The 453,879-nt window shown below is 69.7% G+C and carries 429 protein-coding genes, 1 tRNA gene and 6 pseudogenes (2 of these 436 only partly in view); 233 read left to right on the top strand and 203 right to left on the bottom strand.

Going from position 1 to position 453,879, the window contains the following annotated elements:
• The 3 genes from ACLLJJ_RS27105 to ACLLJJ_RS27095 form a co-directional block, all read right to left on the bottom strand.
• Positions 1-1,932 carry the 5' portion of a sel1 repeat family protein gene (locus ACLLJJ_RS27105; RefSeq protein WP_434596225.1) on the bottom strand. It extends 78 nt beyond the left edge of the window, so the window shows 1,932 of its 2,010 coding nt (coding positions 1-1,932); the start codon lies at positions 1,930-1,932; the stop codon falls past the left edge of the window.
• Between the two features lie 225 nt (positions 1,933-2,157).
• Positions 2,158-2,231: transfer RNA gene (locus tag ACLLJJ_RS27100), tRNA-Met, on the bottom strand.
• A gap of 42 nt (positions 2,232-2,273) precedes the next feature.
• On the bottom strand, positions 2,274-5,195 hold the full coding sequence (locus tag ACLLJJ_RS27095; RefSeq protein ID WP_434600534.1) for a UPF0182 family membrane protein: 2,922 nt from the start codon (positions 5,193-5,195) through the stop codon (positions 2,274-2,276).
• 127 nt (positions 5,196-5,322) lie between these two features.
• Here ACLLJJ_RS27095 and ACLLJJ_RS27090 point away from each other — a divergent pair, with 127 nt between their 5' ends.
• Positions 5,323-5,895, top strand: coding sequence for a PPA1309 family protein (locus ACLLJJ_RS27090; RefSeq protein ID WP_434596222.1), 573 nt, complete (start codon positions 5,323-5,325; stop codon positions 5,893-5,895).
• A gap of 47 nt (positions 5,896-5,942) precedes the next feature.
• Here ACLLJJ_RS27090 and ACLLJJ_RS27085 read toward each other — a convergent pair whose 3' ends face one another.
• From ACLLJJ_RS27085 to ACLLJJ_RS27070, 4 genes are all read right to left on the bottom strand, one after another.
• Positions 5,943-7,031, bottom strand: coding sequence for a YlbL family protein (locus ACLLJJ_RS27085; protein WP_434596219.1), 1,089 nt, complete (start codon positions 7,029-7,031; stop codon positions 5,943-5,945).
• Positions 7,032-7,117: 86 nt separating this feature from the next.
• Positions 7,118-7,288 carry a hypothetical protein gene (locus tag ACLLJJ_RS27080; protein WP_434596216.1) on the bottom strand — a complete coding sequence of 57 codons (171 nt, stop codon included), beginning with the start codon at positions 7,286-7,288 and terminating at the stop codon, positions 7,118-7,120.
• A gap of 197 nt (positions 7,289-7,485) precedes the next feature.
• A complete protein-coding gene (locus ACLLJJ_RS27075) occupies positions 7,486-7,953 on the bottom strand; it encodes a molybdenum cofactor biosynthesis protein MoaE (RefSeq protein WP_434596213.1) in 468 nt (155 codons plus the stop codon).
• A 156-nt stretch (positions 7,954-8,109) separates the two neighbouring features.
• Positions 8,110-9,219 carry an SDR family oxidoreductase gene (locus ACLLJJ_RS27070; RefSeq protein ID WP_434596211.1) on the bottom strand — a complete coding sequence of 370 codons (1,110 nt, stop codon included), beginning with the start codon at positions 9,217-9,219 and terminating at the stop codon, positions 8,110-8,112.
• Between the two features lie 193 nt (positions 9,220-9,412).
• On the opposite strand from ACLLJJ_RS27070, the gene ACLLJJ_RS27065 reads away from it, so the two are divergent.
• Together ACLLJJ_RS27065 and ACLLJJ_RS27060 are read left to right on the top strand one after the other, a co-directional pair.
• Positions 9,413-10,882, top strand: coding sequence for a zinc-dependent metalloprotease (locus ACLLJJ_RS27065; protein ID WP_434596208.1), 1,470 nt, complete (start codon positions 9,413-9,415; stop codon positions 10,880-10,882).
• Positions 10,879-11,424, top strand: a complete 546-nt coding sequence (locus tag ACLLJJ_RS27060; RefSeq protein ID WP_434596205.1) for an NUDIX hydrolase — start codon at positions 10,879-10,881, stop codon at positions 11,422-11,424. Before ACLLJJ_RS27065 ends, ACLLJJ_RS27060 begins: the two co-directional genes overlap by 4 nt.
• Before the next feature lie 105 nt (positions 11,425-11,529).
• Here the strand turns inward: ACLLJJ_RS27060 and ACLLJJ_RS27055 are convergent, their stop codons facing one another.
• From ACLLJJ_RS27055 to ACLLJJ_RS27040, 4 genes are all read right to left on the bottom strand, one after another.
• Positions 11,530-12,285, bottom strand: coding sequence for an AIM24 family protein (locus ACLLJJ_RS27055; protein ID WP_434596202.1), 756 nt, complete (start codon positions 12,283-12,285; stop codon positions 11,530-11,532).
• 19 nt (positions 12,286-12,304) lie between these two features.
• Positions 12,305-12,985 (bottom strand): AIM24 family protein, encoded by a 681-nt coding sequence (locus ACLLJJ_RS27050; RefSeq protein ID WP_434596200.1) that lies wholly within the window; start codon positions 12,983-12,985, stop codon positions 12,305-12,307.
• 11 nt (positions 12,986-12,996) lie between these two features.
• Complete coding sequence (locus ACLLJJ_RS27045; protein ID WP_434596198.1) at positions 12,997-14,604, bottom strand: TerD family protein; 1,608 nt, start codon at positions 14,602-14,604, stop codon at positions 12,997-12,999.
• Between the two features lie 108 nt (positions 14,605-14,712).
• Entirely contained in the window at positions 14,713-15,336 is a 624-nt protein-coding gene (locus ACLLJJ_RS27040) for a M48 metallopeptidase family protein (protein WP_434596196.1), read from the bottom strand.
• A gap of 213 nt (positions 15,337-15,549) precedes the next feature.
• Between ACLLJJ_RS27040 and ACLLJJ_RS27035 the strand changes: the two genes are divergently transcribed.
• Both ACLLJJ_RS27035 and ACLLJJ_RS27030 read left to right on the top strand, forming a co-directional pair.
• The gene (locus tag ACLLJJ_RS27035) at positions 15,550-16,695 is read left to right on the top strand and encodes a ThiF family adenylyltransferase (RefSeq protein ID WP_434596194.1); all 1,146 of its coding nucleotides are present in this window, start codon (positions 15,550-15,552) and stop codon (positions 16,693-16,695) included.
• A gap of 65 nt (positions 16,696-16,760) precedes the next feature.
• Positions 16,761-18,188, top strand: a complete 1,428-nt coding sequence (locus ACLLJJ_RS27030; RefSeq protein ID WP_434596191.1) for an ABC1 kinase family protein — start codon at positions 16,761-16,763, stop codon at positions 18,186-18,188.
• 45 nt (positions 18,189-18,233) lie between these two features.
• On the opposite strand, the gene ACLLJJ_RS27025 is transcribed toward ACLLJJ_RS27030, so the two are convergent.
• The 5 genes from ACLLJJ_RS27025 to ACLLJJ_RS27005 all read right to left on the bottom strand — a co-directional run bounded on the left by ACLLJJ_RS27025 (position 18,234) and on the right by ACLLJJ_RS27005 (position 22,148).
• On the bottom strand, positions 18,234-18,434 hold the full coding sequence (locus ACLLJJ_RS27025) for a hypothetical protein (protein WP_434596188.1): 201 nt from the start codon (positions 18,432-18,434) through the stop codon (positions 18,234-18,236).
• Positions 18,435-18,563: 129 nt separating this feature from the next.
• Positions 18,564-18,887, bottom strand: a complete 324-nt coding sequence (locus tag ACLLJJ_RS27020) for a hypothetical protein (protein WP_434600533.1) — start codon at positions 18,885-18,887, stop codon at positions 18,564-18,566.
• A 32-nt stretch (positions 18,888-18,919) separates the two neighbouring features.
• Positions 18,920-19,288, bottom strand: coding sequence for a WhiB family transcriptional regulator (locus tag ACLLJJ_RS27015; protein ID WP_347118943.1), 369 nt, complete (start codon positions 19,286-19,288; stop codon positions 18,920-18,922).
• Between the two features lie 158 nt (positions 19,289-19,446).
• Positions 19,447-19,773 carry a hypothetical protein gene (locus ACLLJJ_RS27010; protein WP_434596185.1) on the bottom strand — a complete coding sequence of 109 codons (327 nt, stop codon included), beginning with the start codon at positions 19,771-19,773 and terminating at the stop codon, positions 19,447-19,449.
• A 167-nt stretch (positions 19,774-19,940) separates the two neighbouring features.
• The gene (locus tag ACLLJJ_RS27005; RefSeq protein ID WP_434596182.1) at positions 19,941-22,148 is read right to left on the bottom strand and encodes an ATP-dependent DNA helicase UvrD2; all 2,208 of its coding nucleotides are present in this window, start codon (positions 22,146-22,148) and stop codon (positions 19,941-19,943) included.
• Positions 22,149-22,321: 173 nt separating this feature from the next.
• Between ACLLJJ_RS27005 and ACLLJJ_RS27000 the strand changes: the two genes are divergently transcribed.
• A complete protein-coding gene (locus ACLLJJ_RS27000) occupies positions 22,322-22,576 on the top strand; it encodes a glutaredoxin domain-containing protein (RefSeq protein WP_434596180.1) in 255 nt (84 codons plus the stop codon).
• Between the two features lie 97 nt (positions 22,577-22,673).
• On the opposite strand, the gene ACLLJJ_RS26995 is transcribed toward ACLLJJ_RS27000, so the two are convergent.
• From ACLLJJ_RS26995 to ACLLJJ_RS26970, 6 genes are all read right to left on the bottom strand, one after another.
• Positions 22,674-23,900, bottom strand: a complete 1,227-nt coding sequence (locus ACLLJJ_RS26995; protein WP_434596177.1) for an IS30 family transposase — start codon at positions 23,898-23,900, stop codon at positions 22,674-22,676.
• 355 nt (positions 23,901-24,255) lie between these two features.
• On the bottom strand, positions 24,256-25,209 hold the full coding sequence (gene nudC, locus ACLLJJ_RS26990; protein WP_434596174.1) for an NAD(+) diphosphatase: 954 nt from the start codon (positions 25,207-25,209) through the stop codon (positions 24,256-24,258).
• 120 nt (positions 25,210-25,329) lie between these two features.
• Positions 25,330-26,730: a dipeptidase gene (locus ACLLJJ_RS26985; RefSeq protein WP_434596171.1), complete on the bottom strand. Its 1,401-nt coding sequence runs from the start codon at positions 26,728-26,730 to the stop codon at positions 25,330-25,332.
• 10 nt (positions 26,731-26,740) lie between these two features.
• Positions 26,741-30,424 (bottom strand): UvrD-helicase domain-containing protein, encoded by a 3,684-nt coding sequence (locus ACLLJJ_RS26980; protein WP_434596169.1) that lies wholly within the window; start codon positions 30,422-30,424, stop codon positions 26,741-26,743.
• 316 nt (positions 30,425-30,740) lie between these two features.
• A complete protein-coding gene (locus tag ACLLJJ_RS26975; protein WP_434596167.1) occupies positions 30,741-34,436 on the bottom strand; it encodes a UvrD-helicase domain-containing protein in 3,696 nt (1,231 codons plus the stop codon).
• Positions 34,437-34,697: 261 nt separating this feature from the next.
• Positions 34,698-35,114, bottom strand: coding sequence for an MGMT family protein (locus tag ACLLJJ_RS26970; RefSeq protein WP_434596165.1), 417 nt, complete (start codon positions 35,112-35,114; stop codon positions 34,698-34,700).
• 242 nt (positions 35,115-35,356) lie between these two features.
• On the opposite strand from ACLLJJ_RS26970, the gene ACLLJJ_RS26965 reads away from it, so the two are divergent.
• Positions 35,357-38,074, top strand: coding sequence for a lysylphosphatidylglycerol synthase transmembrane domain-containing protein (locus ACLLJJ_RS26965; protein ID WP_434596163.1), 2,718 nt, complete (start codon positions 35,357-35,359; stop codon positions 38,072-38,074).
• A gap of 89 nt (positions 38,075-38,163) precedes the next feature.
• A complete protein-coding gene (locus ACLLJJ_RS26960; protein ID WP_434596162.1) occupies positions 38,164-39,759 on the top strand; it encodes an alpha/beta hydrolase in 1,596 nt (531 codons plus the stop codon).
• Positions 39,760-40,179: 420 nt separating this feature from the next.
• On the opposite strand, the gene moeZ is transcribed toward ACLLJJ_RS26960, so the two are convergent.
• From moeZ to ACLLJJ_RS26925, 7 genes are all read right to left on the bottom strand, one after another.
• Positions 40,180-41,358, bottom strand: coding sequence for an adenylyltransferase/sulfurtransferase MoeZ (moeZ, locus tag ACLLJJ_RS26955; protein ID WP_434596161.1), 1,179 nt, complete (start codon positions 41,356-41,358; stop codon positions 40,180-40,182).
• A gap of 63 nt (positions 41,359-41,421) precedes the next feature.
• Entirely contained in the window at positions 41,422-42,177 is a 756-nt protein-coding gene (locus tag ACLLJJ_RS26950) for a spherulation-specific family 4 protein (protein WP_434596160.1), read from the bottom strand.
• Entirely contained in the window at positions 42,165-43,178 is a 1,014-nt protein-coding gene (locus ACLLJJ_RS26945; RefSeq protein ID WP_434596159.1) for an NAD-dependent epimerase/dehydratase family protein, read from the bottom strand. Before ACLLJJ_RS26945 ends, ACLLJJ_RS26950 begins: the two co-directional genes overlap by 13 nt.
• A gap of 136 nt (positions 43,179-43,314) precedes the next feature.
• On the bottom strand, positions 43,315-44,703 hold the full coding sequence (locus ACLLJJ_RS26940; RefSeq protein WP_434596157.1) for a hypothetical protein: 1,389 nt from the start codon (positions 44,701-44,703) through the stop codon (positions 43,315-43,317).
• The gene (locus tag ACLLJJ_RS26935) at positions 44,700-46,523 is read right to left on the bottom strand and encodes a DUF3492 domain-containing protein (protein WP_434596156.1); all 1,824 of its coding nucleotides are present in this window, start codon (positions 46,521-46,523) and stop codon (positions 44,700-44,702) included. Before ACLLJJ_RS26935 ends, ACLLJJ_RS26940 begins: the two co-directional genes overlap by 4 nt.
• Before the next feature lie 242 nt (positions 46,524-46,765).
• Positions 46,766-48,193 carry a DUF3152 domain-containing protein gene (locus ACLLJJ_RS26930; RefSeq protein ID WP_434596154.1) on the bottom strand — a complete coding sequence of 476 codons (1,428 nt, stop codon included), beginning with the start codon at positions 48,191-48,193 and terminating at the stop codon, positions 46,766-46,768.
• A gap of 8 nt (positions 48,194-48,201) precedes the next feature.
• Complete coding sequence (locus tag ACLLJJ_RS26925) at positions 48,202-49,164, bottom strand: alpha/beta fold hydrolase (RefSeq protein ID WP_434596152.1); 963 nt, start codon at positions 49,162-49,164, stop codon at positions 48,202-48,204.
• 150 nt (positions 49,165-49,314) lie between these two features.
• Here ACLLJJ_RS26925 and ACLLJJ_RS26920 point away from each other — a divergent pair, with 150 nt between their 5' ends.
• From ACLLJJ_RS26920 to ACLLJJ_RS26905, 4 genes are all read left to right on the top strand, one after another.
• Complete coding sequence (locus ACLLJJ_RS26920) at positions 49,315-49,536, top strand: hypothetical protein (protein WP_434596150.1); 222 nt, start codon at positions 49,315-49,317, stop codon at positions 49,534-49,536.
• A gap of 166 nt (positions 49,537-49,702) precedes the next feature.
• Entirely contained in the window at positions 49,703-50,344 is a 642-nt protein-coding gene (locus ACLLJJ_RS26915) for a TetR/AcrR family transcriptional regulator (RefSeq protein WP_434596148.1), read from the top strand.
• Between the two features lie 156 nt (positions 50,345-50,500).
• A complete protein-coding gene (locus ACLLJJ_RS26910; RefSeq protein WP_434596146.1) occupies positions 50,501-50,728 on the top strand; it encodes a DUF3107 domain-containing protein in 228 nt (75 codons plus the stop codon).
• A gap of 178 nt (positions 50,729-50,906) precedes the next feature.
• The gene (locus tag ACLLJJ_RS26905) at positions 50,907-51,173 is read left to right on the top strand and encodes a hypothetical protein (RefSeq protein ID WP_434596143.1); all 267 of its coding nucleotides are present in this window, start codon (positions 50,907-50,909) and stop codon (positions 51,171-51,173) included.
• Between the two features lie 12 nt (positions 51,174-51,185).
• On the opposite strand, the gene ACLLJJ_RS26900 is transcribed toward ACLLJJ_RS26905, so the two are convergent.
• Positions 51,186-51,929: a ferritin-like fold-containing protein gene (locus tag ACLLJJ_RS26900; RefSeq protein WP_434596141.1), complete on the bottom strand. Its 744-nt coding sequence runs from the start codon at positions 51,927-51,929 to the stop codon at positions 51,186-51,188.
• A 471-nt stretch (positions 51,930-52,400) separates the two neighbouring features.
• Here ACLLJJ_RS26900 and ACLLJJ_RS26895 point away from each other — a divergent pair, with 471 nt between their 5' ends.
• On the top strand, positions 52,401-54,314 hold the full coding sequence (locus tag ACLLJJ_RS26895; RefSeq protein ID WP_434596140.1) for a DEAD/DEAH box helicase: 1,914 nt from the start codon (positions 52,401-52,403) through the stop codon (positions 54,312-54,314).
• Between the two features lie 160 nt (positions 54,315-54,474).
• Positions 54,475-55,326, top strand: coding sequence for an alpha/beta fold hydrolase (locus ACLLJJ_RS26890; protein WP_434596138.1), 852 nt, complete (start codon positions 54,475-54,477; stop codon positions 55,324-55,326).
• 4 nt (positions 55,327-55,330) lie between these two features.
• On the opposite strand, the gene ACLLJJ_RS26885 is transcribed toward ACLLJJ_RS26890, so the two are convergent.
• Entirely contained in the window at positions 55,331-56,248 is a 918-nt protein-coding gene (locus ACLLJJ_RS26885) for an NYN domain-containing protein (protein WP_434596135.1), read from the bottom strand.
• A gap of 205 nt (positions 56,249-56,453) precedes the next feature.
• Here ACLLJJ_RS26885 and ACLLJJ_RS26880 point away from each other — a divergent pair, with 205 nt between their 5' ends.
• Positions 56,454-56,606 (top strand): hypothetical protein, encoded by a 153-nt coding sequence (locus ACLLJJ_RS26880; protein ID WP_434596134.1) that lies wholly within the window; start codon positions 56,454-56,456, stop codon positions 56,604-56,606.
• A 207-nt stretch (positions 56,607-56,813) separates the two neighbouring features.
• Here the strand turns inward: ACLLJJ_RS26880 and ACLLJJ_RS26875 are convergent, their stop codons facing one another.
• The 3 genes from ACLLJJ_RS26875 to ACLLJJ_RS26865 form a co-directional block, all read right to left on the bottom strand.
• Positions 56,814-57,419: a MarC family protein gene (locus ACLLJJ_RS26875; RefSeq protein WP_434596132.1), complete on the bottom strand. Its 606-nt coding sequence runs from the start codon at positions 57,417-57,419 to the stop codon at positions 56,814-56,816.
• 64 nt (positions 57,420-57,483) lie between these two features.
• Positions 57,484-58,350, bottom strand: coding sequence for a PHP domain-containing protein (locus tag ACLLJJ_RS26870; RefSeq protein WP_434596130.1), 867 nt, complete (start codon positions 58,348-58,350; stop codon positions 57,484-57,486).
• A gap of 147 nt (positions 58,351-58,497) precedes the next feature.
• On the bottom strand, positions 58,498-59,136 hold the full coding sequence (locus ACLLJJ_RS26865; protein ID WP_434596129.1) for a DUF6758 family protein: 639 nt from the start codon (positions 59,134-59,136) through the stop codon (positions 58,498-58,500).
• 155 nt (positions 59,137-59,291) lie between these two features.
• Here ACLLJJ_RS26865 and ACLLJJ_RS26860 point away from each other — a divergent pair, with 155 nt between their 5' ends.
• A complete protein-coding gene (locus ACLLJJ_RS26860) occupies positions 59,292-60,533 on the top strand; it encodes an MFS transporter (RefSeq protein ID WP_434596127.1) in 1,242 nt (413 codons plus the stop codon).
• A gap of 25 nt (positions 60,534-60,558) precedes the next feature.
• Here the strand turns inward: ACLLJJ_RS26860 and ACLLJJ_RS26855 are convergent, their stop codons facing one another.
• Positions 60,559-61,143: a suppressor of fused domain protein gene (locus ACLLJJ_RS26855; protein WP_434596125.1), complete on the bottom strand. Its 585-nt coding sequence runs from the start codon at positions 61,141-61,143 to the stop codon at positions 60,559-60,561.
• A 539-nt stretch (positions 61,144-61,682) separates the two neighbouring features.
• Between ACLLJJ_RS26855 and ACLLJJ_RS26850 the strand changes: the two genes are divergently transcribed.
• Complete coding sequence (locus ACLLJJ_RS26850) at positions 61,683-62,798, top strand: magnesium and cobalt transport protein CorA (RefSeq protein WP_434596123.1); 1,116 nt, start codon at positions 61,683-61,685, stop codon at positions 62,796-62,798.
• Here ACLLJJ_RS26850 and ACLLJJ_RS26845 read toward each other — a convergent pair.
• Positions 62,776-63,759, bottom strand: a complete 984-nt coding sequence (locus tag ACLLJJ_RS26845) for a DMT family transporter (protein ID WP_434596121.1) — start codon at positions 63,757-63,759, stop codon at positions 62,776-62,778. The genes ACLLJJ_RS26850 and ACLLJJ_RS26845 overlap by 23 nt on opposite strands.
• A gap of 66 nt (positions 63,760-63,825) precedes the next feature.
• Between ACLLJJ_RS26845 and ACLLJJ_RS26840 the strand changes: the two genes are divergently transcribed.
• Positions 63,826-64,332 (top strand): hypothetical protein, encoded by a 507-nt coding sequence (locus tag ACLLJJ_RS26840; protein WP_434596119.1) that lies wholly within the window; start codon positions 63,826-63,828, stop codon positions 64,330-64,332.
• Between the two features lie 206 nt (positions 64,333-64,538).
• Here the strand turns inward: ACLLJJ_RS26840 and ACLLJJ_RS26835 are convergent, their stop codons facing one another.
• Positions 64,539-65,288 carry a hypothetical protein gene (locus ACLLJJ_RS26835; RefSeq protein WP_434596117.1) on the bottom strand — a complete coding sequence of 250 codons (750 nt, stop codon included), beginning with the start codon at positions 65,286-65,288 and terminating at the stop codon, positions 64,539-64,541.
• A gap of 197 nt (positions 65,289-65,485) precedes the next feature.
• Here ACLLJJ_RS26835 and ACLLJJ_RS26830 point away from each other — a divergent pair, with 197 nt between their 5' ends.
• Genes ACLLJJ_RS26830 through ACLLJJ_RS26820 form a run of 3 tightly spaced genes read left to right on the top strand, consistent with a single transcriptional unit; the run spans position 65,486 to position 68,518 of the window.
• Positions 65,486-66,757 (top strand): magnesium transporter MgtE N-terminal domain-containing protein, encoded by a 1,272-nt coding sequence (locus tag ACLLJJ_RS26830; protein WP_434596115.1) that lies wholly within the window; start codon positions 65,486-65,488, stop codon positions 66,755-66,757.
• Positions 66,747-67,340: a DUF1003 domain-containing protein gene (locus ACLLJJ_RS26825; protein ID WP_434596113.1), complete on the top strand. Its 594-nt coding sequence runs from the start codon at positions 66,747-66,749 to the stop codon at positions 67,338-67,340. Before ACLLJJ_RS26830 ends, ACLLJJ_RS26825 begins: the two co-directional genes overlap by 11 nt.
• Before the next feature lie 44 nt (positions 67,341-67,384).
• Complete coding sequence (locus ACLLJJ_RS26820; RefSeq protein WP_434596112.1) at positions 67,385-68,518, top strand: Mrp/NBP35 family ATP-binding protein; 1,134 nt, start codon at positions 67,385-67,387, stop codon at positions 68,516-68,518.
• A gap of 77 nt (positions 68,519-68,595) precedes the next feature.
• Here the strand turns inward: ACLLJJ_RS26820 and ACLLJJ_RS26815 are convergent, their stop codons facing one another.
• The 5 genes from ACLLJJ_RS26815 to sigE form a co-directional block, all read right to left on the bottom strand.
• Positions 68,596-69,264, bottom strand: coding sequence for a hypothetical protein (locus ACLLJJ_RS26815; protein ID WP_434596110.1), 669 nt, complete (start codon positions 69,262-69,264; stop codon positions 68,596-68,598).
• Between the two features lie 408 nt (positions 69,265-69,672).
• Positions 69,673-70,143 carry a sec-independent translocase gene (locus ACLLJJ_RS26810; RefSeq protein ID WP_434596108.1) on the bottom strand — a complete coding sequence of 157 codons (471 nt, stop codon included), beginning with the start codon at positions 70,141-70,143 and terminating at the stop codon, positions 69,673-69,675.
• Between the two features lie 149 nt (positions 70,144-70,292).
• Positions 70,293-72,341, bottom strand: coding sequence for a trypsin-like peptidase domain-containing protein (locus tag ACLLJJ_RS26805; protein ID WP_434596106.1), 2,049 nt, complete (start codon positions 72,339-72,341; stop codon positions 70,293-70,295).
• Positions 72,342-72,466: 125 nt separating this feature from the next.
• Positions 72,467-73,450 (bottom strand): anti-sigma factor family protein, encoded by a 984-nt coding sequence (locus ACLLJJ_RS26800; protein ID WP_434596104.1) that lies wholly within the window; start codon positions 73,448-73,450, stop codon positions 72,467-72,469.
• Positions 73,447-74,226: an RNA polymerase sigma factor SigE gene (gene sigE, locus ACLLJJ_RS26795; protein ID WP_434596101.1), complete on the bottom strand. Its 780-nt coding sequence runs from the start codon at positions 74,224-74,226 to the stop codon at positions 73,447-73,449. The genes ACLLJJ_RS26800 and sigE overlap by 4 nt, the downstream gene beginning before the upstream one ends.
• Positions 74,227-74,366: 140 nt before the next feature.
• On the opposite strand from sigE, the gene ACLLJJ_RS26790 reads away from it, so the two are divergent.
• Positions 74,367-75,029, top strand: coding sequence for an O-methyltransferase (locus ACLLJJ_RS26790; protein ID WP_434596099.1), 663 nt, complete (start codon positions 74,367-74,369; stop codon positions 75,027-75,029).
• 222 nt (positions 75,030-75,251) lie between these two features.
• On the opposite strand, the gene ACLLJJ_RS26785 is transcribed toward ACLLJJ_RS26790, so the two are convergent.
• Entirely contained in the window at positions 75,252-75,419 is a 168-nt protein-coding gene (locus ACLLJJ_RS26785) for a DUF3117 domain-containing protein (protein WP_003966491.1), read from the bottom strand.
• A 302-nt stretch (positions 75,420-75,721) separates the two neighbouring features.
• On the opposite strand from ACLLJJ_RS26785, the gene ACLLJJ_RS26780 reads away from it, so the two are divergent.
• Positions 75,722-76,522, top strand: coding sequence for an enoyl-CoA hydratase/isomerase family protein (locus ACLLJJ_RS26780; protein WP_434596074.1), 801 nt, complete (start codon positions 75,722-75,724; stop codon positions 76,520-76,522).
• Positions 76,523-76,580: 58 nt separating this feature from the next.
• Here ACLLJJ_RS26780 and ACLLJJ_RS26775 read toward each other — a convergent pair whose 3' ends face one another.
• Both ACLLJJ_RS26775 and ACLLJJ_RS26770 read right to left on the bottom strand, forming a co-directional pair.
• A complete protein-coding gene (locus ACLLJJ_RS26775; protein WP_434596073.1) occupies positions 76,581-77,183 on the bottom strand; it encodes a DNA-3-methyladenine glycosylase I in 603 nt (200 codons plus the stop codon).
• Entirely contained in the window at positions 77,180-77,542 is a 363-nt protein-coding gene (locus ACLLJJ_RS26770; protein ID WP_434596072.1) for a DivIVA domain-containing protein, read from the bottom strand. The genes ACLLJJ_RS26775 and ACLLJJ_RS26770 overlap by 4 nt, the downstream gene beginning before the upstream one ends.
• 106 nt (positions 77,543-77,648) lie before the next feature.
• Here ACLLJJ_RS26770 and folP point away from each other — a divergent pair, with 106 nt between their 5' ends.
• Positions 77,649-78,509, top strand: a complete 861-nt coding sequence (gene folP / locus ACLLJJ_RS26765; RefSeq protein ID WP_434596070.1) for a dihydropteroate synthase — start codon at positions 77,649-77,651, stop codon at positions 78,507-78,509.
• A gap of 232 nt (positions 78,510-78,741) precedes the next feature.
• On the opposite strand, the gene ACLLJJ_RS26760 is transcribed toward folP, so the two are convergent.
• Together ACLLJJ_RS26760 and dapE are read right to left on the bottom strand one after the other, a co-directional pair.
• Positions 78,742-79,491, bottom strand: a complete 750-nt coding sequence (locus tag ACLLJJ_RS26760) for a TIGR00730 family Rossman fold protein (protein ID WP_434596068.1) — start codon at positions 79,489-79,491, stop codon at positions 78,742-78,744.
• 69 nt (positions 79,492-79,560) lie between these two features.
• Entirely contained in the window at positions 79,561-80,640 is a 1,080-nt protein-coding gene (gene dapE / locus ACLLJJ_RS26755; protein WP_434596067.1) for a succinyl-diaminopimelate desuccinylase, read from the bottom strand.
• Positions 80,641-80,727: 87 nt separating this feature from the next.
• Between dapE and ACLLJJ_RS26750 the strand changes: the two genes are divergently transcribed.
• Together ACLLJJ_RS26750 and ACLLJJ_RS26745 are read left to right on the top strand one after the other, a co-directional pair.
• Positions 80,728-81,681, top strand: a complete 954-nt coding sequence (locus tag ACLLJJ_RS26750) for a heavy metal transporter (RefSeq protein ID WP_434596065.1) — start codon at positions 80,728-80,730, stop codon at positions 81,679-81,681.
• A gap of 297 nt (positions 81,682-81,978) precedes the next feature.
• Positions 81,979-82,416 (top strand): ATP-binding protein, encoded by a 438-nt coding sequence (locus tag ACLLJJ_RS26745; RefSeq protein WP_434596063.1) that lies wholly within the window; start codon positions 81,979-81,981, stop codon positions 82,414-82,416.
• A gap of 158 nt (positions 82,417-82,574) precedes the next feature.
• On the opposite strand, the gene dapC is transcribed toward ACLLJJ_RS26745, so the two are convergent.
• Together dapC and fdxA are read right to left on the bottom strand one after the other, a co-directional pair.
• Entirely contained in the window at positions 82,575-83,669 is a 1,095-nt protein-coding gene (gene dapC / locus ACLLJJ_RS26740) for a succinyldiaminopimelate transaminase (protein ID WP_434596062.1), read from the bottom strand.
• 177 nt (positions 83,670-83,846) lie between these two features.
• A complete protein-coding gene (gene fdxA / locus ACLLJJ_RS26735; protein ID WP_030573070.1) occupies positions 83,847-84,167 on the bottom strand; it encodes a ferredoxin in 321 nt (106 codons plus the stop codon).
• A gap of 140 nt (positions 84,168-84,307) precedes the next feature.
• Between fdxA and ACLLJJ_RS26730 the strand changes: the two genes are divergently transcribed.
• The gene (locus tag ACLLJJ_RS26730) at positions 84,308-85,303 is read left to right on the top strand and encodes a GNAT family N-acetyltransferase (RefSeq protein ID WP_434596059.1); all 996 of its coding nucleotides are present in this window, start codon (positions 84,308-84,310) and stop codon (positions 85,301-85,303) included.
• 18 nt (positions 85,304-85,321) lie between these two features.
• The gene (locus ACLLJJ_RS26725; RefSeq protein ID WP_434596057.1) at positions 85,322-86,167 is read left to right on the top strand and encodes a transglutaminase family protein; all 846 of its coding nucleotides are present in this window, start codon (positions 85,322-85,324) and stop codon (positions 86,165-86,167) included.
• A gap of 101 nt (positions 86,168-86,268) precedes the next feature.
• Here ACLLJJ_RS26725 and ACLLJJ_RS26720 read toward each other — a convergent pair whose 3' ends face one another.
• The 6 genes and pseudogenes from ACLLJJ_RS26720 to ACLLJJ_RS26695 all read right to left on the bottom strand — a co-directional run bounded on the left by ACLLJJ_RS26720 (position 86,269) and on the right by ACLLJJ_RS26695 (position 91,086).
• Positions 86,269-86,850 carry a response regulator transcription factor gene (locus ACLLJJ_RS26720; protein WP_434596055.1) on the bottom strand — a complete coding sequence of 194 codons (582 nt, stop codon included), beginning with the start codon at positions 86,848-86,850 and terminating at the stop codon, positions 86,269-86,271.
• Positions 86,847-87,023, bottom strand: a pseudogene (locus ACLLJJ_RS26715) (ABC transporter permease); the annotation flags it as partial. The gene ACLLJJ_RS26720 and the pseudogene ACLLJJ_RS26715, both read right to left, overlap by 4 nt.
• Positions 87,024-87,194: 171 nt before the next feature.
• Positions 87,195-89,354: a hypothetical protein gene (locus ACLLJJ_RS26710; protein ID WP_434596054.1), complete on the bottom strand. Its 2,160-nt coding sequence runs from the start codon at positions 89,352-89,354 to the stop codon at positions 87,195-87,197.
• Between the two features lie 175 nt (positions 89,355-89,529).
• Positions 89,530-89,907 (bottom strand): DUF6113 family protein, encoded by a 378-nt coding sequence (locus ACLLJJ_RS26705; RefSeq protein ID WP_434596052.1) that lies wholly within the window; start codon positions 89,905-89,907, stop codon positions 89,530-89,532.
• Entirely contained in the window at positions 89,904-90,854 is a 951-nt protein-coding gene (gene mshB / locus ACLLJJ_RS26700) for an N-acetyl-1-D-myo-inositol-2-amino-2-deoxy-alpha-D-glucopyranoside deacetylase (protein WP_434596050.1), read from the bottom strand. The genes ACLLJJ_RS26705 and mshB overlap by 4 nt, the downstream gene beginning before the upstream one ends.
• A gap of 37 nt (positions 90,855-90,891) precedes the next feature.
• Positions 90,892-91,086 (bottom strand): hypothetical protein, encoded by a 195-nt coding sequence (locus ACLLJJ_RS26695; RefSeq protein WP_434596048.1) that lies wholly within the window; start codon positions 91,084-91,086, stop codon positions 90,892-90,894.
• A 178-nt stretch (positions 91,087-91,264) separates the two neighbouring features.
• On the opposite strand from ACLLJJ_RS26695, the gene ACLLJJ_RS26690 reads away from it, so the two are divergent.
• On the top strand, positions 91,265-93,433 hold the full coding sequence (locus ACLLJJ_RS26690) for a prolyl oligopeptidase family serine peptidase (protein ID WP_434596046.1): 2,169 nt from the start codon (positions 91,265-91,267) through the stop codon (positions 93,431-93,433).
• An 896-nt stretch (positions 93,434-94,329) separates the two neighbouring features.
• Here ACLLJJ_RS26690 and ACLLJJ_RS26685 read toward each other — a convergent pair.
• The 6 genes from ACLLJJ_RS26685 to ACLLJJ_RS26660 all read right to left on the bottom strand — a co-directional run bounded on the left by ACLLJJ_RS26685 (position 94,330) and on the right by ACLLJJ_RS26660 (position 101,349).
• Positions 94,330-95,298: a hypothetical protein gene (locus ACLLJJ_RS26685; RefSeq protein ID WP_434596045.1), complete on the bottom strand. Its 969-nt coding sequence runs from the start codon at positions 95,296-95,298 to the stop codon at positions 94,330-94,332.
• A 376-nt stretch (positions 95,299-95,674) separates the two neighbouring features.
• Positions 95,675-96,766: an ABC transporter ATP-binding protein gene (locus tag ACLLJJ_RS26680; protein WP_434596043.1), complete on the bottom strand. Its 1,092-nt coding sequence runs from the start codon at positions 96,764-96,766 to the stop codon at positions 95,675-95,677.
• Positions 96,759-97,733, bottom strand: a complete 975-nt coding sequence (locus tag ACLLJJ_RS26675) for an ABC transporter ATP-binding protein (RefSeq protein WP_434596041.1) — start codon at positions 97,731-97,733, stop codon at positions 96,759-96,761. The genes ACLLJJ_RS26680 and ACLLJJ_RS26675 overlap by 8 nt, the downstream gene beginning before the upstream one ends.
• Before the next feature lie 13 nt (positions 97,734-97,746).
• Positions 97,747-98,727: an ABC transporter permease gene (locus ACLLJJ_RS26670; RefSeq protein ID WP_434596039.1), complete on the bottom strand. Its 981-nt coding sequence runs from the start codon at positions 98,725-98,727 to the stop codon at positions 97,747-97,749.
• Entirely contained in the window at positions 98,720-99,643 is a 924-nt protein-coding gene (locus ACLLJJ_RS26665) for an ABC transporter permease (protein WP_434596037.1), read from the bottom strand. Before ACLLJJ_RS26665 ends, ACLLJJ_RS26670 begins: the two co-directional genes overlap by 8 nt.
• A gap of 74 nt (positions 99,644-99,717) precedes the next feature.
• Positions 99,718-101,349: a peptide ABC transporter substrate-binding protein gene (locus ACLLJJ_RS26660; RefSeq protein ID WP_434596035.1), complete on the bottom strand. Its 1,632-nt coding sequence runs from the start codon at positions 101,347-101,349 to the stop codon at positions 99,718-99,720.
• Positions 101,350-101,498: 149 nt separating this feature from the next.
• Between ACLLJJ_RS26660 and ACLLJJ_RS26655 the strand changes: the two genes are divergently transcribed.
• The gene (locus tag ACLLJJ_RS26655; RefSeq protein ID WP_434596033.1) at positions 101,499-101,954 is read left to right on the top strand and encodes a GNAT family N-acetyltransferase; all 456 of its coding nucleotides are present in this window, start codon (positions 101,499-101,501) and stop codon (positions 101,952-101,954) included.
• Positions 101,955-102,028: 74 nt separating this feature from the next.
• Here the strand turns inward: ACLLJJ_RS26655 and ACLLJJ_RS26650 are convergent, their stop codons facing one another.
• From ACLLJJ_RS26650 to ACLLJJ_RS26620, 7 genes are all read right to left on the bottom strand, one after another.
• Positions 102,029-103,177, bottom strand: coding sequence for an ABC transporter ATP-binding protein (locus tag ACLLJJ_RS26650; RefSeq protein WP_434596031.1), 1,149 nt, complete (start codon positions 103,175-103,177; stop codon positions 102,029-102,031).
• 21 nt (positions 103,178-103,198) lie between these two features.
• Positions 103,199-104,263 (bottom strand): ABC transporter ATP-binding protein, encoded by a 1,065-nt coding sequence (locus ACLLJJ_RS26645; protein WP_434596029.1) that lies wholly within the window; start codon positions 104,261-104,263, stop codon positions 103,199-103,201.
• A gap of 10 nt (positions 104,264-104,273) precedes the next feature.
• Positions 104,274-105,251: an ABC transporter permease gene (locus ACLLJJ_RS26640; protein WP_434596027.1), complete on the bottom strand. Its 978-nt coding sequence runs from the start codon at positions 105,249-105,251 to the stop codon at positions 104,274-104,276.
• A 121-nt stretch (positions 105,252-105,372) separates the two neighbouring features.
• Positions 105,373-107,172, bottom strand: coding sequence for an ABC transporter substrate-binding protein (locus ACLLJJ_RS26635; protein WP_434596025.1), 1,800 nt, complete (start codon positions 107,170-107,172; stop codon positions 105,373-105,375).
• A 103-nt stretch (positions 107,173-107,275) separates the two neighbouring features.
• Positions 107,276-108,310 carry an ABC transporter permease gene (locus ACLLJJ_RS26630; protein WP_434596023.1) on the bottom strand — a complete coding sequence of 345 codons (1,035 nt, stop codon included), beginning with the start codon at positions 108,308-108,310 and terminating at the stop codon, positions 107,276-107,278.
• A 706-nt stretch (positions 108,311-109,016) separates the two neighbouring features.
• Positions 109,017-110,888, bottom strand: a complete 1,872-nt coding sequence (typA, locus tag ACLLJJ_RS26625) for a translational GTPase TypA (protein ID WP_434596021.1) — start codon at positions 110,886-110,888, stop codon at positions 109,017-109,019.
• Positions 110,889-111,222: 334 nt separating this feature from the next.
• On the bottom strand, positions 111,223-113,622 hold the full coding sequence (locus ACLLJJ_RS26620) for an ABC transporter family substrate-binding protein (protein ID WP_434596019.1): 2,400 nt from the start codon (positions 113,620-113,622) through the stop codon (positions 111,223-111,225).
• 407 nt (positions 113,623-114,029) lie between these two features.
• Here ACLLJJ_RS26620 and ACLLJJ_RS26615 point away from each other — a divergent pair, with 407 nt between their 5' ends.
• The 6 genes and pseudogenes from ACLLJJ_RS26615 to ACLLJJ_RS26590 all read left to right on the top strand — a co-directional run bounded on the left by ACLLJJ_RS26615 (position 114,030) and on the right by ACLLJJ_RS26590 (position 119,959).
• On the top strand, positions 114,030-114,323 hold the full coding sequence (locus ACLLJJ_RS26615) for a hypothetical protein (RefSeq protein WP_283521217.1): 294 nt from the start codon (positions 114,030-114,032) through the stop codon (positions 114,321-114,323).
• A gap of 61 nt (positions 114,324-114,384) precedes the next feature.
• Entirely contained in the window at positions 114,385-115,203 is an 819-nt protein-coding gene (locus ACLLJJ_RS26610) for a hypothetical protein (RefSeq protein ID WP_434596017.1), read from the top strand.
• A gap of 16 nt (positions 115,204-115,219) precedes the next feature.
• On the top strand, positions 115,220-117,166 hold the full coding sequence (locus tag ACLLJJ_RS26605) for a fumarate reductase/succinate dehydrogenase flavoprotein subunit (protein ID WP_434596015.1): 1,947 nt from the start codon (positions 115,220-115,222) through the stop codon (positions 117,164-117,166).
• Positions 117,163-117,933 (top strand): succinate dehydrogenase/fumarate reductase iron-sulfur subunit, encoded by a 771-nt coding sequence (locus ACLLJJ_RS26600; protein WP_434596013.1) that lies wholly within the window; start codon positions 117,163-117,165, stop codon positions 117,931-117,933. The genes ACLLJJ_RS26605 and ACLLJJ_RS26600 overlap by 4 nt, the downstream gene beginning before the upstream one ends.
• A gap of 77 nt (positions 117,934-118,010) precedes the next feature.
• Complete coding sequence (locus tag ACLLJJ_RS26595) at positions 118,011-118,928, top strand: arylamine N-acetyltransferase family protein (protein ID WP_434596011.1); 918 nt, start codon at positions 118,011-118,013, stop codon at positions 118,926-118,928.
• 162 nt (positions 118,929-119,090) lie between these two features.
• A pseudogene (locus tag ACLLJJ_RS26590) lies at positions 119,091-119,959 on the top strand (glucoamylase family protein).
• A 58-nt stretch (positions 119,960-120,017) separates the two neighbouring features.
• Here ACLLJJ_RS26590 and ACLLJJ_RS26585 read toward each other — a convergent pair.
• Positions 120,018-121,058, bottom strand: a complete 1,041-nt coding sequence (locus ACLLJJ_RS26585; protein ID WP_434596009.1) for a hypothetical protein — start codon at positions 121,056-121,058, stop codon at positions 120,018-120,020.
• A 157-nt stretch (positions 121,059-121,215) separates the two neighbouring features.
• Between ACLLJJ_RS26585 and ACLLJJ_RS26580 the strand changes: the two genes are divergently transcribed.
• A complete protein-coding gene (locus ACLLJJ_RS26580; RefSeq protein ID WP_434600532.1) occupies positions 121,216-123,270 on the top strand; it encodes a TPM domain-containing protein in 2,055 nt (684 codons plus the stop codon).
• Positions 123,271-123,370: 100 nt separating this feature from the next.
• Positions 123,371-124,081, top strand: a complete 711-nt coding sequence (locus ACLLJJ_RS26575) for a PspA/IM30 family protein (RefSeq protein ID WP_434596007.1) — start codon at positions 123,371-123,373, stop codon at positions 124,079-124,081.
• A gap of 28 nt (positions 124,082-124,109) precedes the next feature.
• Here ACLLJJ_RS26575 and ACLLJJ_RS26570 read toward each other — a convergent pair whose 3' ends face one another.
• The 8 genes from ACLLJJ_RS26570 to ACLLJJ_RS26535 all read right to left on the bottom strand — a co-directional run bounded on the left by ACLLJJ_RS26570 (position 124,110) and on the right by ACLLJJ_RS26535 (position 133,977).
• On the bottom strand, positions 124,110-126,614 hold the full coding sequence (locus ACLLJJ_RS26570) for a SpoIIE family protein phosphatase (protein ID WP_434600531.1): 2,505 nt from the start codon (positions 126,612-126,614) through the stop codon (positions 124,110-124,112).
• A 188-nt stretch (positions 126,615-126,802) separates the two neighbouring features.
• Positions 126,803-127,231, bottom strand: coding sequence for an ATP-binding protein (locus tag ACLLJJ_RS26565; protein ID WP_434600530.1), 429 nt, complete (start codon positions 127,229-127,231; stop codon positions 126,803-126,805).
• Between the two features lie 176 nt (positions 127,232-127,407).
• Positions 127,408-127,827 carry a (deoxy)nucleoside triphosphate pyrophosphohydrolase gene (locus ACLLJJ_RS26560; RefSeq protein WP_434596006.1) on the bottom strand — a complete coding sequence of 140 codons (420 nt, stop codon included), beginning with the start codon at positions 127,825-127,827 and terminating at the stop codon, positions 127,408-127,410.
• A 104-nt stretch (positions 127,828-127,931) separates the two neighbouring features.
• Positions 127,932-128,114: an SPOR domain-containing protein gene (locus ACLLJJ_RS26555; protein WP_434596005.1), complete on the bottom strand. Its 183-nt coding sequence runs from the start codon at positions 128,112-128,114 to the stop codon at positions 127,932-127,934.
• A gap of 213 nt (positions 128,115-128,327) precedes the next feature.
• On the bottom strand, positions 128,328-130,025 hold the full coding sequence (locus tag ACLLJJ_RS26550; RefSeq protein ID WP_434596003.1) for a purine-cytosine permease family protein: 1,698 nt from the start codon (positions 130,023-130,025) through the stop codon (positions 128,328-128,330).
• A gap of 457 nt (positions 130,026-130,482) precedes the next feature.
• Positions 130,483-131,235 (bottom strand): GntR family transcriptional regulator, encoded by a 753-nt coding sequence (locus ACLLJJ_RS26545; RefSeq protein ID WP_434596002.1) that lies wholly within the window; start codon positions 131,233-131,235, stop codon positions 130,483-130,485.
• A gap of 100 nt (positions 131,236-131,335) precedes the next feature.
• Positions 131,336-132,265, bottom strand: coding sequence for a DUF4190 domain-containing protein (locus ACLLJJ_RS26540; RefSeq protein WP_434596000.1), 930 nt, complete (start codon positions 132,263-132,265; stop codon positions 131,336-131,338).
• Positions 132,266-132,414: 149 nt separating this feature from the next.
• Positions 132,415-133,977, bottom strand: a complete 1,563-nt coding sequence (locus tag ACLLJJ_RS26535) for a S8 family peptidase (protein WP_434595998.1) — start codon at positions 133,975-133,977, stop codon at positions 132,415-132,417.
• Positions 133,978-134,209: 232 nt separating this feature from the next.
• Between ACLLJJ_RS26535 and ACLLJJ_RS26530 the strand changes: the two genes are divergently transcribed.
• Positions 134,210-135,355, top strand: a complete 1,146-nt coding sequence (locus ACLLJJ_RS26530; protein WP_434595996.1) for a threonine synthase — start codon at positions 134,210-134,212, stop codon at positions 135,353-135,355.
• 197 nt (positions 135,356-135,552) lie between these two features.
• On the opposite strand, the gene ACLLJJ_RS26525 is transcribed toward ACLLJJ_RS26530, so the two are convergent.
• Positions 135,553-135,885: a MarR family winged helix-turn-helix transcriptional regulator gene (locus tag ACLLJJ_RS26525; RefSeq protein ID WP_434595995.1), complete on the bottom strand. Its 333-nt coding sequence runs from the start codon at positions 135,883-135,885 to the stop codon at positions 135,553-135,555.
• Here ACLLJJ_RS26525 and ACLLJJ_RS26520 point away from each other — a divergent pair.
• Positions 135,790-136,215: an MFS transporter gene (locus tag ACLLJJ_RS26520; protein WP_434600529.1), complete on the top strand. Its 426-nt coding sequence runs from the start codon at positions 135,790-135,792 to the stop codon at positions 136,213-136,215. The genes ACLLJJ_RS26525 and ACLLJJ_RS26520 overlap by 96 nt on opposite strands.
• A gap of 33 nt (positions 136,216-136,248) precedes the next feature.
• Here ACLLJJ_RS26520 and ACLLJJ_RS26515 read toward each other — a convergent pair whose 3' ends face one another.
• The 10 genes from ACLLJJ_RS26515 to ACLLJJ_RS26470 form a co-directional block, all read right to left on the bottom strand.
• Positions 136,249-137,361, bottom strand: a complete 1,113-nt coding sequence (locus ACLLJJ_RS26515) for a hypothetical protein (protein ID WP_434595993.1) — start codon at positions 137,359-137,361, stop codon at positions 136,249-136,251.
• Entirely contained in the window at positions 137,358-137,951 is a 594-nt protein-coding gene (locus ACLLJJ_RS26510; RefSeq protein WP_434595991.1) for an ankyrin repeat domain-containing protein, read from the bottom strand. The genes ACLLJJ_RS26515 and ACLLJJ_RS26510 overlap by 4 nt, the downstream gene beginning before the upstream one ends.
• A gap of 545 nt (positions 137,952-138,496) precedes the next feature.
• A complete protein-coding gene (locus ACLLJJ_RS26505) occupies positions 138,497-139,711 on the bottom strand; it encodes a tyrosine-type recombinase/integrase (protein ID WP_434595990.1) in 1,215 nt (404 codons plus the stop codon).
• Between the two features lie 38 nt (positions 139,712-139,749).
• Positions 139,750-139,932, bottom strand: coding sequence for a helix-turn-helix domain-containing protein (locus ACLLJJ_RS26500; protein WP_164247183.1), 183 nt, complete (start codon positions 139,930-139,932; stop codon positions 139,750-139,752).
• 367 nt (positions 139,933-140,299) lie between these two features.
• Positions 140,300-140,692, bottom strand: coding sequence for a MarR family transcriptional regulator (locus tag ACLLJJ_RS26495; RefSeq protein WP_434595988.1), 393 nt, complete (start codon positions 140,690-140,692; stop codon positions 140,300-140,302).
• 131 nt (positions 140,693-140,823) lie between these two features.
• Positions 140,824-142,422: an ISL3 family transposase gene (locus ACLLJJ_RS26490; RefSeq protein WP_434588078.1), complete on the bottom strand. Its 1,599-nt coding sequence runs from the start codon at positions 142,420-142,422 to the stop codon at positions 140,824-140,826.
• A gap of 363 nt (positions 142,423-142,785) precedes the next feature.
• On the bottom strand, positions 142,786-143,670 hold the full coding sequence (locus tag ACLLJJ_RS26485) for a phosphotransferase family protein (RefSeq protein ID WP_434595986.1): 885 nt from the start codon (positions 143,668-143,670) through the stop codon (positions 142,786-142,788).
• A complete protein-coding gene (locus ACLLJJ_RS26480; RefSeq protein ID WP_356723193.1) occupies positions 143,667-145,064 on the bottom strand; it encodes a helix-turn-helix domain-containing protein in 1,398 nt (465 codons plus the stop codon). Before ACLLJJ_RS26480 ends, ACLLJJ_RS26485 begins: the two co-directional genes overlap by 4 nt.
• A 213-nt stretch (positions 145,065-145,277) precedes the next feature.
• The gene (locus ACLLJJ_RS26475) at positions 145,278-145,496 is read right to left on the bottom strand and encodes a DUF397 domain-containing protein (RefSeq protein WP_356723191.1); all 219 of its coding nucleotides are present in this window, start codon (positions 145,494-145,496) and stop codon (positions 145,278-145,280) included.
• 5 nt (positions 145,497-145,501) lie between these two features.
• Positions 145,502-146,404 (bottom strand): helix-turn-helix domain-containing protein, encoded by a 903-nt coding sequence (locus ACLLJJ_RS26470; protein WP_388532886.1) that lies wholly within the window; start codon positions 146,402-146,404, stop codon positions 145,502-145,504.
• Between the two features lie 314 nt (positions 146,405-146,718).
• On the opposite strand from ACLLJJ_RS26470, the gene ACLLJJ_RS26465 reads away from it, so the two are divergent.
• Complete coding sequence (locus tag ACLLJJ_RS26465; RefSeq protein WP_434595983.1) at positions 146,719-147,156, top strand: ATP-binding protein; 438 nt, start codon at positions 146,719-146,721, stop codon at positions 147,154-147,156.
• Between the two features lie 143 nt (positions 147,157-147,299).
• Here ACLLJJ_RS26465 and ACLLJJ_RS26460 read toward each other — a convergent pair whose 3' ends face one another.
• Both ACLLJJ_RS26460 and ACLLJJ_RS26455 read right to left on the bottom strand, forming a co-directional pair.
• Positions 147,300-148,217, bottom strand: a complete 918-nt coding sequence (locus tag ACLLJJ_RS26460; RefSeq protein WP_434595981.1) for a formylglycine-generating enzyme family protein — start codon at positions 148,215-148,217, stop codon at positions 147,300-147,302.
• A gap of 9 nt (positions 148,218-148,226) precedes the next feature.
• Positions 148,227-149,009 carry an aminotransferase class IV family protein gene (locus ACLLJJ_RS26455; protein WP_434595979.1) on the bottom strand — a complete coding sequence of 261 codons (783 nt, stop codon included), beginning with the start codon at positions 149,007-149,009 and terminating at the stop codon, positions 148,227-148,229.
• A gap of 269 nt (positions 149,010-149,278) precedes the next feature.
• On the opposite strand from ACLLJJ_RS26455, the gene ACLLJJ_RS26450 reads away from it, so the two are divergent.
• The 20 genes from ACLLJJ_RS26450 (at position 149,279) to proS (ending at position 175,081) form a co-directional block, all read left to right on the top strand.
• Positions 149,279-149,773: a DUF6415 family natural product biosynthesis protein gene (locus ACLLJJ_RS26450; RefSeq protein WP_434595977.1), complete on the top strand. Its 495-nt coding sequence runs from the start codon at positions 149,279-149,281 to the stop codon at positions 149,771-149,773.
• Positions 149,774-150,003: 230 nt separating this feature from the next.
• Positions 150,004-151,905: a glycoside hydrolase family 15 protein gene (locus ACLLJJ_RS26445; RefSeq protein WP_434595975.1), complete on the top strand. Its 1,902-nt coding sequence runs from the start codon at positions 150,004-150,006 to the stop codon at positions 151,903-151,905.
• Positions 151,906-151,933: 28 nt separating this feature from the next.
• The gene (locus ACLLJJ_RS26440) at positions 151,934-153,460 is read left to right on the top strand and encodes a sensor histidine kinase (protein ID WP_434595973.1); all 1,527 of its coding nucleotides are present in this window, start codon (positions 151,934-151,936) and stop codon (positions 153,458-153,460) included.
• A 65-nt stretch (positions 153,461-153,525) separates the two neighbouring features.
• Positions 153,526-154,041: a roadblock/LC7 domain-containing protein gene (locus ACLLJJ_RS26435; protein WP_434595971.1), complete on the top strand. Its 516-nt coding sequence runs from the start codon at positions 153,526-153,528 to the stop codon at positions 154,039-154,041.
• Positions 154,038-154,448 (top strand): DUF742 domain-containing protein, encoded by a 411-nt coding sequence (locus ACLLJJ_RS26430; protein WP_434595969.1) that lies wholly within the window; start codon positions 154,038-154,040, stop codon positions 154,446-154,448. The genes ACLLJJ_RS26435 and ACLLJJ_RS26430 overlap by 4 nt, the downstream gene beginning before the upstream one ends.
• A 43-nt stretch (positions 154,449-154,491) precedes the next feature.
• Positions 154,492-155,121 (top strand): GTP-binding protein, encoded by a 630-nt coding sequence (locus ACLLJJ_RS26425; protein ID WP_434595967.1) that lies wholly within the window; start codon positions 154,492-154,494, stop codon positions 155,119-155,121.
• On the top strand, positions 155,121-155,762 hold the full coding sequence (locus ACLLJJ_RS26420) for a GAF domain-containing protein (RefSeq protein ID WP_434595966.1): 642 nt from the start codon (positions 155,121-155,123) through the stop codon (positions 155,760-155,762). Before ACLLJJ_RS26425 ends, ACLLJJ_RS26420 begins: the two co-directional genes overlap by 1 nt.
• An 87-nt stretch (positions 155,763-155,849) precedes the next feature.
• Positions 155,850-157,103, top strand: coding sequence for an acyl-CoA dehydrogenase family protein (locus ACLLJJ_RS26415; RefSeq protein ID WP_434595964.1), 1,254 nt, complete (start codon positions 155,850-155,852; stop codon positions 157,101-157,103).
• Between the two features lie 128 nt (positions 157,104-157,231).
• Positions 157,232-157,723 (top strand): helix-turn-helix transcriptional regulator, encoded by a 492-nt coding sequence (locus ACLLJJ_RS26410; protein ID WP_358371170.1) that lies wholly within the window; start codon positions 157,232-157,234, stop codon positions 157,721-157,723.
• 83 nt (positions 157,724-157,806) lie between these two features.
• Positions 157,807-158,370, top strand: coding sequence for a hypothetical protein (locus tag ACLLJJ_RS26405; RefSeq protein ID WP_358371167.1), 564 nt, complete (start codon positions 157,807-157,809; stop codon positions 158,368-158,370).
• On the top strand, positions 158,367-158,942 hold the full coding sequence (locus ACLLJJ_RS26400) for a DUF6624 domain-containing protein (RefSeq protein WP_434595961.1): 576 nt from the start codon (positions 158,367-158,369) through the stop codon (positions 158,940-158,942). Before ACLLJJ_RS26405 ends, ACLLJJ_RS26400 begins: the two co-directional genes overlap by 4 nt.
• 74 nt (positions 158,943-159,016) lie before the next feature.
• On the top strand, positions 159,017-159,235 hold the full coding sequence (locus ACLLJJ_RS26395; RefSeq protein WP_434595959.1) for a hypothetical protein: 219 nt from the start codon (positions 159,017-159,019) through the stop codon (positions 159,233-159,235).
• Between the two features lie 225 nt (positions 159,236-159,460).
• Complete coding sequence (gene ccrA, locus ACLLJJ_RS26390; RefSeq protein ID WP_434595957.1) at positions 159,461-160,795, top strand: crotonyl-CoA carboxylase/reductase; 1,335 nt, start codon at positions 159,461-159,463, stop codon at positions 160,793-160,795.
• 2 nt (positions 160,796-160,797) lie between these two features.
• Positions 160,798-168,294, top strand: coding sequence for an SDR family NAD(P)-dependent oxidoreductase (locus ACLLJJ_RS26385; protein ID WP_434595955.1), 7,497 nt, complete (start codon positions 160,798-160,800; stop codon positions 168,292-168,294).
• Positions 168,278-169,066 carry a class I SAM-dependent methyltransferase gene (locus ACLLJJ_RS26380; RefSeq protein WP_434595953.1) on the top strand — a complete coding sequence of 263 codons (789 nt, stop codon included), beginning with the start codon at positions 168,278-168,280 and terminating at the stop codon, positions 169,064-169,066. Before ACLLJJ_RS26385 ends, ACLLJJ_RS26380 begins: the two co-directional genes overlap by 17 nt.
• On the top strand, positions 169,063-169,923 hold the full coding sequence (locus ACLLJJ_RS26375; protein WP_434595951.1) for a TauD/TfdA dioxygenase family protein: 861 nt from the start codon (positions 169,063-169,065) through the stop codon (positions 169,921-169,923). The genes ACLLJJ_RS26380 and ACLLJJ_RS26375 overlap by 4 nt, the downstream gene beginning before the upstream one ends.
• Positions 169,924-170,715, top strand: coding sequence for a phytanoyl-CoA dioxygenase family protein (locus ACLLJJ_RS26370; RefSeq protein WP_434595949.1), 792 nt, complete (start codon positions 169,924-169,926; stop codon positions 170,713-170,715).
• Positions 170,712-171,938, top strand: a complete 1,227-nt coding sequence (locus ACLLJJ_RS26365; protein ID WP_434595947.1) for a cytochrome P450 family protein — start codon at positions 170,712-170,714, stop codon at positions 171,936-171,938. Before ACLLJJ_RS26370 ends, ACLLJJ_RS26365 begins: the two co-directional genes overlap by 4 nt.
• On the top strand, positions 171,935-173,107 hold the full coding sequence (locus tag ACLLJJ_RS26360; RefSeq protein WP_434595945.1) for a serine hydrolase domain-containing protein: 1,173 nt from the start codon (positions 171,935-171,937) through the stop codon (positions 173,105-173,107). Before ACLLJJ_RS26365 ends, ACLLJJ_RS26360 begins: the two co-directional genes overlap by 4 nt.
• Positions 173,108-173,674: 567 nt before the next feature.
• On the top strand, positions 173,675-175,081 hold the full coding sequence (gene proS, locus ACLLJJ_RS26355; RefSeq protein ID WP_434595943.1) for a proline--tRNA ligase: 1,407 nt from the start codon (positions 173,675-173,677) through the stop codon (positions 175,079-175,081).
• Positions 175,082-175,581: 500 nt separating this feature from the next.
• On the opposite strand, the gene ACLLJJ_RS26350 is transcribed toward proS, so the two are convergent.
• Both ACLLJJ_RS26350 and ACLLJJ_RS26345 read right to left on the bottom strand, forming a co-directional pair.
• Positions 175,582-177,018 (bottom strand): amidase family protein, encoded by a 1,437-nt coding sequence (locus tag ACLLJJ_RS26350; protein WP_434595942.1) that lies wholly within the window; start codon positions 177,016-177,018, stop codon positions 175,582-175,584.
• Positions 177,015-177,782: an MAB_1171c family putative transporter gene (locus tag ACLLJJ_RS26345; RefSeq protein ID WP_434600528.1), complete on the bottom strand. Its 768-nt coding sequence runs from the start codon at positions 177,780-177,782 to the stop codon at positions 177,015-177,017. Before ACLLJJ_RS26345 ends, ACLLJJ_RS26350 begins: the two co-directional genes overlap by 4 nt.
• A 2-nt stretch (positions 177,783-177,784) precedes the next feature.
• Here ACLLJJ_RS26345 and ACLLJJ_RS26340 point away from each other — a divergent pair.
• Together ACLLJJ_RS26340 and ACLLJJ_RS26335 are read left to right on the top strand one after the other, a co-directional pair.
• A pseudogene (locus tag ACLLJJ_RS26340) lies at positions 177,785-178,018 on the top strand (DUF4396 domain-containing protein); the annotation flags it as partial.
• A gap of 130 nt (positions 178,019-178,148) precedes the next feature.
• A pseudogene (locus tag ACLLJJ_RS26335) lies at positions 178,149-178,508 on the top strand (MFS transporter); the annotation flags it as partial.
• A 380-nt stretch (positions 178,509-178,888) separates the two neighbouring features.
• On the opposite strand, the gene ACLLJJ_RS26330 reads toward ACLLJJ_RS26335, so the two are convergent.
• The 6 genes from ACLLJJ_RS26330 to ACLLJJ_RS26305 form a co-directional block, all read right to left on the bottom strand.
• On the bottom strand, positions 178,889-180,124 hold the full coding sequence (locus ACLLJJ_RS26330) for a tyrosine-type recombinase/integrase (RefSeq protein WP_434595940.1): 1,236 nt from the start codon (positions 180,122-180,124) through the stop codon (positions 178,889-178,891).
• 39 nt (positions 180,125-180,163) lie between these two features.
• Positions 180,164-180,346, bottom strand: coding sequence for a helix-turn-helix domain-containing protein (locus tag ACLLJJ_RS26325; protein ID WP_434595938.1), 183 nt, complete (start codon positions 180,344-180,346; stop codon positions 180,164-180,166).
• Between the two features lie 310 nt (positions 180,347-180,656).
• Positions 180,657-180,863 (bottom strand): winged helix-turn-helix domain-containing protein, encoded by a 207-nt coding sequence (locus ACLLJJ_RS26320; RefSeq protein ID WP_434600527.1) that lies wholly within the window; start codon positions 180,861-180,863, stop codon positions 180,657-180,659.
• 521 nt (positions 180,864-181,384) lie between these two features.
• The gene (locus tag ACLLJJ_RS26315; protein ID WP_283521843.1) at positions 181,385-181,870 is read right to left on the bottom strand and encodes a gamma-glutamylcyclotransferase family protein; all 486 of its coding nucleotides are present in this window, start codon (positions 181,868-181,870) and stop codon (positions 181,385-181,387) included.
• Between the two features lie 14 nt (positions 181,871-181,884).
• Positions 181,885-182,439, bottom strand: coding sequence for a GNAT family N-acetyltransferase (locus ACLLJJ_RS26310; RefSeq protein ID WP_434595936.1), 555 nt, complete (start codon positions 182,437-182,439; stop codon positions 181,885-181,887).
• A 16-nt stretch (positions 182,440-182,455) separates the two neighbouring features.
• Positions 182,456-183,781, bottom strand: a complete 1,326-nt coding sequence (locus ACLLJJ_RS26305) for a hypothetical protein (protein ID WP_434595934.1) — start codon at positions 183,779-183,781, stop codon at positions 182,456-182,458.
• A 189-nt stretch (positions 183,782-183,970) separates the two neighbouring features.
• Between ACLLJJ_RS26305 and ACLLJJ_RS26300 the strand changes: the two genes are divergently transcribed.
• Positions 183,971-184,609: a hypothetical protein gene (locus ACLLJJ_RS26300; protein WP_434595932.1), complete on the top strand. Its 639-nt coding sequence runs from the start codon at positions 183,971-183,973 to the stop codon at positions 184,607-184,609.
• On the top strand, positions 184,609-185,079 hold the full coding sequence (locus ACLLJJ_RS26295; RefSeq protein ID WP_283521847.1) for an ATP-binding protein: 471 nt from the start codon (positions 184,609-184,611) through the stop codon (positions 185,077-185,079). The genes ACLLJJ_RS26300 and ACLLJJ_RS26295 overlap by 1 nt, the downstream gene beginning before the upstream one ends.
• Before the next feature lie 227 nt (positions 185,080-185,306).
• On the opposite strand, the gene ACLLJJ_RS26290 is transcribed toward ACLLJJ_RS26295, so the two are convergent.
• Both ACLLJJ_RS26290 and ACLLJJ_RS26285 read right to left on the bottom strand, forming a co-directional pair.
• On the bottom strand, positions 185,307-185,789 hold the full coding sequence (locus ACLLJJ_RS26290) for an SAM-dependent methyltransferase (protein WP_283521848.1): 483 nt from the start codon (positions 185,787-185,789) through the stop codon (positions 185,307-185,309).
• A gap of 72 nt (positions 185,790-185,861) precedes the next feature.
• A complete protein-coding gene (locus ACLLJJ_RS26285) occupies positions 185,862-187,247 on the bottom strand; it encodes a Tat pathway signal protein (RefSeq protein WP_434595929.1) in 1,386 nt (461 codons plus the stop codon).
• A gap of 189 nt (positions 187,248-187,436) precedes the next feature.
• Here ACLLJJ_RS26285 and ACLLJJ_RS26280 point away from each other — a divergent pair, with 189 nt between their 5' ends.
• The 24 genes from ACLLJJ_RS26280 to ACLLJJ_RS26165 all read left to right on the top strand — a co-directional run bounded on the left by ACLLJJ_RS26280 (position 187,437) and on the right by ACLLJJ_RS26165 (position 213,690).
• Complete coding sequence (locus ACLLJJ_RS26280; protein ID WP_434595927.1) at positions 187,437-187,934, top strand: DUF6415 family natural product biosynthesis protein; 498 nt, start codon at positions 187,437-187,439, stop codon at positions 187,932-187,934.
• 233 nt (positions 187,935-188,167) lie between these two features.
• Positions 188,168-190,069: a glycoside hydrolase family 15 protein gene (locus tag ACLLJJ_RS26275; RefSeq protein ID WP_434595925.1), complete on the top strand. Its 1,902-nt coding sequence runs from the start codon at positions 188,168-188,170 to the stop codon at positions 190,067-190,069.
• Between the two features lie 28 nt (positions 190,070-190,097).
• Positions 190,098-191,615: an ATP-binding protein gene (locus ACLLJJ_RS26270; RefSeq protein ID WP_434595923.1), complete on the top strand. Its 1,518-nt coding sequence runs from the start codon at positions 190,098-190,100 to the stop codon at positions 191,613-191,615.
• A gap of 74 nt (positions 191,616-191,689) precedes the next feature.
• Positions 191,690-192,205 (top strand): roadblock/LC7 domain-containing protein, encoded by a 516-nt coding sequence (locus tag ACLLJJ_RS26265; protein WP_434595922.1) that lies wholly within the window; start codon positions 191,690-191,692, stop codon positions 192,203-192,205.
• On the top strand, positions 192,202-192,615 hold the full coding sequence (locus tag ACLLJJ_RS26260) for a DUF742 domain-containing protein (protein ID WP_434595920.1): 414 nt from the start codon (positions 192,202-192,204) through the stop codon (positions 192,613-192,615). The genes ACLLJJ_RS26265 and ACLLJJ_RS26260 overlap by 4 nt, the downstream gene beginning before the upstream one ends.
• Before the next feature lie 52 nt (positions 192,616-192,667).
• Complete coding sequence (locus ACLLJJ_RS26255; RefSeq protein ID WP_283521856.1) at positions 192,668-193,255, top strand: GTP-binding protein; 588 nt, start codon at positions 192,668-192,670, stop codon at positions 193,253-193,255.
• Positions 193,255-193,896 carry a GAF domain-containing protein gene (locus ACLLJJ_RS26250; protein WP_434595918.1) on the top strand — a complete coding sequence of 214 codons (642 nt, stop codon included), beginning with the start codon at positions 193,255-193,257 and terminating at the stop codon, positions 193,894-193,896. The genes ACLLJJ_RS26255 and ACLLJJ_RS26250 overlap by 1 nt, the downstream gene beginning before the upstream one ends.
• An 87-nt stretch (positions 193,897-193,983) precedes the next feature.
• Positions 193,984-195,237 (top strand): acyl-CoA dehydrogenase family protein, encoded by a 1,254-nt coding sequence (locus ACLLJJ_RS26245; RefSeq protein ID WP_434595916.1) that lies wholly within the window; start codon positions 193,984-193,986, stop codon positions 195,235-195,237.
• A 134-nt stretch (positions 195,238-195,371) separates the two neighbouring features.
• Positions 195,372-195,851 (top strand): helix-turn-helix transcriptional regulator, encoded by a 480-nt coding sequence (locus ACLLJJ_RS26240; RefSeq protein ID WP_283521859.1) that lies wholly within the window; start codon positions 195,372-195,374, stop codon positions 195,849-195,851.
• 68 nt (positions 195,852-195,919) lie between these two features.
• Positions 195,920-196,492, top strand: coding sequence for a hypothetical protein (locus ACLLJJ_RS26235; protein WP_434600526.1), 573 nt, complete (start codon positions 195,920-195,922; stop codon positions 196,490-196,492).
• A complete protein-coding gene (locus tag ACLLJJ_RS26230; protein ID WP_283521861.1) occupies positions 196,489-197,064 on the top strand; it encodes a DUF6624 domain-containing protein in 576 nt (191 codons plus the stop codon). The genes ACLLJJ_RS26235 and ACLLJJ_RS26230 overlap by 4 nt, the downstream gene beginning before the upstream one ends.
• Positions 197,065-197,136: 72 nt before the next feature.
• Complete coding sequence (locus ACLLJJ_RS26225) at positions 197,137-197,604, top strand: DUF6082 family protein (RefSeq protein WP_283521862.1); 468 nt, start codon at positions 197,137-197,139, stop codon at positions 197,602-197,604.
• A 130-nt stretch (positions 197,605-197,734) separates the two neighbouring features.
• Entirely contained in the window at positions 197,735-197,923 is a 189-nt protein-coding gene (locus ACLLJJ_RS26220) for an FxLD family lanthipeptide (protein ID WP_283521863.1), read from the top strand.
• 90 nt (positions 197,924-198,013) lie between these two features.
• The gene (locus ACLLJJ_RS26215; RefSeq protein WP_434595913.1) at positions 198,014-200,053 is read left to right on the top strand and encodes a lantibiotic dehydratase family protein; all 2,040 of its coding nucleotides are present in this window, start codon (positions 198,014-198,016) and stop codon (positions 200,051-200,053) included.
• Entirely contained in the window at positions 200,050-201,117 is a 1,068-nt protein-coding gene (locus ACLLJJ_RS26210) for a lanthionine synthetase C family protein (RefSeq protein WP_434595911.1), read from the top strand. Before ACLLJJ_RS26215 ends, ACLLJJ_RS26210 begins: the two co-directional genes overlap by 4 nt.
• A gap of 36 nt (positions 201,118-201,153) precedes the next feature.
• On the top strand, positions 201,154-203,199 hold the full coding sequence (gene fxlM / locus ACLLJJ_RS26205; RefSeq protein ID WP_434595909.1) for a methyltransferase, FxLD system: 2,046 nt from the start codon (positions 201,154-201,156) through the stop codon (positions 203,197-203,199).
• Between the two features lie 4 nt (positions 203,200-203,203).
• A complete protein-coding gene (locus ACLLJJ_RS26200) occupies positions 203,204-204,316 on the top strand; it encodes a hypothetical protein (RefSeq protein WP_434595907.1) in 1,113 nt (370 codons plus the stop codon).
• 233 nt (positions 204,317-204,549) lie between these two features.
• A complete protein-coding gene (locus ACLLJJ_RS26195) occupies positions 204,550-206,487 on the top strand; it encodes an ATP-binding cassette domain-containing protein (protein ID WP_434595905.1) in 1,938 nt (645 codons plus the stop codon).
• Between the two features lie 111 nt (positions 206,488-206,598).
• Complete coding sequence (locus tag ACLLJJ_RS26190) at positions 206,599-207,681, top strand: NUDIX hydrolase (protein WP_434595903.1); 1,083 nt, start codon at positions 206,599-206,601, stop codon at positions 207,679-207,681.
• A 57-nt stretch (positions 207,682-207,738) separates the two neighbouring features.
• The gene (locus ACLLJJ_RS26185) at positions 207,739-209,211 is read left to right on the top strand and encodes an NUDIX domain-containing protein (protein ID WP_434595901.1); all 1,473 of its coding nucleotides are present in this window, start codon (positions 207,739-207,741) and stop codon (positions 209,209-209,211) included.
• Between the two features lie 71 nt (positions 209,212-209,282).
• Positions 209,283-210,476: a M15 family metallopeptidase gene (locus ACLLJJ_RS26180; RefSeq protein ID WP_434595899.1), complete on the top strand. Its 1,194-nt coding sequence runs from the start codon at positions 209,283-209,285 to the stop codon at positions 210,474-210,476.
• 134 nt (positions 210,477-210,610) lie between these two features.
• Entirely contained in the window at positions 210,611-211,516 is a 906-nt protein-coding gene (locus tag ACLLJJ_RS26175; RefSeq protein ID WP_434595897.1) for an NUDIX domain-containing protein, read from the top strand.
• Positions 211,517-211,545: 29 nt separating this feature from the next.
• Entirely contained in the window at positions 211,546-212,748 is a 1,203-nt protein-coding gene (locus ACLLJJ_RS26170) for a bifunctional class I SAM-dependent methyltransferase/NUDIX hydrolase (protein WP_434595895.1), read from the top strand.
• A 123-nt stretch (positions 212,749-212,871) separates the two neighbouring features.
• Positions 212,872-213,690, top strand: a complete 819-nt coding sequence (locus ACLLJJ_RS26165) for a class I SAM-dependent DNA methyltransferase (RefSeq protein WP_434595893.1) — start codon at positions 212,872-212,874, stop codon at positions 213,688-213,690.
• A gap of 100 nt (positions 213,691-213,790) precedes the next feature.
• On the opposite strand, the gene ACLLJJ_RS26160 is transcribed toward ACLLJJ_RS26165, so the two are convergent.
• Both ACLLJJ_RS26160 and ACLLJJ_RS26155 read right to left on the bottom strand, forming a co-directional pair.
• Positions 213,791-214,201 carry an NUDIX hydrolase gene (locus tag ACLLJJ_RS26160; RefSeq protein WP_434595891.1) on the bottom strand — a complete coding sequence of 137 codons (411 nt, stop codon included), beginning with the start codon at positions 214,199-214,201 and terminating at the stop codon, positions 213,791-213,793.
• On the bottom strand, positions 214,198-214,860 hold the full coding sequence (locus ACLLJJ_RS26155) for an NUDIX hydrolase (protein WP_434595889.1): 663 nt from the start codon (positions 214,858-214,860) through the stop codon (positions 214,198-214,200). Before ACLLJJ_RS26155 ends, ACLLJJ_RS26160 begins: the two co-directional genes overlap by 4 nt.
• A gap of 589 nt (positions 214,861-215,449) precedes the next feature.
• Between ACLLJJ_RS26155 and ACLLJJ_RS26150 the strand changes: the two genes are divergently transcribed.
• The 7 genes from ACLLJJ_RS26150 (at position 215,450) to ACLLJJ_RS26120 (ending at position 220,850) form a co-directional block, all read left to right on the top strand.
• The gene (locus ACLLJJ_RS26150; RefSeq protein WP_283522678.1) at positions 215,450-215,959 is read left to right on the top strand and encodes a nucleoside-diphosphate kinase; all 510 of its coding nucleotides are present in this window, start codon (positions 215,450-215,452) and stop codon (positions 215,957-215,959) included.
• Between the two features lie 73 nt (positions 215,960-216,032).
• Positions 216,033-216,332, top strand: a complete 300-nt coding sequence (locus ACLLJJ_RS26145) for a hypothetical protein (RefSeq protein ID WP_185298031.1) — start codon at positions 216,033-216,035, stop codon at positions 216,330-216,332.
• A 156-nt stretch (positions 216,333-216,488) separates the two neighbouring features.
• Entirely contained in the window at positions 216,489-217,079 is a 591-nt protein-coding gene (locus ACLLJJ_RS26140) for a CYTH domain-containing protein (RefSeq protein WP_434600525.1), read from the top strand.
• A gap of 40 nt (positions 217,080-217,119) precedes the next feature.
• On the top strand, positions 217,120-217,887 hold the full coding sequence (locus ACLLJJ_RS26135) for a hypothetical protein (protein WP_434595886.1): 768 nt from the start codon (positions 217,120-217,122) through the stop codon (positions 217,885-217,887).
• The gene (locus ACLLJJ_RS26130; protein WP_434595884.1) at positions 217,887-219,278 is read left to right on the top strand and encodes a hypothetical protein; all 1,392 of its coding nucleotides are present in this window, start codon (positions 217,887-217,889) and stop codon (positions 219,276-219,278) included. Before ACLLJJ_RS26135 ends, ACLLJJ_RS26130 begins: the two co-directional genes overlap by 1 nt.
• 21 nt (positions 219,279-219,299) lie before the next feature.
• Positions 219,300-220,040 (top strand): class I SAM-dependent methyltransferase, encoded by a 741-nt coding sequence (locus ACLLJJ_RS26125; protein WP_434595883.1) that lies wholly within the window; start codon positions 219,300-219,302, stop codon positions 220,038-220,040.
• 135 nt (positions 220,041-220,175) lie between these two features.
• Positions 220,176-220,850, top strand: coding sequence for a hypothetical protein (locus ACLLJJ_RS26120; protein WP_434595881.1), 675 nt, complete (start codon positions 220,176-220,178; stop codon positions 220,848-220,850).
• A gap of 329 nt (positions 220,851-221,179) precedes the next feature.
• Here the strand turns inward: ACLLJJ_RS26120 and ACLLJJ_RS26115 are convergent, their stop codons facing one another.
• The 3 genes from ACLLJJ_RS26115 to ACLLJJ_RS26105 form a co-directional block, all read right to left on the bottom strand.
• Positions 221,180-221,599 carry a hypothetical protein gene (locus ACLLJJ_RS26115; protein WP_434595879.1) on the bottom strand — a complete coding sequence of 140 codons (420 nt, stop codon included), beginning with the start codon at positions 221,597-221,599 and terminating at the stop codon, positions 221,180-221,182.
• 181 nt (positions 221,600-221,780) lie between these two features.
• Positions 221,781-222,188, bottom strand: coding sequence for an acyl-CoA thioesterase (locus ACLLJJ_RS26110; RefSeq protein ID WP_349362159.1), 408 nt, complete (start codon positions 222,186-222,188; stop codon positions 221,781-221,783).
• A 65-nt stretch (positions 222,189-222,253) separates the two neighbouring features.
• Positions 222,254-223,789: a helix-turn-helix transcriptional regulator gene (locus ACLLJJ_RS26105; protein WP_434595877.1), complete on the bottom strand. Its 1,536-nt coding sequence runs from the start codon at positions 223,787-223,789 to the stop codon at positions 222,254-222,256.
• 743 nt (positions 223,790-224,532) lie between these two features.
• Here ACLLJJ_RS26105 and ACLLJJ_RS26100 point away from each other — a divergent pair.
• From ACLLJJ_RS26100 to ACLLJJ_RS26050, 11 genes are all read left to right on the top strand, one after another.
• The gene (locus ACLLJJ_RS26100; protein ID WP_434595814.1) at positions 224,533-225,882 is read left to right on the top strand and encodes an ISL3 family transposase; all 1,350 of its coding nucleotides are present in this window, start codon (positions 224,533-224,535) and stop codon (positions 225,880-225,882) included.
• A gap of 451 nt (positions 225,883-226,333) precedes the next feature.
• Complete coding sequence (locus ACLLJJ_RS26095) at positions 226,334-227,233, top strand: helix-turn-helix domain-containing protein (RefSeq protein WP_434595875.1); 900 nt, start codon at positions 226,334-226,336, stop codon at positions 227,231-227,233.
• A gap of 2 nt (positions 227,234-227,235) precedes the next feature.
• Positions 227,236-227,946, top strand: a complete 711-nt coding sequence (locus ACLLJJ_RS26090; RefSeq protein WP_283522669.1) for a zinc finger domain-containing protein — start codon at positions 227,236-227,238, stop codon at positions 227,944-227,946.
• 156 nt (positions 227,947-228,102) lie between these two features.
• Positions 228,103-228,744 (top strand): WhiB family transcriptional regulator, encoded by a 642-nt coding sequence (locus ACLLJJ_RS26085; RefSeq protein ID WP_434595873.1) that lies wholly within the window; start codon positions 228,103-228,105, stop codon positions 228,742-228,744.
• Positions 228,741-230,321, top strand: a complete 1,581-nt coding sequence (locus ACLLJJ_RS26080) for a hypothetical protein (RefSeq protein WP_434595871.1) — start codon at positions 228,741-228,743, stop codon at positions 230,319-230,321. The genes ACLLJJ_RS26085 and ACLLJJ_RS26080 overlap by 4 nt, the downstream gene beginning before the upstream one ends.
• Positions 230,318-230,509 (top strand): hypothetical protein, encoded by a 192-nt coding sequence (locus ACLLJJ_RS26075; RefSeq protein WP_185298056.1) that lies wholly within the window; start codon positions 230,318-230,320, stop codon positions 230,507-230,509. The genes ACLLJJ_RS26080 and ACLLJJ_RS26075 overlap by 4 nt, the downstream gene beginning before the upstream one ends.
• 86 nt (positions 230,510-230,595) lie before the next feature.
• Positions 230,596-230,832, top strand: coding sequence for a hypothetical protein (locus tag ACLLJJ_RS26070; protein WP_283522666.1), 237 nt, complete (start codon positions 230,596-230,598; stop codon positions 230,830-230,832).
• 128 nt (positions 230,833-230,960) lie between these two features.
• Entirely contained in the window at positions 230,961-231,497 is a 537-nt protein-coding gene (locus ACLLJJ_RS26065; RefSeq protein WP_283520495.1) for a plasmid mobilization protein, read from the top strand.
• Entirely contained in the window at positions 231,494-233,212 is a 1,719-nt protein-coding gene (locus ACLLJJ_RS26060) for a relaxase/mobilization nuclease domain-containing protein (RefSeq protein WP_434595868.1), read from the top strand. Before ACLLJJ_RS26065 ends, ACLLJJ_RS26060 begins: the two co-directional genes overlap by 4 nt.
• A 95-nt stretch (positions 233,213-233,307) precedes the next feature.
• Complete coding sequence (locus ACLLJJ_RS26055) at positions 233,308-233,739, top strand: hypothetical protein (RefSeq protein ID WP_283520497.1); 432 nt, start codon at positions 233,308-233,310, stop codon at positions 233,737-233,739.
• A gap of 77 nt (positions 233,740-233,816) precedes the next feature.
• Complete coding sequence (locus tag ACLLJJ_RS26050; protein WP_434595866.1) at positions 233,817-234,512, top strand: hypothetical protein; 696 nt, start codon at positions 233,817-233,819, stop codon at positions 234,510-234,512.
• Positions 234,513-235,217: 705 nt separating this feature from the next.
• Here ACLLJJ_RS26050 and ACLLJJ_RS26045 read toward each other — a convergent pair.
• From ACLLJJ_RS26045 to ACLLJJ_RS25950, 20 genes are all read right to left on the bottom strand, one after another.
• Positions 235,218-236,039 (bottom strand): DUF317 domain-containing protein, encoded by an 822-nt coding sequence (locus tag ACLLJJ_RS26045; protein ID WP_434595865.1) that lies wholly within the window; start codon positions 236,037-236,039, stop codon positions 235,218-235,220.
• A gap of 17 nt (positions 236,040-236,056) precedes the next feature.
• The gene (locus ACLLJJ_RS26040; protein WP_283520500.1) at positions 236,057-236,347 is read right to left on the bottom strand and encodes a hypothetical protein; all 291 of its coding nucleotides are present in this window, start codon (positions 236,345-236,347) and stop codon (positions 236,057-236,059) included.
• Between the two features lie 95 nt (positions 236,348-236,442).
• The gene (locus tag ACLLJJ_RS26035; protein WP_283520501.1) at positions 236,443-236,796 is read right to left on the bottom strand and encodes a DUF317 domain-containing protein; all 354 of its coding nucleotides are present in this window, start codon (positions 236,794-236,796) and stop codon (positions 236,443-236,445) included.
• Positions 236,797-237,608: 812 nt separating this feature from the next.
• The gene (locus ACLLJJ_RS26030) at positions 237,609-238,706 is read right to left on the bottom strand and encodes an MSCRAMM family protein (RefSeq protein ID WP_283520502.1); all 1,098 of its coding nucleotides are present in this window, start codon (positions 238,704-238,706) and stop codon (positions 237,609-237,611) included.
• A 119-nt stretch (positions 238,707-238,825) separates the two neighbouring features.
• Complete coding sequence (locus ACLLJJ_RS26025; protein ID WP_434595864.1) at positions 238,826-239,314, bottom strand: hypothetical protein; 489 nt, start codon at positions 239,312-239,314, stop codon at positions 238,826-238,828.
• Between the two features lie 30 nt (positions 239,315-239,344).
• On the bottom strand, positions 239,345-240,217 hold the full coding sequence (locus tag ACLLJJ_RS26020; protein ID WP_434595862.1) for a DUF317 domain-containing protein: 873 nt from the start codon (positions 240,215-240,217) through the stop codon (positions 239,345-239,347).
• Entirely contained in the window at positions 240,214-241,440 is a 1,227-nt protein-coding gene (locus tag ACLLJJ_RS26015; protein WP_185298073.1) for an ATP-grasp domain-containing protein, read from the bottom strand. The genes ACLLJJ_RS26020 and ACLLJJ_RS26015 overlap by 4 nt, the downstream gene beginning before the upstream one ends.
• A 47-nt stretch (positions 241,441-241,487) precedes the next feature.
• Positions 241,488-241,790 (bottom strand): hypothetical protein, encoded by a 303-nt coding sequence (locus tag ACLLJJ_RS26010; protein WP_185298074.1) that lies wholly within the window; start codon positions 241,788-241,790, stop codon positions 241,488-241,490.
• Positions 241,791-241,826: 36 nt separating this feature from the next.
• Positions 241,827-243,062: an MFS transporter gene (locus ACLLJJ_RS26005; RefSeq protein WP_185298075.1), complete on the bottom strand. Its 1,236-nt coding sequence runs from the start codon at positions 243,060-243,062 to the stop codon at positions 241,827-241,829.
• Positions 243,059-243,571 carry a regulator gene (locus ACLLJJ_RS26000; protein WP_185298076.1) on the bottom strand — a complete coding sequence of 171 codons (513 nt, stop codon included), beginning with the start codon at positions 243,569-243,571 and terminating at the stop codon, positions 243,059-243,061. The genes ACLLJJ_RS26005 and ACLLJJ_RS26000 overlap by 4 nt, the downstream gene beginning before the upstream one ends.
• Positions 243,568-244,419, bottom strand: coding sequence for a winged helix-turn-helix transcriptional regulator (locus ACLLJJ_RS25995; RefSeq protein ID WP_185298077.1), 852 nt, complete (start codon positions 244,417-244,419; stop codon positions 243,568-243,570). The genes ACLLJJ_RS26000 and ACLLJJ_RS25995 overlap by 4 nt, the downstream gene beginning before the upstream one ends.
• Positions 244,420-244,462: 43 nt before the next feature.
• Entirely contained in the window at positions 244,463-244,873 is a 411-nt protein-coding gene (locus ACLLJJ_RS25990) for a hypothetical protein (protein WP_185298078.1), read from the bottom strand.
• A 10-nt stretch (positions 244,874-244,883) separates the two neighbouring features.
• A complete protein-coding gene (locus tag ACLLJJ_RS25985; RefSeq protein WP_185298079.1) occupies positions 244,884-245,333 on the bottom strand; it encodes a hypothetical protein in 450 nt (149 codons plus the stop codon).
• On the bottom strand, positions 245,330-245,818 hold the full coding sequence (locus ACLLJJ_RS25980) for a hypothetical protein (RefSeq protein ID WP_185298080.1): 489 nt from the start codon (positions 245,816-245,818) through the stop codon (positions 245,330-245,332). Before ACLLJJ_RS25980 ends, ACLLJJ_RS25985 begins: the two co-directional genes overlap by 4 nt.
• A gap of 105 nt (positions 245,819-245,923) precedes the next feature.
• The gene (locus tag ACLLJJ_RS25975) at positions 245,924-246,268 is read right to left on the bottom strand and encodes an SH3 domain-containing protein (protein ID WP_185298081.1); all 345 of its coding nucleotides are present in this window, start codon (positions 246,266-246,268) and stop codon (positions 245,924-245,926) included.
• A 147-nt stretch (positions 246,269-246,415) separates the two neighbouring features.
• Positions 246,416-247,135 (bottom strand): hypothetical protein, encoded by a 720-nt coding sequence (locus ACLLJJ_RS25970; RefSeq protein ID WP_434595858.1) that lies wholly within the window; start codon positions 247,133-247,135, stop codon positions 246,416-246,418.
• A 24-nt stretch (positions 247,136-247,159) separates the two neighbouring features.
• Positions 247,160-247,861, bottom strand: a complete 702-nt coding sequence (locus tag ACLLJJ_RS25965) for a hypothetical protein (RefSeq protein WP_434595856.1) — start codon at positions 247,859-247,861, stop codon at positions 247,160-247,162.
• Between the two features lie 19 nt (positions 247,862-247,880).
• The gene (locus ACLLJJ_RS25960) at positions 247,881-248,366 is read right to left on the bottom strand and encodes a hypothetical protein (RefSeq protein ID WP_434595854.1); all 486 of its coding nucleotides are present in this window, start codon (positions 248,364-248,366) and stop codon (positions 247,881-247,883) included.
• Complete coding sequence (locus tag ACLLJJ_RS25955) at positions 248,363-248,923, bottom strand: DUF4913 domain-containing protein (RefSeq protein WP_185302565.1); 561 nt, start codon at positions 248,921-248,923, stop codon at positions 248,363-248,365. The genes ACLLJJ_RS25960 and ACLLJJ_RS25955 overlap by 4 nt, the downstream gene beginning before the upstream one ends.
• Before the next feature lie 251 nt (positions 248,924-249,174).
• Positions 249,175-249,930 carry a DNA-methyltransferase gene (locus ACLLJJ_RS25950; RefSeq protein ID WP_434595853.1) on the bottom strand — a complete coding sequence of 252 codons (756 nt, stop codon included), beginning with the start codon at positions 249,928-249,930 and terminating at the stop codon, positions 249,175-249,177.
• Between the two features lie 510 nt (positions 249,931-250,440).
• Here ACLLJJ_RS25950 and ACLLJJ_RS25945 point away from each other — a divergent pair.
• From ACLLJJ_RS25945 to ACLLJJ_RS25850, 20 genes are all read left to right on the top strand, one after another.
• The gene (locus tag ACLLJJ_RS25945) at positions 250,441-251,574 is read left to right on the top strand and encodes a C40 family peptidase (protein ID WP_434595851.1); all 1,134 of its coding nucleotides are present in this window, start codon (positions 250,441-250,443) and stop codon (positions 251,572-251,574) included.
• Positions 251,575-251,721: 147 nt separating this feature from the next.
• A complete protein-coding gene (locus ACLLJJ_RS25940) occupies positions 251,722-252,036 on the top strand; it encodes a DUF6112 family protein (RefSeq protein WP_185298087.1) in 315 nt (104 codons plus the stop codon).
• Positions 252,036-252,722: a hypothetical protein gene (locus tag ACLLJJ_RS25935; protein WP_185298088.1), complete on the top strand. Its 687-nt coding sequence runs from the start codon at positions 252,036-252,038 to the stop codon at positions 252,720-252,722. Before ACLLJJ_RS25940 ends, ACLLJJ_RS25935 begins: the two co-directional genes overlap by 1 nt.
• Before the next feature lie 36 nt (positions 252,723-252,758).
• On the top strand, positions 252,759-254,129 hold the full coding sequence (locus ACLLJJ_RS25930) for an SCO6881 family protein (RefSeq protein ID WP_185298089.1): 1,371 nt from the start codon (positions 252,759-252,761) through the stop codon (positions 254,127-254,129).
• 81 nt (positions 254,130-254,210) lie between these two features.
• The gene (locus ACLLJJ_RS25925) at positions 254,211-255,683 is read left to right on the top strand and encodes an SCO6880 family protein (RefSeq protein ID WP_185298090.1); all 1,473 of its coding nucleotides are present in this window, start codon (positions 254,211-254,213) and stop codon (positions 255,681-255,683) included.
• Between the two features lie 129 nt (positions 255,684-255,812).
• Complete coding sequence (locus ACLLJJ_RS25920) at positions 255,813-256,277, top strand: DUF6238 family protein (RefSeq protein ID WP_185298091.1); 465 nt, start codon at positions 255,813-255,815, stop codon at positions 256,275-256,277.
• Positions 256,278-256,305: 28 nt separating this feature from the next.
• A complete protein-coding gene (locus ACLLJJ_RS25915; RefSeq protein ID WP_185298092.1) occupies positions 256,306-257,820 on the top strand; it encodes a VirB4 family type IV secretion system protein in 1,515 nt (504 codons plus the stop codon).
• 15 nt (positions 257,821-257,835) lie between these two features.
• A complete protein-coding gene (locus ACLLJJ_RS25910) occupies positions 257,836-258,396 on the top strand; it encodes a hypothetical protein (RefSeq protein WP_185298093.1) in 561 nt (186 codons plus the stop codon).
• 119 nt (positions 258,397-258,515) lie between these two features.
• Entirely contained in the window at positions 258,516-258,692 is a 177-nt protein-coding gene (locus ACLLJJ_RS25905; protein WP_185298094.1) for a hypothetical protein, read from the top strand.
• A complete protein-coding gene (locus ACLLJJ_RS25900) occupies positions 258,682-259,635 on the top strand; it encodes a hypothetical protein (RefSeq protein ID WP_374940072.1) in 954 nt (317 codons plus the stop codon). The genes ACLLJJ_RS25905 and ACLLJJ_RS25900 overlap by 11 nt, the downstream gene beginning before the upstream one ends.
• 34 nt (positions 259,636-259,669) lie before the next feature.
• Positions 259,670-260,437 carry a hypothetical protein gene (locus ACLLJJ_RS25895; protein WP_185298095.1) on the top strand — a complete coding sequence of 256 codons (768 nt, stop codon included), beginning with the start codon at positions 259,670-259,672 and terminating at the stop codon, positions 260,435-260,437.
• A gap of 51 nt (positions 260,438-260,488) precedes the next feature.
• A complete protein-coding gene (locus ACLLJJ_RS25890) occupies positions 260,489-261,031 on the top strand; it encodes a hypothetical protein (RefSeq protein WP_258049752.1) in 543 nt (180 codons plus the stop codon).
• A 290-nt stretch (positions 261,032-261,321) separates the two neighbouring features.
• Positions 261,322-262,119: a hypothetical protein gene (locus ACLLJJ_RS25885; protein ID WP_185298096.1), complete on the top strand. Its 798-nt coding sequence runs from the start codon at positions 261,322-261,324 to the stop codon at positions 262,117-262,119.
• A gap of 102 nt (positions 262,120-262,221) precedes the next feature.
• Positions 262,222-262,968, top strand: a complete 747-nt coding sequence (locus ACLLJJ_RS25880) for a hypothetical protein (protein ID WP_434595845.1) — start codon at positions 262,222-262,224, stop codon at positions 262,966-262,968.
• An 18-nt stretch (positions 262,969-262,986) separates the two neighbouring features.
• Positions 262,987-263,595, top strand: a complete 609-nt coding sequence (locus tag ACLLJJ_RS25875) for a hypothetical protein (RefSeq protein ID WP_434600524.1) — start codon at positions 262,987-262,989, stop codon at positions 263,593-263,595.
• Between the two features lie 47 nt (positions 263,596-263,642).
• The gene (locus tag ACLLJJ_RS25870) at positions 263,643-264,437 is read left to right on the top strand and encodes a glycosyltransferase family 2 protein (protein WP_185302569.1); all 795 of its coding nucleotides are present in this window, start codon (positions 263,643-263,645) and stop codon (positions 264,435-264,437) included.
• Between the two features lie 16 nt (positions 264,438-264,453).
• Entirely contained in the window at positions 264,454-265,644 is a 1,191-nt protein-coding gene (locus tag ACLLJJ_RS25865; protein WP_434595843.1) for a hypothetical protein, read from the top strand.
• Positions 265,645-265,734: 90 nt separating this feature from the next.
• Positions 265,735-266,121, top strand: coding sequence for a hypothetical protein (locus tag ACLLJJ_RS25860; RefSeq protein WP_434595842.1), 387 nt, complete (start codon positions 265,735-265,737; stop codon positions 266,119-266,121).
• Entirely contained in the window at positions 266,118-267,302 is a 1,185-nt protein-coding gene (locus ACLLJJ_RS25855) for a hypothetical protein (RefSeq protein WP_434595840.1), read from the top strand. Before ACLLJJ_RS25860 ends, ACLLJJ_RS25855 begins: the two co-directional genes overlap by 4 nt.
• 27 nt (positions 267,303-267,329) lie before the next feature.
• On the top strand, positions 267,330-268,601 hold the full coding sequence (locus ACLLJJ_RS25850) for an MFS transporter (protein WP_434595838.1): 1,272 nt from the start codon (positions 267,330-267,332) through the stop codon (positions 268,599-268,601).
• 339 nt (positions 268,602-268,940) lie between these two features.
• Here ACLLJJ_RS25850 and ACLLJJ_RS25845 read toward each other — a convergent pair whose 3' ends face one another.
• Positions 268,941-269,075, bottom strand: a complete 135-nt coding sequence (locus ACLLJJ_RS25845) for a hypothetical protein (protein WP_434595836.1) — start codon at positions 269,073-269,075, stop codon at positions 268,941-268,943.
• A 76-nt stretch (positions 269,076-269,151) separates the two neighbouring features.
• Entirely contained in the window at positions 269,152-270,621 is a 1,470-nt protein-coding gene (ltrA, locus tag ACLLJJ_RS25840) for a group II intron reverse transcriptase/maturase (RefSeq protein ID WP_434595835.1), read from the bottom strand.
• Positions 270,622-271,419: 798 nt separating this feature from the next.
• Here ltrA and ACLLJJ_RS25835 point away from each other — a divergent pair.
• The 28 genes and pseudogenes from ACLLJJ_RS25835 to ACLLJJ_RS25700 all read left to right on the top strand — a co-directional run bounded on the left by ACLLJJ_RS25835 (position 271,420) and on the right by ACLLJJ_RS25700 (position 300,583).
• Entirely contained in the window at positions 271,420-271,845 is a 426-nt protein-coding gene (locus ACLLJJ_RS25835) for a hypothetical protein (protein ID WP_434595834.1), read from the top strand.
• Entirely contained in the window at positions 271,842-272,696 is an 855-nt protein-coding gene (locus tag ACLLJJ_RS25830) for a relaxase/mobilization nuclease (protein ID WP_185298104.1), read from the top strand. Before ACLLJJ_RS25835 ends, ACLLJJ_RS25830 begins: the two co-directional genes overlap by 4 nt.
• Positions 272,697-272,709: 13 nt before the next feature.
• Positions 272,710-273,405, top strand: a complete 696-nt coding sequence (locus ACLLJJ_RS25825) for a hypothetical protein (protein WP_185298105.1) — start codon at positions 272,710-272,712, stop codon at positions 273,403-273,405.
• A gap of 23 nt (positions 273,406-273,428) precedes the next feature.
• A complete protein-coding gene (locus ACLLJJ_RS25820; RefSeq protein WP_185298106.1) occupies positions 273,429-274,187 on the top strand; it encodes a hypothetical protein in 759 nt (252 codons plus the stop codon).
• Between the two features lie 58 nt (positions 274,188-274,245).
• Complete coding sequence (locus ACLLJJ_RS25815) at positions 274,246-274,653, top strand: hypothetical protein (RefSeq protein ID WP_185298107.1); 408 nt, start codon at positions 274,246-274,248, stop codon at positions 274,651-274,653.
• A 113-nt stretch (positions 274,654-274,766) separates the two neighbouring features.
• The gene (locus ACLLJJ_RS25810) at positions 274,767-274,928 is read left to right on the top strand and encodes a hypothetical protein (protein WP_185298108.1); all 162 of its coding nucleotides are present in this window, start codon (positions 274,767-274,769) and stop codon (positions 274,926-274,928) included.
• 33 nt (positions 274,929-274,961) lie between these two features.
• On the top strand, positions 274,962-275,351 hold the full coding sequence (locus ACLLJJ_RS25805) for a hypothetical protein (RefSeq protein WP_185298109.1): 390 nt from the start codon (positions 274,962-274,964) through the stop codon (positions 275,349-275,351).
• A complete protein-coding gene (locus ACLLJJ_RS25800; protein ID WP_434595831.1) occupies positions 275,348-276,151 on the top strand; it encodes a DUF317 domain-containing protein in 804 nt (267 codons plus the stop codon). Before ACLLJJ_RS25805 ends, ACLLJJ_RS25800 begins: the two co-directional genes overlap by 4 nt.
• 29 nt (positions 276,152-276,180) lie before the next feature.
• Complete coding sequence (locus tag ACLLJJ_RS25795) at positions 276,181-276,537, top strand: hypothetical protein (RefSeq protein WP_434595829.1); 357 nt, start codon at positions 276,181-276,183, stop codon at positions 276,535-276,537.
• Positions 276,528-277,352, top strand: a complete 825-nt coding sequence (locus ACLLJJ_RS25790) for a DUF317 domain-containing protein (RefSeq protein WP_434595827.1) — start codon at positions 276,528-276,530, stop codon at positions 277,350-277,352. Before ACLLJJ_RS25795 ends, ACLLJJ_RS25790 begins: the two co-directional genes overlap by 10 nt.
• 93 nt (positions 277,353-277,445) lie before the next feature.
• Complete coding sequence (locus ACLLJJ_RS25785) at positions 277,446-277,943, top strand: hypothetical protein (RefSeq protein WP_434595825.1); 498 nt, start codon at positions 277,446-277,448, stop codon at positions 277,941-277,943.
• 2 nt (positions 277,944-277,945) lie between these two features.
• A complete protein-coding gene (locus ACLLJJ_RS25780) occupies positions 277,946-278,719 on the top strand; it encodes a DUF317 domain-containing protein (protein WP_434600523.1) in 774 nt (257 codons plus the stop codon).
• Positions 278,720-278,752: 33 nt separating this feature from the next.
• Positions 278,753-280,540: a type IV secretory system conjugative DNA transfer family protein gene (locus tag ACLLJJ_RS25775; protein WP_434595823.1), complete on the top strand. Its 1,788-nt coding sequence runs from the start codon at positions 278,753-278,755 to the stop codon at positions 280,538-280,540.
• A 36-nt stretch (positions 280,541-280,576) separates the two neighbouring features.
• Positions 280,577-281,173, top strand: coding sequence for a hypothetical protein (locus ACLLJJ_RS25770; protein WP_434595821.1), 597 nt, complete (start codon positions 280,577-280,579; stop codon positions 281,171-281,173).
• A 63-nt stretch (positions 281,174-281,236) separates the two neighbouring features.
• Positions 281,237-281,386: a hypothetical protein gene (locus tag ACLLJJ_RS25765; RefSeq protein ID WP_185298116.1), complete on the top strand. Its 150-nt coding sequence runs from the start codon at positions 281,237-281,239 to the stop codon at positions 281,384-281,386.
• 167 nt (positions 281,387-281,553) lie between these two features.
• Entirely contained in the window at positions 281,554-282,303 is a 750-nt protein-coding gene (locus tag ACLLJJ_RS25760) for a hypothetical protein (protein WP_434595819.1), read from the top strand.
• 46 nt (positions 282,304-282,349) lie between these two features.
• Complete coding sequence (locus ACLLJJ_RS25755) at positions 282,350-283,150, top strand: tryptophan synthase subunit alpha (RefSeq protein WP_434595818.1); 801 nt, start codon at positions 282,350-282,352, stop codon at positions 283,148-283,150.
• Entirely contained in the window at positions 283,143-283,610 is a 468-nt protein-coding gene (locus ACLLJJ_RS25750; protein ID WP_434595816.1) for a hypothetical protein, read from the top strand. The genes ACLLJJ_RS25755 and ACLLJJ_RS25750 overlap by 8 nt, the downstream gene beginning before the upstream one ends.
• 70 nt (positions 283,611-283,680) lie before the next feature.
• A pseudogene (locus ACLLJJ_RS25745) lies at positions 283,681-284,268 on the top strand (hypothetical protein); the annotation flags it as partial.
• A gap of 156 nt (positions 284,269-284,424) precedes the next feature.
• Entirely contained in the window at positions 284,425-285,774 is a 1,350-nt protein-coding gene (locus tag ACLLJJ_RS25740) for an ISL3 family transposase (protein ID WP_434595814.1), read from the top strand.
• A gap of 268 nt (positions 285,775-286,042) precedes the next feature.
• Entirely contained in the window at positions 286,043-287,365 is a 1,323-nt protein-coding gene (locus ACLLJJ_RS25735; RefSeq protein ID WP_434595813.1) for a DNA cytosine methyltransferase, read from the top strand.
• A complete protein-coding gene (locus ACLLJJ_RS25730; RefSeq protein WP_434595811.1) occupies positions 287,365-288,492 on the top strand; it encodes a DnaB-like helicase N-terminal domain-containing protein in 1,128 nt (375 codons plus the stop codon). The genes ACLLJJ_RS25735 and ACLLJJ_RS25730 overlap by 1 nt, the downstream gene beginning before the upstream one ends.
• A 62-nt stretch (positions 288,493-288,554) precedes the next feature.
• Positions 288,555-289,934, top strand: a complete 1,380-nt coding sequence (locus ACLLJJ_RS25725; RefSeq protein ID WP_434595809.1) for a DUF317 domain-containing protein — start codon at positions 288,555-288,557, stop codon at positions 289,932-289,934.
• A 631-nt stretch (positions 289,935-290,565) separates the two neighbouring features.
• The gene (gene cas7g / locus ACLLJJ_RS25720; RefSeq protein ID WP_434595808.1) at positions 290,566-291,756 is read left to right on the top strand and encodes a type I-G CRISPR-associated RAMP protein Csb1/Cas7g; all 1,191 of its coding nucleotides are present in this window, start codon (positions 290,566-290,568) and stop codon (positions 291,754-291,756) included.
• Positions 291,757-291,760: 4 nt separating this feature from the next.
• The gene (gene csb2, locus ACLLJJ_RS25715; RefSeq protein ID WP_434595806.1) at positions 291,761-293,230 is read left to right on the top strand and encodes a type I-G CRISPR-associated protein Csb2; all 1,470 of its coding nucleotides are present in this window, start codon (positions 291,761-291,763) and stop codon (positions 293,228-293,230) included.
• On the top strand, positions 293,227-296,253 hold the full coding sequence (gene cas3g / locus ACLLJJ_RS25710) for a type I-G CRISPR-associated helicase/endonuclease Cas3g (RefSeq protein WP_434595804.1): 3,027 nt from the start codon (positions 293,227-293,229) through the stop codon (positions 296,251-296,253). Before csb2 ends, cas3g begins: the two co-directional genes overlap by 4 nt.
• Positions 296,254-296,258: 5 nt before the next feature.
• Entirely contained in the window at positions 296,259-297,245 is a 987-nt protein-coding gene (locus ACLLJJ_RS25705) for a type I-G CRISPR-associated protein, Cas3-extension family (protein WP_434595802.1), read from the top strand.
• Between the two features lie 1,949 nt (positions 297,246-299,194).
• Positions 299,195-300,583 (top strand): IS1380 family transposase, encoded by a 1,389-nt coding sequence (locus ACLLJJ_RS25700; protein WP_434588954.1) that lies wholly within the window; start codon positions 299,195-299,197, stop codon positions 300,581-300,583.
• A gap of 616 nt (positions 300,584-301,199) precedes the next feature.
• Here the strand turns inward: ACLLJJ_RS25700 and ACLLJJ_RS25695 are convergent.
• From ACLLJJ_RS25695 to ychF, 6 genes are all read right to left on the bottom strand, one after another.
• Positions 301,200-301,946: a DUF5655 domain-containing protein gene (locus ACLLJJ_RS25695; protein WP_434595800.1), complete on the bottom strand. Its 747-nt coding sequence runs from the start codon at positions 301,944-301,946 to the stop codon at positions 301,200-301,202.
• Between the two features lie 77 nt (positions 301,947-302,023).
• A complete protein-coding gene (locus ACLLJJ_RS25690; protein WP_434595798.1) occupies positions 302,024-303,286 on the bottom strand; it encodes a hypothetical protein in 1,263 nt (420 codons plus the stop codon).
• Positions 303,287-303,654: 368 nt separating this feature from the next.
• Complete coding sequence (locus ACLLJJ_RS25685) at positions 303,655-303,993, bottom strand: helix-turn-helix domain-containing protein (protein ID WP_434595796.1); 339 nt, start codon at positions 303,991-303,993, stop codon at positions 303,655-303,657.
• Positions 303,990-305,057: a tyrosine-type recombinase/integrase gene (locus ACLLJJ_RS25680; protein ID WP_434595794.1), complete on the bottom strand. Its 1,068-nt coding sequence runs from the start codon at positions 305,055-305,057 to the stop codon at positions 303,990-303,992. Before ACLLJJ_RS25680 ends, ACLLJJ_RS25685 begins: the two co-directional genes overlap by 4 nt.
• Positions 305,058-305,233: 176 nt before the next feature.
• Positions 305,234-305,395, bottom strand: a complete 162-nt coding sequence (locus tag ACLLJJ_RS25675) for a hypothetical protein (protein ID WP_434600699.1) — start codon at positions 305,393-305,395, stop codon at positions 305,234-305,236.
• Between the two features lie 336 nt (positions 305,396-305,731).
• The gene (ychF, locus tag ACLLJJ_RS25670) at positions 305,732-306,820 is read right to left on the bottom strand and encodes a redox-regulated ATPase YchF (protein WP_434595792.1); all 1,089 of its coding nucleotides are present in this window, start codon (positions 306,818-306,820) and stop codon (positions 305,732-305,734) included.
• A 252-nt stretch (positions 306,821-307,072) separates the two neighbouring features.
• Here ychF and ACLLJJ_RS25665 point away from each other — a divergent pair, with 252 nt between their 5' ends.
• Positions 307,073-307,672, top strand: a complete 600-nt coding sequence (locus ACLLJJ_RS25665) for a DUF6542 domain-containing protein (protein WP_434595790.1) — start codon at positions 307,073-307,075, stop codon at positions 307,670-307,672.
• Between the two features lie 78 nt (positions 307,673-307,750).
• On the opposite strand, the gene ppgK is transcribed toward ACLLJJ_RS25665, so the two are convergent.
• Entirely contained in the window at positions 307,751-308,500 is a 750-nt protein-coding gene (gene ppgK, locus ACLLJJ_RS25660; protein WP_434595788.1) for a polyphosphate--glucose phosphotransferase, read from the bottom strand.
• Positions 308,501-308,747: 247 nt separating this feature from the next.
• Positions 308,748-309,743, bottom strand: a complete 996-nt coding sequence (locus tag ACLLJJ_RS25655; protein WP_434595786.1) for a 4-hydroxy-3-methylbut-2-enyl diphosphate reductase — start codon at positions 309,741-309,743, stop codon at positions 308,748-308,750.
• 133 nt (positions 309,744-309,876) lie between these two features.
• On the opposite strand from ACLLJJ_RS25655, the gene ACLLJJ_RS25650 reads away from it, so the two are divergent.
• From ACLLJJ_RS25650 to ACLLJJ_RS25635, 4 genes are all read left to right on the top strand, one after another.
• Entirely contained in the window at positions 309,877-311,298 is a 1,422-nt protein-coding gene (locus ACLLJJ_RS25650) for an APC family permease (protein ID WP_434595784.1), read from the top strand.
• A 9-nt stretch (positions 311,299-311,307) separates the two neighbouring features.
• Positions 311,308-312,528 (top strand): exodeoxyribonuclease VII large subunit, encoded by a 1,221-nt coding sequence (xseA, locus tag ACLLJJ_RS25645; RefSeq protein ID WP_434595782.1) that lies wholly within the window; start codon positions 311,308-311,310, stop codon positions 312,526-312,528.
• 94 nt (positions 312,529-312,622) lie between these two features.
• The gene (locus ACLLJJ_RS25640; RefSeq protein WP_434595780.1) at positions 312,623-312,859 is read left to right on the top strand and encodes an exodeoxyribonuclease VII small subunit; all 237 of its coding nucleotides are present in this window, start codon (positions 312,623-312,625) and stop codon (positions 312,857-312,859) included.
• 166 nt (positions 312,860-313,025) lie between these two features.
• Complete coding sequence (locus ACLLJJ_RS25635) at positions 313,026-313,616, top strand: malonic semialdehyde reductase (protein ID WP_434595778.1); 591 nt, start codon at positions 313,026-313,028, stop codon at positions 313,614-313,616.
• An 82-nt stretch (positions 313,617-313,698) separates the two neighbouring features.
• Here ACLLJJ_RS25635 and ACLLJJ_RS25630 read toward each other — a convergent pair whose 3' ends face one another.
• Positions 313,699-314,223, bottom strand: a complete 525-nt coding sequence (locus ACLLJJ_RS25630; protein ID WP_434595776.1) for a DUF4245 domain-containing protein — start codon at positions 314,221-314,223, stop codon at positions 313,699-313,701.
• A 158-nt stretch (positions 314,224-314,381) separates the two neighbouring features.
• Between ACLLJJ_RS25630 and glpX the strand changes: the two genes are divergently transcribed.
• On the top strand, positions 314,382-315,413 hold the full coding sequence (glpX, locus tag ACLLJJ_RS25625; RefSeq protein ID WP_434595774.1) for a class II fructose-bisphosphatase: 1,032 nt from the start codon (positions 314,382-314,384) through the stop codon (positions 315,411-315,413).
• A 237-nt stretch (positions 315,414-315,650) separates the two neighbouring features.
• Here glpX and ACLLJJ_RS25620 read toward each other — a convergent pair whose 3' ends face one another.
• Positions 315,651-316,031 (bottom strand): WhiB family transcriptional regulator, encoded by a 381-nt coding sequence (locus ACLLJJ_RS25620; protein WP_434595772.1) that lies wholly within the window; start codon positions 316,029-316,031, stop codon positions 315,651-315,653.
• Positions 316,032-316,123: 92 nt separating this feature from the next.
• The gene (locus ACLLJJ_RS25615) at positions 316,124-316,804 is read right to left on the bottom strand and encodes a DUF1707 SHOCT-like domain-containing protein (RefSeq protein WP_434595770.1); all 681 of its coding nucleotides are present in this window, start codon (positions 316,802-316,804) and stop codon (positions 316,124-316,126) included.
• A 168-nt stretch (positions 316,805-316,972) separates the two neighbouring features.
• On the opposite strand from ACLLJJ_RS25615, the gene ACLLJJ_RS25610 reads away from it, so the two are divergent.
• Both ACLLJJ_RS25610 and ACLLJJ_RS25605 read left to right on the top strand, forming a co-directional pair.
• Positions 316,973-318,652, top strand: coding sequence for a fumarate hydratase (locus ACLLJJ_RS25610; RefSeq protein WP_434595769.1), 1,680 nt, complete (start codon positions 316,973-316,975; stop codon positions 318,650-318,652).
• A 65-nt stretch (positions 318,653-318,717) separates the two neighbouring features.
• A complete protein-coding gene (locus tag ACLLJJ_RS25605) occupies positions 318,718-319,377 on the top strand; it encodes a lipoprotein (protein ID WP_434595767.1) in 660 nt (219 codons plus the stop codon).
• A gap of 114 nt (positions 319,378-319,491) precedes the next feature.
• Here ACLLJJ_RS25605 and ACLLJJ_RS25600 read toward each other — a convergent pair whose 3' ends face one another.
• A complete protein-coding gene (locus tag ACLLJJ_RS25600; RefSeq protein ID WP_434595765.1) occupies positions 319,492-321,024 on the bottom strand; it encodes a ricin-type beta-trefoil lectin domain protein in 1,533 nt (510 codons plus the stop codon).
• A gap of 105 nt (positions 321,025-321,129) precedes the next feature.
• Here ACLLJJ_RS25600 and ACLLJJ_RS25595 point away from each other — a divergent pair, with 105 nt between their 5' ends.
• From ACLLJJ_RS25595 to ACLLJJ_RS25580, 4 genes and pseudogenes are all read left to right on the top strand, one after another.
• A complete protein-coding gene (locus tag ACLLJJ_RS25595) occupies positions 321,130-322,530 on the top strand; it encodes a class II fumarate hydratase (protein ID WP_434595763.1) in 1,401 nt (466 codons plus the stop codon).
• A gap of 103 nt (positions 322,531-322,633) precedes the next feature.
• Positions 322,634-323,299, top strand: a complete 666-nt coding sequence (gene fomD, locus ACLLJJ_RS25590) for a cytidylyl-2-hydroxypropylphosphonate hydrolase (protein WP_434595761.1) — start codon at positions 322,634-322,636, stop codon at positions 323,297-323,299.
• 242 nt (positions 323,300-323,541) lie between these two features.
• A pseudogene (locus ACLLJJ_RS25585) lies at positions 323,542-325,439 on the top strand (SpoIIE family protein phosphatase).
• Positions 325,440-325,548: 109 nt separating this feature from the next.
• Positions 325,549-327,012 carry a catalase gene (locus ACLLJJ_RS25580; RefSeq protein WP_434595759.1) on the top strand — a complete coding sequence of 488 codons (1,464 nt, stop codon included), beginning with the start codon at positions 325,549-325,551 and terminating at the stop codon, positions 327,010-327,012.
• A 62-nt stretch (positions 327,013-327,074) separates the two neighbouring features.
• On the opposite strand, the gene ACLLJJ_RS25575 is transcribed toward ACLLJJ_RS25580, so the two are convergent.
• Positions 327,075-329,318, bottom strand: coding sequence for a transglycosylase domain-containing protein (locus ACLLJJ_RS25575; RefSeq protein ID WP_434595757.1), 2,244 nt, complete (start codon positions 329,316-329,318; stop codon positions 327,075-327,077).
• A gap of 250 nt (positions 329,319-329,568) precedes the next feature.
• Between ACLLJJ_RS25575 and ACLLJJ_RS25570 the strand changes: the two genes are divergently transcribed.
• Together ACLLJJ_RS25570 and ACLLJJ_RS25565 are read left to right on the top strand one after the other, a co-directional pair.
• Positions 329,569-330,504: an SPFH domain-containing protein gene (locus ACLLJJ_RS25570; protein ID WP_434595756.1), complete on the top strand. Its 936-nt coding sequence runs from the start codon at positions 329,569-329,571 to the stop codon at positions 330,502-330,504.
• Positions 330,501-330,779, top strand: a complete 279-nt coding sequence (locus ACLLJJ_RS25565) for a hypothetical protein (protein WP_434595754.1) — start codon at positions 330,501-330,503, stop codon at positions 330,777-330,779. The genes ACLLJJ_RS25570 and ACLLJJ_RS25565 overlap by 4 nt, the downstream gene beginning before the upstream one ends.
• Positions 330,780-330,912: 133 nt before the next feature.
• On the opposite strand, the gene ACLLJJ_RS25560 is transcribed toward ACLLJJ_RS25565, so the two are convergent.
• Entirely contained in the window at positions 330,913-331,863 is a 951-nt protein-coding gene (locus tag ACLLJJ_RS25560) for a LysR substrate-binding domain-containing protein (protein WP_434595752.1), read from the bottom strand.
• Positions 331,864-331,995: 132 nt separating this feature from the next.
• Between ACLLJJ_RS25560 and ACLLJJ_RS25555 the strand changes: the two genes are divergently transcribed.
• The 3 genes from ACLLJJ_RS25555 to ACLLJJ_RS25545 all read left to right on the top strand — a co-directional run bounded on the left by ACLLJJ_RS25555 (position 331,996) and on the right by ACLLJJ_RS25545 (position 334,575).
• The gene (locus ACLLJJ_RS25555) at positions 331,996-332,550 is read left to right on the top strand and encodes a peroxiredoxin (protein WP_283522331.1); all 555 of its coding nucleotides are present in this window, start codon (positions 331,996-331,998) and stop codon (positions 332,548-332,550) included.
• Between the two features lie 5 nt (positions 332,551-332,555).
• Positions 332,556-333,095, top strand: coding sequence for an alkyl hydroperoxide reductase (locus tag ACLLJJ_RS25550; RefSeq protein ID WP_434600522.1), 540 nt, complete (start codon positions 332,556-332,558; stop codon positions 333,093-333,095).
• Positions 333,096-333,339: 244 nt separating this feature from the next.
• A complete protein-coding gene (locus ACLLJJ_RS25545; protein WP_434600404.1) occupies positions 333,340-334,575 on the top strand; it encodes an IS30 family transposase in 1,236 nt (411 codons plus the stop codon).
• Between the two features lie 193 nt (positions 334,576-334,768).
• On the opposite strand, the gene ACLLJJ_RS25540 is transcribed toward ACLLJJ_RS25545, so the two are convergent.
• The 4 genes from ACLLJJ_RS25540 to ACLLJJ_RS25525 form a co-directional block, all read right to left on the bottom strand.
• Positions 334,769-336,130, bottom strand: coding sequence for an AI-2E family transporter (locus ACLLJJ_RS25540; protein WP_434595750.1), 1,362 nt, complete (start codon positions 336,128-336,130; stop codon positions 334,769-334,771).
• Positions 336,131-336,258: 128 nt separating this feature from the next.
• Positions 336,259-336,999 (bottom strand): transglycosylase SLT domain-containing protein, encoded by a 741-nt coding sequence (locus tag ACLLJJ_RS25535; RefSeq protein ID WP_434595748.1) that lies wholly within the window; start codon positions 336,997-336,999, stop codon positions 336,259-336,261.
• Positions 337,000-337,425: 426 nt separating this feature from the next.
• Positions 337,426-338,748 (bottom strand): PhoH family protein, encoded by a 1,323-nt coding sequence (locus tag ACLLJJ_RS25530; RefSeq protein WP_434595746.1) that lies wholly within the window; start codon positions 338,746-338,748, stop codon positions 337,426-337,428.
• A 309-nt stretch (positions 338,749-339,057) separates the two neighbouring features.
• Entirely contained in the window at positions 339,058-339,819 is a 762-nt protein-coding gene (locus tag ACLLJJ_RS25525) for an isoprenyl transferase (RefSeq protein WP_434595744.1), read from the bottom strand.
• 166 nt (positions 339,820-339,985) lie between these two features.
• Here ACLLJJ_RS25525 and mgrA point away from each other — a divergent pair, with 166 nt between their 5' ends.
• Positions 339,986-341,023 (top strand): L-glyceraldehyde 3-phosphate reductase, encoded by a 1,038-nt coding sequence (gene mgrA, locus ACLLJJ_RS25520; protein WP_434595742.1) that lies wholly within the window; start codon positions 339,986-339,988, stop codon positions 341,021-341,023.
• A 319-nt stretch (positions 341,024-341,342) separates the two neighbouring features.
• On the opposite strand, the gene ACLLJJ_RS25515 is transcribed toward mgrA, so the two are convergent.
• The 3 genes from ACLLJJ_RS25515 to ACLLJJ_RS25505 all read right to left on the bottom strand — a co-directional run bounded on the left by ACLLJJ_RS25515 (position 341,343) and on the right by ACLLJJ_RS25505 (position 344,956).
• Positions 341,343-341,651, bottom strand: a complete 309-nt coding sequence (locus tag ACLLJJ_RS25515; RefSeq protein WP_434600521.1) for a winged helix-turn-helix transcriptional regulator — start codon at positions 341,649-341,651, stop codon at positions 341,343-341,345.
• Positions 341,652-341,856: 205 nt separating this feature from the next.
• Positions 341,857-343,380, bottom strand: a complete 1,524-nt coding sequence (locus ACLLJJ_RS25510; RefSeq protein WP_434595740.1) for a DUF2079 domain-containing protein — start codon at positions 343,378-343,380, stop codon at positions 341,857-341,859.
• 451 nt (positions 343,381-343,831) lie between these two features.
• On the bottom strand, positions 343,832-344,956 hold the full coding sequence (locus ACLLJJ_RS25505) for a chemotaxis protein (protein ID WP_434595738.1): 1,125 nt from the start codon (positions 344,954-344,956) through the stop codon (positions 343,832-343,834).
• Between the two features lie 186 nt (positions 344,957-345,142).
• Between ACLLJJ_RS25505 and ACLLJJ_RS25500 the strand changes: the two genes are divergently transcribed.
• The 4 genes from ACLLJJ_RS25500 (at position 345,143) to ACLLJJ_RS25485 (ending at position 347,185) form a co-directional block, all read left to right on the top strand.
• On the top strand, positions 345,143-345,526 hold the full coding sequence (locus ACLLJJ_RS25500) for a DUF192 domain-containing protein (protein ID WP_434595736.1): 384 nt from the start codon (positions 345,143-345,145) through the stop codon (positions 345,524-345,526).
• A 123-nt stretch (positions 345,527-345,649) separates the two neighbouring features.
• The gene (locus ACLLJJ_RS25495; RefSeq protein ID WP_434595734.1) at positions 345,650-345,865 is read left to right on the top strand and encodes a hypothetical protein; all 216 of its coding nucleotides are present in this window, start codon (positions 345,650-345,652) and stop codon (positions 345,863-345,865) included.
• 135 nt (positions 345,866-346,000) lie between these two features.
• Positions 346,001-346,747, top strand: coding sequence for a Clp protease N-terminal domain-containing protein (locus ACLLJJ_RS25490; RefSeq protein WP_434595732.1), 747 nt, complete (start codon positions 346,001-346,003; stop codon positions 346,745-346,747).
• A gap of 162 nt (positions 346,748-346,909) precedes the next feature.
• The gene (locus tag ACLLJJ_RS25485) at positions 346,910-347,185 is read left to right on the top strand and encodes a DUF2087 domain-containing protein (RefSeq protein WP_434595730.1); all 276 of its coding nucleotides are present in this window, start codon (positions 346,910-346,912) and stop codon (positions 347,183-347,185) included.
• A 106-nt stretch (positions 347,186-347,291) separates the two neighbouring features.
• Here the strand turns inward: ACLLJJ_RS25485 and ACLLJJ_RS25480 are convergent, their stop codons facing one another.
• Both ACLLJJ_RS25480 and ACLLJJ_RS25475 read right to left on the bottom strand, forming a co-directional pair.
• Complete coding sequence (locus ACLLJJ_RS25480; RefSeq protein ID WP_434595728.1) at positions 347,292-348,110, bottom strand: SGNH/GDSL hydrolase family protein; 819 nt, start codon at positions 348,108-348,110, stop codon at positions 347,292-347,294.
• The gene (locus ACLLJJ_RS25475; protein WP_434595727.1) at positions 348,103-348,678 is read right to left on the bottom strand and encodes a PadR family transcriptional regulator; all 576 of its coding nucleotides are present in this window, start codon (positions 348,676-348,678) and stop codon (positions 348,103-348,105) included. The genes ACLLJJ_RS25480 and ACLLJJ_RS25475 overlap by 8 nt, the downstream gene beginning before the upstream one ends.
• 107 nt (positions 348,679-348,785) lie before the next feature.
• Between ACLLJJ_RS25475 and ACLLJJ_RS25470 the strand changes: the two genes are divergently transcribed.
• Positions 348,786-349,217 (top strand): nuclear transport factor 2 family protein, encoded by a 432-nt coding sequence (locus tag ACLLJJ_RS25470; RefSeq protein WP_434595725.1) that lies wholly within the window; start codon positions 348,786-348,788, stop codon positions 349,215-349,217.
• Between the two features lie 9 nt (positions 349,218-349,226).
• Here the strand turns inward: ACLLJJ_RS25470 and ACLLJJ_RS25465 are convergent, their stop codons facing one another.
• Positions 349,227-349,718, bottom strand: a complete 492-nt coding sequence (locus ACLLJJ_RS25465) for an ATP-binding protein (protein ID WP_434595724.1) — start codon at positions 349,716-349,718, stop codon at positions 349,227-349,229.
• Between the two features lie 288 nt (positions 349,719-350,006).
• Here ACLLJJ_RS25465 and ACLLJJ_RS25460 point away from each other — a divergent pair, with 288 nt between their 5' ends.
• Together ACLLJJ_RS25460 and ACLLJJ_RS25455 are read left to right on the top strand one after the other, a co-directional pair.
• Entirely contained in the window at positions 350,007-350,858 is an 852-nt protein-coding gene (locus ACLLJJ_RS25460; protein ID WP_434595722.1) for a helix-turn-helix domain-containing protein, read from the top strand.
• A gap of 12 nt (positions 350,859-350,870) precedes the next feature.
• The gene (locus ACLLJJ_RS25455; RefSeq protein WP_434595720.1) at positions 350,871-351,062 is read left to right on the top strand and encodes a hypothetical protein; all 192 of its coding nucleotides are present in this window, start codon (positions 350,871-350,873) and stop codon (positions 351,060-351,062) included.
• A gap of 12 nt (positions 351,063-351,074) precedes the next feature.
• On the opposite strand, the gene ACLLJJ_RS25450 is transcribed toward ACLLJJ_RS25455, so the two are convergent.
• From ACLLJJ_RS25450 to ACLLJJ_RS25390, 13 genes are all read right to left on the bottom strand, one after another.
• The gene (locus ACLLJJ_RS25450; protein WP_434595718.1) at positions 351,075-351,734 is read right to left on the bottom strand and encodes an OmpA family protein; all 660 of its coding nucleotides are present in this window, start codon (positions 351,732-351,734) and stop codon (positions 351,075-351,077) included.
• A 4-nt stretch (positions 351,735-351,738) separates the two neighbouring features.
• Positions 351,739-352,338 (bottom strand): hypothetical protein, encoded by a 600-nt coding sequence (locus tag ACLLJJ_RS25445; RefSeq protein WP_434595716.1) that lies wholly within the window; start codon positions 352,336-352,338, stop codon positions 351,739-351,741.
• 25 nt (positions 352,339-352,363) lie between these two features.
• Positions 352,364-352,963 carry a pilus assembly protein TadG-related protein gene (locus tag ACLLJJ_RS25440; protein ID WP_434600520.1) on the bottom strand — a complete coding sequence of 200 codons (600 nt, stop codon included), beginning with the start codon at positions 352,961-352,963 and terminating at the stop codon, positions 352,364-352,366.
• Positions 352,964-352,974: 11 nt separating this feature from the next.
• Complete coding sequence (locus tag ACLLJJ_RS25435; protein ID WP_434595714.1) at positions 352,975-353,205, bottom strand: hypothetical protein; 231 nt, start codon at positions 353,203-353,205, stop codon at positions 352,975-352,977.
• Between the two features lie 162 nt (positions 353,206-353,367).
• A complete protein-coding gene (locus ACLLJJ_RS25430; protein WP_434595712.1) occupies positions 353,368-354,450 on the bottom strand; it encodes a response regulator transcription factor in 1,083 nt (360 codons plus the stop codon).
• A gap of 45 nt (positions 354,451-354,495) precedes the next feature.
• Complete coding sequence (locus tag ACLLJJ_RS25425) at positions 354,496-356,064, bottom strand: histidine kinase (RefSeq protein WP_434595711.1); 1,569 nt, start codon at positions 356,062-356,064, stop codon at positions 354,496-354,498.
• 5 nt (positions 356,065-356,069) lie between these two features.
• Positions 356,070-356,957 carry a DUF5936 domain-containing protein gene (locus ACLLJJ_RS25420; RefSeq protein ID WP_434595709.1) on the bottom strand — a complete coding sequence of 296 codons (888 nt, stop codon included), beginning with the start codon at positions 356,955-356,957 and terminating at the stop codon, positions 356,070-356,072.
• 102 nt (positions 356,958-357,059) lie between these two features.
• On the bottom strand, positions 357,060-357,995 hold the full coding sequence (locus ACLLJJ_RS25415) for a type II secretion system F family protein (RefSeq protein WP_434595707.1): 936 nt from the start codon (positions 357,993-357,995) through the stop codon (positions 357,060-357,062).
• An 8-nt stretch (positions 357,996-358,003) separates the two neighbouring features.
• Positions 358,004-359,341, bottom strand: coding sequence for a CpaF family protein (locus ACLLJJ_RS25410; RefSeq protein WP_434595706.1), 1,338 nt, complete (start codon positions 359,339-359,341; stop codon positions 358,004-358,006).
• 78 nt (positions 359,342-359,419) lie between these two features.
• Positions 359,420-359,968 carry a TadE/TadG family type IV pilus assembly protein gene (locus ACLLJJ_RS25405; RefSeq protein ID WP_434595704.1) on the bottom strand — a complete coding sequence of 183 codons (549 nt, stop codon included), beginning with the start codon at positions 359,966-359,968 and terminating at the stop codon, positions 359,420-359,422.
• A gap of 140 nt (positions 359,969-360,108) precedes the next feature.
• Positions 360,109-361,743: an AAA family ATPase gene (locus tag ACLLJJ_RS25400; RefSeq protein ID WP_434595702.1), complete on the bottom strand. Its 1,635-nt coding sequence runs from the start codon at positions 361,741-361,743 to the stop codon at positions 360,109-360,111.
• Between the two features lie 11 nt (positions 361,744-361,754).
• Entirely contained in the window at positions 361,755-362,462 is a 708-nt protein-coding gene (gene cpaB, locus ACLLJJ_RS25395; protein ID WP_434595701.1) for a Flp pilus assembly protein CpaB, read from the bottom strand.
• Between the two features lie 83 nt (positions 362,463-362,545).
• Entirely contained in the window at positions 362,546-363,427 is an 882-nt protein-coding gene (locus ACLLJJ_RS25390) for a hypothetical protein (RefSeq protein WP_434600519.1), read from the bottom strand.
• Between the two features lie 394 nt (positions 363,428-363,821).
• Here ACLLJJ_RS25390 and ACLLJJ_RS25385 point away from each other — a divergent pair, with 394 nt between their 5' ends.
• The 8 genes from ACLLJJ_RS25385 (at position 363,822) to ACLLJJ_RS25350 (ending at position 372,866) form a co-directional block, all read left to right on the top strand.
• A complete protein-coding gene (locus ACLLJJ_RS25385; RefSeq protein ID WP_434600518.1) occupies positions 363,822-364,808 on the top strand; it encodes a chitinase in 987 nt (328 codons plus the stop codon).
• A 306-nt stretch (positions 364,809-365,114) separates the two neighbouring features.
• The gene (locus ACLLJJ_RS25380; RefSeq protein ID WP_434595699.1) at positions 365,115-365,546 is read left to right on the top strand and encodes a hypothetical protein; all 432 of its coding nucleotides are present in this window, start codon (positions 365,115-365,117) and stop codon (positions 365,544-365,546) included.
• The gene (locus tag ACLLJJ_RS25375; protein ID WP_434595698.1) at positions 365,546-367,141 is read left to right on the top strand and encodes a WXG100 family type VII secretion target; all 1,596 of its coding nucleotides are present in this window, start codon (positions 365,546-365,548) and stop codon (positions 367,139-367,141) included. Before ACLLJJ_RS25380 ends, ACLLJJ_RS25375 begins: the two co-directional genes overlap by 1 nt.
• Positions 367,142-367,176: 35 nt before the next feature.
• Complete coding sequence (mycP, locus tag ACLLJJ_RS25370; RefSeq protein WP_434595697.1) at positions 367,177-368,466, top strand: type VII secretion-associated serine protease mycosin; 1,290 nt, start codon at positions 367,177-367,179, stop codon at positions 368,464-368,466.
• A 70-nt stretch (positions 368,467-368,536) separates the two neighbouring features.
• Positions 368,537-368,992: a hypothetical protein gene (locus tag ACLLJJ_RS25365; RefSeq protein ID WP_434595695.1), complete on the top strand. Its 456-nt coding sequence runs from the start codon at positions 368,537-368,539 to the stop codon at positions 368,990-368,992.
• Between the two features lie 31 nt (positions 368,993-369,023).
• Entirely contained in the window at positions 369,024-371,108 is a 2,085-nt protein-coding gene (locus ACLLJJ_RS25360) for a hypothetical protein (RefSeq protein ID WP_434595694.1), read from the top strand.
• Positions 371,109-371,203: 95 nt separating this feature from the next.
• The gene (locus ACLLJJ_RS25355) at positions 371,204-371,656 is read left to right on the top strand and encodes a hypothetical protein (RefSeq protein ID WP_434595692.1); all 453 of its coding nucleotides are present in this window, start codon (positions 371,204-371,206) and stop codon (positions 371,654-371,656) included.
• A 391-nt stretch (positions 371,657-372,047) separates the two neighbouring features.
• Positions 372,048-372,866, top strand: coding sequence for an alpha/beta hydrolase (locus tag ACLLJJ_RS25350; protein WP_434595690.1), 819 nt, complete (start codon positions 372,048-372,050; stop codon positions 372,864-372,866).
• On the opposite strand, the gene ACLLJJ_RS25345 is transcribed toward ACLLJJ_RS25350, so the two are convergent.
• Entirely contained in the window at positions 372,850-374,304 is a 1,455-nt protein-coding gene (locus tag ACLLJJ_RS25345; RefSeq protein WP_434595688.1) for a helix-turn-helix domain-containing protein, read from the bottom strand. The genes ACLLJJ_RS25350 and ACLLJJ_RS25345 overlap by 17 nt on opposite strands.
• 338 nt (positions 374,305-374,642) lie before the next feature.
• Here ACLLJJ_RS25345 and ACLLJJ_RS25340 point away from each other — a divergent pair, with 338 nt between their 5' ends.
• The 4 genes from ACLLJJ_RS25340 (at position 374,643) to ACLLJJ_RS25325 (ending at position 376,648) form a co-directional block, all read left to right on the top strand.
• A complete protein-coding gene (locus ACLLJJ_RS25340; protein WP_434595686.1) occupies positions 374,643-375,008 on the top strand; it encodes a hypothetical protein in 366 nt (121 codons plus the stop codon).
• Complete coding sequence (locus tag ACLLJJ_RS25335) at positions 374,998-375,411, top strand: ATP-binding protein (RefSeq protein WP_434595684.1); 414 nt, start codon at positions 374,998-375,000, stop codon at positions 375,409-375,411. The genes ACLLJJ_RS25340 and ACLLJJ_RS25335 overlap by 11 nt, the downstream gene beginning before the upstream one ends.
• 30 nt (positions 375,412-375,441) lie before the next feature.
• Positions 375,442-376,134: an alpha/beta hydrolase gene (locus tag ACLLJJ_RS25330; RefSeq protein WP_434600517.1), complete on the top strand. Its 693-nt coding sequence runs from the start codon at positions 375,442-375,444 to the stop codon at positions 376,132-376,134.
• 61 nt (positions 376,135-376,195) lie between these two features.
• Positions 376,196-376,648: a hypothetical protein gene (locus ACLLJJ_RS25325; protein ID WP_434595682.1), complete on the top strand. Its 453-nt coding sequence runs from the start codon at positions 376,196-376,198 to the stop codon at positions 376,646-376,648.
• 151 nt (positions 376,649-376,799) lie between these two features.
• On the opposite strand, the gene ACLLJJ_RS25320 is transcribed toward ACLLJJ_RS25325, so the two are convergent.
• The 7 genes from ACLLJJ_RS25320 to ACLLJJ_RS25290 form a co-directional block, all read right to left on the bottom strand.
• Positions 376,800-377,252, bottom strand: coding sequence for an RICIN domain-containing protein (locus ACLLJJ_RS25320; protein ID WP_434595680.1), 453 nt, complete (start codon positions 377,250-377,252; stop codon positions 376,800-376,802).
• Positions 377,253-377,388: 136 nt separating this feature from the next.
• Entirely contained in the window at positions 377,389-378,696 is a 1,308-nt protein-coding gene (locus ACLLJJ_RS25315; RefSeq protein WP_434595678.1) for an Nramp family divalent metal transporter, read from the bottom strand.
• An 84-nt stretch (positions 378,697-378,780) separates the two neighbouring features.
• Entirely contained in the window at positions 378,781-379,044 is a 264-nt protein-coding gene (locus ACLLJJ_RS25310) for a hypothetical protein (protein ID WP_434595677.1), read from the bottom strand.
• A 331-nt stretch (positions 379,045-379,375) separates the two neighbouring features.
• Entirely contained in the window at positions 379,376-380,851 is a 1,476-nt protein-coding gene (locus tag ACLLJJ_RS25305; protein WP_434595675.1) for a GntP family permease, read from the bottom strand.
• Between the two features lie 108 nt (positions 380,852-380,959).
• A complete protein-coding gene (locus tag ACLLJJ_RS25300; RefSeq protein ID WP_283520976.1) occupies positions 380,960-381,370 on the bottom strand; it encodes a RidA family protein in 411 nt (136 codons plus the stop codon).
• Entirely contained in the window at positions 381,367-382,152 is a 786-nt protein-coding gene (locus ACLLJJ_RS25295; RefSeq protein WP_434595673.1) for an IclR family transcriptional regulator, read from the bottom strand. Before ACLLJJ_RS25295 ends, ACLLJJ_RS25300 begins: the two co-directional genes overlap by 4 nt.
• Positions 382,149-383,393 carry a sugar kinase gene (locus tag ACLLJJ_RS25290; RefSeq protein WP_434600516.1) on the bottom strand — a complete coding sequence of 415 codons (1,245 nt, stop codon included), beginning with the start codon at positions 383,391-383,393 and terminating at the stop codon, positions 382,149-382,151. Before ACLLJJ_RS25290 ends, ACLLJJ_RS25295 begins: the two co-directional genes overlap by 4 nt.
• Before the next feature lie 192 nt (positions 383,394-383,585).
• Between ACLLJJ_RS25290 and ACLLJJ_RS25285 the strand changes: the two genes are divergently transcribed.
• Positions 383,586-384,893 (top strand): amino acid deaminase, encoded by a 1,308-nt coding sequence (locus ACLLJJ_RS25285; protein ID WP_434595671.1) that lies wholly within the window; start codon positions 383,586-383,588, stop codon positions 384,891-384,893.
• 19 nt (positions 384,894-384,912) lie between these two features.
• Positions 384,913-386,532, top strand: a complete 1,620-nt coding sequence (locus ACLLJJ_RS25280) for an N-acyl-D-amino-acid deacylase family protein (RefSeq protein WP_434595669.1) — start codon at positions 384,913-384,915, stop codon at positions 386,530-386,532.
• 34 nt (positions 386,533-386,566) lie between these two features.
• Here ACLLJJ_RS25280 and ACLLJJ_RS25275 read toward each other — a convergent pair whose 3' ends face one another.
• Together ACLLJJ_RS25275 and ACLLJJ_RS25270 are read right to left on the bottom strand one after the other, a co-directional pair.
• Positions 386,567-386,863 (bottom strand): hypothetical protein, encoded by a 297-nt coding sequence (locus ACLLJJ_RS25275; protein WP_434595667.1) that lies wholly within the window; start codon positions 386,861-386,863, stop codon positions 386,567-386,569.
• Complete coding sequence (locus ACLLJJ_RS25270; RefSeq protein ID WP_434595665.1) at positions 386,860-387,051, bottom strand: toxin-antitoxin system HicB family antitoxin; 192 nt, start codon at positions 387,049-387,051, stop codon at positions 386,860-386,862. Before ACLLJJ_RS25270 ends, ACLLJJ_RS25275 begins: the two co-directional genes overlap by 4 nt.
• A 223-nt stretch (positions 387,052-387,274) precedes the next feature.
• Between ACLLJJ_RS25270 and ACLLJJ_RS25265 the strand changes: the two genes are divergently transcribed.
• From ACLLJJ_RS25265 to ACLLJJ_RS25255, 3 genes are all read left to right on the top strand, one after another.
• Positions 387,275-387,628 (top strand): YciI family protein, encoded by a 354-nt coding sequence (locus tag ACLLJJ_RS25265; RefSeq protein ID WP_434595663.1) that lies wholly within the window; start codon positions 387,275-387,277, stop codon positions 387,626-387,628.
• Between the two features lie 63 nt (positions 387,629-387,691).
• Positions 387,692-388,927, top strand: coding sequence for an RNA polymerase sigma factor (locus ACLLJJ_RS25260; protein WP_434595661.1), 1,236 nt, complete (start codon positions 387,692-387,694; stop codon positions 388,925-388,927).
• 125 nt (positions 388,928-389,052) lie between these two features.
• Positions 389,053-389,490 (top strand): VOC family protein, encoded by a 438-nt coding sequence (locus tag ACLLJJ_RS25255; protein WP_434595659.1) that lies wholly within the window; start codon positions 389,053-389,055, stop codon positions 389,488-389,490.
• 121 nt (positions 389,491-389,611) lie between these two features.
• Here ACLLJJ_RS25255 and ACLLJJ_RS25250 read toward each other — a convergent pair whose 3' ends face one another.
• From ACLLJJ_RS25250 to ACLLJJ_RS25240, 3 genes are all read right to left on the bottom strand, one after another.
• On the bottom strand, positions 389,612-390,169 hold the full coding sequence (locus ACLLJJ_RS25250) for a hypothetical protein (RefSeq protein WP_434595657.1): 558 nt from the start codon (positions 390,167-390,169) through the stop codon (positions 389,612-389,614).
• Between the two features lie 15 nt (positions 390,170-390,184).
• Positions 390,185-391,045 (bottom strand): S1 family peptidase, encoded by an 861-nt coding sequence (locus ACLLJJ_RS25245; protein WP_434595656.1) that lies wholly within the window; start codon positions 391,043-391,045, stop codon positions 390,185-390,187.
• 217 nt (positions 391,046-391,262) lie between these two features.
• Entirely contained in the window at positions 391,263-391,685 is a 423-nt protein-coding gene (locus tag ACLLJJ_RS25240; protein WP_434595655.1) for a hypothetical protein, read from the bottom strand.
• Between the two features lie 148 nt (positions 391,686-391,833).
• On the opposite strand from ACLLJJ_RS25240, the gene ACLLJJ_RS25235 reads away from it, so the two are divergent.
• Both ACLLJJ_RS25235 and ACLLJJ_RS25230 read left to right on the top strand, forming a co-directional pair.
• Positions 391,834-393,045 carry a pyridoxal phosphate-dependent aminotransferase gene (locus ACLLJJ_RS25235; protein ID WP_434595653.1) on the top strand — a complete coding sequence of 404 codons (1,212 nt, stop codon included), beginning with the start codon at positions 391,834-391,836 and terminating at the stop codon, positions 393,043-393,045.
• Positions 393,046-393,177: 132 nt separating this feature from the next.
• On the top strand, positions 393,178-393,567 hold the full coding sequence (locus tag ACLLJJ_RS25230) for a hypothetical protein (protein ID WP_434595652.1): 390 nt from the start codon (positions 393,178-393,180) through the stop codon (positions 393,565-393,567).
• Positions 393,568-393,841: 274 nt separating this feature from the next.
• Here the strand turns inward: ACLLJJ_RS25230 and ACLLJJ_RS25225 are convergent, their stop codons facing one another.
• The gene (locus tag ACLLJJ_RS25225; RefSeq protein ID WP_434595650.1) at positions 393,842-395,665 is read right to left on the bottom strand and encodes a phosphoenolpyruvate carboxykinase (GTP); all 1,824 of its coding nucleotides are present in this window, start codon (positions 395,663-395,665) and stop codon (positions 393,842-393,844) included.
• A gap of 325 nt (positions 395,666-395,990) precedes the next feature.
• Between ACLLJJ_RS25225 and trhA the strand changes: the two genes are divergently transcribed.
• Positions 395,991-396,587: a PAQR family membrane homeostasis protein TrhA gene (trhA, locus tag ACLLJJ_RS25220; RefSeq protein ID WP_434600515.1), complete on the top strand. Its 597-nt coding sequence runs from the start codon at positions 395,991-395,993 to the stop codon at positions 396,585-396,587.
• Positions 396,588-396,914: 327 nt separating this feature from the next.
• Positions 396,915-397,547, top strand: a complete 633-nt coding sequence (locus tag ACLLJJ_RS25215; RefSeq protein ID WP_434595648.1) for a TetR/AcrR family transcriptional regulator — start codon at positions 396,915-396,917, stop codon at positions 397,545-397,547.
• Between the two features lie 39 nt (positions 397,548-397,586).
• Here ACLLJJ_RS25215 and ACLLJJ_RS25210 read toward each other — a convergent pair whose 3' ends face one another.
• Positions 397,587-399,629 carry a thioredoxin domain-containing protein gene (locus ACLLJJ_RS25210; protein ID WP_434595646.1) on the bottom strand — a complete coding sequence of 681 codons (2,043 nt, stop codon included), beginning with the start codon at positions 399,627-399,629 and terminating at the stop codon, positions 397,587-397,589.
• 248 nt (positions 399,630-399,877) lie between these two features.
• Between ACLLJJ_RS25210 and ACLLJJ_RS25205 the strand changes: the two genes are divergently transcribed.
• From ACLLJJ_RS25205 to ACLLJJ_RS25195, 3 genes are all read left to right on the top strand, one after another.
• The gene (locus ACLLJJ_RS25205; RefSeq protein WP_434595645.1) at positions 399,878-400,444 is read left to right on the top strand and encodes a Uma2 family endonuclease; all 567 of its coding nucleotides are present in this window, start codon (positions 399,878-399,880) and stop codon (positions 400,442-400,444) included.
• Between the two features lie 233 nt (positions 400,445-400,677).
• Complete coding sequence (locus tag ACLLJJ_RS25200) at positions 400,678-400,962, top strand: hypothetical protein (RefSeq protein ID WP_434595644.1); 285 nt, start codon at positions 400,678-400,680, stop codon at positions 400,960-400,962.
• 152 nt (positions 400,963-401,114) lie between these two features.
• Positions 401,115-404,336 carry a tetratricopeptide repeat protein gene (locus ACLLJJ_RS25195; protein ID WP_434595642.1) on the top strand — a complete coding sequence of 1,074 codons (3,222 nt, stop codon included), beginning with the start codon at positions 401,115-401,117 and terminating at the stop codon, positions 404,334-404,336.
• Between the two features lie 90 nt (positions 404,337-404,426).
• Here ACLLJJ_RS25195 and ACLLJJ_RS25190 read toward each other — a convergent pair whose 3' ends face one another.
• Positions 404,427-404,711, bottom strand: coding sequence for a hypothetical protein (locus ACLLJJ_RS25190; RefSeq protein ID WP_434595640.1), 285 nt, complete (start codon positions 404,709-404,711; stop codon positions 404,427-404,429).
• The gene (mca, locus tag ACLLJJ_RS25185; RefSeq protein ID WP_434595638.1) at positions 404,704-405,579 is read right to left on the bottom strand and encodes a mycothiol conjugate amidase Mca; all 876 of its coding nucleotides are present in this window, start codon (positions 405,577-405,579) and stop codon (positions 404,704-404,706) included. The genes ACLLJJ_RS25190 and mca overlap by 8 nt, the downstream gene beginning before the upstream one ends.
• 119 nt (positions 405,580-405,698) lie before the next feature.
• Here mca and ACLLJJ_RS25180 point away from each other — a divergent pair, with 119 nt between their 5' ends.
• Together ACLLJJ_RS25180 and greA are read left to right on the top strand one after the other, a co-directional pair.
• Complete coding sequence (locus ACLLJJ_RS25180; protein WP_434595637.1) at positions 405,699-406,118, top strand: DUF4307 domain-containing protein; 420 nt, start codon at positions 405,699-405,701, stop codon at positions 406,116-406,118.
• Between the two features lie 142 nt (positions 406,119-406,260).
• Positions 406,261-406,758, top strand: coding sequence for a transcription elongation factor GreA (gene greA / locus ACLLJJ_RS25175; protein ID WP_434595636.1), 498 nt, complete (start codon positions 406,261-406,263; stop codon positions 406,756-406,758).
• An 81-nt stretch (positions 406,759-406,839) separates the two neighbouring features.
• Here the strand turns inward: greA and ACLLJJ_RS25170 are convergent, their stop codons facing one another.
• The 3 genes from ACLLJJ_RS25170 to ilvA form a co-directional block, all read right to left on the bottom strand.
• Complete coding sequence (locus ACLLJJ_RS25170) at positions 406,840-407,700, bottom strand: ABC transporter permease (protein ID WP_434595635.1); 861 nt, start codon at positions 407,698-407,700, stop codon at positions 406,840-406,842.
• Entirely contained in the window at positions 407,697-408,677 is a 981-nt protein-coding gene (locus ACLLJJ_RS25165; RefSeq protein ID WP_434595633.1) for an ATP-binding cassette domain-containing protein, read from the bottom strand. Before ACLLJJ_RS25165 ends, ACLLJJ_RS25170 begins: the two co-directional genes overlap by 4 nt.
• A 202-nt stretch (positions 408,678-408,879) precedes the next feature.
• On the bottom strand, positions 408,880-410,109 hold the full coding sequence (gene ilvA / locus ACLLJJ_RS25160; RefSeq protein ID WP_434595632.1) for a threonine ammonia-lyase: 1,230 nt from the start codon (positions 410,107-410,109) through the stop codon (positions 408,880-408,882).
• A 147-nt stretch (positions 410,110-410,256) separates the two neighbouring features.
• On the opposite strand from ilvA, the gene ACLLJJ_RS25155 reads away from it, so the two are divergent.
• Genes ACLLJJ_RS25155 through ACLLJJ_RS25140 form a run of 4 tightly spaced genes read left to right on the top strand, consistent with a single transcriptional unit; the run spans position 410,257 to position 411,866 of the window.
• Entirely contained in the window at positions 410,257-410,787 is a 531-nt protein-coding gene (locus ACLLJJ_RS25155) for a MarR family winged helix-turn-helix transcriptional regulator (protein WP_434595630.1), read from the top strand.
• 52 nt (positions 410,788-410,839) lie between these two features.
• On the top strand, positions 410,840-411,367 hold the full coding sequence (locus ACLLJJ_RS25150) for a sigma factor-like helix-turn-helix DNA-binding protein (RefSeq protein WP_434595628.1): 528 nt from the start codon (positions 410,840-410,842) through the stop codon (positions 411,365-411,367).
• Positions 411,364-411,615, top strand: coding sequence for a hypothetical protein (locus ACLLJJ_RS25145; protein WP_434595626.1), 252 nt, complete (start codon positions 411,364-411,366; stop codon positions 411,613-411,615). The genes ACLLJJ_RS25150 and ACLLJJ_RS25145 overlap by 4 nt, the downstream gene beginning before the upstream one ends.
• A gap of 59 nt (positions 411,616-411,674) precedes the next feature.
• Positions 411,675-411,866 (top strand): DUF1059 domain-containing protein, encoded by a 192-nt coding sequence (locus ACLLJJ_RS25140; protein ID WP_434595624.1) that lies wholly within the window; start codon positions 411,675-411,677, stop codon positions 411,864-411,866.
• Positions 411,867-411,951: 85 nt separating this feature from the next.
• On the opposite strand, the gene ACLLJJ_RS25135 is transcribed toward ACLLJJ_RS25140, so the two are convergent.
• Positions 411,952-413,097 (bottom strand): cystathionine gamma-synthase, encoded by a 1,146-nt coding sequence (locus ACLLJJ_RS25135; protein ID WP_434595622.1) that lies wholly within the window; start codon positions 413,095-413,097, stop codon positions 411,952-411,954.
• A 60-nt stretch (positions 413,098-413,157) separates the two neighbouring features.
• On the opposite strand from ACLLJJ_RS25135, the gene ACLLJJ_RS25130 reads away from it, so the two are divergent.
• Positions 413,158-414,261, top strand: coding sequence for a hypothetical protein (locus tag ACLLJJ_RS25130; protein WP_434595620.1), 1,104 nt, complete (start codon positions 413,158-413,160; stop codon positions 414,259-414,261).
• A 97-nt stretch (positions 414,262-414,358) separates the two neighbouring features.
• The gene (gene msrA / locus ACLLJJ_RS25125; protein WP_434595618.1) at positions 414,359-415,021 is read left to right on the top strand and encodes a peptide-methionine (S)-S-oxide reductase MsrA; all 663 of its coding nucleotides are present in this window, start codon (positions 414,359-414,361) and stop codon (positions 415,019-415,021) included.
• A 96-nt stretch (positions 415,022-415,117) separates the two neighbouring features.
• On the opposite strand, the gene ACLLJJ_RS25120 is transcribed toward msrA, so the two are convergent.
• Entirely contained in the window at positions 415,118-415,543 is a 426-nt protein-coding gene (locus tag ACLLJJ_RS25120) for a helix-turn-helix domain-containing protein (protein WP_434595616.1), read from the bottom strand.
• A gap of 98 nt (positions 415,544-415,641) precedes the next feature.
• Between ACLLJJ_RS25120 and ACLLJJ_RS25115 the strand changes: the two genes are divergently transcribed.
• The 3 genes from ACLLJJ_RS25115 (at position 415,642) to ACLLJJ_RS25105 (ending at position 418,598) form a co-directional block, all read left to right on the top strand.
• Positions 415,642-416,469: a hypothetical protein gene (locus ACLLJJ_RS25115; protein ID WP_434595614.1), complete on the top strand. Its 828-nt coding sequence runs from the start codon at positions 415,642-415,644 to the stop codon at positions 416,467-416,469.
• Between the two features lie 37 nt (positions 416,470-416,506).
• Positions 416,507-416,902: a hypothetical protein gene (locus tag ACLLJJ_RS25110; protein WP_434595612.1), complete on the top strand. Its 396-nt coding sequence runs from the start codon at positions 416,507-416,509 to the stop codon at positions 416,900-416,902.
• Between the two features lie 115 nt (positions 416,903-417,017).
• Positions 417,018-418,598: a hypothetical protein gene (locus ACLLJJ_RS25105; protein WP_434600514.1), complete on the top strand. Its 1,581-nt coding sequence runs from the start codon at positions 417,018-417,020 to the stop codon at positions 418,596-418,598.
• A gap of 7 nt (positions 418,599-418,605) precedes the next feature.
• Here ACLLJJ_RS25105 and ACLLJJ_RS25100 read toward each other — a convergent pair whose 3' ends face one another.
• Positions 418,606-418,947 (bottom strand): DUF1330 domain-containing protein, encoded by a 342-nt coding sequence (locus ACLLJJ_RS25100; protein WP_434595610.1) that lies wholly within the window; start codon positions 418,945-418,947, stop codon positions 418,606-418,608.
• A 110-nt stretch (positions 418,948-419,057) separates the two neighbouring features.
• Positions 419,058-420,101 carry an NAD(P)-dependent alcohol dehydrogenase gene (locus tag ACLLJJ_RS25095; protein ID WP_434595608.1) on the bottom strand — a complete coding sequence of 348 codons (1,044 nt, stop codon included), beginning with the start codon at positions 420,099-420,101 and terminating at the stop codon, positions 419,058-419,060.
• A 119-nt stretch (positions 420,102-420,220) separates the two neighbouring features.
• Between ACLLJJ_RS25095 and ACLLJJ_RS25090 the strand changes: the two genes are divergently transcribed.
• A complete protein-coding gene (locus ACLLJJ_RS25090; RefSeq protein WP_434595606.1) occupies positions 420,221-421,078 on the top strand; it encodes a helix-turn-helix domain-containing protein in 858 nt (285 codons plus the stop codon).
• A gap of 89 nt (positions 421,079-421,167) precedes the next feature.
• Here ACLLJJ_RS25090 and ACLLJJ_RS25085 read toward each other — a convergent pair whose 3' ends face one another.
• Together ACLLJJ_RS25085 and ACLLJJ_RS25080 are read right to left on the bottom strand one after the other, a co-directional pair.
• On the bottom strand, positions 421,168-422,439 hold the full coding sequence (locus ACLLJJ_RS25085) for a L,D-transpeptidase (protein WP_434595605.1): 1,272 nt from the start codon (positions 422,437-422,439) through the stop codon (positions 421,168-421,170).
• 262 nt (positions 422,440-422,701) lie between these two features.
• Positions 422,702-423,028 (bottom strand): hypothetical protein, encoded by a 327-nt coding sequence (locus ACLLJJ_RS25080; RefSeq protein ID WP_434595603.1) that lies wholly within the window; start codon positions 423,026-423,028, stop codon positions 422,702-422,704.
• A gap of 129 nt (positions 423,029-423,157) precedes the next feature.
• Between ACLLJJ_RS25080 and ACLLJJ_RS25075 the strand changes: the two genes are divergently transcribed.
• Positions 423,158-423,460 (top strand): hypothetical protein, encoded by a 303-nt coding sequence (locus ACLLJJ_RS25075; protein ID WP_434595602.1) that lies wholly within the window; start codon positions 423,158-423,160, stop codon positions 423,458-423,460.
• Between the two features lie 25 nt (positions 423,461-423,485).
• On the opposite strand, the gene hutH is transcribed toward ACLLJJ_RS25075, so the two are convergent.
• The 5 genes from hutH to ACLLJJ_RS25050 form a co-directional block, all read right to left on the bottom strand.
• The gene (gene hutH, locus ACLLJJ_RS25070; protein ID WP_434595600.1) at positions 423,486-425,030 is read right to left on the bottom strand and encodes a histidine ammonia-lyase; all 1,545 of its coding nucleotides are present in this window, start codon (positions 425,028-425,030) and stop codon (positions 423,486-423,488) included.
• A gap of 117 nt (positions 425,031-425,147) precedes the next feature.
• Positions 425,148-426,287: a diguanylate cyclase domain-containing protein gene (locus ACLLJJ_RS25065; RefSeq protein WP_434595598.1), complete on the bottom strand. Its 1,140-nt coding sequence runs from the start codon at positions 426,285-426,287 to the stop codon at positions 425,148-425,150.
• Positions 426,288-426,346: 59 nt separating this feature from the next.
• On the bottom strand, positions 426,347-427,189 hold the full coding sequence (locus tag ACLLJJ_RS25060; protein WP_434595596.1) for an enoyl-CoA hydratase/isomerase family protein: 843 nt from the start codon (positions 427,187-427,189) through the stop codon (positions 426,347-426,349).
• Between the two features lie 80 nt (positions 427,190-427,269).
• Positions 427,270-428,382, bottom strand: a complete 1,113-nt coding sequence (locus tag ACLLJJ_RS25055; RefSeq protein WP_434600513.1) for an adenylate/guanylate cyclase domain-containing protein — start codon at positions 428,380-428,382, stop codon at positions 427,270-427,272.
• 470 nt (positions 428,383-428,852) lie between these two features.
• Entirely contained in the window at positions 428,853-429,734 is an 882-nt protein-coding gene (locus ACLLJJ_RS25050; RefSeq protein ID WP_434595594.1) for a biotin--[acetyl-CoA-carboxylase] ligase, read from the bottom strand.
• 105 nt (positions 429,735-429,839) lie between these two features.
• Here ACLLJJ_RS25050 and ACLLJJ_RS25045 point away from each other — a divergent pair, with 105 nt between their 5' ends.
• A complete protein-coding gene (locus ACLLJJ_RS25045; protein ID WP_434595592.1) occupies positions 429,840-431,444 on the top strand; it encodes an acyl-CoA carboxylase subunit beta in 1,605 nt (534 codons plus the stop codon).
• A gap of 34 nt (positions 431,445-431,478) precedes the next feature.
• On the top strand, positions 431,479-431,685 hold the full coding sequence (locus ACLLJJ_RS25040; RefSeq protein WP_434595590.1) for an acyl-CoA carboxylase epsilon subunit: 207 nt from the start codon (positions 431,479-431,481) through the stop codon (positions 431,683-431,685).
• An 85-nt stretch (positions 431,686-431,770) separates the two neighbouring features.
• On the opposite strand, the gene ACLLJJ_RS25035 is transcribed toward ACLLJJ_RS25040, so the two are convergent.
• Positions 431,771-433,042 (bottom strand): SGNH/GDSL hydrolase family protein, encoded by a 1,272-nt coding sequence (locus ACLLJJ_RS25035; RefSeq protein WP_434595588.1) that lies wholly within the window; start codon positions 433,040-433,042, stop codon positions 431,771-431,773.
• Positions 433,043-433,120: 78 nt separating this feature from the next.
• Between ACLLJJ_RS25035 and ACLLJJ_RS25030 the strand changes: the two genes are divergently transcribed.
• Positions 433,121-433,768 carry a TetR/AcrR family transcriptional regulator gene (locus ACLLJJ_RS25030; RefSeq protein ID WP_434595586.1) on the top strand — a complete coding sequence of 216 codons (648 nt, stop codon included), beginning with the start codon at positions 433,121-433,123 and terminating at the stop codon, positions 433,766-433,768.
• 34 nt (positions 433,769-433,802) lie between these two features.
• On the opposite strand, the gene ACLLJJ_RS25025 is transcribed toward ACLLJJ_RS25030, so the two are convergent.
• Complete coding sequence (locus ACLLJJ_RS25025; protein ID WP_434592930.1) at positions 433,803-434,849, bottom strand: IS630 family transposase; 1,047 nt, start codon at positions 434,847-434,849, stop codon at positions 433,803-433,805.
• A 101-nt stretch (positions 434,850-434,950) separates the two neighbouring features.
• On the opposite strand from ACLLJJ_RS25025, the gene ACLLJJ_RS25020 reads away from it, so the two are divergent.
• The 3 genes from ACLLJJ_RS25020 to ACLLJJ_RS25010 all read left to right on the top strand — a co-directional run bounded on the left by ACLLJJ_RS25020 (position 434,951) and on the right by ACLLJJ_RS25010 (position 436,610).
• Positions 434,951-435,271, top strand: a complete 321-nt coding sequence (locus ACLLJJ_RS25020; RefSeq protein WP_434592928.1) for a hypothetical protein — start codon at positions 434,951-434,953, stop codon at positions 435,269-435,271.
• A 106-nt stretch (positions 435,272-435,377) separates the two neighbouring features.
• Positions 435,378-435,506, top strand: a complete 129-nt coding sequence (gene mmpB / locus ACLLJJ_RS25015; RefSeq protein ID WP_434595584.1) for a morphogenic membrane protein MmpB — start codon at positions 435,378-435,380, stop codon at positions 435,504-435,506.
• Between the two features lie 498 nt (positions 435,507-436,004).
• Positions 436,005-436,610, top strand: a complete 606-nt coding sequence (locus ACLLJJ_RS25010; RefSeq protein WP_434595582.1) for a Maf family protein — start codon at positions 436,005-436,007, stop codon at positions 436,608-436,610.
• Positions 436,611-436,637: 27 nt separating this feature from the next.
• Here the strand turns inward: ACLLJJ_RS25010 and ACLLJJ_RS25005 are convergent, their stop codons facing one another.
• Positions 436,638-437,102, bottom strand: coding sequence for a hypothetical protein (locus ACLLJJ_RS25005; protein WP_434595580.1), 465 nt, complete (start codon positions 437,100-437,102; stop codon positions 436,638-436,640).
• A 359-nt stretch (positions 437,103-437,461) separates the two neighbouring features.
• Here ACLLJJ_RS25005 and ACLLJJ_RS25000 point away from each other — a divergent pair, with 359 nt between their 5' ends.
• Both ACLLJJ_RS25000 and ACLLJJ_RS24995 read left to right on the top strand, forming a co-directional pair.
• Positions 437,462-439,213, top strand: coding sequence for an acetyl/propionyl/methylcrotonyl-CoA carboxylase subunit alpha (locus tag ACLLJJ_RS25000; RefSeq protein WP_434595578.1), 1,752 nt, complete (start codon positions 437,462-437,464; stop codon positions 439,211-439,213).
• Positions 439,214-439,395: 182 nt separating this feature from the next.
• On the top strand, positions 439,396-440,019 hold the full coding sequence (locus tag ACLLJJ_RS24995) for a TetR/AcrR family transcriptional regulator (protein ID WP_434595576.1): 624 nt from the start codon (positions 439,396-439,398) through the stop codon (positions 440,017-440,019).
• A gap of 94 nt (positions 440,020-440,113) precedes the next feature.
• Here ACLLJJ_RS24995 and ACLLJJ_RS24990 read toward each other — a convergent pair whose 3' ends face one another.
• Both ACLLJJ_RS24990 and ACLLJJ_RS24985 read right to left on the bottom strand, forming a co-directional pair.
• Positions 440,114-441,106: a DeoR/GlpR family DNA-binding transcription regulator gene (locus ACLLJJ_RS24990; RefSeq protein WP_434595574.1), complete on the bottom strand. Its 993-nt coding sequence runs from the start codon at positions 441,104-441,106 to the stop codon at positions 440,114-440,116.
• A 145-nt stretch (positions 441,107-441,251) separates the two neighbouring features.
• Positions 441,252-442,691 carry an NAD(P)H-quinone dehydrogenase gene (locus ACLLJJ_RS24985; protein WP_434595572.1) on the bottom strand — a complete coding sequence of 480 codons (1,440 nt, stop codon included), beginning with the start codon at positions 442,689-442,691 and terminating at the stop codon, positions 441,252-441,254.
• Between the two features lie 139 nt (positions 442,692-442,830).
• Here ACLLJJ_RS24985 and ACLLJJ_RS24980 point away from each other — a divergent pair, with 139 nt between their 5' ends.
• The 4 genes from ACLLJJ_RS24980 (at position 442,831) to ACLLJJ_RS24965 (ending at position 447,558) form a co-directional block, all read left to right on the top strand.
• On the top strand, positions 442,831-443,268 hold the full coding sequence (locus ACLLJJ_RS24980; RefSeq protein WP_283520925.1) for a gamma-glutamylcyclotransferase: 438 nt from the start codon (positions 442,831-442,833) through the stop codon (positions 443,266-443,268).
• 230 nt (positions 443,269-443,498) lie between these two features.
• Positions 443,499-444,329, top strand: coding sequence for a purine-nucleoside phosphorylase (locus ACLLJJ_RS24975; protein ID WP_434595570.1), 831 nt, complete (start codon positions 443,499-443,501; stop codon positions 444,327-444,329).
• A gap of 161 nt (positions 444,330-444,490) precedes the next feature.
• Positions 444,491-446,155, top strand: a complete 1,665-nt coding sequence (locus ACLLJJ_RS24970; RefSeq protein WP_434595568.1) for a phospho-sugar mutase — start codon at positions 444,491-444,493, stop codon at positions 446,153-446,155.
• A 182-nt stretch (positions 446,156-446,337) separates the two neighbouring features.
• Positions 446,338-447,558, top strand: coding sequence for a hypothetical protein (locus tag ACLLJJ_RS24965; RefSeq protein ID WP_434595566.1), 1,221 nt, complete (start codon positions 446,338-446,340; stop codon positions 447,556-447,558).
• Between the two features lie 24 nt (positions 447,559-447,582).
• On the opposite strand, the gene ACLLJJ_RS24960 is transcribed toward ACLLJJ_RS24965, so the two are convergent.
• The gene (locus ACLLJJ_RS24960) at positions 447,583-448,218 is read right to left on the bottom strand and encodes a PH domain-containing protein (protein WP_434595564.1); all 636 of its coding nucleotides are present in this window, start codon (positions 448,216-448,218) and stop codon (positions 447,583-447,585) included.
• A gap of 306 nt (positions 448,219-448,524) precedes the next feature.
• Between ACLLJJ_RS24960 and deoC the strand changes: the two genes are divergently transcribed.
• Genes deoC through ACLLJJ_RS24945 form a run of 3 tightly spaced genes read left to right on the top strand, consistent with a single transcriptional unit; the run spans position 448,525 to position 451,824 of the window.
• A complete protein-coding gene (gene deoC, locus ACLLJJ_RS24955; protein WP_434595562.1) occupies positions 448,525-449,475 on the top strand; it encodes a deoxyribose-phosphate aldolase in 951 nt (316 codons plus the stop codon).
• On the top strand, positions 449,472-450,908 hold the full coding sequence (locus ACLLJJ_RS24950; protein WP_434600512.1) for an aldehyde dehydrogenase family protein: 1,437 nt from the start codon (positions 449,472-449,474) through the stop codon (positions 450,906-450,908). Before deoC ends, ACLLJJ_RS24950 begins: the two co-directional genes overlap by 4 nt.
• Positions 450,901-451,824 carry an aldehyde dehydrogenase family protein gene (locus ACLLJJ_RS24945; protein ID WP_434595560.1) on the top strand — a complete coding sequence of 308 codons (924 nt, stop codon included), beginning with the start codon at positions 450,901-450,903 and terminating at the stop codon, positions 451,822-451,824. Before ACLLJJ_RS24950 ends, ACLLJJ_RS24945 begins: the two co-directional genes overlap by 8 nt.
• A gap of 105 nt (positions 451,825-451,929) precedes the next feature.
• Here the strand turns inward: ACLLJJ_RS24945 and ACLLJJ_RS24940 are convergent, their stop codons facing one another.
• Positions 451,930-452,349 carry a hypothetical protein gene (locus ACLLJJ_RS24940; protein WP_434595558.1) on the bottom strand — a complete coding sequence of 140 codons (420 nt, stop codon included), beginning with the start codon at positions 452,347-452,349 and terminating at the stop codon, positions 451,930-451,932.
• Positions 452,350-452,477: 128 nt separating this feature from the next.
• Here ACLLJJ_RS24940 and ACLLJJ_RS24935 point away from each other — a divergent pair, with 128 nt between their 5' ends.
• Positions 452,478-453,113, top strand: a complete 636-nt coding sequence (locus ACLLJJ_RS24935; protein WP_434595557.1) for a uridine kinase family protein — start codon at positions 452,478-452,480, stop codon at positions 453,111-453,113.
• A 184-nt stretch (positions 453,114-453,297) separates the two neighbouring features.
• Here the strand turns inward: ACLLJJ_RS24935 and ACLLJJ_RS24930 are convergent, their stop codons facing one another.
• Positions 453,298-453,879, bottom strand: the 3' portion of a protein-coding gene (locus tag ACLLJJ_RS24930; protein ID WP_434595556.1) for a SigE family RNA polymerase sigma factor. It continues 204 nt past the right edge of the window; the window shows 582 of its 786 coding nt (coding positions 205-786); its start codon lies beyond the right edge, outside the window; its stop codon occupies positions 453,298-453,300.

Here is a 453,879-nt window from a genome sequence, read left to right as displayed (position 1 = left end):
CGCACGCGCGCACCACCGCTGGCCCTCGTCGAGCTCGCCGCGGCGGGCGGCGAGCAGCGCGAGCCGCAGCGCGGCGCGGCCGTGCCCGGCCTTGGCCGCGCGGGACCACCACAGGGCGGCCTCCGGCTCGCTGCCCTCGCGGGCGAGCAGCAGCCCGAGGTTGAACGCGCCGTTGCGGCTGCCCGCCTCGGCGGCCTCGCGGTACCAGCGCGCGGCGGCCTCCAGGTCGCCGCGCCGGGCCGCGAGCATGCCGACCCGCACCTGGGCGCGGCGGTGCCCCTGCTCGGCGGCGCGCTCGTACCACTCCTCGCACTCCGTCTTCTCGCTCAGCACCTCACCGAGCGCGGGCGGCCCGGCGGGCGGCTGGCGGGAGTCGAGCAGCGTGGCGAGGCGGAAGGCGGCCTCGGCGCTGCCGCTGCCCGCGGCGCACCGCAGATGCCGCTCGGCGTCCTGTTCCTCGCCGTCCCTGAGCAGGGCGATGCCGACCTGGAGCGCGGCCTCGGTGTGCCCGGCGGCGGCGGCGCGCTCGTACCAGACGAAGGCGGCGCTGTCCTCGTCGCGGCCCGCGTGGAGGATGCCGAGGTTGAACGCGGCGTCGACGCTGCCCGCCTCGGCGGCCTTGGAGAACCAGGGCTCGGCGCCGGCCGCGTCGCCGCCCTGGAGCAGCAGGATGGCGAGCGCGTTCGCGGCCTCGCGGTGGCCCGCGTAGGCGGCGCGGCGGTACCACTGGTCGGCCTGCGCCGTGCGGCCCTGGGCGGCGCACAGCAGACCCAGGTTGTACGCGCCGTTGACGTCACCGGCGTCCAGCGCGGCGCGGTACCAGCGCTCGGCGGTCTGCTGCTCGCCGCGGGCGGCGTGCAGGGCGCCCAGCGCGTTGGCGGCGTTGCCGTCGCCGTCCTGGGCGGCGCGCAGCCACCAGACGGCGGCGCTCTCCTCGTCACCCGCGTCGCGCAGCAGGAAGCCCAGGGCGCAGGCGGCGCGGGCCTCGCCGTCCTTGGCGGAGGTCAGGTACCAACGGCCGGCCTCCCTGAGCTCGCCGCGCTCCTCCAGGATCGCGCCGAGGTGCAGGGCGGCGCGGCGGTGCCCGCGGGCGGCGGCCTGGCGGTACCACTGCTCGGCCTCGACGGCGGCGCCGGGCTCGACGGCGGCGCGCCCGGTGCGGGTGACGCGGCGGCCGGTGCCAGTGGCCGTTCCGGTGTTGGTTCTCGTGTTGGTGGTGCCCGTGGTGGTGGTGGTGCGGCCGGTGGTGGTCTTAGTGCCGGCCCCGTCGCCCGTCCCCGTACCGGCGGCCTGGCGGCGCCCTCCGCGCACGCCGGAGCCACCCGGGGCGCCAGCGGTGGATGTTCCGGCGTGCGCCTCCGCGGCGGCCCGGCGGTCGAGGGTGCGGGCGAGGCGGTACGCCGCCTCCCGGTGGCCCTGCTCGGCGGCCGCGCGCAGCCAGCGCTCGGCGCCGACGTCGCTGCGGTGCTCAAGCAGGTCGGCGAGGGCGTACGCCCCCAGCGCGTGGCCCTGCTCGGCGGACTGGCGCAGCCAGTACTCGGCGGCAGGCTCGTCGCCGCGCTCGCGGTAGTGACGGCCGAGGGCGTGCGCGGCGGCGGCGGAACCCGCCACCGCGGCGATGCGCCACCAGCCGGCCGCCTCGTCGGCGTAGCCGCGCTGGTGGAGGAGAACGCCCAGATTATTGGCGGCGGCGCGGTCGCCGTCGGCGGTCGCGGCACGCAGATGGGGCTCGGCCGCGTCGAGGTCGCCGCGGCGCAGCAGCAGGGATCCGAGCACACTCAGGGACTCGGTGTCGCCGCGCTCGGCGGCTTGCCAGTACCGCGCCTCGGACTCGGCCTCGGCGGTGTCCGCGGCGTCCACAGCGTTCTCATGATGTCGCTGCACAAACCGCCCTGTCTCCAACAGAGTTGCCCTGTCCCCCATAAAAACCATCGTCGCACCACCCGCAACCCGCGTACACCTGGTATACCGCAGCCAGTGAGGTCACTTCAGCGCTTTGTCGACATGCCCACAGAGAGACTCTCCAAACGCTTTGGCGCCAACTCCGCCCACCAGAACGGTGGTTCGTATGGACACCTGGGTACATGACGGACACGGATGACATACAACGAGGGCCCGGATCTCTTTCGAGATCCGGGCCCTCGTTGTCTACTTCAGTAGCGGGGACAGGATTTGAACCTGCGACCTCTGGGTTATGAGCCCAGCGAGCTACCGAGCTGCTCCACCCCGCGTCGTTGTGTCCAAAGACTAGCACGACGCGGGATGCTCCCAGCTCAGTCGCCCTTCGGGTCGCCCTTCCCGTCCGGCTTGGCCTTTCCGTCGGACTTGGCCTTCGCCTCGGCGTCGGCCGCCCGCTGAAGCGCGTCCTGAAGGTTGTCCTGCGCCTTGCCGTAGGCGACCCAGTCCTGCTTCTTCAGGGCCTCCTCGCCATCGGTGTACGCCTTCTGGGCGTCCTCGATGGCCTGCTGCAGGGTCCCGTCACCGGCCGGTGGCTTCGGCTTGCTGGGATCGCCGTCGTCCGCCGGCGGCGGTGGCGCGCCCTCCTCGCCGAAGACGGCCGTGAGCGCTTCCGCCAGGTTGTTCTTGAAGACGGTCTCCTTGCCGTACGAGACGGCGACCTTCTTCAGGAGCGGGTAGGCGTTGTTGCCCTGGGCGTAGACCGGTTCGACGTACAGGAAGCCGTCGTTGAGCGGGATCGTCAGCAGGTTGCCGTACTCGATGTCCGAGTTGGCGCCCTTCATGTTCCTGACGAACTCGGCTACCTCGCTGTTGCTGTTGAGCCGGTTCTGCACCTGTTGCGGACCCGGCACGTCGCCCGTGACTCTCAGCAGCCTTATGGTCCCGTAGTCCTTGCTGGAGGCATCGGCGTCGACCGCCATGAACGCCCCCAGGTTGGGACGGCCGTTGGGCGTGAAGGTCGTCGTCAGCGAGAACTTCTGCTTCGCGTTCGGATCGACCTCCGCACCCTTGGCCGTGGGCATCTTCAGGCTCAGGTAGTACGGCGGTACCGAACTCTTGTCGCCGGTCGTCGGGTCGTCCGGCACCTGCCACGCGTCACTGCCGCTGTAGAACTGCGACGGGCTGGTGACGTGGTAGCGGGTGAGCAGCTCGCGCTGGACCTTGAACAGGTCCTGCGGGTAACGCAGATGGGACATCAGGCCCGCTTCGATGTCACCCTTGGGCTGCACCGTCCCGGGGAAGGCCTTCATCCACGTCTTGAGCACCGGGTCCTCGGTGTCCCACTGGTACAGCTTGACCGTGCCGTCGTACGCGTCGACGGTGGCCTTCACCGAGTTGCGGATGTAATTGACCTGGTTTTGCTGGGCGACCACGGCACGCTGGTCGTCCGTCTGCGAGAGCGAGTCCGCCGTGGTGTCCCCCAGCGTCGTACGCGACGCGTAGGGGTAGCCGTTGGTGGTGGTGTACGCGTCGACGATCCACTGGATGCGATTGCCGACCACCGCCGGATAGGCGTCGCCGTCGATGGACAGCCAGGGTGCGACCGCCTCGACGCGCTCCTTGGGCGTGCGGTTGTACAGAATCCGCGAGCCCTCGCCGATGGCACCCGAGTAGAGCATCTGCGGCTCGCTGAAGGCCACCGCGTACGCGGCGCGGTTCAGCGGGTTCGACAGGCTGACCCCGCTCTTGCCCTTGTAGCTGGTGGTCGTGGTGGGCTCGCCGTTCTTCTCGTAGTCGAGCTCCTTCTGCGGGCCGCCGACGATCGAGTACTGATCGGTCTTCTCGCCGTAGTAGATCCGCTGCTCGTACTTGGGGAGCGAACCCTTGGAGGGCAGCCCGGACTCGGTGAAGTCCGGTGCGCCCTCGGTGTCCGGCTTCACTGCCGTGCCCTTGGCGGCGACCATGCCGTAGCCATGGGTGTAGGTGAAGTGGTCGTTGATCCAGTTGCGCTTGTCGATGCCCCTGAGGTCGAGCTCGCGCAGACCGACGACGGTGTCCTGGCCGTTGTAGCGGTCCACGTCCAGCGTCGAGGGGAACTGGTAGTACTTGCGCTCCTGCTGGAGCTGGTCGAAGGTCGGCGGCACGACGTTCGGGTCGATCAGCCGGTAGCTGGCCGCCGAGTCGGCGTCGTCGCGCAGCTTGGCGTTGTCCTGGCCCTCGCCCACGCCGCGATAGTCGTCGACCTGGGCGTCATCGATGTCGTACGCCTTGCGCGTCGCGTCGATGTTCTTCTTGATGTACGGCGCTTCCTTGGCCTGCTCGTTCGGCTGGACCTGGAACTTCTGCACGATCGCCGGGTAGAGCCCGCCGATGAGGATCGCCGAGAGCACCATCAGGCCGAAGCCGATGACGGGCAGCTGCCAGGTGCGGCGCCACAGCGTCGCGAAGAACAGCACGGCACAGATCGCGGCGATGCAGAAGAGGATCGTCTTCGCCGGGAGGTAGGCGTTCGCGTCGACATAACGCAGCCCTGCCCAGTTGCCGGTGGCCTTGAAGTCACTGGACTTCACCGCCAGGCCGTACCGGTCGAGCCAGTACGCCACGGCCTTGAGCGAGACGAAGATGCCGAGCAGCACCGACAGATGGCCGGTGGCCGCGGCGGTCGCACGCGCGCCGGGGCTGGTGATGCGCAGGCCGCCGTACAGGTAGTGCACCAGGGCGGCGGCGATCAGCGAGAGGACCGCGGCCGCGAAGCCGAAGCCCAGCAGGAAGCGGTACCAGGGAAGGTCGAACGCGTAGAACGACACGTCCATCTTGAACTGCGGGTCCTTCTGACCGAAGGGAACCCCGTTCACCCACATGAGCCAGGTGCGCCACTGCCCGGCAGCAGAGGCTCCGGCGATCAGCCCGACCAGCGCGGTGACTCCGAGGAGCACCCACTTCTTGTACGGGGCGATGCCCATCCGGTAGCGGTCGAGATTCTGCTGCTCCAGCGACATCGCGCTCAGCGGCGGCCGGAGCCGGTGCGCCAGCCAGATGTTCACCCCCACGGCGGCGGCCATCAGCAGACCGAAGACGGCGAACAGCCCGATCTTGGTCCACAGGGTGGTGGTGAAGACGGACGAGTATCTGACCGAGCGGTACCAGAGCCAGTCCGTCCAGAACCCGGCGAACATGACAAAGGCCATGGCCAGGACGGCCAGTACGCCCAGTGTCATGAGCAGGGTCCGGACACGCCTGGACGGCCGGCCGACTCTCATCCGTGGCCCTGTCGGGCCTCCGCCGCGGTCCGGCATCTGGAAAGCCAAGGTGCGCACCTCGAAGTTCGCTGTTGTGGTATTAGGGCTCCGCGATCGTAGAGCCCACTTATGCAACTTACTGAAGCTTTACTCAGTTCCCGCTTTGGGGGTCGAAGGAGGCAGGATGTTGGGCATGTCCAATGTTTCCCCCTCCGCCTCCGGTACTCCGATGGCCGCGAGCCCGCTCACCCGCGCCGTACTCGAAATCGACGACTACTCCGCCGGGCTCGGCTGGGACCAGCCGGCCAGGCTGTTCGCTCTGGTCGACACGGCCCGGCTGCGCGCCCAGGAGCCGGGCCTCGCGGCCCAGCTCGGTCTCGACGACAACGAGTCGACGGCCACCCTCACCCCGGTCGAGCAGGACGAGATTCCCGCGACGACCCCGCTCGACGAGTTCCTCGGCACGGTCGCCTGGCCCGACGCCGTGGTCGGCTGCGCGCTGACGGTGGAGCGGCTGATGCTGCCGCCGTCAGCGGAGACCGCCGTGCCCAAGGGGCTGAACGAGTCCCAGCTGGCCCAGTGGGTCGCCGAGCACCCCGACCGCCAGGAGGTCCGGATGACCGTCGCCGTGCTGCGTGACGGGGCACGCGAGTCGGCGCTGCGGCTGCGTGAGAAGGACTCCGCCACCGAGGTCCTCACCGGCTCCACCCTGGTCCCGGGTCTCGCCGAGGCCCTGGCCGCCACGTTCGAGGCGTAACTCCGCCGAGTCTCCGGCGCTCCCGCCTCTGTCGGGGACACGGCCGATCAGCCCGTCGTGCACTGCGGCAGGCCGGCCGTGTTCCCCTTGCCGATCTTCTCCAGCGACTTCTTCGCGTCGTCGATCGTCTTGACCTTCACCAGCGTGAGGCCCTCGGGAATGTCCGCGGCGGCCGAGGCGCAGTTCTCGTCGGGCGTCAGGAAGAATTCGGCGCCGGCCTGTCGTGCGCCGACGGTCTTCATCTCGATGCCGCCGATCGGGCCGACCTTGCCCGTCTCGCCGATCGTGCCGGTGCCCGCCACGAACTTTCCGCCGGTCAGATCCTTGGGCGTGAGCTTGTCGACGATGCCGAGCGAGAACATCAGGCCGGCGCTCGGTCCGCCCACGTCCGCGAGCTTGATGTCGATGGTGAACGGGAAGGTGTGGTCGGGACCGGCCTTGATGCCGACGATCGCACGGTCCTCGTCGGGTGCCTTCTCCGTGGTGATGCCGATGTCCTCGCTGCCCTCGGGCTGCCTGCCCGCCTTCTCGGCGGCGGCGGCCTCCTTGGCCGGGACGATCGTGAAGACGACCTTCTCGCCTGGCTTGTGCTTGGTGACGAGCTTGGCGACGTCCTTGGGATCCTTGACGGCCGTGCCGTCCACCGACTTGATGACATCGCCCGCGTGCAGCTTGCCCTCGGCCGGAGTGTCCTTCAGGACGGTGGAGACGACCACGCGGGTCTGCACCGGGATGCCCAGTTCCCGCAAGGCCGCCGTTTTGGCGCTCTCCTGGGACTGGCTGAATTCCTCGGCGTTCTCCTGAGTGGACTGCTCTTCGGTCTTGCCGTCCGGATAGAGCGTGTTGTGCGGCACCACGACACTGTCGTGCGCCAGCCAACCGTAGACCGCCTCGACGAGATTCATTTTGTAGTCGGCGCCGGTGACCCTGACCGTCGTCATATTGAGATGACCGGTCGTCGCATATGTCTTGCGGCCGGAGATCTGCAGCACGGGCTCGCCGCCCGCGTCTCCGAGCGTGTTCACCGTGGGGCCCGGCGACATCTCCGAGTAGGGGACTTTGATGAATACCCCCACGCACAGGAGCGCGATCAGGATGAGCGTGGAGGCGAGCATCGTCGCAGTGCGGCGTGGCATGGAACGACAGTACGGGACGGGTCTGTCACTGCACCGCTGGGGCCGGTCCCTACGGGACACCGGCTCGGGCGTACGGCAGGAGCCCGTCAGAGTACGTCGGAACCGGAGCGGGATTTCTCCATCGCCTCACGGAACCGGGTGTAACCGGCGAGCTCGGAAATATCGCCGGTAGTGCGATTACGCGCTGCCCAACTGCCCCATATCGCAGCACCGACGGCAGCGAAAAGCGGAATCAGCAACCACGCGAGTGCTGCCATCCCGACCTCCCGACCCCAAGAGCGACCGCAACCGACCGATCAGCGAAAACCGACCAATCAGCAGATTAACCATCCGCTGCTCCAACGCTCACGGCAGGGGTCGGGTTACGCAAATCGGGGCGCATGGGTGGTGACCGGGTTTCAGCGGGCCTCGGGCAGCACTCGCGTGGCCCGACCGCACACCTTGGACGACGGCGTTATGCGCCGACCCATTCGTCCGTACCGTCCGAAAACGTCTGGTGCTTCCAGATCGGCACCTCGTGCTTGAGGTCGTCGATCAGCTGCCGGCACGCCTCGAACGCCTCGCCGCGATGCGGGCAGGACACCGCGACGACCACCGCGAGATCCCCCACCGCCAGATCGCCCACACGGTGGACGGCGGCCAGCGCCCGCACCGGGAAGTCCGCGACGACCTTCTCGGCCACCCGGCGCATCTCCGCCTCGGCCGTGGGGTGGCACGAATAGCCGAGCTTGTCGACATCGGCGCCGGAGTCGTGGTTGCGCACGGTGCCGACGAAGAGCGCCGTGCCGCCCGCGGCCTCGTCCCCCACCGCCCTGAAGATCTCGTCGACGGACAGCGGGGTGTCGCGGACCGCCAGCAGCCGGATGGGGTCCTGGGCCGCCTGCTCGCCCGGGTGGGACTGAGTACCTGTGGTGCCTGCCATGACGCCCATCGTGCCGTACCGCGCCGACAATGCGGAATAGCGCTTTCGACCGGCTGTACGTGTCCCCCGTATGGAGGGTCCTACAGCGGCGGAAGGGCCCGCGGGCAGCTGCCGGGCCGGATACGACCGGCCGTGGCCCGGACGCGGCCGACGCCCCTAGATGCGGCGCCGTGCCTTGCGGGCGCGGCGCACCAGGGCCGCCGTGCCCAGCAGAGCGACCGTGGCACCGGCGGCGCCCGCCGCGGTGGCGTCCTTGCGGCCCAGTCGGCGGCCCGCGACGGTGTGCCGTCCCGCGACCTCCTCCAGTAGCTCGGTGAGGACCTCCTCATTGGTCCACCGGGGCCGCCAGCCCGCCTCGTGGAGCCTGCTGACGCTCACCACCCAGGGATACATCGTGTACGCCAGATCGCCCGCGGGGGACGGCGTGAGGCCGATGCGGTGCAGCCGGGCCGCGGCGCCCAGGGCGACGGCGGACGGCAGCTCCATGCGGCGGATGCCGCTGAGCTCCTCGACCTCCTCCTGCTCCAGCCAGCCGTCGCAGCCGACCGCGAGCTCGCCCTCGACCTTCTCTAGAGCGGCGTACTCCAGGGCGCTGACCAGGTCGTCGACGTGGCAGAACTGCCAGGTGGGGCGAGATTTGGCGACGACGAGGAGGCGGGGCGACTCGAAGTAGCGGGTGAGCGCCGTGTCGGTGCCGCCGACCAGGACGGCGGGCCGCACCACGGTGACGTTCAGACCGGGGTGCGCACGGGGCGCGCGGCGGCCGAGGCGCTCGATCTCCAGGAGATCGCCCACGCCGGTGGCCTCCGCCGTGGCCCGCAGTTCGGCGTCCTCGGAGAGCGGGACGTCATTGTCGGACAGGGCGCCGTAGACCATCGCGGACGTGCACAGCACGACTCGGTGGACCCCGGCGGCGGCAGCTGCGGTGAGGACGGTCTGGGTCCCCCGCACGTTGTACGCCGTACGGGCGGCCGGGTCGGACTCCAGGTCGAGATCGAGCGCGAGGTGCACGACGACATCGGCGCCGCGGAGCTTCTCCGCGATGGCCGGGTCGCGCACATCCAGGATGTGCCACTGCGCCTCGGTCACCTCGCCCCGGCGCTCGTCGATGGCGACGACCTGCTTGATCTCTTCCGACGCGGCCAGCCGCCGGGTGAGCAGCGCACCGATGCCCGAAGCGGCACCCGTGACCGCGACCACGGGACCGCGGGCAGCCGGGGTTGAGCGGTTTCGCGCTGCGCGAACCTGACGATCTGGGGAACTCACGGGGCGTCTCCAGCGGTTGTCTTCAGTACGTACACGCGGTAGCGCGTACGTACCAGGTGGCGTCCATCCTGCCGCAGGCCTTGCGTCGGCGGAGCATCGAGCCCACATCACAGGCTCTGGTGTCTACGCTGGGTGGTGATGTCGGGCAGTCGCCGTCGGCCGGAGCCGGCGGCCCAATGAGCCGAGGAAACCCGTGAGTGACTCCCCATTCGGATTCGGCCTTCCGCCGGAGGACGGCGACGATGGCAAGAAGAAGGGCAGCGAGGGCAGTGGCGAGGGTGGCCGGAATCCAGCGGATCCTTTCGGCTCGCTGACCGGCGGCGCGGGCGGCGAGAACCCGTTCGCTGCGATGTTCGGCTCGCTCAACCCGAACGATCTCGGTGCGGCGTTCCAGCAGCTGGGCCAGATGCTCAGCTACGAGGGCGGTCCCGTGAACTGGGACATGGCCAAGGACATCGCACGCCAGACCGTCGCGCAGGGCACCGCCGACGGCACCAAGGACGCCAGCGTGAGCCCCGGCGAGCGGTCCGCGGTCGAGGAGGCCGTGCGGCTGGCCGACCTGTGGCTGGACGGTGTGACGTCCCTGCCGTCCGGCGCGAGCACGTCGGTGGCGTGGAGCCGCGCCGAGTGGGTCGAGGCGACGCTGCCCGCGTGGAAGCAGCTGGTGGACCCGGTCGCCGAGCGCGTCGGCGCCGCGATGGGCGACGTACTGCCCGAGGAGATGCAGGCCATGGCCGGCCCGCTGCTCGGGATGATGCGCTCCATGGGCGGGGCGATGTTCGGCCAGCAGATCGGTCAGGCTGTCGGCGTGCTGGCGGGCGAGGTGGTCGGGTCGACCGACATCGGGCTGCCGCTCGGCCCGGCGGGCAAAGCCGCACTGCTCCCGGTGAACATCGAGGCGTTCGGCAAGGACCTCGGCGTCGGCAAGGACGAGGTGCGGCTGTATCTCGCCCTGCGCGAGGCGGCCCACCAGCGTCTCTTCGCGCATGTCCCGTGGCTGCGCTCGCACCTGTTCGGCGCGGTCGAGGGGTACGCGCGCGGGATCACGGTCGACACCTCGAAGCTGGAGGACGTCGTCGGCCGGCTCGACCCGCAGCACCCCGAGCAGCTGCAGGAGGCGCTCCAGCAGGGCATGTTCCAGCCGGAGGACACCCCGGCGCAGAAGGCGGCGCTGGCCCGTCTGGAGACGGCCCTGGCGCTGGTGGAGGGCTGGGTGGACGCGGTGGTGCACGAGGCCGCCAAGCCCCGGCTCACCTCGGCGGACGCGCTGCGCGAGACCCTGCGCAGGCGGCGGGCTTCCGGCGGCCCCGCCGAGCAGACTTTCGCGACGCTCATCGGGCTTCAGCTGCGGCCACGCCGGCTGCGGGACGCCTCGCGGCTGTGGGCCTCGCTCACCGACGCACGCGGCCTCGACGGTCGCGACGCGCTGTGGGAGCACCCGGACATGCTGCCGACGGCGGACGACCTGGACGACCCGGACGGGTTCGTGCACCGCGAGCAGCTGGACTTCTCCGAGCTCGACAAGATGCTCGGCGAGGCGGCCGGTGGCAGGCCGACCCTGAAGAAGGACAGCGAGGCCCCCAAGGGCGACGTCGGGCCGGGCGACGCGAAGCCGGGCGACGCAGCCGGAGCGGCCGAGGAAGAGGGCGACAGCGACAAGTGAGCCTGTACGACGACGCGGTCCTCGTGCTGAAGGGCTACGAGGGCCGGGAGCAGGGTCAGGAGCAGCTGCGCCGGGCCTATCTGGACCACTTGGCGGCGCATCCGGACGGGATGTGGAAGGCCTGCGAGGCCGGGCATGTCACGGCGAGCGCGCTGGTCATCGACCCGTCGCGCGGGCGGGTCCTGCTGACGCTGCACAGGAAGCTGCGGATGTGGCTCCAGATGGGCGGGCACTGCGAGCCGGGCGACCCGACCCTCGCCGGCGCCGCACTGCGGGAGGCCACCGAGGAGTCGGGGATCGCCGGGCTGACGCTACTGCCGGTGGGCCCGGTGCGGCTGGACCGGCACCCGATTCCGGCGCCCTGCAACTGCCATCTGGATGTGCAGTACGCCGCGCTGGCGCCCGATGGCGCGGTGGAGGCGGTCAGCGAGGAGTCGCTGGACCTGCGCTGGTTCACCTACGACGAGGTGGCCGGTGTGGCCGACGAGTCGGTCGTACGTCTGGTGACGAGCACGCTCGCGGCGCTCCGGCCGACATCGTGAACGGATCTTGAGCAGCCCACGAGTCTTGAGCAGGCGTGAGTAAGGGGCGGCCCCCTGGGGGGCCGCCCCTTACTCACGTTCTACTCGCGATGATCCGCCGTGCTGTCAGCTCCAGGCGTTGTTCTGGTTCTGACCGTACGCGCCCTGCTGGCCCACGCCGAACTGCGCCGCGACACCCTCGCCGATCTGCGCGTGCTGCGGCGGCATGACCTCGCTGGGCTGCACGAGCGCGAAGCCCTGCCCGAGGAAGCTGAGCTCCCAGCCCTCACCGGTGTTGCCACGCCGGCGCCGGATACCGGAGGAGTGCGTCTGGGCCTGCATCTGCACGCGCAGCGAACTGGACCAGGCGACGATCGCGTCGGCGTCGGCGTTGACGTACTTGTCGGGCGTGACCTGCACCATCAGCGGCTGGCCGGAGGTCATCAGCGCGACCTTGCCCTGCCCGGAGATGTTGAGCTGGTACTTGCCCGAGCCCGAGATGCCGTACTGGCTGTCCACGGCGATGACTTCGGTGTGCAGTGTGGAGTCCAGGGCGAGGACATAGCTGCTGTCCACCGTCATGCCGTCGCGGTCGACGTCCACCACGTGGACGTACTGCGCGAGGTTGGCGAAGTAGACGGTGCCCTGACCCGAGCAGCGCATCAGGTCGAGGCCCTCACCCGTGCGGGCATGGGCCCGGCGCTGGTTGTTGGACTGGTACTCGCCGTCGAAGTCCATCAGTCCCTGGTACGCGACCATGGAGCCCTTGCGGGCGAGGACGTCGTCCTGACCGGTGAGCGAAACCCGCAGGAGCTGCGGATTCTGCACGGTGTACCGGTCCTGGGACTGCTGTTCCGTGTGGCTGAAAAGTGGACTCTGCATGATGTGTTCCCGCTCCCCCTCAGTCCCGGATCCGCAGGCGGTCGGTGCTGTCCTCACTCGGCTGTACGACGACCATGCCCTGGCCGGAGAAGGCCATTTGGTACGCCTCACCGCTCCCTCGGCCGATCAGGGAGGAGGCCTTGAAGCTGCGCTTCCCCTTCACCTTGAGGTTCGGCGACCAGGCGACGAGGGCGTCCGGGTCGACATAGGTCTCGTCCTCACCACTGCCGCAGTCGACGACGATCGGGGTGCCCCGCGAGGTCACCGCGACCCAGCCGGTGCCCGCGATCTGGACGTTCCACAGGCCCTGCCCGGTGAACTTGGCCAGCCCCTTCACCCGCTCAACGCCCCACTGGAGGTGGGCGTCGAAAGCCAGCAGGTTGGTGCCGTTGACCGACAGCGAGTCATTGTTGAGGTTGATCACGACGACGTCCGCGCCGTAGTCGGCGAGGTAGAGCAGGCCGTCACCCGCGCACTTCATGATCGGCGCGCCTTCGCCGGTGACCCACTGGGAGGCGGCCTGGCGTACGCCGGGCGGATTCGGCTCGTACTGGATGAAGCCCTCGTACGCCACCATGGAGCCGGTGCGCGCGTAAAGGTCCTGGCCGCCGGCCATGGCGACCTTGAGCATCGCACGGCCGTGATTTTCCATCCGGGCCGTGATCGGTGTCGGGGCGAAGCCCGCGAGTTGCTGGTTCATGACGGGCTCCCTCAGACCTCGTAGGGCTGGACGACGATGAAGTTTCCGGGGGCGCCCCGGAATTGGAGGTTGATGGTCTCTCCGCTGTGGCCGGGATAGGCGTTTCGGCGCAGGCGCACCTGGCTGGAGAGGATCACCTGGGACGCGGAGGACCACGCGACGACGGCGTTGGCGTCGGCGAAGGTGGTCGGCGTGACGGGCAGGACCACCGGAACGCCGTGCGTCTTGACGACGACCGTGCCCGAGCCCTGGAACTGCATGGTGAACAGGGCCCCGCCGGGAATGCCGTGGCCCTCGATGCGGCGGATCTCATACTGCAGCGACTCGTCGAAGGCGAGGACGTTCTCCGCGGAGACGCAGATGCCGTCGCCCTGGAGCTCGATGGGGTGCAGATTCGCGCCCTCTTCGGCGAGGAAGACCTGGCCGCGGCCGGAGCAGCGCATCAGCTGCATTTCCTGGCCGGTCGCGTTACCGGCGAGCCGGCCCGCGAAGCCTGCGCCCTTGTGGCTGAAGTCGACCTTGCCCTGGTACATCACCATGCTGCCCTGACGGGCCAGGATCGGCGTACCACCCATGCCGAGCTCGACCCGGATGAGCTGCTGGTTCTGCGGGGTCCAGCGCTGGCCGGTGGGTGCTTCGCGGTACGGCTGGAGAGCGGCCGCGAGACCGGCTCCGGCCTGCGGAACACCTTGGGGCACGCCCTGAGGTGCGCCCTGCGGCTGCCCGAACGGCGCGCTCTGGCCGTAGGGGGCGGGCACGCCCGGCGGCTGGGCCTGGCCCGGAATCTGGCCGGGCGGCTGGAACTGGCCCGGCGGCTGCCCCGGGATCTGGCCGAACTGGGGCGGCTGGGGCGGCTGTCCGTACGGCGCCGGAGCGGCGCCGCCCTGCGGGTGCAGCGGCGCGGCAACAGTCGGCGCCGAGTGCATCTGCGGGGCGGCGGGTGCCGGGGCCTGCGGCGGGGCGAAGCTCTGCGCGGGGGCAGGGGCGGGGGCCGGTGCCGGGGGCGCACCGAAGGACGGTGCGGGCTGCTGCGCCTGGGGCGGCGGAGCGAAGGACGGAGCTCCCGCCGTCGGCTGCGCGGCCGGCTCTTCCTCGGCCACCTCGCCGCCGAAGTTCTTCAGGAGGGCGTCGAGCCCGCCGTCGAATCCCTGGCCGACGGCGGCGAACCGCCAGACGTCCTTGAGGTAGAAGTCGCCCAGCATCACCGCGCGCTCGGTGCTGAACTGCGAGCCGTTGAAGGCGTACCTGACGACCTCTTCGCCGCCCGCGACGATCCGGACATAGCCCGGTCCGACCTGCGACATCTGACCCGCGCCGTCGATCGTGGCGGTGAAGGAGAGCTTGTGGATGTTCGCCGGGATGCGGTCCAGGGTGATGCGGAAGGACTCGGTGTCACCGGACTGCGGGCCGAGCTGCTGGATGGATTCCTCGGGCGACTTCGGCTGGTTGAAGAAGATGAAATACCGGTCGTCCGAGAGCTGCTCGTTGACGTCGAGGCCGAAGCAGCTGATGTCGAAGGTCAGTCCGGGACCGGCGATCTGCACGCCTACGTACAGGTCCGTTCCCGCTGTGAGGTCACTGATCTTGGCCTTGTGGCCGCTTTGGAATTCCCTGGCCATGCGTAACGACCGTCCCCCAGTCCCGAATGTAAATGCGTCGCGTCAGGCTAACCGCAAACGCCGACATCCGGCCAAGCCGGTACACACTCGGTACAGAATCACCGACTGTCACTCATCGCGTGCGCCCGGCAGGTGCGGCAACCGGTCGGCGGCCACCACCCCTTCGAGATAACCACGGGCCCGCTCGGTGCGCGGATACGCCTCCAGGAGCCGCCAGAAGCGGGGGCCGTGGCCCGGTACGAGGAGGTGGGCGAGCTCATGGACGAGGACGTAGTCGACGACGTACTCCGGCATGCCCTGCAGCCGGTGCGAGAGGCGGATGCTGCCCTCCGCCGGGGTGCACGATCCCCATCGGGTGTTCTGATTGGTCACCCAGCGTACGGAGGTGGGCAGCGCCCTCCCGTCGAAGTACTGGCCGGACAAGCGCTGCGCGCGCTCGGCCAGTTCGGCGTCCCCGAACACGCGTTTGTTCTCCTGGGCGGCGAGTTTGTCGAGCATGACCGTCACCCAGCGTTGCTCTTCCGCCTCCGACATCCGGGCGGGAATGAGCACGATGGTGCGGTCGCCCTCCCGGTACGCGGAAACCGTTCTGCTGCGTCTCGCGCTCCTGCGCACCTCGACCGCGCTCGGCCGCAAGCCGGTGGGTGGCTGATTCGGCGCGCCGCGCTGCGGACTACCGGCACTGTGCAGTGGGGTCTCTCCCGCGAAGCGGGGGGACGGGTCGGCGGACACGCCCCGACGTTACCCGCTGTCAGCGGCGGAAGTCCCGCCTCAGGATGGGTCGAACACGATCCGCTCCCTGGAGTGCACCATTTGAACGACAAACATCCCGGGCCTGTGGACAACTTTCCGCACGGTTCGACCGCGCCGTGCATTCTGGGATCCGAGAACGGATCTCCGGACGGATCTCGTAATCGATCTTGATGACGACGGGGGGCGGCAGATATGCATCCGGTGGTGAAGCCCGCGCTGCGGCGCGCATGGCGGGACCGGCAGACCGTGCAATTCGGGACGACATCCGCGCACGCGGTGACAGTGGGGCCGGTGGACACGGCGACGGGGAGTTTCCTCGCGCTGCTGGACGGGACCCGGGGCCTACCGCTGCTGCGCGAGGAGGCCAGGGCCATGGGCCTGCCGGACGGGCGGGTGGACGAGTTGGTGACGCGGCTGTCGGCGGCGGGGCTGATCGACGACGCCACAGGCGGTGGCTCCGGGGCGGACGCGCTGCGGGGACGCGCCGGAGCGCGCGACCGGCTCCGGCCCGACCTGGCATCGCTCTCGGTGATCCATCCGGCGCCGGGCGACGGAGCGCGGCGGCTGGCGGCGCGGCGGGCCATACAGGTTCAGGTGCGGGGCGCCGGGCGGGTCGGCGCGACGATCGCCTCGGTACTGGCCGCCGGGGGTGTCGGGCGTGTCGAGGTGTTGGACGGCGGATGTGTGGAGCCGTGGGACGTGGCGCCGGGCGGGCTGCCCGCCCAGTCCGTCGGCGACCGGCGGGACGTGGCGGCCCGGCAGCTGGTGCGCCGGTCGGCGCCCGACCGGCCGCCGCGGGCGGCGGAGTCCGGCGGGTCCACTGCCGGGAGCGAGCCGGGGCTGTCCCTCGTCGTCGTGGCTCCGCGGGACGGCTCCGCGGCGTACGCCCCCGATCCGGCCGCGGCCGAGCCCTGGCTGCGTTCGGGGACTCCTCATTTGTACGCGGGGGTGATCGAGGGGACAGGCCTGGTGGGGCCGCTCGTGCTGCCGGGCGGGAGCGCGTGCGCGGGCTGCATGGCACTGGGGCGGGCGGAGCGCGATCCCGGGTGGCCCCGGATGCTGGCACAGTGGCGCTCCGGACGCCCCGGCCCCGTACCGGCGTGCGACATCGCCCTGGCGACCTCGGTGGCGGGGCTGGCCGCAGCCCACGCCCTGTCCTTTCTGGACGGTGAGCTGCCGGCGACCACGGGGGTGCGGTGGGAGGCCGCACTGCCGCTGCTGGACTGGAGACGGGAGCGGATGTTGCCGCACTCCGACTGTCCCTGCGGTGCGAGTGGGCACACTGAGGGGGAGTACACCTCGGGGGCCGCCGAGCCACAGGACACAATGGCCGGGTAACCGTGACCGTGGAGGCGACGCCGCAAGGCACACACGGCGCGGGTGTCTGGGTTTTGGAGGGGCGCATGTCTGATCTTCCCCGGAAGGCGGTCACCCGTACCGCCAAGCTGGCGGCACTGCCGCTGGGCTTCGCGGGCCGGGCCACTTGGGGGCTCGGCAAGCGGATCGGCGGCAGATCCGCCGAGATCGTGGGGCGTGAGCTCCAGCAGCGCACGGCCGACCAGCTCTTCAAGGTGCTCGGCGAGCTCAAGGGCGGTGCCATGAAGTTCGGGCAGGCGCTGTCCGTCTTCGAGTCCGCACTGCCCGAGGAGGTCGCGGGCCCCTACCGGGCAGCGCTGACGAAGCTCCAGGAAGCCGCCCCGCCGATGCCGACCCGCACCGTGCACGCGGTGCTGGCCGAGCGGCTCGGGGAGAACTGGCCCGACCTGTTCCTGGAATTCGAGAACAAGCCGTCGGCCGCCGCCTCGATCGGCCAGGTGCACCGGGCGGTGTGGCACGACGGGCGTGAGGTCGCGGTCAAGGTGCAGTATCCGGGCGCCGGCGAAGCCTTGCTCTCCGACCTGAACCAACTGAGCCGTTTCGCCTGGCTGCTGGCTCCGATGATCCCGGGCATGGACATCAAGCCGCTCATCTCCGAGCTGCGCGACCGGGTCTCGGAGGAGCTGGACTACGAGCTGGAGGCGAAGGCCCAGCGGGAACACGCTCGGGAGTTCGCGACCGACCCGGACGTGGTGGTGCCCGACGTGGTGCACCAGAGCGACCAGGTGCTGGTGACCGAGTGGATCGACGGCATTCCGCTGGCCGACGTGATCACGGACGGTACGACCGAGCAGCGCGACCGAGCCGGGCAACTGCTGGCCCGCTTCCTCTTCTCGGGTCCGGCCCGCACCGGACTGCTGCACGCGGACCCGCATCCGGGCAACTTCCGGCTACTGCCCGTGGAGGACGACGACGGCGAGGAGGGCGAGGCCGAGAAGTGGCGGCTCGGGGTGCTGGACTTCGGCACCGTGGACCGGCTGCCCGGCGGACTGCCCGACACGGTCGGCAGGTCATTGCGCATGACGATCGACGGCGAGGCCGAGGCGGTGTACGAGCTGCTGTGCGAGGAGGGGTTCGTCAAGGAGTCGATCGACCTCGACCCGGACGCCGTACTGGACTATCTGCTGCCGATCATCGAGCCGGCGCAGGTGTCGGAGTTCACCTTCAGCCGGGGCTGGATGCGCAGTCAGGCGGCGCGGGTCGCCGATATCCGCTCCCCCGCGCACCAGTTGGGCAAGCAGCTCAATCTGCCGCCCGCCTATCTGCTGATACACCGGGTGACTTTGAGCACGATCGGGGTGCTCTGCCAACTGGGTGCGACGGTGCGGCTGCGGGACGAGCTGGAGGAGTGGCTGCCCGGATTCCTGCCCCGGCCGGAGGACAGCGAAGGCACCGAAGTGGGCGCCGGGAGCAAGGACGATGAGGAGGACGGGGTGGCGGCGGCCGGGGCCTAGGGACTGTCCGGCCTTGATCCGCCGGACCGGCCCCGGGGGCGGTGGTCACCACCAGGGCGAATCGAGCCGCCCCTCGATGGCTCTGAGGTTGGCGCGCGAACAGTCGTCGCAGAAGTAGTGACGGCTGCCGTTCTCCACGGAACAGGTCCAGGTCGGTGGGATGCCCTGGGAGACCGCGCCGCAGCGGGCGCACACGAGGTGCTCGGCACCCGGCTGTGCTGCGGGGCTGGGGGTCTGCTGGTCCACCCCGTGACGATATCCCCGTACCGGGGTGGCCGCGGGGACAACGCACCGTGGGGGCCGGTCCGTTCGGACCGGCCCCCACAGAGAGCTGATTGCTGATTGTGCCTGCCGGCGCTTTCGGTGCCGGGCTTCTTACTGCATGACCGCCATGGCCAGAGCGCGACGGGCGCGCAGTGCGGTGCGCTCGGCACGGCGCTGCATCCGCCGGGCGGCGACCAGGCGCACGGCCCGGCGTTCCGCTTCGGCTTCCCGCAGCAGTTCGTGCATATGAGCACGAGCCAGGGCTTCTGGGATGAGTTGCATTTCGCGGGTCCTGTTCTGGCGTGAGTCGTTCGCGCCAATGGTGGTGACGGCGGGGGTCGCGGACCCGAAGGGCTCGCTGGCGAGAGAGGTCATCGGGGCCTGCTTCTTCGGATCGTGCGTATGGGGTCGGTCGATGGTGCCGATGCGGTTCAGGGGCTTGAGCGCGGTCCCCCAGGAAATGTTGGTCATGCTGCGACCGGGTTCTTGCGGGGACGGCCACGCGGACGCTTGCGGGCGACCACGACACCCTGGACGAAGAGCTCGCCACCCCAGACACCCCAAGGCTCACGGCGCTCCTTGGCACCGGCGAGGCAGGCCTCGACCAGCGGGCAGGTGCGGCAGAGCGACTTGGCGTACTCGACATCGGCCGGGGACTCGGCGAAGAAGACCTCCGGGTCGAAGGAACGGCAGGGGACGGGTACGCCGAGGTTCTCGATGGCGTCGTCGAGCGCGGTGAGCGCGGTGAGGGGAGTCAAGGCGGGGTCCTCCGTGAGACCGGGCGGGGAGATCGTTCGGGAAGGCGGTACGGACGGGGCGTGCGCTTCGAGTTGCACGGTGGTTTTTTCCTCGTCTGGTTGTTCCGGCCTGTTGGCCGGATGGCTTCTGCTGTCCCGAGGCCCCTTCGCTGCGTCTCGCCCGTTCGGGCAAAACAAAAGGGCCGCGGATCCCGGGTGGGGTTCCGCGGCCCTGAAGGCGCCTGCCTGATGGTGAATCAGGCTGGATCACTCCAGGGTTCAGGCCCACGGAAGGCCCACATCGTGTGGTGCTGCGTCGTCTGCTTCTTCAATCCGGCACCGGCCGCCGCAGAGGCATAGGCATGTGCCTGCGCGACTGCTACTGCTGCTTCCGGTGCCTCGGTCGGTCGCTCATTGCGCTCCCGGACGGGGAGATCAGCCAGGACCAGCACGGCCGGGCTGAAGACCGCGGGGCTGAAGGCAGCAATGCCGGACAGACCGGTACCACGGCGCGAGGAGCCGAGCGGGCAGGTGGCGACGACCGAGCGATCGGTCACTTTGGTGAAAGTCGTGAAGCTGGTCACTGGGCTCGCCTCCCTCGGCGTCTCGGGGACCTCGGCCGGAGCCGGATCCCATGTGTGTGGATAAGTACAGCACGGGCACAGGGCTTCGGAGAAGCCCTTGTTTCCGTGGTTAAGAACCTATGGGGATTCCTGGGGCATGCGCAAACTATTTTCTGGACGAGTTTTGATCAATCCTCCTCGTCGACTCCTCCAAGGTCCTGACCTGCGCAGAGAGCCAGCACATCGGCTCCGAACCGCTCCAGTTTCCGGGCGCCGACCCCGGAGATCATGGCCAGTGCTCCGTCGTCGCCCGGCACCGCCTCGGCGATCGCCATCAGGGTCTTGTCGGTGAAGACGCAGAAGGCGGGCTGTCCCAGCTCCTCGGCCTGGCCCGCGCGCCAGTCGCGCAGCCGCTCGTGCAGCGCCTCGTCGATGTCGGACGGACAGTCCTCGCAACGCATCAGCTTCACCTCGCCGGCCTCGGTGAGTGTCTTCGCACACACCCGGCACCTGACCTGCCCGCGCCGCCTCCGCTTGATGCCGGTGCCGGTGCCGGTGCCCGTGCTGCCTGCCGCGGCGCCGTGCTCGATGCCTCCGGCGCCCCCTGCGCCGCGGCCGGCCGGAGCCCCCGAGCCGGGGCGCAGGCCGCTCAGGAACCGGCTGGGGCGGCGGGAGGCCCGACCGCCGGGCGAGCGGGACAGCGCCCAGGACAGACTCAGGTGCACCCTGGCGCGCGTGACACCGACGTACAGCAGTCGTCGTTCCTCCTCTACCTGCTCGTCGGTCTTCGCGTAGGTGATCGGCATCATGCCCTCGGTGAGGCCGACCAGGAACACGGCGTCCCACTCCAGGCCCTTCGCCGAGTGCAGCGAGGCCAGGGTGACGCCCTGGATCGTGGGTGCGTGCTGGGCGGCCGCGCGCTCGTCGAGCTCCGTGACCAGGTCGGAGAGGGTCGCGGACGGCTTGGCCTTGGTGTAGTCCTCCGCGAGCCGCACCAGGGCGGCCAGCGACTCCCAGCGGTCCCGGACGGCGCCCGAGCCCGCCGGAGGTTCGGTCGTCCAGCCCTTGGTGCTCAGCACCGCCCGAACCTGGGAGGGCAGGCCGTCGGCGTCGTCGAGCAGCGAGTCGTTGCCACCGGCGCGCGCCGCGCCGCGCAGCGCGATGCCCGCCTCCCGCACCTCCTGGCGCTCGAAGAACCGCTCCGCGCCCCGCAGCTGGTACGGCACACCGGCGTCGGCCAGGGCCTGCTCGTACACCTCCGACTGGGCGTTGATGCGGTAGAGCACGGCGATCTCGCCGGCCGGGACGCCCGCCTTGATGAGGTCGCGGATGCGGCGGGCGGTGCCCTCGGCCTCGGCGGGCTCGTCCGCGTACTCCTGGTAGACCGGGTTGGGGCCCGCCTCGCGCTGGGAGATGAGCTCCAAGCGGTGCTCGGCGGCCCGGCCGCGGGCCTGGTTCAGCAGGCCGTTGGCCAGGTGGACGACCTGCGGGGTCGAGCGGTAGTCGCGGACCAGCTTCACCACGGTGGCGTTCGGATGCTGGGTGCGGAAATTCAGCAGGTGGTCGGGGGTGGCGCCGGTGAAGGAGTAGATCGTCTGGCTGGCGTCGCCGACGACGCACAGACTGTCGCGGTCGCCGAGCCACAGCTCGAGCAGTCGCTGCTGGAGCGGGCTCACGTCCTGGTACTCGTCCACGACAAAGTGCTGGTACTGACTGCGCACATGGTCGGCGATGTCCTGCCGGTCCTGGAGGATGCCGACGGTCAGCAGCAGCACATCCTCGAAGTCGATCATGCTCCGGTCACGCTTGAGCTGCTCGTACAGTCCGTAGATCTGGGAGATCTCGGCCGGATTCCTGGGGGCGTCGCGGCTGGACTTGGCGACGGCGGCGGGATAGTCGCCGGGGACGGTCTGGGTGACCTTGGCCCACTCGATCTCGCCCGTCACGTCCCGCAGTTCGTTGCGGTCGAGCCGGATACGGCAGCGCGCGGCGGCCTCGGCGACCAGCTGGACCTTGCGCTCGACGAGTCGTGGCATGTCGCCGCCGACTGCTTTCGGCCAGAAGTACTGGAGCTGGCGCAGCGCGGCGGAGTGGAATGTCCGTGCCTGGACGCCGCCCGCGCCGAGCTGGCGAAGCCGGCCGCGCATCTCGCCCGCGGCGCGGTTGGTGAAGGTGACGGCCAGCACGCTGTTGGGCTGGATGATCCCGGCGCGCACGCCGTACGCGATGCGGTGGGTGATCGCACGGGTCTTGCCCGTACCGGCTCCGGCCAGCACGCACACCGGGCCGTGCAGGGCCGTCGCGACCGCGCGCTGCTCGGGGTCGAGTCCTTCGAGCACCGCGTCCGCCGACTCGGGGGCCTGCGGGAAAAGGGAGGAGTGCGTTGCTGCTGTCACCCCGCCATGCTGCCAGGTCGCGAGAGGTGGGAGCGGCCGTTGTCCACAGGGGGTGGCCAGTGGTCGTACTAATCACTCGGTAGTCGTAACCAGGCGGGAATGGTGACCGGGTCGCGTACGTTCGAGTCACTGGGAACACGGATCCCCCAGCGAACCAAAGGAGCGCCAAAGACATGCCGGGCACTGTGACGATGTACAGCACCACGTGGTGCGGCTACTGCCGCAGGCTGAAGAGCCAGATGGACCGCGAGGGCATCGCGTACAACGAGATCAACATCGAGCACGACCCGGAGTCCGCGGCCTTCGTCGAGAAGGCGAACGGTGGAAACCAGACCGTCCCGACGGTCCTCGTGGTCCCCACCTCCGGCGAGCAGTCGGTCATGAGCAACCCGAGCCTCGCGCAGGTCAAGCAGGCTCTGGGCGTCTGACGACGCCCTGCGGCCCCTGGCCGTACGCGTTGGCCGTACGCACGCGAAACGCCCCCCACGACACAGCTTGAATTCCAGCGATCGACGCAACACGGGGTCAGAGTGAGGCGGGCGCGAGCAGTTTAGACAGACGCTCGGCTGGGGTTTCCCAGCCGAGCGTTTTGCGTGGGCGGCTGTTGAGCTCAGCGGCCACGATGTCCAGCTCCTCGCGGGTGTGGGCAGAGAGGTCGGTGCCCTTGGGGAAGTACTGCCGGAGCAGGCCGTTGGTGTTCTCGTTCGAGCCTCGCTGCCAGGGGCTGCCCGGTTCACAGAAGTAGACCGGCATGTCGGCCGCGGTGGAGAAGACGTGGTGGCGTGCCATCTCGTTGCCCTGGTCCCAGGTCAGGGACCTCTTCAGCTGCGGCGGAAGCGACTTCACCGTGTTCGCCAGGGCGACGTGGAAGTGCTCGGCTCTGTGCCCGTCTGACAGGTGCACCAGCATCACGTAGCGAGTGCTGCGTTCGACAAGGGTGCCAATGGCGGATCGGTGACTGGGGCCGACGATGCAGTCGCCTTCCCAGTGGCCCGGGACGGCTCGGTCTGCGGCTTCGGCCGGCCGTTCGCTGATCATCACCATGGGTGTGGAGAACCGGGGCTGTCGCTTGTTGGACTGGCGGTGCGGCTTGCGGCGGGCCCGTCCCGTGCGGAGGGCGCGGGCGAGGTCTCTGCGGATCTCGCCTCGGGCCTGGACGTAGAGGGCCTGGTAGATCGTCTCGTGGACCACGTGCATCTCCGGGCGGTCGGGGAAGTCCCTGCGGAGCAGGTGAACGATCTGCTCCGGGCTCCAGCGCCTGCCCAGGCGGTCCTGGATGTAGTCACGCAGCTCGGCGTTCTGGGCTATCTTCGCGGGCTTCGGACGGGGCAGCCGGGCCTCGGCACGGGCCTGAGCGGCGTAGGGCCTGTACTGGCCGTTGGCCGGGTGCTGGTTGCGCCGTATCTCGCGGCTGATGGTCGAGGGACTCCGCTTCAGGTTCGCTGCGATCTTGCGGACCGTCGTCTTCTCCCGGACCGCGTCGGCGATGTAGAGGCGTTCGTCCTGTGTCAGGTACCGAGACAACGAATCGACCCGGCTTGCCCGCACTCTGTGTGCGGGCAAGCCGGGTCTCATTTTCGTTGGTGCCGATCCGTTGCGCCAGCGCATGCCGGTCCGCCGGTTGATCCCGACGATCTCGCATGCCTCGCGGCTGCTGACTCCCTGCTGCATGAGCAGGGAGTATGCCTCCCGTTCCCGGGTCAGCTTCTTGCGTCCCTGAGATGAGCGGATCTTGCGGATCTCGAAGTCCATCGCGTTCCCGAAGTCGGGTGTTGCGACGACCGTTAGAACTCAAGCAGATCGCGGGGGGCGTTTGGCGTGCGTACGGCCAGGGGGTGTTCGGTCGATCTCCGTGGGAGAAGGAGCGGGATGTGGTGCGTGCAGCTGCAAGGCGGAGGAGGGAGTCGACGCGGAGCGTCGGCGACCGACGACAACGCGGCGGATGTGCGTGCCACGCCCCGCGACGCCACGGAGATCGACCGGACACCCCCTAGAAGGCCGATGAGGATCTTGCTCAGGCCGCCCGACTCACCCCGAATTGCCGGTAAATGCCAATCGGACTGAACCGGTGCAAGCCGGGCGCGATTTCAAGATCTTCATCGGCCTTCTAGGCGTCGAGCGGCTTCGGCAGGGGCTTGCCGTACCAGATCTCCACCAGGCGGGCGGCGATCGAGATGCCGAGCAGGGGCAGGAGTTCCCCGGACTCGATAGCGGTCCGCAGGTCGTCCCGGGAGAACCAGCGCGCCTCCTGGATCTCCTCGCCGTCGACGGTGATCTCCGAGGACGTCGCGCGGGCCATGAAGCCCAGCATCAGGCTGGACGGGAACGGCCACGGCTGGCTGGCGACGTACTCGACCGTGCCGACTGTGACGCCCGCCTCCTCGAAGACCTCGCGGGCCACCGACTGCTCGATCGACTCGCCGGGCTCGACGAAGCCCGCGAGGGTCGAGAATCGGCCTTCCGGCCAGTGCACCTGACGGCCGAGGAGCGCGCGGTCGTGCTCGTCGGTGACCAGCATGATCACGGCGGGGTCGGTGCGCGGGTAGTGCTCCGCGCCACAGGCCTGGCAGCGGCGGATGTGGCCCGCCGCCGCGATGACCGTGCGCTCGCCGCAGCGTGAGCAGAAGCGGTGCAGGCGCTGCCAGTTCTCCAGGGCGACGGCGTGGACCATCAGGGCCGAGTCGCGGGGGGAGAGCAGCAGTCCGGCCTCGCGCAGGCCGGCGGCCCGCGCGGACTGGTCCATGCGGCCCGGCAGGGTGTCCTTCTGGAGGGCGAAGTAGCTGACGCCCTCCTCGTCCGTACCCAGGAAATAACGGTGCGTCTCGGTGACCGGGGCTTCGAAGGCCGGGGTCATGACCAGCTCGGTGTGCCCGTCCGGTGTGTCGTCGATCAGGACCTGACCGCCGGAGACGACGAAGACGCGGGTCGTGGGGTGGCTCCAGGCGGCGGCCAGCCAGGCCTCGTCGAGGCGGTGGTGCGCGGCGCGGTCGAGACCGCTCGGGGCGGCGAGCCCGATCGGCCGCTCCCCGGTCGGGCCCGTCTGGTCGTTCGAGGTACTCACAGGTGTTTCCAACTCCCCCGGATGGACTGGGTGGTTCGGCAGGCAGGCTGGTCTATTCGCGGCTTCACGGCTTCATCACCACAAGGCCGCGCGGGTCACGGGTACAGGGGCTTCGCTGCTTCAGGAGGGGCGCCAGTTCGCCGCGAGGTCGCCCCACAGGTAGGCGGTGGTCTCGACACCCTTGAGGAGAAGGTCGAGCTCGACCTTCTCGTTGGGCGCGTGCCAGCCGTCGGAGGGTACGGAGATACCCAGGAAGAGCACGGGTGCACCGAGTACGTCCTGGAGGTCGGCGGCGGGGCCCGAACCGCCCTCCCTGGTGAACAGGATCTCCTGGCCGAAGGCGCGGCCCATGGCCCGTACGACGGACTGCAGCGCGGGGTGGTCCAGCGGCGTCAGGCACGGCCGGGTGGCGGCGCCGAAGGTGATCTCATGGCGGATTCCGGCCGGGACGCGGGCGGCGATCCAGTCCCGTACGGACAACTCGATCTTGTCCGGGTCCTGGCCGGCGACCAGCCGGAAGGACAGCTTCAGCTGGGCGGACGACGGGACGATCGTCTTTCCGCCGGGGCCCTGGTAGCCGCCGCCGATGCCGTTCAGCTCGGCGGTCGGGCGGGCCCAGACGCGCTCAAGGGTGGAGTGGCCCGCCTCGCCGAGGGGGGCGCGGGACCTGGCCGTACGGAGCCACTGCTCCTCGTCGAAGGGGAGCGCGGCGAACAGCTCGCGCTCCCGGTCGGTGAGCTCCGTCACTCCGTCGTAGAAGCCGGGGATGGTGACGCGCTCGTCGGCGTCGTGGAGAGCCGCGACCAGGCGGGCGGCGACGGTGGCCGGGTTGGGGACGGCGCCGCCGAAGGAACCGGAGTGGATGTCCTGATCGGGGCCGTACAGCTCGATCTCGCAGTCGGCGACGCCGCGCATGCCGGTGCAGACCGTGGGGGTCTCCTCCGACCACATGCCGGTGTCGGAGACGATCACCGCGTCGGCGGTGAGGCGCTCCGCGTGCTGCTCGACCAGGGCGCGGAAGTGCGGGGAGCCGGACTCCTCCTCGCCCTCGATCAGGAGCTTGAGGTTCACGGCGGGGGCGGTGCGGCCGGTGGCGGCGAGGTGGGCCCGTACGCCCAGGGTGTGGAAGAACACCTGGCCCTTGTCGTCGGCGGCGCCGCGTCCGTACATCCGGCCTTCGATGATTTCCGGCTCGAAGGGGTCGGTGTGCCAGCCGTCCTCGCGGGCGGCGGGCTGCACGTCGTGGTGCCCGTAGACGAGCACGGTGGGGGCGGCCGGATCGCCGCTCGGCCACTCGGCGAAGACCGCGGGGGCGCCGTCCGTGGGCCAGATCTCGGTGACCGGGAAGCCGGTCTCCCTGAGCTTCGCGGACAGCCAGTCGGCGCTGCGCCGTACGTCCGCGTCGTGGTCGGGCCGCGCCGACACGGACGGGATGCGCAGCCAGTCGGCGAGGTCGCCGAGGAAGGCCGCGCGGTGCTGTTCGATGTACGTACGGACGACGCTGTCCGGGGTCTCGCTCATGGCCTCGAGCCTAACCGGCCGCCGGACCCGGCTCGTCCAGCAGGATCCGTTCGAGCTCGGCACGGCCCGGCAGGCGGGCGGGCCGGACGACGTCGCCGCTGCGTACGTAGAGGAACGCGGCGCTCACCGAGTCGAGCGGGAGGTCGTACTGCTCGGCCCAGGCCAGGCGGTAGAGGGCGAGCTGGAGAGGATCCGCGGTGCGGGTGCGGCTGGTCTTCCAGTCGACGATCTCGTACGCGCCGGTGTCGTCGTCGCGGTACACGGCGTCTATGCGGCCCCTGATGACCCGGCCCGCGAGGGTGAGGTGGAAGGGGGCCTCGATGCGGTGCGGGGTGCGGTGGGCGTACGCCGTGTGTTCGAACGCCTCCTTGAGGGCTGCCAGGTCGCGCTCGTCCGCGATCTCGGCCTCGCTCCCGTCGCCGCCGGGGAGCTCGTCGGGGCCGAGCATGGGCAGGGGCAGCTCTTCGAAGCGGGCCTCCACCCATGCGTGAAAGCGGGTGCCCCGGCGGGCCGCGGGCTGCGGGGGGCGTGGCATGGGGCGGGCCAGTTCCTGGGCGAAGCCGTCGGGGTCGGCGGCGAGGCGGACCAGTTGGGATGCGGACAGGGCGGGCGGCACGGGAACGTCACGGGTGGTGGCCCGGGCGCGGCGGAGCTCACCGGCGAGCGCGTCGAGGTCGCGGTCCCAGGAGGCGACGGCGCGGCTCTCTTCGGGGGTGAGCCGGACGGCTCCTTCCGCCCGGCGGGCCGACTGGGCCGGCAGACGCGTGGCTTCGTCGGGGTCGGCGGGATGGGGGCGGGCGGGGGCGCCGTCGTGGCCTGTGTGGTCAAGGTCGTGCCCGGGGGCCTGTCCGGGGCGGGCCGGGTGGGGGATCCGGTCCGGGTGCGGCCGGCCCCGTGGCCCGGCGCCGGGGCGTTGTGTCGACCAGGCGTCCCAGTCCGACGGGTCTCCGTCGAACGGGGCCCAGTCCGAGGGGGGCTCGTCCTCGGGGGCGTCGTCATACGCGGAGCCGTCGTCGTACGGGGCGCCTTCGTCGTACGGGGCGCCTTCGTCGTACGGGGCGCTGTCGTCGTGCGGGGCACCCTGCTCGTGCCCGGAGCCGTCGCCGTACGGGGGGCTGTCCTCGTGAACGGAGCCGTCAGGGAACGCGAAGCCCGGGGCCTCGCCGTGCCGGTCGGCCGGGTGCGCGGTCTCCGGGGTCGCCGTCAGGGCGTCCAGGTGGGCCAGCACCGTCTCCGCCGCCGCGCGGCGGCGCGTCAGGGAGGCCTCGTCGAGTGGCAGGGGCCAGGCCCGGTCGGCCGCCGCCTCGCACAGCGACGGATTTTCCTCGTCCGGTCCGGGCTGGTCCGCCCAGGCCTCGATCTCGCCGAAACCCGCCGCGCAGTGGTCGTACAACGCACGCAGGAAGTCCGAAGGGCCGCGTGGTTTCTTCTGGTTCGGGCCCCACCAGTGGCCCGAACCGAGCAACAGTGATCGCGGGCGCGTGAAAGTGACGTAACCGAGGCGCAGTTCCTCCGTCCGCTGGTGTGCCCTCATGTCGTCCTTGAAGGCCTTGAGGCCCTTGCTGTCCCACTCCCCCACGTCCGGGAGGGTCTGCGCGTCGCCGCGCAGTGCGTGCGGCAGGACCTTCGCCTGGGACGCCCAGGACTCGCGGGCCTGATCGTTGGGGAAGTGTCCACGGACCAGGCCCGGGGCCGCCACGACGTCCCACTCCAGGCCCTTGGCCTTGTGCGCGGTGAGGACCTTGACAGTGTTCTCCCCGCCGGGCAGTGCGTTGTCCAGGCCCTTCTCGTACTGCGCGGCGGTGCGCAGGAAGCCCAGGAAGGCCAGCAGGGTGGCTTCCCCGTCGAGCGCCGCGAAACCCGCCGCGGTGTCCAGGAAATTACTCAGGGTCTCGCGGCGGCGGGCGGCCAGGGCGTGCGGTGACGCGGAGAGCTCCACTTCGAGGCCCGTGGTGGCCAGCACCCGGTGCAGTACGTCCATGAGCGGGTCGGCCAGCGAGCGGCGCAGGTCCCTCAACTCGACTGCCAGCCGGGCGAAGCGGACCCTCGCCTGGGAGGAGAACGGCAGGCCGTCGTCCTTGCCGCCGGCGGACTCCAGGAAGGTGTCGAGCGCGTCGGCGAGCGAGATGACCTCGGACGGGTCGACGCCCTCGACGGCTTCGGCCAGCCTGCGGTCCGGGTCCGCGTCGTCGCCGGAGGCGCGGTGCACCAGCAGCCGCGCTCTGCGCCCCAGGAGCGCCAGGTCGCGGGGGCCGATGCGCCAGCGGGGGCCGGTGAGGAGGCGTACGAGAGAGGCGTTGGCACCGGGGTCCTGCAGGACTTCGCAGACCGCGACGAGGTCGGCGACCTCCGGGAGGTGCAGCAGCCCGGACAGGCCGACGACCTCGACGGGGATGTCGCGGGCGACCAGCGCGCCCTGGATCTCGGCGAAGTCACCCGCCGTCCGGCACAGGACGGCGATCTCGCCGGGCTCCTTGCCGGTCCGCACGAGGTGCGCGAGCGAGTCGGCGAGCCACTCGATCTCCTCGGCGTGGGTGGGCAGCAGCGCGCAGCGGACCATGCCGTCACGCTCGGCGCCGGGCGCGGGGCGCAGGGCCTCCACGCCCGCGTGCATGGCGCGAAGCGGGACGGCGAGGCCGTTGGCGAGGTCGAGGAGGCGGCCACCGCTGCGGCGGTTCTCGCTGAGCGAGTGGCGGGTGGCGGGGCGCCCGTCGGCGTACGGAAAGTGCTCGGGGAAGTCGTCGAGGTTGGCCACCGAGGCGCCTCGCCAGCCGTAGATCGCCTGGCACGGGTCGCCGACCGCCGTCACCGCGTGGCCTGTGCCGCCGCCGAACAGCCCGGACAGCAGGAGGCGCTGCGCGACGGACGTGTCCTGGTACTCGTCGAGGAGGACCACCCGGAACTCCTCGCGCAGGATCCGTCCCGCCTCCTGGCTGGTCAGCGCGAGCTCGGCGGAGAGCGCGATCTGATCACCGAAGTCGAGGAGGTCGCGGCTGCGCTTGGCCGCGCGATAACGCTTCGTGAGGTCGAGCAGTTCAAGGCGGGCGGCGGCGGCCTCGGGGGCCTTGCGCAGGTCGGCGTTGGTGAGCTTGACGTCTTCGAGGGTGCGCAGGAGCGCGGTGTCGTACGCCGCGAGCCGCTCGGGCCGGACGAGGTGCTCGGCCAGCTCGGCGTCCAGCGACAGCAGGTCGCTGACCAGGGCCGGGAAGGACTTGGTCAGGGCCGGGTAGGGGCCGGGCGCTTCGCGCAGCACGCGCGCGGCGAGCTGGTAGCGGGTGGCGTCGGCGAGCAGACGGGCTGTCGGCTCCAGGCCTATGCGCAGGCCGTGCTCGGCGAGGAGCTGGCCGGCGAACGCGTGGTACGTCGAGATCCGGGGCTCGCCGGGAGGGTTGTCCGGGTCGATGGCGTCGGGGTCGGTCACCCCGGCCCTGATCAGCGCCTTGCGGACACGCTCGGCGAGCTCACCGGCCGCCTTGTTGGTGAAGGTCAGGCCGAGGACCTGCTCAGGAGCGACCTGGCCGGTACCCGCCAGCCACACCACGCGCGCGGCCATGACCGTGGTCTTCCCCGACCCGGCTCCGGCCACGATGACCTGCGGGGCAGGCGGTGCGGTGATGCACGCCATCTGCTCCGGGGTGAAGGGGATGCCGAGGAGCTCCTTGAGCTGTTCGGGATCGGTGATGCGAGCGGACACCTCAGAGAGGCTATCCGGATCCACTGACAACCACGGTCCACCTGGTTCCCCAGCCGTCCCCGGGGAATCTACGGGGGATCCACGGGGGCGGCTGGGGCTACCCGCTCACGGCGGGCCGCTCCGCGCGGAGCGGGCCTCTTCGCGCGGAGCGGGCCTCTTCGCGCGGAGCTGCCGGTGCGGGACCGGGCCGTACGTGGACAGGCCCCATGGAGGCCACACGGCCCGGGGGCCACGCCGTACGGAGCCACGCCCCACGTGGACAGGCCGCACGGAGCCACACGGCCCGGGGGCCACGCCGCACAACCGGCCGCGTCGACTACTCGACTATGTGGCGGCCCTCCGGCTGTGCGCTGCACGCGGCGCGGAAGGCGCAGTGTGTGCAGTGCTGGCCGGTGGCCGGGGTGAAACGCTCGTCGAGGACGCGGCCCGCCGCCGTCGCGAGCAGGTCGCCGACCCATTCCCCGGCGAGCGGCTCCTGCCCCTGGATCTTTGGGAGGGCCTCCCCGCCGTCCTTCTTGGCGGCCGGCTGACGCAGTTGCACCAGTTCGGCGCCGCCGGGTTCGGGGCGTCGGCCGCCGAAGGCCTCGTCCACCGCGCCCTCTCGGACGGCCAGCTGATAGACCGCGAGCTGGGGGTGGTGGGCGACCTCGTCCTTCGTGGGGGCCGCTTTGCCCGTCTTGAAGTCGACGACGTACGCCCGCCCCTGCGCGTCCTCCTCGACGCGGTCCATGGAGCCCCTGATGCGCACCTCGTACGAGCCGCCCGCCTCCAGCGTCACGTCGAAGCCGTGCTCGGTGGCGACGGGGGTGCGGCCGGCGCGGTCCATGACGTGCCAGCTCAGGAAGCGTTCGAGCGCCACGCGTGCGTGCTCCTTCTCCTGCTGGGACTTCCAGGGGGCATCGAAGGCGAGCGCGTCCCAGACCGAGTCGAGGCGTTCCATGAGGACGGCGAGGTCGGCGGGGCTGCGTCCCGACGCGACCTCGTCGGCCAGCACGTGCACAACGTTGCCGAAGCCCTGGGCGGCCGTCGCCGGGGCATCGGCCTTGACCTCCCGGCCCAGGAACCACTGGAGGGAGCAGGTGTTGGCGAGCTGGTCCAGTGCGCTGCCGGACAGAGCGACGGGCTGGTCGCGGTCGCGCAGCGGGACGGCGCTGCGAGTGGGCTCGTACAGGCCCCACCAGCGGGAGGGATGCGCGGAGGGGACGAGCAGTTGACCGTCGTCGTCGCTGAGCGCGGCGAGGCGGGCGAGGCGGCGGGCCGCCGCGTCGCGCAGAGCGGGGGTCGTGTTCGGGTCGACGGTGGTGGCGCGCAGCTCGGCGACGAGTGCGGCGACGGCGAGGGGGCGGCGGGGGCGGCCCGCGACGTCCTTCGGCTCGACGCCGAGTTCTGCGATGAAGCGGGAGGGCTGGTCGCCGTCGTCCGCGGGGGCCTTCACGGCGGTGACGACAAGGCGCTCGCGGGCGCGGGTGGCCGCGACGTAGAAGAGGCGGCGCTCCTCGGCGAGCAGGGCGCCGGGGGTGAGTGGTTCGGCGAGGCCGTCGCGCCCGATGCGGTCCGCCTCCAGCAGTGAGCCGCGGCGACGCAGGTCGGGCCAGAGCCCTTCCTGCACGCCCGCGACGACCACGAGGCGCCACTCCAGGCCCTTCGAGCGGTGCGCGGTCATCAGGCGTACGGCGTCGGGGCGTACGGACCGCTTGCTGAGGGTGTCGGCGGCGATGTCCTGGGCGTCGACCTCTTCGAGGAAGTTCAGGGCGCCGCGCCCCCCCGAGCGTTCTTCCGCGCGGGCGGCGGTGTCGAACAGTGCGCATACGGCGTCGAGGTCACGGTCGGCGTTGCGGCCTCCGGGGCCGCCGCGCAGCGCCGCGCGTTCCAGCCGCCCCGGCCAGGAGGTGCCGTCCCACAGTTCCCAGAGGGCCTCCTCGGCGGTGCCGCCGCCTTCGAGGAGTTCGCGGGCCTTGCGCAGGAGCGCGCCGAGCCGCTGCGCGCCACGGGCGTACGCGGGGTCGTGTGCGACGAGCCGCTCGGGCTCGGCGAGCGCGCGGGCGAGGAGCTCGTCGGAGGGCGCGGGGACGCGATTGCCCGCGGCCCGCTCCTCGTCGCGCAGGGCACGGCCCAGGCGTCGGAGGTCGGCGGCGTCCATGCCGCCGAGGGGAGAGGCGAGCAGCTCGACGGCCGTCTCGGTGCTGAGCCAGCGGGCGGGGGGCGTGGCACTTCCCCGGTCTGCGCCGCCGTCCGGGGGCTCGGGGGTGGACTCCCCGGGCCCCGCGGCCCTTGCCTGCGCCTCGCCCTCCGGCACGGCATCGGAGACCGGTTCCTGCTCGGTCTCCGGCCCCGCGTCCGTGGCCGCCTCCGCGTCGCCCTCCGACCCGGCGTCGCCCGCCGAATCCGCTGCGCTGTTCGGCTCCGCCGAAGGCAGCTGTACGCCATTGGCCGGGGCCGCCCGGTCGGGGGGCCCGTCGCCGGGGTGATCGCTCGGATCGGCCTCCGCGGCCAGGCCCGTGCCGGCACCAGCGTCGTCGGCGGAGTCACTGCCCGCGCCCACGCCCGGGTCCGTGACCGCCCCCGCATCCAGTTCCGCGCCCGCGCCCGGCGCCTGTGCCGCTCCGGACACCGCTGCCGTCGCCACCGCGCGCAGGGCCGCCAGGAGCGGGGTCACGGCCGGTTCGTGGCGCAGGGGGAGGTCGTCGCCGTCGATCTCCAGGGGGACGCCCGCGGAGGTGAGCGCGCGGCGCACGGCGGGGATGGTGCGCCCCCCTGCGCGGACCAGCACCGCCATCTCGCTCCACGGCACGCCCTCCTCCAGGTGGGCGCGGCGCAGGATGTCCGCGATGTTGTCCAACTCGGTGCCCGCCGTCGGGTACGTGAAGACCTCCGTGCGGCCCCCCTCCCGTACCGGCGCCAGGTCGCGGTGGGCCCGTACCTTCTCGGCCGGCAGCCGGGTCATCGGCATCCGCCGGGTGAGCAGACGGGTGGCCGTGAGCAGGGCGGCGCCCGAACGGCGCGAGGTGGTGAGGACCTCCACCGGCGCGGGGGCGCCGTCCGTCCGGCCGAAGGTGTGCGGGAATTCGAGGATGCCGCCGACATCGGCGCCGCGGAATGTGTAGATCGACTGGTCGGGGTCGCCGAACGCGACCAGCGTGCGGCCCGAGCCGGCCAGCGCACGCAGGAGTCGGACCTGGGCGGGGTCCGTGTCCTGGTACTCGTCCACGAAGACCGCGTCGTACTGGGCGCTGAGCCGGCCGGTCAGCTCGGCCTGCTCGGCGAGCAGCACCGCGCGGTGGACCAGTTCGGCGTAGTCGAGGACGCCCTGCATGTCGAGTACGTCGAGGTATTCGGCGAGGAACGCCGCCGCGGCCCGCCAGTCCGGCCGCCCGGTACGGGCCGCGAACTCGTCCAGCGCCCTTGGGCCGAGGCCCAGTTCCCTGCTGCGCGCCAACACGGCGCGGACCTCGTCGGCGAAGCCGCGCGTGGTGAGACAGGCGCGCAATTCGTCCGGCCAGCGAACATGGGTCAGCCCGGAGCGCTCCAGGTCCAACTGGCCGGTGAGCAGCTCTCGTACGGCCACGTCCTGTTCGGGGCCGGAGAGCAGCCGCAGCGGCTCACTGAAGAGATCACTGTCCTGGTGGGCGCGGACCAGGGCGTAGCAGAAGGAGTGGAAGGTGGTCGCCTGCGGCGCCCGGGTCCCGCCGAGCCGCAGCGCCATCCGGTCGCGCAGTTCCACCGCCGCCTTGCGGCTGAAGGTGAGCACCAGGATGCGCTCGGGGTCGGCCCCCTTGGCGACGCGCGCCGCGATGGCCTCCACCAAAGTGGTGGTCTTGCCCGTACCCGGTCCGGCGAGGACCAGGAGTGGCCCGCCCTCGTGGTCAACCACAGCACGCTGCGGTGCGTCCAGAAGAGGAGGATCCACCGGGCTCGGCGGGGTACGCACCAGCCGGTACGCGCCCGGGGTCCGCTGCCGCACCTGCTGGTGCGGCGGATTCCGGGCGGAACCTGTGGAAGTGGAGGAGCTCACGTGGATCGCCGGTCCTGGTGGGTGTGCTGGTGGACTTGTCCACCGCGCGTGGGGAGCGGTGGCTGCGGGAGATGCGAGGGCCGCGGGACGAACGGTCGGGGCGTGCCGCGTGCCGACGACGCTACGCCAGTGGGCCACGGGGACGCAGGCGGTCCGTCACCCGGAAGGCGGCCCGCCCCCCGGTCCACTGAGCCACCTACCGCGCCACGTACCCCGTACGGTCCTCGGACCGCCCACGACGGCGCGGCATGCCGGAAGCTGTCAGGTGTGAGCCGTGTGAGCTTCCGCATCCCTGTCCGTACCGCCGCCGTCCCACCGTGCCCGCTTCAGGTCGAGGCGCGGCAGGTGGCCTTCGGCACGGCGGGACGCGGTGCGCAGCGGGGTGCCCTCCGCCCGGTAGTGCTCCATCGCCCGCAGCTCGTGTCCCGGCAGCAGGAGGCCGTCTGCGCGCACGACGCGCCACCAGGGGGCGGCACCGCCGTAGAGCGCCATCACCCGGCCCACCTGGCGCGGCCCGCCCTCCTCCAGCCACTCGGCGACGTCCCCGTACGTCATCACCCGGCCGGGCGGGATCGTTTCCGCGACCTCCAGCACCTTCTCCGCGTACTCGGGATACTCGGGGTAGTCCGCGGACGCGGGTCCTTTCGGCAGCTCCGGCTCATCGCTCATCCGACCCATCCTGCACCACACCACCGACAATGGTGGGTGCCGTACCACTCACCAGGGCCTCCGCCCAGGGGGGCGTACTCAAATCACCGCACGCCCCCACAATGCACCCTGATGCCCCCCTCTCCTATCCGGTCATGCCACCATCGTCCGGGCGGTGACTGGTGATACGAGATCAAGAAGAGACGACGAAGGAGCAGAGCTTGCAGCCTCCACCGGCAGCGAGCACTCCTGGCGCCGAGCCACACCCTGACGTGCCTGGCAAGGCCTCCGAAGAAGCCCTGGGCGAGGCCTTCGAGCAGCCCGTCGACAAGGCTCCCGGCGCTCCGGACGAGGTGACGGGGCAGGCCGCCGCCGAGGTCCCTGACCGCTGCGAAGAGGGCGAGCGCATCGACCGGGTGTCCGGCGACGAGCCGCTCCTCTCCGCGCGCGTGCACCGCCCCGCCGACCTGCTGCGGCTCCTCATCGGCGTCTTCGGCATCGCCTGTGTGCTCGCCATGGCCGCCTTCGCCCACGGCACCACCGCCGGGCTGGAAGAGGACATCAGCAAGGGGACCGGGCAGACCCCCGACGTCTTCATCAAACTGGCCGGACTGATCTCCAGCATCGCCGTGCTGATCCTGCCGGTCGCCTTCGCGATCGAGCGGCTGGTCAAGCGCGACGGGCTGCGCATCGCGGACGGCGTGCTCGCGGCCGTCCTCGCCCACGGCGTCTCTCTCGCGACCGACCTGTGGGTCTCCGACGCGGCGCCCGAGACCATCAGGAACGCCCTCACCCAGCCCACCGGCGGCGGCGATCTCACCGACCCGGTGCACGGCTATCTCGCACCCGTCATCGCCTATATGACGGCAGTGGGAATGGCCCGCAGGCCGCGCTGGCGGGTGGCCCTGTGGGCCGTACTGCTCGTCAATTCGTTCACGGTGCTGGTCGGCCGGCAGACCACCCCGTTCGCGATCCTGCTCACCGTGCTGATCGGCTGGACCGTCGCGTACGGCACGCTCTACGCCGTCGGCTCACCGAACGTGCGGCCCACCGGCCAGACCCTCCTCGCGGGCCTGCGGCACGTGGGCTTCCGTCCCGTGACCGCGATGCGCGCCGAGGACGTCCCCGACTCCGCCGACCAGGGCGACCGGGGCCGCCGCTATTTCGTCACCCTGGAGGACGGGGCGCCGCTGGACATCACGGTCGTCGACCGCGAGCAGCAGGCGCAGGGCTTCTTCTATCGGGTGTGGCGACGGATGACCCTGCGCGGCATCACTCAGCGCCGCTCCATCCAGTCGCTGCGCCAGGCCCTCGAACAGGAGGCGCTGCTGGCGTACGCCGCCATCGCCGCCGGCGCCAACGCACCCAAGCTGATCGCCACCTCCGAGCTCGGCCCCGACGCCGTCATGCTGGTGTACGAGCACCTCGGGGGCCACTCCCTGGACTCGCTCCCCGACGAGGAGATCACCGACGAGCTGCTGCAAGGGGCCTGGCGTCAGGTGCGGGCGCTCCAGTCGCGGCGCATCGCGCACCGCAGACTCGTCGGCGACGCCATCCTGGTGGATCGTTCCGGCACGGTGATCCTCACGGACCTGCGGGGCGGCGAGATCGCCGCGGGCGACGTCGTCCTGCGGATGGACATCGCCCAACTGCTCACGACGCTCGGGCTGCGCACGGGCGCCGAGCGCGCCGTGGCCGCCGCCGTCGCCGTGCTCGGGCCGGATGCCGTCGCCGACAGCCTGCCGCTGCTCCAGCCGATCGCCCTCAGCCGCTCCACCCGCGCGACGCTGCGCAAGCTGGCCCGGGAGCGCTCGCAACGCGAGCGCGAGGCGGTGCTCGAAGCCTCGCACGCCGCGAAGGAGGCCAAGGCCGCCGAGGCGAGCGAGGCCGCGGCGGCCGCCGCCACCCCCGGCGGCCGTAAGGCCGTGCGCGCCGGGAAGAAGGCCGAGAAGGAAGCCATCGGCGAGGCGCTGGAGGAGGCACGCGAGGAGGATCTGCTGTCGCAGATCCGCCACGAGGTGCTGCTCATCCGCCCACAGGCGCCGGTCGAGCCGGCCCGCCTGGAGCGCATCAAACCGCGCACGCTGCTCAGCTTCGTCGCGGGCGCGTTCGCGGCCTACTTCCTGATCTCTGCACTGACGGACAACGGCATCAGCCAGCTCGGGCAGGCGCAGTGGGGCTGGGTCGCGGCGGCGGTGGCGCTCTCCGCGCTGAGCTATCCGGCGGCGTCGATGAGCCTGCTGGGCTTCGTCCCCGAGAAGGTGCCGTGGCGGCGCACGATCATGGCGCAGGTCGCTGGTTCGTTCGTGAAGCTGGTCGCCCCCGCGGCCGTCGGCGGGGTCGCGCTCAACACCCGGTTCCTGCAGCGGGCGGGGGTGCGGCCCGGACTCGCGGTGGCGAGTGTCGGCGCGTCCCAGCTGTTCGGTCTCGCGAGTCACATCGTGCTGCTGATGACGTTCGGTTATCTGACCGGGACCGAACGCACGCCCACCATGTCACCGTCCAGGACCGTGATCGCCGGGCTGCTGACGGCGGCCGTGCTCGTGCTCGTGGTGACAGCCGTCCCCACGCTCCGCAAGTTCGTCGCCACCCGGGTGCGGTCGCTGTTCGCCGGTGTCGTGCCGCGCATGCTCGACGTACTGCAGAGACCGCAGAAGCTGATCACCGGCATCGGCGGGATGCTCCTGCTCACCCTGACCTTCGTGATGTGTCTGGACGCCTCGATCCGCGCCTTCGGCGGCGGCGACCGGCTGAGCTACGCGACGATCGCGGTGGTCTTCCTGACGGCCAACGCCATCGGCTCGGCGGCGCCGACCCCCGGCGGTGTCGGCGCGGTGGAGCTCGCTCTGACCACGGCCCTGACGATCGCCGGCCTGCCGTACGAGATCGCGGCGCCCGCGGTGCTGCTGTACCGGCTGCTGACGTTCTGGCTGCCGGTGCTGCCCGGATGGTTCGCCTTCAATCACCTCACGCGCAAGGGCGCGCTCTGAGCGTCCGCGCGCCCCAGGGCGTGCACCCGGGGGTCACGAATGGCGCCCCCGGGGCGGCACGCTCCGGCGCCCCGGCGCACGATGGAGTCATGCCGACCTCCTCCGCCCGGCGCGGCGCAGTCCTGCGCGCCTCGGCCGTCGCCGCCGCCACCGCCGTCCTCGTGTCCCTCGCCGGCTGTTCCGACAGCGGCGACGAAAACAGGGACAAGTCCAAGGACAACGAGCAGGGCGCGCCCAAGGACCTCGCTTCCCAGAAGCTGGACTGGAAGGACTGCCCGGCCCCGTCCGCAGCGGAAGGCGGCGGCGAAGCGCCCTCGCCGCTGCCCGGCGGCGCCGACTGGCAGTGCGCCTTCATGGACGCCCCGCGCGACTACGCGAAGCCGGACGGCGACACGATCGAGCTGGCGCTGGTGCGCGCGAAGGCCCGCGACACGGACAAGCGCATCGGCTCACTCGTCTTCAACTTCGGCGGCCCCGGCGGCTCGGGCGTGACCGGCCTGCCCTCGCTGGCCGCGGACTACGAGCGGCTGCGCTCCCGCTACGACCTGGTCAGCTTCGACCCGCGCGGCGTCGGCCGCAGCGTCGGCGTCGAGTGCGAGGACGACAAGCAGCTGGACGCGTACTACTCCGAGGACAGCACCCCGGACGACGCAGCCGAGGAGAAGACCTTCACCGAGGGCCTCGCGGCGTACTCGGCGGCCTGTGAGAAGAACTCCGGCAAAGACCTCCCGTACGTCGGCACCACCAACGCGGCGCGCGACATTGACCTGATGCGCCAGGTGCTCGGCGACAAGAAGCTGAACTACTTCGGGATCTCGTACGGCACGGAACTGGGCGGCGTCTATGCCCATTTGTTCCCCAAGAAGGTCGGCCGGGCCGTCTTCGACGCCGTCGTCGATCCCACCCAGCCCTCCGAACAGGGCTCGCTCGGACAGGCCAAGGGCTTCCAGCTCGCTCTCGATAATTTCGCCAAGGACTGTGTGGACCGCGGCGACGAGTGCACCCTGCCCGGCAGCAACGTGAAGGAGATCGAGGCCTTCATCGTCGACCTCCTCAAGAGGCTCGACAAGAAGCCGATCCCCGGCATCGGCAGCCGTGAGCTGACCCAGACCCAGGCCACCAACGGCATCGCGCAGACCCTGTACTCGCGGGAGTACTGGGAGTACTTGGAGAAGGGCCTCGACGAGGCCGACGGCGGCAGCGGCCAGGTCCTGCTGTCCCTGTCCGACTCCATGAACGGCCGCGGCCCCGACGGCTCGTACAGCAACATCGGCGCGGCCAACGCGGCCATCAACTGCGTGGACTACAAGGACCGTCACACCATCGAGCAGACCAAGGCGAAGCTCCCCGAGTTCCGGAAGGTCTCGCCCGTGTTCGGTGACTTCCTGGGCTGGGGCCTGATGGGCTGCTCCAAGTGGCCGGTGCCCGGCCAGTGGACGACCCCGGACGTGAGCGCGCCCGGCTCGGCGCCGATCCTCGTCATCGGCAACACCGGTGACCCCGCGACCCCTTATGAGGGGGCCAGGAAGATGGCCGACGAGCTGGGCAAGGGCGTCGGCGTGGAGCTGACGTACAAGGGCGAGGGGCACGGCTCGTACAACAGTGGCGACAAGTGTGTCCAGGGAACCGTGAACGCGTATCTGCTGGACGGGAAGGTCCCGGAGGCCGGGAAGGTCTGCGCGTAGGCGCAGCCCGCCCCTTGTCATAGGCCCCGCCTAAAATGGGCGAAACTGCATTCGATTGCTGAGCACTTGCGCTCGCGGGGGGCCGCGATGGCGTTGCGTGTACGGGCGGTGTCCCTGACGGCGGCCGCGCTGCTGACGGCCGCCGTCGCTGTCGGCTGCGGCAGCGGCGCCGGGCGCCGGGGATCCCGAGAAGAAGCCGCCCACGGCCTCCACACCGGCAGCCCGCGCACCGGCGGGCACCGCCGAGGGGACGAGAACCCAGGACGACAGCCCGGCCCTTCCTTCCGGGCTGACGGGCCAGCGGCTCGACTGGGGGGGCCGGAAGGCAAGCGACGGACCGGCTGAACGCCGAAAAGGGGCTGCCCCGCGCTGCCCCGCGCGGCTTCGCGCGGGGCAGCCCCTCAGGAACAGCGAGCCGGTCTAGTAGATCGGCTTCTCCGGCTCGATCTGGTGGACCCAGCCGATCACGCCGCCACCCACGTGCACCGCGTCGGCGAAGCCCGCGGACTTGAGCACCGCGAGGACCTCCGCGCTGCGGACGCCCGTCTTGCAGTGCAGGACGATCTTCTTGTCCTGCGGCAGCGACGCCAGGGCGGTGCCCATCAGGAACTCGCCCTTCGGGATGAGCTTGGCGCCGGGGATCGAGACGATCTCGTACTCGTTCGGCTCGCGGACGTCGATGATCTCGATCTTCTCGTCGGCGTCGATCCACTCCTTGAGCTGCTTGGGAGTGATCGTCGAACCGGCAGCCGCCTCCTGCGCCTCCTCGGACACGACGCCGCAGAAGGCCTCGTAGTCGATGAGCTCGGTGACGGTCGGGTTCTCGCCGCAGACCGCGCAGTCGGGGTCCTTGCGGACCTTGACCTGGCGGTACTGCATTTCCAGGGCGTCGTAGATCATCAGGCGGCCGACCAGCGGGTCACCGATGCCGGTCAGGACCTTGATGGCCTCGGTGACCTGGATCGAGCCGATGGACGCGCAGAGCACGCCCAGCACGCCGCCCTCGGAGCAGGACGGGACCATGCCGGGGGGCGGGGGCTCGGGGTAGAGGCAGCGGTAGCAGGGGCCGTGCTCGGACCAGAAGACGGACGCCTGGCCGTCGAAGCGGTAGATCGAGCCCCAGACGTACGGCTTGTTCAGCAGGACGCACGCGTCGTTGACCAGATATCGGGTCGCGAAATTGTCCGTGCCGTCGACAATCAGGTCGTACTGGGAGAAGATCTCCATCACGTTCTCGGCTTCGAGCCGCTCTTCGTGAAGGACAACATTCACGTAGGGGTTGATGCCAAGGACCGAGTCCTTCGCGGACTGGGCCTTCGAGCGGCCGATGTCGGCCTGGCTGTGAATGATCTGGCGCTGCAGGTTCGACTCGTCGACCTCGTCGAACTCCACGATGCCGAGCGTGCCGACACCGGCCGCGGCCAGGTACATCAGCGCCGGCGAACCAAGGCCGCCCGCACCAACGGCGAGCACCTTGGCGTTCTTCAGCCGCTTCTGCCCGTCCATCCCGACATCCGGGATGATCAGGTGGCGGGAGTACCTGCGAACCTCGTCAACGGTGAGCTCCGCAGCGGGCTCGACCAGGGGTGGCAGCGACACGGGGACTCCGTAGGTCGGTCAATCAGTACGGTTGTTCTCCGCGTAACACTGCCACGCCCCTTCTCATTCCGAGACACCCGGTCCGATCCGCGAGACGATTTCGTCCCAGTACCCGGGCAGTGTCTCGAATGGGTCGTTTTGCCCACCTCGGTCGCTGTGGTCGGTCAGATAGACCGTCCCCGCGCCCTGCCAGCGGGCGATCCGCACCGCCTCCTCCAGGTGGCTGCGCGGGACGCCGTGCACCAGGTGACAGAAGCGCTCCGGCGGATAGTCCGCCGTCCACTCCGCGACCTGCGACCAGCGGTAGTCGGTCCAGGGGCCCGAGAAGGTCACCAGCTGGTCGGCGGTTTCGGCATAGCCGGGGTACGGGTGTGTGCCGTGGCCGAGGACCAGGTGTGCCTCGTCCTCGGTGAGCGCGGACAGTGTCGATGTCGTACGCCGCACTTCGGACAGGGACGTCCGCCCGGTGGGGCAGCGGTCCAGGTAGAAACCGTCGACCCGGTACCAGTCGAGGAAGCGCTGCGCGTCGGTGACGACCTCCCCGAAGGCCCGTGCCCCGTACGTCATGTCGATCCGTCCCAGCACGCGGACACCGGCGTTGCTGAGGCGGCCCGCCGCCTCCAGGCAGTGCGGGTCGGGCCGGGCGCCGGGCCCGTTCGCGACGTTGAGCACCGCCCAGTGCAGCGGGGTTCCCGGGCGGGTCAGTTCGGCCCATTCGACGGGGGCGACCAGCGGGTGGGCGTAGCCCGGGACGCCGACGCCCATCCGGTCGGCGGCGGTCGCCGCGAACCGGGTGCCTGTCGTGGTCAGATGCGACATGCCGCCTCCATCCAGATGTCGGCGAGAGACTCCTCCAGATTGATGCGAGGGCGCCAGCCGAGCCGGTCGCGTGCCGTACGCACATCGGCCTGCTGCCAGCTGCCGCAGCCGTCGGGGTACGGGAACGGGCCGCCCCCCAGGTGCTCGGGGGGCGTCTCGCCGCGCGGGGCGCCCACCGTGGCGAGCATGCTCCCCGCGCCGCCGTTGCGCGCCGTCGCCGCCGCGCTGCCCGTGGAGTAGGCGGCGGGGGCGTCGAGCTCATGGAGGGTGCCGGCGTAGCCCGCGACTCTCGCCAGGACGGCGGCGGCGTCGCGCAGCCGCACCGCGCGGCCCGTGCCGATGTTGACGACGCCCTGCGCGGCGGATAGCGAGGCGGCGTGCACGGCGCGCGCCACATCGCGTACGTCGACGAAGTCGCGCTGCACACCGAGGCCGCTGAGCTTGAGCTCGCCGTCCCCGGACTGCATGGCGCGGCGCATGGCCTCGGCGAGCCGGCCGAGCGGTGAGCCCGCCGGGGTGCCGGGGCCGACCGGCGAGAAGACGCGCAGCACCACGGCGTCCAGGTCCGAGCCGAGCACCAGCTCGGTGGCGGCGAGCTTGCTCACGCCGTACGGGCCGCCGGGGCGCGGCACCGCGTCCTCGGCCGTGGACGAACCCGGCTGCGAGGGCCCGTACTCGGCGGCGCAGCCGAGCTGCACCAGCCGCGCCCCGCAGCCGCTGCGGCGCAGGGCCTCACAGACGGTGGCGACGGCGATGGTGTTGTGGCGGGTCAGATCCCGGGCACCGCCACGGGTGGCGCCCGCGCAGTTGATGACGACTCCCGGATGCACGGCGTCCAGGAAGCGGGTCAATGCTCCCGGGCTGCCGGTGGCGAGGTCGAACCGTACGTCGGCGTCGTCGCCCCGGCCGAGAGCGGTGAGCTGCACCGCCGGGTCCGCGAGCAGCCGGTCGGCGACGAAGCGGCCGAGGTATCCGTTGGCACCGAGCAGTAGCACCCTCATCGCGCGCCCCCTCGGTGCCGACTGCCTGACGCTGGGGGTTGGGGGGTCATGGTCACGTTCTCCTTCGAGGGTGATGCGGCGGGTGCTTCGGGATCGCCCGCGGCGTCGGCTCCGCGGGAGGCTGGGGGGCGGCGGGTCAGTCGTGCCGGGCCGCGTGGGCGGAGGCACGGGAGAGGGCCGCGGTGGCGTGGACGAGCAGGCCGAGCGCCGCGACGGCGCAGGCGACGGTGGGCACGGCGTCCGCACCACCGGCCTGGGTGACGACTTCGACGGGCCGGGCGACGAAGCCGCAGCCGGGCAGCCGGGCGGCGAGGACGGCGGCCAGTGCCGTCACCTGTACGCCGGTGGCCACGGCGAGGCCGGCCGAGGCGGGTTCGGGGAAGCCGTGGACGGTGAGCAGCCTCGCGAGGAAGAGGAGCGTGCCGAGGGCCACGGTCGGCAGGACCGCCGCCCGGCCGACGTCGCCCAGGGCGGCTCCGGCGAGCAGTTGGAGGCCGACGAGGGCGCACACGAACAGCGCGGTGATGCCCAGCAGCAGCGGCCGGGCGGCTGCGGCGAACTCCTCGGTACCGCGGCTCGTGGTGAGTTTCCGGCGTGCCTGTGCGGCCAGCAGGTGCGCGCACCAGGCAGCGGGGGCCAGTGCGGCGGCGAGGCCCACGACGGGCGCCGTCGCCAGGGGCCAAGGTCCTTCCGGACCGCCGCTGACCAGCTGTTCGAGGAGTCCGTCGCCGAGCAGGGCGTAGCCGAGCAGCCAGAGCACCCACAGGCGCGCGGCGGACACCGTGCGCCCCTCCGCGCGCAACGGCCCGTGGCGGAGACACAGCCTGAGCGCGAGGGCGACGGCAAGGATCCCCGCGGCGCCCACCACGAGGCGGACCTCACCGGTGGTGAGTCCGAGCCCGGTGACGGTGAGGGCGCAGACGGCGCCCGGCAGCAGCGGGTACGCGATCCAGGCGGCGCGCGGGGAAGTCCCCTGCGCCGGGGAAGCGGTGGCGGCCCGCGCCGCCCCGTCACCGCCGCTGCCGGGGTCGTCCCCGTCTCCGGCGCGCGGCACGCGCGCGTAGAGCTCCTCGGCGAGGGAGAAGACGTCCCGGTGGCGGAAGCGTGCCGCTGTCCTGTCGGTCACACCGTGCGCCTCCAGGCCGGCGGCGATCTCCAGCGGGTCGACGGCCCGCTCGCAGAGCTCACGGTGCCGGTGCATGAGGGCTCGTACGGGATCGGCGGGTCCGCGCCGCGCGGGCCCCGCGCCGAGCGAAGGTGCTGCCGGGCCACGCCTCGCGGCAGCGGTCGGTGCCGGTGCCCCTGCCGAGGACGCTTCGGCTCCCGGCGCCGCGAGCGGCGACAGGGACTCCGAAGGACTGTCCCAGCCGCCCTGGTCGACGGGCGTGCGCGGTTCGTCGGACGCCGGCGGGAACTCGGGGAACCCTGCCGCTTCCACGGCGCCGGACGCGCCGGAAGGGCTCAATGAGTCGGCGCCGGAAGGGCTCGATGTGCCGGACACACTCGGCGTACGGGTGCTGCTCATGCGCGTACCTCCTGGACGGAAGTGGTCACGGGGAGCGCGGCAGGGGCGCCTTCGGACCCGCCCGTCCTGCCTGCCACGGACCGTCCGTCAGTTGATCCGGCCCCCGGCCCGTCGCCCGAGATGTCGGCCGACCCATCGCCCGGCGCAGCGCTCGGCTCGTCGCCCGGCACCCGGGCCGGCGCGTCCTCGGTCTCGTCGGCGGCGCCACCCGCGCCGCCGCCCGCCCAGCGGCCTCGGACATGCGCCTCCGCCGGGTTGCCGAAGGCCAGGGGGGCGCCGTCCTCGTCGAGGGCATCGCGTCGCACCGGGCAGCGCGACATGAGCTCCAGGTAAATGCCCCGAAATGCCGCGAGGTTCTGCTCGACGGTGAACAGTTCGAGCGCCCGCGCACGCGCCGCCGCGCCCAGCCGCTGCGCCCGCTCCGGGTCGCGCAGCAGCGCCACGCACGCCTCGGCCAGGGCGCGGGGGTTTCGCGGCGGGACCACCAGGCCCGTACCGCCGATGACTTCGACGACGGCGCCGACATCCGTCGACACGGTCGCGCGCCCGCAGAACATCGCCTCGACCAGGCTGATCGGGAAGCCCTCGACCACGCTGGAGAGCACCACGACCCGGCCCGCCCCGTAGGCCTCGGCCAGGTCGGGCACGTCCGGGCCGCCGATCTCCTCGAAGGAGACCGGATTGTCGCCGACGGCGTGCGCGCCCGTCGCCTCGTCCGGGAAGAGCTGGGCGGCGAGCGCCTTACAGTGGGCGAGGTACGCGGCGGCCTCGGGGTTCTCGGCGGCCCCGACGCCCTGCTGGTTGAAAACGAGGCGGAGCCGGGCCTGCGGCTCCTGCTTGCGGACGTCGGCGAAGGCGTGCAGCAGCGAGATGAGGTCCTTGGCCGGCTCGATGCGGCCGACCCAGACGAGGGTGCGGGGATCGCCCCCGCCGCCCTCCCCCACCGCGGCGAAGCGCTCGGACTCCATGCCGGGGTAAATGGTGCGCAGCTTGGCGCGGTCCGCGCCGCACCGCTCCTGCCACCGCCTGGCGTGGGTGTTGCCGGGCGTGACGAGCGCCGCGTGCGTGTACACCTCGGCGGCCAGCTTGCCGTGGAAGGCCGCGATCAGTGCCCGTACCGGCGCACTGCGGGGCGCGCCGCTCGTGTCGAGGTAGTGCGCGCGCAGCTGCACGCCGTACTCGGTGACCAGCAGGGGGACTCCGAAGAAGCGTTTGGCCAACAGGCCGGGAAGGGCCGCCGAACCGCCCGCCGCGGCGTGGCACAGATCGACGGCGCCGAGGCCCTCCTCGTCGTACCAGTCGAGCGAGAGCGGGCGCAGGGCCCGCTCCAGGAGGTCGACGAAGTCGAGGTAGTCGGGGACCCGGGCGGCGCGCACCGCACCGTTCGCGCCGGGGGCGCGACAGGCCGACTCCAGCGCGCGTACGGCGATTTCGGAGCGCAGCGCGGCGTGCAGGCCGCCCCGCTCACGGGCCAGCTCCGCGAGTCCGTACAGGCCGGTGGCGAAACGGCCGCCCGCGCCGTCCTCGTCGGGCGAGCAGATCGCTCCGGCCAGCTCCTTGAAGTGCCCGGCGAAGCGGCGTCTGTCACGCCGTCCGTACGTGCTGCCGTCGTCGTCCGGCGTCCATAGCGGCGCGGTGCGCACCCGCCGCACCTGGGGCGGCAGCTGGATCCATCCCCGCTCCTCCTGGTGCGCGCTGCGGCTCAGCGCGTAGATGTCGAATTCGTGTGGTGCGAGCCCGCGCACGAGCCGGTCGCACCAGAGCCTGGACTCACCGGTCGCATACGGATAGCCACCCTCCGTCAGCAGTCCGATCCGCACGAATGCACCCCCGATCTCCCTTGTGGGCGGCCGCCGTTGGTCGGCGACTCGCAGCGGGACGACCGTATGCGGACAGACCGGTGACACGACGGACGGTTGTCCATCGCACCACCGGAAGGGGTGAACACGCGTAACTTTCGCCCCCCAGTAGCGTTCAGTCGCGCTACGGTGCGAATCAGTTACGGAGGGTCAGGCTGCGGCCCGTGGCCTGCGCGCCTCGGCCACCTCCTGGCCTGCGCCCCTCAACTGCCGGGGTACACCCAGGCGTTGGGCTTGCACTTGATGCCCTTGAGGTCGAGTGTCTTGGTCTGCTGCTGCATGATCGGCGCGAGAACGCCGGGCGTCCGGCAGCTCACGTGGTCATGCCCGAGCCGGTGCCCGACCTCGTGGTTGATGAGCATCTGCCGGTACTCGAACATCCGGTCCTTGCCGAAGGTCTTGGCCCCCTGCGCCCACCGGAAAGCATTGATCATGACGCGGTCGGTCGCCGCCGAATCGCAGCTGACATTGTCGACGGTCGTGTCCAGACCGGACTTGGCGCACCACACGCCGGTGGTCCCGGGGCTCGCGAGCGTGATGACGAAGTCCGCGCTGCCGGTCGAAATGCGCTCGAAGGTCATCGCGCCGTCGTGCGCCCAACTCCGGTCGTCGTTCAGGGTTTTCTGCACGGCATCGGCGAACAGCGCGCCGTCGAGCCCGAGTCCCTTTTCGACATCCACCCGGTAGGAGAACTTCTGCCCCTTGCCGGGCGCCTGCTGGAATCCGCCGACCGCGTCGAAGCCGCCCTTCGCCGTCAGCTCGGGGTCGAGCGGCAGGGGGACGGCCATCTTCTGCTCGTACGTCGCCGGGGCGGCCACGGCCTCCTTTGGCGGCGGCCGTTCGTCCGGGCCCGAACGCGAGGCGTCGCTCTCCTCGGTGCTGCGCTGCTCACCCGCGGCCGGGGCCGCGACCTGCTCCTTATCGCCCTGCGCGACCTGCCCGCCCACGACCACGGCGAGCACGGTGGTTACCGCGGCGGCGGCGATCCCCGTGAAGGTCCGCCCCTTGCCGCCCTTGGCAGGCGCCTCGATGGCGTACTCGCCGTCGACACCGTCGTCGTCATCCGCATCCGCGTCCGCCGCGAGACCGCGCACGTGCGCGTCCGGCGTGCGACGACCGTCCCAGTTGGTGACCGAGGCGTACGGATCGCGCGTCACGGTCCCCGCAGCCGCGGCGGTGGCCGTGGCCGTGCCCGTCGCGGTCGGGCCCGTTGTCGTGCGCGGGGCGTCGAAAGCCTCCATGAACTCCTGACGCGGCCCCGGAATCCGCGGCCCGCCCCCGAAGGGTGTGGCGCGCGGCACGCCGCTCCAGTCGCCGTGCCGCCCCGGCACGCCGCCCCAGCCGCCGCCCGGCTCCCGCTGCTCGGGATGCCCGCCGCGGGCCTGCGGAATGCCCTGCGCGGGGGTGCCGGCGCCGCCGTGGGAACCGCGGTACTGCTCGTACTGCTGCGGGGGTGCGGGGCGGGAGTCCTGCCAGCCGCCCTGCCCGTCGGCCGCCGGCCGCGTGCGGTGTCCCTGACCGGGCTCCGGGCGCGCTGTGGCGACCCTTGCCGGTGCGACTCTCTCCGGTGGTATGCCGGAGGTTTCCACGCCCCCCTTGGGCGCAGGGCCTCGGCGACTATGACGTCCCACGCGCCGGATCAGCTCCTACCGCAGTCATTGACCATTTCCCGGAAGGCTCTCGCGATCGTCTCCGGGTATTCCATCATCGCCACGTGTCCGGCGTCGGGCAGTGTCAGCAGCCTGGAGTCACGGAAGGCGGCTGCCGCCCTGCGCGCCATACGGTACGACACGAGTTGGTCCCGCCCGCCGTAGACGAGCAGCGTCGGCACGAGCACCCGTTCCGCCTGGCGCCACAGATTGTGCTGCCCGCCCAGTGTGTACGCATCGACGATGCCGCGCGCCGAGCGGGTCATGGCTTCCCAGAAGTAAGGCAGTTCGAGCCGCCGCTTCATCTCCGCCACGGCGTGCTCGAAACCCTCGGGGGTGACCATCGAGGGGTCTCCGTAACAGAGCCCCATGACCCCCTGGGTGCGCTGCTCGGGGGTCCAGTCCTTGCTCAGCCTGGCGAACAGCGAGGCGACTCCGGGCAGCGCGAGGAGCGCCGTCGGCACCGCCGTGCGCTGCACCCGGATCTCGGGCAGGGCGGGCGACACGAGAGTGAGCGTGCGCACCAGGTCGGGCCGGACGGCCGCGACGCGCGTGGCGACGGCTCCGCCCAGTGAGTTCCCGAAGAGGTGGACGGGCCCGCGTCCGCCGGCCTCCAGCAGTCGGATGACCACGCGCGCGTGACCGGTGATCGAGTAGTTGCCGTCCTCGGGCGGCGCGGAGTCCCCGAAGCCGGGCAGGTCGAGCGCCTCGCTGTCCAGACAGTCGTCGAGCAGCGGCATCAGGGCCGACCAGTTCTGCGAGGACCCGCCGAGCCCGTGCACGTACAGCGCGGGCGGCAGTCCGGCGCGCGCCGGGGGCCGGGAGCGCACATGCAGCGTCAGGCCCGGCAGGGCGACGCTTCGCAGCTTCTCCCCCTCGGCGACCCGCACCGTACTGACCCGTGGAACCGGGGCGGCGGCGACGCTGAATCCGGGCGGCTCGGTCGAAGACATGCGGCAATGTTACGAGACGATCACGCGATGGATCGTGTGTTCGGCGTCACAGATCGCGTAGCGGCCCGCGCCGGGTGCTTCTACGCTCGAAAGGAGGGCACTCGACCCTGGCCCCTGTTTCCGTCGGATTCGCCGAGAAAGGGAGTCACCATGACCGTCGATCCCACAGATCCGGAAACTTTCGAGGAGTCCGACGAGGAGCGTGAGGACATCGGCGGTGAGACGCCCGAGGCCGACGCCGCCGAGCAGCACACCGAGCTGCGACAGGACAGGGACGACCCGCTGACCGGCATCGATCGTGATGCCGCGAACGAGGCGGACGCCGTGGAACAGGCCCGCGTCGTGGCCCTCGACGAGGACGACTACCGCTGATCCGTCCCTGATCAGCCTTCCCCCGCCGCCCATACCGTGAAATTCTGCGTCCGCACCGCACACAGCCGGGTTACCCAAAAGTACGATGGCGGCCGTGGCGCACCACCGCACACGGAAATAGCCGTGCTGTTGAAAGGCCGCGACATTGAAAAACATGGGAGGCGGCGTGACAGCCACCGAGCAGACAGAAGCGGCCCGCCCGCGAGGCACCCGCCTGCCACGCCGAGCCCGACGCAATCAGCTCCTGGGCGCGGCCCAGGAGGTCTTTGTCGCGCAGGGGTATCACGCGGCGGCGATGGACGACATCGCCGAGCGGGCCGGAGTCAGCAAGCCGGTCCTCTATCAGCACTTCCCCGGAAAGCTGGAGCTCTACCTGGCCCTGCTCGACCAGCACTGCGAGTCGCTGCTCCAGGCGGTACGCACCGCCCTCGCCTCGACCACGGACAACAAGCAGCGCGTGGCCGCGACGATGGACGCGTACTTCGCGTACGTCCAGGACGAGGGCGGCGCGTTCCGCCTCGTCTTCGAGTCCGACCTGACCAACGAGCCCGCCGTGCGCGAGCGCGTCGACCGGGTGTCGCTGCAGTGCGCCGAGGCGATCAGTGAGGTCATCGCCGAGGACACCGGCCTGTCCAGGGACGAGTCGATGATGCTGGCCGTCGGTCTGGGCGGCGTCTCGCAGGTGGTCGCCCGCTTCTGGCTCTCCAGTCGCAGCACCATCCCCCGCGAGACGGCGGTGAATCTCCTGACGTCCCTCGCCTGGCGCGGCATCGCGGGCTTCCCGCTGCACGGCACGGACCAGACCTGAGGGTCCCGGGCCGCGCTCCCGGAGCTTGTTCCCGGTGCGTGTTCGCTTCTGGCGTGCGGCGTCACCGCATTCGGGGTCCCCTCACCGGGCTAATGTGTGCTGCGTACTGCGCGATTGATCGCGCACCGCAGCACCGACCGTCGGAGGGACTTAGCCGTGGAGGTCAAGATCGGCGTGCAGCACACGCCCCGGGAGATCGTTCTGGAGAGCGGGCAGTCCGCCGAGGAGGTCGAGCGCGCGGTATCCGACGCGCTGGCCGGCAAGGCGCAGCTGCTCAGCCTCAGGGACGACAAGGGCCGCACGGTCCTCATTCCCGGTGACCGGATCGCGTACGTGGAAATCGGCGAGTCCGCGACGCGCAAGGTGGGCTTCGGCGCCCTTTAGGCGTTACTGGCACTGCAGCACCTGACAGACGGAAGCGGCCCGGTGGGAGATCCCACCGGGCCGCTTCCGTCTGTCTGTTCCCACGGCTGAACCGGCCGCCCGGAGGGTTGTACTCCACGAGCTACGGGTAGTACGGCCAATGACCCATTTGCCCCTTGGTTCCGCGGGAGGAAACTACGTGATCTGGGAAGCTTTCGGCTCCGTCGCCCTCGGATTCGCCCTTGCGTGGGTGGCTGTCCACCGACTGCCCGACCGGCTGCCGTCCCGGCGTCTGGTGCTGCGCGCGGGCCCGCTCGCCGCACTCTTCGGTGCGTACGTCACCCACTCCGCCCTCGGCCCCGGTCATGTCCTCGCGACATTGATCGGCGCGGCGGCCATGGGAGCGGTCCTGCTCTCGCTGCTGGTCCGCCCCACTGGCCGCATCCGCCGTTCGGCGGCGGCGTAGCGCCTCCGGCCGTTACGCCGCCAGGCCCAGCGCCGCCATGCGCTTGGTGTGGGCCTCGGTGATCCGGGAGAACATCCGCCCCACCTCCGCGAGGTCGAAGCCGTCCGCGACGCCGCCCACGAGCATGGTGGAGAGCGCGTCCCGGTCCGCGACGACCCGCTGGGCCTGCGAGAGCGCCTCGCCCATCAACCTGCGCGCCCACAGCGCGAGACGCCCGCCACAGCGCGGGTCGGCCTCGATGGCCGCGCGCACCTTTTCCACCGCAAAGTTTCCGTGACCGGTGTCGTCGAGCACGGCGAGCACCAGCTCTCGGGTGTCCGAGTCCAGCCGCGCCGCGACCTCGCGGTAGAAGTCACTGGCGATCGAGTCGCCGACGTATGCCTTGACCAGACCCTCCAGCCAGTCGGACGGCGCGGTCTGGCGGTGGAAGTCGTCCAGCGCCTTGGCGAACGGCTCCATGGCCTGCGTCGGCTCCTCGCCGATGGCGGAGAGCCGGCTGTTCAGCTGCTCGAAGTGGTGGAACTCGGCGGACGCCATCTTCGCCAGCTCCGCCTTGTCGGACAGCGTGGGCGCGAGCTTGGCGTCCTCCGCGAGCCGCTCGAAGGCGGCCAGCTCGCCGTACGCGAGCGCGCCCAGCAGGTCCACGACCGCGGCGCGGTAGGCGGGCGCGGCGGAGGCCGTGTCCCAGCCCTGGGCTGCGATTCCGGTGTGCCCGGTTTTTTCTTCGGGTGCAGTGGCGTTGTCAGGCGTCTCCATGCAGCGCACAATAGCCCGCTCCTCGCAGTACGTAAGGGCCCGGCCAGTCGCCGTCGTCACACTGTTCCGGTAAATCTTCCCAACACACATGCGCGATTTGGGGGTACAGTGGTAATGCGCCTGCTGATGTACCCAGCGTATGTTGCGGCGCATTTGAATGAGGATGCCCGGTCGGTGGCCCGATCGGCTCCGACCCGACAGCCCTCCACGTGAGTCGTGCGAAAGCGTACGACCGCACATGAGGGTCCCCCTCAGCGGCACGAGCGCTTGAGCGACGGCACGTGGTCCCGCGCCACCCGGCCCATCTGGACCGGATGAGAATCGGCGCGGTACGACCCCCTTCGTTCGCCTCTAGTCGCGTCTCACAGAAGAGGCAGCACCCTGACTACGTTCCGAGACCTCGGGATCCTTTCCGAGACGGCCGAAGCCCTTGAGGCAGTCGGCATCGTGTCCCCGTTCCCCATCCAGGAGATGACGCTCCCCGTAGCGCTCTCCGGCAGCGACGTCATCGGCCAGGCCAAGACCGGCACCGGTAAGACGCTCGGCTTCGGCCTTCCGCTGCTTGAGCGCGTCACCGTCCCCGCGGACGTCGAGGCAGGCCGGGCCAAGCCCGAGAAGCTGACCGAGGCTCCGCAGGCACTGGTCGTCGTCCCCACCCGTGAGCTGTGCCAGCAGGTCACCAACGACCTGCTGACCGCCGGCAAGGTCCGTAACGTGCGCGTGCTCGCCATCTACGGCGGCCGTGCCTACGAGCCTCAGGTCGAGGCGCTCAAGAAGGGCGTCGACATCGTCGTCGGCACCCCCGGGCGCCTGCTCGACCTCGCCGGCCAGAAGAAGCTCGACCTCTCGCACGTCCGCTCGCTGGTCCTCGACGAGGCCGACGAGATGCTCGACCTGGGATTCCTGCCCGACGTCGAGCGCATCATGAACATGCTGCCGGTGAAGCGCCAGATGATGCTGTTCTCGGCGACCATGCCGGGCGCCGTCATCAGCCTCGCCCGCCGCTACATGACGCAGCCGACGCACATCAGCGCGACCTCGCCCGACGACGAGGGCAGGACCGTCGCCAACATCACGCAGCACATCTTCCGCGCCCACAACATGGACAAGCCGGAGCTCGTCTCCCGTATCCTCCAGGCCGACGGCCGCGGGCTCGCGATGATCTTCTGCCGCACGAAGCGCACCGCGGCCGACATCGCCGAGCAGCTCGAAAAGCGCGGCTTCGCCTCCGGCGCGGTCCACGGCGACCTCGGCCAGGGCGCGCGCGAGCAGGCCCTGCGCGCCTTCCGCAACGGCAAGGTCGACGTGCTCGTCTGCACCGACGTCGCCGCCCGAGGTATCGACGTCGAGGGCGTCACGCACGTGATCAACTACCAGTCGCCGGAGGACGAGAAGACGTACCTCCACCGCGTGGGCCGCACCGGCCGCGCGGGCGCCAAGGGCATCGCGATCACGCTGGTCGACTGGGACGACATCCCGCGCTGGAAGCTCATCAACAAGGCGCTGGACCTCCCGTTCGACGAGCCGGAGGAGACGTACTCCACGTCTGCTCACCTGTACGAGATCCTGCGTATCCCGGCCGGCACGAAGGGCACGCTGCCCCGGGGCGAGCGGACCCGTGCGGGTCTGCGCGCCGAGCAGGTCGAGGACCTGGGCGAGACGGGTGGCCGCGGCCGCAAATCCGCTCAGGCCGCCGCCGCTCCGGTCGTCACGGAGGAGCGCCCCGCGCGCACCCGTACGCCACGTCAGCGTCGCCGTACCCGTAACGGCACGCCGCTCTCCGCCGAGGAGGCAGCGGCCAACGCCGCTCCGGTGACCCCGGTCACCGAGGCGCCGGGGTCCTCCGAGGCCCCCGCCGAGGTCCGTACGCCGCGCCGTCGTCGCCGTAGCCGCGTCGCCGACGCGGTCGCACCGGAGCAGGCCGCGGTCGCGGTGGCCGAGGCGCCGGCCGCCGAGGCCGAGGCCCCGACGAAGCCGCGTCGCCGTACGCGTGCCAAGTCCGCCGAGGCCGTCGAGGTCGTGGCGGAGGCCGAGGGGATCGTGGCGGAGGCCGAGGCAGCCGCCGAGGCGAAGCCGCGCCGCCGCACCCGCAGCACCAAGGCGGTGGCCACGGTGTCGGCCCCCGCGACCGCGGAGGCCGTCGAGGCCACCGAGGTCGTCGAGCCGGTCACCAAGCCGCGCCGCCGCACCCGCGCGGCGAAGGCCGAGGTCACGGAGGCACCCGCCGCCGAGGCCACGGAGACCGCCGAGCCGGTCACCAAGCCCCGTCGCCGCGCCCGCGCCACCAAGGCCGAGGTCACGGACGCACCTGCCGCCGAGGCGACGGAGCCGGCCACGAAGCTGCGCCGCCGTAGCCGCGCAGCCACCGCGCAGCCCGAGAGCTGATCGCAGCCCTCCGCCGATGGCCCGGTTCCCTCAGGGGGGCCGGGCCATCGGCACAGGTGCGGCGCGGACGGTGGATCCGGCGCGCGGACACCAAAAGCCGCGGGCGGCGCCGACAAGCCCCGCAGGCTGCCGCGCCGCCCGTACGCGCTAGCCTCGTCGCATGAGCAGGCCGCCCACCTTCACCCCGCCCCCCGGTACCCGAGCCCTCCCCCTGCGCACCACACGCGGGGTGTTCGCCGCGCTCGAAGCCGGACCGGCGGAGGCGGAGCCCAAGGGCACCGCGCTGCTGCTCCCCGGGTTCACCGGGAGCAAGGAAGACTTCATCGCGATGCTGCTGCCACTGGCGGCGGCGGGGTACCGGATCCTCGCTGTGGACGGGCGCGGGCAGTACGAGTCCGATGGTCCGGAGTCCCAGGAGGCTTACGCCCAGGGCGAGTTGGCCCGGGACGTGCTCGCGCAGGCCGAGGCGGCGGGCGCCCCCGTACACCTGGTCGGGCACTCGCTCGGGGGTCAGATCGCCCGCGCGGCGGTGCTGCTCGACCCCTCGCCGTTCGTGTCGCTCACGCTCGTGTCGTCCGGACCCGCCGAAATCGCTCCGTCGCAGCAGCAGAAGGTCCAGCTGCTGACGGACGCTCTGACCGTCATGTCCATGGCGCAGGTGTGGGAGGCGATGCAGGCGGCCTCCACCCCCGAGGAGACGGACACCGACGGACCGGCCCTGCGGGCGCGCTGGCTGCGGCACAGCCCCGCGCAGCTCGTCGCCACCGGCAGGCAGCTGACCGGCGAGCCGGACCGGGTCGCCGAGCTCGCCGCGGCGGGGCTGCCGCTGCACGTGGTCTCAGGGGCGGCCGACGACACCTGGCCGGTGCCGCTGATCGACGACATGGCCGAACGGCTGGCCGCGCGCCGCACGGTGATCGAGGGCGCGGAACACTCCCCGAACACGGACCGGCCCGAGCAGACCGCGAAGGCCCTGGCCGACTTCTGGAACGCGCAGCAGCGAACGTCCTGAACGCTCAGTACTGGGCCTGAAGGTGCTGCCAGAACCCGTCCCGCAGCGCCCGCCGCAGATCCGCGTGCCCCCGCAGCGACCGCTGCAGCAGCCGCTCCGCCTCGACGAGCAGCTCCTGGTCGACGGACCCCGGCAGATACGGGTGTCCGGGCAGCAGGTCGGCCAGCGAGTCCCTGCCCCGCTCCCCCAGCCACGTCGCGGCGATCTGCGCACCGATGAAGCGGACGCTCTCGCGTGAGGGCCGCGGGGTGCCCTCGTTCTCGTACGTCGTGACCGGGCGCCGCGTGACGTACGGCTGGCAGAAGTCGAGCTCGAAGGTGCGCTGGCTGTCGACCTCCCAGAGCAGCGGTTCGGCCTGGTTGCGGCCCTCTCCGGCCTCGATGCCCCACAGGTGGACGCGGGCGCCGTAGCCCTGCGCCGCCTCGACCGCCGAGACCAGATCCTCGTCGCCGCCGACCAGCGCCGCGTCGCTGATGGCGCGGTGTCTGGCGAGCGATTCCAGGTCCGTACGGATCAGGGAGTCGACGCCCTTCTGCTGGTTGTTGGCGTTGAGATTGCCGAGGCGGACCTTGACGTCCGGCAGTTCGGCGATGGATTGCTGCTCCGTGGTGTGAGTGCGGCGCCTGGCTCCGTCGTACCAGTAGACACGCAGCAGCCGGCTGTCCGCGAAGATCGTGCGCGCCTTGTCGATGAAGGCCTCGATGATCCCCTCCGCGTCGAGATCGAAGGACCTGCGGTCCTCGGTCCCGGTCACCAGCAGCCCGGCCGCCGCGTAGACGTATCCGGCGTCGACGAAGATCGCGTGGGTGGAGGGGGTCTTCGCGACCTCGGCGAGCATGCGCTGGAGCAGCTCATTGGTGCGGTCCAGGCGGGCGTTGATCCTGGCGATTTCGGTGGGGCCCGAAGGCTGTGCGTCGTCCATACGGCTCTCATTGTCCGTGGCGCGGCCGAGACGACATAACCGGTACACCTACCAGCGAGTATTTAGATAGCCGAAAGTTTTCTTTAGCTTAGGGAATGATTGCACGGTGCACCCCGTTGTACCCACAGGAACGCGGGGCACTCCAGCCACGCGATCCACTCACCACAGTTCTCCGTCACCGGAGGATCAGACGAAGGGAGAAGCCATGCGCTTCGAGATCATGCGACTGGACGACGTCGACGGTTCCGCCGTCGACTCCACCGTCGTGGACGCCGCTTCCGTCAACCGGATGGTGCAGCAGGCCGCAGCCATGGGCCAGCGCATCTACATCCGTCCGGCCGAGACCTCGGCCTCGTAATACCCGACGCATTCGCTGTTGAGTTTGACGAGTTGATGACGACAAGTCGATGAAGACGATTTGAAGAAGTAGAAGACGTTAGTGAAGCGCCCCCGTACTCCTGTGTACGGGGGCGCTTGTGCGTCGCGACGGGGCCGGTCGTGACGGGGGCCGCCCGGTGGCCGCGCAGGTCCCCGACCGGGGCAGCGCCCGGCGCGGGACCTGTGGTCAGCTGTTCTGGATGACCTGGGTGACGCCGTTGATGATCTGCTGCACGGCGATCGCGGAGAGCATCATGCCGGCGAGCCGGGTCACCAGGACCACGCCGCCGTCCTTGATCACGCGGATGATCACCAGCGAGTAGCGCATGGTGATCCACAGGACGACGTGCATCGCCACGATCGCGGCCCACACCGAGACCTGTGACGTGACGCTGTCGGCGTGCTGCACCGCCAGGATCACCGAGACGATCGCGCCGGGCCCCGCGAGCAGCGGCATGCCCAGCGGCACGAGCGCGACATTGACGTCCTTGGTCTGCGTCGGCTCGTCGTTCTTGCCGGTGAGCAGGTCGAGCGCGATGAGCAGCAGCAGCAGACCGCCCGCGATCATCAGCGCCGGGACGGAGACATGCAGATAGTCGAGGATCTGCTGGCCCAGGACGCCGAAGACGGCGATCACGCCGAACGCGACGCAGACGGCCTGCCAGGCCATCCGGCGCTGCACCTTGGCGGGACGGCCCGAGGTCAGACCGAGGAAGATCGGCGTGATTCCAGGGGGGTCCATAATCACGAAAAGTGTGAGAAAGAGGGATCCGAAAACGGCAAAGTCGAGCACAGTGTGGCCTTGCGAGAAGAGGGTCGTACGGAGGAGGGGTGGCGCGGCGGTGCAGGGATTTCCCCTACGGGCGGGGGCTTCCGCCCGCGCCCGGCACCGGGAACGCGCCGGTGGAGCGCCGGGTGATCTCGCCGTAGATCTCGGGGTCGGTGGTCGACTCCCCGAGCCGTACGGTCTTACGACTGCCGTGGTAGTCGCTGGACCCGGTGGTCAGCAGGCCGAGGTCGGCCGCGAGCACGCGCAGCCGGGCGCGGGTGGGAGCGTCGTGGTCCATGTGGTCGACCTCGATGCCGTCGAGGCCCGCGGCGGCCAGTTCGGCCAGCACGCTCTCGGGGACCGTGTGGCCGCGCCGGTCGGCGCCGGGGTGCGCGAAGACCGTGACGCCGCCCGCCGCCTTGACCAGGCGGATCGCGTCGAAGGGGTCGAGCTCGTGCTTGTCGACGTAACAACGCCCGTCGTTGGCGATCCAGTTGGACGTGAAGGCATCGGAGACGGTCTCGACGACACCGAGCTCGACGAGCGCGGAGGCGATGTGCGGGCGGCCGACCGAGCCGTCGCCCGCGATACGGGCCACCTGGTCCCACTCGATGGGCACGCCCAGCTCCCGGAGCTTGGCGACCATGCCCCGGGCGCGGGGCACCCGGTCGTCGCGCACCAGCTCGATCTCGCTCGCCAGGTCCGGCTCGGCGGGGTCGAAGAGGTACGCCAGCATGTGCAGCCCTATGCCGTCGACGCGGCAGGACAGCTCCGCTCCCGTGACGAGGGTCAGCGAGGCGGGGAGCGCGGCGATCGCCTCGGCGTGTCCGCGGGTCGAGTCGTGGTCGGTGAGTGCCACGACGTCGAGACCGGCGGCAGCGGCGTTGCGCACCAGCTCGGCGGGGGTGTCCGTGCCGTCCGACGCCGTGGAGTGGGTGTGCAGGTCGATGCGCACGACGCGTGACTCCGGGGCTCGGCTGGGCAGGGGGGACGGTCGAAGTCTAACGGCGGTCCGGCGCTTCCCTGCCCGGCCGACCTCGCGCCCGCCCGCCGACGCGCGGCCGACCAGGGAGCCCCGAGGGGCCGGGCGGTGTGCGGCCGGTCAGGACAGGATGCGTTGCGACAGCGCCCCGCACGGCACCAGTTCCACCTCGGCGCCCGCGTCGCGCAGGTCGGTCAGCACGAGCTCGTCGTACATCATCAGCCCCGACTGCTCGGGCCAGACGATCGCCCACAGCCACAGCCCCCGGGCCTCCCCGGCGAAGACGGCCCGGTCGTCGGGCGCTCCGGAGACGTGCCACAGGGGACTGGGCCGACCTGCCGCGAGGACCTTGGCCTGCGGCGGGTGATCAAGCCTCATGTACGCCCCGGGGTCCGGGCCCTCGATGCCGGCATAGCGCGCCCCGAGGCCGACTCCGAGCTCTTCGGCGACCAGCAGCAGCTCGCCCGCGCCGCCGAGCGGTCCGGGTCCCGCGCAGGCGACCGCGGTGGCCCGTGCGCCGCTGCGGTCGTCGCCCGCACAGGTCACACCGGTGAACAGCCAGCCGACCGGCAGGGGCCAGGGCATCCACACCGGGACCTGGGCGCGCTTCACCGCGACGTTGAGCGCCTCGACGCTGGGCGGGATCACGGGCTGCAGCGGGTGCACGACGCCGTGCACATCGCACTGCCAGGAGTCGGCAAAGAGACCGGGCGCCCTGACCCGGCCACCACACTTCGGGCAACTGGGTTCGCCCCTCATAGGTCCCAACGGTCCTCCCCGGCCGTCCCCGCGTCAAGGACGATCACCCTCCGGAGTGCGCTCTCACCTGGCAAAACTAGATGTAACTTGCATTCGTTAGAGTCCCTAACTTATTCTGTGTATATCGCATCGATCTAGCGGAGAGTGGGGAAGTCATGCACGGAGAGGATCCGTTCGACGAGGGAACGGGGAGCATCCTGCGCCAGCCGAAGGCCGTCTGGGCCACGGCGGGCGCGGCCGTCGTCGCGTTCATGGGCATCGGCCTGGTGGACCCGATCCTGCCGTCCATCGCCAAGGGCCTGCAGGCGACGCCGAGCCAGGTCTCGCTGCTCTTCACGTCGTACTTCCTGATCACCGCCGTCGCGATGCTGGTCACCGGCTTCATCTCCAGCCGCATCGGCGGCCGCAAGACGCTCCTGCTCGGTCTCGCCCTGGTCATCGTCTTCGCCGCCCTGTCGGGCACCTCGGACTCCGTCGGTGAGCTCGTCGGCTTCCGGGCCGGCTGGGGCCTGGGCAACGCCCTGTTCGTCTCCACCTCGCTGGCCGTCATCGTCGGCGCGGCGGCGGGCGGCAGCGCCGCCGCGATCCTGCTGTACGAGTCGGCGCTCGGCCTCGGCATGGCCTGCGGCCCGCTGCTCGGAGCCGCGCTCGGCAACGCCAGCTGGCGCTACCCGTTCTTCGGAACGGCCGCCCTGATGGCCATCGGCTTCGTCGCCATCGTCGGCTTCCTCAAGGAGCAGCCGAAGCCGGCCCGCAAGACCTCGCTACTGGATCCGATCAAGGCACTCGGCCACGGCGGGCTCGCCTCCGTCGCCGCCTCCGCCTTCTTCTACAACTACGCGTTCTTCACGGTGCTGGCCTTCACGCCCTTCGTGCTGAACATGACGCCGTACAAGTCGGGCGCGGTCTTCTTCGCCTGGGGCCTGCTGCTCGCGGTCTTCTCCGTACTCGTCGCGCCGCGGCTGCAGAAGCGCTTCGGCACGCTCAAGGTGCTCGGCGGCTCACTGCTGCTGCTCGCGGCCGACCTCCTTGTGCTCGGATACGGGAACCACACGGTGGCCGTCGTGTGCACGATCGTCTCCGGCGCCTTCATCGGCGTGAACAACACCGTCTACACGGAGCTGGCGCTCGGCGTCTCGGACGCGCCGCGCCCGGTGGCGAGCGCCGGGTACAACTTCGTGCGCTGGTTCGCCGCGGCAGCCGCGCCGTTCTTCGCGCCGAAGATCGAGGTGTGGACCGACATCCACATCCCGTTCGTGGTCGCCGCGGTCGCGGCCGTGGCCGGTGCGGGCGTCGTCTGGGTCCGTCGTGCCTCGCTGGTCCACCGCGCCGAGGAGCTGGCGCCGGCGCACGCCACCGAGGACGGTGTCTCGGTCTTCGCCGACCAGCCCGGCTGAGCGGCCTCCCCCGCCGGTCGGGGCCTCAGTCCAGCGGTACGGACGTGCGCAGCGGATCGCGCAGGTCCGTACCGTGCGACAGCCAGCGCTCCTGGAGCTCCTGCGCGCCCTTGACCCGCTTCCACGCCGCCTCGTTCGGCGTCATCGGCAGCACCGGCAGGAACCGCACCGGGTCCATCGGCCCGTCCAGCTCCAGATCCTCGATCAGCCCGCCGGACTCCGCGACGAGCACCGAACTGAACGGCGCCCCCGGCCACAGCGGTTCACCCACGTCCAGCGAAGCACCCGAGGCCACCACCACTCCCTCGACCTGCGGCGAGGCGGCCAGAACCGCGAGTGGGCGCAGCACCTTGTCGGTGTCGGCCGCCCCGGCCCGTACCGAAAGGACCAGCTCGGCGCGCGGCCCGGTCAGCGGATCGGCGAGCGTCGCGGTCGGGTCGGCCATCGGCGCGGCCGACATGCCGAGGGTGGCGTAGCGCACGATGTCGCCGTCCACGAAGCGCAGCACCTCGACGCGGTCCGTACCGAGGAACGTGACAGCGGCGCGCGCGTCCGGTTCGCCCAGAGCCGTACGCAACCGGGCTTCCACCAGCGCAAGAACATCTCCCATGCCGCGAGCATAGGACGCGCGCACAGGGGCCGCGCGGGCGCGTCGGGCGACGGCCCGAGCGGCCTGCGCAGCGGCGTGCGGGCGGGCGCGGGGTCGCGTACGGAACACGCGAAGGGAGGACTTGACACAGCGGTGGGCTGATAGTCTGGGCCGCTGGTCAGGGCAGCACGCAGAAGCGTGGCTTTCGAGCCCGGACATCACGTCGTCCCCCAAGGGGGACCGGCTGGAGGAGGTGGGGCTGCGGTGCATCGAAGTCGACCCGGTAGTACCAATCGCTCTTCCGCACAGCCCGCATTCCCCGTGGCCTGAAGCCCTTCGTACCCGGCCGACAACCGGTGAAACATCTGGGGCGCACGGTATTTCGCGCGACGGAAGAGCACTTCGTTTTTGCCTGATCCGTGTCTGAGCGAACGCCGTCACCGCGTCCCTGCGGTGCCGCCCGCTTTGCCGACGTACGGAGCCCCGACGCCGTGGCCCGAACGTCTCCATTCCGGGCCGCGCCACGCCTCGCAGACGGCTTCTCCGTGAAGGAGCCCGCCATGTCGATGATCCGTGACCTGCGCGCAGCAGTCCGTCCCTCGCTGCGCAAGAGCAGCGTTGTCTACAGCAACTACGACGCCACCCGCGACCCGTCCGCCAGCAGCGCGGTCGTCGACTGCGCGGTCTACCGCGACGGGCGCCGGGCCAGGGGCGCCGAGCACCTCACCCCGCACGAGGCGATGACCCGCGTCCGGGAGGACGGCGGCTTCGCCTGGATCGGCCTGCACGAGCCGACCGAAGCCGAATTCGCCGGTATCGCCGCCGAGTTCGGGCTGCACCCACTGGCCGTGGAGGACGCCGTGCACGCACACCAGCGGCCCAAGCTGGAGCGGTACGACGACACCCTCTTCACCGTCTTCAAGACCATCCACTACGTCGACCACGCCGAACTGACCGCCACCAGCGAGGTCGTGGAGACCGGCGAGGTGATGTGCTTCACCGGCCAGGACTTCGTGATCACCGTGCGGCACGGCGGCAAGGGTTCGCTGCGCGCGCTGCGCCACCGCCTCCAGGACGACCCCGAGCTGCTCGCCAAAGGCCCCTCGTCGGTGCTGCACTCGATCGCCGACCATGTCGTCGACGGGTACATCGCGGTCGCCGCCGCCATGCAGGACGACATCGACGAGGTCGAGATCGATGTCTTCTCGGCCCCCGACAAGAGGGGCCCGCGCGGCTCGGACGCGGGGCGGATCTACCAGCTCAAGCGCGAGGTGCTGGAGTTCAAGCGGGCCGTCTCACCACTGCTGCGGCCGATGCAGCAGCTCAGCGAGCGGCCGATGCGGCTGATCGACCCGGACATCCAGAAGTACTTCCGCGACGTCGCCGACCACCTCGCGCGCGTGCACGAACAGGTCATCGGCTTCGACGAGTTGCTCAACTCGATCCTCCAGGCCAACCTCGCGCAGGCGACGGTCGCGCAGAACGAGGACATGCGCAAGATCACGTCCTGGGCGGCGATCATCGCCGTACCGACGATGATCTGCGGGGTCTACGGAATGAACTTCGAGCACATGCCGGAGCTGAAGTGGCAGTACGGCTACGAGCTGGTCCTCGCCAGCATCGCGGTCGTCTGCTTCGGCATCCACCGCACCCTCAAGCGGAACGGCTGGCTCTGACCACCAGCGCCAGGCCGGCCATGATCACCAACAGGGCGGGGTAGGCAGCCACGGGTGGCTGCTGCCCCAGCCAGAGGGCGGCGATCAGGGCCGCGCCGGGCGTCTCCAGCAGGATCGCCGTCGAGGTGACGGACGGGCCGAGGGTGGAGACGACGCGGTTGAAGAGCGAGTGGCCGAGGAGCTGCGCGACCGCCGTCAGCGCGGCCAGCTGGAGCCAGGTCGTCGCGTCGTAGCCACCGAGCTCGATGCCCGAGGCGAGACAGACACCGAGCAGGATCAGGGCGGTCGTCGAGTAGCAGATGACGGTGTACGCCGTCGTGCTCGCCGTCCGCCGCACCTCGGCCCCGAGCAGCACGTACCCGGCGGCGGCGATGCCGCCGCCGAGCGCGAGCGCGTCACCCGCCAGGGCGCGCGGCGACAGCGTCAGGTCGACGCCGGTGAGGATGACCACGCCGACGACGGCGAGGAGGGTCCCGGCCCACACCATGCGGGGCGGCCGGTGGCCCCGCATGCGCAGCAGCAGCGTCGTCCAGATCGGGGTGGTCGTGCAGAGCGCCGTCGACGAGGCGACCGAGGTCATCCGCAGGCTGGGCAGCCAGAGCCCGAAGTGCAGGGCCAGCAGCGCCCCGGCGGAGAGCGCGAGGAGCAGCGGCCTGCGGCCGAAGTGACGCAGCTCGGCACGGCACTTGAGCAGCGCCACGGGGGTCAGCACGCCGACCGCCATGGCATTGCGCCAGAAGGCGATGGCCAGCGCGGGGGCGGCGGTCGCGGCGATGAGCGGCGCCGAGAACGAGACGCTCGCGACGGCGACGCCGAGCAGCACGACATCGATACGGGGCGCTGTGTGCGGCCCGGGTATCGGGGCGGGCGCGGCGCCGGGCAGCGCGCCGGGCGTGGTGGATCGGGCGCCGGTGCGGCGGGTGGTTGCGGACACAGGCACACGGTAAGGCGCGTTCCGCATAAACGGAACTGTCCCCCTCGGTCCCTCCCGTACTCGCCCCTCCCGGCCTCCCCTAGGCTTCGGCCCATGACGCAGACCTTGCTCGATCAGGCCCTCGTCGAGGAGGCCACCAAGAAGTCCGGACTCATCTGGGTGCAGGGCACCGGACCGGCGCGGGCGCTCTGGCACGTATGGCACGAGGGCGGTGTGTACGTCGTCGGGGACGGCCCCGGTGAGCAGCCCTTTCCCGGGCTCGTCGCCGGGGAGAGCGCCGAGGTGACCGTACGCAGCAAGGACAAGGGCGGACGGCTCGTCGCGTGGACGGCGGCCGTGAGCGAGCAGGCACCGGACTCGGAGTCGTGGAGGGCGGCGGTCGCGGAGCTCAAGGGCAAGCGGCTGAACGCGCCCGACGTCGAGGTGATGACGGAGCGCTGGGCCCGCGAGTGCCGGGTGCTCCGCCTGGAGCCGCTGAGCATGACGACGGCCCTGCCGGACGGCTCACTGGCAGCGCCGCCGCTCCCCACGAAAGCGACAACCCGCCAGCCGGCCCCGGAGGCGCTGCCGAAGCTGCTGCTGCGCCGAAAGAAGCGCTGACGCGCCGGAGTGCCGGGACCTCGATCGGCGGACGCTGCGTCCCTTCAACGCCGGGGAACGGCCGCTTCGGCCCGGCACATTCAGCCCGCCCGACGCTCGGGGCAGGGGGCCGGGGCGTGGGATCGCCCGCGCGTTCTCCCGCCCCTCCATTTCCAGCCGCCCTGCGTTCTGGGCAGGAGGTCCGGGGGCCGGGGCGGAGCCCCCCCTCAGCCGCTTCCCCGCGGAAGCTGCTGCCCGTAGTCCACCGTCTCGTCCTTGTCCGGCGCGGCCAGGGCGAAGTCCCGGTCCCAGTCCGCGAGCCGCACGACCCCCGCACCCCCCGCCCGCTCGAGCTGGAGCGGATAGGGCAGGCCCTGGAGGGCCACGGCGAGCTTGCCGCCCTTGCCCTCGCCCCCATTGACCTGGATCGTGCGAATGCCGCCGACCTGGTCGCGCGCGCCCTTGCTCAGCTCGCCGTGCAGCCCGAGCAGCCCGTCCAGCAGGATGTCCTTGTCCGTGAAGCCCCGCAGCTGGTCGTACGCGGGGTCGCCGTCCGGCACCTTCACGTACTTGTCCTCCAGCTTGCCCGCCGCCGCCTCGTCCGACTTGCTGGGCGCACTCCCGTGGTCCCAGAAGGCCGCGCCGGCCTTCATGAAGAGCTCGTCGTCGATGCGCAGCAGCTCGAACATGGTGCCCCTGGAGGTGACGGAGCCCGTCCCGCCGCCCTTCTTGAGGCGCATGTCGAGCTTGTACGAGCGCCCCTTGCTGACAACGGTCCCGGACAGCCGCACCGCCTCCGCGTCACGTGCCGCTTCCCGCGCCCGGCCCTCGATCGCCGAAGCGGAGAGCTTGCCCACCCCGTTCGTCCCCTCGTCCGGATCCTCGCCGCACGCGGTGAGCCCCGCCGCCAGCCCAACGCACACGACGCCGAGGAGTGTGGCCCTACGGGCTCGGGCGGCCTGGGGAAATGCAGTCACAGGCGCACTGCCTCTCATGCGGGTGTCCGGGTGGCAGCAGGCAGCGTACCTGTGCTCACTACGTCGCTCGGCGCAGAGCCGTCCGGGCGCTCCGCCGAAGCGGCCCGTACCGGCACGGGCTAGCCTGAACCCGGAATCCGACCACTTGCACAAAGATTCACGTGACCGGTTCGCGTGAACAGAGGGAGGCGCACCGCATGGCCTCAGGCGCCCCCCGCGTATTCGTCTCGCACCTCGCGGGAACGGCTGTGTTCGACCCCAACGGCGACCAGGTCGGCCGGGTCCGCGACCTGGTGGCGATGTTGCGGGTCGGCCTCAAGCCGCCGCGACTGCTCGGGCTCGTCGTCGAGGGCGTCAGCCGTCGGCGGATCTTCCTGCCCATGACCCGGGTGACCGGCGTCGAGTCCGGCCAGGTCATCACGACCGGCGTGGTCAACATGCGCCGCTTCGAACAGCGCCCGACCGAGCGCCTGGTCCTCGGCGAACTGCTGGACCGCCGTGTGCAGCTGGTGGACGGGGACGAGGAGGTGACGGTCCTCGACGTGGCGATCGTGCAGCTGCCCGCCCGCCGCGACTGGGAGATCGACAAGGTCTTCGTACGCAAGGGCAAGAGCGGGGCGCTACGGCGCCGTGGCGAGACGCTGACGGTCGAGTGGTCCGCGGTGACCGGCTTCTCGCTGGAGGAGCACGGACAGGGCGCGGAGAGCCTCCTGGCCACCTTCGAGCAGTTGCGCCCCGCGGACCTCGCCAACGCCCTGCACCATCTGACGCCCAAGCGGCGCGTCGAGGTGGCCGCCGCGCTCGACGACGACCGGCTGGCCGACGTACTCGAAGAGCTGCCCGACGACGACCAGGTGGAGATCCTGGGCAAGCTCAAGGAGGAGCGCGCGGCGGACGTCCTGGAGGCGATGGACCCGGACGACGCCGCCGACCTGCTCTCCGGGCTGCCGGAGGCGGACAAGGAGCGGCTGCTCGAACTGATGCGGCCCGACGACGCCGCCGACGTGCGGCGGCTGCTGTCCTACGAGGAGCGGACGGCCGGCGGTCTGATGACGACCGAGCCGATCGTGCTGCGGCCCGACGCGACGGTCGCGGACGCCCTCGCGCGCGTGCGCCAGCAGGACCTCTCCCCCGCGCTGGCCGCGCAGGTCTACGTATGCCGGCCGCCCGACGAGACGCCGACCGGCAAGTACCTGGGCATGGTCCACTTCCAACGGCTGTTGAGGGACCCGCCGTTCACGCTGGTCAGCTCGCTCATCGACACCGATCTGCCGCCGCTGGCACCCAGCACTCCGCTGCCGGCCCTGACCAGCTATCTGGCGGCGTACAACATGGTCGCCGCCCCGGTCGTGGACGAGACCGGGTCACTGCTCGGCGCGGTGACCGTCGACGACGTCCTCGACCATCTGCTGCCCGAGGACTGGCGCGAGACGGAATTCCACGAGGGGGAGGCCGGCCGTGGGCAGTGACCGGGGCAGCAACGCCAAGGAGCGAGCCAGGACGTCATCGACGACCGGCTCGACCGCGCTGCCGCGCGCCTCCCGCGTACGCCTGGATCAGCCGCGCCCGGCGCGCAAGCGGCTGCTGCCGGAGTACGACCCGGAGGCGTTCGGCCGGTTCTCCGAGAGGATCGCGCGTTTCCTGGGTACCGGGCGCTTCATCGTCTGGATGACGCTGATCATCATCCTGTGGGTGCTCTGGAACATCTACGCGCCCGACGCCCTGCGCTTCGACCAGTACCCGTTCATCTTCCTGACCCTGATGCTGTCCCTCCAGGCGTCGTACGCCGCGCCGCTGATCCTCCTCGCGCAGAACCGCCAGGACGACCGGGACCGGATCACCCATGAGCAGGACCGCAAGGAGAGCGAGCGCTCCATCGCCGACACGGAGTTCCTGACCCGGGAGATCGCGTCGCTCCGGATGGGGCTCGGCGAGGTCGCCACCCGCGACTGGATCCGCTCGGAACTCCAGGACCTGGTCAAGGAGATGGAGGAGCGGCGCAGCCTATTCCCGCCGGTGATCTCTTCCGAGCGTGACGAAGGCGACCGCTGACGGGGCTTTCCCGGAGCGGGAGTGCGCGCCGTACCATCGGCAGTATGGCTATGGAAGACGCGGTGCGCGAAGCACTGGCGACGGTGAACGACCCCGAGATCCACAAACCGATCACTGAGCTCGGCATGGTCAAATCGGTGGAGATCGGGGCGGACGGCGCGGTTGCCGTCGCCGTCTATCTCACCGTCTCCGGCTGCCCGATGCGCGAGACCATCACCAACAACGTGCGCGAGGCGGTCGAGCGCGTAGAAGGTGTGACAAGCGTCTCCGTCGAACTCGACGTGATGAGCGACGAGCAGCGCAAGGAGCTCGCGGGCGCGCTGCGCGGCGGCACCCCCGAGCGGGAGGTCCCGTTCGCGCAGCCGGGCTCGCTGACCCGGGTGTACGCGGTCGCCTCCGGAAAGGGCGGCGTCGGCAAGTCCTCGGTGACGGTGAACCTGGCCGCCGCGATGGCGGCGGACGGGCTGAAGGTCGGCGTCGTGGACGCGGACATCTACGGGCACAGCGTGCCGCGCATGCTGGGCGCCGAGGGCAGGCCCACCCAGGTCGAGAACATGATCATGCCGCCGTCCGCGCACGGCGTGAAGGTCATCTCGATCGGGATGTTCACTCCGGGCAACGCGCCGGTCGTGTGGCGCGGCCCGATGCTGCACCGCGCACTCCAGCAGTTCCTCGCGGACGTGTACTGGGGCGACCTGGACGTGCTCCTGATGGACCTGCCGCCGGGCACCGGCGACATCGCGATCTCGGTGGCGCAGCTCGTGCCGAACGCCGAGATCCTCGTGGTCACCACGCCACAGCAGGCCGCGGCGGAGGTGGCCGAGCGGGCCGGTTCCATCGCCGTGCAGACCCACCAGAAGATCGTCGGCGTCGTCGAGAACATGTCGGGCATGCCCTGCCCGCACTGCGACGAGATGGTCGACATCTTCGGAACGGGCGGTGGCCAGTCGGTTGCCGAAGGGCTCACGAAGACGACCGGCGCCCACGTGCCGGTGCTGGGCTCCATCCCCATCGACGTACGCCTGCGTGAGGGTGGCGACGAGGGCAAGCCGATCGTGCTGAGCGACCCCGACTCCCCGGCCGGCGCGGCGCTGCGTGCCATCGCGGGGAAGCTGGGTGGCCGCGCGCGCGGCCTGTCGGGCATGTCGCTGGGCATCACCCCGCGCAACAAGTTCTAGAGGACCGGCCCGTACGGACGGGTAAGGGGCGACCGCCATGGCGGTCGCCCCTTACCCATTCGCTCACTCCGGTGGTGTCACTCGTACGACGTGATGTCCTTGACCACCGAGAAGCCCAGGCCGTACGCGCTCATGCCGCGTCCGTACGCCCCGAGGTGCACGCCTGCCTCCGCCGAGCCCGCCAGCACCCAGCCGAACTCGGACTCGCGGTAGTGGAAGGGCGTCGGCACACCGTCCACCGGCAGCGACAGCGTCGACCAGTCGGGCCCGGACAGATCGTCGGCCAACTCGAACGCCGCCTCCGTCTGCTGGTCCAGCCAGTCGTCGCGCAGCGTGTGGTCCAGCTGCGCGGGCCAGGTGGACGACAGCAGACCCGAGCCTGCCAGCCAGGCGGCCGAGGAGACCGAAGTGGCCTCCAGCACGCCCGTACCGTCGCCGCTGCGCCGCACGGGGCTGCTGGCGACGGTCACGACAACCGCGAAGCGTTCCTTCTCCTGGCCGTCGTCGGCTCGTATCGACGGCTCTTCGCCGTGCCCCGTGGAACCGTGCTGCACAGTCCCGTCCGCCGCGGCGGCGACCTGCATCAGCCAGCGCGGTCCGGTGAACGCCTCATCCAGTCCGTACCAGGGGAAGGGTGCCCGCAGATAGCCGTCGACCGTTCGCCGGGCTGCTGGCACCCCCTCCGCCGTGGACGTGCTGGGGGCACCGGAAATTCCCTGTGCTCCTACCCGACTCGTGGTCTCCATCTACCCGGCCGCCTCCTCGATCGTCGACGTCCGGCACGGCCCGCCCCCCTCGGGCGTCCTCACCACCGGACAGATGGAGGATAGCCACCTCACCGCGACTCGTCCGGAAGGGCAGGTCTCAGAGGACGTTCGCTCCCGTTCTGTAGCAAAAAATCCGATATGCGCACCGCCTGGACTATCCCTATTGCGCAAGTTAGACCAACTATGGGCTGGTGGTGGCGACCTGTTCACCGGTCAGTATGCCCAGCTATGGCTGGGAAGCTCTCGTCCCGTTCGAAGATGCGCCGATTCGTCCGATACAGTCGCTCGGCGACAGGTCAGCAGCCCCATATTTCACCCGCGCAGACCACGGAAAATCGTAAAAATACGGCCGAAATTGGACGGAACAAATCGGGAGCGAACGTCCTCTCAGGTGGCGTCTGCGTCGAAGGGCGGGCGCTCGCCCTGATCGAGCTTTTCGCGCTTCTTGAGCAGGTCGGGAGTGCCCGATGAGCCATTCGACGCACTGGTCGGGCTCGCCGCGCCGGATGCCGTTTTGGCCGACGAAGCACTGTCGCGGCCGTGCACCGCGTCCGCGACCTCGGCCATCTCGCCCTTGAGGTCGAAACTGCTGCGGATCTCTTCCAGCCCCAGGTCGTCATTGCCCATCAGCTGCTTACGGACAAAGGTCTTGGGATTGAGGTCCTCGAAATCGAAGTCCTTGAATTCCGGGCCCAGTTCGGAACGGATGTCGTTCTTCGCACTGTCCGAGAACTCGCGGATCTTACGGATCATGGCCGAGGCGTCCTGAATGAGCTTCGGCAGTTTCTCCGGGCCGAAGATGAGGACAGCAAGGACCACGAGCGTCACCAGCTCGAGTGCGCCAATGTCACTGAACACCTTGCTGCTCCTTGACTCTCCGCGCCCGCAGGTCGAGTGGACCTCCGCGCCGCAGGCAGGGGACCGGTCCGGGCCCGGTCTACGGTACCTGGCCAATCTGTCCGGGCGGTACCTTCACGTAACACCCAGGTGGTGGCCGACGCGTTCGCTCAGGTGCCGTCCGCCGAACCGAGCGTGACCGTGATGGCCTGTTTCCTGTCGCCTCGCGTCACGGTCAGTTCCAGCCGGTCTCCCGGCCGGTGGGCACGGATCTTGACGATCAGCTCCTGGCCGTTGTGCACCCGCTGCCCGTCCACCTCGGTGATGACGTCGCGCGGCCGGATCCCGGCCTTCGCACCGGGGCCGTCGGGTGTCACGGCCGGTCCGTCGCTGCCCTTGGTGCCGACCCGCGCGCCGTCGCCCGTGTACTGCATGTCGAGGGTGACGCCGATGACCGGATGGGTCGCACTGCCCTTGTTGATCAGCTCTTCGGCGACGCGCTTGGCCTGGTTGATCGGGATCGCGAAGCCCAGGCCGATGCTGCCGCCCTGGCCCCCGTCGAGCTCCGAGCCGGTGTCCGCGGCGCGTATCGCGCTGTTCACGCCGATGACGTGGGCCTCGGAGTTGACCAACGGTCCGCCGGAATTGCCGGGGTTTATCGGAGCGTCGGTCTGTAGCGCGTTCACATAGCTGACGTCGCTGCCGTCGCCCTTCTCGCCGCCCGCGGTGATGGGGCGCTCCTTGGCGCTGATGATGCCGGAGGTCACGGTGTTCTGCAGGTCGAAGGGGGCGCCGATGGCCACCACCGGGTCGCCGACCTGCACGTTGTCGGAATTGCCCAGGGGCAGCGGCTTGAGACCCGCGACCCCGGTGACCTTGACGACCGCCAGGTCGTAGCCGCTGTCCTTGCCGACGACCTTCGCCTTCGCGGTCTCGCCGCCGCTGAAGGTGATGGTGATGGTGCCGCCGGCCCCGGCGGGCTCCACCACATGATTGTTGGTGAGGATGTGCCCTTGTCCGTCGAGGACGAAGCCGGTGCCCGTGCCCTGCTCCCCGGCGCCACTGACGTGCAGGGTGACGACGCTGGGCAGCGCGCTGGCCGCGATGCCGGCGACGCTGTCGGGCGCGCGGCCCTTGCTTCCGGCGTCCCCCGCCTTGTCGGCCTGGGGCAGCTCGACGGTGGTGAGCCCCCCGTTGCGCTCGATGTACGCACCGATGCCGCCGCCGACGCCGCCGGCGGTCAGCGCGATGAGCAGCGCCCCGACGAGCAGCGTGCCGCGCCGCCCGCCCCTGCCACGCCCTGAGCCGCCCCGGGCCCCCTGGGTGCTGGAGCTGCCGGGATGGGTCAGCGGCTGCTGGGGAGCCCCCCAGGGGTCGTACTGGAGCCACTGGGAAGGCTGGTGGAGCTGGGGCTGGGGTACCGGCTGGGTGTGAGGTGCCGGGTGAGGCTGGGGTACCGGCTGGGTGTGCGACGCCAGGTGGGGCTGGGGCTGGTGGGGGACGTGCGGCTGGAGCTGCGGGGGCTGGGGCTGGTGGGAGGTGTGCGGCTGCGGAGGTTGCTCCGCGTACGGCGGGGGCGGCTGCGTGGGCGCGCTCGCACCGTTCGCCGCGGGCGGACCCTGCGGTACGGCCGTGCCCTGCGGCGGCGTCGGGACCGGGCGCTGCACGGGCGGCGCGAGCGCCCAGGGGCCCGGGCCCCCGTACGGCGGGGTGCTGTAGGGATCCGGCGCGTGGCGCGGCTGCGGACGGCGCTGGTCGGCGGGCTCCGATATCTGCTGCGGCTGTTCGCCGGGCCCGGCCGTCTGCGAGCCCGGCGCGACCGCCACCGCGGGGTGAGCACGCTCGTCGGGTCGAGCGGGGTCGGCGTCCTGGGGTGCATCGGCTTCGGGCATCCGCGCATCATCGCGACCCTCGACGCTCCGTGCCGGTTGGACCGCCCCGTTCACAACAGGCCCACCGCGAGCTGCCGAATCTCCGGCAGGCGCGTCCTCGACGGCAGCGTCATCAACCGGCGCAGGGTCGGGGCCAGGGTGGACCCGGGCATCCTCGGCCCGCGCACCATCGGCCGGTACCTCAGCAACTGGCGCGGAGTCCACCGGCGTACCGAAAGCCGCAGCCACAGTCCCCGCATCGGAATCCGCATCCGTGCCCGCGCCGCGCGTCCTCGCCGGACGGCTCCACCACTTCGCCTTCGGCCCCGTGGGCTTGCCCTCGTCCATGCTCTCCCCGCAACCCCACGAGCACGCCGCTTGGGCCGTGCCACCTTGTTCGCCGCGCCCCGTGAAGGGACCCCTTCCAGGGATTCAACCAGGTTTGCGAAGGGCCGCGCAGGGGCCGGTCGGCGTCAGCGGGAAACAGGCAGCCCGGACTTGGCCGGGGCCGCCGACTGACTGGGCGGCGGCGAGAGCGCCATCGCCGGGCCATGGGCGGAGGCGTTGATGAACGACGGGGCCGATCCCGACGGACGTATCAGCGGCAGCGGAGAGACCGCGGACAGCGCCGATGCCGGAGCCGAGAACGGGTGCGTCATGAGGTGAGTCATGGAATGGCCCTGGCCCGGGCTCGGTCGCGCTCCGAGGAGCACGGACGGCGGCGCGGTGGCCGAGGTCGACGCGGTGGCCGAAGCAAGGGCCGACGCCGAGCGGCTGTCGGAGCCGGACAGCGCGAGCAGGCCGCTCCCGCCGCCCTGCCGGCGGCTGTTCTCGGGTGTGACGCCCGCAGGACCCGTGCTGCGCATCGGTGTGACACTGCCGGAGCCTTCGCCCCTGGCATTGGTCTCGGGCGCGGAACCCAGCGGCATGGCGCCGCCGAGCGCGATCGCCGCGAGCGAGACCGCGCTCGCCGCCGCGAAGGCGAATCGCCAGCCCCGACCACCGGAGCGCTCCGCGTCGGAGCGGCCCACGTCGTGAATGCGGAACCCACGCTGGCGCGCCGTTTCCGGGAAGGGCCCGGAATGCGCCCCGGCCGGTTCATAACCGAAGGGCCCGCCAAAACTCATTCTTCGCTCGTCGACTCCGAAGACCCCGTTCCCGAAGCCTCCGCCGCCGAACGGCCTTTCCTCGTCGCGGTCGTCACCTCCGGGCCCACCGGGGCCGCCGGGCAGCCCCTGGAGCCGCGCGAGCAGCCCCTCGGAGGGGGGTGGTGGTGCGGCCTGCGAGAAAACGCTCTTCAGCCTGCGCTGGGAGTCGGCCTCGGTCTTGCATTTGGTACAGGACGCCAGATGCGACAGGACACGCTCACGGACGTCATGGCTCAGCTCGCCGTCCACCAGAGCCGCGAGCCGGTCGCCGAGGTGCTGTTCCGCGGGGGTCGGTCGGGTGCCACTCACTCGGCTCCGCCCTCTCCGCCCACCACAGGGATGCCGTGGCCCACCGTCGCGAAGGAGCGCTGCTCGGCGCGCGCCTGGGGAGAGCGGTGCTGCAGGGCCTTGCGCAGGTGGGAGCGACCGCGGTGGATACGGCTGCGCACGGTGCCGAGCTTGACGCCCAGCGTCGCGGCGATCTCCTCGTAGGAAAGGCCCTCGATGTCGCAGAGGACCACGGCGGCACGGAACTCGGGCGCGAGGGTGTCCAGCGCCTGCTGCACGTCCGCGTCGAAGTGGGAGTCGTTGAAAACCTGCTGCGGGGACGGCTCACGGCTCGGCAGCCGCTCCGCCGCGTCGTCGCCGAGCGCGTCGAAACGGATTCGCTGCTTGCGCCGGACCATGTCCAGGAACAGGTTGGTGGTGATGCGGTGGAGCCAGCCCTCGAAAGTGCCGGGCGTGTAGGTCGACAGCGACCGGAAGACACGGACGAATACCTCTTGCGTGAGGTCTTCGGCATCGTGCTGATTGCCGGTCAGGCGGTAAGCGAGGCGGTAGACACGGCCGCTGTGTGTGCTGACGATCTCCTCCCACGAGGGAGGTGTCCATGCCTGAGATTCCGCATCTGAGGCGAACGTCGCGGTCTGTACGGAGGCAGCGGAGCGGGAGCTGTCAGCATTGTCGGTCACGGATTTCGGCTCGCCCGTCGACCTGAGAAAGCGCTTCAGCACTCCCCTGCGGTCACCGGTCGCAGCCGCACCTCCCCTGTCGGCTCTGGTGGTGTCCAGTGGAGCCCCTACCATAGCCACCTCGCCCGTTAGCTCCGGATAAGCATCTTTACGTGAATTTGGAACTCGCATACGGTCCTCATCCACGCTTCCCTCTCTCTTCATAACGCCCGGTCCCATCTGCGGGTTCCCGACACCAACGGATACAGTCACCGTTGCGCCAACTACGGGGACAGGAGAGGGCCATTACCGCCAACCGGCAGACGAACTGGGCGTTCGCCGACGCCTATGTCGCCGAGGACGAGGCCCTGCGCTGGGCTCGTGATCGGGCCCGGGAGGCAGGGATCCGCTCGGTGACCCCCGGCACCGGCGCCGCGCTGCGCCTGCTCGCGGCCACCTCGGACGCCAAGTCGGTGGCCGAGATCGGGACGGGCACCGGCATTTCCGGCAGCTATCTGCTGCACGGGATGCGGCCCGACGGCGTACTGACCACCGTGGATCCGGAGCCGGAGTGGCAGCAGTTCGCCCGCGAGGCCTTCCGTGCCGCGGGCTTCGCGAGCAATCGGGCCCGTTTCATTCCGGGCCGCGCCCTCGATGTGCTGCCGCGGCTCGCCGACGGCGGTTACGACCTGGTCTTCTGCGACGGCGACCGGCTCGAGTACATGGACTATCTCGCTGAATCGTTGCGCCTGCTGCGGCCCGGCGGAATCGTCGCGTTCGAAGGTGTCTTCGCCGACGGCCGTACGGTCGACTCCTCGGCCCAGGCGCCCGAGGTCCAGCGGCTGCGTGAACTTCTGCGCGCCGTCCGGGAGAGCCGTGGGCTGATGCCGACGCTGCTGCCGGTCGGCGACGGGCTGCTCTGCGCCGTGCGCCGCTGAGGGCCGTACGCCGCCGAGAGCCGCCGTACGCCGCTCATCAGGGCTTCCCACTTCCCCGGCCCCGCACGGACCCGCCCCCGGGGATCTTGACCGGCCTCGACGGGCCCTGGGGCGTCGGCCTCAGGACACACCACTGCCCCGGAACGCTGTGTGCGTGCCGGGGCAGTGACAGTGTTGATCGGGGTCAAGCCCCGTAGCCCGAAGTTCTGGGCGCGTTCCGCGTCAGCCGACGACCTTCTTCAGTGCGTCGCCGAGGGCATCGGCCTCGTCCGGAGTCAGCTCGACGACAAGTCGCCCGCCGCCTTCGAGCGGAACGCGCATGACGATGCCCCGCCCCTCCTTGGTCACCTCGAGCGGGCCGTCGCCCGTCCGCGGCTTCATGGCCGCCATGCTCGTTCCCCTTCCTGAAACCAGCTCATCGCAGCCGACAACCCAGGTGTCACCGGCATCGAACACATTGCTTCCAGGCCATTATCCCGCATCGCAGGACCCAATGACCAACATCAGTCGGCATCGCTTGCGCAACGCGCTCTCTCAAAACGCCGCAATTCGGCGGTACGCCTGCGATACTTCGCCGCTGTCGGCCGCTCCTGGGCCCCGGTTTGTTAGACACACGTCACATGCCCACGTCCCCGGATCTCCGCCATGCTGGGCTCGACATGCCTGCCCGAGCCGCAAAAGGGGACCTACTGATGGCCGACACCGTGCTCTACGAGGTGACCGACGGACTCGCGACGATCACGATCAATCGTCCCGATGCCATGAACGCCATGAACACCGAGGCGAAGGTCGCCCTGCGTGACGCCGTGCAGGCCGCGGGGGCGGACACGGCGGTCCGCGCGGTGCTGCTCACCGCCACCGGGCGGGCCTTCTGCGTGGGCCAGGACCTCAAGGAGCACATCTCCACGCTCACGGCGGACCGCGAGGCGGGCACCGGCAACACCATGAGCACCGTGCACGAGCACTACAACCCCGTCGTGCGCGCCCTGACCGAAATGCCGAAGCCGGTCGTCGCCGGGATCAACGGCGTGGCGGCGGGCGCGGGCTTCGGTTTCGCCCTCGCCGCGGATTACCGGGTCGTCGCCGACACGGCCTCGTTCAACACGTCCTTCGCCGGGGTCGCACTGACCGCCGACTCGGGCGTTTCGTGGACCCTGCCGCGCCTGATCGGCCAGAGCCGCGCCGCCGACCTGCTGCTCTTCCCGCGCTCGATCACCGCTCAGCAGGCCTTCGACCTGGGCATCGCCAATAAGCTGGTGCCCGCCGCCGAGCTGGCCACCGAGGCCTCGGCCGTCGCCCGCGCACTGGCCGCCGGCCCGACGCTCGCCTATGCCGCGCTCAAGCAGTCCCTGGCGTACGGGGCGGGCCACACGCTGAGCGAGACGCTGGAGAAGGAGGACGAACTCCAGTCGAGGGCGGGCGCGTCGGAGGACCACACCATCGCCGTCCAGGCCTTCGTCGGGAAGACCAAGCCGACGTACCTGGGGCGCTAGGAGCTTGGGGACGCCCGCGTCCCCGGCCCCCTGACCCGCCGGACACCGCTCCGGACCCTCAGGGGGCCACCCGCGGCGCCTCGCGGGACACGCAGCGCGCCAGATGGTCATTGACCAGGCCACAGGCCTGCATCAGGGCGTACGCCGTGATCGGGCCGACGAAGCGGATGTCGCGCTTCTTGAGGCCCTTGGCCAGCGCGGTGGACTCCGCGGTGATCGCCGGGACGTCCGAGATCGTGCGCGGCGCCGGGCGCGTCGCGGGGTCCGGGGCGTACGACCAGATCAGCGTTTCGAGCTCGCCGGCCGGCCAGTCGGCGAGGGTCCTGGCGTTCGCGAGGGTGGCTTCGATCTTGGCTCGATTGCGGATGATGCCGGGGTCGGCGAGCAGCCGGGCGGCGTCGGCGTCCGTGAAGGCGGCCACCGAAGCGATCTTGAAATCGGCGAAGGCGGTACGGAAGCCCTCGCGCCGGCGCAGGATCGTCAGCCAGGACAGGCCGGACTGGAAGGCCTCCAGGCAGAGCCGCTCGTACAGCGCGTCGTCGCCGTGGACCGGGCGGCCCCACTCCTCGTCGTGATATGCGACGTAGTCCTCGGTGGAGAGGCCCCAGGGGCAGCGGAGGCCGCCGTCCGGGCCCGGCGCGACGCCGCCCTCCGCCGTCATGAGCTCGGCTCCTCGCCGGTGCGCTTGTAGAGGTCGAGGCCGCCTATGGCGTCGGCCTGCACGCCGGCCAGCGCGACCTCCAGCTCGGCGATCCGCGCGTCCCGCTCGGCCAACTCGGCGCCCACTCTGCCGAGCACCTCGTCGACGTCCGACATCCGATAGCCCCGCAGGGCCAGCGGCAGGCGCAGGGCCTCGATATCCGCGCGGCCCACCGGGCGCGTCGCGGGCAGCGGGTCCACCAGATGATCGGGCGCCGCGTCGGGCAGCACGCCACCGCTGTCGCTGCCGCCCCCGCCGACCACGGCGAGGGTGACCGCGGCGACCACCACGACCATCGCCACCACCAAGAACAAGAACACGAGCGTCTCCCCGGGCCACGCGCAGAGCGGAAACTGTCCAGTCCCGATCGTGCCATGCGGGACTGACAGTTAAGGTCGCAGGCGACCGATGCGAGGAGGAAACACGGTGCTCAGGCTGGGACAGCGCGAGTTCGACGCGCACGAGCCGGTGATCATGGCGATCGTGAACCGGACCCCGGACTCCTTCTACGACCAGGGCGCGACCTTCCGCGACGAGCCCGCGCTCGCCCGGGTCGAGCAGGCGGTGTCCGAGGGCGCCGCGATCGTCGACATCGGAGGGGTGAAGGCCGGGCCCGGCGAGGACGTGAGCGCCGAGGAGGAGGCGCGGCGCACGGTCGGCTTCGTGGCCGAGGTGCGCAGGCGCCACCCGGACGTGGTGATCAGCGTCGACACCTGGCGGCACGATGTCGGCGAGGCGGTCTGCGAGGCGGGGGCGGATCTGCTCAACGACGCGTGGGGCGGGGTCGATCCCAAGCTGGCCGGGGTCGCGGCGCGTTTCGGCGTGGGTCTGGTCTGTACGCACGCGGGCGGCGCGGAGCCGCGTACCCGGCCGCACCGGATCGCGTACCCGGACGTGATGGCCGACATCCTCGGCGTCACCCTCGGCCTGGCCGAGCGCGCGGCGGAGCTGGGCGTGCGACGCGACGCGATCATGATCGATCCGGGGCACGACTTCGGCAAGAACACGCGGCACAGCCTGGAGGCGACGCGCCGGCTGGAGGAGATGGTCACGACGGGCTGGCCCGTCCTGGTCTCCCTGTCCAACAAGGACTTCGTCGGCGAGACGCTCGACAAGCCGGTGAAGGAACGGGTCATCGGGACGCTGGCGACGACGGCGGTTTCGGCGTGGCTGGGGGCACGGGTGTACCGGGTGCACGAGGTCGCGGAGACGAAACAGGTGCTGGACATGGTGGCGTCGATCGCGGGGCACCGGCCGCCGGCGGTCGCCCGGCGCGGGCTGGCGTAGCCGGGGTGGTGCGGGCGCCGGGGCGGGTGCGGATGGGCCGCTGCGGCTGTCCCCTCCCCGCTCCCGTAGCCGGGGCTCCGGTTCTCAGGCCCCGGGGCGGGCTGAATGGGCGGGGTGCCAGAACGCGGGGCGGCCTCACAGGTCGGTCCCGGTCCTCGGGCGCCGGACGGGCTGAAGATGCGCGGCTCCGGAAACTCTCGGCCCGTCCGGCGCTTGGGGACAAGCGCCGCTCCTACTTGCCCGTCTCCTCCGTCACCAGCGCCACCGCTTCCTTCACGTCGTCCGTCACGTGGAACAGCAGCAGGTCCTTCTCCGAGGCCTTGCCCTGTGCCACCACCGTGTTCCGCAACCAGTCGACCAGGCCGCCCCAGTACGCCGTGCCGAAGAGCACGATCGGGAACCGGGTCACCTTGCTCGTCTGAACCAGGGTCAGTGCCTCGAAGAGTTCATCGAGGGTGCCGAGGCCGCCCGGCAGGACCACGAAGCCCTGTGCGTACTTGACGAACATCGTCTTGCGGACGAAGAAGTACCGGAAGTTCACGCCGATGTCGACGTGCGGGTTGAGCCCCTGTTCGAAGGGGAGCTCGATGCCCAGGCCGACCGAGACGCCCTTCGCCTCCCGGGCCCCCTTGTTCGCCGCTTCCATCGCACCTGGCCCACCGCCCGTGATCACCGCGAAGCCCGCTTCGACCAGGGCGCTGCCGAGCTCCACGCCCGTCTCGTACTCGGGGCTGCCCGGCGGTGTGCGTGCCGAGCCGAAGACGCTGATCGCACTGGGCAGTTCGGCGAGTGCGCCAAAGCCCTCGATGAACTCGGCCTGGATGCGCATGACCCGCCAGGGGTCGGTGTGCACCCACTCGGAGTCGCCCTCGGTGTCCAGCAGCCGCTGGTCCGTGGTGCCGGGCTGGACCTGGTCGCGGCGGCGCAGCACCGGACCGAGCCGTTGCTCGTCCGGTGCCCGCTCCTCCTCAGGAATCGTCATGCCGTACTCCCTCCGCTGCCGAACATTGTCCGGTCAGGGTAGGTCCACAGACGTGACGAAAAGCGAAATTCAGGCAGTCAACCAGGTGCGGAGTCGCTCTTCGCAGTGCGTGATGCGTTCCACCGCGACGTGCTCGTCCCGCTTGTGCGCGAAGAGTGCGTCACCGGGCCCGTAGTTCACCGCGGGCACCCCGAGCGCGCTGAAGCGTGAGACGTCCGTCCAGCCGAACTTGGGCTGCGCGGTGCCGCCCACCGCGGCCATGAACGCGGCGGCGGCCGGGTGCGAGAGGCCGGGCAGGGCCGCGCCCGAGTGGTCGTCCACCACGAACTCCGCGATGTCGCAGTCCGCGAAGACCTCCCGGACGTGCGCCAGCGCCTCGTCCGCACTGCGGTCGGGCGCGTAACGGAAGTTGACCGACACCGTGCAGGCGTCGGGGATCACATTGCCCGCGACCCCGCCCTCGATCTTCACCGCGTTGAGGCCCTCGCGGTACTCCAGGCCGTCGATGACCGGGCGCCGAGGCTCGTACGCCGCCAGCCGCGCCAGGATGGGGGCGGCCGTGTGGATCGCGTTCGAGCCCATCCAGGCGCGTGCCGAGTGCGCCCGCTCCCCCGCGGTCCGCAGCAGCACCCGCAGCGTGCCCTGGCAGCCGCCCTCGACCTGCGCGTCGGACGGCTCCAGGAGTACGGCGAAGTCGCCCGCCAGCCAGTCGGGGTGTGCCTCGGCGACGTGGCCGAGGCCGTTGAGGTGGGCGGCGACCTCTTCGTTGTCGTAGAAGACGAACGTCAGGTCCCGGTTGGGCGCGGGGACGGTCGCCGCGATACGCAGCTGGACGGCGACCCCGGACTTCATGTCGGTGGTGCCGCAGCCCCACAGGACGCCGTTCCCGTCGAGCCGCGAGGGCACGTTGTCGGCGATCGGGACGGTGTCGATGTGTCCGGCCAGGATGACCCGCTCCGCGCGCCCCAGGTTCGTACGGGCCACCACGTTGTTGCCGTACCGGTCGACGGTGAGGTGCGGCAGGGCGCGCAGCGCCTCCTCGACCGCGTCGGCGAGGGGCTTCTCGTGGCCGCTCTCCGACCTGAAGTCGACGAGCCGGGCGGTCAGCGCGGGGGCGTCCAGAGCGAGGTCGAGCGGCGTTTCGGGCATGGCCCCGAGCCTAACGGGCCGCCCCGGAGCGGTCCGAAGCAGTGGGACCCAGCAGGCTCGTCACTCGCCTCAAGTACCTTTGGCCACGTGTCCGAGTCCACCGTTTCCACCCGCCGTGGCCGCACCCTCCGCATAGCGGCGGGTTTCGCCGTGCTGCTCGCCCTGGCCGGTTACCTGGTGGCGCAGTACGTGACCGGCGGCGGGGGCGCTCCCCGCTGCACCGTGCGCGCGGTGGAGGGTGACGGGGCGACGTACGAGATCAGCCCCGAGCAGGCCGTCAACGCCGCGACGATCTCCGCTGTCGGCACCTCGCGCGGGCTGCCCGAGCGGGCGGTGACGATCGCGCTGGCGACCGCGCTCCAGGAGTCGGCGCTGCGCAACATCAAGCACGGCGACCGGGACTCGCTCGGCCTGTTCCAGCAGCGGCCCTCACAGGGCTGGGGCACCGAGAAGCAGATCCTGGACGCCGGTTACTCGGCGGGGAAGTTCTACGAGTACCTGGAGAAGGTGCCCGGCTATTCGCGGCTGCCGCTGACCGTCGCCGCCCAGCGCGTCCAGCGCAGCGGCTTCCCGCAGGCGTACGCGAAGCACGAGCCGGACGCCGCGCTGCTGGCCGCCGCGCTCACCGGCCGCTCCCCCGCATCCCTCACCTGTGCGGCGGCGCAGGACACGCGGGTGGGCAAGCCGGCCGACGTACGGGCCGCGCTGGTGCGGGACTTCGGGGCCGATGTGCTGCCCAGGACCCGGGCGGCGGGCGCCGGGGCCACAGCGAGTCTCGGCGGCTCGACGGCGAAGGCCACGGTGACCGTCCCGGTGCCCTCGCAGGCGGCCGGCGTCACGGGGGCGGCCCGGGGAGCGGGCGGGGAGCGGCGTGGCTGGGAGCTGGCCCACTGGGCGGTCGCCCACTCGTCCGCGTTGCACATCGAACGCGTCACCTACGGGGACCGGATGTGGTCAGCGGGGGATTCCGGGAAGGCGTGGAGCAAGGCGAAGGGCGCCGCATCCGGCCCGGCAGAGGTCCGGATCACCACCGCGCAATAGTGCGGACGGTCACTCGAAAGCGGTAAGCGAGCCCTCCCGGTTCCGCTTTTCGCGGGCGCCCGCGCGCCCCCTTCCCACCACCCCCGAAAACCCTGCGAACAAAGGGCACCGACGGTATGACGGGCCATTCCGAGGCGGTTCTTTTGCCCGTATTCATCCATAACTGATTATGCGACGCATTACCAACTCTTTACCTTGGTGCACCGCAACCAACCCCTCCCCCCGAGGGGTTGTCAGTGCGTCCGATCGCCGGACAGGACAGCGTCCACGAACGTCTTCTCCCGTTTAAGGAGCACCATGTCCCTCCCCCTGGCCCGTCGGATCGCCCGCGCCGCACTGATCATCGCGGCCGGCGCAGCCCCCGTGGTCGGAGCGGCCGGTTCCGCGAGCGCCGTGGACCTCCCCACGGCCCCCAACCTGGGCGGCGTCACCGCACTGGACGGCGCCGGCCTCGGCAACGCCGTCGACGGTGCGGCACAGAAGTCCACCGATGCGGCGGGCGACACCGGCAGCAAGGCCGTCAAGAAGGCCGTACCGACCGCCGGCAAGACCGTCGGCAAAGCAGGCAAGACGGCCACCCCCGCCGCGCAGAACGCGGCCGGTGAGGTCGCGGGCAGCGCCGGCGACATCCTCGGCGAGACCGCGTCCACCGCGACCAGCGCCGGCAGCGGGCTGCCCTCCGGCGGCGGTCTGCCGACCGATCAGCTGCCGCTGAAGGGCCTGCCGCTCGGCTAGTCCGTACGGCACGGAAACGGAAGGGGCCCCGGGGAGCACGAACTCCCCGGGGCCCCTTCTTCCGTCCACGAATTCGCGCACGCGTACACCTGCGAAGCACCTACTGGGCGCGGGCGCATCGCGTGGGAATCCGTACGCGATGCGCCCGCGCGGCGACGTCAGGCGAGGCGCTTGACCGCCGCCGCGACCCGCTCGTCGGTGGCGGTGAACGCCACCCGTACGAAACGCTCCCCCGCCGGGCCGTAGAAGTCCCCCGGCGCCACCAGGATCCCCAGCTCCGCCAGGTGCCCCACGGTCTTCCAGCATGGCTCGTCGCGCGTCACCCACAGGTACAGGCTCGCCTCGCTGTGCTCGACCCGGAAGCCGTGCGCCTCCAGCGCGGAGCGCAGGGCCGCGCGCCGGGCCGCGTACCGCGCGCGCTGCTCGGCGACATGCGTGTCGTCCCCGAGTGCGGCGACCGTCGCGGCCTGCACCGGGGCGGGCGTCATCATCCCGCCGTGCTTGCGGATCAGCAGCAGATCGCCCAGGACGTCCGCGTCACCGGCGAGGAAGGCCGCGCGGTATCCGGCCAGGTTGGAGCGCTTGGAGAGCGAGTGGACGGCGACGATGCCCTCGTACGTACCGCCGCAGATGTCCGGGTGCAGTACGGAGACGGGCTCGGCCTCCCAGCCGAGCTCCAGGTAGCACTCGTCACTGAAGACCAGCACGCCGTGCTCGCGCGCCCAGGCCACCGCCGTACGCAGCTCGTCGGCGTCGAGCACCCGGCCGGTGGGGTTCGACGGCGAGTTCAGCCACAGCAGCTTGAGCCCGGCCGGGTCCAGGTCGGTGACGTTGTCGTACGCGACGGGCTCGGCGCCGCACAGGCGCGCGCCCACCTCGTACGTCGGGTACGCGAGCCGCGGGTACGCCACCTTGTCCCCTGCGCCGAGCCCGAGCTGCGTCGGCAGCCAGGCCACCAGCTCCTTGGAGCCGACGACGGGCAGGACGTTGGTGTGCGCCACGCCGCGGGCGCCGAGCCGCCGCTCCACCCACCCGGTGAGCGCGTCCCGCAGCGCGACCGTGCCCCACACCGTCGGATACCCCGGCGAGTCGGCGGCGTCGACGAGGGCGCGGCGGATCAGCTCGGGGACGGGGTCGACGGGCGTGCCGACGGACAGGTCCACGATGCCGTCCGGGTGGGCCGTCGCGGTCGCCTTGTACGGCTCCAGCTTGTCCCAGGGGAAGACGGGCAGACGGTCGGTGACTGCGGACACGATGCATCACTCTCTTGTGCTCGTACGGGCTCGTACAGCCGCGTGCGGCTCCGCACAGGCGGGTTCGTACGGCGGTCTCGTCGCGGCGAACTCGCAGGGGCGGCAGCACACGGAAACACCTCGGTCCCGCACGGCGGACAGGCCGTACGGGACCGGGGCGGCGCGGCTTGCGGTCGCCTACTGGTTCTGCGGCGGCAGCGCGGCGATGAAGGCGTGGTCACGCTCGATCAGGCCGAGCTTGGAAGCACCACCGGGCGAACCAAGCTCGTCGAAGAACTCGACGTTCGCCTTGTAGTAGTCCTTCCACTCCTCAGGAGTGTCGTCCTCGTAGAAGATCGCCTCGACCGGGCACACAGGTTCACAGGCGCCACAGTCGACGCATTCGTCCGGGTGGATGTACAAGGACCTGGAGCCCTCATAGATGCAGTCGACCGGGCACTCTTCGATACAGGCCTTGTCCTTGACGTCGACACAAGGCTGCGCGATGACGTAGGTCACGCTGTCGTTCCTCCTCGGTAGGGCGCGGCGGGCCGATCTGCGGCTCCGTCGCGTGGCGCGCGGGAGCGCGGCGTCGTCGATGCCCACCTCTAGTATCTCCGTTCCCGGGCACGATCCGAACAGGAGGGGCGGACAGAGCTGTGGAATTCACCGGCAGCGGACAACTCACGGTCCGTATTACGCCCGATGACGTGGGCAAACGGGTATCAGTCAGGCGAACCGACAAGGCCGGACTTCCGGGGGCGAAGTTCACCGACACGGTCGGCGTTCTCACATCCTGGAAGGACGGTGTGCTCTCGATCACACGCAGGAGTGGCGAGTCCGTACGCATCGACGCTTCGACCCTGGTCGCGGGCAAGGTCGTCCCCGCCGCCCCGGCCAGGCGGCGCGGCCCCGCGGCGGGCTTCGAGGAGCTCGCCCGGGTGACGGCACGCGCCTGGCAGCCCGTCGAGAGCGAGCCGCTCGGCGGGTGGCAGCTGCGGGCGGCCGGCGGCTTCACCCGGCGCGCCAACTCGGCGCTGCCCCTGGGCGACCCGGGGATGCCGCTCGACGAGGCGCTGGAGCGGGTGCGCGAGTGGTACGCGGAGCGCGGCCTTCCGGCGTACGTCCAGACCGCGACGGGGGCGGCGGGCACCCAGGAGTCGCTCGCGGCGGAGCTGGAGCGGCTCGGCTGGGCGCTTGAGGTCACCGCCGAGGTGTGGACCGGTGCGCTCGCGCCGGTCGGCGACCTGGACGCGGATGTTTCGCGGGTGCGTCTGGACCGGAGCTGTGACGCCGGGTGGCTCGCGCGCTACCAGCGGTTCACGGAGGCGGGGCCGCATGTGCTGAAGGTGCTGGGCAGCGGGCCTTCGGTGTGGTTCGCGTCCGTCGCCGGCAGCGGCGACACGCCCGCCGCGATCGGCCGGTGTGTGGTCGACGGGCGCTGGGCGGGGTTCATGGCCGTCGAGGTCGCCCCCGAGTACCGGCGGCAGGGGCTGGCCACCGCCGTGATGGCCGCGCTCGCGCGCCGCGCGCTGGACGAGGGGGCTTCGGCCGCCTGGCTGCAGGTCGAGGCGGACAACGGGAGCGCGCGGGCTCTTTACCGCCCGATGGGCTTCGCGGCGCATCACAGCTATCACCATTTCCGGTCGGCGTAGGCGGGGTACGAACCGCCTATGCAACCGGAACCCGAATCCGGATTCGCCCAGCGGCGGCAGCGATTCGCCGAGGAGGTCCGCTCCGAGCGGCCCGACCTGGCCCTGCTGTGCCTGCTGGTGGGCGCCGAAGCGGACGAATCGCTGGACCAGGCCGGGATCGACGCGGCCGAGATCGAGCTGGACCGGCTGGCCGGGCTGCTGCCCTTCAGGCCGGCCGCGGGGGCGCGGGGCTGGGCGGCGGCCGTCTCGGAGCTGCTCGGCGCGCGCTGCGGGTTCAGGGGCGCCCCGGGCGACTACCAGCGGCTCGGGTCCTCGCTGCTGCACGAGGTGCTGCGGCGGCGGCGCGGGCTGCCGATCCTGTTGTCCGTCGTGTGGATCGAGGTCGCCAGGCGGGCGGGGGCGCCGGTGTACGGCGTCGCCCTGCCCGGCCACTTCGTCGTCGGCTTCGGCCCCCCGGAGGACCAGATCCTCGTCGACCCCTTCGACGGGGGCCGGCTGCTGACGGGCCAGGACACCGATCTGCTGGTCGCGGGCGCCACGGGTGCGCCGCTCGACCCGTCGATGCTGGCGCCCGCGAAGCCGCTGGAGATCGTGCTGCGGATCCTCAACAACGTGCGGGCCTGGGCGGCGGCCCGCCCCGAGCGCACGGACGTCCAGTTGTGGGCCGTCGAGCTGTCGCTGCTGCTACCCGCGCACCCGGCGCGGCTGCGCTACGAACGCGCCCAGCTGCTGGTCCAGCGCGGCGACTTCCTGGGCGGCGCGGCGGAGATGGACGCGTACGCCGATGTGGTGGCGGTGGTCGAGCCGAGCTCTGCGGAAACGATCCGGCGCCGGGCACGGGCGGCTCGGGCGCGGCTGAACTGAGGGGCCCCGGCGCGGATCCCGCAGCGCGGATCCGGCCACCGGGGGCTCACCCGCAGCTCGTTCGGCCACCGTGGTTCCGTCGGGCCTGGCGGCCGGGGCGCCTACAGCCAGCCCTTGTCCCTGACCACCCGCACCGCCTCGGCGCGGTTGCGGGAGGCCAGCTTCTGGATGGCCGTCGACAGGTAGTTGCGGACCGTGCCCTGCGACAGGTGCAGGGCCGTGGCCAGCTCCGCGTTGGTCGATCCGTCCGAGGCCGCCCGCAGCACCTCGCGTTCGCGATCGGTCAGCGGATTCGCGCCCTCGATCGCCCAGCGTGCCATCGGCAGTGGCAGGGCCGCGCCGGATGCCACGGCCGCGTACACGAAGAGCAGCAGCCACTCGGAGCCGAGGCTCAGCGAGAGGAGCGTGGCGAGGGCCAGCAGCCCGGCCAGCAGCCCGCAGACCGTGGCCCTGGCCAGCGGTTTCGAGATGTGGCGGAAGATGACGAACAGATAGCAGCCGACGAAGGAGGCGAGGCCGAGGCCGCCGCGCGCGGTGGCCCACGCCGTGTGCTCGTCCTGGAGCAGGTCGCTGGCCGGGGCGCCCATGAACGCCAGCCAGATCACGATCCACATCAGCCTGACGAGCGCCTCGCGGCGGCTCTCCGGCGCTCGCCCGATGACGGCGAGAGTGTCTTCGTTCACGCCTTGAGTGTGTCCTTCCGATACAGCCAGGCCGCGCCGCCGAGGAAGATCAAAAAGTAGCCGACGAGAATTCCGACGTCCTTCAGGTGCGGGGCGCCGCCCAGCTCGACGGCCTGACCGAGTGCGGCGTACGCGTGCGTGGGCAGCCACTCCGCGATGTTCTGGAGCCACTGGTGGCGGTGCTGGGATGGGCTGTCGTCGTCATGCCCCAAGACTGGCCCGGCTGGGCGGCTGCCCGGCAGTGTCGCGGGTCGTGTGTCCGGGATGACAGATGTCATGGTCCGGGCGGACGCGGCCGTGCCCCCGCCCGGAGTCCGGGCGGGGGCACGTGAAACAGCCGTGGATCAGCTTCCGTTGAGGTTGATCTCCTGGACGCGCGCTGCGGGCGTCTTGCCGAGGAGCGCGGTCTGCATCGCCTGGGCCACGTCGTCCGCGGTGATCTGGTGCTTCTTGCCGTCGCCCTTGGTGGCCAGGACCCCGTCGAAGACGCCGTCGAGAAGCGTCTCGATCGCCGGCTTGTCGTAGACCGGGACCAGGGTGCCATCGATCGCCTTCATGGAGAGGATCTTCGGCAGTGACCGCTCCGGGCCGAACTGGATCTGCTTGCCGCCCGCCTTGATCGTGATCAGGCCGGACATCGCGGGCTCCGCGAAGTCCTTCATGGCCCGGGAGATCTCGGCCTGGGTGATCGTCGGTTCCTTGGCGGCGACGGGCAGTTCGACGACGTTCGGCTTGCCGGTCTCCACCTGGGCGCGGTACGCGTCCTTCACCGAGCGCACCGACTGGTTGACGTCGAGCTGCTTGCCCGACTTGCCCGGTACGGCGACGGCCTTGCCCGGCACGAACTTGACGGTGCCCTCGACCGCAGTGCCCGAGTCGCCCGCGAGGTCGGTCAGCGCGACGCCGAGCTTCTCCTCGTCGGCCGGGAGTACGGGCTCGGCGACCCGCTCGCCGCCGAAGAGCGAGCCGATCACCGAGACGGGGTTGTAGTCCGCTCCGGCGGCGGCGCGGACCGTCTCCTGGCTGTCCAGGGTGAGTCCTGCCTGCTCGGGCGAGAGCTTCGTCTTCTCGCCGTCGACGGTCAGCTGGAGCGGGCTGGCGGCGCGCTTGCCGAGCGCGCCGTCGAGCTTGCCGACCGCCTCTTCCTTGGTGCCACCGCCGATGTCGACGCCGAGGACCGTGGTGCCCTTGGGTACGTCGGAGTGGTTCATCAGGAGCCCGGCGCCGTACGCGACACCGGCCAGGCCAACGACGCCGACGGCTGCCAGGACCAGCTTGGAGCGGCCCTTCTTGGCGGGCGGGGTTGCGGCCCGCGCGGGGGTGGACGCCGGGCCCGGCGTCGGAGGCCTGGGTCCGTCCGGCGGGCGGGGCGCCGGGTCGGCGGTGAGGCGGGCGTCCTGGCCGTTGCCACCACCCTGGGGGCCCGCGGGGAACGGCGAGTGCCGGTCGGCCGAGGGGACCACGGGGATGCCGCTGGTCAGCGTGTCACCGGAGACGTTGCCGCCGCCGGGGGCCGGCTTCTGCGGGGTCAGTACGGCGGTGTCGTCGGACATGCGCGGCGGGAACGGCGCGGCGGCCTGCGGCTCGAAGGACGGGTCGCCGCCGCCCGGCCGACGCGCACCGCCGCCGGGGCGCTGAGCGGACGGCGGGCCGGCCGGGTCGTAGCCGGGCGTCGGCCCGTTCGGGTCGTAGCCCGACATCGGGCCGGGCTGCTGGCCCGACGGCGGCCCGGACTCCGGGCTGGACGCCGTTCCGGCCGGGCCGGGCCGGTAGCCGGACAGCGGTGAGCTGCCGGTGGCCGGGCCCGTCGTCGGCCCCGAGGGGCCGCCGCCGGAGAAGGCGCCCGGCGCCGGGCCGCCGGCGTCGAGATCGCTGATCGCGCTGCGCGGCGGGCCGCCCTGCGGCTGCTGCGAGTCCGGCGTGAAGTACGGGAGGTCGGGGCGCTGTCCGCCGCCCTGCGGCGGGGTGGGCGCGGCCGGGCCGGGGGCGCCGGGCGCCGACTTGCGCGGGGCGAACCAGTCGCTGGGCGCGGCCGGCTTCTCCTCGCCACCCGCGTCACCGCGCTCGGCGGCGGGCGGCGGGCCCTCCCGCTTCGCCTCGGGCCACGGCGTGCCCATCGTGCGCTCGGGTCCGGCGTTCCCGGCGCCGTTGCCGTTTCTGTTGCCGGCGCTTCTGGTGCCACTGCCCGCGGCCGGCTCGGAGGCCGCGGACGGGCCGGTTCCCGGCGCCGGATCGAGGTCGCTCATCGGCGTACGCATGACGACGGGCGGGATCGGGCGCGACCCGGGGATGTTGATCCGGATACGCGTGGTCAGCGTGGTCTCGGTCCTGGGCTCGTCGGGCTCCACCGGTGCGGGGGCGGCCTGGGCGGCCTCCTCCGGCGCGTCCTGCGCGGGGCGCGGCGACGGATACTGGCGCGATCCGTACGGCGGGGTACCCGAGGGGTACGCGGCTCCGCCACGCCCCTGGGGGCCGGACGACGAACTGTCAGTTTCACGACTCAAGGCAGGTTCTCCCGGTTGGCTCCACCGCCCGCTCTTACGTTCTTGCATGCCTGGTGCGGGCAGCTCGGCGGCGCGCACCACCATACTGGCCGCCGACCGCACGCACCCCGCGACCGTGGGAAGCGAGGCCCGACGCTCGTGCGAGGGTGCTCAATTCACCGACTCAAGTGGTACGTCATTTGCCAAGTCGGGCAGCAGATCTGCCCGGTTGCGGCAGGTCCAGCATCGTGGCACACATCACAGCGAGCGCCATTCCGCCCAGCATGTAGAAGTACGAGACGGAGCTGCCCCCGATGAGAAGGTCACCCTCGGGCCGACTGAGGGTCAGCAGCACGATCGAGACAATCCATCCGGCGGCGGCCGTGCCCGCTCCCGCCTTGGTGCCCATCGCCCGCATGGCGCCGTAGAAGAGGGCCGTCGACGCGAGCAGGGCGAGCAGCAGCCCGCCGGGGAACCAGCCGGCGTGGACGAGCACGCCCGCCGCGCCGACGACCGCGCCGAGCACGGCGATCAGCGCGTAGGCGGCGAGGCGGGCCGGGGTGGTGCCGGTCATGACGCCGCCCCCGCGCTGCCCGGGGCCGCCGCGATTTGGGCGGCTCCGGTGGTTCCCGTGGCTCCGGCGATTCCCGCGAAGAGGTCGGTCTCGCGCCCGCCGTCGGCGGCGCCCGCTTCTCCCCGGGCCAACTCGTAGAACTCACTGGTGAAGATGGGCTGTCCCAGGTGGTTGGAGAGCGCGAAGAAGGGGTCCTCGACCGCGATCTGAGTGGCATGGGCGCGCATGGCCGCGACCTTGGCACCGGCGTACGCCGTGCCGTCGATCTCCGTGGTGACCGAGGCGTCGTCGATCACCCCCGGCACGTCGTTCACGGCGGCGGTCCCGGGGAAGTCCGGGCCGGCCGCGCGGAGACGGGCGAAGCCCTCCTCCACGACGGTGCGTGGCACCCGGTTCCAGTAGATCTTGCTGATGGTGTGCGGCGCGCCGAGGTCCGGACGGTGGCCCGGGTCGGCCGCGAGATCGGCGCCGCGCGTCGCGACCCGGTGCGCCTGGATGTGGTCCGGGTGCCCGTAGCCGCCGTCCGGGTCGTACGTCACCAGCACCTGCGGGCGAACGGAACGGATCACCTCGACGAGGTGATCCGCGGCGTCGTCCACGCGTGCGTGCCAGAAGGCACCCGCACGGTGGTTCTGCTCGGTGCCCGTCATCCCGGAGTCGCGGAAGTGGCCGGGGCCGCCCAGGAGCCGGTGGTCCGTAACCCCCAGCTCCTTCATCGCGGCGGCGAGTTCACCGGCGCGATACGGGCCGAGCGTGTCGTCCCGGTCGGCGGTGAGGTGGGCGAGCGAGGCCGGGATGACCTCACCCTCCTCCCCGAGGGTGCAGGTCACCAGGGTGACAGCGGCGCCCTCGGCCGCGTACTTGGCCATGGTGGCGCCGTTATTGATCGACTCGTCGTCGGGGTGCGCGTGCACCAGGAGCAGACGACGGGCTGGAGGGTCCGTCATGGGAACAGCCTACGAGGCTCCGCGGCCGGGGGATGTCCTAGAACTTGATGCCGCCGATCATCCCGGCCACGTTGGTGGTCAGCTCGTTGATCGTGGGGGCGATGGAGGAGCTGGCCAGGTAGAAGCCGAGCAATACGCAGATCACCGCATGTCCACCTTTGAGCCCGGATTTCCGGACCATCAGGATGACGATGATCACCAACAGCACTACCACCGAAATCGAGAGTGCCACGGCGGTTCACCTCCACTTACCGTAAGGGCCGTTTGTACGGAACGGGCATGACGACAAGCGCCAGCAGCTTCATACCCACCTAGCGCTACGGATCATAACTATCCGTGCCCCCGCACTGATCGCGCACGGCAGCACGAGGGGCGCACTGCAGCGGAGGAGGAGCGGTAGTTTCGGTCGCATGACCTCGCAGCAGCTCTCCTTTCCAAGGCAGTTCGCCAGGACCCAGCGCTTCACCCTTGGCGCACCACGCGCGTTCACGGTGTCGCCGGACGGGGCGCGTGTGGTGTTTCTGCGCTCCCCGACCGGCACCGATCGCGCCAACGCACTCTGGGTGCTCGACCTGGAAGGGAGCGCACAGGAGCGCATCGCGGCGGATCCGCAGGGGCTGCTCGGCGGCGCGGCCGAGCAACTGTCCGCGCAGGAAAGGGCGCGCCGCGAACGCAGCCGCGAAGGGTCCGCCGGCATCGTCGGCTACGCGGTGGACGGCGCGGTCGAGCTGGCGGCCTTCGCACTGTCGGGCCGGCTGTTCGTGGCCGAACTGCGGGCCGGGACGGCACGCGAACTGCCTGCCGCGGGGCCGGTTATCGACCCCCGGCCGTCGCCCGACGGACGGCACGTCGCATACGTCGCCGGGGGCGCCCTGCGGGTGGTCGGCGTGGACGGCGACGGGGACCGGGCGCTCGCGGAGCCGGAGGACGAGCACACCACGTACGGGCTGGCGGAGTTCGTCGCGGCGGAGGAGATGGGGCGCACGCGCGGCTTCTGGTGGTCGCCGAAGTCCGACCGGCTGCTGGTCGCCCGCGCCGACGACGCGGCCGTGACGCGCTGGTGGATCTCCGACCCGGCCCATCCGGACCAGAAGCCGTCCTCGGTCGCGTATCCGGCGGCCGGGACGGCCAACGCGGACGTACGGCTGTTCCTGACGGGCGTGGTGGCGGGGCCGGACGCGGTCCCCGGCGCGGGGGCCGAGGTGGCGCGCACCGAGGTGGTGTGGGACCGGGAGCGCTATCCGTACCTGGCCCGGGTCCACTGGTCGGGCGCGGGGGCGCCGTTGCTGCTCGTGCAGGCCCGGGACCAGCGCGGCCAGCTGTACTTGGCGGTGGACATGCAGACCGGGGCGACCCGGACGGTGCACGCCGACAAGGACGAGGTGTGGCTTGATCTTTTCGACGGGGTTCCGGCGTGGACGCCGGACGGGCGGCTCGTGCGGGTCGCCGACGAGGACGGCGTACGGGTGCTCGCTGTGGGCGACCGGACGCTGACCGGGCCGCAGTTGCACGTACGGGCGGTGCTCGACATCTCCGCCGAAGACGTCCTCGTCTCCGCTTGGGCGGGCGTGGAGGCCACGGAGCCGCAGACCGGCGAGGTGCACGTCTACCGGGTCGGTGAGCAGGGCGTGGAGCGCGTGTCGGAGGGGCCCGGCGTGCACGCGGCGACCCGGTCCGGCGGGGTGACCGTACTGTCATCGGCCCGTCCCGACCGCAGCGGCACGGTGGTCCAGGTGCTGCGCGACGGCAAGCCGGCGGCCGTGGTCGCCTCGCGCGCGCAGGAGCCTGGGCTGCACGCGCGCGTGCGACTCGTCGAGGGGGGCGCGCGGCGGATTCCGTGCGCCGTCCTGCTCCCCGCGGACCATAGGGAAGGGGATGGTCCGCTTCCGGTGCTGATGGACCCGTACGGGGGCCCCCACGCGCGGCGGGCGATTGCCGCGCACGACGCGCACCTCACCTCCCAGTGGTTCGCCGACCAGGGCTTCGCGGTGGTCGTCGCGGACGGCCGCGGCACCCCCGGGCGCTCCCCCGCCTGGGAGAAGGCCGTCAGGAACGACTTCACGCTCACGCTCGACGACCAGATCGAGGCACTGCACGGGCTGGCCGGGGAGTTCCCCCTGGACCTGGAGCGGGTCGCGATCCGCGGCTGGTCGTACGGCGGCTACCTGGCGGGCATGGCGGTGCTGCGGCGTCCCGACGTGTTCCGCGCGGGGATCGTGGGGGCGCCGGTCACCGACCTGCGGCTGTACGACACGCATTACATGGAGCGGTATCTCGGGGACCCGCGCGAGCAGCCGGACGTGTACGCGGCGAATTCGCTCGTCACGGACGACGGGCTGTCCGGGGCGGCGGAGCAGCACCGGCCGATGATGATCATCCATGGGCTGGCGGACGACAACGTGGTGATGGCGCACACGTTGCGGCTGTCTTCGGCGTTGCTGGGGGCGGGGCGGCCCCACGAGGTCCTTCCGCTGACCGGGGTCACGCACATGACGGCTCCGCAGGAACAGGTCGCGGAGAATCTGCTGCTGCTTCAGGTGGACTTCCTGAAGAGGGCGCTGGGGATGGGGGCGGAGTAGGCGGGTGCGGCCGGGTGTGGGGTCTGCCGGGCTCCGGGTGCGGCCGGGTGCGGGTCGTGATGGTGCGGGTGCGGGTGCGGGTGCGGGTGCGGGTGCGGGTGCGGGTGCGGGTGCGGGTCGTGATGGTGCGGGTTGCCTGCGGCGCCGGTCCCCTACCCGCCCCTTCCCGTTGTGTCATTTTGCGGCTGCCGCCGCGTGACTGGGTGCTCCGCCCCGGCGCCCTCGAAACCGGGTGGAATTGGCGACCCGCCGGCCTCAAGCCCCGGGCGGGCGACCGCTACCGGCCCGGTGGTTTCGAAGCTGAGCCGAATTGCCGGACCGGCAACCTCGAAGGCATCAAAGCCGGGGTGGGCGCCCCAGCCGGACCGGAGGTTTCGAAGTTGGGGCGAACTGGCGAGCCGTCGGCCTCAAGCCCGGGCGGTCAACCGCTGCCGCCCCGGCGCCCTCGAAACCGGGTGGAATTGGCGACCCGCCGGCCTCAAGTCCCCGGCGGGCGACCGCTACCGGCCCGGTGGTTTCGAAGCTGAGCCGAATTGCCGGACCGGCAACCTCGAAGGCATCAAAGCCGGGGTGGGCGCCCCAGCCGGACCGGAGGTTTCGAAGTTGGGGCGAACTGGCGAGCCGTCGGCCTCAAGCCCGGGCGGTCAACCGCTGCCGCCCCGGCGCCCTCGAAACCGGGTGGAATTGGCGACCCGCCGGCCTCAAGTCCCCGGCGGGCGACCGCTACCGGCCCGGTGGTTTCGAAGCTGAGCCGAATTGCCGGACCGGCAACCTCGAAGGCATCAAAGCCGGGGTGGGCGCCCCAGCCGGACCGGCATCCTCGAAGCCGGGCCGAACCGCCGACCCACGCGGCCTCAGGGCCGGGCCGACCCACGCGGCCTCAGGGCCGGGCTGAGCTACCAACCCGGCGGTTTCGAAGCCGGGGGTGGCGGGGCCAGGGCTCGGGGTGGCGTTGTTGGGCGGGCGGGCGGGGGGACTCCTCTGCGGACCAGCGTCAGCAGGACGACCGTTCCAGCCAGTAGCTCGAACAGGGCGCTCGCGTACTGGAGTTGGGTTGCCGTCGGCGCGCTGCCCACGCCCGCCAGCGCGCCCCGGCGCATCGCCTCCGCCAGCGCCGTCCCACCCGTTCCCACCAGGAGCGCCGCCGCCGCCATTCCCAGGGGGCGTGAGTAGACGGTGTGGAAGAGTGCGCCGATCGCCGCCGCCAGCGCCATCAGGGCGAGTGTCACCGCCAGCCAGCCCGGTGGCGCCCCCAGCAGCGGCGCCCTGATCGCGTCGCTGCCCGTGAACCGGTCCAGGTAGGCCGCCGGGTCCCGGCTTCGGGTGGCCCAGTGGACCTCCCAGCCCGCCACCACCGCCGACGCCGCCCCCAGGAAGAGGAACGCGGTCACCGAAGGGCCCCGCGCGGGGCGGGTGGGCCCGGGTTCGTACGCGGAGATGGTGGGCCTGCGTCCGGCCGCGGCCGTGATCAGCAGGGCCGCGCCGAGCGCGAGCGCCACGAACGTGCTCAGCACGGCCTGTTCCCGCAACTCGTGGTGCATGTACTCGGAGCCTCGCGCCCATACGCCGGGCAGTCGGCATGCGAGGGTCGCGATCCCGGCGGTGAGCAGCGCGGACGCGGCGACCGCCGAGCGCAGCGCCGCGACGCCCACCACGACGTACACACCGAACAGCAGCGGGTCGCGGAAGGTGGTCACGATGTCCGGGGCGGAAGGTCCGCCGCCCGCCCAGAGGGGCCAGAGCCGGGACGGCTCCGCGAGTCCGAGGTCCCGGCCGATCCAGGCGGCCGTCTGCAGCGCGAGCAGCGCGCACAGTACGGCGCCGACGATCCGCGCCCCCTGTGCGAGTACCTGTGGTTGCCGCATGACCGGACACCCCCAACGGCGATGCTCCACCACGGCCCCACGGTGAACAAGAGGCCCAGCGGCACGGATGCGACCGGCCGGGGCGACATGGCGCGCCCCGGCCGGCCGACGGCACCCGCACGGCCGTACGCCGTCCAGAATGACGCGTTCGCATATCGGTGTCGCGACGGTCAAGTTGCTTGTTTGTTAACGATATTGGTGAGCGTTCATCATCGGATGCCGCCCTCCGAGGACGTGAGGCGACGACAAGCCCAACCCCGGCCGATACAGCCAGAGTTGACGCTCTTTCATCTCGTTCTGGGCTACCGCTTGCGGGCCGGGGAGGGATGTTCGCCGCAGGCTCCCGGGATCCCGCCCGGCGCGAACTGGGCCTTGACTAGGGGGTGTCGTCCGGCTCGGCCACCACCGGGACGACCTGCTTCTCCTCGGCGAAATGGCAGGCCGAGTCGTGCGCCGCCGGGCTGCCGACGTCCCGGAACGCCGCCGGGACCGCGAGCAGCGGCACTTCCAGCGCGCAGCGCTCCTGCGCCTTCCAGCAGCGGGTGCGGAACCGGCAGCCGGACGGCGGGTTCGCCGGGGACGGCACGTCGCCGGTGAGGACGATCCGCTCCCGGTGCTCACGCGCGAGCGGGTCGGGCACCGGCACGGCCGACAGGAGCGCCTGGGTGTAGGGATGCGTGGGGTGGTCGTAGATCTGCTCGTCCGTGCCGATCTCGACGATCCGGCCCAGGTACATCACGCCGACCCGGTCGGAGATGTGCCGCACGATCGACAGGTCGTGCGCGATGAAGATGTACGACAGCTGGAACTCGCTCTGCAGCTTGTCCATCAGGTTGACGACCTGCGCCTGTACGGACACGTCGAGCGCGGAGACCGGCTCGTCCGCCACGATGATCTCCGGCTGGAGGGCGAGGCCGCGCGCGATGCCGATGCGCTGGCGCTGCCCGCCGGAGAACTGGTGCGGATAGCGGTTGATGTACTCCGGGTTGAGGCCGACGACGTCGAGGAGGTCCTGGACCTTGCGCCGCCGCTCGCCCTTGGGCGCCACCTCGGGGTGGATCTCGTACGCTTCGCCGATGATGTCGCCGACCGTCATGCGCGGGTTCAGCGAGGTGTACGGGTCCTGGAAGACCATCTGGATGTTGCGGCGCACGGTCCGCAGTGCGCGCGCGGACAGTTTGGTGATGTCCTCGCCCTTGTACTTGATCGACCCGGCGGTCGGCTGCTCCAGGTTGACCAGCATCCTGGCGACGGTGGACTTCCCGCAGCCCGACTCCCCGACGATGCCCAGCGTCTCGCCCCTGGCCAGGTCGAAGGAGACCCCGTCGACGGCCTTGACCGCGCCCACGTGCTTCTTGATGACGATGCCGCGGGTCAGCGGGTAGTGCTTGACCAGGTCGCGCACTTCCAGAATCGGCTCGGTGGCCTGCCGGGACGGCTCGGCCCGCTCAAGCTGCTGCTCAGGCATCGAGCGTCTCCTTCCAGAAGTGGCAGGCGCTCCGCCGGGTCTCGGACACCCGCGCCAGCGGCGGCACATCGGTCCTGCACACGTCCTGGGCCATCGGGCAGCGCGGGTTGAAGGCGCAGCCGGGCGGGATGTGCATCAGGTTCGGCGGCAGGCCCTTGATCGCGTACAGCTCCTTGCCCTTCTGGTCCAGGCGCGGAATCGATTCGAGCAGGCCCTTGGTGTACGGGTGGGCGGGGGCCCGGTAGATCTCGTGGACCGGCGAGGTCTCCACGATGCGTCCCGCGTACATCACCGCGATCTTGTCGGCGACGTCCGCGACCACCCCGAGGTCGTGGGTGATCAGGATGAGTCCCATGTTGAGCTCGCGCTGCAACTCGGCGAGCAGCTCCATGACCTGGGCCTGCACGGTCACGTCCAGCGCGGTCGTCGGCTCGTCCGCGATGATCAGTGACGGCTCCAGGGCCAGCGCCATCGCGATCATGACGCGCTGGCGCATGCCGCCGGAGAACTGGTGCGGGTAGTCCCCGACCCGTTCCTTCGCCGCCGGGATGCGCACCCGGTCCATCAGCTCGACAGCTTTCGCCTTCGCGTCCTTCCTGGACATTCCCCGGTGGACGATGAACATCTCGCCGAGCTGCTCGCCCACGCTGAGCACCGGGTTCAGTGAGGAAAGCGCGTCCTGGAAGATCATGGCCATCTCCCGGCCCCTGACCTTGCGCCGCTCCTCCTCCTTGAGCTTCAGCAGATCACGGTCCTGGAAGATGATCTCGCCGCCGGTGATCTTCCCGGGCGGCATGTCGAGGATGCCCATGATCGCCTGTGCGGTCACGGACTTCCCGGATCCGGATTCGCCGAGGACGGCGAGCGTCTCGCCCTCGGACACCGAGTAGTCGACCCCGTTGACCGCCTTGGCGACGCCGTCCCGGGTCCGGAACTCCACGTGCAGATCGCGCACTTCGAGCAACATGGCAGCGGGCTCCTCAGCGCAGCTTGGGGTCCAGGGCGTCGCGCACCGCGTCGCCGAGCATGATGAAAGCGAGCACCGTGACCGCCAGCGCACCGGCCGGCCAGAGCAGCATGTGGGGGGCGTTGCGGATGTACTGCGAGGCGCTGGAGATGTCGATGCCCCAGGACACGGCGGGCGGCTTCAGGCCCACGCCGAGGTACGAGAGGGTCGCCTCCAGCGAGATGTACGTACCGAGGGCGATGGTCGCCACGACGATGACCGGGGCGATGGCGTTGGGGGTGACGTGCCGCAGCAGCATCCGGGAGTTGCTCGCGCCGAGCGCGCGGGCCGCCTGCACGTAGTCGTTCTGCTTGACGGTGATGACCGAGCCGCGCGCGATGCGGGCGATCTGCGGCCAGCCGAGCAGCACGATGAATCCGATCACCGGCCAGACGGTGGTGGAGGTGATGACGGACAGGAACACCAGGCCGCCGAGGACGACGGGGATGCCGAAGAAGACGTCGGTGATACGGGACAGCAGCGCGTCCCAGCCGCCGCCGAAGAAGCCGGCGAGGCCGCCCAGGATCGAGCCGAGGAGGGCTACGCCGAGGGTGGAGAAGACGCCGACGGCCACCGAGGTCCTGGCGCCGTACACGGTCCGTGTGTAGACGTCGCAGCCCTGGCCGTTGTAGCCGAAGGGGTGGCCGGGCGCGGAGCCCCGCTGGGCCTTGCCGAGGTCGCACTGGAGCGGGTTGCCGCTGGCGATGAGCGACGGCCAGATCGAGATGACCACCAGGAAGGTGATGACGAGCCCGGAGATGATGAAGACCGGGTTGCGGCGCAGATCGCGCCAGGCGTCGGACCACAGGCTGCGGGGCTTGCCCGTCGACCCGGCCCCGTTGGGGCCGCCGGGTGTCTTCTCCAGCGTCTCGCCCTCCTGCATGGCGAGCTGCATGGCGCCGCCGGCGCCGGCCGGCGACATCGCTGCGTCGGGTTCGTTGCGCGGCTCAGGCATACCGGATCCTCGGGTCGAGTACGGCGTACAAGAGGTCGACGATCAGATTCGCCACCAGGAAGACCAGCACCAGCACGGTCACGAAGCCGACGACGGTCTGGGAGCTCTGCCGGAGGATGCCCTGGTAGAGCTGGTAGCCGACGCCGTGGATGTTGAAGATCCGCTCGGTGACGATCGCGCCGCCCATCAGGGCACCCACGTCGGTGCCGATGAAGGTGACGACGGGGATCAGTGAATTGCGCAGCAGGTGCCGGGAGATGATGCGGCGCCTGGGCAGGCCCTTGGCGACGGCTGTGCGGACATAGTCGGCGCGGGCGTTCTCGGCGACGGACGTCCTGGTCAGCCGGGTGACGTAGGCGAGCGAGACCGAGGCGAGCACCAGGCCGGGGATCAGCAGCTCGTCGACGGTGGCCTCGGGCGACACGGCGGGCTTGATGAGGCCCCACTTCACGCCGAGCAGCAGCTGGAGCAGCAGGCCGGTGACGAAGGTCGGGATCGAGATGACCACGAGCGTCAGGAGCAGGACGACGGTGTCGACGGGACGGCCGCGGCGCAGGCCGGTGAGCACCCCCAGGCTGATGCCGATGACGACCTCGAAGACGATGGCCACGACCGTCAGCCGGATGGTGATGGGGAACGCGGTCGACATCAGCTCGGTGACCTTCTGGCCGTTGAAGGCCGTACCGAAGTCACCGGTGAAGACGTTGCCCATGTACGTCAGGTATTGCTGCCACACCGGCTTGTCGAGGCCGAACTCCGAGCGCAGCCGCGCGGCGGTCGCCGCGTCGCACTGCCGGTCGCCGCAGAGGCCCGCGATGGGATCGCCCATCACGTTCACCATCAGGAAGATCAGCAGCGTGGCGCCGAAGAAGACCGGGATCATCTGCAGCAGACGCCTGATCACATAACGTCCCATGAGAGGCTCCGGAGGTCGTGGGAAGCGGTGCGGCCCGGCCCCCTAGGCGCCGGGCCGTACGTGTGCTCGGCGCGTCAGTTGACCTTGATCTCGCTGTAGACCGGGACGCTGAACGGGTTCAGGGCCACGTTGGAGACGCGGTCGGAGTAACCGGCGCTGCCGTTCTGGTACCAGAGCGGGATGGCGCCCATCTCGTCCCGCAGGACCTTCTCGGCCTGTTGGAAGAGGTTGACGGCCTTCTCCACGTCGCTCTCGGCGTTGGCCCGGTCGACGAGCTTGTCGAACTCGTCGTTGGTCCACTTGCCGTCGTTGGACGAGGCGTCCGTGTAGTACAGCGGCTGGAGGAAGTTCTGGATGAGCGGGTAGTCCATCTGCCAGCCGGCCCGGAACGGGCCCGTCATCTTGGACTCGGTGATCTGGTTGCGGTAGTCCGCGAAGGTGCCGATCGGGTTGCCCGCGCACGCCTTGTCGTTGGCCAGCGCGTTGTTGATGCTGTTGCACACCGCGTCGACCCACTCCTTGTGGGAGCCGGTGTCGGCGTTGTACGAGATCTTCAGGGTGCCGCCGGGGATGCCGCCGCCCTCGGCGACCAGCTTCTTCGCCGCCGCCGCGTCGTAGACGCACGCGTCGCCGCACAGGCCGTCGTCGAAGCCGCCTTCCTCACCGAGGACCGGGGACGTCCAGTCCTTGGCCGGGGTGCGGGTCTTGGCGAAGATAGTGTCGGTGATCTGCTCGCGGTTGATCGCCTTGGACAGGCCCGTGCGGACCTTGTCCATGCCGGCCGCGTCCCACTTCTTGTCGTAGAAGGGGAAGGCGAGGGTCTGGATGATGCCGGCCGGGGTGTTGATGTAGCGGTCGCCGAGGTCCGCCTTGACGTTCTTGAGCTGGGAGGCCGGGACGTCGTCGACGAGGTCGAGGTTGCCGGCGGTCAGGTCGGTGTAGGCGGTGTTGTTGTCGGTGTAGACCTTGAGGTCGACGCCGCCGTTCTGCGCCTTGTCTGCGCCGGGGTAGTTTTCCCACTTGCGCATGCTCATCTTGGAGCCCTTGGCGTACGAGTCCACGGTGTACGGGCCGTTTCCGACGGGCTTGGACAGCCACCCGTCGTGGTCGTCGAAGAACGCCTTGGGCAGCGGGGCGAAGGCGGCGTAGCCGAGGGTCTCGGGCCAGGTGGAGAACTTCTGCGTGAGCTTGACCGTGAAGGTCTTGGGGTCCTTGACCTTGAGGCCGGAGAGGGTGCTCGCGGAGGCCTTGCCCTTCTCCGGGTGCACCTTGTCGTAGCCGTCGATGTAGCCGAAGAAGTAGGCGTTCTTCTGGTTGTTCTTCAGGTGCGCGCCGTAGTTCCAGGCGTCGACGAACGACGTGGCGGTGACCTTCTCGCCGTTGCTGAATGTCCAGCCGTCCTTGAGCGTGACGGTGAAGTTCTGCGAGTCCTTGGTGTCGATCTTCTCGGCGAGCATGTCCTTGGCCTCGCCCGTCTTCGGGTCGTAGCGCTTGAGACCGCGGAAGAGCATGTCGAGGACCTTGCCGCCCTGCACCTCGTTGGTGTTGGAGGGCTCCAGGGGGTTCTGCGGGTCGCCCCAGGAGGAACTGACCACCCCTGAGGCCCCACCCCCGCCGCTGTCGTCCCCGCCGCCACCGCAGGCCGTCGCCGCGAGCGCGACGGCGACCGCACAGGTGGCCCATTTGGCGTGCCTGGCTCCGCGCATGCGATCTCTCCTTGGGTCCTCAGCATTACTTAGGCCCAAATATCGCCCCATACCATAACGAATCGCACCTTCTTCGCGTCCATACGGATCATGGCCGGGGATCGGAAATTCGCTGGACCGGAGCCGTATCGGCTGGCAGTATCCGCGCGATGACGACTGATCACGACACGGCTCCGACCCTGACCATCGGAGAGAAGGACGCCGACCTCACCGCCCGCCTGGACAAGGGACTGGGCGCCTTCAACGAGGGCCCCACCGGCGCGGCCCCCCAGAGCACGCTCTCGGTCCGGGTCGACGACGCGGCGGGCGAGCTGATCGGCGGCCTGACCGGGTGGACCTGGGGCGGCCTGTGCGGCATCGAGATGCTGTGGGTGCGCGAGGACAGCCGCAGGGACGGCTGGGGAAGCCGGATCCTGCTGGCCGCCGAGGCCGAGGCGCGGCGGCGCGGCTGCGACCGGGTGAGCGTCTCCTCCTTCACCTTCCAGGCCCCGGCCTTCTACCAGCGCCACGGCTACACGGAGACGGGCCGCACACCGGGCATCCCGGGCGGCCACGAGGACGTGTACCTGTTCAAGTCCCTGGCGGCGCCGGAGTCCACCGGGTGACCGGTCGCGGCACGACGAAGCCCCCGCGGACCGGTATCCGGTCGCGGGGGCCTCGTCGTCTTCGCGGGCGGGGATCAGCCGGTCTTGGCCGTCCCGGTGTCGCCCTGGTCCTTCTCCATCGCCACGAGGGCGGGGTCGAGGATGATGTCGTGCTCCCGGGGGCCGGTCGTCGGGTCCTCGGGGAAGTGGCAGGCGGTCAGGTGCCCCGGCTTGTTGCCCGAGATCTGCACCAGCGGCGGTTCCTGGGTGGCGCACTTGTCCTGCGCCTTCCAGCAACGGGTGCGGAAGTGACAGCCGGACGGCGGCGCGATCGGCGAGGGGACGTCACCGGAGAGCCGGATCCGCTCCTTCTTGTCCACGTCGATGTCCGCCTCGGGCACCGCCGAGAGCAGGGCGTGGGTGTACGGGTGACGCGGGCCGCCGTAGAGCGAGTCACGGTCCGCGACCTCGACCACCTTGCCCAGGTACATCACGGCCACGCGCTCCGAGAAGTGCCGTACCACCGCGAGGTCGTGCGCGATGAAGACGAACGCGATGCCCATCTCCCGCTGCACTTCCTGCAGCAGGTTGACCACCTGGGCCTGGATGGACACGTCGAGGGCCGACACCGGCTCGTCCGCGACGATCACCTTGGGCTTGAGCGCCAGCGCGCGGGCCACCCCGACGCGCTGCCGCTGGCCGCCGGAGAACTCGTGCGGGAAGCGGTTGTAGTGCTCCGGGTTCAGACCGACGATCTCCAGGAGCTCACGCACCCGCTTTTCGCGGCCACCCGGCGGGTTGATGCCGTTGATCTCCATCGGGCTCGCGATGATCGTGCCGACCGTCTGCCGCGGGTTCAGCGAGGCGTACGGGTCCTGGAAGATCATCTGGATCTCGGACCGCACGGGCGCCAACTGCCTGCGGCTGGCGCGGGTGATGTCCTTGCCCTGATAGGTGATCGTGCCACCGGTCGGCTCAAGGAGGCGGGTCAGCAGCCGGCCCGTGGTGGACTTGCCGCAGCCCGACTCGCCGACGAGGCCCAGGCTCTCGCCCGGGAAGATGCTCAGATCCACCCCGTCGACGGCCTGCACCGCGCCGACCTTCCGCCGGAACGGAAAGCCGCCATAGATCGGGAAATGCTTGGTCAGTCCCTTGACCTCGAGCAACGGCTCGGTGGATCCGGAGGCCCGCTGCGAGGGAACCGCATCGGCCACTGTGCTGGTGTTCGTGTTCGTCTCGCTCATGATCTCTGCCCCAGTTGCCGGTCAGCCCAGCCGGGGCTGAATCTTCTCAATGAAAACCTGCTGCTTCTGCTCACCGGTCAGGTGGCAGGCGGACGCGCGCCCATCGGGAAGCTCCGGACGCTTGGTCACGCAGCTACCGCTCTCGTCCACCAGGCCGGTGAACGTGCACCGCGGGTGGAACGCGCAGCCCGAGGGCGGGTTGAGCAGGCTCGGCGGAGAGCCGGGAATCGGCATCAGGGGCTCGGACACATCGGCGGAGAGCCGCGGCATCGACCCGAGCAGACCCCAGGTGTACGGGTGCTGGGGCTGCTTGAGGATCTCGCGCACCGAACCGCGCTCCACGGCCCGGCCGGCGTACATCACCAGCAGGTCGTCGGCGATGTTCGCGACGACGCCCAGGTCGTGGGTGATCAGGATGATCGACGAGCCGAACTCCTGCTGCAGGTCCTTGAGCAGGTCGAGGATCTGCGCCTGAATGGTCACGTCGAGAGCCGTGGTCGGCTCGTCGGCGATCAGCAGAGACGGGTCGCAGACCAGTGCCATGGCGATCATCGCGCGCTGACGCATACCGCCGGAGAACTGGTGCGGATAGTCGTCCACGCGGGACTTGGCGTCCGGGATGCCCACCTTCTCCAGCATCTGGATGGCCCGCGAGCGGCCTTCCTTCTTGCTGGCGCCGGTGTGCTTGACGAACGGCTCGGCGATCTGACGGCCGACCGTGTAGTACGGCGACATCGCGGTCAGCGCGTCCTGGAAGATCATCGCCATCTTGTTGCCGCGGAGCTTCTCCAGCTCCCGGTCCGACTTGTCCGTCAGGTCCTGGCCGTCCAGCACGATCTCGCCGCTGACCGTGGTCGACTGCGGGTTGTGCAGGCCAAGGACGGACAGGCTGGTGACCGACTTGCCCGAGCCGGACTCGCCGACGATACCGAGCGTCTTGCCGCGCTCCAGGTCGAAGGAGAGTCCGTCCACCGCCTTGACGGCGCCGTCCTCGGTGGCGAACTGCACCCGCAGGTCGCGTACCGAGAGGAAGGCGGCCGAATCAGTGGTTGCCGGGGATTCGCCGGACTTGGTGAGTGTCGTCACGGTCATTCTCCTAGGACAGCCGCACGCGCGGGTCGATGAGTGCGTACAGCGCGTCCACGATGATGTTGAACAGCAGAATGAAGGCGGCACTGATCAGCATGACGCCCATCGTCACCGGGAGGTCCTTCATGACGACCGAGTCACGCGCCAGTCGGCCGATTCCGGCGAGACCGAAGGTGATCTCGGTGACCATCGCACCGCCGAAGAGCGCGGCGAGGTCCATGCCGAGGATGGTGACGATCGGGGTGAGCGATCCGCGCCAGGCGTATCGGAAGAACACGAAGCGGGATGACATCCCCTTGGCGCGAGCCGCGCGCACATGCTCTTCCTGCAGCTGTTCGATCATCGTCGAGCGGGACATACGGGTGTAGTTCGCCGTGAAGATCACCGACATGACGAACCATGGAATCAGCAGGCCCATGAACCAGCCCGATGGACTCTCGGTGATCGGGACGTACTTGGGTGCCTCCAGCCAACCGGTCGAGTAGACCAGGAGACCGACGACGACCGGGCCGAGGAAGTAGATCTGGAGGGAGCTGAGGCCGATCGACGCGGTGGAGAACACCTTGTCGACGGAAGTGCCCTTCTTCCAGGCGGCGACCATGCCGGCGCCCAGGCCGAAGGTCAGGAAGACCAGGAGTCCACCCACCGTGAGGGACACGGTGAGGGGGAAGCGGTCCATGATCGTGTCCCAGACCATCTGCTGGTTGTCGAAGGAGACACCGAAGCAGGGAGCCGCGCAGTGGCCGACCGGGAAGTCACGCCCGGCGAAGATCCCGACGACGAAGTCCCAGTACTGCACAGGGACCGGCTTGTCGAGACCGAGGTTCTGGTGGATGACCGCCAGCGCGTCCGGTGTGCAGTTCTTGCCACACATGAGCATGGCGGGGTCCTGCGGTATCGCGAAGAACATGAAGAACGTGAACGCACTGATCAGGATCAGGATGACCACGGCGCCGAACGTCCGGCGAAAGAGGAATTGAAGCATGGCAGATCGCTGCTCTCAGGACGGCGGCTGAGTCTGAGGGGGTGGTGGTATGGAATGGCCCGCCACCTCGGGGGTGTGTGCTCCGCCGTGCGCACACCCCCGAGGACGGCCTGAGCGGCTGTTACTTCTTCAGGAAGACGTTCTTCACGTCGATGTAGCTGGTGTCCGAGGAGTACCGGGCACCGCCGACGTTGGAACCCTGGATCTGAAGCACCTTGACGAAGTACAGCGGGGCGGCCGGGTTGATCTCCTCCACGATGTACTTGTGCAGCTTCGTCCACTCCTTGGTGGCAGCGGCCTGGTCCGTGATCTTCTGGATGCGCTCGATCTCGGCGTTCACGTGCTTGTCGTTCACGTGCGCGTAGTTCGAGGCGCCGTCCTGGATCTGCTTGCCGTCGAACGACGGCGGGATGACGGTGGAGGCGGACGGCCAGTCCTGGCCCCAGCCGGTCATGTAGACGTCAAAGCCGTTCTTGACCTTGCCCATCTGCTCGTACCAGGTGGCGTTGTCGACTTCCTTCTTCTGGACGTCGAAGCCGGCCTTCGTCAGGGCGTCCTCGATGATGACCGACTGCTGCTGGCGCACCGGGGTGTTGGAGTAGGCATAGACGAGCTTCATGCCCTCCTTGCCGGCTTCCTTCAGGAGCTGCTTCGCCTTCGCGATGTCACCGGCCGGCTTCTTGATCTTGCCGTACGGGTCGTAGCCCTTCTCGTAGCCCGGGACGGTCGGGGCCAGCAGGCCACCGGCCGGCTCACCGCCGTACGAACCGCCGTCGGGACGGTAGACCTGACCGCCCGGCATGGCGTAGGTGATCGCGTCGCGGATCTTCTTGTCCTTGATGCGGTCCTGGTTCATGTTCAGCTGCCACACGTACGGGGCGTAGCCCGAGATCGTGCGCTTGTTGGCCTTGGGGTCCGTGACAACGGCCTTGACCTGGCTGGTGGCGACCTGGCCGGTCATCATGATGGCGTTCTTGGCTTCACCGCGGTCGGCCAGGATGCGCTTCGTCTGGTCCGTGTCGTCGTGGTTGAAGCTGATGTTGAAGCCGTCGACGTACTGGTGGCGGCCCGAGTCGGTCTTCGGGTCCCAGTTCGGGTTCTTGACGAGCGTGAGCGACTTGCCCGGCTTGAAGTCGGAGATCTTGTACGGACCGGTCGCGACCGGCTTCGTGTCGTACTTCTCCTTGGTGTCCGTCTTCTCCGGGACGATGGAGTAGCCGACCATGGCGAGCGCCTGCGGGAGGTCGGGCTGCGGCGTCTTGAACTTGAAGATGATCGTCTTCGCGTCCGGCGTCTCCAGGACACTGTCCGGGAGGTGCTTGCCCTTGTACGGGCCGTCCGGCAGCGCCTTGCGGTACTTGGTGCCGGTGCCCGACAGCCACTGCTGGATGTACGTCGGGCCGTCCGTGATGAACGGCGCGTACTGGCGCTCGAAGGTGTGACGGATGTCGGCGGACGTGATCGCCTTGCCGTTCTCGTCCTTCACCCCGTCCTTGAGGGTGTACTTCCAGATCTTGCCGCCGTCCGACTTCGTGCCCGAGTCGGTGGCGATGTCGCCGACGACGGTGACCGCGCCCTTGTCGTCCTCGTTGTTCGCGGTCAGACCGCGGTGAATGAGGTTGCCGAGGAGGCGGCCGTCGCTGACGTAGGTCTGCGCCGGGTCCAGGTGGGAGAAGTCGTTCTCCTGGTAGACCGGGATCGTGCCGCCGGGCTTGGCACCCGCGACGGCCTTGGCCGGGCCGGTGGAGGCCGCGACGTCGCCGTAGGCGACTGCCTTGGCCTGCGTGGCGGCTTCGTCCTGCGACTTGCCCTTGGGCTTGTCGGAGCTGTCGTTACCGCCGCCGCAGCCGGTGAGCGCCAGCGAACCGACGGCCACGGCGACTATCGCCGCGCGTGTTCCGCGTGAACTGAGGATACTCATGAGGTTGAGCACACCTATCTGTGAGTAGTGATCCAACTGTGGTGCCGAACGAGCCGGCCGGAACTGGCGCCGCAACTGGCCGCCGCGCTCCCCGAGTTGGACGTCAGCGCCCGGACTTGGGGTCGAAGGCGTCTCGGACGGAGTCGCCGAGGAGGTTGAAGGCCACGACGAAGATCACCATGGCGATACCGGGGTAGAACATGTACGCCGGGTCCTGCTCGTAGATCTTGCCCGCGGTGGCGAACATGCGGCCCCAGTCCGGGGTGGGCTCGACATAGCCGACGCCCACGAAGGACAGGAACGCCACCGAGAGGATGGTGGAGGGCAGCATGTAGGTGCCCTGGACCAGGATCGGCGTCACCAGGTTGGGGAGGAGTTCCTTGCGGATGATCCGCCACGGCGAGGCGCCGGCGACCTTGGCCGCCTCGATGAACTCCCGCTCGCGCAGGGAGAGCACGGAGGCGCGGACCAGGCGGGAGAGCCCCATCCAGCCCAGGAACCACATGACGCCGATGATCGCCACAGTTCTGACGTACGTAGGAGTCTCTTCGTTCGGGCTGACGAACACAGAGACGATCACGGGCATCGCGGCGATGAAGAACAGCTGACTCGGGAAGGCCAGCAGGAAGTCCGTGAACCGGCCGAGCAGATAGTCCGTCTTGCCGCCGAGGTATCCGCCGAGCAGACCGACCAGCACGCCGAAGAGCACCATCAGCAGCGTCGCCACCAGCGCCGTGTACAGCGAGGTGCGCATGCCGTAGAGCAGCTGGGTGAAGACGTCGCGGCCGAGGTCGGGCTCGACGCCGAACCAGAAGTCGCCGGACATGCCGCCCAGCGGCCCGGCGGGCAGACCGAACTCGTCGAGGAGCTCGATGTTCTCCTGCCCGTACAGGGTGTACGGATTCTTGCCGTACAGCGCCGAGATCACCGGCGCGAGGGCCGCGACCGCGAAGAAGAAGATGACGATGAACGCACAGATGACGCCGGTGCGGTCACGCTTGAAGCGTCGCCACATCAACTGCCCGGGGGTACGCCCGGTCGTGTCCGATCCCTTGCCGACCTCTTTGTCGAGGGCGGCTTCCGAGTCGGCTTCGGGGACTTTGGTACCGGCCGCTGATGCCGGAGTAGAGCTGGTCATGACGCGGAGACTCCCGCACTCGGAATATTCGTGGGACGGCTCAGGGCGGCCTGAAGTGCCCTGAGTCGGGAAGACCCTGACGAGAAGTCACCGGCGGGATTCACGCGATGTGCGCCGGGGCGGGGCCTGAGCCCGCCCGTGCCGTCGCCACCACGGTCAGCAGTACTGCCGAGAGCAGTCGCAGTTGGCGCAGCGATAGCCGCCCACTCGACCCACCCGGCGCTTGTGGCGCCGCGCATGGGTGCCTCCTCAAGAGTCCACTTGTTCATTGACAAGCAAGGGGGTCGACGCTCCGCCGACACCCCTGACGGCGAAGATCAACACCCTCTGCATGCTCGTGAGTCGGCGCACATAACGACGCGTAACCCATTGACCCGAGCTCTGTGGCCTCAACTATCAGCCATGGGCAACGCCGCGACTACAGTGTTTTGATCTCGGTTCGATCACACATCGCACCCACAACTCCCACAATCTGGACAAACAGATACACGATAGATGGTCGCGAAACGGACTTGTTACATACCTATCGGGCAGGGCTCTCCGCTCACCGAACAAGACATCCGCGAAATTCGGTTGCGCCGAGCCGTACAACTGCGGGAGACCTCACACCTGGACCGCCCCGGACATGCCGACGGCCCGGTGCGCCACGAACGTCGTGGCGCACCGGGCCGTCGGTCGGTGCGTGCCGGGTGCCCGGCCCGCGGGGTCAGCGCTTGGCGCGCGACGCGGTGCGGCCGCGCTCCTTCTGGTCCAGGACGACCTTGCGGATACGGACCGTCTCCGGGGTCACCTCGATGCATTCGTCGTCGCGGCAGAACTCCAGCGACTGCTCCAGCGACAGCTTGCGCGCGGGCACCACGTTCTCCGTGTTGTCCGCCGCCGCCGCACGCATGTTGGTGAGCTTCTTCTCCTTGGTGATGTTCACGTCCATGTCGTCGGCGCGCGAGTTCTCACCAACGATCATGCCCTCGTAGACCTCGGTGCCGGCCTCCAGGAAGATGACACCGCGCTCCTGCAGGTTGACCATCGCGAACGGGGTCACCGAGCCGGAGCGGTCCGCGACCAGCGAGCCGTTGTGACGGGTCCGCAGCTCGCCGAACCACGGCTCGTGGCCCTCGAAGATCGAGTGCGCGATGCCGGTGCCGCGGGTCTGCGTCAGGAACTCCGTACGGAAGCCGATGAGGCCGCGCGACGGGACGATCCACTCCATGCGGATCCAGCCCGAACCGTGGTTCGTCATGGTCTCCATGCGGCCCTTGCGGGTCGCCATGAGCTGGGTGATCGCGCCGAGGTGCTCCTCGGGGCAGTCGACCGTCATGCGCTCGATGGGCTCGTGCAGCTTGCCGTCGACCTGCTTGGTGACCACGACGGGCTTGCCCACGGTCAGCTCGAAGCCCTCGCGGCGCATCTGCTCGACCAGGATGGCGAGCGCGAGCTCACCTCGGCCCTGGACCTCCCAGGCGTCGGGGCGCTCGGTGTCCAGGACGCGGAGCGAGACGTTACCGACGAGCTCCTTGTCCAGGCGGTCCTTCACCATGCGGGAGGTGAGCTTGTGGCCCTTGCCGCCCTTGCCGACCAGCGGCGAGGTGTTCGTACCGATGGTCATCGAGATCGCGGGCTCGTCGACCGTGATCAGCGGCAGCGCGATCGGGTTGGCCGGGTCGGCCAGCGTCTCGCCGATCATGATGTCCGGGAATCCGGCGACCGCACAGATGTCGCCGGGACCGGCCTTCTCGGCCGGCCGGCGGGTGAGCGCCTCGGTCATCATCAGCTCGGTGATGCGGACGTTCGCGATCGTGCCGTCGCGCTTGATCCACGCGACGGTCTGGCCCTTCTTCAGCTCGCCCTGCTCGACGCGGCAGAGCGCGATACGGCCGAGGAAGTTGTCCGCGTCGAGGTTGGTGACGTGCGCCTGGAGCGGCGCGTCCTCGATGTACTCGGGGGCCGGGACGTGCGACAGGATCGTGTTGAAGAACGGCTCGAGGTTCTCGCTGTCCGGCGGGACGGTGCCGTCCGCGGGCTTGGTCAGCGACGCCACACCGTCACGCGCACAGGCGTAGACGATCGGGAACTCGATCTGCTCCTCGTCCGCGTCCAGGTCCAGGAACAGGTCGTACGTCTCGTTGACGACCTCGTCGATCCGGGAGTCGGGGCGGTCCGTCTTGTTGATGCAGAGGATGACGGGCATCTTCGCCTGGAGCGCCTTGCGGAGCACGAAGCGCGTCTGCGGCAGCGGGCCCTCGGAAGCGTCGACCAGCAGGACGACCGCGTCCACCATCGACAGGCCGCGCTCGACCTCACCACCGAAGTCGGCGTGGCCGGGGGTGTCGATGATGTTGATGTTGACGACGGCGCCGCCGTCCTTCGGGTGGTACTTGACCGAGGTGTTCTTGGCCAGGATCGTGATGCCCTTCTCACGCTCCAGGTCGTTCGAGTCCATCATGCGGTCGTCGAGGTGCTCGGCGGCGTGCGCGGCGAAGGCGCCCGCCTGCTTGAGCATGGCGTCGACCAGAGTGGTCTTGCCGTGGTCGACGTGGGCGACGATGGCTACGTTACGGATGTCGTGGCGCGTGGGCATAGGAGACTTGCGCTTCTCTCGATCGTGGGATCGGGCGTCGTCATCGGTTCGGTCCTCATACGCCCGCCGGGCGGACGCGCCACGGCTTCCCCCATGGTACGGGGCTACTGCCGCGCGGGCTTCCCGGGCAAGGGAAACCGGGGTTCGCAGGGGCTCGGGAGGGGCCGAAGGGCCCCCGGGAACGGGCTCCGGGGCCATCTCAGGGGCAGTGTGACGCATCAGTCAGAGCCGTGCGGGGTGCGGATCGTGGCCCGGGTCGTGGGATGGCGCGACCTTGCCCGCCGGGGGCGCCGACGGGCAAGGGAATTGAGCCAATCCTGAGGGTTCTGACCTGCTACTTCTTCTTGGACTTGGCGGTTTGCGCCTTCTTGAATCCAATGTCCTGGTAACGCGGGGCCGCCAGCCCGAAGGCGCCCGCGTTGACGAGGTTCGGCTTGATCGCGACCAGCTCGGGGCGCTGGAAGAGCGGGATGGAGCCGGCCGCGGCCCAGATCCGGGCATCGGCGCGCCGCACCAGATCACGGGCCTCCTCGTCGTCCAGCTCACCCGCCGCCTGGTCGAACAGTTGATCGATATGATCCGTGCCGACCCGGGTGTAGTTCTGCTCGACCTGGAGCGAGCCGTCCGCCGCGGGCTCCGGCTTGGCGAAGATCGGGCGGGCGTCGGTCGCCGGGTAGGCCGTGGCGGGCCAGGAGTAGAGCGCGAGGTCGTAGTCGCCGGCGGCGATGTGGTCCTTGAAGTAGCTGGCGTCGGAGACCTTGATCATCTCCGTACGTACGCCGATGCCCTCCAGCATCCGCGAGATCTTGTCGCCGACCGTGCGCAGCGGCTCGGAGCCGGGGCCCGACGGCAGGACGAAGCGCAGCGTCAGCGCCTTGCCGTCCTTGCCGAGCGGACCGCCCACGACGGCGGGGGCGGCGGTGCCGCGCGGGGCGTAGGCGCCCGCGACGCCGCCCTTGCCCTTCTCGTTGGACTTCGCCTTGGCGTTGGCGTTGGTACTGATGCCGGAGTCCGATTTCCCGTCGGACTTCTTCCCCTCGGACTTCTTGCTGCCCGAGTCCTCGGCGTCCGACTTCCCGGTGTCCAGCGACGAGGCCTGCTGGAACAGCACCTCGCCCTGGAGCGCCGCGATCCGGGCCGGGGCCAGGACGTAGCGGCCGGACTCCGAGCCGTAGCCGCCGTCGCCCGGCTTCGAGTCGCCGTCGTCGTTCTCCTCGCCCTCGTCGCCGACGATGTAACCGCCGTCGTCGGACGCGTCGCCCTGCTCGGCCTTGTCCCCCTTCTTCCCCGCACCCTTCTTGCTGTCGGGCTTGCTGCCCGCCTTCGTCCCGTCGGGCCTCTCGTTCGCCCCGCCCGGTGTCCAGCCCGCGTCGGCGAGCAGCGCCTGCGCGGCCTGGGTGTCCTGCTTGCCCAGCGCGCCGCTGCTGTCGGCGTACGCCTGCTGGCCGGCCAGCGCGAGGTGGCTGCCGAGCGGCTCGGCGGGCAGGCCCAGCGGCTTGAGCACGGCCTCGGCCAGCTCCTGGCGGTCAAGCGCGCGGGCCACCGCGCGGCGCACCCGGTCGTCGGTGAGCGGACCGGACGTGCCGTTCAGCGCGAGCTGCGTGTAGGCGGGCTCCAGCGACTTGCGGATGGCGAAGCCGCGCAGCGCGGCCTGCTCGTCGGCGTACTTTTTCACCGCCCTGCTGCTCTTCTCCCGGATCTCCTGCTCGACCTCGGCCTTCTCGTCCGACGAGCCGTTCGCGAGGGCCCAGGATCTGAGCGCGGAGGCGGGGGTGACCGTCGCGCCGGGGCCGTGGTTGAGCTGCTGCCCCTTCGCGGCCTTCGCGTCCTTGGCGGCCAGGGTGACGCGGTCCACCGCGCTGCGGCCGATCTCGGCGATGTCGAGCTTGCCGGCGGCCAGGGCCGCGGTGCGCTTGTCGCTCGGCACCGCGCGCAGCACCAGTGAGTCCAGCTTGGCGGGCTGCCCCCACCAGCGGGGGCTGCGTGCGAGCGTGGCCCTGCCGTCCGCGCGGTCCAGCTCCTTGAGCGCGAACGGGCCCGCCGTGACCTTGAGCTTGCCGCGGGCCCCGTCGTTGAACGAGTCGGGGCTGCCCATCACGTCCTTCGGGTACAGCGGGGTGAAGAGCGCACGCCAGTCCGCGTAGGGCTTGCGGAAGGTGACCTTGACTTCGAGGTCGTTGGCGCCGCGCTCGATCTTCTCGATGCGCTCGTAGCCGGCGTTACGGGCCGTCCAGTACGCGGTGTCCTTGCCGCTCAGCGCGCGCCACTGGGCCACGAAGTCGGGTGCGCCGATCTCCCGGCCGTCGCTCCACACCGCCTGCTGGTTGAGCTTGTAGAGCACCACCTGCTTGGGCTCGCGCTCGACGACCTCGGCGGACTCCAGGTAGTCGGCGTTGCGCTGCGGCCTGCCGCGCTGGTCGAGGGTGAAGAGCGAGGGGAGCACGGCGCCGGCGATCCGCGTGGTGGTGGCGTCCGCGTCGGCCTGGAAGGCGTTGAGGGTGGCGGGCATCGTGTCCACGGCCCAGCGCACCGAGCCGCCGTCGGCGACCAGCTCCCGTTCGGCCGGGGCGACGTCCTGAGCGGCCGTCACCGCCTGGGCCTCCTCGTCGCCCGCGCTGCATCCGGCCAGCACGGGCAGTGCGAGCACGCCGGTGGTCAGGAGCGCGAGGGAGCGGCGGTTTCGCTGGGGCGTGCAGCGGGATGCCTTCCCGCGTGGGACGCCGACGTGGGACATGGCAGGTACCTCCAGGGCCGGCCCGGCCCACTCCCTGTCGGAATGAACCCGGTTTTTCACATTTGGCGGCATATGCAGCTGATCACATCTATTGCCCCCTCACTGAAAAGGACCTCGCGCGAGAGAAGCCGCCGACACGGCGACAGAGCGCCCCAAGCCCACCCGTGCGGCCCAACGAAGACGGGCGCGCGACGCCCGAGGACCGATACGGACCGGCCGAAGACCCGACGCGGACCGGCCAAGGGGGCGCGCACGGAGGCGCGCACTCCAGGAATCCCCGCAGATCTCTTCACAAGGGGGGATGTGACGCGCGACACTCTCAGGCGCACACGGAGCCCGGGGGCGCGACCCCCGATCCCGCATGCCACCCGCCACCCGCCCCGCCACCGCGGAAGTGAGGGCAACACATGTCCCTGCAAGACGAGTTGACGGCCATCCGACGCTGCGTGGACGACCTGGCCAGGTCGCTCGCCCGACTGGAGCAGGAGATCGGCGGCAGCGGCCTGGAGATCAGGCGCGTACGCACGGACGCGGACCATCTGCGCGAAAGCCTCGCCCTGCTCAGCGAGGCCGCTCCCACCCTCCAGCAGCCCCGGCCACGCCCGGACCTGGTGACCATCCCCGACGCCCCGTACGACAGCTCACTGTGGACGGACACCGACGACGAGGGTCTGGGCGCCCGCGACCGGCACGCGCCGTAACCCCGGCACCGTCCGCCCGACCACTCCCTGCCCCGACTGCCCGCTCCCCATGGAGTCCTCGTTGGCCACTGGCACAGAACCTCAAGCCTCCACGGGCGTACACGGCGCGTCGCGCGCCGCCATCGCGCCCCGCCATCTGCGTACCGACCGCTGGTGGCTGGCGCCGGCCGCGACCGCGGCCGGACTGTTCGCCTTCATCGTCTACTCGACCTGGCGAGCCTTCTCGAACGCCGACTACTACGCCGCGCCGTACGTCTCGCCCTTCTACTCCCCGTGCCTGGCGGAGAACTGCGCACCGATGAAGGGCGGCCCCAACTGGGACATCCTCGGATCCTGGTGGGGCCTGTCCCCCGCGCTGCTGATCCTGATCTTCCCGCTCGGCTTCCGGCTGACCTGCTACTACTACCGCAAGGCCTACTACCGGGGCTTCTGGGCGTCTCCCCCGGCCTGCGCCGTCGCCGAGCCGCACAAGAAGTACACCGGTGAGACCCGCTTCCCGCTGGTCATGCAGAACATCCACCGTTACTTCTTCTACGCCGCCGTGCCGGTCGCGGGCATCCTCACGTACGACACCGTGCTCGCCTTCCGCGACGAGCACTACGCGTGGGGCCACATGGGACTCGGAACGCTGATCTTCCTGGTCAACATCGCGCTGATCTGGGCGTACACCTTCTCCTGCCACTCCTGCCGACACATCGTCGGCGGGAAGCTCAAGCACTTCTCCAAGCACCCGGTGCGCTACCGGATGTGGGGGTGGGTCAGCAAGCTGAACGCGCATCACATGGGTCTCGCGTGGGCCTCGTTGATCAGCGTCGCGCTGGCCGACTTCTACGTCTATCTCGTGGCGTCCGGCGCCTTCGACGATCCGCGCTTCTTCTAACGGTGAGGGCCTTTTGATGACGCAACTCGAACGGCAGGAGTGGGACGTCGTCGTGGTCGGCGCGGGCGGAGCGGGGCTGCGCGCCGCCATCGAGGCGCGCGAACGCGGCGCCCGTACCGCCGTGATCTGCAAGTCCCTCTTCGGCAAGGCCCACACGGTGATGGCCGAGGGCGGCATCGCCGCGTCCATGGGCAATGTGAACTCCGGGGACAACTGGCAGGTGCACTTCCGCGACACCATGCGCGGCGGCAAGTTCCTCAACCAGTGGCGGATGGCGGAGCTGCACGCGCAGGAGGCGCCCGACCGGGTCTGGGAGCTGGAGACCTGGGGCGCGCTCTTCGACCGTACGCCCGAGGGCAAGATCTCCCAGCGCAACTTCGGCGGACACGAGTACCCGCGGCTCGCCCACGTCGGCGACCGGACCGGCCTGGAGCTGATCCGCACGCTCCAGCAGAAGATCGTCTCCCTCCAGCAGGAGGACTTCCGTGAATTCGGCGACTACGAAGCCCGGTTGAAGGTCTTCCAGGAGTGCACGGTCACCAGGGTCCTGAAGGAGGACGAGCGGGTCTCGGGGACGTTCTGTTACGAGCGCGAGTCCGGCCGCTTCTTCGTCCTTGAGGCCCCGGCCGTGGTCCTTGCCACCGGCGGCATCGGCAAGTCCTTCAAGGTGACGTCGAACTCGTGGGAGTACACCGGCGACGGGCACGCGCTGGCGCTGCTCGCGGGCGCCCCGCTCCTCAACATGGAGTTCGTGCAGTTCCACCCCACGGGCATGGTCTGGCCGCCCTCGGTGAAGGGCATCCTCGTCACCGAGTCGGTACGCGGCGACGGCGGGGTGCTGCGCAACTCCGAGGGCAAGCGCTTCATGTTCGACTACGTCCCCGATGTCTTCAAGGAGAAGTACGCGCAGTCCGAGGAGGAGGGCGACCGCTGGTACGAGGACCCGGACAACAACCGGCGTCCCCCCGAGCTGCTCCCCCGCGACGAGGTCGCCCGCGCCATCAACTCCGAGGTGAAGGCGGGCCGCGGCTCGCCGCACGGCGGGGTGTTCCTCGACGTGTCGACGCGCATGCCCGCCGAGACGATCCGGCGCCGACTGCCGTCCATGTACCACCAGTTCAAGGAACTCGCGGACGTCGACATCACCGCGGAGGCCATGGAGGTGGGCCCGACCTGCCACTACGTGATGGGCGGCATCGCGGTCGAGTCCGACAGCGCGGCGACCCGTGGCGTCCCGGGCCTGTTCGCGGCGGGCGAGGTGGCCGGCGGCATGCACGGCTCCAACCGGCTCGGCGGCAACTCCCTGTCCGACCTGCTGGTCTTCGGGCGGCGCGCCGGACAGCACGCGGCCCAGTACGCCACCGGCTTCGCGACCGGCGCCCGGCCGGCGGTGGACCCGGTCCAGATCGACACGGCCGCCGCGGAGGCGCTGCGCCCCTTCAGCGCGGAGGGCCCCGGCCCCGGCGAGGAGAACGGGCGCCCGCCGGAGAACCCGTACAGCCTCCACCAGGAACTCCAGCAGACGATGAACGACCTGGTCGGCATCATCCGGCGGGCGCCGGAGATGGAACAGGCGCTGGAGAAGCTGGCCGATCTGCGCGTACGGGCCCGGCGGGCCGGGGTCGAGGGGCACCGGCAGTTCAACCCCGGCTGGCACCTGGCCCTCGACCTGCGGAACATGCTGCTGGTCAGCGAGTGCGTCGCGCGCGCGGCCCTGGAGCGCACCGAGAGCCGGGGCGGCCACACCCGGGAGGACTGCCCGGCCATGGAGCGGGAGTGGCGGCGGGTCAATCTGCTCTGCCAACTGGCGCCCGTGGCACATGAGTTGGTGAACGTCGATCCGACACAGGGGCAGATCTCGCTCCACCGGGAGAGCACCGTACCCATCCGACCCGACCTGCTCGCCCTCTTCGAGAAGGAAGAGCTGGTCAAGTACCTCGCCGAAGAGGAGCTGCACGAGTGACGTCGTACAAGGCCAACTTCAAGGTCTGGCGGGGCGATACGGACGGCGGGGGGCTCAAGGACTTCACCGTCGAGGTGAACGACGGCGAGGTCGTCCTGGACATCATTCACCGGATCCAGGCGACCCAGGCCTCCGACCTCGCCGTCCGCTGGAACTGCAAGGCGGGCAAGTGCGGTTCGTGCAGTGCGGAGATCAACGGCCGGCCCCGGCTGCTGTGCATGACGCGGATGTCGGTCTTCTCGTCCGAGGAGACCATCACCGTGACTCCGCTGCGGGCCTTCCCCTTGGTCCGCGACCTGGTGACGGATGTGTCCTTCAACTACACGAAGGCGCGGGAGGTGCCCTCCTTCGTACCACCGCCGGGGGTCGGGGCGGGCGAGTACCGGATGCAGCAGGTGGATGTGGAGCGCTCGCAGGAGTTCCGCAAGTGCATCGAGTGCTTCCTGTGCCAGGACACCTGCCATGTGGTGCGCGACCACGAGGAGAACAAGGCGTCCTTCGCCGGCCCCCGCTTTTTGATGCGGGTCGCGGAGCTGGACATGCACCCATTGGACGCCGCCGCCGAGTCGGGCCTCGACCGCAAGCGGACCGCCCAGGAGGAGCACGGGCTGGGCTACTGCAACATCACCAAGTGCTGCTCCGAGGTCTGCCCGGAGAACATCAAGATCACCGACAACGCGTTGATCCCGCTGAAGGAACGGACGGTGGACCGGAAGTACGACCCGCTGGTCTGGCTGGGGAACAAGATCCGCCGCCGGACCGAGTGAGGGACCGCGCGTGAGGGACCCGGGTGAGGGACCCGCGTGAGGGGCCGCGCGTGACGGAATAATCGTGGTGCGCGTCGTTGCTGCACCTGTCGCATCGCATCGACTTTGATGTCCAGCGCGACGGGACGGGGACTTTCGGCATGTGGAACGGCGACGCACTCGATCTGGACGCCTATCTGGCACAGCTGGGGTACGAGGGCGACCGCGCGCCCACCCTGGAGACACTGCGCGCCCTGCACCGGGCGCACGTGCTGTCGGTGCGCTGGGAGAACCTGGACGCGTTCCTGCGCGGCGACGTCCCGCTCGGCCTCGGCGCGCTCCAGGCCAAGATGATCGGCAACCCGCGCGGCGGCTACTGCTTCGAGCACGTCTCGCTCTACGCGGCGGCCCTCGAACGCCTCGGCTTCGACTTCTTCGGCATCCAGGGCCGCATCCATGTCGGGCCCGGCAAGATCCTGCCCGCCACCCACGCGATGCTGGTGATCGAGCTCGACGGGCGGCGCTGGCTGTGCGACGTCGGATTCGGGGCGAGCCCGCTGGAGCCGATCGAGATCACCGACAGGACCGAGGCGACGGACGCGCGGAGCGTGTGGTCGTACCTGCTGCGGCGCGAGGAGATCACCCCGGGCGCGGACGGGTGGACGCTGTACGAGCCGGCCACGGGCGGCGGTGGGGGCGTGGCCGGTGGCGGCTGGCAGCCACGGCACACCTTCACGCTCAACCGGCAGTACCCCGCCGACTACTCCCTGGCGAACCACTTCATCGCGACGAGCTCCCACTCCCCCTTCACCGGCCGACTCTTCGTGCAGCGCGTCTTCCCCGACCGGCTGCATGTGCTGGACGACCGCACGCTGACCACCATCAGGCCCGCCGCCGGCGGCCCGCCCGAGGTGCGGGAGCTGGAGGCGGCCGAGGTGCCCAAGGCGCTGGCCGACGTCTTCGGGATCGAGCCGTCCGACGCCGACGCCGAACTGCTGGTGGCCAAGCTGTCCTGACGACCGCCGCCGGAGCAGCTCGGCCCGAGCGCCGCCGCCGGGGCCGCCGTCCTGTCCCTGGGGGCCGCCGGGGCGCCCGCCGCTTCGGCCCGACCGGCCGCCCGACCGCGGGCCGCCGACACCTCGCTGCTGCACACCTGGTTCCGTGACACGTACCGCTCGATGCGGGCGATGACGACTGGCTTCGGGCTCACCGCCGACAAGACCGACCTGTCGACCCCCGGCCGGCCCGTCCCCTCGCGGAACACCTCGCCGACCAACATCGGCTGCGGCCTGTGGTCCACCGCCGCGGCGGCCGGACTCGGCGTCATCGACCACGCCACCATGCACCGCCGCCTGGAGCACACCGTGCGAGCGGTGGAACAGCTGGAGCGCCACCACGGATTCTGGCTCAACTGGTACGACACGTACGACGGTTCGGTGCTCACCAGCTGGCCGGGCACCGGCGACCCCGTCCGCCCCTTCCTGTCCTCCGTCGACAACGCCTGGCTGGTCACGGGCCTGCGTATCGCCGCCGACGCCGACCCCCGGCTGCGCCCGCGCATCGACAGGCTGCTGGCCGGCGCCGACTGGTCGTACTTCTACACGCCGTACGACCCTCCGACCCGGTGAAGGGCCCCGGCCAGCTGCGCGGCGGCTTCTGGACCGACACCGGCGAGCCGACGGCCGGCGGCTACCGTGAGTACGGCGTGGACGCGATCGGCATGCGGGTGGAGGGGTACGAGTCGCACGGCGTCGTCACCCCGCACGCCTCCTTCCTCGCGCTCCCGCAGGCCCGCACCGAGGCGCTCGCCAACCTCAAGGCACTCGCACGTGACTTCGGCGCGTACGACGACGGTTACGGGTTCAGGGACTCCGTCGACGTCGTGACGGGCCGGGTCAGCGACTTCGTTCTCGCCCTCGACCAGGGCATGATCATCGCAGCGCTCGCCCAGGAGTTGCGGCCGGGCCTGCTGCAACGCCCCTTCCGCACGGGCGGGTTCGACACCCGGGTCCGCCCGCTGCTCGGCAGGGAGCGCTTCAGCATCTGAGCCGGTGCGGACCCGATCCGGTGCGGACCCGACCCATCGCGGCCTCACGCGCTCCGGGTCAGTTCCAGCCTGCGCGGTACGCCGCCCAGTCGGCCTCCGTCGCCGCGAAGTCGACGTACAGCGCCAACCCGAACTGCTTGCGGTGGCGGTCCGTGCGCCCCAGACCCAGCCTGGCGCCGCGGACCGCCGCCGCGACGGTCTCGGCGTTCTCGTGGTGCCCGAGGTCGTCCTCGTGGAAGAACGGCAGCCCCATCAGCAGGTCCGTCCCCTCGGGCGTGGCCTCCAGGGCGAGGGACGTCTGCTGGGCGACGTAACCGCCGTACATGCTCTCCAGGGGCATCCAGGTGTCGTACGACATCACGGCGATCTGGTCGACCCTGCGGGCCACTTCGGCGAAGAACGCCTGCGACCACCACTTCTCCCGGCCGGAGACCGCGCCGTTGACGGAGTGCAGGGCGGGCAGCGGGTCGATCTGGTGGGCGGCGACGGACAGCGGCGCCTCTCGGGCCCTCGTCAGCTCACCCAGGTCGTCCAGGAGCGACAGGTAGTCGCGGTCGTCGGAGAGCAGCGGCTCCAGGTCGAAGTGGACGCCGTCGAAGCCCGCGTCCAGGATCCGGCCGGTCGAGCGCACCACCGCGGCCCGGGTGCCCGCGTCGGCCAGCCGCATCCCGTCGGGTTCCTCGGTGGCCAGCCTGTCGCCGAGCCAGGCCTGCACCCGTACGCCGGGCATCTCGCGGTGCACGGCGTCGACCAGCCACCGAGCGCGCGGGTACGCCGACGCGGGCAGCGTCCCGTTGTGCTCCAGAGGTCCCGCGTGGACGTACAGGTCCTTGATGCCCGTGCCCTTGATCCGGGCAGCGAACGCACTGAGGTCGGCGTCCTTCCTGCGGCCGTCGACCCAGGCGTGACCGAGCCAGATCGCGTCGCGCCCGCGGGTTCGGGTGCCGTCCTCGTAGTGGCCCGCGTAGTTGAGGCGCAGCGAGACACCGGCGGTGAGCAGCGGGACGACGAGCAGCAGCACCAGCGTGAGGGCCACGCGCCTGGGCCACTTCAGGCGCGGACTGCGCCATTGCCTCTTGATGGTGTCCGTGCGTCCCACGCCGTTCCCCGTTCGGTTGATGCGCGCCGGACGGGCTTCGTTCGTACAACCGTCCGATGCTTGACGACATCGTGGGGACGGACGCGCCGACGACGGTGATCGGTTCCGGTCGCGGGCTCGGGAGCACGGACATAACCTCGCAAACGTGACGCCGCCCCTGAGCCGAACCCGGACCTTCCTTGCCGTGTCCGTCCTGGCGGCGGGGTGGCTCGCGGTGCCCGCCGACCGGGGCGCCCGCGCCGAGGACCCCGTCGTCCTGTCGCGCGAGGGCCAGATCACCGACAAGGTGGGCGCGCTGGGCGACCGCAGGAACGACACCGCGCGCGCCCTGGACCGGCTCTACGACGACCGCCGCCTTCAGCTCTTCGTCGCCTACGTCCGTGACTTCTCCGGGAAGTCCGCGCAGAGCTGGGCCGACAGCACCGCCGGCCGCAGCGGACTGGGCCGCGACGACGTGCTGCTCGCCGTGGCCACCCACGACCGGCAGTACGCCTACTCCGTCGACCAGGACTCGCGCCTCACCGACGCCCAGCTCGCCGACGTCGCCAGGACGGCCGTGGAGCCCGCGCTCAAGGAGAACGACTGGGCGGGCGCGGCGATCGGCGCCGCCGACGGGTACGACGCGGTCCTCGCCGGCGATCCCGTCCCCGCGCCCGCCGTCACCCCCGGCGAGGCCGATCCCGGTGGTGACAGTGGCGGTGAGAACAGCGTCGCGGATCTGGCGGTGCCGATCATCGCGGTCGGTGGCGCCGGCGCGGTCGCGGCGTACGCGTACAGCCGTCGCAAGCGGCGCGGCACGACCGGCACCACTGCCGGCGGCCGGCCCGCCGAACCGAAGGCGCCGACGCCGTTGCCCGAGCTCGATTCCCGGGCCAAGCAGACCCTTGTCGACACGGACGACGCGGTACGCACCAGCGAGGAGGAACTGGGCTTCGCCTCGGCCCAGTTCGGCGACGAGGCCGCGCAGCCCTTCGCCGCGGCCCTCGCGTACTCCAAGGGCGAACTGACCGCCGCCTTCCGACTGCGCCAGCAGCTCGACGACGCACACCCGGAGGACGACGAGACCCGCAGGCACATGCTGGAAGAGATCATCACCCGCTGCACGGAGGCCAACCGTCGCCTCGACGCCGAGTCCGACGCCTTCGACCAGCTGCGCGACCTGGAGAAGAACGCCCCCGCCGCACTGGCCGCCACCGAGGAGGCCGGCCGCGACCTCACCGGGCGCGTGGGCATCGCGGAGGCCACGCTGACCGCGATGCGGACGCGCTACGCGGATTCCGCCGCCGCGCCCATCGCCGGCCACGCCGAACAGGCCAAGGACCGGCTCGTCTTCGTGACCGGCAGCCTCGACCAGGCCCGGCAGGCGCTCGACACGGGCGACGCGGGGCGGGCGGCCGTGTACGTACGGGCCGCCGAGGGCGCCGTCGGCCAGGCGGCCACCCTCATCGACGCCGTGGACCGCCGCGCGCGGGAACTCGCCGAGGCGGCGGGCAAACTGCCCGGCGCGCTCACCGAGACGGAGACCGACCTGGCCGACGCGCGCGGCCTCCTCCAGGGCAGCAGCGAGGGCACCTCCACGGCCGACCTCCAGGGGCGCATCGCCCGCGCGGAGGCCGTGGTGTCCGACGTGCGGCAGGAGGAGCAGTCCGGCAGGTACGACCCCATCGACGCGCTGCGCCGGGTGGAGGAGGCCGACGGCGCACTGGACGAGGCGTTGGCGGGGGCGAGGGAGCGCGAGTCCGCCGGGCAGCGCGCACGCGCCCTGCTCGACCAGGCCACGCTCGGCGCCCGTGCCTCCATCGGGGCCGCCGCCGACTACATCACCACGCATCGCGGAGCGGTGGGCAGCCAGGCCCGTACCCGCCTCGCGGAGGCCCAGCGCCACCTCGAACAGTCCGCCGCGGCCCCGGACGCGCAGGCCGCACTGGCGGAGGCCCAGCAGGCGGACGGCCTGGCCCGGCAGGCGCAGAGCCTCGCCGAGCAGGACGTACGGGGCTACGACGACCCGTACGGCGGACGCGGCGGAGGAGGCGGGGGCGGCGGCCTGAACGGCGCGGTGCTCGGCGGGATCATCCTCGGCGGAATCCTGGGCGGCGGAGGCGGCGGCCGGGGCGGCGGAGGTTTCGGGGGCGGCTTCGGCCAGGGCGGCGGGCCCGGCAGTTTCGGCGGCGGGGGCACGCGCGGCCGAAGGGGCGGCGGCGGCCGGTTCTGACCCGTACCAGTACTCGTACCAGTGCCCGATCAGTGCCCATATCAGTGCCCATATCAGCGCCATGTCCATAGGCCCTTGGGCCCGTACAAGGAGTCGTCCCATGTCGAAGCAGACCATCCTCGGCCGAGTCACCCAGCTGGCGAAGGCCAACATCAACGCCCTTATCGACCAGGCCGAGGACCCGCAGAAGATGCTGGACCAGCTGATCCGCGACTACACCAACAACATCGCCGAGGCCGAGGAGGCCGTCGCGTCGACCATCGGCAATCTGCGGCTCCTGGAGCAGGACCACAGCGAGGACGTGGCCGCGGCGGGCGAGTGGGGCGGCAAGGCACTCGCCGCCAGCAAGAAGGCCGACGGGCTGCGCACCTCCGGTTCGGCGGCGGAGGCGGACACCTTCGACAACCTCGCCAAGGTGGCGCTCCAGCGGCAGTTGCAGTCCGAGAAGGAGGCGCGGACGGCCGAGCCGACCATCGCCTCACAGACTGAGGTCGTCGACCGGCTCAAGTCCGGCCTCGACCAGATGCGGACCAAGCTCGGCGAGCTCACGGCCAAGCGCGACGAGCTGGTGGCCCGCGCCAAGTCCGCCCAGGCGCAGAACCAGATGATGGACGCGGTCAAGAACATCAATGTGCTCGACCCGACGAGCGAGCTGGGCCGCTTCGAGGACAAGGTGCGCCGCGAGGAGGCCAGGGCGATGGGCAAGCAGGAGCTGGCCGCCTCGTCGCTGGACGCCCAGTTCGAGCAGCTGGACAGCCTCGGCGACGGCGCGGAGATCGAGGCGCGGCTGGCCGCACTGAAGGCCAAGTAGGGCCGGCGGCCCCCTCGCCCGCGTCGGCCTAGTACATGCTCAGCAGCTGCTCCACGCTCGGCTCGCCCTTCGGCTTGCCGTTCGGCAGGGCGAGTTCGAACCAGACCGTCTTGCCGCGCGGGGTCCGCCGTGAGCCCCAGGCCGCGCTGAGCAGCTCGACCAGTTGCAGCCCGCGCCCGCCCTCGTCGGTGACGCGCGCGCGTCGCCGGCGCGGCTGGACCAGGCCGCCGTCCCACACCTCGCAGACCAGGGTGCGATCGCGCAGCAGCCGGACCCTGATCTCGCCCTCGCCGTACCGCAGGGCGTTGGTGACCAGCTCGCTGACCAGCAGCTCGGTGGTGTCCACCAGGGCTTCGAGGTGCCAGGTGACCAGCTGCGCGCGCGCCAGCTCGCGCGCCCGGCCCACCGAGCGCGGCTCCCGCGGCAGCTGCCAGTCGCCGACCGCCTCGGCGGGCAGCCCCTGGATACGGGCCATCAGCAGGGCGATGTCGTCCTCGCCGTGCCGGGTGTCGAGCGTGTTCAGGACGTGGTCGCAGACGTCCTCCAGGGGGCGGACCGGGTCGGTGAGGGCCGCCCGGAAGGCCCGCAGCCCCTCGTCGAGCGGATGGTCCCGCGACTCGACGAGCCCGTCCGTGTAGAGGGCGAGCAGGGCGCCCTCGGGCACCTCGACCTCGACCTCCTCGAAGGGCTCGCCGCCCACCCCGAGCGGCATGCCCGGCGGTACGTCGAGCAGCAGCGCCTCTTCGCCGGGCTCGACCAGGACGGGCGGCAGGTGGCCCGCGTTGGCGAACGTACAGCGGCGGGTGACCGGGTCGTAGACGGCGTACACACAGGTCGCGAGGTAGACCTCCGACAGGTCGGCCTCGCGTGCCTTGTGGGTGGCGCGCGAGGCGTGCTGGGCGCCGCTGGGGGTGCCCAGGCCGCGGGCGATCTCGTCGAGCGCCGAGAGCACCTCGGCGGGCTCCAGGTCGAGCAGCGCCAGGGTCCTTACCGCGGTGCGCAGTTCGCCCATGGCGACGGCGGCGCGCAGGCCGCGGCCCATCACGTCGCCGACCACCAGGGCCGTGCGGTGTCCCGGCAGCTCGATGACGTCGAACCAGTCGCCGCCGACCTCGGTGGCCGTGTTGCCCGGCAGGTAGCGGCAGGCGATGTCGAGGCCCGCGGCCTCCGGGTCGCCCGGCGGCAGCAGGCTGCGCTGCAGGATCAGGGCCCGCTCGTGCTCGCGCCGGTACAGGCGTGCGTTGTCGATACAGACGGCGGCGCGGGCGGCGAGCTCGACGGCGAGTGTGCGGTCGTGCTCCCCGAAGGGCTCGCTGCCCTTCGTACGGGAGAACTGGACCAGGCCGACGACCGTGTCGTGGGCGACCATCGGCACGGCGAGCGTGGACTGGATCAGGCTGCCGTCCCGGCCGGGCACCACCTGGACGCGGGCGGTGCGCAGGGCTCCCGCACAGGGTGAGTTGAACGGGTAGCGGTGGACGGAGCCGACCTCGGTCGGCGCCGGCTCCTCACCCTCGGCGACGCAGCCCGGGGCGACCAGCGGGCCGTCGGACACGGCGCTGGCGAAGGCCACCCGGCGCAGCTCCGCGCTGCCGTCGGCCAGGCCGGGCGGGGCCTCGTCGCCGGCCAGCAGGCCCTGGTAGAGGTCGACGGAGGCGAGGTCGCAGAAGCCGGGGACGGCCACGTCGAGGAGTTCGCGGGCGGTGGTCTCCAGGTCCAGGGAGTTGCCGATGCGGGCGCCCGCCTCATTCAGCAGGGCCAGGTTGCGCCGGGCGTCGGCGGCCTCGCGGGCCGCCGTGTGGCGGCGGGTCACATCGGTGGCGAGGCCGGCGACGCCGATGGGGCGGCCCGCTCCGCTGTGCACCCGGTAGAGGTTGACGGACCAGTGCCTGCGGTCCGTGCTGCCGGGTATGGCGCCGATGACCTGTATGTCGGTGATGGACTCGCCGGTCTCCAGGACCCGTTGGAGGGACGCGGTCATCCGTGCGGCCTCGGGCGGGGAGAGGTAGTCGTGGACGGTGCGGCCCCGGTGGTCCTCCGTGCCGCCGCCGAAGACGGTGGCGAACCGCTTGTTGGCCCGCTGCACGGTGAGATCCGTACCGAACAGGAGGAAGCCGAAAGGAGATTGGCCGAAAATTGCCTGCGAGGAAGCGAGATCGGTTTCGATCCGGCGCAGCGCGCGGACGTCGACGACGATGCACAGCGCGGCCCGCTCGCCGTGCGAGGTCTCACTCGGCATCACATAGATTTCCGCGATCCCGTGCGCACCCCCGCTGTCGGGCATCCGGAACGGAACGAGACCGGTCCATTCCTTGCCGTCGAGAATCTCGGCGACCTCGCGGTGGCCGCGCATGCGCACCTCGGCCGGCATGAACGCCTCGACCGGATCCTTGCCCACCACATCGCGTGCGGCCAGGCCGAACAGCTCCTCGGCCCGCCTGCTCCACTGCTCGACGAGCCCGTCGGGGCCGATCGAGAAGGACGCGACCTTGATGTAGTCATAGATCGAGCCGGGCGGGCTGCTCTGCCACATGGCTTCGCTCGCCGCCGCTGCTATCTCGTTCACGCGACCGTCCCCTCCAGCTCCACGCACCGGACCGGTCCTTCCCGCAGTATTCAGCACTACGGGCCCGAGCGTCACGGCGTTCACGATCACAGCACGGACTCGTTCCTTTTCGGCCGGAAAGGCGGCCGTGCGGTGATCGTTGTCCCTTCACTCTTCTAACCAGGCAGGGCCAGCTCGAACCACACCGTCTTGCCCGTTCTGCCGTGACGTGTGCCCCACCGCAGCGCGGAGCGGGCCACCAGCTGCATCCCACGTCCTCCCTCGTCATCGGGGCCCGCGACGCGCGCGAGCGGCGGATCCGGGAGGGGATCCGACACTTCGACCAACAGGACGCGTCCGGTGGCGGGAGGGAGTCCGGCCGGATGGCACCGCACCAACCGGACGCCGATGGGGCCCGATGCGTACCGCAAAGAATTGGTCACCAGTTCGCTGACCAACAGAACGGTCATATCGCCGACCGCGTCCAGCAGACCCCAGGCGCGCAGCGCGTCACGGACGGCATGGCGCGCGGTACGTACGACATTGGCCGCGGCAGGGAAGGTCCACTCGGCGCAGTCGCCTTCGGTGTCGATCACGCCGACCACATCCCAGATCCCAGACAAACAGCGCGGCCCGCGTCCTTTTTCGGGGGGTTAATCAGCACATACCCGATATACGGTCCGAGTTAATCCCCGTAATGGAAGCACTGGGGCACAAAGGGCGTGCGGGAGCGCGGCCCGCGCCCCCGTCCCACCGGTCCCGAGGACGGCCGCCGGGCGGATCAGGCCTGGTCGGCCGGTCCACAGAGAGCACTCAGGCGGAGTACCGCCTCGGCCACCGCGGGGCGGTCCTGGTCCAGCCAGTCCACCGCGTCCGCCGCTTCGTGCGGCGCGAGCCAGCGCAGCGCGTCGTGGTCCTGGAGCGGCCGGGGCGTGCCCGAGACGAGCCGGGCCGTCCACACCTGGAGGACGAGTCCCGGCTTCAGGGGCCACTCGCCGGGGATGCGCTCCAACGGCCGCACCTCGACGCCGAGCTCTTCGCGCAGCTCTCGCACGAGCGCCTGCTCGGCGCTCTCGCCTGGCTCGACCTTGCCGCCGGGCAGCTCCCAGCGGCCGGCCAGCTCGGGAGGGGCACTGCGGCGCGCGGCCAGCAGCAGCCCCCGGTCGCACACGGCTGCGCCCACCACGACACGATCAGTCATGCGCGGAGCCTACGTCGCGGGCGCGACCGGGTCCCCCTCGACCTCGCGCCGGACGCGCTCCCGGGGCCTCGCACCGGGAGCTGTCGACGGCCTTGCCGGAGGGTCTACTGGGCGTTCTGGCCGACCCGTTCGACCCAGTAGAGCTGCTTCTGGCGCCCGCGGCCGTCGAGGCTGTCCGCGATCTCCTGCGCCTCGATCTTGGTGGCGTACCTGCCGACCCGGTAGCGGTTGCCGTTGTCGTCCTGCCGTATCACCAGCCATGGGAGTACGGCGCCGCTGTCGTTCATCGTGCGCCTCCGTCCGCCGGAGCGCTTGCCTCTAAGGATCCCCAGGAAACCGCAATCCGCATATGCCCGAGCGTACGCCTGACCTTCACTCAGCGAATACGCTTTTATACAAAGAGGTACGCATCCGGCCGTGAATGAGGGGGCGTGCTCCGCGGAGCACGCCCCCTCACCCCCTCCTCAACCCCGGGGCCTCCCCCGGCCCCGAGGGAGAGTTCAGTTCCGGTGCGGCGTCGGCAGCCCCAGCGACACCGGCCCGGACGCGGCCCCGCCCTTGCGGCAGGCGTCCCCGCACTCGGCGTCGAGCGAGCAGCACAGCGAGCAGATCGGCCCCGCCTGGACGGGGCAGTCCGCGATGTCCGGCAGCTCGTACGCCGTGTCGCAGACGGCGCAGCTGTGGGTGGCGGTGATGTCGTCGACCAGAACGTGCGGACCGTTCACCGGGTTCGGGCGGGCCAAGTAGTACTTGCCCTTGGTCAGCCAGGCGATCAGCGGGCACAGGGCCAGCGCGAGACCTGCGGCGATGAAGGTGGAGAAGGCCTGCGCGTACTCGCCGAACAGTCCGAAGAACGCGAGGATCGAAACGGTCGAGGCGATGACCATCGCACCGAACCCGGCCGGATTGACGGCGTACAGGTAGGCCCGCTTGAACTCGATGTACGGCGGGCTGAGCCCGATCCGCTTGTTGATCACCAGGTCGGCGGCGACCGCCGTGATCCACGCGATGCCCACGTTCGAGTAGAAGCCCAGCAGCTTGTTGAGGGCCGCGAACATGTTCATCTCCATCAGCGTCAGCGCGATGGCCAGGTTGAGGAAGATGTACCAGACCCGACCGGGGTGCTTGTGCGTGAGGCGCGAGAAGAAGTTGGACCAGGACAGCGAGCCGCTGTACGCGTTGGTCACATTGATCTTGATCTGCGAGACGATCACGAAGAGCGCGGCGGCGGGCAGCGCGACCGAGCCGAGCCAGGGCTTGAGCGCCTCGATCTGCGGCGCGATCGGCTCCAGGGCGTGCGTCTTGCCGACGGCCTCCAGGGCGACGAAGGCCAGGAGGGCGCCGCCGAGCTGCTTGGCCGCGCCGATGATCACCCAGCCGGGCCCGGCGGCCAGCACCGCGATGTTCCAACGGTGCTTGTTCTGTTCGGTCTTGGCCGGCATGAAGCGCAGATAGTCGGCCTGCTCGCCGATCTGGGCGATGAGGGAGAGCGCGACACCGGTACCGAGTCCGAAGGCCGGCCAGGAGAAGCCCGGCCCCGCCCCCTCCGTGCCGCCGAAGGAGGTGAACCGGCCCCAGGCGTCCGGCGCCTCGAAGGCGAGCACGACGAACGGCAGCACCAGACCGATCAGCCAGATGGGCTGCGTCCAGACCTGCACCTTCGCGAGCGCGCCCATGCCGCGGAAAACGATGGGGATGACGATCAGCGTGGTGATCAAGTACCCGAACTCCACGGGGAGTCCGATCGCCTGGTGCATGGCCTGCGCCATGATCGAGCCTTCGAGCGCGAAGAAGATGAAGGTGAAGGACGCGTAGATGAGCGAGGTGAGGGTCGAGCCGAAGTATCCGAAGCCGGCGCCGCGCGTGATCAGGTCCATGTCCAGGCCGTACTTGGCGCAGGCGCGGGCGATCGGTATGCCGGTGAGGAAGATGATCGCGGCGGCGCACAGGATCGAGGCGAGCCCGCTGGTGAAGCCGTAGGTGAAGACGATCGACGCACCGATCGCGAAGTCCGCGAGATAGGCGATCCCGCCGAGGGCGGTGCCCGCGACCATCGACGGCGACCAGCGGCGGAACGAGTGCGGCGCATACCGCAAGGAGTAGTCCTCGCGGCTCTCGTCGGCCGCGAGCCTGGCGTAACTCCGCTTGGCGGGCTGCTCCTCGGGCGCACTGGTCACAGGTGCGGCGGTGTCCGTCATCGGCGGTTTCCCGTTCGTCGGTCCGGAGTGCGGGTACGAACGGGAACCTAGGAGCCGGACATGACAATGCGCGGCGGCCGTCGATTGCCCGGCTGTTACGAGAACGGTCTGCGCGTTAACTCCCGATCACGGCGGACGGACGGATGGCGCGCCCGCGCACCGGCCACTTCGCCGCCCGGTGCACACGATCCGAAGACAGGGCCTTCTCAACGGCGGGCGGCGCACGATCCGGAAGCGGCCACCGCACCGGCAGGTCGCACCCGATCCGCTCGGCCACCGCACCGCCAGGTGGCAGGCGATCCCGCACCGATCACCCCACCGGCAAGCGGCACACACCCCCGCATCAGCCAACCACCGGCAGGCGTACACGAACCCGCGCCCGTCACTTCACCGGCAAGCGGCACGAGCCCCCGCAGACCAGCCACCTGACCAGCAGGCGCACACGGGCCCGCGCCCGTCACTTCACCGGCAAGTGGTACGCGACCCGGTAGCGGTCCGCCGGCACGACCACGTCCGCCGTCTCGACCGCTCTGCCCGACGCGTAGTACGTCCGCTCGATGACCAGCACCGCATGCCCCGGCACCCCGCCGAGCTGCAGCAGTTCCTCCGCGAGACCCGGCCGCGCGCCGACCTCCTCCACCACGTTGTCCACGACGATGCCGATCGCCGCCATCCGCTCCACGACGCCGCAGCCGCCCAGCGGGCCTTCCTCGGGCAACATCACCGGGGTGCGCCCCGTGACGGCCAGCGGCTCCCAGGACGTCGACAGCATCATCGACTCCCCCGCGTCCCTGAAGACGTACCGGGTGCGCATCACCCGGTCGCCCACCTCGACTCCGAGCCGCTCCGCGATGGGCTGCGGCGCCATTTCCTGCTCGCTGCTCGACTCCCAGGTGCCGCGCGCACCGCTCTCCGACTGCTCCTGCCGAAACGGCGTCGACGGTCCCTTTGTGCGATGGCCGGAGCGCGACACGCGGCGCGGGACGGGCTGCTCGCGCACATACGTACCGGACCCCGAGCGGCCCTCGACAAGCCCCTCCGCCATCAGGACCTTGCGGGCCTCCAGCGCGACGGTGTCGGAGACGCCGTACTCCTCGCGGATGCGTGCCTGCGAGGGAAGTCGGGTGTGCGGTGGCAGGGAACCGTCGACGATCTTCTGTCGTAGATCGCCCGCGACGCGCAGATAGGCCGGCTGCTCACCGAATGTCACTGGCCACTCCCATCAGGTTGACACACAGCAACAGCCTGACAACGGTGGGTTGTTGACCGCAAGTAAAGGCCAAAGTTTCACTCGAAGTGATGACTTGCCTTTACGCAGGGCTTTGGCGCGGGTAGGGGGATCCGAACGGCCGCTGCGTGGACCAGGAGACCGCGGAGCCGACGCCGCTGCTCGAACCCCCGTCCGTGGGAACGCCCGTGGGGTCATCGGTCGGAGCTTCCGCGGGCCCGTCCGAGGATCCGCGCAGCGACCCCTCCATCGGCTCACCGGCCGTGCCGAAGACGCAGACGACCCCTCGGTCACCCAGCCCCCAGCCCCGCTCCTCGGGCAGGTAGTAGTACATGTCCACCCCGTCGGGCGCCGTCCAGCCCTTCCCGGTGAACGCCGACTGGAGGTCCGTGCACCGCTCGTCGGCGATGTCGGTCACCACACCGTCGCCGGGGAAAGCGCCGGACCGGTCGATGTCGAAGGTCGCGTACACCTCGCCCTGGTGGCCCTCCGCGCACGGCACGACCTCGACGTCGGTCGTCACGCCCTCCAGCGACCCCTTCGGCGAGTTGAAACACTCGCCCTTGCCGAGCTTGAGGATGCTGCTCGACCGGGCCGCCTCCTCCATGCCGTCCTTGAAGCCGCTCCAACCGTTGCCGAGGGCGCCGGTGACGAGGGTGATCAGGACGAGCGCGGTACTGATCGAGGAGAGCGCGATGCCGGTGATCGCCATGGCTTTGCCCGCCCCGCCGTTCCGCTTGATCCGGCCGAGGGCGAGAACGCCCAGGATCAGGCCGAGCGGCGGGACGCAGCACACGATTCCGGTGATGAGTGAGGCGACGGACAGGCCGTCGGCGCCCCGGATCGGTGGGTACTGCTGCTGCGGCGGGTAGGGGCCCTGGGGGAACTGCGGCTGGGAGAACCGCTGCTGCGGGTAGTGCGCCGCCGGCCCCTGCTGCGGATACGGCTGCTGCGGGGGCGGCCACCCCTGCCCCTGGGGAGGCTGACCGGGCACGGGCGGCGGTATGTCCACAGGTACGGAGCTCCTCGTCGGGCGCGGGCGACTGCCGCGCGCATGTTACGCGAAGAGGGGGCGACCGCCGATGGCGGTCACCCCCTCCCTCACGTACTCACGAAGCACTCACCAGCAGCTCAGCACTGGCCAGAACTGATCAGGACCGATCAGAACTGCAGCGCCCAGGAGTCGATCTTCCCGACGTCCTGTGCCGCGTTGTCGCTCACCCGCAGCTTCCAGCTGCCGTTGGCCACCTCCGAGGAGGCGTTCACGGTGTACGTGGTGTTCAGGTTGTCGCTGCTGCCGCCCGTGCCGTAGCCCTTGAGGGTGTAGGCGGTGCCGTCGGGGGCGATCAGGTCGACCTTGAGGTCACCGACGTACGTGTGCTTGATGTCGACCGGCACGCTCAGGCTCGCCGGAGCGTTCCCGGCGACGCCGCTGACGGTGACCGGGGACTCGACGGTCGCGTTGTCGTTGATGGTGAAGTCGGTGAGGTTCTCGAACCGCTTGCCGGGCGGCGGGGTGTCACCGGTACCGACGTACAGCAGACGGTTGGGCGAGCCGGTGCCCGGACTGCCCACCACATTGGGCGTGGCGGCGGCGACCAGCGCGGCCGACACCTGCGCCGGGGTGGCGGTGGTGTTGCCGGCCAAGTACAGCGCGGCGGCCCCCGCCACGTGCGGGGACGCCATCGAGGTGCCGGAGATGCTGTTCGTCGCGGTGTCGCTGGTGTTCCAGGACGATGTGATGCCCGAGCCGGGCGCGAACAGGTCGAGTACGTCGCCGTAGTTCGAGTAGCTCGCCCTGGCGTCCGTGTTGGTGGTGGCGCCGACCGTGATCGCCTCGGTCACCCGGGCGGGTGACTTGGTGTTGGCGTTGGTCGACTCGTTGCCCGCGGCCACCGCGAAAGTGATGCCGGAGGCTATGGAGTTGCGTACGGCGGTGTCCAGCGCCGGGTCGGCGCCGCCGCCGAGGCTCATGTTGGCGACCGCGGGCTTGACCGCGTTGCGGGTCACCCAGTCGATGCCGGCGACGACCTGCGCGGTGGTGCCGGAGCCCTGGTTGTCGAGCACGCGGACGCCGACGATCTTGGCCTTCTTGGCCACGCCGTAAGCGCCGCCGCCGACCGTGCCCGCGACGTGCGTGCCGTGGCCGTGGCCGTCCTGGGCGGTGTTGTCGTTGTCGATGGCGTCGTAGCCGTAGGAGGCCCGGCCGCCGAAGTCGCTGTGCGTGATGCGCACGCCGGTGTCGATGACGTACGCCGTGACGCCCTCGCCCGCCTTGTCGGGGTAGGTGTAGCTCTGGTTCAGCGGAAGGGCCCGCTGGTCGATGCGGTCCAGGCCCCAGGAGGGCGGGTTCGGCTGGGTCGCGGAGACCGTGAAGGTGCGGTTCTGCACGACCGAGTCGACAGCCGGGTCCGCCGCGAACTTCTTGGCCTGCGCCGCGGACAGCTCGACGGCGTAGCCGTTCAGGGCCGCGCTGTACGTCTGCTTGATCTTGGCGCCGTACCCCTTGGCGAGCGCCCTGCCCTCGGCGGAGCCCGCGTCGGCGGCCGATTCGTCAAGGGTGACGATGTAGCTGCCCGCGATCGTTCCGGGGGCTCCTGCGTTCAGGATCCGCCCCTCGGCCGCGGTGGCCGGGAGGGCGGTGGCGGCGCCGAGTGCGAGGGCGGCGACGGCGGTGGCACTGACTGCGGCGAGTCTTCGCCTGGAAATACGCATCACGGACATGTGAGGGGTCCTCCTCATAGCGGTGCGCTGGTGGGGGGTGGTGCGACATGGGCATGACAACACGTCGCCACGGTGTCCGCGACGGATTCCGTACCCTGCTGTCAGCGAAAGATTGGCGCATCCACAGGAATCTCACAAGAGCACCGGCGCGCTCATAATCCGCCCACCGCATTGCCGTCATGATCGCCCGTCAGGACGAGCCGTCAGCTGGGCCGGTGCATACGCTTCCGGCATGACGACCACAACACCCACCACGACCTACCGCTGCCCCACGGACGGCACCAGGGCCTCCATCGATTCCCTCGCCTGGCAGTGCCCGGCCTGCGGCGGACCATGGGACCTCGAATTCACGACCGCCCCCGTGGACCTCAAGTCCCTGGCCGGGAGAGTGAATTCACTGTGGCGTTACGAGGAGGCGCTCCCGCTGCCCGGCGGCCCGCCCCCGGTCACCCTGGGCGAGGGCCGGACCCCGCTCGTGCCGCTCACCGACGCGGTATCGGCCAAACTCGACTTCCTGATGCCGACGCTCTCCTTCAAGGACCGCGGCGCGGTGCTCCTCGTCGAGCTCGCCCGGCGACTGGGCCCCGACCGGGTGGCCCGGGTGATCGCCGACAGCAGCGGCAACGCGGGCACGGCGGTCGCGGCGTACAGCACGCGCGCCGGACTGCCCTGCACGATCTACGTTCCCGAGGCGACCTCGCCCAAGAAGATCGAGCAGATCGGGGCGCACGGCGCGCACATCGAGCTCGTCACCGGCGACCGCCAGGCCACCGCACGGGCGGCCCGCGAGGCGGCGGACACCCCCGGCACGTTCTACGCGAGCCATGTCCACAACCCGTACTTCCTGCACGGCACGAAGACCTACGTCTACGAGATCTGGGAGGAGCTCGGGGGCCGGCTGCCGGACGCGATCGTCGTCCCGGTCGGCAACGGGACGCTGCTGCTCGGCGCGTCCCTCGCCATCACCGAACTGCACGCCCACGGACTCATCGACACCCGCCCCGAACTGATCGCCGTACAGGCGGAGGCGGTGTCACCGCTGGCCGCGGCGTTCCACGCGGGGGCCGACGACCTCATCGGCGCGGAGAGCGCCCGCCCCACGCTCGCCGAGGGCATCGCGATCCCGCAGCCGCCGCGCGCCCGGCAGATCCTGCGCGCGGTACGGGACTCGGGCGGCACATTCCTGACGGTGACCGAGGACCAGCTCCGCGCGGCCCAGCTCGACCTGGCGTCCCGCGGCCTCTTCGTCGAGTCGACGGGGGTCGCGTGCTGGGCGGCGGTGAGCGCGCACCCGCTGGAGGGCCGCAGCGCGGTGGTCCCGCTGTGCGGCGCGGGGGCGAAGACGGGACTCGCGGCGCCGGAGGCGGTGACCCCGTAACCCGCCGGGCCCAGCGGCCCGGAGACGGTCATACGAAGCTGAAGGGCTCGTCCCGGAGAGCCCTTCAGCGTCCCTCGCGCTGACGCCCGGGACCCCACCGGGCAGCGATCACCCTGGGCGCCCCGGCCGGGTGTCCAACGGGGCAGCCATGGTGATCGGCGACGCCCCCGCCCGGCCCTGACGGGTCGGCGACACGCCTAGCCGATGGACGTGTCGCCGAAGGACTCCAGCAGCTTGCGCAGCGAGTTGCCGAGCTGCTCGCACTCCTCACGGCTCAGCTCCTTGAGCATGCGCGCCTCGTTGGCGAGATGGGCGGCCATGTACTCGCGGGTGACCTCGTGCCCGTGCTCGGTGAGCCTGATGGTCACCGTGCGCCGGTCGCCCCCCTCCCGCACCCGCTCCACCAGGCCTTTGGCCTCCATGCGGTCGATGCGATTGGTGATCGCACCGGAGGTCACCATGGCGGCCTTCAGGAGTGCGCCGGCGGGCAGCGCGTACGGCGCCCCGGAGCGCTGAAGCGTGGTGAGCACGTCGTCGCCCTGCTGACGGGCTCCCTGCTCTCCCTGCTCCTGGCAGCGGTCTCCGCCCGGCTCGGCCGCGCACGGGTCCTGGCCATCCTGTTCACCCTGGGCGCCCTGGCCCCACTGACCGCCGCACTGAGCCCGTGGGCGCCGCTGCTCCTGCTGGTCGCGGCGATGGCGGTCTTCACCACCACGGCGGGCAACGGCATCCTCGCGGTGTACGCGACCCAGGCCGCACCGCAGCCCCAACGCCCCACGGTGATCGGCCTGTTCAGCCTCTGCTACCAGATGGGCGGCGCCTTCGGACCGGCCGTCGCAGCGATGATCACACTCAGCTGACCCGGGCGCCGAGGGCGACGGCGCAGGCTCGGATCAGAGCACCACGATCCCCAACGGCCGTACGCCCGCCGGGAGTCGACGGGTCTCACCGCTGTCCACATCGGCGACGGTGATGCCGTCCCAGGACCCCTCCCGGGTGAACCCGCCGGTGACATAGGCGGTCCGGCCGTCCGGGGAGACGGCGACGTCCTCATGGGCACCGCCCAGGGGCACGACGCGCTCGTCGCCCTCGGGGCCGCGGATGGTGAGCGAGGGTGCCTCGTCGTCGGCCCCGATCGGCCCGGTACCGACCACGAGAAGGGTGCCGTCGGGAGTGAGCGTGGCCCCGTGCTGATGCGTGTTCGCGGTCATCGACTCGATGGCGACCTTGCCGGTGCGCGGGTCCAGGACGGCCAGCTTCTCGCCCTCGAACGGCAACAGGAGCTTGCCGTCCTCGCGTACGGCGGCGTAGTGCGGCTTCAACCAGGAGCCGAGGCCCCCCTCGATCCCGTACGGGGCCACCTCCATGCGGCGCGGCTTCAACGTGTCGGTGCGAACGGCCGTCACATCGAACGAATCGTGGTTCATGGCGTACACCTCGGAGCCGTCCGGCGCGATGTCCACGTCGAAGGGCCGCCGCCCCACCGTGACGGTGTCGGTCACCTCGCGGGATGTAGTGTCGATGACCTCCAACACCCCTTCTCCATCAGGCACGTTGACACCGACATAGGCATGCCGGCCGTCCTCGGCGAGGGCGATTCCCATGCCGCCGCCGCGGTACTCGCCCGTCGTGACCGGCCCGGTGTCCGTCTCGTACGGGATACGGTCCACCCGCTTGCGGGCCGCGGTGTCCACCACCGCCACCCCTTCCGCGGTCGCCACCCAGGCCCGCCCGTCTTCACCGACCACGAGCCCGTACGGCGCGGAGCCGACCTCCACGGAGTCGATGGGCCCGCGCCGGGGGTCGACGAAGGTGACGGTGTCGCTGTCGAAGTCCGCGACGAGCAAGGTGCCTTGCGCGGTACGGGCGGGCGCCGGGGCGGTGGGTGTGACGTCCGGGGCCCGGGGGGAGGCGGACGCCGGCCCGGCGGCTCCGTCCACGGCGCACCCGGTCACCAGGAGGGCGGCGGCAACGCCCCCCAGGATGCCGCGCCGCCCGGCCTTCACGCCGCCCTCAGGAGGGTCACGATCTCGCCGAAGCCCCGGCGTTCCGCGTGCCCCAGGGCCGTGACCCCGTCCCGGTCCGGGAGGCCCGGGACGGCGCCGGCCGCCAGGAGCAGTTGGACGATCTCCTGGTGCCGGGGGCCGCCGTCGCCGAGGATGACCGCCTCCAACAGGGCGGTCCAGCCAAGGTCGTTGACGTGATCCACATCGGCGTCCGTCTCCCGCAGCACCGCGCGGACGTACTCGACGTGACCGCGCTCGCTCGCGGGGATCAGCGAGATCCCGCCGAAGCGGTTGCGCAGGGTCGGGTCGTGCCCCGCGGGCAGCAGGACCCGCATCATCGCGACGCTTCCGGTCACGCCGGTGACCAGCCAGGCGCTGTCGTGGCGCCGGTCCTGCGCGTTCGGGTCGGCGCCGGACGCGACCAGGACCTGAGCGGCCCGGACATGGCTGCCGAGGGAGGCGAGGAGCAGTGGGGAGCGCAGTTCCTCGTCGCGGGCCTCCACCCGGGCGCCCGCGTCCAGGGCGGCTCGCACCTCGTCGGCGTCACCGAGGCGGGCGGCTTCCAGGAGCCGAGGATTCTGGTCGTCCATGAGGGTCCTCCCAAGGTATGCGTACGAGACTGCCGACGGAGGCCGGGCACCGCCCACGTATCGGGAGCGGACCACTGCTCCGGTGAGGCACCACCGGCTTCCCGCTCCGGTATCCATCCTCGATCCGGATCCGCCCTGCCCGGGTCGACTCACGGGCTGCGGCCGGGACACCCACCGGAGGACAACCGGGTCAACCGATCAGTCGATGCGGAGACCGATCCGAGGACGCGATGAGCAGATGAGCATGGGGGCGAGTGCACGTGACCTGAGGTGCCAGTGAGTGATACCGGGCCAGAAAAACCAGTACCCATCCAGCACGGGAACCGGCAAGGGGCCGGCTCCCGAAAGAGCCGGCCCCATCTGACCTGCATGTCTGCCAGTCCGCCAACGCGGGGTTGTTTCAACCGCTCACACGTTGAAGCGGAATGTTTGGTGCAGAGCTCCCACCTGCGGAAACACGGCTTCGGGGGTGCCCATCCCAGCACCATCCCAGCACGGTAGCCACGTCCCGGCACCATCCCAGCACGGCAGCGCGTCGCCCGCACCTACGCGGCGGGTTCGAACGCCGTTTGCATGATGGCCCGGCACCGGTCCCACGCCTCCGGCACCAGGTGCCCGTAGATGTCGACCGTGGTTGTGATGGATTTGTGCCCGAGCCAACGGGAGACCTCGTGGATGGGTATGCCCGCGGCGAGCGCGGTTGAAGCGAAGAAGTGCCTCAACGAGTGCGGGTGGTACTTGGGCTTCCCCTCCACATCGACAAGGCCGGCAGCGACGCACGCCTTCCTGAAGTGATACGAGTAGGTGTTCGCCGTGGGCATGGTGCCCTTGCCCCGCTCACGGGGAGCGAAGAAGACGTCGACCTGACGCGCCTTCCCTGCCTTGTCGCGGAACGTGATCGGGATCGGGGCCCACAGCTTCTCGTGCCCGTCGATCTCCGTGCAGATGAAGGGCGCGACCGGCACGTCTCGGTACTCGCCCTCCTCGCGGTGCTTGAGCGGGACGAGCCGTGTCCGGCAATCGTCACGGTGCGCCTTCGCGCTGATCTGCCAGCGGATCCGGATCATGTCGTTGCGCAGGCATCCGACGTGGAAGGCCAGGGCCTCGCTGACTCGCATGCCGACCCCGGCCTGGAGCCAGACAGTGAGCTTGTACTGGGGCGACATGTGCTGGTACAACAACCGCACCTCGTCGAGGGACGGGATTTCGTCCTCGTCGACGGCGCGCGACCCAGGGGCGTTCTTGACGTCCTTGGTCGGATCTTCCTGGATCCGCTTTTCTTCCTTCGCGGACCAGAAGATGTGCTTCACCATCTTCATGCGGTCGTACACCGTGCTCGCGGCCAGCTCTTTGCTGATGGCCGCCTTGAAGTGCTCGATGTCCCGCTTGGTCACCCCGGCGAGGGTCTTCCGACCTAGCCGGGGGACGAGATGGTTGTCGATGAAGCCCTTGTAATTGTTATAGGTTCCGTCGCCGATTATTCGACGTTCGAGCCAGTCTTCGACATAGACGCGGACGGTGATCTTGCCAGCATCGGGGTCAATGTAGACCATCATCCCCTTGTCGGTCTCGACCTTGGCAGCAAAGGCATCCGCGCCGTCCGGACCGGTCTTCTTCGCGAACGTTTTTTCGCGCTGCCGCGCCGTTCGACCGCCAGGCTCCCGATAGCGGACCGTCCAAGAATGCCCGCAGCGCGGCTTGTCGCACGGGTATGTGGTGACCTTGGGATCGGACTTGCATCGCTGATATACGGTTGCCAACTGACACCCTTCATGTGCGAGGAATGGCCGAGCGGCCGTTATCCGTAGTTGTCTTCGAGATAGGCGATGATGTCGCGCTCACGGAATCGCAGAAGGCGTCCGACTTTCTGCGCCTTAAGCCCCCACGCCCGATATTTGTTCTTAACGGTGATCTCGCTCACCTGCAGCCAAGAAGCCACTTCTCCCGGGGTCAGGAGCCTGTTGCTTCCGCCGGCGGTCACGACACCACCTGTACGGCAGTAGAAGAGGCTTGTCGTTCAGCGCCACCGTGGAGGCAACTACATGAGCGAAAATGGGCAGGGGGTATCACGAATCGGCGCACGTTTGGGTTCCTTGCTGGGGCGCGTGGTCGATTGGGGAATGCCGACAGCGCTACCCATGCCATGAGGGGCTTGGAGCGGAAGCCGACAGCTACACGAATGCAGCGGGCGGGCCGGGTACCACCTCTCTATCTGCTGGGCCCTGTCTGTTAGCCCGCTCCGACTCCACCGCCAAGCACAGTCGGGTGCGAACTCCCTCAATGGTCTGCACGATCCCCGGTTTCGGTAACCGGGGATCGTGGGCTACATTCCGCCCCGCAACCGCGGACTACGAGGTAAGCCGGTAGGACCTGAGCGCGGGGTGTACGTCGTCTTCGACCAGGAGCACGAGCCCGACTTCGACGAGTCGGCTGAGGTTGCGAGCCACGACGCGTTCGGGGGCACCGACGGCTCGGGCGATGCCGCGGGCCTCAGCACCCGGGTGGGCCGCGATGTGCGCGAGCACCACCAGGTCCTGGCGATGTCCGCGCTGCACAAGGTCCTCGCCGAAAAGGCCGGCGGCGCAGACACAGAGGCACAGGGCCGTGGAGAGGGCTGCGTAGTCAGCTTTCGTCTGGGCGGTCCATGCGTTCATGGCGCCGAGCGCCAGGAGAATCGGAGCGGCGACACGGGCCGATCTCAGTGCGGCTTTCGGCAGGTGGGCCTCCTTGGTAGGGACCATGGCGCGAGACGCGAGACGCGAGACGCGAGACGGGAGACGCGGGCCAGCGCCGGACGCTGGCCCCCGCTCCGCTTGGAGCGTTGTGGACGATCACGTAATTCGGCTCTGTCGCTGATCTTGTGACGGGGTGGTCAGGGTGTGAGGAGCACCCGCTTGCGGAGGAAGTCGAGGTTGGCTCGTCCGTATCCTTGCCTTTTGAGGAATTTCACTCGTGTGACCTGGCCTTCGACCTGGCCTGAGCTCCAGGGGGTGGACAGGCCGGCGGTGACGGCGTCCTGGTCCCGGCGCAGGCCGTTGACCAGGGAGTGCAGGGCGGGCAGGTTGTCGGCGAGGACGCGTTCCATCCAGGCTGGCAGCTGGTCGCCGCGCAAGTCGCTCATCATGGCGGCGAAGTCGCGGACATGGTCGGTGACGGCGTCGAGTTCGGGGCAGTCGGCCCGGATCTCTTTGAGGTCGGCGGCGTCCACGGCTGCCAGGTTTCCGGGGGCGGTCATGATCCAGCGGACGATGCGGCGGGGCCGCGGAGCTGGACGGGGCACTGGCGGCGCGGTGGTGGAGGTCTTGAACGGGCGGAGGTAGCGGCGGACGGTCTGGATGCTTCCGGTGAACCCCCGGGCGACGATTTCCTGGTGGAGCTGGGCACTGTCGCGACAGCCCTCGTTCCATCGCTGGTGGAGGTAGGGCGTGTGCTCGTCCAGGAGGGTGGACCGGTTTGTCGCCTTGACCAGCAGTTCGTCGATGCTGGTGGCCCGGGCGAAGCGGCGCACGGTTTTGCGGCTCAGCCGCAGTGTCCGGCAGATCCCCTCCAGCGTGCTGCCGCCGTCCAGGAGTTCCCGCACTGCGGTGTAGCGTTCCCTGGTCCGGGTCACCAGACGGCGTTCGCGTCCGCAGACATCGAGCATCGCGTCAACCGGGGGCGGCGTCTGCCAGATGTCGTCGCTGGGCGGCGGCTTGGCCGGTACGGTGTTCTCGAACGCGGCCCGGGCGCAGGCGTGGTGGGCGGATACGGTCTTCTCCACCGCCTCGCCGAGGTTGTGCCACAAATGCCAGGCGTCTGCGACCTGGACCGCCTGCGGGGCGCCGCTGCGGGTGCCCTCGGCATACGCTCCGGCCCTGTCCCGGCACACGATCTCTATTTCCGGGTGGTTGCTCAGCCATGCGGCCAGTGGCTCGGCCTCACGGCCGGGCAGCACGTCGACCGGGCGCCGGGTCTCCAGGTCCACCAAGATCGTGGCGTACGTCGCACCCCTGCGGAGCGCGAAATCGTCGACACCGAGCACACGGATCTCTCCGACAGGCTCTTCCGGCACCGCACGGACCAGACGTAACAGAGTGTCCTTGGCGACGTCCAAGCCCAATACCCCGGCCAGGCGGGCCCCCGCGCGGCCGGCCAGCGCGAGAGCGATCGAGGTCAACTGGCCGCGCAGCAGCGGCGTATAGCGGGCATGCGGGCTGGTCAGCCCCGCGATCTGCTCAGCGAACGTCACCGCCCGGCACCCGGGGTTCAGGCACTTGAACCGCCGCACCAGCAACTCGATCACCACCCCGGCGCCGCTGGCCGCCGCGTCCGCGAGCCGCCGTACGTACCGTCCGTGCACCCGGCCCGACGCGCTACCGCAGTGCGGACACACCCCGCCCGACGACCGAGCACGCGCATGCATCGAGACCACACCGGACAACGACCGCTCGACCACCTCGACCACAACACCGGCCAGATGAGGGAACAACACCCCGAAACTCCGTGAAGTACACCTGGCTCATGATCACAGCCGCCACTGACACCACCCGCCCCGTCACAAGATCAGCGACAGAGCCGAATTTCGTGATCGCTCACAAGCGTCTCTGCCCTGGTGTTTTCCGGGGAGGTTGTACGTTGACATGGTCTGCGGCAGAGGTTCCAGTCCCGCAGGGCCCTTTCTCGTCTGCCGTGGGCGAATCCGTCCTCGGGCGTGAGGGCTCCTCCTATCTCGGCGGGAGGAATGGGCCGGCGTCTTCGGCGCGGAGCAACTGCGACCTAGTCGGCAGAGATCCCCTGACTCCGAGGGACGAAGCCTGAAGGGCGTCTAGTTTGCAGGCGGAGAGCGCTCCAGCCCTTAGCCCACGGCAGTCCAGTGCCAGGGCCGGTCTCCCTGGAGCCCTCGGATGCAGTCAATACGGTACCGAGCTTGTTCAAGTGCCGAGGGGTCTTGATCCGCGATTTGCAATCCGAAGGTCACGAGACGTAGCTCCCGGATGCCCCGCAAGGTGGGATACCCAGCCCAGTCGCGGACATCGAAGCCGTATTGCTCGCTGAAATCCTCATACTGCTCGGCCGGCAGCGTACCGAAGGTTTCGAATGCCACGGCGGTTGAGGTGAGATCCCACTCGGGCGGTCCGAGCGACGTCCGCTCGAAGTCCAGGAGCAGGGCGTGTCTCTCTGTCACCGCACAGTTGCCACCCCAGGCGTCTCCGTGAATAACGCAGTGCGGGAGTCCGGCAGGGAGCTGCTCCCACTGTTCACTCAGTTCATCGAGGCGATGAATGAGCCACGTCTTGTCATCGTCGCCGATGCATTGCGCAGCGGTCAGCCGGTCGGCGATCCGTACGAACGGGTCTAGCTGGCCGATGGGGAACTTCGGTTTAGGCAACCGATGCATCTGCCGCAAAAGAGGCCCCAGTTCGGACTCCGTTCCCTGCCGATGTGGGGGCAGAAGTTCCCAGAAGGTGGCAGCCCTCCCATGCGCGTGAACGGGCTGTTCCCTGTCCAGCGGACGCACCGCCGGGACATGGTTCTCAGCAAGCCAGCGTGCCACTGCCACTTCGCGCGCCGCAGCCTCTGCCTGCCCTGAACGGGCGATGCGCACGACCACACCATCGGGTAGCTTCCACAGGTCGTTCTCGGCGAGCCGGATGGGTTCAGCGCCCCTGAGCGCGAGGCCGGCAGCTGCTGCCACCGCTTCCAGGACGGCGAACGACTCCTCGGCGCGGGTCGTGGTCATGCACGGACCGTAGCGGCGATCCGGCTCCGCAGCTCCGCCACCTCTGGCCTGCGGGCGTATCGAGCCGAGGCGCTGGACAGGTCTTCCATATCCGTAACTGCTCGCTTGGACCGAAGCTTCCCGACTTCGGTCAATGCACGATTCGCGATGGCCACGGCTTGCTGCGGGTCTCCGGCGGCCATCGTCAGAGTGGCGAGCTTGGTGCCCGAGAGGGCGCGGGAGCGCACGTACGCGTCAGTGTGCCCGTCGATCGCTGTCTCAAGACGTGACGTCGCAAGCTGAGGGGACTGTCCCGGCATAAGTGCGATGTCGAAGGCCGCGTGTCCTGTGTCCCCGTGGTGCTGTGCCTCGTCGTAGTACGCCATCCACGGTTCGTCTTCACCGTCGCGGGCCCTCGCGAAGATTCTGTCTGACCGCTCGATGGCTACCAGCACTTCATCCGGCCGGCGCATCTTCGCCCAGGCACGAGCCCTGGCGTTGTGGAGCATGGCTTGCTCCCGCGGGGTGAGGCGGTCTGAGCGAAGCAGTCCGTTCTCCGCATACGTCAGGCCCTCGTCGGGTCGGCCACACCAGATCTCGTGACGGGCACGCCAGTTGAGTGAAGCCGCACGTAGGTGCCAGTTGTTGCCCTGCTCGGCGCACCAAGTGCCGAACCGCAAGAGCTCGGTCGCGTCGTGGTGTGCGTAGGCGTCGAAGGCGCTAGCGCCCATCACGACCGAGAGGCGCCCGACCGCGGTGTAGAGGTCGGCCTTCAGCTCAGACGGATACTTCGTGGCAAGCAGCCCCTTAGCCCAGATGAACAAGCCCATGGAAGAACTACCGACGATCCCGCCTCCGCCGTAGAGGTTGTCCCATCCTGCGAGCGTATCCGCGGCCGTCAGGACCTGCTGAATGTCCTCCGATCGCACGTCCTTGGGAAGAGCGTGGGGCCCCGAGGACGGAAGTAAGTCGATGAAGGCGGTCGGGGCGAGGGCAGCTACTCCGCCCAGGGAGAAGAAGGCGCGGCGCTCCATGTTTGGTTGGCTCCGTTCCGAAAGCGCATGCGGGTTCAGTCCAAGCATGCCCTCGATCGGGCGTTCGCTGGCACCTTGGTCGACTTTGCCAGTGGACTTGTCCGCATGGGCGGCTGCCTCGGCCGCTTCTATCTCGACGAGACGCCATAGTCTTCTTAGCGCTCCCCCAGCCTCGACGGCGTCGTCCAAGAGGCTCGCTAGAGCGGCGTCGCACTTGCGTTCGTTCTTCTCGATGCGCTCGATCATCGTGGCACTGAGGTGCACCTTTGCCCCAACCTCGCTTGTCGACATCTTGCGAGTGGTGCGCCAGTTACGCAGTTCCTTGCCCCACCAAGCGCGTGCTGACGCCGTCTCATCCAAGGGCTTGGGCTTCTGTGCCATGGCTTCTCCTCCGGCGCCCGGATGCGGACAGCGCTGTTGCGCTTCGATTGTCCGCATCTTGGTTCTGCTTCACAGACTTTTCCCGAGACTGGCCAGCGGGAACCGCTGACCGTGATGATCGCGTAGCGAGGCGCACGGTGCGCTGCGGTGGCGCAAAGTCGACGGCCCGGCACCCACCGTGCGGGAGCCGGGCCGCATGAGCGTGCGCGCTATTCACCCAAGGGGAGGAGTCATCTCAGATCCGACGTGGGCGGTGAAAGCAGCCCACGCCGAATGCGAGAAGTCGGTGCGCGGGCCGTCGGGTCGCTTGGAGTCACGGACCCATGTTCGCTTGGGCATATTGGCGACTTCCACGCACTCGTTGTCGGGTGAGGCGCTGTAACTACTCGTGAACCACTGTGGTTCTTGGGACTGCTCAGCCACGAATGTCATCCTCGCTACTTCTGATCTTGCAGGTGCCTCTTGCGGGCCTCGGCGATCAACTCCGCCGAAGAATCGGGGTCCAGTGCTTCACTGCTCAAAAAAGCACGCGCATTCTCGTACGCCAGGCGTGACCCCTCTTCCTCCAGGAATAGGGAACCCACGGCGTTCTCGATGAAGATGACGTCCAGGGATGGATCCGGGCCCCCGTAGACGATGAAGCTGGTAAGCGTCGCGCTGTACGCACCGGCGTCGAACGGCAGTACCTGGATCGTGATGTTCGGCTCCACCCTGCGGTCCAACAGCAGGTCAAGCTGCTCAACCATCACCTCGGGTCCTCCAACCTTGCGGCGGAGCACACACTCGTCCAAGACCACGTGATAGGTCGGCGGTACCTTGCGTTCGAGGACCTGTTGGCGCCGCATCCTCATATCCAGGAACTCCGCCACTTTTTCCGGCGTAAGGGCATTTCCTGGCGTCGCTTTGATCGCCGCAGCGTAGCTCCTGGTCTGCAAGAGACCGGGCACTACCCCGTTGGAGAGGTGCCAGATTGACTTCGCCTCGTTCTCAAGCGGAAGAAGCACCCTCATGGGGTCGGAGAGCTTCCCAGCGTAAGGAACCCACCACCCGTCCGTGACCTTACTGTTCTGAGCCAGGCTGATCAGCTCTGCCGTCTCCTCTGCCGAGGCTTGGTAGACCTCACAGAGCTGTTTGACTTGGTTCCAGCGCACATTGCCCTTGGCCTGCTCGTACCGGCTGACCGTCGCCTTCGACATGCCCGCCTGACGGCCGGCCTCTTCGGCGGAGAGTTCAGCGTCTCTTCTCAGCGCAAGCAGCCGAAAGCCAAGTTGACGGCGACGCGCGGTCGGCCCTGACTCGATCTCGCCGTTCAACTCGGCGCTCTTCGACTCGTTCGTCATGCTGGCGGCTCCCCTTGGACGAGTACGGCCAGTGTCCTGTCTGGCGCGTAGCGACCGCAAGGGACGTTACACGGCGGAACAGAGCGTGGGGTACGCACGAGGTAAGGCCCGGAAGGCTCATGCGGACACTTCCGCTGTGAGCGTTACATGGGGAGCGTTCCCGCCCCCATACTCCAACTCGTTCGACCAAAGCCGCAGTTGAGCAAGTGCGCCTCGTGGTCCTCGCAAGCCCCCGAAGGCGGCCCGTAGCGACAGCGCTCCAACTGCACCCCAGACGCCAAGCGCCCACACGCACGTCACTTGGGAGACTGCCGATGAGCCCAGCCACAACTGCGCTTCTCAGCGCTGTTGCTGACATGCAGCGGGACTCGGGCCCTGGCTTTGCCGCAACCTTCCCGCCTCGCCGATCGCGAGTCGGCGAGATGCGCCACAAGACAGCCAGCCACCTCCGGGCGTGGAGGATCCCGCAGCAAGCCGTCGAGGACATCACCCTCGCCGTGTCGGAACTCGTCACGAACGCGGTGATCCACGGTGAAGGTGCCGTTTGCGTGGTCGTACGTCTTGTCGACCGCGAGGTCCGAGTCGAGGTCACGGACAACAGTCCGCAGCCGGCCAGAGTCACAGGTGCCGGTCCGGACGATATGTCCGGTCGTGGCATGTTCCTGGTGGCCGTCTTCGCGCGATGCATTGAGGTCAGCAAAGACGGCTACACCACCACGGCCATCTTCTCCCTCACCGGAGGTCGGCGATGACGACGCTGGTGCGTGAGACGCCGAACCCTCGAACCCACGAGGACCCCAAAGGCATCGCGGGTCAGTTCAGGTCACTGATGCCGGGCCTGGAAGGCTTGATCAAGCGCCGGTGCGAATACGATCAATCGGCCATGGCGCCCGGATTACGCGGGCGCAGCGCAGCGGAACCCGGTGTCGTTGTCCTTCATCGACGTGGAGGCAGCGTTCAGCAGGGACGGCGCTGCCCGTTCGATCGGGGACGTGAACGCGGAGCCCTTCAAGTGGCGCCGGCCGTTGCCGGGCTCCTCTTCGGTGCCGCACCACTCCCAGACGTTGCCGCACATGTCGAAGATGCCGAATGGGCTGGCCCCGGACTGGTAGCGGGAGACGGGGGTGGTCGCGTCGATTCCAGCCTCGGCCGTGTTCGCCTTCGCGGCTGTCGGCTCGTTGCCCCAGGGGTAGATGCGCCCGCGCGGTCCGCGAGCGGCCTTCTCCCACTGCCGCGAGGAAGGCAGCGACTTGCCGGCCCATCGGGCGTACGCAGTCGCGTCGTGCCACGTCACCCACACCACGGGGTGAGTGGCCAGCGTGACGGGGCAGTGGCCGTCGGGCCAGTGCTGGGGTGGTCGATGCCTGGTGGCCAGCACGAACTTCGCGTAGTCCTCGTTGGTCGTCGGGTAGACGTCCATGAGGAACGGCTCCAGCCACACCGAGCGGTTGTCTGGGCCGGAGAGGAAAATGCCCTCTTCGACGAGGGCCATGACCTTCCCATCGACCGGGTGCCGATGAGTGCTCGGGTCCCTGCGCAGCAGTTCCTCGGCGCGCTCGTCGTGCTCAACTGCTGCGCGTTCGGTCACGAGTGCGGCGAATCGCTGCTGAACGTCGGGCGGGGCCTGGGCGAGCAGCGTGTCCAGGGCCGACTGGTTGTCGAGTTCGAGTTCGATGGTCTCCCCCCGGCGTTTCCATCGGGGGATCTGGCGGGGGTTCACACCGACCAGATCGGCGAAGTCCTTCTGCCTCTTGCGCATGGCGATGCGCAGCAACTCGGCCTCTCGGCCGGTCCACCTGGTTACCCCCGCCATGTTCTTGCCCTACAGGGTCTCGCCGGGGATCGACAGGTACGTCTCCTGGAGTTGCCTCAAGACGGGGTGATCTACAGGGAAGTCGGTGTCGTCGATCGCGGCCAGGGGGCGGACGCCGATCGAGGTGTTCGTGGCGAAGGCCGCGGCCATGCCCTTCGCCTGGGCCAGGGTGACGGTTGCGGTGCGGTGGTCGGCTTGCTGCTGGAGCAGGGCCATGGTGACGCCGGGCAGTACGGGAGCGTCGGGCCACACGACGGTGCCCTCCTGGTCTACGAAGGCCACGTTCCAGGTGCCGCCTTCGGAGACGAAGCCGTCGCGGCCGACGAACAGGGCATCGTCGAAGTCCGCTCGCTGGGCCGCGCCCCGGGTGTGCAGGGCTCCGAAGAGGCCGGTGTGCTTCACCTGGGGCAGGTCACGCTCGAACACCTGGCTCTGGGCGCGCAGCGGGGCTGGAGGCAGGGAGCCGGCGCCGCGTACGGACACGAGAACGTGCGGCTCGTTGGCGTCGGCCGGGTGGCCCATCTCGACCTTCGGGTCGTAGATCGTCACGCGCACAACGCACGGCAGGGCCTGTCCCCCCAGGGCCTGGCGGACGTACTCGCGGACACGGTCGGCGTTCAGGGCCGCGTGCCACACGATCTCGCAGTCCCGCGTGAGGCGTTCAAGGTGCAGCGTCAGACCGCGGATGCTGCCGTCGGAGTCGACGCGCATGGACGTGAAGTGCCCGACGTTCGTGAGCGCCAGGGGGAGCAGTTCGTCTACGGATACGGGCTTTCCATCGAGAGTCACCATGGCGCCCAGCATGTCAGGACCGTCTGCTCCGGCGGCACCCCAATCAAGGTTACTGACGGGTCAACGTCATCTGAAAGTCATTCCCAAGCCTTTACGGCGGGGTGTTCGCTGGTCACCACGCAATCACGTCGAGTGATCGGCGGCGTCATCGGCGCCGCTGCCGCGCTCTCCTGCGCTGCCCACCTGGGAGGACCCCGATGAGCCCTGTTCCAGGGGTCGCCCCAGTCGCGGCCGAGCCCAGTTGGTCTGATGTGAAGAGGAGTTGTGTCATGCGTCTGCCGCTGACTTCCCGTCGGGATGCCGGCCCGCGCGTTGTCCCGAGCAGGCAGGGCGGCACCGGCGCCGAACGCGGCCCGCAGCGCGATCGTGCGGTGGCCGCGATGGAGACGGTGGCGCTCGTGTTGGACGAGGACTCACCGCTGCCGGAGAGCACCGGCGACGTGGAGGAACTCGCGCGGCGCCTTCGCGGTCACATCGGACAGCTCGGGGCCGTCGTACCGCCGGGAGTCTCGGCACTGCGCGCCGCGCAGCAGCTCGCTTCGGCAGGTGTCCCCGACGGTTACATGCCGAGCAGGGTGCATCTGGTCAAGCTGGCCGAGGCCGCTCAAGCACTCGTCGCGGCCGTAAAAGCTCACGGCATGGTCCCCGCGAAGCCCATGCGGAGACGGCGTTGGTGGAGGCCGCAGCTCAATGTGCTGCACGGCTCGGTCTTCGCTGTCGCCTTCGCCCTCTTGGCTCTGGCCGCGTCGGCGCCCCGGGCATGACCATCACCGGGGCAGTTCTGATCGCGGTGGTTCTCGGCCCGATGGCGTGGCTGATTCTCCGCGGTGGCCGAGCAACCGGCCGCGCCGCTCCCCAGGACAAGGACTCCGTACCGGGGCAGAACGGACCTTCCCCACAGGTGCCCACCGAGTCCTTCCTCATCTACCGTTCCCGGCCGCTGCGGCGGCCCGATGCCATCCCCGGATCCGCGGGGTCTACGGAGATTCACACGATGACTCACCTTCCGCGTATCGAGCAGTACGGCCTGATCGGCGACATGCAGACCAGCGCCCACGTCTGCGACGACGGCTCGATCGACTGGCTCTGCCTGCCCCGCTTCGACTCGCCGGCCGTCTTCGCTAGCCTGCTCGGCACCCAGAAACACGGTTCTTGGCAGATCGCACCGGCCCCGTCTGCTGGCCGATCCGACGCCGGAGCGGTTGCCGAGCGCCGGTACCGCGGTGACTCGCTCGTCCTCGAATCGCTGTGGTGCACCTCGACCGGATCGGTTCGGGTGCTCGACTTCATGCCGCCGCGCGATGGAGCACCCCAGGTGATCCGGATCGTCGAGGGCGTGGCCGGCGAGGTGCCGATGATCTCGGCCCTGCGTCCACGGCCGGGGTACGGCAGCGTCAGCCCGTGGATCCACGAGGTCGGCGGGCGCATGGTCGCGGAGGCCGGCGCGGACGCTCTGTGGCTCGACACGGGCGTCCAGCAGGTAGAAAAGGACGGCGTCATCGTCAGTGCCTTCGCCGTCGCCGCCGGGCAGAGCGTGGCGTTCGTGCTCAGTTGGTGCCCCTCCCACGCAGCCGCACCGGAAGTTCCCGACCCGGAGGCCGCTCTCGCCGAGACGCTCGCCTTCTGGCAGGACTGGACGCAGGAATGCACCTACGACGGGCCCTACCGCGAGGCAGTGGTTGGTTCCTCGATCGCGCTGAAGGCGATGACGTATGCGCCGAGCGGCGGGATCGTCGCGGCGCCGACCACGTCGCTGCCCGAGGAGATCGGCGGCGGACGGAACTGGGACTACCGCTACACCTGGCTGCGCGACGCCTCCAACGCTCTCGCCGCGCTGCTGGGAACCGGCTACAGGCAGGAGGCCCGTGCGTGGCGGCGTTGGCTGTTGCGTGCGGTGGCCGGCGATCCGGAAAACCTGCAGATCATGTACGGGATCACCGGCGAGCGTGATCTGCGGGAGCGGGAGCTGCCCTGGCTCCCGGGGTACGCGGAATCAACTCCGGTGCGGGTCGGGAACGGGGCGGCGGACCAGCTGCAACTCGACGTGTACGGCGAGTTGATCGAGACCCTCTACCTCGCCCACCAGAGCGGTGTCGCCCATTGCGCCGACACCGCAGCCCTGCACCAGCTGCTCATCGAGCACCTGGCCCAGCGCTGGCAGGAACCCGACGAGGGAATCTGGGAGATCCGCGGGGCACGCCGGCATTTCGTGCACTCTAAGGTGATGGCCTGGGTGGCCATCGACCGCACCATCCGCCTGGCCGAGGCCGACGCCCTCGCGCTGGATCCGGGCCCCCTGGTCGAGCTGCGCGAGATGATCCACCGCGAAGTCTGCACCGAGGGGTTCGACCCGGAGCGCAACACCTTCACCCAGTCCTACGGCTCGCAGGAACTGGACGCCGCCACGCTGTTGATCCCCCGGGTCGGCTTCCTTCCGCCCGACGATCCCCGCGTCATCGGCACCGTGGACGCCGTACGCCGGGAGCTGTCCACGCCGGACGGGCTCGTGCGCCGGTACCCGACGATCGGCAACCACACCGGAGTGGACGGCCTGACGGGCGATGAGGGCACCTTCGTCCTCTGCTCTTTCTGGCTCGTGGATGCCCTGGCCCTGATCGGCCGCATAGATGAGGCCCACGCCCTGTTCGAACGCCTTCTCACGCTGCGCAACGACCTCGGCCTCCTCGCCGAGGAGTACGACCCCGTCCAGCAGCGCCAACTCGGGAACTTTCCGCAGGCGTTCAGCCACATGGGCCTGATTCAGAGTGCCCTGCTCCTGCAGCAGCTGGCGGCACAGTCCTCTCCTCACCGAGGCGCGGTGGCGGTTGCGGCGCCCCGTTCCCCCTCACTCGGGTCGCTACAGAACCGCAAGGCCCTGACGTCGCAGCACGCCTAGCAGCCCCTTTCCACTGACGAGGATTCTCATGTCTGACAGCGCGTTCCCGACACGGCCGGCCGCGACCGGCCACCGCCGACGGCGGTCGCCACGGACCGATGCCTTCACGGTGCACTGCGTCCGTCGTGCCGTGGTGCTGCCCCTGCTGCTTCTTGCGGGCCTGCTGGGCTTCGCCTTCGCCGTCTGGTCGACGGCCGCGGTGGCTCTCGGCTGGCTCCTGGTCGGCCTGGTCTGCGGACTGGCCGGGGTCGCACTGGTAGCGGCCCGCGGAGTGCGTACGGCCGCCGACGCCGTGCAGACAGCCACAGAGGAACGACGCACGGCGGTGCTAACCGCCGTCACGGGAGCGGCGGCGGCCGTCGAGAAGTCGGTGGCGTGGTCGGCGGACGAACTGTGCCGAGGGGCACGACCACCCCTGCCGGACATGCAGATGCCGCAGCCGACCAGTGCGACCGCAGAGATCGACAAGGCGCTGAGTGCACTCCAGGTGCAGGCCGTCGCCGCGCTGATACGCGTACACGACGAGTCCCAGTCCGTCGTCCTTCTGGACGTACTGCGCCGCCTGGCCACACGGGAGCACGCCCTGGTCGGAAAAGCACTGGAAGCACTGACTCAGCTGGAGATGCTGACCGACGAACCGGAGCTGCTGTCGAAGATCTTCGAGATCGACCACCTCGTGACGCGGATGCGACGACAGGTGGAGAGCACCGCGGTGCTGGGCGGGCAGTCCCTGCGCAGCGTGCGCCAGCCGGTGCCCGTCACGACCACATTGCGCGGTGCGATCTCCGAGGTGGTGCAGTACCCGCGCGTGGTGGTCGCGGCCGGTTCCGTGGGCGGTGAGCTGGGGCTTCCCGGACACGTGGGTCCGGACCTGACGCACCTGCTGGCCGAGCTGATCGAGAACGCCTGCGAGTGCTCCGACCCGGCAACGAAGGTGATGGTGCGGGCGCAACGGGTGCCGAACGGGCTGGCGGTCGAAGTCGAGGACCGGGCCATCCCCATGCACCCGCAGACCCGCGCACAGATGAATCATCTGCTCAAGGCCCCCGATGAGGTCGATGTCAGCGGTCAGGTGCGAGACGGACAGCTCGGCCTGCTGGTCGCCGCGAAGATCGCCCAGTCACACGGGCTGTCCGTTCTCCTGCAAGAGAACGTGACGGGAGGCACCACCGCTCTGGTCGTCATTCCGGCCCGGCTCCTCGTAGCGATTCCCCACGTCGGTGACGCGGGCGCTCGACGCCGGGAAACACGCCCCTCCACTCTCCCGCCACGGCAGGCTGCCGCAGCGAGGCCGGCTGCCCCTTCTTCTACAGGGCAGGTCCAACACCCGACCGCCGTAGGCCAGCCGGGACCCGACGTGGCGGGGCACGTTGCTCCAGCGCCCGACCTTCCCCGGCGTACACGGCAGGCCGGTTCCTTCCCTCCACCGCGTGAGCGGGAGCAAGCCCCCGCGACCGCGGCGACGCCAGGGCTCGCAGCCGCCTTCCGCACGGGCATAGAGGCCGGCGGGGCCGCCGGTTCCCCTCCCCCTCCGGCAGAGCAGCCCAGGCCCTGACCATCGCCCGTCCCCGGCGGCCCGGACATATCCGCCGGCCCTTCCCCCCTTCTGGAGCAATCCTCATGAGCACCCGCCCTGAAATGAACCCGCCGACCGGCGTCGCGCCCGCATCCGAGGCGACGGCGAGCCATCAGCGGGATGACATGGCCTGGCTGCTACGGCAGTTCGCCGCCGACGTCCCGGGCGTCACGCACGCCGTTCTCCTGTCGCGGGACGGGCTGCGCCTCCTGGACAGCGAAGTAGACAAGGACTGGGCGGACGAGCTGTCCGCCGCGCTCGCCGGTATGGCCTCCCTCGCGTCGAACGCCACCGGTCCCACCCACCGGAAGCGTCCGGCCAGGCAGATCATCATCGAGCGCGACGACTGCCTGTTCTTCGTCCAGAGCGCCGGTCGCAGCGCGGTCTTCGAAGACCACCCCGGCAACGAACGCGGGGAGGTGGACACGGTCCTCGCCGTCATCGCTGCCCCGGACGCCGACGCAGGCCCCGTCGGGTTCGAGATGGGGCGCCTGGTGAAGAGGTTCGCCCCCTACATGCAGATCCCCGTCCGCGTCGGCACAGGTGATGAGTCCCGGTGAGCACCCACGGCGATGCGGCCGAGGACTCGACGTTCGTGCGGACCTACACGCTGACGCGCGGGCGCACCAGGCCGCGGCACCTGCTGGGCCTGGACACCGTGCTGGATGCCGGCCCCGGACGGCCCGGCCTGTGCCAAGCCGAGGAATGCGAAGAGATCCTCGCCCTGTGCAGGGATCACCGACGCTCGGTAACCGAGCTGGCGGGACGGCTCGGCCGCCCCGTCACCGCCGTCAAGATCCTCGTCTCGGACCTCCTGGACTCCCAAGCCCTTGTCATCTCCGTCACCGATGCCTACGGCTCCGACGCAGACGCGGATGAACGTCCCACCACCCACCTGTTGGCGGCCCTCTCAGTGGCCCTGAAAAGGAAGTTTCCCGATGCCATCGCCTACCGCCAGGCCGGATGACCCGCCTGTGGGCTTGCGGACTTCGCATGCCGGTGCACCGACCGTGCTGAAGATCGTGATCGCCGGGGGGTTCGGCGCCGGCAAGACCACCGCCGTGGGCGCGGTCAGCGAGATCACGCCGCTGAGCACGGAGGAGTACCTGACCGAGGCGAGCACGGACGTGGACAGCCTGGAAGGCGTCGAGGCCAAGCAGACCACCACGGTCGCCTTCGACTTCGGCCGCCTTAGCCTCCCCGACGCGCCCGTACCTCTGGAGCTGTTCCTGTTCGGCACGCCCGGCCAGGACCGGTTCGTCGACCTCTGGTACGACCTCTCCCGGGGAGCCGTCGGCGCGGTCGTCCTGGTCGACACCCGCCGCCTGGAGAGCAGCTTCACCCCCGTCAGCTTCTTCGAAGACATCGGCCTGCCCTTCGTCGTCGCCGTGAACCACTTCGACGGAGCCCACCGCTACCACCCCGAACAGGTCCGCGCCGCCCTCGACCTGCCCACCTCCGTACCGGTGGTCACCGACGTTTCGCCCCACTGGGCGGAGGGCGCGAGGGCGACCTCGTGGGACGCCCGCAATCCGAGCCACGTCGCCGGCGTCCTGCTGACCCTCGTCGGCCACGCAGTGCAGAACACACCGGCACGCCCCGCTCACCCCACATCCACCACCACCCTCCAGGACGCCTGATGTCGTATCAGCCCAACGATCCCCACCTCGTGCCCCAAGCCGCACCGTCCGCGCTGTCCTTGCCGCAACGCGGCACGCGCGACGGCGCCCACGGGCTGTCCATCCCAGCCGGTGCTGCCATCACCGGCCCGCAGGCCCAGCAGGCGACCGAACTGGCGCAGCGGTACGAGTTGCTGGAGCGCCTGGGCGTGTCGACTGCTGCCAGCTCGGACTTTGACGAGCTGGCCCGCGACATGGCTGAGAAAGCCGGGTTCCTGTACGGGTTCGTCAATCTGTTCCTGGAGGAGCAGACCTTCGTCGGACTGCACCAGCCGCCCGCGGACAGCGGGTACGTGATCGTCGGCCGCACCATGAGCCACGACCACGGCTGGTGCCCGGAGGTCGTGGCCCGCAAGAAGGCCCTCCCGCTGCACGACGTGCACGCCAGCCCCCGTTTCAGCGGCAACCACGTGGTCGACGCGGTCGGGATCCGCTCCTACTTCGGCGCCCCGCTCATCCACGAGAGCGGCACCGTGCTGGGCACGGTCTGCGTCATCGACCCCGAGAAGCGGCCCCTGAGCGAGGCCCGACGGCTCAGAGACATCGTCATCAACGCCGGCACGCAGGTGATGGACCGCATCGCCCCCGCGCCCGTCCGCTAGGCCCGTTCCACCGCCCCCACCCGGGAGCCGCAGGCGATACCCGGCCGCTCTACCGCGCGACCTTCATCCAGGGAGAGGGAGACGACCATGCCCGCCACAACCGCCACACCGCCTCCGGCGCTGCGTCCTTATCTCGCCGCCCGCCACGAACTGCTGTGGCACGAGGCGGACGCCTTCGCGGCCGAGCACATCGCACCGCGCGCCGTACGCATGGAAGCCGCTCCGGGCAGGGTGGAGAGCAAGGTCGCCGATCTGATGGCCGCACGGGGCTGGTTCGCCGTCACCGTCCCGGCTGCCTTCGGCGGTCTGGGCGCGGGCAATGTGGCCAAGACGGTCTTGATCCACCGCATCGCCTGCGTCTCTGCGGCTGCCGCAGCCATCCTGCAGGCCACCCTGATCCCCGTCGGCGCCTTGCTGCACTTCGCCACCTATGAGCAGAAAGGTCGCTGGCTGCCGGGGGTGGCGGACGGTTCGCTGCTCCTGTCGATCGCGGTGACCGAACCGACCGCCGGCGGGCACATCGGCGGCATCGAGACGACCGCCGAGAAGGCCGGCAACCACTGGCTGATCACCGGCAGCAAGATCCATATCGGCAACAGCCATCTCGCGGGAGCCCACCTCGTGATCGCCCGGACCGCCGAGGCGGGCGTGCGCACCTCGCAGGCGCTGACCGCGTTCATGGTCGAATCCGACCGCCACGGGCTCTGCGTCCCTGCCCACCGCCCCGGCCTCGGCCTGCACGGCTTCTCCGCCGGCCGCCTCGACCTCGACCACGTCCGCGTCCCCGTCGACAACGTGATCGGAGAGATCGGCCAGGGACTGAGCGTGGCCCAGAGCAGCAGCATCCTGTACGGCCGCCCCAACCTGGCCGCCGTCAGCCTGGGCATCCACGAGGCGGTCGCGGCCACCACGACCTCCTACCTCAAGGCCCGGCCCCGCTACCGGGGCGCCCTGTCCGATCTGCCGGTCCTGCGGGACCGAGTCGGCGACATGGAGGCCCGCCTGCGCGCTGCACGGATCCTGGCCTACCAGGCCGTGCACCTCCTCGATCAGGGCCTGTCCTGCGACGCCGACCTGATCAACGCAAAGTACCTGGGCCACCAGTGGGCCATGAAGTCTGCCCAGGACGCCATGGAACTGCACGGCGCCCACGCCCTCGACCGCGAGTACCTCCTCCAGCGCCTGTGGCGCGACATCCAGCACACCCACCCGCCGGCCGGAACGGGCGAGGTCCAGCGAATACGCCTTTCCGACGCCGCCTTCGACGACGACCACATCCAGTGGTCCGAACGCCTCGCTGCCGAAACCGCCTGGGCACAACCCGACCCCACCGCCGCATGAACCCCCGCGCGCGGCACCCCGTGAATCCCAACCGCCGCGCGCGGGCCCGTGCCGCCGGCCGCCGTCCCCCGCGGGGGCCGGCGGCACCCCTTCCGGAAACCGTCCACCCAGCCGAGAAAGAGACACCCGTGACCCCGTCCACGACGACCAGCGCACCGATCACACCGCTGAAGCCGACCCACCAGCGCGTCGCCCAGCACCTCGTGGACGGTCTCACCACCCAAGACATCACCACGAGAACTGGCCTGTCGCCCCACACGGTCCGTCAGTACGTCCGCGACATCCGGGTGAGCGTCCACTGCCCGCCTCGCTGCAAGCCGCACGTGCTCGTGCATCGCCTGTTGGCGACCGAGCAGGTAGCCCTGCCGACGACGGACCGGGCAACGCCGGAGCTCAACGCGGAGAAGCGGCTGCTGCTGAAGGCGGTCGCTGAACTCAGCTCCCCCCGCGACATCGCCCTCGCCGCCAAGATCGCCCCCGCCGATCTCCGGTCCGCACTCGACGAACTGCTCGACGAGACGGGCACCGCCGACGTCACCCAGCTCGTCGTCCTGGCCCACGCCTGGCACCTACTGGGCACCAAGCCGACCGGCACGGTGGAGAGCGGAGCAGTGAAGTGAACACGTCACCCGTCACACCGTCCACCGAGCCGTCTCCCGCATCACTGCACCAGCGCGCACCAGGCTTATCAGCCGTATACGAGATGCGGACTCTGTGCACGGACGCCGAGCGGGACGAGGCCGCCGCGCTCGTCCAGGACCGTCAGAGCTGGCTCACCATGCGCGGCCTACCGGTACCCACCCGAGCCGATGTCCCAGCCCTGTTCCGCAACCCGCAGTCGAAGCCGGCCGGACTGTTCGAGGACGGTCTGCTGGTGGCCTGCATGATCCCGCAGCGCGCGCCCGACCTCGGATGGGGTCAGGGCCCGTGTCTCTTCCTGAGCTGCATCCACACCCTGCCCGACCGCTCCGACGACACCATCCAGCTGATCACCCTGTGGGCCTCCGACTTCGCCGCCCGACGCGAACTGCCCCTCGTGCGCGCCGAGGCCCTGGCCCGCCATCCCCTCGACGATGATCCGATCGCCCCATTCCTTCGTCGGCTCACCCACATGGGCTGGGACGTGCGCGGAACGGGCACGGGGCAGCACGAGGAGCGGGCCGCTCGCCTCGAACTCATCGCCGAGCAACGTTCTGGACTGAGCGTGCTCATCGCCTGCCAGGTCCACGAACCGCAGTCCGCCGCAGACAGCCGGACCATCACGTGACGGCCGCCGAACCGCTGCGGCCAGACCTCGCACGCGAACTCATCGACCGAGCCACGAAGGCGGCAGCGCGCAGAGCCAAGCGCCTGCGCAACCAGCTCGACGCCGTCCAACTCGGCCAAGACCGACACGCCGACCACGCCGACACCAAGGTGCTGCGCCGCGTCCTGGCCGAACACGACTGGCCCGGCCACCGCCTCGTCGGCGCCGAAGCGGCACGTGCCGCCTGGAGCCTGGCTCTTCACGCCGACGACGACGCCGATTTCCAACGGGCGGCCACCACCCTGCTGGAGCGCGCAGTCCAGGACGGCGACGCGCGTGTCCAGCACTGGGCCCACCTCTACGACCGCACCCTGGTCAACAGCGGTCGCCCCCAGGAGTTCGGGACTCAACAGGTCCTCACCGCAACAGGAGTCGAGCTGTGCCCGGTGCGCGCGCCCGACTCCTTGGACCAGCGAAGGGCCTCCATCGGGCTGCCACCGATCGCCGCCGCCCTGAATACGGTGCGTCAGCGGCTCGCCCCGCATGGCCATGCCGACGACTCCCCGACCGTCGTGCTCGCGGGGGCCGCATGACCCAGCTGGCCCCGCCCACTCCACCGATCCGACGCCCGACCACAGCTCCCTATACCTGAAAGGACCGTTGCCCTATGAAGGTCACCACCGCTGTCCTCGCTGGTGGCGCCGCCATCTCCCTCGCCCCCACCGTGGTCGGAGCTGGCCGGCTCAGGCAGGACGCACGGCACCAGGCCGAGCGGAACGAGGCGATCGTCGCACGGAACCAGCTCGACTGGCATGAACCCGGGACGACCGTGAAGCGAGCCGAAACCCTCACCGAAAACGTCCGCCTGAGACAGCAGCGAGGTTAAAGATCAGGCCAATGCCTCACGAATTACATCGACCGTGACCGAAAATTATGTTGACTGGTTCGCGGCGGCCTGCAAGCGTGACCACCATCAGTCGGGGAATCGCTGAGATGGGCCAACCCAAAACTCTTGGGCAGCCTTAGGGGAACCTATGGAGCGGCAGGAGGAATTCCTGCCGCCCAAGGCTGCTCTTGTTCACGCCATTGGAGGGGTGCCGTGACTGCCCACATGACTGATGCGGTGCTCGCAGAATCATCGAGGGAGATTCTCGAGCAGTGTCCGACACCGACGTCCACCACCGGCCTTGTGATTCGGAGATCCGACCAGCGGATGTTCGAAGGTCAAGCCGAGTCGGCTATTGACGTCCGGAAGTCGCTCCACGTGGAGGAGGTTCCGTTGCCGGACCTCGCGGTCGACGAGGTGTTGGTCGCCGTCATGGCGTCGGCGATCAATTACAACACCGTCTGGTCCGCTATGTTTCGGCCGATCCCCACATTCCGGTTCCTTGATAAACTGGCGAAAGGAAATCCCGACTTCGCCCGCCATGCAACCGACCAGCATATTCTGGGTTCGGATGCGGCCGGAGTCGTCGTTCGAGCAGGGCCGTCCGTTCGCCATTGGCGCGTCGGCGATCACGTCGTTGTAGGCACCCTGCATACGGATGAACAGGATCCGATCACGCAATGGGACGGGATGCTTTCCACGTCTCAGCGCGCCTGGGGATTCGAGACGAATTTCGGTGGCCTCGCCCACTACGCGATCGTCAAGGCGACTCAGCTGCTCCCCAAACCTGCTCACCTCACCTGGGAAGAGGCCGCCTGCAGCACCCTGTGCCTGATGACGTCGTACCGGATGCTGATCAGCGATCGCGGTGCCCGGGTCAAGATCGGCGACTTGGTGCTGGTGTGGGGTGCGACCGGTGGTCTGGGGGCTTACGCGACCCAGTTGGCGAAGGCGGCCGGCTGCCAGGTGGTCGGCGTCGTCAGCAGCGCGTCGAAGGTGGAACTTGCGCGGTCGATCGGATGTGACCTCGTCATCAACCGCTACGACGCGCCCGGTGCCGACGGGCTCTCGTCCCTTGAGGGTTGGCGGTGGCTGGGCAGCCGAATACGGGACCACTTTGGCGAGGACCCACACTGCGTCTTCGAGCACGTGGGCCGGCCGACCTTCGGTGCCTCCGTCTACCTCGCTCGTCGCGGCGGCACAGTCGTCACCTGCGGTTCGAGCCACGGCTACGTGCATGAGTTCGACAATCGTCACCTGTGGATGAATCTGAAACGGATTATCGGAAGTCATGGTGCCAACTACCAGGAGGCAGCCGAGGCGAACCGACTGGTGCAAATGGGCCGGATCATGCCGGCTCTCTCCGAGGTGCATCCGTTGACCGAGTCGGCGGAAGCAGTCCACCGGGTGCATCGAAACGTCCACATCGGCAAGGTCGGGGTGCTGTGCCTGGCCCCCAGTGAAGGCTTGGGCGTCACAGACCTCGAGCTTCGGGCCAGCATCCCGGCGGAGCGGCTCCGCCTTTTCCGCAGCGACGACCCGACCGTGAAAGGCGCATGACGATGTCTTTTGTGGACCTGATCGTGGAGACGATCGAACGGTGTCCGGACGTCGTCGCGGTGCGGGACTCGAAGCGGGCACTCACGTTCCGTCAGCTCGGCGGGCTGAGCGCGGCCCTCGCCGTGTCCATTCAGGACACCGCCGGATCCTACGAGCCCGTCGTGATCGACGTGCCGCGCTCGGTGGGCATGGTGGTCGCGAGCCTCGCCGTCCTGCGATCGGGGCGGGGGTGCGTCCCTGTTGACCGTACCCAACCGACGCGGCGGACCGAGACGATCCTCGCGAACACCGGCGCGCGCTATGTGATCCGCGAAGCGGAGCCGGCCGACGGCAGTGCCCTGCAGTTCGACGTCACCCCGCTCCCCGCCGCGGGCCACCGGTCCAACGACCGCGCGGACGAGCTGGCGTATGTACTCCACACCACCGGATCGACCGGAGAGCCCAAGGGCGTGGCGATGGGACGCGGGCCCCTGTCGGGTCTCGTGGACTGGCATGTCCGCACCGAGGGCAGTTCCACCGCCCCGCACACAGCGCAGTTCGCGGCCGCCACGTTCGATGTCGCGTGGCAGGAGATCTTCACCAGCCTGGCCCTCGGCGGCACGCTGCACATCGTCCCCGACGACGTGCGGCGGGACCCCGCCCGCCTGCTCGACCATTTCGCCGATGTCGGCATCACCCGCGTGTTCCTCCCCACGGCCATCCTGCAGGCGGTGGCGAATCGCGGCCGGAGCCGACCAAGGCTCACCGCGCTCCAGCACGTCTTTGTGGCCGGTTCACAGCTTCGTATCACGCCCGAGATCCGCGCATGGTTCGCCCACCTCGGGAGCGCTCGGCTGCATAACCACTACGGGCCTGCGGAGACCCACGTCGTCACCAGCCACACGCTTGGTCAGAACGCGTCACAGTGGCCCGACCTGCCGCCGATCGGCCAACCACTCCCCCACGTCTCGGTGCGCATCGCCGACGCCGACAGCACCAACCCGCGGGCCGAGGAGGCCGACGAGTCGGGCGAGGCGGGGGAGCTGTTGCTGGGCGGGGACTGCCTGTCGTACGGCTACCGGAACCGTCCCGAGCTGACCGCCGAGCACTTCATCGAACGTGACGGCCGACGGTGGTACCGCACCGGGGACCTCGCCCGTCACCACGACGGCGAGCTGTGGTACCTGGGCCGTATCGATCGACAGGTGAAGATCGACGGGCACCGCGTGGAGCCTGGCGAGGTGGAAGTGCTCCTCGCGCGCCACCCCGACGTCAGTGACGTGCACGTGGCCGTCTCCAACGATGGGCAGGGCCGGCCGCGACTCGTGGCGTATGTGGTGTCGGAGTCGATACCGACAGTTCCCCCGCCGGAGGACGACCGTCCGACGAGTGGGCAGGGCGGGCAGAGTGGGCAAGTGCTGGGTGTACGGGAGGCGGATCCACCGTGGAGGGGCTTCCTCGCCCCGCTGCTATCAGGACCCTCCGTGCCGTCGCTCTGGATCCGGGTTGACACGATTCCCTTGAATGCGCACGGCAAGGTGGACGCCGCGCGGCTCCCGGACGTCGCGCGCGACCGCCCGTCGCTGTCGGTCACGTACTCGGCCCCCAGGACGTCGTCGGAGCGACTCATCGCCGGCATCTGGGAGACCCAGCTCGATGTGGTCGGGATCGGCCGTGACGACAACTTCTTCGACCTGGGTGGCTCCTCGCTGCTCGCCGCCGCAGTGGTCGGCGACATCTCGGCCGCCCTGGGCATCGAGTTCCCGCTCGTCGAGGCGTACGCGCACCCAACCGTGCGAACCCTGGCCCAGCACCTGGACTCCCGCGATCTGCCGGTCACCGCTCCCGTGCGGCGACGTGTGCGGCGCCCGACCGGTGACGGCGCCGACATGCCAGTGGCCATCGTGGGCCTCGCCTGCCGGTTCCCCGATGCCAGCACTCCGGCAGGGTTTTGGTCCAACCTGGTGACCGGCCGGGAAAGCATCACCCGCCACGGCGACGGCCCGGACGAGCGTGGTCGCACGCGCGCGGCGGGCATCTTGCGTGACATCGAGCTGTTCGACGCCGGCTTCTTCGGCATGTCTGGTGAGCAGGCGCGGCAGCTGGACCCGCAACACCGGCTCTTCCTGGAATGCTGTGCCGAGGCGTTGGAGGACGCCGCTTGCGTACCGCGGCCGGATCTCTCGGTGGGCGTCTACGGCGGTTCTGGCCCGAGCACCTACTTGCTGAACAACCTGTTGCCTGGGCAGGGGGTCCGATCGCTGACGTCCTCCGTGGACGATTTCAGCCTGCTGATGGCCAACGACAAGGAGTTCATGGCCGGGCGGGCGTCGTATGCGCTCGACCTGCGCGGCCCAAGCCTGAATGTGAACGCGGCCTGCGCCACCTCGCTCTACGCCCTGCACGCCGCGATCCAGGCCCTGCGGTCCGGCACCTGCGATGTCGCACTGGCCGGTGCGGCGTCGATCTCGGTGCCGCAGATGTTCGGTTATCTGTACCAGGAGTCCATGCCGTTCTCGCCGGACGGCCATTGCCGGGTGTTCGACCGCGACTGCGCCGGCACGGTGTTCGGCAACGGCGTCGGTGTGATCGCCCTCAAGCCGCTGGACGCCGCGCTCGCAGCCGGTGACGACATCTACGCGGTCGTCCGCGGCAGTGGGATCTCCAACGACGGCGCACAGAAGGTCGGCATGACCGCGCCCAGTGTGGCCGGGCAGGAGCGGGCGATCCGGATGGCGCTGGACGCGGCCGCGATCGCCCCCTCGACGATCCGGTACGTCGAAGCGCACGGCACGGCCACCCCGGTCGGCGACGCCATCGAGATCGAGGCGCTGCGGCGCGCCTACGGGCCGCTGCCCGTCTCCTCGTGCGGCATCGGCTCCGTCAAGGGCAATCTCGGACACCTCGGATGGGCGTCGGGCATGGCGGGTCTGCTCAAGGCGGTGCTCATGCTCCGGCACGGGCAGGTCCCGCCGACCCTGCATTTCCAGCAGCCGAACCCGGAGCTCAGTCTCGGGAACAGTCCTTTCACTGTCGTCGACCGGCTCAGCCCGCTTCCGACGGAGGACGGCGTCACCCGGCTGGGGGTCAGCGCCTTCGGTATCGGTGGGTTCAACGCCCATGTGATCCTCGAACAGGCACCGGAGCGGACGGCGCGTGACGAGGAGCAGCGCCGGTGGTACGTACTCCCGTTCAGCGCCAGGTCCGACGCCGCACGCGGCCGCGTCCTGGAAGCTTGGCGTGACGACGCGCTCAACTCCGTTGCCGTGCCTGACACCGCCAGAACTCTCGGCACGGGCCGACGCCACCACGCTTGGCGCACGGCTGCCGTGGTGGCCGCCGACGAGGCCATCGCCGACGGGCTCAGCCGGGTCGGCGGGGACCACTCGGCGAGTCCGTATCCAGGCACCGGATCGGTCGTCGGGCTCTTCGCCGGACACGGCGTCGAGCGCCGCGGGACGGGGCAGGAGCTCTATGACACGGAGCCCTTCTTCCGCACGGTGCTCGACAGCTTCGACACCGTGACGAAGGCCGAGCTGAGCACGACCGTAAGCAGCCTGCTGTATGCCCCCGACAACCAAGATCTGCCGATCGACGACCCGGTCGAGGTGCACGCGCTCACCTTTGCCGTCCAGTTGGCGCTGTTCCGGCTCATGGAGTCCAAGGGCGTGCGGTTCGACGTGCTCCTGGGACACAGCATGGGGCAGTACGTTGCCGCTTGCGCGGCGGGTGTGTTCTCGGCCGAAGAAGGCATGTACGTCGCCATCGAGCGGGGCCGGGCGATCCAGGACACCGCGGCGGACGGGACCATGATGACCGTGGTCGCGGATGCCGCGACGGTGATGCGGCTGATCGAAGCGACCGACTCTCAGGTGGACATCGCGGTCGTCAACAGCGACCGCAACACGGTGGTTTCGAGCCTTGCGGAGGACCTCGACCGGTTCGGGGCCGCCGCGGCCTCGGCCGGACTCGAGGTACGTTCACTCGGCTCGCTGCGGGCTGGTCACTCCCGGTGGATGCGACCGGCGGCCGACCGCCTGCTTCACGCGTTCGGCCGAATCTCACTCAATCCGGCCACCCGTACGGTCATCTGCAACACGACCGGCGACATAGCTGGTGACGACATCGCCACGCCGGCCTATTGGGCGCGGCATCTGTGCGAGACCGTACAGTTCGGGCCCGGGCTCGCCCGGGCCGGGGAACTCGGTGCCGGCTCGTTCTTCGAGCTGAGCGGCTCCTCCGGCCTGCTGTCGCTCGCGCACACCGTGCTTCCCGACCATCCCGGCCCCTTCGTCCCCGTTGTGCGCGCGCGCCATGACGCGTCGCGCACCCTGGCTCAGGCGCTGGCCTCGGCGTACGAGGCTGGCCTGGACCTCGACTGGGACGCCGTCAACGGTGACGGGGGTCGTCCGGCACACCTGCCCACCTACCCGTTCGAGCGACGCCGCCACTGGACTGGGCCGTCCGCCGTCTGGTCGGGCGACTACGGCGTCGAGGACGCGGGCCGGGCGCCGATCCACGAGGTCCGTTGGCTGCCGCATCCCCTGCCGGATTCCCGTCCGCCCCTCGCCGCGGGGCAGGTCGTCGCCGTCGGCCCCGATGGCCCCTGGAGCGCCACGGTCCGTGCCGCTCTGTCGGCCGAGAACGACTTCTCCGAGGGGCGCGACATCGTGGTCCTCTTCGAGGAGGACGACCTGGACAGCGGAGTCGACCCGGTCGAGGCCCTACGCCCGTGCATCACGCGCGTGCTCGATGTGGTGCGGGGCGCGATCTCGGATCCCGTCGGCGACCCGCCGAGGCTCTGGCTCGTGACCAGGGGTTCACAACGAGTCTCCGCCGATGACAGGGTGGCCCCCCTGAACCGTGCGGTATGGGGTCTGGGCCGAGTGGTTGCCCTGGAGCAGCCCCAGCTCCGCACGGTCCTTGTCGATCTCCCGGCGGCTTCTGCCGCGGCCGATCTCGACATGCTCCGTTCGTGCCTCGCCAGTGGTACGGCGGAGCGCGAACTGGCCATCCGCCAGGGCACTCTGCTGACCGCGCGCCTAGCCGCCGCCGCGCCACAGGATCATCCACCGGCGATGCTCCGCGCGGACCGGACCTATCTCATCGTCGGCGGCTTGACCGGCTTCGGACTCTGGACTGCCCAGGTCCTCGCGAACAGCGGAGCCCGGCATCTGTTGCTGGTCGGCCGTCGCCCACCCGGTGAACGCGCCGAGGAGCGCATCGCGGAGCTGCGCGCGGCCGGTGTTTCCGTCGAGACGGAATCGGTTGACGTGTGCGACGAGGATGCCGTGGACGGGCTCTTCGCCGACCGTCGGGCCACTCGTCCGATCGGTGGCATTGTGCACAGTGCGGGGATCCTCGACGACTCCCTCGTGGACAAGGCGTCCTGGACCACAGTGGCCCCGGTGCTAACGGCGAAGGTACGTGGAGCGTGGAATCTGCACCGGTCCGCTCTGCGACACCAGGCACCCCTGTCCTTCTTCGCCATGTACTCGTCAGCTACTGCGGTGCACGGCAACTACGGGCAGGCCGCGTACGCTGCCGCCAACGCGTTTCTCGACGGCCTGGCCCAGCTGCGTTCGGCCATTGGCCTGCCCGGTGTGTCGTTCAACTGGGGCGTGCTCAAGAACGCCGGGCACGTCAGTGATGACGCCGAACTCATGACGGCACTACGGCAGCGCGGCCTCGGTACGGTCGACGCCGGCGTAGCCGAGGCGGTGCTGCGCCGCCACCTGTGCGCCGACACAGCCGAGGTGCTGGTCCTGCCGAATGACTGGGAGGTGTTCCTCGACGCCCACGATTTGAATGACGCCTCGTTCTACGCCGAGCTCAGTGCGACCGCGTCACCAGTGCGAGCTCCACGTCCGGAGACATCGCTACGGGCACAGCTCGATGGGGCGCCTCTCACTGAACGCACGGAGCTGCTCGCGCGCGCCATCGCGGCCATGATTGAGCGTTACATCGATCTGCCGACCGTACTCGGACCGGACGACCCGATCGCAGATCTCGGTCTGGACTCACTGTCGATGATCCAGCTGCGGAACACCCTGCAGAGCGCGCTCCAGATGCCGTTGCCGCCACGCCTGCTTCTGACCCACCCCACCATCGCCGGCATCACCGAGTCCCTGCTGACTCGCCTGGACGATCTCTCCACCGAGGAGTCACCGGAGATCAGGCCCGCGCTCTCCCTGGAGCAGCGTCGCTGGCTCAGTCTGACCCGCGGGGCCGGCTATGGATTGCGGGTCGTGCCGGCGATCTTCCACGACCGGCTCGACCGGGCCGCGCTGCGCGTCGCCCTGCACACGGTCGTCGACCGGCACGAATTGCTGCGGCAGTACTACCCGGAGGCGAACTCGATCACGGTGCTGTCGGCCGACGAGGTTCTGCCGCCTGAGGACGACCTCTTCCGGGACCTCGCGACCATGGACGAGGAGGACTGCGCCGAGGCTGTCGCTGGCGAGCTGCGGCAACTCCGCGAGGAGATACCCGATCCGGTCGAGCATCCGTCGTGGCGGGTTCGTTGCCTCAACCTGCCGGATGACCGGTTCATGGTGGCCGTGGCCGGCCAACACCTGGAGTTCGACGGATCCGGGCTGTCGGTATTCGTCGGTGAACTGCGCCAGGTCTATCGGGAGGTCCGGGACGGCGGAGCAGTACCCGACCTCGGCCGGACGGTCCAGTACGCGACGTACACGCGGGCTCAGGCCGACTACCTCGCCGACTCGATCGACCGGGAGAGGCCCTACTTCGCCGGGCTGTTCGCCGGCGTGCCGGGCCGGACCCAGCTGCCCGGCGCCGACCAGGGCGGTACGACCGAGGCGCACCCCTCGCTGCGGTACACACCCGGCGAACCACTGGCGAACATGGACGACATCCGGGGCGTGGCGAAGGAACTGGAGGTCACTCCGTTCTCGGTCGTCCTGAGCACCTACGCGGCACTCATGGCGGAGGTCGTCGGCGCGCCCGCGGTGTGCGTGTCCATGATCCGCAGTTCTCGCTTCGACGAGCGGTACGCCGGCACGATCGGGCCCTTCACCATGCCGTTCCCGGTGCCGATCCACGTCCAGGGCTGGGGCGCCCGCGAGCTGGTCCAGCAGGTCGACGACACGCTGGCGACCCTCTCCACCCATCCGCAGTACCCCGCCACGGACCTGCTGACCACGGCCCGGGCGTTCACCGGGCTGCCGCTGGACACCTACTTCAGTGACGTCGGCATCAACTTCACCAGCTACCGCCGCGAGGAGCAGACGGGCACGCCACGCGTCGACCTCATCGAGGTGCTCGGCGAGGTCGAGCACCCGCTCCTGCGCCGCTACGACTTCGGCTCGCTGCGCCGCATTCCCGGGCTTCACCTCGTGGTGGCGGAACAGGGGCCGGATCTGGTCGTCAACTACTGGTACCACGCGCACCGCTTCGCTGAGGCGACGGTGGCGACCTGGGCCGACCGTCATCGGGCCCTCATGGCGTCTCTGCTGGCCGCCGACACACGGGAGTCAATCAATGTCGCGGTCGACTGATCTGTACACCAGGCGGGCCGAGTCGTACGCAATCGGCCGTCCGGAATATCCACCGGACGCGCTGATGCCGCTGACGGCGATCGTGGGTGTCGCTCCACCCGCGGAGATCGCCGACATCGGTTCCGGGACGGGCATCCTGACCGGCAGCCTGCTCGGCCTCGGGTACCACGTGTACGCGGTCGAACCCAACGAGGCCATGCGGTTGGTGGCCGACCGCGTACATCTCGGCCACCGGGGTTACCGCTCGGTCGCGGCGGCCGCGGAACATACCGGGCTGCCGGACCAGTCGGTCGACGCGATCACCGTGGGGCAGTCGCTGCACTGGTTCGACCTCGCGCAGGTGCGGGTGGAGTTCGCCCGGATCCTGCGGCCTGGGGGCGGGCTTCTGGCTTTGTGGAACGAGATGCGATGCCGCAACTGCGCGTTCTGCCAGGCGCTCGAAGGCGTGCTGATCAGCCTGCTGCCCGCCTACGCGGCGGCCAGGGCACAGGCACCGGACCCCGTTGAGCTGGTGACCGCAGCCATGCCGCCCGGCACCTCGATACACCCGTCCCACCTCCGGCACGAGCAGCACGTGACAGAGGAGGGGCTCTGGCACCGGATCCACTCCACGTCCTATGCCCCGGAACGCGGCGACCCGTTGGCGGAACAGCTCAGGCATGCGCTGGCGGTGCTGTTCCGTGAGCACGCCGCCGACGGGCTGGTGACCCTCCACTACACGGCTACGGTCATCACCGCGGTGCCGCCCGGTTCAAAGGGAGTGCGGCCGTGATCACGATCCGCCCGCTGACGGCCCACGGCCTCGGAGCTGTGGTGACCGATGTCGATGTGGCCCACCCGCTCGATGAGCCCACGTTGGACCTGCTCGTCGAGACTCTCTACACGGCCGGCGTGGTCCTGCTGCCCGGCCAACGGCTGACTCCCGAGTCGATGCGGGCGTTCGCCGAGGCCCTGGGGGTGCCGGAATCCGTGCGCCCGGCCGAGCATCGGCTTCCCGGCATGGAGCACATCCGGCTCCAGTCCACCATCGCGGGCAGCGGGGTGGACGGTGGCGGCATGTACTGGCACGCCGATGGTTCCTGGCAGCCGGTCCCCACTGCGGCGACGCTGCTCGGTTGCATCGTCGCGCCGGAGGGCGGCGGGACAACCAGCTTCGTCGACGGACGTGCCGTCCATCGCGCTCTGGCACCGGAACTCCAAGTAGAAGTCGGTGCCTTGGCGGGCTTCTATCCGGTGCGCGAGACCATGGCCGCCGATCACATGGCGTCCGGCATCGACGACCCCGACATGTTGGCGTCGTTGAAGGACGTCCATCACCCGCTTGTCCGCCCGCACCCGGCGACGGGTGAGGCCGCGCTGATCCTGAACCAGATGATGCTGGCGAAAATCGCTGACTACGACCGGGATCGCGGTGCGGCACTCTTGGACGAGCTCTACGCGACCGTCGAGAGTACCGCCTTCACTTACGTCCACGAATGGACCGACGGTGACCTGCTCGTGTGGGACAACCGGATCGTCATGCACCGTGCCCAGCCGGTTCCGCCGGAGGCGACGAAGGTCACGTGGCGGATCACCTTGCATTCAATCGAGCGAACCGTCGCCGCGGGCGGCACCGGGAAGGGAGCATAAATGGAAACGAGCGAGCTGCTGGATGCCGACACGCTGAGCCGGTTCAAGCAGGACGGCTTCGTCAAAGTCAGCAACGTGTTCCCTGTGGAGCTGGTCAGCCGACTGCGCGACGCGCTGGTGGCGGAGCGCACCGCGTACAACGCCGGGGAGCGAGACGGTGATCCCCGCTATACCTTTGCGCGGACATCCTCCGTCCAGGTGATCTCGAACCTGTGGCGGATCATCGACGAGTTCGCCGACCTGTCGGTCCACGCCAAGCTGGCCGAGATCGCCGGTCGGCTCATGGGGATGGACCGCGTGCGGCTGTACCACGACTCGATGCTCTACAAGGACTCCGAGAACAGGGCCGTCCCGTGGCACCAGGACGAGTACTTCGCCCTCCTCGAACGGGTGGTCACCGCCTGGGTGGCACTCGCCCCGGTGCGCCGTGAGGACGGTGCGGTCATCTACGCCCGTGGGTCCCACCAGGACGGCCTGTTCAACAAGCAGGGCATGTCGGACGAGGACGTAGCCGAACTCCTCCAGGAAAAGGGGTACGAGTTCTGCTGCCCGGACATGTCCCCGGGTGATGTCCTGTTCCACACGGGAACGCTCTTCCACCGGTCCGATCGCAATGAGACCCAGGACCCGCGCTACGCGTTCACCGCGTTCTTCTGCGAGGACGGTCAGCGGTTGCGGGCGCAGCCGTTCGGTATCGACCTCGTGGACCTGGTCTACTTCCCGGGTCGGGAAATCGGTGACCTGGCCGACTCGCAGTACAATCCGTTGGTCTATGAGCGGGGGGTCGAATGACCACGATTCGCGAGCTGCCGATATTCGACAACGACTTCAAGGCCGATCCGTTCCCGTTCTACGACGAGCTCCGGGCCTCCGGGTCGCTTGCCCAGGTGCGGCTCCCCACCGGGGTTGTGTGCTGGTTGCTGGTCGACTACACGCACATCCGGGCGCTCATCAATGATGATCGTCTCTCGAAGAACTCCCGGTTCGCCGGGCCGAGCTGGCATTCCGTGCACATCAACCGGGATGGCGAGACGTCAAGGCCGGTCCTGGAGCACCTGCTGACGGTGGACGCGCCGGAGCACACCCGGCTGCGTGCCCTTGTCGCGCCCGACTTCCGGCCGCGTCGGCTGGCCACGCTGCGGCCCATGGTGGAGGCCGTCGTGTCCGAGGCGCTCGATCGCCTGGACCCGGACACGACGGTCGACTTCGCCACCGAGTTCGCCGCGCTCGTGCCCCTGATCGTCATTTGCGAACTGCTGGGGGTCCCCGTAGCGGACCGGCAGCGGTTCCGTCGCTGGGCCGAGCTCCTCATGTCCGCGGACGAGACGGAGCAGGCGCTCATCCCGGGCGCGGCGCGGGAGCTGTCCGACTACCTGCTCGCCCTGGCGGACGAGCGGCGGGCCGCCCCGGACGACTCCCTGTTCTGCCGGCTCGTCCAGGCTCGCGACCGGGGCGAGATGACGGACCGGGAGCTGGCCGCGATGGGGTTCATCCTGCTGGTCGCGGGCCATGAGACCACCGCCGGCCTGCTCTCGGCCGGTCTGTTGGCTCTGCACGAGACGCCCGGGGCATGGCAACGCCTCTGCGACGCACCGCAGGACACCCCTCGCATCGTCGAGGAGCTGCTCCGGTTCTGCTCCCCGATTGAGGTGGCGACACCGAGGTTCGCCCGCGAGGACATAGAGGTGGGGACGCAGACCATCAAGGCTGGTGACACCGTCTTCCTGAGTTTGGCTGCCGCGAACCGCGACGGCAGCCGGTTCGACCAGCCCAACGACGTCATCGTGGACCGGGCGGGAGGTGGTCACCTCGCGTTCGGCCTGGGCCCCCACTTCTGCCTGGGCGCGGGTCTCGCGAGACTGGAGGGGGAGGTGGCGTTCGCCGCCCTCAGTAACCGCTTCCCCGACCTCGCGCCTGTCGGTGGCCAGGAGACACTGATGTGGTCGCCCGGACTGCTTCTCCGCGGTCTCAAGACACTCCCGGTGCGGCTTCGTCCAGCCCTGGACCGGCCATGACCGGGCGCGTTCATGGCTCCGTCCACACCGGATTCGCGGCGGTTCGGGATGTTCTGAGCGAGCACCTCTCCGCCGGCCTGGACTTGGGCTTCAGCTTCTGTGCCTACCACCGCGGCGAAGTCGTCGCCGATCTATGGGGCGGGCATGTCGACGTGGACCGGCGACTGGACTGGCTTCCGACCACGCTGCTGCCGCTCACATCGATCACGAAGACGGTGCTGACCACCACGTTGTGGCGGCTGGCAGAGCTGGGTGACGTGGACATCGAAGCGCCCGTGAGCGGCTACTGGCGAGAGTTCGGCGCCAACGGGAAGGCCGACATCACGGTGGCCACCGTGATGTCGCACCGGGCCGGAATCCCCGCGTTTCCGGATCCGATCACTCTGGCTGACGAGCTTGAGTGGTGGCCCGTCGTCCGGAAGATCCAGAATCTGACTCCCTTGTGGAAGCCGGGGGAGGCTCACGGATACCACGCCATCGTGCTTGGTTTCCTGACCAGTGAGCTCATCCGGCGGGTCACCGGGGCGCCAGCGAGCGCGGCTGTCCGTACACATGTCATCGACCCTCTCGGCATCGACCTGCACATGTCACTGAGCTCGGATGACACACGGCGTCTCGCCGAAGTGCTACCCCCGTCCGACGACCAGGTGCCCGAGGTGGTGCCCGCAGGGCAGCGCGAGTATGTTGCGGGCTTCGTCGATCAGGACTCCCTGCTGCACCGGGCGACATTCGGCTCAACCGCCATGACCTTCAAGGACATGAACAACCCGGCATATCACAGCACGGAGCGCCCGGCCGCCTACGGCACCGCGCACGCGGTCGCAAAGATGTTCGCCGCCCTCGTATCGGACATCCCCGAGGGTCGGCTGCTCAGCCCGCGATCTGTGCGGATGGCGGCGTTGGAGCGCTCGTCGGGAATGGACGAGGTCTTCCGCCTCCCCACCCGCTGGGCCGGCGGCTTCATGCTTCCCGGCGGTCCACTGTGGCCGGATTTCGGGCGCCCCGCCTTCGGGCACATCGGCTCCACCGGCGCACTGGCCTTCGCCGACCCGGAGTACGAGTTCTCCTTCGCGTTCCTGCCCAACAAGATGAAGAGCGTGTACGAGGTACCGGACCGCCGCGCACAAGCGCTGATCCGTACCTGCTACGCGGCGCTCGAGGGGATGTGAAACGAGGGAAGCGATCCGCCCTCAAGCCATCTACCCGAATGCCGGGCAGTCGTATTCGCCCCCGACGGTCACTGGGCTCATTTCTATCGGAACCGATATGCGCACTGAAAGATGCAAAGGCAAGGCAAGCCGGACCAACCTCTGCCAGTACAACATCTTGCGGCCGTAGTGGTTTGACCTCCCGTTATCGCTTCCCTCGGGAATCAGACCGACATGTCCATATATCGACGCCCCGCACTTTTTCAATTATGAACGTGATGCCAGGGATTGGAGCTGGCCGCATCGCCATCACGGCCGGCGCGGTCAGCACGCCACCTCGGGAGAGAGGGCAGCGTTCTGTAGTCAGAGCTGTGGGTGCCGAGCGCGCTTTCGGGCAGCGCACCAGGCGGTTGCCGACCAGTCTCGCCATTGTCACGCCGACTTTAGTGCCCATCGCCGTCAATTCAGCCCAGTAAATACGCGCGCTATCCTACGTGCGCCGACTCCCCTTATTTTTAGGCGTCGCCTCCAGCACGTTCGCCGTAGCGCGGCGGGTGCCCCACCATCGATCGGCTACAATCTCACCTCATGGCGAGCGTACTTACACCTCAGGCAGAGGACTTTCCCCGCTGGTACCAGGACGTCGTGGCAAAGGCCGAGCTAGCCGAGCCGGGTCCGGTGCGAGGGACGCAGGTCATCCGGCCGGTTGGGTATGCGATCTGGGAGCGGATGGTCTCCGAGATGGACGCTCGCATCAAGGCGGCCGGCGCCGAGAACGCGTCCTTCCCGCTGTTGATCCCGGAGTCGTACCTGCGCCGTGAGGCCGAGCACGTGGAAGGCTTCGCGCCCGAACTGGCAGTGGTGACCATCGGCGGCGGCAAGCAGCTCGACGAGCCGGTCGTGATCCGGCCAACCAGCGAGACGGTCATCGGTGAGTCCATGGCCAAGTGGATCCAGTCCTACCGAGACCTTCCACTGCTGCTGAATCAGTGGGCAAACGTGCTTCGCTGGGAGATGCGGACCCGACTGTTCCTGCGGAGCTCGGAATTCCTCTGGCAGGAGGGTCATACCGCCCACGCCACCGAGGCCGACGCGCGCGCGTACGCCCGCCGGATCCTGCACGAGGCGTACGAGGACTTCATGGTGCAGGTGCTCGCGATCCCGGTCCAGGTCGGACTCAAGACAGCCCGGGAGCGGTTCGCCGGCGCGACACGCACCTATACCTGCGAAGCGATGATGCGCGACGGCAAGGCCCTGCAGATGGGCACATCGCACGAGCTCGGCCAGAACTTCGCCAAGGCGTTCGACATCGATTACCTGTCCTCCGAGGGTCGCCAGGAGCACTGCTGGACCACGTCTTGGGGCACGTCCACCCGGATGGTCGGCGGCCTCATTATGTGCCACGGCGACGACAACGGGCTGCGGGTGCCGCCGAGACTGGCTCCAGTCCAGGCTTATGTGACCGTCGTCAAGGACGGCGACGGCGTAATGGCCGAGGCGATGAAGCTACGGGACGCCCTGCGCGACGCCGGAGTCCGGGTCGGTTTCGACGACCGCGTCGATGTGTCGTTCGGCCGACGCGCGGTGCAGGCAGAGCTCCGCGGCTACCCCGTGCGTATCGAGCTCGGTCCGCGTGACCTGAAGGCTGGCCACGTGGTGCTGGTTCGGCGCGTGGACGGGACCAAGACGCCCACGCCGCTGGCCGAAGCCGTGTCGGCGGTGCTCGAAGCGCTCGAGGGCGACCAGGCGGCGCTCTTGGAGGAGGCGACCCGCCGCACCAAGGAGCGGACCGCCGATGTCACCACGCTCGAAGCGGCCATCGAGGCGGCTGGGGACGGGTTCGCCCGGGTGCCCTGGGTCAAGGTCGGCGCGGACGGGGAGGCGAGGGCGAACGAGGTGGGGGTGTCCGTGCGTTGCCTGACGAGGGCGGATGGCTCCGTGCCCGACAGCGACGACGAAGCGGACCTGGTCGCCTACCTCGCCAGATCGTACTAGCACCACCACATGGCCCCCCAGGAGCATGGCCTTCGCCACTGCTCCTGCGGGGCGGTTGAGTCGGCCTGAAGCGCGGTTCCGGTGTTGCCACCGGCCCGCTTCTCCAGGCCGCTCTCCGAAACGACGCGTCAATAGCGATCCCTTACAAGGGGACTGCACTCCGTCTCCCTGATCCCGAACTCACGCCTCAGGCCCTGGCCACCTACGGACTGATCCGTCTCAGCGTGGACGAGGTCTACCACTTTCACGGCCGCTGAGGCGTCGACTATCCCGAGCACACCTACTTCGAGCGGGAAGCGCCCGCCATCGACGCCCTGCGCGCGCAGCTCGTGGAACACCTCCAGGCCGGCCAGTCCATCCTCGACCACGGCCTGTGACGTCGCTCCGACCGCGACGAATGGAAGAAAACAGTCCGGGCCGCCGGCGGGCATTCGCCTGAGGCCCCTGAACCCGTACTGCCACCTCTCATTTTCCCATCGGCGTGCCGCTGGGTAGCAGTGTCAAAGACTGATTCCCGCGGCCCTCCCTCCGAGAAGCGAAGCCAGATACTTCGCCAGGGCGAGCAAGGTTCGATCCGAGTAGTTCGGTCCCACGAGCTGTACGCCGATCGGGAGGCCGTCAGCGCTTCGCGCGACAGGCATGACCAGGCTGGGCAGACCAACGTGGCTGGTGAGGTTGGCCCAGCCGGTCTGGTCGAAGAAGCTCCGCTCGACTCCGTCGACCGTGAGAGTGCGACTGCCGGCCGGGATCGCCGCAGTGGGAGCGACAGGGGTGATGAGGACATCGTGCTCAGCGTCGGCGAAGAAGCGATGCCACGTCTCCCGGAGTCGGAGGCGCTCCTCGTTGGCGCGGAGCCAGGCGCGGTGTGTCTGCGTTCGGTGGCGAAGGAAGGTTGCCCGTGGGCTCAAGTCACCGTCGTGCAGGTCACGTGCCGCCGCGATTTCAGCCGCGCCGGCTTCGTCGTCGGTGGTGGCCGTCGCGGTGGCGTGGAGGAGTTGTTCGAAAAGGCGGAGAGAGTTGGCGAAACCGATCGGCCCCGCGGTGCGGCGGACGTTCGTGCCCGCGGAGGCCAGTGCCTGCTCGACGGCGGCGAGAGCACCTGCAGTTTCACGGTCGACGGGGCAGCTCGCGTCCTCGTCCCATACCGCTACACGGAGCTGGCCGACTGCGCGGCACACCGAAGGCAGCTTCACGAGCCAGGGGCTGTTCTCGGCGGGCGACGGTGTTGTCAGCGCGTCAAGGAGCAGGCCGAGGTCTCGGGGGTGGCGGGCCAGGGGGCCGGGGGTGACCATGTCGCTGCTGGTGATCCATCCCGGCGGGCGGGGGATGTGGCCGCGAGCCGGGACAAGTCCGTGCGTGGGGCGCAGGCCGTATACGCCGCAGTAGTGCGCCGGAAGCCTCAGTGAGCCGGCGAGGTCGCTGCCGAGGTCGGCGGGGGCCAGGTGGTCGGCGACTGCGGCGGCTGGCCCCCCGGAGGAGCCGCCGACGGTGCGCTCAGGATCGTGAGGATTGAGCGTGCGGCCGAACAGGCTGTTGTCGGTGTGCAGGTCCTGGCAGTACGCCGGCGTATTCGTCTTGCCCATGATCACGGCCCCTTGGTGGCGGAGCCGGGCGACCGCGTCGGCGTCGCGTACGGGGACGTGATCCGCGAGGTCTTCGGCACCGCTGGTGGTGCGCAGGCCAGCCGTCTCGAAGCTGTCCTTGATCGTGAGGGGAAGGCCGTCGAGGATGCCGCTGCTCTCGTTGCGGGCGCGGCGTTCGTCTGCTGCTCCCGCGGCGGTCCGGGCCGCGTCGTCGTCGCGGGTGACGACGGCGTTCACGTGGCTCGCGTCGATCCGATCGAGATGGAGGTCAAGTAGCTCGCGGCTCGAGATCTCGCCGCGGTCCAGGGCCTGGAGCTGAACGTGAGCGGGCTGGTGGGTGAGGTCGTTCGTCATGCGGAGACTCGCTCAAGGTGGAGGGCTCGTGCGGGCTGGCGTGGCAGGTGGCGAGCGACATCGAGGAGAGCATCGATGTCGTCCATGGGCCGACTGGTCTGGCGTTCGGAATCGGCGAACTCGGTGAGCTGGTCGGGCTCGGGGCGGGTACCTTCGGCCCGGGCAGCGATTCCGGCGAGGATCTGGTCGGCCGTGACGGCGGCCGATAGCTCCTGGCCGTGAAGCCCCCGGGCCCGGTGATGGGCTTCGCTGACCTCGCGGACCGCAGCATCGAGATACCGGCGGATCACGAACCGGCCGTCCCGGATCTCGACTGCTCGGCGGTAGAGCCGGACCGAGATGCGGCGAAAGCGACGCCGCTGGGCCCGGTCGACTCGGTCAATCGGCAGCTCGATCTCGGGCGCTTCGCTGTAGAACGCCAGCCACAGAGGACGCAGGCCGTAGTAGCAGCGGTACTGCTTGATCCGGTACTGGACGCTCTGGGCCTGGTCGCTGATGGTGGGCACGAGCCAGCCGATGAGCGTGAGCATGGCGCCGACATCGCCGCAGGTCCAGGCGAAGCCTTCCCAGTCGGCGAGGGAGGTGTCGAAGGCGCCGGCGATCACGTTGCCGATGCGGACCGCGCTGTATCCGAGGGTGACCGTAGCGCCGAGGGCGACGATGCGCAGGCCGTAGCGGACGGACCCGCGGGTGCTTCGGCGGGCCAGGCGCCAGCAGGCGTGGGCGAGGAACAGTTCTCCGATGGTGTAGGCCGTGACGTACAGGGAGCGCCGTCAAAGTGGCGCTGGCCGCCGACACCGTCTCAATCGCCGTGATGGAGCTGGTCGACAACGGCATCATCGCCCTGACCCCCGGCGCGATGGAGGCCCACCTGTCGGACGGTCTGTTCTGGTCGGCGCTCCTGGGCGGATTCGTCGTCGCGTTCCTGATCACGACGCCGGTGAACAAGTGGATGATCGGGCGCGGCAAGGGCCACGCCGTCGTTCACAACTACCACTGACCTCGGCGCGCAACGCGCCCGGTGCACCGCACAGTGCGCCGCGCGCGTTCGGCGTCGTCGGCGTCGAGCGCGAAGGGGGCGGGTTCAGCGTGACAACCGCCGACGGCCGGAGCGTGGGGGCGGCCGGACCCGCACCACCACACTGATCGCACTCCGCGGCCTCACCACCGCGGCACTCGCGATCACCCCCGGCCCGTACGCCCTCCTGATCGCTCTCTCGATCGTCGCCGGAATGGTCCGCGGCAACCTCACCCTGCTGCAAGCCACCGCCATCACCGACCGATGGGGCACCACCCACTACGGCCGCCTGTCCGGCCTCCTCGCGGCACCGACCACCACCGCCTCCGCCCTCGCCCCCTTCGCAGGAGCCGCACTGGCGATACCGCTGGGCGGCTACCCGCAACTGTTCGCAGCACTGGCAGCTGTTTCCATACTTGCTGCCGCAGCCGTACTCCGAGCGGCTCCGCGTAGCACTGCCTCAGATCGGTAGGGGCGCGCTGACGGAACCAGGGAAGCTGGCCGCACCCGGGACGCACCTGCTCCATCACTACGCGGGATACGAGCACCGAAGTGTGCCGTCCGCTGCTCCCAGCAACGCCGGACGGCGCGCCTGCGCCGCTTGGGAGGCCACCTTGCTCCGTCAGTGCTCTGCGGGCCGAGCCCGAGGATGAGCCGATCCCACAGGGAACAGAGGTAGCCCCGAAGCCCGCCAATTGACGCCGCGCTTGCCCCAGTTGACCAACGTGGTGGAGTTCATACACTGAAGCGGAACGTTTAGTGCAGCGCTCCCACCTGCGGAAACGTTTCTTCAGGTGATCGCATCCAGCACCCATCCAGCACCGTCGGCACTCATCCAGCACATCCAGCACATCAAGCGGCGGGGCCGTACTCCGAGGAACCCTCGGGGGCCGGGCGCATGGCCTGCTGCATTATGTCACGGCAACGGTCCCATGCCTCGGGGACGAGGTGACCGTAGATGTCCACCGTCGTCTTGATCGACTTGTGACCGAGCCAGCGGGAGACCTCGTGGATCGGGACGCCGTTTGCCAAAGCAGTCGAGGCGAAGAAGTGCCGCAGCGAGTGCGGGGTGTACTTCGCGGACCCGTCCGGGTTGACCAGGCCGGCCGCCTTGCACGCCTTGCGGAAGTGGTACGAGTACGTGTTGGCCGTGGGCATGATTCCCTTGCCCCGCTCGCGAGGCGGGAAGAAGACCTCGACCACCCTCTTACGCCCTGCCTTGTCCTCAAATGCCAGGGGCACCGGTTCCCACTCCGCTTCGTGGGCGTGGCACTCCTGGACGATGAACGGCGCCACCGGGATGTCGCGGTACTCGCCTTCCTGCCGGTGCTTGAGCGGAACGAGCCTGGTCTTGCAGTCGCCCCGATTGGCTTTCGTGCTGATCTGCCATCGGATGCGGATGAAGTCATCACGCAGGCACCCGCGGTGGAACGCCAGCGCCTCACTGATGCGCAAACCCGCGCCCGCCTGGAGGGGGACCGTCAGCTTGTACTGGGGCGAGATGTGCTTCTGGATGAGGTTGACCTCATCCAGCGCCGGGATCTCGTCCTCGTCGACAGCGACATTGGTCGGCTTCGTGTCGACACCCCTGGTTGGGTCCTCCTGGATCAGCTTCTCTTCCTTGGCGGACCAGAAGATGTGCTTCACCATCTTCATGCGGTCGTGCACCGTGCTCTCCGCGAGCACCTTGAGGATCGCTGCCTTGAAGTGCTCGATGTCCCGCTTCGATATCGAGACGAGCGTCTTTGAGCCGAGCTGCGGTATGAGGTGGTTGTCGAGGAAGCCCCTGTAGTTCGAGACCGTCCCATCACCGACGGTACGTCGCTCCAGCCAGTCATCCACGTACACGCGCAGGCTGATTTTCCCGGCGTTCGGATCGATGTAGACACCTTGGTCCTTGTCGGCCTCCATCTTGATGCCGTGGGCCTCGGCCTGCGTCTTCTTCGGGAAGGTTTCCTCACGCTGCCGACCGGTCCGTCCACCGGGTTCACGGAATCGAACGGTCCACTCATGTCCGCAACGGATCTTCTCGCACGGGTAGTTCTTGTTCCGCTTGTCGGTCTTGCAGCGCTGGAAAACGGTAGCCATGCGGCCCCTTTCACCTATTAGGGCATGGCTAAGCAGCCGTTACCCGTAATTGTCGTCGAGGTAGGCGAGGATGTCGCGCTCGCGGAATCGCAGGAGGCGGCCGACTTTCTGGGCCTTGAGCCCCCATGCCCGGTACTTGTTCTTGACGGTGATCTCGCTGACCTTTAGCCATGCGGCTACCTCTTCCGGAGTCAGCAGGCGATTACTGCCTCCGGCGGTCAACGCGTCACCTTGTTACTTGCCTCGGCGAAAACTTCCAGCCAAACCTGCATTGCGTCACTCTCTATCGGCAGAGGTGCCGTTGCGGTTCAGCGACGGGCACCGCGGTCATCTGGGCAACATAGGACGGTGCCGTTCCTCAAACCAATGAGTTCTCGACGCGATCCACTGCGTCCGCTACAGCTCCACCGCCAAGCGCAACTGCTGCGAACTCCTCAATGGTCGCGACGATCGCCGGTTTGGCTAACCGGCGATCGTGGTCTATGTTGCGAGCCGCATCGCCAGAGTCCGGTTGCTCGGCGGCTTGCTTCGGTTAGGAAGTCAACCGGTATGAGCGCAGGGCCGGGGTCGCGCCGTCCGTGACGATTACCAGCAGACCGTCATCAGTAAGGCGGTCAAGATTTCGTGCTACGACACGCTCTGGGGCCCCAATGGCATTGGCTACGTGCCGAGTTGTAGATCCAGGGTTTGCCGCAACGTATGCGAGGACGACCCGGTCGCGGTGATAGCCGCGTTGCAGTAGGTCCTCGCCAAACAGGCCGGCAGCGCAGACGCAAACACACAGCCCAGTGGATACAGCGCCGTAGTCCCCGACCGTCTGGCCGGACCAAGCGCTCAGTGCGCCGAGCGCAAAGAGGACGGGGGAAGTGAAGCGGGCGGAGCGGATGGCGGAATCCGACAGACGGACCTCCTAGGTAGGGACCATGCCAGAGGGCGGCTGGTGTGGCCGCACCGTCTGACCTGGTATTTGCCGGGACGTTGTACGTTGACATGCTCCCGGCTGAGGTATCCAGTCCTTTGGAGTTCTTTCTTGTCTGCCGTGGGCGAATGCCCACGGTCAGCTGCCGAGGAATCGCTGGTCTCGGCCTTGATGAGGTGAAGGGGCCGTCACAGGCACCGTGAACACGGCGCATACCTTCACCGACCGACAACGAGCGCGGCCCCTGGCTCACCCAGGGGCCGCGCTCGGACATCGTGCTGCCGCACGGACAGCGTTCAGCTAGCGCTCGTCACGTTGCGCCCGGGCGTACGCCGCCCGGCTCACTGGCCAGCTTCGGCGATCAGCTTCGGGGCAATCCGCGCACACCGCTCGGCGTACGCCCCAAGGTGATGAGTCCGGAACTGCTCGACGTCCCAGTCCTCTTCGAGGACCTCGCCATCCGGCCAGATGTAGGCGAGCCCTCGCCCGCCGGAAGTCAGCGTCACCTCGCGCAGGTCGTAGCGGTCGTCCTCAAAGGCGTCGAGAATCGTCCACTCTCTCCGGCTGAGGTCGGTGAACAGTACGCCGGGCGCCGCAGAGCCGGGCGCCGCTACGAGCCCCGGGTAGACGCGTCCCTCCAGGGACGCCGCGCGCCATCCGGGCGCGCTGGCCGACAGCTGTTGCGGTATCCGGCCGATCAGCGCTTCGAGGACGGCATCGAACTGGAGCGTCCCGTACGCGAACAGGGTCGCGGGATCCGGCGAAGGTCGGTCACGGCGGCCGGAAGTCGCCGTGACTGCGGAAGGCTGTGCAGTTGCTTGGTACATGATCATTCCGGTCGTCACGAGCTGGGCAGATACATGGCGTTGTAGGTCGGCGACTCCGGGGCGTGCTTGATTTCCCCCATCACCATGTACCCCCACCGCAGATAGGCATCATGCGCTGGCTGATTGTCGACGATGCAAGTCAGCGCGGTGGCACTCTCCGCGCGTCCCGAGATCACGGTGTCATGAATCTTTCTACCGAGGCCCCGACTCTGGTACTCGGGGAGGACCATCAGCTCTCGGAGCCAGAAGACCTGGCGGGCATTCGCGAGGGTCTGAAGCTGCACCGGCCTCCGGTCGCCGAGCGAGTTCCACCACGGTTTATCGGCGGGCAGCGTAGCGCCGTGCACGTACCCGATGATCTGCCCGTCCCGGCGCGCGGTCACCGTCTCGAAGCCCTCGTTGCCGAAGGCAGCCTCTAGCCGCTCCCGGAAGGAGCCGGCGGAGAAGAACGGGTCGCCGATGTACGGGGGCGTGTCGTACACCCGGGCGTACACCTCGACCAGCTCGTCAGCGATGGCCTTGACCGACGCCCCGTCGTACCGCTGGTACTCCGCATCCACTGGTTGCATCTCTCCTTTTGCCGAATCACGCGACGACTGCGCGGATCTCTTCAAGCAGGTCCCCTACCCCGCGGGCGCGGTGATGAGGGGCCAGTCCATCGTGGACGATCTTCAACTGCTGGACTGCCCGAGCGGAAGACATGCCCGCAGTCCGGATCAGCCCCATGGCCTTGCTCGCAGCATCGATGCTGTGGTCGATGTCCCCTGCGCCGATGGCCGCGGTCGCTAGCCGGCCGAGACACATCCCTCTGTTGCGGGTGTGCGCCACGTCCTGCAACTTCTCCGACTGCGCCAAGAGCTGCTGGGCGCGAGCAGTCTGGCCGAGATCAAGTCGGCACATGCCCTCCAGGCACACCAGTTCGGCCTGGTTGAGGAACGTTGTCCAATCAGGATCACGGTCGTCCGCCCCGCGTTCCCATTCCCTCCAGGCCCGCTTGATCGCGGACTCGCAGTTGAAGGCGTCGCCGACCCGCGCGTGCCCCTGCGCCTCACGGATAGCCAAGAGTGCCGTGACACGCGTCGGTGCGAGCCACATACCGGCGTGTGTCTGCGCAAGTCGGGCGAAGCGGATCGCCTCCCGCCCTTTGTTCAGGTCCACGGCCTGGCGAGCCATGTTGCTCAGCGTCCGACTGGAGAGCACATCGTCGCCTGTCAACATCGCGGCGTTCAGGGCCTCGGAGAAGTACTGCCGAGCCTGGGCGTGGAGCCCGGCGTCGTAGGAAAACCAGCCGAGGCTAGTAGTGAACTTTCCTGCGAGAGCGTGCAGTTGCTGGCCCAGTTGCTCGTCGTAGATACCACGGTCGATCATGTGGTGCACCCACAGCAGGTGAGCACGCGTCGGTCGCCAGAGTCTGTTGCCACCGAACTGCTGGTCCTGCGCGTCCATGTCGTCCGCAGCGTCGCGGAGAAGATCGACCTCGTCCTCGGCGATCTTCCAGTCCGCAGAGCTGGCCACATCTGTCGTCGTCTGAGCCAGCCACGGCGGCGGTTCCTGGTCGCCGCCGGCGAAAAGCGGGATCGCGGCAGCCGACTGCCCGATGAGTGGAACCGGCGTCACGACAGGCACAGCGGAAGTGTCAGGAGGCTCGTCCTCAGCACCCGGGCGGAGCCCCAGCTCCTCAACTGGCCGCCGGAAGTACAGCTCAAGGACCACCCGTGTATCGGGGTGCGGGTATGGGCGCCGCTTCGTCTCGCTCTCCCACTTCGACATCTGGCGGACGGTGAAGGTCGGGCACTTCGAGACCCGCTTTTCGGCAGCAAGCCGTCCCGCCAGGGAGTTGAGTTCGTCAACCGCCTTCGCCTGGGTCCGGTTGCGGCTCTCGCGAAGCGCTCTCATCGGGCTGCGGCTCACCGGATACCCCCTTTACCGAGTGGTGTCAGTTCACCGTAGCGGGCTTCTCGCGGGCTGCGTGAGGCGTCGTCAGCGAAAGCGCTGGTGAGGCGGAAATGGGAGCGAAAAGGGCGGGAGAAGGGCGGGTAGAAGGCGATCAAGGTTCCGGCGAAAGGACCTGTTCACTACACCGTCCCTCCGATGCACTAGGTGACGTCAAACGCACTGTGCGTTCTCAAGAATCGGATGCTGACCTGGGAGGGGCTCATGGACACCTGCACCGTGACGGGCGAGCCCGAGCGCCTGTCCGCGTGGTTCGCCGCGGCCACTCCCTCGCCGGCGGAATCCATGAACGCCTGGCTCCGTACACCCGACTTCCCCCGGCGGCTGCCGACCGGCATCAATTTCGATGTCGTACTCGCACCCCTCACCCTCATTGAGCTGGCGTACGACATCCTGCGCCGGTACGAACAGACCGTCGGACCGGCTGTCCGCTTCACGAACCTGACCACGGCGGCCGTCCTCGTGCCGCCCGGCACTGCAGCCCGCTGGGGCAGTTTGGTCGCCGGGGCGTCCTGGTACGACGCCGTTCCGACGTGCCTGGGGACCGGCCACGCAGTGCGTATCCCCGGACTCGCGCCATCGGCACCGGGCGTACCGGTGGCGTGGCTGGAGGCACCCAGCGCCGAGTCGGTGGTGGGCGACGCCCCCCTGCTCACCGCTCCGGTGCAGTTGGTCCGCTGCCTTGCCGAAGCACGTTCCCTCCTCACCCCCGACGACGAGCGGAGCCCCCTCAGCAGGGCGGTATCCGCGGTCCGGGCGGTCCTCCGATCCCCCCAGAGGACGTGATGACAACGACTACCGTACGACCGCGCCGCGGCCCCTACCGCGACGGCGACCTCATGCGTTCCACGTTCGACATCAGGCAGCGACCGCCGGGTGAGCTTCCGCCGCCCGCGGACGGTGAGAAGGTCGGTGTCATGCGACGCCGGGCCCGAGAGCGGCTGAGCGCACGCGGGTTGGCCTATGTCGCCGACGAGGCGGTCTTGATCGTCTCCGAGCTGGTTACCAACGCCATCGTGCACAGCGGCGGCCAGGAGGTCACGGTGACTCTCTCGCTCGGCTCGGGCTTCCTGCGTATCGACGTACACGACGGTGTCCCCAGCTTCCACGCCCACCCCAAGGCCCCCGATGACGCCGACGAGAACGGCCGCGGCCTTGCTCTCGTGCAGTCGCTCGCCGAAGAAGGGCGAGGTGCTTGGGGTGTTGAGGACGCAGGCGCCACCACATGGTGCAAGCTGAGATTGGCGGCAAGCTGATGACGGGCACCGCAGCACAAGGCGCGCAGCCTGGTCCTCTCCTGGTGCTGGCGGCTCTGACGGGTGAGGCCGTATCGCACGAACCCAGTGTCGTTGTGCTCCATCGACACGACGGCGGTGTTCAGCAACAACGGCGCAGCCCCATGGTTCACGTTCCGCGCCCCCGCGAGCAGGCCGAGACGCCCGCCCCCGATAGCGCCGCCGTCGAGGGATTACGGGCAGCCGGGTTACGAACGCGCCGAAGCGTCAAGCCAGTAGGTGGCAAGCATCTCGCCCGGCCACGCTGGCTGACGGACGTCGCTTCGGGGCCCCATCTCCTCGAAGTACGGCGCCAGGTCGATGACCGGCGTCCCGTCGACGGCGTCAAGATCCGTCACCAGAAGATCCCGACCCTCCACTTTCAGCAACCGTGGGTAGCTGGTAGCCAGTTGGTTTGGCCTCCGGTGGTTGCGGTGCCCGAACGTGCCAACCGTCGGCCACCTCGGATTTCCCCTGGGGCTACGCGCGTGCAGCTGGACGTCTTCCGGCTGCGCCAAGTGGAAGCGCCACGTGACCGTCAAATGGGAGAATTCCTCGATGCCCTGCAGGGTTTCGAGGGGATACGCCTCGTTGAGCCGGATGATCGATTCGACCCCGCCCTGGTAGTCGTCCTGAACGCGGGTGTGGCCCCCGACCACCGTTGCGATCGATTCGACCTCGTACGTCGCCATCAGGGCTCGTTCCTCTCCCTCAAAGTTGCGCATTCGGCAGCCACCACGCGAAGCGACTGGCCTGCTCCACGGTCACCCTATGGCCCGCATCATCTCCCGGGCCCGGCGGTCCAGTTCGGTGACTCGGCTACCCCCGCGCTGCCGGACGGGCGAGAGATCGCTCTGCATCCGAACGATGACGTCGCGGGCGCGGCCGGAGTGGACGCCGGCCATGGCATCGAGGGCCTGGCCCCAGGTAGCGCATGCCTCGTCGAGGCGTCCTTGATGGACCTGGACGGCACCGAGGTAGCCAAGGGTCACACTGTGTGTCCGGGCGTATTGCTGCCGACGGCGGGTGGCGACGCTGCGCTGGAAGTGGATCTCCGCATCGGCTGGCTGGCCCATGTCGCGCAGGGCGCAGGCGGTCTCGTGGGCGAGGGAGGCTTCCTGGAAGAAGTCCACGCGGCCAGGCGCATCGTCATTGCCGGCGCGGGCGAGGTCCCGCTCCGCGCGACTGATGGCCGCGAGGGTGCCGGGCCGGTCGCCGTCGGCTGCGAGCGCTCGGGCGTGGACGATCGCGAGCAGGGCCTTCTCGCGCTGGCTGGCCTGACCATAGCGGTCGCGGGACATGGAGGCGTCGGCCATGGCGAGTGCTTTGCGGGGGTGCCCGAGGTCCACTGCTTGGTGCGCGAGGGCGCGCAGGATGTGGCCGACGAGCGGCCCGTCCCCGGCTTCGGCCGCGATGCGGGCGGCGAGGGTGAGGTAGCGCTGGGCCGTGCGGTGTTCGGAGGCGTCGAAGGCCATCCAGCCGGCGAGGTAGGTCATCTCCGCGACGGCGGAGTACGTGTCGCGACGGTGTCGGTCCGTACGAAATCGGCTGCCCAGCAGGGGGGCTGCTTCGTCGCGAAGATGACTGGCCAGGGACGAGCGCCCGGAGGCTCCGCCTCGCTGTTGGTCGCGTGCGGAGTAGAAGTTGGTGAGGTCGCGGACGTCGTCGATGTCGGCCTGGCGTACCAGCCGGGGGGAGACTGCCGTGCGCCTGGCTGCTGCGGCGGGGGCGGCTGCCCACCACGAGGAAGCTGGCAAGGCGAGGCCGGCGGCGGAGTATGCGGCGGTCGCCAGCAGCTTGCGTCGGTGCATGTCCAGATCGTCGCTTCCCAGCTCGGCCAGCACGGTCAGAGGGTTGACGCTCCAGTCGGAACCACTCTCGGTGGAGTTTGTCGGCTCCTCCAGTCCGAGGTCTGCCAGGGTGAGCGGGCGGCGGAGCCTGCGGGACAGCGTCTCGCGCAGGATATGCCGCGCTCTTCCGCTGGGCTTCGTGCCCAAGACCCACATGGAGATGTGCGAGCGGGAGATGGCCTCCAGCTCCCGCATGCCGCTCTCGGCGGCCACTCGGGCGACCGCTGCGGCTGCTTGAGGCTGGGACCAGCCCGCTTCGCGCAAAAGTGCGGCGAGGGCGAGGTTTCGCTCACGGGCCATGGACTGCCCCTCGGTTCCGAAATGATCTTTGGCGCCTTTGGCGGCCTTGACGGCCTTGCAGGCATACCCCTCGGCGGAGATTCAAGGTTCGCTCAACGTAGCGGCCGGATCACTCACTTTGCACGTCAGTCGTCGGTACTCCACGGCGAATCCCACTCAACTTGGCTTGATTCAAACAGGAGTTGTGTCATGCGCCTCTCGCTGGTCCTGCATCGGGAACCCTGTTACCGCGACGACCAAGGCAAGCGGGGTTGCCTCCCCATGGCGCTGCCCGATGTGCAGCGAGATCAATCGGTGGCCGCGGCAGAGACGGTGGCGCTCGTGCTCGACGAGGACTCACCGCTGCCGGAGAGCGCCGGCGACGTGGAAGAACTCGCGTGGCGCCTGCGCGGTCACATCAGCCAACTCGGGTTCGTCGTACCACCGGGAGCACCCGCGTTGCGCCATGCGCAGCAGCTCGCTTCGGCGGGAGTCCCCGACGGCTACATGTCCAGCAGAGTGCATCTGGTGAAGCTGGCCGAGGCCGCCAAAGCACTTGTCGCGACCGTGCAAGCTCACGGTGTTGCACCCGCGCAGCCGACGCGGAGATGGCGTTGGTGGAAGCCGCGGATCAACGTGCTGCGCGGCTCGGTCTTCGCTGTCGCCTTCGCGTGCTTGGTTCTGGCCGCGTCGGTGCCCCGGGTATGACCGTCACCGGGGCAGTTCTGATCGCGGTGGTTCTCGGCCCGATGGCGTGGCTGGTTCTCCGCGGTGGCCGAGCACCCGGCTGCGCCGCTCCCCAAGACGAGGACTCTGCACCGGGGCAGAAGGGACCGCCCTCGCACAGGTGACCACCGAGTCCTTCCTCATCTACCGTTCCCGGCCGCTGCGGCGGCCCCAATGCCATCCCCGGATTCGCGGGGCCTACGGAGACCCACACGATGAATCGCCTTCCGCGTATCGAGCAGTACGGCCTGATCGGCGACATGCAGACCAGCGCCCACGTCTGCGACGACGGCTCGATCGACTGGCTGTGCCTGCCCCGTTTCGACTCGTCGGCCGTCTTCGCCGGCCTGCTCGGCACGCAGGAGCACGGATCCTGGCAGATCGCTCCGGCCCCGCCTACCGACGGATCCGACGGCGGAGCGGTCGCCGAGCGCCGGTACCTCGGTGACTCACTCGTCCTCGAATCGGGGTGGCGCACCCTGACCGGCTCGGTCCGAGTGCTCGACTTCATGCCGCCCCGCGACGGGGCACCCCAGGTGATCCGCATCGTCGAGGGCGTGACCGGCGAGGTGCCGATGGTCTCGGCTCTGCGTCCGCGTCCGGGATACGGCAGGGTCAGCCCGTGGATCCACGAGGTCGGAGGCCGCATGGTCGCGGAGGCCGGCGCGGACGCTCTGTGGCTCGACACCGGCGTCCAGCAGGTGGAGAAGGACGGCGTCATCGTCAGTGCCTTCGCCGTCGCCGCGGGACAGAGCGTGGCGTTCGTGCTCAGTTGGTGCCCCTCCCACGCAGCCGCGCCGGTCGTTCCCGACCCGGAGGCCGCGCTCGCCGAGACGCTCGCCTTCTGGCAGGACTGGGCGAAGGAATGCACCTACGACGGGCCCTTTCGCGAGCCCGTGGTCCGTTCCTTGATCGCGCTGAAGGCGATGACCTATGCACCGAGCGGAGGGATCGTCGCGGCGCCAACCACGTCGCTGCCCGAGGAGATCGGCGGCGGACGGAACTGGGACTACCGCTTCACCTGGCTACGCGATGCCTCCACGACACTGGCGGCCTTGCTGGGGGCCGGGTACCGGCAGGAGGCGCAGGCATGGCGGGAATGGCTGCTGCGGGCGGTCGCCGGCGACCCGGAGGACCTGCAGATCATGTACGGGATCACCGGTGAACGTGATCTACGAGAAGACGTGCTGTCGTGGCTTCCCGGATACGAGGGATCAGCCCCGGTGCGAGTGGGGAACGGGGCGGCGGACCAGCTGCAGCTCGACGTGTACGGCGAGGTGATCGAAACCCTGTACCTCGCGCACCAGAACGGTGTCGCCCACTGCGCCGACACCGCGGTCCTGCACCAGAAGCTCATCGAGCACCTGGTCCAGCGCTGGCAGGAGCCCGACGAGGGAATCTGGGAGATCCGCGGGGCACGCCGACACTTCGTGCACTCCAAGGTGATGGCCTGGGTGGCCATCGACCGCACCATCCGCCTGGCCGAAGCCGGCGCCCTCGACATGCACCTGGACACCCTGGTCGAGCTGCGCGAGACGATCCACCGCGAAGTCTGCACCCAGGGGTTCGACTCGGAGCGCAACACCTTCACACAGTCCTACGGCTCGCAGGAACTGGACGCCGCCACGCTGCTGATTCCCCGCGTCGGCTTCCTTCCGCCAGACGACCCGCGTGTCATCGGCACCGTGGACGCGGTACGCCGGGAGCTGTCCACGCCGGACGGGCTCGTGCGCCGGTACCCGACGATCGGCAACCACGCCGGGGTGGACGGCCTGAAGGGCGATGAGGGCGCCTTCATCCTCTGCTCCTTCTGGCTCGTGGACGCCCTGGCCCTGACCGGACGACTGGATGAGGCCCACGCCCTGTTCGAACGTCTTCTCGCGCTGCGCAATGACCTCGGGCTCCTGGCCGAGGAGTACGACCCCGTCGAACAGCGCCAGCTCGGGAACTTCCCTCAAGCGTTCAGCCACACGGGCCTGATCCAGAGCGCCCGGCTCCTTCATCTGCTGTCCACGCAGTCCTCCCCTCACGGAGGCGCGGTCGCGGTTCCGGCGCCCCGTTCCCCCTCACGCGGGCCGCGACAGACCTGCAAGGCCCTGACGTCGCAGCACGCCTAGCCGTCCCTCCCCAATGACGAGGATTTCCATGTCTGACAGCGCGTTCCCGACACGGCCGGCCACGACCGGCCACCGCCGACGGCGGTCGCCGCGGGCCGATGCCTTCACAGTGCACTGCGTCCGTCGTGCCGTGGTGCTGCCGCTGCTGCTTCTTGCGGTGCTGCTGGGCGTTGCCTTCAACGTCTGGGCGGCGGCGGTAGCTCTCGGTTGGCTCTTGGTCGGCCTGGTCTGCGGGCTGACCGGCGTCGGGCTGGTGGCGTCCCGCGGAGTGCTAACGGCTGCTGGTGCCGTGCAGGCGGCCGTAGAGGAACGACGCGCAGCGGAGCTGACCGCGGTCGCAGGGGTTGCGGCGGCCATCGAGAAGTCAGTGCAATGGTCGGCGGACGAGCTGTGCCGAGGGGCACGGCCGCCGCTGCCGGACATGCAGATGCCGCAGCCGGCCACTGCGACCGCAGAGATCGACAAGGCATTGGGTGCACTCCAGGTGCAGGCCCTTACCTCGCTGATACGCGTGCACGATGAGTCCCAGTCCGTCGTCCTTCTGGAAGTGCTGCGCCGCCTGGCCATGCGGGAGCACGCTCTGGTTGGGAAGGCCCTGGCGGCGCTCAGCCAGCTGGAGATGCTGACCGACGACCCGGAGCTGCTAGCGAAGATCTTCGAGATCGACCACCTCGTGACGCGGGTGCGTCGCCAGGTGGAGAGCACCGCGGTGCTCGGCGGACAGTCGCTGCGCAGCGTGCGCCGGCCGGTCCCGGTCACGACCACGCTGCGCGGTGCGATCTCCGAGGTGGTGCAGTACCCACGCGTGGCAGTCGCGGCCGGATCCGTGGGCACTGAGCTCGGTCTGCCCGGACACGTGGGTCCGGACCTGACACACCTGTTGGCCGAGCTGATCGAGAACGCCTGCGAGTGCTCCGATCCGATGACGAAGGTGATGGTGCGGGCGCAGCGCGTGCCGAACGGGCTGGCGGTCGAGGTCGAGGACCGGGCCATCCCCATGCATCCCCAGGCGCGCGCACAGATGAACCGTCTGCTCAAGGCCCCCGACGAGGTCGACGTCAGCGGGCAAGTACGAGCCGGACAGCTCGGGTTGCTGGTCGCCGCGAAGATCGCCCAGTCGCATGGGCTGTCCGTTCTCCTGCAGGAGAACGTGACGGGTGGCACCACTGCGCTGGTCATCATTCCGGCACGGCTCCTCGTAGCGATTCCTCCCGTCGGTGACGCGGGCGCCCGCCACCCGGAAAGGCGCCCATCCGCGCCCCCGTCGCCGAGGCAGGCCGCCGCAGCGACGGCCGATTCCTCGGCAGGGCAGGTCAAGCACCCGATCACCGTAGGCGCGCCCAGGGCCGACGAGACGGGGCACGCTGCTCCCGCGCCCGACCTTCCCCGGCGTACGCGGCAAGCTGGTTCATTCCCTCCCCCACATGAGCGGGAGCAAGCCCCTGCGACCGCGGCGACACCAGGGCTCGCAGCTGCCTTCCGCACGGGTATGGCCGGCGGGGCCGCCGCTTCTCCTCCCGCTTCGGCAGAGCACCCCAGCCCCTGATCATCGCCCGTTCCCTCCGCGTTCCCGGTGGCCCTGACGCATCCGCCGACCCTTCCCCTTCTGGAGCGATCCCCATGAGCACCCACCCTGAGATGAACCACGTGGCGACCGGTGTCGCACCCGCATCCGAGGCGACGGCGAGTCATCAGCGGGAGCACATGGCTTGGCTGCTGCGGCAGTTCGCCGCCGACGTTCCGGGCGTCACGCACGCCGTCCTGCTGTCGCGGGACGGGTTGCGGCTGGAGGACAGCGACGTCGACAAGGACTGGGCGGACGAACTGTCGGCCTCGCTCAGCGGAGTGGCCTCCCTCGCCTCGAACACCCGCGGCCCCAGCAACCAGCTGCGGCCGGCCAGTCAGGTCATCATCGAGCGAGACGACTGCCTGCTGTTCGTCCAGAGCGCTGGTCCCAACACGGCCTTCGACAAACACCCCGGCCGCGGCGGTGTGGTGAACGCGATCCTCGCCGTCGTCGCCACCACGGACGCTGACGTAGGCACTATCGGGTTCGAAATGGGGCGTCTGGTAGGGAAGTTCGACACCCACATGCAGACCCCCGTCCGAGTCGGCACCGGTGATGAAGTCCGGTGAGCACACACGGCGACGCGGCCGAGGACTCGACGTTCGTGCGGACCTACACGCTGACACGCGGGCGCACCAGGCCGCGGCACCTTCTGGGCCTGGACACCGTGCTGAACGCCGGACCCGGGCGGCCCGGCCCAGGCCAGGCCGAGGAATGCGAGGAGATCCTCGCCCTGTGCCGGGAGCACCGGCGTTCGGTGACCGAGCTGGCGGGACGACTCGGCCGCCCCGTCACCGCCGTCAAGATCCTCATCTCGGACCTCCTGGACGCCCACGCCCTGGTCGTCTCCGTCACCGATGCCTATGCCGCCTCCGGCACAGACGCGGATGAACGTCCCACTACCCACCTATTGGCGGCCCTCTCGGCGGGCCTGAAGAGGAAGTGGCCCGATGCCCACGCCTACCCCCAGGCCGGATGACCCGACCGTGACTCTGCGGACTCCGTCGCGCCCGCAATCCGGTGGACCGACTGTGCTGAAGATCGTGATCGCTGGGGGCTTCGGCGCGGGCAAAACCACCGCCGTGGGCGCCGTCAGTGAGATCAAACCGCTGAGCACGGAGGAGTACCTGACCGAGGCAAGCGCTGACGTGGACAGCCTGGAGGGCGTCGAGGCCAAGCAGACCACCACGGTCGCCTTCGACTTCGGCCGCCTCAGCCTGCCCGACGCACCCGTGCCTCTGGAGCTGTACCTGTTCGGCACGCCCGGCCAGGACCGGTTCGTCGACCTCTGGTACGACCTCTCCCGCGGAGCCGTCGGCGCGGTCATCCTGGTCGACACCCGCCGCCTGGACAGCAGCTTCACCCCTGTCAGCTTCTTCGAAGACATCGGCCTGCCCTTCGTCGTCGCCGTGAATCACTTCGACGGAGCCCACCGCTACCACCCCGAACAGGTCCGCGCCGCCCTCGAACTGCCCACCTCTGTACCGGTGGTCACCTGCGACGCCCGCAATCCGAACCACGTCGCCGGCGTCCTGCTGACCCTCGTCGGCCACGCCGTGAAGAACTCTCCGGCAGGACGCGTTCACCCCACATCCACTACGACCCTCCAGGACGCCTGATGTCATATCAGCCCAACGACCCCTACCTCGTGCCGCAGGCCACCCCATCCGCGCTGTCCTTACCGCAACGCGGCATGCGGGACACCGCCCGCGGGCTGGCCATCCCGGCCGGCGCCGCCGTCACCGGCCCGCAGCCCCAGCAGTCGAGCGAACTGGCGCAGCGGTATGAGCTGCTGGAACGCCTGGGCGTGTCCACCGCCGCCAGCCAGGACTTCGACGAGCTGGCCCGCGACATGGCCGAGCAGGCCGGATTCCTGTACGGGTTCGTCAATCTGTTCCTGGAGGAGCAGACCTTCGTCGGACTGCACCAGCCGCCCGCGGACAGCGGGTACGTCATCGTCGGCCGCACCATGAGCCACGACCACGGCTGGTGCCCGGAGGTCGTGGCGCGCAAGAAGGCCCTCCCGCTGCACGACGTGCACGCCAGCCCGCGCTTCAGCGGCAACCACGTGGTCGACGCGGTCGGGATCCGCTCCTACTTCGGCGCCCCGCTCATCCACGACAGCGGCACCGTGCTGGGCACGGTCTGCGTCATCGACCCGGAGAAGCGGCCCCTGAGCGAGGCCCGACGGCTCAGAGACATCGTCATCAGCACCGGTGCCCAGGCGATGGACCGCATCGCGCCCGCGCCCGTCCGCTAGGCCCGTTCCACCGCCCCCACCCGGGAGCCGCAAGCGATCCCCGGCCGCTCCACCGCGCGAATTCCACCCAGGGAGAGGGAGACGACCATGCCCGCCACACCCGCCCCACCGCCTCCGGCGCTGCGCCCCTATCTCACCGCCAGCCACGAACTGCTGTGGAACGAGGCGGACGCCTTCGCGGCCGAGCACGTCGCGCCGCGCGCCGCGCGGATGGAGGCCGCCCCAGGCAGCGTGGAGCGCAAGGTCGCCGATCTGATGGCCGCGCGGGGCTGGTTCGCCGTCACCGTCCCGTCCGCCTTCGGCGGTCTGGGCGCCGGCCACGTGGCCAAGACGGTCCTGATCCACCGCATCGCCTGCGTCTCGGCGGCTGCCGCAGCCATCCTGCAGGCCACCCTGATCCCCGTCGGCGCCCTGCTGCACTTCGCCACCTACGAGCAGAAGAGCCGCTGGCTGCCGGGCGTGGCGGACGGTTCGCTGCTCTTGTCGATCGCCGTGACCGAACCGACCGCCGGCGGGCACATCGGCGGCATCGAGACCACCGCCGAGAAGGCTGGCAATCACTGGGTGATCACCGGCAGCAAGGTCCATATCGGCAACAGCCACCTTGCGGGAGCCCACCTCGTACTCGCCCGGACCGCCGAGGCGGGCGTGCGCACCTCGCAGGCACTGACCGCGTTCATGGTCGAATCCGACCGCCACGGACTCTCCGTCAACGACCACCGCCCCGGCCTCGGCCTGCACGGCTTCTCCGCCGGCCGCCTCGACCTCGACCACGTCCGCGTGCCCGCAGACAACATGGTCGGAGAGATCGGCCAAGGACTGAGCGTTTCGCAGAGCAGCAGCATCCTGTACGGCCGTCCCAACCTGGCCGCGATCAGCCTCGGGATCCACGAGACGGTCGTCGCCACCACTGCTACCCGCCTCAAGGCACGCCCCCGCTACCAGGGCGCCCTGTCCGATCTGCCGGTCCTGCGGGACCGCATCGGTGACATGGAGGCCCGCCTGCGCGCCGCACGCATCCTGGCCTACCAGTCCGTGCACCTCCTCGACCGGGGCCTCTCCTGCGACGCCGACCTGATCAACGCCAAGTACCTGGGCCACCAGTGGGCGACGCAGTCCACCCAGGACGCCATGGAACTGCACGGCGCCCAGGCCCTCGACCGCGACTACGTCCTCCAGCGCCTGTGGCGTGACATCCAGCACACCTATCCACCGGCAGGGACCGGCGAAGTCCAGCGAATACGCCTGGCCGAGGCTGCCTTCGACGAGGACCACATCCAGTGGTCCGAACGCCTCGCCGCCGAAGCTGCCTGGGCACAGCCCGACCCCACCGCCGCATGAACCCCCTTCTGCGGCACCCCGCGAATTCAATCCGCCTCGCACGAGCCCGTACCGCAGGCCCCGCCCCCCGCAAGGGCCGACGGACCACCCGGCGACCGTCAACGCAGCAGAGAGAGACAGCCGTGACCCCGTCCATGACGACCAGCGCCCCGATCACACCGCTGAAACCGACCCACCAGCGCGTCGCCCAGCATCTCGTGAACGGTCTCACCACCCAAGACATCGCCACGAGGACCGGGCTGTCGCCCCACACGATCCGACAGTACGTCCGCGACATCCGGGTGAGCGTCCACTGCCCACCCCGCTGCAAGCCACAGGTTCTCGCGCAACTCCTGTTGGCTGCCAAGCAAGTCGCCCCGCCCACGCCGGACCGGCCAGCGCCTGAGCTCAACGCGGAGCAGCAGCTACTGCTGCGGGCGGTCTCTGAGCACAGCACCCCTTACGCCATCGCCCTCGCCGCCAAGATCGCCCCCGCCGATGTCCGGTCCGCACTCGACGAACTGCTCGATGTGACGGGCGCCGCCGACGTCACTCAGCTCGTCATCCTGGCCCACGCATGGGGCCTGCTGGGCGCCAGGCCGACCGGCACGGTGGAGAACGGAGCGAGCCAGTGAATACGTCATCCGCCGCGCCGGTCACCGAGCCGCCTCCCGCGCCCCGGCACCAGCGCGCATCAGCCACCGTGTACGAGATGAGGACTCTGGGCACGGACGCCGAGCGAGACGAGGCTGTCGCACTCGTCCAAGACCGTCAGCGCTGGCTCGCCATGCGCGGCCTGCCGGTACCCGCCCGAGCCGATATCCCGGCCCTGTTCCGCGACCCGCAGGCGAAGCTGGCAGGGCTGTTCGAGGACGGGTTGCTGCTCGCCTGCATGCTCCCGCAGCGCGCCCCCGACCTCGGATGGGGCGAGGGCCCGTGCCTCTTCCTGGGCTCCGTCCACACCCTGCCCAACCGCTCCGACGACACCGTCCAGCTGATCACTCTGTGGGCATCGGACTTCGCCGCCCGGCTGGACCTACCGCTGGTGCGCGCTGAGGTCCTGGCACGTCACGCCCTCGACGTTGATCCGATTGCACAATTCCTTCGTCGGCTCACCGACATGGGCTGGGACGTGCGCGGATCGGGCACGGGGCAACACGAGGAGCGGGCCGCTCGCCTCGAACTCATCGCCGAGCAGCGCTCTGGGCTGGGCGCACTCATCAAATGCCAGGTCCACGAGCCGCAGTCCATCGCAGACAGCCGGAGCATCGCGTGACGGCCGCCGAACCGCTGCGGCCGGACCTCGCCCGCGAACTCATCGCCCGCGCAACGCAGTCGGCAGCGCGGCGGGCCAAGCGCGTGCGCAACCACCTCGACGCCGTACAGCTCGGCCAAGGCCGTCACGCCGACCACGCCGACACCAAGATCCTGCGTCGCATCCTGGCCGAACACGACTGGCCCGGCCACCGCCTCGTCGGCCCGGATGCGGCGCGCGCCGCATGGAGCCTGGCTCTTCACGCCGACGACGACGCCGACTTCCAGCGGGCGGCCACCACCCTGCTGGAACGCGCAGTCCAGGACGGCGACGCGCGCATCCAGCACTGGGCACACCTCTACGACCGCACCCTGGCCAACAGCGGTCGCCCGCAGGAGTTCGGGACCCAACGGATCCTCACTGCGACAGGGGTTGAGCTGTGCCTGGTTCGCGCGCCGGACTCTTTGGACCAGCGAAGAGCCTCCGTCGGACTGTCACCGATCGCCGTCGCCTTGGAGACGGTGCGTCGCCGGCTCGCCCAGGATCACCAGGCCGACGACTCCTCGACCGTCGTACTCGCGGAGGTCGCATGACCCAGCGAGCCCCGCCCACTCCACCGATCCGACTCACCCACCGCCCCCTGACCTGAAACGGACCGTTGACGTATGAAGCTCACCACCGTTGTCCTCACTGCCGGCGCTGCCGTCTCCCTCGCGAACGCTGCGGTCGGAGCCGCCCGGCTTCGGCAGGAGGCACGGCACCAGGCCGAGCGGAACGAGGCGACCGTCGCGCGGAATCAGCTCGACTGGCTGGCCCAGATGTCCACCAACCCCGACCTCGCCAAGCTGTGGAAGCCCGAGGACATGGACGTTGAGGAGTACGTGCAGTTACTGGCTGCCAACCAGCTCATTTGCGCCCTCAGCCTGCGCGACCGGCTGGGCTTCGTCCGCGACGAAGGACTGCCGTTCTTCGCCTCGATGGTCATGAAAAGCGACGTCTGCAGGCGGTATTGGTCCCGCTTCGGAGACCTCCGCGCCCAGGAGGCGGAGGGCGACGAACGCGCCGAGCAGTTCACCAGGGTGCTGGACCAGGCCGCGAAGGCGCACCAGGAACCGCAGCCCGCAGCAGCCTGACAACACGGGCACCACCGACTCCCAGACGTCGTGGAACAGGCGCGCCACAGTCGCCGCCGCCGTCTGGCACCAAGATCCGGGTCCCGACCGGGCCCCGGCCCGCACCACCTATCGCCACTAGGAGGCAAGCATGACCGCCGTGCAGACGGAAAGGCCGACCGCCCCCGCGCAGTCGGACCTCGTGATCACTGACGAGACCGACCCGTTCGGACTCGACATCACCTTCATCGAGGGCACACCGGCGACCGAGACGGTCCTGATGTGCGGCACGGGCGACAACTGCGGCAGCTCCTGCCCCAGCGCCTGCACCACCTCGTAAGCCGGGCCACCCCGGCAACGCGGGCCGGACGGGGGCTCTCTCCCGTCCGGCCCGCCCCGCCCGTCACGCAAGAAGATAGGGAGAGCCCTGATGACACGGCACCGGCCCAGCCTGTACAAGGCCGCGGGGCAGGCCATGCTGCGCGCCTCGGTACACACGACCGAGCCCGCCATGCCGCCCTGGCCGACGGGCACGGCCCTCGTGGAAGAGTGGCGCGCGTGGCTGGGCACGGTGTGGTCCGACACCGAGTTCCGCCGGACCGTTTCGCAAGCGAGCCCCCATCTGGCGGACCAGGTGCAGGCCATCATCAATGGCCGCACACCGAAGGTGCGCCGGATGCGCCGGGCGGCGCTGTCCACCGCCCGCTATGCGATCCGCTACGCACGTCGCTCCACCCCCTACGGCCTGTTCGCCGGCGTCGCCCCGCTCGGCTTCGACCAAACCACGTCCGTCCGCATCGGCGAAGAGCACCAGGCTCTGGCACGCCCTGAGCCGACCGAACTCGAGGAGATGCTCAGCACCTGGGAGAGCGACGCTGCGCGCATGGCCGACGCCGAGGTCTGCGTCAACACCCTGATCCAACAGCGCGACCAGCACATCCACGTGCCCTCCGAGGGCGACGCCGAGTTCCGCCTCGCCCTCAGCCCCGCACTGCGTCTCGTCCTCGATCTGGCCCGATCGCCGATCGGCTACCGCCAATTGTCCGACAAACTGACCGCGGAGTTCCCCGCCGTGAGTGACACCGCGCGCGACCGGCTGCTCGGTGAACTGCTGCGGGTACGGCTGCTGCGCTCCTCGCTGCGTGCGCCCGCCACCGTCGCCGACCCCACCGACGTCTTACCGCCTGCGGTGCGCGCTCAGGCAGCTGGACTGCGGACAGCGTGCGACCTGCGGCTAGACGCCGACGTGCGGCTGCCCGAACAGGTGCTGACCGAAGTGGAGACCGCAGCGACCGTCCTGGCCCGCCTGGTCACCCACCCGACCGGAACACCGACATGGCAACGATGGATCGAGCAATTCACCGAGCGCTACGGCGAGAACACCATGGTGCCGGTGGAAACGGCGACGGACCACGACAGGGGCGTTGGCTTCCCGGCCGGGTTCCTCACGGCGAGCGAACCGCCCCGGCCGATGTCGCGACGCGACCGCCTGCTGCTGGAGCTGGCCGGCACCGCCGCCACCGAAGGCAGCCGCACCGTCGCGCTGACCGGGGCAATGATCGAGCAACTGGAAACAGCGGCCGGCGACAAGCCCCACAACTTGGCACCCCACCTCGAACTGGCCACACAAGTCCACGCCTCCTCCATCCCGGCTCTGAACCGCGGGGACTTTCGGCTGCGCGTGCTGACCGTCTCCCGCTCGGCCGGATCGATGACCGGCCGGTTCTGGCACCTACTGCCGGGCACGGAGGCGGCGTACGCGAACCTGCCCACCGTCGATCCGGAGGCAGAACTCGCGCAGCTCTCCTTCCACGCCGGACGGGTACCGGCCGACCTGCTCACCCGCGCGCCGCAGGCCCTGCCACGCGTCGTCAGCGTCGGCGAATTCCGCCGCCCCGACCCGAACGTCCTCTTCCCCGCCGACCTGTCGGTCGCTGTCGCCGACGGCCGCCCCCAGCTGGTGGAGTCCGCAACGGGCAAGCCACTGGAACTGCTAGCCCCCACCGCAATCAACTTCCTGTGGAACAACTACACCCCGCCGATGGCCCGCTTCCTCGGCGAGATCAGCCGGGCCGCGTCCCCGCAGGTGACCTGGTTCGACTGGGGGGCCGCCTGGGCTCTGCCCTTCACCCCGGCACTCACCTACCGGCGCACCATCCTCACTGCCGCCCGGTGGAAGATCCGCAGCCGCATACTGCCCGCCCGCACCGCGCCACTTCAGCAGTGGGCGGACCAACTCCACGCCTGGCGGACCCGGTTCCAGGTGCCGGAACAGGTACTCCTGACGGAGGACGACCAGCAGCTGGCCCTTGACCTCACCCGCGACGTCGACCTGGACCTGCTGCGCGCGCACCTGGATGCCAGCCCCGTCGGCGTCGCCACCCTCCACGACGCGCCCCCGCCGGATGCCGACGGGTGGATCGGTGGCCGGGCCCACAGCATCGTCGTCCCCCTGGCCAGGCGCTCATGACCTCGACGACCGTTCCCCGTACGCAGGACCTGTCCGAGGGCGCCCTGGGCATGGCCCTGCTCGACATCGAGCGCCGTGACCTGTCCATCGCCCGCCGCCACCTCGCCCAAGCCACCGCCCGGGGGGTGAGCACCGGCAGCAACGCCAGCCTCTTCCACGGTGCACCCGCCCTGGAGTTCGTCCTGGCCCGCGCCCACGGGGCCGGAGACGACGTCCGCGCGGCCGTCGACCGCGTCGTGGACGCCCGGCTCGCCGCCGCCCACCGCCGTCAGGCCGCCGGCACGCTGCCTCACCTCGCCGAATGGGACCTCATCCGTGGCCTGACCGGGCTCGCCGCGCTTCTGCTGTCCCGCCCCATCGCGCCCCGGCTGCCCGACGTGCTCGCCTGCCTCGTCGCGCTCGCCCGCCCTGCCCGCGGTGACGGCCGGATGCTGCCGGGGTGGTGGTCGGCGGTCGGCCCGGACGGGAAGGAGATGGCCGGCGGGCACGGCAACAACGGCATGGCCCACGGGATCGCGGGGCCCCTGGCCGTGCTTTCCCTCGCTCTGCGCGAAGGAGTCAGCGTCCCCGGCCAGAAGGAGGCCATCGGCACGTACACAACTTGGCTCGACCGGCACGGCGCCCACTACTGGTCCACCTCAGCACACCTGGACATCGACCAGCCACCCGGGACGGAACCGGCCCGCCAGTCCTGGTGCTACGGCCAGCCCGGCATCGCCCGCGCCCGGCAGCTCGCCGCGCTCGCCCTCGGCGACCCCGCCCGGCGCCAAGCGGCCGAAAACACCATCGAAACCATCCTGACCGACCCACAGCAGCTCGCCCGCATCACTGACTCGACCCTCTGCCACGGCTGGGCCGGGCTGCTGACCCTCACCCGCGCGGTCGCCGCCGACAGCCCCGCGCCCGCACGCTTCACCCCCATCGTCCAGGACCTGCACCGACGGCTGGCCGCCGACTGGGAGCACCTGCCCAAACCAGGCTTCCTGGAAGGCCGCGCCGGAGCCCAACTCGCCTTGCACGGAACCGATACCGCCGGCTGGCCCCGTGCCCTCCTGCTCACCTGACCACCACCCTGCCGCCTCGCAAGGAGTTCCCTGCCCATGACCTTCGACGACGAAAACCTGCCCACCCCACCGGACACCCCCTGGTGGCACGCCTCCGTGACCTTCCCCGCCCCGCACCACAACGCCGCACGGGCCCTGGCAACCGCGCTCACCGGACGCCGTTTCCACTTCCTGCGCAAGGACGGCGGCATGCGCCTGCGCACCGAACAGCCCGCCACCGGTCTGATGGACCAGCTCCTCGCCGACCGTGTGATCACCGGCTGGACGGGCGGGATCTACGAGCCGGAGCCCCATGCCTTCGGCGGCCCCGAGGGCATGGAGGTCGCGCACAACGTGTTCTGCGCCGACAGCCCGGCCGCGCTCGCCGAGACCGGTACCCCTGGCGCCCGCGAGCGCAGCGTGATGCTGCTGTCCGCCATGATCCGCGCGGCGGGGTTGGACCCGTTCGAAGCCGGAGACGTATACGCCCGGTGGGCCGCCCTGCGGCCCCCTGTCAACCCGCCCCAGGGGCCCGCCCTGGAGAAGGCCGTCTCCGCGATGCGGCGGCTGATGAACGCGGACGCGGCCCTGCGCCCCGACGCGGAAGCGGGGTGGGTCGAGCGCGTCGCCGCGTTCGAGGACGCCGGCCGCCGCCTGCGCCGGCTCGCCGCCGACGGCCGACTGATACGCGGAATCCGGGGTGTCCTCGCCCATCACGCGATCTTCGCGTTCAACCGCGCGGGTGTGCCTGTTGACGCGCAGGCCGCCACCGCGTGGCTCGGCCGTCTCGTCGCCTTCTCCACCGGAGAAGGAGTTGACGTGTCTACCCGCAAGTCCGCCCCGGCGGACCTTAGCCTCCCTCGAATGGAGACCACCGTGACACCTGTGAACGACCCCAACCAGCTGCGCGAAGCCCTCGCCCAGCGCCTCGTCGACAGCGGCCACCTGCGCAGCCCAGCGGCTATCGACGCGTTCCGCACCACCGACCGGCACGCCTTCCTGCCCGGCGTCGACCTGGAGCGCGCGTACAAGGAGGACGCGGTGCCGATCAAGCACGACGAACACGGGGAGATGATCTCCTGCATCTCCGCGCCGTCTGTCGTCGCCACCCAGCTCGAACAGCTGGGAGCCCAGCCCGGTCACAAGGTCCTGGAAGCCGGCGCCGCCACCGGTTACAACGCCGCCCTCCTCGGCAGGATCGTCTCGCCCGGCGGGCAGGTGTGGACCCTCGACGTTGACGAGGACCTCATCGCCGGCGCGAGCAAGCACCTTGCAGAAGCAGGCGTGGAGAACGCCACCGCGGTGATGGCCGACGGTGCGGCCGGGCTGCCCGAGCATGCCCCCTACGACCGCATCCAGTTCACGGTCGGTGCGGGCGACGTCCCCGTGAAGATCCTCGACCAGCTCGCGCCCGGCGGTCGCCTGGTCCTGCCGATGCGTATCCGAGGCAGCATCTCCCGCTCCTTCGCCTTCGAACGCGACGGGGACACGTGGAAGACCGTCTCCTGCGAGATGGCCACCTTCGTCCCGCTGCGCAAGGGCGTCTGCGACGACGTGTACACCCTCGTGCCGATGGCCGGAGAGGGCAACGTGCGCCTGGAGACGTTCAGCGAGCAGAACGTCGACCGCGACGCTCTGCGCACGGTGCTGGATCAGCAGCAGACCAAGCTCTACACCGGGGTGAAGTTCCGGCAGGGCTCGGCGTGGGAGTGGCTGTACCTGTACCTGGCCTGCGGGCTGCCCAACGGTCTGTCCCGACTGCCGGGCCAGCGCGCCGGGTTCACTCCGCACTTCGGGTGGGGGTCCATGGCTGCACTCGACGCCGGGTCGCTCGCCTACCTGACCATCCGCGAGGGTGAGGACGCGGCGGGCCGGTACTGGGAGGTCGGCGTGATCGGCCATGGCGAGGGCGGCGCCGACCTCGCCGAGCTCGTCGTGAGCGAGATCCGGGCCTGGGACGCGAGTGGCGGCAACGACGCCCCCGAACCCAGCTTCCGGATGGCCGTCGCCGACTCCCGGGACCGGCTGACGGCGGACGACGCGCGCTTCGTCGTCGACAAGCCCTACAGCCGGCTCGTCGTCGACTGGGCGCGCAAGGGCTGAGCCGATGATCCCCGCGATAGCCAGCCGGATACCCCTGGTCCGCCGCACCAAGGCGCCCGCGCTTCCCTTGGAGGAGCGCATCAACCACCTCACCGGGCTGACCGTCGCACCTGCAGGTGCGGGCCACTACGACCTGGTGGCCCGCACCTGCAGTGTCCTCAACTACGCCGCACTCATTACCTCCGACGTCGGCCTGTCCGGCCTGGCCACCGATCTGTGCTGGCGCCAGCACCAGGTCTTCGCCGACGCCGGACGCCTGAGCGGGCCGATCGGCGTCATGTCGCTGATGCCGCTGGTCAACCTCTCCCGGCTACTGACACGCAACGGCCAAGGCGAGGCGGCCTACGATCTCCTCACCCGCCTCAACCAGGCCGCCCGTCAGCGAGGAAAGTCCGAGATAGACGGCCGCGTCGTCGACCTGTCCTCCCTGACCAGCACCGAAGCCGATCACCGGCAGGTGTGCCAGGAGCTGTGGGTCACGGTGCTCGTGGACGGCGCCCGCGCTCTCGCACGCATCGGCCGGTGGACCGAAGCGGCCGAGGCCATGGCCCACCACCGCGGCATCGGCAACCGGCTCCTCGACGGTCGACAGATCAAAATCATGGCCCTGATGGAACAAGGGCGAAACCAGCAGGCCCTCGACCTGATCGACACCGCCCAGCCCACAGAGCCCTGGGAGACCTCCATCGGTCTGCTTCTGCGCGCCCACTGCCGTCACGTCGGCGTACCGGTTGCGCAGGCCGACCTCGAACATGTCCTGGTCGAAGCCGCCGCGCTCCTCACCCCTCCCGATCCGTCGACCGCCGTGTTCCAGACCCGGGCGGGCCTGAGTGCCTTCGAACTGGACCCCGACGGGCCGTTTGCAGGCACTCTCACCAAAACCATCGCAAAGGTGGCCCAGCTCGACGCCTACGCCGCCCGCGATGTACTGCACCACCCCCTCGCCGTGTCCGCGCTGGGCGCGGGTTCGACCCTCGCACTCAACGCGGTGATCGCCGCGGCCGGACTGGGATCCGGCGCACTGCCCGCCCACCACTACGAGGCGCTGACGGGTGCGGTCGCCCATGCCGAGGCAGAGCTGGAAAGGCTGCTGAAGACCGAACGAGATCCCTGCTAGGAGCGGGACGACCGGGAGGAACTGCCGGATTCTCTTCGCCGCACGGCAGCGTCGGCGTTTCGGCCAATTTCCACCCGGAGCCGCTCCAAGCCAGACCAGGGATCCCGCGCCTGCAAGGTTCCGCACGCAGGAGATAGCGGGCTTCCCAGCACGACCGAATGACGTGTGTTCGATATCGCAGCCGTGTCGTTAGACCTGGCGACTCTGCCGCAGCGACCGTCCTAGGGGGAACGATGACCTCGGCCATTACACAGGATCAGCCGCCGCAACCACCGAAAGGGACCCGGTCGGACGACGAACCGCAGGAAGCCAGTGTTCGAGAAGAGGAGTACCTCTACCGCGATGAGTCACGGCTCCAGGCCGGCTCCCAGTTAACGTCGCGCACCATGGCGCGGCGCCTGCCCTCACTCGTGCGGCGCTCCGTACAAATGGCCTGGCGGGTGGACCGCGGAGCGACCATCGGACTGATGGTGTGCCAGATCGGAACCGGCGTCCTCGCAGCCTTGGGCCTCCTGGCCGTCACGGCCACGATCAACGCTCTGATCTCCTCGGGCGACATCACCGAGCGGCTGTGGGATGCCGCCCCACAGCTGGCCGTCATCGCCGCTGCCACCGGGCTGCGCGCGGTGCTGGGCATCGCGGTCGTCTGGCTGACCGGCCGTCTGCGCCCGGTGCTCGGGCGAGCCGCGGAGTTGACGATGGTCGAGGCCGCGCTCGGCGCGGAACTGGCAGCCAACAACAAACCCGGCTACAACGACGCCTACGACATCGCCGACCGCGGCGCCCAGGTCACCCCCGACCTCGTCGAAGAAGCGCAGGACATCCTCGCGGCCACCGCCACGCTCGCCGCCGGCGCTACCGTGCTGACCGTCCTGCACCCGCTGCTCCTTCCCCTTCTCTTCCTCGCGTGCCTGCCGCAAGCCGCCGCCTATGTCCGCTCGGCCCGCGTGATCTACCTCGCCGGGCTGGAGACCTCTGGGCGGCGCCGGATGCTGGGCAAACTGCGCTGGCACATGGCTTACCAGGAATCCAGCGAGGAGATGCGGGCCTGCCTGGCCGGCCCCTTCCTGATCGGTCGGTACCGAAAGCTGGCCGCCTCCGTCAACGCCGCTGAACGCCATGCCGCGAACACCGGTGCCTGGATGGGGCTGGCCGGAGCCGTGGCCGGCGGGGTCGCCTCGATCGCGGTGTGGGCGGCGCTGCTGTGGCTCCTGGCGTCAGGACGGATGAGCCTGGCGGCCGGAGGCGGTGCCGTCTTCGCTCTCCAGACCGCCACCGGCTCGGTGCGCGGCATCATCACCGGCGGGGCCCGCCTGGTGCGCACCGGTTGGTACGTGCAGGACTGGCAGAATTTCCTCGACAACGCCCACGGCCAGGCCATGTCCGACTCCCGCGGCACCAAGCCCCTGGCCGTCGCGCCGCAGCGCTTCGAGGTCCGCAACGTCACATACCGCTACGACGGTGCCCCCAAGGACAGCCTGAGCAACGTCTCGCTGCACATGAAGCGCGGCGAGATCGTGGCGCTGGTCGGGGAGAACGGCTCCGGCAAGTCCACCCTCTCGCGCCTGCTGTGCGGGCTGCTGTTGCCCACCGAGGGTGACGTGGCCTGGGACCACGCCTCCACGGCGGACCTCGATCCGTGGGGAGCGTGGGAGCATGTCGCGCTGGTGCCGCAGAAATTCACGTATCTACCGCTGACGATGCGCGACAACATCACGTTCGGGCAGGGCGACACCAGCGACGCAGCGCTGCTCGCCGCGTGCGAATCCTCAGGAGCCGCGGAGATACTGCCGGGCCTGCGCTCCGGCTTGAACACCCTCCTGACCAGCGAATGGTTCGGTGGTCAGCAGCTCTCCGGCGGGCAGTGGCAGCGCCTTGTACTTACCCGCGCCTTCCACCGGCAGGCGGCGCTGCTGGTGATGGATGAACCCACGGCCGCCCTCGACGCCCGTGCGGAACACAGGATCTTCGCCGGCCTGCGCGAACTGGCCAAGGACCGGGCGGTCCTGCTGATCACACACCGGCTCACCAACGTGGCCCTCGCCGACCGGATCGTGGTTCTGGACGAAGGCCGGATCGTACAGGAGGGCACCTACACCCAACTCACCCAGGAACCGGGGCTGTTTAAGTCCTTGTGGGAACTCCAGCGCCAGATGAGCGGCAGCGCCTGATCACCCCGGCCCACCCTGGATGCACCCCCTGCCCACCGTCCTGAAAGGCAGCGACACGTGGCCTCTTCCGTCTCCCCTTCGGATCACGTCGCACCGGGTACCAACCCATCCGTGGTGCAGTTCGCCGCTTCCCGGCACGCGGCGTGGCTCGGCGCCGCCGCAATCATCACCGACGCGGTCGGCCGGGTCCTGCTGGTCCACCCCACCTACAGCAGGGACGACTCGTGGCTGTTGCCGGGAGGCGTCGTCGAATATGGCGAACACCCGCACGTCACCTGCCAGCGCGAGATCACCGAGGAACTGGGCCTGGATCTGCCCCTGTCGACGGTGCTCGCCGTCCACTCCCTCTCTCCGCACCGCCCCGACCTTCGGCCCGACGCGCCCTGTCCCGGAGAGGTCCGGTTCGTCTTCGACGGGGGGATCCTGACCCCCGACCAGGTGGAGGCGATCCGCCTGCCGCGCGAGGAGCTGTCCGAGTTCGCCTTCCTGGAGACCCGGGAGGCGGTGCAGCGTCTGCGGCCCGTGGACGGACAGATCATGCTCGCCGCTTACAGGGCTCGGCTCGGGAACACCGCCACCGCCCACCTTGCCGACGGCCGGCACATCATCGGCACCCCGGCGCTGGACCGCCACGATGTCCACGTTCGCTACCGCCCCATGTGGGACAGCCCCCTCAACCGCGGCCCCATCCCCAGGCATCTGCCCGTCCAACAAGCTTGGGCTTGGTGCTTCATCCCCGATGGCCGGGTAGTCGTCGTGGCCGACCCCGGCCCACGGGGCGCCCTGCCGATGCTGCCCGGCGGCACCGTGGAGAGCATCGACACGACGCCCGAGGGGACCCTGCACCGCGAAGCCGCCGAGGAGGGTCAGCTCATCCTGGCCGATCCGGTGCGGCTGGGTTGGGTGCTGGACGAGACCGGCGAGGTTTACGGCGGGGTGGGGCCCAACGCCCGGCTCCGCCTGGCCGCCCGGGTCACCGCCATCGGGTCGACGGCCGTTGACCCCGCAACCGGCCACTCCTTCGCCCGGCTGCTCGCCACTCCCGCCCAGGCAGCAGCCCTGCTGGGCTGGGGCCCGCCCGGAGCACGGCAGGCCCAGCTTGCGGTGGAGACAGCACGGGAGCGGTGGGGCCTGCCGAACGCTCGCGCCGCCGCCATCGAGGAGATCCCTGCGGAGGGGATGCGGCTGAGCTGACCCGAACGACCACCCCGCCTCGACTCGTCCCGCTCCACGTACCTCTGAGGTAGCCCCATGCCTTTGTCGCACGACCACATCCGCACCACCGTCGAGACCTACCTCGCTCGCCACCCCCACGAGCGCGAGCAGCTCGGCGCCCTCCTGGACGCCCTCGACGGTCCCACCGACATCGCCAGCCGCTCCACCTTCACCGGACACGTCACCTGCGGCGCGATCGTCGTCGACCCTCTCGGCCGCGTCCTGCACGTGCTGCACCTGGCGAGTGGGAAGGTCCTCGCGCCCGGCGGACACACCGAGCCCGCCGACGAGTCCCTGGCAGGGGCGGCGTTGCGGGAGCTGCACGAGGAGACCGGGATCCCGCCCCAGGCCGTCACGCCGTGGCCCGGCTACGAGACTGTGCCGTTCGACATCGACATCCACGACATCGACGCCCACCCGGGCAAGAGTGAACCCGGGCACCAGCACTTCGACCTCCGGTTCCTCTTCCGCCTGCACACCGAGACCGAAGCGGAGGTGGTGCTGCAGGAAGAAGAGGTCGGCGGCATCGAGTGGCGTCCCGTGGACCGGGTGACTTCCCCCTCCCTGCACGAGAAGCTGCTCAAGCTCACCCCGGAGGCCGAACCTGAGAGAGCCAACGCCTCCGCCCTGATCTACAACGACCGCGGTGAGTACCTGCTCCACCTGCGCGACTACTTCCCCGGCCGGATCTGGGAGCCGGGCATGTGGTCCCTGCTGGGCGGCGGACGAGAGCGCCAGGACACCACCCTGGAAGACACCGCGCGGCGTGAACTGGCCGAGGAAGCCGGCCTCGACCTCGTCGACCTGACCCCGTTCGGCACCGAGTACGCCGCCGACGATGCCGGCGCGAGCGTGCCCATCGCCATTTATGCCGGCCGCTGGAACGGCGATCCCCACGAACTCCACCTGACAGAAGGGGTGATGCTCGCCTGGTTCGCCCCCGACGACCTCCACCGCCTCCGCATCGCAGACACCACCAGCGACCTCGTACGGCGCCACGCCGCCAGCCTTCCGGCGACGCAGAACGGGCCCGAACCCGAGGAGGAGAGTCCGGCCTCACCGCACGACACGGTCCCCAACATCATCGGCGTCCACCTCTATCTGGAGCGGCCCGACGGGACGGTGCTGCTCGGGCTGCGCCACCCCAACTCCGCGTTCGCGCCGTCCACCTGGCACGTCCTGGCTGGCCACCTCGCACAGGAGAACGCCATCGCCTGCCTGATCAGGGAGGCACACGAGGAAGCCGGCCTGCACATCGAGCGCAAGGACGTCGAACTCATCCACGTCGTCCACCACATCGGCAAGCCCAGGAACCCGCCCCGCCTGGGCCTGTTCTTCCGCGCACGCGCCTGGAGCGGCGAGCCGGAACTGCGCGAGCCGGACAAGTGCACCCAGTGGAAATTCTGGGACCCCACCGCCCTTCCCGACGATCTCGTCCCCTACACCCGACTGGCTATCGCGAAGATCCAGAACGGGGAGCTGTACAGCGAGACGGGCTGGCCCGCATGACTGGCACACCGGGCGACGCGCACCGTCGTCTGTCCACCGCGACTGCGGTCGGCCGAGAGGACACCCGCCTCGTGGTGATTCGCGGCAACTCGGCGTCAGGCAAATCAAGCGTGGCCCAGGGTCTGCGAGATCACCACGGCCGCGGGATCGCGATTGTGGGCCAGGACGTGATCCGCCGCAACGTGCTCAGGGAACACGACACCGCGCGCGGCGCCAACATCGCCCTGCTGGGCAGGATCGCACGCGAAGCCCTGAACGCCGGCTTCCACGTGGTACTCGAAGGGATCCTGTACGCCGAGCGCTACGGTCACATGATCACGTCTCTGTTACGGGATCACCGCGGCGTCTCCAGCTGCTACTACCTGGACGTGCCGCTGGAAACGACGATTGTCCGACACGCGTCGAAGGCTGATGCCGCGTACCTGGAGCAAGTCACCGACAGCCACCTCGCCTCCTGGTACCGCGAGCTTGATCTGCTCCCCGGCAGTCCGGAGACCGTGATCCCGGCCGACAGCACGCTGCAGGACACCATGGCGCGCATCCTCCGCGAAACCGATCTGGCTTCTGCCTCCCCAATTCAGCCACCGCAGTGCACGCCGTCACAGGGAGACTCCATGAACAGTCTGGTGTTGATGTCCGATCCTCTCGTCGCCGCGATCCCGGTGCGCGAGTGCGGGGAGCCGCTCGTGGACGTGCGTGACCACAGCTTCCGCGTCGATCCCCGCAAGCAAGATCCGCTGGGCGCGTTCGCCCACGTCCGCGAGGGCGTCCTAGCCCGGCTGGAGCACGCCCGCTCGCTCCTGCCCGCCGGCACCGACCTGCTGTTCGTCGAGGGCTACCGGCCGCTGGCTCTACAGCAGCGCTACTTCACCGAGTACCTGGACGAGCTGGGCGCCGCGCACCCCGGCTGGACAGCTGAGCAGCTGCACCAGGCTGCCAGCCGGTACGTGTCGCCACCCGAGATCGCGCCCCACTCCGCGGGCGCGGCCGTTGAAGTAACCCTCGTCGACCAGGACGGCCACGAACTCGACCTCGGCACCCGCGTCAATGCCTCCCCCGAGGAGAGCGACGGGGCCTGCATCACGCACGCCCCGAACCTCAGCGATCACGCGCGCCACCACCGCACGCTGCTGCTCGACGCCATGGAGAACGCGGGTTTTACCAACTATGGAACGGAGTTTTGGCACTTCTCAGCGGCGGACCGGTACGACGCGCTGATGCGGCAGGAGCCGCACGCACGATACGGACCGATTGAGCTGCCCTAGCGCGCCGGCGTCCTCGTCCATTTCGTTCCTCGCCACCCACACCGATCTGGCAACGCAGAAGCGCGGTCACCGCACCCTGACCCGGTTGCGCTCCACGGGTCGCGACGGTCGGAACGCATCGAACGGAGGCATGTATGCCTGACGACAGCCAGCAGGCGATCCCAGCTGTCCCGAGCCCGGCCGCGGCCGGAACCGAACCATACGAGCACCACATGCACCTGCTCGGGCGGTACTACCGCCAGGTGGAAGCAGGGCGCAAGACGATCGAAGTGAGGGTGGCCACCCCGCAGAATCGCGCTGTCGCAGCCGGTGACACGGTCGTCTTCCACGACCGCGACACCGGGCGGGACCTCGACGTCATCGTGGAGCGGATCACCCCGTACCCCTCCTTCGAGGACCTGCTCAGCTCGGAGGACACCGTGCGCATCGATCCGGACGGGCCGCCCGGCGAGCTGCTCGCCAACATCCGCAGCATCTACCCGCCGGCCAAGGAAGCGCTCGGCGTTCTCGCCCTCGCGTTCGACCACTGCCCTGCCCGGCTCGGCCGCCCCATGCCGATGACGCCTATGCAGTACGCGCAGACCGTCCCCCACCACACGGTGTACGGCTGCCTCTACATCCGCGACGAGCACGACCGACCGGTCCAGCTCCGCTCGGTCTACGGCTCGAGACTCTGGCAGTTCCCGGGCGGCAACTTGGACGCCCCGGGCGAGGACCCACTGCAGACCGCCCGGCGCGAGGCGGTCGAGGAGATCGGCCTCGAACTCGGGCTGGACACGCCGAAGCTGCTCCTGACGCACTTCCTGCACGCCGGGCCGCGGCAGCCGCTGAACAAGGTGGGGCTCATCTTCGACGGTGGTCAGCTGACCGCCGACCAGCTCGGCTGGATCCGCCTCGATCCCGCGGAGCACGACATGTGGGCCGCGCACGACCACGCGACCTGGCAGGGGCTGATGGCGCCGCGCGCCTTCGCCCGCCTCGACGCCATCGAACGAGCCCGGCGCGGCGAGGGCCCCGCCTACCTGATCACGCACACCTGACCCCCAGCACCCCCACGAGGAGGCAAACCGTGCCCGCCGAGGACACCAACACCCGGGCCTGGCAGATCTACGGCCAGCGCCAACTGGACCGGGCCTACACCCCGCCCATCCCCGACCGGCTCGGCTGGACGCCCTGGGAAGGGATCGGGCCGGGTACGGAAGTCCTCGGCGACGTCACCGGCCGCCGTGTCCTGGACATCGGATCCGGAGCTGGCCACCACGCCGTCCATCTCGCCCAGGCACACGGAGCCCGCGTCACCGGCATCGAACTGTCTCCGACCCAGCACGAGCGAGCCGTATCAGCCCACGCGGACGTTGACGGCGTGGACTTCGTCCAGGCAGACGTGACCGAGTACCTGGCTGGAGCCGAGCCGTTCGACGCGGCGTACGCGATCGGGACGCTCGCCTTCATGGACCCGCACCGCTCGCTGCCGGCACTGCGCGACGGCCTGCGTCCGGGGACCCCGCTGATCCTCTCGCTCCTGCACACCGACCTGCACGGCCGCGGTCCGTCCACGGAGGTGGCGCCCCGCGAGCAGATGATCCTGCTGCGTGACGACCCGCCCCTGCCGACGCAGATGTGGGTCCTGGCACCGCATCTGTGGGAAGACCTGCTCACCTCGTACGGCTTCCGAGTCGAGGCCATCGACCTGCTACCGCACCCCGACGAGAGCGCCACAGTCGTCCAGCAGCTCATCCGTGCCCGGCGCCTGCCAACCCGGCCGGCGCGCGTCTCCAGCCGACCGCGCAGCACCCGCGCGCCAGCCGCGCACGCGGCCGTGGGCGTCGGAGCGATCCTGCACAGCGAACAGGGCATCCTGCTTGGCCGGCACCGCCGCGGCACCCTCGAACTGCCCGGCGGCAGCGTGGAGGCCGGCGAGTCCTTCGCGGAAGCGGTCATCCGCGAACTCGGCGAGGAGACCGGTCTGATCGCCCGCCCAACAGACGTCAGGCTCCTGGGCACGCTCGTCGACCACGTCGAAGGTGTCCTGCGGGTCACCGTGGGCGCCCTCGTCCACGCCTGGCGCGGGCAGCTGGCCACGCAGCCGGACGAGAGCGTCGGCGACTGGGCCTGGCACCCTCTCGATCAGCTTCCCGACGGCCTGTTCGTCTGCAGTGCCCAGATCCTCACCAGCTGGCGCACCGATCTGCCCATCGACCACACCCCCGCGTACTTCACCCTCTACGCCGACGACACATCAGACGCGACGACGGTGGACGGGCCGGCATGACTCCTCGGCGCCCCAGACCGTCGAGCCTGTCGCCTGGCTCGCCAGCGGCGTACTCGCGCAACACCACGCAATGGGGTCATGCGCACACCGCACTGAAATCGACCGCCGACCACAGGGGAGATCATGAAGGACCTGCACCAGCAAGCCGCCCGCTGGGGCCAGTGGGCGCCGTACTACGACGAGGAGACCCGTAACCAGGACCCGAGTGCCGCCGCTGCCGTCCTCTCCGACCTCGCCGGAGACGGCGCAGCCCTGGAGCTGGGCATCGGGACGGGCCGCGTCGCCTTCCCGCTGGCCGAATGGGGGACGCCCGTCTTCGGCCTTGACGCCTCCCAGAAGATGATCAACCGTCTCGAAGAGCATCAAAAGCAGACGCCTGAGGGGCACTCGCCTGTCCAGGCGCGAATCGGCGACATGGCGCGGTTCGACCTTGGAACGCACTACCCACTCGTCTACGTCATAGCGAGCACGCTCTTCTTGCTGACCGAACAAGAAGATCAGGTCAGCTGCTTCCGCAGCGCGGCCAGGCACCTCGCCCCCCAGGGACGGTTCGTCGTCGAAGCGGCCGTCCCGCATACCTCGGGCATGTCCTCCGAACGCCAGCAGATGATCGTCCGCGAAATGAGCGAAGAACACCTGAGTTGGTCCGCATTCGTCCACGACCCCGTGCACCAGATCGTCCGGGCCCAAGAAGTACGCGTCGGCCCGGATGGCTACCGTCTTCTGCCGAAGGTCATGCGCTATGCCTATCCGGCCGAGCTGGACCTGATGGCGCAGCTCGCTGGGCTGCGCCTGGAACGGCGGACAGCCGACTGGAAGGGCTCTCCGTTTACCGCGACCAGTACGCACCATGTGTCCGTCTATAGTCGCCAGTCAGCTGCTGCCGAACCCTCACAAGCATCCGGCCATGGCCCTTCCCTGCGTTCGAAGACATCGTCCTGACAGATCTGTGCATGGACCCGGCCCAACGGCCGACCGCCCGGTAGCTCCAGCACATGTTCGAGAAGCTGATGTAGCCCCTCACCGGCGGGCCCGCCGACAGCTAGCTCAGCACGCTGTCGAGATGAGCCTGCACCGGCTCGAAGAGGCCGTACGGAACGAGTTCCGGGATGTCGGCAAGCGCAGCCCACTTCAGCTCCGCCAGCTCGTCCTTGTCAGCCACGTAAGCGGTGCCGGACGTGACCGCGCAGGCGGTGTAGGACATGTTCCTTCCACTCTTGGGGTGGACTCGTTCACCGAGAGCCTGGACCGCGGCCACGGCCAGGCCAACCTCTTCCTGCGTCTCGCGTACGGCCGCCTCCTCGGAAGTCTCCCCGTCTTCGATCTCGCCGGCGGGGAACTGCCAGGACAACTGGCCCTCGGAGATCCTGCGCCGCACCATCAGGACGCGGTTCTCGTGAACCACGATCGCGGCGGAGATACCCGGCCGCTCCGCTGCCGTCTGCTCGGTCATATGTCTTCCTCCAGCACTTCCAGGATTGGCGGGTAAATCTTGTCAGCAGGTATGAAGCGGGTGACCGTGCTTTTGGCTACCCACGTCACGTCCACGTTCTCCACGACATCGCTGTTCGTCGCGTCCCCAGCGAGGTATTCGCACAGGAAGTACATGCAGTGCACGCCGGTCACCGGGTGGAGCCGCTCGCCGAGGTTCTGGCGGATGGCGCAATGCACACCGGTCTCGTCCAGCGTCTCGCGGATGGTCGTGGTCTCCGGCCGGACGCCGGGCTTGATGACGCCTGCGGGGAACTGCCAGGTGATCCCGGATGCGTCATCGCCACGGCGGCAGACCATCAGAACTTCGTCGTCACGAACGACGACAGCGATGGCGACGCGCAGGGCCTGGGCCTTGGAGGCCGTGGCTGCGGTGCCCGCTTGGCTTGTTGCCGCCGTCATCGATGCGAATCGTTTGCGGACAGCGGCTGATGCGTCCTCGTGGACGGAGTCGAGCAGCTGTTGCATCTCTGGGCGGGGGATGACGTCGGAGTCGGAGTGCCAGGTGGCGACGGTCCGTGGCGAGATGCCCAAGCGGTTGGCGAAGGACTCGTTGGTCATGCGGAGGGCGGATTGGAGTGTGCAGGCGAGCTGGCCGGTCCAGACGTCTACAACTTCCATCGCGGCCCTCACGTATCCGATCGGCGACGTGCATGGTCAATGCGCTCCGACTGCAGGCGAGTTGCACTGCCGCTTCATGGCGGCGGGAAGCGAACACCGGTTGACTCTAAGGCGTGCCGCCCCAGACCGACCCCACACTCTCGCACATACGTGCGAGCGATGCGGTCGCCCAAGCATGCTAGTTCAGACCCCTGGGGGATACGCGAGTTGGAGGATCGCAGTCCCACCAGGAAGGGCCGAAAGTCGCCGCCCAGGGTTCGCGTCACGCCCTGGCCGCCCCGGGGGCCCGGTCGGTCCGTGTCGACTCCGCGTCGGGCACGGTCTGGCATGAGTAGCTGAACGACGGGAGGACGCTGGAAGCCACCGCCTGCAACTGGCAGCACACCTATCCGATTTCTCCGAAGGCGCCCGTCCGGCGCTCAAAGGACATCAGTTTTCGGCTATCGAATGTCCGTATCAGGAGGGTGAGCCAACAGCGTCATCTGTAGCCCAACTGCCAGGCCCTATGGGCCGATCCGGCGCAGGTAACCTCAGTCACTGACGCGCTGAGCGACCGTCATATCACCCGCGTGGCAGATGAAAGGGAACCATGTCCCAGGATCAGGACCAGACAGTGGAGCGCACGCTTGTGCTGCTCAAGCCCGACGCGCTCGTTCGCGGCTTCGGCGGGAAGGTCATCACCCGCTTCGAGGAAGCGGCACTGAAGATCGTTGGGGTGAAGATGAAGCAGATGGACGCCGAGTTCACCCGGCGCCACTACTTCGACCTCGAAGAGCGCCTGGGCAAGGAGGTCTACGACGTCACCTCCGCGTTCATGCAGCAGGGGCCGGTCATCGCCCTGGTACTCGAAGGCTTCGACGCCATCGCCACGGTGCGCAAGCTCGTGGGCAGCACGTACCCGAACGAGGCTCCGGCCGGGACGATCCGGGGCGACTTCTCGCACTACGGCAAGGCCGCCAGCGTGGCCTCCGGCAAGGCCGTGGCGAACCTCGTGCACGCCAGCGGCAACAAGGAGGAGGCCAAGCAGGAGGTGGAGCTGTGGTTCGACAAGGACGAGCTGCACGACTACCGCACGCTCGCCGAGATCTTCGCCAGCTGAGGCTGACGACGTCACCACGGGGGCGCCGAAGCGTTGAGCACCACTGGGGTACACCGTTAACCGAAAGGGCACCATGACCAACCAGACACGCGTCGCGTCCGTCCAGGAACTGGAGTCGGTTTTCCAGCAAGAGCTGGCGACCGACCGATGGGCCGCGGCGGAGACGGCCTACGCGTTGGCCGTCCGGCACCGCGACGCCGACGACTGGGAGAAGTCCCGCGAGTGGGTGAAGCAGACCCTCCAGCTCCTTGAAGGCTTTCCCGCCGAGACCGAGGAGCAGGTCGCCACGCAGCGCACCTCCGTCGGAGGCGTTGACCTGCCGAACTACCTGCACGAAGGCGTCGTACGCAGCCGCTTCGGCGACCTCGGCTGACGCCCACGCGCCCTGATACGGCGGTGCGGATCACGTCCGCACGCTGACCGCACCGCCGCGGGCCACAGCTGCATACCGCCCACCAACCGGACCAGCCAGGCCCCCGCCTGAGCGGGCTCGGACGGACCACCCATGCCCGAAGAAGGGACCAAGCCGTTGCCCATCGAGATCGAGATGCGTGCCCGGTACGACAAAGAGACCCACGACCGGCTCACGGCCCGCCTGGAGGGCGAAGCCACTGACCTGGGCCGCGACGACAAGCACATCTATTTCTATGTTCTGCCCGACAGGCTGCTCAAGGTCACCGACAACACCGCCGCCGGCACGGCCAAGATCACCCTCAAGCACAGCAAGATCGGCCAAGGCGCGGCCTTCCCGGAGACAGAGTTCCCCATCGCCCGCGAGGACGTCCCCGCGGCTGTGGCCGTCTTCAACGCCCTCGGCTTCGAGCCACACATGCACCAGGCGGACAACCAGCGGCACAACTACCGTTTCCGAGGCGTAGAGATCGCCGTGAAGTGGAGCGAGGCGTGGGGCCACCACACCGAGTTTGAAGTGCTGCTGGACGACGACGCCAGCGACACGGCACGCGAAGAGGCCGTAGCCCGCATCACCACCGCAGCCCAGGACCTGGGCGTGACGCTGATGACCGAGCAGGAGCTGGCCGACTTCACCTCGGCGTTCGAGTCTGCCGAGCAGGCCCGCAAGGATCAACTGTCGTTCGAGGAGATCGAGCCGCAGACCTAATCGGCATCCGCCGTTCCGACCCACTGAGGGGGTAGGCCCGATGAGTACCACCCCGTCGGCCGACAGCTTGGTCGAGCTGGCTGCACGCAAGCAGCTTCCGCACCACCAGTTCACCGACCATGCCACCGTGCGATGGATCGAGGCCAACCGGCCGGACTTCCCCCACGCGGTGACTCCGGCGCTTCGGGCCACCTCCCAGCGGCTGGTCTACCGCTCGGCCATCCCCACCGCCTGGATGGCGAACTCCCAGCTTGCCGACTCGCTGCACGGCGTTCGCCACGCCATGCGCACCGCCACCCTGGCCGCGCTTCTCGCAGATGCCGACGATCTGACCGAGGACGACACGGCGACGCTCGTGATGGCCGCAGCCGTCCACGACTGCCGCCGAGTCCACGACAAGGACGACCGCGGGCATGGGGCACGCGCCGCGATCTGGCTGACGAACAACGCCGACACGGTCTGGGCGCACTTCCACATGGCGCCCACCCCGCAGCGCATCGTCTCGGTGGCGACGGCCGTCCGGCTGCACGACGTGCCCTACGACGTCTTCGCCCCGGACGACCTCACCGACTACGCACGAGCCCGGCACATCACCGACCTGCTCAAGGCCGCCGACGCCCTGGACCGCTACCGCCTCCCGAAACTCTCCTGGTGGCCGGACCCCGCCCGCGTACGGGCCGCCGCTTTCGATTCCTTGCGTCCCACGGCGTTCGAACTCGTGGTGGCATCCGAAGCCGCTCACCTCGCGGGCATCGACAGCGCGGACGCCGTGCTCAAAGCTCTGGAGCAGCGGGGGTTAATCACCTGATGGACACCCACGACGCGTATCACCTGTGGGCCGATGCCCACGCCTTCTACGACACGCCGCTGTTACCCGACACCCGCGACCAGGCGGGGCCCCTCGCCGAGCAGTCCGCCCGGTGGGAGCACCGGCTGGCCGATGAGACCCCTCACGGCGCGCTCCTGCGGACGAACGCCCTCTTCGACACCCTCAACGGGGATGGGCCGATGCACCTGCTGCACGTCACCCACGCCTTGGAGGAGATCAGCCAGAACGGCTTCCTGTACCCGTCGGGCGGGTGCCTGGTCGGGAGCATTTACTGCGCACCGCTGACTGTGCACGGTAGTGGGTTCCGGATGCACAACCTCGCCGAGTACGTCCTGAATAAGGAAGCCCCGGCGTTCGTGGCCAAGGGCGGCGAAGGCCGTACGCCGACCCCGCTAATCTTCGAGATTACCCGGCCCCGTCGTGCGTACCGCGGCCTGGCGGGCGTGGACTACCTGCGCCTGGGCGCGATCCACCTCAGCATCTACAGCGACCTCGAATATCTGCTGTCCAACGCCGAGCGGTCCGCACTGCGCGAGACGATCGTCAGCCGCATCAAGAACAGCACTGCCTTCCTCGCCCTCGCGGCAGCCATCGTCTACGAAGGCGCGGACGTCGCCGCCCCGTCCTTCCTTGAGCTGCTGGACGAGACGATCCCGCGCCTGCCGATCCTTGGATACCTGTACTTCGAGGCCCTGGCCGAGTACCAGATGCTTCACTCCACCAGTGACCACACCCAGCAGCTGGCCGAGCGCGGCGAGTTCAACAACTGGCTCTACAAAGAGATGCTGTTCGCCACGTTCCCCGACATGGCCGGCAGGTTCGACCTCGCGAAGTTCCGCCCTGCCCCCGGCAAGTTCGACGTTCTCCTGGCCAGCGTTGACACCACCGTCGATCCGCTGCACGCCCGCGCCTACCTCCGCGACCGGATCAGCTATCTCGTTGCCGCGCGCCTCTTCACTCCCGGCCAGATACCGGAAGCCTGGCGCCACACTCGCTGGGAGTTCGACAGCCTCGCCACCCAGATGGGGCCGCTGCTCGGCCACCTCATCCACCGCGAGCTACGGACCTTCGGTCGATACCCCGACTTCTATTTCTACTTCGACCAGCACAAGGCGCTCCAGGCGTGGAACTACTGGAACCACATGGACATCATCGCGCCCTTCAACGGCACGATGCCCAAGGGTGAAGTCGGCATCAACCCGGCATACCCCGAACTGGAGTACAGCATCTACCGGGCAGTCCGGGACGAGGCCGGCCGCGTGCACCCCGTCGAGAAACTGGACCTGACCATCGCGCCCCGGCTCGTGGACATCAAGTACACGCTGATGCGCAACAACAAGTGGTCAGTCCCCGAACCCTCGCCGAACTGATCCGCCCCGTCAGGAGACGACATGTCCGTGCACCCCGCTGCGCCCTCGCTCGACCTCCTCCGCGAGCAGATCGCTGCCCTCCTGCAGGACCCCGCGACCGGCCACGGGCTCGCCCGGACCCTGCGGGCCACAGCGAAGGAGATCGAGATCAGCCGCTACCACCAAGCCAGCAGCCTGGCTTGGCCGAACGGCCGCATCGACACGACGCCCGAGAGGGTGCAGATCGGCGGCGGCGCCCACCGGATCGACGGCTTCTTCAATATCGACGCCGTCCCACCCGCCGACCTTCTGTGGGACATCCGGGAAGGAATCCCCCTGCACGATGCCAGCGTTCAGCTCATGTTCTCCGAGCACTTCCTGGAGCACATCGACTATCCCCGCTCCGTCAAGCACTACGCCCACGAAGCGCACCGCGTACTCACGGACGGCGGGCAGCTGGTCACGGGCGTGCCCGACGCCGCGTTCCTCCTGAGGCACTACCCCGCCAACTCTGAGCTGGCCGCCGAGATGGTGGAACGGTGGTACTCGAAGCGGGACTGCCTCGGCGACATCAGCACCTTCCTCGATCTGATCAACTACACCTTCCGCGACCAGGACGACACCCCCAACTACACGCCCCATCTGTGGGCTTACGACGAGGAGAAGCTGATGCATCTCTTCACCGAGGCCGGGTTCCGGGCTGTGGAACCGTGGGACTTCGACGCCACGATGGCAAATCCGAAGCGGCAGTGGGGCAGCGTGTACGTGGTCGCCAAGAAATAGCCCCAGCACGAGCGCCCCCGAGGGAGCGGGTTTGGCCGGAAGCGACGTGCCCGGGCTAAGGGGAGCTGCAGCTGTGCGGCGTTTGCCGGGCTACCGTTCATCTCGAGCACCATGGCGACCGAGGAGACCTGTGACATGACCAAGACCGACGGCCCCCGTGTTCTCCCTGGTCCCGCCAGTACCATCCAGCTGACCTATACCCAGCAGGAGTGCTGGTTCGAAAGCGGCGAGGACGAGCCCGTCATCTGGAACGTCTCGGCGGACCTGTTCGACCACGAGCGCGACGAAATCGTCGAGCACATCGGCGCCTTCGAGTTCTTCCGCGCCGATCCATTCGAGACCCGGGACCTCTTCGGGGTGCTCGACGGTCACGACGGGGATGTCGGCCTCATCGCCGAGACGATCCTGGACGTCAGCTCCGGGCAGTTCCACGATGACCTGGACGACTTCACCGAGCCGATCTACCCCGCCATGCTCATTCTCAACAGCGCCAAGCTCGTCAAAAAGTGGCGTGGGTTCGGGGTCGGCGCTGCCCTCGTTGGGCGGGCCATCAACAGGCTCAGCGCCGGCTGCCGTGGGGCGGCCTGCTACCCGGCCCCGCTCGACGGCCCGGACGAGGACCGGGAAACCGCAGTCGCCTCGCTGCGGAAGACCTGGCAGCAACTGGGCTTCGAGCACTACCGCGACGGCGTCTTCCTCCTCAACCTCGGCACCGTCACCCTCGGCGAAGCCCTGCCCGGCCTCATCAAGCGTGTCGACGCCCTGCCGCAGCCCGACGTGGACGACTGGCGATACGGAGCGGAGGACTGATGGCCACCATCGACCAGCGGGTTGCCGTTCACCTCGTGGACGTCACCTCGGACGCTCAGGCCAGGACGATCACCTGGGACCACCTGGCGACGGTCCGGCTCGGCGGCGGCAGCTGAGGATCGCCGCTCGTTCCGCCGCGCGTGAGCGAACCGGCCTGACGGCGACGTCGCCGCGCGCCCCCCCACCGCCGGACCTCATCGTGCGGGCCGCCCGAGCCTGCCCACCGGGTAACGCGAGCGGTGAGATCGCGGGCGCGGCGGTGACAAGATCCAGCACCTTGCCCTATTCGCTGCACTCATCTCGCTGGGTGCGCTCCGCGCAATCTGGATTCAACGCTCCTGTGGGCGGGCTCCGTTCAGGTCCTCCACGGCTGGCAGCCGGGCGTCCCTGGGGACGACCACGACCTCGCTGCCACTGGACAGCCGCCAGTCGAGAGGCGCCCCAGCGGCTTTCCGCGCCCGACGGTACGTGAGGGCCCAGCCCATTTCCCGCTCGGCCTTCCCGTCCGGTCCCATCCGGGTACGCCACCATAGCCAGCCGATCCAGGACTCCCGCTCCTTAAGGAGAGGCGCCGCGAAGGCATAGGCAGTGGTCGTCATCTGCGCCAACGCGCCAGCGAGTTCCTGCATGCCGCCCAGCGACATCAGGTCCTGCCTGATCGAGACCCGGGCCGCCCGTACGGCTCCGCGTAGGACGGCCGCGATGAAGATGCCGACGATTAGCCCGAGCAGGGCCCAGACCACGATCATTGTGAGGCCCCTATGGCTGCGCGGCTTGCTTCGATCGTGTCCGCCAGCGTGGTGTGGACTTGAAGTGCCGGGCGAGCGAGTGCGAGCTGCGTCACCACATTCGTGCGGCGTACGTAGCCGGGATCGGTCCCGACGACAACAGCGCCGCCCTCACCGGCCATCGCTCTCCGCCCGCGTCGGATCAGGCCAACTTGTAGCGCGCGAAGAACTCTGTCTCGGCTTCCGAGATGCGTCGCGGCGCCCCCGTCTCCAGGTTGTAGGCGGCCATCTTCGTCGTTGCCTCGGCGTATGTGTTCTCCGCGTCCCGGATGGTGTAACCCAGTTCGAGTCGCGCACCTCGGCAGGCGACGACCCAGACGTCCACGCTGACAGGCTCGTTGCGGTAGTCCAGCGGCGCCTTGTAGTCGACGACGGACTGCTGGACCACGAAGGCGTGCCGTCGCCGCTCGGCCTCGTCCGCCGGCAGCATCTCCTGGACCATCCTCGTGCGTGCCTCTTCGAGGTAGGTCAGGTATCGGGAGTTGTTGACGTGCCCGTAGCTGTCTGCATCGGCCCAGCGCAGCGGGAGCGGATAGGTGTATTTGGGCATGGGAGATCTTTCTGTGCGAAGGGCTGGGTGCGATGGCGATCGCACCTGCTGAGTGAGCGGTTCGGCTACGGCGGCGGGGTCGGTGACCTAGGGACCTGGCTGGCCTCCCGGGCATCGGGTACATCGGTATCGCTCGCCTGAATCGCGTGCAGGACCTCGCGGAGCACGCTCTGCTCGGTGTCGCGCTCGTCGAGAAGCTGGCCGATGCGGACGGTTGCCGCGGTGGTGTCGGCTGGCAGCGCGGTGCGGACAAGCTGGTGCATCTCGGCGAGGCACGTGCCCTTCAGAGCGCTCCTTGGCATGCGGGCGATCACCGTGGCGGGTGAGACGTGCGTGACGGACCAGCACCCGACCGCCTCCTCCACAGCCCACACCACGGTGCGCTTGTCGGGGGCGAGCGTCAGCTGGGCGTCTGGTCCCAGAACCTTGCTGATGGCCGGCAGCGGCATGCCGCCCTTCCCGGCATGGGCAGCCGCTTCCCCGGCGGTGGCCACGATTGCCCGGGAGGCGAGGGACGCTGCTTCGCGCCGCCAGCGGGTGGCGGCATCCTCGGCCGCACGGTTCTGTGCGTGTCGCTGCGCGGCGGCCACGTCAATATCGTCCGCATTCGCTGTGGCCCAAGCATTGCGCGGGCCCCCAAGCGCGTCGCGCTCCTCGTCTCCGTCCTGGACCCAGGTGATCACGACGAAGCGACAGTCGGGCATCGACGCGGGGAAGAGGACGTGGCTGACGACCTCAACGGTCTCCCACCCCAAGGCCGGCACGTTCATACGGAAAACGTGGCCGTCGCGCGTCTCGCCCATTTCGTGCTCGGTCTCCCAGACGCGCCGGGCGTCGGGGTCCCGCTTGACCTTGTCGATCAGCTCACGCAAGGCGACCAGCTCGCGCGGCGAGACGTCATCCGGTTTCGTGGCCTCGGCGAACTTGAGCATCTTCACGTAGGCCGAAGCGTGCTTGTCCCAGTCCTGGTACTGGGCGCGAGCCTCCGGATCCGTCAGCGCCCACAGGATGAGGTTTGCACCCGGCTCCATGACCCAGGTCCACCATTCGGCCATCGCCGTGTTGTACGCGAGGATGTTCCAGTGCTTGTCGCACAGGTACGCGGGACTGGGCATCTGCCGGTCTAGGAGCAGGCGCAGCGCCAGCTGAAGCTCCGGCTGGCCGGTGCCGTTCGACAGGATCTGGTGCGGACCGATGTTGTGCAGGGCGAGCGCGTGACGCGCGTCGCGGTCAAGGCCGAGCAGATTCGCAAGGGCCTCGCACTGCTCCCGGCTCCATCGTGGTGGGATCGCACCCTGCTCGATGTTGCGGTACGTCCGCTCGCTCACATCCAGAACCCTGAACACGCTCTTCTGGCTCATGCGCGCGGTCTTGCGCCACCCGCGCAGCATCGCTCCGAATCCCATGAACCGGCCGGCCGCCGGCTGTCCGCCGCCGTTCTCCGAGCCGCTCTCACCCGCAGGGGTAGTGCTCTGCCCCAACGCCTGCTCGTTCGCAGCCTCGTCGCTGCCAAGACGCTTTGTGCCCACAAGAAACCTGCCTTTACATCTGTGCAGGGGAATCCCAAAATCCGGGCACGCAAAAGGGTTCGGCGCATGCACCGAACCCCCCGCACCCGACTATTCCCCGGAAGAACCCTACGCAACTTTTGCGCACCCGTAAGCACATGTGGCATGGCACACAAAGGGCACCCCTTACATGATGTTAAAAATCGAACCACCTACTTCCGACATCACGTCACGTTCGTGCCCGAAGCGGACGATCACCATGATCGATAAGCGACCGGGCTGGAGAAACCGGCAAAAGGTTGCCGGTTTTCGTCACCGGGTGAGTTCTCCGGTCTAGACCACCTATCTAACGCCTTTTCAGTTCCCCTCAGGGAATGCCATTCCCCCTATTTCGTAAGCGACTTACGGGACCGTAGGTCCTTGACTGGGTACGTGTCACCTCGGCGACTTATCCATCTAAAGTGGACAAAAGATCATCGTTGACTGTCATGGTGAAGGTTGGCTTAAATCGCTCTGGCCAGGAGGTTCAACAAATCGTTGTGGCGCAAGCCGTGTGGGGGGCACTGTGAAGCTCATCTCCGAGACCCGGAGCGAGCAGCCTGCTGCCCCGCCCCCGTCGAGCGACTACGCCCCTGGGGCTCGTGGAGCGCCTCGGGGAAACGCGGTAGGCGCTCATTGGCGGGTCTTCGAATTTAGTGGGGGTGCGACGGTGACGACCTGACGGTTGGTCACCGTCCGTGATGGGCCTGCAGTGCGGGTGCCCCGGACGCGAGAAGCCCGCAGGTCTTCGTGATCATGGTTGTTCTCTACGCAACCGATCATGAAAACCCACGGACTTGAGCACTCACGATACCGAGATCAACAGGGACGCGACACGACTGCTGAGGCTGGAGGGGGTGAGTGTGACCAAGGTCAAGGACGACGGAGCGGGTGGATCGACGGTGTACGTCGTGACGAGCGAGGACTCCGCGAGGGCTTGCCCCTCGTGCGGGGTTTTCGCCACGCGGTTGAAGGACTACCGCACCACCGCCCCGAGACATCTGTCCTGCGGCGGGCGCCCGGTGAGTATCCGCTGGCGCAAGGCGCGCTGGCACTGCACCGAAGTAGCCTGCGCGCGCGGCTCGTTCACCGAGGCGATACCCCAGGTGCCCGCCCGGATGCGTACCACTGCCGCACTGCGCGAAGCGGCTGGTGCCGCAGTGGTCGACGGCGGCCGCACCGTGGTACAGGCCGGCCGGGATCTGGGCCTGTCCTGGCCGATCGTCCAGCACTGCTTCGAGCACTACGCCGCGGAGGTTCTGCCCGAGGACCCGCCGGTGACCGAGGCGATCGGGATCGACGAGACCCGGCGGGGCAAGCCGGTGTGGAAGCAGGACCCGGACACCGAGAAGTGGGAGCTGGTGGCGGACGCCTGGCACATCGGGTTCGTCGACGCCATCGGCGGACGCGGGCTGTTCGGGCAGGTCGAGGGCCGCAACGCGGCCTCGGTCGCCGACTGGCTGAGCGCCCAGCCCACCGCCTGGCGCGAGCGGATCTGCTACGTCGCCATCGATCTTTGCTCCACCTTCCGCGCCGCGATCCACCGCGCACTGCCCCACGCGAGGGTGGTCGTCGACTGCTTCCACATCGTGCAACTCGCCCAGCGCCACCTCGCCGACCTGCGCCGACGCCTCACCTGGAAACAGCACGGCCGCCGGGCCCGCAAGGGCGACAGCATCTACACCGTCCGCAAACTCCTGCGCCGCAACAACGAAGACCTCACAGACAAACAACGCGACCTCCTCAAGGCCGAGTTGGAGTCCATGGGCACCTACGGGAAGCAGATCTACGCGGCCTGGCAGGGAAAGGAACTCCTGCGCGACCTCCTGGGCCTGGCCGTCACGCGCCGGCACGTCACCCCCGACCCCTCCGCGATCTCCACCGCACGCCACCGCTTCTTCGCCCACGTCGCCGACCACGCTCACCTGCCCGAACTCGTCACCCTCGCCGAAACCGTCGAGCAGTGGTGGGACGGCATCGAGACCTACCTGACCACCGGCATCACCAACGCCGCCTCCGAAGGCAACAACCGCCTCATCAAGCTCGAAGCACGTAACGCCTTCGGCTTCCGCAACCGAGCGAACCAACGCCTGCGCTCACGCTGTGCAACCACGCGCCGCAGCCGACGGGAAGCACACCCCCACTAAATTCGAAGACCCTCATTGGCGGACCAGGCCGGCACCCTCGAGGGGCTACCAAGACGCCCTACGGCCTCACTCTCTGCGACTAGTACAGAGATTAAGAACCAACTCTGGATCTTGACACGGGTCTCTGCGTATGTTCGTCGTCCCCCGGGCAACCTGCCCGGCACTGCGAATGCGAGGAGCGAGCACATACGGACCGGACCACATGGGTCCGAAAACAGCGGCGGCGCCCGAGAGCTGTGAACTCCCGGACGCCGAACGCCAAACGGCATAACCGCCCCGGCAAGGGCGGCGATTGCCCACCATCACCACGCTGATCCCTTCCACGGGACGTCTCAGCGTGGCAACACTGCAAAGGGGATTCTTGCATGCCTCCTGCCCTGCGCAAAAGGCCCATCCACATGGCCTGCGCCGCACTGAGCCGTCGGCCCCGCCTCGCGAGCGGGAGCGGCCGATGAGCGTCGAGACCCGCGAGTGGGTGTGGAAGTACAGCTCCAGCCGGGGCACCGCGCGACTGGTCCTGCTGTCGATCGCCGACCGGGTGCCCGACAAGCAGTGCGTCGCCTGGGCCTCGATGACGAGCCTGGTCGAGCGAACGAACGCATCGCTGACCGCCGTACGCACGGCTCTCCGGGCCCTCGCCGACGGCGACGAGCTGGAGCTGATCGACGGCTACCAGGGCCCGCTTCGCACGACGGTCTACCGTCTGCCCCGCGCCGCTGCCTACCAGGCCAAGGTCGACAAGGCCAGGGAGGAAGACCCGGACGCGGAGGTCGAGCCGTCCGACGCGGATCCGGTGCCCGAGCTGCAGCCGGAGAGGCTCCAGCGGCACGGGATCTGGCCCACGAAGGGGACTGATTCCGCACCCTCCCGACGGAATCCAACCGGTGCGAATTCCGCACCCTCGCGACGGAATCAGCACCCCCGACGGTCAGGAATCCGCACCCTCAACGGTACGGATTCCACACCCCAGAACCGTAGTGAACCGAAGGTGAACCGTAGTAGGTACAGCAGTGGTGGCACCTCGCGCACCTCGGCAGCCGAATGGCAGGTCGACCCAGACACCCACGCCTGGACCCGCCAGCAAGGGCACCTCGACCGCCTCGGCGAGGAGGGCCTGCAGGAAGCCGACGCGAAGTGGCGCGCTCACCGCGCCGACTTCAAGCCGCGAGGTGCGGGGGCCTGGGCTGCCGACTGGCGCTCCTGGATCGCCCGAGAGCACGCTCCGGGCCGCCCGAATCTCTACGCCCTGCCCGGCAAGGGCCCGGCTGCACCGGGCGGCATGACCAGGGCACAGGCCCACACCGCAGCCCTCCTCGCCGCCCTCGACGAGCCGACCGGAACGGAGGGCTGACCATGGACCGCCGCGAAATCGCCGCCCTGCTGGCCTACATCGGCCGACTCGACCCCCGCACCATCCGCACCGACCAGGGCGAGGCCGGCGACCAGCTGGCCCAGTGGCACGAGCTGCTCGGCGACGTGCCGAAGGCCACCCCGCACGGCTGGGACGCCAGCGTCGCCGCCCGCAAGCACATCAGCCTCTCGCCGTACCCGATCCTGCCCGCGGACATCGCCCGCCCGTGGGAGAGCTACCGCCGCGACCGCCTGGGCCGGCACACCGACCCCACACCGTCCGTCGACCCGGACGACCAGGCCGCCTGGACCGCCGAGCTGGTCGGCGCCCGCCGCGCGGTAGCCACCGGCACCACCCAGCCCGCACAGGCCCGGGCGATCACCATGGGCCAGCTCGATCCGGACCTGAAAGCGCGGCTGCAAGAGATCGGGTCCTGCATACCGCCCGCAGCCCGAGCAGCGCTCGCGCCCTACCGGCCCGCCCGCGCGGCCCGGGAGGCAGCCATCGCCCAGGGCCAACCCGACGCCCTCGCAGTGCGGTGCGACTGGTGCCAGGCGCAGGCCGGCGAACCGTGCCGTCGCCGAAGGATCGGCCCCGACGGCGGAGCACGCGGAACCGCCCCGCGTGCCACCCCCCACCCTGGCCGCCTCGACCTCGCCGCCGCCCGGCAGGCCCAGGAGTCCGCACCGGGCCAGCAGCCCGCGATGGCCTGACCGACCTCTCCGCCGGCGCATCCCGTCCGATGCACCGCCACAAAACACCGTCCCGTACCGGCTGCGGCACCGCCCTGTGTCGCAGCTGGCACCCGACGCCGCGTCCGTCCGCCACCGGCCCCCGACCGGCGACGCGGCAGCACATCGGAGACCACCTTGCGCCACATCACCACCCACGACGCCCCGGCCACCGGCCTGCGCGGCATCGGCGACACCAGCTGGCACACCCGCGGTACGTGCCACGGCATGGACCCCGAAGATGCCGACGCCGTGTTCTTCCCGCTGCCCCGGGACCACGAAGACATCGCCGAGGCGAAGGAGCTGTGCGGCTGGTGCCCGGTCCGCCGCGACTGCCTCAACTACGCCCTGGAGAACGTCCTCAAGGAGGGCATCTGGGGCGGGCTCACCGAAGCCGAGCGGCGCCCCTGGCACGACGGACTGCCCCAACGCCTCGACTACAGCCGCGTGAGCGCGTTCTTCATCGGACGCGACGTGCACCTGACCGAAGCCGAGCGCCAGATCGTCATCGACCACGCCTACGTCCGGGGCTGGCGCACCGACCGGCTCGCCGGAGCCCTGCAGATCAGCCACAAGCACGCCCGTGACCTGCTGCGGCAGGCCGCCCTCAAGGTCTTCGACAGGGACCGCACCTACGGCGTACCCAGGCCCAAAAAGAAGCGCGCGAAAGGCACCTCGCCCAAGGGCACTCCAGCCCCCACCAAACCCGGTACGAGCCAGCCGGTGTCCTGTCCGGCGACCTCGATCTCGGCGCACGCCCCTCTCGGAAAGGCCGCATGACCCACCTCGCCCTGTCCCTCGGCACCGCACCGAACCTGCCTCTCCTCCTGACGGTCGGCGGGTCCATCGCCGCCCTCGCCTTGGTGCTGACCGGCTGGGTGGCCCGGCGCCGGGGCGCGCGTCCGCAGAAACGTCTTGGCAGCCCGGCAGTCAAGGTCGCCGCGCTCGCCGCACTCGGCTGCACCGCCTACAGCGCCGACACGTCGTGGCGCTTCGCCACCGACTACCTCGACATGGCCGGCACCGCAGAACGTGCAGGCATGTTCGCCGCGGCCGAGCTCGCGCTCTTCGCGACCGCCCTGATGGCCCGGCAGAACCTGGCCACTCAGGGAGCACCCGGCCTGCCGGGCACCCTGGTCTGGGTCATCACCGGCGTACAAGTGATCCCCGCCTTCGCCGAGAGCGGTCCTGTCGGCGGCACAGTCCGCGCCTTCGTCGGCCCGATCATGGCGGCGATGCTGTGGCACCTCGCCATGGGCATCGAGCTGCGCCTCCACACCCCGGGTGCCGCGTCCCACGGACTGATCGCCACCCTGGGGCGGGAGGCACGAGAGCGGCTGCTGTCCCGCCTCGGCATCGCCGCCCGAGACCGCGACGCCGCGCAGATCACCCGTGACCGAGCAACCGCCCGCGCGGTCGCCCTGGCCGCCCGACTCGCGGAGCGCACGCCTGATCAACGGCAGAGCTGGCGCGGCCGACGGCTCACCCGGCGGCTGTCGAAGGCAGTCGGCCGGGCCTCGGTCGGCACCGACCCGCTCCAGCGCGTGCAGCTGCTCGACCAGCTGGCCGCCCGCCGGCACGCACTCGCGCTCGCCACGGTCTCGCTGCCCTCTCCCTGGTCCCCGCACGACGGCAGCATGTCGACCTTCTCGGTCCCCTCGCAGAAGGCCCAGAGCGAGCCGGTCCCCAAGGACGGTCCCCACCGTGCCGTCGACATGACCGGGGACCGGGGACCGGGCAAGGAGAGGGGACCGGTCCCCGGAATCGGGGACAACGACGCGGGGATCGAGGACCGTGTCCCGGGGACCGAGCCCGTCAATCCGGAGCCCAACCAGGGTCCCAGCGGTAGCGCGGGGACCGGCCGCCGTGTGGTCGAAGTGCCTGCTCAGGCCCAGGGTCCGCGCCGGGGACCGTCGGACGCCGGATCGGGGACCGAGCCCACCGGGGACCGGGGACCGACCGCCTCCGAAACGGGGACCGAACCCACCGGGGACCGGGGACCGACCGCCTCCGAAACGGGGACCGAGCCCACCGGGGACCGGGGACACAAGGTCCCCCTCCGGCGGAAGCCGACCACAACGAAGGGCAAGGGCAAGCGCAACGGCCGGTCCCGCAGCCCGCAGCCACAACGCCCGCCGCGCGAGTCGGAGCAGTCCGTGGACCAGCTCACCCAGCAGGTCCGCCCGCACGTCCCGGCTCTGCTCGCACGTGACGGCAACGAAGCAATCACCCGGGTCCAGCTGCGGGAGATCCTCCGGCGCGAGGGCCTCAAGGGCGGCCGGAACGAACGGCTGAGTCTCGTCCTCCAGCAGCTGCGAGAGGGCAGCGACACAGCGACAAGGAGCACCACCCGATGAAGACCTGCCACCAGTTCAAGACCGTCCGTGCCGAGTACGAGCGGGAGATCGGCTTCATGACCGCCCACTCCGAACGGCACGCGGGCAGGCCGGCGGCGAAGTCCAGCGCGAAGCAGGCCGCCTCGACGAAGGCACGGATGGCCCGGGCACTCAGCAGCCACGTCGGGCGCTGCCCCGAGTGCGGCTGAACCGGCAAAGCAGCAGCTCAATGCCCCTATCCGCAACAGGTATTTCGGCTCCGTGCCGGGCCACCGCCCGATTCCAGGAGGCCGCCGTGTTCCCGCGCCCCATTCGCTCGTCCGATCCCACGGCCGCCGAGGCGGGCGCTTGGGCGGACGTCCTGGTCCGCCGCGGGCTCCTGCACGCCGCCATCCTCACCCCGACCGGCCAATGGCTCGTCCAGCACCAGCCCGACGGCCCCGTCCGCGTTCTCTCGGGGCCGGCAGACGTCGTCGAACTGGCCGCCACCATCCAGCACCGCATCCGCTCAACGAGGACCGACTCCCGATGACGAACCCGCCCCAGAACGGCACCACCCCCGAGCCTGATCGCGACATCAACTCGGTGTCAGGGGGAGCAAGTTATCCCGTTAGTAATACTCCCGTTGGGAGTATTACTAACGGGCCTCCCGCCCCGGGGGTGGCGGGAGCGGTCCAGCACCGGGGGGCGCAGGTCCGTCGGGATGCGACCGAGGGCGGTTCGCATCCCGAGGAGGGGACACACCCCTGCCACAACCCGCACTGCGCGCACAATGAGCCGCCCCAGCCGCCCCAGCCATCGCGTCGAAACCGAGCGCGAAAAGTTGCCGATCAGAAGCGCGAGCACCTCATCGCCAGCCGCTTCAACAACGCTGAGAAGGCAGACCTCCTCGCTGCCGCGAGTGCCTGCGCGATGACTCCCTCTGGCTTCCTCGCCCATGCCGCCTTGCGAGCAGCCCGCGATCTCACCCGAACCGCGGCCGAAGTCGCCGGCGAACGTGAAGTGATTGACGAGCTGTTCGCGCTGCGCCGCAACCTCAACCAGATCGGTAACAACCTCAATCAAGTGGCCAAGGCGATCAACTCCGGTGCCGATGTCCCCTACGCCACGACGGTCCTTGAATCCGTACACCGTGCAGCACGGCGCGTGGACACCTTCACGCAGATGTACCTCGACACCGAAACGCGAGCCGGATGATCCCCCGCGTCCACCAACGCGGCGCGCGCACGATCGGCCTGCTCAAGTACCTGTACGAAACGAGCACCCACGAAGACCATGTCGACCCGCACCTCGTGGCGGCCTGGGACACCTTCGCGCCCGATCCCGGTCGTGACCCGCAGGCCACGCTTGAACAGCTCCAGCAGCTCCTGGATCAGCCCGTGCAAGCGGTGGCGGAGGCCCGCCGTCCGGACAAGCACGTGTGGCATCTTTCGGTTCGCGCCGCCCCCGACGATCCGGTCCTTTCCGACGAGCAGTGGGGCGAGATCGCCCGGCGCATGGTCGCCGCCACCGGCATCGCGCCGGCCAGCGACGACTCCGGTTGCCGCTGGGCTGCTGTACGCCACGCCGACGACCACATCCACATCATCGCCACCCTCGTACGCGAGGACGGCCGCAAACCCCGACTGAACAACGACGCCAAGCGCTCACAGGCCGAAGCACGCCTGATCGAAGCGAAATACGGACTCAAGCAGCTCAATACCGGTGACGGCACCGCAGCCCAACACCCCACCAGCGCCGAGCGCCACAAGGCCCGACGCCAGGGCCGCGAGCGCACAGCTCGTGAGGAGTTGCGCGAGACCGTACGCCGCGCGGTGGCCGGCGTGACGAACGAGGAAGAGTTCTTTAACCGGCTGGCCGCCGAGGGCCTGCTGATCCGCAAGCGCCGCGCTCCCTCCGGAGACCTGCTCGGCTACAAGGTGGCCCTGCCCGACGACCGCAACAAGGACGGCGAGCCTGTGTTCTACCCCGGCGCGCGCCTCGCCCCGGACCTGTCCCTGCCCCGGATACGGGAGCGCTGGTCCGCCGATCACCCCGTCCAAGCTCCGTCGGCAGATGGTCTCGACCGCGAGGCACCGGGCAGTCCGTCTGCCGCACGCCGGCGGACCGCTTCGGCCGCCTGGGCCGCGGTGCTGATCGTCGACCACGGCGAGGACGCGGTCACCGCCGCGTACATCGCGGCGACCGGGGAGGTCCTGGACGCGCTCGCGAAGACCTCTGCCGCCCACACCCGCCAGGAACTGCGTTCCGCTGCCTCCGCGTTCGAACGGGCCTCCCGCTCCCACGTCCGGGCCGAACGCGGCACCGATCGAGTCCTGCGGCAGGTTGCCCGCGACCTCGTGAACGGCGGGCCCGCCCTTGGCCGGGGCGAGGACGGCGCGACCACCGCCATGGCTATCGACATGCTGTTCTTCCTCATCACCGCCACCATGCTCTGGCACGCGAAGAAGGGACACGCACAGCAGGCCGATGCCGCCCGCCAGGCCGCCGAGCACCTGCGCTCCGCCTACCAGGCCGCCGCTGCCCAGCCCATCGGAGTCCTCAACCGGCGCGGCAAGAACCTGAACCGGCCGCTGCTCCAGCGGCAGACGGTGCTGCTACGCCAGTCGCTTCCGGAGCTGGCTGAGCAGATCCTCGCCGAGCCCGGCTGGCACGCACTCGCCGCCACCCTCGCCGACGTCAAGGCGGCCGGCCACGATCCGGCTGCCCTGCTCACCGATGCAGCGGAGCGACGAGAGCTCGGCACGGCAGAGTCCATCAGCGACGTCCTGGTGTGGCGACTTCGCCGAACCGCGGGCCTGCCCGCTGACTCCGGTGACAAGGTCAACCGTCGTCCGGGCACAGCCCAATCGCCGCGGCCTGTAGGGCAGCGGACACCGGGGCGGCCCGGGTCTCAGCGCACCGGCCCGTGACTGTGGACTTTGTGAATTGAAGTGGTCGGGGAGTTAGGGCACGATCATGATGCGTGCAGGACGAGGATAGGGAGGACGCCGGAGTGTTTCACCGAATGCGACGCCGGGCCGCGGAGCCCAGCGAGGCGCAGCGCCGGTTCTTCGAGCTGTCGGCGCGGCTGGAGGGCCAGGTGCCGCCGGAGATCGAACGAGCATTGACTGCGGCGGAGCCGGCAGAGTCGGCCCCCGTGGTGGACGACTTCCTTCCGTCGGATCTGCGCGTGCCGAGCCATGACCAGCTCGACGGCCGGATGACCTCCTGGAAGCAGCCGCTCGTCCTTGACGGCGAGATGGTCGCCTGTGCCGAGTGCGGCGCGTACCGAGACTGGCTCATCCTCTCCACCCATGACCAGATCTGGCTGCGCTGCCGGGCAGGCCACCAGCAGCAAGAGACGCGCCTCGACACCGCCTGGTACAACCGGCACACCGGCCCCGCGGACGCGACGCACGCAACTTTCGAGGATTGCCTGCGCCACCTCGGCCACTGACCCCCACCCCTACGACCCACCGGGCCCACGCGCCCGCACTGACCACCCGTCACCTAGCGCCAAGGGGTCAGTCCACTATGCGCGTTCGCGTCGCCTCCGCCCTCTCCCTCACCGCCATCACCGTCCTTGCCCTCCCGGCCTGCTCCGCCGAAACCACCAAGGCCGAGCCCAGCACCGCCTCCTCCGCTCGTACCGGGAAGCCGGCCGGCACCGGCCAGAGCACCGCTCCGCTGGAGTCGGCCGCGCTGGAGAAGCGGCTGGTGGACGAGAGCGACCTCGGCTCCGGCTACCTGCGTAAGCCGGAGCCTCCCTCTCAGCACGACGACGTCACCGTCGTCGGGTGCCCCGCCCTCAACGAGCTGGGCGGCGACGCAGCGACCGGCGGCTCGCTCGACTTTCCCCGCCAGGCGAAGGCCACCTTCACCTACACCGGCGGCAGCAACTCGGAGATGTCCGAGGAGCTCTACAGCAACACCGCCGACAAGCTGTCCGACGGCATCGGCCAGATCTTCGACGCCATGACCGGGTGCCCCACGTACCAGGTCATCTCGGGCAGCACCACGATCAACGTGGCCTCGCAGAAGGTGACCACACCCCAGCTTGGCGACGAGCAGTGGAGCCAGCTCCTGACTTTCTCCGCCGGTGGGCAGGACACCGTGGTGAAGCAAACCGCGATCCGTGACGGCAGCGTGCTGCTTGTCGTTTCCGGCTCCCCGGCCCTCGTCGACCGCCACCTCGGCAAGGCCCTCACCAAGGCGGCAGCAACCAGCTGATCCGCATCCGACATGATGCTGCCCCCGACCACCGGTCGGGGGCAGCAGTCGTGTGCGACGGTGCGCCACTGGAGTGTCCGGGCAGGGCCCAGACCTCGCGGCCGGGCTCGTCGAGTTCCTTCGGCGCGTACAGTGCGGCACCCTCACCCTTGGCGAGTCGAATCCGTAGTTGGGCCCCATCGGATACCAGCTCATCGGGACCACCAAGACACCTTCCACCAGCCTCTGCGAGACGGAACATCCGAAGGCTGCAATTCCACCTGTTCGGGTTGCGGAGGTGGGGCGACTCTGTCCGGGCCCAGGCCGATCTTGTCCGGATGTACGCACGCCGGAACCGCTACGTCGTCGCGGGTATAGCGTCGCCCGTCCACCGGGTTGACTGGGCACTCCCAAGACGGCCTGCTGTAGATCACGAACTGCGCTCGCGGGTACACCGTGGACGGGCAGAACCCGCAGACGGGCCTCGTCACGTCGTCGTGGTCCGGGTCGATGTACGGCGGCCCGGTGGGCTCCGGGATTTCCATGCAGCCAGAGGTTAGCGAGCTTCTCGCTCTGCGCCGAAATCTGTACCCCGGGCGGGCACCGGCTCCGAACCCTCCTCCGAATTCCACGGCCCGCACGTGCCCTGGAGGGAAAAGCCAGAAACCCGGCCTCCCCATTCGGAAGACCGGGTTTCGTACGTCGGATGGAAGGGAGCGCGGACCGCTAACTCGCGGGTGCACGCAGGAGTCGTTCCCTGGTGCTCTCGGGAAGCACTCGGCGCAGGACCGGCGCGGTCGAGCTGAGGGAAGTGGCGAACGCCGCGACGAGGTCGTGGGGCACGCTGGCGCCGAAGGACACCGCCCACAGGCAGGGCGTGCCGAGCACGGGCTCGGCCCATGCCTGCCATGCGGCCAGGCCCGCCTCGTCCGCCTGGCTGGTCAGGGCGCGCGGGTTGGCGTCCTGGATGAGGGGCGGTACCTCGCCGAGGCTGAGGTGCGAGCTGAACGTGGGATCCGTCGCTCCGCCGGTGGGCTGGTCGATGTCCCGGAGCCAGCCGTGCGCGGTGACGGCGTCGAGGACCAGCTCGGGGCCGGCGAGTGGGACGGCGGGCTGGTCGCGGGCGTCGAGCGCGACGAGGAAGTCGACCAGGACTTCCCCGGGGACGTCGGAGGTGAAGTACGCCGACCACGAGGCGAGCGGGCTGCTCGTGTCCGCGCGAGCGGAGACCTGCCAGGCGATCGGCAGTTCCCCCAGGTGGAACGGCTCGTCCGCCAGAACCCACTGGGCCCAGCGGAGCGTGTCGGGGCTGATGTGCAGGACGGTGCTGCGCAGGACCTGTCGGTCCTCCGGTGCCTCGTCCGGCTCGCTTCGCCCGCGGACGATCGTCAGGCTCGTCCAGCCGAGGCCGGCGAGCGTGTCGGCGACGGCGTCGTAGAGGCGTCCGTCGTCACCGGCCAGGTGCCGGGGACCGACCCAGTACGCGGACTGGGCGCTGGTCGGGGCGGACGGGTCGAGGGGGAAGTCGGAGTACAGGGGCGCCTCCAAAGGCTAGGTACGGGTCTCTACTTGCCGCCGACCGCACGACGGGCGCGGCGCGGGGCTGCCTGGACTGGGCCGTGCCAGGTCAGGGCGACGGCGACCTCGGGCGGCAGATGACCGAGTTGCGCGCCTGTGTCTCGCCCTTCGGCGAGGTACACGACAGGCTGACCGGTCTCGTCTACGGACTGCACGATCTGCTCCACCTGGTGGGCCATCGGGAAGAACGGGTTCATCGCGAGGCGCACCGGCAGATCGCGGTCACAGGCGGTCAAAAGGTCGATGAGATCGCCGACGGTCATTTCCGTGTGCGTCACGGGCAGCCTCCTTCTGTGGGGAAAGCGGTGAGCGGTGGAACTGGCGTTTCACCGGCAGTCGGAGAAACGCCGAACTTCCACTCGGGTCTTTCGCGTTAGACGCGTCGGGAGGTCTCCAACCCGTGCGCCACAGCAGCTGCGACGACTCCGGCCGGCGTGCTGGTGTCGAAAGACAGGTGATACCCGCGCACCTTGGAAGTTCCGGTGACGGCGACTTTCCATCCCTCGCCGTCGGTGCCGGGACGACCGTGCGGAAACCAGCCGAGATAGAAACGGCCGTCCCGGCTACTGACGTGCACGTCCGCACGGTCATCCACGATCAGGTGGAAGTCTTCGGCAGAGAACTGGTCCAGGACAAGGGCGGGCTGGCCCGAACCAAGCTCCCGCTCACGCAGGCGCAGGGCTTTGGTGGTGGTGGCAAATCCCGGGCTGGCAGGCGCTACGGTCACGGGCGATCACCTCTCTGACCAGGTATTTCTTGCAAGGTCGTCTACGTTGACATGCTCTCGCCCGCCTTGGCCAGTCTTTCCGCGATCTTTCCTGTCTGCCTCCGGCGAACTGCAATTAGGGCGCCCTGAGCCTGAGGAATCCAGACCCCGCGTCCAGCGTCGACGAACGGCTCCATGCGAGAGCCCGTACTACGTTGCCCGCCAAGAGGGGCCATTCCGTGCGCCGTTCCTGATTGCCGCCACCGGCCCTGCCCTGGTGCATGCCTGCGCCCTGCTTCTAGCTACTGAGCTCGGAAGATCACCGCCAACAGCCGTTCGGCCCGTGCCCGGATTTGCGGTTCTGGGTGGCACATGGCTACGAAAAGCAGCACCGTCACCACGGCAGAGAAGGGGGTTAGAGCGGCTGCAATCTGCGTTTCAATTCCCATGCGCCGAAGATTACAAGATGCCTGGAATTCACTAATTTACTCACGTGTGCGTCACGACGTAAAGCTATAAGGGTCAAGCCCGGGAATCCGCTGATCAGGCGTGTTGCGACTGGCCTCTCTTGCCGCACTCGCTGGAATTTCCCGGTGGACACCTTCACAATGTCGCCGCATTTCCACTCGGCTCACTTCCGCCGATAAGAGGGTATTTCGGAGTTTGTGCCCAGTCGCACCGTCACCGTTGAGGACTGCGCGTCCACCGTCCGCGATCCCAGGCACGAGCCGGCGGCGTCACCTAGCCCGCTGGGAAGGTCTGCGTACGCCGGTACACGCAGCAGGCCCCCGGGAGTTTCCCGGGGGCCTGCTGGGCGAGGGGTGAATCGTGGATTAGCTGGCGTCGTTGTCCTGCGGGGGCTCGGCTGTCTTGCGGCGGCGGGCGGCGATCACGGCGCCGCTGCCCGCGGCGACGAGGACTCCGCCACCGCCGAGGATCCACGGGGTTGCGTCGGCGCCGGTATGGGCCAGGGAGCCGGCCGGGGCCTTCGGTGTCGTCCCAGCCGTCGGGGCTGCCGCCGGGACAGTCGAGTCGTCGGCGTCCGGTGAAGCGGAATCGGCAGGGGTGGGCTGCCCTCCGCCAGAGGGGCTGTCGGTCGGCTTGCCTGTCGGCTTCTCGGAGGGGTCGTCGGGCTTCGGCGTGGGCTTGCCTGTCGGCTTCTCGGAGGGGTCGTCGGGCTTCGGCGTGGGCTTGCCTGTCGGCTTCTCGGAGGGGTCGGGCTTCGGGGTGGTTGCGGTCTTGCCATTGGTGACGGTCACGGTGACCGGGGCACCGGGGCCCGCGCTGAAGGTCTTCGCGGGCTTGTAGAGGTCGTAGCCCTGGGGAGCCTTGACCTGCTTGACCCAGAACTCAGTCTTTCGGCTGCTCACGGGCAGCTCACCCGTGGCCGTCCCCTGCGACCCGGTAGTGAGGGTGAGCAGCGTGTCGCTGCCCGTTCCGATGTTCACGGTGGAGCCGGGCAAGAGCTTTCCCGTCTTGTCGTCCTTGGCCTGGAGGAGGACCTTGGCGGCTTTGAACGGGTCGGTGATCGTCAGCCGCGCCGTCGCGCCTGGGGTGACGATGACGTCTTGGTCGGCGACGACCTCGTGGAGCGGGCTTCCGGAAGATGTTTCCTTCAACCGGTAGATGCCGGGAGTGAGGTCGGGGAAGGTCAGTTTCCCCTGTGCGTCGGTCTTTCCGCGCCCGGTTTCTTGACCGGTGGCATCGAGGAGGAGGAACGCCGCGCCCGACAGAACGTCCCCGGCGGTGTCCTTCTTGGTAATCGCGATGCTGCCTGCATCCGGAGCGGGGGTCTCGGTGGGAGAGGTGGAGGCGGAGGGTGTCGGCTCGGACGGCTGGGCGAATGCGGTTGGCGCCCAGGTGAGGGTGCCGGTCACCGCGGCGGCAAGGGCAGCCGATCGGACGGCGCCGCGGACGATACGAGCATGCACAGGGAAAGGGCTCCTTGATTAGGTGGGGTGGAGAAGTCATCGAGCACGGCCGGCAGCCGGGGCTGGTGGCGGCGGGGCGGGCCTGCGCGGAACGCTGGGCAGTGGGTTGGAGCTGAGGATCAGCGCGCGCGGCCACCACTGAGAGTGGCGGGCGGGGCGGGAACCGTACGGGCTGCGCGGCCCGCAGGGCGGCCCGACGCTGACGCGGGCCAGGCACCGGGGAACCAGACGGCGCTGTACTGCTCGATGGCGTCGCGCAGCCCGGTGGTGACGGCGCCCTCCCACGGTGGCTGGCCGGGGCGGTGGTAGGTGTCGAACGTGCCGTACTGCTTGGTGCGCACCATGGTGCGCTGGGCTTCGTCTCGGCGGTGGAAGGTGCCGTGGTCCACGAAGCTGAGGGCCACGGCGTCGATCTCTCCGCGGTCCGCGTGGATGATCGCCAGGCGCAGGCCGCCGTAGGTGTCCGCGTGGATCGTTCCGGTAAAGCCGATCCGCAGACGCAGGGGTGCGCCCGGGGCTGGGGTGGCGTAGTAGGTGTTGCCGACGACGGCGTGGTCGGTGAAGGGGAGGCAGAGTTCGGCGAAGAACTCGGGGGCCTGCAGGGACAAGAGGTCTCTCCGGTCGGGGTCGTGCTGGGGTTATCGGCGCGGGCCGGGCAGGGCCGGGCGGCTGGTGGTGCTCCAGCGCGGGACGCTGGGAGGCGGGAGGGCGGCCGGACGGCGTGATGCGGCGGCCCGTTGGAGGTCGAGTGGGGTGGGGGCCGTCGGCTCTGAAGGCAGGATGGGAGTGAGGTGGGCCATGCCCTTGATGTAGCTGTAGGTGTCCTGTCGCCACCGGGGAAGCGGTGCCGGGTCGGATACGGACTGGGTGACGGCGGCCAGCAGGGCGACGGGGGTATCGGTACTGGCGGTGGCGTACCAGGCGGGCCGGTCGATGGACTTGCCGGCCCACAGGTGCCAGCGGGCGTCGCGTGTGGTCAGCTCGGCTTCTGGATCGAGGTCGCCGGTGGTGACCTCCATTCCGGCGAACCGGTCCGGTGACTGAACCGCGAAGATGCCCTGACGGCGGCGCTCTATCTCCCAGCCCTGCTGGAAGAGTGGGCCCACGGCTCGGGCGGGGTCGTGTTCGTCGGTCCGGGCGTCCGGCCGGGCGAGGTAGGCGTCCGGCCCCTGTTCATATGCTCCCGCGAGTGCGGTGGTGAAGGCTTGCACGAATTCGGTGGGGGTTCGGTCGTTGAAGCAGACGCCCCAGGCCGGCGGGCCGAACGGGTCCTTGTAGGCGTTGATGCGCCATAGCCCGTCGTCCTCACCTTCGGGGAGGTAACCCAGGCGCACGCGCCGGTCGGGGGCGGTCACGTAGGCGTTGCCGAGGTCGTCGTGCTGGAGGTCCCAGCCGAGGCCCAGGAGCGGAGCGAGGGCGGGGTCGCCAATCCCGGTCGTAGAGGCGAGATAGCGCGGGGAGACGAAGACATCCCCGTCGATGGCGAAGCGCGGATCGCTCTCCGGGGTCATCGGTCGACCTGCGTGGTGACGGTGATCTCGTCGGCGGCCGTGTCGAGCCGGTCGTTGACCTCGGTAGTGTCGCGGCCGGTGACGATGTAGAACCCGGCCCTGGCAGTGAACAGGTCGCCCTCGGGCGGCAGTAGGAGCGGGTCGCCGACCTTGCGGATCCACTGGACCTGCCGCAGCCAAGGGGTGTGGGCGGCGAACGGCTGGTTGATCTGCCGTTCCGTGAGGGTGCCGGAGGCCGCCGGGTAGAGCATGCGGATTCCCGCAGCCTGCTGACGGCTGGGGGTGATGTCCGGGTTGTGCCCGCAGGCGAGGGCGGCGGCGGCCCGGGGAAGGTCGATGCCGGTGGCAAGGCGGACGAGGTGGCCGATCATGTCGCCGCCCAGACGTGCGTTCACCTCGATCAGCCGGGGCTGGCCGTCGACCATGCGCACCTCGACGTGCTGCACGCCGTCGGTGATTCCCAGGGCCTTGACCGCGGCAGCGGCGACCGGAGCGACCTGGGCGAGGAGCGGATCGCGAGCATCGACGGTGTGCCCGGTCTCGTCGAAGTACGGTGCGGGCCCGAGACTTTTACGGGTCACCGCGACGGCAGTGGTTACGCCACGGTGGGTAACGCATTCGACGGAGACCTCCGGCCCGTCGAGGTACTCCTCGACCAGGACGGCGGTGTCCTCGCGGCTCTGGCTCGCCCCTGAGGCGAACGCGAAGGCGGCGGGCAGTTCCTCAGGCTGGTCGATGCGGATCACGCCGATGCTTCCAGCGAACGCGGTGGGCTTGATGACGGCCGGATAGCCGATGGTCATCGTCGCCAGTCCGGCCTCCAACAGCGTCTGGGCCTTCATTGACGCGGCCGACGGCACCCCGTGGCGGGCGAACAGGCTGCGGGCGGTGGCCTTGTTGCGGCAGGCCCGCATCACCTCCACAGGGTTCGCCGGCAGGCCGAGTCCGCGGGCAAGGCGGGCGGCGGGGACGAGGTGCCACTCGTCCCAAGTGACGGCACCGGCGAGTTCGTGACGTGCCGCCAAGGCCCGGCCGGCCGCCAGCAGGGCGGTGTCGTCATAGAGATCGACGACGGCATGGTCGACGATGTACGGCCTTTCCCACGAGGGCTCGGTGCCGGTGAGCAGGACGACGTCGTAGGCGGCGGCGACCTGCTCAAGACAGTACGAGCGATACGTCTCATCGCCAGGAGAAACGACGAGGACGAGGGGGCGTGCGGACAAGAAGAGGTTCTCCGAATCGGTGGACAGCAGGACGGGGGGAAGAGCTGTCAGTCGGCGCGGCGGCGCCGTAGCTCGAACGCGCTGGCCCACTTGGGGTGTGCGGCGACCAGCTGCCGGGCGTAGAGGGCGGTGAAGTTGTTGTTCAGCCCGGCCACGCCGTACGGGAGCTCTCGGCGCAGGTCCTCGAAGAGGTTCTTGAGGCCGACGCGGGTGGCGCCGGTGGCGAGCTGGCGGGCGGTCATACGCTCCAGCGCGCGGTATACGTGCGGGTGTTGGGCGTGGAAGGCGTGGAACTGATCGGTGATGGTGCGGCTGCGCGCACGGGTCGCTCCGGAACAGGCAAAGGACATGGGGAAGTTCTCCACAAGCTGGGGAAGAGCAGCGGGTCAGGAGCGCAGGGCGGGATCGGTGCGCAGGCGGGCGAAGGCGAGGAACAGGCCGAGGGCCTGCAGGGCGGCGCAAGCGGTGATGACGTGGCCCAGCGCGTCGGGCGGGGTGAGCGCTGTGAGTACGCCGGCGACGGGGAAGGGCAGCAGGAGGATGAGGATGGTGGCGGAGAGGGTGCTACCGAACCGGTCCGGGGGAATCAGGCGGGAGCGCAGCGTGCGCAGGACCACTGTCATGCCGCCCTCTGCGGCCATCAGGATCGCGACCAGGATCAGGTAGGAGAGGTAGTCGGGCGCCTGGGCTGCGGCGAGGCAGGCGAGTGAGGCGACGGCGGCGCAGGTGGCGCCGACCGGCCACAGGCCCAGGCGGTCGATCGCGAACCGGCAGATGGTGACGCTCAGGAGCGTGGCTGCTGCGGCGGCGGACCAGATGAGGCCGACGGCGGTGGTGGACTGCCCGTAGTGGTTGACGACGATCACGGGGCCGGCGGCCTGGAGGAAGCCGGTGGCCAAGTTGGAGAGAGTCAGGCCGGTTACCAGCCAGCCGAGGGCCGGCAGGGAGCGGATGGTGCGCCAACCGGTAAGCAGCCCCGCGCTCGTGTGATCCTTCGGGGCGCGGGCCGGGGCGACCGGTGAGGGTGGTGTGCGCAGCGCGAGCAGCGCGGCGAGCAGGGAGAACACGGTGATCACGGCGAGCATCTGGGGAGGCCCGGCGAGCAGCAGGAAGCCCGCTACCGCCGGGCCCGTCAGGGTGGCGGTCTGATCGATGCCGAGCAGGACGGCCTGGACACGGTGGGCTCGCCCCCCGGCTCGGCGGCCGGCGGCGGCGCCTGCCGTCTCGGCCGCGATGTACGAGAACTCGGTGAGAACGCCGGTGCTGGCGGCGAGCACCATCACCGTCGCACTGGCCACCGTGCCGGACGGGTGGAGATAGAGGGTGACCGCACCGGCGGCGAGGACCACTGCGCGGCCGAGGGACGCGAGGAAGAAGACGACCGACGCGCCTCGCCGGTCAACGATGGCTCCGGCCCAGCCGAAAGCGGCCAGTCTGGGTATCCACTCCAGGGCGAACGCCAGGCCCGTCAGCGCGGCGGAGCCCGTCGTGGCCAGGACCAGGAGCGGGATGCCGTAGGTGGACATGGCGAACGCGAGGGCATCGACCGTGCGGGGCAGATAGATCCCGCGCAGCAGTCCTGCGGTGTGAAGGGCGTGCCGGGGGGTGGTGCCACCGCTCACGCGACGTGCTCGGGCTCAGGGAGCAGGGGGACCTGCGGGTTGGCGTTCAGCCACTGGGCGAGCAGAGCGCGCGCGAGGCCAAGGTCCGCGTCGGGCTCGGGCGGGCTCTCGCCCGCCCGGCGCTGGGAGCCTTCGGCCGGGTCGGCCCCGAGCATGGGCGCCAGGAGAGCGAGGGTGTGCTGGAGGCGGGTGGTGAAGTCGCAGATAGGGGTCGGGTAGGCGTGGCGCCGTGCCCACCGGGCCATGGCGTCGTAGATGTCGGCCAGTTCCGCGCCGGACGTGGTGAGTTCCAGGCCGACCCCGGGTCCGACCCGGACGAGAGCGTGGGCGCGGGCCGCGTCGGTGGCCCGGCGGAGGCGGTGCGCGGAGAGGTCATGGAGTGTGCCGGCCAGCCTGCGCGGCGGTATCGGCCCGTTGTCGTCGATTTCGCTGATCAGACGGATCAGGGCCGTCGAGGACAACAGCGTGAAGGCGTTGCGGAGTTCGGCGGGGGTGAAGGAGGCGTTCATCGGCGCGGGCCTCCCGCCGGGAGTGCTGCCTTCGGGCGGGCCGCCGCGGTGTGCGAGAACAGATCCGGGTTCTGCCATGTCAGGCGGGGGTTCTGCCCAGTCCGGACAGGCGGCGGCGACGGGGCGGGAGCCGGGAGCCTCGATTGGTTGCTGACCCACGTCCGCGGACCGGCCGTTGCCTTCGGGCTTCCCCAGACGGGGTGTTGGGCGGCCCCTGCCAGGGGTCGCCCGGCCGACCACGCGGACAGAGCCCCGAAGAGGGGACCCAGACCGTGGCCTGCGACCGACAGGCGGTAGGGCTGCCCCATGCCGTCGGTGTCGACCAGGCCGTCAGCGACGAGCTGGCGCAGCGGCGGGTACACGTTGGTCCAGTCGCTGCTGGGCATGACGATGTTGGCCAGTGCCCGGCCGCTGACCTGCTCGCGGGATTTCAGCACCCACAGGAGGGCGGCGGCGTGCCGCCGGGTGAGCAGGGTGAGGCTGTCCTCGATCTGCTCGATCGCGGGCAGCGGGTGATCCGCCTTCTCCAGGTGCGCCTCGGCCCAGGTGACGATCATCGGCAGTACCGGCAGGAGGGCTGCGCCGCGCTCTGTGTGGCCGTAGGTGACGTGCCGAGAGCTGTGTTCGGTGCGCTGCACGAGGCCGGCGTCGCAGAGCGACTTGATCTTGGGGTGGAGCTGGCCGCTCTGCAGCCAGGAGACTTTGACCGCGATCTCGCTGTAGCGCTGTGGGGGGCCGGAGAGGGCCAGCAGGATCCGCACGTTCCAGCGCGGGGTGATCATGGCGAGTGCCTCGGTGACCCGGGCGATGTCAGCGTCGGTGTCGGGGGGCAGACCGGTGATGGCCAAGGGAGGAACTCCTGGATGCGTGTAAGGGGGTTACCCGCGGGGCTCAGCGGCTCCGTGCAGTGCTCACGGCCGGAGCGGGTGGGGCGGGAACGGCTGGCGCGGGTACCGGGGGCGGAGCTGGCGCGGTGACGCGGGCCAGGCTCTGGAGAACGGCGGAGGCCGATTGGGCCTGGATGTCCCGGACAGCGACGGCTTCGGCGATCCGGCGGGTGCCGTCGAGAAGGTGGGAGACCTCGTGGCGTCCGATCTGCCGCTCGGGGTGGACGAGTTGGGCGAGGCGGTCGCGGTGGAAGTCGATGCTGCGCTCGGCGAGGGCGAGGCCGTCGTGCATGCCGAGCAGGGCGGAGAGCATGCCGGGCGGCTGGTCCTGGGCGTGGGCTGCGAGGTCGTCGAGCGGTGAGCCGTACAGGTCCGCGATCCGTCCGGCTATCTCTGTGGACGTGAGGTGGGGCAAGCGGGGGCTTTCACGGTCGGCGGGACCGGGCCGCCCCGGCACGCTGCGGTGCCGGGGCGGCGACGGACGGCGGCGGGGTGGTGGCGACCGTCGCCTGCGTCAGGCGGACGGGCCGGGGCTGCTGGTCGGGCGGTGGCATCGTCCGCAACAGCTCGCCGAGCGCGGCGCGGTAGCCGTCGCGGGCATCGAGCGAAGCCTCCAGCCACTGCGAGTCCATCCGCAGGTCGTCCGCTGACAGCTCGTTCATGTCGCGCCCTGGCGCCATGGCTTCGTGCACGCGGTCACGGACACGGGCGACCTGTTCCTCGGCCAGGACGAGGAACGACCGCAGCTCCAGCACACGGGTCAGCGCGGGCGTCGCACTGGGGCCGACCGCCGTCGCGTACAGCTCGGCGACCGGGGCTGCGAAGGACCCTTCGATCTGGTCGTCAAGGGTGCTGGATTTGAAGCGGACGCTCACAGCGCGCCCCTCCCCGCCCGCAGGACGGGCGCGGGTGCAGGTGCGACCGCCGGACGCTGCGGAGGGCTGGTCTGCACCGCCGGGCCCTTGCGAGTCCCGCGGCTGAGACGGGCGAGGCGTTCAGCGGCGAGGCCCTGCTTCCCCGGAGCGGCCGGGTCGAGAAGCCACCGCACGACCATGGCCCGGCCGTCGCGCGCGGTGACGGCTGCGTTGACGCGGTGGGCGAGGCCCATCGTGGGGTCGTCGACCTCGCTGGGCTGCGACTGCAGCGCCCCGAGCAGGTCGTTCTCCGCGCGGTCGAGAGCGGTCTGCGAACCGACGAGAAGCCCGTGCCATTTGACGACATCGGTGGCGTCGGGATGAGCGGTCGGCGCGACGGCGACGGCGGCCTTCAGCTGATCCATGCCCATCTCGAAGTGCGCTTCGATCTGCTCGGTGAGCACGCCCACGACATCCTCAAAGCCGTCGTATATGTCATCGGGCAAGGGGGAACTCCTTTCCGGGTGGCGCAGACACCTGAGAGTTCAGGGGAATCGCCGGGCGATCAGTCAACTCAGCTGGGCAATCAGCGGGTTGCGTTGCTCCAGCTGTCAGTCGAGGCACATTCGGACGTCGCGGAAGACGTAAGTGCCGGAGACCCAGCCCTTTACGCCGGTGGTCTTGTCCGTGATGTAGAGCCAGTTCCCGCTCTTCTTGGCGACGCTGAAACGGTGGCTCTTGTAGAGCACCCCGACCGCCGTGGACTTCGTGGTGGCCTTGGACCGGATGGTCACGGCCTTGGCGTGGACCTCGTACGGGAGCGGCGGGAGGGACGAACAGCTGCTCGCACGGACGGCGGAGGCGACGGGGGCCGCGCTGGCGGTGGTGGCGGAGAGCATCGGCAGAGCGAGTGCTCCGAGTATCGCGGCGGATATGGCAATTCGGGTTGAGCGCATGCGGAAGGAACCTCCGTGCAGGCATAGGGATGGTGTGGAAAGGCGCCGCGTGTTGTTCCGGCGGCTGGATTAAGAGTCCGGAGATTCGCCGGTTTGGCTAACCGGCGATCGTCGGCTATGTTGCGGCGCGCCTGTCGGCTTTGCGGCTCAGTGCGAGCGGCCGGGAGGGCGCGGAGCGGGAGACTTCGGCAGGGCAGCGGGACGGGTGGATGACACTCCTGGGCGGACCGGTGGCAGGGGCCCGGCCGTGCCGCTGATCCGCTCCTGACACCACTGGACGGCCTCTTCGGCGGAGGCGAAGCCGCCCTCGCGCAGGGTGTGCGTCCACGCCTCGGAGTCGACTTCTTCGATCACGACGCGGAACGGGGAAGAAGCCCGCCCATCCAGGGCGCGCAGGGCCGCGACGGTGACCATGTCGTCCGGGCTGTCGTTGGTGTAGGAGTACCCGCACGCGAAGTGGTCTCCGTCCCCCATGAGCCGGCGCTCCAGGGCCCGTGTGGCCTCGTCGGCTGGCGGGGGGCCCAGGTCGGGGTTGAGGTCGATGGCGTCGGGCGGGCAGCCGCGGTTGATGAGCAGGGACTGCGCCATCGACGGCAGGGGCAGCGGAACGTATTCGAAGTGGAAAGTCCGGGCAACCAAGTCTCGTTGGAGGTGGAGAGCGGCGATCTGTGGCTCTCCGGGAATCCCCCAGGTGACCGAGCTGTCGTGCAGGACGTAGAAGCTGTTCCCCCCGGAAGGACTGTGGTGCTCAGCCAGCGGGAGGAGCATGTCCTGGTTGAGGGAGACCGCGTACAGGAATGCTTCCTCCACCTGGGGGTCTGCGGGCTCGAAGTCATCGAGTCGGAGGTCGAGTTCGGGTAGGGGCATAGATCTCCTCGTGGTCACCCGGAGTCAGCGGCGGGGTCGAGTGGGGGCCGCGGGCCAGGTGCCGGGCCTTGGCGGTGCCGGTGCCGCGAAGGGCTGGCGCCTGCGGCTGCCGGCCAGGGCGGTGCGGCCCGCGTCGGTCAAAGCGACGGGCTGCCCGGCCGTCACGGAGTGGTCGGGATCCCGGGAGACCAGGCCGGCGGCTTCGAGCCGCTCCAGGTGGGCGTACGCGACCCTGGTGCCGGAGGCTGTGGGTACGGACATGCGCCCAGTGATCAGGTGCGTGTGCACCTTGGCGCCGCCCGCGATCGACAGCAGCGCCGCCTGGTCGGCGGCCGACAGCCGCTCCGGGACCTCCGGCTGCGATTGCTGGGCCGTGACCTGGATCGGCTCCAACGCGGCCAGCACCTGCCGTGCGGCCAAGTCGCGCACGTCGGCAGCCTCCTCCAGCTGGTCCACGGTGCGGTCGATGCGCTCGAACAGTGCGCCGTCGACGGGAAAGTCGCCGCTGGCCAGGCGGTGAAGGAGGGTGCGGTGGAAGGTCACCCCGGTCTCGGCCCTGGCCAGCTCCCGGTGCCGGTCGACCAGGTCGGTATGCGGTTCGTCGAGGATGCCGCGGTCGCGGTAGGCCCAGAGGGTGTCGACGTCCTGGCCGGTGACGACTTCGATGCGGTGGTCGAGTTGCGTTACGGAGCGCCGGGCTGCTGCCGGCAGGGGGTCTGGGGGCATAGGCGGGGGCTCCGTACGATCAGCGGGTGTGACCGGGCGAGGGGTGGTGCGCGGGGTGGGGAAGGCCCGGCATCGCGGAGGGCGGCGGGCTGGGCCTCGGCGCGGCGCTGCGGGGGGTGAGCTGCGGGGGGCGGGAGCGTGCCGCGTGGGTGCGGGCGCTCAGCGGCCGGCGGGCCATGCCCAGGCGGCGGCCGACCTCGTCGTAGATGTCGTTGCCGGCACGGGGCCGGACCGCGACGACGTGGATCTCTCGCCGTTGCGGGGAGCCCTCGGAGGCCGAGCGGAGTCCGTAGACAACGCGCCAGTCCTTCCGGGAGTCCACGACGATCTTGCGGTAGCCCTCCAGGTCGCCCGTGAGCCGAGGCCCGAAGCGCTCCGCGTTCACGACTTCCTGCAGGTAGGAGAGTGTGAGATCGCGGATGTCGCCGGGTGCCTGGAGGAGGTCGGTCAGGGCTCGGGGGTCGAAGCTCAGGCCGAAGGCCGGCTGCTGATGCCCGCCGGTCATGACGTCGGCTCGTCCGGCTCCGCGGGCTCGGCAGGCGCCGACGCGTCGGCTGTCGCCTTCTCGGTGCGCGCCGACGGCGGCGGGCCGGGAAGGAGCCGGTGGGCGGCACGGTCCGGGGAGGTCATGCAGGCCGACAGCGGCCCGCCCGGTGAACGGATCGCGGCGACGGCGTGGGTGAGGAAGTCGCGGTGCCACACGAACAGCCCTGACAGGCCGGCCTCCGGGTCTTTGTGCTGCTGGTAGGCCAGCCACAGGGCATGCAGCCAGGCCACGACGTCGTCGTGCTCCTGCCACTGCAGGCACCAGGGTGCCGCGGTGGTGACCTCCGCCCCGTAGACCGGCAGGAGGAAGTCGTCGACCCAGTCGGACAAAGCGTCAAGCTCGTCCTCGCGTTCCTCGCCGTCCAGCTCCATGATCGGGCGGGGCTCCGGTGGCGCGGCCGAGGGCGGTCCGCCGAAGCCCGGCATCCCGAACGCCGCGAACGGCGACGGGCTGCCGGGGTCCGGCGCCGACGCCAGACGGTCGAGCTGCTGCTCGTGCTGGGCCTGCCGGTCCATCAGCCGCCGGACCGTGGCCTCTACCCCCTCCGAGTCGGGATCCAGAACTCGGACTGGCTCCAGCTCCCCCTCGGACGAGGGCTCTACGGGTTCAGGCATGAGGAGAATGGCCTCCTAGAAGGCATGGAAATGGGGATGCAGAAGTCACGACGAGTGGATCGCTCGTCGAGCCGCAATAAATGAGTGGCGGGCCGTCGCTCTGAGCCAGAGAGCGATGACCAAATCCGCAGTCGAGAGGTGCGGTTGTAGCGTCAGGTGGTGAGCACCATGGCGTCCCGGGTGAGGGTTTCGCGGATCGTCTCGGTGAGCCGGTCGGCCGCGATCGACGCGTAGTGCTCGGTCTTCTCCACCCCGATGAAGTCGCGGCCTTCCAGCAGGGCGGCGACGCCTGTGGATCCGGAGCCGGCGCAGAAGTCCAGCACCGTGCCGCCCGGCGGGGCGATCTGCACCAGCTGCTGCATCACGGAGACGGGCTTCTGGGTGATGTGCTGGCGCTTGGACCCCGACGGCTGCGAGGCGCTGTAGAGACCGGGCAGATAGACCGGATTCTTAGCGGCGTCGATCTTGCCCTTGGCACCCCAGACGATGTACTCGCAGTCCTGGCGGAACTTGCCCTTCTGCGGCCTGGCCTGCGGCTTGTGCCAGGTCAGGACGCCCAGCCACAGCCACCCGGCAGCCTGGAAGGCATCTGTCGTAGCGGGGAGTTGGCGCCAGTCGGTGAACAGCAGCGCTGTGCCGCCGGTCTTCGTCATGCGGTGCGCTTCGGTCATGATCTGGGTCAGCCAGAGCGTGTACGAGCGCTGGTCCATGTTCTCGCCGGTGAAGTCGGGCAGGGAGTGCTGTGCATCGGCGGAGGTGTACTTCTGCTTCGCGGAGCGGCTCGTGCGCTCCTTCGCAGTCCGACCGCCGGAGTTGTACGGCGGGTCGGTGATGACGGAGTCGACGCAGTTGTCCGGCAGGCCGGCAAGGACGCTGAGAGCGTCGCCCTGGTGCAGGGAAAAAGGCAAAGAGGAACCCCAGTTCAGGCGTGGAAACACGGAAGGGAAAGCCCGTCTCGCAGGCGAGTCCCCGCAGGCCGGAATGGGGCATAGAGATGCCCGGGCCACAGATCGGGGAGAGCGAGGGGGAGTCCAAAAACTGTAGAGGTGAAATCGCCGACGACCAAGAAGTGTGGGCGGAGGGTGCGGTTTCCGATCCCTCGCGCCTACTTTTTGGTCAACCGCCAATTCGGGCCTACTGTTTTTGAACCGCCCGGCGCACACCGCCGCTGGCTACTTCCCACCATGCCTCTCGGAGGTTTCCCCTGCCCCGGCACACCTAGCTCTCGGCCCGGCCATGCGCGGCGAGCGGCAACTCGCCCGCACTGGCCTCCTCGATCGCCCACCACCGGCTGCCGCGCCCTTCCACCACGCCCTGCGTACGCGGCACGCCGGACACCGCACCCCGAAGGACACGTCCATGACGTCTCTCTACCCACCCATGCCCGTAATCGCTGACACGCGAGCGGTCCGCGCCGGTTGAAGGCGCTCGCCGCCGGCATCGGCGTCGTCTTCCTCTCCCCACTCCTGCTCGCCGGAACGGCCATGATGGTGGCCTCCTCCGCCGATGCCGTCCAGACCGCAGCGTTCTCCAGCGGCTGCCTGACCGACATCGATTCCGGCGAGGTCGCCAAGCAGGTTTCCAAGATCCTCGACGGGGCGTCCGGCAAGGACGTCAAGATCAAGGGCCTGGACCTGCCGGCCGAGCAAGTCCCCAACGCGCAGACGATCGTGGCCAGCGGCATCAGCCTTGACGTGCCCAAGAAGGGCCAGATCATCGCGCTCGCCACCGCGATGCAGGAATCGCGCCTGCGCAACCTCAACTACGGAGACCGGGACTCGCTGGGCCTGTTCCAGCAGCGCCCCTCCCAGGGCTGGGGCACGGCCCAGCAGATCCGCGACCCGGTCCACGCCTCCGAGCAGTTCTACAAGCACCTGCTCAAGGTGAGCGGCTGGCAGCAGATGACCGTCACCCAGGCGGCACAGGCCGTCCAGAAATCTGCCCTCCCCGACGCGTACGCGCAGTGGGAGGGCCTGTCGACCGCGCTGCAGAAGGCCATCGCCGCCACCTTCCCAGGCGCCGGCAAGGACAAGGTCGACAAGGCGCCGGACAAGGTCAAGGAGCCGACGGCCGACACCACCGGCTGCGCTCCGTCCAAGGACGGCTCCGGCTTCGGCCGCATACCCGAGGGGAGCGTCCCGAAGGGATACAAGATCCCCAAGGACGCCGACCCGAAGGCCCGCAAGGCGCTGGACTGGGCGATGCACCAGCTCGGAACCCAGTACCAGTGGGGCGGCAACTGCACCGACTCGCACGGCCCCGACCCGATGGGCCGCTGCGACTGCAGCTCGCTGATGCAGCAGGCATACGCCCACACCGGCGTCACCCTCACCCGTACTACGTACACGCAGGTCAACGAGGGCAAGCCGGTCTCACCGAGCAAGCTCCAGCCCGGTGACCTGATCTTCAGCCGCGGCACCGCGAGCCGTCCCGAACATGTCGGCATGTACATGGGCGAGGGCCTCGTCATCGAGGCGCCGCGCACATCGAAGCCGGTCCGGATCACCCCGATCAAGGACTGGGACATTTTGGCCGCCCGCCGCGTCCTCTGACGCCGCCTCTCCCGGACACCGCCCCGCCCGGACAGCACCTCCGGGCGGGCCTGTGCCGCGGCCGTCTCCCGCACCCCGAGCGCTACCTCCCCCCTTCCCCGCCGGCCCCTCGCCTGGCCCGCGTACGCAAGGAGCCCCACCACGCCCATGCCCTTTCCCCTCGCAGACCGCGTCATCCAGCTCGCCTACGACCCAGGCATCAAGCCCCAGGGCGGCGGCCTGCCCGGCCTCGCCGTCCTGAAGAACGTCGTCAACAGCATCAACATGTTCGGAATCATCGCCGTTGTCGGTGCCCTCGCCGTCTCCCTCGGCGTGTGGGCCTGGGGCCACCACACCGGCGGCCACCAGGCCGAAGCCAACGGCAAGAAGGGCGCCGTCGTCGCCGCCGGCGCCGCCCTCGGCCTGGGCGCCGCGAACGGCATCGTCGCGTTCTTCTCGGCCCTCGGCTCGCAGGTCCAGTAATGCAGAAACGATTCCCCTCCGTCTCCTTGTCCTCCTACCGCATCGGCTGGTCGGCCAACAAGCGCATCGCCATCGTCGCGATCGTGGTCACCGCCCTGCTCGCCATCGCCGCTACCGTCGCCTGGCTGAGCGGGAGCAACGAGCAGGGCCAGGAACACGCTTCCCCGTCCCCGGCGAGCAGCCCTTCCTCCTCCGAGGCCGCCCCGAAGCCCGCCGCCGGATCGGGGTCAGTGCTCAAGCCTCCGCAGATCGCCGAGCCCGTCGAGTACGCCAAGGCCGCGGCCCAAATGCTGTGGTCCTACGACAGCCGCAACACCAGTCGTGACCAGCAACTCGCCGGTATGCGCGCGTGGATGACCGAGGAGACCACTTACGCCGACTGGGCGTCGGTCTCCGGCCAGGTCCCCGACCCGGTCCTCTGGTCGCGCATGGCCGACCAGGACCAGCACGCCAGCGCGTCCGTCACCGAGGGCCACTTCCCCTCCGCGTTCAAGGCGGCCCTGGCCGACGACCCGTCCGCGATCACGCAGGCGTACATCTACGTCGTCACCGTCAACGGCAAGCAGCAGATCGCCTGGAAGAAGGGCGGCGGCGGAGCCGAAGAGCGCGCCGTGACCCTCGCCGTGCAGTGCCGCCCCGACCACGACTGTTCCCTGGCCGCCATCGCTCCGAACGTCACCCAGTGACCCGCGCCTGACACAAGAAAGGAGGAACGACTCCCCGTGGGTTTCTGTGACTTCCCCCTGGCAGACAAGCTGTGCTCCGTCGGTGACGCCGTCGACTTCGCCTCCGACCCCGGCAAGGCCATCGGCGACTGGCTCGCGAAGTCAGCCGGCGAACTTGCCGCCGCGGCTGCCGACTTGGCAGCCAAAGCGGTCAACACCACGACCAACGTCGACTTGAACGCCGACTGGTTCCGCGACAACTACGAGATGCTGCTGCCGCTGGGCCTGGTCCTTCTCGTCGCGACATTCTGCGCGCAGCTCGTCAGAGCCGCCATCAAACGCGACGGGCAGGCCCTCACCCAAGCACTGACCGGCACCATATCGGGCGTGATGTTCGCCTTCTGCGCCATCGCCCTGACCACCGTCGCCATCGAGGTGGTCGACGCCATCTCCAACGGGCTGTTCAAAACCGCGCACCTGAACATCGAGACGGCCGTGCGCCGCATCGTGAAGGTCAACCAGATCGCCGGCCTGTCCGGGCTGGGCTGGCTCCTCCCGGTGGTCACCGGGCTCGGCGCCGCCGCCGGAGCCATCCTCTACTGGTGCGTGATGATGGTCCGCAAGGTCGGCATCCTCGTCATGGTCACCCTGGCGATCTTCGCCGCAGCAGGCGGCGGCTGGGAGGTCGCACGCCGCTGGCGCAAGGGCTGGATCGAAGCCACCGCTACCCTCGTGGTCTCCAAGCTCCTGATGACCGTGATCTTCGTTCTCGGCATCGCCGCCATGGGCAAGACCGAGGCCAAGGACGGCGTCGGCGCACTCGCCGACGTCATGGCCGGCATCGTGATCATGGTCTTGGTGTTGCTCTGCCCCTACGCCGTCTTCAAATTCGTGCACTGGGCTGCCGACGGCACCGACGGAGAGTCCATCCACCGCGCCGGTGGTGCCGGAGCCCAGGTCGCCAAGCAGCACGCCGAGAAGGCCGCCCGCAAGGCAGCCTCCGCAGCCGCCACCGCCGGAACCGGCGGCGCGGCGGCCGGAGCGGGAGCAGGCGCAGCCCCGCAGGGCCCCGACGGCGGAGGCGGCTTCCCCGGCGACATCGCCTCCAACCCCACGGAGGGAGGCGGCGGCAAGGAAGGTTCACTCGGCGGCACGGGCGTCTCGCCCGGCGCAGACGCCATCGAGTCCGGTGTAGAGAAGGCAGTCCAGCCCCCGCCGACGAGCGCCTCCGACGACACCAGCGGCCAGGTGGGCGGCAGCTCCGGACCCGGCGGCTCCGGAGCGAGCACCGCCTCCGGTCAGGAGGGCGGATGGCAGTCTGCCCCGCCGACCACGACCCCGCCACCACAGGGCGCACCGCCGTCCTCCGGCTCACAGAACGCCACCACCGGAGGAGCGGCTCCACCGCCGCCGCCGAGCGGCCTCTGATCCTCTGTCCGCTTACCGGGGGCGGGACGCACTCCACGCCTCCCGCCCCCGGGCCCCACCAGAGCTCCCAGGACCTGCCACTTGACTGACCTCTCCGCCGCCCCGGTCACGGTGAAATTCCCGCACCGGTCCCGCCGCGGCATCCTCCTCGGCCTCTCCTTTCCCCAACTCATACTCGTTTCAGGTGCGTTGGCACTGCTGTTGGTGACGGTGGTCTCCACCGGCCTGATCGGCGCCGTCGCCCTGACCCCGCTGTGGGCTGCAACCGGTGCGCTCGTCACGATCCGCCGGCACGGCCGCTCACTGATCGACTGGGCGCCGATCGTCGCCCGCTACGCCCAGCGCCGGCGCGCCGGCCAGACACTCTGGCTCGCCCGGCCCGTCACCCGGCCCCGTCAAGACGGTGTCCTCCATCTGCCCGGCACCGCGGCCTCCCTCAAGGTCGTCACGCCCGGCGACTCAGCCAACGGGGCCGCAGCCGTGCACGACCCGCACCGCCAGACCCTGACCGCCATCGCCCGCGTCACCAGCCGCGCCTTCGTCCTGCTCGACCCCGCCACTCAGAACCACAACGTCAACAGCTGGGGACGCGCACTGGCAGGCATCGCCCGCACCGGGCACATCGCCACCGTCCAGGTACTGGAGCGCACCGTCCCCGACAGCGGAGACACCCTCACTCGCCACTGGGCCCAGAGCGGTCAGCCCCAGGCCCCGGTCGCCGGACAGATCTACTCCGAGCTGGTCGCCTCGGCCGGCCCCGCCGCCGCGCCGCACGAGACCTACCTCGCCATCTCCCTCGACCTGAAGGCCGCCAGGCGCCTGATCTCGCAGGCAGGCGGCGGGTTGCCTGGCGCGTTCACCGTCATGGAGCAGACCACCGCGTCCATCGCCCAGGCCGCCCGGAACTCCGGACTGATGGTGGCGGGGTGGCTGAGCTCGCGGGAGATCGCCGCCGTCGTGCGCACCGCCTACGACCCCAAGGCCCTCGCCGCACTCCAGCAGTGGTCGGAGACCGGCCGCGCCGAGGCGGACCCCGCAGCCGCCGGCCCCGTCGTCCAGTTCGAGGAGTACGACCGCCTCGCCACCGACTCCGCCCGCCACGCCACGTACTGGGTGGAGAACTGGCCGAGGACCGAGATGGGAGCGGGCTTCCTCCACGGGATCATGTTCACGGCCGGAGTACGGCGCAGCCTGTCCCTTATATACGCGCCCCAGGGGCTCGAGTCCGCACTGCGGGACGTCCAGCGGAAGAAGGCTGCGATCATCGCCGACGCGAACGAGCGCGCCCGCAAGGGACAGGTCGACAGCGAAGAGGACTCCGTCGAGTACGCCGACGTCAAGACACGAGAGCGTCAGCTCATCGCAGGACACGCCGACGTCGCCCTGACCGGCCTGGTCACCGTCACCGCCGAGACCGATGCCCTCCTCGACGCCGCCTGCGCACAGATCGAGACCCACGCCGTCACCTCGGGAGTCGACCTGCGACGGCTCAACTACCAGCAGCCCGACGCCTTCGCGCTCACCGCACTGCCCCTCGCCCGGACCGCGCTGTGACCGGGGCACAGCTCACCACCGGTGCCGCTCCGCACCTGGTGGATGAGGTCTTGGCCAAGCCCGCCGCCAGTCGATCGCACTGCGGCGACCGCCACAGCCCCTGTCTCCCGGCAGGAAGGACCGCCACCTTTGACCTCTCCCACGCGTCCGAACGACGCGCATCCCTATCTCCGGGCAGCGAGCGCCGGAGTCCGCCACCACACCCGCGCCCTGGTGCAACCGGGCGTCGCCCCGGCCAAGCCAGTCGACCGTGTGCACCTCGACGTACTCCACGCTCACCTCACCGCCCTGCACCAGCTCCTCGACCGGCTCGCCGAGACCGCCCGGCCGCCGCACCCCGCCGCAGGCCGGCACCTCACCACCGCGCACACGCGCCTCTGGCAGGCCACCACCGAGATCCACTCCGCCTTCCACCTACTGCCCAGCCACACGGCGCCAGAGAGTACCCAGACGAACGAATGCCATCCGGAACGGCTCCCCGACGGACCACCCGTGCTGACTATCTGCCAGCGCCACCTCACTGCCGGACACGTCATCCGGCGCAAGACCACTCCCACCGATCTCCGCTCGCACACCACGGCCTGCGTGCGATGAGCACCACCCGCAGAATCGAGGGCCCCTGATGAACCACCGGCCCGCCCGTCGAGCCCGCCGCGCCAGCGCCAGCCCCCTGTTCACCCCCCACGGAACGGACCGGGCCAGCCGCAAAGAGGCCCGCCGCCAACTCTCCGAAGCCACCGCCAAGGCCCGTGCCGAAGCAAGCACTCATCCGGCAAGCGGCACTCCCGCCGAGAACGAGACTCCCGCCGCGCTCTACCCCCCGAGCGGACGCCCAGGACCCGCCTCGGCCCGCAAGAACCGGCTGAAGCTGCCCGCCCACCGCATGACGACCGCCGTGGCCGCCGGCGCCTACCCCTTCCTCGCCGAAGGGGGCCTCGGCGCCGAAGGCATCTACATCGGCCGAGACGTCCACGCCGAGGCATCGTTCGTCTTCGACCCGTTCGCCCTGTACGGCAAAATCGAAGGTTTCACCAACCCCAACATTTTGCTGGCCGGCGTGATCGGCCAGGGCAAGAGCGCCCTGGCAAAGAGCTTCGCATTGCGTTCGGTCGCCTTCGGCTACCGCGTCTACGTGCCGTGCGACCCCAAGGGCGAGTGGACGCCCGTGGCCAACGCGTTGGGGGGCACGTCCGTTGCCCTCGGCCCCGGGCTCCCCGGCAGGCTCAACCCCCTGGACGCGGCCCCACGCCCGGAGAGCATCGCCGAGGCCGACTGGGTCGGTGAGATTCGCAAGCGGCGCCTCCTCCTCCTCGGCTCCCTCGCCCGGACCGTCCTCGGCCGGGACCTGCTGCCCATGGAACACACCGCCCTGGACATCGCCCTCGACACCGTCGTCACCCATGCCACCGACACCGGCCGCACCCCGCTCCTCGGGGACGTCGCCGCCACCCTCAACAACCCCGTCGCGCTCGACGAGGCCGCCGGGATGATGTCAGGACGACTCGGTGACGCAGCCCGAGACCTGGCCCACGCCATGCGGCGGCTGATTCACGGTGACTTGGCCGGCATGTTCGACGCCCCCTCCACCGTGGCCTTCGATCCCAACGCGCCGATGCTCACCATCGACCTGTCCCGACTCGGCGGCTCCGGCGACGACACCGCGCTCGTCCTGGCGATGACCTGCGCCTCCGCCTGGATGGAATCCGCCCTCACCGACCCCAACGGCGGGCGGCGCTGGATCGTGTACGACGAGGCATGGCGCCTGATGCGCCACGCCGGCCTCCTGCAACGCATGCAGGCCCAGTGGAAGCTGAGCCGCGGCCTCGGCATCGCCAACCTCATGGTCATCCACCGGCTGTCCGACCTGCTCACCGCAGGCGACGCCGGTTCGCAAGGCCGCGCGCTCGCCGAGGGCCTCCTCGCCGACTGCAGCACCCGCATCATCTACCGCCAGGAAACCGACCAACTTCACGCTGCGGCCTCGCTGCTCGGCCTGACGTCCGTGGAGATGGACGCCATCGCGCACCTCAACCGGGGCCGCGGGCTCTGGAAAGTCGCCGGACGATCTTTCATCGTGCAGCACCTCCTGCACAGCCACGAGCTGGCGCTCTTCGACACCGACGCCCGCATGCATTGAAAAGCAAAGGGGCTCATGAATCCCGATATCCAACGCGAACTGATACCCCGCGACGACACCCTCCAACTTATCGGAGCACTCGACGAGATGAGGGCCAAACTCGCTGGCTCCGCCGAACAGTGGCACCTGCTGGACGACACCGGTCACGTGCCCGCCTCGGCCTCATACGCCGACCTGATCCAGCACTCCGAAATCGCACAGTCCCTCGCCCACGGCGTTGTCCAAATGGTCGCCGAGTTCGCCCGGACCCCGCACAGCACGAATCGAGCCGGCAGCACCGTCCTCACCCACCTCGCGACGGCCGCCACCATGTCGAGCTACGCAGCCCCGCACTTCGCCGACACCGCAGAAGCCGCTCTGGCCCTACCCCAGTCCCGCGACAATCAGTTCCTGGAAAACCGCATGGCCGTGCACCACGCCACCGCCCGTGCCTATCTGCGGCGGTCGTCGGAATCGCTCCGTGACGCGGTCAAGGAACTCCACGCCCACCTCGACCTCCACCGCTTCTTCCCGACGTACACCCTCCAGGAAGCAGTAACGCCTCCGCCGCCAAGGCCGAGCACGCGCCACCGATAGCCCGCGCTAGTGCCGATGCCGGCGCCATACAGCCAAGGAGCACCCTGAACCGCCCCGCCCATTACAGCGACGCAGACTGGGCCGAGTACCAGCAGTGCCAAGCCGAACACGATGACCTGATGGATCAGGTCGCCGACCGCGAAGCGCAGATGGAACACGGCCTGATCGACACGTACGACGAGTACGAATTCGACTTCTCCCCGCTACCACCGCCGCAGCAACCGCCGCAGCCCGCACGCCGGATGCCGTCCCTGCGCCGTACGCGTGCCCCGCACGGGAGCAACCGTGCCCGCTGACGGCAAGGGCACCCCGTACGCCGTCCGCGCTGGTACGCGCGACATGCCGGGTGATGCTTCTCCGCTCGCTCCGCTCCCCGACCACCGCGATGTGCACACCTCTCGGTGGGAGGTGCTGTGGCAGCGCCACGCACACCTCACTACACCCCTGCGGCAGCGCGGGCTGGAGTGCGACATCGAGTTCGGCCTCAGTGCCTACATCGTCCGCGTGTCGCTCCCCGACGACAGCTACCTGATCATCAGCCCGCCGCAGGAGCCTCCTCCGGACCGTCTGCCGGGGGACCCGGAGGGGTGGATCGTGACCCGCCAGCACACCGAGCGCCATGAGCTGTTCGAGTTGATCTACGACTCGGCTCCCTCCACCGATCCCAGCGCCCCGGAGCGGCCCGAAGCACGCCACGGTGGCAGTGCCTCACACCTGATCGAGGCCGTCGACCAGCGGCTCATCCAGCTCGGGCTGCTCGCCGTTCCTCCCTCGTCGGCCGGAGACCCGCTCGTGTCGGCAGTCAAACAGCGCGGCGCTCACCAAGCCCAGCACGGTGCGGCCGGGAAGGAGCAACACGGCGCCTACCTCTACGGCGACGCTCTCCTCGCTCTCACCGACCGGCTCAACGGAACCGACTCGCATGTGGAGGCCGCCGAGCTGCTGCACCAGATCCTGGACCCGACGGACGGCCTGCTGGAGCGGCTCGGCGAATTCTTCGAAGCAGCCGGGGAGAAGGCAAAGGAAGCTGAGGAGGACGACGGCTTCGATCTGTCATACGACTTCGCGGACGCCGCTGCCGAGATCAGGAACCTCGGGGAGGTGCTGCACGTGGCCGAGGAACGGATGCGCTCCCTTACCGCACCCCCGCAGCCCCACCGGCCAGCAGCACTCTCGACCCACGCGCCAGCCCTGCCGCCTACCGCCCTTCCTCCCGCCCGTCCACGGCACACACGCTGATGCCGCAACCCATCCGCGTCGCACCCAGGAGCCCATGCCCACGCAACGCACCGACCTCTCCGCCTTCGCCGCCGGCCTCGCCGAGCGCCTGCCCGGCGCCTGGACCAGCACGTACCAGCGCCACGCGGAGTACAAGGACCAGTTCCCCACCACCAACCAGCTCTGGGATTCCGGCCACGTCGGCTACATCGTCAGCACGTACGTTCTCGCTCACGACGCCGTCCTGCATGGCCCCGAGAACCAGCGGCTCTACGTCAGCGACAGGCCCCGGAATCCGCGCCAGTTCGTCGTCGCCCCGCTCGAACCCGACGACGATGACCTCAAGCCCCATCACTTCGACGAGGTCGAGGAACCCCACGGCATCGCCGTCGCCAACGACCCCGCGCGTGCCGCCGCCGACGTCACCCGCCGGGTACTGCCCCGATACGAGCAGGCTCTGCACGAGCTGTTCCGCTACGCGGTGGACCAACCCGAACCCCCGCACCGCCCCGCCCCACCACAGGTCTCCCAGGTCCTCACCCTGACGATGTACGACGACGGAGCCCTGGGCGCTCCGTACAAAAGCGTGCCACCTGATGCCCGTACGACGCTGTACGACGCCGGCTTCAATTACCACCCGCACCAGGCAGCCTTCCTCCTGTCCGCCGAACTCGGCGAGAGCGTGCACGCACTCCGCGTCCAGGCCGTGGCCCAACAGCTCACCGCCAAGGGCATCGGCGTGAACCTCCGCCACTGCGCACCCCGCACCAGCCCCGGGCTTCCGCCTGCGCCACCGCAGACCGCCCGCGCGCACCACCGTTGATCCAGACCGCACGTGCCCCACGGAGTTCCCCTGCTTTCCGAATACGACGCCATGAGCCAACTGCGCGCAGTGGCCGAGCGCATCTACCGGGCGGCCGACGAGATGCCGCTCACCGGCATATCGCAGTTCCCCCGCGACAGCCTCGACGAACTGGACGAAAGCGCCCGCGAGATCGCCGGACTGTTCATCCACATCGCGACCGCCGCCGCGTACGCCGACCGTGAGACGACCGGCCGTCCAGGTCAGACGGACGAGGCAACTCAGCGCCGCGTCACCGCACTGACGCGCGTCGCGGGCACTGTGGGACGCGCCCTCGCCGACCTCGGTGAAGCCGTCGCCCACGCCGGCGGCCTGCACCAGGTTGCCCGCCTACCCCGCTCTTCGGAACGCGCCAAAACCGAGCGTTCCCTGCGCACCGCACTCGACGACCGGCTCGACAGCGCCCGCCGCCACCTCCACGAGGCGGGCCGCCAGCTCTACGCCGACACCGAACGGCTCACCCCGCCGCGCACCCCCCGCAGCGCCCAAGCTCCGTCCCCGGTACCCGTCGCCCCACGACCCGCCACGCCGACCGCCACCCCCCGCACTCACTGATCACCGACCTGAAGAACTCTGGAGCCCCCATCCGTATTGCCCGTCGCACCCTGCCGCTGCTCGGCTCCGCCGTCGCTCTCGCCCTGGCTCTGACCAGCTGCGCCAACGACAGCAACAGCCACGGCAACGAGAAGGGCCCCAGCGCCCGCACCACGCCGAAGCCGACGCCCGCCCTCAGTACCACCCAGGCCCGGGACGTCATCACCCACTACGCAAAGATCAACAACGAGGCCAACGCCACACGCGACCGCGCCCTGCTCGACACTGCCGAGGACGGCCCGCTGTACGCGATGTCCGTCTCGGACTACACCGAGACCGAGGGCCTGCCCAAGGCTGACCGCAAGCCGTACAAGCCGTGGTCCTACGACACCGCGAGCGCCAAGCTGTACATCCCGCGGCTGACCCCGGGACAGGACCGCTGGTTCGCTGCCGCACTCTCGGACCAGAAGGGCAAGGCACCCTCGCGCCTGGCCGTGTTCGCCGAACGACCCCAGAACAAGCGCTGGGAGCTGGTCTCCGTCGTCGACCCTGAAGGCAAGAAGCTGCCCGACGTCGCCCTCGACCAGGACGGCTACGCAACGGCCGTCGCCGCCAACGGCAACAAGCAACTGGCAGCCGGCGCTGACCTTCTGCGGTCCGCGGTCCTCGACAACTTCGCCACCGGCGGCATGAATACCGGCACGAAGGTCTTCGAGCCGACCGTGGCGAGCAAGCAGCAGATCGAGGTCCACGACAAGACCGGCACCCGGTACGGAGACCAGGGCACCACCGTCTTCGCCGGTGCCGCCAACCGCTACAAGGACGCCTACGCGCTCAAAACGAGCGACGGCGGCGCCCTGATCCTCTTCTCCCACACGCACACCCAGACCGACGCCGTCGCGCACTCCGGCCTCCAGATCAACCCCGGCAAGGACGACCGGGCCTGGCTCCACGGCGTGCCGCGCAGCTCCATCCAGTACACGTTCGTGTGCAACGACGCCGCCACCGTCCCCGCGAAGGCCGCCCCGTCCCGGCTCATCGGCTACACCTGCGCGCGCACCGACGCCTCCGGCCCGCCAGTCGCTTCCGGATGGTCGGACCGCGCGTAGGCCATCCCCTCACCCCAGGGCCGAATCGGGCCCGGCTTCCCCCAACCCTCCGGGGCCCCGCCCGCTGGTCCGGGCCCCGGACAGCAGCCCACGGAGATGCCCTTGCCCCACCACAACCTCACCGCATTCGTCCACGCCGTCGGCACCCGACTGCCCGGCCGCTGGCAGGCCGAAGCCCACCCCACGTCACTGGCAGAAGACCCGGCCAGCGACCGCATCTGGAACTCCGGCCCCCTCGCCTACACCGCGCACCGCAGCTCCCCGACCCACCGGTCGGTCCTCACCTCGGCCAGCGGAATCCAGCTGTACGTCACCGAACACCCCTCCCGAAAAAGCCAGTTCGTCGTGGCGCCGATGCTCCCCGCAGGGACCAAGCACGACCACACTGCCGGGGTCGCCGCCCCTAAGGCCGTCACGGTTCCCGCCGATCCGGTGCGCGCCGCCGCTCTGGTCCGCCGCCGTCAGCTGTTCGACTACCGCGTCGCATCGATGATGGCGCAGAGCAGAGCTGGCGCCGGACCACACCTGCCCGTCGACATCACCCTCGGCACCGACGGCAGGCCCCGCGTGACCACTGTCTACGCGCGCGCCCTGTACGAACTCCTGGGAAGAGAAGGCTTCCTCCTCGACCCCGCGTCCGGCAAGTGCTACCTGCCCGAGACCGTCGAGGACCCCATTCCCCGCACCCGCCAGGCCGCGCAGCGGCTGGCCGACATCGGTTTCAGTCCCACGTTTCCGGAAGGCGACAACAACGCTGCCTCCGCCAGCGGAACGCAGGGCTTCTCTCCGTCCGCTCCGGCCGGCCCGCCTCCGCTCGCTCCGGCCCGCACGCACCGTGCACCGCGCTGACCGACTCCGAACGCCAACATCCCGACTGTGGAGACCTCTCTGTCCACTCGATCCTTCATCGCCCGCCCCACCGACCCCCTGCACTACAGCGGTATCCAAGTCCGCCTCGACGGAGTACCCAGCCACCACCTCCCCCTGCTCCTGACCGCCTACCACCACAAGTTCGGGCGCGACCTAGAGGCCATGTCCTGCCACCTTGTCGACAATGTCGCCATCGGCTGGGACCAGCTGGGAACCGATCTCCTCGACGACGCCCCGCCCGCGCTCATAGCCGCGCTGACCGGCGGTGAGCAGTGGCCCAGCCGCCCGCTGAACCTGATCACCCCGAACGGGTCCCCGCCGGTGCGCATGACGGTCACCGACTACACCGCTGACGCCCAGGACATGCAGTGGGGCTACATCCTGCACAGGGAAGGCATCGAAGTGGTCAGCCTGCTCCACGAAGACCTCGGCCCGCTCGTGGACTGGTCCACCGACCCTCGCACCGTCTTCAGCGACGACCCGGAGCACTGGTCCTCCCTCGATCCCGCACCGGTCATCCAGGCTGTCCGCAACACGGCGCCCCAGAACGCACCTGTCGCAGTCCCCGCGACGGCCAGCCCTCAGCGCACCGTCGCGCACCGCTAGTCGCCCCTTCGTCTCCGGAGACTCCTCTGCCCCCGCACGCCACGCCCCTGATCACCGTCATCATCGCCAGCCGCCTGCGGGAGGACCGGCTCGGCTACCTGAGCGCCATGCACGCCAGCCTCACCCGGCAGTCCGTTCCCTGGGAGGCGATCATCTCGCTCGACGGGGTCTCTCCCGACCGCCTGCCCGCCCCGCTCGCACAGGACTCTCGCGTCCGCACCCTTGCCCTGCCTCGCCCGGTCGGCGCCGCATGCGCCCGAAACCTCGCCCTCCCGCTGGTCCGCACCCCGTACTGCAACTGGGCTGACGACGACGATGAGTTCACCGACGACGCCATGTCCGTGCGGCTGAACACTCTGGAATCGGCCGGGGTTGGCTGGTGTGCCGGATGGAGTGAGGACCGATACCTGGACGGGACCACTCGACTGTGGCGGTGCCCCGCCCCGCCCGGCCGGCACGAGGCCGGCGATGTGTGGACGTACTGGAAGTCCCCGGCAGACACCATTCCGATCGGGCCGACGACGATCCTCGCTCGCACCGAACTCGTACGCGCCGCCCCGATGGGTGGCCTCGTCCAGGGCGAGGACTACTGCACGGCCGTCGGCATATCGAATCTCGCCCCCGGGATTCTGCTGCCCACCCCCGTGTACAGATACCGAAAGCACGCAGGCCAGCTCACGGCCCAGCCCGGATACGACCTGCTGGAGACGGCGGCCCGCGAGCACGCCTGGCAGTACGGCCGCAGCCTGCGCTCCCTCCTCCGCGACCACCAGCCGACGCCCGCGCTCAGTGTCCGGCCGCCGGAACTTGCCGCAGGGCCGCCCGCTCGCGCGCGCCTCTGACCTCGGGACTACCCACATGACCAACCCGCCCACCGCGGAAATCATCCTCTCGACCAGCCACACCCACGGCCTCGTCGCCATCGCTGCCGGCGAGGAGTTCCTCCAGGCCCGTGACGCCCTGCAGGAAGCCGGGTTCAGCCGCCTGCCCGGCGGCGCCTTCGCCGCCCCGCTGAGCGAGGCACAGGAAGCCCGCGACACCGCCAGCGCCCTGGTGCACCGCGCGCACGAACACGGCGCGAGCATCACCACCAGCAGCCGCCCCTACCTCGGCGACACCGGCCAGGAGATCGCCGCCCGACTGCCCGGCACCTGGAGCGCAAAGGTGGAGATCTATCCCCGCAAGCACTGGCAGGAGGACATCGTCGGCTCGCTGTGGGACAGCGGAGACCTCCTGAAGGCCATGCTCGACGTCCATATTCCGTGTGCGGTGGTGCTGAACAACCAGGCCGGCACCGAGCTGATGCTGATCGAACGTCCCGGGCACGCCAGCGGCTACCTGGTGGGCGCCTTCGCCACCGAGGAGTACGACGACAACTGGGACGAGCCGAACGCGCCGCGCAGCATCCCGCTGCCCGCTGCGACGGACCTCGCCGCACGCGCTGTCGCCCACACCTTCCTGCCCGCCTACCGCAGGGCCCTGCACCACCGGCGGCTCGACACCGTCATGACCGCACTGGACCGGATCCGTCCGGAGCACGAGACGCTGCAGGCGGTCAAGGAGTCCGGCCGGTTCAGCGAAGGCGTGCCGCTCGCCAACTCGCGCCTGCTGCCGGAGATGGAGCGTGCATTCGCCGACCACGCCTGGCTCTCCTTCCGTGACGTCCTGCAGCACGCCCCGCTCCTGCTCAGCCGGTGCCGGCCCACCGCGAGCCCTTGGCCCCAGGACGCTGCCGCGATGGCCCGGCTGCGCGACGCACTCGCCGGCAGCCAGGACGCGTGGGCGGATTTCAATGACCTGCGCACGGAGCTGTACTCCATCCCCGCGGTCCTGCCGGCCCACGAGTGGAGCCAGGTGCGCAGCACGCTCGGCACCGCCGTCCTACCCGCGATCGAGACCTGGCTCGCGGACAGCGAGGCGTTCGAGCGCCAGGCCCGCGCCGCCGTCCCCGGCGGGCAGGTGGCCCTGTCCGCGCCCAGCCCCCGTCTGCTCACCACCCGCCCGGCCCAGCCCCCTGCGTCCCGGCCAGCGGCGAACGCACACCTGTAAATGCCGTAGAGAAGAGGACTTCCCCTGTCTGACCAATTCCGCTTCGGTACCCACCCCGACCTGGGCTTCGTCGCCGCCGCCTCCCCAGAGTTGCCCCAGCACCTGGCCGAATGGTTCCTGACCCGCGAGCAGTTCGAGCCCGTCCCCACCACACCCGGGCTGTACCGGCTCAGTGAACCCGAGCGCGATGGCCACCGTCGAACACGCCAGGCCGTAACTGACCTGCGTCGTCAGGGATATGCAGTGCACGCCGACATCGTCCTTGATCCCGCAGCCTCGCCCGGCCCGCCGCGTCCGGCTCTGCCGAATGGGCTTCTGGAGCGCCGCAGCCGCCTCGCCCAAGCTGCTGCCGGCCGGACGACGCAGCGCGGTACGCCGCCCACCACCTCGCCGCCTTCGGCCCGTCCGATCCCGCCGAAGCCCTCCTACGCGCCGACCGTCCACCTGACGGCCTCGGGTGCCGGGCGCTCCCGGTGACGCCCGGAAGCGAGCCGGCCCCCGCAAGCCCCGTCCCGTCGGCATCCAGCCTTGCTGGCCGAGCTCGTGACTTCCGACTGCGGATGGCCGCCATCGACCTGAAGGCCGAGACCGCGCTCGACACGACACGGGACCGCTACGGGCGCACCGTTCACCCGGGCGCCGCGGCAACCGCCCGCGCCCAGCGCTACCAGGCAGCCGTCGAGGCATACACCACACATCTCGCCCCGTACGCCGATGCACTGCTGGATGCCGCCCACCGTGCTCTCGACGAGCTGCCGCCTGCCCGCCACACCACCGGGTGGCGCACCGTACTCGACGGCCTCGCCGCCTCCACCGCCGAGATCCGCCACGCCCTGGATCGGCCCGCCGCCCCCGGCTCGGCAGCCGAACATGCGCAGCACACGGCCCTGTGGCCTCACCTCACCGCCTGGGCGGACCACAGCGCCATCGCCGCCAACCTCGCCGACCAGCACCAGCAGCCCCAGACCCCGCTGACCGGCGACGAACAGCAGATGTGGACCGAGAGGGCCCGGGTCGCGCAGAGGCGAGGGGAACTGGATCTGATCGAGTCGTGGTTCGCGGCTGACGGCCAGCCGATCACCCTCGCCTACCTGGTCGAAGACGACGACTCGACGGTGATCGCTCTGCGAGGCGACCCGGACGCACCGGGCTGTCAGGTGATCGGGCACTACACCCACGAATACGAGGCCGGGCAGGCGCTGCCCGCCGCTGTCCCGCCCGGCGTACTGCGGGCGGACGTCTCGCGGTTCAACCGCCCGGAGCCCGTCCCTGAGATATCCCTGCAGGAACTCATCCGGGACGTCACCGAAGCACAGGCCGCCGGTGACGCATCCAACGCGCTACTCACCGCCACCCAGCACGGATACGACGCGGGCCCGATGGTCCGCCTCAAGGAACTCTTGGAAACCGCAGGCCAGTTCAGCTCCGCACTGGAGACCGTGCAAGGCCGGCAGATCGCCGCCCGCCTTGCCGCACTCGGCCGGCAGATCGACTTCCTCACCACCGAAGTGCACGAGGCCGCAGAGGACCTCGGCGCGACCGTCGCCGTCCTGCCGCCGCACCGCGTCCCTGTGCCACGGGCCCGCCCGCGTCCCGCCGTGGACACCACACCGCCCGTGCCACCGCCCCGAGCCGCCGCGACCGTCCGCCACCGCTAGGCGCCACTCCCCGAGAGAAAACCCCCGTTGTCCCTGACCGCACCACCGGCCCCCACGCCGCGCATCACCTATGGCGCGGTGCTGGGCAGCCCGTACGTCGCCCGCCTGCTCGGCGGCACCCTCACCGGCCGCCTCCCCAACGGCATGGCCCCCGTCGCCATCGTTTTGTGGGTCACCGCGACCGGAGGCAGCATCGCCTTCGGCGGACTGCTCAGCGCCCTGTACGGGCTGGCCTCCTCGGTGGCACAGCCGGTCAAGGGACGCCTGATGGACCGCCACGGCCAAAGCGCCGTGCACCTCCCCGCCGCCCTGCTCAACTCCGCACTTCTGGTAGCCCTGCCCCTGGCCGGCCCGCACAGTGGACCGGCCCTCGCCACGGCGATCGTCGTCGCCGCCGGTCTGACCACACCACCGTTGGAGGCCGGACTCCGGGCCCTGTGGCCGAGCGTACTGCCCAACCCCCGGCTGCGACACGCCGCGCTCGCCCTCGACACCGGCACGCAGGGCCTGCTGTACATCGTCGGCCCGCTGCTCGTCGCCGCGCTCGCCTCCGCGTACGGGCCGTCCCTCGCGCTGAATGTCACCGCCGTCCTCGGCCTGGTGGGCACTGCCGCTGTCGCCTTCGCGCCGCCTTCCCGGCGTTGGCGCCCCGCACGGCCCGCGAGCGAGGACGCCGGCCGGGTACGCAGGCTGACCAGTCCCGGCCTGGTGCTGCTGTTCATCTCCCTCACCGGGGTCGGGTTCGCCATCGGAGGCATGAACGTGTGGGCCATCGCCATGGCCGAGCAGCACGGGCAGGACATGCTGTCCGGCATCATCCCCGCCGCGTTCTCGACCGGCAGCCTCCTGGGCGGTCTCGTCTACGGCCACCGATCCTGGGCCAGCTCCACCACCGGCCGCCTGGTCACCGCAGGAGCCGTGTTCCTGGCCGGGTGGCTCCCGCTCCTCGCGCTGCTGGGCCCGTCCGCGGCCACCATCGCGGTCGCCGTCCCCGGCGCGTTGCTCACCGTGGTGGTGGCCTGCGCCTACCAGTCCACCGATGCGCTCGCTCCTGCGGGCCGCACCAGCGAGGCGTACGCGTGGCTGATCCTTTCGATCGGTGTCGGGCAGTCCACGGGCACCGCCCTCGCCGGACGCCTCGCCGACCACGCACTCGCCGGCGCCGCACTCCCCGCCGCCGGCGCGGCCTTCGCACTCACGGTCCTGCTCGCGGCACGCCCGCACCTCGCCCCCGCCGGGCACATCGCCCGGCGCGGCCGACACCGGCGCCCGCTCTCAGGCCGACACAAAGCCCCCTGAGCAGCAGGCCAACACCCTTCTAATGCAACCTACTTGAGGAGAATCCTTTATGGCTGTCCGTACGCAGTGGACCGTCGAGCACTCGTGCTCCCACCAGGTCGTCCATGACCTTTCGAAGCGTCCCGCCGACAAGCGGGCCGGTTTCGCCCGCTGGCTCGCGGCCAAGGACTGCAGCGAATGCTGGAAGGCGTCTCGCGACGCCGACACCGAGTCCAAGGAAGAGTGGCTCGCCGCGAAGCGGGCCGAGGAGCAGCAGGCTGCCGTCGAGTGGGCGACGAAGTTCGACATGCCGCAGCTGGAGGGCCCGGAGCGGGCCTTGGACTGGGGTCAGCGGTCCCGTCACCAGCTGATGGTCTCCGCGCACACCGCCCTGGTCGTCGAGGGGTCCTGGGACGAGGCGGACTGGGCGGAGCTGGAGGAGAAGGCCCGCTCGATCAGTGGAGTCGGCCGAGGGCGCGGTACTGGCGTTTCCACCAGCCCGTTTCCCTCGGCCGCTCGCCCGAACCGGACGTGCGAGTCTCCCCGCATCCGGCTCTCCACGAGTCCCGCATCAGCTGATGTCGGTCTCCGGTCGCAGGGCCCACGGGGTGAGGATCGTGTTGCCTCGGTACCGGTAGCGAGTGATCGCTGTCCAGCCTGGAGGTCTGATCTCCACTCCGTCCGCCTCCGGCCACCACTTCCCATCGGGGTAGTAGCGCCGAAGGATCCACTTCTTGCTTCGCTTCGGATGCTTCTTCACCAGCCAGGCCAAGCTCCGCCACCACAGGAAGTGGTCGAGGTCCTGGAAGGCTGCCTTGGACGCTCCGTGCCGGAAGTAGAGAGCCCATCCGCGGGTGATTCTGTTCAGTTGCCGGAACAGTTCGTCCGCGGTCTGGTTCGGGATGTGTCGTGTGGCCTCCTTGACCTTGCGCTTGACCGTCGCACGCGACTTCCGTGACGGGTAGCTGTAGATCAAGTGCCGGTCGCTTCCCCATTGCTGGTGCCGTTGGATACGGAACCCGAGGAAGTCGAACCCCTCGTCGATGTGCACCACATGTGTCTTGTCCGGCGCGAGCCGAAGCCCGACCCGGCTCAAGACGCCGCCCACCTCGTCGAACAGACTCAGTGCCTGTTCCCGGGTGCCTTTCACCATCACCACGAAGTCGTCGGCGTACCGGACCAGCCGGTAGGTCGCGCCTCCGCGCTGACGGAATCGGGTGCGGGATGCGTTGCTTCCGTGTGCCTGCCAGAGCCCGGTGAAGTGCTCATCGAGAACCGACAGGGCAACGTTGGCCAGGAGCGGCGAGAGGATGCCGCCCTGGGGAGTGCCGGTGGACGTGTCCCGGATGACGTCCATGTCGTCCAGCAGACCCGCCTTGAGGAACGACTTGACCAGACTCAGGATGCGCCTGTCCGCGATGCGTCGCCGCACCAGCTCCATCAGAGCGGTGTGGTCGATCTCGTCGAAGCAGGCCGCGATGTCGCCCTCGAACACCCAGGTGTAACTGCGGGGGTTCGTGGCGTAGTTGCGGATCTCCTCGATCGCGTCCTGAGCCCGACGTTCCGGGCGGAATCCGTAGCTGCACGGCTGGAAGTCAGCCTCCAGGATCGGTTCCAGTACCAGTTTCAAGGCCGCCTGCACGACGCGGTCACGGACCGTGGGGATGCCCAGGCGACGGAGCTTTCCGTTCGCCTTGGGAATCCACCGCTCCTTGACCGGAAGCGGCCGAAACGTACGGGCTTTCACGTCTGCCCGTAGTTCCTCCAGCAGCCCCGTCGCGCCGTGCGCGCTGCGCTCGATGCCGTGGACGGTGCGACCGTCCACTCCCGCGCTGCGTGCGCCCTTGTTCTCCCGGACCCGTTCCCACGCCACCGCGAGGAAGGCCGGGTCCACCACGAGGTTGAACAGATCACCGAACCGGCGACCGGAGTCGGCCACCGCCCAATGGTGCAGTTTCGTCTGAATCTCCAGTACCCGCCGCTGGGCCCGGAACGGGCTCGACAGCATGGCGCCGATATTCACCGGCGCGTCTTCTGGCATGACAGTCCTTCCGCTGCTCGACTCGCTGCCGCCCTTCGCCCTGTGACCGGCTTTCCCGGCCTCCGACTACTACGGCGGCTCCGCCCCGCTACCGGCCCGTCAGCCGACGGTGGGCCTATCCCGCCCTCCGCTGGATGCGGAGTGGTGGCGGGAGAACCGGTGCGGTTCCCGTGTTCACTTGCTGCCGATCGACGGGTTAGGTGCCCAGCTTTGCCCCGGAGGCCCCCGCGCGTACGCCGCAGTTCTTCTGCGCGGGCTGCCCGGTCACGATGGCTTCGCGCCGGACGGGCGTCATCTCCACGATCTAGATGACAACGCACCCCAACGCCGGCCCAGATCCACCAGGTTTCGAGCCGGCTCCACCTAACGAGGGTTCAAGCACTGGTTCCTCGCGTACACCTTCCCGTCTCGCTCGCCGGACCTGGACTGTCTGGCAGTGCCAGCCCATCCCGGCTTTGTCAGGGCTGCTTCCCACCTTCCCCGGCACCTCCCGGGTCAGGCTGCCCTCAGCTTCACCAGACCGCTGCGACGGTCCGGAGATGAAGGTCTTGCACCTCCATTCGGAACAACAAGCGCCTCACGGCGCACCCCGTGCTGGGTGGTGGATTGACCAGCGGGATGCGGAGGGCGCTGACCTGCTCGAACTCCTCGACGCAGCGGGCGAAGAAGACCGTGGGACGGAGAACCCGTTCCGGTGAAGGAGGCGCAACATAGCCGGGAAACGCCGGTTAGCCAAACCGGCGATCTTCCGGACCATTGTTCCTCCCACCGCCACCCGCCTCGCGTGGAAGGAACCGCATGTCCCTGACCCCACCCACTCCGGTGTTCGCTCCGACACCGGACCCGCTCACCCCCGACCGGGACATCACCCACGCCCACTTCCAGGCCGGCGACACGGTCGTCGTCCTGAAGGGGGTCGCCGGGGGAGAACTGTGGGGAGACGCCTTGCGCGTCATCACCCCGTCCTGGCACACCCCGACCGACGAGAACGGCTGGCGGCTGCGGGATTCGACCGGCGGCACCCAGTCGTACATCACCGCCCACCCCCGTTACCTCGTCCACCTCTCCCGTCGCTGCCCGGACTGCCTGATCCACCTGCGCGCCATGGAGGACCGCCTCCTGCCGAAGCACACCGGGGACAACACGCTGATCGACTGCGGCTGGTACACCACCACCGCCCTCAACCAGCTGGTACACATCGCCGACGTTCGGGGCGGCCGGTGATTCCCCGTCTCCACGAGCGGGCCCACTCACCGCACGAGCCGCTCGCCGAGGCGCTGGGGCGCCCGGTGTCGCCGGACGAGGGACTCACCGAGCACACTGTCGTCGCCCACTGGCCGGGGCTCGACTACTACACCCTGGACGACGAGCAGAAGATCTGGACGTCCGTCGAGTGGACCGAACACCTCGAAGACCCCTATCTGGAATACCCGTTCGCGGCCAGCCCGCAGGATGACCGGCACGCCGTCTTCCACCTCAGTGTCCGGCTCCATCCCGACGACCGTGTGCTGGCCGGCCCCGAGTGGGCCGAGATCGCCCACCGGCTCGCCCGCGCCGCCGGCATCGAGGTCCCCGGTGACGAGAAGGGCTGCCGGTGGATCGCCCTCCAGGCCCAGCCCGGCCGCCTCGATCTGCTCGCCAACCTAATCCGCCTGGATGGCGCGTGGGCCCCCCAGCGTGGCGATGCCCTGCGGCGCCTCTCGGAGGAATCCCGCCGCATCGAGCAGGACCTGCGTCTTATCCCCGCACCAACTTCTCGGCCACAGAACGCCGACCGGCTCGTCCCCGTGGCGTCCACCCAGCTCGCGACCATCCTGTCGCAGCTCGCCGACGAGCAGTCCGGGCCGCTGGCCACGGTGCGCGGACTCGTCGAGCACACCGCTCACCGGATCGCACGACAGCCCGGCGCGGCCGGTGCCGCCACAGCGCATCGCCTGGAGCTCATCGCCCACCGGCTGCACTCCGTCCAGCAAGACCTGGACACCGCGGCAGCGCACCTGAGTGCCGCGGCCCGTCCCCGTGTAGCTGCCGCACCGCCTGCCGCAGCCCGGCACCCAGCACATCGATCGCCGTAGGAGAAACGTCTCTTTGCCCCTTGCCGACCGCTTCCTGGACATCCGCCGAGATCCGCACTCCGACGAGGTCCTCGCCCGCGGTGGAGACCCCGAGGCGCACAGCATCCTGCAGCGCACCGGTTTCGTCTCCGTCGTCCGCGTCCACGAGACCTACCACCGCGCCCCCACCGGTCTCGCCGAGGACGAGGAGTCCCGCCTCGCTACCGGCGCCGTCGCACGGCTTCGATCCGCCGGGTACCACGTCGACTGCGACACCGCCTTCGACACCCAAGCCCGCCCGCCCAGTTACCTGCCACTGGGCGCCACTGTCTCCCACCTCGCCGAGCGCATCCGCGCAGCCACCACGACCGAGGAGGTGGCCGACGCTCTCACCGAGCTGACCGCCGCCCACAACGGCATCCTCGCCGCCCTGGGCGAAGTCCTAGCTGCAACCGCCGAGTTCCATGACGAACTCGGCGAAGCAGCCGACCCGCATATCGCCAGGCGGCTGCGCTACCTCGCCGACGAGCGCCTGCGCTCCATCCGCACCGATCTCTGCGACACACGCAACGCGCTGGCCGACCGGCACGCCCCGCATCCCGGCCGCAGCACCTGCACCGAAGAGGTCTCCGCTGCCGAACGCGAGCGCTCCGCCGTGTGCGCCTGCCCGCCTCCGCCGCGCACGGTTCCCGCCCCGCCACCGCCGGTGGCCGCCGGACTGCGCCGCTGACCCCCACCTCGCCCAAGGACACCATGCACGATTACGAAGATTCCGAGCGCCTCGCCTCGTACGCCGACGTCCTCGCCGGTGAACTCCCCGGCGCCTGGACCAGCTCTTACCACTCGCCCCAGGACAAGGACGACCTCGTCGAACTGACCGAACGGGTCTGGGACCTGGACCTCGTCGCCGAGTCGCTCGCCGAATTCCCGCTCCAGCAGGCAGCCCTCCTGAGCCGCCCGGACGGAGCCCAGCTCGCCGTCCTCGACAGGCACGACGAAGGCGACGGCTTCCTCATCGCCGCCGTCGCCCCCCGCGCTCTCCCCGACGAGGCATACCGCGGAGTGCGCGAGCCCAATGGCATCGCGCTGACGGACGACCCGTTCCTGAGCGCCGAGACCGTAGCGGGCGACCTCCTCGCCCGCTACGACACGGCGCTCGCCCAGGTCCGCCACAACACCATCGGAGGCACCCAGCCGTCCCAGCCGGAAAGGGTCGTACTGACCTGGCAGCAGGACGGCAGCGTCGCCGCCGCGCCCGTCGGAGAAACAGCCGCCGCCGTCCTGGTGGCCAACGGCTTCGTCCAGGACACGCAGACCGGAATCCACCGCCTGAGCGGTGACGACACCACAGCGCAGGCTCGCGCTCTGCGCCAGATCGGCCCGCAGCTCGAAGCTCACGGTATCGGCACCGGCCTCCAGCACCTCTCCGGTCGGACCGCACCCGCCGCCACTCCGGCCGCCGTACCGCCGGCACCGGCTGCCACGCGTGTCCCGGCCCACAGGGCTCGCTGAAGCCGAGGAAGCAGCAGCTGCCCCCGCCCCCCGCCGAGGCTGAACTGGAGAACCTTCCATGGCCAATCTGGCCGACGAGTACGGCACCGACGTCGAGATCTACGTCAAGGCCCTGACCACGACCATCCACGCCGACACTCCCACCGGCGCCCCGGCCAAGCTCCACGACCTGCTCGAACAACTCGGCCTCGAACGCCAAGAGGTCCGTACCGCCGGGCCCGTCTACATCTGGCACGTTGCGCCCGAGCACCTCGGCGTCAACGAGCAGAGACGCCTTGCTACTCGCGCGATCCCCGCCCTCCTCCTGGCTGGCTACGAGGTCAGCTGCGCCGGCGAAGTCTTCGACGAGCCCGCCTACCAGCAGGCCGTGCGCGAGATCCGCACCGGGAAACCCAATCCTGCGGCGCAGCGCCCGGCACCGGCCGCATCTCCCTCGCACCCCGCACCGTCCCGCCGCACCCCGTGAAGCTGGCCGGGTGGTACCGGCTCCCCGCCGGTGTCACCCGGCCAGCACCGCCCGACCCATCGGAGAAACCTGTAGCACCCCCGCCCATCACGCCCCGCCTCAAGCCCCGCCTCGTGACCGCCCTGTTCCGCCGCTACCTGCGCGCCGTCACCGTCAGCAGCCACGACCGGACCAACCCACTGGCCGGCGGTCGCCCTGAGGCCGCGCTCGACGAAGCCCGGCGCCGCGACCTGTTCCTTCTCGTCGAAAGCCAGCGCATCCGCCACCACGACTAGCAGCCCGCCCGAGCCCATCCACCCAGGAGGCACATGACCGACCTGTCGTCCTACCCCGTACGCCTCGCCGAGGACATCACCGGCCTGCTCAGGACGCTGGATGACCACCTCGCCCAAGCCTCGCCCCAGATAGCCGCACAGATCCTCGGCAAGATCCTCGACCCCGACAACGGCGTCCTCACCGGGGTGACGGAGCTGATGGAAACCGGGTCGCGGTTCGCCCGGGACAACGTCCACCGCGGCGCTCTCCCGCCCGAGGTGTGGCTGGCCATGGGCCGCGCCGCCAACGAGTTGCACGACGTCGGCACAGACCTCAGCGATCACACCGACGCGCTGCGGCAGTTCGCGAAACCCCCGGCACCGGCCAGCACCGCGCCGCCGAAACCGGTGGCATCCGCCATGGTTGTGCGGCGGAGCCGGTGAAGAACAAGCAGTGGCAGGGCTGGGGAGCAGGCGAACAGGCCCAGCAGCACTACCTCATCGAGCCCCGCTCCCTCGCGGGCGGCGGCGATGTGCGCCACGTCTCCGAATTCCTGCGCGCCTCCGGCTGGCGGGACAAGTCGAAAACGGGCGGCCCCCTGGCCATGGAAAGCCCGGACCGCACCGTCCGTATCGCCTACGACCCCTACGTCCTGCCCGGCGGGTGGTCGATCCACGGCGCGGCGAGCGGCCACCAGGACGAGTGGTGGGCCGTCCTCGGCCGGCAGACGCCGGTGGAGATCGTCGCCGGTCTCACCGACGCCCTCACCCAGCCCCGCTCCGCGCACGCCCCCAACGTCTGGGCGCCGCTGCAGGACCAGAATTGGAGCGACCAGCCCCACCCCGACCATGTGACCGCGACCAGTCCCGACGGCAACGCCTGGGTGCAGTACCACCAGAGCCCCGGCAGCGAGTCGATGTGGTGGGCCGGGGCGAAGGACGGCCAAGGCAACGGCTGGACCGCCCAGTTCGCACCCAGTACGCCGATGCACCTCGTGCAAGCCTTCTCGACCGCGCTCGCCAGCCCCGAGCCCGTGATGCGCCCGCTCGGCCGCGTCCCGCAGAGCACACAGATCCGCACCACATCCGTCTCTGTGCTGCCCTCCCAGCTCAGCGCCTGGCAGCAGGCCCGGATCACCGCCGCCCGCGCCGCCACCTGGGCACGCAACACCACCCGAGGCAGCCGGCCCCGCACCACGGCCCGCCCCCACGCCACCGCCGGTGGCGCCCGAACCCGCCGCTGACCTTTCGCCCCGCACCATCGAGGAGACCCATGCCCGCACTCACCCCGGACGCCATCCGCACCGCGACCGAGACCCTCTCCCGCCTCACCGACTACCTGCTCGGCAATCCCCACCCCGAAGAGGCGCTCGCCCTGGCCGAGCCCCTGCTGGATGAGCACACGGGCATACCCATGCAGCTCGCCGACATCCTGCGTGCCCTCGCGCGCACCGTGCAGGAGCATCCCGACACCCCCCGCAACCTGGAAGTCGACTTCCTGGTAGCGGAGTTGCGCGACGCGGCGTGGGAGCAGTCCGACCAGCACACCCTCCACTACGCCCTGGACGACCTGCGCAGCCTGGTCGGAAAGGCTCCCGCCAGCGAGCCGGAGTGCTGCTGGTGCCGGTGAGCGAACGGCAGCTCGCCGCCTTCGCCGCCAAGCACGCCTGGCAGATCCCGTTCGACACCAGCCCGCGCCACCTCGCCGGATCCGGAGACGCCCGTCACGTCACCCACGGCCTGGCCGCCGCCGGATGGAAGGCCGTCTCCGACCCGCTGAGTGCCGAGATCGTCCTGCGCAGTCCTGATCTCCGCCTCCGCCTCCAGTTCGACCCGCAGTCCGCCACCTCAGCGTGGTGGCGGCTGCGGGCCGAGCACACCGACACCGAGCGCGGCTGGCACGCCGAGTTCGGCGAACTCGTCCCCGCCGAGGTCCTCGCCGGCCTGACCGACGCCCTCATCGCCCCGATGTCTGCGTCGCGGCCGGATCCACTCACGGTGCTGGCGTCAGCGGGCTGGCAGGTAGGACCACAGAACACGGCCGTCTCACCGGACACGATGTGTCACATAGAGCAGCGGGCCGACCAAGATGACGACGCCATGGCGTACTGGCACGTGGAGACGTGCGAGCCGGGATACGGAACCCCCATGGGCCCGCGGATCTGGCACGCGTATTTCGGCGCCAACACGCCCGAGCACCTCGTGACCGCGTTCGTCAGCACACTCGCCGCCCCCGCACCGCTCCAGCGCGCCATGTACGACCGCACCGCTCACTACAGCGTCGTGCAAGTGCCCAGCCCGCTCACTCCGCAGCAGACGGTCGATGCGCACACCACCCGCATCGATTCGCTCCGCTCACACGCACGCGCAGCCCGCCGGCAGGCAACGAAACCCGCGACGACCCCGGCGCCGGCCGGTGCCGTCCGTCCGACCGTCCGCCGCTGAACCGACAGGACCCTGACCATCTCCGCCGATCACACCGCGCACCGCGAGTTCCTCCGCCACCTCGACAGCTACCTGAGCGACAGCAAGCAGACCTTGGACGCCTGGGACGTCTACTCCGACGAACACACCGACCTCGACGGCTGGCCGCACGACGACCACGCCTACGGGCTGCGCGCCAGCCAGCGCGACGCCGACACCCACACGGCGTTCGAGCCACTGCGCACCAGCGCCCGCCTCCTGCTGGGTACCGCAGAAGCGCAGCTGGCCCATCTGCCCGCGAACACCGTACAGAGCCGCTGGGTCTACCAGTTGGGCGTCCTGCACGCCGCGCTCGAACGTCTCGAAGGGCTGCAGGAACAGTGGACGACGACCCTCGACACGCTCCCCGCCAACGTCCAGCCCGGTAGCCCGGTCTTCGACGACGCTCTCGCCGAGCACCACGCCGAGTCATGGAGCTACCTCGACGACTGGGCCACCCACGGCCAGGCATTGCGAGAGATCAACTCCGCAGCCCTGAAGGCCCCCTCGCGTCTGGCGCCGCCACCGACCACGGCCCCCGTAACCGGCCGGGCCGCCCCGGTGAGGAAGTGAGCGTGCCCCCGGCCGCCGAGAGTGTCGAGGTCGAGTTCATCGCCCCGCGTCACCTGGCCGGGGGCGGTGACGCCGCCTGGGTCACCGTCCCGCTCCACCGCGCCTGCGGCTGGAGCTACGGCCACGACCCCCTGATGCCGCGCGTGCTGCTTTCCAGCCCTGACCAGAAGGCGCTCCTGCGCCTGGAGCCCGACCCCGACGGCCAGTGGTGGACCCTCCAGCACGCCCCGGAGCCGGACCGGCCCGCCTGGTACGCGAGCTTCGGCGCCCGCACTCCCGTCGAGATGATCGCCGCGTTCACCGACGCCCTCACCGACCCGGCTCCGGCGGCGGCTGCTGCTGCCCCGTACAAGTCCCTCCAGAAAGTCGGCTGGTCACCGGACGGGGAGAGCGGCCTCGTGTCGCCCGACAAGACGGCGTACGTCGAGAGCCTGGGCACGCCGAAGGCTCCAGGAGCGTGGTTCGTCACCGTCACGCTGGGGCTGCAGAACCAGGTGTGGCAGGCCCGCTTCGGCGAACACACGCCTGCGCACCTCGTCGCCGCGTTCACCGCTGCGCTCGCCGACCCGAGCCCTGTGCCGCGCACCGACAGCCTGCGCAGCCTGGCGACGCGCGACCCCCACCTCATCGCCCGCACCCGACGCGAGGTGCCCGCCGTGCAGGTCGCCACGGCTCTGGAAGAGCGTGTCCGCTCCCTGGCCGGCCGCCGCGCCGGACCTCCGGCGAGTCCGAACCCCCTGCGACCGCCGCCTGCCACGAACGGCCGCAACCGCTGACCCTGCCGTCCCCACCCGGAAGCGCGTAGCCCTTTGCCCCCCTCGTCCAACAGCTCCACCGACGGGTACGACCTCGTCCTGCGTCTCCTGTTCGGAGTGCTCGCCGTCGTCGTTCCCCTGTCCCACCTCGCCTGGCTGTCCGGCAATGTCACCGCCTACCTGACCGGCATTACCTGGGCGCCGTACCAGCCGACCAACGCCCTGCTCCATCCCGAACGCCTATGGCCCCAGGCAGGGGAAACGTCCCTGCTCATCAGCACCCGTATCGTCCCCGTGCTCCTCCTCCTGGCCCTCGGTGCAGCGGCCGGCATCCTGTGGTCCCGGCACAAGAACCGCAGCGGCGGCCGGAAGAAGATCACCGACATGGCCAAGGCCCGGGACATCCAGCCGCTGATGGCCAAGGCGATCACCAACAAGGCCCGTTCGCTGCGCCCGAGCCTGAAGGACGCCAAGCACATCGACGCGAAGGACACCGGCATCCTGCTCGGCAACCTCCAAGGCAGCCGCCACGAGGTGCGGATGGGCTTCGAGGACGTCGCCGTCGCGATCATGGCCCCCCGGTCCGGCAAGACCACTTCGCTCGCCATCCCCTCCATGCTCGCCGCCCCCGGCCCGGTCCTTTTGACGTCGAACAAGGCCGCCGGGGATGCCTTCACCACCGCCTACGACGCCCGCACTCAGGTGGGACGGGTGTGGACCATGGACCCGCAGCAGATCGCACACGCTGCCCGCGAAATGTGGTGGAACCCCCTCGCCAGCGCGAAAACCCTCGACGGCGCAGGCCGGTTGGCCGGTCACTTCCTCGCCGCGAGCGTGGATGCGAGCGCGCAGGGCGACTTCTGGTCCAAGGCCGGCAGCAACATCCTGTCCCAGCTCCTACTGGCCGCAGCCCTCGACGAGCGGCCGATCACCGACATCATGCAGTGGCTCGCCTTCCCCGCCGACCGCACCCCGCTCGACATCCTCCGCGACCATGATTTCGCCGCAGTCGCCGCCCAGCTCAAGGGCACCGTCGAAGGACCGCCGGAGACACGGGACGGGATCTACGAGACCGCCCGCCAGTACGCCGCCGCCCTGCTCAACACCGAGATCGCGGCGTGGGTGACGCCGCAGAAGGACGTCCCCGAGTTCCGGCCCGCGCAGTTCGTCACCTCTACCGACACGCTGTTCCTGCTGAGCAAGGACGGCGGCGGCGGAGCCTCGGCATTGATCGCGGCATGCGCGGACTCGGTCATGCGCGCGGCGACCGCCCAGGCCGAGCGCGCCGGCGGACGTCTCGACCCGCCGATGCTGGCGATCCTCGACGAGGCCGCCAACGTCTGCAAAATCTCGGACCTTCCGGACCTGTACTCCCACCTCGGCAGCCGCGGGATCATCCCGATCACGATCCTCCAGAGCTACCGCCAGGGCCAGAAGGTCTGGGGTGACGCGGGCATGGACGCCATGTGGTCCGCCTCGACGGTGAAGGTCATCGGGGCCGGCATCGACGATCCGGACTTCGCCGACAAGCTGTCGCGGCTGATCGGAGACCACGACGTGGAAACCACGTCCACCTCGCACTCCGAGTCCGGCAAGTCCACCTCGGTGAGCATGCGACAGGAGCGGATCCTGCCCGCCGACGCGATCCGCGCCCTGCCCAAGGGCACCGCCTTGTGCTTCGCCACCGGAATGCGCGCCGCGATGCTCGACCTGCGCCCGTGGTACCAGGAGCCCGGCGCCGACGAGCTGTCCGCCGCCTCGGCACACGCGTCCAAGGCCATCACCGCCCGCGCCATCGCCAAGCACGCTCCCCAGCAGGACGACTACGGCAGCGCCGCGTAAGCCCTCTCCTGCCCGTTCACTTCCCCGGAGTTCTTGTTGCAGTTCATCGACCTGGCCGCGCAGACCCGCCTGCTCAGCCAGACACACCTCGCCCTGCGGTCCCTGCGGGCAGACGTCGAACAGGTCCGGGCCGGCGACATCTCCAAGCCGGTCCGTGAACTGGCACCGATCGCAGTCGGTGCACAGGAGTTGGCAACGCGCTGTACCCAGCAACTGGAGGTCCTGTCCACCAGCCAGTACGCGGCCATGAAAGACGGGCACTGGAACCTCGCCAAACTCGCTGAAGCCTCCGCCCAGGTGTCGCACGCCGGAGCCCTGTGCGCCCGCGCCATCCACGCACGCACCGAAACGCTGCTCTACGACGACGCCGACGAGACACCCGAGGCGAGCCGCACTGTCCTGGCCGAGGCCGCCGAGAAGATGGGCTTCGCGTCCCAGGTGTACGTCGGGCTGGCACAACAGCTCTCCCGGCGAACCCTCTCCGCCGCCGCCCAGCAAGAGGACCAGCGGCTCATCCAGCACGCCCTCGCGGAGCTCGGAACTCCCGGCACCCCGTCCGCGGCGGCGCCCGCGGCGGAGAACAGTCTGCCCCCGCTCCCAGCGATACGCGGAGCCGCGCCGAGGAAACGGTGACCGCGGCCCGCTCAAACCTCCGGGCGTTGCACCCTCGGGCACGTCCCCTGACTGGAATCGCTCATGGACAGCTACGAACCCCACGACCTCGACGAGATGACGCCCACCCATTCCGAGCGGACCACCCGGAACTGCGGCACCTCGTCGCATCCGCTGATCCCCACATGTGCACCCGCCACTCAGGTCGCACGGGCGGCTGTCGCCCGCCTCTGATCTCTCGCCCTGCCCCCTCCTCCAACCCCGACCGCTAGGGAGAACTGCCCGGCCCCATGACGACACCAGGCTCTGACCAGCAACTCTTTGAAGTGCCGACACCACCTACGCCACCCGAGCAGCTCCTGCTTCTCGCGGCGGATTTCACCCGGCACAACGATGCCCTCGTGGCTCTCAATTTCGAAGTCCCGCTCCCGGGGGCAGCGATCGGCGGGCACCACGTCAGCTCCGCGCAGCGGCTGGCCCGTGGCACTCTCGCCGCGATCGATGCAGTCAAGAACCAGCCGCTCTACCACCACGTCGAAACCGGCGACATCCTCGTGCGGCTCAAGCAACTGGCCTACCTGGCTACCGAGTCCGCCGACCATCTCCTCGACGCCTCAGACATCCTCAGCGCTGCGGCCAGAAAGGCAGCCGGCCTGGGTGACGAGCACGCCCACCCCTCCGTCATCTCGGCGGCGAGCCGTCGCGTCAGGCTGGCCGGCGAGTTGACCGCGCTCGCCCCCGAGGCATCGGTCGAGGCCGCCGCCCACTTCGCCACGGAGATGCGCCGCCGCAGCCGCCCTCTCCCAGTAACTGGTGAGGACGTCGCTTTGTCGGCCACCCAGTACACCGCGCTGCAGGCCGCCGCCCGCGGGCACGTCCGCGTGACGGAGATGCTCGGCAAGCAGTACGTCCACAACCGCGACGGCGGAATGACGATCAGCACCATCCGCTCCCTCGAAGCCAAGGGCCTGCTGCAGCGCGAACCCCTGCCGGCCTCCTTCTCAGGTTCCGAGCCCCGGGCACGCCTCCACCTCACCGCCGGCGGCGTCGCAGCACTCGCACGCGCCTACGGCCGCCCCCATCCCGCCGCCCCAGACACCCGCATCGCCCCGAAACCCGCACTCGGCTCGACAGCGGCACGTACCCGCTGACCAGCACAGCCCGGGGCCTTGACGCCCGCCACCCACGAAAGCCCTCATGCCCGACGCACCCCACTCCCTCGCCACCGTTCTCGCCCAGCCCCATCCCACCCTCGGCGTCTTCGTTCCGGCAGGGCTGCATCCACCCGCTGACGAACGCCGGCTCATCGACGCGCTCACCGGCGCGGGCAGCGGGCTGATCGAGATCGGACTGCCTTCAGATTTCGCACCCCTGGACGGACCCGTCATCCGGGCCGCCTACCACCAGGCCCTGCAGCAAGGAACCGATCTGGCCCGCACGTTGCGTGCCGTCGAGCACGCGGCGAGCCGGGCCCCGACGGTGGTGATGACCTACTGGGCGCCCGTCCAGCACCAGGGTCCGGAGCGGCTGGCTCTCGCCTGTGCGGCAGCCGGGGCTGCCGGTGTGATGGTCGTCGATCTTCCCGCGTGCATGGCCGGACGCTGGCACGACGCCACCAAGAACGCGGGCCTGTGCGCCCCACGCCTCGTCCCGCGCCACACCCCCGGCACCGGCCTCGCGAGCGCGACCGCCGGTGCGTCGGGATGGCTCTACGCACCCGCCAGCACGGCCACCACCGGCTACCAGGGCGCCCTGGACATCCAAGCCCTCGGCGCTTTCACCCAGCGCCTTCGCGCAGCGAGCCCGCTGCCCGTGGTCTCGGGGGTGGGGATCTCCACCCCGCGCCTCGCAGCATGTGTCGCCCCGCTGGTGGACGCGGTCGTGATCGGCACCCCCATCGTCCGCGCCCTGGCCGCCGACGCCGCCCAAGCCCCCGCCCTGGTCGCCTCGTTCGCCCGCGCCCTGCACCCGACCAGCATCACGGAGACCCGTGCCTGACTACCTCGCCCCCACCGAGGCCCTCTCCCGCCTGACCACCGACGCGCTCGACCTGCACCGAGCCCTGCGCGACGGCGGCAACGTCCACGTGCGCACCCTGGCCGCTCGGATCACCGACGCCCAGAACCTTTCCCGCAACGCCCTGCGACTGCTCCTCGACCGCGCCCAGGACCAGCCGCGCGACCGGGTCGGGGACCTGCTTCTCCTCGACCGGGTCGCGCAGATCGCCAAGGCCGGCCAGGACGCGGGCGCCGAGCTGACCGCAGCACTCGCCCGTGCCGTGGAGAACCAACGCCGTTGTGCCGGCGCAGCGTCGGGGCCGGTCGTTGTGATCGGCCCCTCGCCGCAGCAGTTCATCGCGTCGGCTGCAGATCTCCTCGACCGCATCCCCGCCCTCTTCCACGCGATACACCGCGACGGCCTGCTGCCAGCAAATCTCCCCACGCCCCAGCCCTCTTGAGGGCACACCCTCCATTTCCCTCACCCCAGGACAGGCCATTTCAGATCAGCCTCAATTCCGTGCCCTCTCGCTGGGTGCGGGAGTTCAGTCCAGCACCCTCCTCGCCCTCTCAGCGGAAGGGATTCTCCCTAAGGTCGATTACGCAATCTTCGCCGACACAGGATGGGAGCCCGAAGCTGTTTACTCCCACCTGGACCGCCTGGAACGCAAGATAGCAAGGCCCGCCGGTATACCGGTCTTCCGCGTCTCGTCCGGCAACATTCGGAGTGACGCATTGAACCCGGATCACCGGTTCGCCTCCATGCCTCTTCACGTCCTCAACAAGGACGGCCGACCTGGGATGACCCGTAGGCAATGCACTGGCGAATATAAAATAAGGCCCATCAAGCAGAAGGTTCGCGAACTGCTCGGCCACCCCTATCCGTCACGCATCCCCACGGGGGTTTTCGTCGAGCAGTGGGTCGGCATCTCCACCGATGAATTCCATAGGGCCAAGGACGCCGACGTCAAATACATGCATAATCGGCATCCCCTGCTGGACCTGGGCTGGAGCCGAGCGGACTGCATCCGTTACCTGACTTCGCTCGGGCTTGCAGAAACGCCGAAATCAAGTTGTCTTGGGTGCCCGTTCCACGGAAATGCGCAGTGGCGGCATATCGGGTCTTCGAATTTAGTGGGGGTGCGACGGTGACGACCTGACGGTTGGTCACCGTCCGTGATGGGCCTGCAGTGCGGGTGCCCCGGACGCGAGAAGCCCGCAGGTCTTCGTGATCATGGTTGTTCTCTACGCAACCGATCATGAAAACCCACGGACTTGAGCACTCACGATACCGAGATCAACAGGGACGCGACACGACTGCTGAGGCTGGAGGGGGTGAGTGTGACCAAGGTCAAGGACGACGGAGCGGGTGGATCGACGGTGTACGTCGTGACGAGCGAGGACTCCGCGAGGGCTTGCCCCTCGTGCGGGGTTTTCGCCACGCGGTTGAAGGACTACCGCACCACCGCCCCGAGACATCTGTCCTGCGGCGGGCGCCCGGTGAGTATCCGCTGGCGCAAGGCGCGCTGGCACTGCACCGAAGTAGCCTGCGCGCGCGGCTCGTTCACCGAGGCGATACCCCAGGTGCCCGCCCGGATGCGTACCACTGCCGCACTGCGCGAAGCGGCTGGTGCCGCAGTGGTCGACGGCGGCCGCACCGTGGTACAGGCCGGCCGGGATCTGGGCCTGTCCTGGCCGATCGTCCAGCACTGCTTCGAGCACTACGCCGCGGAGGTTCTGCCCGAGGACCCGCCGGTGACCGAGGCGATCGGGATCGACGAGACCCGGCGGGGCAAGCCGGTGTGGAAGCAGGACCCGGACACCGAGAAGTGGGAGCTGGTGGCGGACGCCTGGCACATCGGGTTCGTCGACGCCATCGGCGGACGCGGGCTGTTCGGGCAGGTCGAGGGCCGCAACGCGGCCTCGGTCGCCGACTGGCTGAGCGCCCAGCCCACCGCCTGGCGCGAGCGGATCTGCTACGTCGCCATCGATCTTTGCTCCACCTTCCGCGCCGCGATCCACCGCGCACTGCCCCACGCGAGGGTGGTCGTCGACTGCTTCCACATCGTGCAACTCGCCCAGCGCCACCTCGCCGACCTGCGCCGACGCCTCACCTGGAAACAGCACGGCCGCCGGGCCCGCAAGGGCGACAGCATCTACACCGTCCGCAAACTCCTGCGCCGCAACAACGAAGACCTCACAGACAAACAACGCGACCTCCTCAAGGCCGAGTTGGAGTCCATGGGCACCTACGGGAAGCAGATCTACGCGGCCTGGCAGGGAAAGGAACTCCTGCGCGACCTCCTGGGCCTGGCCGTCACGCGCCGGCACGTCACCCCCGACCCCTCCGCGATCTCCACCGCACGCCACCGCTTCTTCGCCCACGTCGCCGACCACGCTCACCTGCCCGAACTCGTCACCCTCGCCGAAACCGTCGAGCAGTGGTGGGACGGCATCGAGACCTACCTGACCACCGGCATCACCAACGCCGCCTCCGAAGGCAACAACCGCCTCATCAAGCTCGAAGCACGTAACGCCTTCGGCTTCCGCAACCGAGCGAACCAACGCCTGCGCTCACGCTGTGCAACCACGCGCCGCAGCCGACGGGAAGCACACCCCCACTAAATTCGAAGACCCGGCATATCAGGGACACCTCTCCGTCCGAGTGGGCGGACGTCGTCGAATTCGACGCGGCCATCCGTCAGGGCAATGCCCGCGCCAACGCGTCGGGTAGCCGACTGCTCGGCCAGGCGTTCCTGCACCGCTCCCGCGTACCGCTGAGCCAGGCGCCGATCGACCACGTCACCGCCGCCGAACAGGCCGCCCTACGCGTCGGCGCGGACGAGGCCGACGCACTGGAGAACGGCGTCGAGGACGGCTGCTCGCCCTGGGCATGCCGCGGCGATGCGGAAGCGCTGGCACAGGACGACTTCGGGCTGGCCACTTGATAGTTGATCTCTTCGCGGGTCCGGGTGGTTGGAGCAGAGCCCTGGGAGTGCTCGGTGTGCGGGACGTCGGGCTGGAGTGGGACGAGTGGGCCTGCAAGACCCGTGTTGCGGCAGGACAGTTGACGGTTCGGACCGACGTGGCGATGTATCCGACGTGGCCCTTCATCGGCCGGACCCGCGGACTGATCGCGTCCCCTCCGTGCCAGGCATGGAGCATGGCCGGCAAACGACTCGGCCTCCTCGACCAGCCCCTCGTGCACGAGGCCGTCGAGAACCTCGCCGCCGGACGCGACGTCCGCGAACGCCTCCTCACAGCTTGCCGTGACGAGCGCTCCCTGCTCGCAGCGGAGCCCATGCGCTACCTCCACGCCCTGAACACCGTCGGCGAACCCGAGTGGGTCGCCATGGAAGAGGTCCCGGACGTCCTGCCCCTGTGGAAGCAGTACGCGGCCGTCCTAAGGTCCTGGGGCTTCTCCACCTGGTGCGGCATCCTGAACGCGGCCGACTACGGAGTCCCGCAGACACGCAGACGCGCGATCCTGCTCGCATCCCGGATCCGCACCGCCCAGCCACCCGCCCCGACACACGCCCAAGTCGGCGAACCCGACTCGCTGTTCGGTCCCGGCCGCACGCGCTGGGTGAGCATGGCCGAAGCCCTGGGATGGGGTGCCACCGACCGGCCCGTCCCTACCGTCTGCGCCGGCGGCGGGCCCGGCGGCGGCCCCGAACCCTTCCCGTCCGGGTCCCGCAAGACCCTGGTCGACGCCCGCGAGCGGGGTACCTGGACGCCGCGGCCGGACGGGATCGTCCTGCGGTCCCGCCGTGAAGGCGCCGGCTGGGCGGCCCGGCACGGCACCCGTGAGAACCGTGCAGCGAGCGCTCCGGCGCCGACGTTCACCGCTGAGGCGCACCGCTGGTCCTGGTCCCTGCGCAGCAACAACCAGGCCAACGCCACCATCCGCTCCATCGAGGAGCCGGCGGGAACGCTGTTCTTCGGGCACCGCGCCAACGAATGCACGTGGATCGCCGAACCCCCCACCGTGCAGCGGGAAGACGCGGCGCCGGCGCCCGTCCCGGAGCCGATCCGCATCACCGCCCGCGAGGCCGGCACCCTGCAGACCTTCCCGGCCAACTACCCCTGGGCGGGCAACAAGGGCCAGCAGTTCTCGCAGATCGGCAACGCCGTACCCCCGCTGCTCGCGGCCCATCTGCTCGCCCCCCACCTGAACATTCCCCTCAACCCCGACGACTTCACCCTGGCCGCCTGATGCCCCGCACCCCCGAACCCGACGAGGACGACCTCGACGCCATCCCACCGCCGCACCCGGTCTTCCACGTCGAGCAGGCCCTCCTCGGCGCTCTCCTCCTCGATCCCCACCGCCTCGGCGACGTGCCCGGGATAGGCCCCGACGCGTTCTCCACCGCCGCCCACGCCGCCCTGTTCGCCGCGATCCGCTCCCTGCCCGCCCCCGACCCGGCCGAGCACGCCAAGAACACAAAGTGGCTCGCCGCCGTGCTCACCGCCGCCCGCGAGCAGACGCGCGGACTCTCCGCCCCCTACCTGCACCACCTGATCCAGGTCTGCCCGTGGCCCCGGCACGCACCCGCGTACGCACGGATGATCGAAGCCGAGCACTCCCGGCGCCGTCTGGCCGCCGCCGCCCAGCGCCTCACGCACACCGCTGAGGACACCGCACTCCCGCAGCGCGTGGCCACGACGCTCACCAAGGCCGATGCCCTCGCCATCGTGGTGGACGACATCGCCGCCCGGTTCCCGCCGCACGCCGGATCCCTGCCCCGCACCTCCACTCCTGCGCTGCCTACAGCCCACGACGAGGACGCGGCCGACGAGGAGCGGCTGCTGCTCGCGACAGCTACCGCGCACCCCAGCGACATCGAGCAGATGCGGTGGCTGATGCCAGGCGACTTCACGCAGCCTCGGCACGCCGGGCTCTGGCAGAGCCTGATCACCCTGACCCGACGCCGCGCCCCCGTCGACCCCGTGACGGTCCTGTGGGAGGCCCGCCACCGTGGCCTGCTCGGCCCGGGGGCCGAGCCGCGAGAGCTCCTGGACCTCCTCGCCGGGCCGGTCGGCTCCCCGGAGCACTGGGGCGAGCGCATCCTCCAGCGCCACATCCTGGCGACCTCGCGGCACGTCGGCCGACGCATCGAGGCATTCACCGACGACCCGGCCACCACGCCGTACCAGCTGGTCGTCGGCAGCCGCCGCGCGCTCGCCGACCTATCCGCCGTCCGTACCCGCTGGCAGCACGCCACGTCCTCGCCCCCTCCGATAGACCGGGCCGTGCGCACCAGGGCGGCGAAGGCCACGGCCGTGCCCCGGGCCGGCCCGCCACGGACCACAGCCCCGCCCGCCGCACGCAGTTCCCGCTGACCCCCACCCGCCGGCCGCCGAACCCCTCTGGTCCGGCGGCCGGCAGAAGAGAGCCCTCCTTCGTGACGAAACCCGCCCCCGACGCGCACGTCCGCCTCGACAGCCACCCCGCCCACTCCAGTGCCGTCACCGCCTCCCTGACCGGCGCCGAGGCCCGCATCGCGCACCTGGCTCTGGAGGCCGACGGCTGGACCCCCGTCGCCGAGAACATCCTCGTCCTGGCCCGCATCGACAGCGAGGAGCCCTACTGGGCGCAGCAGGCCGCCAACGCCCTGAACGCCGAGGGGATCACCACCGAGATCACCCCCGGGCTGCGGGAGGCGATCGACGAGGAATGGACCTGGGCCAACTACCCCATGCCCTGGTGCACCCGCAGCGAGATCCGCGAGGTCTCAGCCGAAGCCCAGAAGATCCATGACGACATCCGCCACGGCCACCTCCTCATGCATGCCCACGCCGAGGACGGCCACACCACCGTCGCGGTCGGCACGTACCTCAGCGGCGGTAAAAGCGTCTACCTCCACGGCGAGAACCACCTGCGGCAGATCGCCGACACCTTCGACTCGCCCGCCCAGGCCCTACTTGCCTTCGAGAAGGTCCACGGCGCGGCCATGCGCCCGGGGCCGGCACCCCTGACGGACACCGAGCGCGCCGCCGGCCGGGCCCGAACCTCCCTCACCGCGAACACCGTTGCACCTGAACCCCAGCACCAAGAGCCGGAATCCGCCCCCGCATACGCGGCCGACGCCGGTGACCACGATGCTCTTCTGGACGCATTCGTCGATGCTCACGCCGACTGGGAGAAGTGGCGGACCTGGTCGGATGAGACGACCCACGTCATCCACGAATCGCAGACCCTGCGCATCGAGCGCATCCACGATGCCCCTGCCCACGAGACCGCGTGGACCGTGGCGGCCTACGAGACACCGGTCTCCGACCGCATGTGGGTCCTCACCGCAACCGGTACGACCCCCGCCCCCGTACTGCAGGAGCTTCTCAATCACCTCGCCGACGGCGACGGCTGGGACACAGCCGTCGGCGCCCCGGTGGACGAAAAGACCGTCACCGCCGCCACGCAGCCCCTCACCGACGCCGGGTGGGACCACACCGTGGACGGACGCTGGATCCGCTGGACAACGCCCGCCGGTGACGCGGGAGTCCAGTTCGACGCCTTCGCCGCCCAGCATCATCCGGAAAAGGCCCTCGCCACCTGGACCATCTGGGCCGGCCCGAACCACGACTGCCCCACCTGGACCCTCAACGCGTCCCCGCACACCCCCAGCTCGCTGCTCGCCGGCCTGGCCGCGGAACTCGCAGAAGGACAGGGGATGCGGACGAAGCGGCGCAGGACTCACAGCAGTTCGGCACCGTCCACTACTCCCAGCCACTTGGCGGCGACACCGTCACCACCAGCCGCCGCCCATCCCAGACGGAGCCGTTGATGTGACTGAGCCCGACCGGAGGGGCGCTCACCATTTCGACGAGGTAGCGGACAACGAGCGGGAGCGGGCAGAGGGGCTCAGAGCCCTGCCGCCCTCGTCGCAATAGGCGCGCAGCGGCTCCATTCACCACGCAGCACCGTGTGGGAGATCTCACGCCAAACTAGAACTAACCCGTGCAGGCGCATCAAACATCCCCATTCGCGCGACGGCGCCGCCTGCCCGCGGGAGGGGGCAAGTCCGTCAGGCAGCTTGCGCACCGCGGGCCCACCTCGCCACCATCGGCAGGGCGTACGCCCTGAGGTCCAAGGTGACGGCGTTCGGGTCGGGTTGCGGCCGTGCAGTTCCCACCCCAGGCCGTCGGCCAAGGTACGCGTCCCTGGGTCTGTCGAGCTACCGCAAGCCGCCCCTGGACGGTTCAGCGATCGCTCCGAGCCAGGGACCTACGACCCAACGAGGGCTTGGGCGGGCACCCTACCGAGCGACACTGACAACACATCATTTCGGCCAGGAAGGCCGTTTTGCGACACCTTGCTGCTCCTGCTTGCATGATGCCTGCCCCGGCCAGCTGACCTGCACATATGTCCGCTCGTTGGGGCATCGACGCCCACAATCGACAGCGGAGGAACCGGCCTTGAAGGACATCTACGAGCGGTTGTTGGCGGCTGCGAGTCTGCGGTCGGCTGACGGTGCGATACGCATCGTGTCGGAGTACGAACCGCTGGCCGGGATGGGGACGCCGTTGTTTCCGCCGACTGTGAAGGCGAAGGAGACGAACGCCGCCGGTTACTTGGTCGAACCACGGTATGTGGACGGTGATGAGACTCAGGTCGTTCTCCTGGATCAGCCCCAGTCCCAGGCCAATCGGTGTGAGACGGCGCTGCTCGACTCGGTGAAGCGGCGGGAGGCGTTCATCCCGCACCTGGAGATGGTGACCGATTCTCACGGGGTGCCGGTCCGGATGACGAGCCTGGAGGCCCCTCACAGGTCGCGGGATGCGTATTTCCGCGACTCGGTGGATGGTGCGGGAACGAAGTTCGACGAGACGGAGCCGGGAGCCGCGCTGCGTGACGCGAGCGCCGGCGACCTGAGTGCCTACCTGCGACTGGTCCCCAGCGATCTTGCCTATGGGGTGTGGGACTCGCACCGCAAGCGCCGTATCCAGGTGAAGATTCCCCGGTCCTACCGATCCGAGATGATCGGCATCAAACCGTTGGTCGGTGTCCGGGCGGCCGGGCGAGTGGACCGGCTCAACCTGGCGGGCGACACCGTGGAGTTGACGGACGCCGGCTGGGCCCCAAGCACTTCCGAGAAGCCGAAGAAGGGCGTCAAAACAGCACGGATGTCCGAGCTGGGCCACGGCATGATCCCCCCGTCGGAGGGCCTGGGTGGAGTGTCGGTGACGGCGGTACAGCGCAGCGCCTCGCTGAGCCTGGCGAAGCTGGCGATGCTGCGCTTTGGCAATGCGAGCGAGGAACTGACGGCAGCAGCAAGGGCGTTGGTGGGCGCCATCGCCCTGCTGGGCGACCGGCTGGCGTTCTCGGCGCCTGCCCTGCACCTGCGCTCGGGCTGTGACCTGCTGATGGTCTCGGAGCGCATCGAATGGGTGCAGCGGGGCCGTGATGGGAGCCCGCTGCTCGAGCCGCTGGAGCTGGCCACCCCCCAGGAGGCTCTGGAGCTGTTCGGGATCGCGGTCGATCGTGCCTGCGGGGCCGGTCTGCGGTGGGCGTCCGATCCGCTGGTCGTGCACCCCAACCCGAGCCTGCAGCAAGCGATCGACAAGTCGTACGTGATCGCCGGGGTCGGCGAAGCCGAGAGCGAGTGACCCGGTGCCATTTCGCATCACCGTTGACCTACTGGACTCCTCTTACCAGGCCGCCACGCTAGACCGCCGCCGGGCCGAATGGCCTCCACACCCCTCCCGCATTTTCTGCGCCCTGGTGTCCGTGGCTGATCCAGCCGACCCCGTACAGGACGCTGCCTTGTCTTGGCTGGAGCAACAGCCGCTTCCGTCACTGCGGGTACCCACGCGGACCATGGAGGCCGAGATCCCGCGGATGTCTTGGGTTCCGACGAACGCCTCGGCGGCCAAGCCCGGTCATGCGGTACTGCCCGGACGCACCAGCGGCGGCAAACCGAAGGTGTGGCCACAGCGCACGTTGGCCCAGCCTCGGCTGGAATTCGAGTGGCCGTCAGAGCCACCGCGCGGGGTCCGCACGGCCTTGGAGGAGTTGGCCAGGTCGGTGCCCTACATCGGCCGAGCCGGTGGCCACGCCCTGGTCACCGCCGTTTTGCCCGAGCACTCTGTGGCAGAGGGCGGCAGCGGTGAGTGGGAGATCTGGCAGCCCAGCGGGGACGCTTCTCCTTCGGGCGTGGAGCAGTCGCTGCGGGCCCCTTATCCGGGCTACCTGCAGCGTCTGCGGCTGGCGCATGAGCAGGGCGAGTCGGCCTGGCAGCAGGACCGGACGTTCCGCTACACACGCCAAGGTGCCCCCGAGCCGGAGGCGGGCGAGGAGACCCTGGCTGGCCCGTTCGAGGACCTGATGACCTTCGCCTTCGCTGCGGGCTTTTCCCTGGACCCGGCACTGACGGTTGAAGCGACAGGCGCCCTTCGCGAGAAGGTAATGGGACTGCTGGCGGAGGCGGGACACGACGTCGAGGCCATGGTCGCCGTCCATGGGCACAAGAGCAGGGGTGACGAGCGGCGGCTGTGTGCCTACCTGGGTCTTCCGTTTGTCGGCCATCCGCACGCCGATGGCCGTCTGCGGGGCGTCGCGGTCGCCCTGCCCCGCGATCTGGACCCTGCGCACCGGCGAGCGCTCCTGGCCGTGTTGCTGCGCATGGGCGGCGGCCTGCGCAAGCTCAAGCTCCCCAGCTCCGAACGTCCCCTGCAGCTGGCCTACGTCCGGGCCGGCGACGCGGCGGTGAACTCCCTCAAGTCGGTGATGCCGGAGCAGTGGACGCGGGCCTCGCGGCAGTGGACAACGGCGCTGCCCATGGTCCTCGACCATTTCCCCCGGGGGCACGACATCGAGGGCTCGGTTGCCACCAGCTGTCGCCTGGCCGGCCTGCCCGTGCCCGACGCGGTGGACGTCCTGCGCAACGGGGCCTTCGTCCCCGGCGCACCGACGCTTCCAACTGCTGCGGTACGCCGCAAGGACGGTGAACGACCGCTTCCCGTCCGGCATGTGCGCCTGACCTTCCCCCAGCCAGTCACTGGTCCGGTGGTGCTGGGCAGCAAGAAGAACTTCGGCTTGGGCCTGTGCGTGCCCACTGGCTCACGAAAGGCGGAGGCATGAGTTTCGCCCTTGAGGACTTTCCCGACTTCGTCTACGCCGTACACGGCCACCGCCCCTTTCCCTGGCAGAAGGACTACCTCGACCAGGTTGCGGAGACGGGAGATTGGCTGGACCTGGATGTGCCGACCGGCCTGGGCAAAACCAGCCTGATCGACATCTGGCTGTTCCTGCTCGCCTGGCAGTGCGCCACCGGTCAGGAGCGAAGCGTGCCGCTGCGACTGTTCTTCGTCGTGGACCGCCGTCTGGTCGTCGACCAGGCGCACGAGCACGCCCGCACCGTCCAGGACGCCCTGGCTAGCGCCCCGCGTGAGTCCGTGACGGGCCGCGTCGCGCAAGCACTGCGCACCCTGAGCGGTGAGAGCACGGCTCTGGAAGCAGTGCGGATGCGCGGTGGCGTGGACTGGGCCTCGCGCTGGCTGCGCTCCCCCGTCCAGCCCGCCGTGATCACCTCGACCGTGGACCAGTACGGCAGCCGACTGCTCTTCCGCGGCTACCACACCAGCCCCAGGATGCGGCCCATCGACGCGGCACTGTGCGGCACCGACGCACTGCTGGCGGTGGACGAGGCGCACATCGCCCTGCCGTTGCTGACCACAGCAACCGACTGCACCGCCTACCAGCAGACAGCCTCGCACCCGGGCCTTTCCCACCGTGGCGTCCAGGTCCTCAGCCTCTCCGCCACCGCGTCTGCTGATCCCGCGCGCCCGCGCCACCGGATCACCGAGATGGACCGCCAGCACCCCGTCGCGGGGGCCCGGCTCAACGCCCAGCGGCGCCTGACCCTGTGGGACACGAGCACCCTCGCCAAGAGCCCCTCACTCGCCTTCGCCCAAGCCGCTGAGCAGGCCGTAGGTGTCATGCTGCCGCTCGCGGCCCGCCCCGTGCTCGGCATCGTCGCCAACACCATCCGCACCGCCCGAGCAACCTTCCAACTCCTGGCTGCACGCGATGACATAGACGTGATCCTGCTGACCGGCCGCTGCCGAGGCCAAGACCGCGAGCGCCTTCTGAACAGCCGCCAGATGCACGACCTGTTCCAGGGCATCCGCGCCGATCGCGACCGGCCCCTAGTGGTCGTCGCGACCCAGACCGTCGAAGTCGGCGTCGATGTCTCCTTCGCGGGACTCGTCAGCGAGAACGCCGCAGCCGCTCCGCTGATCCAGCGCCTGGGCCGACTGGACCGGACCGGCGCCTTCCCCTGGGCCCCGGCGATCGTGATCCGCGCCGCAGCACCGGATCCCCAGGACATCCCGGTCTACGGCCCGGCCGCCCACGCGACCTGGGAATGGCTCACCTCCCACGCCCCTCCCACCAACCCCGAAGGCCACAGTGCCGAGGACCTCCGGCGCAGCCTTCGCCAAGGACTGGTCGTCAACCCGACCACACTGCCCGCCCTGCTGTCCGGCACCGAGACCGCGGCCCTGAACGTGCCCGCACCGCGCATCCCCGTCCTGCACCGCACCCTGCTGGACTCCTGGACCCGTACCAGCCCCACCCCCGTGCCCGACCAGCCGACCGCGCCCTTCCTCCACGGTCTGAGCACCACGCCCGAAGACGTCCAGGTCCTGTGGCGAAGCGACCTCCCCACCTCGAACGGCCAACCGGACTGGGATCAGTGGGCCTCTCGCATGGCCCAAGTCCCGCCCCACCCCGGTGAAACCGTCGCCATCCCCGCCCGCCAGCTGCGCCGCTTCTTGACCCAGCCGACAGCCGACGAAACCACCAGCGACCTGGAAGGCATAGCGGACGAGGAGATACCTGCCACGCCCAAACGCCGACAGACAATGGCGCCGGCGCTGCGCTACGACGACCACGACAACCAGTGGGTCCCCGCGACCGGCCCCCGCGACATCCGCCCCGGCAGCACCATCGTCCTGCCCTCGCACTACAGCGGCCACGACCCGTACGGCTGGACCGGAGCCCCCGGCGCCCCCGTCGTCGACCTCGCAGACTTCCCATCCCGCACCGACAGCGCACCGACCCGCCTGGACGCCCACGCCCTGACGCTGCTCGGCGGGTTCGACGAGGCCACCGCCCACGCGGCTACGAAGGCCATCACCCAAGCATCCAAGAAACTGCTGGCCGGTGAGGACGACGAGAGCGCCACCGACATCGTCCACCAACTCCTCGACCGGCTCCTGAGGCTGCTACCGGCCCCAGACTGTGTTCCTCCGACGACCGGCTCATACGCCCCCGATCTGCAGCAGCGCCTCACCGAGCTCCGGACCATCAACGCCTGGGACATCACCCCCGACGGCCGCTCATCCCGGACCGGGCACGCCATCCTCGACGCCGCCGACCCGGCACGCCTCCTCCTGATTCCCACCCGCCCACCAGTCGATCGCCCCGAGCGCATTACCGGCATCAACGACGACGACGCTGACGGGAGTTCACTTACCCGCCCCGTTAGTCTTGCCCAGCACAGCAAAGCCGTCGCGGCACGCGCCGCCGATTTCGCCGCACGCCTGGAGCTGCCCGCACCACTGGTTGCAGCCGTAGAGACCGGCGCGCACGCTCACGACTGCGGCAAACACCATCCCCGCTTCCAGTGCATGCTGTGCGCCGGCGACCGTCTCCTCGCCGAGTCCCTCGACGAGCCTCTGGCCAAATCCGGCATGGACCCGGCCGACCGTAACGGCCGCCGCCGCGCCGCCCACCTGGCCAACTGGAGCCCCGAGCTACGCCACGAAGCACTCAGCGCCCTGGCCGTCCAGCAATGGCTCGCCACCGGCCCTGCCCACACCCAGGGCCTGGACAGGGACCTCATCCTCCATCTGGTCGCCTCGCACCATGGATACGCCCGGCCGCTCCTGCCGCCCGTGACCGACAGCGACCCCATCGATGTCGCCTGCTTCATGCCCGACCAGCAGCGCGTCACCGTCAACAGCGCCGCCATGGGCACCGACTGGGCCGGCCCCGACCGTTTCGAAGCCCTCAACCGCCGCTACGGCCCCTGGGGCCTGGCCCTGCTCGAAGCCGCCGTACGCCTGGCCGACATCGCCTGCTCCGAGGAAGGCAGCTAACCCCGATGCCCCACCACGAACTCGAACTACCCGCCCTGGTCAGCAATTCCCCACTCGGCTTCCTCGCCGCCCTGGGCATTCTCCAGCTCACCGCCCCCGTCCTCGACCAGCCAGCCCGGCTCTCCTGGCGCGGCCCCGACGCACCCGCGGTCCTCCACACTCACCAACCACTCACGCACCAGGCACTCGCCGACCTGCTCGGCAGCCAACTTCCCGAAGACCCCACCAAGGAACCCCTCCCGCTTGCCCCCGGCATCCTCTCGCTGCGCCGCAGCGGCCCCAGCGACGCCCTGCGGATGCCCACCGACACCGCCCTGCGCCACCTGCGCAACCACACCCGGGCCGAGCGCGAGCACAACACCCCCACCGCCCACTGGTTCGCCGCACTCGTCAACCAACTGAGCATCGCCCCCATCGAGAAGAATCCCGGCAAGACCCGGCCCGCACACGGCAAGCAGCCCGACCTCTACACATCGAGCACCCCACTCTTCGGCCGCGGCGGACAAATGACCCTGGCCAACAACTGGATCAAAGCCGCACAGGAATGCCGCAAAGACCCCACCCACCTACTCGCCGCCCTCACCGCCTGGCGCCGCGTCGACGGCTACGCCGGAGCCAACCTCGACCACCACTCCACCGGCGACGCCCACATGGTCAGCCAAGGCAAACCCACCCAACAAGGCGTCCCCGGCGCCACCTGGCTCGCCCTCCACGGCTTCGCCACCTTCCGCCTCACCGGCGACACCACCTACGCCCAGACCACCAGCTGGGACCGCACCACCCCCAACGGCGCCCTCACCTGGCCCATCTGGCGACCCCCACTCACCACAACCAGCATCACCACCCTCCTCGAACACCCCCTCGTACGCGCACCGCACCCCAACCGCGACAAACTCCACAACCTCGGAGTCATCGCCCTCTACAACGCGCCCCGTACACGCCTCGCCCAGGCCGACGGCCCTCTCCAACTCAGCCACCGGACCTACCCATGAACGGCCACCAGCCTCAAGTTCGGAACCACAGCACCATCACGGTTACGCCGCGAGCACGAGTGACACGGGAGCACCGAACCGCCTCTGCAGGCTCCGAACCGCAGGACCACCACGGCTCCGGGAGAGAACTCGCGACGGCTTCCCGCCAGGCGGCTGTCTCTGCGGTTTGAGGCCGCAGCACCATCGCGGCGACCCGTCCGGGTGGATCGGCTCGCTGCCGACCAACTTCCTCGCCAAACCCCAGCACTGTTGCGGCCAACCGTTGATTGTGTGCTGGAACTGGCAGCCCATCCTGTCTCTGCGGTTCCAAACCGCAGCACCACCACGGCGACTTGCTCCGCGTCGCCGATGCCCTGCACTTGACTGCCTCTGTGGTTTGGGGCAGCACCATCACGGCGTGCGCTGCGACCAGACCATCTACGCGGTTGCCATCCCGCTTCTGCGGTTCCGAACCGCAGCACCACCACGGCGAGTCGCTGCTAGCCATCTGTGTGCTGGGTACTCGTCTCCCTCTGCGGTCTCGACCCGCAGCACCATCGCGGCTACCCGACCTATGTGATGGCCATGACGCCGGAGCTGCTAACTCTGCAGTTCGAAACTGCAGCACCATCACGGCGAGATGATCCGCGCGGGTATGACGGAACTCGACCTGCGGCCACTGCGGTTTCGCACCGGAACACCACCACGGCTCTAACCGGCAAGGTGGCGCACTCAGCCAGAACGGTTAGCTCCTATGCCCCCGGTATCAAGGCCCGAAAGTGAAGTAACAGCAGGCCCTGTGGTGAAGGTCCCTTCACCATCCCGGTTGCAGGAATATGAAGGCGCAGTGGGTATGCTTCGTCTGCACCTCTGCGGCCAGGACCCAGCACCATCGCGGCGCCCTCGGCTTTGCCGCAGCCCGGGAACTCACCACCTACCTCTGGCTCCGCACCGCAGCACGGCGTGTACTGGTGCGACTCGCCCACAAACACATAGTCAGCACTCCGCGGCCATGCGTACGCGGCACCTTCTCCTGCCTCTGTGGTCACTAGCCGCAGCGCCACCACGGCTGCATCTCGTCGCCCACGTACAGCGGCGCCCACGCCGCTATCCTTGCGGTTCAGCGCCACAGCACCATCACGGCGTCACCCTGGTCAGCGTGCTCGCCTACCGCCGCGGCCGTCTCTGTGGGCTCGAACCGGCTCACATCACCACCACGGCTGGTAGATCCCCCACTGGGTCTCCTCAACAATGTTTTACCTCTGCGGTTCCGAGCCGCAGCACCATCTGGGCTTGTACTTGTGAGTATCGTCGACGAACAGTTAGTCGATATCCTGCGAATCATTTATCGCAGCACCATCACAGCAAGGGAGACGATGGAGGCTTGGTCACGGCCGGGCAGCACTGCTTCTGCAATCTCGAACCGCAGCACCACCATGGCGCCGACTACCTACGGTTCGTCACCATCGACCTGGGCTCGTCTCTGTGGTTATGCACCACAGCACCATCACGGCCGCGACTTGGTCCACCGAGCCAAGCAGGAAACGTTTCGCCGCTGTGTCGCGGGCCATAGCACCGCGCCGACATGGTGCCCGACCGGCTACTGATCGCCGGGACTGAACCTCGTCGGCACGCAGCCGGTTTTAACTGCGAATCTGAGTACCAGCAGGCCCTGAGGCGAAAAGCTCAGCACCATCCCGGTTGCAGGAATATGAAGGCGCAGTGGATATGCTTCGTCTGCCACCTCTGCGGCCACAGCCGCAGCACCATCTCGGCACGCTAAACGTCATCGCCGCCGTCTACCGAGACGAGCACACCTCTGCGGTCTAGAACCGCAGCACCATTCAGCCCGGATCCACCGGCTTGATACCTGTGGATAGTTTCTCCGGAAATAAAGAAGTGCCTTGTGACCTGCGATGATGGGGTTTCTCTAGGACCACATCAGGCACGATCGGCAAGGCACTTCCGAGATGCAATCTTCCCATGCCGCGGCGGCGGTCTCATCCGTGTTCGACGATCCGAATCTGGTCGCGTACGGCGGGCTGGAGCCGGTGATCCGGCTGGCCGAGCGGTGTGGTCTGCCGACTCTGGCCGATGATCTCATCAGGCTGCCGCGCTCGAAGGACGGCACCGGCGCCTTCCCCGCGGCGAAACTGATGTCGCTGGTGGGCGGCATGGTCGCGGGCGCCGACAGCATCGATGACATGGACCGGCTGCGGCACGGTGCGATGGGCCGCCTGTTCTCCGGAGTGCGGGCCCCGTCCACGCTGGGGTCGTTTCTGCGTTCCTTCACGCACGGGCATGTGAAGCAACTGCACGCCGTGGCCCGCCGGTTGCTGCCCAAACTGGCCCGTCACGCCCCGCTGCTGCCCGGCGCGGACCAGGTCGCCTACGTGGATGTCGATGACACCATCCGCCGCACCTACGGCTACGCCAAGCAGGGCGCCGGATACGGATACAGCAAGGTCAAGGGCCTGAACGCACTGCTCGGCATTGTCTCCACACCCCTGTCCGCCCCGGTGATCGCCGCCACGAGGCTGCGCATGGGACCCTCGAACTCCGCGCGCGGGGCGGCAGCTTTCGTGGCCGAGAACATCCGTACCGCCCGCGCCTGCGGCGCGAGCGGCCTGCTGGTGGTACGGACGGACTCCGCGTTCTACGGCGCGGACGTCATCAATGCCTGCCGGACGCTGGGCGCCCGTTTCTCGGTCACGGCTCGGATGAACACCTCCGTCAAGGCCGCGATCGCCCGCATCAACGAGGACGCGTGGACGCCGATCAAATATCCCCAAGCGGTCTGGGACGAGGAGGGCCAGTGCTGGATCTCGGACGCTGAGATTGCCGAGGTCTCCTACACCGCGTTCACTTCCAAGCCGAAGAAGCAGCAGGTCGCCGCCCGTCTGATCGTGCGCCGCGTCAAGCGCCTGGGCCATGGCGCCGTCCCTGCAGGGCAGGGCACGCTCTTCGACACCTGGCGCTACCACGCCGCATTCACCGACTCCCCGCTCTCCTTGAAGGACGCCGAAGCCGATCACCGTCGGCACGCTGTCGTCGAGCAGGTGATCGCGGATGTCAAGAACAGCGCCTTCGCCCACGCGCCGTCCGGGCATTTCCAGGCCAATGCCGCGTGGCTCGCACTGGCAGCCGTGGCGCACAACCTGACCCGCGCCGCCGGCACCCTGGCCGGAACGTTCCATGCCAGAGCGACCACCGCCACCATCCGTGACCACCTGATCAGCGTGCCCGCCCGCCTGGCCCGCTCGGCCCGCCGCCTCACCCTGCACCTGCCCGAACGCTGGCCCTGGAGCGGGGACTTCACCCAGCTCTTCAGCACGGTGCATGCGCCACCAGCCCTCTGACGCTCCCTGACCGACCTGCCCGAAAGGGCCCGAGACCTGTGGACAAGTGGAAGAGCTGGACAGACCAGCGGCCACCCCATGCCCGAATCCACAGCTCAGCCTCGACGCGGCCTGCACACCCCCGAAACGATCAATCCAAAATCAAGCCGGTGGATCCGGGTTCAGGCGACGGGGCAGATATCGGCCTGATTCTCGGCCTCGCGCTTCTTTGCGGCTACCGAGCCGCACACCACCACGGACATATGTTTAGCTCAATATCGTTCCATCCTCCCGTTCGTACTGCGGCATCGTCCGCAGCACCACCACGGCAAGGGGGACGAGTTCGGCCTGATCAGGGCAGGCCAACACTCCTGCGGTCTAGAACCGCAGCACCATTTTGACGGCGGGGCAGATCTCGACTCAATCCCCGCCCTCACCCTCCCTTGGGGCTACCGAGCCACACGCCGCACGGACAGACGGTTCTTGCGCGGCGGCGCAACGTAGCCCAGGGTTGCCGGTTAGCCAAACCGCCAACCCTGGGCATCATTGATAGTCCACCGCCACGCCCTGCCCATACGTCGAAAGGCGCTCCCAGACGACCGCAGCCCACACGCAAACCGCCAAGACGGTCAACCGTTCACGCCGCTGCGTAGCTCGCAAGGAACAGAGCCTCGGCACGCTCCACGTCCCTCGGGGCGCGCAACTGCACCTCAAGGTCGCCCGTTCCGAGGTGGCCAAGCCCCGTCACGTCCCGGGTGAAGCCAGGCACGAGATCGACCTGTTTCGGGTCAGCCTTGAGGTAGACGAGAAGCTTGCTCCGCTGAGGCGGGCAGACGCACGCGAAGTTCCTCAGCCGCTGATACGCCCGGTAGTGCTTGCGCTGGACACGGTTCACACCGTCCCCGAGACCACGAAGTACCTCGTCGACCACGGCTGCCAACTCGGCCATCGGGGTGGCCTCGCCGCCGTCTGCCGCCGGTACGGCGATGGGCCGACGCGCCCGCCGCGCTACCGGTGTACCGCCGCTGACGGACGCCACAGCCTCAAGGCCGAGCAGATCGTTGCCGAAGAGGCAGTAGCGAACCAGGTCGATACTGCGACGGTGCTCACGCACTGCGTGCACGTCGTAGCGCGTGAAGTCGCCGGCGATACAGATCAGGCGCGGGCCGCTCCAGAGCACCTGGGCCGCGGCCGTCACCCCGAGCCGGTCGCGAACCAGGTGCTCGAACTCGGCCCGGTGGTCCATCAGCCACGAGAGGTAGAACAAGCCCTGGTTGATGACGCCAGCGTCGACGCCGCGCTTGTACTCCACGATGACCGGCGACCCGTTCTCGTCAAGACCGAGCGAGTCGATCCGCCCGCCGTCGAATCCCCGCGAGTTCACGATTTCTGAAGGTATCGAAATCTGAACTGTAGGTGCTGTTGGGGGATTTGGAGGCTCTCTGACCGTGGGTTCGCAGGTTACCCGGTCGTCGTTTCGGTGCCTGCCGGGCTGGCCGCGCGGGTGTAGCGCAAGCTGGCCTGGGCGCTGAGGTCGAACATGGTGGAGATGCGGAGGGGATCGGGTCCGGCGGCGATCGCTTCTTCGAGGACCCGGTCCTGGCGGAGGCTGTCGACCGTGGCGGGCAGCCCCTTGAACAGGCGCTTGAGCCAGAAGTCGCTGACTGGACTCTTCCTCTTGGCTGTCTGCTGGGTGAGGAGGAGATGAGGGTTTGCCGAGTCCGGCCAGCGGGCGTCACGGTAGCGCCGGTACTTGCGGATGGCTTCGGCGGTGAAGTCGTCGAGGGGCCGGCTGACCTCGCCCCGCCGGAGGCGCCCGGTGCTCAGCTCGATGTCGGAGTCTTGGAGCATTCTGATCTCGTGCGGGAAGAGGGCGTGGATGCCGGCAAGGGCGACGACGGCCAGGAGGGCCGGGCTCTCAGCCGCGGCTCTGGCCACTTGTTTGAGTTGGTCTCCCGCGACCGGTGTGGGCGAGTTGACGAGGGTGTTGCCGGGCCTGATGCGTCGGGCTGGGTCGGCGAAGATCAGCCGCTGTGACTTGAGCGTCTTGAACATGTCCCGGAGCGCGACGATTTCGCGCTGGACGTTGTTCCGTTTGGCCAGCCAGTCAGTGATGTCCTCGGGGGTGACCTGCCTCAATGTCGAGTATCGGGGGGCACAGTACTCGGCAGTGAACGGGACGATCAGCCGCAGGTGGATGTCAACTGTGTGAGGCGACCTGGGGCGACGGCGAGGGGCTCCGTTGCGGAGGACGTCGAAGTAGGCGGTCACCTCGACGCGTATCTGCTCGGGAAGCCTTGCGAGGTGAGCTCTGACCAGTTGTTCGAGGGGGTCGGGTGCGTCGTCGAGCAGGATGTCGAGATCGTTGAGCATGTCGATGAGATGGACTGCGGGAACATCGATGTCCCGGGAGAGTGCGTGCACCGTGGTGGCTTTGATCCTTTCGAAAGGCTGGTGCAGGGCCGAGAGGATCATCAATCCGCACTTCACGCGCTTGATGGTGCAGCGGTTCCAGCCCCGTACCACCGCGACGTCCCTGGCCCGATCGACGAGGAAGTCCGCATATCCGGGATCTGCCGGGGTGAATCCTGTCCAGGAGCGCCCCTTCGAGCCGTTCGGGTTCCGATAGCGCCGGAAGTCCCGGACCGGCTCGAAGAGCGTGAGCTGGATGCTCTCGGGCGGCTTCAGCAGCAGGGGGTGTCTGTGCGTCGTCTCGCTCGGCAACTCAGGAACCTGTGCTGTTCTTGCGGTGAGGTGGTGGCGCCGATTCCATTTGATCAGGTCAGCGAGAAACGTCTGGTGCCCGGTTTCAGCTGCGACCGTGAGGTCCAACCGGGCCCCGTGGCCGGCTGACGGGACCTTGATACGGCCGGCGACGAATGCGGCCTGGTGACGGCAGGCCCGGCAGACTCCGTCACGCAGGGGGACGGTCGCGCCACACGTGCCGCACGAGTCGGCAGGGTACTTGTACCACCATGCCCTGCACGCATAGCAGAGGATCTTCGCGCCGCCCGGGTTAGGGTGCAGGCCCCAGGCCATGCAGACCTCGCAACTCTCAGGCGTCCCAAGCCCCTTGGCCTTCGCTTCCTTCGTCACAACGGCGGCATCAAGTTGCGGGAGGCCGGGCCGCCGCCGCTCCGACGACGGTTCTCACCAACAGCGGGACGGATGGCCGCCCTGCTCTCATCCTGCTCCGGTCGTTTCGCGCGGGCCTCCTCGGGCTCACGGACAAGCAGATCGCTGGGCTCGCATTGCAGCACCTCGCAGATCACGTCGAGATCGTCCAGGCGGATCGTCACCGGCTGGCCGGCCCACAGGTTGGACATCTTGCCAGCACTGATCACCAAGCCCGCGTCGGCCAGCATGCGCTGGAGTTCGGAGGACTTCCAGATGTCCCGCTTGGCCGCGGTCATCCGCAGGTTCCACTTCATGACGCTCCTCCGAATCGCGCCCGTCCACGCTCACCCGCACGGACCCACGCGTCCTCGACATGAGTCTGGTTGACGTGTACGTAGATCATGGTGGTGTTGATCCACTTGTGGCCAAGCAGCTCTTGGATCGCCACCACATCCATGCCCTGACGGTAGAGCTCCGAGGCAGCGAAGTGCCGAAGCGTGTGCGGCGTCAGCTTGCCTGCCTGCGAAGGAAGGTGCTGGGCGACCATCTTCTTCAGATGCAGGCGGAGCGTGTCGGTATCCACCCGCAGGCTCGAGCCGTCCGCGGCCCGCCGCTCCGAGGGGAACAACGGCGCCTCTGGCTCATCCACCCGATCGTCGTACTGCCAGCGGGGGCCGTCGACCCACCACTCCAGCAGCGAACGGCTCCCGTTGATCAGCGGGACGAGCCGTTCCTTCTTCTTGCCGCGCCTCCCCTTGCCCCGCAGAAGAATCTTTCCGAACTGGCCGAGCTCCCAGTGGATGTCGTCGACGTTCGCCAGGCACAGCTCCGAGACCCGGGGACCTATCAGACTCGCCAGCCTCATCGCGGTGTAACTCCGGACGATCGACAACGGTTTACGCGCCTGCGGCACCTCGTCACGCCAAGCCGAGAACAGATGCTCGACCTCCCCGAGCGGCGGCGGAACCCGCAACCGGGACAGGGTCGATCCACGGGGCCGGTTGATCTCATCCAACGGCGACTCGACGACATAGCCGGTTGCCCTGTGGATGGCGGGCTTGTGCCGTAGTTCAAGGAACTCGAAGTACACGCTGAGAGAGTGCGCCTTGTGGACCTTCGTGCCATGAGCCAAGCCCTGTTGATGTCGACCGAAGAACCGGTCCAGATCGCGAGGTTCCATCTCCCACAGCGGGCGCGTGAACCATGAGCGCACTTCGACGATCACGCCGACATCGCCGGCGACCGTCCCGTCACTGACACCGGCCGAAGCCCGGGCGAGCACGAACTCGGACAACAGGTCCTGCTCGAAGGCCGCGAGCTCCTCCGGCGTCGTCAAGCGCAGTTCCGGACGCAGGTCTCGCACGATCGCCAGGGACACGAAACCTCCAGCTCGACCATTTGGCCAACTGATCGGACTGGACGATACTATCTCAAGAATCGTGAGATTCCATCGGGATGGACAACCTCTCGCGTGGGACGGATAGACCCCCAGGTCAGGCGCACGCTGCGGCGAGACCACGCTTCGGTGCGCTTGAGGAACCCTCGGGAGGAGAGTCAAACCGGCCCGGTGCTGTACTCGCTCGCCAAGAACCGGACGCCCAGCAGCGTCTCCATGTGCGCCTCGACGAGGCCCTGCACATCCGCCTCGACGTCAGCAAGACGCGGCGTGACCTCGGTCACGCCGCCTTTTGTGTTGAACAGCTTCAGGCCCGACACCTTCCCTCCTCGGCTCAGAGATCGTCAACGCCGAGCGAGTGCAGGTTTGTTTCCGCGAACGACTTCGGGGCCGTGAAGGAAATGTGTGGATGGATCGTTCGACCGTACCCGCTTGCCCTTCCCCAAGGGACTCACCGCAGGAGCCTCCGGAACCGCGCCCGCATCCAGCACCAATCCAGCACGGTGCGGGTGACGAGGGGTGATGACAGGTGACGGGGGATCAGATTATCCAGCACCTATCCAGCACGGGAAAAACCAAAGGGCCCGACTCCGGGGAGTCGGACCCTTCTTGACCTGCATGTTTGCCAGATCGGTGACGTGGTGCTATGTCACCCACTACACATTGAAGCGGAACTCCACCACATCGCCGTCCTGCATGACGTACTCCTTGCCCTCCATGCGGGCCTTGCCCTTCGCGCGGGCCTCGGCGACCGAGCCGGTCTCGACCAGGTCGGCGAAGGAGATGACCTCGGCCTTGATGAAGCCCTTCTGGAAGTCGGTGTGGATCACACCGGCCGCCTCGGGGGCCGTGGCGCCCTTCTTGATGGTCCAGGCGCGGGTCTCCTTGGGGCCTGCCGTCAGGTAGGTCTGGAGGCCCAGGATGTCGAAGCCGACGCGGCCGAGGGTGGCCAGGCCGGGCTCTTCCTGGCCCATCGACTGGAGGAGTTCGAGCGCCTCCTCGTCGTCGAGCTCGATGAGCTCGGACTCGATCTTCGCGTTGAGGAAGATCGCCTCGGCAGGGGCGACGAGCGCGCGCTGCTCGTTCTTGAAGTCCTCGTCGACCAGCTCGTCCTCGTCGACGTTGAACGCGTACAGGAACGGCTTCGTCGTGAGCAGGTGCAGCTCGTGGAGGAGGCGGCCCTTCTCCGTGTCGGCCGTGATGCCCGCCGCGAAGAGCGTGGTGCCCGTCTCCAGGATCTTCTGCGCCTCGTCGACCGCGGCGAGGACCGCGATCTTCTCCTTCTGGAGGCGCGACTCCTTCGTCAGGCGCGGGACGGCCTTCTCGACGGACTGGAGGTCGGCGAGGATCAGCTCGGTGTTGATCGTCTCGATGTCGTCCTTGGGCGAGACCTTGCCGTCGACGTGCACGACGTTCTCGTCCTTGAAGGCACGGATGACCTGGCAGATCGCGTCGGACTCACGGATGGTCGCCAGGAACTTGTTGCCCAGGCCCTCACCCTCCGACGCGCCGCGCACGATGCCCGCGATGTCGACGAAGTCGACGGTCGCCGGGAGGACCTTCTGCGAGCCGAAGATCTTCGCGAGCACGGCCAGCCGCGGGTCGGGGACACCGACGACGCCGACGTTCGGCTCGATCGTGGCGAACGGGTAGTTGGCCGCCAGCACGTCGTTCTTGGTCAGGGCGTTGAACAGGGTCGACTTGCCGACATTCGGCAGACCGACGATTCCGATCGTGAGCGACACGTTGGCGACTTCCTGAAGTGAGGATGAGGAGCGGGGAGCGGGGTGCGGCTTGTGCGGTGCCGGTCCGCCGCCGGGCCCGTGCGGACCCGGGCGGACCGATCCCCCAGTTTACGGGCGGGCCCGGCGGGCCCGCGCCGGGAGTCCGGATGAGGCCGGCCGGGCCCGGGACCCGGCGTCGAACTCAGAGCCAAGGTCGCCCAAAGGGCGTGTCCTGCGCCTGATTCCTGCCGCCTTGCGACCTACGTTGTCCACGTGGAGCAACCCAGGACTCGTACCCCTCGTCACCAGCAGCGGCCGCAGACGCCCCTGCTTCCGTCGGTCGGTCCCGCCGAGGCCGCGGCCCCCTCCGGTTCCGCACGTGTCTACCGGGCGGCATCCCGGCCGGGCCGGGCCGTCCCGCCCGTCATCCTCGCGCTGCGGAGACTGCCGAATCCGCGGCTGACCGGGCTCGGCAGCGGGCTGTTCGCCGCGGCGACGATGCTGGTGCTCGGCGGTCTGGACTGGCTACTGCTGGACGGCTCGCCGCTCGCGTACGGACTGCTGTTCCTGCCGGTCAGCGCCCTGACCGCGCTGTGGGTGCGGCCCGCTGACCTGGTGAGCGCGCCGATCGTGGTGCCGATCGCCTTCGCCATCGGGATGGCGCCGATCGCGGGCGGCGCGAGCGGGCTCGGCAGCCGCATCATGGCCGTCGTCACCGCGCTCGCCGTGCACGCGGGCTGGCTGTACGGCGGCACGCTCGTCGCCGGGCTCATCGCGACCGTACGCAAGGTGCGGCTGATGGGGCGGCGTCGGCAGGCACTGACGGCGAGTGCCACCCGTGGCCGCAGGCCGGGCAAGCAGGACGCCCTGTAGGACCGGCTGCCGGCCCGGCTCCGATGCGGGAAACCCGGCTCCGGTCCGGAGCACCCCCTCCGGGCCGGAATCCCGGCTCTAGGCCGGTGTCGCGGTCTTCGCCGCCGCCATCGCGGCGCCCACGATCCCCGCGTTGTTCTGCAGCTGCGCGGGGACGATCTCGGCGCGGATGTCCTCGATCAGCGGGATGAACCGGTCGGCCTTGCGGCTGACCCCGCCGCCGATGACGAACAGCTCCGGCGAGAACAGCATCTCGACGTGCGCCAGATACTTCTGCACCCGGTGCGCCCAGTGCTGCCAGCTCAGGTCCTCGTCCTCCTTGGCCTTCGTCGACGCGTGCTTCTCCGCGTCGTGGCCGTGCAGCTCCAGGTGCCCGAGCTCCGTGTTGGGCACCAGGGCGCCGTCGCGGAAGAGCGCGCTGCCGATGCCGGTGCCGAACGTGAGCAGGAAGACCGTGCCCTTGCGGTCCTTGCCCGCGCCGAAGGTCATCTCGGCGACCCCGGCGGCGTCCGCGTCGTTGAGGACGGTGACGGGCAGCCCGAGGCGCTCGCCGAGCAGGGCGCCGGCGTCCAGGTCCACCCAGCCCTTGTCGACATTGGCCGCGGTCCTGGTGACGCCGCCGGTGACCACACCGGGGAAGGTGACTCCGACCGGGCCCGACCAGCCGAAGTGGTCGACGACCTCTTTCACGCAGTCAGCCACCGCGTCGGGCGCGGCCGGCTGCGGGGTCAGCACTTTGTGCCGCGGTTCGGCGAGGTCGCCCCGCTCCAGATCCACGGGGGCACCCTTGATGCCCGAACCACCGATGTCCACACCGAAGACGTTCATGAAGCCAACGTTACGGTGTGGCGCAGACAGTGACGCGACGGACAGACACTTCCCGCCGACGCCCGAGGTCACTTGCCCGGCGAAGCCCGAGGTCACTTCCCGGGGAGCCGAAGGCCACCCGCCCGCGCGCCGGACGGTCACTTTCTCCGTGCCACCCGGCCATCACTTGCCCGTGCCACCGGACACCACTCCCCCGTGCCACCGGACACCACCCCCCGTGCTGCCGGCCATCATCTGCCGACCGAGGTCACTTCTCCGAGAGACCCGCGGCCTCCGCACGCAGGTCGCGGCGGAGCTCCTTGGGAAGCGAGAAGGTGATCGACTCGTCGGCGGTCTTGACCGTCTCCACGTCGCCGTAGCCGCGCTCGGCCAGCCACTCCAGCACCCCGTCGACCAGCACGTCGGGGACCGAGGCGCCGGAGGTCAGGCCGACTGTGGTGACACCTTCCAGCCAGGCCTCGTCGACCTCGTCGGCGAAGTCGACCAGGTGCGCGGCGGCGGCGCCCGCGTCGAGGGCGACCTCGACCATGCGGATGGAGTTCGAGGAGTTCTTGGAGCCGACGACGATGACCAGCTCGGCGTCCTCGCTCAGCTTCTTCACCGCGATCTGGCGGTTCTGCGTGGCATAGCAGATGTCGTCGCTCGGCGGCGAGAGCAGGTTCGGGAACTTGCTCTTGATCGCGTCGACCGTCTCCATCGTCTCGTCCACGGAGAGCGTGGTCTGGGAGAGCCAGACGACCTTGGACTCGTCGCGGACGGTGATGTTGGCGACGTCGTCGGGGCCGTCGACCAGCGTGATGTGGTCCGGGGCCTCTCCCGAGGTGCCGATGACTTCCTCGTGGCCCTCGTGGCCGATGAGGAGGATGTCGTAGTCGTCCTGGGCGTAGCGGACGGCTTCCTTGTGGACCTTGGTGACCAGCGGGCAGGTCGCGTCGATGGTCGCGAGCTTGCGCTCGGCGGCCTCCGCGTGGACGGTCGGCGCGACGCCGTGCGCGGAGAACATCACGATCGATCCCTCGGGGACCTCGTCCGTCCGCTCGACGAAGATCGCGCCCTTCCGCTCCAGGGTCTGTACGACGTACTTGTTGTGGACGATCTCGTGGCGCACATAAATCGGGGCTCCGTACTGCTCCAGAGCCTTCTCCACGGCGATCACGGCACGGTCCACGCCCGCGCAGTAGCCGCGGGGTGCGGCGAGCAGGACACGACGGGCTCGGGCGGCAGTAGCAGTCATGTTTCCCATCGTAAGGCCGTGCCTGCCAAGCCAGAGATCGCCTCTGTGGTCAAGATGGGACCCGGCTCCACGGTCCGGCCCCCTGCACGCCCTGTGCACGCCCCATGCACGTCCCCATGTACGTCCTATGTACGGAGGCGCGATGTCCACACCCCAAGGTGAGACGACGGGGCTGCGACGCAGTCTCGGCTTTCGTGATCTTGTGGTCTACGGGCTGCTCTTCATCGCCCCGATGGCCCCTGTCGGGGTGTTCGGGACCCTCGCCGCGAAGTCGCACGGTGCGGTGGCCCTGGTCTATCTGGTCGCGACGGTCGCGATGGCTTTCACCGCTTTCAGTTACGCGCAGATGGTCCGGGTGGTCCCCCAGGCGGGTTCGGTCTTCGCGTACGCGAGGAAGGCGCTCGGCGAGGGGCCCGGCTTCATCGCGGGCTGGATGGCGATGCTCGACTACCTGCTGATCCCCGCCGTCGCGTATCTGTTCTCGGGAATCGCGATGCACGCGCTCGTGCCGTCCGTTTCGCAGTGGGTGTGGACGGCGATCGCGGTCCTGGTGACGACCGCGCTGAACATGTGGGGGGTACGGGCGGCTGCCCGGGTCGGCTTCGCCGTGCTGGCGCTGGAGATCGTGGTGCTGGTGATCTTCGTGGTCGCCGCGGTCGTGGTGCTCGTGCAGGACGGCGCGCGGCGCGGCTGGCTGTCGCCGCTGACCGGTGACGGGTCGATGGGGTCCTTCTCGATGGCGGCGGTCCTCGGGGCGGTGTCGGTGGCGGTGCTGTCGTACCTCGGCTTCGACGCGATCGCGTCGTTCGCGGAGGAGGTGACGGGCGGCTCGGAGCGGGTGGCTCGGGCGGTGCTGTTCTGTCTGGTGCTCGCGGGTGTGCTGTTCGTGGCGCAGACCTATCTGGCCTCGCTCCTGGCGCCGATGACAGCGGCCGAGCTGGCCGCCGATCCGGGGCTCCAGGGCACCGCGTTCTACGACACGGTGGACTCGGCGGCCGGGAGCTGGCTGCACGACCTGGTGGCGGTCAGCAAGGCGATCGGTGCGGCGTTCGCGGCGCTGGCCGGGCAGGCCGCGGCCGGCCGGCTGCTGTTCGCGATGGCGCGGGAGCGGCGGCTGCCGCGCGCGCTGGCGAAGATCGACGCGAAGTCGCGCGTACCGAGGCTGGCGCTGCTGCTCGCGGCCGTTGTGACGCTGGTCGCCGCGGTGTGGGCGGCCCGGCGCGACGACGGCATGGACCACCTGGTGTCGGTGGTCGACATCGGGGCGCTGACCGCGTTCGTGCTGCTGCACGCGTCGGTGGTGAGCTGGTTCGCGGTACGGAAGATGGACGGACCACCGGTGTGGTGGCGGCACGTGTTGCTGCCGGTGCTGGGCGCGGTGGTGGCGATCGCGGTGATCGTGGAGGCCTCGCGTACGGCGCAACTGGTCGGCGCGGTATGGCTGCTGGCGGGCCTTGTGGTGCTCGCCGTCCAGCGCGGTCGCCGGGCCGGCCGCAGGGACGGCGGCGAGGCCGGCCGCGGGGACGGCCGCGGGGACGACCTCGGTGTCAGTACCGGCGGCTAGCCTGCGTACATGGCTCTCAATACGTCTGCGGAAGCGCCGCTGCCCGTCGGTGAGGTCTCGCGCCTCATCGGCGGGTGGATCGACCGGCTCGGAGCGGTGTGGGTCGAGGGGCAGATCACGCAGCTGTCGCGCAGGCCCGGCGCCGGGGTCGTCTTTCTGACTCTGCGGGACCCTTCCCACGACATCTCGGTGGCGGTGACGTGCTACCGCCAGGTCTTCGACGCCATCGCGGACGTCGTGTCGGAGGGCGCGCGCGTCATCGTGCACGCCAAGCCCGAGTGGTACGCGCCGCGCGGTCAGCTCTCGCTGCGGGCCACCGAAATAAAGCCGGTGGGCATCGGCGAGCTGCTCGCCCGGCTGGAGCAGCTGAAGAAGGCCCTCGCCGGCGAGGGGCTGTTCGCCCTGGACCGCAAGCGTCCGCTGCCCTTCCTTCCGCAGCGCGTCGGCCTGGTCACCGGACGGGCGTCGGCCGCCGAGCGCGACGTCCTGGAGAACGCGCGCCGTCGCTGGCCGGCCGTGCGCTTCGAGGTGCGCAATGTGGCGGTGCAGGGTGTGCACGCGGTGGCTCAGGTCGTCCGGGCGGTCAAGGAGCTCGACGAGCTGGCGGACGTCGACGTGATCATCGTGGCGCGCGGCGGCGGCAGCGTCGAGGACCTGCTGCCGTTCTCCGACGAGCAGCTCGTACGGACCGTGGCCGGATGTCGTACACCAGTGGTGTCCGCGATCGGGCACGAGCCGGACTCGCCGCTGCTCGACCTGGTGGCGGACCTGCGGGCGTCGACGCCGACGGACGCGGCGAAGAAGGTCGTGCCGGATGTCGGGGAGGAGCTGGACCGCGTGCAGCAGCTGCGGGACCGGGCCCTGCGGACGGTGCAGGGGCTGATCGACCGCGAGGAGCGGGGCCTGGCGCACGCGCTGGCCAGGCCGGTTATGGAGCGCCCGCAGCGGATGGTGGAGGAGCGCGAGGACGAGATCGAGGCGCTGCTCGCGCGCAGCCGCCGCACGCTCGGGCATCTCCTGGACCGCGCCGACTCCGAGCTTTCGCACACCCGGGCGCGGGTGGTGGCGCTGTCGCCGGCCGCGACGCTGGAGCGCGGGTACGCCGTGCTGCAGACGGCGGACGGTGCGGTGGTGCGCTCGGCGGACGACGTGGCCCCGGAGCAGGAGCTGCGGGCCCGGGTCGCGGAGGGCGAGTTCATGGTGCGGGTGGCGGACACAGCCACCGGGTGAGGGCCGCGCGCGGGGCCTCCGGGTCGCGCGGCGGGCAGGGGACGGACGAGCGAGCCCTCCTGGGGAGGGACAGCCGATGCATAGGGTGGATCACATGGCGAAGACGGACGAGGCCGCGGCGACGGCGGCACTGGGCTATGAGCAGGCCAGGGACGAGCTGATCGATGTCGTACGCCGCCTGGAGGCGGGCGGCACGACGCTGGAGGACTCACTGACCCTGTGGGAGCGGGGCGAGGAGCTGGCGAAGATCTGCCGCCACTGGCTGGAGGGTGCGCGGGCCCGCCTGGACGCGGCGCTGGCGGACCCGGCGGAGTCGTCGGAGCAGTCCTGAGCCGGGCGGCCGGACAGCTGGGGGCGTCAAGAGTCCCGATCCGCCCGGAAAGTCCTTAGGCGTGTGAAACACATCACGAAGATCCAGCTTTAGTTGAAACTTAATATAAAACCTCCTACCGTGAGTGCATCGCTTGAACCCCTTGCACGTCCGGAAGGTAAGTCGCATGTCTCTCGTTCTTGACCCCGCCGCCCAGGACCTCCTTTTCCGTCAGGCCCGCACCGCCAACACGTTCACCGACGAGCCGGTGACCGAGGAGCAGGTCCAGGCGATCTACGACCTGGTCAAGTACGGGCCGACCGCGTTCAACCAGTCGCCGCTGCGCGTCGTCCTGGTCCGCTCGGCCGAAGCGCGTGAGCGCCTGGTCTCGCACATGGCCGAGGGCAACCGGCCCAAGACCGCCACCGCCCCGCTGGTCGCGATCCTCGCCGCGGACAACGAGTTCCACCAGGAGCTCCCGGCGCTGTTCCCGCACTTCCCGCAGGCCAAGGACGTGTTCTTCACGGAGCGCCCGGCCCGCGAGCAGGCCGCCGGCCTCAACGCCGCCCTGCAGGCCGCGTACTTCATCGTCGGCGTCCGCGCCGCCGGCCTGTCCGCCGGCCCGATGACCGGCTTCGACTTCGCCGGTGTCCAGAAGGAGTTCCTGGACGACGACCACACCCCGCTGATGGTCGTCAACATCGGCAAGCCGGGCGACGACGCCTGGTTCCCGCGCTCCCCGCGTCTGACCTACGACGAGGTCATCACGACCGTCTGAGTCCCGCGGGGACCAGCCCCGCACGTACGACGATGCCGCCGCACCCGAGAAGGTGCGGCGGCATCGTCGTACGTGCGTCGGGTCAGGACTTCTTCTCCTCCAGCGCGGCAGCCATCTTCACCAGCCGCTCGTGCGAGGCAGTGCCGGTGACCACGGTCGTCACGCCCTTTTCGGCGCGCACCAGCGCGTCGTACTTCGGGCCCTCCCAGCGCTGCCAGCTCTCCGCGCCGACCTGCTGGGTCCGCTCCGTCTTCGTCGCCTGCTGGCTGACCGTCCGCACGAAGCGCTCGACGGGACCGCTCGACTGCTCGACCGCGACGTACTCGTCGTCCGGGTCCAGGAAGCCCAGGTGCCAGGCGTCCTCGTCCTGCCCCCGGTACGAGACGGACGTCGGCCGCCAGGTCCCGGGCAGGCCCACCGGGGCCGCCACGGGGTACGGTGCGGCGCGCCTCGCGGTGATGAGTTCGACCCGGTAGTCGACCGTGCGGGTCGGGTCCTTCTTCTCGTCGTGCGGGATGAAGACGTAGATACTCGCGACGACGGCTCCGATCACCGCCATCGAAAGCACCATGTCCCGGACCGTCTGCTTGCCCTTCGTACCTGCCACCCCTCCATCGTCCCCCATGCGGCGCGGGCGCCCGCTCCAGGGGTCGCGGATCACGGTACGGCGCTCATACGTGACCCGCTCTGCTCATTTTGTCGACGTACCGATAGAGTCGCAGCACCCTCTTTTCCGGCCGTCGCCGTACAGAAAGGTGCGCTCCGATGACCGAGCACCATCTCCCGTCTCAGCTCGAAGTCTCGTCCGAGGCTCCCGACCGCAACCTGGCCCTGGAGCTCGTCCGGGTCACCGAGGCCGCTGCCATGGCCGCCGGGCGGTGGGTCGGCCGCGGTGACAAGATCGGCGCGGACGGCGCTGCGGTGAAGGCCATGCGGACCCTTGTCTCGACCGTCTCGATGAACGGCATCGTCGTCATCGGCGAGGGCGAGAAGGACGAAGCCCCCATGCTCTTCAACGGGGAGCGGGTCGGCGACGGCACCGGCGCGGAGGTCGACATCGCCGTCGACCCGATCGACGGTACGACGCTGAACGCCAAGGGCATGCCGAACGCCATCGCCGTTCTCGCCGCCGCGGACCGCGGCACCATGTTCGACCCGTCCGCGGTCTTCTACATGGACAAGCTCGTCACCGGGCCCGAGGCAGCCGACTTCGTCGACATCAACGCCCCGGTCTCGGTCAACATCCGCCGGGTGGCCAAGGCCAAGCACTCCACCCCCGAAGACGTCACCGTGATGATCCTCGACCGCCCCCGTCACGAGGGCATCGTCAAGGAGATCCGCGAGACGGGCGCGCGCATCAAGTTCATCTCCGACGGCGACGTCGCGGGCTCGGTCATGGCGGTGCGCGAAGGCACCGGTGTCGACCTGCTGATGGGCATCGGCGGCACGCCCGAGGGCATCATCTCGGCCTGCGCGATCAAGTGCCTCGGCGGCACGATCCAGGGCAAGCTGTGGCCCAAGGACGCGGCGGAGCGCCAGCGTGCGCTCGACGCGGGGCACGACCTCGACCGTGTGCTGCACACGAACGACCTGGTCAGCGGCGACAACGTGTTCTTCGTCGCCACCGGCATCACCGACGGCGAGCTGCTGCGCGGCGTCCGCTACCGCGCCGAGACCGCCACTACCCAGTCCCTGGTGATGCGCTCCAAGTCGGGCACGATCCGCCAGATCGACTCCACGCACCGGCTTTCGAAGCTGCGCGCCTACAGCGCCATCGACTTCGACCGCGGGAAGTAGCGGGCAGGCGGAGCGAGCGGTACCAGCACGGCGTACGAGAAAGGGGCGGCCCCGTTGTGCAGCGGGGGCGCCCCTTTCTCGTACGCGATACGAGACCGGGCGCGACACCGGGCCGTACGCGGCACGAAACCGGGCACGGGCCTGGAACGGCGGGCTGGGATCGGCAGGCCTGAACGGCGGGCCGGAACTACGGCCCGGACAACGAGCCCCGACAGCGGGCCGGTTCAGCAGGGCCGGTCAGCCCGCGGCGGCGATCCGCTCTTCGGCCGGGGCCGCGCCGCCGAGGTTGCCGAGCTCTATTTCGCGCCGCCTGCGCCGGGCCAGCACCACCCGGCGCTCCGCCGCGGTCAGTCCGCCCCACACGCCGTACGGCTCGGGCTGGAGCAGCGCGTGCTCCCGGCACTCGACCATCACCGGGCATCGCGCGCAGACCCTCTTCGCAGCTTCCTCCCGGGCCAGCCTCGCGGCCGTCGGCTCCTTGGAGGGGGCGAAGAACAGCCCGGCTTCGTCCCGGCGGCACACCGCCTCCGAATGCCAGGGGCCAGCCTGATCCCGCGCTGGTGCACGCTGTGACGGGACGGCGGCGACCTGCAAGGACTGATGCGGCGGATGCAGCACGGTCTACTCCTGACGACGACTTCGGGAGCGAGCGACGATGAAGCAGTCCCTACCCGCTGTGCGCGCGCCTATGCACTGAGTTTCGAAGGACGTCAGGCGCCAAAGTGTTTGCGCATGCGATGGTGAAGATCCGTAATGCGCTTACCGCGCTTGGGTTTTGCCTCGATACTGCCCAGTACGGAGAACCCGTTGATCACCACCACGGGCGCCTGCGGGTCGTGGGCTTCGAGGGTGTCGACCTCAAAACTCCCCAGGATGCCGGTGCCGCTGCCGCGCAGCGAGATGTTCTCCGGGACCCGCACCTCGACGCTGCCGAAAATCGCGGTCGCATTGATCACGGTCGTCCGCTGCCCGAAGAGCGCCTCGGTGAGGTCGATCTCGACGCTGCCGAAGAGCGAGAAGACGTTGGTCTTGCGGCCGATGCGCCAACGGCCCTTGCGGGTCGAGCTGCTGAAGATCGCGACCAGATTCTCGGCGGTGACCGGGCCCGGTGAATCGTCCGGGGCGTACGGCGCCGACGAGGCCCCGCCGCGGCCGTCCGGCACGGGCAGGTCCCGCACCAGCGGTTCGAGCTCGGCGACGGTCTTGGCGCGGTACACGGCGTCGATGCGGTCGGCGTGCTCGTCGGCCGTCAGCCTGCCCACGGCCATCGCCTCGCGCAGGATGTCCGCGATCCGGTCGCGGTCCGCGTCGGAGGCGCGGATGGCGGGGGCCGCCGGCTCCGCGGGCATCGCGGGGGCGGCCGGCTGCTGGGGGCGCTTCTCGAGGTCCACCCACCCAGCGTACCCAGACGCGATAGATCGCGACTAGCCCCCACTGCGATATACCGGAGACCAACTGAGCCTTACCTCACCCGCTCGCCGCCCCGGGGGCGCCTTACGCTGGTAGGCGCGCTGCGCCAACGGAGGCCAGTTGCCGTCGCCGAGTGAGGAATGGCCGTAATGTCCCCTGTCTCCCGCCCGCCCAGCCCGGCGTTCGCCTACTCCGATCTGCTCCCCCTGGGAGAGGACACCACGCCGTACCGGCTGGTGACCGCAGAGGGCGTCTCCACCTTCGAGGCCGAAGGCCGGACGTTCCTCAAGGTCGATCCCGAGGCGCTGCGCACGCTCGCCGCCGAGGCGATGCACGACATCTCGCACTATCTGCGGCCGGCCCACCTCGCGCAGCTGCGCCGGATCATCGACGACCCGCAGGCCTCCTCCAACGACAAGTTCGTCGCGCTCGACCTGCTGAAGAACGCGAACATCGCGGCGGCGGGTGTGCTGCCGATGTGCCAGGACACCGGCACGGCGATCGTCATGGGCAAGCGCGGCCAGAACGTGCTCACCGAGGGCGGCGACGAGGAAGCCCTCTCGCACGGCGTCTTCGACGCGTACACCAAGCTCAATCTGCGGTACTCCCAGATGGCCCCGCTGACCATGTGGGACGAGAAGAACACCGGCTCGAACCTGCCGGCCCAGATCGAGCTGTACGCGACGGACGGCGGCGCGTACAAGTTCCTCTTCATGGCCAAGGGCGGCGGCTCGGCCAACAAGTCTTTCCTCTACCAGGAGACGAAGGCCGTCCTGAACGAGGCCTCCATGATGAAGTTCCTGGAGGAGAAGATCCGCTCGCTGGGCACGGCCGCGTGCCCGCCGTACCACCTGGCGATCGTCGTCGGCGGTACGTCGGCCGAGTTCGCGCTCAAGACCGCCAAGTACGCCTCCGCCCACTACCTGGACGAGCTTCCCGCCGAGGGCTCGCCGACCGGCCACGGCTTTCGTGACAAGGAGCTGGAGGAGAAGGTCTTCGAGCTGACGCAGAAGATCGGCATCGGCGCGCAGTTCGGTGGCAAGTACTTCTGCCACGACGTGCGGGTCGTGCGGCTGCCGCGGCACGGGGCCTCGCTGCCCGTCGCCATCGCCGTGTCCTGCTCGGCGGACCGGCAGGCCGTCGCGAAGATCACCGCCGAGGGCGTTTTCCTGGAGCAGCTGGAGCGGGATCCGGCGCGCTTCCTGCCGGACACCACCGACGAGCACCTGGACGAGGGCGACGTCGTACGCGTCGACCTGCGCCGGCCGATGGACGACATCCTCGCCGAGCTCACCAAGTACCCGGTCAAGACCCGGCTCTCGCTGACCGGGCCGCTCGTCGTGGCGCGCGACCTCGCGCACGCCAAGATCAAGGAGCGGCTCGACGCGGGCGAGGAGATGCCGCAGTACCTGAAGGACCACCCGGTGTACTACGCGGGACCGGCGAAGACGCCCGAGGGGTACGCCTCCGGTTCCTTCGGCCCGACGACCGCCGGGCGCATGGACTCCTACGTCGAGCAGTTCCAGGCGGCGGGCGGCTCGAAGGTCATGCTGGCCAAGGGCAACCGCTCGCAGCAGGTCACGGACGCGTGCGACAGCCACGGCGGCTTCTACCTGGGCTCGATCGGCGGGCCCGCGGCGCGGCTCGCGCTGGACTGCATCAAGAAGGTCGAGGTCGTCGAGTACGAGGAGCTCGGCATGGAGGCGGTCTGGCGGATCGAGGTCGAGGACTTCCCCGCGTTCATCGTGGTCGACGACAAGGGCAACGACTTCTTCACGGAGCGGGCACCCGCCCCGACGTTCACCTCCATCCCGGTCCGTAAGCTCTGACTTCTTTGACTCGCCGAGGGCCGATCGGGCCCTCGGCGAGCACTCATTGAGGCGGGGGCTGCAACGTGCGCGGTACAGGGCGCCATTCGACAACGGGCATGGTCGCGGCGGCGCTGGCGGTCGGCCTGCTCGCGGGCTGCTCCTCGGGGGCGGAGTCCGGGGCCGACGCGGGGAGCGCGAAGCCCGCGGCGAAGAAGTCGGAGACCGGGAAGTCGGAGACCGGGGCCACTCCGAAGGGCCGTTCTCTGGGCGGCTCCGGCACACCGTGCGTGATGCCTGTGTCCTTCGACCTCGCACCTGACTGGAAGCCGAAGGCCATCGCCGTGAGCGGCGCCGACGCCCCTCTCGCCGGTCTGACCGAGCAGGGCACCGTGAAGGTGGTCTGCGAGATCGACGCGAAGCCCACCGGGTACGTCGGGTTCATCCGGGTCTGGACGGGGAAGCCCGCGAAGACTCCGCGCAAGGCGCTCGAAGCGTTCATGGCGGACGAACCGAAGACCTCGAAGGTCACCTACCGCGACATCGACACGGGTGACCTCCCGGGCGTCGAGGTCCGTTACACCGTTGACAGCGAGCTCTGGGACGAACCGCAGCAGAAGCGGGCGTTCGCCGTCGCCGCACCGGACGGGGTCGCCATTGTCCAGCTCGGCGGGCTGGACAACCAGGAGAGCGCCGGGATGCTCCCCGGCTACGAGCTGGCCCGCAGGACCGTGCGCGCCTCCTGACCCGGGCACTCGTACGCACCGGAGCCGCCCCCGCCCGGCACGCGCGCGGGGGCAGCTCCGGTCACAGGGTCACAGAGGGCGGGTGGACGCTCTCCACAGAGGGCCGGTGGCCACTCAGACGAAGCGCTGGTTCGCCGCCCCCGTGCAGGGCTGCAGCCTCAGCTGGTCCTTCGCGCCCGCGAGGGTCACGCACAGCCCGGAGGCCGCCGCGGGGCGCAGGGTGTCCTGCTGCTGCACGAACTGCTGGTTGGCCGCGCCCGAGCAGTTCCACAGGATCAGCCCGGCCCCCGCCTCGTACTTGGCGCCGGGGACGTCCAGGCAGCGGTCGTGGGTCAGTTCGGTGCGCAGCGACTTCTGGGCGCTGTCGTACCACCAGCCCTGGTTGCGGCCGTCGTGGCAGTCCCAGCCGCCGACGGCCGTGCCGTTGCGGGTCGTCGAAGCGGGTACGTCGACGCAGCTGCCCGTGCCGGTGTTCTTCAGTGGCTTGTACGCGTCGTCCCAGGCGCCCGCGAACAGTGCAGGCTTTCCGGTGCTCGCCGGGTCCGCACAACCCGCTTCGCGCAGGCCCGAGTTGTAGACCTGGGTGAGGCAGGACGCGAAGGCCGCGTGGCCTCGCGCGTTGGGGTGGAAGGACTGGCGGACGGAGTCGGCGTCCGGCGGGAAGGGGTTGGTGATGTCGATGTACAGGCCGCGCGCCCAGGTGTCCTCCATGCACACCTCATGACCGTGGAAGAGGCGCGAGTTGTCGAGGAAGACGGCGCCGGTGTTCGCGGCGGCCGTGCGCATGCCACGCTCGAAGCCCGGGACGGCGCTGTCGCGTCCCCACGCGGAGTCGGAGTCGTACCCCGTGCAACCACCGATGATCTTGCCGGGGAACTGCGGGTTGTCCTTGAAGTCGGGGCCGATGGGGCTGGGGTAGCCCATCGTGACCAGCTTGTAGTCGCTGTCGGCGTAGCCCGCGTCGCGCATGACGGTGCGCAGGTCGCGCAGGGTCTGCTCGACCTTGGGGACGAGCGCGTCGACGCGTCCCTGCCAGCCCGGCTGGTACTTGGGCTCACAGGTGCCCTGGATGAGCAGCCAGCGGGTGACGCAGTCCGTCATGACGGGCCCGAACTGGAGGTCGTCATTGGCCCCCGCGACGAGCAGCACCATCTTGATCTTCGTGTTGCGGGCCTTGACTGCGAGGTTGTCGCTCTGGACGAGCTCGTCGGCGTACTGCTTGGAGCCGCCGATCCTGATGTTTCCGGAGTACGCGCCCGAGCAGGAGACGTTGTAGGTGACGTCGGCGGCGATGCCGGTGCGGTGGATGGCGGCGTCGGGCGAGCGGTGGCACCAGTTTTCGGGACCGTTGGTGCCCGGTTCGTAGGTGCCGACGCCCTCGCCGGAGATCTCGCTGTCGCCCAGCGAGATCAGCCCGGACTTGCGGTCGCCCAGCGGGCGCTCGGCCGGGTCGCCGTAGAGCTTGGTGGCCTCGGCCGCCCGGATCTTCTCCAGCTCGGGCGACAGGGGTACGGATGCCCCGGCGCGCTCGGCCGTCGTCCCGGCGGCGGTGGCGGGACTGGTGGTGAACGCCATCCCGCCGAGCGCCGCTGTCAGCGCGACGGCGGCCGCGAACGTGCTGCGAACTCTGTGTCTGTTGCGCGTCATTGCGCCTCCCCGGTTTCTTGTTACCCCCGGTATTTACTGGCCAGTAAGCGACTTGGGAATACGTAGAACAAGACAAGTGCTCAACTTTTGCAGGAGGTACCACTGATGACGACCGACGACCACGACGACTACCGGGTCGAGCACGACTCGATGGGCGAGGTGCGGGTGCCCGCGCACGCCAAGTGGCGGGCCCAGACCCAGCGCGCCGTGCAGAACTTCCCGATCTCCGGGCAACGCCTGGAGCGGGCCCACATCGAGGCACTGGCCCGGATCAAGGCCGCCGCGGCCCAGGTCAACGCGGAGCTCGGGGTGATCGACAAGGACATCGCCGAGGCCGTCGTGGCCGCCGCCGGCGAGGTCGCCGACGGCCGCTGGGACGAGCACTTCCCGGTCGACGTCTTCCAGACCGGCTCCGGCACGTCCTCCAACATGAACATGAACGAGGTCGTCGCCACGCTCGCCACCGAACGGCTCGGCAGCCCCGTCCACCCCAACGACCATGTGAACGCGTCGCAGTCCTCGAACGACGTCTTCCCGTCCTCCATCCACATCGCGGCGACCGCCGCCGTGACGGGCGACCTGATCCCCGCGCTGGACCACCTCGCGGAGGCGCTGGAGCGCAAGTCCGCCGAGTTCGCGCAGGTCGTCAAGTCCGGCCGTACGCACCTGATGGACGCCACCCCGGTCACACTGGGCCAGGAGTTCGGCGGCTATGCCGCGCAGATCAGGTACGGCGTGGAGCGCCTGAAGGCGTCGCTGCCCAGGCTGGCCGAACTGCCCCTCGGCGGCACCGCGGTCGGCACCGGCATCAACACCCCGCCGGGCTTCTCCGCCGCCGTGATCGCCGAGGTCGCCCGCGCCACCGGGCTGCCGCTCACCGAGGCCCGCGACCACTTCGAGGCGCAGGGCGCGCGCGACGGCCTCGTCGAGACGTCCGGGCAGCTCCGCACTGTCGCGGTCTCCCTCACGAAGATCTCCAACGACCTGCGCTGGATGGCCAGCGGCCCGCGCACAGGATTGGCCGAGATCAGCCTTCCCGACCTCCAGCCGGGCTCATCCATCATGCCCGGCAAGGTCAATCCGGTCATTCCGGAGGCCGTGCTGATGGTCGCGGCCCAGGTGACCGGAAACGATGTGACGGTCGCGACGGCCGGCGCCGCGGGCAACTTCGAGCTCAATGTGATGCTCCCGGTGATGGCCAAGAACCTCCTGGAGTCGGTGCGGCTGCTCGCCAACGCGTCCCGGCTGCTCGCGGACCGCACGGTCGACGGCATCACCGCGAACGTCGAACGGGCCCGTGAGTACGCGGAGTCGTCCCCGTCCGTCGTCACCCCGCTCAACAAGTACATCGGGTACGAGGAGGCGGCGAAGGTCGTCAAGAAGTCCCTCGCCCAGCGCAGGACGATCCGCGAAGTGGTCTTGGACTCGGGGTACATCGAGCGGGGCGACCTGACGGTGGAGCAGTTGGACGAGGCGCTGGACGTGCTGCGCATGACGCATCCGTAACAGCCGCCCGGACCCCGCCGGACGGCGGGCGGGACGGTGGTGGGGCGACGACGGGCCGACCCGGGTAGCAGCGGCTCTGTACACGTACTCCTAAGATCTGCTCATGAGAGATACGGCAGGTAGGGCGCGTTGGGCGCCGGGGGACCACATCCTCTGGCGCTACCGCGGCAATGCCACCGAGCAGATCCACATCTGCCGTCCCGTCACCGTCGTCCAGGACACCGACGAGCTTCTCGCGGTGTGGATGGCCCCCGGCACGCAGTGTGTGAAACCGGTGCTCGCGAACGGGACACCGGTGCACGAGGAACCGCTCGCGACCCGGTACACCACTCCGCGCACCACGGTCACCTCGCGCTGGTTCGGCACGGGCGTGCTCAAACTGGCGCGGCCCGGCGACCCCTGGTCGGTGTGGCTGTTCTGGGAGCAGGACTGGCGCTTCAAGTCCTGGTACGTGAATCTTGAGGAACCCAGGACCCGCTGGTCCGGCGGCGTCGATTCACAGGACCACTTCCTGGACATCTCGGTGTACCCCGACCGCGGCTGGCACTGGCTGGACGAGGACGAGTTCGCCGAGGCCCGGCGGGCCGGGCTGCTGAACACGGAGCAGGTCCGGCGCGTACGGGAGGCGGGGCACGCGGCGGCCGGGGTCATCGCCGAGTGGGGAACACCGTTTCGGGACGGCTGGGAGGACTGGCGTCCTGATCCGAGGTGGACTGTCCCCAAATTGCCTGATGACTGGGACCGCACTCCGGCGCACATGGCGTCGTGAGACCCTTGATGCGCCCCCATGGTTCAAACGTAGGATCGTCCTCCGCAAGGCTGCGCCCCCGGCAAACCGAGGGCGTGGAGCAAGACTTGACCGTATGTCACCACAGGGGGTGGAGCCGTGCCCGGAAGTGAGTCTGCGACGCTCGCGGCCCGCCGTCCTGTCGACGCCGCCCGCAGAGCGGGTATATCGCCACACAAAGCGATTGCATCGCACAAGCTCCCTGGACGGACGGAACCCCACGCGTGACGGAGCACCAGTCCACCTCGCACGAAGGCCGGCGGCCCCTGGCCGCCGGTCAGCACGAGCGCACCCGGCCGCGACAGGAGGGAATGTCCGCCCCGGCCCAGGGAGCGGCCCCGGGACCCGCCGCCTCCCCCACCCCCGTCCCCCCGCAGAAACCCGCGCCGAGCGCGGAGCTCTCCGATCCCGCGGCGACGCCCGATTCCGCGGGCGTGGCGAGGAGTGAGGGCGACCGGCTGCGGTTCGTGGGCGCGGCCACCCGCCGCATCGCCCGCGGTATAGATCTCGACGAGATCGTGCTCGGCCTGTGCCGGGCATCGGTGCCGACCTTCTCCGACGCGATCCTCGTGTATCTGCGCGATCCGCTGCCGGTCGGTGACGAGCGGCCCGCCGTACCGTTCATGCTGCGCCTGCGCCGTACCGACCGGCTGCGGCTGGCCGACGACGGAGCGGCGGAGCTGGACGTCCAGGCGGAGCCACTGCCCGCGCCGCAGCTGCGCGAGGTGCGCAGCGGTGGTGCGCTCGCCGAGGTGCTGCGCGGCGTGCGGCCGGTGTTCGGTGACTCCTCCGCCGCGCTGGCGGCGCTGCCCGAGCTCCTCGGGGACGCCATCGCCATCCCGGACGGGCGGCGCGCGATCCTCGCCCCGCTGCGCGGCCGGCGCCGGGTGATCGGCGCCGCGGTCTTCCTGCGGCGCCCCGAGCGGCCCGCCTTCGAGGCCAACGACCTCCTGGTGGCCGCCCAGCTCGCGACCCACACGGCGCTCGGCATCGACAAGGCCGTGCTGTACGGCCGCGAGGCGTACATCGCCGACGAGCTGCAGCGCACCATGCTGCCCGACTCGCTCCCCCAGCCGACCGGCGTCAGGCTCGCCTCGCGCTATCTGCCGGCCGCCGAGACGGCCCGGGTGGGCGGCGACTGGTACGACGCGATCCCGCTGCCCGGCAGCCGGGTCGCGCTGGTCGTCGGCGATGTCATGGGGCACTCCATGACCTCGCGGCGATCATGGGCCAGCTGCGCACCACGGCCCAGACGCTGGCCGGTCTCGACCTGCCGCCGCAGGAGGTGCTGCACCACCTCGACGAGCAGGCGCAGCGCCTGGGCACCGACCGCATGGCGACCTGCCTGTACGCCGTGTACGACCCGGTGTCGCACCGGATCACCATCGCCAACGCGGGGCATCCGCCGCCCGTCCTGCTGCACCTGGGTGGCCGCGCCGAGGTGCTGCGGGTGCCGCCCGGCGCGCCCATCGGGGTCGGCGGCGTCGACTTCGAGGCCGTCGAGCTGGACGCCCCGGCCGGTGCCACGCTGCTGCTGTACACCGACGGCCTGGTCGAGTCGCGGCTGCGGGACGTGTGGACCGGCATCGAGCAGCTGCGCGAGCGGCTGGCCGCGACCGCCCAGCTCACCGGCCCGGACCACCCGCCGCCCCTGGAAGCCCTGTGCGACGAGGTGCTCGACATGCTCGGCCCCGGCGACCGGGACGACGACATCGCGCTGCTCGCCGCCCGCTTCGACGGGATCGCGCCGAGCGATGTCGCGTACTGGTTCCTGGAACCGGAGGAGCAGGCCCCGGGCCGGGCCCGCCGGCTGGCCCGCAGGGCGCTCACCCGATGGGGCATGGAGGAGCTGTCCGACTCGATGGAGCTGCTGGTCAGCGAGGTGGTGACGAATGCCGTGCGGTACGCGGAGCGCCCGGTGACCCTGCGGCTGCTGCGCACGGACGTGCTGCGCTGCGAGGTCGGCGACGACTCCCCGCAGCTGCCGAGGCAGCGCAAGGCACGCGACACGGACGAGGGCGGACGCGGGCTTTTCCTGGTGAACCGGCTGGCCAAACGGTGGGGTGCGACCCGGCTCTCGTCCGGCAAAGTGGTCTGGTTCGAACTGGCCACTCATACGTAGGCCAAAATTGGACCGTGTCCAAGTGTTGCCGACAGCGCGTCGGCGGAGTTGACTGCTGTGGTGGACGAAGCGACCTGAACCCCCCATCCCTCACCACGGGAGGACGCTCGTGACCGAGGCACCCAAGGCCCCGTACACGACCAACAACGCCGGGATCCCGGTGGAGAGCGACGAACACTCGCTCACCATCGGGCCCGACGGACCGATCCTGCTGCAGGACCACTACCTCATCGAGAAAATGGCCCAGTTCAACCGCGAACGGGTGCCCGAGCGGGTGGTCCACGCCAAGGGATCGGGCGCGTACGGCTTCTTCGAAGTCACCAACGATGTAAGCCAGTTCACCAAGGCGGACCTGTTCCAGCCGGGCAAACGGACTGACATGCTGGCCCGCTTCTCGACGGTCGCGGGCGAGCAGGGTTCGCCCGACACCTGGCGCGACCCACGCGGCTTCGCGCTGAAGTTCTACACGGAGCACGGCAACTACGACCTCGTCGGGAACAACACCCCCGTCTTCTTCGTACGTGATCCGATGAAGTTCCAGGACTTCATCCGCTCCCAGAAGCGCCGCCCGGACAGCGGGGTGCGCGACCACGACATGCAGTGGGATTTCTGGACGCTGTCCCCCGAGTCCGCGCACCAGGTGACGTGGCTGATGGGCGACCGCGGCATCCCCAAGACGTACCGCCACATGAACGGTTACAGCTCCCACACCTATCTGTGGGTCAACGCCGGCGGCGAGCGGTTCTGGGTGAAGTACCACTTCAAGACCGACCAGGGCATCGAGTTCCTCACCCAGGACGAGGGCGACGCCCTCGCGGGCAGTGACGGCGACTACCACCGCCGGGACCTGTTCGACTCGATCAAATCGGGCAACGCGCCGAGCTGGAGCCTGAAGGTCCAGATCATGCCGTTCGACGACGCCCCCGACTACCGCTTCAACCCCTTCGACCTCACCAAGGTGTGGCCGCAGGGCGACTACCCGCTGATCGATGTCGGACGGATGACCCTCAACGAGAATCCGGAGGACTTCTTCGTCCACATCGAACAGGCCTCCTTCGAGCCCTCGAACCTGGTGCCGGGCATCGGCCCGTCCCCGGACAAGATGCTGCTCGGTCGGCTCTTCTCGTACCCGGACACCCATCGGTACCGGATCGGCCCGAACTACCTGCAGCTGCCGCCGAACCGGCCGCGTTCGCCGGTCAACTCGTACGCGAAGGACGGACCGATGCGGTACGAGCCGTCGCGCACGGGAGCGGTGTACGCGCCGAACTCCTACGGCGGGCCCGCGGCCGACACCGCGCGCTTCGGCGAGCCGGCCGGCTGGGCGACGTCGGGCGAGATGGTGCACCACGCGTACACGCTGCGCAGCGAGGACGACGACTGGGGCCAGCCGGGCACGATGGTGCGCGAGGTCCTGGACGACGCCGCGCGCGACAGGCTGGTGTCCAACATCTCGGGGCACCTGCTGGACGGCGTGAGCCGGACGGTGCTCGACCGTGCGCTGCAGTACTGGCGCAACGTCGACAAGGGCCTCGGTGACCGTATCGCCACCAAGGTGAACGGCACCGTCTGATCCCGTACGCGGCTGTGCGGCGGACACCCTCGGGTGGCCGCCGCACAGCCGCGTCTGCCGCTCTAGAACCCGGGCAGGCCGGGTTCGTCGTCCTCGTCACCCGCATCGGGCGGCGGTGGACCGGACGTCGTGGGGCCGGGGCTCGGCGTTCCGCTCGGCGACGGCGACGGCGGCGGCGAGCTCGGCTTCGTCGGCGGCGGACTGCTCGGGGTCGACGGCGACGGGCTCGGCTTGGTCGGCGGCGGACTGCTCGGGGTCGACGGCGACGGGCTCGGCTTCGTCGGCGGCGCCGGGGGGTCGGTCGGCGGCGGGCTGTACGTGTCGTCGAGGTCGATCTTCAGGTCGAAGTCGGCGTCGGAGCCGCCGTTCAGGGCGCCGAGCGTGTAGTCCGCCCAGATCTTGGCGGGGAAGCCGCCGCCGTTGGCGCGGCCCGAGTTGGCCGTGCCGGTCAGCGTGACCTGCTTGCCGCCGTCGGCGGACTCACCGAAGAGGGCGACCGCGGTGCTCAGCTCCGGGGTGTAGCCGACGAACCAGGCGGATTTGTTCAGCTCCGACGTACCGGTCTTGCCCGCCGCCCTGTAGGCGCTGGAGTTGGCCTCGTGGGCGGTGCCGCCGCGCACGACCCCGGTGAGCACCTTGGTCACGCTGTCGGCCGTCGAGCGGCTGATCACCTGGCTGCCGATCGGGTCGGGCAGCTCGACCTTGCCGCCCTCGCGGTCCTTGTGCTCCGCGGACTTCACGATGGACGGCAGGACCCTCTTGCCGTGGTTGTCGAGCGTCGCGTAGACACCGGCCATGTCCATCGTGCTGGCGCCCATCACACCGAGGGACATGGCGGGGCGCTCGTCGAAGCCGCCCTTGTCCTCCATGCCCATCTCCATCGCGGTGTCCTTGACCTCGTCCGGCCCCACGTCGACGATCATCTGCGCGAAGACCGAGTTGACGGAGCTGTTCATGGCTTTCTGGACCGGGATGCGGCCGTAGGACTCGTCGTTCTCGTTCTGCGGGGCGAACGCGGTGGCGCTGCCCTTCACCGGGCGCTTGCTCGTGCCGTCGTAGATCGTGTTGGGCGTGATCGGTGTGCCGTCCTGGGTCTTGGCGTCGTTCTCCAGGGCGGAGGCGAAAACGACCGGCTTGAATGTCGAGGCCGGCTGGTAGTCGGAGCGGGTGGCGTTGGATATCCAGTGCTGGGTGGCGTCCTGGCCGCCGTAGAGCGCGACCACCCGGCCGGTCTTGGGATCCACCGAGGTCGCCCCGGCCTGCAGCGTCGCGTCGACCTTGTTCTTCTTGCGGTCGAGCTTGGAGTCCAGCTGCTGCTTGACCGCCTGCTCCAGCTGCTTCTGCCGCTTCTCGTCGATGTTCAGGGTGATGTTCCAGCCGCCCGCGTCGATCTCCGCCTCGCTGACGCCCTGCTTGCGCAGCTCGGCCTTCGCGGCCTGGATCATGTACCCCTTCTGGCCCTCCTGGCCGGGGGCGCCCTTGGGCTGCTGTGGCTTGGGGAACGTCAGGCCGGAGCGCTTGCCCCGGTCCAGCTCACCCATCTCGACCATGTTGTCGAGTACGTAGTTCCAGCGCTCCTGGACCAGCTTCTTGCTGACCGGGCCCGCCGTCGCCCAGTCGTACTGGCTGGGGGCCTGGAGCAGCGCGGCGAGATAGGCGCCCTGCTGGACGCTGAGCTTCTCGGCGTCGACGCCGTAGTACGCCTGGGCCGCGGCCTGGATGCCGTAGGCGCCGCGGCCGTAGTAGCTGGTGTTGATGTACCCGGCGAGGATCTCGTCCTTGCCCCGCTTCCGGTCCACCTTGATCGAGATCACCAGCTCCTTGAGCTTGCGGGTGATCGTCTGGTCCTGATCGAGGTAGTAGTTCTTCACGTACTGCTGAGTGATCGTCGAGCCGCCCTGCTTGCCCTTGCCGGTGAGGGTGTTGAGCAGGCCGCGGGCGGTGCCGCGGAAGTCGACGCCGGAGTCCTTGTAGAAGCCCTTGTTCTCGGCGGCGACGAAGGTCGACTGGACCTCCTTGGGGATCCGGTCGAGGCCGACGATCTCCCGGTTGATCTTGCCCGTACGGGCCATGATCTTGCCGTTGCTGTACTTGTAGACGTTGCTCTGCATCTCGGCCTGGGCGTTGGCCGCGGGCACGGGCACGTACATGTAGAGCGCCACGAAGGCCGCCATGGCGAGCAGGCACAGGCCGAAGAAGGTACCGAGCAGCTTCTTGAACGTGAAGAAGCGACGTATACCTCCCGCCTTCTTCTTGGCCCGGCGCGCACCGCGCTTCCGGTCCTGTCTGGCTTCTGCTCGGCCCATTACTCCGTCGCTCCGCTCATTGAGCCCCCTGATATCAGCTCAGAAAGCTAACACCGCACCTACGGACAAAGGGCGCCCGATCCGGTCTTTTCCGGACGTGACAATCAGCACCCATCTCTCAGGAACCGACTCACGAGAGGGGCCCAGGGTTGCGAGACGGCTCGTACAGGTTTACGACAAGCCCTAATGTGATATCACTTTGCTAGAAAGTTTCGACGGTACGCACGCGTCAGCGAAACGGGGATCAACCATGCCCATCACCAGCACAGACACCCCCACCGACCTGCCCGACATGCCCGCACCACGGGTCCGCGAGTTCGCCGCGCGCAGCATCGCGGGCGGTCTCGCCCTGCTGCTCGGCCTGCTCGGTCTGCTCGTCGGCGCCGGACTCGTCGCCGCCGCCGTCCCCGTTACCGCGACCGGCATCAAGGCCACGCTGATCGCCGTCGGCGCGCTGGTCGCGATCGGCGCCTGCTTCGCGATGGCCGGGCTCAACATGGTCGCGCCGGGCGAGGCCCGCGTGGTCCAGCTCTTCGGCCGCTACCGGGGCACGATCCGCACCGACGGGCTGCGCTGGGTCAACCCGCTGACCACCCGCTCCAAGGTCTCCACGCGTATCAGGAACCACGAGACCGCGGTCCTGAAGGTCAACGACGCCTACGGCAACCCGATCGAGCTCGCCGCGGTGGTGGTCTGGAAGGTCGAGGACACCGCGCAGGCGACGTTCGAGGTCGACGACTTCCTGGAGTTCGTCGCGACCCAGACCGAGGCGGCGGTGCGGCACATCGCGATCGAGTACCCGTACGACGCGCACGACGAGGACGGCCTGTCGCTGCGGGGCAACGCGGAGGAGATCACCGAGAAGCTCGCGATCGAGCTGCACGCGCGCGTGGAGGCGGCCGGGGTGCACATCATCGAGTCCCGGTTCACCCACCTCGCGTACGCGCCCGAGATCGCCTCGGCGATGCTCCAGCGGCAGCAGGCGGGGGCGGTCGTCGCGGCCCGCAAGCTGATCGTCGAGGGCGCGGTGGGGATGGTCGAGATGGCCCTCACCCGGATCACCGAACAGGACATCGTCGAGCTCGACCCCGAGCGCAAGGCGTCGATGGTGAGCAATCTGATGGTGGTGCTGTGCGGTGACCGGGCCGTTCAGCCGGTCCTCAACACCGGCACGCTCTACCAGTGACGGATCCGCAGCCGCGCCCTCGACCGCAGCCGCGCAAGCAGGTGCTGCTGCGGCTGGATCCGGCGGTGTACGACGCGCTGGCGCGCTGGGCGTCGGAGGAGCTGCGCAGCGCGAACGCGCAGATCGAGTTCCTGCTGCGCCGATCACTCGCGGACACCGGCCGCCTCCCGGGCGCCGCGTCCCCGATCCGCCGCCGGGGCAGGCCCCCGCGGCCGCCCCGGTCGCCGGGTGCGGCCGGGGACGCGGAGCAGAAGCCGGGGCCACCGACGGGGTAGGGCGGGGCGGGGCTCCGGCGGACCTGTTCCCCGCTCCGCCGCTTCCCGGCCCCGGGACAGGCCCCCGGGGCCTGTCCCGGGCGCCCTGCGGCCGTGTCATCGAACGCCGGACCGGCCGACGAGGCGCGGCCACCTACCCGCTTCCCACCACCCGCACCGGAAGCCCCGCCATCGCCCCCCGCAGCGCCTGCGCGAACGCCTCGAACTCGCCCTGGCGCGCCGCCCCCGACCGCATCGCCAGCGCGACCCGGCGCGAGGGCGCCGGGTCGGCGAAGTACCCGGTGACCAGTTGGTCGTTGCGGTCGGTCTCGACCCGTACCGCCGTGCGCGGCAGCAATGTCACGCCGAGGCCGCCCGCGACGAGTTGGACCAGCGTGGAGAGGCCGGCGGCGGTGGTCGTCACGGGTGCGCCGTCCACCCGGCCCGCCTCACGGCAGATGTCGAGCGCCTGGTCGCGCAGGCAGTGCCCCTCGTCGAGCAGCAGCAGATGCAGCTCACCCAGTGCGCTGCGGGGAATGTCCGAACGCCCGCCCAGCCAGTGGTCCTTGGGCGTGACCAGCACGAAGTCCTCGTCGAACAGCGGTAGTTCGGTCACACCCGGCATCCCGAGCGGCACCGCGAGCAGCAGCAGATCGAGCCGGCCGGCCGCCAGCCCCTCCAGGAGTGAGGACGTCTGCTCCTCGTGCACCTGGAGATCCAGCTCCGGATAGCGCTCGTGCACGAGCCCGAGCACCGTCGGCAGCAGATACGGCGCCACCGTCGGGATCACCCCGAGCCTGAGGACCCCGGTGAAGGGGGCCCGCACCGCCTCGGCCTCCTCAAGCAGCTCCCCGACCGCGTCGAGCACCGCCCTGGCCCGCACCGCGAGCCGCTCGCCCGCCGGGGAGAGCAGCACTTTGCGCGTCGTACGCTCGACGAGCTGCACGCCCAGCGTCTCCTCCAGCGCCGAGACGGCCCCGGACAGAGCCGGCTGGCTGGTCCCGATCGCGGCGGCGGCGTCGCGGAAGTGCAGATGCTCGGCCACGGCCACGAACGCCCGCAGCTGCGACAGACTGGGCTGTTTGCCCCTATGTACGGTAGCCACTGATAGGCACCTCCGATCAGGTCGAGCAAGTCTAGCTATTTCCGCGATCAATGCCTCCTATGTCACTCTAGGGATCCGTCCACACCCCAGGAAATCGCCCAAACGGGATTTCCTTCGCTGCAAGGAGAGCGCGTGCTCACTGTTGGTGACAAGTTCCCCACGTACGACCTCACTGCTTGTGTCTCTCTGGAGACCGGCCAGGAGTTCGAGCAGATCAACCACAAGTCCTACGAGGGCAAGTGGCGTGTGGTCTTCGCGTGGCCCAAGGACTTCACCTTCGTCTGCCCCACCGAGATCGCCGCGTTCGGCAAGCTGAACGAGGAGTTCGCTGACCGCGACGCGCAGATCCTCGGCTTCTCCGGTGACTCCGAGTTCGTGCACCACGCCTGGCGCAAGGACCACCCGGACCTGACGGATCTGCCCTTCCCGATGCTGGCCGACTCGAAGCACGAGCTCATGCGTGACCTCGGCATCGAGGGCGAGGACGGCTTCGCGCAGCGCGCCGTCTTCATCGTCGACCCGAACAACGAGATCCAGTTCACGATGGTGACCGCCGGCAGCGTGGGCCGTAACCCCAAGGAAGTCCTCCGGGTTCTCGACGCCCTGCAGACCGACGAGCTGTGCCCGTGCAACTGGACCAAGGGCGAGAACACCCTTGACCCGGTCGCGCTCCTGTCGGGCGAGTGACCGCGATGTCCCTCGACGACCTCAAGTCCGCCGTACCGGACTACGCCAAGGACCTCCGCCTGAACCTGGGTTCGGTCATCGGCAACAGTGACCTCCCGAAGCAGCAGCTCTGGGGCACCGTGCTGGCCTGCGCGATCGCCTCGCGCTCGCCGAAGGTGCTCCGCGAGCTGGAGCCGGAGGCCAAGGCCAACCTCTCCCCCGAGGCGTACACGGCCGCCAAGTCGGCCGCGGCCATCATGGCGATGAACAACGTCTTCTACCGCACGCGTCACCTCCTCTCCGACCCGGAGTACGGGACGATGCGCGCCGGTCTGCGGATGAACGTCATCGGCAACCCGGGCGTGGAGAAGGTCGACTTCGAGCTGTGGTCGCTCGCCGTCTCCGCGATCAACGGCTGCGGCCAGTGCCTCGACTCGCACGAGCAGGTCCTGCGCAAGGCCGGTGTCGAGCGTGACACCGTCCAGGAGGCCTTCAAGATCGCCGCGGTGATCCAGGCCGTCGGCGCGACCGTCGACGCCGAAGCGGTCCTCGCGGAACAGCCGTAGCAGTACGCCGTACGTCGAAGGGCCCCGCAGACATCTTGGGTTCTAACGGTCCTCGCAACACCCATGATCTGTGGGAGTTGCGGGGACCGTGGGCGTTGAGCGTGGTGATCTTGCAGGGTTGAAGGCACGTTTCCTTGCGCGGCTGGATGTCGTGGGGAGCGTGACCGTGGTGGCGCGTGAGCTGGGCGTGAACCGCAACACGGCCTTCGGCTGGGCCCGGAAGGCCGGACGCGGGTCGGTGCGCCTGTCGCAGCGGCATCCTCGGCGCGACGAGTACGAGCGGCTTCGGGCCGCCGGAGTCGCACGCCGGGCAGCGGCCCGGCAGGTCGACGTGAACGAGCGCACGGCCAAGGACTGGGACTGGGGCGTCAAGAAGAGCGGCACCACACGCACCTACGCCGACGGTCGCCGTGTCGACTACACCACCGGGACCCTCACGATGGGTGGCGTGACCACAACGCCGGTGGGCCTGAAGGCCCTGGAGAAGCAGATTCACCCACGGTTCCTGACGCTCGCCGAGCGCGAGAAGATCCGCGATCTCCGCGCGGCGGGGCAGTCGCTGCGGGCGATCGGACGGGCCCTGGGGCGGCCGGCGAGCACGGTCAAGCGGGAGACCGACGCGAACTCGGGCCTTGAGGGCTATCAGCCCTACGCTGCCCACCGGGCGGCCGCCACGCGCAGACCCCGCCCCAAGGACCGCAAGCTGCTGCGCGAGGGCCGGCTGCGACGCTTCGTCCAGGACGGACTGCGCGGGCGCTGGTCGCCGGAGCAGATCTGTCACGCTCTGGGCAAGGAGTATCCCGACGACCGGAGCATGCGGGTGAGTGTGGAGACGATCTACCAGGCGCTGTATTTCCAGGCCCGCGGCGGCCTGAAACGGGAAGTCCAGGCCGCCGTCCGCTCCGGCCGGACCCGCCGCAAACCACGCCGGGACCCTCAGCGGCGCACCCCACGGTTCATCGACCCGATGGTGATGATCAGCGACCGCCCTGCCGCCGTCGAGGACCGGGCCGTGCCCGGCCACTGGGAAGGCGACCTGATCATCGGCGCCAACAGCCGCTCCGCGATTGCCACGCTGGTCGAGCGAAGCACCCGCTACACGATGCTGGTCCACCTGCCGGGCGGAGCCCACGACGCCGAAACCGTGCGCGACGGCCTCGTCGCCACGATCCAGACCCTGCCCGCACACCTGCGCGGCTCCCTCACCTGGGACCAGGGCAGCGAGATGGCACGCCACAAGCAGTTCACCATGGCCACCGGCATGCCCGTCTACTTCTGCGACCCCGCCTCACCCTGGCAACGCGGCTCGAACGAGAACACCAACGGACTCCTGCGCCAGTACTTCCCCAAAGGCACCGACCTCAGCGTCCACAGCCCCGAAGACCTCGAACACGTCGCCCAGGAACTCAACGGCCGCCCACGCAAGACGCTCGGCTGGAGTACTCCAGCCGAGCGTCTACGTGATCTACTCACCACCTGAAAACCAGGCGGTGTTGCAACGACCACTGGAACCCAAGCATCATCGGCGGGGGCCTTCGCGCGTTGCGGACCCGCGCCGTCGGTGCGTCAGCTTCTCAGCGCCTGAGCGCGTCCTTGAGGTCCCGGCCCGTCGGTGGAGAGGGTGTCGAGGCCGTCGGGCGGCCCTGCGCCCCCCTCCTGCTCCGGCTCGCAGATCATTCCGGCTCCGCAGCCCGGTCCGCAGCCCGCTCGGCCGGGGCCGGAGTAGGTGCCACCGCGACCGCCGTCGCGCCGTGCGGCTGGGGTGCCGCGCGCAGGGCCGCCTCGTTGCTGTGGGCCCGCAGGTAGCCGACCACCGTGTTGGTCACCGCCACCAGCGGCACCGCGACCACCGCGCCGCCGATGCCGGCGACCAGGCCGCCCGCGGCGACGGACAGGACGACGGCCAGCGGGTGCACCCGGACCGCGCGGCCGAGGATGAACGGCTGGAGCACATGGCCCTCGATCTGCTGGACCGCCAGCACCACGGCCATCACCATCAGCGCGGTGAACGGGCCCTGGGTGACGAGCGAGACCACGATGGCGAGCGCCCCGGACATCACCGCGCCGACGAGCGGGATGAAGGCGCCGAGGAAGATGAAGACGGCGAGCGGCACGGCCATCGGGACATCCAGGAAGAAGAGTCCCAGGCCGATGAAGATCGCATCGATCATGGCCACTATCACCGTGCCGCGTACGTACGCGGTGAGCGTGCGCCACGCGCGCGGCCCCGCCCCCGCGACCCCGGGCCGGGCCTGGGCGGGAACCAGTTTGAGGCTCCACTCCCAGATGCGCTTGCCGTCGTACAGCAGGAAGAGCGTCGAGAACATCGCCAGCAGGATGCCGGTGAGGAACTCGACCATGACCGTGACGCCCTGCAGGCCCGCCGAGGTGATCTCCTCGGTGTTGGTGCCCACCGCGTCGCTCAGGTTCTTGGCGATGTCGTTGATCTGGTCCTCGGTCACATGGAACGGGCTGTTGAGGAGCCAGCGCTTGAGCTCCTCGATGCCGTCCCTGAGCCGGTCGGAGAGGTTGTCGATGTTCTCCATGACCTGCCACACCACGAACCAGCCGACCAGCCCCATGATGACGAAGCCGAGGACCGCGGTGACGGCGGTGGCGAGGCCGCGCGGCAGTCCCACTCTGCGGAGCCGGGCAACGGTGGGCTGGAGCATCGCGGTGACGAGCAGGGCCGCGACGAAGGCGAGGACCACCAGCTGTACGGAGCTGATGATCTTCATCAGCACCCAGAGCGTGCCCGCCAGTACGAGCAGCCGCCAGCCGGCCTCGGCCGCGACGCGCATCCCCCACGGGACGGCCGCGACAGGATCGGGCCTGGCCGCGACGGCAGGGGCGTAGTCGGGGGGAGCGGGGACGTGTTCGAGGCCGGCCGCCGCGTCCGCGGGCACGGCGTGCGACCCATGGGCGATCAACGGGTCGGCGTCGGCCTCCGCCTCGGCCCGGCGCTCGTCCAAGCGCGCCCCCACGCGGGTCAGCCCGTCACCCACCCGGCCGAGCCATCCTGGCACTTTCGACATGTTGATCCTCTTCCCCCGCCACTCCGCTGGGGGAGTTGGACGGACCCGACCGTACACGGGGAGAGCCCCCCACCATAGGACGGTGAAGGGCTCAGCCGAGTTGAGCGTCAGAGGAACTGATGCCCGTACTAGTACCAGTTATTCGCCTGCCAGAACTGCCACGCGCCACAGGGGCTGTCGTAGCGCTCGTTCATGTAATTGAGGCCCCACTTGATCTGCGTGGCCGGGTTGGTCTGCCAGTCGGCGCCCGCGGAGGACATCTTGGTACCGGGGAGTGCCTGGACGAGACCGTACGCACCGGACGAGGGGTTGCTCGCCTTGTAGTTCCAGGTCGACTCGTGATTCACGATGTTGCTGAAGCACTGGAACTGGTCGCCCGGGATCATCTGGCGCGCCATGGCCTGGACCTCGGCCACGGAGTAGGAACCCTGCGGGGAGAAGCTGGAAGCGTCACGGGAGGCGGAGCGGGAGGCGACCTGCGACTCCTCCTTCTCACGCTCCTTGGCTTCCTTGGCGGCCTTGGCCGCCTTGGCCGCCTTCGCCTCGGCCTCCGCCTTCTCTTCGGCGGACTCCTTCTTCGACTTGGCGTCCTTGGCGGCCTGAAGGCGAGCCGATTCCTCGGCCGACTTCTTGGCCGTCGCGTCGGCGGCGTACGCCTGTGCGTCGGCCTGCTGCGTCAGGGACGCGGTCTGCACCTGGGCCTGCTGGCCGACAGGGATGTCTGCGAGGAGCGTCGTGTCGGCTGCGGTCGCCTCGAAGTTGTCGTTCGAGGGCAGAGTGTCGCCCGAGGCGACGCCCACTACGGCGCCGACAGTGGTGACCGCGGTAGCCGAAGCCACGGCGAATCCCCGGACCGAAATCCGGCTCACACGGTTTCCTTCCAGCAGTGCCCGCTCGGGTGACCTCGCGGACGCAATCGTGCCCCTGTCACTGGCCTCAACCTATCGCTAGGTCATGAGAGGCGCGGGCCCGTTGGACAACTCCCCTGCGGGGAGAGCCGTGTGGTGCTCGGGCAGCATACGACGAAGACTGTCGAGTTGTGCGGTTTCGCACCACGAGTGGTGCGGGGGTGTCGTATGCGGGGCCTGACGGAAGCAAGACTCTGCCGGAAGCCGACGCCGGGAAGCAATTCCCCGTTGCGTGTGAAAGCTCACACGCCGTTTACGCCGGAAGTTTTTCGGAAACGTACGCGCAGCGCGGCGCCGCCCGGCTATGCTCCTGCGCTTCGCCGGGCGGCGTCAACTGCCTTTTGCCCTCAATGGGTTACCGAACGGGTTACCCAGGGCCAGAGAGGGTCAGATCTGCCCTTCCTCCAGCATTTCGGTCACCAGCGCCGCGATCTGGGAGCGCTCGGACCGGGTGAGGGTGACATGCGCGAAGAGCGGATGGCCCTTCAACTTCTCGACGACGGCGACCACTCCGTCGTACCGGCCGACCCGCAGATTGTCGCGCTGCGCGACATCGTGGGTCAGCACCACCCGGGAATTCGATCCAATCCTGGACAGAACCGTCAACAGGACGTTCCGCTCCAGCGACTGGGCCTCGTCGACGATCACGAACGCGTCGTGCAGCGAGCGGCCCCGGATGTGCGTGAGCGGCAGCACTTCGAGCATGCCGCGCCCCAGCACCTCCTCGATCACCTCGCGGCTCGCGACGGCCGAGAGCGTATCGAAGACCGCCTGCGCCCAGGGGCTCATCTTCTCGGACTCGGAGCCGGGCAGATAGCCGAGCTCCTGCCCGCCGACCGCGTACAGCGGGCGGAAGACCATCACCTTCTGGTGCTGGCGGCGCTCCAGCACGGCTTCCAGGCCCGCGCAGAGGGCCAGCGCCGACTTGCCGGTGCCTGCCCGGCCGCCCATCGAGACGATGCCGACCTCGGGGGCGAGGAGCAGATCGAGCGCGATGCGCTGCTCGGCGCTGCGCCCGTGGATCCCAAAGGCCTCCCGGTCGCCCCGCACCAGCCTGATCGTCCCCTCGGGGGTGACCCGGCCCAGCGCCTTGCCGCGATCGGACTGGATCACCAGACCCGTATGTACGGGAAGGTCGGCGGCGGCCGGCTCGTACACCGTTTCCTCGGTGTAGAGCAGATCCACCTGCTCGGCCGAGAGCGACAGCTCCGACATCCCCGTCCAGCCGGAGTCGGTGACGGCGAGCTCGGCGCGGTACTCCTCGGCGAGCAGCCCGACCGAGGATGCCTTGATCCTCAGCGGCAGGTCCTTCGACACCACCGTGACGTCGAAGCCCTCGGCCTGGAGATTGCGCGCGACCGCCAGGATCCGCGAGTCGTTGTCCCCCAATCGATAGCCGGCCGGGAGCACGCCGGGATCGGAGTGGTTGAGCTCGACACGGAGGGTCCCGCCCAGGTCGCCCATCGGGATGGGGGCATCGAGGCGTCCGTACCGCACCCGGCAGTCGTCGAGCAGGCGCAGGGCCTGCCTGGCGAAGTAGCCGAGCTCGGGATGGTGCCTCTTGGCCTCCAACTCCGTGACCACGACGATCGGGAGCACCACTTCGTGCTCGTCGAACCGGGCCATGGCATTCGGGTCGGCCAGCAGGACGCTGGTGTCGAGAACGTAAGTGCGCCTGTCGGGCATGCGGCGCTTAGTACTGGTCACCACGGAAGGACGTACCCCCTCGGACGAGGTTGGGGTGCGACGACGTCGCGTGCCTTGGGACCGGGCTCGGGCCACGATGCGCGGGCCGAACTCCGGCCCTCCACGTCGTCCGTGCGCGGTACACGGTCTTCCTGGTGCAAAGGGCCTCCCGGGCGAGCGGTGTCTGCCGCTCACTGAGATGCGACGCCCGCGGACCGGACGTCTACCTGGAAGGGGTATTCCCTCGAACACGCGCTGCCATGCCACGGCATATGACATGCCGTGGACCGAGGGGTGTTCCGAGGCTCCTGTGGTGGTGGGTCCGGGGACGGCTCAGGTCCCGTAACGCCGGTGTCTGGCGGCGTAGTCGCGCAGTGCGCGCAGGAAGTCGACCTTGCGGAAAGCGGGCCAGAAAACTTCGCAGAAGTAGTACTCCGAGTGGGCGCTCTGCCAGAGCATGAAGCCCGAGAGACGCTGTTCCCCGCTGGTACGGATCACCAGGTCCGGGTCCGGCTGGCCGCGCGTGTAGAGGTGCTCGGAGATGTGCTCGACGTCGACGATCTCGGCGACCTCCTCCAGCGAGGTGCCCTTGCCCGCGTGCTCCAGGAGGAGCGAGCGGACGGCGTCGGCGATCTCCTGGCGGCCTCCGTAGCCCACCGCGACATTGACGAGTATTCCGTCGTTGCCGATGGTGGCCTGCTCGGCGTCCTTGAGTACGGACTGGGTGCGGGCCGGCAGCACGTCCAGCGTCCCGACGTGGTGGACCCGCCAGCGGCCGTCCGCGGCCAGGGCGGCCACCGCGCCCTCGATGATGCCGAGCAGCGGGGTCAACTCCGCCTCCGGCCGGTCCAGGTTCTCGGTGGACAGCATCCAGAGCGTGACGACTTCCACGTCGGTCTCGGCACACCAGCCGAGCAGCTCCTGGATCTTGCTGGCGCCTGCCTTGTGCCCCTGCTCGGTGGTACCGCCGGAGGCCTTCGCCCAGCGTCGGTTGCCGTCGAGGATGACACCGATGTGCTTGGGCACCTGATCGTGATCGAGGCGGCCTTCCACCCTGCGTGCGTAGAGCCTGTACACCAGGTCGCGCAGGTTCACTGGGTCTCACCTCATGGCTTCGTGCGGGTGCGGTCGTCCCCCGGGGAGCTGCGGCGCGCGCTCACGGCCCCTCGTCGCACGGCAGCCCCGAAGCCAGCCACACTACTGGGCACCCGCAGCAGCGGCCCAACCCGGTCTGTCACAAGTCCGTGATAAGCAAGGGATTGTGACTGACTCCGCTTCTTACCCCGCCGCCTCCGACCGCTACGACTCCATGGAGTACCGGCGCACCGGCCGCAGCGGACTCAAACTGCCCGCGATCTCCCTCGGCCTCTGGCACAACTTCGGCGACGACTGCGCGCTGGACAACCAGCGCGCGATCCTGCGCCGAGCCTTCGACCTGGGTGTGACCCATTTCGACCTGGCGAACAACTACGGCCCGCCGGCCGGCTCCGCCGAGCTGAACTTCGGCAAGCTCTTCGCGCAGGATTTCGCCGCGTACCGCGATGAACTGGTCATCTCGTCCAAGGCCGGTTACCTGATGCACCCGGGCCCGTACGGCGAGTGGGGGTCGCGCAAGTACCTGCTGTCCTCGCTCGACGCCTCGCTGTCGCGGATGGGCCTCGATTACGTCGACATCTTCTACTCCCACCGCTTCGACCCCGAGACCCCGCTCGAAGAGACGATGGGCGCGCTCGCGTCGGCCGTGCGGAGCGGCAAGGCGCTGTACGTCGGCGTCTCCTCCTACAACGCCGAGCAGACCGCCGAGGCGGCCCGGCTGCTCAAGGAGATGGGCGTTCCGGCCCTGATCCACCAGCCCTCGTACTCGATGATCAACCGCTGGACCGAGGACGACAAGCTGCTCGACACCCTGGAGACGGCCGGTATGGGCTGCATCTCCTTCGTGCCCCTCGCGCAGGGCCTGCTCACCGGCAAGTACCTGAAGGGCATCCCGGAGGGCTCACGGGCCACGCAGGGCAAGTCGCTCGACCCCGGCCTGCTCTCCGACGAGGTGGTCCGCCGGCTCAACGGGCTGAACGACATCGCGTCCCGGCGTGGTCAGTCGCTGGCCCAGCTGGCACTGTGCTGGGTGCTGCGCGACCCGCGGATGACGTCGGCGCTGATCGGGGCGTCGAGCGTCAAGCAGCTCGACGAGAATGTCGCGGCGCTCAACGGATCCGCGCTGTCCGACGAGGAGTTGAAGGAGATCGACGCCTTCGCGGTCTCCACTCCCGGCACGAACATCTGGGCCGGACGCGGCTGACAGAAAAAACGGGCCGGTCCATGGGGGGGATATGGACCGGCCCGAGGGGGGGTTTCCACCGTAACCCTTCGTAAAGGGTGCTCGGTGCCACGCCATGCCGTGAGCCGCCTACGAATTTTGACGCCGGGGGCCGGGCGGGCCCCGTGAGCCCAGTCGGCCCTAAGGCGATGCCCGGTCGCGGACCTCCGCCCCGGCTGCGGGGGGCCCGCCCGGCCGGGAAAACCGAGCGGCACCAACTTGACGCTCCGCTTACAACTGGCGCTCCCGCGTTGCGTTTCTGTGGGTTTCCTGTGGCTTTCCTATGGGTTTCCTGTGCGCCCTACGCGGTGTCCCGCTGCTTGGCGGCGAGGATCTGCTCCATGTGCTCATCGGCCCAGCCGCCGAGTGACCCCAGCGCCGTGTTGAGCGCCTGGCCCATCCCGGTCAGCGAGTACTCGACGCGCGGCGGGACCTCGCGGTACACCTCGCGGTGGACGATGCCGTCCGACTCCATCTCGCGCAGCTGCTGGATGAGCATCTTCTCGCTGACGCCCGGGACTTCACGCCTGAGCCGACCGAAGCGCAGGGTGCCGGAGTTGTGCAGGGACCAGAGGATCAGCGCCTTCCACTTGCCGCCGATGACGTCCATGGCGGCGTCGAGACCGCATACGTAGGGGCCGGTCGGCTTGTGCGCCACGGCTCGCTCCTTCGCTTCACTTCCACACTTCCGCTGTGTTACTTACCCGATCGATAGTACCTGCGGTTCATGCAGTGGCGTTCATACGGTGACGCTCGTACGCCGGCGTTCGCACGGTGACGCTCGTGCCGCGGCGTTCGCACGGCGACAGTGGCTGTCAGGAGCGGCGCATCAGGGTCACTCCGTCGCGGACGGCCACGACTTCGTAGCCGTGCTCGCGTCGCGCCGAGGCCAGTTCGGCCTGCTGCCGGCCGAGGGAGTACGGCCAGTGGCCCGTCGGGTAGGGCCAGGCGTCCGGCGCGCGGCGGTCGTGGATGATCCACTCCGCGGTGGGCGGCGGCAGCCGTTTCACCCGGTACTCATAGAGCCGCCCACCGACCGGGAAGGTCGGGAAGATCACCACTTCGCAGCGCGAAGTGAGCTGCGGGGCAAGGCGGTTGGAAGCGGCGACCGTCGCACCGTCCGGGATTCTGGCCAGCAGGGCGCGGGCCGCGTCGACGTGCGCGGTGGTGTGCCAGGTGGCGCGATGGAGAAGTTGGGCGAACGGGAACGACGGCAGCAGCACCACCGTCACGGCCAGCACGGTGGCCAGCGAGGCGCGGACGTGGCGGGCCCCCAACGGATGGTCGTTGCGGCGCCACTGGGCGAGGGCGTCGATCAGTCCGGCGAAGACGATGGGCATCAGGACGGCGCTGTAGTGGAAGGCCGTACCCCAGTGGAAGCCGTTCTGCGAGAGCATCCGCCAGCCGAGCGTCGGCACGGCGAGCAGGGCCAGGGGCGAGCGCAGCGCGAGCAGCGCGGACGGGGCGAAGACCAGGATCAGGGTCATGGCCTTGATGTCGGGTCTGAGCGCGTCGAGCGGAGCGAAGGCGAGAGTGGCGAGCAGTGAGCTGTGCGCGCCTTCACCCAGGTTGCCGCCGTGCGCGTACGAGCCTCCCGGGTTGAAGGCGGGCAGCAGCAGCTTGATCTCGATCAGTGAGCCGAGCAGGCCGGCGGCGGCGGTGGTGACGCCCAGTCGGCGCGAGCCCTTCCAGGCGATGTAGGCGCCGATGGCGGCGAGGGTGAGGCCCAGGTCCTCCTTGATCAGCAGCAGCGGCGCCGACCGGGCGACCGCGTGCCGCCACCGCTGTCTGCCCAGCGCCTCCAGGGCGAAGGCCAGCAGCGGCACGGCGAGTACGACCTCGTGGAAGTCGAAGGCGGCGGCCGAGGCGATGCCCCAGCTCGCGCCGTACCCGAGGGCGACGACATGGGCTGCACGCCGGCCGAGCACCCGCAGCGCCCAGCGGGCGAGGGGGACGACCGCGAGGGCGAGCAGCGCGGACTGGGCGACGAGGAGGCACAGCGGGGACGGCCAGAGCCGGTAGAGGGGGGCGAAGACGACGAGCGCGGGGTGGAAGTGGTCGCCGAGCAGGTTGAACCCCTCGCCGCGCAGGGGGACGACGGGGGCGCGGAGTTGGGAGTACGCGCGGATGGCCTGCTCGAAGATGCCGAGGTCGTAGCCGGTGGTCCTGAGCAGTTGGTGGCGCCGCACGGCCACGGCGGCGTACAGCAGGAACAGCGCCCCGGCCCAGACCCAGGGAAGGGGGAGGCGGGGCCGGACAGTGGGATGCGCGGGGGCAGGGGCGGGGGTTTCGGCGCCCAGCGCGCCCAGCAGCGCCCCGCCGTCAGAGATTGTCCGCATAGGTCCGGATATTAGGCCGGAGGTGGGGGCGTACGGAGGAGGCGGGTCGAAGGGGCGTGGGGGTGCGGGTGGAGGGTGCGGGGGTGCGGGGCTGGTCCGGGCCGAGGGTGCGGGGGTGAGTCGCTGGTCCGGGCGGAGGGTGCGGGGGTGCGGGGCTGGTCCGGGCCGAGGGTGCGGGGGTGAGTCGCTGGTCCGGGCGGAGGGTGCGGGGGTGCGGGGCTGGTCCGGGCCGAGGGTGCGGAGACGGGTCGCTGGTGCGGGCGGCCCGGGGCGCTGGTGCGGGCGGCCCGGGGCGCTGGTGCGGGCGGCCCGGGGCGCTGGTGCGGGCGGCCCGGGGTTCTGTTCCCCTACCCGGCCTATTCCCCGAGCCCTCTCATCGCCGGACGGGCCGTGCTTCGGCCCGTCCGGCGATGGAGGACATGCCCGTGTGGCGCCCGGGGGCGCCCCACCCTCAGTACCGCAGCGCCGCCGCCAGCCCGCCCGCGTCCTTGAGCGTCTCGTCCGGGACGAAGACGACCTTGCCGTCCGCGCCGAGGACCGTCTCGACGAGCGAGTCGACGATGTCCTCCTCCGCGCCGGCTGTCTCCGCCGCATCTTCCGCGTCGAGCAGCGTCAGCGTCGCCCGCTCCGCCCCCTCGACCGCGTCGGGGCGCGCGGTGACCCGCAGCCCCTCCTCCACCACCAGCAGGGCGACCCGGCTCTCGCGCGCCGCCTGCCACAGGCCCTGCACGCCGCCCGCGTAGCGCCGCCCGCTGCGGGCCTCGTCCAGGGCGTGCAGCGCGTTCTTCGCGTCCGCCTCGGTGAGGGTGCGCCGGGCGGGAGCGAGCTGGGTGGCCAGCTCGGGCGCCGTGGCGTTCAGCAGCCCGCCGACCTCCACCTCGGCGGCCAGCGCCTGCCCGTGCCTGCTGACCTCGCGGAACGTCGCGATGTGCTGGCGCAGCCCGACGAGGATCACCGGCAGCCCGTTCTCCCCCTGGAGCAGCGGAGTGAGCAGCTTGTCGGCGTCGCTGAGCATGTTGTGGAAGTCCTGCGTGGCCCCGTGGTCGCCCTCCCGGTTGGGCGGCCCGTCCCGCTCCACGGCCGAGGTGATCACCGGGAAGCCGCTGTCGCGGTCCTCGGTGACCCGCTCGCCCTCCCCGCGCCACAGCCGCACCTCGCCCGAGCTGAGGACCAGGGCCAGATACGGCCGCTCGCGCGCCGCCGCGGCGACCAGGTTGCGGGTGAGGTACGTCGTACCGACGACGATGCGCTCGGGCACGTCCGTGCCGAGCACATACGCCGCGTTCTCGTCGTGCGAGGCGTGCACCACGAGGCCGTCGAGGAAGCGCTCGGGGTCGAGCCCGTCGGCGGCGGCGGCCAGCTGCCCCTGCACGGCGGCGGCCTGGTCCCGCGGCACGTCGGGGTCGTCGGTGAGGCGCTTGGAGGCCTCGGCGAGGAGGTTGCGCAGCCGGATGTGGTCCTGCTGGTTCTCCGGCCGGTGGCGGTGCGTCGGCAGGGTCACGGACACCACCGGGTACGGGCGGGGCTTGCGCAGTTCGGCGAGCAGTTCCGGGGTCGGGCGGGGCGACTGCGTCATCGGGGCACTCCTGGCTGCGGCTGCGGCTTCGGATCGCGGGAGGGCGGCCTCCCGCACCACCCGGCTGCTGCCAACTTCTCACGGTTGCGAAGTTGCCGCGATCGGTCGGCGCGGCACCTGCGCGATCAGGCCAGGCGGGGCTCCGGGGGGCGGACCGGCCGGGGGGCGGTCCGTTACGGTCCGCGGATGGGGCAATGGCGGGACGGAACGGCGACATTGACGGTCGAGGGCCGCGAAGGCAGCCCCCTGCCGCTGGAGATCGCGGCCTCCTCGCGGGCCCGGACGCGCGGTCTGCTCGACCGGGACGGGATCGTGGGCGCGATACTGCTCAGCCCGGCCAGTTGCGTGCACACCGTACGGATGCGCTTCGCGATCGATGTGGCCTATCTGGACCGGGAGTTGCGGGTCATCGGCGTACGGACGATGCGGCCGGGCCGGCTCGGCATGCCCCGCCCGCGGGCCCGGCACGTACTGGAGGCGGAGGCCGGCGCGCTGCTGCGATGGGGCCTGCGCCGCGGAGTGCGGGTGGCGGTGCTGGCGCGCCCCACGGGCATCTCGGGGCCGTCCTGAGCCGAACTCGTCGCCGCACCCACGCCCTTGCCCTCGCTCGACGGAGCCGGGCCCGCGCCCGGCGGCCGATGCACCGCCGCAGCTGGGCGCCCGTGCGGCCGACACCCGCCGCTCGGGCCCACGGTGGGCCACAACGTCGTCGCGCCGGCAAATCCATCACCAAGTTGGGCTAGTCCTGGGCAGCGCGACCGGGCCGCCCGCCCGCCGGCGACGCTCCGGTCCGCGGGCACCGTCGCGGGCATCGACACCGGCGACTGGATGCACGAGGCGCCGGAGCTGCCGGAGATCCGCCCGCGCATGGCGATGCTCTCCCCCTACGACCCGGCCGACTTCGGCTAATTCGACGGCTGCGACGGCTCCGACCAACCGGGTGACCCGGACGGGTCTGGCCAGTCGGACGCCGGGCGAGCGCACACGACAAGAGACCGTCAACCCAGGGTTGACGCCTGGGCATCGTCAACCTACGGTTGACGCATGTCGAATCCAGCCCGCATGACGAACCCTGTCCGGCTCGACGACCTGATCGAAGCCATCAAGAAGGTCCACCCCGACGCACTCGACCAGCTCTCCGACGCGGTGCTCGCCGCCGACCACCTCGGCGATGTCGCCGACCACCTGATCGGCCATTTCGTGGACCAGGCGCGGCGCTCGGGCGCGTCCTGGACGGACATCGGCCGGAGCATGGGCGTCACGAAGCAGGCCGCCCAGAAGCGCTTCGTCACCAAGGACTCCGCCGAACCGACCGACCTCGACCCCAGCCAGGGCTTCAGCCGGTTCACCGAGCGGGCCCGCAATGTCCTCATCGCGGCGCAGAACGAGGCCCGCGAGGCGCGCAACAGCGAGATCGGCCCCGCGCACCTGGCGCTGGGTCTGCTCAGCGAGCCCGGCGCGATCGGCGCGGCCACGATCACCGCGCAGGGCGTCGACCTGGACGCCGTCCGCCGGGCCCTGACCGCCGCGCTGCCGTCGGCGACGACGGGCGAGGTGCCCGAGCTCGTCCCGTACGACGCGCAGGCCCGCAAGGCTCTGGAGCTCACCTTCCGGGAGGCGCTGCGGATGGGACACAACTACATCGGGACCGAGCACATCCTGCTCGCCCTGCTGGAACTGGAGGGCGGCACGGGCCCGCTCACCGACATCGGCATCACCAAGGCCGCCGCCGAAACGCACATCGCCGGCGCGATCGCGGCTGCCATCGCCGCGCACGATCAGCAGGGCTGAGCAGCGGGCCGGGGTCGGTCCCGGTGGGCCGGATCGACGGCCCGGCGTGCCTCTTGCCGGTAGTTTTCGGCCAGTTCGGCGACGAGGTCGTCCGGCAGGCGCAAGGGAGGCATACGTAAAACTGCTTGCCCGGCGGTCGGGCCGTGCGGGAGGCTTCCCGCCATGTCCGACAACAGATCAAGCAGCTCACAGGGGGTGGCCGCCCTGTTCTCCCACGGGCGGCTGACGACCATTCCGCGCAAGACGGCCCGCCGCGAGCAGTTGCTCGTACACCTCGCGGATACGTTCTTCGAGCGCGACCGGGACTACGGCGAGCGCGAGGTCAACGACGCGCTGCTCACGGTGCACGAGGACTGCGCGGCGATGCGCCGCGATCTCGTCGACACGGGCCTGCTGGTCCGCCCGAGGGACGGCAGCAGCTATCGACGGGGTCGCTGAACGCGGGAGAGGCCGCCGAGCGGCCCGGGGTGCCTGACGCACCCCGGGGCGGCGGCAGATCCCCGCGCGACGCGCCTCGGCCGGAGCGTCGGAGGGGCCGGGCCCGTTACGGCGCTCCCGGGGCCCCGCCCATGTCCGTGAGCAGCGGCAGGAGTTCGGGGCGCTTGGCGAACCGTCCGTCGCCCGAGGAGCGGCCACGCAGGCGGCGGATCAGCCAGGGGCCGAGGAAGCCGGACACCCAGCGCAGTTCGGTGCCCAGCGCCTGCACGCGGGAGGGCAGCGGGGGCGGGGGAAGCGGGATCGTCCACGCGTCGTCGCTGCCCGGCAGCTCGATGGCGTGCGCGAGGGCGGCGGCGATGCGTGCGTGGCCCAGCGGGCTGGCGTGCAGGCGGTCCGGGCTCCAGACGCGCGGGTCCGTCGCGAAGGCGTGCTCGGCCGCGTCGGCCACCGCGACGCCGTGCCGGGCCGCCGCCACCCGCACGCGCGCGTTGAGGTCCAGCACCCGGGAGCGCAGCGGGCGGGCCAGCGGAGCGATCTTCCCCACGTCCGGGAAGGTGACCGTCGCGACCCGCACCCCGGCCGCAGTCAGCGCCGCGAACATCGCCTCCAGCTCGGCCGCCACCTCGGCGGCGTCGAACTTCGGCCGCATCAGGTCGTTCACCCCCGCGATGACGGTCACCAGGTCGGGGCGCATGGCCAGAGCCGGGGCCAGCTGCTCCGCGCGCACCTGCCCGGCGAGCTTTCCCCGTACGGCCAGATTGGCGTACTGGAGACCGGGGTTGAGGATCGCGAGCTGCTCGGCGAGGCGGTCCGCCAGGCCTCGCAGGCCCGTCGCGTCGTCGCCGTCGCCGACGCCTTCGCTCTGACTGTCGCCCAGCGCGACGTAACGCACATATCCGTGTTCGGCGTGCTGATCGTCAGCCACGACGCGTCTGCCTCTCCCTGTCCCGTTCCCTGAGCACGGCCGCGATCCGGCGGCACCATGCTTCGTGCTCCTCTTCGAGGGAAAGCCCGCGCAGGCACGTCAGGTAGGGGCCGATCCGCTCCCCCTCGCGCAGGAACTGCTCCTCGTCCAACGCACCGCGCATCTTGCGCAGCAGCTCACGGAACAGCTCGGTCTTGGCGCGGGCGACGGACGCCCGCTCGTCGAGTTGCTCGATCACAGGACCGGCCTCGACGAAGTCGACCGTCTGGACCTTCACCACCAGGTCGTCGCGGATGAACGTCGGCTTGGCGACGGCCGCCGTGAACCCCTCCAGCTCGCTGAGGCCGGTGTCCGTGACGCGGAACAGCCGCTTGTTGGGGCGGCTCTCCTGGACCACCTCCCGGCCCACGACCAGCCCTTCCTTCTCCAGCTTGGCCAGCTCGGCGTACAGCTGCTGGGGCAGGGCGTGCCAGAAGTTCGCCACGCCCACGTCGAAGGCCTTGGCCAGCTGGTACCCGCTGTACTCACCGTCCAGCAGCGCCGCCAGCACGGCATGTCGCAAAGCCATCGAAGCGCTCTCCCGTCTGCTCTTCCCATTCCCGGACCCATCCCCCACCATACTCAAGAAAGTGACTAGTCATATCGATGAGTAATCAATGAGGAGGAGAATCCACCATGGAGACTGCCGACCGCTTCCGTGCCGCAGTGGAAAAGAAGGACTTCGCCGCACTGGAGGCCCTGTTCACTTCCGACATCCGGCTCTACAGCCCGGTGAAGTTCACCCCGTTCGAGGGCCGCCCCATGGTGATGGGCCTCTTCGGCGTCCTGCTCCGCACCTTCGAGGACTTCCGTTACGTCGGCGAGTTCGACGGCACCTCCGAGACGAGCGTGGACGGCACACCCTCCCCGTCCGCCGTCCTGCTCTTCCGGACCACCGTGAACGGCAAGGACATCCACGGCATCGACCTGCTGCACTTCGACGAAGCGGGCCTGATCAAGGAATTCACCGTCATGGTCCGCCCACAGTCGGCCGTGCACGCCCTGGGCGCTGCGGTACTGGCCGGCCTCGCCGAGGACGGCCTCGTACCGGCCCCCGCCTCCGACTGACCCCGGCCGTCACCGGGGCAGCACCACCCAGGACTTGGTCCCCCGATGGGGCGGGCGCGCGTCACCGACACCCCAGTCGCCGCCCCAGTCCCCGACCACTGCCGCGAGCAGCCACAGCGAGCGCCGCCGCCGCTGCTCGCAGACGGCCACCGCGTCCGGGTCGGAGTGGCGGGGATGCTGGTCCCAGACGACCAGGCGCAGTACGTCCTCGCGGTGGCGCAGGGACAGATACAGGTCCTCCTCCCCCTCCAACCGTGTCGCGGTGGCGATCAGTTCGGTCACCGCGACGGTCGCGGGCAGCGCGTAACGGTCGAGCCCGTGTGCGTGCAGCGCGCACCTGAACGCCGTACGTACGATCCCGGCACTGCGCGGCGCGCACGGCACGGTGAGGCTCAGCGCGAGGCCCTCGTCCGGGCGGGGGCGGAGATAGGGGCCGGACTGGCCGCCGGTTCCGCTGCTCGCGGCGACCGGACAGAGTGCACTGCGGATGGATGGAGACATCGTCGACTCCCGCATGGGGGTGAGGTGTTGACCGGGCTCGCTTTCGCGTGGGCGCACGGCTGATGAGTAGTGGCCTGTCTCCCTGACGCGGGACCGCCCCTCCCAGGGAAGGAGATTGCGGGCAGGACCGCGTGATGCGCTTCAACTCGTCGGAGCGTGAGCGGCACAACACCCAAAGTAGGGGACTGGGGTTACTTTGGCCCACCGATAGGGGAACTTGCACCCTTCCGTGGCTTCATCGTGTGCGCAGACGGCAGACTGCACACACCGCACGCGGAAGGGACCGGCATGGCAGCGAGGACGTCTCCAACGGAACGTCAGAAGCGACTTGGGGCCGAGGTGCGCAAGATGCGCACGTCAGCGGGCGTCATGGCCGAGGTCGCGGCCGGGCTGCTCGGCGTCGACCGGGGCAAGATCTCCAACATCGAGTCCGGGTTCCGGGCGATCAGCCCCGACCGACTGCGCACGTTGGCCGTCAACTGCGGCTGCACGGACGAGTCGTACGTCGATGCCCTGGTGGAGATGGCCCAGCCCCGCAGGCGCGGCTGGTGGGAGCGGTACAGACCGGTGCTCCCCCAGGGCCTGCTGGACATCGCCGAGTTGGAGGCCTGCTCGGTGCGCATGAGGGTCGCTTACTCCATGCACATGCCGGGACTGCTCCAGACCTCGGACCACGCACTCGCCGTGTTCCGGGTCGTCGTCCCACAGCTGCCGGAGCACGAGGTCGCCCTGCGGCTCGCCCATCGCGTGGAGCGCCAGCACGTCCTCGACGGCGATACGGCGCCCGTGTACACCGGGATCGTGCACGAGGCGGCGCTGCGCATGCAGTTCGGCGGGCGGGCAGTCGCGCGGGCCCAGCTCGATCACCTGCTGAAGAAGTCCGAGCAGGAGAAGATCACGCTACTGGTGATCCCCTTCGAGGCGGGGGCGTTCCCCGGGGCCGGACAGACGGTCCTGTACGCGGAGGGTCAGGTGCCGCAGCTCGACACCGTACAGATCGACAATTCGCACGGGCCCGACTTCCTCCACGCGGAAGCTCAACTGGCGAAGTACCGGGCCCACCTCGACTGGATGGAGGATATCGCGCTGTCCCCCGAGGACTCGCGGGACTTCATCCACGCCATCGCGCGCCAACTGTGAGGGGACGCTTCCATGTCAGAGATCAACTGGGACATAGCATTCTGCGGCGAGGGAAACTCCTGCTTTCGCCTCGGGACGGACGAGCGTGGCAACGGCTACATCGCCGTAAACGGTGAGGAGGACCGGTACCTCACCGACACCCACGAAGCGCTGCGGACCATGATCCGCGACATCAAGGCCGGCAAGGCCGACCACCTGCTGTAGACGTCCGCCGGGTCAGCTCTGGGAGGAGCCTGCGGCAGGGGCTGCGCCTCGCGGGAACGAGATCTCGACACGACGGTTCTTCTTACGGCCTTCTTCCGAGGCGTTGTCGGCGATCGGATAGTCCTCGCTGTAGCCACGGATCTCGAAGGAGATGTCCGGGCCGAGCGTCTTGTTCAATTCCTGATGCACGGCGTCGGCACGCTTCTTGGACAGAACCTTGCCGTGCCCGTACGAGCCGAGGTCGTCGGTGAATCCGAAGACCCGGATCTTGGTGGCCTTCTGGGTCGTGATCTCTTCGGCGATGGCGCTGATACGGGAGGACGCGTCGGCGTTGAGCTTCGCGCTGTCCTTGCCGAAGAGGACTTCGGCCTGGAGGGCGAACTTGACGTCGGAATTGGTGTCTTCACGGCGTTCCTCGCCGCCCAGGTCCTCGACGACGGATTTGATGTCGATGACGCGAGCGGGAGCGAGGGTGCCGCCGTCCGCGAGCCGCAGCCCGGGGGCGTTGCCGTCCACCTCCGGAGGCGGAGAGGACGTGGTGCTGCCCGGGGGAACGCTCGGTTCGGGATCGGCGTGGGCGCTGGTGACGGACAGGCCGGTGATCAGGACGGCTGTCGCGAGGGTGATCCTGGCGAAGTGGGCCGGGCGACTTCGGAACGTGGTCTGAGACATGGCGTCACTCACCATCGGAGATCTCGATGGAGGCGGGGGGCATGTCCGCGATCTGGAAGTCGACCTTGGCGGATTCGGTCGGGGGGGCGGGGAATTGGGCGAACCAGGTCTTTTCTTCGCCTGCCTTGAAGCCGCCTGTGAACTTGGTGCACAGGCAGCGGCCGTCCGTATCGCGAAGGATCAGATACTTCTTCTTTCCAGCCTTGTCCACCAGAGAGGCGCCTGCCAGGGACGCGGCATTGTCCGACAGTTCCCGCTCGTCTCCCCGCCAAGTGGACGGGTTCCAGAAGCCTCCGTTGCCATTGCGCACGCTTCCACTGACAGTGAGGAAACCTCCCTCGTCCCGAACGGCAGACGCGACTGTCAAAGTGATGTTCTCGCCACCCGTCACTTCGGCCAGCACAGTGTCCTCGGCAGGAGCCTTCGGCTCCTCGCTCTTTGGCTTGTCCTCTTTGTCCTTGCCTGTGGGAGTCGAGGACGAGCCCGCCTTGGGCTTGCCCTCGTCGCCGTCTCCGCCGCAACCGGCCACCGCGAGGACCAAGCCAGTCGTGATCGCCACCGCGGTCAGTGCCCTTCGGGCCTTCATGGTGCGCCGCATGCTCATCAGTAGCTCTTCCTTGTCTCGACGTTCACTCGACCAGATGGACGGAGAACAGGTCCTTCGGCTCGGGCAGATCGTCCTGCTCGTCGACGGGAGTGTCCGGGTCAATCTGCCAGCGACCGCTGCCTCTGCAGTCGATTTCGATCAGATCCGCCTCTTCACCTTCGGGCGCGACCACACAGAGAGATTCGATCGCTGCGGTTGCATCAGCCTTGGCGTGCGTACTCTCCGTGCCGGGGATGACCGAGTCGCCCACAGTTCCGCGAGTCACGACCGCCACGGAAAATTCATAGCCCCCGTCGGACGGAGTCATGCCCTGACTGGCGACGTCCGCGTCGTTCGCGCCTGCGAGTTGACTCGCAGCAGCGCCGTAACCCGCGCCCGGGTCCCGCTCACCCGCGAGCCATGCGGGCCATTCCTCGGGAACTTCCAGGGACTCGAAGAAGCCCTCGGTCAGCACTTCGCGACCATCCTGAGCCGCTGCCAGCGCCGCCGCGTCGGCCGCCGACTGGCCACTGTTGCGGGCAGCCGCCGCCTGCGCGAAGGCGAAGTAGGCGAACGCAAGAAAGAGCAGACCCGCCACCACCACGACGTACATGGGGAGGGTCTGCCCTCGGTCCTGCCGAATTCTGTGGAGCGTCAGCCGCCGGTGATGTCGGCCACTGCATCGCCGATTGCCGATGAAATCGTCTGGTCCAGCCCCAGCCCACGCACCGCCACCACGATCAGCGCGATCACGACCACCAGACCCGCGTACTCCACCACGCTCGCGCCCTCGTCCGCGCGCATCCGCCGCACCGTCGTGTCGCGCCAGTTGGTGATCACGATCTGCGCCTTCGTGGCGGTCTTGAGCGCGTTGTCCTTCGCCATGGGGTACCTCTCCGAGTTCGGCCGACGTATGCGTATCTTCGCGCGTTGTGCCGCTTCCGATACGAGAAACGTACGGCTTCATACGGATACCGCCAGAGGGCCCCCGGGCCCAACCCTGGGCCCAAATCAGGATTTGGGCCCTCCGCGTCCCGTCGGATCCGGTCATGTCGGCCACGACTCCCCGCCCCATGCCGCGATCGCTTCGCTGCGGCACGTGCTGTGCAGCTTCGCGAAGATGCGGTTGATGTGGTTCTTCACGGTCTTCTCGCTGATGAAGCAGGTGGCTGCGATTTGCTGGTTGCTCATACCCGTGGCAATGAGGTCCATGACCTCCACCTCCCTCGAACTCAGCCCGTGATTACGCCGGTTGTGAGACTGCGGGGCCGGTGGTGCCTGCTGGGCCCGTGACCGTTCTGTTGACGACTGTCCCACATTTGATTGCACGTGCGAAGGTTTTTCGCGATGCCGCCACGAATTCGAGACTCTTGGCCCGGAGTCGTGGGCCCCGCCGGGATGTGCAGTCGCATTCACGCCCGGTGCGTAGCCAGTCCCCGCGTACGGAACTCCCGTCGCGTACACCGTGCCGAGTCCTCCCGGCAGCGGTCGCGCCTCCTCCTGGAGGCATCCGCCGCGCACATGGGCCAGCAGCGCGTCCTGGACGGAGGTCGTGAAGTGGGCGCGGCCTGCCCGGATGTCCCGTACCGCGCCGACCAGTTGATCGGCGGTGAACTCGCCGTGCACCAGGTAGCCGCCCGCGCCCAGCCGCAGCGCCTCGCGCACGACCTCGCTCTCGCGGCTGTACGTCAGCATCATCACCGGCGCCACCCCGACCAGGTACGGCAGGACGGAGAGGCCGTCGACGCCCGGCATCCGGACGTCGAGCAGCACGATGTCGGGGCGGTGCCGCTGCGCGACGGCCAGGGCCTGACTGCCGTCGGTCGCCTCCGCCACGACCTCTATGTCGTCGCGGCCTCCGAGCAAGGCGGTGAGCCCTGCCCGCACCACGGGGTTGTCGTCGACGATGACGATGCGCAGAACCTCCGGGCGCGCCCGGAGGTCGGGAGGGTTGGGTGGGGTCGGGGACGGATCGGGGAACGCCGCCGCCGGCGGGGGAACGCGGGCCCCGGCGGGGGTGTGTTCCGAGCGGGGTGCGCTCGTGTGCGACGAGGTGTGCTGGGACATGTGCGTCGGCAGAGGTGCAGCCATGGAACGGGGCCCGTGGCCGTAGGTGCTTTCGTCCGGCATGATGCGGCCTCCTCTCGGGGGTTGGGGAGTGGGAGCGGGAACGGTTCAGGGGGTGCTCGCGGAGGTGAGCGCCGCGACCGGCAGTTCGAGGCGTACTTCTGTGCCGCCCGCGCTGCGGCCCCGGCCGATGCGGATGCGGGCGCCGATCCCGGCCGCCCGCTCGACCATGCCGACGAGGCCGAAATGGCCGGTCTTGCGGAGGTCTTCCAGGCAGATGCCCGCAGGCAGGCCGCTGCCGTTGTCCAGCACGCTGACGCGCAGCGCGCCCTCGTCTAGGCCGATCTCCAGGGTGACGTGGGTGGCGTGGGCGTGGCGGTGGCTGTTCTCCAGGGCTTCGGTGGCGATCGTCAGGAGGTGGCGAGCGGCGGCGTACGGGACGGTGAGCGAAGACGCGTCGCCGAGCGGGCGGAATGCCGTCGTGATGCCGGTACGTCGTCCGAAGTCCGCCAGCCGGGCGGCGAGTTCGTCGCCCACGGGCACGCCCCCGGTCGCGGTGTCGTAGTCAGCCTGTCGGCGCAGGTCGGAGAGGATCTCGCGGGACTCGGAAGCGGCGCGCCGGGCCGCGCGGGCGACCATGCCCGCCCGGTGGCGGACGGTGAGCGGGTCCAGGCGGTCGGCGGAGCCGGCCAGGCTGTCGGCGGCCATGGCCACGCCGTGCAGGGTTTTGGCGACCGAGTCATGCATCTCCCGGGCGAGGCGGGCCCGTTCGCCTTCGACCGCGTCGGTGACCGCGAGCCTGGCGTTGGCCTCGGACAGGGCCTGGGTCGCGGCGCCGAAGCGGAACATCAGGTTGCGCAGGGTGACCCCGATCACTCCGGCCGCCCCACAGAATCCGCTGATCAGGAGCGTGCTGGCGGGGCTTCCCATCCGTTGGGCCCAGGCCGTGTAGGCCGCCGCGAGGAGCAGGATCTGGATGGACGTGAAGATGCCCGCGCCCCGCCAGCCGTACAGCAGCCCGGCGAGCAGCGGGGTGCACGCGGTGGCGTAGCCGAGGGCGGAGTCGGGTGAGGCCGTCAGGAGCAGGACAGAGCCGAAGAGCAGGTCGACGCCCATCAGGGAGCGGTACTTGATGAGCAGCGGGCCGAGCTTCTCCCAGTCCCGGAGCATCGCGTACGAGCCCACGAGGCTGAACACCACCGCCGCCCCGACCAGCCAGCCGCCGAACTGACCGCCCGCCCTGGCCAGCGCGAAGGGCGCGCCGAGGGCGATCATCGCGAGGCGGAAACCGAAGACCTGGCGGCACAGGGCCTGGAGGGCGTTGATTTGGATGGGGATGCTGGGCGCCGGTACGTCGTCGGCGAGTGCGGATGTGACGGGAGCGGGGGCCTGCGGCCCCGGCCGGGCGGGGTGCACGGCTGCCGACCCGCCCGGCCCCTGTGGGGCTACCGATCCAACTGGACCAAGTGGGGCGGCCGGTACACCCAAGCCCTGCACGGCTGCCGTCCCGCCCGGCCCCTGTGAGGCGGCCGGTCCAACTGGACCAAGTGGGGCGGCCGGTCCGCCCGAGCCCTGTGGGGCAGTCGATACCGCTGTGCCCTGTGGGGCGGGAGTGACTTCCCGGAGTTCGTCGAAGGTCCTGTCGCTGAACCTGAGGTGGCTCCAAGGCAGCGACATGGCCGTCATTCGCCGAATACCGAACCGAAGTCGGTGTCCGACCCCAGGAACATATTGGTGACGATGAGGAGCAGCGTCGCCGGGACCATGAAGGCGAGCGTGACGACGGTGGTCTTCGGGATGGCTTTCGCCGCGCGCCTGCGGGAGTTCTGGGCGTCGGTGCGGCGCATGTCGTTGGCGATCTGGATGAGGGTGTCGGCGATGGGCGCGCCGAGTTCCTCGCCCTGCTGGAGCGCGGTCACGAACTGGGAGACCTGCTCGGACGCGTTGCGCCTGCGCAGCTCCTCGAAGGCCTGGCGACGACTGACGCCCATGTCCATCTGGCGCAGGGTGATGCGCAGTTCGTCGGCCCAGGGCCCCTCGTACCTCTCCGAGACGCGGTCCAGCGCCTGGCGGAAGCCGAGGCCGGCGCTGACGACCACGGCGAGTACGTCGAGGAAGTCGGGCAGGGTGCGCTCGATGACGTCCTTGCGTTCGCGGATGGCCTGCCAGATGGTGACGTCGGCGGCGAACCAGCCGTACGCGATGCAGAAGATCCCGAACAGCGTCAGGTCGTTGAGCAGGCAGACGACGGCCGCGAAGCCGCCGAAGAGGCCGTAGACCGCGCGGCGGGCGGCGTACCGGTCGACGGTGAGGCCGCCGGGGTTGCCCGCCATGTCGATCCGGCGGCGCTTGCGGTCGACCCGGCTCGGGCCCATCAGCCGCAGGACGCCGGGGGCGAAGCGCATGCCGAGGCGGTCGACGGCCGATTCGGGGCCGGAGACGCGGGTGGCGCCGATCTCCAGGGCGACGGCCAGGTCACCGGGGATCTTGGCTTCGGCGCGGTACATCCTGATGCCCTGGAAGGCGCCCGCGACGCTCAGCCCGACCACCAGCGCGAGGAGCAGTGCCATGCCGGATACCTCCTGAATTTCGCTGGAACCTTCGCTGGAACCTTCGCTGGAACATCGGACACGGACACGGGACACGGACACAGGAAGACACGGAACATGGCGCTATACGTCGATCTTGCCGAAGCGGCGCATCACGATGAAGCCCGCCGCGTAGAGGCCTATGGCCACGATCACGATGATCTGACCGAGCGGGTTGCTGGTCATCCGGGCCATGGAGCCCGGCGTGACGGAGTTGAGCATGATCATCGCGCCGAGGCCGAGCAGCGGGATCGTGTACGCCGTCGCGTTGACCTCGGAGAGCATGGTGCGGACCTCGCGTCGGGTCTCCTTGCGCTCCTCCAGCGTCTCGGTGAGGTTGCGCAGCGAGCCGACGACGGTGCCGCCTGCACGGTTGGAGAGCACCAGGGTGGTGACGAGGACGACCAGTTCGCGCGAGGGCAGGCGTTCGGCGAGCTCGCCGAGTGCGTCGTCGATGGAGCGGCCGACGGACAGGTGGTTGGCGACGGTCGCCAGTTCCTCGCCGGCCGGTGCCTCCAACTCCTCGGCGGCCATGCTCAACGCGGTACGCAGGGCGAGCCCCGCCGCGGTCGCGTTGGCCAGGATGCGGGAGAGGTCCGGCAGTTGGTTGATGAAGGCCTCGATGCGCTTCTGGCGCTGCCAGTTGAGGAAGGCGACGCCGCTCCAGACGGCGACGAGCCCGGCGACCGGGCCGAAGAAGGGCGCGAGGACCGAGGAGGCGATCAGCCACAGGGCCGCGACGCCCACCAGGACGTACACCACGAACTCGCCCGCTGTCAGGTCGAGTCCGGTGGCCGAAAGACGCAGCTGGATCTTCTTGCCGAACGGGGTCCTGCGCAGCCGCCGGTCGATGCCGGTGAACCGCCGGTGGCGGCCCGGCTGGCGCGGTCCGGTGATGGCGAGGCGTTCCACCAGGGCGGCGCGCTGGGAGCGTCCCGCGGTGTAGGTGTGGATTCCGGCGATGGCGAGCACGCCGCAGAGCAGCGTGCTGCCGATCGCCAGCAGTGCGGGATTGTCCATAGCCGTTCCTACTGGGCCTCTCGCAGATAGAGCGGATCGTTGTCTTCCGTGATGCCGAAGGCGGGCGGGACCGGTTCGTTGGCGAGGTAGAGCCGTTGCGCGACGCGGCGGGGCAGGGCGAGGTGCTCGAACCGCCCGCGCACTATGCGCTCGGCGCTCATGGGCTCGGCGATGAAGTGCGAGACGGTGGCTATCTTGAACTGCTCCCTGCCGTGCGAGACGAGCAGCGCGATCTCGCTGATCTTGCGGGTGCCGTCGGCGAGCCTGGCGAGCTGGACGATGACGTCGACGGCGCTGTTGATCTGGTCCTTGAGCGCCTCGAACGGTACGTCGACCTCCGACATGGAGCCGAGGGTCTGGAGCCGCATCAGGGCGTCCTCGGCACTGTTGGAGTGGACGGTGGCGAGCGAGCCGTCGTGGCCGGTCGACATGGCCTGGAGCATGTCGAGCGTCTCCCCGCCGCGGACCTCGCCGACGATGATGCGGTCGGGGCGCATGCGCAGCGAGTTGCGTACGAGGTCGCGGATGGTGATCTGGCCCTTGCCCTCGACGTTGGCGGGGCGGGTCTCCAGGCGGATGACGTGGGCCTGCTGGAGTTGGAGCTCGGCCGCGTCCTCGACGGTGATGATGCGCTCGTGCTCCGGGATGAGGCCGGAGAGGGCGTTGAGGAGGGTGGTCTTGCCCGAGCCCGTACCGCCCGAGACGATGACGTTGAAGCGCGCCCGCACGAACGCGGACAGCAGCAACAGCATCTGCTCGTCGAGCGTGCCGAGGCTGATCAGCTCCTGGAGCCGGTACGCGCGCGGGAAGCGGCGGATGGTGAGGGTGGGGCCGGTGAGGGACAGCGGCGGGATGATGACGTTGACACGCTCACCGGACGGCAGGCGGGCGTCGACCATCGGATTCGACTCGTCCACCCGGCGGTTGACGGTGGAGACGATCCGCTCGATGGTCTGCATCAGCTGCTCGGTGGACGCGAAGCGCATCGGGAGCTGCTCGACGCGGCCGGCCCGCTCGACGAAGATCGAGTCGGGACCGTTCACCATGATCTCGGTGATGGAGGCGTCTTCGAGGAGCGGTTCGAGCACGCCGAGCCCGAGTGCCTCGTCGACGACTCGGCGAATGAGCTGGGAGCGCTCGGACGTGGAGAGGACGGGGCCTTCGCGGCTGATGATGTGCGCGAGTACGCGCTCCAGACGGGCCCGTCGTTCGCCGGCGGCGAGCGAGGACATCTCCGCGAGGTCGATCTCCTCCAGGAGCTTCGTCCGGTAAGTGGCGACCAGATGGCCGTCCTCGCGCCCACCGGCGTTCTCCTCGGGGGCGGTGATGCGTGCCCGCAGACTCATGTGGGGGTGCTCCTCGCTCGGGCGGGGTGGTGCGGCGCGTCCTGCTGCTTTCCGGGTCGGGCCCCGGGTGCGCCGGTGCTAGGGCTCCTCCCCGTCGCTCGGCATGACGACGGTGCGGGTGATCGGCCCGAAGTCGCCGATGCCGGGCAGTACGGACGGAATCCCGACCACGGCCGTGCCGGACACGGTCTCGGCCCCGGCGGGTCCGGCGCTGATGGTCGTACGTCCGCCCATCCAGCCGCTGATCGAGGCGTACCCGGAGGCCGCGCCGGAGCCGGGCTCCAGGGACTCGGTGCGGGCGGCGGCGCGGGCGGCGGTGCCGGCCTGGGAGGCGGCGTATCCGGCGAGGCCGAGCTGGATGGCGGCCATGGCGACAAAGAGCAGGATCGGGAGGAACCCGGTGAATTCGAGGATGGCGGCACCGCGGTCGCGCTGCGTCTTGCCGCAGAAACCGCCGAGGGTGCGGAGACCCCGGAGACCCCGGAGGCGGGGAACGAGGGTGCGGGCGCGGGGAACAGCGGCGGCTCGGGGAACGGCCTCGGGCGCCGCATCGGCCCCGGAAACGCTCGTCCGGGCTGCCGCGCTCGGGAACCCGATGCCGTCGCCACCCGCGCTCCGGGCGGCCACGGCACACCCACCGCGGCTGCCCGCTCCGGCGCCTCCGCGGGCCCCGGCGCGAGTGACCCGGCTCCGGACACACGTCCTTTGGGCGAGGGGGCCGCCCGCGCCCGCCCCACCGCCCCATGCCCTCGCTCCATTGGCTGGATTCATTGGTCCTCCGTCTTTTCCCTCGCGGCGCCGCCGCTGCCGTTGACGGACCAGGGGAAGTTGCCCGCGCCGGGGAAGAGCACCGGCGTCTGCAGCCTGACCTCGGCCTTCCACAGGTTTCCCGAAGCCCCGCAGGTGGGCGCGAACCCGTCCTGCCAACTGGCCGGCAGCCGCTGTCGCGCCGCCTCGCCGCACGCGGCCTGCGGATCGCCGCCGCTCGCTTCGGCGGCCGTGGCCGCCCGCGCGCCCTCGTCCGCCGCGTTGCCCGCCAGCGAGAACGTGTAGCCGAACAGCACCGCCTGCCACATCGCGATCATCACGAAGATGATCAGCGGGGCCATGCCCGCCAGCTCGACGGTGACCGCGCCACTGTCCCGGCCGCCCCTGCCCGCCCGCGCGCCCTTGCCGCGCAGCACCAGCGCCTTGTGGTCGCCGCCCTTGCCCCGCCCGCCCGCGCTCTCCGGCGCCTTGACCAGGCCCAGTTCACCCGCGAGGGCCCACAGCGCCTGCTTGACCGAGCTGCGGCTGTCCAGGTCCTGCATGCGGCCGGAGTCCGTCGCCGCCTGGAGTTCCTTGAAATTGGCCGGGATCGCGATGCGCGAGACCTTCGTACCCGTGATGCGCTCCACGAGCGCCGGCTGGATCTCCGTGTTGCGGGTGTGGCGGTTGACGACGGTGATCGTCTCCTCCGCCTTACGGATCTGGAGTCGGTCCCACATCCGCACCATGCGCTTGGCCCCCCGCACGGCGACCACGTCCGGGGTGACGACGAGCAGCGCCTGGTCGGCCATCTCTATCGCCGCGGCGTTGGCGCTGTTCATCTGCGTGCCGCAGTCGACGACGACGACCTCGTAGCGGTTGCGGAGCGCGCCGACCACCTGGCGGGCCACCCGGTCGGTGACCTCCTCGCCGCGCTCGCCCTCGGCGGGCGCGAGCAGCAGGCCGAGGCCCGTGGGGTGGGTGTAGACGGCGTCCTGGAGGACTCGCGGCGAGATGTCGGCGATTCCGGCCAGGTCGGCGATCGACCGCCTGAACTGCACGTCGAGGTACGAGGCGACGTCCCCCGACTGGAGGTCCAGGTCGACGAGCGCGACGGTGCGCCCCGACGCCTTGGCCGCGAGCGCCAGTTGTACGGCGGTGACCGTGGCCCCCGTGCCGCCCTTGGCCCCCGTCACGGTGACCACCGTGCCGCCGGGCCCCGAGAAGACGTCGGAGCCGGCGCCGAGGTGGCGGCGTACACCGATGGACCAGGCCGCAGCGCCCTGCACGCGGGCCGCCAGTTCCTCGTAACCCAGCGGGAGTCCGACCAGGCCGCGCGCCCCGCAGTCCATCGCCGCCGTGAAGTGGCCGGGGCCCGCGTCGCTCGTGATGAGGACGACGCCGACCGCCGGGAAGCGCAGCGCGACCTCCCGGATCACTTCGAGGGCCGGCACCGGGCCGATCCGCTCGTGCACCAGGAGCACTTCGGGCAGTTCGTCGAGGGATTCGGCGGCGAGCCGCGCGAGGGTGTCGAGCAGGGAGGTCGAGTCCGTGACGGGCGCGGCCGGTTCCGCGTCGGGGAGCTGGCTGAGGAGGGTGATGATGGCGCGGGCGGCGTCCGGGTCGCCAACCGCCGGGAGGATGCGAGTCGTCATAGGGCCGGTCCTCACTTGTCCCCGTCGAGGGTGTACTCACGGTCGCGCGGGGTGATGGTGGTGTCGCTGCCGTCGGCCACGAGCGCCAGGCGCACATGCTCGGCGAACGACTCCGCGTAGGCCACGCGCTGGGCGTCGAGCGTGTTGAGGGCGAAGGTGATCGGCACCGCGTCCTTCGCCCTGCGGCTGCGGTCGTTGTTGCCGGGCTCCAGCGCGGTGATCTTGCCTACGTCGATGACCCGGGCGCCGGCGACGATGACCTGGGACTTGTTCGGCTGCCCCTTCTCCTCGCCCTCGAAGGTGGCGTAGATGTTCACCCGGGAGCCGGGGTTGATCTTTCCGGCGACCCCGGTGGCGGCATCGATCATGATGGCGATCTCCTGCTCGCCCGCCGAGAGCTCCGGCTTGCGCACGATCATGTCGCTCTGGAGCAGCGAGCCCTTCCGGAGCTGGGTGACCGCGATCTTTCCGCGTACCTCGGAGATGTCGGTCACGGCATTGGCCGAAAGCCATCGCTCGGGCATCGAGATCTTCTCGAACTGTGCCGCGCTGAGCTGCTTGTACGGGGCCACGTCGTCCTTGAGCCGGTACGCCGCGACCTCGGGCCCCACCTTGGCGTTCACATCACGGATCACCGAGAGCACGCCGGCGAACGCGCCGAAGGCGCAGAGGACCGAGAGGAGCAGCAGAATGACGCCGCGGCGCTGACGTGAGTTCATGGGGTCGGGCTACCTCGATCAGGAATGTCGGTCGGAGCAACGGACAGTGAGCGGGGCGGTGCGCGCGCTGACCCCGTACGGCATCAGGGCGGCCCCTGCCCCAGGGCGGCGACCGCGCGCGTCCGGTGCGCGCGCGCCCGGTTCTCGGGCGGCGCGAGCGGGGCCGAACAGAATCCGCAGCGATCCCCTATGAGCTCTATGCCGCACCAGTGGCACTGCTCCCGCCGTACGGACGCGACCAGTTGGTACAGGACGGAGATGTCCGGCAGGAACGCGGCGAACTCGATCATCTTGGCCGTACCCCACCAGCGCGGCGAATAGTCGGTGAGCTCCGTCTCCTGCACGCCCTGCACCTGCCAGGCGGGCGCGAGGGTTTCGGTCACCCAGTCCGAGGTCAGCTGCCCCTTGGCGACCAGCAGCTGGGTGGCGAACTCGGGCCCGGCGAGCGTCGCCCCGGCCCCCACTTTGATCAACTCGGGTGTGGGGCAGGCCAGTACGCCGAACTGCGCACCCGGCACCCAGGACTTCGCGTGCGCCTTGAGGCTGACCGGGACGCGGTCGAGTTTGGTGACCGAGTTGAGGAGCGCGCCCGCGTAGATGTAGTGCGAGAGGAGTCTGGCGGCCGACGCCACGACCCCGGCGCTGAAGTCGCAGATGGACAACTGGCGCAGCTGCCGTACGAGAACGGCCACGCCGAGCGGTGGCAGGTCGAGCTTCAGCAGGGCCAGCCGGTCGGTCTCCAGGACGGATCGGATGGTGTGCAGGCGCTGTTCGTGGGCGACGGGAATGGAGGCGGGGTAGAGCACCACCACGTATCCGTGCCGCTCCAGCATCACGTTCATGTCGGCCAGCGCGGCATCGAGCGGCTGGTCGCCCGGGGCGCGGATCAGCGCGGCGGTCGGCGTCTGCCGGTCGGTGGGCGGCAGCACCAGGTCGGTGCTGGTGACTGCTATCGCGGTCGGCACGTTGGTCACCCCGTTCACTCCGTCCGCCGCGGTCCCGGCGTGCGCAGATCGATGCTGCTCCGTCGTGCTGCACCAGCACTTTATCCACGACCAACGTGGCGGAGAACACCTTTCCTTTTTCTTGTATGGCCGTACTCGTGCGTGAGTTGGCGTTATTTCGCCTATGGATCTCCGACGCCGGTTTGCACCGGGATGAGATCACCAACCGCGCCGACAACGCTGTCAGAGGTCTTGACAACCGAATTGGTCTGAACCAGCTTGTACGACCAGCGGTGGCCACCGTCCCAGCGACCCCTCCCCCACACTCCCCCCACGGAGGCAGCAAGTGGACCGCACTCAGCACGCCCGCCACTCGTTCCGGGCCCCTCGCAGCAGCGCTCGCCGACGGGTCGGCATCGGCGCGGCCTTGGCGCTGGCCGTCACGGCGGCGCTCACCACCACGGGAGCAGCCATGGGCGCGCCCGCGGACGACACGACGGTCGCGGTCGGCGCGGCGGCAGTACCGAAGCACGCACTGACCGGCTACTGGCAGAACTTCAACAACGGCGCGGCCGTCCAGAAGCTCGGTGACGTGCAGGCGCAGTACGACATCATCGCGGTCTCCTTCGCCGACGCGACCCCCACCGCCGGCGAACTCACCTTCACCCTCGACCCGGCGGTCGGCTACTCCTCGGTCGACGGCTTCAAGGCCGACATCGCGGCCAAGAAGGCGGCCGGAAAGTCGGTGATCCTCTCGGTCGGCGGCGAGAAGGGCAACGTCACGATCAACAGCGACGCCTCCGCGACCGCCTTCGCGGACAGCGCCCACACGTTGATGCAGGAGTACGGCTTCAGCGGGATCGACATCGACCTGGAGCACGGCGTCAACGCCACGTACCTGACGAAGGCGCTCAAGCAGCTGTCGGCGAAGACGGGTTCGGGCCTGGTCCTCACGATGGCGCCGCAGACGATCGACATGCAGTCGACGTCGACCGAGTACTTCAAGACGGCGCTGGCCGTGAAGGACATCCTGACCGTCGTCAACATGCAGTACTACAACAGCGGTTCGATGCTGGGCTGCGACGGCAAGGTCTACTCGCAGGGCTCGGTGGACTTCCTCACCGCACTCGCCTGCATCCAGCTGGAGGGAGGCCTGGACCCGAGCCAGGTGGGCATCGGCGTCCCGGCCTCGACACGGGGCGCGGGCAGCGGTTACGTGGACCCGCAGATCGTCAGGAACGCCCTGGACTGTCTGACCGGTGGCACCAACTGCGGCTCGTTCAAGCCGTCCAAGACCTACCCGGGCCTGCGCGGCGCGATGACCTGGTCGACGAACTGGGACGCGACGGCGGGCAACGCCTGGTCCGACGCCGTCGGCCCGCACGTCCACAACCTGCCGTAACCCTTCCCCCCACATCCCCACATCCCCATACCCCCCACACCCAGACCAGCAGCGCCGCCGCTCCCCCGGCGGCGCTGCTGTGTGTGGCACGTGGATGTGGTGACAGTCACGCCCCCATGACCGGCGGGCACGCCCAAGTCATCATGATTAAACCCCAATTACCCCTGAACCGGACAGACCCGCACTGTCACTACTGATACGTAAAGTGATCCTTGATGCTTTGGCAGTAACGGGGAGGTACTTGTGGCGGGTGAGGGTGGGGCGTCAACACCGGACACGGGCCGGTCGTTCGACACGTTTTACGGGGTGAACCCTCAACAGGCTCTGGTGATCGAAGCCGACAAGATGAAGGGCTTCAAGAAGCGGGTCGACGACCTGCTGATCGAGCTCGACACGTCCGAGGCGGCTCCGGGCAAGATGGCCGACGATCGGCTGGTCCGCGCCCATCTGGGGTCCGACGACTTCCTTGAGGCGCAGTTCCTCTTCGAGTCGTACAACGTTGTCCACGAGGAGCTGCAAAAGCTGTCGAAGGCGCTCGGAACCCAGATCGAGGGGATGGGCCTCGCGGTCCATGCCTCGCGCGTGGGCTACGAGAACGTCGACGTGGACATCCGGGACCGTATGGCCGCGATCAACGCGGATGCGGAGAAGTACTACGACAAGGACCGGGACCCGACCGTCCAGCAACCTGTCGGCGGCCCGGCCAAGAAGGACACCAGCAAGGAAACGGGCTTCTGATGAATGCGAAGCCACAGCCGAAGAGCACGAACTTCCAGTCCATGTCGCACGAGAAGCTGGTCGCGATGCTCACCGCGGCCAATCCGGCGGGCCCGGCGAATCTGGCCCGCAAGCTGGCCGGAGCAGCCACGACGATCTCCAAGATCGGCGAGGACCTCAAGACGCATGTGGCCGCCCTGCCGTGGCACGGCGAGGGCGGTGACGCATTCCGCCAGTGGGGCAACCAGGCCGCGAACGCCACGCTGCATCTCGGGGAGTACAGCGAGGTCGCATCCCGCTGGATGGAACAGGTCTCGACGGCCGTCGCCGAAGCGAAGGCCACGATGCCCGCGCTCGCCGAGACGACGAAGGCCAAGGGCGACCTGCTGAGCGCCCAGAAGAACTACAAGGCTGCGACGGACCCGGAAAACAGAAACGACCCCGACGCACGCACAGTGGCAAAGAGCTCCCAGGCGGACGCGACTGCCGCACAGGGACGGATGGACGCGGCGAGGCAGGAGGCCGTACAGCGGCTGACCAAGCTCGCGCAGGCGTACGAGCTGTCGGCGCACCAGGTCAACAGCGTGCAGCCGCCTACGTTTCCGCCGCCGGCGCGATATATGGGTGCCGACGAGTGGGAGCCGAAATACCAAAGTTCCCCGGATTCCACCGCCGGGGGATCAGCAACGCTTGCAGGCAGGCGAGCCGATCCGACTCCGCGCGGAGGAGCCGACGCGTTCGGTCAGTCTCCGCAACCTGTGCGCGGGGTTCACCACGCTGAGCTCGGTACGACTCCAGCCACCGCGGCGCTGCCGGATCGTTCCGTGGGCACGGAAATCGACGGGGTTGGGACGCTGCCACAGGCCCCCTCCGGGGCATCGACTACCCTGCCGAGCAACGTGCCGACCACCGGTCGGCCGGACGGAGGCATGGTGCCACCCGTCGGGCTCAACCCGCCCGTGAGCAGCGGTAGGACACCCACGGACTCGGCCCCGGTCAGCGCACGTCGACAGAGCTCAGGTGCCCGTGCCCCGATGCTGCCCGGACAGGGCACGTCCGCAGCAGCAGGATCTGCCGGACGTTCTCCCGGGAACGGCGGCATCGTTGGCGGCCGTCCCACGCCCAGCACCAACCGCACCCCGGGCGGAATCCCCCGCGGCACCGTCGTCGGTGGCGAGGGCGCTTACGGTCGCGGGCCCATGGGGTCCGGTTCGGGAGGCACCGGCACAGGAGGCGCAGCTCGCGGACCGATGGGCGCCGGTACTGGTGCCGGCGCGGGAGGCGCCGGAACAGGTCAACGCGGATCAGCTGTCGGCCGCCGCCTGGCGAGCGAGACCGGAGGCATCGTGGGCGGCCGTCCCAACCAGTCGAGCCGAGCAGGCACTCGCCCCTTCACACCTGGTGGAACCGGCTTGGTCCGTGGTGCCGCCCCAGGCAGCGCTCCTCAAGCGACGGGTCCAGCGGGACGCGGCGGGGCGGCAGTTCCGCCGCCGAGTTCGCGCACGCGGAGGAAACCTCGCGACGAGGAAGGAAACGACAGGCCGGACTACCTCGTCGAGGACGAGGAGACCTGGCAGCGGAACAACCGGCGTGCAGGGCCTCCGGTCATCGACTGACAGTGCAGGAAACAGCAAGAGAAGAGAAGCAGCAAATGACTAGCAGCAGTGAGCGACCAGTCCAAGTCCGGTCGGTCCTGTCGGCCGGGGTGGGGTTCCTGCTCATAGGCATTACGGCAATGCCGGCCCACGCAGACACGGCCTGGGACAAGCAGTGGCACCTGAACTCGATGCACGCTGAGGAAATGTGGGAGACAAGCACCGGCAGCGGAGTCACGGTTGCCGTCATCGACACTGGAGTGGATGAGTCAGCAGCCGATCTACGGGGCCAGGTTCTGGAGGGCAAGGACTACTCCAACCTGGATGGCGACGAGCACACAGACCATTCTGGACACGGCACGAAAATGGCCTCCTTGATCGCCGCAAAGAGCTCACGAGGCAAAGCTGTCGTCGCCTTTGGCCTCGCACCAGGAACCAAGATTCTGCCAATCCGCATGCCCGCCTGGACGGAGGACTACAGAAAGTTTAACTCTCGAGCCAGATTCTTTGAGTACATGGCCAAGTCGATTCGCTTCGCCGCGGACTCCGACGCCAAGATCATCAGCATCTCAATGGGCCAGTTCAACGCTCCAGGCAAAGAGATGGATGCCCCTCCGCATCTGGCTGCCGCAGCGAAGTACGCCATCAACAAGGGCAAGCTGATCTTCGCGGCTGTCGGCAACCAGGGTGACAAAACGAACTTCCTGGGGTACCCAGCGGCCACTCCCGGGGTTGTGGGGGTCGGCGGGGTCGACCAGAAAGCACGACCCGTAAAAAACTCCCAGTGGGGACCTCAGGTCGACCTCGCAGCTCCAGGAGGCGACGTTGCCGGCGCATGCCTTCGCGGCAAGCAGATCTGCACAGGGACCGGCACCAGTAACGCGGCAGCCCTCGCCTCCGCCTCAGCCGCCCTCCTCTGGTCCAAGCACCCCGACTGGACGAACAACCAGGTCCTCCGCGTCCTGATGACAACGGCCAGCGGCAACGACAAGGGCCTGAAGCGCGACGACGTAGTGGGTTACGGCGTCGTCCGCCCCCGCATCGCCCTGAAGAACCCCGGTAACCCCGGCCCGGCCGACGAGTACCCCATCCCGGACCTGGCAGCGGCAGCGGCAGCACCCAAGTCGCCGTCCCCGAACGCCTCCAAGTCCGCAGGCGGCAGCGAGAAGGCGGCCGCGAAGGACAACAAGCAGGCCGCCGCGACAACTACCTCCGACGCGGGCGACAACAACACCCTCTGGATCGCCCTGGGCCTCGGCGCCGCCGCCCTGATCGGCACCGCAATCGCTCTCGGCGTCATCCGCAAAATCCGCCGAAGCTCCGCAACAGAAATCCCCTTTGAGTAGCCGGACCGCACTGTCTGCTTGAGCCGGAACTGATCGTTCACACGACACGCACCGAGGAAGGAACCCGCAGATGGCATGGGACGAGTGGGATCAGCTCAAGAACGAGGCGGCTCAGAAACAGGCCACACAGATGCAGTTGAACCAGGTGGACCACGGCGGCGGTGGCGGCCCGCTGATGCCTGGCGGCGGGAAGCCTGATCTGGCATCCAGTCCTGCCGAAAAGAAGGCCGCAGCGGACGCAATCGATCAGCACCTGCACAAAGACACGCAGAAGGCCGGAGACTGGGCCGACGAGGAGACCGTCGCAGCAGTCAACGAGTTCAATGCCAAGGACGGCGATGGCTGGGTCACTTCGGCCGCTCTAAAGAACGCACACACGGGGTGGGGAAAGCAAGTCAAGGCACTGAGAGCGCGACTGGCCACGGAGAGCAACGCACTTCGTAACACGTCCATCTCCTTCCAGAACAACGACGTCGGTATCGCCGGTCAAATCCGACAGCAGTCCACTCTTGATCAGTACCGCTAAACGGGGAAAAATGCCGAGCTATCACGAAGTCATGACTACCCACCTCTCTAAACTCACCGCAGCTGCCGACAAATGGGAGGGCATGGCGGGTGAATTCAAGAAGCTTGAGAAGCAGTACAAGAGCGATGTACAGAGCGTCTCGCTCGGCAGGACATGGACCGGCGTAAGTGCAGACGCAGCCAGCGTCAGATTCGACGTGACGTTGAAGGAATTCCAAGCGGCACAAAAAGAAGCCAAGGCAATCTCCTCTCTGCTCCGTGATGCGCATACCAACTTCGTAGATCTGAGAGGAAAAGTAAGGTCTGCGCGCCAGGATGCCATTGCCGCCGGCATGAAGGTGTCGGATCAAGGGATTGTCACGCACGATTTCGAAAAATTGACTGAAGGCGAAAAAAATGCTATTCGGCACGACCCGAGCTACCAGGAAAGCGTTCGCAAATCGATAGCTTCCTGGTCTCAGCAGATCGAGGTGACCGTTCGTGCGCTCAAGGACGCCGACGAAGGTGTCCGAATCGCATTGGAAGCCGTTGTCATCGACTCCAATATCACCGATGGCACAGCTAACGGCTTCAATTCACAGGCCAAAGGCGACATCGAGAAGTATGAAGCCGAAGCAGCACATGAGACTGCCACTAAACTTAATAATGGAGACGCCGTTTCGGCCAAGGAGATTTCCGGCCTGCAACGAGCGTTTCGCGATAACAGCGGAAATAAGGCGTTCAGCCAAACACTCCTCAACGCCTTGGGAGCTGGTGGGACAATCCAACTGACGAACCGGTTGAACGACCTCATCCACGTCCACAGCGCTAAGGGAAGGCCGGACTACGCCGCATTGGAGAACGGGCTGGCGAACACGCTGGCCACCGCCACGAGGAACACCAAATCAGATTGGTACCAGGAGTGGCGTTCCGATATGAAGAATGCCGGCAAGGAGCGCTATCAGACAGAATTCTCCGATGCCCGCCTCGACAAGGTACGCGGGTATCAGTCCTTGGTCACCCTCATGAGTAAGGCCGATGAAAATGGAGCAAGCAAAGACGACTGGTTCTCGCCACAATTCCTGAAGGACCTCGGCGACGACATGATCAAAGCCGAGAAGGACGACAGCGACATCTGGACCCTGAAGGGCGAATACGACGGGAAGCGAGACGGCTGGTTCGCCAATGACCCAGTCGACGGCCTCCTCGGCGTCATGAGTCATGACCCAGCCACCGCCGCTTCCTTCCTCAAGGATGACGACCGGATGAAGCACCTGATGGACGACGAGCGTTGGCAGGTCATCCTGAGGGAGCACGAGGGCGCAAAGGCCTCCACCTATACGCCCTCAATTGACGCAGATGACCGCACCGGATTCGGCGCCGCCCTCCAAGCTGGCGCCACTGGTATCGACCCGTCCGACGAGGGCGCGAAGCACGTCGAGCACTCGAAGGACAACAACGCGGTCTTCAAGTCATCCATAAAGTATCTGGCTGACAGTGGCGACGAATTCCCGTCCTCCCTCCGTGATCCTATGACACAGGTACTCGTTAATCACGGCAGTACGGTCCACGAATCAGCCAGCAACCCAGATATGAACAAGGCACCTATTCCTCAGGACCAGCTCTTCGAAGTCATAAAGCAAGTTTCCAAGGACCAAGACTCATATGGCGACCTAAACCGTGGAATCAACCATGCACTTGTCGCCGACATTCATGAATCAGGGCAAAAAGACCCACATGATTCACTGGTACGCACAGGGCGGACAGTCGGCTTCTTGGAAGCTGCTCGCACACACGCTGCCGGAGATCCAGAGACGGCCGCCTTCGATCAGAAATGGATTGTCGACCAAGCCATTAGTTACATCCCGGTGGGGAGCGGAGAAGTGCAGTCAGGGGTCGACTACGTCACAGAGAAGTGGCTGGAAGACGAACAAAAAAAGATTGACGACAAGAATTCTGACGAGAACGTTGATTCCTACAAGAAACGCAATGGCCAATTGATGGCCCTCGCACACGAATGGTCCCTGGAGCACGGCGGGAAGAACGACTCTACCTTCGGCCCCCAGGCGGACATCGACGAAGCAGCGAACGCGGGCGGGAAACTCGCCAACGGGGTTTCGGGAGAAAAGACCGAGTGAAATTCAATTTCAGACGCACGCTACTCATGACAGCCTGCCTTATCACAGTCGGCACGGGGGCCTCTTGCAGTAATTCTACCGAGCACAATGAATCCATGCGCCAAGAGATTTGTGGCACCAAGGTTTCCAAATCTGCCGTTGCGCCGCTCTTGAAACCAGCTGGAGAGGTCGACGAATACAATCGCATCGACCGAGAGTCGGAAGTAAGCGCTCCCTGTGATGTGACCGTGGACAAGCAGAGCGTATTGGAAATCAAGTTCTTCTGGCATTCAGGCAAGATGGATCCCCTATCAGTCGCCAAGGACGGAAAGAGCAGCATCTACTCTCTTCAAAGTCCACGCCGGATCAACCTCGCCGATGGTGCTGTAATCGGTAACGACGGCGCTATAGCGACAATCGCATGCAAAACAAAAGGCGGCGACCATTTCACTCTCGCCCTCAAAACAACGCGAAATATCGAAGGCGGAGAGCAAAGGAATGCTATCGAGACTTTCATGCGTTCCTACATGCCAGCGACCGTAAAGACTCTTGGCTGCGATCCTGCTTGATGACGTGACTCTAGGTAGACCTTGCGACGCGGCTGTTCGACCAAAGGTGACAGCCCCGGGCCCCAATTCTGGCACCATAGGCGTAGCCTCGGCGAGTAAGGCAGCGATTCTCATTCCCTGTGTGCCGGCCGGCCGAATTCCCGGAGGCCCCTACAGTCTCAGCGTCATTGTCGACTTGAAAGAACAGGGGGAGGATCCGTTGCCAAGGTTCGGCAAGGCTTGATTGATCTGACTCCGAGCGCGGCAATACGCGCACAAGAGGGCAGCTTGCGAGCTTCCCTTCCACAATCAGCTCTGAACGTGCGGCTGGCCGGGAAGTTGCAGAAATCGGTCAAGGATAATGATGCAGTCGCTCTGTCGGCACTCTCGATTGATCACTACGCTTGCTGACATGGCGACTGACAGCGTGAGCGTTCGGACCCTTGATGGCCTGCACCTGGCGGCCACCCTCGAACGTCCCCAAGAGCCCACCACACGCGCCGTGCTGCTGGTGCATGGCGGTGGTGTCACTCGTGAGGAGGGTGGGTTCTTCGGACGGCTCGCAACCGGCCTCGCAGAGGCGGGCATTGCCTCGCTGCGCTTCGACCTACGGGGACACGGTGAGAGCGACGGCAAGCAGGAGGAACTGACGCTTTCCACCATCCTCAACGACATTCGCGTCATGCTTGCCCACCTCCGCGAAGCAACGGGAGCGGCGGAGATCACCCTGCTCGGAGCAAGTTTCGGCGGAGGTCTCTGTGCCTACTATGCCGCCAAGTGCCCGGATGAAGTTGACCGCCTGATGCTCTTCAATCCCCAACTCAACTACAAACGGCGGACTGTCGACACCCGGCCATATTGGACGAATGACGTCATCAGCGAGGAGGCGGCAGCCGAACTCACCGAGCGTGGTGCACTTCAGTTCACGCAGACGCTCCGCCACGGCCGCCCGATGCTCAACGAGGTGTTTTGGCTCAAGCCCCACGAAGTGCTTGGGGAAGTTCAGGCCCCAACGCTGATCGTGCACGGCACGGCTGACACGCTGGTGCCCTTCGAGTCGTCCCGCGACGCCGTTGAGCGCTTCACGGCTCCGGTACAGCTTGTTCCTTTGGAGGGCTCGCAACACGGTTTTGCCGTCCACGATGACCCGCAGTACCTCAACCCCAAGAGCCAGGAGTATCAAGCGTCTGTCATCCGCACGGTGACTGGCTGGCTCACGGCGTCGCGGTAAGCGTCTCGCGGAATTCTCGGACTGCGGGCCGGCTACGCCACCGATCGAGCGTCTGCGAAACCTCGCCAAGCACACGCACGGTGCGCTCTGACTTCATCTCGTGCGCGACTTGGGCCGACGACTTACCGACCCTGGCGGCCTCGTCCGGTTCGCCGCTGAGCGCCAGTGCTGCCGCCCGTCGCGCGTTGAAAAATCCGGTGTCGCGGTGGGACAGCGATCCGGCGCTGAGCACGTCGTTGAACAGGCCAACCGCGAGGCTCAGCTTCCCGGCCTCGGTGTACGTGACAGCGTTGCGCAGTAGCAAGGTGTCGGTGGTGAAGTAGACCCCGAGCGGTGTGGGGTCGTCGGCGGACACGGCAGTCAACAGGCCGTGCGCTTCGTCGAGCTTTTGCTTGACAGCAGCCAGCGGTTCCCCAGTCATGGCCAGCCCGAGGGCTTCCTGCTGGGTGACCTCGGCGTGGACCCGGGGCGGCAACTGCCATCGCTCATGCCGAGCGGCCTGGGCGAGGGTGAGCACCCGCAGTGCATCGCGTTCGTCGTACGCCATCTGGGACTTCTTCAGCAGAACATAACCCTGCATAGCAGCATCATCGGCTTCTTGCGCCCACTCCATCGCGCGGTCGTACCAGAAGCCTGCCTGACCGGGCTGGTGGATATCGCGGTACAACCATCCGGCGAACTCGGCTCCGTCGGCCCCGACCGACAGTAGCTCGCGCCGAGCCTTGGGCTTGAAGTTGCGAGCGCTCTGCTCGATGGCCCCGAGTAGTCCGAGGACGACCGGCAGGGTCTTCTTCGGACCGAGCGCGCCGTCGTCGCTCTTGGCGCGCTCCAGTTGAGTGCGGAAGTAATCGGCGACCGGGCCGTCGAGGTGGCGGTGGGAATCCTCCAGGGCGCTCGCGACGCGCTGAAGTTCTTCCAGGCCCAAACCAGGCAAAGCGGCAGCGGCAATGCCGCTGAGCAGCGATCTACGGTGGAGCGGACTCATAGCCTCGTGTTCCGTGGCGGTGGCGATGCTGTCAGCCGGGATTGCCGACAGGCTGCCGAGGCCATTGCCCGCGAGCGTGTCCGCGCCGACCGGCACGAAGACCTGTTGTCCGTTGACCATGACCGGAAGCAACGTCACGCCCCGGGGCCGGGGTTGCTCTGGCTTCCGGTGGCCGGTTTCTTGCCGCGGATCGACAGGAGCCGCGAACTGTCGTTCGCTACCTGGCAGCTTGAACCACAGTAGGTCGGCCGGGATTCTCAGGCTATGCGCCCATTGCATGAGCTTGGAGAGGTCCTGCGGGGCGGCGCCGTTCTCGATCCGGCTGAGCTGAGCCTGGGTTACGCCGAGCCAGTCGGCGACGGCTCCTTGCGACAGCGCTCGTCCATGGTGTGGGTGGGTGCGGTAGGCGTAAAGCACCTGGCCGAAGTGCCAGCTTTCCAGAGCCTCGCGCATCCGGGAGCGCTGCCAGAACCCGGCCGGGAGATCTGGCGGTTGGCCGGCTGACTGCCGCTCGTGCCGCGTGCAGGCCCCGCACCGGTCTCCGGCGTTGTCCCTGGCCAGCCGCGTACCGCACTGGCAGTAGCGGGCTTGCTGTGGTGCCATACCGCCGGTACTCCCGCCGCTGGTGCCCCTGGCCGTTGCCTACTCAACGTATTGCCACATTCGGCCCCGGGATGGCAATACGCCGGACGTATACCCGCCTATGCCTGGCCGTGGTTGGCCTGCCAATTGGATACCAGCAGGCTCGGGAAGCCCCACTTACCTCCCCGTCGGGGCAAGGAGCCAACGCTATGCAGACAACACCTCGACTCGCCTTCGGCTACCTCCGCGTGCTTCCCGGCATGGGCATAGACGACGTAATGCGCTTGCAGCGCGACTTGGTGGTCTTCGCCGAAGCGCAAGGCTTTGTTCTCGCTGACGTGTTCGTCGAGGCCCAGTGGCAGCAACTCAAGGCGTGGCAGGAGGTCGTGGTCCATTGCTGGGCCAAGAACGTCATCAATGTCGTCATGCCCTCGCCCGAACACCTGCATCAGATCCCGGTGTTGGCGGAGATCATGATGGACGAGGTGGAGAGGGAGATCGGCGGCAGGCTCTGGCTGGTCGAACCGCTTGAGGAGACCGCCGTAGCCGGACGGGAGGCGGGTCGTGAGCACTGAGCACCTCGTCAGCCGGCTGGAGTTGGCCGCCCAGGCCGACGCTGTGCGGTGGGCACGAAGCCATACCTGCGATGCGCTGAGGTCCTGGGGGATCGGCGAAGACCACATCGACACGGCACGGCTGGCCGTCTCGGAATTGGTCACCAACGCTGTACGGCACACAACGGACGAGCTGACCGACGCCCCGCCGCAACGGCTGGCGCTGACGCTTCATCGAGAACCACACCGCTTGCTGGTGTGGTTGGCCGACCCGAGCAACAAGCCACCAGCGCGCGCAGTGCAAGTGTCCGGCGCGGAGGGCGGGCGCGGGCTGCTCATTCTGGAACAGCTCACCAAAGAATGGAGCTATTACTTCCTGCCGACTGGCGGCAAGGTCGTCTGGTGCTCAATTTCCCTGAATTAGCGGAGATCAACGGGCACCTGAAGGGCATCAATTCTCTTAGCGGCCGACCACACCGCCGTGTACGTACCCGGGACGAAGACGAATTTCCCCGGCATCGGCGAAGACGACAAAGGCGGCCTCGGAGACCTCGGGCGCGGCGAATCACTCTGGCACGAGAGCAGTCAGATGTCTCCAGGTTCCAAGGTCTCCACCATTACGTGGTTCGACTACAACGCTCCGGACACTCTCGTGCCCCAGGCCACGCGCGGCTCGTACGCGGACGAAGGCGGACCGACGCTGCACCAGTTCATGCAGGGCCAAGAGGCGGCCCACCGGGAGGAGACTGGGACCAAAGCCCACACCACGGTCATGGGACACGGCTACGGAAGCACGGTCGTCGGCGTGGCAACGCAGTCCGGCAGCTGGCAGGACGGTCCCATGGCGGACGACATCATCGCGGTAGGCAGTCCCGGTATGCAGGTGGACCGCGCCGCCGACATGGGGCTCAAGCCCGACCACGTGTGGGCGATGGGCGGCGGCGGTGACGACAACATCGTGCGGCACGGCGGGAAATGGGTTGGACTCGGCGACAACTTGACGGTTCCCACGGACGAAAAATTTGGTGAGAACGTCATGAAAAGTGACTCGCCTGATCACGGTAGCTTCTGGGACCCGGAATCGACGAGCCTGGAGAATCAAGCAGCCGTCATCAGCGGACGACACGACAGGGTGACCCTTGAATAGGCAAATCTCAGCAGCAATATACGCCCTCTTGGCGTTCACACTTCTGGCAGGATGTTCGGGCATGGATAAACCCACAGCAGAAGTACAGGACAGCGAAAAAATGCAAGAGGAGGTTGAAAAAAGGTCGAACCGAATCCTGGAGATGATCAAACTGGAGGGGAAGTCGACCCAATCGGGGGCGACCCTCCTACCCTGCTCGGGCTATGCACCCGAAGAAAAGACGCAGAGGGCTCGACACCCGTGGAGCATCTACGACGTTCCGGTCGAGGATATGGAAAAAGCGATGGACCGGATGCGAACTGCGCTTCCGAAGAATGGTTGGAAAATCGTCAAGGACGGCCCGGACGAAAGCCTTGCAAAGACCCCGACAATTATCGCCGATTCCGACGACGGAAAATTCTCGGTCAAGCTCAGGTTGATGGACGAGCGGAAGCATAAAGAGACATCTCTGATCGCAATCACTGTCACGTCCTCTTGCTTCCAGATCGCACCCAAGGCCTCAGCAACCCCGTGAACACGGGCGCTCCTGCCGTCGGTCGCGAGGTCACCGACCCCGACCCCCGCGTCCTGCCCGTACACGGCTGAGCCGGCTGAGCTTCAGGCCCGGCGCAGTGAGGCCCGGCCCGTTTGGCGGGCCGGGCCGGTTCACCCTTGAGGGCAAGTGCTCAGCGCCACAGCTGGAACGCGCCGTCCTTGCACTCTTCCGCGGTCAGCCGCGAAACACTGTCGTCCAAGCATTTCCGCGTCTTCTTGTTGCCGAGACTGATGGCGCCCGTGCCGTCTCCCACAGCCAGCCACTTCTGATAGTCCTGGTCGTTGCAGGGGTGGGCGCGCAGCCCGTGGTGGCTGTCGTCGATACACGCGTTCGTGGCCACGTTGCGCAGAACGCTGTAGGCACCTACGTGCGAGACATTCCACTTCTGGAACTTCGTGCCGTCGCACCGCTCGGGGAGCAACCCCCTGCTGCTGTCGCCGATGCACCTTCCCGATCCCTGGTTCTTGAACGTCTGGATGGAATCGACGGCGGGAGGTGCGCCCTGCGCGATGCCCAGGGCGCTGAACATCCACAGAGCGGAAACCGCAATGCCTGTTCCGATGGTCTTGTAGATCGCGTTCATGGTCTTTCCCGTTCTTCAGCCGAAGCGACGCGTCGAGCGCCTGGGAAAAATCATGTCCGGTGACGCCGACGTATCGGTCACTCGGCAGTCACTTCCCGGTCTCCGCTTCCCGCTCTCCGCTCTCCGACCAGAACCGCTACCAGGGGATCTCGCGCACCTGCTGGAAGCACAGCACGATGAACAGCAGGCCGGCCGTCACCAGCATGCCGTTGCTGAGCCAGCCGTTGCGCCATTCCGCCGGGGTGCGGGACGAGTTGAGCAGCCAGACCAGGGTGAGCGCCAGGAACGGCATGAAGAACGCGCCCAGTACGCCGTACACCACGACCAGCCCGAACGGCTGGTCCAGCCAGAGCAGGGTCATCGGCGGGAACGTCAGCCACAGCAGATACGCGCGGAAGGGCTTCGAGCGCTCCTTGGCGCCCGTCGCGACCTCCTCGACCGTGCCCTCGTCGACGGGCGCGCCCCGGCGGTCGCGCTGGAAGCGCTCCACGAAGTCGGCGAACATCAGGCTCACGCCGTGCCACACGCCGATGAGGGACGAGAAGGACGTGGCGAAGAAGCCGATCAGGAAGAGCTTCGCGGTGAACGTGCCGTAGCGGTCCTCCAGGATGTTGCCGAGGTCGATCAGGCCCCTGTCGCCCTTGGTCAGGGCGAGGTGTGAGGAGTGGAGCAGCTCGGCGCCGACGATCAGCATCGCCACGACGAAAATGCCGGTCGTGATGTACGCGACGCGGTTGTCGAGGCGCATCACCTTCATCCAGGAGGAGTTGGTCCAGCCCTTCGCGTTCACCCAGTAGCCATAGGCCGCCATGGTGATCGTGCCGCCCACACCGCCGATCAGGCCCAGCGTGTAGAGCAGTGAGCCGTCGGGGAGCACCGGCAGCAGGCCCGCGAAGGACGCGCCGATGTCCGGGCTGACGCGGATCGCGACGTACACGACGACCACGAACATGATGCCGATCAGGACCGTCATGACCTTTTCGAAGACGGCGTACTGGTTGAACCAGACGAAGACCAGGCCGACCAGGCCCATGATGATCGCCCAGACCTTGAGGTCCGGCCCGTCCGGGAACAGCGCGACGATCGGCAGGGCAGACGACGACATGGCGGTGGCGCCGTAGATGAAGCCCCAGATGGTGACGTAGATGGCGAAGTAGACCGTCGTCCACTGGCCGAGGCTGCGCCAGCCCTCGAAGAGGGTGCGGCCGGTGGCCAGGTGCCAGCGGCCCGCGGCCTCGGCGAGCGAGATCTTGACGACGCAGCCAATTACCGCAGCCCACATCAGGGTGTAGCCGAATTTGCTGCCCGCGATCAGCGTCGCGACCAGGTCACCGGCGCCCACACCGGTCGCGGCGACGACGATGCCGGGCCCGATGTACTTCCAGCTGGACTTACGTGGCCGGGCGGTGAGCTCTCCCGTGCCGTTGTCCGTCGTATCTGCCATCTCTGGCGCCTCCCCGCTCGTCCCACTCGTCCCCGAAGGTGATCCAATTCACCAAAGCGGGGTGGGGGTGATCGCGCAAGAGGGTCAGCGGGTCGGGTTGCCGGGGGCGCCGCGGTTGTCGAGGTATTCGCCCAGGACGGGGGCTATCTCCTCGAACCACTCCTGGAGCATCCCGCGGCTCTTGGCGACCACCGCGCATTCGAGGAAACGGCCGTCGGTCAGCAGGACGCCCACCATCAGGATGTGGCCGCTGGTGCCCTGTTTGTAGTGGACGGTGGTGATGTCGTGCCAGGGGAACTCGGCGGTGTGGCCGTGCGACTCGAAGCAGACGCCCGCCTCGTCGATCACGATGCCGAAGCGCCGGTCCGCCGCGAGGAAGTCGGGCCCCGGGAACGGCCCTTGAGGCTGCTGCTGTTGGGGCGCGTACGGCTGCGGCGTGTACGGCGGTTGCTGCTACGGCGGCGCGGGAGCGTGCGGCTGCAGCTGCGCGTACGGCGTCGGGGCGAATGCCGGGGGCGGTGGGCCGAAGCCCTGTGGCACGTTCTGCGCGTGCTGCTGACCCTGCTGTTCCATGTCGGCCCCCTCGGCTCCCGCTTCCGCGCGCATGTCCGCGCGTCCGTATGGAGCGCCCCCGGGACGGACGGGTCCCGGGGGCGCTCGCACACATGGGATCGTAGAGCTAGATGACGAGGCTCAGTAGCGCGGCGACCACGAAGCCCGCCACCGACAGAACCGTCTCCAGGACCGTCCAGGACTTCAGGGTGTCGCGCTCCGAGATGCCGAAGTACTTCGCGACCATCCAGAAACCGCCGTCATTGACGTGCGAGGCGAAGATCGAGCCTGCCGAGATCGCCATGATGATCAGCGCGAGGTGTGCCTGCGAGAGGTCCTGGCCCTCGACCAGCGGGACCACGATGCCCGCGGTGGTGACGATCGCGACGGTCGCGGAGCCCTGCGCGACGCGCAGCACCACCGAGATGAGCCAGGCCAGCACGATGATCGGCAGGCCCACGTCGTTGAAGGTGTCGGCGAGGGCGTCCGCGATCCCGCTGCCCTTGAGGACGGCGCCGAAGACACCGCCGGCGCCGACGACCAGCAGGATGTTGCCGACCGGCTTGAGGGACGCGGTGGAGACCGTCTCCAGGGACTTGCGGGACCAGCCGCGCCGGATGCCCAGCAGGTAGTACGCCAGGAACAGCGCGATGGTCAGTGCCACGAAGGGGTGGCCGAAGAACTCGATGACCGAGCGGAGCGTCGAGGGGTCGAGCGCGATGGAGGAGAACGTCGCCAGCAGGATCAGGACCAGCGGGGTTCCGATGATCGACAAAACCGTGCCGAGTGCGACGGGCGTCTCGCGCGGGGTCACCCCCGCGGCGTGCTGCTCGGCGGCGACGGCGGCCTTGGCCTCCTCGGCGGCCTCCACCATGTCGTGCGGTACGTCGACGAAGATGCGCTTGCCGATCCACGCGGCGTACGCCCACGCGGCGAGGACCGCGGGGACACCGACGACGACGCCCATCAGGATGACCCAGCCGAGGTCGACCTTGAACAGTCCTGCGGCGGCGACCGGACCGGGGTGCGGCGGCAGGAAGGCGTGGGTCATCGACAGGCCGGCGAGCAGTGGCATCGCGTACAGCAGGATCGATTTTCCGGAGCGCTTCGCGGCGGCGTACACGATCGGCGCGAGGACGAAGATGCCGACGTCGAAGAAGACGGGGATACCGAAGACGACACCGGTGACGCCCATGGCGAGCGGGGCGCGCTTCTCACCGAAGAGGTTCAGCAGGCGGGTGCTCAGCACCTCGGCGCCGCCGGACACTTCGAGTATCGCGCCGAGCATCGTGCCGAGGCCGATGATGATCGCCACATGGCCGAGGATGCCGCCCATGCCGGACTCGATCATCGAGACGGCGGCGGACTTCTGGACCGTGCCGAAGAGCTCGGTGACCGACAGGCCCGCGGACAGGCCCACCACGATGGAGACCCCGAGCAGCGCCACGAACGGCTGGATCCTGACCTTGATGATCAGGACGAGCAGGAGCGCGATGCCGAGGGCGGCGACGGTCAGCAGACCGGCCGTGCCGGGGATCAGGGCGAGCAGGCCGCCGGTGTGCGGGGTCGGCGGTGGTACGGGTGGAGCGGCTGCGAGAAGCACGGGGGACTCCGTTGTTCGGTTCAGCGAGGGTTTTGAGGCAGGGGGGACCACGGCACGGCGCTTCGGGGGAAAGCACCGTGCCGTGAGTGGTGGGGAGGTGGTGCAAGATCAGCCGAGCACGGCCAGGGCGTCGATCTCGATGAGCAGCCCCTTGGGGAGGCCCACGTAGACGGTCGTACGGGCCGAGGCGGGCGCCTTGAGGCCCTGCTCCTCGAAGTACGCGTTGTAGATCGCGTTCATCTCGGCGAAGTGGTCGACGTCCGTGAGGTAGACGCGCATCATCATCACGTCGTCCCAGCTCGCGCCGCCCTCTTCGAGGATCGCCTTGACGTTGGCGAAGGTCTGGAGGGTCTGCTCGCGGAGGGTCGGGCCCGCGGGGGTGGGGGCCTGGCCCTCCACCGCGGGGAGGAAGCCGACCTGGCCGGCGACCTGGAGGATGTTGCCCTTGCGTACGCCGTGGGAGAACTTGGCGGGCGGGGCGGTGTGGGTGGACGGGGTGATCGCGGTCTTCTCGCTCATGCGCTTGCTTCCTTGGTGGGGCCTGTTTTTGCAGGGGTGTTGGCGGTTCCTGAGTACTCCCGGCTGATGGCGTCGGCGGTGCGGCGCACCAGTGGGAGGAGGGTGAGGAGTTCCTCGGCGGTGACGACGACATTCGGTGCGGACACCGACATGGCGGCGACGACCCGGCCGTCCGCACCGCGGATGGGGGCCCCGACGCAGTTGATGGACTCCTCGTGGCCGCCGAGGTCGGTGGCCCAGCCCTGTTCGCGTACGTTCGCCAGTTCCTTGAGGAAGGCTCCGGCGTTCGGCGTCGAACGGGACGTGTACATGGGGTAGTCGAGCTTCTCGGCGATGGCGCGCCGCTCGGGCTCGGTGAGGTCGGCGAGCAGCAGCTTGGCGACCGCGGCGACGGTGATCGCGACGGGCTTGCCGATCCGCGAGTACATCCGGACCGGGTAGCGGCTCTCGACCTTGTCGATGTAGAGGACCTCGTTCTCCTCGTACACCGCGAGGTGGACGGTGTGACCGCAGTCATTGTTGAGGGCGGTGAGGTGGGGGTGCGCGATCTCCCGTACGTCGAGGTTCTCGACGGCCTGCTGCGCGAGCGCGAAGAGGCGCGCGCCGAGGCGGTAGCGCTGGTCCTGCTGGCGGTAGACGAGTCCGTGCGCGTGGAGCGTACGGAGGAGTCTGAGCGCGGTGGACTTGTGCACGCCGAGGCGGTCGGCGACCTTGCCGAGGTCGGCGGGCCCCTCCGCGAGCAGCGGCAGGATGCTCAGCGCTCGGTCGACTGTCTGGCTCATGCGGTACGTACCTCCACCTGGTCCTCCCCTACCCCGTCCAGGATCCAGCCGGGGCCGAGTCGCAGTGTGCCCCAGGCGCGGGCATCCAGGGCGGCAAGGCGGTCGGCGTGGGCGCGGGCGGGCGGGGTGGCGAGATCGCCGGGGACCGTGAGGGCGGCGGCGGCCATGAGGTGACCGTGCCGGATGCGGGCGCGGTCGGGAAGACCGCGGAGGGTGGCGGAGAGGAACCCGGCGGCGAAGGCGTCGCCCGCGCCGACGGACGCGACGACGTCGACGGTGAGGGCGGGGACGAAGGTGACGCTCTCACCGGTGCCGCCCGCGCGGGCGTACACGGTGGCGCCGAGGCTGCCCTGCTTGATCACCAGCACCTCCGGCTCGGGCAGGGCGGCGCGGATGGCCGCCGGGCCGGTCAGGCCCCAGGCGGCCGCGGCCTCGTCCTCGCCGACGAAGACGAGGTCGGCGCCCCGGGCGAGGTCGAGCAGGACGCGGGGGTGGGGGCCCGTGGCGTCGTGCCAGAGGTTAGCGCGGTAGTTGACGTCGAAGGAGACGAGGGGCCGGCCGGGGGCGCGGGCGGTGAGCTCGCGCATGAGGGCGAGGCAGTCGGGCGAGAGGGCGGCGGTGATCCCGGACAGATGCAGGATCCGCCCGGACCACAGGTGCCGGTAGGGAATGCTCCCGGGCGCCATCGCGGAGGCGGCGGAGCCGGCCCGGTAGTAGACGACCTCGGAGAGGGGTTCTTCGACGGGCGGTTCCTGGGCGGGCGGTTCTTCGATCGGTGCCTCTTCGGCCGGTGCCTCTTCGGCCAGAGCTGGGGCAGCGGTGACCTGCTCGGCGGCGGCCGTCGGAGCTGTCGTCGGGTCCGCGGAGGATCCCGGCTGCGCCGGAGCCACTTCTGTCGGCCGTTCCCCCGCGGTGCGGAAGTAGATGCCCGTCGGGCGCAGGAGGTCGCGCTGGACCGCCGTCGTGTCCACGCCGTACGCCGCGATCGCGGCCACCAGGTGGTCGCCGAAACCGTCCGCGCCGACCCGGCCGAGCCACTTCGACGTATGACCGGAGGCGGCGAGGCCGCAGGCGACGTTGGACTCGGCTCCACCGATGCCCCGTACGAACGACGGCACGTCGGCGAGGCGCCCCGGTCTCGACGGCAGGAACGTGACCATGGACTCGCCAAGACACACGATGTCGACATCGACATCGACAGCGGCGTCCCTATCGACGTCGGCCTCGACAGCGGCATCAATGTCGGTATCGGCATCGGAAGCGATGTCGGAATCGACGGATCCGGGCACGGGCGCGGTCACGATCGCTCAAGCTCCTCACTGGTCGGTCGCCGGTCACCATTGACCGGGCGTTGGCTCGGATGTTAGACAGCGGTAAGCGAAATGCGCAATGGGTGTTGCAGAGAGTGCAACGCGATCTTCTGAGGAGGCCCCATGGCTGCCGAGACCGACTCCGACACCGCAGACGCGGTCGGATCACTCGCCCTGGAAACGGTGGACCACCGCTTCAAGGCACTCCCGCCCGACGCCGCGGGCCTGACCGTCGGCGCGCTGGCGGCCGAGCACCGGAGCTTGTTCACTGGCGGCTTCACCACCCCCGTGCTGGCCCTCTCCGCCGAGTCCCTGGACCACAACCTCGCGCTCCTGGAGACCTACGCGCAGCGGCACGGCCTCGCCTTCGCCCCCCATGGCAAGACCTCCATGGCGCCGCAGCTCTTCGCGCGCCAACTGGCCCGCGGCGCCTGGGGAATCACCGCCGCCATGCCGCACCAGGCCCGCGTGTACCGCGCGTACGGCATCCAGCGGATCTTCCTCGCCAACGAGGTCGTCGACGCGCCCGCCCTGCGCTGGATCGCCGCCGAGCTCGACGCCGACCCCGACTTCCGCTTCGTCTGTTACGTCGACTCCCCGCGCGGCGTCGAGCTGATGGACGAGGCCCTGCGCGGCGTCTCGCGACCGCTGGACGTCGTCGTGGAGCTCGCCGCCGGCGAGGGGGCCCGTACCGGCGCCCGTACCGAGACCGAGTGCGCGGCGATCGCCGACGCCGTCGCCGCCACCGCGACCCTGCGACTGGTCGGCGTCGCGGGCTACGAGGGCGAGGTCCCGCAGGCCGACGACGAGCGGGTGCACGCCTGGCTGCGCCGACTCGTCGCGCTGGCCGCGGAGTTCGACAAGGCGGGCCGGTTCGCATCGACCGGCCTCGACGAGATCGTGATCAGCGCGGGCGGCAGCGCGTGGTTCGACGCGGTGGCGGACGTCTTCGCCGAGATCCCCGCCCTGTCCCTTCCCGTGCTGAAGCTGCTGCGCTCCGGCGCGTACGTCTCCCACGACGACGGCCACTACCGCCATCTGACCCCGTTCAACCGGATCCCCGAGGAGGGCGCGCTGCAGCCCGCCTTCCGCCTCTGGGCGCAGGTCGTGTCGCGACCGTCGCCGACCCAGGCGTTCATCAACGCGGGCAAGCGCGACGCCGCGTACGACCTCGATCTCCCCGAGGCCCAGGTCGTACGCTCCGCACGCGACGGCTCGATCCGCCCGGCCACCGGCATCAAGGTCACCGGCCTCTCCGACCAGCACGGCTGGCTCACCACCGAGGAGGGCGGCGGGGGCGCGGACCTGGAGGTGGGCGACTGGGTCGGCATGGGGCTTTCCCATCCCTGCACGTCATTCGACAAGTGGCAGCTGATCCCCCTCGTCCAGGGCGACGGCACCGTCGTCGACTACGTCCGCACCTTCTTCTAAGAGCCCGGGAGCAGCAGCCATGGACCTCGTCCTTCGCGACGTACGCGTCATAGACGGCACCGGTGGCGCCTCCTACCGGGCCGACGTGGGCGTCACCGACGGCCGCGTCGCCGAGATCCGCCGTGCGGCGGACTCCGGAGCCGGCCCACGCCTGAGCGCCGCGCGCACGGTGGAGGGGGACGGCCTGGCGCTGGCCCCCGGCTTCATCGACATGCACGCGCACAGCGACCTCGCGCTGCTGCGCGACCCCGACCACTCGGCCAAGGCCGCGCAGGGAGTGACCCTCGAAGTCCTGGGCCAGGACGGGCTTTCGTACGCGCCGGTGGACGAGCGCACGCTCGCCGAGGTCCGCAGGTCGATCACCGGCTGGAACGGTGACGGCTCGGACATCGACTTCGACTGGCGCACGGTCGGCGGCTACCTGGATCGCCTCGACCGCAACTTCGGCGGTCAGGGCATCGCGGTCAACGCGGCGTACCTCATCCCGCAGGGCACGCTCCGGATGTACGCCATGGGCTGGGACGACCGCCCCGCGACCCCGGCCGAGATCGACCACATGAGGCAACTCGTCGCCGAGGGCATGGAGGAGGGCGCGGTCGGCATGTCGTCGGGGCTCACCTACACGCCCGGCATGTACGCCGACGACGCCGAACTCACCGAGCTGTGCCGGGTGGTTGCGCGGTACGACGGTTACTACTGCCCGCACCACCGCTCGTACGGCGCGGGCGCGCTCCAGGCGTACGAGGAGATGGTGACGCTCACCCGGTCCGCCGGCTGCGCGCTCCACCTCGCCCACGCCACGATGAACTTCGGCGTGAACAAGGGCAAGGCACCGGATCTCCTCACCCTGCTGGACCGTGCGCTGGCCGACGGCGCGGACATCAGCCTCGACACGTACCCCTACACACCGGGCTGTACGACGCTCGTCGCGATGCTGCCGAGCTGGGCGACGGAGGGCGGCCCCGAGCCGACCCTGGACCGCCTGCGGGACGACTCGACGGCCGAGAGGATCCGTCATGTCATGGAGGAGGTCGGCGCCGACGGCTGCCACGGCGTCCCCATCGAGTGGGACACCATCGAGATCTCGGGCGTCTCGGACCCCGGCCTGGCGAGCTGTGTGGGCAAGACGATCGCCGAGTCGGCGGCCCAGCGCGGCGAGGCACCCTGGGTCACCGCCCGCCGGCTGCTCATCAACGACAACCTCGGCTCGACGATCCTCCAGCACGTGGGCCACGAGGAGAACGTCCAGCAGATCATGCGCCACCGGGTCCACACCGGCGGCAGCGACGGCATCCTCCAGGGCTACAAGCCGCACCCGCGCGCGTACGGCACGTTCCCCCAGTACCTGGGCCGCTACGCCCGTGAGCTGAACATCCTCGGCCTGGAGGAGACGGTCGCCCACCTGACCTCCCGCCCGGCGGCCCGCCTGCGCCTGGCCGACCGCGGCCTGGTCCGCGAGGGCTACCGCGCCGACCTGGTCCTCTTCGACCCGGAGACGGTCGCGGCAGGCTCCACCTTCGCGGCGCCGCGCACGCTTCCGGTGGGTATCCCGCACGTCCTGATCGACGGCAAATTCGTGATGGAGGACGGCAGGCGCACGGACGTCCTGGCGGGGCGGGCGATTCGGCGTACGACGTGAACCGCGGTCCTGCGAGGCGGACTTCGCCGCGCCCCTACAGGTCGAGCACCGCCCGCAGGGCCTGGCTGACGCGTGCCATGGGCGCCGGGCCGACCGCGCCGAGCAGTCGCGCGCCGCGGAAGCGGGCCGTCCGCAGCTGCTGGACGTTGACCGCGACGGCGGTGCACGGCAACGGGTCCTCGATCACCACGGACATCGCGGTGTCCGGGAATCGGCCCGAGGGGTGCAGCACGATGGCGAGCACCGCGCCGTAGGGCTGTTCCAGGCCGTCCAGCGAGATGACAAGCACGTTCCGCCCGTCGCGGAGCGTCCAGATGTCACCGCGCTTCACAGTGTGTCGCCCTCGCCACACAGCTCGTCGCCGAGTCCGAGCGCGGCCAGTTGCTGGGCCGCGTCGAGGACGGCCTGTCGCCGTGCGGCGCGCACGATGTAGGCGTTGAGGGAGAGACCGGCCGCCTCCGCCCCGGCGCGGATCGCCGGGGCGAGGTCGTCGGGGATCCGGAGCGTCATCACAGTCATGCGGTCACTTTAGGAACCGCGAAGTGGTCGCACACTCCGGTGGCGGCGAACGGTGTCCCAATCGGTATCCGCCTCCCTCCGGTGGCCTCCCGGGAAAATGGTCGGAAGAATTTCCGGGAGCTGTCGATCCGGGGCTCTCCCGTTCGACGTAAGGGTGAGAGGCAGGGAAAACCCCCGCCCCTGCGGGACCAGAAGTCCCCGCCGCCCCGACCGAGGAGTCACCGTGCCGCGCTTCCTGACGCTGATCCGCATCGACGAGAACATGGCGCCCGAGGGCCCCAGCCCCGAGCTGGAGGAGCGCATGGGTGTGCTCCTCGAAGAGATGACGAAGGCCGGGGTCTTGCTGGACACGGCCGGGCTCGCGCCGACCGCCGAGGCCACCAGGCTCACCTGGTCCGGCGGCAGCACCAGCTACACCGACGGTCCCTTCGCCGAGAGCAAGGAAGTCATCGGGGGCTACTTCCTCATCCAGGCCAAGGACAAGGCCGAGGCGATCGAGTGGACCAGGCGGTTCGTGGAGATGCACCCGGCGGAGTGGAGCTTCACGGTCGAGGTCCGCGAGATCGCCGGCGGCTGACCGCACGGCACCGGAAGCCGGCGGGACTCCGCTTGCCCCGCCCCCGCGCGGCTGCTCTGATGAGTGACCGTGACGGCAACAAGCGCGACCCGTACGGTCGAAGCGGTGTTCAGGATCGAATCCGCGCGGATCATCGCGGGGGTCACCCGCATCGTGCGGGACGTCGGCATCGCCGAGGAGCTCGCGCAGGACGCTCTGGTCGCCGCGTTGGAGCAGTGGCCCGAGTCAGGTGTTCCGAACAAGCCGGGCGCCTGGCTCATGGCCACCGCCAAGCATCGCGCGATCGATCTGGTACGCCGCAAGGAGACGTACGCGCGCAAGCTGGCGGAGGTCGGGCGGACCCTGGAGGACGTGCCGCCGCCCGAGCCGACGGAACCGGACGACATCGACGACGATCTGCTGCGGCTGATCTTCACCGCGTGCCATCCCGTGCTGTCGACGGAGGCCAGGATCGCGCTCACCCTGCGGCTGCTGGGCGGGCTCACGACGGAGGAGATCGCCCGCGCGTTCCTGGCGCCGGAGCCGACGGTCGCCCAGCGCGTCGTCCGCGCGAAGCGGACGCTCGCGAAGGCCGGGATCCCCTTCGAGGTCCCGTACGGAGCCGACCGCGCGGCCCGCGTCTCGTCGGTCCTCGAAGTCATCTACCTGATCTTCAACGAGGGTTACTCCGCCACGGCCGGCGACGACCTGGTGCGCCCGGCGATGTGCGAGGACGCGTTGCGCCTGGCCCGCGTGCTGACGGCCCTGATGCCCGAGGAGCCGGAAGCGCACGGCCTGGCCGCGCTGCTGGAGTTCCAGGCCTCCCGTATCGCGGCCCGCACCACCCCCGACGGCCGGCCGGTGCTGCTCGCCGACCAGAACCGCGCCAGGTGGAACCGCATGTTCATCCGCCGCGGCATCGAGGCCCTGCACCGCGCGGGCCTCGGCCCGTACGCCGTCCAGGCCGCGATCGCCGCGTGCCACGCGCGGGCGGTCCGCTACGAGGACACGGACTGGACGACCATCGCCACCCTGTACGGGCGCCTGATGGCGCTGACCCCGTCGCCGGTGGTGGAGCTGAACCGCGCGGTGGCCGTCTCGATGGCGGACGGGCCGGAGGCGGGCCTGAAGCTGGTGGACGCCCTGGCGGCCGAACCGGCCCTGAAGGGCTACCACTTGCTGCCCAGCGTCCGGGGACACCTGCTGGAGCGCCTGGGTCGCGGGGCCCAGGCGCGAACGGAATTCGAGAGGGCGGCGGAGCTGACCCGCAACGCGCGCGAGAAGGAGCTGCTGCTGGAGAGGGCGGCGGCGGGCACCTAGACCGGGGCGGGTCGCGGATCGGGACGGCAGTGCGGAACGAGCGGTACCGGGTGCGCCCCCGCCCGCCGGAGTGGACGATGGCCACACGGCCTGCCACTCCCCTCCCCTCTCCCTGGAGCCACACCATGGAATGGACCCTCGAAGTCATCACCGTCCCCGTCTCGGACGTCGACCGCGCCAAGGCCTTCTACGCCGACCAGGTCGGCTTCAAGGTGGACCTGGACACCGAGGTCGCCCCCGGCATCCGGATCGTCCAGCTCACCCCGCCCGGCTCCCGCTGTTCGGTCGCCCTGATCACCGGCATGCCCACGCCCCCGGGCGCCCCGGAGCCCGCCGCCCCCGGCTCCCTGCGCGGCGCGCAGCTCTGTGTCACGGACATCGAGGCGGCCCGCGCCGAGCTGGTCTCCCGGGGGGTCGACGTCTCCCCCGTGCTGCACGTGGGTCCCCAGGGGTGGGCCGAGGGCCGCAGCGAGACCGAGTGGAACAGCTTCATGCACTTCACCGACCCCGACGGCAACTCGTGGAACGTCCAGGAGGCCCCGGCTCCCCTCTCCGAGCGGTAGGAGCGGCAAGAGGCGGCAGCAGGGGCGGCGCGCGGGGACGGTTGCGCGGGGGACGGTTGCGCGCGCGAGACGCCACCCCGGAGCGTACGTCCCCGGGGTGGCGGCGGTGCGGTGCGGGTCGCTACTCGGGGAGCCGGTCCAGGATCCAGCCGCCCAGTTCGGCGGTCATCTGCGAGTGCGTCGTGTTCGTGGTCGAGCACCTGAACTCGTCGAGATCGCTCGCCTGCGGTGCGATCGGAGCGCCTGGAGCGAGACGGGGATCCACGCGCCCCGGTGCGGGCTGTCGTAGCTGAAGCGTGTAGCGGGTGATGATGCCGCCCATGCTGAAACCGCCGACGGTCAGCGGGGCGTCGCCGACCCGCTCACCGATGGCCCGCTGGACGCATTCCTGCGCCACCCCGGCGTTGTCCAGGAGCGACGCGGAGCGCTCCAGGTAGCCGAGCAGGATCAGGCCGTAGCCGCGCCGCGAGAGCTCGGTCGCGAACGCGTAGCCCTTGTTCTCCAGACCGTCCCAGAACTCGTCCATGTTCGAGGGACCCGAGTTGAACCCGTCCGAGATGATCACCGGCTTCGTCAGCCGGTCGTGCCCCTCCGCGTAGTGGACCCGGGCCATGCCGCCCTGACGGGTGCGTTCGGCCGGGAAGATCCACTCGGCGTCCGGGGTGGGTGCCGCCGGCACCTCCTGCCTCGCTGGTTACGGCTTCGGGAGCGTGCAACCCGGACGGCTGAGGTCGATCTTGTTCCCGGCGCCCACGCACGGAACGATGGTGTACGTCTGCTGGGCGTAGTTGATGCCCTTGCGCACGGTCACCTTGCCGGTCTCGTCGACCTCGCAGGGGTTGTTGTCCGTGCAGCGACCGCCGCTCTCGTTACCGGTGTTGTTGACGGCGACGACCTTGCCGGTGGCGTTGTCGATCACCGGCGAGCCGGACGTGCCGCCGATGGTCTTGCAGGCCGGGGTGTAGCGGACCGAGTCCTTCCAGGTCCAGGAGCCTTCCTTGATCCGGTACACGAAGCCGTCAACCGCGCAGCTGTACGTCCGCTTCCAGTAGCCGGAGACGACCGTGATGGCGCTGCCCTGCGCCGGGCGGGTCGCGCTGAGCTCCAGCGCCTTGATCCGGTAGGTGCTCTCGATCTGGGCGTAGGTGCTGGTCAATTGGTAGAGCGAGGCGTCGGTGTCCGTCATCGTGCCGTACGCGATCTTGCTTGCTCTGAGCGTCCCGGCGTTGCCGCCCGAGGCGTTCAGCAGGGTGAAGCTGCGGGTCGACGGCTTGTCGACGACGACCTGGCCGGGGGCGGGGAAGCCGCTCTCCAGACAGTGTCCGTTGGACAGCACCAGGGCGGGATCGGTCGGCTTCGAGGCAGCCACCCGGACGACCGAGCCCGAACAGTTGCTGAGTGCCACTGTTCCGGCGAAGTCGACCGCCTTGACGGCGGGTTGGGGCTTGACGACGGGTTGGGGTGCGGGCCGGTGGAGAGTCTCTGCGGCTGCGGGCGCCGCGCCTGCTCCGAGAAGCAGGACAGCGAAGAGCGCACCGACGAGAGGCTTCTTCATGTGGGGGGTCCCCTCTGTGTGACCTTGTGACCTGTGGGACCGAAGTGGCCTTCGGTTTGTCATGCGCATTGTTGGGTGATTACGGTCGCCGGACAAGACCGCATGCTGAGACGGCGCGATATATCCATCCGGCTTGGAGGGGAGTTGGCCGTGACGCGGGCGCGGCCCGGCCCGGCAGCCGGTCGCACCGCACGCCTTCGCCCCGGCCCACCTCCGGCTACCTGACCGTGTCCTGCGCCCACGCCCGTGCCTGCGCGACGCCGGCGACGTACGAGAACAGCTCGTCGCCGTCCCGGTAGACCTCCGCCCGGAGCTCGGCGGCCCGCGCCTGCCCGTTCGGGGTGATCCGGGAGGCGCAGAAGGCGGCCGGGCGGCTGTAGCTGCCCGTGCTGCGCCGGCGCGCGAGCAGGTCGAACCCCGCGGTGCGGTCCGTACCGCCCTGGATGTCGGAGATCACCAGGCCGATGTCGGTAATGCCGAGCGCGCGCTCCGCCCGCTCCCGCGCCGCGAGCCGGCGGGCGGTGGGGCCCGTGTCGAGCAGATCGCCGTTCGGGACGTCGACCGGCTCGTCACTGAGCAACGCGAACGGCTGCTCACCCGTCTGCCGCCCCGTCAGCTCCCCCGCCACGTCCTCCGTCATGACGGACAGTCTCGTGCGGCGACCGGTGGCCGGTCCAGCAGATGTCCGTCCCGGCGCGGCGCCGTAACCTTTCGCCTGATCTCCACACCCCCGCGACGTGGCCAAAAACACGGAGCGGGCCTCGTTACGCGCCCGTAAGGTGGCCGTCATGCAGGTGATCCAGTCGACGAAGCTCGCAAACGTCTGTTACGAAATCCGCGGCCCCGTGCTTGAGGAGGCGATGCGGCTCGAAGCGGCGGGTCACCGCATCCTCAAGCTCAACACCGGTAATCCGGCGGCCTTCGGATTCGAGTGCCCGCCCGAGATTCTGGAGGACATCCTCCGCAATCTGTCCAGCGCGCACGGGTACGGCGACGCGAAGGGGCTGCTGGCCGCGCGGCGCGCGGTGATGCAGCACTACCAGACCAAGGGGATCAACCTCGACGTCGAGGACATCTACCTCGGCAACGGCGTCTCCGAGCTGATCCAGATGTCGATGCAGGCACTGCTCGACGACGGCGACGAGGTGCTCGTGCCGGCGCCGGACTATCCGCTGTGGACCGCGTCGGTCTCCCTGGCGGGCGGCACCGCCGTGCACTACCGGTGCGACGAGCAGGCCGACTGGATGCCGGACCTCGCCGACATCGAGCGCAAGATCACCGACCGCACCAAGGCGATCGTCATCATCAACCCGAACAATCCGACGGGCGCGGTGTACGACGACGAGATGCTGCGCTCTCTCACCGAGATCGCCCGTCGGCACAATCTGATCGTCTGCTCCGACGAGATCTACGACCGGATCCTCTACGACGGCGCGACGCACACCCCGACCGCCGCCATCGCGCCCGATCTCCTGACCCTGACCTTCAACGGGCTCTCGAAGAACTACCGCGTGGCGGGCTTCCGCAGCGGCTGGCTGGCGGTCTGCGGGCCGAAGGCGCACGCGTCCTCGTACATCGAGGGGCTGACGATCCTCGCCAATATGCGGCTGTGCGCCAACATGCCCTCGCAGCACGCGGTGGCCACGGCGCTCGGCGGCCGGCAGTCGATCGACGACCTGGTGCTGCCGGGCGGCCGGATCCTGGAGCAGCGGAACACGGCGTACGAGCTGCTCACCCAGATCCCGGGGGTGACGTGCGTGAAGCCCAAGGGCGCGCTGTACCTCTTCCCGCGCCTGGACCCCAAGGTCTACAAGATCAAGGACGACCGGGAGATGGTCCTCGACCTGCTGCGGGCCGAGAAGATCATGGTGGTGCACGGTACGGGCTTCAACTGGCCCGAGCCTGATCACTTCCGGATCGTGACGCTGCCCGCGGCCGAGGATCTGGCGGACGCGGTGACCAGGATCGGCACCTTCCTGGACGGCTACGGCCAGCCGTAACCGGCCCTGGCCCGGTCACTCAACCGGCCGTGGCCATGTGCGGTACCAGCCGCGGAGGCTTCGTCCGACTCGGCTCAACTTTAGACAGAATCTAATGTAGGGTGGTCTTCAGACCCTGAAAGGAGGCCACCCATGTACGAGCCGATTCGCACCAAGTCGGTCCATCGTGTGGCCACCGACTCCGGCGACTTCCCGCACCACACGCGCGGCGAAGAGCTGGACATTCAGCTGGCCGGGCACCTCTCCGCGCTGCTCGCGGTGACGGACGAGCTCGGCCTCGACGAGGCCGCGCAGCAGATCGCCACCCAGGTGGCACGACTGCGCGGGACCCCGCCGGTCCGGCACGCCGCGCTCACCCGCGCGGCCCCCGCGGCGCTGCACCGCCGGGCACAGGACCTCGCGGCGCGGGCACTCGTTGTCGCCGCCTCGCGGGCGGACACCGCCGGCGCGATTCTGTCCGCCGAGCGCATGGACGCGCACGCGGCGGCGCTCGACCAGCTCGATCTGGTCGGCGCCCACTGACGGCCCCGGTTCGTGGGCCGCGGAGGTGCACGGACCGGGTGCCACCCATCAGCAGTAACCCTCTGAGCAGACCCCTTTGAGCAGAACCTTCTGGCGCTTGCCGTTGAACGCTTGAACGCTTTCACGACGCGCGAGCCCGTCGGCGCCACCCCAAGGGTCCGGCCCCCGAAGCCGTGAGGGGGCTTCGAGGGCCGGGATACCGCGGCGGGCCGATGACCCCACAGGTCAGGGCGGATGTCCGGAAGGCCCGGCCGCGGAGCTGCTTCGTCCGGGCTCAGCCCAGACGCTTCACCAGCGCGCGGTACTCGTCCCACAGCTCCTTGGGGGCGTGGTCGCCGAAGGTGTTGAGGTGCTCGGGGACCAGCGCCGCCTCCTCGCGCCAGACCTCCTTGTCGACCGTGAGAAGGAAGTCCAGCTCGGCCTCGGAGAGGTCCAGGCCCTCGGTGTCCAGCGCACCCTTGGCGGGCAGGATGCCGATCGGCGTCTCGACGCCCTCGCCCTTGCCCTCAAGGCGCTCGACGATCCACTTGAGCACGCGGCTGTTCTCGCCGAAGCCGGGCCACACGAACTTGCCCGCGTCGTTCTTGCGGAACCAGTTGACGTAGTAGATCTTCGGGAGCTTGGACTGGTCGGGCTTGTCCGCGCCGACCTTGATCCAGTGGCCCATGTAGTCGCCCATGTTGTAACCGCAGAACGGCAGCATGGCGAACGGGTCGCGGCGCAGCTCGCCGACCTTGCCCTCGGCGGCGGCGGTCTTCTCGGAGGCGACGTTCGCACCGAGGAAGACGCCGTGCTGCCAGTCGAAGGACTCGGTCACCAGCGGCACGGCCGTGGCGCGGCGGCCACCGAAGAGGATCGCCGAGATCGGCACACCCTTGGGGTCCTCCCACTCGGGCGCGATGATCGGGCACTGCCCGGCCGGGACGGTGAAGCGGGCGTTGGGGTGGGCCGCGGGGGTGCCGGACTCGGGGGTCCAGTCGTTGCCCTTCCAGTCCGTGAGGTGCGCGGGCGGCTCCTCGGTCATGCCCTCCCACCACACGTCGTTGTCGTCGGTCAGCGCGACATTCGTGAAGACCGAGTTGCCCCACATGGTCTTCATGGCGTTGGCGTTGGTGTGCTCGCCGGTGCCGGGCGCGACGCCGAAGAAACCGGCCTCGGGGTTGATCGCGTACAGCTGGCCGTCCTCGCCGAACCGCATCCAGGCGATGTCGTCGCCGACGGTCTCGACGGTCCAGCCGGAGATGGTCGGCTCCAGCATCGCCAGGTTCGTCTTGCCGCAGGCGCTCGGGAAGGCGGCGGCGATGTACTTCGACTCACCCTCCGGCGGCGTCAGCTTGAGGATGAGCATGTGCTCGGCCAGCCAGCCCTCGTCGCGTGCCATGACGGACGCGATGCGCAGGGCGTAGCACTTCTTGCCGAGCAGGGCGTTGCCGCCGTAGCCCGAGCCGTAGGACCAGATCTCCCGGTCCTCGGGGAAGTGCGAGATGTACTTGGTGGTGTTGCACGGCCACGGGACGTCCGCCTCGCCCTCGGCGAGCGGCGCACCGAGGGTGTGGACGGCCTTGACGAAGAAGCCGTCGGTGCCGAGCTCGTCGAGGACGGCCTGGCCCATCCGGGTCATGGTGCGCATCGACACGGCGACGTACGCCGAGTCGGTGATCTCGACGCCGATCGCGGACAGCGGCGAGCCGACCGGGCCCATGCAGAACGGCACGACGTACATCGTGCGGCCACGCATCGAGCCGCGGAAGATCCCCTCCTGGCCGGCGAACATCTCCCGCATCTCGGCGGGGGCCTTCCAGTGGTTCGTGGGACCGGCGTCCTGCTCCTTCTCGGAGCAGATGAAGGTGCGGTCCTCGACGCGGGCGACATCGCTCGGGTCGGAAGCGGCGTAGTAGGAGTTCGGGCGCTTGACCGGGTCCAGCTTCTTGAACGTCCCCTTGGCCACGAGCTCCCCGCACAGGCGCTCGTACTCGGCCTCGGTGCCGTCACACCAGACCACCCGGTCCGGCTGGGTGATCTGGGCGATCTCGTCTACCCAGGAGACGAGCTCCTGGTGGTTGGTGGGGACGGTGGGAGCCGCGATGTCGCGCGCCACGGTTGCTCCTTGTTGAGGGGTTTTGTTGGTGTATGCCCCGTGGGGGCTGCGACCCGGATGCGACGTGCCGCTCATCCGGTGCCGACCGCACTCATTTGATCATCGGGGTCATGCGCCCATGTGTCCAGGGGGCTGCACACGTGAGCATCGCCACTCAGGGGCCGAATACTTGCTCGTAACCTACGGTTCCGTAGGTAGCATTGGGTCCATGACTTCAGCCGCGTCAGACCCGCTCGCGCAACCACAGGCCCCCGAACAGGAGCCGGTCGACATCGAGAGTCCGGGCCCGGTCAAGCCGAAGCTGCGGGGCTGGCTGCACGCCGGCATGTTCCCCCTGGTGCTGGTCGCCGGGCTGATCCTGGTCGCGCTCACGGATTCCACCCGCGCCCGGATCGCGTGCGGGATCTTCGTCCTGACCGCCTGCCTGCTCTTCGGCATCAGCGCGATCTACCACCGGGGCACCTGGGGGCCGCGCGGCGAGGCCATCCTGCGCCGGCTCGACCATGCCAATATTTTTCTGATCATCGCGGGCACCTATACCCCGCTGACCGTGCTTCTTCTCCCGGACTCCACCGGACGCCCGCTGATGTGGGCCATCTGGGCGGCGGCCGTTGCGGGTATCGCCTTCCGGGTCTTCTGGGTCGGCGCACCGCGCTGGCTCTACACGCCCTGCTACATCGCGATGGGCTGGGCCGCCGTCTTCTTCCTGCCCGACTTCATGCGCGCGGGCGGGGTCGCCGTACTCATCTGCGTGATCGTCGGCGGGCTGCTCTACAGCGCCGGCGGCGTGATCTACGGGATCAAGCGCCCCAATCCGTCACCCCGGTGGTTCGGCTTCCACGAGGTCTTCCACTCACTGACCCTGGCGGCCTTCGCCGTGCACTATGTCGGCATCTCGCTGGTGGCCTACAAGTACGACTGACCCGCCCCGGCCCGGCGTATCCCGGCCGGATCCGTACGGACCCGATCCTCTTGGTGGCCGTGGCCGGGAAGCCGCGGCCACCTGCCATCCCACGACGGCGACGACCGCGAGCACCACACCCAGCACGGCGGCCCCGCCGCCCACCAGGAACCCTGCGACACACAAGCCCGCCACGACCACGGCGAGCGCGTTGACGATGCCCCTCATCTCAGCCCCCTTCAACCTTCACAGGTTGTTCAACTACCCACCACGCATCGTCACATGCGCCACTGACAGTCAGAGGTGCGTCAGGTGCCGGTACCGGGACGATGCCCGACAATGACGGGCATGGCCGCTTCCTCCGCACCTCCCCCTGCCGCCGACGCGCCGCCCCGCCCCGGGCTGCGCGAACGCAAGAAACTCAAGACCCGGGTCGCGATCCGCACCGCGACGTACCGGCTGATCTCCGAGCAGGGATACGACGCGACCACCGTCGAACAGATCGCGGAGGCCGCCGAGGTCTCGCCCTCCACCGTCTCCCGGTACTTCCCGACCAAGGAAGACATCGTCCTGACCGACGAGTACGACCCGTTGCTCGACGCGGCACTGCGCGAGCGGCCCGCCGACGAGCAGTTGCTCGAATCCCTGCGGGTGGTCGTGGGCGAGGCCCTGCGACGCTCCCTCGCCCACGAGAAGGAAGAGACACTGCTGCGGACCAGGCTCATGGTCGACGTGCCCGCCGTGCGCTCCCGGGTGGCGCAGAGCATGTCCGTCACCGGGCGGCTGCTGTGCGGGGCCGTGGCGGAGCGGACGGGACGTCAGGCGGACGACCTGGAAGTGCGGGTGTTCTCCATGGGCGTCATCGCCGCACTGATAGAAACCATGCTGTTCTGGGCCGAGCGCGGCCAGCGCGAGGACCTGGTGCAACTGGTCGAGCGCGCGCTGGACACCCTGCGGACCGGGTGCACCCTGTCGAGGTAGCCCGGCGCCCCCGGGCCCGGCCCGGGGGCGCCGCCCGGATCAAGCCGTACCCGCGTCCGCGCCCAGCCGCTCCCGCAGCACCGACGGCTCCGTCGTGGGCGCGTCGCACACGAAGTGCCGGCAGACGTACGCCCCGGCCGGCCGGCCCGCCAGCAGCGGGAACTCCTCGCTGCCCACTTCCCCGACCGCCACGACCGCCCCCGGCGCCTGCGCCAGCAGCGCGACCCGGTGCAGGTCCCTCGTCAGCGGGTCGTCCGCGGGACCGACCACGGCGACCTCGCGCGGCCCGTCCAGCGCCGCCTCGGCGACCGCCAGGCCCCAGCCGATGAAGCGCGGGGCGCGCGGGCCCAGCGCCTTGACCACGCCCAACGCCCGCTCGGCCGCGGTGCGGTGCGCCTCGGAGCCGGTGTGCGCGGCGTACGCGAGGAGCGCACCCGCGGCGGCCGTCCAGCCGGACGGCGTCGCGTTGTCCGTCGGGTCCTGCGGGCGGCGGATGAGCTTCTCCGCGTCATTCGCGGTGTCGAAGAGCGACCCGCCCTCCCCCACGAACTGGTCGAGGACGATGTCGAGGAGGAAGCCCGCGAAGTCCAGCCAGACCCCCTCACCGGTCACCGAGGCCAACGCGAGGAAGCCCTCCGCGACATCCGCGTAGTCCTCCAGCACGCCCGCGTTCGCGCCGACCTTGCCGTCCTTGGACGTACGGGCGATCCGCGCCCCGTCGTCCATGTGCACCCGCACCAGCAGATCGGCCGCCTCGGTCGCCCGCTCGACGAGGTCGGGGCGGTCGAAGAACGCGCCGACCTCGGCCAGCGCGGCGATCGCGAGCCCGTTCCAGGCGGCGACGACCTTGTCGTCACGGCCCGGCTCCGGCCGCTCCGCACGCGCCGCGAGCAGCCGCGCCCGGACACTCGCGACCCGCCCCGCCTCCGCCAGGCCCAGGGCTTCGCCCTCCGCCTCGGTCTCGGAGAGCTGAAGCACCGAAGCGCCCTCCTCGAACGTGCCCTCCTCGGTCACCAGGAAGCGCTGCGCCGCGAAGCGGGCGTCCTCCTCCCCCAGCACCGTGCGCAGTTGCTCCGGCGTCCATACGTAGTACGCGCCCTCGACGTGCCTGCCGGTGCCGTCGTCGCTGTCGGCGTCGAGCGCGGACGCGAACCCGCCTTCCTGCGTACGGAGTTCACTCACCAGGAAGTCGGCGGTCTCCAGCGCCACCCGGCGCGCCAGATCCGATCCGGTGGCCCGCCACAGATGGGCGTAGACCCGGCACAGGAGGGCGTTGTCGTACAACATCTTCTCGAAGTGCGGCACGACCCATTCGCGGTCGACCGAGTAGCGGGCGAAGCCGCCGCCGAGCTGGTCGTAGATCCCTCCGCGCGCCATCGCCTCGCCGGTCTCGCGGGCCATTTGCAGGGCCCCCTCGGCCCCGGTGCGCGCGTAGTGGCGCAGCAGGAACTCCAGCACCATCGCCGCCGGGAACTTCGGCGCGCCGCCGAACCCGCCGCGGGTGGCGTCGTACTCCCGGGTCAGTCCGAGCAGTGCCTGCGCGAGCTCCTCCTCGGCCGGCATCTCGGGCGCGTTGTAGGCGAGGGAGCGCTCGGCCAGTTCGCCCACGATTTTCGCGGCGACCTCGGTGACCTCCTCGCGCCGGTCGGTCCAGGCGCTGCCGACGCCTTCGAGCACCTGTCGGAAGGAGGGCATGCCGTGCCGGGGCTCGGGCGGGAAGTACGTACCGAAGTAGAACGGCTCGGCTTCGGCGGTCAGGAACACCGTCATGGGCCAGCCGCCCTGGCCGGTCGCGGCCTGCACGGCCTCCATGTAGACGGCGTCGACGTCGGGGCGCTCCTCGCGGTCGACCTTGATGTTCACGAAGTGCTCGTTCATGTACGCGGCGGTCGCGTCGTCCTCGAAGGACTCGTGCGCCATGACGTGGCACCAGTGGCACGCCGAGTAGCCAACCGACAGCAGGACGGGCACATTGCGCCGCCGCGCCTCCTCGAAAGCCTCCGGCGTCCAGGGCCACCAGTCGACCGGATTGTCAGCGTGCTGAAGCAGATAAGGCGAGGTCACACCAGCCAACCGGTTCATGCGGCCCAGCCTCTCACAATGCCCAGCCCCGTCGGCGAAGCCCGCACAGGCTCTGTCTCGCCCGACTGAAACGCACTCAGGCGCCATCACCTGATGGACGACGGCCTCCCCCTCGTAACGGACTCACCTGGGACCAGCGTTTTGTCGAGGCGGTGTCGCCGAAGTCGCATCGTCGTCACGGAATCACAGGACAGTAGGCTGAGCCCAGCAGCGCTGGAACTGTCGAGGCCCCTCGAAGGAGGCACATCATGACCGCCGAGATGATGGCGCCCGAGTGGATGCATGCGCAGATCAGCGCGGAGCAGTACGACTCCTGGTCCGATGAGCAGTGTGCCGGCATTGAGATCGTGGACGGGATGGTCATGGTGAGCCCGAGCGCGCCCAAGCGGCACAACCGACTGGCCCGAATCCTGGCCAATGCCCTGGACACCGCCGCGGGCCCGGACTGGAACGCGGACACGGACTTCGACGTCCGCCTGCAGGACGTTCCACTCACCAACCGCCGTCCGGACGTCGTCGTCTATCGGGCAGAGACCATCGACCTCACGCCCACCCGCCCCGAACATGTACTCCTGGTCGTCGAGGTCGTGTCGCCCGGTTCGGAGACCACCGACCGGATCGTGAAGGTGGACCAGTACGCCAAGGCCGGCATCCCTTTCTACTGGCGGATCGAGCAGGCCGCCACCGGCGTGCCCATCATCTACACCTACGTCCTCGACCCCGCCACCAAGGCCTACCGGGACGGCGAGATGTTCACCGGCGTGATCAAGGCTGCCGCGCCCTTTTCGGTCACTGTCGACCTGGGAATCATCTGACAGCGCTGCGCAAGACGCTGAAGTCTGCGGGAGAGCCCTTTCGGAGTGACTGCGCACGCTCCACGACGTGCGCGCGCCGACTCTCAGGCGCCTTTGGCACCCCCCGGTTCGCCGTGCCCCAGTCCTCGCGCGCCCGGCCGCGCCCCATCCGGGCGCCACGGGGCGCGACCTCAAGATCACATCGGATAGAGTTACTGACCGGTAAACGACCGTACTTGGACAAGGGGAATCTTGTGCGTCGACGCATTTCCACGCTCGCCGTGACCGCAGCGATGGCCGGAGGCGTGCTGTTCGCGGCGCTGCCCGTGACCACCGCCACCGCCGCTCCGGCCGCCGCCCGCGGGGGCAGCATCAGCGTCAACATCCCGCAGCTGCGCCAGCAGTCCGCGGACCTGAAGGCCAAGGCCAACAGGCTGGACCGGGACGGCGCCCACGCGGCGGCCAAGCGGGCCCGCGCCGAGGCCGCCGCGATCGACAGGAAGATCCAGGCGTACCTGGACGCCGAAGAGAACATGTAGTATCGCACCACCACACATCGCCCGCCCCGGACGCGCCCGGGGCGGGCGTTGTGCGTTCCACCGCGGCCCGTCCCGGGGCTCCGCTCCCTCGCGCCGACGCGCGTCAAGCAGGACACTTGGACCGCAACCGTTGCTTTCGGAGGGGGACGCATATGCGGGACAGCCACCGGACTGAGGCCGAGAGGCTGTTGGTACGCGCCGTCGAAGAACAGGTGCGGCGGTCCGGCGGACGGGTCGACGCCAACGCGCTGCTCACCCGTGGGCGTGCCGCGCTGGATTCGATGGCGGCCAGCGCGGGCGAGGAGTACACCGCCTACACCGTGGCACTGGACGAATCGCAGGCCGGGCAGCAGCCCCTGTCGGAACGTTTCACCAAGCGGGCGTTGGGAACTCCCGCGCTGGTGACCACAGTTGCCGCCGCGGCGGCCTTCGGCGCCGACCTCGCGCTGGGCACGGCGGCCGGCACCGCACTGGGCGCCGGGGCCGTCGTCGCGATGGCGGGCGCCGCCACCACCGTCGCCAAGGTCACCGCCTCGCACTGGCCCGCCGCCAACCGCAGGGCCGGGGCGCTCGGACAGCCGGGCGGGACCGAGCAGTTGAGGCTGCAGTGGCTGACGGCACTTGAGGTGCGCGGCATCCGGCCGTTCCTGGATCAGCAGCACGTCCTGCTCGCCGCGACCCGGACCGGCCGCACGCCGAAGAAGGCCGCCGCGGTGGGGCAGTTGCGCGGCGCCGACCGCAGCCAGGCGGCGCGCAGGCGGTCCGTACTTGAGCAGTCGTTCGGCCATCTCCCGCAGCCCGACGGGCCGTTCGCGGGGCGCCGCGTCGCGATGGCACAGATCGCCCGGTGGGTGCACACCGCCAGGGCGAGCACCGAGACGCGGCCCACCATCGTGGTCCTGCACGGCGCCCCCGGATCGGGGCGCACCACGCTCGCCGTGCGGGCGGCGCACGACCTCAGGGACCAGTTCCGCGGGGCGTGCGTGGTCGACCTGCGCGGGGACAGCGCGGACGAGACCCCGCTGTCGACGCGTGACGCGCTGCTGCACCTGCTGAACCGGCTCGGCGCACCGCGCGACCAACTGCTCTTCCGTGAACGCGCCTCCCAGACACAGCAGTTGCGCAGGCTGACCGAGCTCTACCACCAGCACCTGACGGGACTGCCGGTGACCGTCGTACTGGACGACGCCTCGGACGCGGCGCAGGTGCGCACTCTCGTACCCGAGCGTTCGGACAGCCTGGTGCTGGTGACCGCGCGGGCGCCGCTGGACCTGCCCGCCGACATCCCGGCGTGGGTGTACCAACTGGCGGTGGATCCACTGGACCCGGTGGGCGCCGAGGAGCTGCTGCGCGAGTCGTCGGAGGAGAAGGACGGCGCGTACGACGCCCAGGCGACCGACAGCATCGCGGAGTTGTGCGGCGGGCTGCCGCTCGCCCTGCGCATGGCGGGCTCCTCGCTCGGCGCGCGCACCGCCCCGGCCCTGGCCGCGGACCTCGCGGCGTACGGACCGGTGCCACCGGTCGAGCGCGCCCTGTGGCTGCGATACACCGACCAGCCGGACGCGGCCCGCAGGCTGCTGCGCCGCCTCGCGCTGGCGGGCCGGGCGAGCCTGGGCGCGGCGGCGGCGGCAGCCCTGCTGTCCACCGACGACCAGGAGGCGCAGCGGCTGCTGACCGTGCTGTCCCGGGCCGGTCTGATCGACCATGTGCGCGGCAGCCGCTACCGGTTGCACGACCTGGTACGGGACTTCGCGCACGCCAGGCTGCTCGACGAGGAGGAGCCCGCGGACCGGGCCGCCGCGCAGGAGCGGCTCATCCGCAACTACGGCGAGCTGGCCGACTCGGTGATCCGGCTGGTGGACGGCAAGACGTCCACCCGGGCGGACCAGTTCGGGCCGCACGGCTTCACCTCGCTCGACGCGGCGCTGCGCTGGCTGGACGACGAGACGAGCTTCATCACGGCGGCGCTGCGGCACGCGGAGGGCGTGGACCAGCAGGTCGTACTGAATCTGCTGGGCGCGCTGTGCGACTACTGCCTGCTGCGCGGCGACCTCTACCGGCTCGGTGAGATCAGCGAGTTGACGCAGGCCGTCGACCAGGGGCTGCTCGTACGGTCGGTCCAGTGGCGCACGGGCATCGCGGCGCGCCAGCTCGGCGAGCTGGACAAGGCCCGTACGACCCTGTCCTCGGTCGTGGACCTCTACTTCGAGGCCCAGCACGAGGCGGGCGCGGCCCGCGCCCTGTGCTCGCTGGGGATCACCCTGCATCACCAGGGCAATCTGACGGAGGCGGCGGCGCGGCTGCACGAGGCGCTGGCCCTGCAGTCGACGGACAAGCTGGCCGGCGACCGCGCGTGGACACTGCACGCGCTGGCGGCGGTGGAGCGCGACCGGGCGAACATCGTGCAGGCCGTCACCCACCTGGACACCGCGCTCACCCTGCACCGGCAGAGCGAGTCCCTGCACGGGCAGGCGTGGGCGCACTTCCAGCTCGGCCAGGTCTGTCTACGGATGGGCGATGTACCGCGCGCGGAGGGCGAGTTGCGGGAGGCGCTCGATCTGTACGGGCAGACCCGCGACGGCCGCGGCGAGGCGTGGGCGCTGACGCAGCTGGCGCGGGCCCGGCTGGTGGACGGCGACCCGGCGCCCGCCGTGGACCAGCTGCGCCAGGCCCTGTCGCGCCACCGGGACGCGGAGGACGCGCGTGGCGAGGCGTGGACGCTGTACTACCTGGGGCAGGCGCTGGAGGAGCGCGGCGACCGCGACCAGGCGGTGCGCGAGCTGGAGCGGGCGCGGGGCATGTTCTCGCGGATGCGTGATGTGTACGGGCTGGCCTGCGCCCGTCACCACTCGGGCCGGGTCACGCGCGATCAGCGGGCGGCGCAGACCGGCAATCTCCGCAACAGCGGCTTCGCCCGCCAGCTCCTGGTCGACGCGCGCCAGGACTTCCGCCGCATCGGCGTCGCGCACGGCGAGGCGTGGACGTGCCTGGAGCTGGCGATCGTGGACGCGGGCAACAACCGGCCGACCCCGGCCCTGGAGCTGTGCGACGCGGCGATCGGTCTTTTCACGTCGTACAACGACGACCGCGGCGCCGACTGGGCCCGCTTCCTGCGCTGCACGCTGCTGCCGTTCGCGTCCCCCGGCGGCTCGGAGATCGGCACGGCGGTGGCCGTCGAGGAGCTGTCCCAGCTGCGAGACGCCCCGCACCCGACGCGCGACGGCAAGCTGGAGGACTGCACGGAGGCGTACGCCCTGGTGCTGGAGCGCGGCGTGGACCTGGCGGCGGGCTGGCAGGCCTGGCGCCTGGGCATGGTGCCGAACCGGCACTCGCGCGAGGTGATGGGGGTGCGGGTGGAGGTGGCGGGGGGCTGATCCCCGGCCGCGCCCCGGAGCGTGCGTCTCCCGCGCCGACGCCGTGGGGCGGGCGGCGCGGGGGACGCCGGTGCGGCGTGACGCGGCCCGTCAGCCCTTGGAGCCGCCGCCCCGGGGCGGCGCCGAGGGCGACTGCGCCCCGGCCTCGGCGTGCGGGGACTTGTCCGCGTTCGCCGCCGCCGGGTCCGGGGCCTCGGTGAAGTCGACCCTGCCCATGTGCCGGTTCATCGACTTCATCAGCATCCACACACCGACAGCCAGCGCCGCGAACACGAGGAACCCGAGCACACCGGGTGTCACCTTGTTCTTGTCGAAGCTGTCGGCGGCGAGCGGAACGAGCTGCGTCATTGCCTGAGAAACGTTCACATCAGGCATTGTCGCGGATGCCCGCGAAGAGGTCGCTCTCGGGGATGGACGTATCGACGTGCGACGTGGCCAGCTCGTACTCCTCGGTCGGCCAGACCTCCCGCTGAAGATCCATCGGGACGTTGAACCAGCCGCCGTCGGGGTCGATCTGGGTGGCGTGCGCGATCAGCGCCTTGTCACGGATCTCGAAGAATTCGTCGCACGGGATGAACGTGGTCAGGGTGCGCTCGTCGCGGACGAACTCCTTCCAGCGCTCCAGCCACTCGCCGTACGGCGACTCCATGCCGCGCGCGAGCAGCGCCTCGTGCAGCGCGACCGTGCGCGGCCGGTTGAAGCCCTGGTTGTAGTAGAGCTTCTGCGGTTGCCAGGGCTCGCCCGCCTCGGGGTACTTCGAGGCGTCGCCCGCGGCCTCGAAGGCCACCATCGTGATCTTGTGGGTCATGATGTGGTCGGGGTGCGGGTACCCGCCGTTCTCGTCGTACGTCGTAATGACCTGCGGGCGGAATTCGCGGATCGACTTCACCAGCCGGCCCGCGGCCTCCTCGACGTCCTCCAGCGCGAAGCAGCCCTGCGGCAGCGGCGGCAGCGGGTCGCCCTCGGGGAGACCGGAGTCGACGAAACCGAGCCACTCCTGCTGCACGCCCAGGATCTGGCGGGCCTCGTCCATCTCCTGCTTGCGTACTTCGTGAATGTGCTCCTCGACGTACTTGTCGCCCTGGAGCTTCGGATTGAGGATGGAGCCGCGCTCGCCTCCCGTGCAGGTCACGACCAGCACGTCCACCCCCTCGGACACATACTTGGCCATGGTGGCCGCGCCCTTGCTCGACTCGTCGTCGGGGTGGGCGTGCACGGCCATCAGCCTCAGCTGCTCAGTCAAGACTCGATCCTCAGTTATTGGACGCAATAAGCGGCTTCTATAGTGACCGAATCGGGGGGCGGAAAATTCCGGGGGCCCCGAGGTGCCCCCGAGGTGTCCCCTACACAGGAGGAACGATCATGACTGCGGTACGCGAAGGCCTCCCCGAGAGCCGCTACGGCCGCTCCGCGGATCAGCGCGCGGATCGCAAGCTCAAGATCGCCGGCGCGGTGCTCGGCGCCCTGTTCCTCGCGATGATCGGCTGGTTCGGTTACGACTACATCGCCGGTCAGAGGATAAGCGCCGAGGTCATCAAGTTCGACACGGTTTCGGACACCGAGGTCAAGGTGCACCTTGAGGTGCGCAAGGACGCGGACGCGACCGGCACCTGCACGCTGCGATCCATCGCGGAGAACGGCGCCGAGGTGGGCCGCAGGGACGTCCGGATCGGCCAGAAGTCGACCGAACGCATCGACGAGATCTACCCGGTGCGTACGACGTCCAGGGCGACCAGCACGGAACTGACAGGCTGCACGGCCGACTCCGGTTCTACGGGCTGACCTGCGTTGTTGTTCCTCTGACGGGGATTTTCCTCCCCCTTGTCCGACGGAATTGTTAGGCTCGTGGTTTCGCCCGCCCGTGGAGGCACATGCTTCTGGGTAGGGCGTTGCTTTGTATTCCCAGTACCTACGAGGAGCACCTGTGACCCAGACCAGCGAGAGCGTCACCTGGCTGACCCAGGAGGCTTACGACCAGCTCCGGGCCGAGCTGGAGTACCTGTCGGGTCCCGCGCGTACCGAGGTCGTGGCAAAGATCTCGGCGGCCCGCGAAGAAGGTGACCTGAAGGAGAACGGCGGCTACCACGCCGCCAAGGAGGAGCAGGGCAAGCAGGAGCTTCGGGTGCGCCAGCTGACCCAGCTCCTGGAGAGCGCGAAGGTCGGCGAGGCCCCGGCGGCCGGCGGTGTGGTGGCGCCCGGCATGGTCGTCAAGATCGCCTTCGACGGTGACGAGGACGACACGATGACCTTCCTGCTCGCCTCCCGCGAGTACGCGAGCTCCAAGGTCGAGACGTACTCGCCGCAGTCCCCGCTGGGCACCGGCGTGACCGGCAAGAAGGTCGGCGACGACGCGGAGTACGAGATGCCGAACGGCAAGAGGGCCTCGGTGAAGATCCTCGAAGCCACGCCGTACAAGGGCTGAGCCGCCCTCCGGCGCCGCGTACGAGGAAGCCCCCGGCCGTCTGGAATCGGCCGGGGGCTTCGTCGTGCGCGCGGGGCGCTCTCAGGCGGTCGCGTTGCGGTACTTGCGGACCGCCAGGGTCCGGAAGACCACGATGATGAGGACCGACCAGAGCAGCGAGGCCCAGACGGGGTGCTGCATCGGCCAGGCGTCGGCCGCCTGGAAGCCCGGTGGCAGATTGCCGAAGAGCTCGCGGCAGGCCTGCACGGTGGCGCTGAACGGGTTCCACTCGGCGATGTGCCTCAGGAACGACGGCATCTGGTTGGCGTCGACGAAGGCGTTCGAGATGAACGTCAGCGGGAAGAGCCAGATCAGACCGCCCGAGGTGGCCGCCTCGGGGGTGCGGACCGAGAGGCCGATCAGGGCGCCGATCCAGGAGAACGCGTACCCGAGCAGGAGCAGCAGGGCGAACCCGGCCAGCACCTTGCCGATGTTCTCGTGGGTGCGCCAGCCGATGATCAGCGCGACGACCGCGAGGACGACCAGGGTGAGCGCGGTCTGCACCAGGTCGGCGAGCGTCCGGCCGGTGAGGACCGCGCCGCGCGCCATGGGCAGCGACCTGAAGCGGTCGATGAGGCCCTTGTGCATGTCGTCCGCGATGCCCGCGCCCGCACCTGCGGTGGCGAAGGTGACGGTCTGCGCGAAGATGCCCGCCATCAGGAACTCGCGGTAGGCGGCGGGGCTGGTGCTGCCGCCGACCTGGATCGAGCCGCCGAAGACGTACGTGAACAGCACCACGAACATGATCGGCTGGATCAGCCCGAAGATGACCATCTCGGGGATGCGCATCATGCGGATCAGGTTGCGCTTGGCGATGACGAGCGAGTCGGTGATCGACTGGACGATGCCACCGCCCGACCGCGGAGCCCTGGTGTTGGCCACGGTGTCCGTTGCGGCACTCACTTGGTGACCTCCGTCGCTGCCGTCTCGTCTTCCGCGACCTCGGCCACATGGCCGGTCAGCGAGATGAAGACGTCGTCGAGGGTCGGCCTGCGCAGGCCGATGTCGTCGATCTCCACACCGCGGGCGTCCAGTTCACGGATGACCTCGGCGAGCAGCTTGGCGCCGCCCGAGACCGGCACGATGAGCTTGCGGGTGTGCTGCTCGATCTTGCCCTCGCCCTTGCCGAAGGCGCGCAGCACCTCGTCGGCGGTGGCGAGGTGCTCCCGCTCGTGCACGACGAGCTCGATGCGCTCACCGCCGGTCTGGGCCTTGAGCTGGTCCGAGGTGCCGCGGGCGATGACCCGGCCGTGGTCGATGACGCAGATGTCGTGCGCCAGGTGGTCGGCCTCTTCGAGGTACTGGGTGGTGAGCAGCAGCGTCGTACCGCCCGCGACCAGTTCCTGGATGACTTCCCACAGCTCCTGGCGGTTGCGCGGGTCGAGCCCTGTGGTCGGCTCGTCCATGAACATCACCGGCGGGCTGACGACCAGCGCCGCCGCGAGGTCCAGACGGCGGCGCATGCCGCCGGAGTAGGTCTTGGCCATGCGGTCGGCCGCGTCGCTGAGGTGGAAGCGCTCCAGCAGCTCGCCGGCCCGCCTCTTCGCGTCCTTCGCGGAGATCTGGTAGAGCCTGGCGACCATTTGCAGGTTCTCGCGGCCCGTGAGGTATTCGTCGACCGCGGCGAACTGGCCCGAGAGCCCGATCGAACGGCGTACTTCGTTGGGGTGCTTGAGGACGTCGATGCCGGCCACCACCGCCTTGCCGCTGTCGGGCCGCAGCAGCGTCGTCAACACGCGTACCGCGGTGGTCTTGCCGGCGCCATTGGGGCCGAGCAGCCCCAGGACCGTGCCCTCCGGGACGTCGAGATCAACGCCGTCGAGGGCCTTTACGTCGCCGAAGGTCTTCACCAGGCCTTCGGCGTAGATGGCGCCTGGCATGAGGGTCCCCCAAGGTTTCGGGTGCTGTCCTGCGTCGGTGGTCCTGCGTCCGGTGTCCTGGGTCCTACGCGAATTTTAGGTTTGCGCAGGAGCTCTCGCGCGGTGAAACCGCGTGGAGCGACAACGAGGGAGACACCGTAACGCGATACATCGCGTCAGGGGAGGTGTTCGGCGAAACCTGGAAGTCCGGCGTGGGCCGGCCTCAGGACATCACCGTGTATCCCGCCTCGCGCAACGCCGACCTGACCTCCGCGCAGTGCTCCGGGCCCTTGGTCTCCAAGTGCAGCTCCACCTCCGCCTCCGTGAGCCCCAGGCGCGGATCGGTCCGTACGTGACTCACATCCAGCACATTCGCGTCCACCACCGACAGCGACCCCAGGAGCGTCGCCAACGCCCCGGGCCGGTCGGTCAGGCGCAGCCGCAGCGACAGGTAGCGGCCCGCCGCCGCCATGCCGTGGGTCAGGATGCGCTGCATCAGCAGCGGGTCGACATTGCCGCCCGACAGCACCGCGACCACCGGCCCCTCGAAGGCCTCCGGGCGGCTCAGCAGCGCCGCGACCGGGCTCGCCCCGGCCGGTTCGACGACCATCTTGGCCCGCTCCAGGCAGAGCAGCAGCGCGCTCGACAGCTCGTCCTCGGAGACCGTGACGACGTCGTCGAGCAGCTCCCTGACGATCGCGAACGGCACGTCGCCCGGCCGCCCCACCTTGATGCCGTCCGCCATCGTCTGGAGCGCGTCGACCGACACCGGCCGCCCGGCGGCCAGCGACGGCGGATAACAGGCCGCCCCCTGGGCCTGTACGCCGATGATCCGCACATCGGGGCGCAGCAGCTTGACCGCGACCGCGATGCCCGCGGCGAGCCCGCCGCCGCCCACGCCGACGACGATCGTCCGTACCTCGGGGCACTGTTCGAGGATCTCCAGGCCGACCGTGCCCTGCCCCGCGATGATGTCCGGGTGGTCGAAGGGGTGGGTGAAGACCGCGCCCGTCTTCTCCGCGTAGTCCTGGGCGGCGGCCAGCGTCTCGTCGACCACCTGGCCGTGCATCCGCACCTCGGCGCCGTACTCGCGGGTCGCGGCGACCTTCGGCAGCGGCGCCCCGACCGGCATGAAGACGGTGGAGCGCACCCCGAGGAGGGAGGAGGCGAGGGCGACGCCCTGCGCGTGGTTGCCCGCGCTGGCGGCGACGACGCCGGCCGCGCGCTCCTCCGGGGACAGCCCGGCGATCCGTACGTACGCGCCGCGCAGCTTGAAGGAGCCGGTGCGCTGGAGGTTCTCGCACTTGAAGTGGACCGGGGAGCCGACCAGCCGCGACAGGTGCCTGCTGCCCTCCATCGCGGTCGTTCTGGCCACACCGGAGAGCATCTTCTGCGCGCCCCGGATGTCGTCGAGGATGACGGTGCGCAAGGGGTCGGACGTACGGAAGCTCATGACAGCAAGCATTGCAGCTCACGGGTCTCACGGCCGTTCCGGTCCAGGCCCTGGTATCGGTTTGCGCAGCGCCGGTACGCGTCCGCTCCCATCCGCGTACTCTGTCCCCCACCTGAACCGACCGCCGCACGAAGAGAGCCCCCAGCCATGCCCACTTCCCAGGACATGACGACTGATCCGGACACCGGCCTCCTCGATGCCCTCCAGCACCAGGTGGCCGTTTTCGCCCGTCGCGCCGAGCAGACCCGGCTCGGTGGCGTGGGCCAGGTCCGCAACTCGATGGACCGCGCCGCCTACCTGCTGCTGAACCGGCTCGACCTGGAGGGCCCGATGGGCGTCAAGGCGCTCGCCGCCGGCATGGGGATCGACTCCTCGACCGTGACCAGGCAGGTCGCGCCGCTCGTCGACACCGGCCTGGTCAAGCGCACATCGCACCCCGAGGACGGCCGTGCGGTCGTGCTCCAGCTGTCGCCGCGCGGCCAGGCCAGACTCGACGAGGTGCGGTCCTCGCGCCGCGAGCTGATGGCCCAGGTGACGGACGGGTGGAGCCAGGAGGAGCGCGACTCCTTCTGCACGCTCCTGACGCGCTTCAATTCGGCACTGTCCGCCCGCCAGAGCGCGGCGTCGGCGGACTCCGGGAACCCGGACGCGGACACCGAGGTGCCGCCGACCTCTTGACCCGGGCCCCGTCCCTGGCCTGATATGAGGGCACGGGGCGACGGGAGGCACCGTGCGAGATCGGCCTGCAGACCAACAGCGCCGCCGGGCCCGGGAGTTCGACGCATACGTCGCGGGCGCGGCCGGGCGTCTGCTGCATGCGGCCACGCTGCTCACCGGCGAGGCGCCCGAGCACAACGTCCGTGCCAGGCGGCTGCTCACGGCCGCCCTCTCCCGTACGTACGCGGAGTGGGAGCGGCTGCGCGGCGAGGACCCGTACGACCACACCCGCCAGGAGCTCGCGGCCCGCTTCGCGCGCGGCGCGTGGCGCTATCACCACTGGGGGGCCGCGGGGGGCCGGGCGCTCCCGTGGGCCGCCCCGCGGCGGACCGGCGGTGGGGGCGTGCTGGAACGCCTGTCCCCCAGGGAACGGCTGGTCCTGGTGCTGCGCCTCTACGAGGGCGTCGCCGAGGAGCAGACGGCGGCGCAGATCGGGCTGCCGGTGGCGCGGGTCCACGCGATCTGCTCGCGCGCGGTCACCACGTTGCGCAGCAAGCCGCCGAGACCCGCGGCCCCGCTCCCCCGGGTGGCGACGCCATGAGCCTGCCGGACCGCAAGGAGGACGAGGTGCGGCGGATGCTGGACGGCGCGCACCCGCCGGTCCCCGCCGGCCTCGGCGCGCGGGCCGCGGAGCGCGGGGAGCGGCTGCTGCGGCGCAATGTGGTGGCCCGGCGGCTGATGTGGGTCCTGCTGATGACGGTGATAGTGGCGTTCGTGGTGTGGGTGTCGGTGGAGCAGCCCTGGGTGTCGCCGCCGTCCATGACGACGCCGCCCCTGGAGGGCTTTTAGGCCTGTTCGCACGGATCTATCCTGGATGGGGGCGTGCAGAACGAGCCGAGGAGGTCACCATGACCAGGAAAGTCGCCGACTGCCGGAATTTCCCCAGCGAGACGGACTGCACCCTCTCTATCTCCGGCGAGGAGGAGGAAGTCGTACGGGCCGCCGGTGAGCACGCGGTCTCCGTCCACCGGCATCAGGACAGCCCGGAGCTGCGCCAGCAGATCCGAGCCTCCCTGGAGGACGAACAGGCCGGCGCCTGAACCGGGCCCGACCGGGAAAAGCCCCCGGACCGGGCACACACCGCCCGGTCCGGGGGCTTTTCCCAGCGTCTGCCGGAGTCGCGCTCTAGCCCAGCGCCTGCTTGAGGTCCGCCAGCAGGTCGTCGCCCGACTCGATGCCCACCGAGAGCCGCACCAGGTCCGCGGGCACCTCCAGCGCGGAGCCGGCCACCGACGCGTGCGTCATGCGGCCCGGGTGCTCGATCAGCGACTCGACGCCGCCCAGGGACTCGCCGAGCGTGAAGAGCTTCGCGCGGTTGCAGACCTCGACCGCGGCCTCCTCGCCGCCCTTGATCCGGAAGGACACCATGCCGCCGAAGGCCTTCATCTGCTTGGCGGCGGTCTCGTGGCCCGGGTGCTCGGGCAGGCCCGGGTAGAGGACCTGCGTCACCTTCGGGTGGCTGGTCAGCATGTCCGCGACGCGGGTCGCGTTCTCGCTGTGCCGGTCCATTCGGACCGCGAGGGTCTTGATGCCGCGCAGCACGAGCCAGGCGTCGAACGGCCCGGAGATCGCGCCCATCGCGTTCTGGTGGTACGCCAACTCCTCGGCCAGCCCCGGGTCGTTGGCGATCAGCGCGCCGCCGACGACGTCGGAGTGGCCGCCCATGTACTTGGTCGTGGAGTGCACGACGATGTCCGCGCCGAGGGCGAGGGGCTGCTGGAGGTAGGGGCTGGCGAAGGTGTTGTCGACGACGAGACGCGCACCGGCGGTGCGGGCGATGTCCGCGACGGCGGCGATGTCCGTGATGCCCAGGAGCGGGTTCGACGGGGTCTCGACCCAGATCACCTTGGTGCGCGGGGTGACGGCGGCCCGTACCGCTGCCGGGTCGGAGGTGTCCGCGACGGAGAACTCCACGCCCCAGCGCGAAACGACCTTGGCGAAGAGCCGGAACGTGCCGCCGTACGCGTCATTGGGGATGACCACATGGTCACCGGGGGCGAGGAGCGCCCGCAGCAGGCAGTCCTCGGCCGCGAGCCCGGACGCGAAGGCGAGCCCGCGCCGGCCGCCCTCCAGCGCCGCGAGGTTCTCTTCCAGGGCGCTGCGGGTCGGGTTGGCGCTGCGGCTGTACTCGTATCCTCCGCGCAGGCCGCCCACACCGTCCTGCTTGTACGTGGACACCTGATAGATCGGCGGGACAACCGCGCCCGTGAGGGGGTCCGCGGTGTTGCCCGCGTGGATGGCGAGGGTCTCAAAGCTGTGCTGGTCGGTCATGGGATCCGAGCGTAGTTCGTTCCCGTGCCGGAGCCGTCGCGGTCCGGGGACAATGGGGGTATGGAGATTCTCTGGTTCTTGATCGCCATGTGCATGCTGGCGGCGGTCATCGGTCCTCTCGCACTGCGCGGGCGCGGCGGCATCCGGCTGGTCGCGCCCGGCTCACCCGACGCCGCCGACCCCGCCAACTACGACTTCGTACGCCAGGAGGAGCTGGACATCCGGATGCCCGGAGCCGACCAGGACCTGGAGGACGTACTGGACGTGGTGCAGTCCACGCAGGGCTGGCAGGCCGCCGCGCAGTTGCTCGCCGGGACGGCGAAGGACAGCGAGGCGCGCTGGCAGCGCGTGCAGGCCTTCGCCGGCGCGGCTTCGCTGGAGCTGGCGCGGCGCCCCGGGGAGGGCGGGCGCTGGCTGCGGAGCTGGCGGGCCGAGGCACCGAAGGACGCGGGCGGCGCGGCGGTGCACGCCGAGTTCCTGGTCCAGCAGGCGTGGCGCACGTCGACGCCCGGCACGGACGACTTCCGGATCATCCTGGAGGAGGCCCGTACGGTGTGCGGCGAGGCGGCGCTGCTGGCGCCGGGCGACCCGATCCCGTACATCGTCGAACTGGCCGTCGCACGCGGACTGGGTGACACCGAGCCGGAGTTCGACCTGCTGTGGGCCAAGGTGATGGACCGCGCGCCCGCGCACATGGGCGCGCACCTGGCGGCGCTGAGCTACCGCAGCGAGAAGTGGCACGGCTCGCGCGCCTCGGCCGACACCTTCGCCACGACGGCGGCGGCCCGCGCCCCGCAGGGCTCGCTGCTCGCCGCGCTGCCGCTCTTCGCGGTGTACGAGCACCTGCCCGAGGTCAATCTGGTGCAGGGCTTCTACCGGAGCGCGGTGGTGTCGACGGCGATGGAGGGCGCACTGTTCGCGGTGCACGCGGCCCGCCAGGGCGACCCGATGCTCGCACACGTACGCCACCTGCTGATCCTCTTCCTGGTCCGCTCGGAGCGCTGGTCGGAGGCGATGAACGAGCTCCAGCACGTGGACGGCCACGTGGGCGCCCTGCCCTGGACCCACGACCAGGACCCGGCGGCGGAGTACGCGGTGTACCGCGCGCTGGCGGTGGCGGGCTACGAGGCCAACGGCGGGAGCCCGGCGAAGCTGCTGGGGTGAGAGGGCCCCGCGCGGGGCTCCGGGGGAGAGGGCTGGAATCTCCGGCCCCCTCGATGCGTTGACGTCGAGGCGTAGACCGTCCAAGGAGGAGACCCGCATGATGTTCGGCCGTACCCCCCAGCTCCCCACCCCCGAGCAGGCCCTGAAGGGCCGCTCCACCCCGGAATTCCAGGTCCCCTCCCGGCACACCGTCCTCGGGAACCCGCTGGCCGGCCCGTACCCGGAGGGCTTCGAGGTCGCCGACTTCGCGATGGGCTGTTTCTGGGGCGCCGAGCGCAAGTTCTGGGAGACGCCGGGTGTCTGGACGACCCTCGTCGGCTACCAGGGCGGCTACACCGAGAATCCGGCGTACGAGGAAGTCTGTGCGGGCGTGACCGGCCACACGGAGGCGGTGCGTGTCGTCTTCGACCCGACGGCCGTCTCGTACGAGCAGCTCCTGAAGGTCTTCTGGGAGTCCCACAACCCGACCCAGGGCTTCCGCCAGGGCAACGACGTGGGCACCCAGTACCGCTCGGCGATCTACACCCACTCCCCCGCCCAGCTGGCGGCCGTGGAGGCGTCGCGCGAGGCGTACCAGCAGGTCCTGACGGGCGCGCGGCACGGCACGATCACGACGGAGGTCCTCCCGGCGGAGGGTCGCGCATTCTGGCCGGCGGAGCCGTACCACCAGCAGTACCTCGACAAGAACCCGGCGGGCTACTGCGGGATCGGCGGGACGGGCGTGAGCTGCCCGATCGGCGTCGCGAAGGCCGAGGGCTGACACGAAGCGCGAACGTCGGCAGCGGGGCTGCCGACGGGCGATCAAGCGGCACGCCGTCAAGCCGTCACGCCTTCACGCCTTCACGCCTTCACGCCTTCACGCGGCCATCCGCACCTCGCCCAGGTGCGCGTTCGGCCGTGACCCGGAGCCCTTGCGGTGGCGGGTGCTGGTGAGGCGGGTGGGGGCGGGCCTGGCCACCCTGACCCGGTCGAGGTGGAGCAGTTCGGCCTGGCCCAGGGCCAGGAGGTCCGCCAGGTTCAGGCCGAGGGCTTGGGCGGCGGCGGCCAAGATCTCCGAGGACGCCTCCTTGTGGCCGCGCTCCAGCTCGGAGAGGTAGGGCATCGAGATGCGGGCCTCTTCGGACACGTCCTTGAGCGTGCGCCCCTGCGCGAGGCGCTCGCGGCGCAGGGCGCTGCCGACGACGTCCCGCCAGAGGGGTTCCTTGGGTGCCGGTGCCTGGGCCGGTGCGGCCGGGCGCAGGGGGACGACGACGCGGGCTTCGTTCGGTACGTGGCTGGTCACCTGCCCAGGGTAGGAGCGTTCCGGCCGGGCGGGTGTGGCGTTCCGCCACCGGTGAAATCACGGGGCGGCGCGAGGGCGTCAGCGCGTAACTTGGCCCCATGTGCGTCTCCATGGATCAGGCCGAGTTCTCCGGCACCACCCTGTACGTGGGCCGCCGGCGGCACGCCGAGCACGGGCTGATCCATGTCCTGGGCTACCAGAACACCGCGACCAACCTCGCGGACGGCCCCAACGCCATGCTGCTGCATCTGCCCACATCACGGATGACCCGGGGCAACTTCCTTTCGGCGGGGCACAGTTCCGACATTCTCAGCCGCATGGTGGACGCCGTCAGGCCGGTTTCCGCCGACGCCGCAGGCGACGGCATGGACTGGATGAGCCGGGAACCCCTGTCGGCCGTCGAGGTGTTCGACCACGACATCTACACCGTGCTGCTCGCCTCCGACCCGGCCCTGATCCACGGCGCGCTCGCCCAGGTCCCGTACCGCAGGCGCCCGCGCCTCGCCCCCCGGCTGCTGGAGTTCTACGCCGCCCACTACCCGGGCCACGCCATCGCCGTGTGCTGCTTCGACAACGCCCAGGCCGCGCAGGCGAAGCCGCTGCTCATGTGGTACCCGCCGACCGACCCCGACCGGCTCGTCCTCCCCGCGCTGGACTGCCACACCGGCGCACCGCCCGACCTGGGCGCGGACGTGCCCGTGGACCACTGGGTGCTCTTCGCCAGCGACGAGGCGCCGGACGGGTGGGGCTCGCCGGTCGACTACGGACCGGGCCTGCGCGACCAGTTGCGGGAATTCCTCCCGGCCACCGTCGTGGGCACGCACTTCGGCGAACAGGCCCTGCCCAACGGCGACTTCGCGATCAGTCACGAGGACCTGCTCACCGGGGACCTCGACCGGATCCACCGGCTGCGACCGTCGCTCTGAGGCCACCGGCGGTGGCGAACGGGAGGAATGATCAGCCGTGCCGCATGAACCAGGTGACACTGAACCGGGCGACGCCCTCCCGTCCCATGCCCTCGCCGTCCTGACCGCCCTGCTCGCCCAGGACCGGCCCGGGTTCGCCGCGTTGCGGGCGCAGGTGCCGTATGCGCGGGTAGCCGGAGGGTGTGGTTGCGGGTGCGCGAGCCTTTCGCTTGCCGTGGTCGATCCGGCGAACGCGCCGGCCGCCGAGGTCGTGGGATCGCCCGTCGCCGAAGGGGACGTCCTCGCCCCCGACGGGCGGTGTGGCGGGGTACTGCTCTTCGTGGCCGGCGGGATGCTCTCGTACCTGGAGATCCACTCGTACGAGGAGGAGCCGTTCGCCGCCTGGCCACCCGTGGAACATGTCACCGTGAGCCGGGCGGCCCCCGCCGCTTAGAGTTGCGCCCGTGGCGGCGATCAGCGGAAATCTGCGCATACGCAAGGGCATACGCGGGGGCGGAAGGAGCGAGCCCGGCGGCCAGGTCGTCGTGCCGTGGTGGCGGCGGGAGTACGTGCCGCTCGTCGCTGTCGCCGTCGTTCTGCCGTTGTACGTCCTGTGGGCCGCCGTGCTCGCCACCGGCGGTGGGGATCTCGCCGCGCAGTTCGCCTGGACGGGGTTCACCTCGCGACACCCGGACGCCGCGTACAACCTGTCCTGGTACGGCGGCACCCACACCGCCAACTACAGCCTGATCGCACCCCACTTGATGGCCGTCTTCGGCGTGCGGACCGTGTCCGTCGCCGCCGGGCTCGTCGGGACCTGGCTGCTGGCCCTGCTGTTCGCGCGGAGCGGGGTGCGGTACGCCCTGTGGCCCGCCGTCCTCGCGTCGCTCACCCTGTGGTGCAACATCGCCTCCGGGCGTACGACCTTCACCCTCGGCGTCGCCATCGGGCTGATCGCCTGCCTGTACGCGCGCCGCACCGTCGTCGCCGTCGTGGCGGGGGCGCTCGCCACCATGGCCAGCCCGGTCGCCGGGCTCTTTCTCGTGGTGGTCGGGACCGCGTATCTGCTGCAACGGGAGTGGCGGAAGGGCGCCGCCCTCGTCGTGCCGTTCTTCGTCGTGGTCGGGACCACCTCCCTGCTCTTTCCCTTCCAGGGAGAGCAACCCATGGCATCGGGACGGCTGTGGATGCCACTGTTCGTCTGCGCCGCCGTGGTGTTCGCCGCCCCGCCAGGACGCGGCTGGCGGACCGTGCGGTTCGGGGCCCTGGTGTACGCCCTCGGGGTCGTCCTGACCTTCCTGATCCCTTCGCCCATCGGCACCAACGTGGAGCGGCTGTTCGGGCTGATCGCGCTGCCCGTGCTGCTCGCCGCCGCCCTGGCCGAGGACCACGGCGCGGAGGACCACGGCGCCGAGAGCCACGGAGCCAAGGGCCGCGCCCGGGTCCGGCGCCTGGTGCTGGTCGTCGCCCTGGTGTTCTCCGCCAACTGGCTGGTGGGCAAGACCGTCGAGGACCTCGGCGTCTCCAACACCGTGCCCGCCTGGGCCGCCGGCACCGACGGTGTCGTACGGGAGCTGGCCCGGCTCGGCGCCGACCGTACCCGCGTCGAGGTCGTCCCCGCCCGCAACCACCGCGAGGCCACCGCGCTCGCCCCGCACGTGAACATGGCCCGTGGCTGGAACCGGCAGCTCGACGTCGAGCGCGGGCGGCTCTTCTACGACGGGTCCCTGACCCCGGCGACGTACCGGCAGTGGCTGGACCGCTGGGCCGTCGGCCTGGTCGTGCTGCACCACGGGAGGCCGGACGGGCCCGCCGAGGCCGAGGCCGCGCTCGTGCGGAGCGGACCCGAGTGGCTGGAGCAGGTGTGGCGGGACGACGGCTGGACGGTCTACCGGGTCAAGAACGCGACGCCGCTGGTGTCCCGGCCTGGCACGGTCGTGCGGGGCAGTGACGCCGACCTGGTCGTACGGATGCCGGCGGCCGGGTCGGTGACGGTGCGGGTCGCGCACTCGCCGTGGCTGCGCGCCAAGGGGGCGTGCCTGCGGCAGGACGGCGAATGGACCCGGCTGACCGTGCCGAAGGGCGGGACGTACCGGCTGGACTCGGCGTATCGGCTGCCCCGGGACGAAGTGGGCTGCGAATCCCCGTGAGTTCCGGTCACACCGCGAGCGCACGTAGCGCCGCCGCCGTGTGCGCCGCGTCGTAACCCGGCGCCACCCCGTCGGCCAGGACCACCGCGCCGGTGATGTGCCGGGTGCGCAGCGGCACGATCTCCTGGTAGGCGTCGGAGTCGTACCAGGCACGCGCCTGCTCCAGGTCCGGGAAGCCGATGACGACCAGGTAGCCGGGCCAGTCGCCCTCGCGGACCTCGACCTCCGTGCCGTGGACGAGGAAGTGGCCACCGAAGAGGTCGAGGGTGGCCTGGATGCGCTCCATGTACTCGAAGATCTCTTCGTGCTGGGCTGCGGGCTTCAGGTGACCGACGGCGTACGCGCTCATGGTGTTCCTCCCGGCAGTGGCTGGTGTGCTGCCGATCCTGCCGGGAGGAGCCATGAGCGTCGATTACGTCCCAGGTAATGCGGGTAACGCGGTCACTGGAGCAGTGCCGGTCAGATCGTCGCGTTGTCGATCACGAAGCGGTAGCGCACGTCACTGGTGAGCACGCGCTCGTACGCCTCGTTGATCTCGCTCGCGCTGATCAGCTCGATCTCCGCGCCAAGACCGTGCTGCGCGCAGAAGTCCAGCATCTCCTGGGTCTCCTGGATGCCGCCGATGCCCGAGCCCGCGAGGGTCTTGCGGCCGCCGATGACGGAGAAGAGGTTGAGCGAGACGGGCTCCTCGGGGGCGCCCACGTTCACGAACGCGCCGTCCGTCTTCAGCAGGCCCAGGTACTTGTCCAGCGGCAGCGGCGCGGACACGGTGGAGACGATCAGGTCGAAGGTGCCCGTGAGGGCCTCGAAGGTTGCCTCGTCGCTGGTCGCGTAGTAGTGGTCGGCGCCCAGCTTCAGGCCGTCGTCCTTCTTGCGCAGCGACTGGCTGAGCACGGTCACCTCGGCGCCCAGCGCGTGCGCGATCTGCACGCCCATGTGGCCGAGGCCGCCCAGGCCGACGATGGCGACCTTCTTGCCGGGGCCCGCGTTCCAGTGGGCCAGCGGCGAGTAGAGGGTGATGCCGGCGCACAGCAGCGGCGCGGCGACGTCCAGGGCGATGCCCTCGGGGATGTGCAGGGTGTAGTTCTCGTCGACGACGATGTGGCTGCGGTAGCCGCCGTACGTCGGCTCGCCGTCCTTGCCGATCGCGTTGTACGTGCCGACGTTGCCGGCCTTGCAGTACTGCTCCAGGCCGGCCTTGCAGTTGTCGCACTCACGGCAGGAGTCGACCATGCAGCCGACGCCCGCGCGGTCGCCGACGGCGAACTTGGTGACGCCGGGGCCGACCTCGGTGACGATGCCGGCGATCTCGTGGCCGGGCACCATCGGGAAGATGCCTTCGCCCCAGCCGTCGCGGGCCTGGTGAATGTCCGAGTGACAGATTCCGGCGAACTTGATATCGATCAGTACGTCGTGCTCGCCGACCGGGCGGAGCGGCACGGTGGTGCGCTCCAGCGGGGCCTTGGGGGCGGGAGCGGCGTATGCGGCAACAGAAGTGGTCATGCCATCCACCCTGCCTGAGCTGGGAACATTCACCCAGCCCCCTGTTGTGCCTACGTCTGGCGTGCGTACCACTGGCGGGGACAGGCTCAGTTTCCGCGCACGGTGAATACTGGGGTGCTATGGATCAGCGCGCCGAATTGAGTGAGTTCCTCCGGTCCCGTCGGGCGCGGCTCAAGCCCGAGGACGTGGGCCTGCCCGACTTCGGCAGGCACCGCCGGGTGCCTGGCCTGCGCCGCGAGGAGCTGGCGCAGCTGGCGGGTGTGTCCGTCGCGTACTACACCCGGCTGGAACAGGGCAACGGCCGCAATGTGTCCACCGAGGTACTCGACGCCATCGCCCGCGCCCTGCGGCTCTCCGACGCCGAGACCGACCACCTCACCCATCTCGCGAAGCCGACGCCCAAGAAGAGGCGCGCGGCGCGTCCGCAGCGTCTGCGGACCGCGATCCAGCAGCTGATGGACGCGATGGAGGGCGTGCCGGCGTACGTGGTGGGTCGGCGCACGGACATCCTCGGCGGGAACCGCCTCGCGCGCGCCCTGCTCGGCGACTTCGCCTCACTGCCGGCCGCGGAGCGCAACACCGCCCGGTTGATCTTCCTCGACCCCAACTCGAAGGACCTGTACCTCGACTGGGAGATCAAGGCGTGCGAGGTGGTCAGCTATCTGCGGATGGACGCCGGCCTCCATCCGGACGATCCACTGCTCTCGGCGCTCGTCGGCGAACTGTCGGTGAAGAGCGAGGAGTTCAGGAGCCAGTGGGCGGCGCACCATGTGAAGGACAAGGGGCACGGCACGAAGCGGCTGCATCACCCGCTGGTGGGCGAGCTGACCCTGTCGTACGAGACGCTCCGGCTGCCCGACGACCCCGAACAGTCCCTGGTCACTTTCCACGCCGAGCCCGGCTCGCCCTCGCAGGAGTCCCTGCGGCTGCTCGCGAGTTGGGGCACGGACGCGGAGGTACGGACGCCCAGGGGCTGAGGGAGGCCGGGCACGACGGGTACGCGAACGGCGGCGGGCGCCACCCACCAGGGGTGACGCCCGCCGCCGTACGAAGCAGGTGAAGCGGATCAGGCGGCGGAGCCGGCCTGCCACTGCGCCCAGTCCATGTTCCAGCCGTTGAGGCCGTTGTCCGGCTTGATCGTCTTGTCCGGGGAGTTCTTGATGACGACCACGTCGCCGACGATCGAGTTGTTGAAGAACCACGCGCCGGGCTGGTTCGGGTCGTTCGCACCCTTGGCGTCGTTCAGGCCCACGCAGCCGTGGCTGGTGTTGGCGCTGCCGAAGATCGAGTCGGCGCCCCAGTAGTTGCCGTGGATGAACGTGCCCGACGTGGACAGCCGCATGGCGTGCGGCACGTCCTTGATGTCGTACTCGCCCTTGCCGTCGTCGTCGGTGAAGCCGACCGTCGCGCCGTCCATCCGGGTCTCCTTGAACTTCTCGGAGATCACCATGGCGCCGTTGTACGTCGGGTTGTCGACCGAACCCGCCGAGATCGGGATGCTCTTGACCGTCTTGCCGTCCTGCGTGACCGTCATGGTCTTGGTCTTGGCGTCGACGGTGCTGACCTGGTTGCGGCCGACGGTGAAGTTGACCGTCTTGTCCTGAACGCCGTACAGCCCCTCGGCGCCCTCGATGCCGTCGAGGGCCAGCTTCAGGGAGACCTGGGAGCCGCCCTTCCAGTACTCCTGCGGGCGGAAGTCCAGGCGCTGCGGGCTGAACCAGTGGCCGACGACTTCCTGGCCGCTGCTCGACGTCACCGTGATGGCGTCCTGGACGGCCTTCTTGTCGGTGATCGCCTTGTCGAAGTTGATCGACACCGGCATGCCGACGCCGACCTTGGAGCCGTCCTCGGGGGTGAAGTTCCCGATGAAGCTGTTGGCGGGCGATACGGTGCTGAAGGAGCCGTTCTCGTGCGCCTTGCGGCCCTCGGGGTCCGCCGCCGTCGCGGTGATCTTGTACGTGGTCGAGCGCTCCAACTGCCCGGACGGCTTCCAGCTCTTGCCGTCTGCGGCGATGGCGCCCGCGATCTTCGTGCCGTCGGCCGCGGTCATCACGACCTCGGTCAGCTTGCCGTCACTGACGGCGACCTTGGTGCCGCGGTTGATGCCGACGTTGTCGGCGCCGCTCTTGGGAGTGATCGCTATTCGCGCCTTCGACGTCTCCTTGGCCGCCGCCGCGTCCACCTCGGCCTGCGACTTCTTCGAGCCTTCGGCGCTACTGCCGCCCTTGTCGCCGTCGTCGCTACAGGCAGAAAGCACCAGAACGCCGCCGAGCAGAGCGGACGCGACCGTCAGGCCCCTGCGGCGCCGCTTGCTGTCCGTCATCACACGCTTCTCCATCGTTGCCGATTCCCCACAAGTCCCCGGGCAGAGTCGCTGGACAGCGTTTCCCTGCCAATGTCTTACAACACGCATTCCGAGGCGTCCGTTCCACATCCGGGGAAGATGTGGGGAACACCACTCGCCGGCGACCGCCGACGCACGCCGGCTCGCCTTGTCCGCCGACTCGTTCGTCGATCTCATCGACGCAGCCGCGCCGCCGCCGGTTGCAGCGGCGGGCGGCTTTGACGCGACAAGTTCTACGACGAGTGCTCCAGGGACGCTACGCCCGGTCCTCCACTTCCTCCTCATCGAGGTCCCACTCCAAGGATTCAGGGTCGTATTCGATCTGCTCGCTGCTCCACGAGGCCTGCGCGAGCACCACCCCGGGGACGTCGCCGACCAGGTCCAACGGGTCCACGAGCTGGGCGAGGGCCTCCGCCACGTCTTCCCTGACACTGTCCTGGGCATGCATGCGATCGCCGTCCGCCCCCGCCTCGTCCGCCGCGACGGCGGCGAGGGCCGCGGCGCTGAGCGCCCCGGGGTCGGTCACTTCCACTACGAGCTCCACCTGGAGGCGGACAAAGCGTGATGTGTCGGTTTCAGTCATGCGTCCGAGCGTAGGCTGCCGGGCCGCCGACGAGGGCACCTGACCCTCACGACTTTCCCGCGACCCGTTGCTTTCATTAGCATCGGCACACACGGCCAATTCCCGGCACCATCAAGGGGGATCGATAACGTGTCCGCACGTCGACCGCTACTGACCGCCACCGCCGCCGGCACACTGCTGTGCGCCCTGTGGTTCGTCCCGTCCGCCAACGCGACCGCGGAGAAGGCCGCCCAGGTCAAGGCGGATCAGCAGTCCGCCGCCGCCGCCGAGTCGGCCGCGTCCGCGGAGTCGGCCGCGTCCGCCGAGGGCCTCAGACTCGCCGACACGGGCAGCGTGGACACCACCCCGTACCTGGTCGGCGGCACGGCCTTCCTCGGTACGGGCGCCGCCTTCGTCGTCTTCTCGATGGGAAGGGCCGCGCGCCCGGCCTGACGCGCGGCGCCCCGCATCCCCTTGGTTAAGCGAGCGGTCCCGTCACCGGCTCGACGACCTCGACGAGGCTGCCCGCACGCACGAAGGCGTCCGCGGCGGCCAGGTCCGGCGCCAGGAAGCGGTCCGGGCCAGGACCCTCGACGCCGGCCGCGCGCAGCGCCGTGATGACGGCCCGCGAGGCGGGCGCGGGCTTGAGTCCTTCGCGCAGCTCGATGCCGCGGGTGGCGGCGTACAGCTCGACCGCGACGATCCGCGTCAGGTTGTCGATGGTGGTGCGCAGCTTGCGCGCCGCCGACCAGCCCATGGAGACGTGGTCCTCCTGCATGGCGGAGGACGGGATGGAGTCGGCGGACGCCGGGACGGCCAGCCGCTTCATCTCACTGACCAGGGCGGCCTGCGTGTACTGCGCGATCATCAGGCCCGAGTCGACGCCGGGGTCGTCGGCGAGGAAGGGCGGCAGGCCGTGCGAGCGGTTCTTGTCGAGCAGCCGGTCGGTGCGGCGCTCGGCGATGGAGCCCAGGTCGGCGGCGGCGATGGCGAGGAAGTCCAGGACGTACGCGACGGGCGCGCCGTGGAAGTTGCCGTTGGACTCGACGCGTCCGTCCGGCAGCACCACCGGGTTGTCGACGGCCGAGGCCAGCTCGCGTTCGGCGACGGTCAGCGCGTGCGCGATCGTGTCGCGGCCCGCGCCGGCGACCTGGGGCGCGCAGCGCACCGAGTAGGCGTCCTGGACGCGCGGCGCGTCGTCCTGGTGATGACCGGTGAGCTCGGACCCGGCGAGCACCCGCAGCATGTTGTCGGCGCTGGCGCCCTGGCCGGGGTGCGGCCGGATGGCGTGCAGGTCGGGGGCGAGCACCTTGTCCGTGCCGAGCAGCGCTTCGAGGCTCAGCGCGGCGGTGATGTCGGCGGAGGTGTAGAGCCGCTTCAGGTCGGCGATGGCCATGATCAGCATGCCGAGCATGCCGTCGGTGCCGTTGAGCAGCGCCAGGCCCTCCTTCTCGCGCAGCTCCACGGGCACGATGCCGTGCGCGGCGAGCAGTTCACCCGCGGGCTTCAGCGTCCCGTCGGGGCCCTCGGCGTCGCCCTCGCCCATGAGCGCCAGGGCGCAGTGGGACAGCGGCGCGAGGTCGCCGGAGCAGCCGAGCGAGCCGTACTCGTGCACGACGGGGGTGATGCCCGCGTTGAGCAGGTCGGCGATGGTCTGCGCGACGTGCGGTCGTACGCCGGTGTGGCCGGTGGCCAGGGTCTTGAGGCGCAGGAACATCAGCGCGCGTACGACCTCGCGCTCGACGTGCGGGCCCATGCCCGCGGCGTGCGAGCGCACGATGTTGCGCTGCAGCTGGGCGCGCAGGTCGGGGCTGATGTGGCGGGAGGCGAGGGCTCCGAAGCCGGTCGAGACGCCGTACACGGGCTCGGGCTTGGCGGCCAGGGCGTCAACGATCTCGCGGGACGCGGCGAGCGCGGTGACGGCTTCGGCGGAGAGCTCCACGCGGGCGTTGCCCCGGGCTACGGCGATGACGTCCTCGGTGGTGGTCCCGGACGTCCCCAACACGACTGTGTGCATATCCATATTCAGAACCCTACGGACTGAATTCCTCCGTGTCACTACCGGAAGGCGCGACCGACCCTTACCTGTGACCATCGGGACCAGCGGCGCCCGCCCGGCGATCTCCAGGACCGGCGGCCGTCAGGTCCGCCCCCGGAAGCGGCGGCGGTCGTGCGGCGCGGAGGGGGGCGAGTCCGCCAGCCGGACCACCGCCCCGTCGCGGCCCGCCACCACCGGCTTCGCCGCCAGCGCCGCCTTGGCGCGGTACTGCGCCGCGTCCGCGAGGCGGAACAGCCGACGGGCCGAGCGCACCTCACCGATGGGATCGCCGGTCGACGCGACCCCGCAGGCGACGCCCTCGCCCAGTTCCATCCCCCCGGCCCGTACGCACAGCTCCTCGGAGACCCGGACCACCTCGTCCGCCGACGGGCCGACCGCCAGCAGGCAGAACTCGTCGCCGCCGAGCCGCGCGGCCAACGTGCCGGGCAGCATCGCCCCGCACAGGGACAGGACCGAGCCGAAGCGCTCCAGGAGCCGGTCGCCGACCGCGTGGCCATGGGTGTCGTTGACCCGCTTGAGGCCGTTCAGGTCGCAGACGACCAGACTGACGATCGTGCCCGACGTCCGGTGCCGCTCCACCGCCGCGTCCAGGCCCATGTCGACGGCGCGGCGGTTGGCCAGCCCGGTCAGCGGGTCGGTGTAGGCCAGCTTGCGGACCTCCTCCAGCCGTTCGGTCTGCGCGATGCCCGCCGCGGCCACCGAGGCCAGCACCGTCGCGAAGTCCGCGTCGGACCGGCCGAAGACCTGCGCGCCGACGGGCCTGGCGACGTACAACTCGCCCCAGGCCCGTCCGCGCAGCACGATCGGCGCGACGACACAGGAGCCGCGCCCGCGGCGGCGCAGCGCGGCGACGCGCTGATGGCAGTACCCCGCGGCGTCGGCGTCCCCCTCGGCCGGTCCGGCCGCCGTCTCGACCCAGGCGTTGGGCTCGCCCCCGCCCGCCCACTGCTCGTGCAGGAACTCCGCGATCTCCGGGAACTGGTGCACCGGATAGGTCTCCTCCTCGGGGAAGTCCTCCTCCCCCTCGGCCAGCGTGCCCGCGTTGACGAGCACACGCAGCCGGCCTAGCTCCCGCTCCCACACCGAGACGGCGGCGAAGCTGCCGCCCAGCGCGTCCCGCGCGCCCAGCGCCGCCGCCCGCCAGGACTGGCGCGGGGTGTGCGCCGCCGCCATGGCCTGCGCCAGCGTCACTACGGCCCGTAGCCGCGCATCCTCACCCATCACCCCACCTTAGGATGATTTGTACGATTGTGAGCCTTCCGCTCCTCCCGCCTCCCGGTCTACTCGCCCGGCCAGTGCGGCTTGCGCTTCTCGTTGAACGCGGCGACACCCTCCGCGCGGTCGCCCGAGAAGGCCACGGACCGCCACGCGGCGTCCTCGACCTCCAGGCCCGCCCGCAGGTCGAGACCGTGCCCGAGCCGCATCGCGCGCTTCGCCGCGCGCAGGCCCACCGGGGAGTTCCCGGCGATGCGCGCGGCCAGCGCCAGCGCCTCGTCGCGGGCCTGTCCCGCGTCCACCAGCTGGTCGACGAGCCCGAGCCCGGCCGCCTCCCGGGCTTCCACGCGCCGCGCCGTGAACACCAGCTCGGCCGCCCGCGCCGCGCCGACCCGCCTCGGCAGCAGCTGCGTACCGCCGCCGCCGGGGATCACACCGACCGACACCTCGGGCAGCCCGACCACCGCGGTGTCGTCGGCCACGATCAGGTCGCAGGCCAGCGCCAGCTCGAAGCCGCCGCCGAGGGCGAAGCCGTGCACGGCGGCGATCGTGGGCATCGGCAGGTCGAGCACGCCGGTGTACGCCCCCCGGGCGACCGGGCGTTGACGCACCAGCTCGGCGTCCGTGAAGGAGTTGCGCTCCTTGAGGTCGGCGCCGACGCAGAAGGCACGCGGACTGCTGGACGTCACCACGGTGACCCGTACCGCCGGGTCCGCGGCGAGCGCGTCGCACGCGGCGGCGATGGAGCGGGCCATGTCGGTGGACACGGCGTTCATCGCCTTGGGCCGGTCGAGCACCAGCTCGGCCACGTGCCCGCCGTCGCCGTGCCGTCGTACGGCGACGAACTCACCGAAGCGCTGCGGTTCCTGGGGGTGTCGCGGCGACTGCCGCTGCTCGCTCGTGCTCATGGGTGCCCTCCCGGTTAACGACCGTTACCGGGGCGATCCTAGTGGCGGGCGTCCGGGGGACTCCGGGCCGCCCGCACTCCCTACAGCGTCCGCCGCGTCAGCAGCCACGGCTCGACCGTGCCCAGGCCGCGCACCGGCCGCTGCCACATCGGCTGCAGCGCGAACCGGTACGAGGGCGGGGCCACGCCCTCCTTCTCCGCCTTCTCCGCCTCCACGGCCGCCTCCGCCTCGGAGACCGGCGCGTCCCCGGTCCGCGAAAGCTCCTTGGCGAACGCCTCGTCCACCAGCAGCGCGTCCTTGGGCGCTATGGACGTGAGCCGGCTCGCCAGGTTCACCGTCGTACCGAAGACGTCGCCCATCCGCGTGGTGACCGTGCCGAAGGCGATGCCGACGCGCAGCGCGGGCATCGCCTGGTCGTTGGCCATCGTCTCGATGAGCCGCAGCGCGATCTCCGCCGCCGTGCCCGCGTCGTCCGCCGCGTACAGGACCTCGTCGCCGAGGGTCTTGATGAGCCGGCCGCCGTGCGCCGCGACCAGGTCCGCCGCGGTCGTCTCGAACGCCTCGACCAGCTCGCCCAGTTCCTCCTCCTCCAGCCGGCGCGTCAGCCGGGTGAAGCCGACGAGGTCCGCGAAGCCGACCGCGAGTCGCCGGTCGACCATCTCGTCGTCGTCGGCGGCCTGGACGACCCGGCCGGTCGCGGCGGCGAGCTGCCGCCGCCACACGTAGACGAGGAATTCCTCGAGCTCCGGGAGGAGCAGCTCGACCAGGGGGTACGTGACCTCGGTGCGGGTCATGCCGGGCTCCGGCGGCTCCGTCAGCCCCTCCAGGAAGGAATCGATCTGCCACTCCGCCAGCCGGGCGGTGGTCTGCCCGGTGGACCGGGCGACCTGCACCGCCATCGGCTCGCTCAGCAGCCCCGCCTCGACAAGACCCGCGAGGCGTCGCAGGGCCAGCACGTCCGCCTCGGTCAGGGCCTTGGCCTGCCCGATGTCGGCGAAGCCCATGGCGCGCCAGAAGCGGGAGGCGAGGTCCATCGAGACGCCTGCGGTACGGGCGGCCTGAAAAGGGGTGTAGCGGCGCTCGGCGCCGAGAATGAGCTGTTCCAGGCGGATGGCGAGCGGGTCGTCGGTCGGCTCGGCCGTGTGGTCCACGGCGTGGTGCGGGGTCGGGTGGAGCGAGACCTCGGGCTCCATCCGGGCCTCGATGTCGTCCTCCTCGGCGGACCCGTCGGCCCACGCCCCGGCACCGTCCGGCTCCGCGCCGGTCTGCGCCCGGGATTCACGCCAGGACCCGGGACCGGCCTCGGCGCGGTCCCCGGCAGGCTCCCGCGCCCCGTCCGCGGCCTCATCAGCCGCCGCGTCCGCCGCGGAGGCCTCGCCGTCACCGGACGCGCCCCTACGGGCCCGCGCACCGTCCGCCGCTCCGGCACCCGGCCGTGCGGGCGTGTCGTCGTCCGCCCCGGTACCCGCGCGGGACGTCGCACCGTCACCCCGCGGCCCCGCGGCCGCTCCGTCCCCCGCAGCGGACCCCGCGCCGGACGCCGTGTCGTCGACGGTCACCTGCCGCCTCCTGCCCGTTCCCTGCGCACTGCCTGTGTCCTGCCGTTCTGTCGTCGCGCGATCTGTCGCGGATCGCCTCAACGATACGGCAGGTGTGCCCTACCTCACTCCCCCGTCCCCGGTGTCTCCTCTGTACCCGGACCCGGCCGCAGGTGTACGACGTCGCCCGCGCCCACCGGCTCCTGCATCCCGTCCGCCGTCGCCAGCACCAGCCGCCCGTCGCCGTCGACCGCCACCGCCTCCCCGGTCAGCGACCGGCCGCCGGGCAGTTCCGCCCGTACGGTACGGCCGAGTGTCGAGCAGCCCGCCGCGTACGCCTCCTGCAGGCGGCTGCCCGCCGGGTCGCCGCCTGCCGTACGCCAATCGGCGTACCACTGGCCCAGGGAGCGCAGCACCGCGCGCAGCAGCGGGTCGCGATCGGTGGAGGCGGCGCCCGCGAGCAGCAGCGAGCCCGCGCCCGGCACGGGCAGCTCCTGCTCGGCGAGCGAGACATTGATGCCGATCCCGACCACGACACCGTCCGCCGCGCGCTCCGCGAGGATGCCGCCCGCCTTGCGCTCCTCACCGTCGACCGTCACCAGCAGGTCGTTGGGCCACTTCAGGGCCGTGTCCACGCCGGCCGAGCGGGACAGCGCGGTGGCCACCGCGACGCCGGTGAGCAGGGGCAGCCAGCCCCAGCGCTCGACAGGCACCTCGGTGGGCTTCAGGAGCACGGAGAAGAAGAGCCCGGAGCGCGCGGGCGCCGACCAGCGCCGGTCGAGGCGCCCACGGCCCTGTGTCTGCTCCTCGGCGACGAGCACCGCGCCCTCGGGCAGGTCGGCCGCGCGCGCGGCCAGGTCACTGTTGGTCGAGCCGGTGGCGGACACGACGTCCAACGACGTCCACAGCCCGTCGGGCCGAAGCAGCGCGCGCCGCAGCGCGGGAGCGTTCAGCGGCGGTCGGCCGAGGTCGGACCAGCGTGCGTCTGGAGCATCCGGAGGCGTCATGCAACCCAGCGTAGGTGTGGCAAACGACGCACTGCCGAGTGGCATCCGCGCCACTACGCTACGTGTCAGTAGCCGTCCGTTGACCAGGCAGGGAGCCCCATCCCGATGTCAGAGGCCGAGATCGCCAACGCCGATGTCGATGCACACAGCAGTCATACGACCGCGGGAAAAATCGCGGATCTGCAGCGCCGTATCGAAGAGGCGACGCACGCGGGCTCCGAGCGCGCGGTCGAAAAGCAGCACGCCAAGGGCAAGTTGACGGCGCGCGAACGGATCGAGCTGCTCATGGACGAGGGATCGTTCATGGAGCTCGACGAGTTCGCGCGGCACCGTTCGACCAACTTCGGCATCGAGAAGAACCGTCCCTACGGCGACGGGGTCGTCACCGGTTACGGCATGGTCGACGGCCGCCCGGTCTGCGTGTATTCGCAGGACTTCACCATTTTCGGCGGCTCGCTCGGCGAGGTCTACGGCGAGAAGATCGTCAAGGTCATGGACTTCGCCCTGAAGACCGGATGCCCGGTCATCGGCATCAACGACGGCGGTGGCGCACGCATCCAGGAGGGTGTCGTCGCGCTCGGCCTGTTCGCCGAGATCTTCCGCCGCAACGTCCACGCGTCGGGCGTCGTACCGCAGATCAGCCTGATCGTCGGCCCGTGCGCGGGCGGCGCGGTGTATTCGCCCGCCATCACAGACTTCACGGTGATGGTCGACCAGACCTCGCACATGTTCATCACCGGGCCCGACGTCATCAAGACGGTCACGGGCGAGGACGTGGGCTTCGAGGAGCTGGGCGGCGCGCGCACCCACAACACCACCTCGGGTGTCGCGCACCACATGGCGGGTGACGAGAAGGACGCCATCGAGTACGTCAAGTCCCTCCTGTCCTACCTGCCGTCGAACAACCTCACCGAGGCCCCCGCCTTCCCCGAGGTGGCGGACCTGGAGACGTCCGACGAGGACCGTGAGCTCGACGTCCTCATCCCGGACAGCGCCAACCAGCCGTACGACATGCACACGGTCATCGAGCATGTGCTGGACGACGCCGAGTTCCTGGAGACCCAGGCGCTGTTCGCGCCGAACATCCTCACCGGCTTCGGCCGGGTCGAGGGCCGCCCGGTGGGCATCGTCGCCAACCAGCCGATGCAGTACGCCGGCTGTCTGGACATCAACGCCTCCGAGAAGGCGGCGCGCTTCGTCCGTACTTGCGACGCCTTCAATGTGCCGGTCATCACCTTCGTGGACGTGCCTGGCTTCCTGCCGGGCGTGGACCAGGAGTACGGCGGCATCATCCGGCGCGGCGCCAAGCTGATCTACGCGTACGCGGAGGCCACGGTCCCGCTGATCACCGTCATCACGCGCAAGGCTTTCGGCGGCGCGTACGACGTGATGGGGTCCAAGCACCTGGGCGCCGACCTCAACCTGGCCTGGCCGACCGCGCAGATCGCGGTCATGGGCGCGCAGGGCGCGGTGAACATCCTGCACCGCAGGACGATCGCCGCATCCGACGACCCCGAGGCGGCCCGCGCCGAGCTGATCGCCGACTACGAGGACACCCTGCTCAACCCGTACGTGGCGGCCGAGCGCGGTTACGTCGACGCGGTGATCATGCCGTCGGAGACGCGCCGCCACATCGTGCGCGGGCTGCGTCAGCTGGGTACGAAGCGCGAGTCGCTGCCGCCGAAGAAGCACGGCAACATCCCCCTCTAGCCCCCCCCAGTCCCCGCCAGGAAGGGCCGTTCGGATGATCAAGGTCGTACGGGGCAACCCGACACCGGAGGAGCTGGCCGCCGCACTCGCGGTGGTCCAGGCACGCGCCGCGGCGGCGGAGGGCTCACCGTCCGGCGCCCACGAGCCCGCGGCCGCCTGGGCGGACCCGGCGCGGGTGGCACGCCACTCGATGCCGCGGCCGGGCCCACAGGCGTGGAGCCGGACGTACTGGCCCGCGTAGCGCGCGACGTCGCAGGCGGAGGGCCGGACCCGAGTGACGGAGTGACGGGTCCGGCCCTCCGTTCGCTCCCTCCCCTCCGCGCGTGTCAGAGAACGTCGGCGACGGTCTTCGCCATCAGCCGGTAGCCCGCGTCGTTCGGGTGCAGGCCATCCTTGAAGTCGTACGCCGGGTTGAGCCGTTCGGCGTCGGCCGGGTCCGCGAGGACCCGGTCGAAGTCGGCGACCGCGTCGAACTCCCCCGAGGCGCGGATCCAGTCGTTCACCTCGTTGCTGACCCGCCGCGCGTGCTCACCCCAGTGGTCGGAGCCCTTGAGCGGCAGCAGCGTGGAGCCGACGATCCGCAGGCCCCTCGCGTGCGCCGCCCGGATCAGCTCCCGGTACCCGGCGATGAGCTCGGCGGCCGGCACGACCGGTGAGGGCTTGTAGGTGGGCTGGTCCTTCGCCTCGCTGAAGCCGATGTCGTTGAGCCCTTCGAGGAGCACGACGGTGGAGACACCGGGCTGGTCGAGGGCGTCGCGGCCGAAGCGGGCGGTGGCCCGCTCGCCGTACCAGGCCGAGTCGTTGAGGACGAGGTTGCCGCCGATGCCCTGGTTGATCACGGGCCGTCCGGTGCGCTCGGCGAGCGCGTCGGAGTAGCGGCGGTCGGTGTTCGGGGTCGAGCCGAAACTGTCGGTGATGGAGTCCCCGAAGAGGACGATGCCGTCCGCGCGGGGGCGGCCCCGGTCGCCGCCGACCTCGACGCCCGACAGGTAGTACCAGGACTGGGTGGTGTCGGTGAAGGCTGCCGCGGAGGTGACGCCCCGCTGGTCCCCGTCGGCGCGGTAGCTGTCGGTCCAGGCCTGGGAGTGGTAGGTGGCGGGCCCGGTGGTCCCGGCGAGGTAGAGGGTGACGGTCACCGACTCCAGCCGTTTCAGCCCAAGTCGCGTGGCGTCGCTGCGCAGTTCGCCGTGCGCCGGTATCGCGACGGATCGCTTCCCGCCGAAGGTGAGGTGGCGGACGCTGCCCGGCTCGACGGCGGCCCCCTTGTCCGTACGGGCGAGGGTGACGCCGGTGATGCGCAGCGGTGAGGTCCCGTACGCGTTGGAGAGGCGGATACGGGCCCGCTCACCGGCGGCGGTGACCCGGACGACCTGGCGGACGGTCTGGCCGGAGAAGCCCTCCTGCGACCAGTTCGGGGTGAAGCCGGTGCTGGGGCTCTGCGGCGAGGCGCCCCACGCGGCGGTCCAGTGCGCGGACCGCTGCTCGGCGGGGGCCGGCTCCGGGGACGCGGACGACGCGTGCGCCGCGCCGAGCAGACCGAGGGCGAGACCTGCGACGAGGACGGGGGCCACGGTGCGGCGTACGCGGTGAATGTGCACGGCAATGCTCCTTCAATCACCCTAATGGGTGGTGAGTTCCGTTAAGATGTGAGGACCGTAGCAGAGTCGGAGCGATTAATGGAACAGAATTCCCGTTTGGGTGGCCCCGCGGCCACACCGGGCAGCGTGCGGCCGGGCGGCCGGACCGCCAAGGTCCGCGCCGCCGTCCTCGAAGCCACCCAGGACGCCCTGGTCGAACAGGGCTTCCACGCCCTGAACATGGACCGCGTCGCGGCGGGCGCGGGCGTCGGCAAGACCACCGTCTACCGGCGCTGGGGCTCGTCGGTCGGCCTGGTCTCCGACCTGCTGAGCGACATGGCCGAACAGTCCCTGCCCGCCGCCGACACCGGCTCACTGGAGGGTGACCTGCTGGCCAACGCCCGTCTCGTACGACAGACCCTCACCGCCCCCCGGATGGGCGCCGTATTCCAGGCGGTCATCGCCGCCGCCGCGTGCGACGCGCAGTGCGCGACCGCGCTGAACGGCTTCTACGCGACCCGCATCCGCGAGTGGGCGCCCTGCGTGGAGCGGGCCGTCGGGCGCGGCGAGGTGCCGGCCGGGACGGATGCGGGCGAGGTGATCCGGGCGGTCTCCGCGCCGCTCTACTACCGCTTCGCGGTAAGCCGCGAAGCGGTGACCGAGGCGGACGCGGACCGGGCGGCGGGTGCGGCGCTCGCGGCGGCGCGGGCGGGGGCGTACGTGCCCCGGGCGACTCAGCGGGGCTAGTGCTGCTCCGCGCAAGTTCGTGGAGGGGTGTTGATCAGGAGGTCTTGAGCGGGGTGCCGTCGTAGGTCCAGCGGTAGGGCTTGGCCTTCTCGTTGTGCGCGATGACGTAGTGGTCCATCTTGTCGATCAGGTCGTCGCGGCTGGAGAAGTCGCCGTGCCGCAGGACCCGGCGGGTCAGGGCGGAGAAGAACAGTTCCACCTGGTTGAGCCAGGATGCGTGCGGCGGGGTGAAGTGCACGCGCCAGCGCGGATGAGCTTGGAACCACTTCCGGGTGTGTTTGGCGGTGTGGGAGGAGCCGTTGTCCAGCACCACGTGGATCTCCTTTCCGGGCTCGATGACCGCATCGAGCCGGGCAAGGAAGGCGGTGAAGGTGACCGCGTTGTTCCGGACGATCGGCTCGCTCAGCACCTCGCCGGTGCGTATGTCCATGGCCGCCACTATGGAGGCGGTGCCGTGCCGGCGGTATTCGAACTCCTCGCGGACATCCCGGCCCGGTGCGGCCGGGACGCCGGGGTGCCTGCGGGAGCGGGCGGCGATCGCGGTCTTCTCGTCGATGGACAGAACCACCGCTCCCTCGGGCGGATTGCGGTAGAGGCTGCACACATCGGCGACCCGCTCCCAGAAGTCGGGGCTGTCACGGCGGGTGAGCCAGCCACGCACCCGGTGCGGCTTGAGGTCCAGGTCAGCCAGAATCCGGCCGGTTTGAGAGGCGGATATCTTCGCGAACACGGTGCCCGCCACCTGGGCGGCGATCGTGCGGTGTGACCAGGTCGACTCCGGATGAGGCGGGGCACTGGTGGCCGCTGCCACGATCGCGACCCGCACCTCGCTCCCGTAGGTACGAGGGCGCCCCGAACGTTGCGCGTCCAGCAGGCCCTGAAGTCCGCCCGCCGCGAACCGGCCCCGCCATTTACGGACCGTGTTCACCGAAATCCCCAGCTCACGGGCGATGCTCCCGTTGGTCAGCCCGTCCGCCGCGGCGAGCACGATCCGCGCCCGCAGGGCCTGACGCACCTGTGCTGTCACCGACGACGCCGCCCGCACCAGCCGATCCCGTACCCCTTCGTCGTCGTCCAGCACGATTGCGACTGCCTCCGCTACCAGCACCGATCCCCTCGCCTCCCCTGCGATCTGCCGGTGATCATGGCGCATCGCGGGGAAGGGCGTGCAGGATGGGTCCCGTGCCGAAGAACCCGCCGGAATCGATGCAGCACTCCCTGCGTCAGCGCCTGAACGACCACGCCCGCAACCGCTGGCCCCAGCTCGCCGGAGTGAAGGTCCGTTACCGGGCCGGATTCGCCTACGTGGAGGGTGAGTTGACGGACGGCGAGTGCCTGCCACTGTGCCGCCTGCGCTTCACCGGCGTCCTGCACACGTGGGGCTTCGCCCTCTACCTCGCCAGCCGAGACGGCTACGAAGACAACATCCTGCCCAGCGGCCTCCCCGCAGGCTCACCCGAAGAAGCCCTCGACTGCGCCTGCCACCTCTACCTCGACACCTGAACACCCCTCCACGAACTTGCGCGGAGCAGCACTAGTCCACAGGCAGGGCGGCTTTTGAGTACGGGTACTCAGGCGCCGGGGGCCTCACGGCCGCAGGATCGATTGCATGCTGTGGTCCGACCCGGAGGATGAGCCCCCCAAAGAGCTGCGTGAGACGGAGGCGATGCTTCGTCGCATGGGGCTGCTGCTCGCGCTCGCGATGGTGGTCGCCATGTTTGTGCTGGGCGTGTACTGAGCGGGAGTGCGGGTGCGGGTGCGGGTGCGGGTGGCCTCGCGGTGCGGGCCGGTGCGGTGCGGGTTGCCTGCGGCGCTGTTCCCCTACCCGCCCCTTCCCGAAACTGGGGCTCCGCCCCACACCCCGGTCCTCAAACGCCGGACGGCTGACATGGGCGGGGTGGGAGCAGGCCGGGGCCGCCCCACGCGTCGGTCCTCAAACGCCGGACGGGCCGAAGTGGCCCCCCAGCCCCGGACGGGCTGAAGTGGGCGGGGCGGGAGTGCGCGGCGGCCACACGTGGGCCGGGTGGGAAACGCGGGCGCCCCCTACAACACCGCGCCGGCGCCGGTCCTCCCACGCCGGACGGGCCGAAGTGGGCCAGGGCGAGCGGGGAGTGGGTCGGTGGGCGACCGGCCGCAGTGGGCCGAGCGGTCCGAGAGGGCCGCAGCCGGTCCGGCGCTTGAGGACCGGCACCGGGGCCGTCCACCGGGCGTTCCCCGGAGTCCTACGATTAGCCGCATGACTGATCCCCGCCGCCGCCTCGTCCTCGCCTCCGCCTCCCCCGCCCGCCTCGGGCTGCTGCGGCAGGCCGGGCTCGCTCCCGAGGTGGTCGTCAGCGGCGTCGACGAGGACGCGGTCAGCGCTCCGACACCGGGCGAGCTGGCGCTCGTACTCGCCGAGGCCAAGGCCTCGTCCGTCGCGGGCCGCCCCGAGGTATCCGGCGCGCTGGTCATCGGCTGCGACTCCGTGCTCGAACTCGACGGCGAGGCGCTGGGCAAGCCCGCCGACGCCGAGGACGCCACCGCCCGCTGGAAGTCCATGCGCGGGCGCGTCGGCATCCTGCAGACCGGCCACTGCGTGATCGACACCGCGACCGGCCGCAGGGCCGCCGCCACCGCGTCCACCACGGTCCGCTTCGGCGAACCGACCGACGCCGAGATCGCCGCGTACGTCGCGACCGGCGAGCCGTTGTACGTCGCCGGGGCCTTCACGCTCGACGGCCGCTCGGCGCCCTTCATCGACTCCATCGAGGGCGACCACGGCAATGTCATCGGCCTGTCCCTGCCGCTGCTGCGCCGGCTCCTCGGCGAGCTGGGGATCTCGATCACCGATCTGTGGGTCTGACAGCCGCCGGAGCGCGGGCACGGCGCGTCAGGCCGGCGCGGGCGCCCCGTTCTCCGGCCCCGCCTTCGGCGCGTCCACCGGATCGGCCCCGTCCCCCTCGACGCGCGGACCGTACGCGATGAGGTTAAGGACGATCAGCCCGAACTCGACCATCATCAGCACGAACGCGGGCCAGCCCACCAGGCCGACCGCCAGCGCCCCGAGCACCACATGCACCACGGCGCAGACGATCAGCAGAATGCGGCCGATGCGCCCCGGCGGCCTGCCCGACAGCGCGCTGCGCAGCAGCACCGCTCCGCAGCACACCAGATAGAGACCGAAGAAGCCGCCCATCACCCAGGTGGAAGTGGCCATGACGCCGGGATCCAGACCGGCCAGGGACATCGACTGGCCGTCAACGACCTTGCCGAGGATCCAGTTGACGAAAACGATCCCGACGGCTTCGACGAACAGCACAGCCGCAGCCACGGCAGCTATCGGTCTGCGCGCCACGGCGCCCACCCTCTTCCGCTGTTACCTCAAGTACGCACGACAGCGCGAAGGCTACTCACGGGTAAACCTCTGGACAAGAGGTCGCGCGAAGTCATGACGCGCAGCAAAGAATCTTTCGGGCGTTCGTAGGGACCCGACAAAGAAAGCAGGGGTGGCGGTAACCCCTGTAACAGAGACCTTGCCCACACAGGAAGGCTACTGTTCGGAGGAGAAACCCGTCGTACCGTGATGCGGCAAGGGAATTCAGGACTCGCGCGGACCTCGAACACGCTCTGTGTGGGCAAGCTCACCATTGGGGACGGGTCGTAACGTCGTGTCGGCAGTCCCTAAAATCAGCTTGTTTCAAGGAGGGAGCCATCGTGCGCAAGGTGCTCATCGCCAACCGTGGCGAAATCGCTGTCCGCGTTGCCCGAGCATGCCGAGATGCCGGGATCGCGAGCGTAGCCGTCTACGCCGACCCGGACCGGGATGCTCTGCATGTCCGCGCGGCCGACGAGGCATTCGCCCTGGGCGGTGACACTCCGGCCGCCAGCTACCTGGACATGGCCAAGGTGCTCCAGGCGGCCAAGGACTCGGGTGCCGACGCCATTCACCCCGGCTACGGATTCCTGTCCGAGAACGCCGAGTTCGCGCAGGCCGTGCTGGACGCGGGCCTGACCTGGATCGGCCCGCCGCCGCAGGCCATCCGCGACCTCGGTGACAAGGTCGCGGCCCGGCACATCGCGCAGCGCGCGGGTGCTCCGCTGGTCGCCGGCACGCCGGACCCGGTCTCCGGGTCGGACGAGGTCGTGGTGTTCGCCGAGGAGAACGGCCTGCCGATCGCCATCAAGGCGGCCTTCGGCGGCGGCGGTCGCGGCCTGAAGGTCGCCCGTACGCTCGAAGAGATCCCGGAGCTGTACGACTCCGCGGTGCGCGAGGCCGTTGCCGCCTTCGGCCGCGGCGAGTGCTTCGTCGAGCGCTACCTCGACAAGCCGCGGCACGTCGAGACCCAGTGCCTGGCCGACAGCCACGGCAATGTCGTCGTCGTGTCGACGCGTGACTGCTCGCTCCAGCGCCGGCACCAGAAGCTGGTCGAAGAGGCCCCGGCGCCGTTCCTGAGCGAGGCCCAGAACGCCGAGCTGTACGCCGCGTCCAAGGCCATCCTCAAGGAGGCCGGCTACGTCGGCGCCGGCACCGTCGAGTTCCTCGTCGGGGTCGACGGCACGATCTCCTTCCTTGAGGTCAACACCCGCCTCCAGGTGGAGCACCCGGTCACCGAAGAGGTCACCGGCATCGACCTGGTCCGCGAGATGTTCCGGATCGCCGACGGCGAAGCGCTCGGCTACGGCGACCCCGCGGTGCGCGGTCACTCCTTCGAGTTCCGTATCAACGGCGAGGACCCGGGCCGCGGCTTCCTGCCCGCCCCCGGCACCGTCACCGCCTTCGCTCCCCCGTCGGGCCCCGGCGTGCGGCTGGACGCGGGCGTCGAGTCGGGCTCGGTCATCGGCCCCGCCTGGGACTCGCTGCTCGCCAAGCTGATCATCACCGGCGCCACCCGCGAGCAGGCGCTCCAGCGCGCCTCTCGCGCGTTGGGCGAGTTCAACATCGAGGGCATGGCCACGGCCATCCCGTTCCACCGCAAGGTGGTCGTCGACCCGGCCTTCACCGCCGACCCGTTCACGGTGCACACCCGCTGGATCGAGACCGAGTTCGTCAACGACGTACCGGCCTTCGTCCCCACCGATGTGGACACCGAGGACGAGCCGGGCCGCGAGACGGTCGTCGTCGAGGTCGGCGGCAAGCGCCTTGAGGTCTCGCTGCCGTCCTCGCTGGGCATGACGCTGGCCCGCACCGCCGCGGCAGGCGGCGCCAAGCCCAAGCGCCGCGCCGCCAAGAAGTCCGCTTCGGCGGCTTCCGGCGACACCCTCGCGTCCCCGATGCAGGGCACGATCGTCAAGGTCGCGGTCGAGGAGGGCCAGGAGGTCAAGGAGGGCGACCTCGTCGTCGTCCTGGAGGCCATGAAGATGGAGCAGCCTCTGAACGCGCACCGCTCGGGCACCGTCAAGGGCCTGTCGGCGGAGGTCGGCGCGTCCGTCACCTCGGGCGCGATGATCTGCGAGATCAAGGGCTGACCGTACGAAGCAGTCGTACCCTGGCTCCACGCGTGCAGCCCGCCGCACGCAGGTAGAGCCGTACGAAGGCCCCGCCCCCGCCGACAAGGCACCGGGCGGGGCCTTCGTCGATGCACGTACGCCGTCGCTGGCATCCTGGTGGCACGCGGCACGACACAGGGGATCCGGGAGAGGACGACGCGATGGCCACCAGCAATGCACGGACGCCGGCGACCGCGTCGGCGACGTCCGCACGGCGGCCCATGCGCGCCGACGCGCGCCGCAACTACGAGCGGCTGCTCGCCGAGGCCCGCCGCGCGTTCGCGGAACACGGCACCGATGCCTCCCTGGAGGACGTCGCGCGCCGCGCCGGGGTGGGCATCGGCACGCTCTACCGGCACTTCCCCAACCGGCACGCGCTGATGAGCGCGGTCTTCCAGGGCGCGGTGGACGAACTGCTCGCGCACTCGCGCGCCCTCGCCGACAGCGAGGCCCCCTGCACGGCGCTGGTGACCTGGCTGCGCGACATCATCACTCATGCGGGTGAGTACCAAGGCCTCGCCCGCGAGCTCATGTCGGCCTCGCGCGACGACAGTTCGGCGCTGGCACGGTGCAGCACGTCGATGAGGGAGGCCGGCGAGCGGTTGCTCGTACGGGCTCAGGAAAGCGGCGTCGTCAGGCCCGATGTCTCCATCGGGGATCTGATGCAACTGACCAACGCCATCGCGCTGGCCGCCGAACAGGCTCCGGACGATCCGGAGTTGGCCGACCGTCTACTGACGCTGACCCTGAAGGGCCTGCGACCGGAAGAGCCCAAGAGGCTTTAGCCGGTTGATACTTCGACAGCCCGTGCCGCGTCGGCAGCCGGTGGCACATCGGCAGCCGGTGATACGTCGACCGTGGCGCGTCGGCCGGCTTCGGTCAGCGGCGGCGCAGGTCGGCGACGCGCGCCCGCTCCCGCTCGCCGGGGCCCGACTGCTGCTCGGCGAGGGACGTGGCGGCGGAGCGCAGCTGCGCTCCGGCGCCCTGGATGGGCCCGCCCGGGTGCGTACGCCGCTGTCCGGGCAGCGGCATGTCCCGGCGGGGCTGCTGTCGCCCCGTCGGGACGCCATCACCCCCGGCGCCCACGGCTCCCGGTCCCGCGACGGCGATCTGCACACCCTGGTCGGCCAGGGCCTGCAGCTCGGTGGCCGCCCGGTCGTCGTGGGGTGGCGGCTCGTCGGTGACGAGTCGCGTGATCACGTCGGTCGGCACGGTCTGGAACATGGTGTCGGTGCCGAGCTTGGTGTGGTCCGCGAGGACCACCACTTCGGCGGCGGCCTGCACCAGGGCTCTGTCGACGCTCGCCGACAGCATGTTGGAGGTGGAGAGTCCGCGCTCCGCGGTCAGACCACTGCCGGACAGGAAGGCCCGGGTGACGCGCAGCCCCTGGAGGGACTGCTCGGCCCCACTGCCGACGAGCGCATAGTTCGAGCCACGCAGGGTGCCGCCGGTCATGACGACTTCGACGCGGTTGGCATGCGCCAACGCCTGTGCCACCAGCAGGGAGTTGGTGACGACCGTGAGCCCGGGAACCCGGGCCAGCCGTCTGGCCAGCTCCTGCGTGGTCGTACCGGCGCCGACGACGATGGCTTCGCCCTCTTCGACGAGTCCCGCGGCAAGCTCGGCGATGGCCGTCTTCTCCGCGGTCGCGAGATGGGATTTCTGCGGAAAGCCGGACTCTCGCGTAAATCCGCCCGGCAATACCGCACCGCCATGTCGGCGGTCGAGGAGTCCTTCTGCCTCCAGCGCTCGCACGTCCCGCCGTACGGTCACTTCGGAGGTCTGGACGACACGGGCGAGCTCACGGAGCGAAACAGCCCCGTTGGCGCGCACCATTTCGAGGATCAATTGGCGACGTTCTGCAGCGAACACGAAACTGACAGTAACCTGAGGGGCCGATAGTTTTCAGCAGTTTGCGCCGAATAACAGAAGTTGTTCGCTAACTGAAGCGACAAGTGGTATACGCGGCGTACGCCCGGCACGTATGCCGGAGTACTACCCGCCGCTCGCGCCTGGCCTACGCTTCGCCCGCCGTCTTGCGCGAGTGCAGCTGACGCGCCACCTCCGCGATCGAACCCGAAAGGGACGGGTACACCGTGAAGGCGTTCGCGATCTGTTCCACGGTCAGGTTGTTGTCGACGGCGATCGAAATCGGGTGGATCAACTCGCTCGCGCGCGGCGACACGACGCAGCCGCCGACCACGATGCCCGTGCCCGGCCGGCAGAAAATCTTGACGAAGCCGTCCCGGATGCCCAGCATCTTGGCGCGCGGGTTACGCAGCAGCGGCAGCTTCACGGCGCGGGCGTCGATCTTGCCCGAGTCGACGTCGGCCTGGCTGTAGCCGACCGTGGCGATCTCGGGGTCGGTGAAGACGTTCGACGAGACGGTCTTGAGGTTGAGCGGGGTGACCGCGTCGCCGAGGAAGTGGTACATCGCGATGCGGCCCTGCATGGCCGCGACCGACGCGAGCGCGAACACCCCGGTCACGTCACCCGCCGCGTACACACCGGGCGCGCTGGTGCGCGAGACCCGGTCGGTCCAGATGTGACCCGAGTCCTTGACCCGGACCCCGGCCTCCTCCAGGCCCATGCCCGCGGAGTTCGGGATGGCGCCGACGGCCATCAGGCAGTGCGTGCCGGAGATGACACGCCCGTCGGAGAGCGTCACCTCGACGCGGTCGCCGACGCGCTTTGCGGACTCGGCGCGCGAGCGGGCCATCACGTTCATGCCGCGACGCCGGAAGACGTCCTCAAGTACGGCGGCGGCGTCCGGGTCCTCACCGGGCAGCACCCGGTCGCGCGAGGAGACCAGAGTGACGCGTGAGCCGAGCGCCTGGTACGCGCCGGCGAACTCGGCGCCGGTCACGCCGGAGCCCACCACGATGAGCTCCTCGGGGAGCTCGTCGAGGTCGTACACCTGCGTCCAGTTCAGGATCCGCTCCCCGTCGGGGAGGGCGTCGGGGATCTCGCGGGGGTGCGCGCCGGTCGCGAGGAGCACGGCGTCGGCGGTGAGGCGCTCCTCGCCGCCGTCCGCGTCGGCCACGACCACGGTGCGTGAGCCGTCGGCGCCCTGCCGGCCTTCGAGACGGGCCCGGCCGCGCAGCACGCGGGCGCCGGCCCGGGTAACGGACGCGGTGATGTCGTGGGACTGCGCGAGCGCGAGACGCTTCACCCGGCGGTTGACCTTGCCCAGGTCCACGCCGACGACGCGGGCCGCCTGGTCGATGTGCGGGGTGTCGTCCGCGACGATGATGCCCAACTCCTCGTACGAAGAGTCGAAGGTCGTCATCACCTCGGCCGTGGCGATCAGAGTCTTGGACGGGACGCAGTCGGTGAGCACCGACGCCCCGCCCAGACCGTCGCAATCGACGACGGTCACCTCCGCGCCGAGTTGGGCGCCCACGAGGGCCGCCTCGTATCCGCCGGGTCCGCCGCCAATGATCACGATCCGAGTCACGTCCTCCATTGTCCCGCACGCGCCGAGGTGATTCGCCCCGGGGCCTCCAAACGGCGGCAGGGATCCCCGGGGGTTCTCCGGAACACCTCCGACCCGGTACGGGAGCCGCCGCGCGGGACCCTCCCGTACCCTCGATCACATGTCGCTCTACGCCGCGTACGCCGGCAACCTCGACGCGCGGCTCATGACCCGCCGCGCCCCGCACTCTCCGCTGCGCAGCACCGGCTGGCTCAACGGCTGGCGGCTGACCTTCGGCGGGGAGTCGATGGGCTGGGAGGGTGCGCTCGCCACGATCGTGGAGGCCCCGCGCTCCCAGGTCTTCGTCGCGCTCTACGACATCGCCCCCATGGACGAGGACTCCATGGACCGCTGGGAAGGCGTGGGCCTGGACATCTACCGCCGGATGCGGGTGCGGGTGCACACGCTGGAGGGCGAGGACGCGACCTGGCTCTACGTACTCAACGGGTACGAGGGCGGGCTGCCGTCGGCGCGCTACCTGGGGGAACTGGCGGACGCGGCCGAATCGGCGGGCGCCCCGCACGACTACGTGATGGAACTGCGCAAGCGCCCCTGCTGAGCAGCGGGACGGTCACCCCGCTGCCGGGCCGTCGGATCCGCACGCGCCGGCCCGCCCGGCGGCGCCCGTCGGACACGCCGCGCGTGACCGCCGCTGCTCGCGGATTCGTCGGAACCGCGCGCCGCGCCGGCCACCTCAGCGGCGTTCGTCGGAACCGCCAAAGCAACGATCGCAACACCGTCGACAGTGACATCTACGCGCGTAGGCCAGAACCGGCTACCCTCGTCCGCGTGAACGCATCTGTTATTCCGGCCCTCGCCGACGGACCCGCCGACCCCCACGCCATCGCCGACGCCGCCGCGGCCCGGCTGCGCGAGCTGACCGGTGCCGAGACCCATGACGTCGCTCTTGTGATGGGCTCCGGCTGGCTGCCCGCAGCGGAGGCGCTGGGCGCGCCCGCGCACGAGTTCGCCGTGACCGAGCTGCCCGGCTTCCCGGAGCCCGCGGTCGCCGGCCACTCGGGCACGGTCCGCTCCTACAAGATCGGCGACAAGCGCGCCCTGGTCTTCCTCGGCCGTACGCACTACTACGAAGGCCGCGGCGTCGCCTCGGTCGCCCACGGCGTGCGCACCGCGGTGGCCGCCGGCTGCAAGACCATCGTCCTGACGAACGGCTGTGGCGGCCTGCGCCCCGGCATGCGCCCCGGCCAGCCGGTCCTGATCAGCGACCACATCAACCTGACGGCGACCTCGCCGATCATCGGTGCGAACTTCGTCGACCTGACGGACCTGTACTCGCCGCGGCTGCGCGCGCTGTGCAAGGAGGTCGACGCGTCGCTGGAAGAGGGCGTGTACGTCCAGTTCCCCGGCCCGCACTACGAGACGCCCGCCGAGATCAACATGGTCCGGGTGCTGGGCGGCGACCTGGTGGGCATGTCCACGGTCCTGGAGGCCATCGCGGCCCGTGAGGCGGGCGCCGAAGTGCTCGGCATCTCCCTGGTCACCAACCTGGCCGCGGGCCTGACGGGCGAGCCCCTCAACCATGAGGAGGTCCTCCAGGCGGGCCGCGACTCGGCGACCCGCATGGGCGAGCTCCTGTCGAGGGTCCTGCACCGCATCTGACCCCGCCGACCCCGTTCCTCGGGCGCCGGGCGGGCTGAATGTCTCAGCCCGCCCGGCGCCCGAGGACACGCCCGAAGGGCGTCCGGGGGCCCGGGCAGGAACGGGCAGGGCGACGGCGCCGCAGGCAACCGCAACGCACCACAGACGAGAGGCGGACCATCGTGCAGCAGGACCTGATCGATCAGGCGCAGGCCTGGCTGGCCGAGGACCCGGACAGCGATACCCGCGAAGAGCTCGCCAAGCTCATCGCCACCGCGGAGGCCGGAGACACCGACGAGCTCGCCACCCGCTTCGCCGGCACCCTCCAGTTCGGCACGGCCGGCCTGCGCGGCGAGCTCGGCGCGGGCCCGATGCGCATGAACCGCTCGGTGGTCGTCCGCGCCGCCGCAGGCCTCGCCGCGTACCTCAAGGCGCAGGGACAGACCGACGGGCTCGTCGTCATCGGCTACGACGCCCGGCACAAGAGCGCCGACTTCGCCCGCGACACCGCCGCGGTGATGACCGGCGCAGGACTGCGCGCCGCCGTCCTGCCCCGCCCGCTGCCCACCCCCGTCCTGGCCTTCGCCATAAGGCACTTGGGCGCCGTCGCGGGCGTCGAGGTCACCGCGAGCCACAACCCACCCCGCGACAACGGCTACAAGGTCTACCTCGGCGACGGCTCGCAGATCGTGCCGCCCGCCGACGCGGAGATCGCCGCCGAGATCGCGGCCGTGCCGTCGCTGCACGACGTACCGCGCCCGGACGACGGCTGGTTCGTGCTGGACGAGGAGGTCCTGGAGGCCTATCTCGCGCGCACGGACGCCGTCCTCACCCCTGGCACCCCCCGCACCGCGCGCGCCGTCTACACGGCCCTGCACGGCGTCGGCAAGGACGTCCTGACAGCCGCCTTCGCGCGGGCCGGATTCCCCGCGCCGGTGCTCGTCGCCGAGCAGGCAGAGCCCGACCCCGACTTCCCCACGGTCGCCTTCCCCAATCCGGAGGAGCCGGGGGCCATGGACCTGGCCTTCGCGACCGCCCGGCGGGCCGAACCCGCCCCCGACCTGATCATCGCCAACGACCCGGACGCGGACCGCTGCGCCGTCGCCGTCCCGGACCCGGCGGCGCACAGCGGCTGGCGGATGCTGCGCGGCGACGAGGTCGGCGCGCTGTTGGCCTCGCACCTCGTGGCGCACGGCGCCGTGGGCACCTTCGCCGAGTCGATCGTGTCGTCGTCGCTGCTGGGCCGCATCGCGCGGGCCGCGGGTGTCGATCACGCGGAGACGCTCACCGGCTTCAAGTGGATCGCCCGCGTAGACGGCCTGCGCTACGGCTACGAGGAGGCCCTCGGCTACTGCGTCGACCCCGAAGGCGTACGCGACAAGGACGGCATCACCGCCGCGCTGGCCGTCGCCGAGCTGGCCTCGGAGCTCAAGGAGCAGGGCCGCACGCTCCTGGACCTGCTCGACGACCTCGCCGTCGAGCACGGTCTGCACGCCACCGACCAGCTGTCGGTGCGCGTCGACGACCTGACGGTCATCGCGAACGCGATGCGCCGGCTGCGTGAGCAGCCGCCCGGCGCGCTCGCGGGCCTCACGGTCGTCAGCGCCGAGGACCTCAACGAGGGCTCCGAGCTGCTGCCGCCCACCGACGGGCTGCGCTACCACCTGGACGGCGAGGTCGAGGCCCGGGTCATCGTGCGCCCGAGCGGCACCGAGCCCAAGCTCAAGTGCTATCTGGAGGCGGTCGTGCCGGTCGCCGGTCCGGAAGGGCTCGCGTCGGCCCGTAGCCGCGCGGACGAGATTCTCGCCGCGATCAAGCGCGATCTGTCGGCCGCCGCCGGAATCTGACCGGCACGCACCGCACGCCGAGGCCAGAGCTCGGAGCCCGCAACGGCAGTCGGTTCCCGAACCGGGGACCGACTGCCCGAACGAGTGATTTCGGTACGGCAGTTGTCGCAGCGCCCGTGCCTTTTCCCGATCACGGGAGAAGGGTGACCCGGTACCCCCGCCGAGTCCCAGGAGCTGCCGCAGTGCCCCCGACCGCACCCCCGGTGACCGATCGCCACCACCGGGCCCCCCGCCGGTCCGCCCCCACCTTCCAGGTCAGGCGCGTGCGGACGCGGGAGCGAGTGGCACGCGCGCTGCGGCGGGCCGCTCCCGCGCTGCTCGGTTACTTCGCACTCCGGCTGCTGGGGGTCGTGGTGCTCGCCCACTGGTCCCACCTCCGGGGCCACGGCCTGTGGCCCGCGCTCGCCACCTCCTGGGACTCCGGCTGGTACCTGGAGATCGCCGACCAGGGGTACGACACGGCCCTCGGCACCCGCCGCAACAGCAACAACCTGGCCTTCTTCCCGCTCTACCCGGTGCTCGTCAAGGCCGTCGCAGGCTTCACACCGGGCTCGCGCGCCTCGGTCGGACTGCTGATCGCGGTGGCCTGCTCACTGGTCGCGGCCTGGGGCATCTTCGCGATCGGCGACCACCTGTACGGCCGCCGCGCGGGCACCGCGCTGACGGTGCTCTGGGGCTCGATGCCGGTCGCGATCGTCCAGTGGATGGGTTACACGGAGGCCCTGTTCACCGCACTGACGGCGTGGGCGCTGTACGCCGTACTCACCGGCCGCTGGCTGTGGGCAGGTTCGCTCGCCGCGCTGGCCGGACTGACCCGCCCGACCGGTGTCGCGGTCGCGGCGGCCGTCTCGGTGACCGCGGCGGTGGTCCTGTGGCGGTCGTGGCGGCGCGGGCGGAGCATCGACCGGGCGGCCCTCGCGGCCGGGCTGCTCGCGCCGCTGGGCTGGTTCGGTTACGTCGCCTGGGTGGGTCTGCGCCTCGGCCGCTGGGACGGCTACCTCGCCGTGCAGAAGCTGTGGCTCAACGAGTGGGACGGCGGCGCCGACACGCTGCGCGAGATGCGGCGCTTCCTGCTCTACCAGTCCAGACCGCATCTGTTCCTGGTGGTGGTGACGATCGTGCTGATCGCCTCCGTCGCCCTGTTCCTGCTGTGCCTGGCCGACCGCCAGCCGATCCCGCTGCTGGTCTTCACGGGCGTCCTGCTGCTGGTGGTCGTCGGCAGCGGCGGCGTCTACTTCCCACGCGCCCGCTTCCTGGTGCCGGGCTTCCCGCTGCTGCTGCCGATCGCACTGGCCGTGGTGCGGGCGAGACCGCTGGTCGCGGTGCTGGTGATGGGCGGCATGGCCCTGTCGTCGGTGTGGTTCGGGGCGTACACGCACCTGCTGTGGACGGGCCCGCCGTAGCCGGGCCCCACGCCTTCGGCCGTCTCAGCCGAGCACGAGGAGCAGGATCAGCACCACCGCGCCCACCGCGCTCGGCGCGATGACCTCGTACCCCCAGCGCACCACGGGGGCACCCTGCGCCGACGGCTCACCGGCGAACCGCTCCGCCAGGTCACGCAGATCGCCGATGGTCTGGTCGGCGACGGCCTTGCGGGCGTGCGTGTCGGTGACGTCGGCGGACACGGAGGTCCTGTTGTACGGGTCGTCGTGCGCGGCCTTCGTCTGCCTGCGGGCGACCCGCTTGCGCTGGCGCAGCGAGACGGGCACCGCCCACATCTGGTACTTCTTACCGTCCGCGAGTACCTCACTGGAGTAACCGGCCTGTACGCCCTCGACGGACGCCCAGGGCAGCGTGATCGTGCGGAACGGATTGCGGACCTTCATCCGGTGGTCGCTGGCGAAGACAGCGGGCCGCAGCGTGTACGCGACGACGAGTGGCACGGCGAAGAGCAGCCCCGCCAGCGCCACCCACGGCGTACGTCCATGACCGCGCACCAGCGCGTCACCGCCGATCCAGATGCCCAGTGCGAGCAGCAGGACACCTCCCACCATGGCGGAGGGCGACCGATAGGTCCGGTCGGCGTACGTCGGCTCGGCACTCGGTGTGGGGCTGCTTGTCATGACGCCGATTCTGCCTGACCGGCGACGACGGGGAGCCGTGGGGACATTGCGGTACGGCAACGTACCCGTGGCGCGCGCCAGGTTCCTGACCACGGCCGGGCCCCCGGCGGTGTCGAAGTGCCCGCCGAGGGCGGCGCGGCCCTACCCGCCGGACGTGACGCCTCCGCTGCGCCGCCCGATCCGGTCGGCCCGCCCCACGGGGCGTCACGGAGATCGCCGGACCGGTCACGTCCCGTAGTCGGCGGACCAACCCCGATCCAGGGCTGTACAGGCCGCTACGCGCGTAGATATGCTCCCCTGGTGACCATGCCCACCACTGCACCCGCATTCGTCGACGCCACCGCGTCCGACGGTGCGCTGCGCCGCTTCCTGCACGGGTTGCCCGGCGTAGACACCGTCGGCCTCGAAGCGCGCGCCGCGTCCCTCGGCACCCGTTCGATCAAGACCACGGCGAAGGCGTACGCCATCGACCTGGCCATTTCGATGATCGACCTGACCACGCTCGAAGGCGCGGACACCCCGGGCAAGGTCCGGGCGCTCTGCGCCAAGGGCGCCCATCCCGACCCGACCGACCGCACGACCCCCCGGGTCGCCGCGATCTGCGTCTATCCGGACATGGCGGCGACCGCCAAGGAGGCGTTGGCCGGCACCGGCATCAAGGTCGCCTCCGTCGCCACCGCGTTCCCGGCCGGCCGCGCCGCGCTGCCGGTGAAGCTCGCGGACGTGCGCGACGCCATCGCCGCCGGGGCCGACGAGATCGACATGGTGATCGACCGGGGCGCGTTCCTGGCCGGGCACTACCTCAAGGTCTACGAGGAGATCGTGGCCGTGAAGGCCGAGTGCGGCGACCGCGCCCGCCTCAAGGTCATCTTCGAGACCGGCGAGCTCGCGACGTACGACAACATCCGCCGCGCCTCCTGGCTCGGCATGCTGGCCGGCGCCGACTTCATCAAGACGTCGACCGGCAAGGTCGCGGTCAACGCGACGCCCTCCAACACCATGCTGATGCTGGAGGCCGTCCGCGACTTCCGCATCCAGACCGGAGTGCAGGTCGGTGTGAAGCCGGCCGGCGGCATCCGCACCACCAAGGACGCGGTCAAGTTCCTGGTGCTGGTCAACGAGACGGCCGGCGAGGACTGGCTCAGCAACGAGTGGTTCCGCTTCGGCGCCTCCTCGCTGCTGAACGACCTGCTGATGCAGCGTCAGAAGCTCAGCACCGGCCGCTACTCCGGCCCCGATTACGTGACGGTGGACTGACCATGGCTTTTGAGTACGCTCCCGCACCCGAGTCCCGTTCCGTCGTCGACATCGCGCCGAGCTACGGCCTGTTCATCGACGGCGAGTTCACCGAAGCGGCCGACGGCCAGGTCTTCAAGACCGTCAGCCCGTCCACCGAGGAAGTCCTCTCCGAGGTCGCCCGCGCCGGCACCGAAGACGTGGACCGGGCCGTGAAGGCCGCCCGCAGGGCCTTCGAGAAGTGGTCGGCGCTGCCCGGCGCCGAGCGCGCCAAGTACCTGTTCCGGATCGCGCGGATCATTCAGGAGCGCTCGCGCGAGCTGGCCGTCCTGGAGACCCTCGACAACGGCAAGCCGATCAGGGAGACCCGCGACGCGGACCTCCCGCTGGTCGCCGCGCACTTCTTCTACTACGCGGGCTGGGCCGACAAGCTCGACCACGCGGGGTACGGGGCCAACCCCGCGCCGTTGGGCGTCGCCGGCCAGATCATCCCCTGGAACTTCCCCCTCCTGATGCTCGCGTGGAAGATCGCCCCGGCGCTCGCCACCGGCAACACGGTGGTGCTCAAGCCCGCCGAGACGACCCCGCTCTCCGCGCTCTTCTTCGCCGACATCTGCCGCCAGGCGGGCCTCCCGCGCGGCGTCGTCAACATCCTGCCCGGATACGGCGACGCGGGCGCGGCGCTCGTCGAGCACCCCGACGTCAACAAGGTCGCTTTCACCGGCTCCACCAATGTCGGCAAGGCCATCGCCCGTTCCGTGGCCGGTACGTCGAAGAAGGTCACCCTCGAACTGGGCGGCAAGGGCGCGAACATCGTCTTCGACGACGCCCCCATCGACCAGGCCGTCGAGGGCATCGTCACCGGCATCTTCTTCAACCAGGGCCAGGTCTGCTGCGCGGGCTCGCGGCTGCTGGTCCAGGAGTCGATCCAGGACGAGCTGCTGGAGAGCCTCAAGCGCAGGCTCTCCACGCTGCGCCTGGGCGACCCGCTGGACAAGAACACCGACATCGGCGCGATCAACTCGGCCGAGCAGCTGGCCCGTATCACCGCGCTCACCGAGACGGGCGAGGCGGAGGGCGCCGAGCGCTGGACCGCGCCGTGCGCACTGCCCTCCGCCGGCTACTGGTTCGCCCCGACGCTCTTCACCAACGTCACCCAGGCGCACACCGTCGCGCGCGACGAGATCTTCGGCCCGGTCCTCTCGGTGCTGTCCTTCCGCACGCCCGACGAGGCCGTCGCCAAGGCCAACAACAGCCAGTACGGCCTGTCCGCCGGCATCTGGACGGAGAAGGGCTCCCGCATCCTCGCGGTGGCCGGCAAGCTCCGTGCGGGCGTGGTGTGGGCCAACACGTTCAACAAGTTCGACCCGACCTCGCCCTTCGGCGGCTACAAGGAGTCGGGCTACGGCCGTGAAGGCGGCCGTCACGGCCTGGAGGCGTACCTCAATGTCTGAGCGCGAATCAATCAGCGGCTCCGCCGCGCGGCGACTGGGCGTCTTCAAGACCTACAAGCTGTACGTCGGGGGCAAGTTCCCCCGCAGCGAGAGCGGCCGGGTGTACGAGGTGCAGGACAGCAAGGGCAAGTGGCTCGCCAACGCGCCTCTCTCGTCCCGCAAGGACGCGCGTGACGCGGTCGTCGCCGCGCGCAAGGCGTTCGGCGGTTGGGCGGGCGCCACGGCGTACAACCGCGGCCAGGTCCTCTACCGCGTCGCCGAGATGCTGGAGGGCCGCAAGGACCAGTTCGTGCGCGAGGTGGCCGAGGCCGAGGGCCTGTCGAAGTCGAAGGCCGCGGCGGTCGTGGACGCGGCGATCGACCGCTGGGTCTGGTACGCGGGCTGGACCGACAAGATCGCCCAGATCGTGGGCGGCGCGAACCCGGTCGCGGGGCCGTTCTTCAACCTCTCGACGCCGGAGCCGACGGGCGTGGTGACGGTGATCGCCCCGCAGGAGTCGTCCCTGCTCGGCCTGGTGTCCGTCGTCGCCCCGGCCATCGCGACCGGCAACACGGTGGTCGTGGTCGCCTCCGAGAAGTCCCCGCTGCCCGCCCTGTCGCTGGGCGAGGTGCTCGCGACCTCCGACGTCCCGGGCGGTGTGGTCAACATCCTCACCGGCCGCACCGCGGAGATCACCCCGTCGCTGGCGGCGCACCAGGACGTCAACGCGATCGACCTCACGGGCGCGGACACCGCGCTCGCGACGGAGCTGGAGATCGCGGCGGCGGACAACCTCAAGCGCGTTCTGCGTCCACAGGCTGTGGGCGGCGCCGACTGGTCGGCGGACCCGGGCACGCACCGCATGACGGCGTTCCTGGAAACGAAGACGGTCTGGCACCCGACGGGTTCGCTGGGCGCGTCCGGCTCGGCGTACTGACCCCCGGGCCCCAAGGCTCCACGCGAAAGGCCCCCGCACCGCCCGACAGCGGCGCGGGCGCCTTTCGCGCAGGTGCGGCCCGGGCCTTTCCGCGTACGGCTTCGCTCAGCCCGGCAGCACGGACACGACGTCGCCCACGAGGGGCAGGGTCCGCACCCCGGCGCCCTCGCTCAGCGGGCTCGTCACCAGGCCGGTGCTGAGCGGCTTGAAGTCGGCGACCTGAGTGCCCACCACGTTGTCCAGCGGGTCCGCAGCGGTACCCGACAGCGGATTCAGCCGGAGGTCCTTGACGGGGCCCAGCCCACCCGATGTCGCGTTCTCGAGCGCGCCGGTCACGATCGTGGTCGGGGAGACCTCTTCGAGGGCGTCGATCAGGTGGGGTGCGCCGGTCGCCCGCACCAGGTCGGGAGCCGGCGCCGCCTGCGCCGCGCCGCCCGACGCGAGGGCCGCCCCCGCGGCCGTGAGGGTCAGACCTGCGCGCAGTAGGGCGCGCCGGGGGGGCTTGGGAGCTGCGTGTCGTGACATGAGGATCAGGGGTTCCCGCCTGGCTGGGTAATCGTCAGGGTACGCAGAGTAGTTGAATCCGGGCGCCCGATACCAACGCCAACACGGACGGGTCCCCTGGCCGATCCCATGCCGCACAATTGTTTCCCGTGAGCTCATCCCCCATACCCACGCGCGTCGTCCTGCTGACAGGACCTTCCGGTTCCGGGAAGTCGTCACTCGCCGCCCGTACGGGCCTGCCCGTGCTGCGCCTCGACGACTTCTACAAGGAGGGCGACGATCCGTCACTTCCCCAGGTCGCGGGCAGTACGGACATCGACTGGGACTCACCGCTGTCCTGGGACGCGGACGCCGCCGTCGCGGCGATAGGGGAGTTGTGCCGGACGGGACGCACGACCGTTCCCGTGTACTCCCTCGCGACCAGCTCGCGCGTGGACAGGGAGACGCTCGACATCGAGCGCACGCCGCTGTTCGTGGCCGAGGGGATTTTCGCCGCGGACATCGTCGCCCGCTGTCAGGGCATCGATGTGCTCGCGGACGCGATCTGTCTGCGCGGTCGCCCCGCGACGACTTTCCGGCGGCGGCTGACGCGCGATCTGCGCGAGGGCCGCAAGTCCGTGCCGTTCCTGCTGAGGCGCGGCTGGCGGCTGATGCGGGCGGAGCGCGGGATCGTCGCGCGACAGGCCGCGCTGGGCGCGCATCCCTGCGGCAAGGAAGAGGCGCTGGGCCGGCTCGCCGCGGCGGCGGCGGGCCGTTGCGTCAAGGCGCGCGGCGCGACGGCGTAGGCACACGGAGACGTGGACGCGCAGCCCACGTAGCCGCGCAGGTCCGTACAGGTCCGTACAGAGAAAAGCAGGACCGGAAGGACCCCCCGGCCCCCGGTCCTGCTGTTCCCCCGTCCCCCCGCGGTCCCCCGTGTCCCCCCGGACTGCCGCCGTTTCCCCCGAAACAGCGGCTCCCCCCGATCCCTCAGGCCACCAACTCGCCGAAGGACTCCTCCTCGTCACGACCGAAGCTGAGGACCTGGTCCTCACGCATCCGGCGGAGCGACCGCCAGATGCTGGACTTCACCGTGCCGACACTGATGTCGAGAATGTCGGCGATCTCCGGGTCGGTGCGGCCCTCGTAGTAGCGGAGGACCAGCATCGTGCGCTGGAGTTCGGGCAGCCGGGCGAGCGCCTGCCAGAGCACGGCGCGCAGCTCGGTGCCGCGCATCGCGTCCGTGTCGCCCACCGTCTCCGGCAGCTCCTCGGTCGGGTATTCGTTGAGCTTGCGCCGCCGCCAGGCGCTGATGTGCAGATTGGTCATCGTGCGGCGCAGATAGCCGCCCACCGCGGCCTTGTCGCTGATCCTGTCCCAGGCGCGGTACGTCGAGAACAGTGCGCTCTGCAGGAGGTCCTCGGCCTCGAACCGGTCACCGGTCAGGTGGTAGGCGGTTGCGTACAGGGAGGCCCGACGTGCCTGGACGTAGGCGGTGAACTCCGCCTCCGACGCAGAAACGCCATCCCCCGTTGTCTCCCCGTACGCCGTTCCCCCGTTACCCCCCACAGA

Source organism: Streptomyces sp. A5-4 (assembly GCF_051131715.1).
In the GTDB taxonomy this organism is placed as follows: Bacteria; Actinomycetota; Actinomycetes; order Streptomycetales; family Streptomycetaceae; genus Streptomyces.
Note: the sequence above shows the minus strand (reverse complement) of the source record. Positions and strands in the feature narration are given on the sequence as shown.

Bases quoted from the DNA above. Each gene is read 5' to 3' on its own strand.
- ACLLJJ_RS27095 (WP_434600534.1), bottom strand. From the start codon at position 5,195: ATGCCGGACCGCGGCGGAGGCCCGACAGGGCCACGGATGAGAGTCGGC.
- ACLLJJ_RS27090 (WP_434596222.1), top strand. From the start codon at position 5,323: ATGTTGGGCATGTCCAATGTTTCCCCCTCCGCCTCCGGTACTCCGATG.
- ACLLJJ_RS27085 (WP_434596219.1), bottom strand. From the start codon at position 7,031: ATGCCACGCCGCACTGCGACGATGCTCGCCTCCACGCTCATCCTGATC.
- ACLLJJ_RS27080 (WP_434596216.1), bottom strand. From the start codon at position 7,288: ATGGCAGCACTCGCGTGGTTGCTGATTCCGCTTTTCGCTGCCGTCGGT.
- ACLLJJ_RS27075 (WP_434596213.1), bottom strand. From the start codon at position 7,953: ATGGCAGGCACCACAGGTACTCAGTCCCACCCGGGCGAGCAGGCGGCC.
- ACLLJJ_RS27055 (WP_434596202.1), bottom strand. From the start codon at position 12,285: ATGCAGAGTCCACTTTTCAGCCACACGGAACAGCAGTCCCAGGACCGG.
- ACLLJJ_RS27050 (WP_434596200.1), bottom strand. From the start codon at position 12,985: ATGAACCAGCAACTCGCGGGCTTCGCCCCGACACCGATCACGGCCCGG.
- ACLLJJ_RS27045 (WP_434596198.1), bottom strand. From the start codon at position 14,604: ATGGCCAGGGAATTCCAAAGCGGCCACAAGGCCAAGATCAGTGACCTC.
- ACLLJJ_RS27035 (WP_434596194.1), top strand. From the start codon at position 15,550: ATGCATCCGGTGGTGAAGCCCGCGCTGCGGCGCGCATGGCGGGACCGG.
- ACLLJJ_RS27030 (WP_434596191.1), top strand. From the start codon at position 16,761: ATGTCTGATCTTCCCCGGAAGGCGGTCACCCGTACCGCCAAGCTGGCG.
- ACLLJJ_RS27000 (WP_434596180.1), top strand. From the start codon at position 22,322: ATGCCGGGCACTGTGACGATGTACAGCACCACGTGGTGCGGCTACTGC.
- ACLLJJ_RS26995 (WP_434596177.1), bottom strand. From the start codon at position 23,900: ATGGACTTCGAGATCCGCAAGATCCGCTCATCTCAGGGACGCAAGAAG.
- ACLLJJ_RS26985 (WP_434596171.1), bottom strand. From the start codon at position 26,730: ATGAGCGAGACCCCGGACAGCGTCGTCCGTACGTACATCGAACAGCAC.
- ACLLJJ_RS26970 (WP_434596165.1), bottom strand. From the start codon at position 35,114: ATGGGTCGGATGAGCGATGAGCCGGAGCTGCCGAAAGGACCCGCGTCC.
- ACLLJJ_RS26960 (WP_434596162.1), top strand. From the start codon at position 38,164: ATGCCGACCTCCTCCGCCCGGCGCGGCGCAGTCCTGCGCGCCTCGGCC.
- ACLLJJ_RS26950 (WP_434596160.1), bottom strand. From the start codon at position 42,177: ATGTCGCATCTGACCACGACAGGCACCCGGTTCGCGGCGACCGCCGCC.
- ACLLJJ_RS26945 (WP_434596159.1), bottom strand. From the start codon at position 43,178: ATGAGGGTGCTACTGCTCGGTGCCAACGGATACCTCGGCCGCTTCGTC.
- ACLLJJ_RS26940 (WP_434596157.1), bottom strand. From the start codon at position 44,703: ATGAGCAGCACCCGTACGCCGAGTGTGTCCGGCACATCGAGCCCTTCC.
- ACLLJJ_RS26925 (WP_434596152.1), bottom strand. From the start codon at position 49,164: ATGTCTTCGACCGAGCCGCCCGGATTCAGCGTCGCCGCCGCCCCGGTT.
- ACLLJJ_RS26920 (WP_434596150.1), top strand. From the start codon at position 49,315: ATGACCGTCGATCCCACAGATCCGGAAACTTTCGAGGAGTCCGACGAG.
- ACLLJJ_RS26900 (WP_434596141.1), bottom strand. From the start codon at position 51,929: ATGGAGACGCCTGACAACGCCACTGCACCCGAAGAAAAAACCGGGCAC.
- ACLLJJ_RS26895 (WP_434596140.1), top strand. From the start codon at position 52,401: ATGACGCTCCCCGTAGCGCTCTCCGGCAGCGACGTCATCGGCCAGGCC.
- ACLLJJ_RS26890 (WP_434596138.1), top strand. From the start codon at position 54,475: ATGAGCAGGCCGCCCACCTTCACCCCGCCCCCCGGTACCCGAGCCCTC.
- ACLLJJ_RS26885 (WP_434596135.1), bottom strand. From the start codon at position 56,248: ATGGACGACGCACAGCCTTCGGGCCCCACCGAAATCGCCAGGATCAAC.
- ACLLJJ_RS26880 (WP_434596134.1), top strand. From the start codon at position 56,454: ATGCGCTTCGAGATCATGCGACTGGACGACGTCGACGGTTCCGCCGTC.
- ACLLJJ_RS26865 (WP_434596129.1), bottom strand. From the start codon at position 59,136: ATGAGGGGCGAACCCAGTTGCCCGAAGTGTGGTGGCCGGGTCAGGGCG.
- ACLLJJ_RS26860 (WP_434596127.1), top strand. From the start codon at position 59,292: ATGCACGGAGAGGATCCGTTCGACGAGGGAACGGGGAGCATCCTGCGC.
- ACLLJJ_RS26855 (WP_434596125.1), bottom strand. From the start codon at position 61,143: ATGGGAGATGTTCTTGCGCTGGTGGAAGCCCGGTTGCGTACGGCTCTG.
- ACLLJJ_RS26850 (WP_434596123.1), top strand. From the start codon at position 61,683: ATGTCGATGATCCGTGACCTGCGCGCAGCAGTCCGTCCCTCGCTGCGC.
- ACLLJJ_RS26845 (WP_434596121.1), bottom strand. From the start codon at position 63,759: ATGCGGAACGCGCCTTACCGTGTGCCTGTGTCCGCAACCACCCGCCGC.
- ACLLJJ_RS26840 (WP_434596119.1), top strand. From the start codon at position 63,826: ATGACGCAGACCTTGCTCGATCAGGCCCTCGTCGAGGAGGCCACCAAG.
- ACLLJJ_RS26830 (WP_434596115.1), top strand. From the start codon at position 65,486: ATGGCCTCAGGCGCCCCCCGCGTATTCGTCTCGCACCTCGCGGGAACG.
- ACLLJJ_RS26820 (WP_434596112.1), top strand. From the start codon at position 67,385: ATGGCTATGGAAGACGCGGTGCGCGAAGCACTGGCGACGGTGAACGAC.
- ACLLJJ_RS26815 (WP_434596110.1), bottom strand. From the start codon at position 69,264: ATGGAGACCACGAGTCGGGTAGGAGCACAGGGAATTTCCGGTGCCCCC.
- ACLLJJ_RS26805 (WP_434596106.1), bottom strand. From the start codon at position 72,341: ATGGACGAGGGCAAGCCCACGGGGCCGAAGGCGAAGTGGTGGAGCCGT.
- sigE (WP_434596101.1), bottom strand. From the start codon at position 74,226: ATGGTAGGGGCTCCACTGGACACCACCAGAGCCGACAGGGGAGGTGCG.
- ACLLJJ_RS26785 (WP_003966491.1), bottom strand. From the start codon at position 75,419: ATGGCGGCCATGAAGCCGCGGACGGGCGACGGCCCGCTCGAGGTGACC.
- ACLLJJ_RS26780 (WP_434596074.1), top strand. From the start codon at position 75,722: ATGGCCGACACCGTGCTCTACGAGGTGACCGACGGACTCGCGACGATC.
- ACLLJJ_RS26775 (WP_434596073.1), bottom strand. From the start codon at position 77,183: ATGACGGCGGAGGGCGGCGTCGCGCCGGGCCCGGACGGCGGCCTCCGC.
- ACLLJJ_RS26760 (WP_434596068.1), bottom strand. From the start codon at position 79,491: ATGACGATTCCTGAGGAGGAGCGGGCACCGGACGAGCAACGGCTCGGT.
- dapE (WP_434596067.1), bottom strand. From the start codon at position 80,640: ATGCCCGAAACGCCGCTCGACCTCGCTCTGGACGCCCCCGCGCTGACC.
- ACLLJJ_RS26745 (WP_434596063.1), top strand. From the start codon at position 81,979: ATGTCCCTCCCCCTGGCCCGTCGGATCGCCCGCGCCGCACTGATCATC.
- ACLLJJ_RS26725 (WP_434596057.1), top strand. From the start codon at position 85,322: ATGCAACCGGAACCCGAATCCGGATTCGCCCAGCGGCGGCAGCGATTC.
- ACLLJJ_RS26705 (WP_434596052.1), bottom strand. From the start codon at position 89,907: ATGACCGGCACCACCCCGGCCCGCCTCGCCGCCTACGCGCTGATCGCC.
- mshB (WP_434596050.1), bottom strand. From the start codon at position 90,854: ATGACGGACCCTCCAGCCCGTCGTCTGCTCCTGGTGCACGCGCACCCC.
- ACLLJJ_RS26690 (WP_434596046.1), top strand. From the start codon at position 91,265: ATGACCTCGCAGCAGCTCTCCTTTCCAAGGCAGTTCGCCAGGACCCAG.
- ACLLJJ_RS26685 (WP_434596045.1), bottom strand. From the start codon at position 95,298: ATGCGGCAACCACAGGTACTCGCACAGGGGGCGCGGATCGTCGGCGCC.
- ACLLJJ_RS26680 (WP_434596043.1), bottom strand. From the start codon at position 96,766: ATGCCTGAGCAGCAGCTTGAGCGGGCCGAGCCGTCCCGGCAGGCCACC.
- ACLLJJ_RS26675 (WP_434596041.1), bottom strand. From the start codon at position 97,733: ATGTTGCTCGAAGTGCGCGATCTGCACGTGGAGTTCCGGACCCGGGAC.
- ACLLJJ_RS26670 (WP_434596039.1), bottom strand. From the start codon at position 98,727: ATGCCTGAGCCGCGCAACGAACCCGACGCAGCGATGTCGCCGGCCGGC.
- ACLLJJ_RS26665 (WP_434596037.1), bottom strand. From the start codon at position 99,643: ATGGGACGTTATGTGATCAGGCGTCTGCTGCAGATGATCCCGGTCTTC.
- ACLLJJ_RS26660 (WP_434596035.1), bottom strand. From the start codon at position 101,349: ATGCGCGGAGCCAGGCACGCCAAATGGGCCACCTGTGCGGTCGCCGTC.
- ACLLJJ_RS26655 (WP_434596033.1), top strand. From the start codon at position 101,499: ATGACGACTGATCACGACACGGCTCCGACCCTGACCATCGGAGAGAAG.
- ACLLJJ_RS26650 (WP_434596031.1), bottom strand. From the start codon at position 103,177: ATGAGCGAGACGAACACGAACACCAGCACAGTGGCCGATGCGGTTCCC.
- ACLLJJ_RS26640 (WP_434596027.1), bottom strand. From the start codon at position 105,251: ATGCTTCAATTCCTCTTTCGCCGGACGTTCGGCGCCGTGGTCATCCTG.
- ACLLJJ_RS26635 (WP_434596025.1), bottom strand. From the start codon at position 107,172: ATGAGTATCCTCAGTTCACGCGGAACACGCGCGGCGATAGTCGCCGTG.
- ACLLJJ_RS26630 (WP_434596023.1), bottom strand. From the start codon at position 108,310: ATGACCAGCTCTACTCCGGCATCAGCGGCCGGTACCAAAGTCCCCGAA.
- typA (WP_434596021.1), bottom strand. From the start codon at position 110,888: ATGCCCACGCGCCACGACATCCGTAACGTAGCCATCGTCGCCCACGTC.
- ACLLJJ_RS26620 (WP_434596019.1), bottom strand. From the start codon at position 113,622: ATGTCCCACGTCGGCGTCCCACGCGGGAAGGCATCCCGCTGCACGCCC.
- ACLLJJ_RS26615 (WP_283521217.1), top strand. From the start codon at position 114,030: ATGTCCCTGCAAGACGAGTTGACGGCCATCCGACGCTGCGTGGACGAC.
- ACLLJJ_RS26605 (WP_434596015.1), top strand. From the start codon at position 115,220: ATGACGCAACTCGAACGGCAGGAGTGGGACGTCGTCGTGGTCGGCGCG.
- ACLLJJ_RS26575 (WP_434596007.1), top strand. From the start codon at position 123,371: ATGTCGAAGCAGACCATCCTCGGCCGAGTCACCCAGCTGGCGAAGGCC.
- ACLLJJ_RS26570 (WP_434600531.1), bottom strand. From the start codon at position 126,614: ATGTGGCAGAGCAGCCCGCCCGGCTCGATCTATGACTACATCAAGGTC.
- ACLLJJ_RS26560 (WP_434596006.1), bottom strand. From the start codon at position 127,827: ATGACTGATCGTGTCGTGGTGGGCGCAGCCGTGTGCGACCGGGGGCTG.
- ACLLJJ_RS26555 (WP_434596005.1), bottom strand. From the start codon at position 128,114: ATGAACGACAGCGGCGCCGTACTCCCATGGCTGGTGATACGGCAGGAC.
- ACLLJJ_RS26550 (WP_434596003.1), bottom strand. From the start codon at position 130,025: ATGACGGACACCGCCGCACCTGTGACCAGTGCGCCCGAGGAGCAGCCC.
- ACLLJJ_RS26535 (WP_434595998.1), bottom strand. From the start codon at position 133,977: ATGTCCGTGATGCGTATTTCCAGGCGAAGACTCGCCGCAGTCAGTGCC.
- ACLLJJ_RS26530 (WP_434595996.1), top strand. From the start codon at position 134,210: ATGACGACCACAACACCCACCACGACCTACCGCTGCCCCACGGACGGC.
- ACLLJJ_RS26510 (WP_434595991.1), bottom strand. From the start codon at position 137,951: ATGGACGACCAGAATCCTCGGCTCCTGGAAGCCGCCCGCCTCGGTGAC.
- ACLLJJ_RS26495 (WP_434595988.1), bottom strand. From the start codon at position 140,692: ATGGTCCCTACCAAGGAGGCCCACCTGCCGAAAGCCGCACTGAGATCG.
- ACLLJJ_RS26485 (WP_434595986.1), bottom strand. From the start codon at position 143,670: ATGACCACGACCCGCGCCGAGGAGTCGTTCGCCGTCCTGGAAGCGGTG.
- ACLLJJ_RS26480 (WP_356723193.1), bottom strand. From the start codon at position 145,064: ATGGCACAGAAGCCCAAGCCCTTGGATGAGACGGCGTCAGCACGCGCT.
- ACLLJJ_RS26475 (WP_356723191.1), bottom strand. From the start codon at position 145,496: ATGACATTCGTGGCTGAGCAGTCCCAAGAACCACAGTGGTTCACGAGT.
- ACLLJJ_RS26470 (WP_388532886.1), bottom strand. From the start codon at position 146,404: ATGACGAACGAGTCGAAGAGCGCCGAGTTGAACGGCGAGATCGAGTCA.
- ACLLJJ_RS26465 (WP_434595983.1), top strand. From the start codon at position 146,719: ATGAGCCCAGCCACAACTGCGCTTCTCAGCGCTGTTGCTGACATGCAG.
- ACLLJJ_RS26460 (WP_434595981.1), bottom strand. From the start codon at position 148,217: ATGGCGGGGGTAACCAGGTGGACCGGCCGAGAGGCCGAGTTGCTGCGC.
- ACLLJJ_RS26455 (WP_434595979.1), bottom strand. From the start codon at position 149,009: ATGGTGACTCTCGATGGAAAGCCCGTATCCGTAGACGAACTGCTCCCC.
- ACLLJJ_RS26450 (WP_434595977.1), top strand. From the start codon at position 149,279: ATGCGTCTGCCGCTGACTTCCCGTCGGGATGCCGGCCCGCGCGTTGTC.
- ACLLJJ_RS26445 (WP_434595975.1), top strand. From the start codon at position 150,004: ATGACTCACCTTCCGCGTATCGAGCAGTACGGCCTGATCGGCGACATG.
- ACLLJJ_RS26440 (WP_434595973.1), top strand. From the start codon at position 151,934: ATGTCTGACAGCGCGTTCCCGACACGGCCGGCCGCGACCGGCCACCGC.
- ACLLJJ_RS26435 (WP_434595971.1), top strand. From the start codon at position 153,526: ATGAGCACCCGCCCTGAAATGAACCCGCCGACCGGCGTCGCGCCCGCA.
- ACLLJJ_RS26420 (WP_434595966.1), top strand. From the start codon at position 155,121: ATGTCGTATCAGCCCAACGATCCCCACCTCGTGCCCCAAGCCGCACCG.
- ACLLJJ_RS26415 (WP_434595964.1), top strand. From the start codon at position 155,850: ATGCCCGCCACAACCGCCACACCGCCTCCGGCGCTGCGTCCTTATCTC.
- ACLLJJ_RS26405 (WP_358371167.1), top strand. From the start codon at position 157,807: ATGCGGACTCTGTGCACGGACGCCGAGCGGGACGAGGCCGCCGCGCTC.
- ACLLJJ_RS26395 (WP_434595959.1), top strand. From the start codon at position 159,017: ATGAAGGTCACCACCGCTGTCCTCGCTGGTGGCGCCGCCATCTCCCTC.
- ccrA (WP_434595957.1), top strand. From the start codon at position 159,461: ATGACTGATGCGGTGCTCGCAGAATCATCGAGGGAGATTCTCGAGCAG.
- ACLLJJ_RS26385 (WP_434595955.1), top strand. From the start codon at position 160,798: ATGTCTTTTGTGGACCTGATCGTGGAGACGATCGAACGGTGTCCGGAC.
- ACLLJJ_RS26380 (WP_434595953.1), top strand. From the start codon at position 168,278: ATGTCGCGGTCGACTGATCTGTACACCAGGCGGGCCGAGTCGTACGCA.
- ACLLJJ_RS26370 (WP_434595949.1), top strand. From the start codon at position 169,924: ATGGAAACGAGCGAGCTGCTGGATGCCGACACGCTGAGCCGGTTCAAG.
- ACLLJJ_RS26365 (WP_434595947.1), top strand. From the start codon at position 170,712: ATGACCACGATTCGCGAGCTGCCGATATTCGACAACGACTTCAAGGCC.
- ACLLJJ_RS26360 (WP_434595945.1), top strand. From the start codon at position 171,935: ATGACCGGGCGCGTTCATGGCTCCGTCCACACCGGATTCGCGGCGGTT.
- proS (WP_434595943.1), top strand. From the start codon at position 173,675: ATGGCGAGCGTACTTACACCTCAGGCAGAGGACTTTCCCCGCTGGTAC.
- ACLLJJ_RS26350 (WP_434595942.1), bottom strand. From the start codon at position 177,018: ATGACGAACGACCTCACCCACCAGCCCGCTCACGTTCAGCTCCAGGCC.
- ACLLJJ_RS26330 (WP_434595940.1), bottom strand. From the start codon at position 180,124: ATGGCTACCGTTTTCCAGCGCTGCAAGACCGACAAGCGGAACAAGAAC.
- ACLLJJ_RS26315 (WP_283521843.1), bottom strand. From the start codon at position 181,870: ATGTACCAAGCAACTGCACAGCCTTCCGCAGTCACGGCGACTTCCGGC.
- ACLLJJ_RS26310 (WP_434595936.1), bottom strand. From the start codon at position 182,439: ATGCAACCAGTGGATGCGGAGTACCAGCGGTACGACGGGGCGTCGGTC.
- ACLLJJ_RS26295 (WP_283521847.1), top strand. From the start codon at position 184,609: ATGACAACGACTACCGTACGACCGCGCCGCGGCCCCTACCGCGACGGC.
- ACLLJJ_RS26290 (WP_283521848.1), bottom strand. From the start codon at position 185,789: ATGGCGACGTACGAGGTCGAATCGATCGCAACGGTGGTCGGGGGCCAC.
- ACLLJJ_RS26285 (WP_434595929.1), bottom strand. From the start codon at position 187,247: ATGGCCCGTGAGCGAAACCTCGCCCTCGCCGCACTTTTGCGCGAAGCG.
- ACLLJJ_RS26280 (WP_434595927.1), top strand. From the start codon at position 187,437: ATGCGCCTCTCGCTGGTCCTGCATCGGGAACCCTGTTACCGCGACGAC.
- ACLLJJ_RS26275 (WP_434595925.1), top strand. From the start codon at position 188,168: ATGAATCGCCTTCCGCGTATCGAGCAGTACGGCCTGATCGGCGACATG.
- ACLLJJ_RS26270 (WP_434595923.1), top strand. From the start codon at position 190,098: ATGTCTGACAGCGCGTTCCCGACACGGCCGGCCACGACCGGCCACCGC.
- ACLLJJ_RS26265 (WP_434595922.1), top strand. From the start codon at position 191,690: ATGAGCACCCACCCTGAGATGAACCACGTGGCGACCGGTGTCGCACCC.
- ACLLJJ_RS26250 (WP_434595918.1), top strand. From the start codon at position 193,255: ATGTCATATCAGCCCAACGACCCCTACCTCGTGCCGCAGGCCACCCCA.
- ACLLJJ_RS26245 (WP_434595916.1), top strand. From the start codon at position 193,984: ATGCCCGCCACACCCGCCCCACCGCCTCCGGCGCTGCGCCCCTATCTC.
- ACLLJJ_RS26240 (WP_283521859.1), top strand. From the start codon at position 195,372: ATGACGACCAGCGCCCCGATCACACCGCTGAAACCGACCCACCAGCGC.
- ACLLJJ_RS26225 (WP_283521862.1), top strand. From the start codon at position 197,137: ATGAAGCTCACCACCGTTGTCCTCACTGCCGGCGCTGCCGTCTCCCTC.
- ACLLJJ_RS26220 (WP_283521863.1), top strand. From the start codon at position 197,735: ATGACCGCCGTGCAGACGGAAAGGCCGACCGCCCCCGCGCAGTCGGAC.
- ACLLJJ_RS26215 (WP_434595913.1), top strand. From the start codon at position 198,014: ATGACACGGCACCGGCCCAGCCTGTACAAGGCCGCGGGGCAGGCCATG.
- ACLLJJ_RS26210 (WP_434595911.1), top strand. From the start codon at position 200,050: ATGACCTCGACGACCGTTCCCCGTACGCAGGACCTGTCCGAGGGCGCC.
- fxlM (WP_434595909.1), top strand. From the start codon at position 201,154: ATGACCTTCGACGACGAAAACCTGCCCACCCCACCGGACACCCCCTGG.
- ACLLJJ_RS26200 (WP_434595907.1), top strand. From the start codon at position 203,204: ATGATCCCCGCGATAGCCAGCCGGATACCCCTGGTCCGCCGCACCAAG.
- ACLLJJ_RS26195 (WP_434595905.1), top strand. From the start codon at position 204,550: ATGACCTCGGCCATTACACAGGATCAGCCGCCGCAACCACCGAAAGGG.
- ACLLJJ_RS26185 (WP_434595901.1), top strand. From the start codon at position 207,739: ATGCCTTTGTCGCACGACCACATCCGCACCACCGTCGAGACCTACCTC.
- ACLLJJ_RS26175 (WP_434595897.1), top strand. From the start codon at position 210,611: ATGCCTGACGACAGCCAGCAGGCGATCCCAGCTGTCCCGAGCCCGGCC.
- ACLLJJ_RS26165 (WP_434595893.1), top strand. From the start codon at position 212,872: ATGAAGGACCTGCACCAGCAAGCCGCCCGCTGGGGCCAGTGGGCGCCG.
- ACLLJJ_RS26160 (WP_434595891.1), bottom strand. From the start codon at position 214,201: ATGACCGAGCAGACGGCAGCGGAGCGGCCGGGTATCTCCGCCGCGATC.
- ACLLJJ_RS26155 (WP_434595889.1), bottom strand. From the start codon at position 214,860: ATGGAAGTTGTAGACGTCTGGACCGGCCAGCTCGCCTGCACACTCCAA.
- ACLLJJ_RS26150 (WP_283522678.1), top strand. From the start codon at position 215,450: ATGTCCCAGGATCAGGACCAGACAGTGGAGCGCACGCTTGTGCTGCTC.
- ACLLJJ_RS26145 (WP_185298031.1), top strand. From the start codon at position 216,033: ATGACCAACCAGACACGCGTCGCGTCCGTCCAGGAACTGGAGTCGGTT.
- ACLLJJ_RS26135 (WP_434595886.1), top strand. From the start codon at position 217,120: ATGAGTACCACCCCGTCGGCCGACAGCTTGGTCGAGCTGGCTGCACGC.
- ACLLJJ_RS26130 (WP_434595884.1), top strand. From the start codon at position 217,887: ATGGACACCCACGACGCGTATCACCTGTGGGCCGATGCCCACGCCTTC.
- ACLLJJ_RS26125 (WP_434595883.1), top strand. From the start codon at position 219,300: ATGTCCGTGCACCCCGCTGCGCCCTCGCTCGACCTCCTCCGCGAGCAG.
- ACLLJJ_RS26120 (WP_434595881.1), top strand. From the start codon at position 220,176: ATGACCAAGACCGACGGCCCCCGTGTTCTCCCTGGTCCCGCCAGTACC.
- ACLLJJ_RS26115 (WP_434595879.1), bottom strand. From the start codon at position 221,599: ATGATCGTGGTCTGGGCCCTGCTCGGGCTAATCGTCGGCATCTTCATC.
- ACLLJJ_RS26110 (WP_349362159.1), bottom strand. From the start codon at position 222,188: ATGCCCAAATACACCTATCCGCTCCCGCTGCGCTGGGCCGATGCAGAC.
- ACLLJJ_RS26095 (WP_434595875.1), top strand. From the start codon at position 226,334: ATGAGCGTCGAGACCCGCGAGTGGGTGTGGAAGTACAGCTCCAGCCGG.
- ACLLJJ_RS26090 (WP_283522669.1), top strand. From the start codon at position 227,236: ATGGACCGCCGCGAAATCGCCGCCCTGCTGGCCTACATCGGCCGACTC.
- ACLLJJ_RS26080 (WP_434595871.1), top strand. From the start codon at position 228,741: ATGACCCACCTCGCCCTGTCCCTCGGCACCGCACCGAACCTGCCTCTC.
- ACLLJJ_RS26075 (WP_185298056.1), top strand. From the start codon at position 230,318: ATGAAGACCTGCCACCAGTTCAAGACCGTCCGTGCCGAGTACGAGCGG.
- ACLLJJ_RS26060 (WP_434595868.1), top strand. From the start codon at position 231,494: ATGATCCCCCGCGTCCACCAACGCGGCGCGCGCACGATCGGCCTGCTC.
- ACLLJJ_RS26055 (WP_283520497.1), top strand. From the start codon at position 233,308: ATGCGACGCCGGGCCGCGGAGCCCAGCGAGGCGCAGCGCCGGTTCTTC.
- ACLLJJ_RS26050 (WP_434595866.1), top strand. From the start codon at position 233,817: ATGCGCGTTCGCGTCGCCTCCGCCCTCTCCCTCACCGCCATCACCGTC.
- ACLLJJ_RS26020 (WP_434595862.1), bottom strand. From the start codon at position 240,217: ATGACCCCGGAGAGCGATCCGCGCTTCGCCATCGACGGGGATGTCTTC.
- ACLLJJ_RS26010 (WP_185298074.1), bottom strand. From the start codon at position 241,790: ATGTCCTTTGCCTGTTCCGGAGCGACCCGTGCGCGCAGCCGCACCATC.
- ACLLJJ_RS26000 (WP_185298076.1), bottom strand. From the start codon at position 243,571: ATGAACGCCTCCTTCACCCCCGCCGAACTCCGCAACGCCTTCACGCTG.
- ACLLJJ_RS25975 (WP_185298081.1), bottom strand. From the start codon at position 246,268: ATGCGCTCAACCCGAATTGCCATATCCGCCGCGATACTCGGAGCACTC.
- ACLLJJ_RS25970 (WP_434595858.1), bottom strand. From the start codon at position 247,135: ATGCCCCTACCCGAACTCGACCTCCGACTCGATGACTTCGAGCCCGCA.
- ACLLJJ_RS25965 (WP_434595856.1), bottom strand. From the start codon at position 247,861: ATGCCCCCAGACCCCCTGCCGGCAGCAGCCCGGCGCTCCGTAACGCAA.
- ACLLJJ_RS25960 (WP_434595854.1), bottom strand. From the start codon at position 248,366: ATGACCGGCGGGCATCAGCAGCCGGCCTTCGGCCTGAGCTTCGACCCC.
- ACLLJJ_RS25955 (WP_185302565.1), bottom strand. From the start codon at position 248,923: ATGGACCGGCAGGCCCAGCACGAGCAGCAGCTCGACCGTCTGGCGTCG.
- ACLLJJ_RS25940 (WP_185298087.1), top strand. From the start codon at position 251,722: ATGCCCTTTCCCCTCGCAGACCGCGTCATCCAGCTCGCCTACGACCCA.
- ACLLJJ_RS25935 (WP_185298088.1), top strand. From the start codon at position 252,036: ATGCAGAAACGATTCCCCTCCGTCTCCTTGTCCTCCTACCGCATCGGC.
- ACLLJJ_RS25915 (WP_185298092.1), top strand. From the start codon at position 256,306: ATGAACCACCGGCCCGCCCGTCGAGCCCGCCGCGCCAGCGCCAGCCCC.
- ACLLJJ_RS25910 (WP_185298093.1), top strand. From the start codon at position 257,836: ATGAATCCCGATATCCAACGCGAACTGATACCCCGCGACGACACCCTC.
- ACLLJJ_RS25905 (WP_185298094.1), top strand. From the start codon at position 258,516: ATGGATCAGGTCGCCGACCGCGAAGCGCAGATGGAACACGGCCTGATC.
- ACLLJJ_RS25895 (WP_185298095.1), top strand. From the start codon at position 259,670: ATGCCCACGCAACGCACCGACCTCTCCGCCTTCGCCGCCGGCCTCGCC.
- ACLLJJ_RS25890 (WP_258049752.1), top strand. From the start codon at position 260,489: ATGAGCCAACTGCGCGCAGTGGCCGAGCGCATCTACCGGGCGGCCGAC.
- ACLLJJ_RS25885 (WP_185298096.1), top strand. From the start codon at position 261,322: ATGTCCGTCTCGGACTACACCGAGACCGAGGGCCTGCCCAAGGCTGAC.
- ACLLJJ_RS25865 (WP_434595843.1), top strand. From the start codon at position 264,454: ATGACCAACCCGCCCACCGCGGAAATCATCCTCTCGACCAGCCACACC.
- ltrA (WP_434595835.1), bottom strand. From the start codon at position 270,621: ATGCCAGAAGACGCGCCGGTGAATATCGGCGCCATGCTGTCGAGCCCG.
- ACLLJJ_RS25835 (WP_434595834.1), top strand. From the start codon at position 271,420: ATGTCCCTGACCCCACCCACTCCGGTGTTCGCTCCGACACCGGACCCG.
- ACLLJJ_RS25820 (WP_185298106.1), top strand. From the start codon at position 273,429: ATGCACGATTACGAAGATTCCGAGCGCCTCGCCTCGTACGCCGACGTC.
- ACLLJJ_RS25815 (WP_185298107.1), top strand. From the start codon at position 274,246: ATGGCCAATCTGGCCGACGAGTACGGCACCGACGTCGAGATCTACGTC.
- ACLLJJ_RS25805 (WP_185298109.1), top strand. From the start codon at position 274,962: ATGACCGACCTGTCGTCCTACCCCGTACGCCTCGCCGAGGACATCACC.
- ACLLJJ_RS25795 (WP_434595829.1), top strand. From the start codon at position 276,181: ATGCCCGCACTCACCCCGGACGCCATCCGCACCGCGACCGAGACCCTC.
- ACLLJJ_RS25765 (WP_185298116.1), top strand. From the start codon at position 281,237: ATGGACAGCTACGAACCCCACGACCTCGACGAGATGACGCCCACCCAT.
- ACLLJJ_RS25755 (WP_434595818.1), top strand. From the start codon at position 282,350: ATGCCCGACGCACCCCACTCCCTCGCCACCGTTCTCGCCCAGCCCCAT.
- ACLLJJ_RS25735 (WP_434595813.1), top strand. From the start codon at position 286,043: ATGCCGCGGCGATGCGGAAGCGCTGGCACAGGACGACTTCGGGCTGGC.
- ACLLJJ_RS25730 (WP_434595811.1), top strand. From the start codon at position 287,365: ATGCCCCGCACCCCCGAACCCGACGAGGACGACCTCGACGCCATCCCA.
- cas3g (WP_434595804.1), top strand. From the start codon at position 293,227: ATGAGTTTCGCCCTTGAGGACTTTCCCGACTTCGTCTACGCCGTACAC.
- ACLLJJ_RS25705 (WP_434595802.1), top strand. From the start codon at position 296,259: ATGCCCCACCACGAACTCGAACTACCCGCCCTGGTCAGCAATTCCCCA.
- ACLLJJ_RS25700 (WP_434588954.1), top strand. From the start codon at position 299,195: ATGCAATCTTCCCATGCCGCGGCGGCGGTCTCATCCGTGTTCGACGAT.
- ACLLJJ_RS25685 (WP_434595796.1), bottom strand. From the start codon at position 303,993: ATGAAGTGGAACCTGCGGATGACCGCGGCCAAGCGGGACATCTGGAAG.
- ppgK (WP_434595788.1), bottom strand. From the start codon at position 308,500: ATGAACGTCTTCGGTGTGGACATCGGTGGTTCGGGCATCAAGGGTGCC.
- ACLLJJ_RS25655 (WP_434595786.1), bottom strand. From the start codon at position 309,743: ATGGGAAACATGACTGCTACTGCCGCCCGAGCCCGTCGTGTCCTGCTC.
- ACLLJJ_RS25650 (WP_434595784.1), top strand. From the start codon at position 309,877: ATGTCCACACCCCAAGGTGAGACGACGGGGCTGCGACGCAGTCTCGGC.
- xseA (WP_434595782.1), top strand. From the start codon at position 311,308: ATGGCTCTCAATACGTCTGCGGAAGCGCCGCTGCCCGTCGGTGAGGTC.
- ACLLJJ_RS25640 (WP_434595780.1), top strand. From the start codon at position 312,623: ATGGCGAAGACGGACGAGGCCGCGGCGACGGCGGCACTGGGCTATGAG.
- ACLLJJ_RS25635 (WP_434595778.1), top strand. From the start codon at position 313,026: ATGTCTCTCGTTCTTGACCCCGCCGCCCAGGACCTCCTTTTCCGTCAG.
- glpX (WP_434595774.1), top strand. From the start codon at position 314,382: ATGACCGAGCACCATCTCCCGTCTCAGCTCGAAGTCTCGTCCGAGGCT.
- ACLLJJ_RS25610 (WP_434595769.1), top strand. From the start codon at position 316,973: ATGTCCCCTGTCTCCCGCCCGCCCAGCCCGGCGTTCGCCTACTCCGAT.
- ACLLJJ_RS25600 (WP_434595765.1), bottom strand. From the start codon at position 321,024: ATGACGCGCAACAGACACAGAGTTCGCAGCACGTTCGCGGCCGCCGTC.
- ACLLJJ_RS25595 (WP_434595763.1), top strand. From the start codon at position 321,130: ATGACGACCGACGACCACGACGACTACCGGGTCGAGCACGACTCGATG.
- fomD (WP_434595761.1), top strand. From the start codon at position 322,634: ATGAGAGATACGGCAGGTAGGGCGCGTTGGGCGCCGGGGGACCACATC.
- ACLLJJ_RS25575 (WP_434595757.1), bottom strand. From the start codon at position 329,318: ATGGGCCGAGCAGAAGCCAGACAGGACCGGAAGCGCGGTGCGCGCCGG.
- ACLLJJ_RS25570 (WP_434595756.1), top strand. From the start codon at position 329,569: ATGCCCATCACCAGCACAGACACCCCCACCGACCTGCCCGACATGCCC.
- ACLLJJ_RS25550 (WP_434600522.1), top strand. From the start codon at position 332,556: ATGTCCCTCGACGACCTCAAGTCCGCCGTACCGGACTACGCCAAGGAC.
- ACLLJJ_RS25540 (WP_434595750.1), bottom strand. From the start codon at position 336,130: ATGTCGAAAGTGCCAGGATGGCTCGGCCGGGTGGGTGACGGGCTGACC.
- ACLLJJ_RS25515 (WP_434600521.1), bottom strand. From the start codon at position 341,651: ATGGACGTCATCGGCGGCAAGTGGAAGGCGCTGATCCTCTGGTCCCTG.
- ACLLJJ_RS25510 (WP_434595740.1), bottom strand. From the start codon at position 343,380: ATGCGGACAATCTCTGACGGCGGGGCGCTGCTGGGCGCGCTGGGCGCC.
- ACLLJJ_RS25505 (WP_434595738.1), bottom strand. From the start codon at position 344,956: ATGACGCAGTCGCCCCGCCCGACCCCGGAACTGCTCGCCGAACTGCGC.
- ACLLJJ_RS25500 (WP_434595736.1), top strand. From the start codon at position 345,143: ATGGGGCAATGGCGGGACGGAACGGCGACATTGACGGTCGAGGGCCGC.
- ACLLJJ_RS25490 (WP_434595732.1), top strand. From the start codon at position 346,001: ATGTCGAATCCAGCCCGCATGACGAACCCTGTCCGGCTCGACGACCTG.
- ACLLJJ_RS25485 (WP_434595730.1), top strand. From the start codon at position 346,910: ATGTCCGACAACAGATCAAGCAGCTCACAGGGGGTGGCCGCCCTGTTC.
- ACLLJJ_RS25475 (WP_434595727.1), bottom strand. From the start codon at position 348,678: ATGGCTTTGCGACATGCCGTGCTGGCGGCGCTGCTGGACGGTGAGTAC.
- ACLLJJ_RS25470 (WP_434595725.1), top strand. From the start codon at position 348,786: ATGGAGACTGCCGACCGCTTCCGTGCCGCAGTGGAAAAGAAGGACTTC.
- ACLLJJ_RS25465 (WP_434595724.1), bottom strand. From the start codon at position 349,718: ATGTCTCCATCCATCCGCAGTGCACTCTGTCCGGTCGCCGCGAGCAGC.
- ACLLJJ_RS25460 (WP_434595722.1), top strand. From the start codon at position 350,007: ATGGCAGCGAGGACGTCTCCAACGGAACGTCAGAAGCGACTTGGGGCC.
- ACLLJJ_RS25455 (WP_434595720.1), top strand. From the start codon at position 350,871: ATGTCAGAGATCAACTGGGACATAGCATTCTGCGGCGAGGGAAACTCC.
- ACLLJJ_RS25450 (WP_434595718.1), bottom strand. From the start codon at position 351,734: ATGTCTCAGACCACGTTCCGAAGTCGCCCGGCCCACTTCGCCAGGATC.
- ACLLJJ_RS25445 (WP_434595716.1), bottom strand. From the start codon at position 352,338: ATGAGCATGCGGCGCACCATGAAGGCCCGAAGGGCACTGACCGCGGTG.
- ACLLJJ_RS25435 (WP_434595714.1), bottom strand. From the start codon at position 353,205: ATGGCGAAGGACAACGCGCTCAAGACCGCCACGAAGGCGCAGATCGTG.
- ACLLJJ_RS25430 (WP_434595712.1), bottom strand. From the start codon at position 354,450: ATGCCGGACGAAAGCACCTACGGCCACGGGCCCCGTTCCATGGCTGCA.
- ACLLJJ_RS25425 (WP_434595711.1), bottom strand. From the start codon at position 356,064: ATGTCGCTGCCTTGGAGCCACCTCAGGTTCAGCGACAGGACCTTCGAC.
- ACLLJJ_RS25420 (WP_434595709.1), bottom strand. From the start codon at position 356,957: ATGGCACTGCTCCTCGCGCTGGTGGTCGGGCTGAGCGTCGCGGGCGCC.
- ACLLJJ_RS25415 (WP_434595707.1), bottom strand. From the start codon at position 357,995: ATGGACAATCCCGCACTGCTGGCGATCGGCAGCACGCTGCTCTGCGGC.
- ACLLJJ_RS25410 (WP_434595706.1), bottom strand. From the start codon at position 359,341: ATGAGTCTGCGGGCACGCATCACCGCCCCCGAGGAGAACGCCGGTGGG.
- ACLLJJ_RS25400 (WP_434595702.1), bottom strand. From the start codon at position 361,743: ATGACGACTCGCATCCTCCCGGCGGTTGGCGACCCGGACGCCGCCCGC.
- cpaB (WP_434595701.1), bottom strand. From the start codon at position 362,462: ATGAACTCACGTCAGCGCCGCGGCGTCATTCTGCTGCTCCTCTCGGTC.
- ACLLJJ_RS25375 (WP_434595698.1), top strand. From the start codon at position 365,546: ATGAATGCGAAGCCACAGCCGAAGAGCACGAACTTCCAGTCCATGTCG.
- mycP (WP_434595697.1), top strand. From the start codon at position 367,177: ATGACTAGCAGCAGTGAGCGACCAGTCCAAGTCCGGTCGGTCCTGTCG.
- ACLLJJ_RS25365 (WP_434595695.1), top strand. From the start codon at position 368,537: ATGGCATGGGACGAGTGGGATCAGCTCAAGAACGAGGCGGCTCAGAAA.
- ACLLJJ_RS25360 (WP_434595694.1), top strand. From the start codon at position 369,024: ATGACTACCCACCTCTCTAAACTCACCGCAGCTGCCGACAAATGGGAG.
- ACLLJJ_RS25355 (WP_434595692.1), top strand. From the start codon at position 371,204: ATGCGCCAAGAGATTTGTGGCACCAAGGTTTCCAAATCTGCCGTTGCG.
- ACLLJJ_RS25350 (WP_434595690.1), top strand. From the start codon at position 372,048: ATGGCGACTGACAGCGTGAGCGTTCGGACCCTTGATGGCCTGCACCTG.
- ACLLJJ_RS25345 (WP_434595688.1), bottom strand. From the start codon at position 374,304: ATGCGCGAGGCTCTGGAAAGCTGGCACTTCGGCCAGGTGCTTTACGCC.
- ACLLJJ_RS25340 (WP_434595686.1), top strand. From the start codon at position 374,643: ATGCAGACAACACCTCGACTCGCCTTCGGCTACCTCCGCGTGCTTCCC.
- ACLLJJ_RS25325 (WP_434595682.1), top strand. From the start codon at position 376,196: ATGGATAAACCCACAGCAGAAGTACAGGACAGCGAAAAAATGCAAGAG.
- ACLLJJ_RS25320 (WP_434595680.1), bottom strand. From the start codon at position 377,252: ATGAACGCGATCTACAAGACCATCGGAACAGGCATTGCGGTTTCCGCT.
- ACLLJJ_RS25315 (WP_434595678.1), bottom strand. From the start codon at position 378,696: ATGGCAGATACGACGGACAACGGCACGGGAGAGCTCACCGCCCGGCCA.
- ACLLJJ_RS25300 (WP_283520976.1), bottom strand. From the start codon at position 381,370: ATGAGCGAGAAGACCGCGATCACCCCGTCCACCCACACCGCCCCGCCC.
- ACLLJJ_RS25295 (WP_434595673.1), bottom strand. From the start codon at position 382,152: ATGAGCCAGACAGTCGACCGAGCGCTGAGCATCCTGCCGCTGCTCGCG.
- ACLLJJ_RS25285 (WP_434595671.1), top strand. From the start codon at position 383,586: ATGGCTGCCGAGACCGACTCCGACACCGCAGACGCGGTCGGATCACTC.
- ACLLJJ_RS25280 (WP_434595669.1), top strand. From the start codon at position 384,913: ATGGACCTCGTCCTTCGCGACGTACGCGTCATAGACGGCACCGGTGGC.
- ACLLJJ_RS25270 (WP_434595665.1), bottom strand. From the start codon at position 387,051: ATGACTGTGATGACGCTCCGGATCCCCGACGACCTCGCCCCGGCGATC.
- ACLLJJ_RS25255 (WP_434595659.1), top strand. From the start codon at position 389,053: ATGGAATGGACCCTCGAAGTCATCACCGTCCCCGTCTCGGACGTCGAC.
- ACLLJJ_RS25245 (WP_434595656.1), bottom strand. From the start codon at position 391,045: ATGAAGAAGCCTCTCGTCGGTGCGCTCTTCGCTGTCCTGCTTCTCGGA.
- ACLLJJ_RS25240 (WP_434595655.1), bottom strand. From the start codon at position 391,685: ATGACGGAGGACGTGGCGGGGGAGCTGACGGGGCGGCAGACGGGTGAG.
- ACLLJJ_RS25235 (WP_434595653.1), top strand. From the start codon at position 391,834: ATGCAGGTGATCCAGTCGACGAAGCTCGCAAACGTCTGTTACGAAATC.
- ACLLJJ_RS25230 (WP_434595652.1), top strand. From the start codon at position 393,178: ATGTACGAGCCGATTCGCACCAAGTCGGTCCATCGTGTGGCCACCGAC.
- trhA (WP_434600515.1), top strand. From the start codon at position 395,991: ATGTTCCCCCTGGTGCTGGTCGCCGGGCTGATCCTGGTCGCGCTCACG.
- ACLLJJ_RS25215 (WP_434595648.1), top strand. From the start codon at position 396,915: ATGGCCGCTTCCTCCGCACCTCCCCCTGCCGCCGACGCGCCGCCCCGC.
- ACLLJJ_RS25210 (WP_434595646.1), bottom strand. From the start codon at position 399,629: ATGAACCGGTTGGCTGGTGTGACCTCGCCTTATCTGCTTCAGCACGCT.
- ACLLJJ_RS25205 (WP_434595645.1), top strand. From the start codon at position 399,878: ATGACCGCCGAGATGATGGCGCCCGAGTGGATGCATGCGCAGATCAGC.
- ACLLJJ_RS25195 (WP_434595642.1), top strand. From the start codon at position 401,115: ATGCGGGACAGCCACCGGACTGAGGCCGAGAGGCTGTTGGTACGCGCC.
- ACLLJJ_RS25190 (WP_434595640.1), bottom strand. From the start codon at position 404,711: ATGCCTGATGTGAACGTTTCTCAGGCAATGACGCAGCTCGTTCCGCTC.
- ACLLJJ_RS25180 (WP_434595637.1), top strand. From the start codon at position 405,699: ATGACTGCGGTACGCGAAGGCCTCCCCGAGAGCCGCTACGGCCGCTCC.
- ACLLJJ_RS25165 (WP_434595633.1), bottom strand. From the start codon at position 408,677: ATGCCAGGCGCCATCTACGCCGAAGGCCTGGTGAAGACCTTCGGCGAC.
- ilvA (WP_434595632.1), bottom strand. From the start codon at position 410,109: ATGAGCTTCCGTACGTCCGACCCCTTGCGCACCGTCATCCTCGACGAC.
- ACLLJJ_RS25155 (WP_434595630.1), top strand. From the start codon at position 410,257: ATGCCCACTTCCCAGGACATGACGACTGATCCGGACACCGGCCTCCTC.
- ACLLJJ_RS25145 (WP_434595626.1), top strand. From the start codon at position 411,364: ATGAGCCTGCCGGACCGCAAGGAGGACGAGGTGCGGCGGATGCTGGAC.
- ACLLJJ_RS25140 (WP_434595624.1), top strand. From the start codon at position 411,675: ATGACCAGGAAAGTCGCCGACTGCCGGAATTTCCCCAGCGAGACGGAC.
- ACLLJJ_RS25135 (WP_434595622.1), bottom strand. From the start codon at position 413,097: ATGACCGACCAGCACAGCTTTGAGACCCTCGCCATCCACGCGGGCAAC.
- ACLLJJ_RS25130 (WP_434595620.1), top strand. From the start codon at position 413,158: ATGGAGATTCTCTGGTTCTTGATCGCCATGTGCATGCTGGCGGCGGTC.
- msrA (WP_434595618.1), top strand. From the start codon at position 414,359: ATGATGTTCGGCCGTACCCCCCAGCTCCCCACCCCCGAGCAGGCCCTG.
- ACLLJJ_RS25115 (WP_434595614.1), top strand. From the start codon at position 415,642: ATGTGCGTCTCCATGGATCAGGCCGAGTTCTCCGGCACCACCCTGTAC.
- ACLLJJ_RS25100 (WP_434595610.1), bottom strand. From the start codon at position 418,947: ATGAGCGCGTACGCCGTCGGTCACCTGAAGCCCGCAGCCCAGCACGAA.
- ACLLJJ_RS25095 (WP_434595608.1), bottom strand. From the start codon at position 420,101: ATGACCACTTCTGTTGCCGCATACGCCGCTCCCGCCCCCAAGGCCCCG.
- ACLLJJ_RS25090 (WP_434595606.1), top strand. From the start codon at position 420,221: ATGGATCAGCGCGCCGAATTGAGTGAGTTCCTCCGGTCCCGTCGGGCG.
- ACLLJJ_RS25085 (WP_434595605.1), bottom strand. From the start codon at position 422,439: ATGGAGAAGCGTGTGATGACGGACAGCAAGCGGCGCCGCAGGGGCCTG.
- ACLLJJ_RS25080 (WP_434595603.1), bottom strand. From the start codon at position 423,028: ATGACTGAAACCGACACATCACGCTTTGTCCGCCTCCAGGTGGAGCTC.
- hutH (WP_434595600.1), bottom strand. From the start codon at position 425,030: ATGGATATGCACACAGTCGTGTTGGGGACGTCCGGGACCACCACCGAG.
- ACLLJJ_RS25065 (WP_434595598.1), bottom strand. From the start codon at position 426,287: ATGGGTGAGGATGCGCGGCTACGGGCCGTAGTGACGCTGGCGCAGGCC.
- ACLLJJ_RS25060 (WP_434595596.1), bottom strand. From the start codon at position 427,189: ATGAGCACGAGCGAGCAGCGGCAGTCGCCGCGACACCCCCAGGAACCG.
- ACLLJJ_RS25055 (WP_434600513.1), bottom strand. From the start codon at position 428,382: ATGGAGCCCGAGGTCTCGCTCCACCCGACCCCGCACCACGCCGTGGAC.
- ACLLJJ_RS25050 (WP_434595594.1), bottom strand. From the start codon at position 429,734: ATGACGCCTCCGGATGCTCCAGACGCACGCTGGTCCGACCTCGGCCGA.
- ACLLJJ_RS25045 (WP_434595592.1), top strand. From the start codon at position 429,840: ATGTCAGAGGCCGAGATCGCCAACGCCGATGTCGATGCACACAGCAGT.
- ACLLJJ_RS25040 (WP_434595590.1), top strand. From the start codon at position 431,479: ATGATCAAGGTCGTACGGGGCAACCCGACACCGGAGGAGCTGGCCGCC.
- ACLLJJ_RS25030 (WP_434595586.1), top strand. From the start codon at position 433,121: ATGGAACAGAATTCCCGTTTGGGTGGCCCCGCGGCCACACCGGGCAGC.
- mmpB (WP_434595584.1), top strand. From the start codon at position 435,378: ATGCTGTGGTCCGACCCGGAGGATGAGCCCCCCAAAGAGCTGCGTGAG.
- ACLLJJ_RS25010 (WP_434595582.1), top strand. From the start codon at position 436,005: ATGACTGATCCCCGCCGCCGCCTCGTCCTCGCCTCCGCCTCCCCCGCC.
- ACLLJJ_RS24995 (WP_434595576.1), top strand. From the start codon at position 439,396: ATGGCCACCAGCAATGCACGGACGCCGGCGACCGCGTCGGCGACGTCC.
- ACLLJJ_RS24980 (WP_283520925.1), top strand. From the start codon at position 442,831: ATGTCGCTCTACGCCGCGTACGCCGGCAACCTCGACGCGCGGCTCATG.
- ACLLJJ_RS24960 (WP_434595564.1), bottom strand. From the start codon at position 448,218: ATGACAAGCAGCCCCACACCGAGTGCCGAGCCGACGTACGCCGACCGG.
- deoC (WP_434595562.1), top strand. From the start codon at position 448,525: ATGCCCACCACTGCACCCGCATTCGTCGACGCCACCGCGTCCGACGGT.
- ACLLJJ_RS24945 (WP_434595560.1), top strand. From the start codon at position 450,901: ATGTCTGAGCGCGAATCAATCAGCGGCTCCGCCGCGCGGCGACTGGGC.
- ACLLJJ_RS24940 (WP_434595558.1), bottom strand. From the start codon at position 452,349: ATGTCACGACACGCAGCTCCCAAGCCCCCCCGGCGCGCCCTACTGCGC.